Here is a 461,373-nt window from a genome sequence, read left to right on the forward strand (position 1 = left end):
TACCTTACCATCAAGCTAATAGAACGCATGGTCATCTCTTACCGATAAATCTTTAATATAAAAACGATGCCGTCTCTACATACTATAAGGTATTAATCCAAATTTCTCTGGGCTATCCCAATGTAAAAGGTAGATTCCATACGCGTTACTCACCCGTGCGCCGGTCGTCAGCAAGTGCAAGCACCTCTGTTACCCCTCGACTTGCATGTGTTAAGCCTGCCGCTAGCGTTCATCCTGAGCCAGGATCAAACTCTTCATCGTTAATTCTTAAATATTATTTAACAACTAATCGAAATAGTTTTAATTAGGTACTCAAAATGGTTTATTCTCTTGTTTAAAAAAGATCGTTTCCAATCTCTTTCTTACGCTGTCAATTCAATATGTTTATGAACTTATTTCTTTAATTTCTCAGGGCGTTTATCTCCTAAGCGGGTGCAAATATAAAACCCTTTTTTTATTCCCACAATGTTTTTTTGAAAAAAAATTAAAAGTTTTTTTAACTCCTAAATCTCAATAAAAAAACACCATTTAAATGAACTTATTTTCTTCCCTATAAACGTTCCCGTTTTTAGCGGCTGCAAATATAAAACCTTTTTTGTTAATACAAAACTTTTTTGAAAATATTTTTAACGGCCTTTTAAATCCATTCTATTCCCAAAATTATATGAACAACGCCATTAACCATATCCCGTTTTTAGCGAGTGCAAATATACAACCCATTTTTTACCATTAACAAACTTTTTTGAAAGTATTTTTAGAAATAATTAAATAAAAAACTTAGACAACTAAGCACTAGTAGATAACGTGAGTGTTATTAGTAACAAAAAATACAGAAAACCAACTTTATAAGATATCTAAACCTATATATATGATTTTATAAATGGAATTATTCGAAATTATATAGTATCAACTATTAACAGTCTGGATGGACTTCCAGAAAGAGACATTTGTATCAATACTACAAGAAGAAGTTCCAAACAATACCAAAACGGATTGTGAAATCTCTATAAGGATGATTAGGAGCTGAATAATAATCGTAGCCAGTCCATGCCGAATTGAAATGCTCCGCTTTAATATAAATCCTTGCTTGTTGAATTTTAGCATTAACAAAAAAATCGAATCTAGGAAAACCTCCGTATTCACGATCTGTTTGAACATAGAACTCTGCCAGTAAAGGATCGTAACCATTCATATAATACTTAGAGAAATAATTAAAAGTAACTCCTGTTTGTAGGAATAATGCTTTTTTGAAAAAGTAATTAGAATAATAGAGCGTGTTTCTTGTTACGATTTCTGGAACATTAAACACATTATTATCATCTTTTACGGTTTGATATACTATAGAGTTATCTAAAGCAAATTTCTTGTATTTTATCTCCTTCTCCAGTTTAACCGTTAAGTAACTAATACTTTTATCGCTTTGAAAAGGTTTTATTGAACCAGTATCAGTGACTTTTTTAAAATAAGTATAATCGTTTATTGAAGTAATATCCACAGATACGTTTGCTATTTTATTGGAGTTTAAAGCAAACTCAACATTCTGAGTTTTTACATTATTAAAGTTAGTTTGCCAATTGTAACTTTGATAGACACTTTGATATAATAAGTAGTTATAGTTTGGAGCTTTTGAATTATGATTAATTTTAGCGCTAAACTCTATATCATCAGTAAATTGGTATGCTGCTTTTCCCGTTATATAGTTTCCTTCAAAATCACCAGATATATTTAAACCAAAATTCCCTTCTAAGCTAAACTTCTTTATTTTTTTGGAATATGTACCTCCAACTGAATAGACATCACCCAATAACCTATTTGTTATTAACGTATTATCTATAAAAGTTACTTTATCATAACCATAGTTAAAGTTGTTATAGGCTATTTGAAATTTAATTTTCCCAAGAATACTATTACTATACTCTGCATATAGTTGTGTGTAAAAGTCTTCTAGAGTTACTCTATCTCTTAAATCTTCTTGCTGAAAAGCTTCTCCAAAATAATCATTTTGATCCTCTTGATTATATTCGTAATACTTATCTTCAAATGAAATAATATTTCCAATACTCAATTTGTTTTTGGCTAATGAATCTTTTTCTTGAAGGAGTTTGTATCGATGATCTAGAAAAAATCGTTTTCCTTTTAATATATTTTCTGCATCATTAAAATTTACCGCTAAAACAGATCTATCCTTAAATTCGGGGTTTCCAGATTCAAAATATGGCACATTACTATCTTGAATCCCTCCATTTTCCTCATTCATCAAGTCCTGCATAACTATGTGTCCATTAGCGATGTATCTATTGTTTTTGGTTTTATAGCTTGATGTAAACCTAAAATTTCCAGTACTTGTAAGTGCATGCTGATATTTGCCTAGAGAGCGCATACCTTTATATGCAATTGAAAAATTAAACTGTTTAGATGTATTAACCGTAAAAAAAGCATCTATTTGCTGTCCTTGACTAAATGCTGTTTTATAATAAAGTTCGGTAAATGGTGTTGGCACATGGTAATAGTTAATATCTTCTATTTCCATATAATTAAAATGCCTAGCCCTAGCTCCAAAAGATGGCATTAGGTTGCTATCTTCAAGATTATATATTAAGGTATTATAAGATTGTCCAACATTTGAAAAAGATATCAGGTTAAAATTATCCTTTCTTAAGTAATTAAACTTATAGTCTCTTTTTACTCTAAGTGTCGTATCTACGTAGGTTGTATCTCTTTCCTGCGATATTATTAAATACTGTTCAATTTTGGCATCTTTGTTTTTTAGATTCTTATTACTGGTGCTTTTTGTTGAACCTTGATAGGAATCTTCCTGATAGTTATCGTTTTGTATTAGTCCGTCCTGACTTTGAGACTTGCTTTTATCGCGAGTTGGCGTAATTTGAGAAAAACCTAAATTAACAATACCTATTAAAAAAAATGCTAAAAATATTTTCTTCATAATTATTTTTTAGACCTTGCAGATGTCTATGGCTTATTTTTAATTTGTATTGTTTTGTTTACGAATTTAAATAATTAGAAAACTAATTTTCGTCAAAAATAGAAAATATCTTTTTGGATTTTATTTATTATAGACAATATTACAATTAATAATTACGTCTTATTCTTAAGATTTATATAAATGCTGAAATTTAAATTTTCCAACTTCACTCTTGAATGTGGTACTGACGAAGCTGGCAGAGGTTGTCTTTCCGGCCCTGTAACTGCTGCTGCAGTAATACTTCCAAAAGGATTTAAGAATCAACTTTTAAATGATTCCAAGCAAGTTTCAGAAAAAAAAAGAGAATTACTTAGACCATATATTGAAGAACATGCTTTAGCTTTTAGTATTGCACATGTATTTCCAGAAGAAATTGACGACATAAATATCTTAAACGCATCCATCCTGGCCATGCATAAAGCTATTGAAGCTTTAAAAACACAACCAGAGTTTATTATTGTTGATGGTAATAAATTTAAATCTTATAAAAATATACCAAGCGAAACCATAATTAAAGGCGACAGCAAATACCTTTCTATTGCAGCAGCTTCAATACTTGCTAAAACTTATAGAGATGATTATATGAAAGGACTTCATGAAGAGTTTCCTATGTACAACTGGGCTCAAAACAAAGGATATCCAACCAAAGAGCACAGACTAGCCATTAAAAAACATGGTATTACAGATTATCATAGAAAATCTTTTAGACTCATGCCAGAACAATTAAAATTAGAACTATAACTTATTATATTTGCACAAAACCCTCAAAATAAATGAAAGGCATTTTTTATTTCATCTTAATCACTCTATTCATTACAAGTTGTAGTAAAGACAGGAAGTTTAGCAACCCTTCAGATTATATTCCAGAAAATGCATCTATTGTTTTACAAGCTTCAGACCTTGAAAGTTTAAAAAACAATATTAATAACAATAATTTTCTTGAAGTACTTACAAAATCTGGAACATTTTCGACTGTTTCAAAAAAAATTAAAGCTTTAAATTACTTTAAAACATCTAACAACTTGTTTCTTTGTTTTACTACAGACAAAGACAATAGCTTACAATATTCAATTATTACTACTTACAATAAGGACTTGTTTGATGTGGACTCCTTACCCAATCATAAAATTGAAACTATTTCAACAAAAAAACATACAATAACAAAAACTACTATTGATAATAATGTTCTGTTTAGTGTTTTAAAGGATAGTATATTTATTGGTTCTTCTAATTTAGATTTACTTACAAAATCCCTGGACAAGAAAAACAATCCATTAGAATTGGTTGCACTTTTAAATACTTCAGATAAAGACAGTCAGTTATCTGTTTTAATTAATGAAAACAACAATTATTTCAATTCGTTTTTTCTGAATGATTCTATAAGCAAACAGAAACTAGCCAATTATATCATGGTTGATATTGATTTAAAACAAGACGAAATTCTTCTAAACGGAATTGCAAAAGCAACAGATTCTACTAAAAGTTTAATCAATGTTTTTAAGAATACCATTCCACAAGAAAACCAGTTAGCTAAAATAACGCCTTCTAATAGTGATGGGTTTTTAAGCTTTACTTTTAATAATTATAGTAATTTTAAAAACAACCTAAGACCTTATCAAACTACCGATTCAATACCTGTAGAAACCACATTATTTGACAATATTGTTGAAGTAGGTGTTATTTTTGAAGGCAACCAAGAAGCAATAGTCTTAAATTCTTTAGACGATTTGTCTACAAACGATGCGCTTTTAAACGAACAAAACTTATTAGAAACCTACAGAGATATTGATATTTACAGTTTCTCGACCCCTAATTTATTCAAAGAAACATTTTCACCATTCATCCACTATAGTAATGCAAGCTTATATTGTGTAATAGATAATTTCTTTGTTTTTGGTCATTCTATAGACATGCTTCAAAACATTATTGCTAATTATCAAAACAACACCACGTTACAAGAGAGACCTTATTTTGAGGCGATAAAAGAAAATTTAAGCGATGAAGCATCACTTATGTTGGTTCTTAATCCTTCAAAGTTAAATAATAAACTAGAGCAATTTCTTAATGAAGATCTATCTTTAAATCTGGATAATTACAAAACTTCAGCCATTCAGTTTATTTACGACACAAATTTTGCTCATATAAATGCCGTTATAAAAAAGAACAAAATAAAAGCCATAGAAAACTCGGTAACCGAAGAATTCAACATAAAGATTACCGAAAACATTTTAAACACCCAACAATTTGTAATAAATCATGAATCCAATCAGAAAGAAATTGTATTACAAGATGTAAAAAACAATTTGTACTTAATTTCTAATACAGGAAAACTCCTTTGGAAAAAACAACTTGATGGTGCAGTCTTAGGAAAAGTAGAACAAATAGACATGTACAAAAATGGCCGACTTCAATTGGCTTTTGCAACCCAAAATCGTGTGTACGTATTAGACAGAAATGGTAAAGAAGTAGCTCCTTTCCCATTAAAATTTAATGATAAAATCACCCAACCACTTTCCGTATTTGATTATGACAATAACAGAAATTACAGACTTTTGATAACACAGGGCAAAAACATTATTATGCTAGACCAGTTAGGAAAAACTGTTAAAGGGTTTACTTTTAAAAGTGCAGATAACAATCTAATTCATCAACCTCAACATATTCGCATTGGTAAAAGCGACTATCTCCTATTTAAAACATCTGAAAAATTATATATTTTAGACCGAGTAGGTAAAACTCGTGTATCTCCTAAAAAATCATATAATTACTCCAATCAGGCTGTTTACTTATATAATAACAAGTTTACAACCACAACCAAAGACGGGAAATTGGTAACAATAGATGTTAAAGGAAATACTTCTGAGCAGAACCTGCAATTAACAGATAGACATCATATTGAAACTACTTCCAAAACACTTGTAGCACAATCTGAAAACAAGTTGATTATAAAAAATAAGACTCTGGAAATGGATTATGGAAATTATACAAAACCTGATATCTTTTATTTATACGACAAAATTTATATCTCTGTAACCGATTTGCAAGCCAAGAAAATCTACTTATTTGACAGTCAAGGGAAATCTATTTCAAACTTTCCTGTTTATGGGAATTCCAGAATAACTTTAGATAATATAGATAAAGACAGAAATTTGGAGCTTGTAACAAAAGGAGATGATAATTCAATTTTAATTTATCAAATTAACTAACTAATAATGACAATGTTAAAGTAATAAATTTCTATTTTTACAGATAATTTTTATAAAAAATGTTAACTTTATAATAGCCCAACTATTAAATAGCATAGTTTAACCTTAAAATTATTTATTATGAAAAACCACCCATTTGCACTTATTGTCTTATCCATGCTGCTGCTTACAAACTTGAGTTGCGATGAAGATGACAACAACAACAATAACAATCCAGATGAAATAAAATTAACCGTAGAAAATAATTTTTATGAGGGTGATTTATACAGATTGTATTTAGATAATCAAATACTATTTACAACGGCTGAAATAGATATTGCAAATGAAATATTAGAAAACGATCCTGACAATGTAGAGTGGCTTGCAGAATTAGAGGCCCTTCAAAATGCTTTAGGAATATTAGAAAACAAGGTTGAAGAACAGAATCAATATGCAGCAGTAATTATAAACGTACCAAGAGTTCCTCGTGTGCCTCCTATTCCACCTCAACCATGTCTTTCTGGAGCTTGTATGCCAAATATTTTAAAATACATAACAATCTCTGAAGACATACTAAGTGTTAATGTAGTTGTTAGAAACTCGCAAACCGAAGAAATAATTACCTCAGCAACTATTGATCAATTTACACCACTACCAGAATACAACAATTTAGTCTCTGCAACTTCTTTAGACTTCAAGGAGTTTACTGGTTCAATTTATATTAGCGTACAACGTACTAATAAGAACAATGAAACCATTAATTACAATATTAACGGGAACGTTTTTTAATAAACCGATTTTCTAAATATAAAAAGCTTTTAGTAACTTTACTGAAAGCTTTTTTTATGCGCAACATTCTAATAATTATTTTAGTATTTATATCTACTCCTATAATTTTTGCTCAAGAAAACAATCATATAAAAGAATTAGATTATAATTTTGATAAAGCTTACGAACATTATTACACCAACAAAGACTCAGCATTATATTATATCAATAAGGTAAAAGAACAAGCTATTAAACATCATGAAATTGAATATGCAATTGAAGCCTTAATTACTGAAAATTGGGCAGCAAATTCAAATTATAATTTACTCTTAATTAAAAAAAACCTACAACAATTAGATTCTGTTTTAACCAACAACTCAAGTTATATAGAAACACTTGATTTATACAACTACTATAAAACCGCCAACAGTTATTCCAAATCTTTATATGAATATGAGCTTAAGGACTACAAAAAGGCTCTAATTAGTTTTAAAACTTTGGTTAATGACACTGAGAAGATTCCTGATTTTAAAAAATATCCCAACATTTTTAGCCTATACTTAACAGCCAATAATTTTATTGCTAAAATTTATAGCGACGAAGGGCAATACAAAGTTGCTAGGCAGTATTATGAACAAAATTTAAGAACTATTGAATCTCATCCTGAAGCAAATTTAGAATTAGCAAATAACATTGAAATTCTTATTTCAGAACTGTATCAAAAAGAAGGTCGTTTTGAGCAAGCGAATGCTACCATCTTAAAAAACTTATCCTATCATACATCTGTTTCAAAAAACAGCAACCGTATTATTTCATCCTATCAAAGTGTTGTTAATAATTGCATTCATCTTAAACAAATGGATAGCGCCACGTTTTATCTAAAAAAAATGAAAGAAAATTTACCAAAAGATCATCCCTTTTGGTATCGATATCATGAAGTTAAAGCAAAAGTCTATGAAGTAAATAATGAATATAATCTAGCAGAAAAAGAACTTCTAACCGCTTTAGAACTTATAAAACAAAAATGGCAGAACCAACCACATAATGAAGTAGCAGAAATTTACAATTCTTTAGGAAATCTAAATGCCAAGTTTAAGCAACCTAAAAAAGCTTTAGAATATTATAATTTGGCTATCTATCAGTTTTCTGTAGACAAAACAAACTCTACTATTAATCAAACCTCACTCTTAAAGATTCTTAAAAACAAAGCTGAAGTATTAAATAACCAAGAGTTATTCTCTGAAAGCATGTCAACTGTCAACCTTGCATTACAAACCTTAGATCAATTAAAACCTAGCTTTAAAAGCAATGCAGACAAATTGTTTTTAATGGCCGAAGCATTTCCTGTTTTTGAATCTGGTTTAGAGGCTACCTATAATTTGTATCAACAAAGCAAACAAGACTCACTTATAGACAAGGCATTTTATTATTCTGAAAAAAGTAAAAGTGTATTGCTCTTAGAAGCCATTTTAGGTACCAAAGCAAATAAGTTTGCAAACATTCCAAAGCAGATAATTGAAAAAGAGCAACTTTTAAAATCTCAAATCAATCATATAGAAAAACAATTAAATAAAACAAAAAATAAGGTTCTAGAAGATCAATTATTTGAAGTAAAACATACATACAGAGAACTTATAACGACTATTGAAACTGAATATAAAACCTATTACGATTTAAAGTATAATACCGAAGTTATCTCTTTAAGCAAGCTCCAAAACCTATTAAAACCTAATGATGCTTTAGTATCTTATTTTTATGGAAATCAAGCCATATACATCATAACCATTACAAAAAGCTCAAAATCTATTGAACAATACAAAATCGACAACCTTTTAGAAGACGATATTGTTTCTATATATGAAATGTTAAACAACCCAAAGTCTAACCTTGAGAAATTAACTAACAAGTCCTTTAACTTATATAAAAATCTACTTGCTCCAAGTATAGAAAATCTATCTCAGCAAGACCTTATAATTGTAGCAGATGGATTATTAAATTACATTCCGTTTTCTAGTATATCCACAAATGGAACATCTAATTATTTAATTGAAAGCCATACAATTAGTTATGTCAATTCGGCAACCTTATTAAACCAACTTTTAGAAAAGGAAGGCATTAATAATAAGGTGTTGGCTTTTGCTCCTAGTTTTGAAACATCATCATATAATAGCTTACTATCGTTACCAAACAACCAAACCGAAGCTGAAGCTGTTTTAAATTATTTCAAAGGAAAAACCTTGACTAATAATCAAGCAACACTTAATAATTTTAATTTAGATGGTGAAAATTATGGCTTACTTCACTTTGCTACTCATGCTATTTTAAATGATGAAACCCCAGAATATTCATATTTAGCATTTCAACCAAACCAAACAAAAAACAACTTGCTATATGTAAGCGATTTATACAACCTAAACCTCAACACCAATTTAGTTACTTTAAGTGCTTGCGAAAGTGGTATTGGTGATTTAAAGCGTGGAGAAGGTTTTATAAGTTTAGCAAGAGGGTTCTATTTTAGTGGAGCTTCCAGTATATCCAGTACCTTGTGGAAAATTAACGATGCCTCTGCATTAAACATTATGGATGCCTTTTATAGGAACCTATCTAAAGGAAAAAATAAAAGCTTGTCTTTACAACAAGCCCAAAAATCTTTTATAAAAGCAAATAACCAGAATGCTTTAGCACATCCTTATTATTGGTCTGGATTTGTTATTTCAGGGAACACAACCGCTATTACCAGTGGTTATAACTGGATATGGTATTTATTAATTGTAGCTGGTATTATAATTATTGGAGTGGTTTTGAAAAAAAAGAAGAACATCTAATTAAGCTTGGTTAAAAGTTCTTGAGCTTTATCTTTATTATAGGTGTAATTATTCACTAAATCTTCCAAATAAATTTTAGCTTGATCTTTATCTTTTTCCTTGATTGCAATTAAAGCTAGATACCAAGTAGATTCTGCAACAAAACTCTCATTTTCAGTTACTACTTGTGTTAATAAAGCTTTAGCTTTTTCTGTGTTTTCTAAACCTAAATAGGCTTGAGCTTTATAAAAACCCACATAATTTTTTTTTGTTTCAATAGAGAAAGCATCAAGCTTCTCAATGGCTATTTGATAGTTTTTAGTTTCATAAGCTACAAAAGCTTCACGCTCTAAAGAGTTTTCATTGTCACCTCTTGTAATGGTATAAACTGTATTTGGATATTCGCTAAAGTTATTATCGTACAAACTGTTATAATTGGTATTAAAAAAAGTGTTATATCCAAACCAACCCATTAGCAGTATAACAGACGCTGCTATGGCTAAATTTCTATAATTAAAGATGGAATTTTCTTGCTTGTTTAGGTTACTCTCAACATCTTGAAGCTGGGCTTTTAGTCTATCCGTTTCGTGGCTTTTAACAGCTTGTTTCAAATGACTTTCAAATTCAAATTGTTTTTTAAATTCGGCATCTGTTTCCAGTAATTTTTCAAATAAGATTTCCTGTTCGGCAGTTAAGCTTTTAGAGAAATAATGATATAATAATTCTTGGTTATTCATTGCTATTATTGATTGCTATTAATTCGTTCCTTTAAGGTTTTCATACATCTTGACTTGGCACTTTTTACTACATTTTCACTTGTGTATTCGCTAGTTTCAATAATGTCCTTTATTGTATATCCTCTATAATAGAATAAGGTTAACAATTCTTGACATTTTTTCCCTAAGGTTGCAAAGTGTTTTTTTAATAAAACCTGCTCTGTGGTTAGCTCTTCTTGATTTAAATCTAAATTTGCATCAACAAGCTCTTCCTTTTCCCTAATAAGCGATAAATCGAAATCTGGATTTATGGTCTTATTATTTTTTTTCATTTTATCAAAAATTAAATATTTCCCTATACTAAATAAGTAAGTAGATATTGAGCTGGTAAACTCTTCAATTTTGCCTTGCATGACATTGTTGTAGAAAATAATATAGGCATCTTGATAGATATCTATAGTATCTTCAGTAGGCAAGTTATACTTTCTAGCAAAATTTATAAACTTATCTCTGTTCTCTTCATATATTTTATTAAAGAACAAATCGGAGCCTTGTTTTAAATCTTCAATGGTTATGTTCTCTTGAACGCTTTGCATTTAATATCCTAAATTATAAAAGGTTAACATGTTCCTGCTAAATTAACTTTTTTTAAGTAGAAGCCATTCATTTTTCTTACAGATATAAGTATTTCATTAAAATTTATATACACCCTGATATTCTAATATCAAAACAAGACCTAGATGATATAAGTTGAAAAATTTATACCCAAGATGTTTACCATCTATTAAAAACCACACTAATAAGTGTAAGACAAAAGTAATATCTAGTCTATTTACTAACTAGAATACTAGATTCAAACCTGAAAACAATAGTGATATTTTACAATTTGAAACTCTTACAGATTAACATGAGTTATAACATTATAAACTATTTAAAAGCCTTATATATGAGAACTTTATTGAAACAATCCTTTTTAATACTTATTATTTTACTTTCTCTTTTTAATTGCAGCTCAGACGATGATGGAGAAGATATAATAACACCACCTGAAAACACTAGGCTAAAAACGTATAGTTTTAATTCTAATGAATATTTAGTATCCTATAATACTGATGGTTATGTTTCTGATTACCGTAATTCACCAGATACTCCTGGAAACATAGTTTATAATTCGGACAATAAAATAATTCAATTAGGAGTCCAGAGTTTTCTCTATAATTCTCAAGGACGAATTTCTGAAATTACAATGCCAGATACTGCATCTTACAGTAATCAAAAAACAAATTTAATTTATAATAATGATGGATTAATTGCCCGTCAAACCCTGAGCTATGTTAATAGCAGTGGAGAAACTAAAAATATGCAGAGATTATTTGAATATAACACGAATAAAGAGTTAATATCTATTACCGAAAAGTATATATCTGACTCCGTATATTCGCGTAATCTTATAAGCTATGACTCCAATGGGAATGTTTCTCAGGTTATTAATTATTACAGTCATGATGACGTTTTATATTCATATCTCCAAGACTATACTTTTGTGTATGACACTAAAAAAAACCCATCAAAACTATTACTTAGCGATTGTGGTGTTACATCTAATTTCTCGTTGTATAATATGATTTCTCTTTCTACAACGAATTTTTTTGGTAATTATACACTTTTTAGATTAAGTTATTTTAGCAATAATAACGTTATCTCTAGCGAATACTCCAGCGATTTTGGGTCTTCAAATAATAGCGTCTATACCTATGTTTATAACGACAAGGACTATCCAACATCTGTTGAAATTTACGCTACTTATTCAGATGGCTCTAATTCTACCCATTATAGAACCTGGACCTACGAAACCTATTAACAATTAAACATCTGCTTTAAACCGAAGATTATGTCTTCACTTGTATATTTATGCAAGTTAACCTCTTAAAATGGTTAGTATTAAAAGTGTAAAACCTTAAAAAACTAATAACAAAATTTCAAAAAAATGCAAAAACACTATTTCATCAATAAAACTAGTATGATTAACATTTTTAAAGTAAATAAAATGATTCTTGTGCTATTATTAACTCTAACCATGTCTTGTAGTAATGACGACGATTCGCCAGAAGCAACCTCTCCTTCTGTTAGTTACAACACGGCTACAATAAACGCAACATTTTTCCAAGATGGGAACACGAATGCTCCTACTGTAAATTGGAATGGAAATCAAGGCACGTTTTCATTAGTTAACAGCATGGACGGATTAAGTATAAACACAACTACTGGTGTAATAAGCTGGACAAAAACTTTAGCTGCTGGAGAACACGAAATTCAAGTAGTTGCCAACAATAGCGCAGGTCAAACCACCAGCTACTTCACCCTTAAAAACCTACTTCAAGGGGAGTTTATTGGGGTCATTGATCAGTCGGCTTATTTTGCTATTGAATTTTTTACAGATGGTACAATTGAAATAAAAGCAAGTAACCCACCGGAACCTGCTTATTATGGAACATGGGTATTAACAGATGATGAGATTTTAGCAAACTTAACTTTAGTTGAAGTTCCAACAGAACAATATTCTCTTAGAGGCAATCTTTTGCAAACTAATACATCTGCCACATATTCTGGATCAATATTTTGGGAGCACAATGCACACCCAGACAACGAACAGTTTCCTTTTGTTGTCGTTCTGGAATAGAAAAAATTATAAATATAATTTAAACCGAAATAATTATTTCGGTTTTTCTTTACCCAACTGTTAACCTTTTGTTTAATACATCATTAATTAGAAACCATAAACATTCTAATATAATCAAAACATGAAAAAACTAAACATTCAACCGTTTAAAAGCAACAAATTATTTTTAATATTTGCCGCATTATTCTTTATTGGCACTCAAATTCAAGCTCAAATAGCCCTTGGTGGTGGTTTGGCTTACAACGAAAAAGTCTCTGGTCCTGGAATAACGCTTAAAGCAGAATTTAATATCACGGAAAATATAGCCATTGCTCCTGGAGGCACTTACTTTTTTGGAAATAGTTTATATGGCTATAACCAAAATATTATTGCAGTAGATGTGAACGCACATTACTTTTTTAATATTATTGAAGAAAAGCTTAAAATCTACCCTTTACTTGGTATCAATTATTCCAACTATAAAACTGGATCCACTTATTATGGCTACTATTACAACACTTATGAAGTTAAAGACAGTGCTTTTGGCGCAAACATTGGAGCTGGTGGCAGATGGGCTTTTTCTGAAAAATTAAGCGTCTATCTAGAACCAAAATATATCATAAGCGATTACGAACAAATAGTAATCAATGCTGGAATTTTATTCCAAATATAACATCGAACATCTATTATTTTATTTGAATTAGTCTTCAAGAGGAAAAGCCAAAAAATTAAAATTTTTGGCTTTTTTTTATTTCAAACGTTAACCTTCAGTATATCATGCCATTAACTGTAAATATTAATCTTTAAATCATAGAAATTATGGCAACGAAACAATTTACAGTTAATTATTACAGAACCTGCTTAGGTTACAAAAACTCTGCAACATGGAATGGATCCAACATCCAAATTCAAGGGTACATTACATGTTATGGAAGCGATCATCGATTCATTATCTATTTTTTACATGAAGATAGCCCAGTACCTCAACCAACTTACATTCCAGCAAACAAGGTTGGAGCTATATTTTTACCCTTTAAAGATATGGCTATGTATATGGATATGGTACGAAATGAAAAACCAATTTATGCGTATTTAAATTCTTCTAAACCACAGTGGAATAGTATAAAAACTTCAAATGAACCTGTTGGAGAAGAAGAAAGTTAAAATGGAGTAAAAAATCGAAGTTTAAACTTCGATTTTTTACTAAATACAAGTTAACCTTTTGTAAAACAGATTATTAAATATTAAACAATAAAAACATAATATTATGAACTATTTAAAAAACAACAAACAGAGTTTGAATTTAAAATTCCTGTTAAGAACATTAAGCATTGTGCTTTTAGGAATAATTATTTTTTCGTGTGATACAGATGATGATATTCCTGTTGAAGAGAACAATCCGCCACAAACAACTACTGGTTATTCAAAAATTAAAAATAATGAATGGAGAGACCATATTGGAGAAGAATTTGAAGTGGAAGGTATTCTAATAGAAGAAAATGGCATTGCAAAATTATTAATTGATAAAAACGATTATTATATAGATGGAATTATTAAAGAAACCAACTACATCTATATTGATAAAATTTCAGATTTAGATAATTCTATTAACTTCTCAGAATATTTTGGAAAAAAAGTAAAAATTAAAGGTACATGTGAAGAAAATGAAAATAATTCCATTCAAATATCATCCGAGTTATTAGGAGACATTTCTTTGGCAACCATTGTTATTAATAACTTAATTAATATACAAATTCTCAATCCAAATATCATTATTCAAAGACCTCCAATTATTTCAATTTGTCAAGTTTATCCTGCAATATGCGAATTTCCAATATTCGAAAACAACAAGACTGCCTTGCTTTATAGCGGAGGTATTAACGCCAGTTATGCCTACAAAAGGTATTGGAACGACTTAAAATTAATGTATGCTATTTTGCGGGATAAAGGGTATCCAGAAAATAAGATACGAGTAGTTTATAAAAATGGTATTGGAGAGGACAATGAAATCCCTGTACATTATGCAGCAAACCAAACAGGTCTAAATGAAGCATTTAATTACTTGGACGAGTACACAAATAGTGCTACAAAATTCTTTCTAATGATGAATAATCATGGAGGAGGTAAAGATAACTTTGGACGTTCAAGCACTGGAGTATTTGATACTGATGGTGATGACAATAGAGGCAGTATTTCAGACAATACAGATGAACAATATTTTTATTATAATTCCTCTACAGCATTAACCGATGATTATTTGGCTACAAAAATTAACGAACTACAATTCGGATCAATGATTGCTGTTATAAAACCGTGTTATAGCGGTGGTGTTATTTGGGACTTTAAAGGTCCAAACCGAGTTATCATGACTTCAGGAACTGAATTCCAAGTAACTTACTCTCATACTTCAGGACAATATGGCGAATTTACCTATCATTTCTTTGCTGCTGTTACAGGAAAAGATCCTATTACTGGAGCAACTGTCAATGCCGATTTAAATAGCGATGGACAAGTATCCATGTACGAAGCTCAAAAATACATTCTTGCAAACGATGTTAGACCTGAACAACCTCAATACGAAGACGACAACGATGGAGTTGGCACCTCGTCACCAAGTTCTACAGGTTTTGGATCGATAACATATCTATAATGTTATGACACTTAAAAAGTCCGGAAATCACAAGTTTTCGGACTTTTTTTCATTTTATGTTAACCTTTTATAAAAAAACACATGAAATATAGAAATCAATAAAACTTAAAATCATGAAAACAATTTCTAATTTAATTTCAAAATCTAAATATGTATTATTAGCATTTTTAGTCATCTTTAGTTTCTCTTGTTCACCTGAAGATGGAGATACAGGTCCACAAGGCCCAGCTGGAATGGATGGAACGGATGGAACGGATGGAACGGATGGTAATGCAAACGTAATTTACTCAAGTTGGTTTGGTCCAGATGGTCAAACATTTATTTCTAATGGATACACCTCTTATGCTGAGTTTGAGGTTAGTGCTCCAGAACTAACAAACGATATCATTAACAATGGTGTTGTTTTAGTCTATGCCAAATTTAACAATTATGTTCCTGAAGTTTGGCCTGCTGGACATGTTGCTCAATTACCCCTTACAATAAGCGGTGGTACCACAGACCATATTTACACCTATTATGTTGAGGATTCTAATATGAAAATTCGTTATCGCCAAGAAGGCCCTGCTTCTACTTGGTCATTTGTTGGAGTACAGATGTTTAGGTATGTATTAATTCCTGGTAATATTGATGCAAGAGCACAACAAATAGACTACTCAAAAATGACTTATGAAGAAGTTATAAATCATTTTAATTTAGAGTTATAAAACAACTTTTTTTAAAGTCTGAAATTAACTCTTCAGACTTTTTTCTACTTTTTGTTAACCTTTTAAATAAACTAACATTAAACCTATAAATCATTAAATCATTAAATCATTAAAAAAATTATGAAAACAATCCAAACAACAATGTCAAAAACCAAGTATGTATTATTGGCACTTTTAGTCGCTTTTAGTTTCTCTTGCTCTCCAGAAGATGGCAACGATGGTGCACAAGGTCCAGCTGGAATGGATGGAACTGACGGGGCAGATGGTAATGCGAATGTGCAAACTTTTATTTTTAATTCACCCTCCTGGAGAGCGAGTAGCTCTGGAATGAAACTAAACTTGACAGATGTACTGACAGACTATGTAATAGAAAACGATGTGATACTTACTTATGTAAAATTTCCAGATTCTGAAGAACCTAGTATTGTTCCTGGGAAAGTATTTATAGGAGGGAGCTTTAAGGACATATTTGTGTCTTATGGTACTTCTACTAACACAGGATTTCCAACTCCTCAACATATAGGTCTCGTTTGTTTTGAGGAAAACGGGAACCACACTCCAAATGCTAATTTGCCTGCTGTTGAATGGGTTAAAGTTATTATTATAGAGTCTACTAATACCACTACCACAGAGGGCAATGGTCGCGTTATGAGTGGTAAAGAAGCCGTAATGCATGAATTACAAAGTGCTGGTATTGATTTAAATAATTACGACGCTGTTTGTAGCTATTACGGCATTGCAAATTAAAAATCCTTTTTGCCTCATTAAATCCGAAGTTAAACGCTTCGGATTTTTTTTATAAACAACATTCAACTTTTTCTCTTGAAATGATTAGTATTGCATACTCAATTATCAGACCATGATTTCTAGAAAAAATGCTTCCATATCAAAATGTATCATCCATAAAGTGGGTAACAAACACAACAATACCAAAAATGCTTTTTCTGAAAAAGAAGTCCATTTTGACGAAGCCAGTTACGAACTGATGCTACCGTTTTTATTAAGACCTTTTGGTTCTGTGGTGCAATCTTACAGATTTAATCATCATGCTGATATCTCTTTAAATGAAATTAACACCTACAGCGCTCAAATGTTTAATGAAGATGACACCTTTATTGAAACCTCAAAACACATTGTCAAACACTTGTTCGAACAATCTAATTCGGCACAAATAAAAACTGGCGATGTTTTGGTAGTAATGTTTGAAGGCATTGAGTTCAATGAAATAACCACCAATGCCTTAGGAATTTTTAAAATTGAAAGCAAAGTCAATTTCTTTCAAACTTATTTAGAGAACAATAGTTATGACGTCTTGGTTCAAAAAGGAATCAGTTCTAAAAAAGTAGATAAGGGTTGCTTAATATTAAACCAAACTGATACAGAAGGTCCCATAATCTTAAGTGCTGACAACAATAATTACGATGCACAATATTGGACCAACCACTTCTTAAATATTAAATATGCTGATGATGCCAATAGCCATACCCAACAGTATATTGAGTTATGTAAAGATTTTTCTGAAGATATTTTAAAGATATCTTACGGCAACCAAGAACAGAATACTTTTTTAGCTAAAACCATCGATTTTTTTAAAGAAAACGAAACCGTAAATGTGGAGCGCTTTAAAGATGAGATTTTTGAAGAAGATAAACACAAAACTTTATTCGAGGATTATAAAAAAACCTTCGAAGGAGAACAAGACCTCGTTATAAGGAATCAATTTGATGTAGCTGAAGCAGTTGTTAAAAAAGAAAAGAAAAAGATTAAAACCGACATAAAACTAGACACCAATATTCAAATCAAATTAGATATTGATGCTCCGGAAGCTTCGAGCGAATATTTAGAACGTGGTTACGACGATGAGAAAAAAATGCACTATTATAAAGTGTTTTTTAATACTGAAGGTTAATAATGAAAATAAAGGTCGATAAGTTTGTTATTGCTATTGCCCTTACTGTTTTTATAGCTTATATTTTTCCAGGCTTTGGCAGTAAACAAAGTGCTATTCCTTTCGATTTAATTGGTACTATTGGGATTTCGCTAATTTTTTTCTTTTACGGTTTAAAATTAAGCCCTAATAAAATTAAAAGTGGTTTAAGGAATTGGAAATTACATTTGCTAGTCCAATTAACTACCTTTTTAATATTTCCTCTTATTATAATTCTTTGTAAACCTCTAATATATAACGAAGAAACAGAACTACTATGGCTTTCGTTTTTATTTTTGGCAGCTTTACCTTCCACAGTATCTTCTTCGGTTGTTATGGTCTCTATAGCAAAAGGTAATATTCCTGCCGCTATATTTAACGCTAGTATTTCAGGTCTTATAGGGATTGTAGTTACACCTCTTTGGATGGGTTTATTTTTAGATCAAACTACAGCAAATTATAATATAACATCCATCTATTCATCACTCATCATCCAAATTTTAATTCCAGTAATTTTAGGAATACTCTTGCAGAAATATTGGAGTGAATTTGCCATTAAATACAGAACACAATTAACACTATTCGACAAGTCGATTATTTTACTTATTGTTTATAAAAGTTTTGCCGAAGCTTTTTACAAAGATATTTTTAGCTCGATACGTATTCGCGATTTACTCTTGCTTTTTACATTAGTAATTATACTATTTTATGTGGTGTACTTTATCACTGGTTTTATCTCTAAAAAACTCCACTTTTCTACTGAAGACCACATTACAGCCCAATTTTGTGGAACAAAAAAATCGCTTGTACACGGTACTGTGTTTGCCGAAATTCTTTTTCCAAGTACCATGTCAGTTGGTTTTATGTTGCTTCCCTTAATGATTTTTCATGCCGCACAAATATTTATAGTTAGCGTGATTGCAACAGGTTTGGCTAAGAGAGACAATTAGATTACAAAATCTATGTGACTTAATAAATTTTAATTTAGAAATCTAAATTGTAATTTAGACTTCGTATTAAAAGTTTTGTATGAAAAAAGCACTTCAAGTTAGTAATATCATTGCCTTAGTTTTAACTATTATTCTCAATTATTTATCTAATACAGGAAAAATAAACAACACTACTATTGGTGAAGTTTCAAAGCAGTTAAACTCTTTATTCACCCCTGCAGGTTACACGTTTTCAATTTGGGGATTTATCTATTTATTACTTATTGGTTTTGTCATATATCAAAGTAGAAGCCTATTTATTAAGATAAAGTCTAATAATGATTTTATTCTAAAAACAGGATGGTGGTTTGTTATTTCATGTATAGCAAATAGTGCATGGATTGTTAGCTGGTTGTATGGATATACAGGTCTTTCTTGCCTATTTATATTCTTACTGCTTTTTTCATTGCTTAAAATAGTCATTAATAATTCCATGGAACTTTGGGATGCTCCAATAACAGTTATTGTTTTTGTCTGGTGGCCTTTTACCATTTATAGTGGATGGGTAACGGTTGCGAGTATAGCAAATGTTTCATCTTACTTAGTTAAAATAAATTGGGATGGTTTTGGAATTTCAGAAACCCACTGGACTATTATAATGATTCTAATTGCCGCCGCAATTAACCTTGTTGTCACATGGAAACGAAACATGCGAGAATTTGCTCTGGTGGGAGCTTGGGCCTTAATTGGTATAGCTATGGCTAATAAAACCGACTACAATCTGGTTTATTATACAGCTATAATTGCAGCTTTTATTTTATTAACAAGTAGTTCTGTACACGGTTTTAAGAATAGAGCGACTAATCCGTTTATTAAATTCAAGCAATATAGAGAAGGTAGGATTTAATGAAAATTTTGAATGTTTTTTTATAGTAATTGTCGCTAAACTTTAATCATAAAAAGAATAAAGACATCGGACTTAAATACCAAAACTTTATTTTTTTTAGAGAACAGGACTCTCAGAATAAGCAAATTCGGCGTCAAACAAAATAGTGAAATGCTTCAAAAGCTTTTCCTTAACTTCAGCTTCATTCACTTCTTTTTTACCAAGCTCCACATTTAAAGAGGTCACTGCTTTTCCACGAATTCCACAAGGAATCATATTATCAAAATAACCCAGATTGGCATTTACATTTAAAGCAAAACCGTGCATGGTTACCCAGCGTGAAGCACGAACACCCATAGCACAAATTTTTCTAGCAAAAGGCGTATCTACATCTAGCCACACTCCTGTTTCTCCTTTGCTGCGTTCGGCTTTTAAACCGTATTCTGCTAAAGTAAGAATAATCATTTCTTCCAATAAGCGAAGGTATTTATGGATGTCTGTAAAAAAATTTTCTAAATCTAATATCGGGTAGCCTACAATTTGTCCGGGACCATGATACGTAATATCTCCTCCTCTATTTACTTTATAAAAACTAGCGCCTTTAGCCTTAAGTTGTTCCTCATTAATAAGCAGATTACTCATATCGCCACTCTTCCCTAAAGTGTAAACATGTGGGTGTTCTACAAAAAGAAAATAATTAGAAGTTTCTATACACGTATTCTCACGTCTATTGCTAAACTTGATGTCTATAATACTTTTAAACAAAGATTCTTGGTAATCCCAGGTATCTTTATAGTCGCTACTTCCTAAATCCTGTAGTTCAATTTGCTTATTCATCGACGGCAAAATTACACTTTTTTGAAGACAAAAATCAGGATTTAAAAATCAAAATTCGTCATCAATAACATATTTTTCAACTTTGGTCTTAAGATGACAACTCTTTACTGTGGCTGAAACAAAAAACTAATTTTTCGGATTATTCAAAATCACCAAAGCTGCTATTACTCCGGGAACCCAGCCACAAAGCCATAATAAGAAAACAATAAGAATTGATCCACATCCTTTACCTATAACGGCTAAAGGAGGACAAATAATAGCAAGAATAACGCGCCAAAAACTCATTTAATTTAATTTATACTCTTCTAAGGTTTTTAATTTTTAAGAAGAATTGATTGATGATTTATACCTATTAGTACATAAATCTTCCAATTTGTTACAAGAATATTTTCCAATATAATAAATTGATATCCTAACTAATAGTAATTATCTTTGTTGCTTCAAAAATATTACAATTTCAATATATATGTCGCAATTATCAGAACAAGAGTTAGTACGTAGAGAGAAGCTCTCAAAATTACGCGAATTAGGCATCAATCCTTATCCTGCAGATTTATTTCCTTATAACCACACTTCCAAACAGGTGAAACAGGATTTTTCTGAAGGTAAAAAGGTAATTATTGCCGGTCGTTTAATGTCTCGTAGAATTCAAGGAAATGCTAGTTTTGCTGAACTTCAAGATAGCGAAGGTAGAATACAGGTTTACTTTAACAGAGATGAGATTTGTTCTGGAGACGACAAGACAAAATACAATACCGTTTATAAAAAGTTATTAGATATAGGCGATTTTGTAGGTGTAGAAGGAGAATTGTTTACTACCAAAGTAGGAGAAAAAACAGTAAAGGTAAAAGATTTTACTATTTTAAGTAAGGCTCTTAGACCATTGCCGCTTCCAAGGACTGATGCAGACGGAAAAGTGCATGATGCTTTTACAGATCCTGAGTTACGTTACAGACAACGTTATGCTGATTTAGTGGTGAACTCGCATGTAAAAGAGGTGTTTATTAAAAGAACAAAGCTTTTCAATGCCATGCGTGATTTCTTTAATGACGCAGGTTATTTTGAAGTAGAAACCCCTATTTTACAGCCAATTCCTGGAGGTGCAGCCGCAAGACCATTTGTAACGCACCACAATAGTTTGGACATTCCTTTATACATGAGAATTGCCAACGAGTTATATTTAAAGCGTCTTATTGTTGGTGGTTTTGAAGGTGTTTATGAGTTTTCTAAAAACTTCAGAAATGAAGGTATGGACAAAACCCATAATCCAGAATTCACGGCTATGGAAATTTATGTGGCTTATAAAGATTATAACTGGATGATGGATTTCTGTGAACAATTATTGGAACATTGTGCTACAGCCGTAAACGGAACAACCAAAGCCATTTTCGGCGAGCACGAAATAGACTTTAAAGCACCTTATGCCAGAGTAACTATGGCAGATTCTATCAAGCATTTTACAGGGTTTGATATTACTGGTAAAACCGAGGATGACATTAGACAAGCTGCGAAAGACTTAGGTGTTGAAGTTGACAATACCATGGGAAAAGGCAAGCTGATTGATGAAATTTTTGGAGAAAAATGTGAAGGTAATTACATCCAACCAACTTTTATAACAGATTATCCAAAAGAGATGAGTCCGTTATGTAAAGAACATAGAGACAATCCAGAATTAACCGAGCGTTTTGAGCTTATGGTTTGTGGGAAAGAAATAGCCAATGCGTATTCAGAGCTTAACGATCCTATTGATCAACGGGAGCGTTTTGAGCATCAATTAAAATTGGCAGCAAAAGGAGACGATGAAGCAACCGAGTTTATTGATCACGATTTTCTTCGTGCCTTAGAGTACGGGATGCCTCCAACATCTGGAATGGGAATTGGAATGGACAGATTAATTATGTTTTTAACTAATAATCAATCTATTCAAGAGGTGCTGTTTTTCCCTCAAATGAGACCAGAGAAAAAGCCCTTAGCAATTAGTGAAGATGCCAAAGCTGTTTTAGAAATATTAAATAAAGTTGAAAAAATAGATTTAAACAACTTGAAAGGACAATCTGGTTTATCTAACAAAAAATGGGATAAGGCTATTAAAGACTTAACCAAAAACAAAGTTGCCAAAGTTGAAAAAACGGATGATGGTTTGTTTGTGGAACTAATCTAAGAATATCATTTAATTATATATTTAAGGAACTGCAGAGATGTAGTTCCTTTTTTTTTAATGTATTTTATGGAGTTGCTTTTTCTAAAAATTTTACTAGCTAGCCAAAAATATGTACTTTAGAGACAACTAAGTCTCGGTGCATTTTATTAATTTACCGATAAATAATTACTAGAATCATATCGTTACTTTTTTATAATATTAACTGTTTGAAAAACTTAATCTTTATATTTCTAATCATACTTTGGGCTTGTAATAAAGAAAACGAACCCAATAACGACGTAGAAACTTCTCATATTAGTTATTTTGGTTTTACTTTAATAGTTACTTATTGGGATGATCCAACAGACTCGAACACAAAAACAAACTACTTAAATGAGGTTTCTGATTTCTCAAATATAGCCGATATACTTATTCTTGGTCCTTCAGATAATATTATTGAAAGTCTAAATCAAATGAATGCTGTAGATGTTAAAAGTATTTTACATCTGTCCGATCTGTTTTTTGAAGTCACCGGTACCAATAGTCCTTCTGGCTTGAAGCACAGTTTGCGTTTGGACTTTGAGTCCAGATGGAACAAATTTGTACAAACTAATAATCTTCAAGACAACAAAAATTTAGTCCAGGCTTTTTATATTGGTGAAGAACCTACATGGAATGGCATAAGTTTTAACGAGTTACAAATGGCTTCAAGCCTTATAAAGTCGAGTATTCCTGATATTCCTATTCTTATAATTGAAGCCTACCCAGTTATTGACCAATTAGAAGTTCCTGGTTCTATAGATTGGGTTGGGTTTGATCATTATGCTGTAAAAGACCCAGAAAACAATCCGCAGTTTTTAAATGAATTCCATCTTTTAAAATCTAAACTTTCCAACGAGCAACAAAAAATTGTGCTTGTAATGGATACACATTATATACCTTCTTTGCACGGAACTTATGGACATATAGCTCTGGAAGACATGGCGGATGTGGCAAACAGTTATTATAATTTAGCTAAGAAAGAGCCCAAAGTTATAGCTATTTTAGGGTATTTTTGGCCTAGTGGATTTGATAATCTTGAGGCTATTGGCGCAAGAAATATGCCTTTGTTTATAAAAGAAAACTACATACGGATTGGCAAAGAAATTACTCTAAAAAAATGAGATACAAGCTAAACATATTTATAAAAGTAGCTCAGCATTTAAGCTTTACTTTGGCCTCTAAAGATTTAAACTTATCTCAACCAGCAGTCTCTAAAACCATTGCTAAATTAGAGGAAGATTATAATACCACTTTTTTTAACAGATCTAGAAATTCTATTTCTTTAACAAACGATGGGAAGATTTTTCTTGATTATGCCTATAAAATCACCAAGTTATTTGAAGAACTTGAACACAGTTTTTTGTTTCATGAAGATCATGAAAATTTAGAATTTCATTTAGGTTTAAGCACTACTATTGCCACTTATGTTATGCCAAGGGTTTTAGCTAAAATTCAACAAAACGCACCTAATATCACATTTCATATAACTAGCAGCAATACGAAAGAAATTGAACAAAAAATTCTTGATCAGAAATTAGAATACGGTATTGTTGAAGGAAAATCTTCCAATCAGCTTTTAAAATATACTAAGTTTATAAATGATGAAGTTGTTCTAGTTACAAGCGCACATAACCCGAATAGTAAAAATTCTGTAACTAAAAAAGAATTATCCCAACTTCCATTTGTAAGTCGGGAATTAGGATCTGGAACCCGGGATATTATAGAGGATATCCTAAAGACCCATCAGGTTCAAAAATTAAATCATGTTATTACCCTAAATAGTACAGAAGCTATTGAACAATATTTAGAACACTCTAATACTTATGCCCTACTTTCCGTACATGCTATTACTGAAAAACTGATTCAAAATAAACTAAAAATTGTTGATATTAAAAACATCAGTTTTGAACGCGATTTCTATTTTGTTTGTAGAACTGGTTATCAATCGCAAAAAATGGATTTACTCAACAAACTGATTAAAACCAATTATAACTTTTAGTTATACCACATCACTATAAATATTGCTTTAGAGTTATAACTTATTCCTAATTTTACACCGAAATAAAGTCAATAATTATGAAGCGTAATATTCAAATAGCTGTATTTTCTCTAATTATAGTTTTAGCAGCCTTAAATATTATAAATAGTCCTGTTGCTCTAATATCAGGATTTCTTTTCACCTTAACATTAGGACATCCGTTTCCTATTAAATCTAAAAAAGCCATTAGTTTTCTATTAAAAGCTTCGGTAATTGGACTTGGTTTTGGGATGTCTCTAACCGAAACTATAAAAACCAGTAAGGAAGGTTTCGTTATTACAGCGCTATCTATTTTTTTAACTGTAAGTATTGGATTATTGCTTATTAAAGTTTTAAAAGTAGACAAAAAACTAGGCTTTTTAATGACTTCAGGAACGGCCATTTGTGGAGGAAGTGCTATCGCAGCAATTTCTCCAGTTATTAAAGCGGACAGCAAAACTATAAGTGTAGCTATAGGAGTTGTCTTTTTATTGAACTCTATTGCCTTATTAATATTCCCTTCTCTCGGGCATGTTTTTAATCTGTCTCAAACACAGTTTGGAACCTGGTGTGCTATTGCTATTCACGATACAAGCTCTGTAGTTGGCGCAGCTTTAGAATTTGGAGATAAAGCATTACAAATTGCTACCACAGTAAAATTAGCAAGAACCTTATGGATTATTCCTTTATCCTTTTTTGCTATGGCCTTGTTTAAAAGTAAAGACCAAAATATTAAGATTCCGTATTTTATTTTAGGGTTTATAGCTGCTATGTTAATTAATAGCTATGGATTAATACCTGAGATAGTTTCTGTAAATATTGTTGACATATCAAAAAGACTTTTAGTTATTACTTTATTCTTGGTGGGTGCTAGTTTAACATTTAAAGATATAAAAGAAACAGGCTTTAAACCTGTGTTATTCTCCACCATACTTTGGGTATTTATCAGTATTTTTTCTTTAGTTTTTATAATCAATTTCTAATAAAAAATCACGTTTTAGAGTACCATTCAGATTTAAAAATTTAACGAAAGTATAAGAAAGGAATTATAGATATGTAGTTCCTTTTTTTTAAATTTATAGAAACTAGATTTTCTAATTAAAAACCTCATTATGAAAACGATATATAGTATTATCTTATTTATAGCCACTTTAGGATTTACTTTCTTTCAAAGCCAAACCATAGACAATAACGCATCTGAAGTTAGCTTTAAAATTAGTAATCTTGGTTTAAATACCGTGAAAGGCACTTTTAAAAATATGAGTGGAACTTTTAATTTTAATTCAGCAGATTTAGAAAATTCCAATTTCGATATTTGTATAGATGCTGGAACTATTGACACAGGAAATAAAAAACGTGACACACATTTACGTTCTGAAGATTTCTTTGAAGTTGAGACATATCCAACTATTTGTTTTGAATCTACATCTATTATTAAACAAGAAGGAAAATATCTTACTAAAGGAAACCTTACTATTCATGGTGTGACTAAAATAGTAGAGATTCCTTTTGAATTTACCAACAACACTTTTTCTGGTGATTTTGAATTAGAGCGTTTAGATTATAATATTGGAGAAGACACTGGAACGTTTATGGTTGGAAGTACAGCAAAAATTACTATTACTTGTGTGGTAAAATCCTAATGTTTTATTTAAAATTTTTTATACTACTTTTGTAGTCCCATAAAGTTTATAAAATGAAACAAACTTACTTGATTACAAAATTATTTACAATTCTTTTAGTCTCTAGTTTTAACACCTATTCGCAGACCTATAATCCTTATTTTGGGAATATAGTAAACAATACTTCTGCTACAAATATTTTAACAGACTTAACTACTTTCGAAAATTTTGGAGTAAAAGAAGTTGGTACCACAGCATTAGCAAATGCTGAAAACTGGATTACTTCCAGATATACCGACTTAGGCTATTCAGACATAGAATTACAACCTTTTACATATTCATCTGGCACTAGTAACAATATTGTTATTACTAAAACAGGAACTACTTATCCAAATACCTTTCTTATAATTGATGGCCACTACGATACAAAAAATGGTCCAGGCACCAATGACAATGGTTCCGGAACAGTTTTAATTATGGAGTTGGCACGATTACTTTTGGATATACCAACAGAGTATTCTATCAAGTTTATTCACTTTAGTGGCGAAGAAGATGGTTTAATTGGCAGTAATTATTATGTAAACAACACCGTTATTCCTGAAAATTTAGACATTAAATTGGTTCTAAATATAGATGAAGTAGGAGGTGTTAACGGGATGACAAACAATACCATTGTTTGCGAAAGAGATCAAAGTAATTCTCCTTCTACCAATAATGCAGCATCTAATATAGCAACTAATGAGCTAGCTAACTGCATTGAATTATATTCTAATCTAAGTACTGAAATTTCTTATGCCTATGCATCAGACTATATGCCTTTTGAAGATAATGGAGAAATAATTACTGGTTTGTACGAATCTAACGAAACACCATATGCACATGGTCCTAATGATATTTTAGCAAATATGGATCCAACCTATTTATTTGAAGTCACTAAAGGAACACTTGGAGCTGCCTTGTTTTTTGCACAAGTAGATTTTAATGCGCTCCAAACAGAGTCTTATAATATTGATGTAACTTTCAGTATGTATCCAAATCCTGTTCAAGAAAATCTTAATATTTATATGGATTTGAAAGATCAGGAATATGCTACTTTTAAATTGATAGATATTTTAGGAAAACAAATACTTCATAAGACCTTTAAAACTTCAAGCAACAAACTTGATGTAAGCAACTTAAACAAAGGGATTTATTTAGCTGTTTTTGAAGTTGGTAACAGTAAGGTCACAAAAAAATTAGTTATAAACTAAGATAACTTTCTTGCTACTTAACAAAACAGAAAAAGGTCTTCATATGAAGACCTTTTTCTGTTTTTCAACTCAGTGCTTTTATTAATCTCTAATTAAAGGTAAAGTAGAACAGCGTAACAATCCTTCTTGTTTAGCAATTTCCGCATAGGGAACTTCTTCAACCGTTATCCCATTTTCTCTTAGCCATGTATTCAATCTAGTAAAGTTTTTTTCAGAAATAACCACATCTTCTGCAATTGAAAACACATTACTATTCATGTTATACATTTCATCTCGAGTAATATGAAATAAGTTTTCTTTGCCAAATAAATTCACTAAATACATATAATCGTTTTCTTCCCTAAAACCACTCTTATAGATAATGCCTTTATTTTTACCAACAGGCTGAAAACAACAATCCAAATGCAAAGCATTATCTCTTGGCTCTATTTTAGATTTTACCAAATCGAATTCTTTAACAATCTTATTTGGAAATAAGTCTTTAATATATTGCACCCCTTCCATATTGGTTCTGGCAGTAATATAATTTTTGTAATCGCTGCCTTTATAAGTTCCAATAAAAATATGATCATTCCAAAGCATCACGTCTCCACCTTCAATATGAACTTCTTCTGGAGGTCTAACCACTTTTTCAGGATTGATTTGGTCTATAACAAATTGAATAGCATCTAACTCCTCTTCACGGTTTGGAAGAATGTTGGCTTTAACAAATACATTATCTATTACAAAAGCAATATCTCGAGTAAAGATTTGATTACAATCCTTAATTATTTCCGGTCTATAAACTTTCACGTTATATTTTTCGAAAACTTTGGCCACAGCTTCCATTTCTTTAACCATATCTGCTTCTACAGGATAAGTTCCTGCTTTAATATGTTCTAAAGATTTTGGGTCGTAAGCTTGGTCTTCCGTTGGTGTTGGACCGCTACTTATGGCTGTTCCCAATACAACCGCTCTTAATCTTGATGTTTCGTTTTTTACGTTTAACTTTATCATAGTATTACAAACCTAAAATAATTATTTGGTTATCAAAAATTCTAGTCTTTTTTAATAGACATAAAAAAAAGCTTCATTAATAAAAATGAAGCTTTTATGTATTTTAAAAATATAATTATCGTTTTTCAATAGCTTTAAAAGACCTTAAAGTTTCTCCAACATATATTTGTCGAGGACGGCCAATAGGCTCATTGTTTAAACGCATTTCTCTCCATTGTGCAATCCAGCCTGGCATACGACCTAAAGCAAACATAACTGTAAACATGTCTGTTGGAATCCCCATAGCTCTATATATTATACCTGAATAGAAATCGACATTAGGATATAATTTTCTATCTACAAAATAAGGATCTTTTAGAGCTTCTTGTTCTAATGCTTTTGCAATATTTAAAATAGGATCTTCAACACCTAAATCGTTTAAAATTTCGTCTGCAGCCTTTTTAATAATTTTTGCTCTTGGATCGAAATTTTTATAAACTCTATGACCAAAGCCCATTAATCTAAACGGATCTTCCTTATCTTTAGCCTTAGACATATACTTAGCAGTGTCTCCACCATCTTCCTTAATTGCTTCAAGCATTTCTAAAACAGCTTGGTTTGCACCACCATGAAGTGGTCCCCAAAGTGCAGAAATACCTGTAGAAAGAGATGCAAATAAGCCAACATGAGACGAACCAGCAATTCTTACAGTAGATGTTGAACAGTTTTGTTCATGGTCTGCATGCAGAATTAATAATTTATCTAAAGCGTTTATTACAATTGGATTAAACTTATATTCTTCGTTTGGTTGTTTAAACATCATTTTTAAGATGTTTTCTACATAACCAAGGTTCTTATCTCCGTAATCTAATGGCAAGCCATTTTTCTTTCTTAAGGTCCAAGCTACTAATACAGGGAATTTCCCTAATATTTTCACAATGGCTTTGTACATATCCTCTTCAGAATTTACATTAACCGAAGAAGGGTTAAAAGCAGTTAATGCACTTGTTAGAGATGCAATAACTCCCATTGGATGTGCCGATTTTGGAAAGGCATCAACAATTTTACGAATATCTTCATCTACAACAGACTGTGCTTTAATGTCTGTATGAAATTTATCTAATTGCTCTTTAGTTGGCAATTCACCAAAAATTAATAGAAAAGCAACTTCTAGGAAATCAGCCTTCTCAGCAAGTTCTTCAATAGAATATCCTCTGTATCTTAAAATCCCCTTTTCTCCATCTAAAAACGTAATAGCACTCTCGCAAGACCCGGTATTCTTATATCCTGGATCTATGGTTATTACACCATCTGTGGTACTTCTTAGGCTTTTAATATCTATGGCAACCTCATTTTCAGTCCCAACTACTACTGGGAATTCGTATGTTTTACCTTTAATTTCTATTGTTGCTTTTTCTGACATATATTGTAAAAATGTTATTATAATTTTGTGTGCTTTTTAACTTCACAAATTTACAAAATATCTAACGATTAATAAAGCACTTAACAAAGGTTTTGCTAATAAAAATATTGATAAAATTGATAGTAAAAAAGAAAGCGATTATCCTTTATTGGATAATCGCTTTTAAATACGTATGTTTTAAGGTAGTTACTTTACCTTAAAAGCTCTTTCTCCAGGAAAATAGGCTACTTCGTCTAACTCTTCTTCAATACGTAATAACTGATTGTATTTAGACATTCTATCACTACGTGATGCTGAACCTGTTTTTATTTGTCCGCAATTTAAAGCTACGGCCAAATCTGCAATGGTATAATCTTCGGTTTCCCCAGAACGATGTGACATCACAGAGGTGTAACCTGCATTATGAGCCATATTTACAGCTGCAATGGTTTCTGTTAATGTACCTATTTGATTGACTTTAATTAAAATAGAATTTGCAATTCCATTATCAATTCCTTTAGATAATCTTTCCACATTGGTTACAAACAAATCGTCTCCAACTAATTGTACTTTATCTCCCACTTTTTCGGTTAGGTACTTCCATCCATCCCAATCATTTTCATCCATACCATCTTCTATAGAAATAATTGGATACTTTGAAGCTAGTTCAGCCAGATAATCAGCTTGTTCCTTACTTGTTCTTATTTGACCTTTACTTCCTTCAAATTTGGTGTAATCGTATTTTCCATCGACATAAAATTCAGCTGCAGCGCAATCCAAGGCAATCACAATATCATCGCCTAATTTATAACCAGCATTTTCTACAGCCATTTTTATAGTGTCTAGAGCATCTTCTGTGCCTCCAGCTAGATTTGGTGCAAAACCACCTTCGTCTCCTACTGCAGTGCTCAATCCTCTATCATGTAACACATTTTTTAAATGATGAAAAATTTCAGTCCCCATTTGCATGGCTTGAGTAAAATTCTTAGCCTTTACAGGCATAATCATAAACTCCTGAAAAGCAATTGGGGCATCGCTGTGCGAACCTCCGTTAATAATATTCATCATTGGTACTGGAAGCGTGTTAGCACTAACTCCACCAACATATCTGTATAAAGGCATTCCTAATTCGTTAGCAGCAGCTTTTGCTGTAGCTAGAGAAACCCCCAAAATGGCATTAGCTCCTAATTTTGATTTGTTTGGAGTACCATCTAAATCGATCATGATTTTATCGATTAAATTTTGTTCAAAAACAGACATTCCTAGTAATTCCTGAGCAATTATTGTATTGACATTTTTAACCGCTTTTAAAACACCTTTTCCCATAAAAGCTTTTCCACCATCACGTAACTCTACTGCTTCATGTTCTCCAGTTGATGCTCCAGATGGCACTGCTGCACGTCCCATAACTCCATTCTCGGTAACCACATCTACTTCTATAGTTGGATTTCCTCTTGAATCTAAAATTTGTCTTGCATGAATGTTAATAATAATGCTCATACTAAATGTTTTAAAATTGATTAATTATTAATTACATAAAAACCTCAAAAAATCAAATGACTTGAGGTTTTTAATTATTTGTTTTTTATGTTTTCTATAAACTGATCGAAGAGATAGGAAGAGTCGTGTGGTCCAGGACTTGCTTCTGGGTGATATTGAACCGAAAAGCAATTCTTGTTCTTCATACGTATTCCTGCAACTGTATGATCATTTAAATGCACATGGGTTATTTCTATATTTGAATTCTTTTCTGCTTCTTCTCTATTGATAGCAAAACCATGATTTTGAGATGTAATTTCCCCTTTACCTGTTAAAAGATTTTTAACCGGGTGATTAATCCCTCTATGTCCATGATGCATTTTATAAGTAGAAATTCCATTTGCTAATGCAATTACTTGGTGTCCTAAACAAATACCAAATAAAGGAAGGTCTCTTTCTAAAATCTCTTTTGTTAGAGTTCGTGCTGCTTCCAAAGGTTCTGGGTCTCCGGGTCCGTTAGATAAAAAATAACCGTCTGGATTAAAAGCATTCATTTCTGCAAAAGTTGCATTATAAGGAAACACTTTAATATAGGCATCTCTTTTAGCAAGGTTTCTAAGGATATTAGTTTTAATACCAATATCTAAAGCTGCTATTTTATAAGTGGCATTCTCTTCCCCATAATAATAAGGTTCTTTGGTAGAAACTTGAGACGCTAACTCCAAACCATTCATATCTGGAATGTCTGATAGCTGTTTTTTTAATCCTTCAATATTGTCAATATCTGTAGAAATCACGGCATTCATTGCACCATGTTCTCTTATATAAGTAACCAAAGCTCTGGTATCTACATCTGAAATGGCAAACAATTCGTTTTTATTCATGAATTCTTCTAAGGAAGCATCTGCTGCATCTCGAGAATACTCGAAACTAAAATTTTTACATATTAACCCAGATATTTTAATAGAATCTGACTCTACTTCATCTTTTTGGGTTCCATAATTACCAATATGTGCATTAGTAGCAACCATTAATTGTCCAAAATAGGATGGATCTGTAAAAATTTCCTGGTAGCCTGTCATACCCGTGTTAAAACAGACTTCGCCAAAAGCTGTACCAGACTTCCCTATGGCTTTACCATGAAAAATGGTTCCGTCTGCTAATAAAACTATGGCTTTCTCTCGTTTGTTGTATTTCATGATTAAAAAAGTTTCGCAAAATTGCATAAAAAAAAGGATAAACTAAAATGTTTATCCTTATTTATGATTTCTTTATTAAAGAGAATTATAATACGAGAGAATTTTAACAACATCTCTCTTTGTTAGATAGTCAAAATTATTTTCTTTAACAAAATTACTAATATCCACTTTCTTATCCAGAAACGCTTTTTTAAAGGCATTACAAGGAATAATTTCTGATGCAGAAACAGGTCTAAACATCGATGCTCTACCCGTGCCATACATGGATGACTTCATTGATTGAGAAAAAATAGTATTCAAAGCTCAAACACTAAATAATAGAAATGCAAAAAGCTTCATAATTAATTTTTTAAGTGAAATTAAATATAAAGCTTTTTGATGAAATTTTTAAATCTTATAACGTATTGTAATATTGTAAGATTGTTTTAAGATCCACAACATTTTTGAAACTTAAGTTGTTATCTTTCGCATATTGCTTGATAGCATCTTTTTTGTCTGAATCTAATGTCTTTAAAATATGAGATTTTTTAAGCTTAATTTCTTTAAGAGTTTCATCATCTATAGAATAGTAATACTTTTCTTTTTTAACCATTTGATCGTCTGAAACTTTTTGTTGAGTCATTGGATTAAAGTTTGCTTCTATAATCTCTATTTCATATTTTCTTAAAATAGTAATAGATTTAGTAGTTACAAGATTTTCGAAATATGAATTTCTTTGAAATTCCGGATCTAAATAACGCTTAAACGTTCTGTTATCTATAACTATTTTGTCAATGTTTCTTGGGTTTAATGCAAGAACAGAATCTTCAGAAAACTTAGCTTCAAAACGTTCTAATTGAACATTATAATTTAAAGATTTTAATCTATACGCCTTATTATCATTCATATAAATTACACCATCTTCAGAATTCCATGAATCAAATAAATAAGGTGACCCTTTTATGTTTGAATCTGCAGAACTACCAGACACCCATAATCCATTATTATGAATCATTTTACTTGCGTTTGAAAAATTATCTACTGAACCAGCTGAAGAAGCTTGGGAGAATGAAAAGTTCGCTGTTAAAGCAAAAAGGAATACTAAATATTTAGTCATTTTTTAAAATTTTAAGTCGCAAATATAAAAAAAGGATAGACTAAACAAGTCTATCCTTTAATAATTAACATTTATTTACAGAAAATTTAACTATTCTTCTTCGTTAGTAGCCTTAGTTTCTGTAGCAGGAGCAGCAGTTTCAGCTGATTTAGAACCACTTCTTCTACTTCTTCTAGTTGTTTTCTTAGTAGCCTTACCTGCATTGTAAATTTCGTTGTAATCTACAAGTTCGATCATTGCCATATCAGCATTATCACCCAAACGGTTACCTAGTTTAATAATTCTAGTATATCCACCTGGTCTGTCTCCAACTTTAGGAGCTACATCTCTAAACAATTCTGCAACCGCTTCTTTTTGTCTTAAACGAGACATAACAATACGTCTGTTATGAGTTGTGTCTTCTTTAGACTTAGTTATCATTGGCTCAACAAATTGTTTTAAAGCCTTTGCTTTAGCTACAGTTGTGTTAATACGTTTGTGCTCTATTAAAGAACAAGCCATATTAGCTAACATAGATTTTCTATGAGCTGTTTTTCTACCTAAGTGATTTATTTTTTTTCCGTGTCTCATGACATTTGTTTTATCATCTTGCTACCAAACTCGACATCGAGGAGCAAAATATGATTAATTAATCTTTATCTAATTTATATTTAGAAAGGTCCATTCCAAAGTTTAAGCCTTTAACATTTACAAGCTCTTCAAGCTCGGTTAAAGATTTCTTACCAAAGTTACGGAACTTCATTAAGTCATTCTTATTAAAAGACACTAGGTCTCCAAGAGTATCTACTTCTGCAGCTTTTAAACAGTTAAGAGCACGTACAGAAAGATCCATATCAACTAATTTAGTTTTCAATAGTTGTCTCATATGAAGAGATTCTTCATCATAAGTTTCTGTTTGAGCAATTTCATCCGCTTCAAGAGTAATTCTCTCATCTGAGAATAACATGAAGTGGTGAATTAATGTTTTAGCAGCTTCAGTTAAAGCATCTTGAGGTGTAATTGAACCATCAGTTATGATTTCGAAAACTAGTTTTTCGTAATCTGTTTTTTGTTCTACACGATAGTTTTCAACACTATACTTAACATTTTTTATAGGTGTGTAAATTGAATCTGTAAAGATTGTTCCTATTGGAGCTGAAGCTTTTTTATTTTCTTCTGCAGGCACATATCCTCTACCTTTTTCAATTGTAATTTCCATATTAATATTAACCTTAGGATCTAAATTACAAAGTACTAATTCTGAATTTAATACTTGGAATCCTGAGATAAATTTTTGGAAATCACCAGCTGTTATTTGATTTTGTCCTGAAATAGATATTGAAACAGACTCGCTGTCCACATCCTCTATTTGTCTTTTAAAACGAACTTGTTTTAAGTTTAAAATAATTTCAGTTACATCTTCAACTACACCTGCAATAGTAGAAAATTCATGATCTACACCTTCCATTCTAACTGAAGTTACTGCAAATCCTTCTAAAGAAGAAAGTAAAACTCTTCTTAAAGCATTTCCAACTGTTAATCCGTAACCAGGTTCTAAAGGACGAAATTCGAATTTGCCTTCAAAATCTGTTGAATCAATCATGATTACTTTGTCGGGCTTTTGAAAATTAAATACTGCCATATTTGCGATTTGTATCAGTTATTATTTAGAGTATAATTCGACGATGAATTGTTCGTTGATATTTTCTGGAATTTGAATTCTAGCTGGTACAGAAACATAAGTTCCTTGCTTTAATTCGTTATTCCATGTAATCCATTCGTAAACTTGACTTGAATTTGATAAAGATTTATCAATAGCTTCAAGTGATTTAGATTTTTCTCTTACAGCAACAACATCTCCAGCTCTTAACTGGTAAGAAGGGATATTCACTATTTCTCCGTTTACTGTAATATGTCTGTGAGAAACTAATTGTCTTGAACCGTTTCTAGACGGAGAGATTCCCATTCTATAAACTACGTTGTCTAATCTAGACTCACAAAGTTGTAACAACACCTCACCTGTAATTCCAGGAGCAGCTGTTGCTTTTTTAAACATGTTTCTGAATTGCTTTTCTAATACACCATAAGTATATTTTGCTTTTTGCTTCTCCATTAATTGGATTGCATATTCAGATTTTTTTCCACGACGCTTGTTTGCACCATGTTGACCTGGAGGATAGTTTCTTTTTTCAAAAGATTTATCTTCTCCATATATAGCTTCGCCAAATTTACGAGCTATTTTAGTTTTAGGACCAGTATATCTTGCCATTTTTAAAATTTGTTTAGAGAGTGATTATGAATTAAGGTCTTAGTCTTATCCTTCGATAACCGTTAATCTCTCGTTGATACTTGTTAATAATATATTTTTTTCAGTTTGCAAATTTACATATAAATATTGACATCAACTATTAAAAAATAGTTGATGTCAATATTACGCTATATATAATTTATACACGTCTTCTTTTTGGAGGACGACAACCATTATGTGGTAATGGAGTAACATCAATAATTTCTGTTACTTCAATTCCTGCATTATGGATAGAACGGATAGCAGATTCTCTACCATTTCCTGGACCTTTTACATACACTTTTACTTTTTTCAATCCAGCTTCTTGTGCTACGCCTGCAGCATCTTCAGCGGCTAATTGAGCTGCGTAAGGTGTGTTCTTTTTAGATCCACGGAATCCCATTTTACCAGCAGAAGACCATGAAATAACGTCTCCTTTTTTGTTTGTAAGCGAAATAATAATGTTGTTAAAAGATGCTGTTATGTGAGCTTCACCAACTGCATCAATAATTACTTTACGCTTTTTAGTACTTGCCTTTGCCATATTAAAGTTTAGTTTTTAGTAATAGTTTATAGTCGCTAGAATCCTAAACCGTTAAATTTCAAACAGATTCTTTCCAACGTCTAAAGACTAAAGACTAATTGTTATTTAGTTGCCATTTTTTTGTTAGCAACAGTTTTTCTTCTACCTTTTCTAGTTCTAGAGTTGTTTTTTGTACGTTGTCCTCTTAATGGAAGACCAGCTCTATGACGGATACCTCTGTAACAACCAATATCCATTAATCGCTTAATGTTTAATTGTGTTTCAGAACGTAACTCTCCTTCAATAGTGAAAGAACCAACAGCTTCACGAATATTACTAATTTCGTCGTCTGTCCAATCTTGAACTTTTGTACTTTCTTCAACTTTAGCTAAAGCTAAAATTTCTTTTGATCTACTTCTACCTATTCCATAGATATAAGTTAAGGAGATAACTCCTCTCTTGTTTTTTGGTATGTCTACACCTGCAATTCTTGCCATAACTATCCTTGTCTTTGTTTGAATCTAGGATTCTTTTTGTTAATTACGTAAAGTCTACCTTTTCTACGCACGATTTTACAATCTGCACTTCTTTTTTTAACTGATGCTCTTACTTTCATCGTATTAGTATCTATAAGTTATTCTAGCCTTAGTTAAATCGTAAGGACTCATTTCTAATTTTACTTTATCTCCTGGTAATAATTTTATATAATGCATACGCATTTTACCAGATATATGCGCTGTCACAATGTGACCATTTTCTAGTTCAACACGGAACATAGCATTAGATAATGCTTCTATAATTGTTCCATCTTGTTCTATTGCTGCTTGTTTTGCCATAGTATGATATATTAAGCTACTGCTTTTCTATTTTTACCTGTTTTCATCAAGCCATCGTAATGTCTATTTAACAAGTACGAATTTACTTGTTGCATAGTATCTATTGCAACTCCAACCATAATTAATAGTGAGGTTCCACCGAAAAATAAGGCCCAACCTGATTGCACACTCATTAGCTTTACTATAATGGCTGGGAACACAGCTATTAATGCTAAAAAGATAGATCCAGGTAATGTTATTTGAGACATTATTTTATCTAGATATTCTGAAGTTTCACCTCCTGGACGAATTCCAGGAATAAAACCTCCACTACGTTTTAAATCGTCTGCCATTTTGTTTGTTGGTACCGTAATTGCTGTATAAAAATATGTAAATACAATTATTAATAAAGCAAATACTAAGTTATACCAGAAACCAAATATATCGGCAAAGTTTGTTTGCATCCATTGACCTGCATTGGTATCTTTTAAGAACGAGGTTCCACCTATTAAGCTTGGTACAAACATAATTGCTTGTGCAAAGATGATTGGCATTACACCAGATGCATTTAGTTTTAATGGTAAAAACTGTCTAGATCCCATAACATTCTTTTCGTACCCTCCAGAAGCCGTTCTTCTAGCATATTGTACGGCTATTTTTCTAACTGCCATCACTAACATAATAGAAGCTAAAATAATAACTAACCAGATTACCAATTCAAAAAGAATTAACATCACGTTATTCCCTTCTAATCTAGATGAAGCGTTTTGTAAAAATGCTTTTGGCAAGGTGGCAATAATACCAACCATAATTAATAAAGAGATTCCGTTACCAATACCTTTATCGGTAATTTTTTCTCCTAACCACATAGCAAAGATACAACCTGTTACTAAAATTACTATTGAAGAAAAATAGAATACACCACCTGTACCTAATAAAAAGGCACTTTGTGGAATACCAAATGCAGAAGGTAAACTAGCTAAATATCCTGGTGCTTGCACTAAACAGATAGCAATAGTTAACCAACGTGTAATTTGTGTTATTTTCTTTTGACCACTAGCTCCTTCTTTTTGTAATTTCTGTAAATAAGGAATTGCAATTCCCATTAATTGAACTACAATGGAAGCAGAGATATAAGGCATAATTCCTAATGCAAAAACAGAAGCGTTAGCAAATGCTCCTCCTGTAAATGCATTTAATAAACCTAATAAACCAGATTCTGTGTTGCTCTGTAAATTTTCCAATTGAGAAGCATCAATACCTGGTAATACCACTTGTGCGCCAAAACGATAAACTAATAACAAACCAAGAGTTAAAATGATTCTGTTTCTTAATTCCTCTATTTTCCAAACATTCTTAAGTGTCTCTATAAATTTCATGCGCTTGTTTGTGATTATAAAGTTACAGTTTCTCCTCCTGCAGCTTCAATCGCAGCTTTTGCTGAAGCGGTAAACTTATGAGCAGATACTTTTAATTTAGCTTTTAATTCGCCTCTTCCTAAAATTTTAACTAGTTCGTTCTTTCTAGCTAATCTTAAAGCAACAAGTGTTTCAAAATCTAAAGTATCTTTTATTTTCTTTTCGTCTACTAATTGTTGTAACGTATCAAGATTAATTCCTTGATGTTCTATTCTATTAATATTAGTAAAGCCAAATTTAGGCACACGTCTTTGAAGAGGCATTTGCCCTCCTTCAAATCCAATTTTCTTAGAATATCCAGAACGAGATTTCGCTCCTTTGTGACCACGAGTTGCAGTACCACCTTTTCCAGAACCTTGTCCACGTCCTATACGTTTTCCTTGACTTTTAACTGAACCTTCTGCAGGTTTTAAATTACTTAAATCCATTTTCAGTGTTATATTTTAAGCTTCTTCAACAGAAACTAAATGTGAAACTTTAGAAACCATACCAAGGATGTTTGGTGTGGCATCGTGCTCTACGACTTGTCCAATCTTTTTAAGACCAAGAGCTTCAAGAGTTCTTTTTTGTCTTAAGGTACGATTGATCGCGCTCTTTACTTTTTTTACTTTTATTTTTGCCATCGTTATCCTGTATTATCCTTTAAAAACTTTTTCTATCGATATACCTCTATCACGTGCAATAGTATTTACGTCTCTTAGTTGCAATAAAGCATCAAAAGTAGCTTTTACTACGTTATGAGGATTTGATGAACCTTGTGATTTTGACAAAACATCGTGAATACCTACTGCCTCTAATACTGTTCTTACAGCACCACCAGCAATAACACCAGTACCTGGAGCTGCAGGAATAATATTTACTCTTGCTCCTCCGTATTTACCTTTTTGTTCGTGTGGTAATGTTCTTTTTACTAAAGGAATTCGCACTAAATTTTTCTTAGCGTCTTCAATAGCTTTTGCAATTGCACTAGCAACGTCTTTAGATTTACCTAAACCGTGACCTACTACACCTGCTTCATCTCCAACAACAACAATTGCTGAAAAACCGAATGCTCTACCACCTTTAGTTACTTTTGTAACTCTCTGTACTCCAACTAAACGATCTTTAAGATCTAATCCACTTGGCTTTACTAACTCTGCGCTTTTGTATTTCTGATACATAATTTCTTAGAATTTAAGTCCTGCTTCTCTAGCTCCTTCGGCTAATGATTTTACTCTACCATGATATAAATATCCACCTCTATCAAAAGAGATCGTGTCTACACCTGCCTTAAGGGCTTTTTCAGCTACTGCTTTACCTACTAATCCAGCTATTTCTGTTTTAGTACCTTTAGCAGAACTAATGTCTTTATCTCTTGAAGATGCTGCACTGATTGTTTTACCAGATACGTCATCTACAACTTGAGCATATATTTCTTTATTACTTCTAAAAACAGATAATCTTGGTCTAGCTTCAGTTCCTGAAACTATTTTACGAACTCTGCTTTTAATTCTTAATCGTCTTTCGTTCTTTGTTAATGCCATAACTTAATTATTAAGCTGATTTACCTGCTTTTCTTCTTAATACTTCTCCTACAAATTTAACTCCTTTACCTTTATAAGGCTCTGGTGGTCTAAATCCACGTATTTTAGCTGCTACTTGTCCAACTAATTGTTTGTCTGTTGAAGTTAATTTTATAATTGGATTTTTTCCTTTTTCAGAAATTGTTTCAAGTTGTACTTCAGAAGCAATATCTAATATTATATTATGAGAAAATCCTAACGCTAAGTCTAACTTTTGTCCCTGATTAGATGCTCTATAACCAACACCTACCAATTCTAATTGTTTTGTCCATCCTGTAGATACACCTGTAATCATATTATTGATTAAAGATCTATAAAGTCCGTGTTTTGCTTTATGTGCTTTAGCATCTGTAGGACGTTCTACTAATACATTTCCGTCTTCAACTTTTATGGTTACATCAGAAAATTCTTGAGTTAATTCTCCTAACTTCCCCTTTACTGTAACAATATTGTCGTTTATATCAACTGTAATTCCTGCTGGAATTTCTACTGGGTTATTACCTATTCTTGACATGTCTTATTCGTTTTTAATTAGTAAACGTAACAAAGTACTTCGCCACCTATATTTGCTCTTTGAGCTTGTTTGCCTGTCATTACTCCATGAGAAGTAGAAACAATAGCAATACCAAGACCATTTAGAATTCTAGGTAGTTCTTTTGAACTTGCATACTTACGTAAACCTGGTTTACTTATTCTTTGAATCTTTTTAATTACAGGTTCTTTAGTTTCTTTGTTGTATTTAAGAGCAATTTTAATTGTTCCCTGTACAGCATTGTCTTCGAACTTGTAACTTAAAATATATCCTTGTTCGAATAATATTTTAGTAATTTCCTTTTTTAAATTAGATGCTGGAATCTCTACCACTCTGTGGTTAGCTCGGACAGCATTTCTAACTCTAGTTAGATAATCCGCAATTGGATCTGTATTCATAGTTATTAAATTTCGGAATTGGTTTTTAACATTATTGTTAAACCTTAATCCAGTTTATAATTAATTTTTATATTACCAGCTAGCTTTCTTAACACCAGGTATTAAACCTTGGTTAGCCATTTCTCTGAACATAACACGAGAAAGTCCAAAAGTTCTCATATACCCTTTTGGTCTACCTGTTAGCTTACAACGGTTGTGCATGCGTACAGGAGAAGCATTTTTTGGTAACTTTTGTAATGCTTCGTAATCTCCAGCTTCTTTTAAAGCTTTACGTTTCTCAGCATATTTTGCTACTGTTTTTGCTCTTTTTACCTCACGGGCTTTCATTGATTCTTTAGCCATATCTTAATTCTTTTGAAAAGGTAATCCTAATTCTGTTAATAATGATTTTGCTTCCTTATCTGTCTCTGCAGAGGTTACAAATGTAATATCCATTCCCGAAATTTTATTTACCTTATCGATATCGATTTCTGGAAAGATAATTTGTTCAGTAATTCCTAAATTGTAATTACCTCTACCATCGAATCCTGTTGCTTTAATACCATTAAAGTCTCTAACTCGTGGTAATGCTGAAGTAATTAAACGGTCTAAAAATTCATACATTCTTTCTCCACGTAAAGTAACTTTCGCGCCAATTGGCATTCCTTTACGTAATTTGAATGATGCAACATCTTTTTTAGAGATGGTTGCAATTGTCTTTTGTCCTGTTATAGTTGTTAATTCTTCCACTGCGTGGTCGATTAACTTTTTATCAGCTACTGCCGCTCCTACTCCTTTAGATAATACTATCTTTTGAAGTTTAGGCACCATCATGATGTTCTTATAACCAAATTCGTCTGTAAGAGCTGCAGTTACTCTGCTTTTGTACTCTTCCTTAAGTCTAGGTGTATATGCCATAACTATATTACTTCATTAGATTTTTTTGAAAATCTTACTTTTTTATCGCCTTCCATTCTATATCCAACTCTTGTTGTTTCTCCTTTTGAAGTTAACAATGATAAGTTAGAAATTTGAATAGCTGCTTCTTTTTCTACGATTCCACCTTGAGGATTTTGTGCACTTGGTTTAGTGTGTTTCTTAACCATGTTAATACCCTCAACGATCGCTTTGTTCTTATCTATTAATACTTTAAGTACTTTTCCTTCTGATCCTTTATGATCTCCAGCTATTACTTTTACAGTATCTCCTGATTTTATTTTAAGCTTTGTCATTTTTTTTTGTATTAAAGCACTTCTGGTGCTAGTGATACAATTTTCATGAATTGTTTATCACGAAGTTCTCTTGCAACAGGACCAAATACACGTGTTCCTCTCATTTCACCCGTTGGGTTTAACAAAACACATGCGTTATCGTCGAATCTAATATAAGATCCGTCTGGTCTTCTTACTTCTTTTCTTGTACGTACAACAACTGCAGTTGAAACAGCACCTTTTTTAATGTTTCCATTAGGTGTTGCATCTTTAACTGTAACAACAATTTTATCACCTACAGATGCGTATCTTCTTTTGGTACCACCTAAAACACGTATGGTTAATACTTCTTTTGCTCCAGTGTTATCAGCTACTTTTAATCTTGATTCTGTTTGTATCATAATTATTTAGCTCTTTCGATTATTTCAACTAGTCTCCAACATTTAGATTTACTCATAGGTCTTGTTTCCATGATCTTTACAGTATCTCCAATATTGCAATCGTTCGTTTCGTCGTGTGCAACGTATTTTTTCGTTTTTAACACGAACTTTCCATACATAGGATGTTTTACTTTTTTAACTTCTGCAACTACTATTGATTTTTGCATTTTGTTACTAGTAACTACCCCTATACGTTCTTTTCTTAAATTTCTTGTTTCCATCATTTCGGCAGAATTATTGTAAATCTCTTTTAGTTAATTCAGTCGCAATTCTTGCTACGTCTCTTCTTACAGAACGTAATTGAATTGGGTTCTCTAAAGGAGAAATTGTATGAGTCATTTTTAAATCTAAATAACTCTTTTTAGTTTCACTAAGTTTCTCTTGTAACTCAGCTACAGATAATTCTTTAATTTCTGATTGTTTCATAATATCAAATAAATTATGCTTCGTAATCTCGAGCAATTATAAACTTAGTTTTAACTGGTAGTTTTTGTGCTGCTAGACGCAATGCTTCTTTAGCTACTTCTAGTGGCACGCCACCTACTTCAAATAATATTCTACCTGGTAGCACAGATGCTACCCAGTATTCTACGGCACCTTTACCTTTACCCATACGTACTTCAAGAGGTTTCTTTGTAATTGGCTTATCTGGAAATATTTTAATCCAGATAGATCCTTCTCTTTTCATGAAACGTGTAGCGGCAATACGTGCTGCTTCTATTTGACGAGCTGTAACAAAGCTCGTGTCTAACGATTTTATACCAAAAGTTCCACTTGATAAACGATGACCCCTTCCGGCGTTACCTTTCATACGTCCCTTTTGTTGCTTACGAAATTTTGTTTTTTTAGGCTGTAACATTTTTCTTGTTCTTTAAAAAATTACTTTCTACGACGAGGTTTGTTAGTATTACTTCCAGCTCCTCGTCCACCTTTTCCTTGCTTCTTAGATAACCCAACAAGAGGAGAAAGTTCTCTTTTACCATATACTTCACCTTTCATGATCCATACTTTAATCCCTAATCTACCATAAGTAGTGTGGGCCTCAACTAAAGCATAATCAATATCGGCTCTGAATGTTGATAATGGAATACGTCCTTCTTTATAATGTTCGCTACGCGCCATTTCAGCACCATTTAAACGACCACTAATTTGAATTTTTATTCCTTCTGCATTCATTCGCATAGTTGCAGCGATAGCCATTTTGATTGCACGTCTGTAAGAAATTCTATTCTCAATTTGACGAGCAACACTTGCTGCTACTAAATGCGCATCAAGTTCCGGTCTTTTAATTTCAAATATATTTATTTGAACTTCTTTACCAGTAATTTTCTTAAGTTCTTCCTTTAACTTGTCTACCTCTTGACCACCTTTTCCGATAATAATACCAGGTCTAGCAGTTGTGATAGTAACGGTTACAAGTTTAAGAGTTCTCTCGATTATTACTCTTGAAACACTAGCTTTAGATAGACGAGCATGGATATACTTTCTGATCTTATCGTCTTCGGCAAGTTTGTCGCCATAATCGTTTCCTCCGTACCAGTTAGATTCCCATCCTCTGATAATTCCTAAGCGATTTCCGATTGGATTTGTTTTTTGTCCCATATCTCTATCTTAACTTTGTGTGTTATTGTTAGCTCCTACCACAATTGTTACGTGGTTTGAACGTTTTCTAATTCTGTGCGCGCGACCTTGAGGTGCTGGACGTAATCTTTTTAACATAGATCCTCCATCAACTCGTATCTCTTTTACAAATAATTCAGCTTCTTCAATACTTGCATCTTCGTTTTTAGCTTGCCAGTTTGCAATTGCAGACAACAACAATGTTTCTAAACGATTTGAAGCTTCTTTTTGACTGAATTTCAATATATTAAGCGCTTTTTCTACTTTTTCACCTCTTACTAAATCGGCTACTAAACGCATTTTTCTTGGTGATGTAGGACAGTTATTAAGTTTAGCGAAAGCAATATGCTTTTTCTCTTCCTTAATCGCGTCTGCCATTTGTTTTTTACGACTTCCCATAGCTTACTACTTTTTACCTTTGTTTTTAGCACCTGCATGACCTCTAAAAGATCTTGTTGGTGAAAATTCTCCTAATTTATGTCCTACCATATTCTCAGTTACATATACCGGTACAAATTGACGACCGTTATGCACTGCAATAGTTTGTCCAACAAAATCTGGTGTAATCATAGAGGCTCTTGACCAAGTTTTGATTACTGTTTTCTTGTTAGTCTCTACATTTGTAGCAACTTTCTTCTCTAATTTATAATGAACGTAAGGTCCTTTTTTTAATGATCTTGACATGGCTTATTTCTTTCTACGTTCTACAATATATTTATTACTCGCTTTTGTCTTAGAACGCGTTCTGTAACCTTTAGCAGGCACACCGTTTCTATTTCTTGGGTGTCCACCAGCAGACTTACCTTCACCACCACCCATTGGATGATCGACAGGGTTCATTACTACTGGTCTTGTACGAGGTCTTCTTCCTAACCATCTTGTTCTACCTGCTTTACCAGATACTAACAATTGATGATCCGAGTTTGAAACAACGCCTATAGTAGCCATACAAGTTACTAACACTAAACGAGTTTCTCCAGAAGGCAACTTAATAGATGCAAACTTACCATCTCTCGCCATTAATTGAGCAAAAGTTCCAGCACTTCTAGCCATAACAGCTCCTTGTCCTGGACGTAATTCTACACCTGAAATAATAGTTCCTAAAGGAATTTTAGATAATGGCATTGCATTACCTATTTCAGTTGGAACATCATCTCCAGACACTACTGTTTGACCAACCTGCAATCCGTTTGGTGCAATAATGTATGATTTTACGCCATCTTGATAATTCAATAAAGCAATAAAAGCTGTTCTGTTTGGATCGTACTCGATAGACTTAACTTCTGCTGGAATTCCAGTTTTGTTACGTTTAAAATCGATAATACGATACTTTCTTTTATGACCTCCACCTATATAGCGCATGGTCATTTTTCCTTGACTGTTTCTACCACCAGACCTTTTGTTCGGAACGAGTAAACTCTTTTCCGGCTTATCAGTAGTTATGGCGTCATACCCATTTACTACTCTAAATCGCTGTCCTGGTGTGATTGGTTTTAATTTTCTTACTGACATTTGTCTTTAATTACATGTTACTGTATAAATCAATCATTTCACCTTCCGCCAGTTGTACAATTGCCTTTTTAACAGCATTTGTTTTACCATGTTGAATACCAGTTTTTGTAAACTTAGTTTTTCTATCTGGACGGACATTTATAGTACGAACTTTTTCAACAGAAACGCCATAAGCAGCTTCAACCGCTTTTTTAATTTCTACCTTGTTCGCCTTGGTATTCACTGCGAAAGTATAGCAGTTTCTTAACTCGCTATCTGCAGTCGCTTTTTCTGTGATTATAGGTTTAATTAAGATATTCATTTGTTTCTTATTTACTTAAATTCAATTCAATTCCTTCTAAAGAGCTCTCTAAAAGCACAATCTGATTTGCATTTAAAATCTTATAAGTGCTTAATTCTGAGCTATTTATAACTTCAGAACCTTTCAAATTGCGTGAGGACAAATATACATTATTATTTGAAGCACCCAACACAAAGAGAGATTTTTTATTATCTAGGTTTAAAGCATTTAAAACAGCAGTGAAGTTTTTAGTCTTTGGAGTTTCAAAATTAAAGTCTTCTAAAACTACAATTGACTTCTCACTTGCTTTAATACTTAAGGCCGATTTTCTAGCTAAACGCTTTAAATTTTTATTTAATTTAAAGCTATAGTTTCTTGGTCTAGGACCAAAAATACGTCCACCACCTTTAAAAACTCCAGACTTGATAGATCCAGCTCTTGCTGTACCCGTTCCCTTTTGTTTTTTAATTTTACGTGTACTTCCGGAAATCTCAGCTCTCTCTTTAGATTTGTGAGTTCCTTGTCTTTGGTTTGCTAAATATTGTTTAACATCCAAATATACAGCGTGGTTATTAGGCTCAATAGCAAAAACAGCATCCGAAAGGTCTGCCTTTCTTCCTGTTTCTTTTCCGTTTATATCTAAAACTGCTACTTTCATTATTTCTGAATAATTACATAAGAGTTTTTATGGCCAGGCACACAACCTTTAACCACAAGTAGATTCTTTTCTGGCACTACTTTTAAAACTTTTAAATTTTCAACATTCACTCTTTCTCCACCCATTCTTCCGGCCATCTTCATTCCTTTAAAAACTCTTGCAGGATAAGAAGCAGCTCCAATAGAACCTGGTGCTCTTAAACGGTTATGTTGTCCGTGAGTAGCTTGACCTACACCAGCAAAACCGTGACGTTTTACAACACCTTGGAATCCTTTTCCTTTTGATGTTCCTGCAATATCAACAAACTCACCTTCTATAAAGTGCTCTACTGTTATTGCATCTCCTAATTTGTACTCCTTATCAAAACCTTTGAATTCAACGATTTTGCGTTTAACAGAAGTTCCTGCTTTTTTGGCATGACCTAAGTCAGCTTTAGTAGCACTTTTTTCTGTCGCGTCATCGAAACCAAGTTGGATAGCTTTATAACCATCAACTTCTTCAGTTCTGACTTGGGTAACGATACATGGTCCAGCTTCGATTACTGTACATGGAATGTTCTTTCCATTTTCATCGAAAATGCTGGTCATACCGATCTTTTTTCCTATTAACCCAGACATATTTATTAATTATTAATTATTACTATTCTATTTATTAAAAATTCAAGGCTGAAAATACGTTTCAGCCTTGAATTGTATTTTTACCGTTTTTCCAAAACCATCGTTAAGGACATGTTTGTATTTTACTTACACTTTAATCTCTACTTCAACACCACTTGGTAATTCAAGTTTCATCAAAGCATCAATTGTTTTTGAAGATGATGAGTAAATATCAAGTAAACGCTTATAAGAGCTTAATTGAAATTGTTCTCTAGACTTCTTATTAACGTGTGGTGAACGTAATACAGTGAAAATTTTCTTGTGTGTTGGTAACGGAATTGGTCCTGTTACAACTGCACCTGTACTTTTTACTGTTTTTACAATCTTCTCAGCAGACTTGTCTACTAAATTGTGATCGTAAGACTTTAATTTTATTCTAATTTTTTGACTCATTTTCTTAAGATTTACGATTCGATACCTTTAGCAGCTTTTATAACTTCTTCTGAAATATTAGAAGGCGTTTCAGCATAGTGTGAAAATTCCATTGTTGATGTTGCACGTCCTGAAGACAACGTTCTTAATGTAGTTACATAACCGAACATTTCTGATAAAGGAACAGTAGCTTTTACAGTTTTTGCACCTGCTCTATCTCCCATATCACTCATTTGTCCACGACGACGGTTTAAATCTCCTACAATGTCACCCATGTTTTCTTCAGGAGTAATTACCTCAAGTTTCATGATTGGCTCCATAATTACTGCTTTAGCAGCTTTTGCTGCAGCTTTAAATCCTAATTTTGCAGCTAATTCGAATGATAATTGATCCGAATCCACATCGTGATAAGATCCATCAGTTAATGTTACTTTCATCGCATCAACTTCGTATCCTGCAAGCGGTCCATTAACCATAGCCATTTTGAATCCTTTTTCAATTGAAGGGATAAATTCTTTAGGAACGTTACCACCTTTAATTACTGATTCAAACTGTAATCCAACAACACCTTCATCTGCAGGCTCTAATGTAAATACTATATCAGCAAATTTACCACGTCCACCAGATTGCTTCTTATAAACCTCTCTGTGTTCAGCACGTTGTGTAATAGCCTCTTTATATTCAACCTGTGGTTGTCCTTGATTTACTTCTACTTTAAACTCACGACGTAAACGATCGACAATAATATCTAAGTGAAGCTCACCCATTCCTGATATAATTGTTTGACCTGAATTCTCGTCAGTTCTAGCTGTAAACGTTGGATCTTCTTCAGCTAATTTAGATAAAGCCATACCTAACTTATCAACATCTGCTTTAGTTTTTGGCTCTACCGCGATACCAATTACTGGATCTGGGAAGTCCATAGATTCTAAAACAATAGGATGCTTTTCATCAGACATCGTATCTCCTGTTTTAATATCTTTAAATCCTACTGCAGCACCAATATCTCCTGCTTCGATAAAATCGATAGCAATTTGTTTATTAGAGTGCATTTGGTAGATACGTGAAATACGTTCCTTTTTACCTGAACGATTGTTCAAGATATACGATCCAGCATCTAAACGACCTGAATACGCACGGAAGAATGCTAAACGTCCTACAAAAGGATCGGTAGCAATTTTAAATGCTAGAGCAGAAAAAGGCTCTTTAACATCTGGTTTACGTCTTTCTTCTTTATCAGTATCTGGATTTGTTCCTATTACACTTTCTCTATCCATTGGAGAAGGTAAATAACGACAAACAGCATCTAATAAGAACTGTACCCCTTTATTTTTAAATGAAGAACCGCAAACCATAGGAATAATTGCCATATCCATTACAGCAGCCCTAAGTGCAGCGTGCACTTCGTCTTCTGTAATAGAATCTTCATCTTCCATGAATTTTTCTAATAAATCTTCATCATAACCAGCAACTTCCTCGATTAATAAAGCACGATATTTTCGTACTTCATCTTTCATATCTTCAGGAATATCTACAACATCAAAAGTCGAACCGTAGTTCTCATCGTGCCATACAATTGCTCTGTTTTTTACTAAATCTACTATCCCTTTAAAATTCTCTTCATCACCAATATTTAAAACAATTGGCACGGCATTAGACCCTAACATTTCCTTAACTTGGTTACAAACCATCATAAAATCAGATCCTTGACGGTCCATTTTATTAACGAAACCAATTCTTGGAACTTTATAATTATCTGCAAGTCTCCAGTTAGTTTCAGATTGTGGCTCAACACCATCTACTGCACTAAATAAGAATACTAAACCATCTAATACACGTAATGAACGGTTTACCTCTACGGTAAAATCTACGTGACCAGGAGTGTCAATAATATTAAAGTGATAACTTTGCGCATCTTCAGTTGGCTTCGCGTTTTCCATTGGAAAAACCCAGTCGCAAGTAGTTGCAGCCGAAGTAATTGTAATACCTCTCTCTGCTTCTTGCTCCATCCAGTCCATTGTTGATGAACCTTGGTGAGTTTCACCCATTTTATGGTTTACACCAGTGTAGAACAAGATACGTTCTGTTGTTGTTGTTTTACCAGCATCAATGTGAGCTGCAATACCTATATTTCTTGTTAATCTTAAATCTCTTGCCATTTATTAAAATCTAAAGTGTGAGAATGCTTTATTTGCTTCTGCCATCTTATGAGTATCCACTCTTTTCTTAACAGCTGCTCCTTCTTCTTTAGCTGCTGCCAAAATTTCTGAAGCTAAACGTTGTGCCATAGATTTTTCGTTTCTTTTACGAGAATAGCTAATTAGCCATTTCATTGCAGTTGAAACTTTTCTATCTGGACGAATTTGCATTGGAATTTGAAATGTCGCTCCACCTACTCTACGACTACGTACTTCTACGTGAGGCATAACGTTAGACAAGGCATCTTTCCATAATTCTAAAGCCGTTTTTTCTTCGTCTGTTTTCTTTTCTTCTACGATATCAATTGCATCGTAAAACACTTTAAAAGCTACTGACTTTTTACCGTCCCACATCATCATATTAACGAATCTAGTTACTAACTGATCGTTAAAACGTGGATCTGGCAAAAGTGGTCTCTTTTTTGCTGCTCTTTTTCTCATGTCTTCTTCTTAAGTTTTCTTTAATTAACTCTTAGGGCGTTTTGCACCATATTTAGATCTACGTTGTGTTCTACCTGCAACACCTGCTGTGTCTAAGGCACCACGAACAATGTGATATCTAACTCCTGGCAAATCTTTTACCCTTCCACCTCTAACCAATACTATCGAGTGCTCTTGTAAATTGTGTCCTTCTCCTGGAATGTAAGCGTTTACTTCTTTACCATTAGTTAACCTTACTCTCGCTACTTTACGCATTGCAGAGTTAGGTTTCTTAGGTGTAGTAGTGTAAACACGAGTACAAACTCCACGTCTTTGTGGACACGAATCTAAAGCAACCGATTTACTCTTCTTGGTCAATTTGGTTCTTCCTTTTCGTACTAATTGTGAAATTGTTGGCATATATTTTATATAATAATTTACTAATACCTCTTATTAGAGGGGTGCAAATGTAGAAATTTATTTTAATTTTTCAAACGTTAATTAATTAATTTTCACAACTTAGCCTATATTTTTTTTTATCCCTTTCTTTAATTGTCGGAAAACAAAAGTGTAAATGGCTATTTAAAGGCTGTTTTTATTTGTATTTATCTTATTGTTTAAAGAACGAATTCTAATGGCATGTCTATTTTAGATATTCGTTAAAAGAGTCACAATACTATTAGAACCTAAAAATTACACCTATAGATATATAATAACTCTTCTTTTTACGTTAGTTTTACAATTCAAATAGTTGTTTCATAAAGTGATTAAATTACCCTACCATATACTTGTTATTTTTTTTATTTTTTCTTCACAAGTTTACTGTCAAGATTTACAGCTAAAAATAATTAGTAAAGATTCTATGGAAACCAAAACCATAGACTCTATTAGATATACTAAATTTCACAAAGATTTTGAATCTGTTTCAAACGAAATAAAAAAATTCCAAAAAAAACTTAACACCATTGGCTATTTAGAGAATAGTTTGTTATCTACCATAAGAGAAGATTCTTTACTGACTGCTACTTTCAAGCTAAATAAAAAATACCATCTGTTACACATTTACTTTAACGATAGTATCATCCCTAGAAAGTACATTGAATTAGTATCTAAAAATGTTTTTGAAGATTATTTTACAATTCAAATTCAAGATACCGAAAAAGCACTTTCAACCATAAACTTAAAATTATCTGAGACGGGAGACCCATTTAGCACATTAAAACTTTCTGATATTATTATAAAGGAGAATTCTGAAATAGACGCTACGTTAATTCGTTCAGAAAAAATTACAACTAGACAAATTGATAAAATTATTATTAAAGGATATGAAAAATTTCCAAAGTCCTTTTTAAAATATTATTTAAAAATTAAGAAAAATGATGTTTTTAATTTAACACAGATTAAAAAACAGGTCGAAGCATTTAACGAACTCCCCTTTGCAAGCCAACTTAAGGATCCTGAAATATTATTCACAAAAGATTCCACAACCCTTTACTTATTTATTGATAAAGTTAAAAGCAATAATTTTGATGGGTTTATTGGTTTTGGCACAAATGAAGAAACTAACAATATTGAATTTAGTGGTTATCTCAATTTAGAATTAACTAATAATTTAAATTATGGAGAATCTTTTAGGCTTGTTTACAAAAGTGATGAGAACGAACAAAAAACATTTCAAGTTAACTTAAACTTACCTTACTTATTTAGCACACCAATTGGAACAGAATTAGAGTTGGGATTACTTAAAAAAGATTCGTCATATTCTACCTCTAACCAAAATGCTAAAATATTCTATCAATTAAATCCAAAAAACAAGTTATTTGTAGGAGTTAGATCCATACAATCTAACAACTTATTAGATTCATTATATACAAATCCAACCATAAAGGATTATTCAACTTTGTTTTACAATGTAAGGTATCAATATAAAAGCAGGCAAAAAGAGAATATTTTATTTAACACAAATGCTTTATTAGATATTCAACTTGAAACTGGAAATCGTAAATACGAAAACAATTCAACAAAACAGTATCAATTATTATTGGATGCCTTCAATATATTTAATTTAAACGTCAAAAACAGCATCTTTATAAGAGTCAATGGATACGGATTGTTTTCAGATAATTATTTTGAAAACGAATTAGCTAGGTTTGGTGGAATCAATTCTATTAGAGGGTTCGAAGAAAACAGCCTTTCTGCAACCTTATTTGGAGTTTTAAACACAGAATATAGATATGTATTTAATAATAGTATATATATCCACTCTATAATTGATGCTGCATATCTAGAAAATAAGCTCTTAGAGCAGAAGGAAAAGCTGTATAGTTTTGGGTTTGGCTTTGGGTTAATTACAAAAGCGGGACTATTAAAATTTAATTTCGCAAATGGTAAAAGTGAGAACCAAACCTTTAAATTCTCGAATTCTCAAGTCCACTTAAGTTTGACAGCGTTTTTTTAAGGGTATTTTAACTGAATTTCACGCTATTTTTAAAATAAATTGAAATTTTAACCCTTAAATATTGTTTAATTAACTTTTTATTATGATTTTTGGCATAGACTAATTCAAATAAAATATAAAATGAAAACAAAGTTTAGTGGAATTTTAACGCTATTCCTAGCGTTTGTTGTGCAATTTACGTTTGCACAGGAAAAAACAATTTCAGGAACTGTGTCCGATGAAAACGGGTTACCCCTTCCTGGAGTTAATATTATTGTAAAAGGTACAACAAATGGTACACAAACAGATTTTGATGGAAATTATTCCATTTCTGCTAGTACTGGAGATGTTTTATCTTACTCTTTTGTTGGTTATACCAAAAAAGACATGACTGTTGGAGCTTCTAACACGATGTCCTTTAGTATGACACCTGATGTACAAGCTATCGACGAGGTAGTTATTACTGCATTAGGAATTAAGAAAGAGGAAAAATCAATTGGTTACGCTGTACAAACAGTTAAGGGTGACGACATTGCTGAGTCTAATGAGACGAACGTAGTAAACTCTCTTTCTGGTAAAGTTGCAGGTGTACAAGTTACTAACAGTTCTGGTGCAACAGGTTCTTCTTCAAGAATCGTTTTAAGAGGTGCATCCAGTATTACTGGTAACAACCAACCTTTATTCGTAATTGACGGGATTCCTGTTAACAACTCGAATACAGGTACTGCTGGCGACGGTGGTGGTTTTGATTTACCAAACGGAGCTGCAGACATCAATCCTGATGACATTGAATCTGTTACTGTACTTAAAGGACCTAACGCAGCTGCGTTATATGGTTTACGTGCTGCTAATGGAGTAATTGTTATTACTACTAAAAAAGGATCTTCGTCTAAAGATAAGTTAGGAATTACTTTTAGTTCTTCTGCTTCTTTTGAGAATCCTTTATTATTACCAGATTTCCAAAACTCTTACGGACAAGGTGGAAACCCATTCTTTTTCGAATATGTTGATGGTCAGAATGGTGATGGTGGAATTGATGAAAGTTGGGGTCCTGCTCTAGATGTTGGTTACGAATTCGTACAATGGAATTCTTATACAGTTGATGGTGCACCACTTCCATGGGTATCTCAACCAGATAACATTAAAGATTTCTACGAAACTGGTCTTACTTTAAATAACAATATCTCTTTTTCTGGAGGTGGCGAAAAAGCTAATTTCAGATTATCTTTAGGTCTTTTAGATCAAGAAGGTATGGTTCCAAATACAGACTTTAGAAGATATAACATCTCTGGTGTAACATCTTTACAAGTTAGCGAAAAGATCAATGTGTCTTTAAATGCTAAATATATTAAATCTGAAGCTGACAACTTAGTAACTGTAGGTTACAGTAATGCGAATCCTGTACAATCAATGATGTGGGGTGGACGTAACGTAGATTGGAATGCTTTAAAAGATTATGAGAATTTACCGTTAGCTCCAGTAGGAACTGCCAACGAAGGAACTCCTTTAAACTGGAACAACGTTTTCCAAAATAACCCATATTGGGCATTAAACACAAACTTAAATGGTTATAATAAAGACCGTTTAATTGGTGGTGTGAATGTTTCTTTTGATGTGACTAATTGGTTAACTATCTCTGGTAAAACAGGTTTAGATTACTCTAAATCTCAAACAACAGAAAGAAAAGCTAAAGGAACTAACGATGCTCCTGAAGGATACTACAGAGTAATTGATAGAACTTTTAGTGAAAACAACAGTGAGATTCTTTTATCTTCTGCTGGAAACATTACAGACGATTTTACTTACTCTTTAAATGCAGGTGGAAACACAATGTATAGAAAAACTGAATTAATCTATGCAACTGCTCCTCAATTAGAGTTGCCAGGTTTATATAACGTAAGTAACGTTAAAACTGGAGTAGATCCAATTCAAGGTGCTTCTTATACAGAACAAAAAATTAACAGTTTATATGGTTTTGGTCAAATTGGATTCAAAAACATGTTATTTGTTGATGTAACTGCAAGAAACGACTGGTCTAGTTTATTACCTGTTGATAATAACTCATTCTTCTATCCTTCTGTTACATTAAGTGCTGTATTAAGTGATATCTTCAATATGGACAAATCTACTGTATCTCTTTTAAAAATTAGAGGAGGTTGGTCTAAAGTAGGTTCTACTGGTGCATTAGGTGCTTATAGATTACAAGATGTTTATCAGTTTGCAACAGATGGTTGGGATGGTACCAACTTTGTGTTCTTACCTTCTGCTATCAATAACCCAGAAATTGGACCTGAAACTACTTCAGGTTACGAGTTTGGTTTAGATGCAAGATTATTTGAAAACAGATTGCGTTTCGATGCAACTTACTACGATCAAACGTCTGAAGACTTAATTGTTGATGTACAATTATCTTCTGCTACAGGTAGTGGTTCTTCGCTACAAAATGTTGGAGAAATGAGAAATAAAGGTATTGAAATTCAATTAGGTGGTACGTTAGTTAAGACTGACGACTGGCAAGTTGACTTAGAATTAAACTATGGTCAAAACGACAACAAAGTTGTTTCTTTAGGAGACTTAGAAACTTTAGTTCTTGGTGGACAATGGAGTACAACAGTTGAAGCTAGAGTTGGTGAATCTTATGGAACTATTGTAGGTCCTGCTTTTGAAAGAGCTCCAAATGGAGAAATTCTTTACGAAAATGGTTTACCTGTAATTGGTGGAAGTGAAGTATTAGGTAATGTAACTCCAGATTGGACTGGTGGTGCTAACTTAATAGTATCTTACAAAAACTTTAGATTTGATGCTTTAGTTGACGGAAAAATGGGTGGAGACATTTACACGATGACTTCAACTTGGGGTAGATATGCTGGTGTTCTTGAAGAAACAATTCAAGGTCGTGAAACTGGTGTAGTTGGTCAAGGTACTATGAATATTGGTACTGATGCTAATCCTGAATATGTTGCTAACAACGTAATTGTATCTGCAGAAAACTATAACAAAAGAGCATACTCTAACAGTGTTGCTGAAAGTTCTGTGTATGATGCATCTTACATCAAATTAAGACAATTAGGTTTAACGTATACGTTCCCTAAAAAATGGTTATCTAATATTGCTTTAGATGATGTTAACTTCTCTGTAGTAGGTAGAAACTTAGCTTTCCTTTATAAGAAAGTTCCACATATCGATCCAGAAAGTGCTTTTAGTAACGATAATTCAAACTTAGGTCAGGAATTTGGTCAACTTCCTTCTGCAAGAAGTATTTCTTTCAACGTTAACCTTAAATTCTAATTATAAAAAAATAGATTATGAAAAAAATAAATTTTATTGTCTTTTTATTCATGGGCTTGGTATTTGTGAGCTGTGATAAAGACTTTGATGAATTAAATAAAAACCCTAACGATCCTACAGCGGTTCCTTCAGAATTACTTTTAGGAAGTATGATAAGAACTACTGGGAATGTAATGTACAGCACCTTTAATGGTGGTGATATGGGATCGTGTTGGGCTCAACACTTTGCTAAAGTTCAGTATAACGACGAGGAAAGATATCTTCCAAGAGAAAGTGCTATTGGAAATGTATGGGCTACTTTATATGAGAGCACAGCAGCAGATGCTAATGCCATGTATAACCTAGCAGTTGAAGAAGAAAATTTAGTATCTCAAGGAGCTGCTTTAACAATGAAAGCTTATGCATTCTTATTGTTAACTGATCTTTATGGTGATGTACCATTTTCTGAAGCTTTACAAGGAGCGACAAATATTTCACCTGTATACGATTCTCAACAAGCTGTTTATAATGGGTCTATAGCTCTTTTAGACGAAGCTATCTCTAAATTAAATCCTGCAAACGGATCTTTAGATTCTAGCCAAGATATTATGTATGGTGGTGATGTTTCTAAATGGAGAAAATTTGCTGCATCTTTAAAGTTTAGAGCTTTAATGAGAATATCTGGAAAAGATTTAAGAGCTAGCGAAATGCAAGCTTTAGTAAACAGTGGTTTATTATTCTCTTCTAGTGATGATGATGCTAACTTAGTATATTTATCTGATGCTCCTAATGCAAACCCAATTTACGAATCGGTTGTATTTGGAACTAGAAACGAATGGAAAGTGAATTCTGCGATTGTAGATAGAATGGATGGTACAGTAGGTGGTTTACCTAATGATGCTAGATTACCTGTTATAGCTCAACCAAATGGTGATGGAGATTATAGAGGAAAACCTTCTGGATATAATGATGTTCCTAGTAATGATTATAACTATGCAAACGTTTCACCTTTAGGAGAGTTTTACTTACGTCCTGAATTACCAGCTGTATTTTTAAGCTATACTGAATTACAATTCTTATTAGCTGAAGCTGCTTTTGAAGGGTATATCTCTGGTGGTAATGGTGCAGCCGCTGCATATTACCAATCAGGAATTGAAGCTAGTTTTGCTGAAAACGATGGTGCTGATGTTACTGGTTATTACACTGGAAGTGTTATTTTCACTCCTGGATTTGCTAGAGAACAAATTGCTACTCAAAAATGGTTAGCTTTATACAGTCAAGGTTTTGAAGCTTGGACTGAATGGAGAAGAACTGGTTACCCAGTTTTAACTCCAGCTATCGATGGAGCTATTAGCCAAATTCCTTCTAGATATACTTACCCTGTAATTGAGGCATCTTTAAATGCTGCCAACTATAATGCAGCTGTAGGTAACTTATCAGGAGGAGATAAATTAACTTCGCCAGTATGGTGGATGAACTAAAAAAAAAAAGAAAATGAAAAAATTAAATTATTTATTGACGTTATTTTTCGCACTAACATTATTTGTTGGTTGTGATACTGATCCTGATAATAGTATGCCAGTAGCCGATGAAGGTGGATTGGTTGTTGATGTAAGCGATTCTAGTGGTAAAGTTTTAGGAACACCACTTGATGCTACAGATATATCAAATTCTGCAATAGCATTCGATAATGCAGATGTTGAATTAGATTTTAACTCATTATTATCTTTAGGTAACTATTCTAATGTTTCTAGATTAGAAATTGTTAAAACTTTAAACGATGGCCCAGAAGCTATTGTTGGAGATGTTTCAACACTACCTTTTAACTTAACATACGATTCTATTGAAGAGTATGTATCAGGTTTGGGAATCGATGCTTCAGACTTAAGAATTGGTGATGTTTTTACTTTTAAAGTAAAGTTATACCAAACTGATGGAGATTCATATTACTTCTCTCCTAGTATGGGTGCATTTTCAGTTGTAGTTAATTGTGCTTCTAACTTAGCTGGTAATTACGATGTAACTGCAACTAGAGACGACGGTGCTGCTGTAAACCATGGTATTGAACCAGTTATCGAGGTTTCTCCTGGTTATTACAAAGCTAAGACTACTGGATTATGGGGGTTTGGTGATATTGCTCCAGATCAAGGTTATAATTTTAATGATACGTGTAGTACATTAACAGTTCCACCTCAAAATCTTGCACAAGGATATTATTCTAATGGAGTAAATCCAACAGATGATGGTTCTGTATTAGCTAACGGGAATTTAGTAATCAATTATGAAATTGAATTCGGATCAGGTAATAGAACATATCAAAATGTTTATGTTAAACAATAATAATCGACTAAAATTTTAAAGATGAAAAATAAATTAAAATCTATATTCTTACTTGCACTATCTGCTGGTGTATTAGCTACTTCTTGTAGTGAAGACGACCATACAGGCGCGAGTATGATTAATTATTCAAGTCCAACGGTTACTCTATCTACAGCTAGCACAAGTGTTGTTGTTGATGAGAGTATGATCGATCCAGATGATGAAGGCTTAGGATATGAAATTGAAGTAACTGCTTCTATTCCAGAACCAGTATTTGCAGACATTCATATTCCTTTAGTACAAGTTGGTGGAACTGCAGGTTCAAGTGATTTCTCAGGAGGAACGATTGTTATCACTTCTGGACATACTTCAGCCACTGCAAATGTGACTATTTGGAGAGAATGTGAAAGTGGTGTTGAAGGAGAAGAAACTTTAACTATTAGTTATGGAGATAATATTGCAAATGCTAAAATGGCACCATTTTCTATGGACATTACTATAATTGATTGGGTAAATGATGCTCTTGAAATATCTGTTGGTTGGGAAGGTACTTATACTTTCACAGATCAAGCAGGAACTGAAGTTGAAATTGATTTCTGTGGTTTAGATATTGATACTGTATTATTTGATGATATGGGTAATGCTTTAGGATATATATCTGGAACTTCAGATTGTACTGAAGTAGATGTAATTTCTGGTTTGGCTGATGGTACTTATTATATCGTAGCTGATGTATTTGAAAACCCATTTGAAGATTATTATGTGAATGATGATGATGATATAGTTGATGTTCCAATTGTACTTACTACTTCTTATAGTCAGTGTGGATTCCCTGATACTACTGGTAGTTTTGTTACTGAAGGACTAACTTCTAATATTAGTAACCCTGTTTCAGATCCTCATCTAGTTGGTGAAGTTGCAATAGCTATAGCTACAGTAGAAGTAACTGGTGGATACAACTATGTGGTTACTCCATTATAAAAATTATGTATTTTTATTATAATAAAAAAAACCATCTCTTTCGAGATGGTTTTTTTTATACCTTTGTTTTATGGAAAACAGCACACAAATATTTGGTTTAAGAGCTATCATCGAAGCCATTAATTCTGGTAAAACTCTTGAAAAGGTGTTTCTTCAAAAAGGTCTTAAAGGCGACTTATTTAACGAGTTAGAAACTCTAATTCGTAAAGAAAATATAAACAGCTCTTATGTTCCTGTTGAAAAATTAAATAGGTTAACTAATAAGAATCATCAAGGTGCCGTGGCCCAAATTTCACCTATTGCATTTCATGACATAGAAGACCTTGTTATGAATGTTATAGAATCTGGTAAAACACCTTTATTTATACTATTAGATCAAATAAGCGATGTAAGAAATTTTGGAGCTATTATCAGAACTGCAGAATGTACTGGCGTTGATGGCATTATTATACAGAAAAAAGGTGGTGCTCCTGTTAATGGAGACACCATCAAAACAAGTGCTGGTGCTGTATTTAAAGTTCCTATTTCTAAAGTAGACCATATTAAAGATGCTATGTTTTATCTTCAAGCTTCAGGCATTAAGGTAATAGCTGCAACAGAAAAAACAGAGAATACTATTTACGATATTTCTTTTAAAGAACCCTGTGCCATTATTATGGGTTCGGAAGGGAGAGGAATCAATCCTTCTGTATTAAAATTAGTAGATGATAAAGCTAAGTTACCTTTATTGGGTGAGATAGAGTCTTTAAACGTATCTGTTGCTTGTGGCGTGTTTTTATATGAAGTCGTGAGACAACGACGGTTGATTGTTGATTGTTGATTGTTGATTGTTGATTGTTGATTGTTGAATCAAATATATCCAACTTAAATAACAAAGAATGCATACTTGATTCTAATTCAATACATCGAATTATTAGCTAAAGGTTGCTAATTTACTCCTTTACTAAAAAAACAAGAAATTTCGAATTTGGAATTTTATAAACTTACTCTTTATTCGGTTTAAAAGTATAGTTTACTATAGGATCTTGGTTCTTTTTTATTTCAACCTTTTCCTCTACTCTATCATCAACTTCATTTTCTACTTCAATTTCAGGCAGCTCAATAAAGTTTCCATTTTCATCAAAATGTTTTAGAAACGGGTCTTCATCTTCATTATAAGTTTCTTCTTCCCATGCATATTTTTTGGGTTTAGCTATTTCTTTCCTAAAGATTAGAGCAAATATAAAGCCTGTAATTAATCCTGCTGTATGTCCTTCCCAAGAAACACCATCTACAATTGGAAACACATACCATATCATGCTTCCATATAAAAACACGATCAATAAAGACAAGGCGATTAAGCGATAATATCTAGCAAATATCCCTTTAAAAAAAGTAAAACTTACCAAAACATAAATTAATCCACTTGCTCCAATATGATAGGATGGTCTTCCAATACCCCAAGTAATTAATCCAGACACTAAAATCCCGTATAGAACCACTTTCCATGCTATTGGTTTGTAAAAATAAAACAATGCAGCTGTTAAAACAAAAAGAGGAATGGTGTTATGATATAAGTGAGAAATTCCAGAATGAATAAATGGGCTAAATAATACGCCACGTAAACCTTTTATGGTTTGGGGGTAAATACCATACTTATTAAAATCTAAACCAAAACGTATTTCTACCCAAAATACCAACCATATTAGTAGAACAAAAAAAATGGGATATAAAATAACGCCATTTGAAAACTGAAAATGCTCTTTTGATTGCATGTTTAAATTTAAAGGTTTTATTACAAATACATGACCAAAATTATAATTTATGTAAAATTGTCAGATGTCCTTTAAAAGACTTACATTTCTTTTATTGAAAATTCTGACTAAGCAGGAATTTATATTATTTTTACCATATGAATGAGCCATTAGCCGAAAGATTGCGTCCAAAAACTTTAGATGATTATATTAGTCAAACACATCTTATTGGAGACCATGGAGCGTTAACCAAACAAATAAAACAAGGATTAATTCCTTCTATGATATTTTGGGGGCCTCCAGGAATTGGCAAAACAACTTTGGCAAATATTATTGCCACAGAATCTGGCAGACCATTTTATACATTAAGTGCTATAAGTTCTGGTGTGAAAGATGTTCGTGAAATTATTGAAAAAGCTAAAACAAGTGGAGGTTTATTTACAACTAAAAATCCCATTCTATTTATTGATGAAATTCATAGGTTTAGTAAATCGCAACAAGATTCTTTATTACAAGCAGTAGAAAAAGGTTGGGTAACCTTAATTGGAGCTACCACCGAAAATCCCAGTTTTGAAGTTATTCCGGCATTATTATCGCGTTGTCAGGTTTATATTTTAAATTCTTTTAGTAAAAATGATTTAGAAGCCCTTTTAAAGCGTGCTATTGAAAAAGATGAACACATCTCCAAAAAAGATGTTGAACTAAAAGAAACTGAAGCTTTATTGCGCCTTTCTGGAGGTGATGCTAGAAAGCTATTGAATATTTTTGAATTGATAGTAAATTCTGAAACGTCAGATAAAATTGTTATTACAAACGAGTCTGTTTTACAAAAGGTTCAAAACAACACGGTTCGCTATGATAAAACGGGCGAACAACATTACGACATTATTTCTGCTTTTATAAAATCTATACGTGGAAGCGATCCAAATGCAGCTGTGTATTGGTTAGCAAGAATGATTGAAGGTGGAGAGGATGTGAAATTTATTGCTAGAAGATTACTCATACTTGCTAGTGAAGATATTGGCAATGCAAATCCTACAGCTTTAATAATGGCGACCAATACCTTTCAAGCAGTTTCTACTATTGGACATCCAGAATCGCGAATTATTTTAAGTCAGTGTGCCACGTATCTTGCGTGTTCACCAAAAAGTAATGCGGCTTATGAAGCCATTAATAAAGCCCAACAATTGGTTAAACAAACTGGAGATCTTTCCGTACCACTTTCTATCCGGAATGCACCAACTAAACTAATGAAAGAAATAGGTTATGGCGAAGATTATAAATATGCTCATAACTACGACAATAATTTTGCTGAACAAGAATTTTTACCAGAGGAGATAAAAAACTCCATCCTCTATAGTCCGGGAAATAATTCTAGAGAAAATGTGCAAAGGGAGTTTTTAAAAATACGTTGGAAAGATAAATACAAGTATTAAAGCTTGATATTAAGTTTGGAACTTGTTACCTCAGTACCATTATTTTCAGAAAGAAACCATGAACCATCTTCTTTAAATACCATGGCATTTTTACCTTGAACCATAAAAACTTCTGGATTTCTGGTGTTTAATAATACCATAACCACTTTAGACGATTTATCTACTAATTGATAACCCCCTTCTGTTTTCTGAGCAAATAAAAGTGTTTCTTTAGTTTCTGTAATTGTATCTGTAACTTCAACAACGGTTTCTGCTATAGCAACATCGGTAATGACCTCAGTACTCTTTGCTTCTTTTAATGCCGCAAGCTCTTCTTTAAGCTGTTCTATTTCTTGTTTTGAAGTGTCATTTTTAGCAGTTCCCATGGCCAAAATGGTTTCGTTAGGAACGTATGTATAGTTTAAAGCTTTTACATATAAAAAAGCATCTCTTAAGGCTTTATTGTATGCTATCGCGTATTTTTTTTCAAAACTCTCACCGTCTTCAGATAGATATACAATATCACCTTTACAATTTTTTAATTGCACTTTTAATTTGGTTTTAAAAGCTCCAGAATCGTCAATCATATCAGATTTTAAAGCCAAACAAGGATTAAACATTAAATCTTCTGGAAAAATGTCGTCTTCTTTCAGAGCTGTAAATCCGTATTTATTAAATAAGAAATGTGAAATTGAATTAAGTTGAAATTGATCATCTTCATCTAAAAAATCGTAAGAATTTGGAACAATAACATATTTATAATCATTGACACTGTGTTGCGAAAATGATGACATAGTTGATGTGAAAACAATAGCTATAATCAGAAATTTCTTTAACATTTTTAGTAATTTTTTAATTCGTGTAAAGATAGCCAAGTTTTATAAAAACAATTTTAATTCTTCTAAATTATTTATCTGCCTGATTTTACTTTCTGCAAATGTTTTTAGATAATTAAAGTAAATAGCTTCCATACCAATATTTAAGGCGCCTAAAATATCTGCTTCCATATTATCTCCAATCATGATACTTGTTTTTGGATTAGCATCTACCTTATTCAATGCATGATTAAAAATTATTGGGTTGGGTTTTTTAACTCCAGCTTGTTCAGAATCTGTAACCGATTTAAAGAAATGATGGATGTTAGAATTCCTTAATTTACTTTCTTGTGCTTCTTTAAATCCATTAGTTATTATATGTAAATGATACTTAGGCTTGAGGTAGTTTAAAATATCTAAGGTATAATCAAACAGATGATTAAATGATGACAAATAGGTAATATAATCAATAGATAATCTATTAATTAAAGTCCTATCTGCCTGAAACGATATTTTATTAAAAGTATCGTTTAAACGGTTGTATCTTAAAGATTCTTTGTCAATTTTTTCTTCTCTATAAAGTTTCCAATAATCTAAATTTATGCGTTCGTAGTGGCTTAAAAACTCATCTATGTCTATGGCCACATCATGCATTTTAAAAATTTTATTAAATGTTAAAGCCGAGTTTTTATCAAAATCCCAAAGGGTATGATCTAAGTCGAAAAAAACATCTTTGATGCCCTTAATCTTCATGTGCTGATTCTAATATCATGTTAAACAATTCTTTAAATCCTTTCCATCTGTCCACATCGCTAAAGGTATAATTATGAAATACGGGAACAAATTCGCCATTAACCTGCTTTACTTGAGAGATAATTTCGTTGAGAGCTTTTTTCTTATCCAATAGGGAATGTATTTTCAATAAGGAATAATCCAATAAATGATAAGAGGTTATTTTTAAAGGTGTTTGTATTTCGTAATCTAAATCGTAAAACAAAAAAGGTGTGCAAGTTCCTGCTCTAAACCCTGGATGATTGATATACCCCATAGTATAATCCTCTAAAATCTCCAATTCTACCAAATTTCTGTAAGATTCAGGCAAGTTTAATTTTGAAAACGACTGTCTAGAAGCTATTAAAGATGAATTTAAAATGGATTCCATTCGCGATTTTTCCTTCTTTAAAATGTCTATGTCTTCTAGGGCAAAATAAGATGCTTTCAAACCTACTTGACAATAATCTGCAACCTGCTTGATGAGCGTAACAAATTTTCGTTTTTGAGCATCAACACCTTTATCGTAGGTAGAATAATCGCCAATAAGAAAGAAAAACAAGAATTTAGATGAGCTGTGCTTTTGTTTGTTTATAATGTATTTAAAAGTGTCGTAAGTATCACGTTTAAACCCAAAAAGCACCATGTATCTATAGTAGAGTTTTTTGAAATTAAAACTAAGAATATCTTTAGCCGTTCCTCCAAGAGTTCTCATTATTCCTTTTAATTTGAAATTATAAGCTGAAGGCACATCTATAATAGGTTTTATGGAATATTTTCTTTCTGGAAACTGAAAATCTGGATAATTGTGTTCAAAGATTTTTCTGAATTTATAAGCCCAAATATCTACTACTGGCTGATGTAAAAATCCATGGTTAAACGCAATGCTTTCCTGTGGAGTAAATCTGCCATAATCATCTTTTACATGGGGTAAATATTCTTCATACCTACTTAATAAATAAAATGAAGCAGAAAATATATCGAAAGGGATTGCACTTTTTTCACCATTAATAAAAAAGCATTTGGTTTCTTCCCAATCATGCACGTTTATCTCAACATCTGAAATCCCTTGTTCGAATAAAATATCATGGCTTCTTACAAAGATCTCATTACTCAAGGGCTGTTTTGCATAAGACATTTTAAGACTATCGTGTGCGATAAAGTCTTCTATAGTAGTTGTGAAATTTACAGGAACCCCTAAGATTCTTGTAAAAATATGTTTAAAGGCATATTTTAATCGAGGTGATATTTTATGTGTATAAACTAAGAGCATGAATGCGTTTAAATATCAGGTTTTAAATTCTAATTCCAAAATTACTGAATTCTAATGGCTTAACATCTGTGTTTTTCATGGTATTTGGCACTTTCACATGAGGGATTCGTCTGCAAAGCTAAAGTAGGCTTTTTCTGTAATGATTACGTGGTCTAGAATCTTTATATCCAAACTTTCTCCAGCTAGTTTTAACTTTCTAGTAATTTGTTTATCAGCTTCACTAGGTTTTAAAGTTCCTGACGGATGATTATGCACCAAAATAAGTCCTGTGGCTCCAACTTCTAGAGCATTTTTAAGTACCAAACGCACATCGACTAAAGTTCCAGTAATCCCTCCTTTGCTCAATTGGTTTTTTTGAATAATTTTATTCGAATTATTTAAATACAAAATCCAGAATTCTTCGTGGGGCAACTCTCCCAGAATGGGTTGCATGATTTGAAAAACCGATAGACTAGAGGTTATCTTCTTTTTTTGGATGAGCTCCTCTCCTCCTCTTCTTCTTCCTAATTCTAGAGCAGCAGCAATGGTAATGGCTTTGGCTTCACCAATGCCTTTAAAAGTCATCAATTGTTTTAAAGATAGTTTACCAAGTGCATTGAGGTTATTATCAACGCTTGCCAGGATACGCTTGCTTAAATCGACCGCACTTTCATTTCTACTACCAGAACCAATAAGTATGGCCACCAATTCGGCATCGCTTAAAGTGGCTTTGCCTTTATCGCGAAGTTTTTCTCGTGGCTGGTCTGTTTCGTTCCAGTTTTTGATTGAAAATGATGTCGGTTTTTTCTCCATATGCTAAACATAAATATAGTAAATATATCATTGAAAAGTAAGGCCCTTAAATGCTCTTGAACTTTCTTCTTAGAAACACCCTAAATACGGAAAGTAAATGATTTTATTTTAGCGATTACATCCCAGGTGAGACAATAATTATTTTGGTGAATAATAAAAAAATACTTCTCTAGACCATCTTTTTTTCATGTGAAAAAGCAAGAAAATTGACACGAACTACATACGGACTACATACGGACCATGTACGGACTATCCACGAACCATCTAAACACAGAAAACCAAACCATATTTAGTTAGATAGAAGTGAATTATTAAAAGGAATAAAAAATATTCAATTTTTAAATTAAGCTTTTAGAGAAGTATATTTAATAATTTATATGAAAAAGTACTTACTTTTGGCACAGCTATTGAATCACTTTAGTTTTTAAAATATAATCCTTATGAAAAATTTTACACTATTAATATTATGTTTCGTTAGTCTATTTGCTCATGCTCAAGAATCCAGATTAACTATTTTCTCTGAAGATGGAAATCCATTTTATGTTGTCCTAAACGGCATTAGACAAAATGAAGAGCCTCAGGTAAATATTGCGATAGATTATTTAGTGAATGATTATTACGACACTAAAATTATTTTTGCTGATACATCCATTCCTGTTCTTGAAAAAAAGCATCTTATGGTAGTGGATGCTGATAGCAGAAGAGGCGAAGTTGTTTATAAAATTAAGACCACTAGCCGAGGAAAAAAATTACGTTATTATTCGTTTACACCTTTTCAGCAAATTTTACCAGCACCAAGCAATGTATCTGTCATTCATTACAATGCCAATCCGCTACCTCCAATTCAAACCATAACTCAAACAACTACAACCACTACCTCTGGTAATGGCGACCATATTAACATTGGGGTTGATGTAAATGGAGATGGCAATAATGTAGGTGTTGGTGTTCATGTAAATTCTGGAGTTTCAACCACTACTACACAAACTACAACAACTACTATTGGAGTTCCCACTGATGTTGTTTTAGTAGAAGAAGCAGATTGTTATGCTATGTATGAATCAGATTTTAATCAGGCCTTAGAGTCCATTAATAAAAAAACGTTTTCAGATTCTAAATTAACTCTTGCCAAACAGGTTACCAGAGGTAACTGTTTAACTTCAGCACAAATTGCACAAATTACAAGTTTATTCGATTTTGAAGATACTAAGTTAGAGTATGCCAAGTTTGCCTATTCATTTTGTTATAATCCAGAAAATTATTGGAAAGTAAATAACGCTTTCGAGTTTGAATCTACCATAGAAGAACTCCATGAATATATTGAGTCTCTTGGTTATTAGTACCAGAAGATTATAACAAATTCAAATAAATTATATCAATGAAAAAATTGTTACTTATTGGGTTCATAACATGTTTGTCTTATTCTTTACAATCTCAAAATAAAATAGGTGTGTTTGCTGGAGCTACCACTTCTACACTCACAGACGGTTTTTTTAATTCCTTTTATCTTGGGAGTAATTCTTATACCTTTCATGTTGGTGGTGTTTATGAATTACCACTTCAAGATAATATTTCTTTTAGACCAAAAGTTATTTATAACAAACAAGGGAATAATGAAAGTTTAACGGATAACATTCAATATGTAACAAGCTATATTAATTTACCTCTAAATTTTAAATTTTTCAAGCAACCCTATTTACTTGCTGGTCCACAAATAGGATTTTTATTAAACACCAAAAAAAATGAATTTGATGTAGGTGACATGAAAACCTTTGACTATGGAGTTAATTTAGGAATTGGATGGAACATTAAGGACTTCTTTATTGACTTTTCAATATATAAAGGATTCAATGAGTTAATAGAGGTTAATTATGTAAATAACAATCCATATAGAGATGTTGATATGGAAGCAACAAATTTTACAGCACTCTTAAGTTTTGGTTATCATTTCCTTTAAAACTAGTCATAAAAGTTATTGAATCATTCCTTTCACAGCATCAAAATCCAAACCACCATAATTTCCAGAACTCATAAGCAACAAAGCTTTGTTATTAAAATCTTGTGAGAACAGAAAATTTTTAAAATCGTCTGGATTGGTATAAATAATTAAATCGTCTCTTTGAAAAGCATTTGCTATTTGTTCTTGTGTAACTTCGTCTAACTTTTTAATTTCTACAGCATGTGGTGAATAGAATACCACAGCCACATCTGCTGCATCTAATGCGCCTTTATATTCTTTTAGAAATTCAGCATTCAAACTGCTATAAGTATGTAATTCTAAACAAGCAACCAAAGTTCTGTCTTGGTATTGCTCTTTTACAGCATTGGTTGTTGCTTCAACTTTAGAAGGTGAATGCGCAAAATCTTTATAAGCGACACTGTTATTGCTATCGGCTATTTTCTCTAAACGTTTGCTGGCTCCTTTAAAGGTGGCAATGGCTTCGTAGAAATCGTCTTCATCAATTCCCATGTGTTGGCAAATCCACTTGGCTCCTGCCAGATTGTTTAAGTTATGCTTTCCAAAAACTTCTATTGGCAAAGGTCCTTCGGGTGTTTCTAAAAGCGTTTGTCCGTTTTCAACCGTGTATTCTGGTGTTTGGTAAGGCAATTTTCTAATGGTATTTTCACTAGCTTCCACCACTTTTACTACTTCTAAATCCTCTTCGTTGTAGGTGATGCTACCACCTTTGACAATACTATCTACAAAGATGCTGAATTGCTCCAAGTAATTTTCATAAGTTGGAAACACATTGATATGATCCCAAGCAATACCACTTAATAAAGCAATATTTGGTTTGTAGAGATGAAATTTTGGGCGTCTGTCAATTGGTGAACTTAAATACTCGTCGCCTTCCAGCACCATAAAATCGTTGTCATCTGTTAGTTTTACCATAACATCAAAGCCTTCCAGTTGTGCACCAACCATATAATCGACATCGCGATTGTGGTAATGCATCACGTGAAGAATCATGGACGTTATGGTCGTTTTTCCATGAGATCCACCAATAACCACACGGGTTTTATTTTTTGATTGTTCGTACAAAAACTCTGGATAACTATAAATTTTCAGACCTAATTCCTGAGCTTTTAAAAGTTCTGGATTGTCTGCCTTGGCGTGCATGCCTAAAACAATAGCATCCAAATTAGTTGTAATTTTTTCAGGAAACCAACCGTAGGCTTTTGGTAACAATCCTTTAGCTTCCAATCTGGATTTTGAAGGTTCAAAAATGGTATCGTCGCTTCCTGTTACTTGGTATCCTTTGTTGTGTAAGGCTAAAGCCAAATTGTGCATGGCAGAACCACCAATAGCTATAAAATGTACGTTCATGGTTGTGTTTTGTAGTGATTTCAAAGATACTTTTTTTGAATTAAATTGCGAATGTTTTTTGTTCTGAAACTTTAAAGGTTTTTACACAGAGATTCGCAGAGAAAACACAGAATTAAACAAGGAGATTAGAAACTCAATTGTGTCTTCGTGGCGAAAGAAATCAAAGCTTCAAGATAGCACTTCGCTCTTCTTGAAACACTTTTATTTCTGGAAGCTCCTTAACTGCAAGGTTTATATACTTTAGAGCTTCTGTTTTATTGTTTTTTTGTCTGTAAATTTGAGCCAACCTATAATTTGCCCAAGCAATGGGAACACCATCTTCTGGCGAATAATTTTTGATGTAGTTTTTTAAACAGGCTTCCCCTTTTTCCAACTGCATATTGTATTCGGCAGAGACTTTACCAAGCTGATAATGCAACCCATTGCGTTGCAATTTTTCCTGAGCCTCTTCAATATTAGAAATAGCTTTTTCTGGTTGTTTTTGGTTCTCGTAGAATTCACTAAGTTTGTTATAACAAGTAATAGAACCACCTATTTCTATGGCTTTTTTATAATATCTTTCGGCTAATATAGCCTCGTCGTCATATTCATAAATATAGCCTTTAGCCAGATAGCCATCGACTTTGGAAAGCTGCTCTAATTCTTCAGCATATTTTAAAGAAGTATCTTTACTTCCTCCTACTATAGCTGGCAATTGCATGTACAGTTCCACCAATGCCCAACGGGTTTCAATATGGTTTTTATCTAGTTTTGCTGCTGTTAAAAATGCTTCTTTTAAATCGCTTAAATAAACTAAGGCCGAAAGTTTATTTACAGAAAGGGCTTTCATGCCTAAGGCGCCTCCATATTTATAATGATAATTGGCTACTTTGGGTTTTAAGCTAGTTAATTTTTTATACTGCTCCATAGCTTCATCCCATTTTTCTTGATAGGCATAGGTATCTCCTAAGAGTTCAATCGCTTTTACATCGGTTGGATTACTTGTAACAATTGGTGTCACTAAAGCTTCGGCTTTTGTATAGTTTTTTTGCTCCAATAACAACTGCAAGTCTTGATAGGATGTTTGCGAAAAACACCAGAGAGGACACAAGAAAAATAAAACCAGTTTTTTCATATATAAATCGTCGGAATAACAAAAGTAACCTTTCTTATTCACTTAAAAAATGCTTATTTTCACAGAAGCAAGCTCAAGTTTTTTTTTCAATATTTTTTTTGGAACGTATTTTGATTTGCTTCTGATACAAAAATCTTACAAATGAAATACTACGTCACGATATTAATGGTTTTATTATTCTCGAATTTTTCTGAAGCTCAAAATAATGATTACAGCAAACTATGGAAACAGGTGGAAGCTTATGAAAGCGAGGACTTGCCAAAGTCTGCTTTAAAGATTGTTGAACAAATTTCTGTTCAAGCCATCAAAGACAACAACAAACCTCAGCAAATAAAGACTTTACTCTTTAAAAGCAAGTTTGCCTTAATTCTTGAAGAGGATGCGCAACTAAAAATTATAAACGATTTTAAATCGGCCATACAAAAGAATGAAGCTCCAGTAAAAAATGTCTTAGAGAATATGTTGGCAACCATTTACTGGCAATATTTTCAGCAGAACAGATATCAATTTTACAATAGATCCAAAATAGCCGATAAAAATGTAGCAACAGATTTTAGAACATGGGATTTACAAACGCTTTTTAGTGAAATTCAGCTACATTATACCAATTCTCTAAAAAATATTTCAATTCTTCAGCAAGAAGATTTAACTGCTTATTCAAGCATACTTCATGAACAAAAAGAATCTAAAACATATAGACCTAGCTTGTATGATTTGTTAGCTCATAATGCTTTAGAGTTTTATCAAACATCTGAAAATAGCATTACAAAACCAGCCTACAAGTTTGAAATAGATGACGTAGCTTATTTAAGCAACTCCAAAAGTTTTTCTAGTTTACATATTGAATCTAAAGATTCTACTTCTTTAGAATTACAGGCTTTAAAGGTGTATCAAGATTTAATTCAGTTTCATTTAAAAGATAACAATGTTGACGCCTTGGCCGATATAAATATACTGCGTTACAACTTTGTAAAAGATCATGCAACGTTTCAAAATAAAGACAGCTTATTAATTCAAGCCTATAAAATTGAAACTGAACAAATAAAAAATCATCAAGCTTCTGGATTGTACAGTTTTGAAATTGCGGCTATTTATTTTGAGCAAGGGCAGGATTATCAACCAGAAACAAATGAAACTGATAGATGGAAAATAAAGGATGCTGCCCAGCTTTGTGATGCGATAATTAAACAATTTCCTGATAGTCATGCAGCAGAAAAATGCCAGATTCTATTAAGACAAATAAACCAAGAATCTTTAAGTATTTTGGCTGAAGATTATATTCCTATTCAGCAAGATGCTAAAGTATTAGTGACTTATAAAAATTTGGAAACACTAGATTTTAGCGTTTATAAATTATCTAAAAAGCAGTATAAAGATTTTAATGAAACCTACAAAAATGAAGAAAGGCTTGAGTTTATCGATAAACTAAAAGCAGAATCCAAATGGAAGAGTGAACTGAAAAACGAATCGGATTTTCAACAACACAGTACCGAACTCTTAGTGCCAAAACTAGATAATGGTCGTTATCTTATTGTTGCCAAAACCTATAATAAGGAAAATACGTTTGCTTATAAAATTGTACAAGTTACCAATATAGCTGTGGTTGAAAAAACAGAACAGGACAAACAAGTGTATCAGTTTATTGATAGGAATAATGGAAAATCGTTAAACAACCTTCAAGTTGAAGTAACCTATTTTAAAAATTATAACGACAAACGAAATAGCAAGACATATACAACCAATGATTCAGGTGAAATAGAATTCATTAAAAGTTCTAACACTTGGTCCAAAGTAAATATTGAAGCAACTTGTTCTAACGAAAAGGCCTTTTTTGGAGATTATTATTTAAATAGAAAATATACTCCCAATGATTATCGGGAAGATTATAGAGGTTTTGTGTTTACTGACAGAAGTATTTATAGACCTGGACAAACAGTGTATTTCAAAGGGATTGCTATGTTGTCTAAAAATAATAAAACAGAGGTTCTAACGAATCAGCAAGTTTCAGTAACCTTATACAATGTAAACCATGAGGAAATTAAAAAATTAGAATTAGTTACTAATGAATTTGGCTCTGTTTCAGGGGAATTTATCTTGTCAAGCACAGGTTTAAATGGTCTATATTCTATAGTACTTAATGATAAAGATGGTGTCGCTAATTTAAATACTTCAAAATCCATTTCTGTTGAAGAATATAAACGTCCTAAGTTTGAAACCAAATTCAATCCTGTTACTGAAAGCTACAAAGTGAACGATTCTGTTACTGTAAAAGGGAATGCTTTAGCATATGCAGGAAGTAATATTACCCATGCTAAAGTGGTTTATAGAGTACATAGAAAAGTACAATATCCACGTTGGTATTACTGGCACAGGCCTTCGTATTCTAGCGAGTCGCAAGAAATAACTCATGGTGAAGCCACCACTAACGAGAAAGGCGAGTTTGAAATCACGTTTAAAGCCCTTCCTGATACAAGTGTAAATAAAGATAATCTTCCTATTTTTAATTATGAAGTGACTGCAGATGTAACCGATTTAAATGGCGAAACACGTTCGGCAACAACTATTATAAATGTTGGATATCATGCTCTACTTGCAACCATTTCTGTGGATGCTTCTCTAGATAAATTAAAAAAAGATAATAAACTTGCCATAGATACAAAAAATTTAAATGGCGAGTTTGTTCCTGCTCAAGGAACTATAAAAATCTATAAGCTTCAATCGCCAGACTATGTGTTGCGACCAAGACCTTGGAAAGCTCCAGATTATCAAGCAATCCCTGAAACTGAATTTAAAACCAAGTTTCCTTATGAAGCTTACAGCAATGAAGACAACCCTAATAACTGGAAAAAAGGTGCTCTTGTTTTTGAAACTTCTTTCAATACAGAAAAGTCTAAAGAACTGGAATTAGGAAATATGAAGAAATGGGAATCTGGACAATATATTATTGAATTGGAAAGCAAGGATAAATTTGGGCAGGAAGTGAAAGACGAAGCAAGAACAATCTTTCTTGGCGACACAGATAAAACGCTTGCAGATAACCAACTTTTTAAAATCTCAACTAATAAAGAAACCTATCACATTAATGAGACTGTTGAACTTACATTAGGTTCAGCAGAAGAAAATATAACGGTTACTGTTGAAATTGAAAAAAATAGACAAATTGTAAACACACATTTAATTCAATTAAACAACAATAAGAAAACCCTAAGCATTCCTGTAACTAAAGCAGATTTAGGAGGTTTTGCAGTCCATTATAGTTTTGCTTACCAAAATAGTTTTGAGTCTGGAACAAAGCTTATATCTGTTCCATATCCTAAAACCGATTTAGAGATTGAAACCACCACGTTTAGAGATAAATTACAACCAGGACAAGACGAGACCTGGAGCTTTAAAATTAAAGGGCCAAAAGGAGAGCAAGTGTCTGCCGAGTTATTGGCAAGTATGTACGACATGTCTTTAGACCAATTTAAATATCACGATTGGTCTTTTAATCCAGTTTATATTTCCACATATCGTTCCTTCAACCGTAGAAATGCTAGAAGTAGTTTTTCTACTGATGGTTTTAGGGTTAGAAATTCTCCAGGTAGATACAATGCTTATTATCCACAAAATTATTATGATAAATTAAATTGGTTTGGGTTTTATATTCACATAGATCATTATCTTAAAGATATACGTTATGTGAGAAAAGCTAATCAAGAACTAAACGAAAATAGTGGAGCTAAAGGCTCATCCTCAAGGATTGTACTAAGAGGTGCTTCAAGCATTTCAGGAAACCCCGAAATGGATGTCATGTATAATGGAGAGGAACTTAAAGAAGAGGCTTCAGAAGCAATCTCGACTAATACTAAAAAAGAAGACTTCACTCAAGTCAAAATCCGTAAAAACCTTCAGGAAACAGCATTTTTCTTTCCACAGTTACAAACAGACAAAAAAGGCAATGTGAGTTTTAGTTTTACCACACCTGAAGCTTTAACCAAATGGAAATTGCAGTTATTGGCTCATACCAAAACCTTAGAGTCTGCAACAACCACTTTAGAAACCGTGACTCAAAAAGAACTGATGGTGATTCCAAATGTACCCCGTTTTTTACGTCACGGAGATCAAATAACCATTAGTTCTAAGATTGTAAACATGACTAAGAAGGACTTATCAGGACAAGCCGTTTTACAACTTTTTGATGCGACAACGGGAAATCCTGTTGACTCAAAATTAAACAATACTTTAAACACAAAGACATTTACTGTTGACCTAAAAGGAAATACCGAAGTCTCATGGAGCTTATCCATTCCAGATAATGTGGATGCCATTCAATATAAGATAATTGCAAAAGCTGGGAATTATAGCGATGGAGAGCAAAATGCACTTCCGGTACTTTCTAACAGGATGCTGGTTACTGAAACTATGCCTATGTGGATACGTTCTAACGAAACCAGAACCTTTACGCTAGACAAACTAAAAACGACTACCTCAACGACGTTAAAGAACCATAAATTAACTTTGGAAATGACTTCCAATCCTGCATGGTATGCTGTTCAAGCTTTACCCTATTTAATGGAATATCCTTACGATTGCAATGAGCAGATATTTAGTCGTTTTTATGCCAATTCTCTGGCGAGCCATATTGCTAATTCGAATCCTAGAATTCAGGAGGTTTTTAATCAGTGGCGGAGTTCAGATGCGCTTCTATCCAATTTAGAAAAGAATCAAGAATTAAAATCTATTCTTATTGAAGAAACGCCTTGGTTGCGAGATGCTCAAAACGAAACCGAACAAAAGAAACGTATTGCTTTATTATTCGATCTCAACAAGATGACTAGTGAATTACAGGAAAATATTAAAAAATTAGAACAAAACCAGATGGGTAATGGGGCTTGGGCTTGGTTTCAAGGAGGAAAACCAAACCGCTTTATTACACAACATATTATTACTGGTTTTGGCCATTTGAATAAGCTAGGTGTTATTCAGAGCCCTTCGACTGAGCTCAGGACAGGCTCTAACGAAGCATCTATGATTAAAAGTGCTATTTCTTATTTAGATAAGGAGTTTGTAGATACATATAAAGACATTACTAAATACAACGAAAAAGTAGATTTAAACTCAGATCATTTAAGCTATACACAATTGCATTATTTATATATGCGAAGCTTTTTTCCTGAGATTAAAAAGTCGAAGGAGATTGACCGTATTATAACTTATTACCAAACACAAATTCAAACATACTGGAAAACTCGCAGCTTGTATTCCAAAGGATTGATGACCTTGATATCTTATAGACAGCAAGATGAAATTACAGCTGCAAAAATCTTAAAATCCTTAAAAGAAAACAGCATCACCAATGATGAATTAGGGATGTATTGGAAAGCAAACTCGTCTTCATGGTATTGGTATCAAGCACCCATTGAAACTCAAGCATTAATGATTGAAACTTTTGCTGAAGTTGGTTCTGTCATTCAGAACGAAACGAAGAACCTTAATGATATAGATAACCTAAAAATCTGGCTTCTAAAGAACAAGCAAACCAACAGTTGGAAAACAACTAAAGCTACAACCGAAGCTGTTTATGCCTTGTTACTTCAAGGTAGCGACTGGCTATCTGTAACAGATATGGTTGACGTAGTTATTGGAGGAAACAAAATAGAACCTTCAAAACTGGACGATGTAAAAGTAGAAGCTGGAACAGGTTATTATAAAACGTCTTGGACTGGAAGAGATATCAAATCAGAGATGGCAGAAGTCACTTTAACAAAAAAAGGTGAAGGTATTGCTTGGGGAAGTTTATACTGGCAATATTTTGAAGATTTAGATAAGATTACTTCAGCTGAAACTCCTTTAACTCTAAAGAAAAAACTCTTCTTAAAAACCAACACAGATTTAGGTGAAGAAATTTCAGAAATAACAGAAAACACAGAATTAGAAATCGGTGATTTAGTACGAGTTAGAATTGAACTAAGTAGCGATAGGGCTATGGAATTCCTTCATATGAAAGACATGAGAGCCAGTGGTCTAGAACCCGTAAACGTATTGTCTCAATACAAATGGCAAGATGGTTTGGGTTATTATGAAAGCACCAAAGATGCTGCAACCAACTTCTTTTTCGATTATTTACCAAAAGGCGTTTATGTGTTTGAATACGATTTACGTGTTACGAATTCTGGTAATATGAGCAATGGTATTACAACCATTCAAAGTATGTATGCTCCAGAATTTAGTAGTCATAGTGAAGGTGTTAGAATATCAGTTGGCAATTAATATAATCTTAATTAAAAAAGGAGGCTTTTGAAGCCTCCTTTTAACGTCTAATATCTTTATAATTATTTTATTTACTTGAAGGCATGCTTGGTCTTACTTCAATTTTACTAGGTAAGGTTCTTGGATTCATTTTTAGTAAATCGACTACCAGTTCTCCAATATCTTCAATTTGAATTTTCCAAGCATCACTCTCATTAGGTTCATTCCCATTAAAATGTGTAGAAACCGAACCAGGCATAATGGTACTTACTTTAACGCCATACTGTCTTAAGTCTAACATCACAGCTTGAGTAAAGCCTGTAACACCAAATTTACTGGCATTATATGCCGAACCTCCAGCGAAAAAATTGGTTCCAGCCAAACTTGAAATGGTAATGTAATAGCCTTTTGTTTCTTTTAGTGCGTCAATACTAGCTTTAATTGAATTAAAAACACCTGTTAAATTAGTATCGATAGTTTCATCCCATTGCTCTTTTGTTAAATCTTCTATACTACCAAAATGACCTAAGCCAGCATTAGCTAATACAATATCCAATTTCCCAAATTCCTTCTTTACTTGTTTTACAGCAGCTTCTTGGCTTTCTAGATTACGTACATCGGCTTCCAAACCTATGGCTTTTGCTGATGTTTTAGATTCTTCATTCAATATCTCTGCTGCATTTTGAGCAGCAGATAAACTTCTACTAGTAACAGCTACATTGATGCCTTGATTGATAAGCGACTGGGCAATTCCATAACCAATTCCCTTGGTGCCTCCGGTAATGAGAGCCACTTTATTTTGTAATGTGTCCATGATATAAATTTTTATATGAACTCAAAGTTACAAAATGAAACAGCGTTTACAGATTTTGAAGTGTTATGAAAATGATAAAATTGTTCTTACTTCTTTGGAGGGAATCCGTCTAAAGCTTTAGTAACTATTTGCTGAAATTTTTCTTCTCGCTCTTCTGGATAATCTCTTGAAACATCTGTCTCGCTGGTAATTGCCTGCCAAAATAATTGATTGGTTTTAGCATCGACAAAGTCGAATTTAATTTGTCTGGACATATTGGCTTGACCTAGAGGAATTCCTACGGAAATACCTCCACCAACATTACCTCCTCCACCACCAACGCCAACGCCAACAGAAGAGTTGCTACGGTTTTCCTGATAGGTAGAACTTTCAATATTGATAATAAAATCTGAATCTTCTGAAAGTGTAAATCCTTTTAAAGACATGGTGTTATCCAAAATCTTGAATAAGCGTTTGGCATCTAACTCGCTCAAACCTGTATCCATATTTGAAAAATAACTGTAAGATTTATATTTAGTGAAATCGGTGTTTTTTTCGTAATCATAATTCACAGTAACACCACAGGATAGACAAAGAAATAGAAAAAATATTGAGGCTAACTTTTTCATTTTTATTTTAAAGATATGAAATCCTCTTTAACTAGTAAAGAATTATTTCTCAGTTTCACTATGATCTACAGATTTTGTAAGCGCTGAAGATATAATTCCTGTTGGAATTGCTACAATTCCTAAACCTATTAATAAAATAAAGAATGTAAATATTTTTCCTCCAGCAGTAATAGGATACACATCTCCATAACCTACGGTTGTTAGTGTAACAATGGACCACCATAAACTATCTAAAATAGAAGAAAAATGCTCGGGTTGTGCTTCATTTTCAAAGTAATAAATACCAACTGCTGCAAAATAAATTAAGATAAGCGTAATGAAAAGAAATAATAATATTTCTTCTTTTGCTGATGTAATGGCTTTAGTAAAATGATTCAAGGCACGATTATAGCGCACTAATTTAAAAACTCTAAAAAGTCTTAAAAAACGCAAGGCTCTTAACGAACGTAAATCGACACCAAAGCTTAAGTAAAACGGAAGAATGGCCAATAGATCTATAATGCCATAAAAACTAAAAATAAACCTTAGTTTTTTATTTGTTACGTAGATTCGTAAGAGATATTCTACAGTAAAAACTACCACACAAAAAATTTCAATAACAGATAAAATAAAGCGTGTATTTGGCTCTAAATCAGGAGTGGTTTCTATTGTAAAGGTTACAATAGATATTAAAATAAGTACTTGAATAAAAATAGCAAAGAACTTACTTGCTTTGTTATCGTTTATTTCAACAATGTTTTTTATGCGTTGTTTCATAGAAAATTACTCATTCAGCATCTTCCAAAGCTTATCTTTTAACTCGGTAAGCCCTTGTTGTGCCACTGAGGAGATAAACATATATTCTACAGGTAGAGTTTTATCTAATTCTGCTCTTAACTCTGCTTTTAGTTCACTATCTAGCATATCGCTTTTGGAAATAACAACAAAGCGTTCTTTATCAAGAATCTCAGGATTGTAACGCTTTAATTCATCTAAAAGAATATCGTATTGCTTTCTAATATCAGGAGCATCTGCAGGAATTAAAAATAGTAACACTGAATTTCTTTCAATATGCCGTAAAAAGTAATGTCCAAGCCCTTTTCCTTCGGCAGCACCCTCAATAATTCCAGGAATATCTGCCATGACAAAAGTTTTAAAATCGCGATATTCCACAATGCCTAAATTAGGCTTTAGGGTTGTAAATTCGTAATCGGCAATTTTAGGTTTTGCAGCGCTAACTACAGAAAGTAAAGTTGATTTTCCGGCATTTGGAAAGCCTACCAAACCAACGTCTGCTAATATTTTAAGCTCTAAAATAATATCTAATTCTTGACCTGGAATTCCAGGTTGCGCATACCTTGGGGTTTGATTGGTAGATGTCTTAAAGTGCCAGTTTCCTCGGCCACCCATACCACCTTTAGCTATTATTCTCTCTTCTCTGTCTTCGGTAATTTCAAAAATAATATCGTTAGTTTCTCTGTCTCTAATTAGAGTTCCAAGAGGCACATCCATATACACATCTTCCCCATCTGCTCCAGTACTTCTACTTTTACCACCATGATCTCCATGACCTGCTTTAAAATGTCTTTTAAACTTATAGGTGTAAAGTGTCCAAAGATTAGAGTTCCCTCGAATAATAACATGACCTCCACGCCCTCCATCTCCTCCATCTGGACCACCTTTTTCTACAAATTTCTCTCTGTGCAAGTGCATAGAACCCTTACCTCCTTTTCCTGAAGATACATGCAATTTTACGTAGTCAACGAAATTTCCTTCTGTCATATTATTTTTCTAAACCTGTTTGTTTGTATACAAGCAAGTACGATTTGTTTTTAATGAAACTTATTATATTGAATTCCCGTTTTTTAAGGAATGATATTTATAACTTATCAATTACTAGGCTTAGACGCTTGGTAATTTCTTCGATGTTTCCAACACCATCGACACCAAAATATTTATTTTGAGCCGAGTAGAAATCTTTTAATATAGCTGTTTTACTATAGTATTCTTTAATTCTATTTCTAATAATGCTTTCGTCTGCATCATCTGGGCGCCCACTTGTTTTACCTCTTTCTAATAGACGTTCTACTAAAATCTCATCATCAACTTCCAAAGCAACCATGGCATCAATTTGAGAATCCTTACTATCCATAAGTATATCTAAAGCTTCAGCTTGAGCATTTGTACGAGGAAAACCATCAAAAATAAAACCTTTAGCATCAGCATTCTTCTCAACTTCAGCATTTAACATGTCTATGGTTACTTGGTCCGGAACTAATTGGCCTTTATCCATATAAGATTTGGCTATCATTCCTAATGCTGTTTCATTTTTTATATTAAAACGAAACACATCGCCAGTTGAAATATGGATGAGATTATATTTTTCCTTTAAAAAATTAGCTTGTGTTCCTTTGCCTGCTCCTGGAGGGCCAAATAGCACGATATTAGTCATATGTTGTGTTGTTTTTAATTGATATATTTCAGGTAAATCTCTACCTAAACCGTTATAGTCTAAACCATAGCCTACAATAAATTTGTTAGGTATTTCAATTCCTATATAATGTAGTTTAAAATCTTTTTTATATGCTGTAGGCTTGTAAAACAACGTAGCAATTATAAGCTGTTTTACCTTCTCACTTTTAAATATTCTGTGAACTTCCTCAAGCGTGTTGCCTGAATCGATAATATCTTCTAAAATAACTACAGTTCTTCCGCTTAAATCTTGGGTTAATCCAATTAAACGTTGAATATCTTCAGTCGATTTTACGCCTTCATATGAAGCCAATTTAATAAAGGTGACCTCGCAAGGTTTCGGATATTTTTTAACAAAATCGCTAACAAACATAAACGAACCGTTCAAAATACCAATAAATACTGGAACTTCGTCCTTAAGGTCTTCTGCTATTTCCATAGCCATACGTTGAACCGTTTTCTGTATCTCCTCTTCAGAAATAAATGGCTTAAATTGTAAATCGTTGAGTTTAACCACTAGTTATATTTTTTTAGAAATGCAAAGATAATCATTTGATTAAGGTTTTACGAATTCTAATTTAGATTGTTTTAGATTTAGTTTTTTGAAAGGGTTTTGATTCGTACTTTTGTGGAAAATCGAATCAATGAATTTTTTCTCTTCAACTTTTAAACTTGGGATTTTAGGTGGTGGCCAATTGGGTAAAATGTTACTTTACGACACCAGAAAATTTGACATCTATACATCGGTTTTAGACGCTAGCAATGAAGCGCCTTGTAAAACTGCTTGTAACGAGTTTCATTTAGGTGATTTGATGAATTATGATGCTGTTTACAACTTTGGAAAAGAAGTTGATGTGCTAACCTTCGAAATTGAAAACGTAAATACTCAAGCTCTTGAGGCCTTAGAAAAGGAAGGTGTAAAAGTTTTTCCTTCGTCTAGGACCTTACGTACCATTCAAAATAAGGCAACTCAAAAATTATTTTATAGAGATCATGGTATTCCGACAGCCGATTTTTCAAGATTTGCTTACGCTTCTGAAATTATAGATGCTGTGCATAATGGGGGTTTAAAATATCCATTTGTTTGGAAAAGTGCTCAATTTGGCTACGATGGCAATGGTGTTAAAATAGTTAGAACAGAAGCCGATTTAAAAGATTTACCAAATGTGGAATGCATTACAGAAGATATGATTCCTTTTAAAAATGAATTGGCGGTTATTGTTGCTAGAAATGCTAAAGGAGACCTTGCTACGTATCCTGTTGTGGAAATGGAATTCCATCCAGAAGCCAATCAGGTGGAATATGTAATTTGTCCCGCTAGAATAGATGAAAAAGTGGCTAAAAAAGCAATTGAAATAGCTTTAAAAGTATCTCAAGCATTTAATCATGTTGGTTTATTGGCTGTGGAAATGTTTCAAACACAAGACGATAAAATCATTGTTAACGAAGTGGCACCAAGACCTCATAATTCTGGGCACCATACCATAGAATCTAGTTACACTTCACAATTTGAACAACATTTAAGAGCTATTTTAAATTTACCTTTGGGTAAAACAGATAGTCAAGTTGGAGGGATTATGGTCAATTTAGTTGGCGCAGAAGGTCATACTGGAAATGTGGTATATCAAAATATTGAAGACATTATGAACATGCCTGGAGTAACACCACATATATATGGTAAAAAGCAAACGCGACCTTTCCGAAAAATGGGACATGTTACGATAGTAAACAAAGATTTAAACGAAGCAAGAAAAATTGCAGAAAAAGTTAAAAATACGATTAAAGTTATAAGCGAAGAATTATGAGCAAAGTAGGAATCATCATGGGAAGCAAAAGTGACTTACCAGTCATGCAAGAAGCCATAGATATTTTAAAAGATTTTAAAATAAACGTGGAAGTGGATATTGTTTCAGCGCATAGAACTCCAGAAAAACTTTTCGATTATGGCAAGCATGCTCATACCCGTGGGTTTTCGGTAATAATAGCAGGAGCCGGAGGTGCTGCACATTTACCCGGAATGATAGCCTCCTTATCGCCTCTTCCTATTATTGGAGTTCCTGTAAAAAGCAGTAATTCTATAGATGGATGGGATTCTGTTTTATCGATTCTACAAATGCCTGGAGGCGTTCCTGTAGCAACAGTTGCTTTAAATGGCGCAAAAAATGCTGGAATTCTAGCTGCACAGATTATTGGAAGTACAGACTCGGCTGTTTTAGATAAAATAATAGCTTACAAAGAGGAACTTAAAACCAAAGTAATAGCATCTGCTAAAGATATAAAATAAAAAAACCTCGACTTTTGGTCGAGGTTTTAATCGCTATTAATCAATTATTTTTAAGAGTCACTTAAAACTCTCATGAAAAATCTAATGCAAAAGTAGTACTTATATTCAATTCTGTTAACACTAAAATCATAAAATAAAGTTAATAATTTCAATTTATATCGCTTTGTAAGAAAAGCAATACACTGAATATCAATTAGAAGCATTCATAAAAATGAACATCCTTAATAAAGTTTTCGACACACCATTTCAAACAGCACCATTTTCTAAAATTAAAAATGAGTTTTTTTTACCTGCTTTTATAAAAGCCATAGAAAAAGCAAAACAAGAGATTGATGCTATTACAAATAATTCTGAAACTCCTACTTTTAAAAATACCATTGAGGCTTTAGATTTTTCCGGTGAAGAACTAGATAGGATTTCAAGTATCTTTTTTAATTTAAATTCTGCCGAAACCAGCGAAGAAATTCAGAAAATCGCCCAGGAAGTATCTCCTCTTTTATCCGAATTTAGTAACGATATTACTTTAAATGAAGCACTTTTTAAACGTGTAAAGACTGTTTATAATGTAAAAGACAGCTTAAATCTAAACACGGAACAACAAACACTTCTGGACAAAAAATATAAAGGTTTTTCTAGAAATGGTGCTAATTTATCTGAGGATAAAAAACTACAACTAAGAGATATTGATAAAAAATTAAGTCAGCTAAAATTAAAGTTTGGCGAAAATGTTCTGGCTGAAACCAATAAGTTTGAAATGCTGATTACCAATGAAGAAGACTTAGCTGGCTTACCTGAAGGCGCTAAAGAAGCTGCTCAGCAATTAGCAGAAGCTAAAAACCAAGAAGGCTGGTTGATTACTTTAGATTACCCAAGTTATATTCCTTTTATGACTTATGCTGACAACAGAGACTTACGTAAAAAACTAGCCATTGCCTCTGGAGCAAAAGCCTTTAAGAACGATGCTTTAGACAATCAGGAAAACGTTTTGCAAATTGTTAAACTCCGTCATCAAAGAGCTAATTTATTAGGTTATAAAACACATGCGCATTTTGTTCTTGAAGAGCGTATGGCTAAAACTCCAGAGAAAGTAGAAACTTTTTTAAACGAACTTCTGGAAAAAGCAAAACCTGCAGCCTTGAATGAATTTAAAGAATTGGAAGATTTTGCTAAAGAATTAGATGGCATTGACCAATTACAAAAATGGGACGGTAGCTATTACTCCGAAAAATTAAAACAGAAGCGTTTCGATTTAGACGACGAAAAACTAAAACCTTATTTTAAACTTGAAAACGTGATACAAGGTGTTTTTACTATTTCGGAAAAATTATATGGTTTGCATTTTGAAGAAATTTCGACCATCGATACCTACCATGACGATGTTTTAACCTATAAAGTTACAAACGACAAAGGCGAATTGGTTTCTATTTTTTATGCCGATTTCTTTCCAAGACCTGGAAAAAGAAATGGGGCCTGGATGACTTCTTATAAACCTCAATATGTAAAAGATGGTGAAAATTCTCGTCCGCATATTTCTATAGTTTGCAATTTTACAAAACCAACAAAAAGCAAACCTTCACTTTTAACTTTTAACGAAGTAACTACTTTATTTCACGAGTTTGGTCATGCTTTACATGGCATGTTAGCCAATACCACCTATCCGAGTATTTCTGGAACCAGTGTGTTCTGGGATTTTGTAGAATTACCAAGTCAGGTTTTAGAGAACTGGTGTTATGAAAAAGAAGCTTTGGAGTTATTTGCTACTCATTATCAAACTGGAGACCTGATTCCTATGGCTTTAATTGAGAAAATAAAAGCATCTTCTACTTTTCATGAAGGCATGCAAACGTTACGTCAATTAAGTTTTGGTTTATTGGACATGAGTTGGCACGCCAGTGAGACTCCAGAGAATATAAAAAATGTCAAAGCACATGAACTAGAAGCTTTTGAAAATACCAAACTATATCCAGATGTAGCAGAAAACTGCATGAGCACCTCATTTTCACATATTTTTCAGGGAGGCTACAGCTCTGGATACTACAGTTATAAATGGGCAGAGGTTCTGGATGCAGATGCTTTTGAATTCTTTAAAGAAAAAGGCATTTTCAATAAGGAGGTTGCCACGAAATTTAAAGAATTTGTTTTATCTCAGGGAGGCACAGAAGATCCAATGATTCTATATAAGCGTTTTAGAGGGCATGAACCTCAACCAGACGCTTTATTAAAACGTGCTGGATTGATAAAAAAGTAGAATTTTTAGTCTATTTTTGAATTAAACTGTTCAAAAGAACTATGCCAAAACACCTTATAAATCCGAATACATGGATTGACAAGTATTCCGATTATCTTTTCAATTTCACTATTTCTCGTGTAAACGATAGAGAGAAAGCCAAAGATTTGGTTCAGGACACTTTTTTTGCTGGTTTAAAATCTATGAAGAATTTTAAAGGTGAAGCTAGCGAACGTACCTGGCTGATTTCAATTTTAAAACGAAAGATTATTGATCATTATAGGAAAATTAATTCCATTAAAGGCAAAGCTGAAATTAGAGTGGAATTTAATTCTGAAGACGACGAAGGAAGTTGGTTAGAAAAAAGAGTAGCAGATACAGATTATAAAACAGCCGAAGACACCATGGTTAACATTGAACTTGGTGATGCTATTTATGATTGTTTAAGTAAACTACCTAAAAAACAAGCAACCGTTTTTAGATTGAAAACCATAGAAGGACTAGAAACAGAAACAATTTGTAATGATTTGAATATCACAGCGTCTAACCTATGGGTAATTGTACATAGAGCAAGAATAGCCATGGCAGAGTGTATGGAAAAAAACTGGTTTAAATAACAATGAAAGAGCTAAAGAAAAAATCATATTTGTTTATATCCTGTGACGAAGCACAACATATTTGCGACAAAGCACAGTATAATGAAGCTTCTTCTTGGGAGAAGGTCAAATTAAAACTTCGTTACATCTGGTGTCGCATAACTCGAGCTTATGTAACTAGAAATATTAAATTAACTGAAGCCATTAAAGCATCTAAAGCAACTTGTTTAAACGCTTCCGAAAAAGAGTTTCTGCAACAAAATCTTCAGCAAGAATTAAAAAAACAAGAGCAGTCCTAACAACCAATATATCGGGATTGCTTCCACCCAAAACGAACTGTAATAAGGTCTTTGCTTTCTACTTGCAAATATTAAAAACAATAAAGTTATAAGCGTTATTATTAGTAAGACTAACGCGCCATAATTATTTAATTCATTTTTAAAGAATTCTAAAAAGAAAAATACCATTAACAAAAGTACGCCAGTTATTTTGGTTTTCTTAACTCCTATTTGTTGAGGAATGGTTGCTAATTTTAAGCTATCATAATTTAAGTCTCTAATTTCAAACGGAAACATTAAAACAGTCACAAATACAAATCGTTGAATGGCGGTAATTATTACATCTGCATTTATATGAATATTATTATTAAGCAATGGTAAAACTACGGTTACACCAGCCCAAACCAAAGCAATTATATACACTTTTAAACCGCTAATATTCCGCAGGTTTTTATGTTTGTCATAAATTACTTTTTTTGGTAAGAATGGAATAGCATATAAAAAAGTAATCACTCCAAATATTAAAATAATTATTAGTGTTTTAAACTCTAACTGCAATGCATAATAGCACATAAGTATAAAACATAGAAATGAAAACAATTGAATCAATTTTAGCCAGCTTGTTAAACTTCTATGATGAAAACGTGCCAAGCCAAAATACTTCACAAAATTGTAACCAGAAATGGAGGCGAAAAAGATAAAATAAAGTACGGTTCCGTCATATGGAATCTGAAATTCCAAGAGCGTAATCCAAGATAAAGCAAAAACAGATAAAGCCACGTGAATGCTGCTATCTAAATAAAAAATGAATATTTGCTTCAACAAACTCATAAAACAAAAGTACGCAAAGTGTTAATAATCTTTCTAATTGGTTGAAAACTTTAGTTTTCATTAACAAAAAAACGTGATTTATTGCGTAATTTTGCGCTTTAAAAAACAGACTATCAAACTTAATTAAATTGATAGCCCATTAAAACGGAATATTCGAGAAATCGGACACTTAACACAACTAAATTTTAATGAACACAACTAATTTCGCACTTCGCCATATTGGTCCTAGAGAAGAAGACCAAAACCAAATGTTAAAAACAATTGGTGTAGATTCTTTAGATCAGCTTATTTTTGAAACACTTCCTGATGGAATTAAATTAAAAAAACCATTGGATTTAGACGAGCCAATGAGTGAATATGAATATCTAACTCATATTCATGAGCTTTCTAAATTAAATAAAACATATAAAACATATATAGGACTTGGGTATCACCCAACTATTTTACCTCCAGTTATTCAACGTAACATCCTTGAAAATCCGGGATGGTATACAGCCTACACACCATATCAGGCAGAAATTGCTCAGGGACGATTGGAAGCTTTATTAAATTTCCAAACCATGGTTGCGGATCTTACAGGAATGGAACTTGCAAATGCTTCTCTTTTAGATGAAAGTACAGCTGCAGCAGAAGCCATGAGCTTATTGTTTGCTGTTAGAGAGAGAGACCAAAAGAAAGCTGGTGTCAATAAGTTCTTTGTTTCTGAAAATATTTTACCTCAAACACTTTCTTTACTTCAAACTAGATCAACTCCAATTGGTATAGAATTAGTAGTTGGAAATGAAGATACTTTCGATTTTTCAACTGAATTTTTTGGAGCTATTCTTCAATACCCTGGAAAAAATGGGCAGGTTACAGACATTAAGTCTTTTATTGAAAAAGCCAATAATGCTCAAATTAAAGTTGCCGTTGCAGCAGATATTTTAAGTCTTGTGATGCTTGAAGCTCCTGGTAAATTTGGGGCAGATGTTGTAGTTGGAACAACGCAACGCTTTGGAATCCCTATGGGTTACGGTGGACCTCATGCTGCTTATTTTGCAACTAAAGACGCATATAAAAGAGATCTTCCAGGACGAATTATTGGTGTTACCAAAGACATGAATGGTAACCGTGCTTTACGAATGGCTTTGCAAACACGTGAGCAACATATTAAACGTGACAGAGCTACGTCAAACATTTGTACTGCACAAGTATTATTAGCAGTAATGGCTGGAATGTACGCTGTTTATCACGGACCAAAAGGTTTGGAGTTTATTGCTAAAAGGGTTCATTCTACAGCTACTACGGTTTCTAATGCCATAGAGAAGTTAGGTTTTAAACAAACAAACACATCATATTTTGATACCATAAGCATTCAAGCCGATGCATCTAAAATAAAAGCCCTTTCAGAAAAAAATCAGGTTAACTTCTTTTATCCAGATGCCAATACAGTTACTATTTCAATTAATGAAACGACTAACTTAAAAGATACCAACCAGATTGTTGCCATTTTTGCTGAAGCCGCTGGAAAGGAAACTATAAAAATAACATCTCTTTCGCAAGACAACTATATTTCAGAAAACCTTCAGAGAAGATCAGAATTTTTAAACTTAGATGTTTTTAATTCTCATCATTCTGAAACGGAATTGATGCGTTATATCAAGAAGTTAGAGCGTAAAGATTTGTCTCTTAATCACTCGATGATTTCCTTAGGATCTTGTACCATGAAATTAAATGCAGCGGCTGAAATGTTGCCTATTAGTTCACCTAACTGGGGAAGCATCCATCCTTTTGTTCCTATAGAGCAAGCACAAGGATATCATACCATTTTGAAAGAATTGGAAGACCAATTAACAGAAATTACAGGCTTTGCTGCTACCTCACTACAACCTAACTCTGGAGCACAAGGCGAGTATGCTGGATTGATGGTTATTAAAGCTTATCATGAATCTCGTGGAGACCATCATAGAAATATTTGTTTAATTCCTTCTTCTGCACACGGAACTAATCCGGCAAGTGCAGTTATGGCTGGAATGAAAGTAGTAGTTACAAAATCTACAGACAAAGGAAATATTGATGTTGACGATTTACGTCAGAAAGCAGAGTTGCATAAAGATAATTTATCATGTATTATGGTAACGTATCCATCAACACATGGCGTTTACGAATCTGCCATCATGGAAATTACGCAAATAATTCATGATAATGGCGGGCAAGTTTATATGGATGGAGCTAACATGAATGCCCAAGTAGGATTAACAAATCCTGGAAATATTGGTGCAGATGTTTGTCACTTAAACCTACATAAAACCTTTGCAATTCCTCATGGAGGTGGGGGTCCTGGAGTTGGTCCAATTTGTGTTGCCAAACAATTAGCACCATTTCTACCAGGAAATCCAATTATTAAAACTGGAGGAGATCAAGCTATTACAGCTATTTCTAGTGCACCTTTTGGTTCCGCTTTAGTATGTTTAATTTCTTATGCTTACATTAAAATGTTAGGTGCAGAAGGTTTAACACAATCCACTAAAATTGCTATTTTAAATGCCAATTACATCAAACAACGTTTGCAAGGCCAGTTTGACACCTTGTATTCTGGAGAACGTGGTCGTGCAGCACACGAAATGATTGTAGATTGTAGGCCTTTTAAAGCTAATGGTATTGAAGTATCTGATATAGCTAAGCGTTTAATGGATTACGGCTTTCACGCGCCAACAGTATCTTTTCCAGTTGCTGGCACTTTAATGATAGAACCTACAGAGAGTGAGAGTAAAGCAGAAATGGATCGTTTTTGTGATGCCATGATATCCATTAAAAAAGAAATTGATTTAGCAACTAAAGACGATGAGAACAACGTATTGAAAAATGCGCCTCATACCTTAGAGATGTTAACAGCTTCCGAATGGCTCATGCCATACTCAAGAGAAACAGCAGCTTTTCCGTTAGAATATATTAGAGACAATAAATTCTGGCCAACTGTAAGACGTGTTGACGATGCTTATGGAGACAGAAATTTATTTTGTACTTGTGCTCCAATAGAAGAGTATATAGATGCATAATTTTTAAAAGTTTATAAATTAAAAACCCTCTAATTGAGGGTTTTTTTATTGCTAAAAAAACAATAAAACCATCTTTTATTGAAAATTTGATAAATTATTATGAATTATTTAAAAATGAATACGCAAACAATTTATTTATGTTTAATTTAGCATTAGCCCAATATATAATAGCAAACGAATGGCAGTAAAAATAACAGGAACTGGCAGTTACATTCCTAAAAACATAGAAAGAAATGAGGATTTTATTCAGCATAAATTTCTAAATGAAGATGGTTCTACCATAAACCATCAAAACGATGTTATTATAGAAAAATTCAAAGCCATTACCGGAATTGGTGAACGTCGATATGCCGAAAATCATCTTACAACTTCAGATCTTGCATTTTTTGCAGCTCAAAAAGCTATTGAAGATGCTAAAATAAATCAAGAAGAGCTCGATTATATTATTGTGGGTCATAATTATGGTGATGTTAAGCACAATGCAGAACAAAGTGATACAGTTCCAAGTATTGCTTCTAGGGTGAAGCATCTTCTTGGAATTAAAAATCCAAAATGTGTGGGTTACGATATTCTTTTTGGATGCCCTGGTTGGAACGAAGGTGTTATACAAGCCAATGCTTTTATAAAATCTGGAATTGCAAAAAAATGTTTAGTCATAGGTGCTGAAACCTTATCTCGTGTAGTCGACAAACACGATAGGGATTCCATGATTTATAGTGATGGCGCAGGAGCTGTTATTGTTGAAGAAACCGACAAAGAAGGAGGAATAATAGCGCACGAAACTGCTACCTACGCTTTAGATGAAGCACATTTTATTTATTTTGGAGAAACCAACCATCCAGAGATAACAGATAAGCGCAGATATATAAAAATGTATGGTAGAAAGATTTATGAATTCGCATTAAATCATGTGCCTGCCGCTATGAAATCTTGTTTGGATAAGAGTGGTTATGGTATTCATGATTTAAAGAAAATTCTAATTCATCAAGCCAATGAAAAAATGGACGAAGCCATTGTACAACGTTTCTATAAACTTTATAAAACGAACATGCCAGAAGGTATTATGCCAATGACCATAAATAAACTTGGAAACTCTAGTGTGGCAACTATTCCAACTTTATTCGATTTAATTTTGAAAGGCAAACTTGAAGGTCATTCAATTAATAAAGGTGATGTGATTATGTTTGCAAGTGTTGGAGCCGGAATGAATATTAATGCTATTGTTTATAAATATTAACCCTAAAAAGATTTTTTTTCACGGAAACTAAAATGAGGTTAAAGCTTCCCAAGACATGTTATGTACGAAAACTCCTTTCCAAATAAACGTTTTAAACACACATCTCAATTTCTTCAAAAACACATTTCTACCAATTCTGAAATATTAGATTTGGGGATTGAAAATCCGTTTACAAAAATCATGAAACAACATGGTTTTAAAGTGACAAATACCCGAGGGGAAGATTTAGACATAAACACTACAGGCATTGAAAACTCGGATGCAAATGTGGTAACCGCTTTTGAAATATTTGAACACCTACTCTCCCCTTTTACCGTTTTAAAAGCTATAAAAGCTGACAAACTTGTTGCCAGTGTGCCTTTAAAATTATGGTTTGCTTCTGCCTATAGAAGTAAAACAGATATGAGAGACAGACATTATCACGAGTTTGAAGATTGGCAATTTGATTGGCTTTTAGAAAAAGCTGGCTGGAAAATAATAGACAGAGAAAAATGGACTAATCCTACTAAAAAAATTGGAATCCGACCAATTTTACGTTGGTTCACACCTAGATATTATATTGTTTATGCGGAAAGAATTGCACAAATCCCAAAAAGCTAAAAACCAAATTCCAAAAAGACACAAATTAAGTTTAACTTTGAATCTTAAACTTTAAACCTTGAATTTCTACATTGTCATTCCAGCCCATAATGAAGAAACTTGTATCAAGCAAACTCTTGATTCTTTGGTATCCCAAACCTTATTACCAAAACAAGTGGTGGTTGTTAATGACAATTCTACAGATAATACAAAGCAAATTGCTGAAGAGTTTACTTCAAATCACAACTGGATCTCTTTAATAAACACGACTTCTTCAGACAAACACTTACCAGGCTCTAAAATTATCAATGCCTTTTATAAAGGTTATGAAACATTAGATCAAGACTACGATGTGATTTGTAAGTTTGATGCCGATTTAATTTTTCCAACTAATTACTTAGAACAATTAGCTCTTCATTTTAAAGAAAATCACAAACTTGGAATGGCTTCTGGGTTTTGTTATATTGAAAAAGACAAGCAATGGGTATTAGAAAACCTAACGAGAACAGATCATATTCGTGGCGCTTTAAAAGCTTATAGAAAAGCTTGTTTTGAACAGATTGGCAAACTAAAACCATCTATGGGATGGGACACGGTTGATGAGTTACTTGCAAGATATCACGGCTGGGAACTACTTACAGACAAAACGCTTCATGTAAAACATTTAAAACCTACTGGAATTAGTTACAACAAAGCTTCTAAACACTTACAAGGAGAAGCCATGTATAAAATGCGTTATGGTTTTATCATTACACTAATTTCAGCTTTAAAATTGGCTTATAAAAAAGGCAACCTCAGTTTGTTTAATGATTATATGGCTGGTTTTTTTAAAGCAAAGAAAGAAAAGCTTCCGTTTTTAGTTTCAAAAAAACAAGGAGACTTTATCAGGAAAGTTCGCTGGAAAGGCATTATTAGAAAGCAAATTTCAAAAAAATAAAAAAGTTGAACATAATCAAGACCTTTCAAGTTTAAAAAACCTGAAAGTCTTGATTTTTTTTTTAAAAGCTCCTATTTCAATAATTAGCTGAAACTTTATAAAACTTCAATATTTCTATGCCTAAACTAGTAGGCTCTGAAATTATATACCCCAAATTTAATACTTCAAAAATTTGATGTTTTTAGCTGCACCAGAAGTCATTTCAAGTTTTAAAACATAAACCCCATCACTTAAATAGGGCAGGTTAAATAATTTTGAGTCTAAACTTTTAAAATTATTAACTTGTTTCCCATCAATAGAATAAATATAAGCTGCTTTAATATCGTTTAAATTATCTACTCCTATTAATTGCAGGGTATTAGTATTTTTATCAAATTTCACATATACAGATTGGCTCTCTTCTATGCTTGATACACTCAACGTTTCATTTTGATAAACTATGGAAAATCTGTCATTAAAAGTTCCGGCATCAAAAACAAATGACACATCTTCTGATGTTAAATTATAATAGTTGTTTTCCAAGTCATCTTTTAAATAGATATCTGTATTTTCAGGAAAATTTAGAGTTCTATTCAATCCAATAGTATAGGTCCCTGGAGTTGTAACTTTTACAGACAATGGTATGTTATCTTCAAAACTAAAACGATTTAAACCCTGTATAACTAATAAATTATCTGTTGTGTACCATAACATCTTGTCTGGGTAATTACTATAGTCAATAGCATCGTAGCCCTTATCAAAATTTTCCGTAGCCCTATCGTCATATCCCAGAGCTATCTCTCTAGATCTGCCCAATGGATCTGTAAAATCTAACCAAAGTTTGGTTCTTGTATCCGTTGCAATATTAGTAGTCTCTTCTCTATAAAAAACAGATCCATTATTAGATTCTTTAGCAAAAGCACGTTGTGTATTTTTAAACTTTAAATTACCATTATTAACAATACTTACAAAAAAACCTTGCCCTACGGCAATATCTTCCTTTGGAGCTCCTTTAGAAGTTAAGCCACCATTATCTAATTGAGAAACTGCTGCAACTCCTGCCAATATATTACGAACAGCATAACCTCCTTGATAATCTCTAGTTATATGGGTATTGTTTGATTCGAATTGTTCATAAAAATACAAGGTACCATTTGTAACATCTAAATTATCCTCAATAAACCTCTTTACATTTAAAGCAGATGGATAAGGGTTTCCTACAAGAAAATCGTATCCTGCAGTAACTGGATACGTGTAATTTCCATTGTTAGCTTCACCTGAAAACACATATTCTTCTTCTGAATTGGTAGAACCAGACCCTTTCATGGTATAACCAATTCCAGGTAAAACAGGTGTGGTATTACCTAAGGAAAGCCAACCATAATATCCAATAGCTGAAGAAGCGTTATAACTATATAACCATCTACTACTTAAAGTGATTGGAGTTGTATTTGGATTTGCATTATGTGCTGAATGAAAAGAAACTGGTAGATTATTTTGCTCTAAAAAACCAATTTGCCAAGAGCCATTTCTATTGACTGGTGAACTCCAGTAATTATAATTATATAAGTTTGTTGTTCCTTGTTGTCTAATTTTAATTTTTCCTGTTCCAGAATTATTGTTATCTCCTGCATGATTTTGAATAATTTGTGCTTCTCCCAATAAGTCTATGGTACCATTATTAACTATAGTGTTTTCAACTGAAAGTTCTACGCCATCAGCAACTTCTAAAATAGCTCCAGCCTCTACCTCTATTTCTCTAACGTAGGCATTTTGGTTTAAAACAGCTTTATTTCCAGCTTTTATCAATAATTTTAAACATTTATCAGAATCGTTGTTAGGAGCATAATTTACTCGTGAGCCATTATAATACTGACTACCATTCCAAACTATTTGATCTACATAACGCAAAGTAAAATAATCGCAATCGTCAAAACCTAAACCATCCGTATCATATACATATTCTGTGTCAGTTTCTGTTAAATAGTATACATTTACAGAAGACCCAGTAAAACTAGGATTATTAGCAACAACTAACTCTAATTTAATACAACCTGAAGTTGAGTTTAAATTAAGGTCACTTTTCTTTATATTAACTCTAAATTTACTATTAATACCAATAGGCTCACTAACTCTCCACATGGTATCGATATATTCTTTGTAATCTCCCGAGCCGTTTAACGAAAAACTATAAGTTGCATTTTTATTGTTTTCTCCCCAAAACAGAAATCTATTATCTGCTAATCCAGATTTACTAATTCTAATGATTCCAGTTCCCTGAGAATCTAAATGCGCATTAGCATTATCAATTTTCCCAATACCAGCTACGTGATGATCAAAATTACCGTTATCAACATTGTCCTGTTTATAATAATCGTCAGCAATACTTAAATTATATTTTGCAGCCAAATAGTTGTTTACAATAATGCGTTGTGCTTCATTTATAACACTATTATACATAATAATCTCACCCATTTCTCCTTTAAAAAAGTAGTCAGGAGTACTCTCATTCCTTCCAGCGCCCACTCTAAATGGCTTATTCCCATTTGGCTGCATTCCCTGATTGGAATTTGTGTTCAAGTTATTATTTATAAATAATTGCTTCCCATTAGATCCATTTTTATAATTTAAGCTCTGAATAGACCAAGATTCTGCAGTTGATTGAGAGTCTCCTGCTGTTCTCCAATCATTATCCTCTCCTGTCCAAAACGACCAGTTATTAGAATTAGGAACAGCATAAAGCATAAATCCATATTTTTTATCAGCCCACCACCAATGAGTATATTCATCACGACTAGACAAAACTGTTTTATAATTAGAAGACTGCAATACCTTTGTTGCTGAAAAAACACTAAATTCATTCGGGTTTAAATTATTCTCGAAAGATTTTTGAAAATAATTACTTGTACCGTTAAATGTATAAGCATTATACCCGTTTACGGTATTTGAGTTTAATACAGCTCCGGCCCCATCTGTAAAATCATATCCTTTTCCAGATTGATCGGCCCATTTATTATTAGTATTACCGTCAATATCAGGATTTAACCATAAGACTAGATTTGAAGTTCCATCGGTAGAACCAACACCTCCAGGGCCAGTTTGTGAGAATATCGTATTTGAAGAGAAACAGATTGCAATAAGCAACACGTATTGTAGATATTTTATCATGCTAAATTTGGGTTAATTTTCAGCGTGCAAAAATACTTTGAAACAGTCGTATTAGAATGGTTTTTCTTGGGTTTTAGTTGAAAAGCAGATATTAACGTTATCGGAAATTTAAACCTAAAAATATTGTTAAAAATCCCTTCATAAAGGACCTTTTCAGACTTTAAAAACCAAAAGGTCTGATTAGAGAATGTCAGATAAAGTAATTTAAAATGATGAGATTTTCTTTTTCTTATCTATGAGCAAACAAAAAATGGCTAAGTTAATTAAAACTCCATTTTTTAAAATCTGCTGAAGCTTCCAGTTTATTTTCTATAACATCTTCTAATTCTGGAAAGAAATCTATTCCTGTAAGTTTTTCGATAGAATCTACAGGAACTACAAATTTGTACAAAGGACGTTTAGAATTCTCGTGAGGCACTAAAAAAGCAATCATTTTTATTTTTCCTGAGTTGGTATCTATTAAAATTTTATAAAACTGATTTGGAACTGAAACCTCTTCCTCTCCAATGGTTTTTAAGTTTTCTTCTAGAATGCCTCCAGTAATAACATACACCCCATTGTATTTACTTGCCCAATATCTTACTTTCTGTTCTAGGGTGTTCCAAATTCCAGAATTAAATGCGTGATTTTGAGGACTTATATTACTGGTTAAAAACGTTTCATTAAAAGCTTCTTGACTGTATGTTCTATCTCCTGCCGGACATAAATGGCCTCTATCGTAACCAGACTTTTTATAATTACGCCAATGTGCTGCTCCTGTTTTTACGGCTGGGTCAATTTCAAAATAAGGACGTTTGTAATTAATATTAGAGAGATGTTCTTTTTTAAGTTCATAAGCAACCCATTCAGCTTGTTCATGAGGTTCGCTATAAGATAAAGAATATCCTTCATGATGCACTATTTGTCCCGTAGTACTTGTTGGTAAGAAGAACTCATTGGTATCCGTTTTAACCGTTTTACCAGCTACTACTATATCTTGTTGTTCTTTTTCTTCTACGTAATGTTCATAGAAAAGAACTCCTAAAAAAATAATAGCAGCTATTAGAGAATAAATGGTGCGTTTGTTCATTTAAAAAACAGCAAAAGCAAATACTTTGGGTTTATATTGAGGTTGCATTTATTTCAAACTAGCCAAACTAGCCTTCAAGGTTTCTATTTTAGCCAAGGCATCAGTTTCTTTGTTTCGCTCGTTCTTAATAACTTGCTCTGGGGCTCCTGAAACAAAACGTTCGTTTGATAATTTCTTCTGAACGGACTTTAAGAAGCCTTCTGTATATTTAAGTTCTTGGTTTAGTTTCTCAATTTCAGCATCCACATCAATTGCTCCAGCCATTGGAATAAAATATTCGTTAGATTTTACTCTAAAGGTTAAAGCGCCTTCTACAGCATTTGAAGTATAATCTATACTTTCTAAATGACCTAGTTTTACAATAACCTCATCGAAAGTAGTTGCCGATTTTTCATTATTTATCACTGAAAAACCAATAGCATCTTTAAAAGCAATATTTTTTTCTTTTCTAATGGTTCTAATTCCTGAAACCACCTCTTGAGCAAATTCAAATTCTGAAATAAGGTTTTCATCAATTGGTTTGGTTTCTGGCCATCTTGCAATAATCAGAGCTTCTTCTGTTGTTCTTTCAGAAATATACTGCCAGATTTCTTCAGTAAGAAACGGCATAAATGGATGTAATACTTTTAAAATATCTTCAAAAATTACAACAACACTCTTTAAGGTTTTAGCATCAATAGGTTGCTGATAGGCAGGTTTTACAATCTCCAATAACCAAGAAGCAAAATCGTCCCAAATTAATTTATAGGTCGACATTAAAGCATCGGACAATCTGTATTTGCTATAATGATCTTCAAGGTCGATGAGTGTTTTTTGAAACTTCGCTTCAAACCATTCAATAGCAATCTCGCTCGATTTTGGTTGTGGAATAGAATTATCAACTTCCCATCCATCTACCAATCTAAAAGCATTCCAAATTTTATTAGCAAAGCCTTTTCCTTGGTTACATAAAGCTTCATCGAACATTAAATCGTTTCCAGCAGCCGAGCTTAATAGTAAACCAACCCGAACCCCATCTGCGCCATAATCGTCAATAAGTTTTAAAGCATCAGGAGAATTCCCAAGAGATTTGCTCATTTTTCGTCGTTGCTTATCTCTTACCAATCCAGTTAAATACACATTATTAAATGGTTTTTCATCTTTATATTCGTATCCGGCAATAATCATTCTTGCTACCCAAAAGAATAAAATGTCTGGACCAGTTACTAAATCGTTGGTTGGATAATAATAGTTTATATCTTCGTTTTCTGGATGTCTTATTCCATCGAACACACTTATTGGCCATAACCAGGAAGAGAACCAGGTATCTAAAGCATCTGTGTCTTGACTTAAGTCTTTAGCTGTTATCTCTTGGTTGTTGGTTTTCGTTTTTGCTAATTCAACAGCCTTTTCGATAGTTTCTGCTACCACAAAATCATCTTTTCCGTCGCCATAGAAGTAGGCTGGAATTTGTTGTCCCCATAGTAATTGTCTAGAAATATTCCAATCGCGAATATTCTCCATCCAATGTCTGTAGGTGTTCTCAAATTTCTTAGGAAACAACTTGATTTCAGCATTTTCTCCTAAAACGGCATCGATAGCAGGTTTTACCAGATCTTCCATTTTTAAGAACCATTGGTCGCTTAATCTTGGTTCGATTACAGCTTTGGTACGTTCGGAGGTTCCTACTTTATTTATATGTGTTTCGGTTTTAACTAAAAAGCCTTTTTCTTCTAATTCTTTTGAAATTTCTTTTCTAACAACAAAACGATCTTTTCCTTCGTAATGCATTCCGAAGCTATTTAAAGTGGCATCGTCGTTAAAAATATCAATAACTTCTAATTTGTGTTTATCGCCAAGATTCTTATCATTTTCATCGTGAGCAGGCGTTACTTTTAAACATCCTGTTCCAAATTCCACATCCACATATTCGTCTTCAATAATTGGAATGACGCGATTACATAATGGCACAATGGCTTTTTTCCCTTTTAAATGAGAAAAACGCTCGTCGGTAGGATTAATACAAATAGCGGTATCTCCCAAAATAGTTTCGGGACGTGTAGTTGCAATAGTCACTTTTTCGTCGCTTCCTTCAATAGCATATTCCAGATAGTATAAGAGTCCTTGACGTTCTTCATGAATTACCTCTTCGTCTGAAAGTGTGGTTTTTGCTTCTGGATCCCAGTTGACCATTCTGTAGCCTCGATAAATTAGACCTTTGTTGTGCAAATCGACAAAGACTTTAATTACAGCTTCAGACATATCGTCATCCATTGTAAATTTAGTTCTGTCCCAGTCACAAGAGCAACCTAATTTTTTAAGTTGTTCTAGGATTACGCCACCATATTCGTGCGTCCAATCCCAGGCATGGGCCAAAAACTCTTCGCGTGTTAAACTATTTTTGTCTATTCCTTGTTCTTTTAGTTTGGCAACCACCTTTGCTTCTGTTGCTATAGACGCATGATCTGTTCCTGGAACCCAACACGCATTTTTACCTAACAAACGTGCGCGACGTATTAAAACATCCTGAATGGTATTATTTAACATGTGCCCCATATGCAAGACTCCTGTTACATTTGGTGGAGGTATTACAATGGTATATGGCTCTCTTTCGTCTGGTGTAGAATGAAAATAATTATGTTTCATCCAGTAGTTGTACCATTTACTTTCTACTTGACTGGCATCATATTTTGATGGAATTTGCATACTTTGGAATAGTTTTTGAAATATAACATGCAAAAGTACTTATATTTATTTTTTTATAAAATTATCTGGATGTATAATGTCCCTTTATATAAGTTTAACATTATTATAACTGTGTCATACGTCTAAAAATTTTGTAAAATACTTAAAAAGTAAGTAAGTTTACCAACTTATAAATAATAAAATTATGAAACATTTATTTACAGTATTGTTCATCAGTTTGTTGAGTTTCTCTGTTTCTGCTCAAGAAAAAGCAGCAAAAATTGAGTTTAAAACAGATGTTATTGACTACGGAACAATAGACAAAGGAGCTGATGGTGTTCGTGTATTTGAGTTTACAAATACCGGAAATGCCCCTTTAATTATTTCTAAAGTTAATTCCAGTTGTGGATGTACGGTTCCAAAAAAACCGGAAGGACCAATTTTACCTGGTGAAACTGGTGAAATTCAAGTAAAATACGACACAAACCGTGTTATGCCAATTAGAAAGACTATAACTGTAATTTCTAATGCAGATACACCAACTGTAGCTTTAAAAATTAAAGGAGAAGTTATTGATCCAAGCAAAACAAGTGTTCTTGAAAAAAAGAGTGAAAGTGTTATGCAACAATAATTGCTAATTAAAATTTACAAAAAAGCCATGATTTTTAAAAATCATGGCTTTTTTTATGGCTTAAAAACATCTTTTAAATAAAATACAAAGACCAACACCACACCTTCTCTTTCTATTTCAAGTTTAATGCGTTGACCATCTTTATCGTAAAACATGTGCATAACCTCTTGAAGGGTATATCTATCTGTAGATTTATTATTTATAGACAACAGCACATCCCCAATCATTAATCCGGCTTGATGTGCTGGAGAATCTTTACGAAGTTCCACAATAGAATATGCAGGTTTTAAAGTAAGTTTATACTTGGTACTTAAAACAACAGATGTTTTAGAAGCATTGTTTTCACTTCCCAGAAAACTACCTTCAGATAAATAATTATAATCTTTTTGTCTAATTAGCCTTACAGCATTTTGTTCTAATTCTATCCCACTTTTATTATAACTAAAGGGATCTTGAAAGTGCCTATTCTTATCAAATGTCATAGTTTTATTTGGGTAATCTACAATCAGGTTAAAACGCTTTAAGACATTTCCAGCAATACTCCCATTTCTATCTTTATGTTGTTTTACATAAACTAAAGATTCAGGATCTGGAAAAGACACATTCACATGGTTTAGGTTGAAATGATTAATTGAAAACCCATCTATCTTAGACCGTTTTCCATAAACACTTCCTGTTAATCCATGCCCTAAAAAATCATCAAAAAACACCTTTCCTGCCTCAATCCCTAAACTATCATCTTCAAAAAGCCATAACGCATCGCTTCCTCCAGAATCTATCAATAGCTTAACAGGAATCTGTTTTTCTTTTATCTTAACTTTTGCATAAACGTAAGGCTTGTTTTTATAAAACTCCATATTCAATGTTTCACAGGAACGACAGGCTTTGTAGTTATAAACATCGGGATTTGTTAGTCTAATATATTTAGAGGTATAATTTATTTCAACTACAAAATCTTTAAATAAATCATAACCAATTATTCCGTGTAATGGAATACCTAATCTTGGTGCAAAATTGAGATTGGGATTATACACTGCAAATAACTCTTGATTGATATTAATGGCGTCGCCTACTTTTAAAATATTACCTTTAGATTTTAAAGCTTTAATGGCTTCCCCTTCACCTAAACCTCTTAAAAAAAAAGTTTCGGTATTCTTAATTTGAAGAGTATCTGTAATGTTTAAGAAGTTAAAAATAATAGATTTATTAACCCCTGTATCTAACAAAAAAGACAATTCAATGCCATTAATTTCAACTGGAATGATAATAAGATTATTAATAAGCTTAAAGCGAATCTTATCAGATTCCTTTTTATTTTGAATAACAAACTTGCCTTGAGAAAAACCTAGATTAATAAAAGAAATAGCTAATAAGATAATCCAGATATTTTTTTTCATAAGCTACAGAAAAGTGTTTAAACTTAAATTTACGAAACTTTTGACATGAATTTTCATTTAGTACGTTAATTTAAAAAAACTTTAAGATAAATTTCGGAACTTTGTTTTCTTAATTTAACTGTATCATGCCAAGTATATCAAAAAAAGGGCAGCACATGCCACAATCGCCTATTAGAAAGCTAGTTCCTTATGCTGAAATGGCATATAAACAAGGAAAAACGGTCTATCATTTAAATATTGGACAACCAGACATTAAAACTCCTGAAATAGCTTTAGATGCTGTTAAGGTACATTCATTGGAAATTTTAGCATACACAAGATCTGAAGGCTCTGACGAATACAGAACTAAAATTGCTAATTATTATAGCAAACATGATATCCACCTGACTAAAAGTGATATTATTGTAACTACTGGTGGAAGCGAAGCCTTAATGTTTGCTTTTGGAAGTGTTATGGATACTGACGATGAGGTAATAATTCCAGAACCATTCTACGCCAATTACAATGGATTTTCCACAGCTTCTGGTGTAAATATTGTGCCTGTAATCTCTAAAATTGAAGATAATTTTGCTTTACCTCCAATTGAAGAATTTGAAAAATTAATTACTCCGAAAACTAAGGCTATTTTAATTTGTAATCCTGGAAACCCTACGGGTTACTTATATTCCAAAGAAGAGATTAAGAAATTAGCTCATATTGTTAAAAAACATAATCTCTTTTTAATTTCAGATGAAGTTTATAGAGAATTTGCTTACGATGGCGTACAACACTATTCCATCATGCAAGAAGAAGATATTGCAGAACATGCTATTATGATTGATTCTGTATCTAAACGCTATAGTATGTGTGGTGCTAGAATTGGTTGTATTGTTTCTAAAAACAAAGACGTTATTTCTACAGCTTTAAAATTTGCTCAAGCAAGATTAAGCCCTCCAACATTGGCACAAATTGCAAGTGAAGCTGCTTTACAAACACCTCAAAGTTATTTTGATGATGTTATTGAAGAATATGTTGCACGTAGAAACACTTTAATTTCTGAATTAGAGAAAATTGAAGGTGTAAAAGTAGCAAAACCAAAAGGAGCTTTTTATTGTATTGTCGAACTTCCTGTTAAAAACTCTGATGCTTTTGCTCAATGGCTTTTAGAAAGTTTCGACGTAGATGGAGAAACAATTATGGTTGCTCCTGCAGCTGGTTTTTATTCTACTCCTGGAGTTGGATTAAACCAAATTAGAATTGCTTATGTTTTAAACCAAGGGAGTCTTATTAAAGCTGTTAGCATTTTAAAAGAAGCCCTGAAAGTATATAAAGATTAGTGCAAATTAAACACAACATATCTTTAAAACCATACAACACCTTTGGCATAGATGCTTTAGCTAGACATTTTGTAACCATTCAAAGTGTTGAAGAACTGAAACAAGCTCTTACTTTAAAGAACCATCCTGAAATTTTTATTTTAGGTGGTGGCAGTAATATGCTACTAACAAAAAATATTGATGCCCTTGTATTACATTTAAACATCAAGGGCATTTCTATTATTTCTGAAGATGACCAATTTGTAATTGTTCAAGCTCATGCTGGTGAAAACTGGCATGAATTTGTACTTTGGTGTTTGGAGAATGATTTTGGAGGGTTAGAAAATTTATCATTAATCCCAGGGAATGTGGGTTCTGCTCCCATACAAAATATTGGAGCTTACGGGATTGAATTAAAAGATGCTTTTGTGTCTTGCGAAGTGCTAGATATTAAAACAAAAACCTTAAAAACTTACACCAAAGAGGACTGTAAGTTCGATTATAGAAACTCCATTTTTAAGCAAGAAGAAAAAGGAAAAAGCATTATTTGTAACGTAACTTTTAAACTTTCTAAAAAAAATCATAAGCTTCATACTTCTTATGGTTCTATTTCCAATCAACTAGCTGAAATGAAGATTGTTCATCCCACCATTCAGGACGTATCGAAAGCTGTTATAAAAATTAGACAAAGTAAACTTCCAGATCCAAAAAAAATTGGTAATAGCGGTAGTTTTTTTAAAAACCCCGTTATTTCAACAAACGCGTATTCAAAATTAAAAGAAAACTTTCCAGACATTCCAGGATATACAGTATCAGACACCGAAATAAAAGTTCCAGCTGGTTGGTTAATTGAAAAAACAGGCTTTAAGGGAAAACAATTTGGGGATTATGGCGTTCATAAAGAACAAGCTTTGGTTTTGGTTAACTATGGAACCGCTAATGGCAATGATATTTTAGAGTTGGCTAGACTAATTCAAAAAACAGTCAATCAACTTTTTAACATAGCCATCCAAGCAGAGGTAAATATTATCTAAATAAGCATATAAGTATCACTTTCAAACAGATGTCAATTCAATTTCAATTAAAACAAAAAGCTAAGTTAAGTTCAAATTAAAAAGAAATCTCTAACTTTGAACTTATTTACATCATTATAACCCATAATTAACTAAGCTTGAGCACACCCATTGAGACGGAAATTGTTAGCTTACTCCAAAAAGGAGATAAAAAAGCCATTACCCTGTTATACGAAAATTATGCAGACGCTCTGTATGGTGTCATTTTAAAAGTATTGAACGACGAGGACTTAGCCCAAGATGCGCTTCAAGAAACCTTTATTAAGATTTGGAAAAATGCCAAATCTTATAATGTAAAAAAAGCTAAACTTTTTACCTGGTTATATAGAATTGCTTATAATACTGCCATTGATAAAGTTCGATCTCAAACAAATAAAACTAATAAGGAAGTCCAAATTGAAGCTTCAAACGTATATAAGTTAACATCGGAGAGTTTAAATCAAGATGTTATGGATATTAAAACCCATCTTAAATCTATAGATGAAAAATATCAAATTGTTATTAATGCACTCTTTTTTGAGGGTATGACACAACAAGAAGCAAGTGACGAATTAGATATTCCACTTGGAACCATTAAATCGAGATTAAAAATTGGATTACGTGAATTGAAAAAAATTTACAATCCGGAATAAAACGAGTCATGAATGATAAAATAATTACATTTTTAAATTCTGACCTATTAGAAAAATATCTTTTAGGTGAAACTACTTCTGCTGAAACAGAAAAAGTTGAAATATACCTTTCACAATACCCAGAAGTTCAGAATGCATACAACACATTACAAACTAATTTAGAAATAGCTTCTAAAAGTCATGCTGTTGAAGCTCCAAAACACATTTTAAATACTATTTTAAATGAGTTAGATAGTGCTCCTGTTATAAATATAAAGTCAACAAAAAAATATAAAAAGTGGTACCATTTAAGTATTGCTGCTAGTTTTGCCGCTTTAATTTTTGCAGGAAGTTCGTTTGTGTTTTTTACACAAAACCAAAATTTAAAAACTGAAAATCAGAAAATTGTTGATGAAATCTACGATTTAAGAAATGATATTAGCCTAAACAACAATAGACTGAATGATATCATGCAACAATTTAAACAACTTAATAATCCAGAAACTGAAAAGTACATTATTAAGGGCAACAATAGAGCTAAGAACCTTAAAACTGTTGCATACATAAACCCTAAAGATAAAACTTCCATGATAGATGTGGTTTCTTTACCACAACTACCAGAAGAACAATGTTATCAAATTTGGGCAGAAATGCAGGACAAAATGGTTAGTCTAGGAATTTTAAGCGAAACAGATAGAGAGCTTAAGCAAATTCCTTACACAGAAAACGCTCTAGGCTTAAGTATTACTATAGAGAATAAAGGTGGTAACCAAACTGGTTCTAAAGAAAACTCTGTAGCAGAAATAGCCCTTCAAAAACACAATTAAAAAGTTCACTCAACTTTTTAACCTAAAGCCTCACTTTAAAATAATAAAGTGAGGCTTTATTATTAACTATTGTCATTAAAAATCTGTAAATTTGCAGAGAATTTAAAGGCACCAAAAAAGGTTCCTTCTTACTTAAAAAATAAGAGAACTCATGAAATTATTATTTATTACTTTAATCTTATTGGGAATTTCCATTGCAGGAATAGCTATAAAACTTTGGGCAAAAAAAGACGGGAAATTTGCTGGCACATGTGCTAGTCAGAATCCTGCTCTTAATAAAGAAGGTGAATCTTGTGGTTTTTGTGGAAAAACACCAGAACAATATGCCGATTGTAACGAACCTTCACATTCTTAAAATTACATGATGCTACTTGATGTTTTACTCTACTTATTTGTAGCTGTAGTTAGTATTCAAGTTTTTTTCTATATTTTTTTCTTCGGAAAATTTGCTTTCTTAAAAGCAAAAAAAGAAACCCCTAAAAACATTCCCGTTTCTATTATTATTTGCGCTAAAAATGAAGCAGCAAATTTAAAAAAGTTTCTACCATCCATCATTAATCAAGACTATCCAAATTTTCAAATTGTTTTAATAAATGATGCTTCTTATGATGACACTTTTGAGGTTATGGAAAGTTTTGCCAATCTTCACAACAATATAAAACTTGTTAATGTAGTAAATAACGAAGCTTTTTGGGCAAATAAAAAATACGCGTTAACTCTTGGTATTAAAGCAGCCAAACACAACCACTTACTGTTTACAGATGCAGACTGCAAACCTGTTTCAAAACATTGGATTACAGAAATGAGCTCTTGTTTTTTAGATGAAAAATCTATTGTTCTTGGATATGGAGGCTATTCTAAAATTAAAAAATCATTTCTTAATAAATTAATTCGTTTTGAAACACTTTTAACAGCTATTCAATACTTTTCTTTTGCAAAAATTGGTTTGCCATATATGGGAGTTGGACGAAACTTAGCCTATAAAAAGGAAGAGTTTTTTAATGCAAACGGTTTTATGAATCACATGTATATTCGTTCTGGAGACGACGATTTATTTATCAACCAAATTGCAACAAAACAAAATACAGAAATCTGTTTTTCAGAAGAAAGCTTTACAGAATCAACTCCTAAAACCACATACAAAGACTGGAAAACACAAAAAAGAAGACATATAACAACGGCTACTCATTACAAAGCAAAACACAAATATTTACTGGCTTTGTTTTATATCTCTCATATATTGTTTTGGAATCTGGCAATTGCTTTATTTATACCTTTATTTAAATGGGAATTTGTGCTTGCTCTTTTTCTAATAAGACAGGTTGCCCAGTTTATTGTTTATAATAAAGCTTCGGAAAAACTAAAGGAAAAAGATTTATTAATTTACATCCCCGTTTTAGAACTTTTTTTAATAGCTTTCCAGTTAAGTATCTTTATAAACAATCTGATCTCTAAACCTAAACATTGGAAATAAAAGAAGCTATACAAAAAGCCAAACAAAACGACCAAAAAGCATTTAACTTCTTATTGGACACTTATTGGGATTATGTATATGGATTTCAACTTAAACGGATTGAAAATGAAAATGACGCTGAAGACATTACCATTCAAACATTTTCTAAAGCATTCGATAAAATAGAATCATTCGACGAAAAATACGCCTTTAATACTTGGCTAGTTGCTATTTCAAAAAACATTCATATAGATTTAGTTCGAAAAGAAAAGAGACAACCTTCAAATACAATATCTAATGACAATGAAGATTCTTTTTATGACATTCTAGACGAATCACCTTCAGCTGAAGACAAATTAATCACAGAACAAAATTTAGCCAAATTATTACGTGATATTAAAAAACTGAAACCTCATTATCAGGAAATAATAAATTTAAGATTCTTTCAAGAACTAAGCTATAAAGATATTTCTAAAGAATTAAACGAACCTATAAATAACATCAAGGTTAAGCTGTTACGAGCAAAAAAACTACTTGCTGAAATTATTAAAAACAAATAGGTCTAAATTTTCAAATTAATCCACCATTTACTTCTTCCATTTTTAACATCCTTAATAATTAGTTACACCTTACTTTTGTATATTTGTGCTACAAAACAAATTGTAAATGAACAACGAAACAGCTTCTAATATATTACCTGCAAGGGAAGCCAAACCAAAATGGTTACGTGTAAAACTACCTACTGGAAAAAAATATACTGAACTAAGAAGTCTTGTAGACAAGTATAAACTAAATACAATTTGTACTTCTGGAAGTTGCCCAAATATGGGAGAATGTTGGGGAGAAGGAACGGCAACCTTTATGATTCTGGGAAATATCTGCACACGTTCATGTGGATTTTGTGGGGTACAAACCGGAAGACCAGAAACCCTTGATTGGGATGAACCTGAAAAGGTGGCACGTTCTATCAAACTCATGAAAATTACACATGCAGTATTAACTAGTGTTGATAGAGACGATTTAAAAGATATGGGAAGTATTATGTGGGCAGAAACTGTAAAAGCAGTTCGCAGAATGAATCCTGAAACAACCTTAGAAACGTTAATTCCAGATTTTCAAGGTATCGAACAACATATAGATAGAATTATTGACGTAGCCCCTGAAGTTGTATCACATAACATAGAAACTGTACGAAGACTAACCCGTGAAGTTAGAATTCAAGCCAAATACGACCGAAGTCTAGGAGTTCTAAAATACTTAAAAGATCAAGGGCAACGAAGAACAAAATCTGGTATTATGCTTGGTCTTGGAGAAACTCGCGAAGAAGTAATCGCTACACTTCATGATCTTAGAGAAAATGATGTTGATGTGGTTACCATTGGACAATATCTACAACCAAGTAAAAAGCATCTACCTGTAAAACAGTTTATTTTACCTGACCAATTTGATGAATACAAACATATTGGATTAGATTTAGGCTTCAGACATGTTGAAAGTAGTGCTTTAGTCCGTTCTTCCTATAAAGCACAAAAACACATTAATTAATGATACATGTTGCAATAAACGGTTTTGGACGCATTGGCAGACGCGTATTTAGATTATTACAAGGCAACAAAAACATTCAAGTTGTTGCTGTAAACGATTTAGCAGATACCAGAACACTTAGTCATTTATTAAAATACGACAGTATTCATGGCATATTTAATGAAACTATTTCTTTTGATGATGAACATGTAATAGTAAATGATATAAAAATACCTTTTTCTAAAGCAAATCATCCAAAAGATATTGATTGGAAACCTTTTAAAGTAGACTTTGTAATAGAAGCTACTGGAAAATTTAAAACTAAGGAAGCTCTAGAAAATCACATTATAAATGGCGCAAAAAAAGTTATTTTAAGTGTTCCACCACTAGAAGACGATATTAAAACTCTAGTTTTAGGAGTAAACGATAACATATTAACTGGAGATGAAACTATAGTGTCTAATGCCTCGTGCACAACAAATAATGCTGCGCCAATGATTGACATCATTAACAAACTCTGTGGGGTAAAACAGGCTTATATAACTACGGTTCACTCTTACACCTCCGATCAAAGCTTACACGACCAACCTCATAAAGATTTACGCCGTGCCAGAGCTGCAGGACAGTCTATAATACCAACAACCACAGGAGCTGCAAAAGCTCTAACAAAAATATTTCCAGAATTATCAGACGTTATTGGCGGCTGTGGTATTAGAGTTCCTGTAGCAAACGGTTCTCTAACAGATATTACTTTTAATGTGGAAAAAACGGTTAGTAGTGAAGACATTAATAACGCTTTTAAATTTGCATCTAAAAATGATTATAAAGGTATTTTAGAATATACCGAAGACCCTATTGTTTCTATTGATATTGTTGGCAATACACACTCTTGTGTTTTCGATTCTCAAATGACTTCAGTTATAGGAAATATGGTAAAAATTATTGGTTGGTATGATAATGAAACAGGTTATTCTAGCAGAATCATTGAATTAATTTGCAATTTGTCGATAAAAAAGCAACTTTAATCGAATAAATATTTATATTTGTTTTTACTAGTTAACTAAAAAATGTCCCGATTCAGCAATTACATATGTGCTATTATACTGTTGTTGAGCTTTAGTGTTTCATCTCAAACATCTATAGATGAAGACCCTGAAACTATACAAAACACCATTGATTTCCGTATTAATCAAGCACAAAAAGATATTGAAAAAAACTCCTATTTCGAAGCTAAAGAAAAATATGAAGAGGCTTTAGAGTTGGCTATTAAAATAGACAACCAAAAAAGTATAGGAATTATCTACTCAAAAATTGGAAAGCTTCAATATATTATTGAAGAACAAGATGAAGCTATTAAATTTCTTATAAAAGCAAACGAAGTTCAGCGTTTTGCAAAAGACGATATAAATCTAGCTGAAACCTATAAAACTCTTGGAAATGTTTATACCAGCAAGAAACAATACCAACAAGCTTTAGATTATTATAAATCTGCAAAAACACTTTTTGAACAAGAAGATTTAGATAATTTTGTTGCAGAAGTTCTACTAAATGAAGGTGTTACATACATTAGACTAAAAGACTATAAAAATGCTAAAACTCATTTACTTAAGTCTATTTCGGTAGCAAAAAGATACAATTTAGAAAAAATACTAAGCAGTGCTAAAATGAATTTAGGAACTGCACTATTTAATTTAGGCGAAACAGAAGATGCTATTGACCAAGCAAATGAAGGACTTAAAATTGCAAAAACATATAGTTTCAATAACATTTTAAACGACGGCTATTTAATACTAAGCAATCTTTATCAAGACACAGGAAATTACAAATTAGCCAACGAGTATTTAAAGAATCATATTAAATTAAATGACTCTTTATTGTCGATTAAAAGAAGTAGTCTTTCTCAAGAGAAGAGAATGCAATTACTAATAGAAACCCAAACTGAATATCAGAAAAAGCAATTGGCCGACTTAGAAGAACAAAAAGCAGCTAATAATTTAAACAAGCTAACAACTATTTTAAGTATTGCGTTAATTACCATTCTTTCTTTATTAACCTTATCACTTTACAAAAACAACAACATTCGTTTAAAGACGAATAACATGCTGCACAAAAAAAATGCTGAGTTAATTGTTGCTAAAGAAAAAGCTGAGCTTGCATCTAAAACCAAAGCAAATTTCTTATCAACCGTAACTCATGAGTTAAGAACACCCCTTTATGCTGTTACTGGTTTAACAAACATGCTTTTAGAAGAAGATCCAAAGCCAAACCAAATTCAGCATCTTCAATCTCTTAAATTTTCTGGAGATTACCTATTAACCTTTATTAACGATATCCTTCAAATTAATAAAATTGAAGCTAATAAAGCAGATATCGAACCAGAAGCATTCAACTTAAAAAAGAAAATGACCAATATTATTGCAGCTTTAAACAACTCTGCTTCAGACAATAATATTCAAATTCATTTAGAGTATGACCCTAACCTTCCAGAGAATTACGTAGCAGATCAAATTAAAATTTCTCAAATCTTAATTAATCTAATTGGAAATGCCATTAAATTTACAAAAGATGGAGACATTTGGGTTAGAGCATTTAAAGAACGTGTGACAGACGACTTATACAGTGTGAGATTTGAAATTGAAGACAACGGTATTGGAATTAGCGAAGAAAAACAAAACCAACTTTTTGAAAGCTTCTCTCAAGGATCTATTCAAATTAACAGAATATATGGCGGAACAGGGTTAGGACTTTCTATTGTAAAAGGATTAATTCAAATTTTAAAAGGAACTATTTCTCTAAAAAGTGAACTTGGAAAAGGCTCTAAATTCACCTTTGAAATCCCTTTAAAATATGCTGAAAAAGTTGAAACTCGCGAAGAAGTCCACTACTTTAAAGATATCAACGAAATAGACTTAAAAGACATTAGTATTTTAGTTGTTGAGGATAATAAAATTAATCAGATGATTACAAAGAAAATCCTTAACAAAATGAAACTAAGCTGTGATGTTATTGATAATGGGGAAGATGCCGTAAACATGGTAAGAGACAAAAAATACCATGTTATTTTAATGGATATCCACATGCCAGGAATTAGTGGTCTAGAAGCAACAAGGCTTATTAGAACCTTTAATAAAGACATCACTATTTTTGCACTTACAGCAGTAACACTTGAAGATAAAATGCATGAGTTTGATGAAGCAGGATTTAACGATATTATCTCTAAACCATTCAAACAAGAAGATTTCGAAAAGAAACTTTACGAAGCGTTAATCCAACAAGATTCCGGAACAGTTTAAGAACTAACAAAATTTAAGATTTCCTTATTAAATACGCCTGGATTATCTACAGAAATCTCTATAGGCAGATAAAATAATTTACCTTGTAATTTGGGTTCATCCTTTAATCTCATAAAGTCTTTTTCGGTTGTAAGTATATTATCCAATTGGGATAAATCTGAAATTTCCTTAGCAGAAAAATTATGATGATCTTTAAAGTTTAAATGATTAAATTCTAAATTATTCGACTTTAAATATTGAAGCAATGGATCTGGATTCGCAATTCCAGTAACCAATGTAAAGCCTTTTAATTGAGTAAAATCTAAACGTTTTGTTTGGGAGAGAATATTTTTAGAATAAGAAATTGAACTAAAAAAAACCGACTGACCAACTTCAGAATTTAACTTAACTCTAATCTCTTTTTTTTCTTTATCAGATATATTAATTGGGCACTTGGTTACCACAATTATATGAGCTCGCTTAGCACCTTTCTTAGGCTCTCTAAGGTTGCCAGTTGGCAAAACAATATCGTTACAATACAGATCCCCGTATGCCGTCAACAGGATATTAAACCCAGCATGTACTTTTCTATGCTGGAAAGCATCATCCAACAATATAACATCTGGCTTATTATTCAAGGCACGCAAGTTTTCAATCCCATTTTGTCTATTTGCGTCTACAGCAACGAGAATCTCATCCCCGAATTTATTATAAAATTGAAAAGGTTCGTCTCCTAGGGTTTTTGCTGAATCTGCAGTACTCGCCAATTTAAAACCTTCACTTTCACGTTTATATCCTCTACTCAAAGTGGCCAGTTTATAATCAGATTTTAATAAGCGAACCAAATATTCAATCATTGGTGTTTTTCCAGTACCACCAACACTTAAATTACCAACACAAATAACCGGAAATGCATAAAATTTGCTTTTCTTCCAACCTAGGTCGTATAATTTATTTCTGGTCCAAGTCACTAAATAATAGATTGGAACAATAGGAAATAAGATGTAGCGTAAGAATTTCATTAAAGCGAAATTAAAAATTTTATCTTTGTTTGAAACTTAATAACATAAAATTATGATAGTTCAAGATGTCATAAATCATATTGAAGCTCTTTCACCTTTAGCTTATGCTGAAGACTTTGACAATGTTGGTCTGCTTGTTGGCAATAAAAATAGCAAATTAACTGGTGTTTTGGTAACCCTAGACACATTGGAAACTGTGGTTGATGAGGCCATTGATACAAACTGTAACCTAATTGTTAGTTTTCATCCCATTATTTTTAAAGGCCTGAAAAAATTAAATGGAAAAAACTATGTGGAACGCGTAGTAATGAAAGCCATAAAAAATGACATTGCTATTTATGCCATGCATACAGCCTTAGACAATTCCATTTTAGGTGTAAATAATATGATTTGTGAAAAATTAGGTCTAATAAATCGAAACATATTAATACCACAAGCTCAAACCATAAAAAAACTCATCACATTTGTTCCAAAGAATGAAGCAGAAACTCTTAGGAATGCCTTATTTAATGCTGGAGCTGGAAGTATAGGGAATTACAACCATTGTAGTTTTAATACAGAAGGAATTGGTACATACAGAGGAAACGAAAACTCCAATCCAACTATAGGTATAAAGGGGGAAACACATCAGGAAGCTGAAACCCAAATTTCTGTAACCTTCCAAAGACATTTAGAATCTAAAATTTTAAAAGCACTTTTTAAAACCCATTCTTATGAAGAAGTAGCTTATGAGATAATAACGCTTGAAAATAAAAATCAAGATATTGGTATGGGAATGATTGGAGAGCTAGAAAACGCTATGTCTGAAACAGATTTCTTAAAACTTCTAAAAAGCACTATGAAAACTGGACAAATCAGACATTCTAAATTACTTCAAAAAAACATAAAAAAGGTAGCTGTATTAGGAGGCTCAGGAAGTTTTGCAATTGGAGCAGCAAAAGCAGCTCAAGCAGACATTTTTGTGACAGCAGATTTAAAGTATCACGACTTTTTTTCAGCTGAAAATCAGCTTATTTTGGCAGATATTGGTCATTTTGAAAGTGAACAATTCACAAAAAACCTTTTAGTTGCATATCTTACAGAAAAAATTACTAATTTTGCAATCGTTTTATCAAAGACAAACACTAATCCTGTTAAGTATTTTTAAACTATGGCAAAAAAGAAAGAAGCAACTGTAGAAGAGCGTTTAAGAGATTTATACGACTTACAACTTATCGATTCTCGTATCGATGAAATTAGAAATGTTCGTGGAGAACTTCCTTTAGAAGTTCGTGATTTAGAAGATGAAGTTGCTGGACTAAACACCAGATTAGAAAAACTTGAATCTAGTTTAGAGTCTATAAACAATCAAATTAGCGATAAAAAGAATCTAATTGAAGAATCTAAATCGTTAATTAAAAAATACAGCGAGCAACAAAAAAATGTTAGAAATAACAGAGAATACAACTCTATTACTAAAGAGATTGAATTCCAAGATTTAGAAATTCAACTTGCTGATAAGCACATTAAAGAATTTAAAGTTCAAATCGAGCAGAAAAAAGTAGTTATAGCTGAAACTAAAGACCGTTTAAAAGGTCGTCAATCGCACTTAAAGCACAAAAAAAGTGAGTTGGATGCTATTTTAGCTGAAACTGAAAAAGAAGAAGCTGCTTTAATTAAAAAATCTGACGAATATAAAACAACTATTGAAGAGCGTTTAGTAAAAGCTTACACTAGAATTAGAACTAATGTAAAAAACGGACTTGCTGTTGTTCCCATTGAAAGAGGTGCATCTGGTGGTTCTTTCTTTACTATCCCACCACAAGTGCAAATGGAAATTGCTTCTCGTAAAAAAATTATTACTGATGAGCATAGTGGACGTATTCTTGTAGATGCAGCTTTAGCTGAAGAAGAAAAAGAAAAAATGGAAAAAATGTTTTCTAAACTATAATCCATTTAAATATTATATTTAAAGCCTTCATAAACATGAAGGCTTTTTTTTTATTTAAAAATTATTAATAATTTCTCTTAAGGTTTTCAGGTTTTTTACGACCAACTTGAAAAAAGAAATATGCCAAACCTAAAAAATTTATTATCTACTTGTATTATCGTGTTGTTTTTTAGCTGTAATAATATGGCACAAGAAAACCAAGAGCAACAGGCTGTTATTAACGCAAAACCTATTGAAGTTCCAATACAAAACGGACTAGCTAAAGCTTACTTTGCCAGTGGTTGCTTTTGGTGTGTGGAAGCTATTTACGAAAGTGTAAATGGTGTTGAAGAAGTGATTTCTGGTTATGCTGGAGGACATACAAAAAACCCAACATACGCATCAAGCAATACGGGACGTACAGGACATGCCGAAGCTGTTGAAGTGATTTACAATCCCGAAAAAGTGAGTTTTTCTACTTTGGTGGATGTATATTTTGGGTCTCAAAATCCAACCCAGGTAAATGGTCAAGGCCCAGATAAAGGGTCTCAATATCGTTCTATTATCTTTTATCAAAACAAGGAGCAACAAAAAATTATAAATACTAAAAAAGAAGCTTTATCTAAAAAATTAGATGCCACAATAGCTGCTGAAGTATATCCTTTTACGAAATTTTGGATGGCAGAAGATTATCATCAAAACTATGAGAAACTGAACCCAGGAAACTCATATGTTCAGAATGTGTCCATTCCAAGATTAAACAAGTTTAAAGCTAAGTTTCCTGAATTATTAAAAGAAAATAAATAAGGTTTCAAAACCTAAAAGGTTTATTTTTTAGTCGCTTTAATCTCAAAAATCAAAGGATAGAGTTTATCTTTTGTTACAAACATTCCTGATTCATTTTCAATTAAATTTGGCAAGACGTTATATGGACTTTCATCATATTCATTTAGGTAGTCAATATGCAAACCGGCTTCTGTTAAGGCATTAATAACCTCGCTCAAGCCATGATTCCATCCATATTCTTTGCTAATCATTTTAGATTCTGTATTGGCGTAAGTCCCTTCGTATTCTTCATAAATTACCTCATCCTGCATATAACCATATTTCATAGTAGGTTTTTCCTCTAAATAATCGAACATCCACACAATTGGATGAAATTCAACCATATAAAATGCACCACCTTTTTTCAATCTTTCAGCAATCATTTTTCCCCAAGGTTTTAAATCTGGCAACCATCCAATCACACCATAGCTGGTAAAGACGATATCGAATGTCTCTTTAATATGCTTAGAGGTATCTAATACATTACAGCACACAAATTGCGCATCAAGTTTGAGTTCTTCATTTAATTGTTTTGCGAGAGCAATACCTTCATCGCTTAAATCAACTCCAACACAAGTAGCTCCTAACCTACTCCAACTTAACGTATCTTGCCCAAAGTGGCATTGTAAATGCAAAAGCGATTTCCCAGAAATATCTCCCAAAGCTTTTAATTCATAAGGCATTAATGATGTTTTTCCTTCCTTAAAAGCTTCGAGTTGATACATATCGCTTTTAGAGTGAATCTTCACTTTTTCATTCCAAGTAGTTTTGTTGGTATTAAAATAAGGTTCGTATTTACTCATTATTGGGAATTTTAAAAAACGAAGGTATTATATATTTATTAATATATTAGTGCCTTATCTATATCAATCCAAAAAACTTAAATACATGAAAAAACTACTGCTCCTGGTTAATCTACTATTTATTGTTACTATTTCATTTTCACAAAGTTTTTATAAAGTTGGTGATAAACTTATGACTAAAGAAAAATTTTATTCAGATTTAGAAATTATAAAGCAAGAAAACGCTCCTAAATACACGAATTTTGTAATTATAGAAGAAATTACAAGAAACGATTCCATTATAAAGAATATTCAAATTGGCATTTATAAAAATGAAACAAGAGCTTCAAAAGATTATTTTTTATTATTAAACAAACCTTTTCCTGATTTTAAATTTCAAGACTTGAATAACAACTGGTATGCTAAATCTCGGTTTTTAGGGAAGCAAACAGTTGTCTTCTTTATTCATCCAAAATTTCTTCCAACTAATAAAACAATAAAACTACTTAATGCTTTAAATAAAAACGACAAGTATCATGTGGTTGCTTTTCTAACTGATGATTCTGTCAAAAAATCAAGTTACAATAAAATAGAATTTCCAATTTTAAAAGACAGTCATATTTGGTTGAAACTAAATTTCTTTGGTCACCAAACACCTCAATATATGCTTTTGGATGAAAATGGTAATTTGTCTTATTTTTTTCCTAAATTCCCAAATACTAAAGACACAACTACACCTATTAAAGAAGAAACAAGAGAGATTTTCAACTTATTAGCTCATTAAGATTATGAAAAACCTAAACTTAATTATTATCATCTTTTTACTTTTTTCAGCTTGTAAATCCGATAAAAAAGAAACTATTTCAAAAAAAGAAATAACGCTTTCACCTGTCGAGAAAATAGCTCATGCTTATGGCATAGACCATTGGAATAAAGTAAAAGAGATTGCTTTTACCTTTAATGTAGATAGAGACAGCACACATTTTGAACGCTCTTGGATTTGGAATCCAAAGGCAAACCTAGTTACATTAATTTCGAATAACGACACTATACAATACAACAGGATTCAATTAGATAGTACCAATATAAATTCAGACAAAGCTTTTATAAATGACAAATATTGGCTGCTAGCTCCATTTAATTTGCTTTGGGACGAAGGAACAACCATTTCTAACCCAACGGAAGAAATGAGTCCAATAAGCAAGAAAATTCTCAACAAAATAACACTTACATATTCTAATGAAGGTGGATACACACCTGGAGACGCTTACGATTTTTATTACAACACCGATTATATCATTGAAGAATGGGTTTATAGAAAAGAAAATGCCAAAGTTCCAACCATGATAACGACATGGGAAAACAATAAAAATTTCAACGATATAACAATTTCTCTAAACCATAAAAAAGCAGACGATTACTGGGAGTTGTATTTTACAAATATTTCAATAAAATTAGAATAGAAACATCTAAAACTATCCATTATAACGTATATATAGTGTAAATATCCCGCTATAGGCGTCTATATATATTCAAAGCGCTTCATCTATAAAAGTTGAAGCGCTTTTTTTTGTTGCTTTTTAGCTCTAAAAACAATCAATTTCTTGGATATATTTAATTTAACTGTCATTATCTAATCCTTCATTTCTAAAATTATAATTCTTATTTTTGTTGGAAACCGAAAAACCACACACCTTGTCCAACTACAAATTAGGTCTTGAATATGCAAAAGAACAAGATCAAAACGACGAATTATCTCATTATAGAGAGCAATTTCATATTCCAAAAGATAAAGCCGGAAACAATTGGCTATACTTTACAGGAAATTCTTTAGGGTTACAACCAAAAAGCACTCAAAAATACATTCAACAAGAATTAAATGATTGGGCAAATTTTGGTGTAGAAGGACATTTTGAGGCTAAAAATCCTTGGATGCCATACCACGAATTCTTAACTGAATCTATGGCAAAAATTGTTGGTGCAAAACCCATAGAAGTGGTTACTATGAATACCCTAACAACCAATTTACATTTGTTAATGGTATCCTTTTATCAACCAACAAAAACAAAATACAAAATTGTTATTGAAAGTGATGCCTTCCCGTCAGACAGATATGCTGTACAAACACAATTGGACTTTCATGGTTTTGATACTAAAGAAGGATTGATAGAATGGAAACCCAGAAAAGGGGAAGAACTTCTAAACATGGAAGATTTAGAAACCATTCTAGAAGAACAAGGAGATGAAATTGCATTATTACTTATTGGAGGAGTTAATTATTACACGGGACAATATTTAGACATTAAGAAAATTGCCAAACTAGGCCATGCCAAAAATTGTATGGTTGGAATAGATTTAGCTCATGGAGCAGGTAATATCAACCCAGAACTTCATGCTTCAGGAGTGGATTTTGCAGCTTGGTGTACATACAAATATTTAAATTCCGGACCTGGAAGTCTAGGAGGTTTATTTGTGCACGAAAAACATGCGCATAATAAAAAACTAAAACGTTTTGCTGGGTGGTGGAGCCATAATAAATCTACTCGTTTTAATATGCGTCAACCTCTAGATGTTATTCCTGGAGCAGAAGGCTGGCAGCTTAGTAATCCTCCTATCTTATCCATGGCAGCTATTAAAGCGTCTTTAGATATGTTTAATGAAGTTGGAATGGATGCTCTTCGTAAAAAATCTGAAAAACTAACTGGGTATTTCGAGTTTCTATTAAACGAAATGAATAATGACAAGATAAAAATCATTACACCTTCTAATCCAAAAGAAAGAGGTTGTCAGCTTTCCATTCAAGTAAAAGATGCCGATAAAAACTTACATAAAAAACTAACAGATGCTCATATTATTACAGATTGGAGAGAGCCAGATGTGATACGTTGCGCACCTGTTCCTTTATACAACAGCTTTGAAGATGTGTTTAGAATGACAGAAACTCTTAAAACATTATTGTAAATTTTAAGCTTAAAATAAAAACAATGATTAAAAAAATCATCTTGATTCTAGTATCGCTTTTTTTATTTTGGCAGTCATTTAAATTATTATCTCTTATAAATCAAATAGAATTAAATACCTGGTGGTTTATTGGACTTATAGCTTTTTTAATTAATTTATTTATAACAGGTGTTTTTGCTTTTTTAGGCTTTGCCTTACCAACACAAAAATTAATCACACCCTCTTACTATAAAGTTACTAATTCCAAAAAATTAAAGAGAGTATATACTTTTTTGAAAGTAGATTATTTTAGAAATTTTTTATTAGCAACTTTTTGGCGTAACAAAAATCAGAGAAAAAAATATTTTGATGGAACCTTGGAAGGCATTTCTACATTAGATATTCAATCCAGAAAATCTGAGTTTGGACATTTAATTCCCTTTATAATTATAATAGTCGTCTGTATTTATTTTGTTATTTTAGGCTTAATTAAATTAGCTATTATCACGTTATTAATAAACATCTTAGGGAATTTATATCCAATTATTTTGCAAAGACACCACAGAATAAGAATACAAATATTAAGAAAAAGAATACATGCATAAACAACAGAACATACTAATTATAGGAGCCGGACTTTGCGGAAGTCTACTAGCTTTACGTTTAGGCCAAAGAGGGTACAACGTAACCCTAATGGAGATGCGTCCAGATTTACGTAAAGTAGATATTAGTGTTGGTCGCTCTATTAATCTAGCACTTTCAGATCGAGGTATAAAAGCTATGGAGTTAGTTGGGATTAAAGAGAAGGTAAAACCCTTATGCATTCCTATGAATGGACGAATGCTACACGATTTAGAAGGTAATACTACTTTAGCGCCTTATAGTGGTCGAGAACACGAATATATCAATTCAATTTCTCGTGGTTTATTAAATGGGTTGCTTTTAGATGAAGCTGAAAAACATGATAATGTGGTCATTCATTTTAATAGAAAGTGCGAATCGGTCGATTTCGAAAACACCACAGCTTTATTTATGGACACTGAAACAAGCAAGCAATTTGTAGAGGATGCCGATATTATTATCGCTACAGATGGTGCTGGTTCTGCTATGAGACAAAGTTATTATTTAGGAAAGAAATTCTTATTTAGCTTTTCGCAAGACTGGTTATCTCATGGCTACAAAGAACTCTGTTTTCTTCCTGCTGAAAATGATGGCTTTAAAACTTATAAAAATGCCCTGCATATATGGGGTCGAGAAGCCTTTATGCTAATTGCTTTACCTAATTTAGACGGTAGTTTTACAGTTACTTTATTTTTAAGTTTTGATGAAGGCGAATACAATTTCAATAACCTTACAACTAAAGAACGTGTTTTAGAATTTTTCAATAAATACTTTAAAGACGCTTTAGACTTGATGCCTAATCTGGTTGACGATTTTTTCGAAAACCCGACTTCCCCTCTCGGAACTGTAAAATGTTCTCCTTGGCATTATAAAGGAAATACACTTTTAATGGGAGATGCTGCCCATGCCATTGTACCTTTCTACGGACAAGGAATGAATGCTTCCTTTGAAGATGTTGTGGAATTTGATAAAGTTCTAGATGAAAATCACGAAGATTGGGAAACCATTTTCAAAGTTTATGAAAATTCTCGTAAAAAAGATACAGATGCTATTGCCGATCTAGCAATTGATAACTTTTACGAAATGAAAGGACATGTCAATCATGCTAATTTTAGAGAAAAACGCACTTTAGAAATGGCTTTTGAAAAGCAATTTCCAAACGAATACTCGTCAAAATATTCTTTAGTAACTTTTAATGAAAACATAAGCTATAGAGATGCTATGTTAATAGGTCGTGCACAAGACAAAGCCATTTTAAACATGTTAGCAGATGGACACATACCGACTGTTCACAATCTTACACAGGAAGAATTAAAAATGACATTAGAAAAAGTAAAAACAGCAACAAAAGACGTTTTAGAAGACGATAAAATTGCAGGATTAAAACAATAATTATGAGTGAGAAAATTGTAACCCCAAGAGGAGCCTACCCACATATAAAACAAGTAGGTGAATTTATCTTTGTTTCTGGAACTAGTTCTAGAAGAGCAGACAATACCATAGCTGGAGTTGATATAATTGACGACATGGGAACCAAGCGTCTTAATGCGGAAGTGCAAACTCGAGAGGTTTTAAAAAACATTGATTCCAATCTCAGAAAAGTTGGAGCAAGCTTAAAGGACGTTGTAGACGTTACCTCATTTTTAGTAAACATGAATGACTTTGCGGGTTACAATAAAGCTTATGCCGAGTTTTTTGATAAAGAATCAGGACCAACCAGAACAACAGTTGCAGTTCATCAATTACCACATCCAGATTTGGTGGTGGAAATTAAGGTCATGGCCTATAAGAAGCAGCAATAAAGTATAAAAACTAAAAGAATTCAATACGTTAATATTCTTTTATCTTATATCGGTTAATAACATGAACATACAAAACTACATAAACGGAAATTTCCATAATCCAATTCTTAACAATTGGATAGACAACTACAACCCGTCCAATGGTGAAGTTTATGGACAAATTCCAAATTCTTCAAAAGAAGATGTAGAAAACGCCTATATCGCTGCAAAATCAGCTTTTCCCGGTTGGTCTCAAACTACTTTAGAAGAACGAAGTAGAATTCTAATTAAAATTTCAGAATTATTAGAAACAAATCTGAAACGTTTTGCTGAAGCTGAAAGTAAAGACAATGGCAAACCGGTTAGTCTAGCAAAAGCAGTCGATATTCCACGAGCAGCAAGTAATTTTCGTTTTTTTGGAAATGCTATTACCCAATTCTCTAGCGAAAGTCACGAAAGTGTTGGACAAGATGCCATAAATTATACCTTACGCCAACCTATTGGAGTTGTTGGATGTATTTCACCATGGAATCTACCACTCTATCTTTTTACCTGGAAAATAGCACCAGCCATTGTAGCTGGAAATTGTGTCGTTGCCAAACCTAGTGAAGTAACACCAATGACAGCCTACTTATTAGGTGAAATTTGTAACGAAGCTGGTTTACCAAAAGGAGTTTTAAATATTGTTCATGGTCTTGGTGGCTCAACTGGTCAGGCCATTATTGAACATGAAGATATTAAAGCCATTTCCTTTACCGGAGGAACGACAACTGGAGCACATATTGCCAAAATAGCTGCTCCCATGTTTAAAAAACTATCGTTGGAATTAGGTGGTAAAAACCCAAATATCATTTTTGCAGATTGCGATTACGACGAGATGTTAGAAACAACGGTGCGTTCTTCATTTGCCAATCAAGGTCAGATTTGTTTATGTGGAAGTCGCATTTATGTAGAGGCATCTATCTATGAGACATTCAAAGCAGATTTTGTAAAAAGAATAAAAGCGCTCAAAGTAGGTCATCCATCGGAGGCATCATCAAATATTGGTGCATTGGTATCAAAACCTCATCTTGAAAAAGTGATGGAATATATTAAAATTGCAAAACAAGAAAACGGAAACATTCTTTGTGGCGGCAATACAGTAACTATAGAAGGATTTGAAAACGGGTACTATTTAGAACCAACAATAATAGAAGTTCCAAATGATGAATGCCGAGTAAACCAAGAAGAAATTTTTGGACCGGTAGTTACAATTATGTCCTTTACTCGCGAAGATGAAGTCCTTCAAATGGCTAACAAAGTAAAATACGGTTTATCGGCCACTTTATGGACCAACAATTTAAAACGCACTATGCGCATGAGCAACCAGTTACAAGCAGGAATTGTTTGGGTAAATACTTGGATGATGCGCGATTTACGAACCCCTTTTGGAGGCGTAAAAGCATCAGGTGTTGGTCGTGAAGGTGGTTTTGAAGCTCTGCGCTTTTTTACAGAAGCAAAAAATGTATGTATAAAATATTAAACTCCTGCTTTCGCAGGAAATACAAGATTCAGCTTAGCTAATCTTATAAATTGAAACGAAATATTAATCCTAGGTCATTTTGAACTAGTTTCAAAACCTCATAAAACAGACTCCTGCTTTTGCAGGAAATATTATGAATTTAAATTTAAATAACAAATACGCATTAGTCTGTGGTAGCACAGCAGGAATAGGAAAAGCAACAGCTATATCTTTAGCTTCTGAAGGAGTAAAAGTTACTTTAATAGCTAGAAACGAAGAAAAGTTAAAAGCGGTTTTAGCTGGTTTACCTCATCCTGAAAATCACGATTATATAGTAGCAGATTTTTCTAATCCCGTACAATTAAAAACAAAAGTAACTGAATATATTGCTAAAAATCACGGCTTCCATATTTTGGTAAACAATACGGGAGGCCCAAAAGGAGGACCCGTATTTTCTGCCGACTTAAGCGAGTTTGAAAATGCCTTTACACAGCATTTAAAATGCAATCATGTATTGGCTCAAGCCGTTGTTCCTTTTATGAAAGAAGCTGAATATGGTCGGATTATTAGTATTATTTCAACATCTGTAAAACAACCTCTAGATGGATTAGGAGTAAGTAATACCATTCGTGGTGCGGTTGCCAATTGGAGTAAAACCCTGGCCAACGAGCTTGGTTCTTTCGGGATTACGGTAAATAACGTCCTTCCGGGTGCAACTGGTACAGAGCGTTTATCAGAAATTATTAAGAATAAATCGGCTAAAGCAGGCAATTCGGAAGAAGAAGCTGCCAATGCCATGAAACAAGCCGTGCCAGCAAAACGATTCGCCAAACCAGAAGAATTAGCATATGCCGTTACCTTTTTAGCTAGCGAATGTGCGAGCTATATTAACGGAATTAACCTGCCTGTTGATGGTGGAAGAACAAAATCTTTGTAACTTTATATAATTATTAAATTAACAATATAAAATCATGAGCAAACTCGTATCTCCTTTAAATTTCAAAGCTTGGATTGAAGAAAACAGACATCTTTTAAAACCACCTGTTGGTAATAAAGTTGTTTGGAAAGATGGCGATTTTATAGTCATGGTTGTTGGAGGCCCAAATAGCAGAAAAGATTATCACTATAACGAAACCCCTGAATTCTTCTATCAAATAGAAGGAGATATGGTGTTAAAAGTCATAGACGAAGGCCAACCAAAAGACATTCATATTAAAGAGGGAGACATTTTTTTGTTACCACCTAAAGTGCCACATTCTCCACAAAGAGGCGCTAACACTGTTGGGTTGGTTATAGAGTACCCTAGAGAAAAAGGCGTTCAAGATGCATTGCTTTGGTTCTGTGAAAATTGCACAACCAAACTGTATGAAGAAGATTTTACGGTTGAAAACATTGAAACAGACATGCCGAAGATTTTCGATAAATATTATGGAGATAAAGACAAACGCAGTTGTCCAAATTGTGGCGAAGTAATGCAACCTCCTAAGAAAGTTCAATTAGAAGATTAGATTGTTATTCAAAACATTCCGACTAATGTTGGAGTTAAAGAATCTAAAAAGACAATTCGACTAGTAATACATGACAAAAAAACAAATTAAAAATGAGATGCTTCGACAGGCTCAGCATGACATATGAAAGAAAATCGTAAATTAAGAATAAACGGACATTCTCACCTCCTTCCTTATCCTGAGGAAATTCCTCAGTTTATGAAAGACAAAGGCATTTTTTGGGTTGATAAAGATAGAAAATTCATGCTTCAAAAGGATTGGAGCCGCCCTGTAACGGACTCTAGTTTCTTTTTAGATGATAAGCTTGCTTGGATGGAACGCTTTAAAATTGATCATGCTGTTGTTTTAAACTTATCTCAATTATATGGAAATGGCTTGCGTGTGGAAGAAATGAAACAGGCCTTACGATTTCAAAACGATTTTAATGCGAAAGTGCAACGTGAAAACCCTAGTAAATTTACTTGTGGTTTTGTAGTTCATCCTGGTTTTGTTCGTGGTGCTTGTTGGGAAATTGAACGTTGTGTTGAAGAGTTAGGCATGCAACTTCTTTGTTTACCTACGCACTATATGGATACTATTGGAACGTGGCGTTGCATTTTTGATGAAGAAAATGAGCCTATTTTTGAAATGGCAAACAAATACAACCTAGCAGTTGAAATCCATCCTTACGATGGAGAGAAATTCATCAAATTAGAAAATATCTCTTGGCGTTTTCACTTGATATGGATGTTGGCACAATGTGCAGATGCCTATCACTTTTTAACACTAAACGGTTATCAAGATAAATATCCTAATATGCGAACTTGTTTTGCTCATGGTGGACAATTAGCGCAAATTAACTTAGGAAGGCGTATTCAAGGTTTTGATGGGAGGCCCGATTTATTTGAAGGTAAAAGTCATCCAAGAAAAGCAGTAGGACATAAAAATATCTTTTTTGATACTTTGGTTCACGACACAGGTGGTTTAGAGTTATTAATTAGAAATCAAGGTTCAAAACAAGTATTAATGGGATTAGACGACCCGTATCCTTTAGGAGAAATGGAAAGCTCAAAACAATCTTCTTATCCTGGGAAAATTTTAGATTTAGCTGTAGAGCGGAAAATCATCAAAGAGGTTGAACGGGATGCTATTTGGCAAGACAACGTCATACAATGGTTATGTGGAGATGATCAAGCCGCTAAAGATAAATTAGTAAATAGAATTTTAGGATAAACGAATGTCATTGTGAACATAGTGAAGAATCTATAAAAAAAGGTGCTTCGACAAGCTCAATATAACATTCAATTAAATTAGCACATGCACTTCCTACCAGAGAAAATAGACGAATATGTAGTTGCTCATTCTGAAACAGAACCAGAATTATTACAGCAACTGACCCGTGAAACCTATCAAAAAATATTACAACCTATTATGCTTAGTGGCCCTTATCAAGGCCGTGTTTTAAGTATGATTTCAAAATTAATTAGACCAAAAACTATTCTAGAGTTAGGCACTTTTACTGGTTATGCCACTTTATGTTTAGCTGAAGGCTTACAAGCTTCAGGAGAAATTCACACCATAGATATAAATGAAGAATTAGTAGATTTTCAACGTAAATATTTTGACAAATCTAACTTTGGAAAACAAATTCATCAACATTTAGGAAATGCTTTAGATGTTATTCCAACCTTAAACAAAACCTTCGATTTGGTTTTTATTGATGCTGATAAACCTAACTACTCCAATTATTTTCACGCCATTATAGACAAGTTAAATCCTGGCGGCATCATGATATCAGATAATGTGCTTTGGCACGGGAAAGTGATTGAAAAACTAGATCCCAAAGATATTTCAACCCAAGCTGTTCTAGAATATAATGACTTATTAAAAAATGATGAAAGAATAGAAAGTCTGATGCTTCCTATTAGAGATGGTTTGACTATTAGCAGAAAGAAGTAATAAATTCAATAAGGGAGAAATTTTACATTTTACGCCTTACAGAACCCGTAAAATCCTCTAGCTCGTCTTTTACTTTGTTGAGTTCCTCTTGGACATCTTTGGTGATGCTGGTATCAATACCATTTTTTTCGGCACTCTTGGTGATTTCAGTTTTTATATCGCTAGAAGCGTCTTTAAGCATACGCATACCTTTTCCTAATCCTCTAGCGATTTCAGGAATTTTATCGGCACCAAAAACCATGACTACTATAAATAGTATGAACATGATTTCGGTTGTTCCTATAAATAAAAAAATGCTTGCTTGTATCACAATGCAAATATAGTAAGTTGATACATACGAATAAAAAAAGCCGACTCATTTTTATGGTCGGCTTTTAAATATTTAACTTTTTATGCTATTTAATCTTTCGCATTCTCTTTAAACTTATCGAAATCGCTTTGCGAAACTTCTTTTGGCCATGAGTTATTAGACGTATCTACATCTGCAGTTTCAAGATTAGGATCGACAGTAATTTTTACAATCTCCTTGTCTGAAGCAACGGATTTGCTAACTTCTTTATCATTTAATCTCCAAATTTGAGCTGGGTAGTGTTCTGTTTTAGAAGTACCATCAGCATAGGTGTATTCCACAATAATTGGCATAACCAAACCTCCCGGCTTATCAAATGTTACGCTATAAAAATATTTAGGCGCTTTTATATTTTCACGTTCAGCTTCTGTAAAGTTGTCCATAACATATTCTTTTAAAGGAGTAGAATTATCTAATAAGGTACCATTTTTCAATTCCTCGTTAAACTCTTCGCTTCCTTCTTCTACCATAAATACCAATGGTGGTAAATCTGATAACTCCATACCATATCGTTTTGCCATATTCTTGGCATATTCATTAGGCTCTGAAGACACAAAGTATTTTTTGACATCTTTTACTCCTATATCCACATAATCCGTAGTGTAAAACCATCCTCTCCAATACCAATCTAAATCGAAGGCAGAAGCGTCTTCCATGGTTCTAAAGAAATCCTCAGGAGTTGGGTGTTTAAACATCCAACGATGCGAATACTCTCTAAATGCATAATCAAATAACTCACGCCCCATAACGCTTTCACGTAAAATATTTAAAGCTGTTGCGGGTTTTCCGTAAGCATTATTTCCAAATTGATAGGTATTTAAACCTTTGGTCATAATAGGTGCAATAAAATCTTGATCACCTCCCATATAAGGCACAATATTAGCTGCTGGTCCACGACTTGAAGGATATTTATCATGTCCAGGAGATAGTGCTGTTGGATGCCATTCTCCAAAATCTTGTTCAGCTACATATTGCAAAAAGGTGTTTAAACCTTCGTCCATCCATGTCCATTGGCGCTCATCACTATTTACAATCATAGGAAAATAATTATGTCCAACTTCATGAATAATTACACTAATCATTCCGTATTTTGTTCTGTCGCTATATTTTCCATTTTCATCTGGACGTCCATAATTCCAGCAAATCATTGGGTACTCCATCCCTTGTTGCTTAGCATGAACAGAAATAGCTTTATGATATGGGTAATCGAATGTCATTCTTGAATAGGTTTTTAAAGTAGCAGCAACGGCATAGGTTGACCATTCTTCCCAAAGCGGGTTTCCTTCTTTGGGATACATAGAAACCGCCATCACATCTTTGTCGCCAATTTTAACGGCCATCATATCCCAAATATATTTTCTTGATGTTGCGAAACCAAAATCACGAACATTCTCAGCATATAATTTCCAAGTCTTTGTTTTTTCTGAAAAACCTTTTTCTGCAGCTTCAGCTTCTTCTTGAGTTACAATTAAAACTGGTTTATCGTAAGATTTTTGAGCTTGTTCATAACGTTTCATCATGTCTTTAGTAAAGACTTCTTTTCTATTGGTAAGTTTTCCTGTAGCATCTAGAATATGATCTGCAGGAACCGTAATATTTACTTCAAAGTTTCCAAAAGGAAGTGCAAATTCATCACGTCCCCAAAACTGTGAGTTTTGCCATCCTTCCACATCGTTATATACTGCCATTCTAGGATAGAATTGTGCAATAACATAAGCTCTGTTTCCATCTTCTGGGAAAAATTCGTATCCAGAACGTCCACGATCTTTTTGGTGATTGTTAATATTATACCACCATTTAATTGAGAATGAGAATTTTTCACCTGGATTTAAAGTTTCAGGTAATTCTACACGCATCATGGTTTGGTTAATCATATATGGTAAGTCTTTTCCATTGGTTTCTTTAACTTCCTGAATTTTAAAGCCTCCATCAAAACCTTCCGTCATATAAGTTGAAGCAAATGTTGACGCTTGTTGTGCTGGAGCAAAGCCACTACCCTCTATTAAAGGTGTAAGAGAATTTTGTGCTCTCATATTTTGATCTAATTGTACCCAAAGGTATTTTAATTGATCTGGAGAGTTGTTAGAATAAGTAATGGTTTCGAACCCTGAAATTTTAGCATTTTTATCGTCTAAAACAATATCCATTTTATAATCTGCCTGCTGCTGATAATAAGAAGGACCTGGAGCTCCAGAAGCTGTACGAAACATGTTTGGAGTTGAAAACTCGTCGTATAATTGCTTGAATTTATTGTTGTTTGTGTGTCCTGGTTTACGGTCTGGCTTCTCTTGCTCTTGCGAAAATGCGCTAACAGATACAAATAAAACCGAAAGAATAAGATACTTTAGTGTTTTCATTGGAATAAATTAGTTAGAAAAATAGATGTGGAAATTAACGAATTTTTAAGATTTTAATTCACTTTATTTAAAGTTTAACATAGCTTTATCATTTTCTTTTATCAAGATAAAGCTCTTATTTTTAGAATGTATTTTAGTTCTAATAATATTTTGTTGTTCTGCATACAAATCAAAAAGAACTGAGTTTTCAATTTCAAAGGTATTAATGTCTTTAATTCCTTCTATCTCCAGATAACATATTACAATATCCTTATCGTACTCTTTTCCTATATAATTAAGCGTCTTTTTTTCATCATTAATAAGAATAATCATTTTTCCTTTTAAATATCTTTCAATGTAGAAATTAGCATCATCTGTTTCGGATTGCGGTCCTAAAAGCACATTTTCATCGTAACGTTTTCTTAGCACGGCTTCAAAATCGTCTATAAATATCCTAGTAATTATTTGAACTGATTGTTTGTCTTTTACATACTCAATTTGTGTCACACTAACATAGTATTTATGAATAGCTGTAAATGCTAACAAAGGCAATAAAATCAGAAGTAAGGGTTTTTTAATAAAAAACATAAAGTTGAATTGATTAAGCAAATTTAATACTTTGAAAATTCAAAAATCATTCCTAAATCTATTAATTGGTTTCTATTTTTAAATTGGATTTATACTGAATAAGTTTTTCTTTTAAATATTCTAATATTTCAAGATCACTCTTTCCTTTACAACGCTTTACAAAATTGTCATCTTCCGAACAGAAATAAAAAAAATCTGCTCTTGATGTTTCTGGAAGAGTTTCAGTAGAAAACAAAAGCGCTTCTGTACTTTTTCTAATGTCATCTAGTAAATCATCTTTTCGCTCTAATTGTATATGTTCTTTTAGTTTTTTTGTTCTTCCCGAAATGGTATTTATCAGTTGATACAGAGGTCCTCCAGAGGTCGCTTCGTTTAACTTTCTTTCACTCAGCGTTTTTAAGGGGCCTTGATAACTTGGAATACCAAGACTTAATGCAGTAACAGGACTTCCCTGAACATTGCCAACATCCTTGAATAGATCTCCAGTTAATATACGGCCAACTACTACTTCGTCTAGTGCATAAGTAAGCTCTTCTAAGTAAACGTCTAATTGTTTTGTGATAAGAATATTTGCATCTACCACAACTTCTTTTAGTTTATATTGTATGGATGAAAATTGTAAGGTATCATTAAGTTTTACTGAAATCTTAAAACTTCCAAACACATTTGTAGTTGTAAAAACTTGAGCTGTTTTATTGATTACGTGAATATTTTCGACATCTGAAGTTGTGCTTACTTTTCCAGTAATTTCAATTGTTTGAGAACATATGGTTTGATAACAAATTATCAAAAACAAAAACAGAAATAGCTTATTTTTTTTCATGCTCTTGTGTTAAAAACTTTAAACTCTGTTTCTGAATAAATTCTAATAGTATAAGCTCTTTATCTTCTTGTAAAAGATTATTTGTTAATCCGTTAGAGACAAGAAAACGCAGGAAAATTTCAACTTGATGAACAGGAATTTTATAATTGATTTGATAAAATGTTGATGGATATTTTGTTGCCAAAACCTCTTCGAGTTTAACTTCTTCTTCAGGTATGGTGTGTTTTTTTATGGGTCTATTTATTAATTTATTGAGTCCTAGCACGGAAGCGATATTTAAACCATTTTTAAGTTGATTTTGCTTGAGTATTTTATTATCAACTTTTGTAAATTCATCTTCTGGAAATTCTATTTGACTTAAATCTCCAAAATTAATATCCATTTGTCTTTCAACCTTGGCATTTACGATATCTACCAATAAATTTCCAGAAAGCTTGGAAGGTAACAGAACAACTTCATTTAAAGTATTGACTTTGTCCACTAAAAAAAGGCGCATTTGCTTGGAAGATAAAACGTCTTGATTAACAATAACTGTTTTAGCTTCATATTGTAATGCTGAAATTTCAAGTACATCATTAAGAGCTACTTTAATCGTGAATTCACCTTGAGAATCTGTAACTGTTCCTTTATTGGAAGAAGTGTTAAAAACGGTTACACCTTCCATATCATTGCTTACAGAAAGTTTTCCGAAAACTTCAATTCTTTCAACAATCTGTGCGTTTAAGGTTGTAGTTATAAGAAATAAAGAAATAGAAAAAACGGGATACTTCAAATTGGTTAGTTTAGTTTGATAAAGAAACCATTTCAAATCTTAAAATTAATACAACATCAAACTAAACTTATGTTAAAACCTAAAAACCAATTACTAACCTAAATCTAATATGGTTTTAAGAATTAATTTTTTGCCGCTTCCAATTCTAGATACAACTTACTTTGATCAACTAAATACTGTATTAACTCAATGTCTTTTCCGTTTTCATAAAGTGATGGATCAGTATTATTAACCTCAGCAAAAGCAATAAATTCTGTTACCTTGTCTTCAGGAATATTAAAACTTGAGCTTATAAAATCTTTGGTGTATGTATCTCTCAAGGCATCATAATTAGACTCTTCATTTTCTTTTGTTTTTTTAGTTACAAATAATGGTTTTACTAACCAATTGGTGATTTTTACAAAATCCACTCCATTGTAAAATTTGTCTTGATTTAATATGGTATTTTCAACTTTCTGATAATAAATATCTGCCATTGGATTTTTTTCAAAATCAATATCTCCAAAATAAATAGATTCAAACTTTGGATTATGCTTTCTTACTTTACTTAAATCGGATGCTAAATCGCCTGTTAAATTAAAAGGTAGAATAACAACCTCATCTAAAGGGGTTAAATGTTCTTCTAGAAAAACTGTCAACTCTTTAGAGTCAAGAATGTCTTGGGTAATAATAACAAGTACGGTATTAAGTTGCAAGGCAGAAATATTAATTCTATCGTTTAATTTAACACGGATATTAAATTTCCCATCTAGATCTGTAACTGCAATCATATTTGATGTCAGATTATTAACGGTAAGACCTTCCACATCGTTGGAGTCCACAATCACTTTTCCGGAGATTTCTATCCTATTATTGTTTTGAGCTACTCCAAAGGAAAGGCTCATAAAGAAGACGATTAAAGGCAAAATATTTTTCATAGTTTCATTTTTTGAAGGTTAGTGAATAAAAATACAAACTCAAATAACTTTTGTTACATGTTGTATTTACTTAAATTTACGACAAATTAATGTAAATGAAAAACTTAATTATAGCAAGTACTTCAACCCTTCATGCAAGTGGTTATTTGGACTATTTATTAGATGATTTAGCTGTATTTTTTAAGGATGTAAAAACCATTGTTTTTATTCCTTATGCACGCCCGGGAGGCATATCGCACAAAGATTACACAGAAAAAGCACAAGAAGCATTTAAAAAAATAAATAAAAAAGTAAAAGGAATTCATGAATTTGAAGACCCAATGGAGGCCATCCATCAAGCTGAAGCTATTTTTACAGGTGGCGGAAATACGTTTGTCTTATTAAACCAATTATATAAAAACCAATTGATAAAGCCGCTACAAAAGGTTATACAAAAAGGCACTCCCTATTTAGGTACAAGTGCTGGCAGTAATATTTGTGGTTTAACTATAAACACGACCAACGATATGCCTATAATTTATCCTTCAAGTTTTAAAGCCTTAGGATTAGTACCTTTTAATATCAATCCTCATTATTTAGATCCCATTCCAAACAACAAACACATGGGAGAAACTAGAGAAACACGAATTAAAGAGTTCCACAAATTTAATACACAACCGGTTGTAGGACTTAGAGAAGGCAGTTGGTTAAGAGTTAAAGGAAATTCTATTGTCCTGAAGGGCACCCTAACTGCTAGGATTTTTGAATATAATAAAAATCCTTTTGAGGCTGAAACTGAAACAGAACTGAATACTTTAAAATAAAAAAAGCCTCATCGATTTTTGATGAAGCTTTAGAGCGAGAGACCGGGTTTACTTCGACTAAGCTCTGTATAAACTTCTCACCCTAAATTACACAATCAAAAAAATAAAGCCATAAAAAAAAGCTCCATCGATTTGATAAAGCTTTTAGAGCGAGAGACCGGGTTCGAACCGGCGACATTCAGCTTGGAAGGCTGACGCTCTACCAACTGAGCTACTCTCGCATTTCTGATGCAAATATAAATAAGAATTTCATCTAATAAAAGAAAAAAATTATAAGTTTACTTAAACAAGAGTATATTTAAACTAACAGTCTCAAATTGAGCAAATTTCCTTTTATAAAAGCTGTGTCTTTTTATTATATTAAACCCACTTAAGTATCCATGTACCAAATAAAACAAATTTCAGCCAAAGAAACTTATTCTGTAAGACAGCCCATTTTGCGTGTAGGCAAACCTTTTGAAGCTTGTGTTTTTGAAGGAGACACTCACAAAAGCACCTTCCACATAGGTGTTTTTTCTAAATCGGAACTTATTGGAGTGGCTAGTTTTATGAAAAACAAATCTGAGCTGTTTTCTGAAACAAATCAATACCAACTTCGTGGCATGGCCATTTTAAAAGAATTTCAACAAAAAGGTTTGGGAAAACGTCTCATGGATGAAGGTGAAAATATACTCTCTCAAAATAAAGTAGATTTATTATGGTTTAATGCACGTGATGTGGCTGTTCCCTTTTATATCAATAGAGGCTTCCAAACACTTGGAGCACCATTTAATATTCCAAACATTGGAAAACACTATGTTATGTTCAAAAAGCTAATTTATTAGACTCCTAAATCTCTTTAAAGCTATCTTCACTTTTTTTGTTCATTTGGAACATAAAGCATTTTAAACTTTTATCTTTGACTTATAAAGTCATTTACCATGAATAAAAAAGTTATTTTAATGATTCTTGATGGTTGGGGGAAATCTCCCGATCCAAAAGTTTCAGCTATAGACCATGCCAATACACCTTATATAGATGCGCTTTACACCAAGTATCCAAATGCTAACTTAAGGACCGATGGATTACATGTTGGACTTCCAGAAGGACAAATGGGTAACAGTGAAGTTGGCCACATGAATTTAGGTGCTGGACGCATAGTATATCAAGATTTGGTTAAAATAAATTTAGCAGTAAAAAATAATACTTTGGCTCTAGAGCCAGAGTTAGTTGCTGCATTTAATTATGCCAAAACTCATAAAAAACCCATTCATTTTTTAGGTTTGGTGAGTGATGGTGGTGTGCATTCTCATATCAATCATTTAAAAGGGTTAATATCTGCTGCAGAAACTTCAGGAGTTTCAGAATCTTACATTCATGCCTTTACTGATGGTCGTGATGTAGATCCTAAATCGGGTTATGGTTTTATTACAGATTTAGAAGATTTTATAGTAAACTCTAAAACCAAACTAGCTACAATTACTGGTCGTTATTTCGCTATGGACAGAGATAAACGTTGGGAACGTGTAAAATTAGCTTACAATGCTTTAGTAAATGGAGTTGGAGAAACTTCTAAAAATGCTTTAAAGTCTATTCTTAAAAGCTACGATAATGAAGTTACAGATGAATTTATCAAACCTATTATTATGGTTGACGAAAACAATCAACCAGTAGCAAAAATAAAGGATGGCGATGTAGTGATATTTTTCAATTTTAGAACAGATCGGGGCAGGCAACTTACAGAAGCGTTAACTCAAACAGATTTCCATGAGCAAAACATGCACAAATTAGATTTGTATTATGTTACCATGACTAATTACGATGAAACTTATAAAAACATTCACGTTGTTTATAACAAAGATAATTTAACGGATACCTTAGGTGAGGTTTTAGAAAAACACCATAAAACACAAATCAGGATTGCTGAAACAGAAAAATATCCACATGTTACTTTTTTCTTTTCAGGAGGAAGAGAAGCTGTTTTTAATGGAGAGACGAGAATTTTACGTCACTCTCCAAAAGTAGCAACCTACGATTTAAAGCCAGAAATGAGCGCTTTTGAATTAACAGATGCTTTAATTCCAGAACTTAAAAAAGGTGAGGTAGACTTTGTGTGTTTAAACTTTGCAAATGGCGATATGGTTGGACACACAGGTGTTATGGAAGCTGCTATAAAAGCATGTGAAGTTGTTGATACTTGTGTGGAAAATATTATTACAACTGCTTTAGATACCAATTACACGACTATTTTAATTGCAGATCATGGAAATTGTGAAACCATGTTAAACCCCGATGGCACACCAAATACAGCGCATACTACAAATCCGGTTCCTATTATATTAATTGACAATGATATAAAAGCCATTCAAGATGGCGTATTAGGAGATATTGCTCCAACTATATTAAAATTGATGGGAATTACACAACCTGAAAAAATGACGCAACATTCATTAATCTAAAATTATAAATTATGTATTTTTGCGTTCAACTTTAAGGTATGAATTTTAACGACAAACTTATTCTAGCAATCGATTTCGATGGAACCATCGTGGATGATGCTTATCCTAAAATAGGGAAACCAAAACTTTTTGCTTTTGAAACTTTAAAGCGCTTACAAAAAGATGGACACCGACTTATTTTATGGACTTATAGAAGTGATGTTAGACTTCAGGAAGCTGTTGCTTTTTGCAAAGAAAATGGAGTGACCTTCTACGCCGTAAACAAAAGTTTTCCTGAAGAACAATTTGACTATACTAAAAGTCGAAAAATTCATGCAGATTTATTTATTGACGATAGAAATATTGGTGGTTTCTTAGGCTGGGGTGAGGTGTATCAAAAGTTATCTAATCCTAATTACAATCCACTTAAAATTGAGAAAAAGAAAGGTTTCTTTTCATTTTTTAGAAAATAATTAAAAACCCACGAATTTCAATTAATGATTTCGTGGGTTTTTTTTATAAATAAGTTCTTTCCTTACTTAATAACCTATCATTTCATAATATTGTTTATCTAGAGTTTCCCTATGATCTGGATGTGCTATATCCACTAAAGCTTTAACGCGTTGTTTAATAGTTTTCCCATATAGATTAGCTATACCATATTCAGTAACTACATAATGCACATGTGCACGGGTTGTAACAACTCCAGCTCCTGGTTTTAAAGTAGGTACAATTCTACTAATTCCAGATTTTGTAACAGAAGGCAAAGCAATAATAGCTTTTCCTCCTTCGCTTAAGGAAGCTCCTCTAATAAAGTCCATTTGTCCTCCAACTCCGGAGTACATATTAGAACCAATAGAATCTGCACAAACTTGTCCTGTTACATCCACTTCAATAGCAGAGTTTATGGCAACCATTTTTGGATTTAATTTAATTATGGACACATCGTTCGTATAGTTTGAAGCTCTCATTTCTATAAACGGGTTATCATCTACATAATCGTACAACCGTTTGGAACCCATTAAAAATGTTGCTAAAGCACGTCCTCTATTGATACCTTTAAAATTCCCATTAATCACATCGTTTAATATCAAATCGATAACACCATCTGAAAACATTTCGGTATGCAGACCTAAATCTTTATGGTTTGTAAGTCGGGATAATACAGCATTTGGAATGCTTCCAATTCCCATTTGCAAGGTGCTTCGGTCTTCAATTAAACCAGCTACGTGATTGCCAATTTTGCTTTCAATAGCTGTTGGCTCCGGGTTTAAATGAACAGGTAAGGGCACATCGCATTCCACAAAAGCATTTATTTCTGAAATATGGATAATACCTGCTCCATGAGTTCTAGGCATTTGTTTATTTACCTGAGCAATTACATAATCTGCATTGTCAATAGCTGCTAAAGTGGCTTCAACCGAAACGCCTAAAGAACAATATCCATGTCTATCTGGAACAGAAACATGAATCAATGCTGTTTGAACGTCTACAATGTTTCTTTTAAACAGCAAAGGCACTTCACTTAAAAAAACAGGAGTATAAGACCCATTTCCAGCTTTAAGAGTGTGTCTCACATTTTTCCCGATAAAAAAGGAGTTTACATGAAAACTATCTTTTAATTCTGGATTAGCATAAGGCGCGTCTCCTTCGGTGTGTAATTGACAAATTTCTACATTTCGTAATTCTTCATGTCTAGCAGTCATGGCATTTATAAGCACTTGTGGTGCTGCAGCTGCTGCTTGAATATAGACTTTACTATTAGACTTAATAAGTTTTACGGCATCTTCTGCACTAATTGGTTTGTACATAGTGTTTTAATTTAATCACAAAAATATCCAATATTTATCATCTAAATGCTGTCAAAAGTCATGTTTCTAAAAAAAGAATTCCATTTAATTTTAAGTATCTTTGTCCATATTTTTTTCAAGATGATTATAGTTAAAACAAAAGAAGAAATAGAATTAATGCGCGAAAGTGCCTTAGTTGTTTCTAAGACTTTAGGCATGCTTGCCAAAGAGGTAAAGCCCGGAGTTACCACCTTACAATTAGATAAATTAGCCGAGGAATATATTCGAGAACAAGGAGCTATCCCTGGTTTTTTAGGGTTATACGATTTCCCAAACACACTTTGTATGAGTCCGAACTCTCAAGTAGTTCACGGATTTCCAACAAACGAACCCTTACAAGAAGGAGATATTATTTCTATTGATTGTGGCGCTATTAAAAACGACTTTTATGGAGATCATGCCTACACCTTTTCTGTAGGTGAAATTGCCCCCGAAACTCAAAAACTTTTAGACGTAACAAAAGAATCCTTATACGTAGGAATTCGCGAATTTAAAGTTGGTAATCGTGTGGGAGATGTTGGATATGCCATTCAGAAATACTGTGAAGATCATGGATATGGCGTAGTGAGAGAACTGGTTGGACATGGTTTAGGAAGAAAAATGCATGAAGATCCAGAAATGCCAAACTATGGAAAACGTGGCCGTGGTAAAAAATTTATTGAAGGCATGGTTGTGGCTATCGAACCTATGATTAATATGGGAACACATAGAATTAAACAACATAGAGATGGTTGGACTATTACTACCTTAGACAATAAACCAAGTGCTCATTTTGAACATGATGTGGCTATTGTAAATGGCAAGCCAGAATTGCTTTCAACTTTTGCCTATATCTATGAAGCTTTAGGGATTACTTCTAACGAAGAGGATGAGTTTAGACGTGAGTCACTAGTTCTTTAGTTATATTATAACACAGAGATTCACAGAGAAATCTCAGAGATACGAAGAGAAATATGAATAATAGGTTGACTGAAAAAATTATTGGTGCGGCGATTAACGTACATCGTGTTTTGGGTCCTGGTTTATTAGAGTCTGCTTATCAAGAGTGTTTATTTTATGAATTAGAAATAATGGGATTATCTGTTTCAAGAGAAGTAGCTATGCCCATAGTATATAAAGATATCAAACTAGATCACGGTTATAGAATAGATTTACTTGTTGAAAACAAAGTTGTTATTGAATTAAAAACAGTTGAATGTTTTACAGATGTTCATACTGCTCAAATCTTGACTTATATGAAGTTAGGGAATTATCCCTTAGGCTTACTAATAAATTTTCACACCAAATTATTGAAAAACGGCATTAAACGTTTTATAAACACAGCTTAGTAAAATAAAAACTAATATTTAATTTTTCTCTGTGCTGCTCTGCGCATCTCTGTGTAATTGCTTATGAAAAAAACATTCAAAATAATACTAAACACCATCCCAAGACCCATTCTTATTAGATTAAGTTATGTGGCTCGACCTGTTCTAGCTTTACTTTTAAAAGGAAACACATTTACAGATCCTATTGATGGAAAAAGCTTTAAAAGCTTTTTACCTTATGGTTATGGCAAGCAGCGAAATAATGTATTATCTCCATCAACCTTAAGCTTGGAAAGACATCGCTTGTTATGGTTGTATTTACAAAATGACACAAATTTCTTTTCTAAAAAATTAAAAGTTTTGCATTTTGCACCTGAACAATGTTTTTTAAAGCGTTTCCGAAAACTTAAAAACTTAAATTATACAACTACAGATTTACTTTCACCTATTGCAGATGTAAAAGCAGATATTTGCAATTTACCTTTTGAAGATAATAGTTATGATATGATTCTCTGCAATCATGTATTAGAACATATTCCTGACGACACGAAAGCCATGCAAGAATTGTTTAGAGTTCTGAAACCAGGAGGTTATGGCGTGTTTCAAATACCTCAAGATTTATCCAGAGAAAAAACTTTTGAAGATAATAGCATTACCGACAGAAAAGAACGCGCAAGAATTTTTGGACAATACGATCATGTACGGATTTATGGACGAGATTATTTTGACAAACTAAGACGTATTGGTTTTAAAGTAGATGAAGTAGATTATACGACACAACTTTCAGAAGAAGATATTACAAAATACTGTTTAGCAAAAGGAGAGATTATTCCTGTAGTTTACAAATAATAAATCTGTGCAAGCTATTTTTATTTATTAGAATATTTTGTCAAATAATCATTTAACATAGGTAATTGCTGATCTCCATAAACTAAAACTTTTTTTCCATCAACTTCCTGTAGAATTTTATATTTTCCGTTACTATCTTTTACAAAATTTGTGTTTCCTGTATAGCTCCCACTTTCATTTGAGTTTTCTTCAAATTTCAAACCATCTACGTCCATCCAAAGGTGATTTTCATTTTCAATAATTTGAAATTTTCCACTACAAAAAGCTCCAAAATGGCTGTAGTAATCAGATGTGTAAATATTTCCATTGAAAGTATTCAAAAAGCCATATATTTTATTATGATGAAATAATGGATGAATTCCACCTCCAAGAGCATCGCCTAATTCGTACCAGTTTTTATCTATTTTAATTTGAAGATCGCTATTGTATTTTTCAATAATATCGTTTTTTTTCAGAGTTTTTAAGTATTCTTTTTTATCAAAACCTTCTTGAAATTTCTGTGTATTTAAGTCGAAAACAAGCACGTTTGAAACATTATTAGGATATGCTACCAACAAACCATTAGTTCTAGGAAGCATCACTTTTCCATAGTGGTAAGCTTGGGGGTTAAATTGTGTAACACTAGGTAGCTGATACCCTTCTTTAGTTGTCGCATTATAACAATACAATCTGGTTGGTTTTTCTTTATTATCCATCAGCAAGACATAGCCATCATAATCCATAGCACTTTTATAGGTATTAGCTTCTATAATTACATTCCCAAAATGATCCATAAGTCCAAGATTATCATTCACTTTATAAACTGCTAGATTATATTTATTAAAAGTTCCAATACTGTCTATCTCTATAAAAAAAGCTTCAGATTTCTGCGTCCATAAATCTGTTATTGAATCTATTCGTCTTTTTTCATTTTCAACTCGAAGTAATTCTTCCTGCGCTTCAACATAAGCTATTTTTTTGGCTTCTAAGGCTTCCTCTATACTTACATATAATTCTAGCATTTCAAGATATTCATCACTTGACTTATCAGGTTCTAAATCGAAATACCTTTTTGTAAGTATTTGAGCTTTTTGATAGTCGCCTATATTATCACTTAAAAGCGCGCCTATTCTGGCAACTTTGCTATCGTCTATTTCTTTAATATATAATCTTGCCTTTCTAAAATAGTCTCTTGCAGCATCCATATTGTCTTCTTTAAAGCTTTCTTCAGCTTTATTAATATAGATTGAACCAATTTCTTGATCGGTTTGTGCATGAAGCGAGAAAACACCAAGAAGCAGAGTAAAAGTGAGTATGAGGGATTTCATTTTTATAAATTTAGTTTAGAAAAGAAATTGACATGTGCTTAACAACAACATATCAACCAGTTAATAACTAAAATATAAAAGTTCTGTAGGAAAAAATAATAATTAATAACTTTTCGCTGAAATGTTAAATTATTTCTTTTAAATACCGATTTCACAAAGCCTTCTTGCTTTTTTTTAAAGATAAACACTTAAAAATTAATGATGAAAGTATTACAACTTAAAGAACAAGAGCTAAGCAGCACACATTAAAGCTACACATCAATAATTTAGAAATACAAATTAGTTCTCAGGGAAGTTGTTTAAAGACAGCGTTTCAAATTCGTTATTATTCTCGAAAATTAAGAAAACTATAGATACACATACTGACTCATAAAATAGTATTAGAAAAAGTTCTTATTTATTCCGTTTTAAATACTTCATAATATTAAAAAAAGTTGGACTACATATGTAGCCCAACTTTAAAAAAGAATGATTAATAGCACTTTTAATTTTTTATAAATCGTTTTGTTTGACTCTTTCCATTAGTATCTTCAATTTGTATTAAATACATTCCTGAAGATAGGTTTGAAACATTTACCCTTTTACTGCTGCTCTCTAACACTTTTTGTCCTTGTATGTTATAAATTTCTGCTTTTACTAAATCTTGTGTCATTTTAATATTTAACACATTTGAAGTTGGGTTTGGATAGATTGTAAAATCGTTTTTAGTTTCAAAATCTTGTATATCTAAAGTAGCGCCATATTCATAAGCTCCCATATCTACTGTTGTATTATGAATTCTATAATTACCTAGCAAGTCGGTAGTAATTCCTGCTGGCACTTTAGAATTATCTCCAGCATCTATAGCCGGGGAAACAGTTTGTAAGGTAAAATCTTCGTTAGCTGCATCGGTAAACATTGGATTAGCATTACTCGTATTGTTTAAATAAGTATGATTAGAAAAACCATTTTCATCTATACTGTAGTGAATTGCTGTAGTACTAGGATGACTATCGGTTGCCCTACCAATTGCATAGGATGTTGTAGAAGCATAATTAGTATTACCCCAAAATATATTGTTTGAAATAGAAAGTCCGAATGTGCCATCCACCTTACTGATTCCTAGCACAGGAAAATCCGAAGCGGGATGCGAACCTAAACTTTCGTTATTCACAAAAGTATTATTAACCACTTTTGCATGAATGGTTGAGCTAGGATAATAGGCTCTAATCCATCCTGCGGCAGTTCCATGTCCTAATCTTGAAGAATTATTGTCTTGGGTTTTATTATTCTTAATTAAGGTATTTGTTAAATTGAAATACATGGTTCTATTGGTTCTTGGCAAAGCATAAAATGTAGTAGAGTGACTACTCAAATTGTTTTCAAAAATACAAGCATCTATCGTCATCGTTGCTGAAGACATGTTAGATGCTAGCATTAAGCCAGCGGCCCACCATGCCACATTATTTTTTATAACGGAATTTTTAATAGTAAAGTTTGTCACGCTATCATCTGTGTCTAATCCTGCTCCAAAACGGCCCTCTCCACTAGAAGCATCTGCATAACCATTAGCAATGGTAACACCATCTAAAACAATATTATTTGCATTAATTTGTACCACTCTTAAACTGTTATCATCTCTGGTAGCATTGTTATAACTAATATTAACATCATCATCGTTTAATAAATCGCCACTTAAAATGGTTTCATTTGTAGTATGTATTAATGACAAATCCCTATCTGACAATGTTGTTTCTGTTCCATCAAAACCACCATAAAGTTGCAGGTCATTTTGATTAAAAGTAAAAGATTCTCCTCTACTTGTAGCATGTGGTGTATAAGTCCCTTTTGCAATCCAAATTTCTGTTGTACTTGCTCCTAAATTATCTAATGCACTTGACAAATTAGTATAAGCATCTGCCCATGAGGAACCATCTGAAACTCCTGTTGCATTTTCATCTACAAACATTTTGGTTTGATTTAATGCAGGTGGTACGGTATAAGTTTTCACAGAAGCTTTAGCTCCATCTAAATACAATACATATATGTTTCCATTTATAGGATTCATTTCCATTTGCACAAAAAAGTTAGCAATACCACTATTTAATCCAACAGCAGGTAAAGTAGACCAAACACTTGTGTTTTTATTAAAATTTTCAAAAATCAAATCCTCCGTAGTATCGTCTGCATACATTAAATATAATTTATCATCTGTACTACTCTTTCTAAATTTCACAATATCATGAGCTGCAGGAACATTTTTAATATGCGCTGCACTAGTGCCTTGATACACCCTAACATAGTCTACAGAACTATTGTATACATCATTAAAAACTGCAAGATAATTTTCATCAGCAATTCCTGAAATATTTTTAAGCGTTGCTCCGCTAACATAAACAGAGTAATCCCATACGTTATATGCAGCGCCAACATCTCGTAATCCGACTCTACTACTATTTAAATTATCTTCCCAACTGGTGTAATATTGATCAAAGGAATTAAAATCATAGCGATGATCACCATTATATTGGTTATCTGTATGAATTAAATTCTCTGTAAATACCGTTTGCACACCGCCATAAGTTTCTTCCACAATGGTTAACTTTTGATCTGTTCTTCTACCTGCAACTCTAATGTCACCAGCAGCATTTGTCTGGATTTGCAATTTATTATCTGATAAATCCTCATCAAATGTTACATTATTTATAACTGGGGTCCAATATGTACCGTTACGTCTAAAAGCATGCATGGCATTATTAGAAGTACCTCGAAAAGCAATTATTGGCTGGTTGTCTAAAGGTCTAATAGCAATTGCAACATTGGCCGCTTGGGTAGTAGATACCGCTGCGGTTCCTCCAACGTTCGTCCAGCTTGTACCATTAAACTTCATCACATGTACATTGTTTGTTATAGGATTAACATATGCTATGTAAGCTGCGCCAGTATTATCAAAAGCCATAGCGCCATCACTAGCAAAATCTGTAAATTGTGTTGCACCAACTTGATTCCATGTTTGCGCAAAGGTGGCACTTCCAATTAAAAGTAGGATTAAAAGTATTCTTGATTTCATAATAAAAATTGATTAATAGTTATGAAACAAAGATGTTAAAGATGTAAGATGTTTTTTGTAGTCAATTTCTGAAACTAGCGTTTCAACTTCTAAACCAATTAAATGCTTTGTACTATGGTTAAAAACTCTTCTTTTTTATCGTTTGAAATAGATACTGTTTTATCATTTTCCATTATAATATAACCACCATCTTTTTTAATGTATTCTTTTATATAGGAAAGATTTATTAAGTGAGAACGATGTGGACGATAGAAGGTTTTAATTTTCTGGAGAATCTCTACAAAGAATTTTAATGGTTTACTAACCAAGATAGTATCATCATTAATTGTTGAAACATTGGTATACATTCCATCTGCTTCTAGCATAATTATATCGTTAAAATTTACAAACTTAATGCCATCTGCATTTGGTAAGCCAATTTTTTTAAAGTTAGAATCTTGTAAGCTTGTTTTAAGTTCTGTAAGTCGTTGATTGATTTCAGAATTCCCTAAAAAAGCAACAGCTTTTTCAACAGCTTCTTTTACTTGACTAGGCCTTACTGGTTTTAACAAATAATCTATTGCAGATAATTGAAAAGCTTGTATTGCATATTCACTATATGCTGTGGTAAATATAATTTCGAAATTATGTACTTCTTTTTCAATAAAATTTAAGATTTCTAAACCAGAATGTTCTGGCATTTCAATATCTAAAAAAACAATACTTGGCTGTTCTTTTTTTATAAGCTCTACACCAGAAAGCAAATCTTCGGCTTCTAAAATTTGAGTGATTTTAGGACAATTCTCTTCTACTAAAATTTGAAGAACTTGTCTTGCTTTTTTTTCGTCATCAATTATGAGTGCTTTCATATTAATTTTTTAAAATTGGAATTTTTAAAACCACTTTAGTTCCAGTTGCTTGATCGTTTTCTTTTAAATCTATTATTTCTACACCAATTTTCTTTTCGCTACCATAGTTTAATAAATCTAATCTTTCTGTAGTTGCTTTTAAGGCGAATGATTTATGCTGCGCTTGTCTTTTCTTATTTATTTCTTTTGATTTTTCTCTTCCAATTCCATTATCTTCAATAATACATTCTATAATTTTATCCGAAACTTTATTTATAGAAATTTTTAATTTTCTATTATCTTTTTTATGTAACAAACCATGTTTTAATGCATTTTCTACATAAGGCTGAATTAGCATAGTTGGTATATTTATAGTGTCAGAATTTACAGTATCATCTACCTGAAAAGTATACTCTAATTTATCTTCAAAACGAAGCTTCTCTAGTTCTAGATAGAGATTTAAATTATGCACCTCATCTGGAACAGAAATAAATCCTGTATCACTAAAATGAAGATAATTACGAATTAAATCGGCAAACTTTCCTAAATAATCACTAGCTAAATTTTTCTGATTTAATACTATATAATCTTGAATAGAGTTTAGTGCATTAAAAATAAAATGCGGATTCATTTGTGCTTTTAATGCTTTTAATTCTGAATCTTTGAATTGTTTTTCTATCGCCAAACGTTTTTGGGTTTCATGCAGTTCTAAAGTAATTATTTCGGCTTTCTTTTTAGCTTTTATTCTACTAAAATAAAATAACAAAGTGGTTATTAAGAGACTTGTAATTGCTAGTAAACCTAAAAATAAGTTTCTGTTTTTTTGGCTTTCTAATTTTATAATAGCCACTTCTTGTTCTGCAAGTTCTTTTTCTTTTTTTGTTTTTTCGGTTTCGTATTTAGTTTGCATCTCTTCCATTACAGAAACTTTTTCTTTTGAAAAAATGCTGTCTTTTATTTTATAATGTTCTTCTAGAAATTTACTAGAATTTAAGTAATCATTTTTTTGTTTGTAATAATGGCTTTGTTCTAAATATGCTCTACTTAAGTTTTTAATATTATTTTGCTCTTTGTAGATTTTAATAGCCTCGTCATTTACTAAAATAGCTTCATTAACCCTACTAGTATTGGCATATGCAACTGCTAGTTCAAGATTAGAGTGTGCAATATTTGCTTGCTGATTATTTTTTTTAAAAAAAATTAAAGATTGATTTAAATAGTTTATTGCAGATTTATAATTTTTTCTTTTATTTTCTATAACACCTAATGAAGAATTAGCAATTGCTATTCCCGTTTCAAAATTTACAGATTCTGCTATTTGTTTGGCTGCTAAATAATGAACCTCTGCTTCATTATATTTTTCTATTTCTTCATATGCTGTTCCCAAATAAAAATGAACTTGAGCTTCTATGTTTCTATTAGGATATTTTTTTAATATTTCTAAATTTTCTAATTGTATATCTATTGCCTTATTAGATTCATCTAAATGATTATATATTCTTGCTATACTACTATTTGTATAAATCAATCCAGAAATATCGTTTATGCTATCTTGTAAGTTTTTTGCTTTTAAAGCCAACTCTAATGCTTTATCATATTTACCAGATTGCACATGAAAAGAAGTAAAGTTTGTATAAGAGTCTGCCAGGCCTTGTGTAAAGTTAATTTCTTTACTAATTCCAATTGCTTCATTTAATACGGTTTCACTTTTTGAAATATCTTGAGTTGTATAAAACTTCGTTACCTGATTTAAAAGGTTTACTCGAGTTGTATCTCTTTTTTTATGAATTGCAATTAGTTTTTCAATACTATCCAATTCGTGCACTTGCGAAAAACCTAAGAAGTTAATAATTAAAAATAAAAAAAAGGTAATTTTAAATTTCATAAGCTCTGGAATGGTTCTAGCAAATTTGGGATTATTAGTTAAATAAAAATGGGAGTAACTTCTAAAAAATGCTTTTCAGCTTCTAAAATAGAAAATTCTTACTATTCTGGGAAGTTGTTTAAAGACAGAGTTTCAAATTCTTGTTTATCATTCTCATAAATTAGGAAGACTTTAAGTTCTTGATGATATTTTAAAAACTCTTTCACGGCATTGACTCCCATAGCTTTAAAAGCCGTTGCATAAGCATCTGCAGTCATGCAATCTTTAGCTATAACCGAAATGCTCAACAAGTTGGTTTTACTAGGATATCCGGTTTTTGTATCTATAATATGTGAGTACTTATTTCCGTCTTTATCTATTCTAAATTTTCTATAGGTTCCTGATGTTGCCATAGCTTCATCCTGGATAGATATGGCTTTTAAAATAGATTGTGTGCCATCAAAATGTGGCTCTTCGACGCCTACTTTCCATGCAGCTTGTTTTTCAATATTTGTCCCTCTAGCTCTAATTTCTCCACCAATTTCAACCAAGTAATTTTGGATATTTTTGCTCTCTAGAAACCTGCCAATAACATCCACACCATATCCTTTGGCAATGGCATTAAAATCTATAAATGTATTAGGATTTTGTTTTTCGATAGTAAAATTAGTTCTAATAACTTTATCAAGACCAACGCCAAGCATTAAGCTGTCTATTTTTGTACTATCTAAGCTTTCTAATTTACCCTCTGGCCCAAAATCCCAAGCATTTACAACAGCTCCAATGGTTGGGTCGAAAACACCATTAGTTTGTTTGTAAATTTCTTTTGAGGTATCGAAAACATGTGCAAAATGTTCATCAATTATAAAAGCTTCATTTTTATTGATTTTTGAAATATCAGAATTTGTCTGATAGGTCGACATGGATTTATTGACGACATAAAACAGACTATCAAATTGTTTTTGATAGTTTATATCTGAATCGTAAATAACAGAAAAACCCGTTCCAAAAACTTCGCCAGATAGTTTTGTGTTTTTAGGTTCTTGCTTACAGGATAGAAATAGACCTATTAATGATAATAGAATGACAGATTTTTTCATATTCTAATTCAAATTTGTTTCGATAACTTGAATCCCGTTGTATTCAATTAGGTATTCTTCATTTAAGTAAACTGGTAAATCTTCACTGTCTGGATTTCCTAAACCCACTCCTGCGTACAACACTTTAGCATCTTTATCTAAGGCATGTTTTTTAAAGGATTCCATCCAAACAATATCGTAATTATTTGGATTTTCTGGAAGAATTACTGCACGTACAATCACAAAAAAATATTGCTTATTCTGATCCATACATACAAACTGAGGATGTTTCTTCAATTTGCTATTAATGGCTATAAATTCAAACCCGCGTTCTTCTAATTCTTTTCCAACATGGTTCATGGCCAAATAATGTAATTCCTGTTCTGAAAGTGCTTTTTTCATACTGCAAAATTACTATTATTTATTTTGTCTCAAACAGATTTAAATATAGTTTAACTCTTAAATATAATTTTGTGAATCGTGGAAGATATTTATAATCCGATAATGTTAAAATCAAAACACATCCTTCATAAAACCATCAAAATTAGTATCTTATAGTTTTAAAATTAAATACTAAACCTATGGGAACGACTAAAAGATTAGAGTTAGCCATACAAAAACTATACACTGCTTTTCAAAATGATGGTTTGCATCCAGAATGCTGCAAGCAATGTGCTGTTGGAAATATTTTAGATACTACCGATTCTTGGAAACATTTTTCTGATCAACATGGTTCTTTAAATTTAAATTATGTGGGCTTGGTCAATCAAAATTTCGGAAAGACCTTTAATGGGTATTCACCTTTAGAATTACTACAAATTGAAGCCGAATTTCTAAAAGCTTGTGGCTATCAATTGCCTCTTAACCATAATAACAAAAGACCTAAAAATCCAACAGATAAAGATGTCTTGTTTTTGGGTCTTTCGGCTGTGGTTGCGTATTTATGTCAATTGGATGAAATTCCCGATGTCATGGATTGCTCGGAATTGTTTCAATATGAAATTAAAAACAATCCAAACAGACCCCTAGTTTCTGCTTAAACTCTTCATTTAAATAATTAGAAGAAATTAATTGATGACATTTTTAAGTTGTTTCGATATGCTTGTATAACACAAATATTATGAAACGCTCAACTTACTTCTACTCTATTTTGGCTCTACTTTTAATTTTCTCTTGTGGAGAAAACAAAGAAAATACCGAATTTACTGAATACAGTTTCGATACTGAAAACACTTTTGAAAATCAAGAAGCCAAACCCATTCAACAAAAGCGTAAAAAACATGCCATAAAACCTTATTACGTTATGAACAAGCAGTTTGGCATGCCCATTGGAGCCATGCCTATTCCTAATAATTGGACAAAAAAAGAACAGAATTCTGAAAATATATATTTTGAAGGACCTGATGGTATTCAAGTTTTTGGCGAAGTTTCAAATTCATTTTTTTATTCAAATAGTCCAGAAAGAAATCAATATACTTTGCAAACAGGAAGTCAAGTAAAACCTGTAAAAAACATTCAGCGTTTAATAGAAGAGGAATTAAAACCTTTGGTAGAAGCTGAAGGATTTCGATTTAAAAACCAGTTTCCTTTACCACAATTAGCGCAGTTTGACAATAGGTTTAATAGTTACCTCTTTAAATCTACTCCAGAACAAAGACAAAATGATTGTATAGTAACCGAATGGGAAAGTACAGACGGCAAATTAATGATGGTTATTGTAAGATATTATATTGCACAATATACAAGCATTGGTGGTTTGGATTGGGGTTACACTTTAAACAGTTTATTGGCTCCAAAATCTGAATATGATTATGCTAAAAATGCTTATATAAACTCGTTGGTTAACTTTGAAATAAACCCTAAATGGATACAGGTGCATAATCAGTATTATGCACAAACGGCACTACAAAATAATGCTGCACATCAACAACGCATGGCAAATATACAAGCGCATGGAGAACAAATTCGTGCGGCAGGAAGAGCTAGTAGTCAGGCTTTAGACAACCAGTATAATAACTGGAGAAGTGGACAAACAGCTTCAGATGCTAGTCATTCAAAATATATTGATGGAATTTATGAAAGAAGAAATATGACAGATCCTTCAGGAAACATCTATAAAGTTGATGGTTACCAAAACAATGTTTGGATGAATAATAACAATGAATATATTGCAACAGACAACTCTTTATATAACCCAAATACGGACAATACAACCAACGATTATAATTGGCAACAGTTAGAAGAAACAAACAATGGCTACTAAAATTTTCAGTTCATCTTAATAAAATACACTTCGTCAAATATGATGCGAATTATTCCGACTTTCTATTATCTTTAAATTAAGATACAGAAAATTGATATCCAATTGAATACAAAGACAGATAGCACTCAAATTATTGAGCTCATTAAAATAAATGATGAAGGTGTTTTAAAAACCTTATACCAATCCAATTTTTATAAAATTGAAGCTTTTGTTTTAAAAAATAGTGGCACTACGGAACATGCAAAAGACATTTTCCAAGAAGCTTTTATTGCCGTTTGGAAAAATGTAAAAACAAATAAATTTCAACCCCAAAACAATCATTCTTTAAACGGTTATTTATATACCATTTCAAAAAATAAATGGATGGATTATTTACGGTCAAAACATCATAAAAAAACAGTGGTTACTTCCAAATTAAATCACTTTCAAATATCTAATACAGATTCTCTAGATAAACATGATGACATTTTAAAAGAAAACCGATTACAAGATATCATGGAAGCTTTTAAAAACTTGGGCTTACCATGTAAAAATTTATTGACCAAGTTTTATTTTGAAAAAAAATCTATGAATACCATTGCAGAAGAACTGCAATTAGACGCTGCATCTACAAGAAACAAAAAATATAGATGCATGCAAAAATTAAGAGAATTAGCCCTGAAAGATAATTAATAGCATGAACCCAGATTACAACATAACACAAGAAGAGTTGGAATATATAGAGCGTTATATTACAAAAAACATGACGTTCGAAGAATTAGCGGCTTTTGAAGAAAAGCTTAGGAGCAATCCCGATTTTAAAAATCAAGTGGACGATATTAAAACCATGCTTTTAGGCATTGAAACACAAGCCTTAAAAGAAAAACTGGATGAATTCCATAAAGAACTTCCTGAAACAAACACTCCAATAGAAGAGCCTTCAAAGATTAGATACTTGAACATTAAAAAACTGATTGCAATTGCAGCTGTATTTGTAATCTCCTTAGGCAGTTACTGGTTTTTCAACAAAGAATCTCACACAAACTTATACAGCAAGTATTATTCGCCAGATCCTGGATTACCAACGACCATGAGTTCAAGCGATAACTTTATCTTCTACGATGCTATGGTAAATTATAAACGAAAAGATTATAATTTGGCTATTTCTAAATGGGAACCACTACTTATAAAAAAACCAGAAAACGACACATTAAATTATTTTATAGGTTCGGCTTATTTAGCTAATGACAAGGAAGAGTTAGCCATGACATATTTACAGAAAGTGACTCAACTTAAAGAAAATACGTTTAAAAACGAAGCCTATTATTATTTGGGATTAGCTTATTTAAAAGCAAAGAATATAGAACTAGCTAAAAAATACTTAAACTTAAGCACATTCGATAATAGCAAAGAGATTCTTAGTAAATTAAAAGAATAAATTAATTTTCAACTCTATGAATAGAGATTTTTGTTATTTCAGTATTTTTTTATTGCTTTCACTGTTTCTTATTCAAAATAGTCAAGGACAAACTCAGGATTATTTAAATTTAAAAACCATTGATTCCTTTTTATTAAAAGGTTCTACAAAAAAAGCTGATTCTACTGTAAATGCACAATTAGCTTATATTAAGACACATAATCTTACAGACTCACTATACAATTACCCTTATTATATTGGCAAAATAGAGTTGCTAAATTCTAACGCAAAAAATGCATCTATAAAAGCTGAAGCTTTTCTAAAAAGCTTAAACAACCAAACTAAAAACAAGCATACTTATTATAAAGCTTTATTAGATCTAGCTAATTTTTATGATGAAATAGGAAATAACACCAAATCTTTAGAGCATACAAAATTGGCATTAGAGATTGTAAATCAAACTACAGATGCTACTTTAGAAGAAATAGGAAAAGTAGAATACAATGTTGGAGCAACTTATTTATCCTTAGGCAATGTAGGCGAATCTAAAATCTATTTTAAAAAAGCACTAACACATTATGAAGCCTATCCTTCAACTTCTAAAGAACAATTATCAGACGGTTACAATGCTGTTGGTGCAACTATGTGGATGTCCTCAAAACTAGATAGTGCAAAATATTTTTATTCAAAAGCGATAAAAGCGATAAACTCATCCAAAGGAAATCCTCTTAAAAACTTATATCTGGTTACCGTTATAGAATCCAACCTATCGCTTTTAGAGTATACTCAAGGCAACTTATCTGAAGCCATAGACATTCAAAATCAGGTTATTTTAAACTATGAAACTGTTATAAATAATTATCAAGATGATAATATTGTTTCTAAAGCTAAACGATTTCAAGCACGAGCTATTTCAAATTTAGCTGTTTTTTATAACGAACAAGGGAATTTAAAAAAAGCCTATGAACTTATTGTCTATGCCTACGAAAAAAAGAAAACTTTAGTTGAAGCAACTGATGCTAGTTTGCCTACAAACCTCATTCAAATAGGACAATCGCAACTATCTCTTAAAGAGTTTGATGATGCACTTGTTAATCTTCATAAAGGACTGGAGCAATTAAACAACATTCACGATGACAACCCCTATTGGAAAGCTGCAGCCAATCATGCCTTAGCCGAAGCTTATGCTGCTAAAGACAACATTCCATTGGCCATGAAATATTACAATGATAGTGAGCTATTATTTAAAATAGCATTAGACAACACATACGACAAAGAGTTTCTATCCTTCCTAAGGAATAAGGCACTTTTTTTAGCCGAAAACAACCAACCAGAAGAGGCTTTAGCTATTACCACAAATGCATATAATTACATTATAGAAAATGGTGGAGAGAACAATTTCGACGTTTTAAAACAATTCCTAAACTTGGTTAAAGTAAATTATACAATCAAAGATTACAGCAATACTTTAAGATGGGTTGATGAGGCTAAGAATTATTTAAATAAGGTGAGTCCTAAAGCAGATTCTATTCAAATAGAGTTTAACAAACCAGAACTTATTTTATTAGAAACTTCGGCTAAATATTTCTTAAATTCAGAAAAAGACAGCGTATTTCTGCAAGGTTTAGTAAAAGATTTAAATAAAGCGACAAGCATTTTAGAAAAACGAAAAACCACTATCTATAAGCACGAAGACATCAACATTTTATTGTCAGATTATCAAGCCATAAGTTCTTTCGAAAAAAAAATAATTTTAGAATTATACACAAAAACTCAAAATTCAAAATATCTTAATAAATTAATTAGTTTACATGAATCGAGTATATATAACCGAATACGTTCTAGACTAAACTTAAAAAACAACCTATCTTTCTCTCATATTCCTAAACAAATTACCGATCGAGAAAATAATATTAAAAACAAATTAACTGCTTCTTTAGAAGGTACAGGAAATATGAATGATTTTATTCATGCTAACAAAGAATGGGATTCTTATTTGGATTCTTTAAAACAGATGTATCCAAGATATTACAAAATGCGTTATGGCACCATTGAAGAATCTTTAACAGATATAAAAAAACATGTACCAGAAAATACGACAGTTATTAGGTATTTGTTTATAGATACACAATTATACGCATTTGTTATAGACAATTCTCAAACTAATTTATTTAAATTACAGTTTACCAAACAGCAAAACACCATTCAAAAATTACTTAATAATATTTTAAGCTTTCAAGATTCAAACACGCTCATCAACACTTTATACAAACAGCTTTGGGAACCAATGGAAGCCAATATTACTACTAAAAACGTTGTTATAATTCCAGACGAAGAGTTATTTAATTTAAGTTTTGAAATACTAACTGATAAACAAATAACATCTTATTCTGAACTAGCTACCCATAGTCTACTTTCTAAATATATTATCTCTTACAATTACAGTTTATTTTTAATTGATAACAAAAGTAAACCCATGGATTATAAAGATAATTTCATTGCTTTTGTACCGGAATTTAACGATAAGATGAAAGAGAACTATCATATAAAAATTGAAGATTCTTTAGATATTGACAAAACCTACCTAACACTTTTACCACAACCGTTTACAAAAGATTTAGCAAAAAAATCTTCACAACTTTTTAAAGGAGAATCTTTTTTAAATGAAAAATCTACCGAACACATCTTTAAAAATAGCGCCAAAGAGCATAAAATCATTCATATTGGCACACATGCAGAATCTAATAATTTATCACCCGAACTTTCTAGATTGGTATTTGCAAAATCTACAGACACAACAGGAATAGACGATGGTTATTTATTTACCTATGAAATTTACAATACTAATTTATCCTCTAATTTAGCCATACTTACAGCTTGCGAAACAGGTAAACCTACCTATCAAGCAGGAGAAGGTATGATCTCTTTAGCGCATGCTTTTAATTATGCTGGAAGTGAAAGTATTGTAACCAGTCTTTGGAAAGTTGACGAACAATCTAGTACAGAAATTATTGCACTTTTTTATAATAATATTAAAAAAGGTATGGCTAAAGACAGCGCCTTGCAACAAGCAAAATTAGAATATCTTAAAAATGCTAAAGGCCGAACTATAAATCCGCAATATTGGGCTGGCTTAGTTTTAATTGGAGACACTACTCCTATTGATATTTCTACATCTTCTAATGGCATTTTTTGGATTACTGGTATTATAATACTCTTCATATTATTATTTATTATTATAAGAAAGCAGCGTAATAAATAACAAAAAGCTATCAGTATGTACTGATAGCTTTTTTAAAAACTAAAAATAATTAAGAAATCCCTCTTTAATAATTAATAGCTATTTATATATCGGAAACCTTAAAAAATGTGAGCATTAAAAAACCATCACTTAAAAATGATGGTTTTTAGTTTTCTGTTTTTAATTTGCAATCACTATTTTTCTTACGATACTTTTATTGGTTGTTTTTTCCTTAATATTTAAGAAATATACACCATTGGTTAACCTATTTATAGGAATCATGGTTTCTGTAGAAGTAACCTCTCCGCTCATTACAACTTGTCCTAATTGATTAACTAAATGCCACTCACCTTCAAGTAACTTTTCCATTTTAATATTTATGACATCTTTTGCAGGATTTGGATACACACTTAAGGTTTCCGAAGCCATAAGGTTATCGACACTTAAAGTTGCTCCAGGACCTACTAAGTAAATGGAGTTGTTTACAGCTTCAACATTGAAAATAACAAAATTCCCTCCATAATCTGCTTCTATTGTTTCTGGTAAATTATTAGAATTAAGCGAAGCAGCAGAAATAATTTCAAAAATAGCATCGCTTGGTGGTAAATAGCTTAAGATAATGTTAAGAGTTCCACTAATGTCAGCATTATTTTGAATCACTAATTTATCATATTCTAGATCAACGGTTGGACCATCAATTTCTATATTAAATACGGTATCAGCTCCTGCAATTAAATCTCCTGCAATGGTTAAGATACCCGGAGAACTCCCTGGAGATATATCAGAATTTACTTCAAAATTCGTTGGAAATTGTATCAATCCACTTCCTCCAAAATTTGAGTTTGCACCTTGAATTATATCCTCTGTAAAGGCCAAAGTTCCCATCTCACTAATAATATTTGCATTACTATATAAATTAGTTAAGTTGATAGTTGAAGTCCCAGAACCTGTTGTTTTTGTGATGCCATAAGCACCTCTAATATCAAAAGAATGATTAGTTCCACTGGTATAACCTATAGTAATATTATCTGCATTTATGTTATAGTTTACATAATTAAATATCATAATTTTACCATTGTTAATATTCAAATCACCTTGATTATGGTCAATATCAGATTCAAAAGCCCAAATTTCAAAACCATCTTCTAAGGCTTTTAAACCTGAAGTATCTAGAGTTAAACTTCCGTAATTAATTAATAAGCATTGTCTATTAATATCTTCTTTCGATATTTCTCCAGCATTCCATAGTATTGCACCTCCCATATTGTTGTTTATGCCGCTATACACCGATAAATCACCATTAATACCAAGCGTATTATTACGTCCTACTATAATTTCTTTTACATGCGTTACACCTGCGCCGTTAGTATAAGCAGCCCCACCAGCTCCTGGAACGTTAATATAAACGATGTCATCTGCCATAGGAACTCCGTTTGGAGCCCAATTAGCAGCTGTATTCCATTGACCATCTCCTCCTTCTCCATCCCAAGCTTTAGCAGTTGAATAATTAACACCAGTTACTGTGTAATAAATTCCATCATACTCACATTCAACACCAAAAGTAACTTCAATACCAGAAGTTTGGTTTTCTGGTACAAAAAGAGTTGTTGCTGTTCCACAAGACCCTTGATCTCCTTCAATAATATTGAATGTATCCCCTATTTGAGGAGCAAATCCAGGCATATTTATAACCATGTTACCATTGAAAAAATAGTAATTGCAATATATTTTGGTGTATATATCAATTTCATAAATGTATAATTCTACAGTACTAGACGCATCTACGATAAGATCGCCCATTAAATAAATATCACCTTGTACAAAAAGATTAGCAGAGTTTGTAAGTTCCAATGACTCATATTGATAAAACGAAAAACCTCCGTAATAAACAAAATACCCATCAATCAAAATATCATCGCCATCTTGAGGCACATCCAAATAAGACCAATTATAAGGGTCTTCCCAACTATAACCATCACCATCTCCTGTAAATTCGTTCTGAGCAAGAGCACTCAATGAGACACAAAATAGTGTCATAAAAAATAAAATTCGTTTCATAATTAATAGCTTTATATGTTTATATAAACTAACATCGAAAACATTAAAAAATGTGAGCACGAATAAAATTACATTTTAACGAATTGAAATATCTAAGTCTAAAAAATTTATAAGCAATTAACTATTCAGTCAATATATATTATGAATTGGTATAAAAGTCTATGGATATAAAAATGCTAAACAAAAGAGGAAGAGGTTTAATTTTTTTAAAAAATATAAAAGCCCAACATTACTGTTGGGCTTTTATTATTCCTAAACATATAGGAATCAATTTTATATTTGATATTCTCTAAACGAGATTTCTACTTTAGCAGAAATATTATCCTCCAAAGTCATCAAATCTAATATGCTCATCTGGGATTCCAAAATCCTCTCCCATTTTCTGAACAGCTTTGTTCATTAATGGTGGTCCACAGAAGTATAACTCGATATCTTCTGGAGTTTCATGATGATTTAAATAATTATCGATCACACAATTGTGAATGAATCCTACAAACCCATCTCCTGGTGCATCTATATTTTCTTTTACTTTCCAGTTATCTTCTGGAGCTGGCTCAGATAAAGCTAAGTAAAATTTAAAGTTAGGGAAATCTCTTTCTAATTCACGGAAATGCTCTAAGTAGAACAACTCACGTTTAGAACGTCCACCATACCAATAAGTAACTTTTCGACCTGTTTTTAAGGTTTTGAATAAGTGGTATAAGTGAGAACGCATTGGCGCCATTCCAGCTCCTCCACCAACATAAAGCATTTCTGCTTCAGACTCGTTAATAAAGAACTCTCCGTAAGGTCCTGAAATAATTACTTTATCACCTTGTTTTTGATTGAAAATATAAGAGGAAGCAATTCCTGGATTTACATCCATCCAGCCATTCTTAGCTCTATCGAAAGGAGGTGTAGCTATACGCACGTTAAGCATGATTTCTCTTCCTTCTGCAGGGTAAGAGGCCATTGAATAAGCTCTTTCCACTGTTTCTGTATTTTTCATTACTAATGGCCAAAGCTTAAACTTATCCCATTCCGCCTGAAACTTATCTGGAGTTTCGTGTTCTTCCGGATGTGCTGTAATATCCATATCCTTAAAGTTGATGGTACAAGGAGGAATTTCAATTTGAATATATCCACCAGCTTTGTACCCCATATCTTCCGGGATTTCAACTACGAATTCTTTAATAAAAGAAGCTACATTATAATTACGTACAACGGTTGCTTCCCATTTTTTTATTCCAAATACTTCTTCTGGAATAGTAATTTCCATGTCTTGTTTTACTTTTACCTGACAAGATAAACGCGCTCCATGTTGTAATTCTTTACGAGTAAAGTGAGGTGTTTCTGTAGGTAGAGCTTCACCTCCACCAGATAACACATGACATTCGCATTGAATACATGTTCCTCCACCACCACAAGCCGATGGTAAAAATATTTTTTGTGCACTTAAAGTAGATAATAAAGTATCACCTGATCCTACTTCAATAGTTCTTTCTCCATTAATTGTAATCTTTACCGGTCCAGATGGCGATAATTTTTGTTTTACAACTAATAACAACGTAACTAATAACAATGTAATTATTAAGAAAGCGACTACTGTTATTATAACTGTCCCTAAGGTACCTGCTGCTAATATTATCATCTTACTATTTTATTGTGTTGTTAGCTAAAGTTTTGTCTTCTACTTTAGACGTCTCATTTATAGTTTCGTAATTATCTGATTCTTCAAGTGTATTTAAAGACACCTTTGTTTCGGGTACTTCTTTTACTTGAACGGTTTCGGTTTCAGTTTTAGTTGCAGTTTCTTCATCTCCTCCTGTTAACATACCTCCAAAACTCATAAAACCAATAGCCATTAAACCTGTAATAATAAATGTTATACCTAAACCTCTTAAAGGTGCTGGAACATTTGAATATCTAATTTTCTCACGAATGGCTGCAATAGCTAAAATAGCTAAAAACCATCCAATTCCTGAACCAATGCCATACGTTGTAGCCAGCCCTAAAGTTGCTATTTCTCTAGATTGCATGAATAAAGAACCTCCTAAAATAGCACAGTTTACAGCAATAAGTGGTAAGAAAATACCAAGTGAGTTATATAATGATGGTGAAAATTTCTCTACAATTATTTCTACCAATTGTACCATGGTTGCAATGGTAGCAATAAACATAATAAAAGATAAGAAACTTAAGTCGTAATCCGCATATTCAGCACCCAACCAAGCCAAGGCTCCTGGTTGAAGAAGATATTGATCCAGCAACCAGTTTAAAGGTACTGTTATAGCTAATACGAAAATAACTGCAGCACCAAGACCAACAGCTGTTTTTACTTTTTTAGATACAGCAAGGTAAGAACACATTCCCAGGAATACTGAAAATACCATGTTATCTATAAATATCGATTTAAAAAATAATTCTATATGTTCCATATTCTTTTAGTTTTCAGTCGCAGTCCTAACAAACAGTATTTACTGTAATCTACGACTGTACACTGTTTACTGATTAGTCTTCTATTAATGCTTTATTTCTACTACGTTGAACCCAAATAATAATACCTACAACTATTAATGCCATTGGAGGCATAATCATAAATCCATTATTTTCATAGCCAGTTGCATACAATCCTGTCTTTGCAATTGGGTCTCCTAAAACTGGAATTCCAAATAAAGTTCCAGACCCTAATAATTCTCTAAAGAATCCAACAATAATTAAAATTACACCGTATCCTAAAGCGTTTCCAATACCGTCTAAAAAAGAACGCCAAGTACCATTTGCTAATGCAAAAGCTTCAAAACGTCCCATAATAATACAGTTTGTAATAATTAATCCAACAAAAACCGAGAGTGTTTTACTTAGCTCATAAGCAAAGGCTTTTAAAACCAAATCCACAATAATAACTAAAGTAGCTACTACGATTAGTTGCACAATAATTCTAATTTTTGACGGAATGATATTTCTCATTAAAGAAATAACCACATTTCCAACTCCCATTACGAATATTACTGAAATGGCCATTACTAAAGACGCTTTTAATTCGGCTGTAATTGCTAAAGCAGAACAAATACCAAGTACTTGAATAGTAATTGGGTTGTTATCTGCTAAAGGATCTAATATTAGATTGGCATCTTTTTTTGATAAAAGTCCCATAAATTAATTGTTTTTTAAGGTTTTAAAATAAGGCACATATAGTCTCAATTCGCTTTTTAGCATAGCTGAAACACCATCTCCAGTAATTGTTGATCCTGCAATAGCATCTACCTCATTATCTGTTTTATCTATATTTAATGGATCTGCATTTCCTTTGGCTACAGTAACTCCAACAAATTCCCCATCATTCATTAAGTCTTCACCAATAAAATCGTCCATAAAAAATCGTTTATTAATGTTTGCTCCAAGACCGGCTGTTTCACCTTTATGGTCAAAAAATGCGCCTTGAATAACCATATCCTCATCCATTGCTATATAAGCCCAAATAGCATCCCAAAGACCTTTTCCTCTAATAGGAGCTATGTAAAAAGTTTGACCTTCCTTTTCACCAACAAACAAAGGTAATCTTCTCTCTTTACCAGCTTTTGCATTTGTTTGTTCTTTTTTTACATCAATTAAATAGGCTTTATCATCTTCAGTAACTTCATCACCTTGAATTACTAATTGTTTTGTAATATATTCTGAAAATAATTTTGGAGCTTCTTCAGTTGAAACAAAGATAGCATTGCTATCATCGTTTTCATTGATGCCCATAGCATACAAAATATTCTGTTGTTTCTCTAACTCCCTATTAGTAGTAATCTTATCTTTTAAAGATGATGATGCATAGGCTAATAAAGAGCCTACTACTAATACCATTCCTATGGCAAAAATGATGGTGTATGAATTTTTATCTGTTCTCTTTTCCATTATTATGCGTTTTTAACTTTAAGACGTTTCATTCTTTGTTTCACATTCCCTTGAACCACATAATGATCGATTGTTGGAGCAAATACGTTCATTAACAGAATAGCTAACATAACACCTTCTGGGTAGGCTGGATTAAATACACGAATTAAAATAGAAATAAATCCTATTAAAAATCCGTAAATCCATTTACCTTTATTAGTTTGAGAAGCTGTTACAGGATCTGTTGCCATAAACACGGTTCCAAAAGCAAAACCACCAATAATAAGGTGTTGCCAAAAAGGTGTACTCATTAATCCGTAGAATTTACTTCCTTGTGAAATAACCTCGGCATTAACAAGACCATTAAATATTAGTCCCATCACTATAGCTCCTAATACTGATGATAACATAATTCTCCAGCTACCTATTTTTGTGAAGATTAAGAATAAACCTCCTAATATAATTAAGAGTGTCGATGTTTCTCCTATAGAGCCAGGAATATTTCCTATAAACATATCCATAATTTCATGGCCTACTTCTTTTCCTTGAGCTATTGCTCCCAAGATGGTTTCACCTGATATAGCGTCTAAATTTTCTCCTGCTGCAATAGCTTTATCTCTAGCAACTGCTCCATGAACCCATACTTTATCTCCAGACATCCAAGTAGGATATGCAAAGAATAAAAAGGCACGGATGGTTAATGCAGGGTTTAGAATATTCATTCCCGTTCCACCAAATACTTCTTTTCCAATTACTACTCCAAAAGCTACAGCTACAGCAAGCATCCAAAGTGGCGTGTCTATTGGAACAATAAGTGGCACTAACATACCAGTTACTAAGTATCCTTCTTCCACCTCATGTTTCTTTATAACTGCAAATAAAAACTCAATGGCTAGACCTACTCCATAAGAAACAATTACTAGAGGTAATACCTTAATTAATCCTATATAGAATGTATCCAAAGATAAAAACTTAACTGGAACATCTATAGCGTCGTAATGTTGATAACCAGCATTAAAAATACCGAATATCAAACATGGTACCATAGCCATAATAACTATGTTCATGGTACGCTTTAAATCGTCTGCTACTTTAATATGAGTCCCGTTATGAGTGGTCTCATTTGGCAAGTATAAAAAAGTATGTAGCGCATTAAACGCTGGAGCCATTTTGGTTCCTTTATACTTTTCTTTTAAATTATGTAATGTGCTTTTTAAACCCATGGTTCTTTTTTTAAAATTTTTCAGTTTGCTAACAAAATAAATAACGTATTATTTTCATTTTGCCTCACAAAAGGAATCATTATCCAATTTCTTTTATCATTACGTCTAAACCTTTTCTAATAATATCTTGATGCGGCTGTTTAGATACACAAATAAATTCTGTTAAAGCAAAATCTTCAGGGGCCACTTCGTACATTCCTAATGCTTCCATTTCATCTAAATCTGTATACAAACAAGCTTTCAATATTTGTAACGGATAAATATCTAAAGGAAAAACCTCTTCGTAATTACCTGTTAAAACAAAATTTCTGTGTTCTCCATTTGTATTGGTGTCCAATTCAAATTTCTTATTTGGTGTTAACCAAGAAAAAGTAAGCGCTCTAGATGTTGATATTTTATTAAACACCGGCTTATTCCATCCAAACAACTCATAATCGTCTCCTTCTGGAATTACAGTAATTATATTGCTGTAATAATCTAAACTTCCATCTGGTTTTACTTGTTTTCCAGACAATACGTTTCCTGAGATAATACGATCGTTACTATCTTTATCTATACCATTATCGTAAACCATAGTTGCAATTTCGCTTCCAATTATGGTTTTAAAATATCTTGGCTTTTTTATTGAAGAACCAACTAAAGCAACAATGCGTTCTGCATTAAATTTTCCAGTTAATAGCAATTCTCCTATAATTACTAGGTCTTGCGCATTAACGGTCCATACAGTTTCTCCTTTATTTACTGGATCTATTTTATTAATTTGAGTCCCAACATTCCCAGAAGGATGTGGCCCTGAAACTTTATGTAAAGTAATCCCAGACAAACCAGCTAAGGGTGACGATGCATTTTTTCCAACAGACACATGTACTTTACCTTCGGTAAGTTTACATAAAGCTGTAATAGCTGCTTGAAGTTCTGCCTCTTTCCCTTTTAAGGTGTAATCTAAATCTGCTGCTAAAGGTGCAGATGCATAAGCCGAAATAAAAATAGCTTTTGGTGCATTGTTTGGTTTCGCAATAACATCGTAAGGACGTTGCTTTACAAATGGCCAACAACCAGAAGCTAATAAATGAGCTTTTACAGCTTCACCATTTGCCGTCTCAACATCAAATTTTCCAAAATCTTGAAAAACCTGCTCTTTATCTGCTTGAATTTTTACAGCTAATATTTTTCTTTTCTCTCCACGTAAAATCTCTAAAACTTCACCAGAAACAGGCGATGAAAATTTTATTGCTTCGTTGGATTTATCATAAAAAACAGTTTCTCCTGCTTTTAATTTAGCCCCAACTTTTACAACCAATTTAGGAATGACTCCATGGAAATCTTCTGGTCTTAAGGTGTAGTAGTTGCTAATAATAGCATTTTCAGTTGCCTTCTCAGCTTCACCTTTAAGTTTTATATCCAGTCCTTTTTTAATCTTAATGTCGTTTGACATATTTATAAATCTATTTGTTAATAGTAAATGTGATTAAGACTCTTAATTCTCTTAAAAATCGGTGCAAATTTACTAAATTCTATATGAATAAGCACTAGACTTTCCAGAAGAACGTTATTTATTTTCATTCTAAATAAGTTAAAATGGAACGGTATAAAATTTGCTTATATTTACACTCAACTATATTTAAAAAAAATGACAGCTAAGCTTCACATTTACATATACTTCCTATTTATACCTTATTTCTTTTTTGGTCAAACCCAAGAAGTTGTTCCACCAGACTATATTAAAACTATTATTTTTTCTGGAGAAACTCCAGAGAGCCAACTCCCTATTATTAAATTAGGAGACAGAATTGCGTTAACATTTGATGCCCTAAATGGAAATGAAGAGGATTTTTATTATAAAATTGAACACTACAACTACGATTGGACTCCATCTAACCTAACTAAAGCCGAATATATGAACGGCTACGACAACCAACGTATTAGAAATTACGACAACTCCTTTAACACTTACCAAATATACTCTCATTACAATTTAATTATTCCAAACGATAGAACTCGTGGTCTAAAAAAGTCTGGAAATTATATGATTCATATATATAATGATTATGATGAAATTGTGTTTTCAAGAAAGTTTATGCTTTATGAAAACAGCGCCAATGTTGGTGTATTTATTACTAAATCTAGAGACGTAAAATATTTGGAAGAAAAACAATCGGTTGATATAAAAATTAACTCTTCCAGTATTTTATTTAACAACCCTTCTGAAACAGTGAAAACTTTAATTATTCAAAACAATAATTTAAATACAGCTATTTCTAATGTTAAACCACAATATACTTTAGGAAACGAACTTATATATAAGTACACTACAGAAACTAGTTTTTGGGGAGGAAACGAATATTTCTCTTTCGAGAACAAAGATGTTAAAGGCGCTAATGTAGCTATTGAATATATTTCTTTAGAAGATTTATACAATAATTTTCTCTTTACCAATATTGTAAGGCAAGGAAGACCCTACACCTATAATCCAGATATCAACGGAAATTTTGTAATTACAGCATTATATGTTGAAAAACCTTGGATTGAAGCCGACTATGTTTGGGTTCACTTCTCATTATTACCAAGTGATGACATTTTAAACAAATCGATTTATGTTTATGGAAACTACAACAATTACGAATTGACAGAAGCCAACAAAATGCAATTTAACGATGCACGTGGTGTTTACGAAGCTCAACTACTTTTAAAACAAGGTTTTTATAGCTACAAATATGTTTTGGTTGATGATAATAACCAATTGCAAGAAGGAGCCATAAGTGGTAATCATGATGAAACCGAAAACAATTATAAAGTATTAGTTTATTACAGAGATTTAGGAGCTAGATACGATAGATTGATTGGTGTTGGGGAATCAAATTCAATTGATATTACCGATTAAACCATAATAAAGATGCAACTCATCTAATATTTTGTTATATTAATTTTATAATTACTTATTTTAGCATATCCTAAATTAATAGACATCCTAATGAAAATGGTTCAACAAATAACAAAAGGGATTAAAATTTCGGTAGAAACAACTTTCGAAGGCACATTTTATAAAGACTATAGAATACAATTTGCTTTTGGATATAAAGTAACTATCGAGAACCAAAGTAAAGATCAAGTACAATTGTACGCAAGACACTGGAATATTCTTGATGCTCTAAATAATATCGAAACCGTTACAGGAGAAGGTGTTATAGGTAAAAAGCCAGTTTTAAAACCTGGAGAATCTTACACTTATACATCTGGCTGTTTATTATCCTCTCCCTTTGGTGCTATGTATGGTAATTATAGTATGATTAATATTGCTACTTCTAAAAAGTTTAAAGTTGCTATTCCTACGTTTAAATTAAGTGCACCATATGCACTAAACTAATTATTAGCTTTATAAATTAAATGTAGAGGTGTTTTCTGTAAAATCTTGAAGATTAATAAAAGTCATTTCAATCTTTTGATTACACTTTTCAACCTGAGTGATACTTGTTGTTTTCACAAAACCTCTGTCCATAATAATTCCAAAATCCAGGTTTTCTTTTCCTGCCGAGTTATGGAATTCTAAAATGTTTTTAGACGTTAGTTTCTTATCATTTTTAAAACCTTCAAACCAATCTATTCTAGCTCGCTTCATTTGCTTTGTATACAAAGATGATGAAGACCATATTCTAGGTTCTAAAGGAAGCTTAGCAATATGCTTAACAATCCCATCCCAAACAAACTCAAAAACATTCAAGCCTTCCTGCCAATCTACCAAAACAATAGTAAAAGGTTCAACATCTAGAAGATTATATGCTTCGATAGTTTTTAATACATGGTTAGAAGTTAAGAGATCTTTTACCACAACCCCACGACTCAACCTATATTTATCTTGTCTTTCATGCATAGTAAAACCCCCATTAAGCAAACAAATAAGACGTTGTTTGTCACTAACACCTATCCAAGTCCCACCAGCCATCTTGTCTTTTGGATACAATAAATTAACACCATCTTCAAGATAAAAGTCTGGATCTAATGTTTTTCTTTGAAGCGCTTCGTCTCTATTAGAAGTCAACACAAAATTGGAGTTCTCCAATGGAATGAAAGTTACGGTACACATAAAATTACTAGTCTAAATACTATGAAGCAACTTACAAAGAACTTATAATTTAACTTGTCTTTAGGAAAACAAAGAAATATAAATCGGTAAAAATATTGTAACTTTGTGGCTGAAATTTTTACAAATTAGAAAACAAAAACAATCATGGGAAAAGGATTTTTTAATGTACCAATCGCTGTTAACGAACCAGTTAAAAGTTATGCTCCAGGAACTCCAGAAAGAGAAGCTGTTTTAAAAGCTTATAAAGAAATGTATAACAGTCAGGTTGATGTACCAATGTATATTAACGGAAAAGACGTTACTACTGGGAACACCAGAACCATGTCTCCTCCTCACGATCATAAACATGTAGTTGGAACTTACCATTTAGCTGAAAAATCTCACGTAGAGGATGCTATTGCAACAGCACTAGAGGCTAGAAAATCTTGGTCTCAAATGCCTTGGGAACAACGTGCTGGTATCTTTTTAAAAGCTGCCGAATTAATTGCAGGCCCTTACAGAGCTAAAATTAATGCAGCAACTATGATTGCGCAATCAAAAAATATATACCAAGCAGAAATTGATGCTGCTTGCGAATTGATAGATTTCCTACGTTTTAATGTCCAGTTTATGACAGACATTTATATGGAACAACCAGAAAGCACAAGCGATGCTTGGAACAGAATAGAATACAGACCTCTTGAAGGGTTTACCTATGCAGTAACTCCTTTTAACTTTACAGCTATTGCCGGAAATTTACCTTCTTGTATGGCATTAATGGGGAACGTTGTTGTTTGGAAACCAAGTAACAACCAGATTTTTTCTGCTAAAGTTATCATGGACGTGTTTAAAGAAGCAGGTGTTCCAGATGGTGTCATTAATGTTGTTTTTGGAAACCCAGGAATGATTACAGATACTGTTATGGCTAATCCACATTTCTCTGGATTACATTACACAGGATCTACTCCAGTATTCCAAAACTTATGGAAGCAAATTGGAAACAATATTGAAAACTACAAAACCTACCCAAGAATTGTAGGTGAAACTGGTGGAAAAGACTTTATTGTAGCTCATAAATCTGCTAATGCAAAACAAGTTGCAACAGCTATTTCTAGAGGTGCTTTCGAATTCCAAGGTCAAAAATGTTCTGCAGCATCTAGAGTTTATATTCCTGGTAATATTTGGGAGGATGTGAAAAAATATGTCATTGAAGATGTTAAGTCATTTAAAATGGGTTCTCCAGAAGACATGAGCAACTTTATTACTGCAGTTATTAATGAAGGTTCTTTCGATAAATTAGCTTCTTATATAGATCAAGCTAAAGCTGCTTCTGATGCAGAAATTATTGTAGGTGGTGGTTACGACAAATCGAAAGGTTACTTTATAGAGCCTACAGTAATTGTGACTAATAATCCTAAATACGACACCATGTGTACTGAGCTATTTGGCCCTATTGTAACTATATATGTGTACGATGAAGACAAATATACTGAAACATTAAAACTAGTTGACGAAACAAGTGAATACGCGTTAACCGGTGCTATTATCTCTACATGTCGTTATGCTATTATTGAAGCAACCAATGCCTTACAAAACAGTGCTGGAAACTTCTATATTAACGACAAGCCAACAGGTGCCGTTGTAGGACAGCAACCTTTTGGAGGAGCAAGAGCTTCTGGAACTAACGATAAAGCAGGAAGTGCACAAAACTTAATGCGTTGGGTTTCTCCAAGAATGATAAAAGAAACTTTTGTAACTCCTGTGGATTACAGATACCCTTTCTTAGGATAAGTTTAAAGTATATGCAAAAAACCCTTAAGAAATACATCTTAAGGGTTTTTTTATGCTTTTAATCTTACAAGTATATCAATAATAATAGAACTTCATATATTTAATTATTAAACTAATAATTAATTAAAATGAAAAAAAATTACCTTCAAATTTTACTTCTTTTATCAGTAAGCATCATATTCGCCCAAGACACAAAAAATGCCTTTCAGAAATTAGACATCTCAGATATGGAAACTTCGGTTTTAGTTGCTAATTCCCCAATTGTGGATGTTGTTTCCTATAACACCAAACCTATAAATAATTACAACTTTTACCAAGCATACAAAGCTATCGTACAAGGCGATTTAGAAAAAAGATATGCCCCTCTTGAAAACCTAAAAGAACAAAGCAAGAAAAGTCATTTTACCAATGTTATTCCACTAGCTATAATCCATAGTGACTTCGAGTCCTTTGAAGAGCAAGCACTTCAAAATAACTCTGTTACAAAAGATGCTGAAGGCTATTTATTAAGAACTAGTAGCGCATCTATCTTCGAAAAAAGACACCTAACCTTAATGGCACCGCTACGCAGTAGCAACAAAGGTTTACAAACAACATTTAATTTATCTGCTTCAAATATTTTTAACACAACAAGTCAACATATTGAAAGTATTGAAATAGATTTTAATGACGGGTTGGACTTTAGACAAATTGCATTAAGCCAAAACATAAGAGTAACCTATACTGAAGAAGGAAGAAAAACAATCACCTTTAAATTACATCTTGACAATAATGAAATAGTTACACGTCAAGCCACTATAGACATTAAATTTTCCAATGAAGATTTATACACGAACAACAATCGTATTATAACAACATTTAACTCTAGCATCACACCTAATCTTTTGCCTTATGGCGAAACTGTTTCATACCCTGGAACAGGAGAATATGAAGTTTTTTTAAGCGCCGACAACATTCTTGACAAACCTATTTTTTTAGTAGATGGATTTGATCCTGGAGATGGAAGAGATATTACAGGTTTGTATGAATTATTAAATTTTGATGATGGTGGAACCACATCAAATCTAGGAGATTTAGTAAGAGATGAAGGATTTGATATTGTTATTTTAAACTTCCCTATTTACACAAGAGCTGCAGATGCTGTTGTTGTTGATGGAGGAGTGGATTTTATTGAGCGAAATGCCATGTTATTGGTAGAGTTAATTAATAATATTAATGCTCAAAAAGAAGGTACAGCTGAAAATGTGATTATTGGCCCAAGTATGGGAGGACTTATTTCCAGATATGCCTTAAATTACATGGAAAACCAAAATATAAACCACGAAACAAGGCTTTGGATTTCATTCGATGCTCCACATCATGGAGCTAATGTGCCAATAGGATTTCAACATCAATTTAATTTTCTTGCATTTGGTCTAGATGATTTTTGGGTTCTTGGAGACCAGAATGTGGAAGAGTTACAACCTATTATTGACGGTATGCTAAAATCTTCTGCTGCTAGACAAATGCTAACAGACCAATTTGAACCGCATATTACAAATAGCGATGGTGTAACCTTTAATAGTTCTCTTTCTTTACCAAGATCACATCCATTTAAAGCTATTTTCGATGGAAGAATGAATAACCTAACAAGTACTGGTTTTCCAGAGCTATCGCGAAACGTAACTATTATAAATGGGAGTGGAAACAACAACAGGTATCCAGATAACACAGCTGGAGCTAACGATTTAAATCCAGGAAGTAGAATATTAAATGCTAATATTGACATCATGACTGGAGCCGAAATGAAAATTGAAACCTTTTTTACTCCAAATGCAGGTACACAAATTCAAACGAGTAAAGTTCATTTAGATTTTGCCTGGTGGTTTCCTTTAGCTAATGATAGGGTTAACAATGCAAGCTCTACTGCCTTTACTTATACAAATGGTGTAGACGCTGCTTCAGGAGGTTTATTCGATATTTTGAAACTTACAGAGGACCTAGCAACAGATGGTCTAGTAGGTGAGTTTTTAGGGGCTTTAAGTACAAATTATTTTAATTTTATACCAAGCATTAGTTCAATGGCCTTTGAACTAACTGATGGAGAAATTGATTGGTTCCATACACCAACTGGTATCAATACCGCCAGAGCCACAACCAACATCACTCCTTTTGATGCTTGGTATATGCCAATAGACAACGAACCACACGTGACCTTAACCGAAGGAAATGTAGCTTTTGCACTATTTGAAATCTTGCAACAAACATTATCTACAGATTCTAATTCGGTAAATAGCATCAAACTTAAACAAAACCCTATCTCTAATAGTTTAACACTAATTAGTACAGATAAATACCAAGGTGCGACCATTTCTATAATAGATATTACTGGAAAACAGGTTTACTTCCAGAAAACAAACATAGAAAGCAGAACAACACTTCCATTAAACTTAGCTTCTGGCATGTACATTTTAAATGTAGACACTAAAACCAATTTGGTTTTAAGAACGAAGCTTATGGTAAAATAATTTTTTTGTAGTGTCTTAAAAAACAAAAAGCCTTTCAGTATTTGAAAGGCTTTTTTTATTATTTAAATAATCCAACAATAAGATTATCCTTTATACTTCAATGGCAGATACACCACCTTTTTTGTTTCAAAAAAGTCTTCTTCAAAGAAATCAGGAATTTCATATATAGTTGCATTTTTATAATCTTGAAGTTCTTCGCTTAAATCTCCACCTTTTAAATACATAATTCCATTTTTTAATTCATGATTTTGCTTTTTAGCAATTTTTCCTTTTATCCAATGAACAAAAGTTGGCATTGCTGCCACTGCTCTACTTACAATAAAATCGTAAGAGCCTTTCGTTTCTTCAACACGTTTATTGGTGGTTTTTACATTCTCAAGACCTAAGCCTTCAACAACCTCATCCACCACTTTTAACTTTTTTGCAATACTGTCCACCAAATGGAAAGAGCATTCGGGATATAAAATTGCCAAAGGTATTCCTGGAAACCCTCCACCTGTTCCTACATCCAAAATTTTAGTTCCAGGTTTAAATTCTATCACCTTTGCAATAGCTAAAGAATGTAATACATGTCTTAAGTATAACTCGTCTATATCCTTACGTGACACAACATTAATCTTCAAATTCCAATCTTGATACAAGCCCTCAAGTTTAGAGAATTTATCAATTTGATTTTCAGTAAGATTAGGAAAATACTTAAGAATTAGCTCCATGGATTTTTTATTTTGCACAAAAATAGATAAATTATTGTGCATTTTTATGAAAACTTTATTAAGATGCACGTCATTATTATTTATCTTTGACGTCATATTTGATACTTATATCTATAAGATTATTAGTTAGTAAAACACAACAGCATGACAAAACAAACCTTATCATTCTCGAGAACAGACTCTGCTAAGTTTTTTAGAACACTTAACAAACGTGTTAACGATTACTTTAAAGAGAATAACATAAAAAAAACAGGAAACTGGAAATTATATATTAAAGCCATAATAATGTTCACCTTATTACTTGGCCCTTTAGTGCTTTTATTAACCGTGGATCTTCCTACTTGGTTACAGATTATTTCTATGATGGTTATTGGCATTGGAATGGCTGGAGTTGGTATGAACGTAATGCACGATGCCAACCATGGTTCTTTTTCAAGTAAAAAATGGGTAAACAAATTAATGGGAAGCAGCATCCATATTTTAGCTGGTAACGATTATAACTGGAAAGTACAACACAACGTATTACACCACACCTACACAAATATTCAAGGACATGACGAAGACATTGATGCCGGAAGAATTATTCGTTTTTCGAAACATTCTAAATGGTTGAAAATTCATCAATACCAAAAATATTATGCCTTTTTATTATATGGTTTATTAACGGTTAATTGGGCTATTACAACCGATTTTAAACAAACCTACGTGTATTTAAAAAGAAAATTATCTTATGGCGATTTCCCTAAACCTGCAACACAATGGACCAAGTTAATTATTGGTAAAATTGTATATTATTCTATTTGGGTAGTTTTACCTTTAGCTCTAGGTTACGCTTGGTGGCAAGTTTTAATAGGCTTTTTAATCATGCATTATACAGCTGGAATTATCTTAAGCGTTATTTTCCAATTAGCGCACGTAATGCCTAATACCGATATGCCAATGCCAGATGAAGACGGGAACATGAAAAACACTTGGGCCATCCACCAGTTATTTACTACGTCCAATTTTTCACCTAAAAGTTGGTTGGTAGAATTTTACACAGGAGGTTTAAACAGACAAGTAGAGCATCATTTATTTGCTCATATTAGTCATGTTCACTATAAAAACATAGCAAATATTGTTAGAGAGACTGCTCAGGAATTTAGCTTACCATACAACGAATACAATTCTATTTGGACTGCGATTTCAGAACATTATCAGCAATTAAAAGTTTTAGGTCAGAAGCCTAGTATGGCTTAATTTCATTTATCATTTTAAAAATAGCTTACCACAATGAACCTACTTTCGGAAAGAGTTCTAAACATGTCCACGTCTGCTACTTTAGCAATGGCTGCAAAGACTAGAGAACTTAAAGCACAAGGAAAAGATATTATTGGTTTAAGTCTTGGCGAACCAGATTTCAATACGCCAGATTATATTAAAGATGCTGCCATCCAAGCCATCAACGAGAACTATAATTCGTATTCTCCTGTAGATGGTTATGTAGAACTTAAAGAAGCCATCATAAACAAGTTTAAACGAGATAATAATTTAACATATACCTTACCTCAAATAGTTGTTTCTACTGGAGCCAAACAAGCTTTAGCTAATGTAGCTTCTGTACTTATTAACAAAGGTGACGAGGTTATTTTGCCTTGTCCGTATTGGGTAAGTTATGCAGATATCGTTGAATTATTTGAAGGCGTTCCTGTAGAAGTAAAAACGTCTATCGACAACGACTTTAAAATGACACCGGAACAATTGGAAGCTGCTATTACACCAAAAACTAAAATGATTTGGTACAGTTCTCCTTGTAATCCAAGTGGATCTTTATATAGTACTGAAGAATTACGTGCCTTGGCAGATGTGCTTCAAAAGCACCCAAATATTTACGTGGTTTCGGATGAAATTTACGAACACATAAACTTTACAGAAAATGGTCATGCAAGTATGGCTCAGTTTGAAGATATGTTCGATAGAACAGTTACCGTAAATGGGGTATCAAAAGCTTTTGCTATGACAGGTTGGAGAATTGGTTATATTGGAGCTCCTGAAGCTATTGCTCGTGCTTGCAACAAAATGCAAGGTCAAATTACAAGTGGTGCCAATTGTATTGCTCAACGTGCAACTATTACAGCTTTAAACGAGTCTCCTACACGTGTAAAATTCATGATAGATGAATTTAAAATCCGAAGAGATTTGGTCTTGAATTTACTATCTGACATTGATGGCTTTCAAACCAACACCCCAGAAGGTGCTTTTTATGTATTCCCTAATGTTTCTTATTACTTTGGGAAAACCTTAAATGGAAAAAAGATCAATAACGCGACAGATTTTTCATTATATCTTTTAGAAAAAGCGCTTGTAGCCACAGTTACAGGTGAAGCTTTTGGAAATCCAGATTGCATTCGTATTAGTTATGCAGCAAGTCAAGAGCAGATTATTGAAGCAATAAAACGTATTAAAGAAGCTGTTAGTTAAAAAATTTCAGCTTTAAAGATTATAATTTATTAAACCCTTGAGATGTAAAAAATCTCAAGGGCTTTTTATTAAAAAGAAATAAGCAATAACATTATCAAGCTTCATTGTATTCCTTAAACCAAATATGTTCGTTGTAAAAAACCAATTAACCAGACTTAAAACTAGCTGTTATTTTTATATGGAGCCATTGGTAAATCTTTAATCTATGATAAATAATATATTATCTCATAACTCATCACAAAATCATCACGTATCTTATGAAGTTAATTCTATAAAAGGTAATACCGCAATGGAGTTTGGTAAAGTTTTTTTTGAGGTGGAATTGTTTATTTGTATATATTCAAAAATCCAAACAATTGCTAATTATAGAGTATAAATGGGTGATTTAATGAAGAAATAGTTTGCTGTATTTTTTTTTGAGAATATGATTTCTTGACACATCTATATTGCCAGTTTTGGTTTTATATTCAACAAGCGAAATACCATAATATTTACTGAATGTTTTTATTAAAACAGGAAGGACTACTAAAACCTAATTGATAGGGGATTTCTAAAATGACATGGTATCATCGGTTTTCTTAATGAGTTTGTTTACTTTATATAAACGTAGTTCATAAATAATTTTATAGTAAAACTACTAAAGTAGCACTCGCAAATATTGAGATTTTTAAAACCATAGTTGCAGCATGACTTAACTTACAAAGCTTTGGAGATGTATAGCTTAATCTTGCACCAAACACTGATTTTTTACAAGCTTTCTGAAAGCTATGATTTACAACACGTTTATAATTAGAATTCAATAAGCCCTGAGATGTCAAATATTTCTTTTTTGTTTGCTTAATTTCAGATTCTAAATCTTGGTTAAGTTTAGTTTTCATAATAAATAATTCGTTTTAAAGATTAAGATTTTTTTTAAAATACAAAAATATCAGACAAATCCTAAATTAACCTCCAAAATATTGTAAATTTTAACAAAAAAACAGCTAATAATTGAAAAAAATTAGAAATGAAGTGATTAAAAGGCAAATCAAGTAATATTTAAAACTCACCTATTTCGCCAAAAGAAAGGCGTTAATAAAATAAGAACTGTAAATAATTCTAAACGTCCAATTAGCATTAAAAACGAAGCCCACCACTTTCCAAAAGCAGGTAGAGCTGCATAGTTATTTACTGGACCAAAATTACCAAGTGCTGGACCAACGTTCCCCAAGCTAGAAGCCGATAACCCGATAGCAGACATGAAATCTATATCCATCATAGAAAACACTAATGCTCCTACTATAAAAGACAACATATAAAGAATAAAAAAGGCAAGAATATTAAAAACGATAACCCCTGTAACTGCTTTTCCATTGTATCGAACAGGTAAAATAGCATTTGGATGTAAGGCTCTTTTAAACTCTAAGAACCCATTTTTAATAAGTATTAAATGCCTCACTACTTTAACACCCCCTGAGGTACTTCCAGCCGAACCCCCAAGAAACATCAATCCAAAAAAGAAAACCATTAAAAATGATGTCCATAAAGTATAATCTGCCGTTATAAAACCTGTGGTTGTAATCACGGAAATCACCTGAAATAAGGCATGTCTAAATGAACTTTCTGCTTTTCCCCAAACCATGGGATGGTCTATTGTGGAGACTGCAAAATCTGCTTTAAAATAAATAATTAAAGCTGCTATTACAGTAAAAATAACAATAAATTTAAAGTAGAGTTTTAGCTCTTCGTCTTTAATAATTTTTTGAACTTTACCCTTAAAAGCAAAATAGCTCAATACGAAATTTGTACCTGCAAAGAACATAAAAATAATAATAATATATTGGATTATGGGCTGGCCATTCCAATATGCTACACTAGCGTTTTTAGTTGAAAACCCACCAGTGGACAAGGTACACATGGAATGATTTATAGCATCGAAAAAAGACATGCCAGCCACTTTTAATAAAATGGTTTCTGCAACAGTATACCCAAAATAGATTAACCATAAGCGTTTTGCTGTATCTGTAATTCGTGGATGGAGTTTATCTCCACTTGGACCAGGAGCTTCGGCAGCAAACAATTGCATCCCTCCAATTCCTAATAAAGGTAAAATAGCAACGGCTAATACAATAATTCCCATTCCACCAATCCAATGGGTTAAGCTACGCCAAAATAAAACTCCTTTTGGGATAATTTCAATATCGTTTAAAATTGTGGCGCCTGTAGTCGTATAACCAGACATGGTTTCAAAAAAAGCACTAGTAAAACTTGTAATACTTCCAGTAAGCACATAAGGGATTGTTCCAGAAAGAGCCATAACAAGCCAACCAAAAGCCACAACAATATATCCTTCGCGTTTATTCATTTCTTTAGTGTGATTCTTGGTTAAAAACATCAACAAAAGTCCTATTAGAATGGTTAATCCACCAGATAATAACAAACTTGGTGTTACACCATCCTTATAAATAAAACTTACTAAAGCAGATAGCAACATAAAACCTCCATTAAATAATAAAAGAAGCCCTAAAAAATGAAAAATTATTTTATAGTTAAGTTTCACAGATAGTTAGTTACAAGAATAATTTTTCTACTTGTTTAATAGATCTTGGCAAACAACAAACTACAACTTTATCGTTTACTCCAATTCTGAAATCGCCTAAGGCCGTATATCCTCGACCATTTCTAATAACTCCGCCAATAATAGCCGCTCTAGGAAAATCGACATCTTTAATTAAACGGTTGCAAATTTTAGAGGTTGGTTTCACATTAAACTCCAACAATTCAGCATTCATATTATTAAGCTTGGTCATTGCAATTACTTCTCCTTTTCTAATATATCTAAAAATGGTATTGGCTGCCAAGAGTTTTTTATTGATTAAGGTATCAATACCTATGGAATGTGAAAGCTCAAAATAATCCATATTTTCTACCAAAGCTATCGTTTTTTTAACACCTTTGGATTTTGCCACTAAACATGACATGATATTCGTTTCAGAATTTCCAGTAACTGCAATAAAAGCATCCATGGACATTAAGCCTTCTTCTTCTAAAAGATCCACATTTCTACCATCTCCATTAATAACAAGAACATCTGCTAGTTCATCAGCTAAATCGAAAGCATGATCTCTATCTTTTTCTACAAGTTTAATATTTGGATATTGTTTACACAAGTCTCTGGCTGTTTTATATCCAATTTTACTTCCACCAAGAATCATAATATTCCTGATTTCAGTGTTGATTTTTCCGGTAAGTTCACAAAGCTCTTGCGCTCCTCCTTCCGAAGTTATAAAAACCACATTATCCCCTTCTTTAAATTGCGTGTCTCCCCTAGGAATAATAGTGTATTGCGTTCCGAAACGCTGAATTGCTATTGGAACAAAACGAATTTTAGAATATATTTCTGCTGCTTCTTTAACTGTTTTTCCAATAAAAACTGCTGTTCTCGATAAGCTTAAAGCTACCATAGTTAAAGCACCTTCATCAAATTCATAACTATCGTTAAAAGCAGATTGGCTAAGTAATAAATCTATTTCGGAAGCTGCTAAAGATTCTGGAGAAATAAGTTCATCTATGCCTAAATTTTTAAAACCAATTTCATCTTTATGAACAATAAACTCAGTATTAGAAATCCTAGCAATGGTTCTATTGGCTCCAAGTTGCTTAGCTAAAACACAAACTGTAATATTTGTTGTTTCAGATGAAGTGACTGCAATTAGCAAATCGCTTTCTGCAATTCTAGCTTCTTTTAAGATTGCTATAGAAGTTGAATCTCCTTTAATAACTTTAATATCCAAATGATTATCTGCATAAGACAGACTTTCTTTATTGGTATCTATTAGGGTGATTTCTTGGGATTCGTAAGACAATAATTTTGCTAAATGAAATCCAACTTCACCAGCTCCAGCAATAATTATTTTCATGTGTTAATTTGTAATAAAGTAGGACAAATATACTGCAAATTAGATTTACTAAAAGACAATTACACATTTAATTATTTGATTTGAAGCTGCTAAAAGCGTAAAAAAAAGTTTCTATTTCAGTTGACTTACCATATTTTAGAAAATATAACAGACATAAGCTTCTAATATGTATTTTGAGTTTAATTGAACAATTCTAATTGAAAATAAATATGTAGGTTTGTGGAAAAATTTCACATTGACAAAAGTTAAGCCATATAAAGATAGTGATTTAGGCAAAAAAGAGCAAGTAACTAAAATGTTTGATGCTATTTCAAATGAATATGACGGATTAAATCGTGTAATATCCTTTGGAATAGATATTAAATGGCGAAAAAAAGTCGTGAGTCTAGTTGCTGAAACCAATCCAAACATCGTATTAGACATTGCTACCGGCACAGGAGATTTAGCCATAAATTTAGCCGAAACAAAAGCAGAAAAAATTATTGGCCTGGACATTAGTCAAGGCATGTTAAATGTTGGGAAAGAAAAAATTCTTAAAAAACATTTGCAAGATAGAATTGAAATGGTTGTTGGCGATTCGGAAAATTTACCTTTTGAAGAAAACACCTTTGATGCCATTACAGTAGGTTTTGGGATTAGAAATTTTGAAACTTTAGAAAAAGGACTTACAGAAATATTACGTGTTTTAAAACCTGGTGGGATTTTTGTAATTTTAGAAACTTCAGTTCCTACCAAACCACCTTTTAAACAAGGCTACAACCTATACACTAATAACATTATGCCAATTATTGGCAAGCTTTTTTCTAAAGACCAAAGTGCATACAGATATTTAAGCGATTCTGCATCAGTTTTTCCTTTTGGAGAAGCTTTAAACAATATTTTAAGCGAAATTGGGTTTATAAATGTTGTAAACAAGCCACAAACTTTTGGAGTGGCAACCATTTATACATCATCAAAAAAATAATATGAAAAACATCCTTTTTCTATTCACTTTTTTATTCGTATTCCAGTCGGCTTCTGCACAACTGTTTACTAGAGAAAAAGTATTAAACGATGAAAATGTTGATAAGAACTTTTTAAGTTACGGTTATTTCATTGGATTCAATAGCTACGATTTTAATTTCGACTATATTCAAAACAAACCAGATATTCAAGTTGCAAAAACGACAGGTTTTAATGTGGGATTGATTGGTAATATGCGTATTAACAACTATTTGGATTTAAGATTAGAACCAGGTTTGTCCATTACAACCCGAAACTTAGAATATCCAGAAAGTTATTTTAACGGTATAGAACATACGCCTTCAGATTTAGAAAGAGAAGTGAAATCTACATATATACATGTGCCATTACTATTGAAGGTTTCTACCAAACGCATAAACAACTTTAAACCTTTTATAGTTGGAGGTGTTTCTACTGCATTAAACCTTTCTAGTAATGAAGATAACCCAGACGATAATAGTGCTGGAAAATTTAGGACAAAAAAGAATATGTATTTCTACGAAGTTGGTTTTGGAATCGATTTTTATCTATTTTACTTTAAATTTACACCTTCTATTCGTGGCGTATTTGCCATTAACGACGAGCTAGTAAGAGATGTAGATCCAAATTCTCCTTGGACTGGAAATATAGATAGCATGAAAACACGTGGAGTGTTTATTAACTTCACATTTCAATAGAAAATTTTGTTGTTGAGATGTTTGTTTAGAGACTTGTTTAATTTATATTATATACAACCAAACGCCTTTATGACTAAACGTCATATTATCCTCTTCGGAATTCACTCAATAAAATAGCTGTTGCTGTAGCCACATTTAAACTTTCTGTAGCTTGCAAATTGCCAAACCTAGGAATAGTAATTTTTGTGGCAATAAGATTTTCAATGTCTTTAGAAACGCCATTGGCTTCGTTACCAAGAACTAAAACACCCTTATTAGGTAATTCTTTTTTATAAATATTCTCACCATCCATAAATGCGCCAAAGGTTTCCATATTTATGTCTTTTAAAAACTTGGGTAAATCTAAATACGAAATGTTTACTCTAGTTATGGAGCCCATTGTAGCTTGAATTACCTTTGGATTAAAACAATCTACTGTTTCTAAATTACAGACCAATTCTGTAATTCCAAACCAATCGCAAAGTCTAATAATGGTCCCTAAATTCCCTGGATCTCGAACATTATCTAAAGCCACAATTAATTGATTGATTTTTATTGGTTCTGTTTTCGGTATTTTAAAAACGGCTAAAGCTGTATTGGGAGTCGTTAAAAAACTAATTTTTTTAAGTTCGGCTTCAGTAATTAGAATTTCAAGATTGGCATTAATTTTGAAAGACTCTGTAGTATATAACTGTTGTAATTTAAAATGAGATGCTATTAGTTCGTTAATGGTTTTAACACCTTCAGCAACAAATAAACCGTGTTGAAGTCGGTATTTTTTTTGTTTTAAACTCGTTATTAATTTTATTTGGTTTTTAGATAACATTCAAACTTATTTAAATATATTTTTCGATTGAAATAATGTATTTTTGAGTTTAATTGAAGTAATTTTTATTACTCTTAAAAACAGCAACTCTTTTATTACTCGTTAATTTTATTTGTATTTGAAACTGCAATTCTCAAAAATAGTATTATTTATTGTAATTACAGGTTTTTTGTATTCTTGTAATTCCGTTAAAAGAGTTCCTGAAAACGAGCACTTACTTGTTGAGAATAACATTTATGTAAATGATAAAAAAAATAATACAGAGCGCGTTAACAATTTATTGTTTCAACAACGTAATAAAAAAATCGTTAATATTCCTTTAAGGTTACATATTTACAATACTGCAAGACCTAACATAGATTCAATTATTAATGCCAATATAGACTCGAAACCTAAAAAAAGAAAAAGGCTAGAGCGTTTCCTTTCAAAAAAACAATTAGATAAATATATTGAAACAAGAGTAGGTATTAATAATTGGTTAAAAAACACAGGAGAAACTCCAGTTATTGTTAACAAAGAAAAAACAGAAAGATCTGAAAAACAATTAGAAGCCTATTATTTTAATAATGGTTGGTTTAATGTAGATGCTACTTCAAAAACAGATACCCTAGAAAACAAAAAAGCTACAATAAATTATTATGTAAAAACTGGTGATCCTTATATTGTAGATTCCCTTTCTACAAAAATAGCATCTCCTATAGTTGATTCTCTTTATAATGTTACAAAAAAAGAATCCTTCATAAAAAAGAATCAACAATATAGAACAGCCACCTTTGCTAATGAGAAGGAAAGAATTATTAGAGAAATGAGGAACTCTGGAGTGTACCATTTTAATCAGGATTATGTGTATTTTGATATGGACACCATAAACACCAACAAAAAAGTACATGTAGAATTACAAATTCTAAACAGATCTATTAGATCTCAAGATTCTACCTTTAAAAAGCCTTTCAGTATCTATAAAATTAAAGAAGTAAATGTTTTTACAGATTTTTCTTATGAAAAGAAAGATCTAGAATTATCAGATTCCACCAAATTTAAAAACTTCAACTTATATAGTTTTGGTAAAATGCGCTTTAAGCCAAAAGCTATAACTGATGCTATTTTTATAACTCCGGGAGACGTTTTTAGAGACAAAGATAGGACAAACACCTACAGACACATAAACAACTTACAAACTTTTAAACACCCAAGCATCGATTATATTGAAAACCCAGACTCCACTTTAACAGCCAATATTTTATTGACACCTTATAAAAAGTTTGGTTTAAATTTTAGTGCTGAAGTCTCGCAAAGTAACATTCAATCTATAGGTTTAGCTTTCAACCCAAGTTTATTAATGCGTAATGTTTTTAGAGGTTCAGAAACATTGGAGCTCTCGGCTTTTGGTTCTATTGGGGCATCGAAGGATGGAGGTGATGAAAGCGATCCATTTTTCGATATTAATGAAATAGGGGTCGATTTAAGGTTAACTATTCCAAGGTTGTTCTTTCCGTTTAATACTGAAAAAATTATACCTAAAACCATGTTTCCCAGCACACGAATCTCCATTTCCAGTTCTAGTCAAACAAATGTTGGTCTAGATAAACAAACAGTTTCTAGTATTTTTAATTATAAATGGTTTGCTTCAAATCTAGTAACTAACAGATTGGATTTGTTTAATATTCAATACGTTAGAAACTTAAACACAGACAACTATTTTGGCATTTATGGAAACTCCTACAATGAATTAAACAATATATCTCAAGACATAGATTATAATAATGGGAACGATTTAAATTTTCCAAGTCAAACGGACGCGTTTATTAACGATGTATTATCTGGTAATACATCATTACAACCAGGAGATCCAGATTATGACGATGTTTATGCCATAAACGAAAGAAAAATAAGACTTACTGAAAACAACCTAATTTTTGCCACCAATTTTAACTACACAAGAGATAATAGAGAAAACCTTTATGACGAGACCTTTTCTATTTTTAGGTTTAAAGTAGAATTGGCTGGGAATTTATTTTCTGCCATCTCTAAGATTGCCAGTTTAGATAAAAATAATACTAATCAATACGAAATTTTTAATGTAGCATACTCACAATATGTAAAAACAGAATTCGATTATATTAAGCATTGGGATTTAGGTAAGAAAAATGTATTGGCTATAAGAACGTTTGCAGGTATTGCCATACCATATGGAAACTCTACAAACATCCCATTTTCTAAAAGTTTCTTTGCAGGTGGAACAAACGACAATCGTGCTTGGACAGCATACAGCCTTGGGCCTGGAAGCTTAGATAGTAATGACGAGTTTAACGAAGCCAATCTAAAATTAGCTTTCAACATTGAACATAGATTTAATATTTTCGAAAGTTTTAATGGTGCACTTTTTATTGATACTGGAAATATTTGGAACGTATTTGATGATGTGACAGATCCAAAAGCCACTTTTACTAATTTTGCATCTTTAAAAGATATAGCTGTAGGCTCTGGCTTTGGTTTAAGATACGATTTTGGCTTTGCTGTTTTTCGTTTTGATATCGGCTTTAAAACCTATGATCCTTCACGTCAAGAAAACAATAGATGGTTTAAAGATTACAATTTTTCAAATGCTGTTTATAACATAGGCATCAATTACCCTTTCTAAGCTGTTTTATTTTCTTATTTTTGTACTTTCAACCTTTATAATTATACAATTATGGCTCATAATATTAAACCTGGAGTTGCAACAGGACAAGAAGTTCAAAATATTTTTAAACTAGCTAAAGAAAAAGGATTTGCTTTACCGGCTGTAAACGTGGTAGGTTCAAACAGTATCAATGGTGTTTTAGAAACTGCCAGAGATTTAAATGCACCGGTTATTATTCAGTTTTCTAATGGAGGTGGTGTTTTTAATGCAGGAAAAGGTCTAAGTAACGACAACCAGAAAGCTGCCATTGCAGGTTGTATTGCAGGTGCTAAACACGTGCATTTAATGGCAGAAGCTTATGGTGTTCCTGTAATTTTACACACAGACCATTGTGCTAAAAAACTATTGCCTTGGATTGATGGTTTATTAGATGCAAGCGAGCAACACTATAAAGACACTGGAAAACCGTTATACAGTTCTCACATGATTGATTTAAGTGAAGAACCAATTGAAGAAAACATAGAGATTTGTAAAGAATACCTAAGTAGAATGAGCAAAATGGGGATGACTTTAGAAATTGAACTTGGCATTACTGGAGGTGAAGAAGATGGTGTAGACAATACAGATGTAGACGATTCTAAACTTTATACACAACCAGAAGAAGTGGCATATGCATTTGAAGAATTAAGCAAAATAAGCAACCAATTCACTATTGCTGCAGCCTTTGGAAATGTGCATGGCGTTTACAAACCAGGAAATGTTAAGCTTACTCCAAAAATCCTTAAGAATTCCCAAGAATATGTGTCAAAGAAATTTGGTGTAGAACATAATCATATCGATTTTGTGTTTCATGGAGGCTCTGGTTCTACTGTTGAAGAAATTAGAGAAGCCATTGGTTATGGAGTAATAAAAATGAATATCGATACAGATATGCAATATGCATTTACTTCTGGTGTGCGTGATTATATGAAAGAAAAAGAAGCTTTCTTACAATCGCAAATTGGAAATCCAGATGGAGACGATGTTCCAAATAAAAAATATTACGACCCAAGAGTTTGGTTACGTGAAGGAGAAAACACCTTTGTGGAGCGTTTAAAAAAGGCTTTCGAAGACTTAAATAATGTAAATACTTTATAAAATAATGTTAGTGTTTCCACTTAATTAAAAACAATACTATAATTTTGTGGTCTGGCTAAACAGGAATCGATTGTAGAAGAAATTCTAAAATCAGTAATCATAAACTTGTCCTTAGCAGAGTCGAAGGATCTAAAACCGTATATCGATATGTCTTGGTTTAAAAGAAAAGAAAAAGGAATTCAAACCACAACCGAACAAAAAAAGGATACTCCTAAAGGTTTGTGGTATAAATCTCCTACTGGTAAAATAGTAGATACCAAAGAACTTGAACAAAATTTTTATGTAAGTCCCGAAGACGGTTACCATGTAAGAATTGGAAGTAAAGAATATTTCGAAATCTTATTCGACGATAATAAGTTTAAAGAATTAGATGTGAAACTAGAATCTAAGGATCCTTTAAAGTTCGAAGACACAAAAAAATACCCTGACCGTTTAAAAGCGGCTCAAGAAAAAACCAAATTAAAAGACGCAGTACGTACTGCTGTTGGAAAATCTAAAGGTAAAGATTTAGTAGTTGCATGTATGGACTTTTCATTTATTGGTGGTTCTATGGGCTCTGTTGTAGGCGAAAAAATTGCACGTGCTGCAGATTACTCATTAAAAAAGAAAGTTCCTTTCATGATTATTTCTAAATCTGGTGGAGCAAGAATGATGGAAGCTGCATTATCTTTAATGCAGTTAGCTAAAACCTCGGTTAAACTAGCACAACTGGCAGATGCTGGAATTCCATATATTTCTTTATGTACTGATCCAACAACTGGTGGAACCACAGCCTCATTTGCCATGTTAGGAGATATAAATATTAGCGAACCTGGAGCCTTAATTGGCTTTGCTGGACCAAGAGTTGTAAAAGATACCACAGGTCAAGAATTACCAGAAGGTTTCCAAACGTCTGAATTTTTATTAGAACATGGTTTTCTAGATTTTATTACTCATAGAAAAAATCTAAAAAACAAAGTTAATTTATATATCGACTTGATTTCTAATCAGCCTTTAAGAGAGTAATCCTTAATTTATAAAATTAAATATTTGCAAAAGATTGCTATTAATGAAAAAGTAGTATATTTGCAGCTTGAAAGAAAATCTTTCATATACATAAAAATCATTTACAATAATATTAGAATGTATTTAACTAAAGAAGAAAAACAAGAGCTTTTCGCAAAACACGGTAAAGGAAAAAACGATACTGGAAGTGCAGAAGGACAAATTGCAATATTTACGCAACGTATTGAGCATTTAAGTCAACACTTAAAAACGAATCGTAAAGATTTCAACACAGAGCGTTCATTAGTAATGCTAGTTGGTAAGCGTCGTGCTTTACTAGACTATTTAATAAAGAAAGATGTCTTAAGATATCGTGCTATTGTTAAAGAATTAGGATTAAGAAAATAATCACAATCTAAGAGGCTTCGCGCCTCTTTTTTTGTTTTATAATACCTCATTCGTAAGAGTTTAAAATTCGTGAATAAGAAGCTATTCATAGTTTTTCATTGGTCACAACTACTACAACAACACAACTACCAATGTTTAATTAGAATTAAAAAATTATGATTCCAAAAGTTTTTAGAGAGGTCATTGACCTTGGTGATGGAAGAGAAATCTCCATCGAAACCGGAAAATTAGCTAAACAAGCTCATGGTTCGGTTGTAGTTCAATCTGGAAAATGTATGTTATTATGTACAGTTGTTTCCAACTACAAACAAAGCGATGTCGACTTTTTACCATTAACGGTAGATTATCGTGAAAAATTTGCTGCAGCTGGACGTTATCCAGGTGGATTCTTTAAAAGAGAAGCAAGACCAAGTGATGGTGAAGTTTTAACTATGCGTTTAGTGGACCGTGTGTTACGTCCATTATTTCCAAAAGACTACCATGCTGAAACTCAAGTTATGATTCAGTTAATGTCTCATGACGATGATGTTATGCCAGACGCTATGGCTGGATTAGCTGCTTCTGCTGCTATTCAATTATCAGATTTTCCATTTGAATGTGCTATTTCCGAAGCTCGTGTAGCTAGGGTAAATGGCGAATTTGTAATCAACCCAACACGTGCACAATTAGCAGAATCTGACATCGATATGATGATTGGAGCTTCTGCCGATTCTGTAATGATGGTTGAAGGTGAAATGGATGAAATTTCTGAAGAAGAAATGGCAGATGCCATTAAATTTGCTCATGAAGCAATTAAAGTACAATGTGCTGCTCAACTTAGATTAGCTGAAGCCTTTGGAAAGAAAGACGTTCGTGAATATGAGCCAGAAAGAGAAGACAAAGATTTAGAGAAGAGAATTCACGATATGGCATACGATAAGGTGTATGCTATTGCTCAAGCTGGATCTTCTAAACATGAAAGAAGTGCTGCTTTTGACGCTATAAAGGAGGAAATTAAAGCAACTTTTTCTGAAGAGGAATTGGAAGATTTTGGTGGTTTAGTTTCTAAATACTATTACCAAGCTGAAAAAGAAGCTATTCGTGATTTAACTTTAAATGAAGGTTTACGTTTAGACGGAAGGAAAACTGATCAAATAAGACCAATTTGGTGTGAAGTAGATTACTTGCCATCAACTCATGGCTCTTCAATATTTACCCGTGGAGAAACTCAAGCTTTAGCAACAGTTACATTAGGAACTTCAAGAGATGCAAACCAGGTAGACATGCCATCTTATGAAGGTGAAGAGCGTTTCTATTTACATTATAACTTTCCTCCATTTTCAACTGGTGAAGCGCGTCCAATTCGTGGCACGTCTCGTCGTGAAGTAGGACATGGAAACTTAGCGCAACGCGCATTGAAAGGAATGATTCCTGATGAATGTCCTTATACTGTTCGTGTAGTTTCAGAAGTTTTAGAATCTAACGGTTCGTCTTCTATGGCAACTGTTTGTGCTGGAACTATGGCGCTTATGGATGCTGGTGTTCAATTAAAGAAACCTGTTTCTGGAATTGCTATGGGATTAATTTCCGATGCTGAATCTGGAAAATACGCTGTTCTTTCTGATATTTTAGGAGACGAAGATCACTTAGGTGATATGGACTTTAAAGTAACAGGTACGGCAGATGGTATTACTGCTTGTCAAATGGATATCAAAGTAAAAGGTCTTTCATACGAAATTCTTGTAAATGCACTTCAACAAGCACGTGAAGGACGTTTACATATTTTAGAAAAACTAACAGACACTATTGCTACTCCAAATGCAGATGTTAAAGAACATGCTCCAACCATGGTAACAAGACGTATTCCTAATGAATTTATTGGTGCTTTAATTGGTCCTGGTGGAAAAGTAATTCAAGAATTACAAAAAGAAACCGATACCACTATTGTTATTAACGAAGATCCAGAAACGGAAGAAGGTATTGTAGAAGTTTTAGGAGTTGGTAGAAAAGGTATCGATGCAGTTTTAGCAAAAATTGACTCCTTATTATTTAAACCCGAAGTTGGAAGTATTTACGAAGTAAAAGTAATAAAAATGTTAGATTTTGGTGCTGTAGTAGAATATACGGAAGCTCCAGGAAACGAAGTTTTATTACATGTAAGTGAACTAGCTTGGGAACGTACAGAAAACGTATCTGACGTAGTTAATATGGGAGATGTTTTTGATGTAAAATACTTTGGAATAGATTCAAGAACTAGAAAAGAAAAAGTTTCTAGAAAAGCTATTTTACCAAAACCAGAAGGTTTTAAAGAAAGACCTCCTAGAGATAATAACAGAAATGGTGGACGTGACAATCGTGGGTCTCGCGACAATAAAGGTCGTGATAATCGTCGTGATGATAGGAAACCAAGAGAAGATAAGAAGGATTAATAAATCTTTTTAAAATCTATAAATAAAAAGCCTATTCATTAATTTGAATAGGCTTTTTTTAGTCTAATGTTTGCCAAAAAGTTTCTGGACAATGCCATAAAAAATTATCTTTATTTGATAATACTAACACAAAACTTAATACATTCAGATTTGTTAATTAGCTAAAACTAATAATATAACAGAATGTATGCACATAACAAAAGTATAATAAGAATTTTGAAGTAAAACCAATGTGGAATTAAACTAGGATTCAGAAGAATATTTTCGGATCATTTTTAAAAGTTTTCGAGTATCAAAGGGTTTTGCTATAATGTCATCTATTCCAGACGCTATTGCCGTATCATAAACTTCTTCTCTTTCAAAAGCTGTTAAAGCAATTACAGGAACTGTAATTCCCTTTTCTCTGATGAGTTTTGTCGTTTCATACCCGTTAATTTTTGGCATATTAATGTCCATTAATATGGCATCATAAGTTGTGTTCTTTAACATTTCCAAAGCCATAAAACCATCATCTGCAATATCACATACATATTTATTATTTTCCAATAGCTTTTTAGTAACCATCTGGTTTATTTTATTATCTTCTACTAATAGTATTTTTAAACCAAAATCTTCAAAGAAGACATCTTCAATATTATTTATTGGTTTTTCTAGGGTGTCATTTTCAAACTCTAATGGAATTGTAAACACAACCGAAGTACCAACGTTTTCCTCACTTTTTAAAGAAATGGTTCCTTTAAATAATGTTACTAAATTCTTAACGATACTTAAGCCAATTCCTGTGCCTTGATAATCATCCTCTTTTCTGTTAATTTGAACAAATTTTTCGAAAATTTTTTCTTGATATTCTAATGGAATTCCAACACCAGTATCTGAAATTGTAAAGGAAATATAAACTAAATTAGATTCTTGGTTTTCCAACTTTGCTGTTATGGAAACCGTTCCATCAGTGGTAAACTTTAAAGAATTACTTACTAAATTGATAATAATTTGAGATAATCGAATAGAATCTCCTAAAACAAATTGTGGTATTTTAGTATCGACGTCTACTACAATTTTATTACGGTGTTTTTTGGCAATCACAGAGAGAGAATCCTTAATTGTATAAAGTTTTTCTTCAATATCAAAACGATTATTTTCTAATACAACGCTATTCTCTTCAAATTTATGAACCTTTAAAACATCATTGACTAATGCTAAAAGGTAATTAGCAGAGAATTTAAGTGCTTTCAGATGCGGACTGTTTTCCAGTTCTTTATGCTCGGTCTCAATAATATCTGTAATTCCAATAACACCATAAAGTGGCGTGCGTAGCTCGTGACTAATTGTAGAAACAAACTGTGTTTTTAAAAGTGTGGCTTCTTCTGCTTTTTCTTTTGCTACTTTTAACGCTTCATTAGTATGTTTTAATTCTTCATTATTAATTTTCCTTATTTTATTTAATTTAAATTGATAATAAAGAAGTAATAATATGCCTAAAAAAATGACAACTACTAAAATTGATAATAATTTTAGATTGGCAAGTTTTTGGTCTTGGATTTCTTTTTCCGCCTCTACTTTAACCAACTTACTTTTAACCTCTTCTTTTTCAATTTTTTGACTTAAAAGTTCAATGTTTTCATTCTGTTCTAAATCGAGTAATATTTTTTGTAAGGAGTCAGTTTTTATAGTAAACTCTTCAAGTTTATCTACAACATTAGTTTTTTTATAAAATTCTTTTAATAATTGGCAAATTTCTAATTCATGAGATTTTGGGAAATATTTTGGTCTTTCTAAACAAATTTGGTAAGCTTTTATATAATTTTCTTCCGCCAAAACATTGAAATTGCGCCAAACATTATAATTACCTGTCAAAAAATAGTAATAAAAGTGTAATTCACGTTCCTTTTCAAATTCATTTAAATGAGGCTCTATTTCATCTAATAGACGTTTTCCTTTTTCAAAATATTCATCATCAATATAAATATTTGCCAAATTTGCGAGATAGTATAAATATCCAACTCTATTAACTTTTTTAGAATGTTCTATGGCTTTTAAATAATATTTTGCCCCAATCTCATTGTCTTTTTTGTTATAGGCATATAAATTTCCAAGGTTGTTATAAACCCAGCTTAAAATAGTATCATTTTTAATTTTAGTAGCATAAACAAGCGACCTATTAAAGTATTTAATAGCATTATCGTCATCTTCATGATGAGAATAATTTAAGCCAATTAAATTATAAACTATCGCTGTTTGTTTACTATCGTTATGTTTAAGTGTTAATGTAAGTGCTTTTTTTGCGTTTTCTAAAGACTTATCATATTCATTAGAATTAAAAAATACTCTTGAAGAATCAATCAATTCACTAATCTCTTTGTCTACAACTAGTTTTTTGGTATTTAATTCTTGGCCATAAGAAAAAAACAAATTAAAAATAACTGAAAGTAATAAGAAAATATTTTTAGTAGTTGGAGTCATCACTAATCACAATTTGGGTTTACAAAATAAAGCCTTTTTTTTAGATAAAACGTCGTTAAAATCCGATAAAAGTAATACTCAATCAATAATTCTTTAAAAAAAGAATATTATATGTTGCTTTCAGTCATAAACTTCCTAAAGCGTAAATTTTTGTTAAATAACTTTTATAAACTCTGGTCGTATATAGCTAAAAGACATAAATTTCAAACAAACCCAAAATACAAGCCTCAAAAAAAAAGTACAATCGCTTCTAGATTACAACAAACCAAAATAGCGAACCTTCTAAAATTAAAAACATTTTTAAGCCAAACATTTATTGGTAGTAATATAATTCAAAACGTTTATAATAAGATTACTTCAGTTAGTAAGTTCGTTTTTATTGTTTTAAGTGAAAATTTATTTACCGTTTTCCATAATGGTTTATAGCAATTTAATGCACATTATGGAGGTTTGGTATTTGGCTTAACTTTTTATATTTACACTCAAAATTCTATTTGTTTCAAAGCCTTTTTATGTCATTTGTATGCTTATATTTTAAGTATCAGACTATTGAATCCGTTTAGGATGAAGCATTAGCAACAGTTACATTAGGAACTTCAAGAAATGCAAACTAGGTAAACATATCCTCTTATGAAGGAGAAGAGCGTTTCTATTAACAGTATAATTTCCCTCCTTGCTCTACCGGAATAGCTAGGCCTATTCGTGGATCTCTTGACAATAAAGGTCGATTAATCGTAGTGATGACAAAAAAAATAAACAAGTGGTAAAAAATAACACGACTTCTTAAATAACCATAGTAAATCCAGATTTTTGCCATTCGTTAAAAGATCCGATTTTCTATTTTTAATATAAACATAAGTTATCAAGTAATTTTGTACTTTTAACAGGAATATTTTTTACTTACATATAACCCCAAATTTATGAAACAACAAAACTCATTAATACGAACCACATTACTACTGCTTATCGCCTCTGTTTTACAGTCTTCAGCATGTACCAGATTTGTTTATTGTGGAGAAGACCACCAAGTCATTACAGCCAGGTCTATGGATTGGTTTGAAGATGTCCATAGTGATATTTGGCTATTTCCAAGAGACATGAAAAAAGACGGCGGTTTAGGAACAGGTTCCATAACCTGGACTTCTAAATATGCTAGTGTAGTACTTTCAGGATATGATATTGCTACAGTTGATGGTATAAACGAAAAAGGATTAGTAGCCAACCTTCTCTATTTAGCCGAAACAAAATTTGGAGCTACAAACGATAAGCCAACCCTTTCTATTGGTGCATGGACCCAGTTTGTATTAGATAATTATGCCAATGTAGACGAAGCAGTAGAGCACTTGCAGAAAGAGCCCTTCCGTATCATTGCTAGCACTTTACCCAATGGTTCTTATCCTGGTTTACACTTGTCTTTATCAGATAATACTGGTAATTCTGCTATATTAGAATACATTGATGGCCAATTGGTAATACATAAAGGAAAAGAACATACCGTTATGACTAACTCCCCTATTTACGAAGAACAAATAGCCTTAAATAAGTATTGGGAAAATATTGGAGGCATGACCATGTTACCTGGAACAAACAGAGCAAGCGACAGATACGTGCGCGCCTCATTTTACACTAAAGCACTTCCAAAATTTAAAGATAACCGTATGGCTGTTTCGGCAGCCTTCAGCGTTATACGTAACGTTTCAGTTCCTTTAGGAATAGCTGATCCAGACGCACCCAACATTGCAACAACAATTTGGAGAACAGTGGCAGATCAAAAAAACTTAGTTTATTATTACGAATCGGCTATATCACCAAACGTCTTTTGGGTGGATTTAAATACTATTGATCTTTCTAATGTAAAAAGCCCTAGAAGAATTGATTTGGAAGGACACCCAATCTTATCTGGAAACGTTGCTAACAAATTTGAAACGGCTCAACCTTTTAAATGGTTAGCGCCGTAAACCAAAATACATTTAAAAAAAGCCCTACATGATGTGTAGGGCTTTTTTTTTATAATATAAACCTAATGGGGCTACAACACAAAAAAACGACATACTGTCACCTTTTTGACGGCTGTGTCAATTCGAAAAATTACATATTTCACAATAAATGTTTGATATTTTTACGAATTATCTAAGCATTATCCTCAAAACACATGTATATAGGATTTCTGAAAATTAATTTATTTTTTCGGGTCTTCCGTATGGTCCTTGTACAATATATAGAAATTAATATTGATAATCAATACATTACAAAAACATGAAAGTATTAGTAATTGGAGCAGGAAATATGGGATTGACGTATTCTGAAGGTATGGCGAATTCGTCCTTATTAGGAAAACAGAATCTAAAGATATATGATACTGATCCAAATAAAATTACAAAATTAAGCAAAGAACCTCATTTTGACGTTTATGATAATTTAGAGGCTTGCTTACCAAAAGCAGACATTGTCTTTCTTGCTGTAAAGCCATATCATATTGAAGACTTATTCAAAACTATGACTTCATTAATAAACCATCAGCAATTATTTGTGTCCTTAATGGCAGGAGTTACAATTGACACAATTAAAGACCTTTTAGGTGCCAAAAAAGTAGTTAGAGCCATGCCAAATTTACCAGCCAAAGTTGGAAAGGGTGTTACCTCTTACACAGAATCTGAAGACGTTTCTAAAGTAGAACTGATTATGGTTCGAAATTTATTAGATACAACAGGAACATCCATTCATGTAGATACTGAGAAATTTATTGATGCATCCACAGGTATTTCTGGAAGTGGACCAGCCTATGTGTTTTACTTTATGCAATCTATGTTGGACGCCGCATTAAAAATGGGCTTTTCAGATTACGACTCCAAAGTGCTGGTTAGCAACACCTTTGAAGGTGCCATTGAATTATTTAACCAGTCAAATATTTCTCCAGAAACTTGGATTAATCGTGTTGCCTCAAAAGGTGGAACCACACAAGCAGCCATAGACTCTATGGACGATAATAATGTTAAACAGCTTATTCAAGATGCAGCATATGCTGCTTTTGATAGAGCAATAGAATTAGGAAAAGAAAAATAATATGAGCGACGACATTAAGCGCGTAGTAGTAAAAGTAGGAACAAACGTTTTAACCAATAAAGATAACCGGATTTTAGGACCCGTTTTAAGAGAACTTGTTCGCCAGATTTCAGTATTATATGAAAACGATGTTATGGTGGTTTTAGTCTCTTCAGGTTCGGCAATTGCAGGAAAAGAAGTTATTGGCGACACCGAAATATCTGATAAATCCATTAGACGTCAGGTATATTCTTCCGTAGGTCAACCTCGTATGATGCGTCATTACTATAGTTTATTTCACGATTATGGCATGCGTTGCGCTCAAGTTTTGGCAACGAAACGAGATTTTGACCCTGGAATGCATCGCGAAAATATGATTAACTGTTACGAAGGGCTTCTATCCGAAGGCATTGTACCAATTGCAAATGAAGATGATGCCGTTTCTATAACCATGTCTATGTTTACAGATAATGATGAGTTAGCAAGTTTAGTAGCCGAGTTAATTGATGCAGATAGGTTAATAATTTTATCAGATACCGATGGACTTTACACAGGACATCCAGATGATGAAGATTCCATAAAGATTAAAGAGGTTTCCTTTAATCAAGATGTGGAACAATACGTAAAAGAATCTGATAAAAAAGAAGGCGAAGGCCGTGGTGGTATGGCTTCAAAATTACGTATTGCAAAAGTCACAGCACAAAAAAACATTCCAACATATATTGCCAATGGAAAACGTGAAAATGTGATTGTTGACATAGTTAATGACAAGGAAGTAGGAACCAAATTTATTCATTAAAAACAAAACAAATGGAATTATTACATACAGATAAGAAAAACGACGTTTTAAATTCAATGATTAAAATTATTGATAGAGAACGCGAAAACATAATAAAAGCAAACAAGCAAGATTTAGAAGCTTTTAAAAAAGACGATCAAGCTTTATACGATCGATTAGTAGTTAATTCTGCTAAAGTGGATGGTATGATTCAAGCCATAAAAGAAGTTCGTGATCAAGTAGATCCAGTGGGTACTACTATTTCTGACATGACCTTAGATAGCGGCTTGCAAATTACCAATAAAACAGCACCTTTTGGAACGATAATGATAATTTACGAATCGCGCCCAGATGTAACCATAGAAGCTGCAGTTGTAGCATTTAAAGCCAATAATAAAATATTATTAAAAGGTGGAAAAGAGGCTGTTAACAGTAATTTAATCCTTGAAAAATGCTGGCATGAAGCTTTAGAAGAAAATAAATTGTCTAAAGATTGGATAAAACTTCTTCATTTAAAACGTGAAGAAACACAAGAGTTTTTAAGAAATCCAACAGAGAAAATCGATTTAATTGTACCTCGTGGTGGCGAACGTCTAATTAAATTTGTAAAAGATCATGCTACTTGTGCTGTCCTAATTTCTGGACGTGGAAACAACTTTTTATATGTTTCAAAACATGCCAATTGGGAGAAAGCTGTAAAAGTAATTGTGAATGCCAAAACAAATAAAATTTCTGGTTGCAATGCTTTAGATAAAGTATTGATTGACAAAAATATTTCTAATTATAAAGAAAAGATTAAGGAACTTCAAGAAACCTTAAATCATGTAGGAGTTTCTTTAGTAGTTGATAAAAAAATTGGTGAGATTTTAACCAGTGAAGATCAAATTCTTAGTGAAGATACTTGGTATGAAGAGTTTTTAGCAATGAAAATTCTATTGGCCGAAGTAGACAGTATGGATCAAGCTATTACCATGATTAACACTTATTCTGGCGGACATTCGACCGCTATTATTACAGAAGACAAAAAGGAAGCAACTACCTTTATGGAGCAAGTAGATAGCGCTGCAGTTTACCACAATGCTTCTACCCGATTTACAGATGGTGGGCAAATGGGTGTTGGTGCCGAATTAGCGATTAGTACAGATAAATTGCACCATCGTGGACCATTAGGTTTAAATCAATTAGTTACCAATAAATATTACGTATTTGGGGATGGACATGTTCGCGTATAGTAAATAACTTAATTAGACATCTCTAATAAAAAAGCCCATCAAATTAATATTTGATGGGCTTATAATTTTTAACCTTTTCCTTATTGAGGAATAAGAACTTTCATCTTTTCCATTTGCTCTTTATCTAGAACAGAACCCATTTCTTTTTGAAAAACTTCATCGCTCAATAAAGCAGATTGAAGATTATCTGTTTGACTAGCACCATCTTTAGAATTCATTAAAGAGTCGGCACCTAATCCACTTATAATTTTTTGAAACTTGTCACTTTTTAATTGGTTTATTACCAAACCAGAAACTTGCTCTTGTTGTTTTTCGTTTAAATTTAACTTTCTTGTTAAACTCTTCACTTGGTCAGAAGCTAAATTCTCAATCATAGAACCGTTTGAGGAAGAAGCACTTTTTGATGTAGACGACAAATTTTGGGCTGAAACTTGTATCATACTAAATGCAAAAAATAAAAATAATAATTTTTTCATGATATGTTTTTATTTATAATCTGGAATTAAGATACTAAATTTCTACATATTTTAGATAAAATCACCTTTAAAAAAATAAATACATCTTTCTGTAACAAAATATACTCTTTCAACGTATAACTATAACATATAGTAACAACTTAACTTATTCAGGCATTTATTAGATGAGACAACTTAAAATTACCAAGCAGGTTACCAATAGAGAAACCGCTTCGTTAGACAAATATCTTCAAGAAATTGGAAAAGTTGACTTAATTACAGCAGACGAGGAAGTAGAATTAGCACAACGTATTAAAGCAGGAGATCAACTTGCTTTAGAGAAATTGACAAAGGCTAATTTACGTTTCGTTGTTTCGGTAGCTAAGCAATATCAAAATCAAGGTTTAACCCTACCAGATTTAATAAATGAAGGGAATTTAGGGCTTATTAAAGCTGCGCAACGTTTCGATGAAACTCGTGGTTTTAAATTTATTTCTTATGCTGTTTGGTGGATTAGACAATCCATTTTACAGGCTTTGGCAGAACAATCGCGTATTGTACGTTTGCCTTTGAATAAAATTGGTTCTATCAATAAAATCAATAAAACATTTGCCTTTTTAGAGCAAGCTCATGAGCGTCCTCCTAGTGCTGAAGAAATTGCTAAAGAATTAGACATGACCATCAACGATGTTAAGGAATCCATGAAAAATTCTGGACGTCATGTAAGTATGGATGCTCCTTTAGTTGAAGGTGAAGATTCTAACTTATATGATGTTTTAAATAGTGGAGAGTCTCCAAATCCTGATAGAGATTTATTACACGAATCTTTACGTACTGAAATTGAAAGAGCTCTTGAAACTTTAACACCACGTGAAGCAGATGTAATCCGTTTATACTTTGGTTTAGCAAACCAGCATCCAATGACTTTGGAAGAAATTGGTGAAACATTCGACCTAACAAGAGAGCGTGTGAGACAGATTAAAGAAAAAGCTATTCGTAGATTAAAACACACGTCTAGAAGCAAAATATTAAAAACTTATTTAGGATAGTAATCTATAATGGTTACAACTAAATTACAATAACAAACAGTTAGGAATTCCGGTTTACACAGGAATTTTACTGTTCGTTTTTTGATTGATGAAAGAAGCCAGAGCTGATTACTCTGGCTTCATTTTTTTGTCTATTTTTGCAAAAACAAAACAACAACTCAACAATGAACTCAAAACTAATAGCACCTTCCATGTTAGCAGCAGATTTTGGCAATATGCAACGCGATGTAGAAATGGTTAATAATAGCGAAGCCGATTGGTTCCACATTGACGTAATGGATGGACATTTTGTTCCAAATATTTCTTATGGCATGCCAGTAATTGCTGCTATTAAAAAGCATGCAACAAAACCATTAGATGTCCATTTAATGATTGAAAAACCTGAACGCTATATTGAAGAATTTGCTAAAGTTGGAGCAAATATCATTACCGTTCATTACGAATCCACAGTACATTTACACAGAACTCTTACACAAATTGAAGATGCTGGCTGTAAAGCTGGAGTGGTTTTAAACTTAACTACACCTGTCTCAGTTTTAGAAGATATTTTACCTAAATGTTATATGGTATTATTGATGTCTATTAATCCCGGATTTGGAGGTCAGAAGTTTGAAGAAATGACCTATAATAGAATCAAAAAACTAAGACGCATGATTGATGAACAAGGTCTAAGCACTAAAATTGAAATAGATGGTGGTGTTACAGACAAAAACATCAAGCAATTGGTAGATGCTGGCGCAGACGCCTTTGTTGCAGGAAGTCATGTATTTAAAAGCGATAATCCCACAGAAACCATCAAGCAATTAAAACACCTTGCTAATTCATAAAAAAAGCTCCAATTGGAGCTTTTTTTGGTTAGAATAGAAATCAATTGGTTAGAATTGTTCAATTAAGTAGTTGATTAAATCTGTAGTAGTAACAATACCTACTAGTTTTTTATTATCTACAACTGGTAAAGCATGAAATTCTTTTTTAGCTAATATTTCTGCCACTTCTTTTATGGTTGTTGTAGACGTTACGCTTGTTAAGTTCTTGGCCATAACTTGCTCTATAGTAAACATATTGTAAACAACAGTATCCACATTTTCTTCATCTTCATCTATGGCATCTGCAAAACTAATTCTTAGCAAATCTGTATAGCTTAACATACCAATAATTTTATCGCCACTAACTACAGGAATATGCCTGATTTTCTTCGTTTTAAAAATGCGCTCTGCAGTCTCTAAATCGTCTGTATGATTTAATGTAATGACCTCTTTAGTCATTATGTCTGAAATTGGTGCTCTTCGTTTCATGTGTTTAGTTTTAAATTCTTTACTAAAGATAACCTTATAAGACATTAAAAAGAATGACAAAAGTCATGTAAACAGACTAATAACCAGAAAAATTAAAATTTAACATTTGCTTGGTTTTAGCATACACATCTGGAAATTGGGATCGGAATTCTGAAGGAGTTTCAATAAAGGTTTCAATAATTACGGCAATAAACTCAAATTGATTGGTAAGTGCATATTCTCTAAAGTAACCAGAAGTCATCATACGTTGCCGTAAATTTTCTTGATTGGCTAACAACTTGTTTAATTCGTAAAAAGTATCAGTAAAAATAGCTGCTCCAATGTGCTTTTCTCTTATACTATTTAAATGAATGGCGTGTGCAAACTCGTGGATTCCTAAATTGAGATTGTCGTTTTTTATATCATAGCCTTTTAAAAAGTGGGTCCAAGACAAAACCAAAGCTTTTAGTTGAAAATTATACTCTCCTTTATGATAGGCATCGTTAGTTTTAGAATAGAATTCGGATGGGTAGATAAAAATCATTTTTACTGAACGGATATAAAAATTTCTAAAACCAAAAGTTAACATAACAGCAGTGGCTGAAATCAAGACTTTCATTTCTTCTGAAACAACAATCCCATTTCTTCCTATAAATTCTTTATGCGAAATAAATCGAACCAATCGATGCTCGAAATATTTTTTTTCTTTAGTCGGGAGTCGTTTATAAAAGATAAACTTTTCTTCTAAAATAGATTTTTGTTGTTTGGGTAATTTTTTAAGCAGTAACGAACTATGCCGATAAAGTGGCTTTTTATAGATCATAACGTAAGCCGCTTCTACCATATTTACCAAGGCATAAATAATTAAACCCAATAATACAAAAAGTAAAAATCCAAATATAAGCAGGTATTCTATTGGAAATTTTGGTAGGTCTATCATAGGTTTGAGATTACTTTGATAAATCTAGTAAATTAAAAACATAATTCGGATTAAAATTCTAAATAGGAAATCTTAAATAAATTATATTTTAATTTTAGAGTTATAAACAAAAAACAAGCTGGATACCAACTTGTTTTTGTTTATTCGTGACCTCGAGAGGGTTCGAACCTCCAACCATCAGAGCCGAAATCTGATATTCTATCCAGTTGAACTACGAGGCCAATTATTCCTACGAAAGCAGGAATCTCTAAATTATAATTATTCTCTTTTTTTAATATTCACTTGGCAAAATAATAATGTCAGCCACAAATTGTTGTTCTTTATCAAAATATTTATAGATCAAAGTGGTATTGTTTTTTCGAAAAAATTCAGCTTCCCTATTTGATTTCAGTTGATTGGTAATTTCAGGTTTAAAAACATCTTTGAAAACATCTATATCTATATCAACAAGATTATCTTTCAATAAAGTATAATTATTTTGTATGATGTTTTTATTTGGTGAAGTTACGCTATCCAATCTCGTGTTATCATCAATCACAAATGGACAATCCTGATTCATAATTAGAGCTCTTTCGCTCAAAGTATTGTTTTCGCTTAATTTAGCTTTTGTGTTAGAATTAAAAAATCTTGATCCTAAATTTGCAAAAATAACAACAACAGCAACTAATATTAAAGTACTGAGTAGATTCTTTTTTTTCTTTTGTTCCATTTTTATTTCTAAAATCTTTATTCAGATTAAGCCAACTTTGCCCTAACAATATTAGAAATAGTCTTTCCATCGGCTTTACCAGCCAACTCCTGGCTTACAATACCCATAACTTTACCCATATCTTTCATACCTTCTGCTCCAACACTTTCAATAGTTATAACTACTACCTTTTCAATTTCTTCATCTGTAAGAGCTTCGGGTAGAAATTGATTAATAACTTCAGCTTCTGCCAATTCTGGATCTGCTAAATCCTGGCGCCCTTGTTCTATATAGATAGAAGCACTATCCTTTCTTTGTTTTACTTGTTTTTGAAGGATCTTAAGCTCTTCTTCTTCGGTTAATTCTTCTTTTGCGCCACTTTCAGTTTGAGCTAATAATATAGCCGATTTAACTGCTCTTAAAGCCGTTAAAGCCGTTTGATCTTTGTTTTTCATGGCTTCTTTTATAGCTGTCATGATATCTTGTTGTAAACTCATTTTTTTTATTTTTAAGAGGTTACGAAGATAATAAAAAGCTGTTAGTTAAGAGCACATCTTATCAATTGCATTTAACATATGCAGGGTTAAATTCTATTATTTAGGTAAATGAAGCTTAAAAAAAAGTAAGAACCCGAAAGACCTATAAAATCATTCGGGTTTTAAAGAAGCTCAAAACACTAAACTTAATCGCTATTAATCTACGTTATCGTGCAAAAACGAATTATTGCTTCTAAATTGTATGTCGTCATTATCGTCTGTACTAATGCTAGTTCCAGACATGTTTGATTCAGATGAATGTTGTGTTTCATCCAAATCTATTCCTCGACGTTTGTATGCTGGTATTTTTTCTATATCATCAATTTTTGAATTGTTGAATTTATAGTTAAAATCTTTCATTTTACGTCTGCGCTCTTCAGCGCGTTCTTTTAATAATTCTGAAATTGGGGTGTTCATTGGATCAATTTCCTCTGAAGTTTCCTGATTTTCTTGTTGCTTGATAATTTTCTTTTCGAAAACTATTTCTTTATCAAATTCTTCAGCAATCTCTACAACCTTTTCTTCCTTTTTGTTTTTATTAATTCCAGATTCTATTTCAACATAATCATCTAATGCGTATCTGGTTTCACCGTGTTCATTGGTCTCTGTTACTGGAATTACTTCTACATAATCGTTAACAGGAATTTTTTTTATATTCTCATCTAAATCATGGACTACAAAATCTTCATCTTTATTTTCAATAGTTGGGCTACTTATTGGCATATCAAAAGTAAGCGTGATTTGTTGTTCTTCTTCTTCAATTTCTTCTTCCTTAATACTGCTTTGAACTTCAGTGATAACAAAATCGTTCTCTTCAATATTTGTTAAAACTTCATCATAAACAACATCTACATTTTTAATAGCTTCAGTGGTTTTAACGAGGTCATTTTCATTTGAAACTTTAGTTGGGTTACTAAAATCTTCAAATTCATTTAAATCCAAAGTATGTTTAACTACTGGTGTTTCCTTTTTCTCTTCTAACTCAATATTAGGCGTAATAATAGCTGGAGCTTGTTCCTTTTTTGTTAAATCTTTTTCAAAAGGTTTGTCTTCTTCTAAAGCATGAATTACTTTTTTTGTTTCGGTATTTGAAATCTCATCTTGTTGATCAATATCAAACCCAGTTGCAATTATAGTTACTGCAATAGATTCTTCTAACGAATCGTCTTCTCCAACTCCCATAATAATGTTGGCTCCATGACCTGCTTCGTTTTGAATATGATCGTTAATTTCACCTATTTCATCAATTGTAATTTCTTGTGCACCAGAAACAATAAGCAGCAATACATTCTTGGCTCCGGTAATTTTATTATCGTTTAATAATGGAGAATCTAGGGCTTTGCTAATAGCATCATGTGCTCTATTTTGTCCAGACGATGTTGCAGAACCCATAATAGCAGTTCCGCTATTACTTAATACGGTTTTAGCATCACGTAAATCGATGTTTTGTGTATAGTGATGGGTTATAACCTCGGCTATACCGCGAGCAGCAGTAGATAATACTTCGTCTGCTTTAGAAAACCCTGCTTTAAAGCCAAGATTCCCATAAACTTCACGTAATTTATTGTTGTTAATAACTACTAAGGAATCCACCACATTACGTAAATTTTCAATCCCTATTTGCGCTTGTTGGTTACGCATTTTACCTTCAAATTGAAAAGGCATCGTTACAATTCCAACGGTTAAAATATCTAAATCCTTAGCCATTTTAGCAATAATTGGAGCCGCTCCTGTTCCAGTTCCCCCACCCATTCCTGCTGTGATAAATATCATTTTGGTATTGGTATCCAACATACGTTGTATGTCTTCAAAACTTTCAATAGCAGATTTCTCCCCAACATCTGGATTTGCTCCAGCTCCTAATCCTTCAGTTAAGTTTAGACCTAATTGAATTTTATTTGGGACACCACTATTTTGAAGTGCTTGTGCATCTGTATTACAAATGACAAAATCAACTCCCTTAATACCTTGTTGGAACATGTGATTGATAGCGTTGCTACCTCCACCTCCAACACCAATAACTTTTATAACATTTGATTGATTTTTAGGTAAATCGAATGAAATGTTACTTTCGAATTCTTTGTTGCTGCTCATGAATTTCGTTTTTTAATGATTCTATTACTTTTTGCGATATTTAAAATATCTATGGATTAATTCTAATATTTTTAACTTTTACTTTTATGCAACTCGTTTTTACTCTGCGTTGTCTAAAAAATCCTTTACACGCTCTGTTAATTTATCTAAAAACGAACGTCTTTCTGGTTTTTGTTTTGGCTGCTCTGGCTCTTCATCTGGTTCTTCTAGAGGTGTAACTTCTGCTTGCTCCTCTTTTATTTCAGCCTTTTTTCTTTCTTGTCTTTTTAAGCCATCCATGACCAAGCCAACTGCTGTGGCATATAAAGGACTGGTTATTTCTTCATCGCTATCTCCTGCTAAATGCTCATTTGGATAACCAATTCTGGTATCCATTCCAGTAATGTATTCTACAAGTTGTTTTAGGTGTTTAAGCTGTGCGCCACCTCCTGTTAGAACAATTCCTGCAATAAGTTTCTTTTTCTGCTCTTCGTGACCGTAATTTTTTATTTCAACATAAACCTGCTCTACAATTTCAACAACTCTAGCATGAATTATTTTCGATAGGTTTTTAAGGGTTATTTCTTTTGGATCTCTTCCTCTTAATCCAGGAATTGATACAATTTCATTCTCTTTATTTTCTCCTGGCCAGGCAGAACCAAACTTAATTTTTAATAATTCGGCTTGTTTTTCAATAATGGAACAACCTTCTTTGATATCTTCAGTTATAACATTTCCTCCAAATGGAATAACAGCTGTATGACGAATAATACCGTCTTTAAAAACTGCTAAGTCTGTAGTCCCTCCACCTATATCGATTAAAGCTACACCAGCTTCTTTTTCTTCTTGACTAAGAACGGCATTTGCCGAAGCTAAAGGTTCAAGAGTAATTCCTTCTAAATTTAAACCTGCACTTTTAATACAACGCCCTACATTTCTTATGGAAGATACTTGACCAACTACTACATGAAAATTTGCTTCTAGTCTGCCTCCATACATTCCAATGGGCGCTTTTATTTCGGCTTGCCCATCTACTTTATATTCTTGTGGCAACACATGAATAATCTCTTCTCCAGGAAGCATAACCAATTTATGAACCTGATTGATTAATCGTTCAATATCATCTTCATCTATAACTAGTTCAGAGTTAGGCCTAGTAATATAATCGCTGTGTTGCAAGCTTCTAATATGTTGTCCTGCGATTCCAACGGTTACATTCTCAATTTTTAATTCTGAAGCTGCTTCTGCTTCTTGAACGGCAGTTTGAATAGATTGAATGGTTTGCGTAATATTATTTACCACACCACGATGAACACCAAGACTCTTAGATCTACCAATACCTAAAATCTCAACTTTACCATACTCGTTTTTACGACCAATCATGGCCACAATTTTTGTGGTACCTATGTCTAATCCTACTGCTATATTGTTTTCCATAGTTTATATTTTAGTACACACAACCTGACTCCCAAACTGTAAATTAACATTCGCATAGTCATCAAGAGACTTCTCTTTTAAAGCTTTGTTATAGAATGCTTTTAAATTCATGATTTTTTTATCTAAATTTTCCAAGGTTCCAAGCTGGATTGTAAAATTGCATTGTCTAAATTTTAAAATAATTGTATTCTTTTCTGTCTGTTGAATTTCTATCACATGTTTTTTCAAAAAAGGATCTTCTTCTATTTTTTGAGCTACTTTAAAAACGTTTAATAGGTTGTTTTTTTCAACAATTCCAGTTACAAGAGGAACTCTAGCAGTATAATTAGATGACAAAGGCATATAACTCCCCTGATCATCTATATAATAAGATGCATTAGTACGTACTCTTGCTATAGGTCTTTTTTGCTCAACATCTACGGTAAGTAACCCATTAACAGACACATACACTTGTGCAGACTTGACCATTTGATTAGAATTCAGGGCAGCTTCTAAATCATTCAAATCTAAAGTTTCTTTAGGCTTATTTTTTACACTTTCGTTATTTTGTATTAACAATTTACTAACATTCTCATGTGTCAAGAAAAGGTTGTTATCTCCTTTAAAATTTATCACAGGATTGGACACTTTTCTAAGGGTGTTTTTTGTTGAAGAAAAGGCATACAAAAACACTACTAATATTAGCAACATAATCATTTTTATATAATTCCAATTAACTCTCAATGCTTAAGGCTTGTTTTATTTGTTTAACTTCTTCTCCTATATCTCCAGCTCCAAGGGTTAAAATAACCTGCGCCTGACTTTCTTTTATTTTTGAAATAATATTAGTTTTACTAATAACTTGTTTATGGTTGTTTTCAATTTTACCTACCAACCATTTAGATGTAATTCCTTTCATTGGCAATTCTCTAGCTGGATAAATATCCAACAACATAACCTCATCGAATTGCGACAAGCTCTTAGCAAAATCATCTGCAAAATCTCTTGTTCTACTAAATAAGTGTGGCTGAAAAATAGCTAATACTTTTTTTCCAGGATACATTTCTCGTACAGCTTGGTATACAGCATTTATTTCTTCTGGATGATGAGCATAATCGTCTATATAAACTAACTCATCAGTTTTTATATGATAAGAAAATCTACGTTTTACCCCTTTGTAGGATGCTAAAGCTTTGGCGAGCTGCTGGTGAGGGCAACCATACTCTACAGCCATCGCCAAGGCTATTAATGCATTCGACAGATTATGTCTACCAGGTAGGTTAAATTGTAAATTTTTAAATGTTGTTTTTGGTGTTTTTACATCAAAAACATAGATTCCATCTTGTATTTTTATATTGTGAATTGAATAATCAGATTGATCTTCAATCCCATATGTAATTCCTTTAATAGGTAAGCCATTTTTAACAAACAACTTGCCATTTTCTTTTACTTTTCTTGAAAAATCCCCAAAGGATTTTATTAATTCTGAAGCATCTCCATAAATGTCCAAATGATCGGCATCCATAGATGTGATGCAAGCAATGTCTGGTGAAAGTGTCAAGAAAGATCTATCAAATTCATCTGCCTCCACTACAGACACTTCTGTTCCGTTTAAAATTAAATTAGAATTATAATTCTCACTTACACCTCCAAGAAAAGCCGTTACAGGAACATCACTTTGGTTTAACAAATGTCCCAAAATACTTGTTGTGGTTGTCTTTCCATGCGTTCCTGCAACTGCTAAGCAGAAAGTGTTTTCAGTAATAAGTCCTAAAATTTGAGAGCGTTTTAAGACTGTAAAACTTGGTTCGTTTTTAAAATAAACCAACACCATATTATTTTTTGGAATGGCTGGCGTGTAAACCACCAATGTGGTATCGTAATTAAAAAATGGGTTAGGAATGTTGGCAACAGAATCCTCATAATGCACCTGAATTCCTAGTGCTTCTAAACCATTTGTAATCTCCGTTTTGGTTTTGTCATATCCAGCAACTCGTTTATTCTTAGCATGGAAATATCTGGCCAGGGCACTCATGCCTATGCCTCCAATTCCAATAAAATAAACATTATGTATGTTGTCTAAATTCATTTAAAACCTATTTTTCTAATAATTTTTCTACTTCGTTTGCTATTTCCTTTGTGGCATTTACCAATGCCAATTTTTTTATATTTTTACTTAGTTCGTTTTGCTTCTCAATAGATAGTAATAATTGTGAAAAGTTGTTTTCAAAATCCACTTCTAAATCGGCTTCCTTAATCAACAATGCTGCTTTTTCATTAACAATTGCCATGGCATTTTTTGTTTGATGGTCTTCAGCCACATTTGGTGAAGGAATAAAAATGACAGGCTTTCCAACAATACATAGCTCTGAAACAGAACTTGCTCCTGCTCTTGAAATAATAACATCTGAAGCTGCATAAGCAAAATCCATATTGTTTATAAACGCATGAACTTGTACATGCTTGGTATTGTTATAAATTTTGTATTTGTCGTAATACAACTTTCCACATTGCCATATAACTTGAATATTAAGACTTAGAATAAAATCTAATTCTTTTTCAATGAGTTGGTTAATTCTTCTAGCACCTAAACTTCCTCCTAAAACAAAAAGTGTTTTTTTTTCTTTTTCAAGTTCGAATACCTTTTGCGCTTCAAGTCTTTTTGAATCAATATCTAATAAACCTTGCCTTACCGGGTTCCCAGTTTTAATAATCTTATTTTCTGGAAAAAATCGCTCTAAACCATCATAAGCCACACAGATTTTGCTAGCTTTTTTAGATAGCAACTTATTAGTAATTCCTGGATAAGAATTCTGTTCTTGTATTAAACTAGGGATACCTTTTGAAGTAGCGACTTGCAACAATGGACCACTAGCAAAACCACCCGTTCCAATAACAACATCAGGTTTAAACGTATTGATAATTTTTCTTGCTTTGTACAAACTACTTATCAATTTAAACGGAAAAATTAAATTCTTTAAGGTCAATTCTCTTTGAATACCAGAAATCCAAAGCCCTTCAATTTTATAACCGGCCTGAGGCACTTTATCCATTTCCATTCTATCTTTGGCTCCAACAAATAAAAATTCGGCATCAGGAAATCGTTGCTTCAATTCGTTAGCAATAGCAATAGCAGGATAGATGTGTCCCCCTGTTCCTCCTCCTGATAATATGATTTTGAATTTACGACTCACGATTTCTCATTGTTTTTTTCCACTTTAAACACCTAAAACTTTAGGTGCTTATATTTTAAATTGCTTCCGATAGAACAGCTAACGGATTATCTTCTTTATCTTCTTGTTCTTTTATTTCTTCCCTTTTTGCACTCACACTAAGTATAATCCCTAGAGCCATACAAGTCATCCAAATTGAGGTACCTCCACTACTAATTAAAGGCAAGGTTTGTCCTGTTACTGGAAACAACTCCACTGCAACGGCCATATTTATTAAGGCTTGAAAAACAATGGGCAAACCAACGCCAAGCACTAATAATTTCCCAAAGATGGTATCTGCTTTTTGTGATACAATAACTATTCTGAATAACAACCACAGATAAAATATCATTAAAGTAAAACCACCAATCAATCCATATTCTTCAACAATAATAGCATATATAAAATCTGAAGAGGATTGAGGTAAAAAATTCTTCTGAACACTTTTCCCAGGACCTACTCCTTGAATTCCGCCTGTAGCTATAGCTATTTTTGCCTTTTCTATTTGATAATCCGATTCTGTGTCTCCTTCATCTGAGAAACTTTCAATTCTACTCATCCAAGTATCAACTCTATTTGGCATGGCATCAGGAAAAGCTTTCGCTATTAAGATAAATAGCGTCAGTGCCAAAATTCCAGTCCCTACTATAATAGCCAAATACTTAATGGGGTAACCTCCTAAAAACACGAGCATTAAAACCATAACAAACATAATGGCTGCAGTTGAAAAATTAGCAGGCAGAATAAGTACTAAGACCAAGAATACTGGAATCCAAAGCGGTAAAATAGTTTCTTTAAAGGTAATCTCCTGATCCTTAATTTTAGACATATATCGAGCTACAAAAACCATTAATACAACAAATGCAAACGTAGATGTTTGAAAAGACATATTAACCAATGGAATTTGGATCCACCTACTTGCATATGCACCTTCTATGGTTGTTCCTTGCAAGATGGTTATTATCAACAGGACAATTACGATAGGAATAAGCACAATAGACAAGCCTCTGAAATAACGATATGGAATTTTATGAACGCCAAACATGATGATAAAACCTAAAAACAAGTGAAACAAGTGCTTTAAAAAGTCTGAAAAGGTGCTTCCTCCATCTCCAACATAAGCCAAGTTACTAGCTGCACTATACACAGGAAGGAAAGAGAAAATTGCTAATAATGCAGCAATTGCCCAAATTAATCGATCTCCTTTTATGTTTTTAAATATGTTTTTCATCCTTGTAGGATATTGACTCAATAATTTTAATTATTATAAATTTCTAACTGCATCTTTAAACTGTCTTCCTCTATCTTCATAGTTTTCGAATAAATCGAAACTTGCACATGCCGGAGACAACAACACATTATCGCCAGCTTCAGCTAGTTTGTATGCTATTTTAACCGCTTCACTCATATACTGAGTTTCAACAATAACATCTACCATAGAACTAAAGTTTTCCAATAACTTTTCGTTATCTACTCCAAGACAAATAATGGCTTTGACCTTTTCGTTTACAAATGGAAATAATTCTTGATAGCTATTTCCTTTATCCTGACCTCCAACAATCCAAACTGTCGGCGCATCCATACTCTCTAATGCATAATAGGTTGCATTTACGTTTGTAGCTTTAGAATCGTTTATATATTGAACTTTATTAATCTTTAACACACTTTCTAATCTGTGTTCTACGCCATGAAAATTTTCCAAACTCTCTCTAATCGTTTGCTTTCTTATTCTCAATAATTGCGCTACTGCAGAAGCAGCCATGGCATTTTTAGTATTGTGTTTTCCTTCTAATGCTAAGTCTTTTGTTGACATTTCTATTTGGTTATTATCTATTGTTATTTTTATCTTTTCATTTTCTAAATACGCACCATTTTCTATCTTTTTCACTAATGAAAATGGTAATAATGTGGATTGAACTGGGTGTTTTTCTAACCAGTCTAAAATTACTTGGTCATCTGCATCATAAATCAAATAATCGTCTTTGGTTTGGTTTTTTGCTATTCTAAATTTTGAAGCGATATAGTTTTCAAATTCATAATTATATCTATCCAAATGATCTGGTGTGATATTAGTAATTACAGCTATATGTGGTTTAAAATCGACAATATCATCTAACTGAAAACTGCTAATTTCCAACACATAGTTTGGGTAATTATTTTCTAAAACCTGCTTTGCAAAACTATCTCCAATGTTACCAGCTAACCCAACTTCCAATTCTTGTTTTAGAATATGATGCGTCATTGAAGCTGTTGTTGTTTTACCATTACTTCCTGTAATCCCAACAATAGTTGCATTGGTATATTTTGATGCAAATTCAATTTCTGAAACCACAAGAATTCCCTTATCTCGAATTTGTTTTACCAAAGGCGCCTTATCTGGAATCCCTGGACTTTTCATAACGATATCAGCATTTAGAATTTTTGATTCTGTATGAGCTTCATCTTCCCATTTAATCTCATTATGTATAAGAACTTCTTTGTACTTTTCTTTTATTTTTCCTTTATCTGATACAAAAACTTCAAACCCTTCTGCTTTTCCTAAAAGCGCTGCTCCAACACCACTTTCTCCTCCTCCTAGAATTACTAATCGTTTCATTCTATCTAATCTTCAAGGTGACAATTGAAATAATAGCTAACAAAATTCCAACAATCCAAAATCTAGTTACAATTTTACTTTCATGGTACCCAGACTTCTGATAGTGATGATGCAATGGAGACATCTTAAAAATGCGCCTGCCTTCACCATATTTTTTTTTGGTGTATTTAAACCAACTCACTTGCATGACTACTGATAGATTCTCTGCTAAGAAAATACCACACAACACAGGAATAAGCCATTCTTTTCTTACTGCTACAGCAATAACAGCTATAATACCACCTATGGTTAAACTTCCTGTATCTCCCATAAACACTTGAGCGGGATAGGTGTTATACCATAAAAACCCAATAAGTGCTCCAACAAATGCTGCTATATAAATGGTGATTTCCTCCACTCTTGGGATGTACATAATATTAAGATAATCTGAAAAAATAATATTACTAGATACCCAAGCAAAGATGCCAAGTGTTAGTACAATAATGGCCGAAGTTCCTGCTGCTAAACCATCTATTCCATCGGTTAAATTAGCTCCGTTTGATACGGCTGTAATAATAAAAATAACTATTGGAATAAAAATAATCCAAGCGTATTTTGCCCAGTCTGGATTTACCCAAGCAATAATATCTGCATAATCAAATTCATTAGACTTTACAAAAGGAATGGTTGTTTTAGTAGACCGTTCTTCATCTTGAAACAACTTAGCCGACTCCACTTTTGGATTTTCAGCTAAAATTTCTTGCTGTTGTGCTACAGGTAATTTTTCTCTTAAAGTAACATCTGGATGGAAATACAAAGTTGCTCCAACAATAATTCCAAGCCCTACTTGTCCCAAAACTTTAAACCTCCCTTTTAATCCTTCCTTGTCTTTTTTAAACTTTTTTATATAATCGTCTATAAAACCAATGGTTCCCATCCATAAAGTGGTAACGATTAATAAAATAATATAGATGTTGTCAAGCTTGGCTAATAATAAAACCGGGATAAGTGTTGCCAGAATAATGATAATTCCCCCCATGGTTGGAGTACCTGCTTTTTCTACCTGACCTTCCAGACCTAAATCTCTAATAGTTTCTCCAACTTGTTGTTTTTGCAAATATTTTATAATACGTTTTCCGAATATGGTAGATATTAACAACGACAAAATAATAGCCACAGCAGCTCTAAAGGTTATATAACCCATAAGTCTTGCTCCAGGAATTTGAAAATTCGTATCTAAATATTCGAACAGGTAATACAGCATATTATTTTTGTAATTGTTTTAAAAATTCTTGTACTATTTTAAAATCATCGAAATCAAAGCGTTCTCCTTTAATTTCCTGATAGGTTTCATGACCTTTACCAGCTATTAAAATAATATCATTAGGACCTGCCATCTGACATGCCGTTTTAATAGCTTGTTTTCTATCTGTTATAGAAATTACTTTCTTGAAATTTTGAGGCTCTATACCATTCTCAATGTCTTCAATAATAGTTTCTGGAACTTCGTTTCTTGGGTTGTCGCTTGTTATGATAACTTTTGTACTTAAAGCTGAAGCAATGTGTCCCATTTTAGGACGTTTAGTTTTATCCCTATTACCTCCACAACCAAAAACAGTTATGAGGTCTTCATTTTTAGTTCGGATACTATTAATAGTTTCCAAGACATTTTTTAAAGCATCTGGCGTATGCGCATAATCAATAATTGCGGTAATTTTTTCATCAGAAATAAGATATTGAAACCTTCCTGCTACACTTTCTAATTCACTAATTATTCTTAAAGCTTCCACTTTTTCAAGGCCTAACAATTCAGCAGTTGCATAAATAGCCAAGACATTATAGGCGTTGAAATTCCCAATTAACTTGGTCCAAACTTCGCTTTCATTTATTTTAAGCAATAATCCATTTAACTGGTTTTCTAAAATTTGAGCTCTATAATCTGCATAGCCTTTTAAAGCATATGTAAGCTTCTTCGCCCTTGTATTTTGAAGCATGATTAAGCCGTTCTTGTCATCAACATTTACAAGTGCAAATGCAGATGCAGGTAGCTTGTCAAAAAACGATTTTTTAACATCTCTATATTCTGCAAAAGTGTCGTGATAATCTAAATGATCGTGAGACAAGTTTGTAAAAATACCTCCTTCAAAATACAAGCCTTCCGTTCTATTTTGATGAATGCCATGAGAACTTACCTCCATAAAACAGTAGGCTACACCTTCGTCATTCATTTTCTTTAAATACTTATTTATAGTCAAAGAATCTGGAGTTGTATGCTTAGTACTATATTCATTATTATTTACCATAATTTTTACGGTTGATAATAGACCGACTTTAAATCCTGCTTTTTTAAATAACTGAAACAATAAAGAAGCAATAGTAGTCTTACCATTAGTTCCAGTAACTCCAATAAGCTTTAAGTTTTCAGAAGGATTTTGATAATAGTTTGAAGCCATGATAGCCAGGGCTTTCGAGGCACTTTCCACTTGAACATAAGTAACCTCTCCTGTAATATTTTCAGGCATTACTTCGCATACAATAGCAATAGCGCCTTGCTCTATGGCTTTATCAATATATTCATGACCATTTGAAAGCGTTCCTTTTATGGCAATAAAAGCATCTCCTTTTTTAATATTTCTAGAATCGAAATCGATGTTTTTAATAGACACACTCGTGCTCCCTACAACAGCATCGAGGGTTACTTTATATAATATGTCTTTTAAAGTCATCATGAGGCTTGAATAACTACTGTTTGATTTTTCTTAATTTTTAAACCTTTATTTAAAGATTGAGATTTCACTATGCCAACTCCTTGGATTTGCACTTTTAAACCCATATTTTCCAGAAGCGCAAGCGCATCCATTAAAGGTAATCCAACCACGTTTGGCATAATTGTTTTATAGGTTTGAGCTGTTTTATAATAACTATCAAACTCCTTATCTACAGATGCATGTTTTACTTCTAAAGTTTCAACTTCATCTATAATTGGTGTATCTGTAAATATTTTTTGTGCTATACGTTTAAATACTGGTCCAGATACATCTGCTCCATAGTAGCCTTTTTTTGTACTAGGTTTGTGTATTATAACTATGCAAGAATATTTTGGTTTTTCGGCTGGAAAGTATCCTGCAAAAGTAGATACGTATCTTGGGTTGTCATCCCAGTCGTCCATCCAATATTCTGTTTTTGCTGTTCCTGTTTTCCCTGCCATAGAGAAATAAGGAGAATACAAAGATCTTCCTGTTCCTCGAACCACAACATTTTTAAGTATTTCCTGTACTTCTTGTATAGTTTTATCTGAACATATTTTATTATTAATAATAGTTTTATCAAAGGTTTCTATTGACTTGTTTAAATCACGTACTTCTTTAATAAAGGTTGGCTTTACCATAACACCATTATTTGCAACAGCATTATAAAAAGTCAAGGTCTGCAGTGGCGTTAATCTTAAGTTATAACCATAGGCCATAGATGGCAAAGCATTCTTACTCCATATCTCATGACCAGGCCCAGGAATAACCGGTATTCCTTCCCCTAAAATTGACAATCCTAAAGGCTTATCTAAAGACCAACTTTTTAATCTGTTTACAAATTTTTCAGGCTTAGCAGAATAGTTATCATCTATAAAACTTGCAAAGGCAATATTGGAGGAAACTTCCATGGATCTAGCTACCGAAATCTCTCCATAACCTCCGTGCTTAGAATCGTTAATAGGACGTCCATAAAACATTTTTCGTCCATTTTTTGTATCTATTACCGTAGACGTATCCACCACTTTATCTTCTAAAGCTGCCATTAAAGCCATAAGCTTAAAGGTAGATCCAGGTTCGTGAGACTCGCCAACTGCGTAATTTAATTTTTCGTAATAAGATCCATTTTTAGTTCTACCTAAATTAGAAATAGCTCTAATTTCTCCTGTAGCTACTTCCATAACCACAACACAACCGTGTTCAGCTTCGTAATATTCTAATTGCTGCAATAAAGCATGATGTGCTATATCCTGAATATTAACACTTATGGTAGTATATAAATCATAACCATCTTTAGGTTCAACCTGATTATAATCTGCAATAGGCTTCCACTGTCCTTTTCCTATTTTTTGTTTTAGCCTTAAACCATTTGTTCCACGCAGGTATTTAATACTATAAGCTCCGTCTAACCCAGGTCTAGTAATATTCCCATTTTCATCAAAGCGTTCGTATCCTATAGTTCTTTCAGCAACTCCTCCCATCGGATGCTCTCTTTTGGTTGTTTGCTCAACGATAAGTCCCCCTTTAAAAGCTCCCAAATTCAATAGAGGGAAATTTCTAATTCTTAAATAGTCTGAATATCCAATATCCCTAGCTAGCAAATAATATCTATTTTTATTTGCTCGAGCTTTTCTAATTTCTTTCTGATAATATGAAGAAGGCTTTCCTGAAAATTTCGACAAAGAATCTGCCAGACTTTTTAATTCTTTTTCAAACACTTTAGCTTTTGGAGTAATAGCATCTATTCTAATATCGTATTTAGGAACAGATGTAGCTAATAAGTTTCCATTTACAGAATACACATTTCCTCTGTTTGCTGGAATAACTACATTTTTTATGGTTCGCTCTTCGGCTAATTCTCTGTATTTATCTCCTTGAATAAATTGAATACTCAAAAGTTTAAACACAACTGCTAAAGCGAAGATGAACATACATCCTGCTATAAAATACAATCGATTTAATATGTTCTTCTCTTTTACTGCCAAGTTGAACTATTTTTGAGATTTAACTTTAATTTTTGTTGGTGGTATTTCTGAAATTGATAAGCCTTTTTCTTTCATTTTCAACTCTACTACCGACTCTTTTTTCAGCTCCATGAGCTTTTTTCTGCCGTCCACAAATTCTGATCGCAATTCTTTTGCTTCGTTATTTAGTCTGGCCATTTTATGTACTTTTTTATCTGCACTATGAGAGCTTGCTATCATTACAAATGCTAATGAGGAAACAAATAGAATCATCCTCCAGTTTTTAAAAGCATCGTCGTTAACTAGGAATGTTCCTTTTAAAATATGTGATACACCTTTTCTCACTTATAGTTTTTTTGCTATTCTTAGCTTTGCACTTCTGGCTCTATTATTTATTTTAATTTCTTCCTTACTAGGAACTATTAATCCTCCTACTTTTTTTAAAGGCACTTCAAAATTCCCAAAAACATCTCTTTCTGGCTCACCTTCAAACATGCCGTTTCTTATAAACCGCTTCACCAACCTATCTTCTAAAGAGTGGTAAGAAATAGCACTTAATCGCCCTCCTTTTTTTAACAAATCTGGTGTTTGCAACAAAAGCTCTTTTAAAACTTCAATTTCTTGATTCACTTCAATTCTGATAGCCTGATATATTTGTGCCAACACTTTATTCTCATGTTTTGGTGGCAAAAATTTCTTTAACACATTTTTTAATTGCTCACTAGATTTAATTAGCTCAACAGTTCTACTCGACACAATTAGACTTGCCATTGCTGGAGCAGATCTTAATTCACCATATTGCAGCAATACATTCTTAAGCTGTTCTTCATCGTATTCGTTTACCACATGATAAGCCGAAAGTTTGCTTTGCTGATTCATTCGCATATCTAAATCGGCTTCAAATCTGGTTGAAAAACCTCTTTCTGCAACATCAAATTGATGTGATGACACACCAAAATCAGCTAGAATACCATCCACTTCTTTTACTCCGTAGAATCTTAAAAACCTTTTGGCAAATCTGAAATTCTCATGAATAAGGGTAAAGCGTTCATCATCTATGGTGTTTTTTAAAGCATCAGCGTCTTGATCGAAAGCATACAATTTTCCTTTACTTCCAAGTCTTTTCAAGATTTCCTTGCTATGGCCTCCTCCACCAAAAGTGACATCGACATAAACACCATCTTCTACGATGTTTAAACCATCAACGCTTTCCTTTAATAATACTGGATTATGATACTCCATGCTCATCATCATCTTGTCCCATAACTTCTTCAGCTAAATCTGCAAAATTCACAGCTGCATCATCTATGGTTTGTTCGTACTTATCTTTATCCCAAATTTCTACTATATTCACCGCAGCCGAAAGCACAATTTCTTTCGAGATATCTGCAAAAACAACCAAATCCTTCGGGATTAATAAACGTCCCGTGGCATCAATTTCAACAACTTTAACACCAGCTGTAAAACGTCTAATAAAATCGTTATTCTTCTTTTTGAATCGATTAAGCTTATTAATTTTCTGCATAAGCGCTTCCCATTCTGACATAGGATACAATTCTAAACATGACTGAAAAACAGCTCTTTTTAAAACAAACCCATTTTGTAAGGCAGGAGACAACTGCTTTTTAAGCGCAGCAGGAAGCATTAGCCTTCCTTTTGCATCTACTTTACATTCGTATGTTCCTATTAATGAGTTCAAAGGGGTTCGTTGTCGATTTTGTGTTTAAGTTCCAAATATATTGAAAAATATACCACATTTTACCACATTCTACCACTTTGTTGATAAATTTTCGATTAACAGCATGTTTAATAGGATATTTTATTTTTGGCATATTTCTTAAAAGCTCAATGTCAGAAGGTTACATAATGACAAGATTTTTAAGCTTGTTCTTGTTAACATCTCTCAAACAATGCGAGTTAAGGAGTTGTAATTATTATTAAAATAATATGAATGATTTAACTATATTTGTTTTCAATGAAAAGACTAACAAATTAATGGTGCATCGACTAAAAAAAGAAAAAGATTACAGATACATTGAAGTTGGAGAAGGAACACCAATTATTGTTCTTCATGGATTAATGGGCGGATTGAGTAATTTTGAGTCGGTAACAGAATATTTTAGTGCTATTGGCTACAAAGTTATTATTCCGGAATTGCCTATTTATTCTATGTCTTTATTAAAAACCAACGTCAAGAGTTTTGCAAAATACTTGCATGATTTTATTGAATTTAAAGGATTAGACGAAGTCATCCTTTTAGGAAACTCTTTAGGCGGACATATTGGACTATATCACACTAAATTATATCCTAAAAAAGTTAAGGCCTTAGTAATTACAGGTAGTTCTGGCTTATATGAAAGTGCTATGGGAGGTGGCTATACCAAGCGTAGTGATTACGAAGTGATTAAAAAGAAAGCACAGGATGTTTTTTACGACCCCAAAATTGCTACTAAAGAAATAGTAGATGAGGTCTATGAAACTGTAAACGACAGAAATAAACTAATAAAAACGCTTGCAATTGCAAAAAGTGCTATTAGACATAATATGGCCAAAGATTTGCCTAAAATGAAAACTCAAACCTGTATTATTTGGGGAAAAAACGACAACGTAACTCCTCCAGAAGTTGCAGAAGAATTTAACGAGCTTTTACCGAATTCCGAATTGTTTTGGATAGATAAATGTGGGCATGCAGCTATGATGGAGCATCCAAATGAGTTCAATGAGATTTTAAACAATTGGCTAACAAAAAAAGGATTTTAATCGTATAAAAATATATACCCTCTTTCTAAGGGAATACATATGGAAATAAAATCGGCAGAATTTATAATGAGTAATTCTGACGTTGCAAAATGTCCAAAAAACTCCATTCCAGAATATGCGTTTATTGGCAGAAGTAATGTTGGAAAGTCGTCACTTATAAACATGTTAACAAGCAGAAAAAGTCTTGCAAAAACCTCTGGGAGACCTGGGAAAACTCAGCTAATTAATCACTTTATCATTAATAAAACTTGGTATCTAGTGGATTTACCAGGTTATGGGTATGCTAGAGTTTCTAAAAGTGCAAAAAAAACATTTCAGAAATTTATTACACAATATTTTAGTTTACGCGAACAATTGGTTTCTGCTTTTGTATTAGTAGATATAAGACATAAACCTCAGCCAATCGACTTAGAATTTATGCAATGGTTAGGCGAAAACGGCATTCCTTTTTCTGTTATTTTCACTAAAGCGGATAAATTAAAACCCAAAGCGGTTGAAAATCATGTTGCCGCTTATAAAGCAGTGATGTTAGAAACCTGGGAAGAGATGCCCAATTATTTTGTAACATCTTCCTCTAAAGATATTGGGAAAGAAGATGTTCTAGAATACATCCATTCTCTAAATGAGAATATGATATTAGATTAATTGCTCAGTCTGTTGTCGCGTTGTATTAATAATTATAAATTCGTCTTTTAGATTTTTAAACTTAACTCTTTACATCCAAAGCATCTCGAAGCGCATTTCCTATAAGCATAAAAGCCATTACCAAACTCATAATACAAAAGCCAGGTATTAAAGCTAAATAAGGTTTTCCTAAGATAATATAATTGTAATGATCTTTAATCATAGCACCCCAACTTGCCATTGGAGGCTGTGCGCCAATTCCAAGAAAACTTAAGCCGCTTTCTATTAATATAGCTGCAGCAAAATTAGCTGCTGAAATAACAATTACTGGAGCCATAATATTTGGTAATATATGCTTAGTAATAATTCTAAAATCGTTAAACCCTAAGGCTCTTGCTGCTGTTACATATTGCATTTCTTTAACGCTTATAATCTGTCCTCGAACCACTCTAGCCACCTCAACCCACATAGTTAAACCTACGGCTATGAAGACTTGCCAAAAACCTTTCCCTAATGCTAAAGTAATAGCAATAACTAATAATAAAGTTGGGATTGACCAAGTAACATTAATAATCCACATAATAAAAACATCTACCTTGCCTCCAAAATAACCGGCAACACTTCCCATAAAAACACCTATAATTAGAGAAATAAACACTGCTACAAAACCAATAAAAAAGGATATTCTTGCACCAACTAGAACCCTGCTTAACAAATCCCGACCATATTTATCTGTTCCAAATAAGAAGGTTGTTTTTTTAATTAAAGAAGTTTTATTAGCTATTGGAATCGTTTTTAAATCGAGCGTTTTATCGGCTCCTACAAGTCCATCAGAAGCATATTCTGTGTAAAAGAGAATATCTTTTTCAATAGTATAACTTGAAATAGGGATTTCTGTTTCTGTATTTATTTTACCAAAAAAAAGCTTATTAATAAAAGATTGATTGTTTTCTATAGAACTTGGCAACGTTAGCATTTTCACTTTAAAACCTGGCCTTTTTGAGTGAATTGATAAATGCATTTGGTTGGCATGTTGGGAATTATCTGGAGCAAAAGCATATGCAAAAACAGAAATAATCCCAACTAAAACAATAAACCAAAAGCTAAAAACGCCCCAAAAATTTTGCTTAAATTTTTGGAGCGCTAACTTGCTTAATGAGCCTGTATTATTACTCATTTACAACTATTCTTTAACTGTAGCCACTTTTTTTATAGCATAAGTCATTTTTAAATCTTCAAGCACATTAATAGCTTCTTCAATATAAACATCCTGACTTAAACTTTTATGCCAACGATTTCTTTTTTCTTTTAAAATAGTATCTGTTTTAAACAACTCTTCCTCGTATGGCAAAGACTCGAAAGTTAGATTTGTTTGATATTCAGAAATTTTATCAAAACGTTTCGCCTCAGTTTCATTTATCTCCAATTGTGCTTTGTACTTACTATAATTTAAAGAATGAATATTTTCGTCCATTCTAGTTTTTATCCATTTAGCATTTTCACCAATTAATTTTAACTGTTGGTTATTACCCATTCTTTTTGTACTATTTTCAATGGTTTCATTATAATCGAAATAACCATCCCAAAAAGTGTAATCTACAGATTCAATTTTATCCCAAGGCAATGGATTTTTCTGATCTTTTTCACCTACATCAATAAAACTGTATCTATCTAAAACAACCACATCACTTTTTACGCCTTCAAGTTGGGTTGAACCACCATTAATTCTATAGAATTTTTGTGTGGTTAATTTTAAAGCTCCTAAATCGCCATTCTTATTATTACGAACCATGTTGTTTAAATCTAAAAAATTCTGAACAGTTCCTTTTCCGTATGTTTGTTTACTACCAATAACAATGGCACGTTTATAATCTTGCATGGCAGCAGCTAAAATCTCTGAAGCTGAAGCCGATAATTCGTTTACCATAATCACTAAAGGCCCATCCCAAACAATGGACTTATCCTTGTCTTTTAAAATTTCTTTAGGCTCTCCAGTAGCTCTAACTTGAACTATTGGCCCTTCTTTAATAAACATTCCTGCAATATCTACAACTACCGGAAGCGACCCTCCTCCATTATTTCGAAGGTCTAAAACTAAGCCTTCCATGCCTTCTGCTTTTAAGCGCTCAATTTCCTGTTTGATATCTGAAGCTGCATTTCTACTTTTATAATCTTCAAAATCTACATAGAATTTTGGTAAGTTAATAACCCCAAAGCGTCTATCGTCTTTAACAACCATAGAAGATTTTGCATAGGTTTCTTCTATCTCTACAACATCTCTAGTAATACTAATATCTTTAATGGATCCATCTACCTTCTTAATAGTTAAAATAACTGTTGTGCCTTTTGGCCCTTTAATTAATTTAATAGCATCGTCCAAACGCATCCCAACAATATTAACTGGTTCATCCTCGTTTTCTTGACGTACTTTTACAATAATATCTCCTACTTCTAGTTCGTTTCCTCTCCAAGCTGGACCACCTGATATAAGTTCTACAATTTTAGTATTATCCATACGTTTAGACAAACGCGCTCCAATACCTTCTAATTTCCCAGACATTTGCTGATTAAAATTAGCTTTATCTTCTGGTGCAAAATAATTAGTATGTGGATCGAATACTTCAACAATAGCATTTATATACATAGAAAACCAATCTTTTCTTACTAGGTCGTCTATATAATCATTATAGTATAAATCGATAGATTTTAAAGTTTCTGTACGAGCTTCTTCTTCGATTTGAGTTAGTGTTTTCTTTACAACCTTAGCCGCCTTTTTATCTCCTTCTTCAGTTTCTGTTTCACCTTCTAAGTCATCTTGCGCTGAAGCTTCAATTAAAGTATTATTCGCCTTTGCTTTTTCTTGAGCAGTCATTAAATCGTCATAATTAACTAAGTTTGAAAACTTTAGCTGCTGCCTCCAACGATCTTTCATTTGCTTTTTATTCTTAACGTAATCAATACTTTTGTAATCGGAATTAAAGTCTTCATCAACAGAATAATCAAATGGTTTTTCTAATACTTCCTTATAAATAACTTTAGACTCTTCAATACGTTGAACCAATCTATCGTGTGTTAAGTTGAAAAACGCGATATCGTATGCTTTTAATTGATCGTCAATTTGAAATTTAAATTTCTCAAATTCTTCAATATCCGATTTATAGAAATATCTTTTTAAAGGATCTAATTGATCTAAATAATCAGCATAAACTTCAGCTGAAAAATCATCATTTATTTCCTTTGGATCAAAATGACCTCTCTGCAAAACATAAGTTATTACCTGTATTAGTAATTTATCTTTATCTGGATCTTCAAACTTTTCACTTGTAAAGCTACAAGATGCAAATGCTAATAATAGCACTAAAGCCAAAACCTTATAATTCCTTTTCATAAATCTTATCATATTAATTTAATAACCGCTTTTAGAAGTTAAATTTGTGGGCAATATAAAAATGTAAAACGCTTAAACTTTTCTAAAAGTACCTTTTTATTTGACTAATTTAAAGAAAAAACTATGCCAATTTAGACAATTGCTACTAATTTTTTGTTAAACCATAAAAATTCATGCCTTACGTAGGATTTTATGTATTTTAGCAATGTTAAATTGAAATTAGAATGGTAAAAAAACCTCTTATTTTAGTCACCAACGACGATGGCATTACTGCTCCAGGAATTAGAGCATTAATTGAAGTTATGAAAGAACTTGGAGATGTTGTAGTAGTTGCTCCAGATAGTCCACAAAGTGGTATGGGACATGCTATTACCATTAACTCGATGTTACATCTAGAACGTGTATATATTGATAATGGAGAGCAAAAAGAGTTCAGTTGCTCTGGGACTCCTGCCGATTGTGTAAAACTTGCAGTAAAAGAAATTTTAGACAGACGGCCAGATTTATGCGTTTCTGGAATTAATCATGGTTCTAATTCTTCTATTAATGTTATTTACTCTGGTACCATGAGTGCTGCTTTGGAAGCCGGAATTGAAGGCATTCCTGCTATTGGTTTTTCGTTGTTGGATTATAACTACAATGCTAATTTTGAAGCTACAAAAAAGTATGTAAAAAATATCGCTAGAAATGCATTAGAAAATGGTATTCCCGAGCAAGTAGTTTTAAATGTTAATTTCCCCAATTTACCAGAAAAAGATATTAAAGGTGTTAAAGTTTGCAGACAAGCTAGAGCTAATTGGGAAGAGGAATTTGATAAGAGACAATCGCCACAAGGAAAAGATTATTATTGGCTTACAGGAAAGTTTGTTAATTTAGATAATGGCGAAGATACAGATGAATGGGCCTTGGAAAACGGTTATATTTCTGTAGTTCCAGTACAATTTGATTTAACTGCATATCGTGCCATAACAGATTTAAACACATGGAAATTCAATGATTAAAAAAGAACTTTTAATTGGTGCAATTATTGGCTTAATAGCAAATGCTGTTGGACTGTATTTTGCTACTCTTATTTTTGGAAACAATGCCGATTTTTTTAACGTTTTAAAATCGGCTTCTTCCGAAGGGATTTTAGGCAAACTTATTAGTTTAGGTGCTGTCTTAAATTTAATAGCCTTCTTTGTTTTTATAAAAAGGAAACAGGATTATAGAGCAAGAGGCGTTCTATTAATCACAATTATTATTGCTGTTTCAACTTTTGTGTTTAAATTTATATAGAAAAAACAGTATGAAATACTATATTATAGCTGGAGAGGCCTCTGGAGATCTACATGGCTCAAATTTAATGAAGGAATTGCTCAAAAAAGATGTCAATGCTGAATTTAGATTTTGGGGAGGTGATTTAATGAGTGCAACCAGTGATAGTTTAGTAAAACATTATCGTGATTTAGCTTTTATGGGGTTTGCTGAAGTCATCATGAATCTAAGAACCATTTTTAGAAATCTATCCTTTTGCAAAAAAGACATCGAAACCTTTAACCCTGATGTCTTGATTTTTATTGATTATCCTGGATTTAATTTACGAATTGCCAAATGGGCTAAACAAAAAGGCTTTAAAACACACTATTATATATCTCCACAAATTTGGGCTTGGAAAGAAAATCGTATTAAAGCTATCAAGCATGATGTAGATGAAATGTATGTAATTTTACCCTTTGAAAAAGATTTTTACGAAAAGAAACATAATTTTCCAGTTCATTTTGTTGGACATCCAACAATTGATGCCATTGCCAATAGAAAACAAGTTAACGAATATACTTTTAGAGCTGATTACGAACTTAACGAAAAACCCATCATTGCTATTTTACCAGGCAGCAGAAAGCAAGAGATAAAAAAAATGCTTTCGGTGATGCTGTCTATCATCAAGGATTATCCAAATTATCAATTTGTAATAGCAGGAGCTCCTAGTCAGGAATATAGTTTTTATAAACCGTTTATAAAAAATTCAAATGTGGGCTTTATCTCAAATAAAACCTATGATTTATTATCGGTTTCCACTGCCGCGTTAGTAACTTCTGGAACAGCTACCTTAGAAACAGCCTTATTTAAAATACCTCAAGTTGTCTGTTATAAAGGGAATTGGATTTCTTACCAAATTGGAAAACGTGTCATCAACTTAAAATATATTTCCTTAGTAAATTTAATCATGGATAAAAAAGTGGTTACGGAATTAATCCAAGACGATTTCAACACAAAAACGCTTAAAAAAGAACTTGATTTAATTTTAGACCCTTATGTTAGAGCTAAATTATTTTTAGATTACTACGAACTTGAAAAAAAATTAGGTGGTAAAGGTGCGAGCGAAAAAACAGCGAATCTAATCTTTCAGGCAATAAAAAAATAACATGCGTAAATTAATTATTTTATTATCTCTTCTTATGAGCATTTCTGCTTGTAAATCGACAAAAAACACTAAAAGTAGCAATAGAAAAACTACTAAAACGACAACTGTAGTAAAAAAGTCAAATAGTACCCGAAAAGCTACAAATAATTCTACTATAGAAAACATTATTAAAACAGCCGAAAAATATGATGGTGTTCGATACAAATATGGAGGAACTACCAAAAAAGGAATGGATTGTTCGGGACTTATTACAACAGCCTATAAAAGTGAAAACATTACTTTACCTAGAACTACTGGAGGTCTAGCAACCACTGGAGATTGGGTAGATGTCAAACAAGTACAGAAAGGCGATTTATTGTTTTTCGCTACCAAAAAAAACAGTAGGCACATTAATCATGTTGGCATGGTTACAGAGTCCAGACCTGGTTATGTTGAGTTTATACATGCTTCTACAAGCAAAGGGGTTATGACTTCCGAATTATCTGAAAAGTACTGGTATTTTGCCTTTGTACAAGCACGTAGAATATTGTAAGATTTTCACTATCTTACTTACGTGAAACTACTTGATTTTGTTATAGTTAAGCTAACCATTTACCTGGTTACAGGCATTCTGTTATCTCGTTTTATTGATATTTCCCTACTCATTTCGACTGAAATTTTTGGAGTACTACTTATTTTATTAACTCTTATATATTTTATTTCAAAACCGCAATTAAAGAAGACTATTTGGTTTGGACTCATTTCTTATATTACGATGATTTCTTTAGGCATCTTGCTAGTGACCCTTCACAATCAAAAAAATCATAAAGGCCATTATTCTTACAGTTCTGTTTTTATACAAGACAGCATTTTGTCAGTAACACTTAAGGTTTCAAACAGGTTAAAACCAAACAATTTTAACGATAGGTATGTAGTTAGTATTTTAAAAATCAATGAGGTTTCTGTTAAAGGTTTATCCTTATTAAACATTAGAAAGGATAGTTTGACTCGTGCATTTGATGTGGATGATATTCTTATTATAAAAACACAAATTCATGCAGTAAAAGCCCCTTTAAATCCAGATCAATTTAACTTTAAAAAATTTCTAGAAAATAAGTACATCTATTCGCAGATATATTCAAAATATGAAGATGTTTTTATAGCAGAAACAAAGACATCCTCAATTTATGGCTATGCCGATGCTATTAGAAAACACATAAACAGCAAGCTCCAAAATCATAATTTTAAACCTGATGAGCTCGCTATAATAAATGCATTGCTTTTAGGACAGAGACAAGGGTTAAGCGAGAACATTTATAACGATTATAAAAATGCTGGATCCATACATATTCTTGCTGTTTCGGGTTTACATGTCGGTATTATCCTCTTGTTTTTAAACTTCATTTTTAAACCTATAGAATTTATAAAGTATGGGCATGTTTATAAAATTATTGCAATTATTATATGTTTATGGGGCTTTGCCATTATTGCTGGATTATCTGCATCAGTTTTAAGGGCTGCACTCATGTTTAGCTTTGTGGCTGTAGCTATGAATATAAACCGACCAAGAAATACTTTAAACATATTAGCTGGTTCTGCCTTTGTATTATTGTTATTTAACCCCAACCTCCTATTTGATGTGGGCTTTCAACTAAGTTACTTGGCCGTAATTGCCATTGTTACAATTTATCCATTATTATATAGTATTTGGCGCCCAAAATACCCAGTAGCAGATAAATTTTGGCAAGCGTTTATTGTATCTATTGCAGCTCAGTTTGGGGTATTACCTATAAGTATTTATTACTTTCATCAAATTCCAGGCTTGTTTTTATTATCTAATGTAATCGCAATTCCTTTTCTAGGATTTATATTAGGATTCGGGATTATTATAATCATTTTATCTACCATAAATTTTCTTCCAAGTTTTCTCTCTACTTCTTACGGAAAAATAATAGAGAGTATGAATCTTTTTTTTAAATGGATTGCAAAACAGGAAGCTTTTTTAATTCAAGATATTTCTTTTAACATCTTTCAGGTAATAGCTAGTTATATCCTAATTATTACCCTTTATCATCTTTATACAAAGAAAAGTTACAAACAAGTATTATACGTTTTAGTAGCCATTTTAATAGGTCAGAGTGTTCTTATTACAACAAAGTATTTCACAGAAACTAAAGAGCAGTTTGTGGTTTTCCATAAAGGAACTTCTTCTATTATAGGGTTTCATAAAGGGAGAGCTTTACAATTGCATCATAGTTTAATTGATTCTGTCGAAGCAAAAAATACTATGATTACTAATTATACTACTAAAAATCATATTACAGAGATTCAAGAAGAAAGCTTACAGACTATGTATAAAATAAATAACAAATGGCTGCTGGTAGTGGATAGTTTGGGAATTTATAATATTAAATCCTTTAAACCCGAGTATGTATGGCTGAGGAATTCTCCTAAACTAAATTTAAACAGATTGATAGATTCCATCCAGCCTCAAGTAATTATTGCAGATGGGAGTAATTACAAATCTTATATAACACGTTGGGAAGAAACTTGTAAAGCACAAAAAATCCCTTTTCATCATACATATAAAAAGGGAGCATTTGTTATCAAACTTAAATAGCAGCTTCTAATTTGAAAACTCAGGTTTAAAAGCACTATAATAAGCTGAAAAATCTTCTTGTGTTTTCATACTAGTATGAGCATTTTCCTTAAACAATTTTAAGTAAACTTCTAATTGCTGAGGCGTTTTATAACCAATTACCGGACTTAAAAATTCTCCTTTTTCATCTAGGAATAATATAGTTGGATACGATCTCACACTAAAATATGCCGATAATTCATGTTGTGAATTGCGTCTATTTGCATTTGCTGGATTATAGCCAGGATTTGAAAACGTATTTCCTTTAAAATTAATGGTTTCATTCCCTTCAGCATTAAATTTTACCGCATAATAATACTTGTTTACATAATCTGCAACATCCTTTTTCTGAAAGGTATTTTTATCTAACATTTTACATGGGCCACACCAATTGGTATAGGCATCTATCATGATTTTTTTAGGATTTTTCTTTTGAAGTTCCACGGCTTCTTCTAAACTTACCCAATTAATTTCTTGGGCAGTTATACTTGTAACAACAAGCATTAAGGCGATTAGGGATACTACTTTTTTCATTTATTATTTATTTTATTGTTATCTTAAGTTGAAGATATTCACTTAATCTTCTAGGTATTTTGTTAAACTTAGTCGAAATATTCTGAAATGCTTACTTATATATGACAGTTTTTTTAGATGTCTATTGAAAATAAAATTGATTTTCAAACATATTGATTTTAAGTCTATTTCTTTCAAAAATTATTCCTAAAATATAAAAAACACTTCAAAATTGAAGTGTTTTTTATAAATTTTAACGTTTAATTCGATTAACGAACACCATGCATTAAGCGTTTAAGAACAGGGTTTAGAGCCATTGATACTAATCCTACAACTACAGGAATTATAGCAAAAATTAAGAAGAATGTTCCTAAAGAATATTGTTCCGAGATTTTATCAATCATTCCACCCATAGTATTTGCTGCTTTTTGTCCAACGGCTATAGCCAGATACCAAACTCCAAACATAAAACCAATCATTCTAGCTGGTACTAATTTACTCAGGTATGAAAGTCCTAATGGAGATAAGCATAATTCGCCCATTGTATGGAACAAGTACGCTAGAATCAAGAATATCATACTTACAGAAGCTGTTCGAGCTCCGGGAGGAATATCAGATGCTCCATAAGATAAAATAGCAAAACCAAATCCTAATAACACCAATCCAATACCATATTTCATAGCAGCACTTGGATTATATTTACTTTCCCACCACTTAGAGAATATAGGTGCAAGTGTAATGATAAAGAATGAATTAAGAATTCCAAACCATGTAGCATCAACGGTCATTTCTGTTTGACTAAATTTGTCATATAAACGGAAAATAACTAACCCCCATACTAAAGCAAATGCAATAGCAAGCACAATGTTGGAAGCTCCAATTTTAGTAAATGTTTTCTTGAATATAAGAGTAATAACATAGGTTATTATTATCAATGGAATGGTCGTTAATAAAGCATCAATTATTTTAAAAATACTTGCTGCATTTCCAGTCAGACTTCTATCTGTATAGTCGTTCGCAAACAAAGTCATTGAACCTAAAGATTGTTCAAAAAACGCAAAGAAAAATACAGTAAAAAGAGCGAATATAGTTACAGCAATAAGTCTATCTCTAACTATTGGTAAATAGCGAGCAATTCGTGTTACCAATAACACTAGAAACAATGCCAATGCAGCAAGAACCACAATGTTTGTTCCACTCATACCACCAATCTCAAAAGGCACCAAAGATTTAGAATAAATCGTTTCCAATGGATCATTAAAGAGATAGAGCAAGCCACCTAGAGACGATAGGATAATTAACAGATAATCAAAATTTGTAAATGGATTAAGCTTTATTTCAGCTTTCAATTCCTCTTCCACTTCTTCTGTATCTGTTGAATCTACATTATGCGACAACACAACTTCTTCCTTTCTAGCCGGTTTATCACCTACTTGTCCAAAAATTTTATGAGCCAATATAAATTGAAGCATTCCCAATAGCATAAAAATTCCTGCTAAACCAAAGCCCCAATGCCATCCATAATTTTCAGCGAGATATCCACAAAGCATCATTCCGAAGAAAGCACCTGCATTTACACCCATATAAAAAATAGTGTAAGCACCATCTTTTTTAGATTCTCTAGTTTTATACATTTCAGATATAATAGAGGTAATATTAGGTTTAAAGAAACCCGTTCCAATAACTAATAAGGCAAGACCTATATAAAAAGTAAGCGTAGTATCAAAGGCCATTGCAGCGTGACCTAGTGTCATCACCAAACATCCTATAATTACAGCAATACGATATCCAGTATATTTATCGGCAATCCAACCACCAACAATTGGAGTTAAATACAGTAAAGATGCATAAGTTCCAATTAATGCTAAAGCATGTTCACGTGGCCAATCCCATCCAGGATTATCACTCATCATGGGTGCTGTTAAAAATAAAATAAGAAGGATTCGCATTCCATAGAAGGAAAAACGCTCCCACATCTCTGTGAAAAACAGGATAAATAATCCTACCGGATGCCCAAGTACGGTGTCTTTAAAAAGATTTTCAATATCTGTATTCATTGCAATAAGTATTTAGTTTAGTTAATTACTAACATGAATTAATTAATTCCGTGCATCATTTTCTTTAGTTTCGGATTTAAAATCAATAAGATTACAGCAGCGAAAATAGGGATGGCTGCAATAATTAAGAAAAAGGTAGACATAGAGTATGTTTGTGAGATTTGATCAATATAAGACCCTGTCATTCCTGCAATAAAGTTGGCAATAGCCGAAGCTGTAAACCAAAGTCCAAACAACAATCCAGCTAATCGTTTAGGCGACAATTTAGACACATAAGAAAGCCCTACTGGAGACAAGCATAACTCTCCCGTTGTATGAAAAAAGTACGCCATTATTAACCAAATCATGCTTACAGATGCACTAGTTGCACCTTGAGGGATACTATTAGAACCTACAGATAAAACTACAAACCCTATTCCTACTAAAGCTAAGCCCATTGCAAATTTAACAGGCCCAGAAGGATTCCAAACTTTTTCCCACATTTTACTAAATGAGGATGCTAAAGTGATGATAAAAAAGGAGTTTAGAATTTGAAACCAAGAAACTGTTACTTCTGTTTGCTCAAGACTAAATTCTCTATAAACTTTCCAACCTCCTAAAATCCATATAATTACAAAAGAAATTGCTGTAAAAATTATTGTTAAAGGATAAGTCTTATATATTTTCTTACCTAAACCATAAAGTACCCAAGAAACAATTAGAATTGGAAAAATGGTTAAAATAGCATCTATCCATTTAAAAATAACACCTGTGTTACCTTCTAAAACTCTTTGTGTGTAATCTTTGGCAAAAACCGTCATAGATCCACCAGCTTGCTCAAAGGCAAAGAAGAAGAATATACTGGCAACCATTAAGATCCCTACAACTACTAATCTATCTCTAACAATATGCGATGGAGTTTCAATTTCATCTTCATCGTCTGCAATTTTTTCTAAATCTGCTTCAAATTGTTTTTTAGGTTTCTCTCCAACTATTCCAAAGATATTTTGTCCAAAATAGAATTGTAACATTCCAAATAACATAAAAACACCAGCCAACCCGAAGCCATAGTGCCATCCAATTTTCTCACCTATATAACCACAAAGTAACATCCCTAAGAAAGCACCTGCATTAATACCCATATAAAAAATGGTGTAACCAGCATCCTTCTTGGAGCTTGTATCTGGATATAAATTTCCTACCATTGATGAAATATTTGGCTTAAATAAGCCGTTTCCTAAAATCATCATTACAAGTCCTGCATAAAAGAAATTAGGACTAACCATTTCGAAAGCCATAGAAGCATGTCCTAAAGTCATTATTAGAGCTCCTAATAAGATAGCTTTTCTAAATCCAGTAAATTTATCTGCAATCAGCCCTCCCAAAAGTGGCGTTAAATAAACTAATCCGGTATACCAAGCATAAAGTTGCATAGCATCTGCATTAGTCCATTCCCAGCCTCCTTTACCTATTTCGGTTATTAAGAATACCGTTAATAGAGCTCGCATTCCATAATAACTGAAACGCTCCCACATTTCTGTAAAAAACAACACGAACAATCCTGCTGGATGCCCCATTACCATACTATCATCAATTCTCTGTTTAGAAAGATGCTTGATTAACGCTGAATCTTTTTCTTGGCTCATAAGTTTATTTAGTTAATTAGTGTTTTATTCTTTAATTTTTGCTTTTTATTTAATCTATTCTATTGTTTAATCTCTTTTATCTCCTAAAGTTCTATCTATAAAATCAGTCATTTTAGTAAATAAATGTAGACGGGTGTTTCCTCCATAAATTCCATGGTTTTTGTCTGGATAAATCATCCATTCAAATTGTTTATTAGCTTGAACTAAAGCTTCCACCATACGCATGGTGTTTTGTACATGTACATTATCGTCTGCTGTTCCATGAATTAGTAAAAAGTCACCTTTTAACTTATCTACATGGTTTATTGGCGAATTATCATCGTAACCACTAGGGTTCTCCTGAGGTGTTGTCATATAGCGTTCTGTATAAACTGAATCGTAAAAACGCCAACTAGTAACCGGAGCCACTGCAATAGCCATTTTAAAAACATCGTTTCCTTTAAAAAGTGCATTACTACTCATAAAACCTCCATAGCTCCAGCCCCAAATTCCTATTCGTGAGGCATCAATATATGATAATTCTCCAAGTTGTTTGGCAGCTTCAATTTGATCTTCAACTTCAAATTTTCCTAATTCTTTTTGAGTTACTTTTTTAAAATCAGCTCCTTTTAATCCTGTTCCTCTTCCATCCACACAAGCTACAATATATCCTTTTTGAGCTAGATACTGATACCAGTAATCGTTAGAATTATTCCAACTGTTAGAAACACTTTGAGATCCTGGACCTGAGTATTGATACATAAAAAGTGGATATTCTTTAGAGTCATCAAAATTAGCTGGCTTTATTAACCACATGTTTAAGTCGTTTCCATTAACATAGATGGTGCTAAATTCTTTTGGCGAGATACTATATGCAGCTAACTTTTGTAAAAGCTTTTCGTTGTCTTTAATTTTTTTAATTAAATCTCCAGATTTTGCATCGTTCAAAGTATATTCAGGAGGCGTAGTTGCATTTGAAAACGAATTGATGAAATATGAGAAATCCGCACTAAAAGAGGCTCTATTAGTGCCTTCATTTTTAGTTAATCGCTCTTTACTTCTTCCATTAAGCTTTATAGAATAGGCATCTCTATTAATAGATCCATTTTCAGTAGATTGATAAAATATCTTATCCTGCTTTTGGTCGAAACCATAATAACTAGTTACTTCCCAATTTCCTTTGGTTACTTGGTTAAGTAGTTCGCCATCTTTAGAATAATGATAGATATGATTGTTTCCATCTTTTTCGCTTGTCCAGATAAAACTATTATCCTTTAAAAAAGTAAGATCGTCAGTAATATCCACATAAGCCTTATCTCTTTCTTCAAGGATTAATTTATTTGAATTATTTTCAGCATCAATCAACCATAAATCCAATTCATTTTGATGTCTGTTTAAAAAATGAGCACTTAACACATCGGGATTATTCGTCCATTTAATTCTAGGAATATAAAAATCGCTATACTCCTTATTTACTTCTATTTCTGAAGCTTTATCTGTAGTTAAATTATACAAATAAAGTGAAACAGTCGCATTAGTTTCACCAGCTTTTGGGTATTTAAAAACGTCCTGAGTAGGATATAATTCTGAACCATATACATCCATGGAGAATTCTGGCACATTTGTTTCATCAAAACGAATAAATGCTATTTTGTTACTAGCTGCATTCCATTCAAAGGCTCTTACAAAACCAAATTCTTCTTCGTAAACCCAATCTGTAATACCGTTGATGATTTTATTTTTTTCACCATCAAAAGTTATTTGAGTTGTTTTGCCAGACTTTAAATCTTTAATAAAAAGATTGTTTTTATAACCATATCCTAATTTGGTACCATCTGGAGAAAAGGTTGGTTCTTGTATTTTTTCTTCAGCAACTAGAGTTACCTGCTTTGTTTTTGTATCAAAAATGTAATATTTTCCTAAAGACGAACGTCTAAAAATAGACTCAACATCCGTAGCTAAAAGAATTTGACTCTCGTCGTCGCTAAATGTATAATTCGTAAAATAAGGGATACTTTCAATATCGGTTGAATTAACCAATGTTTTTACTTTTTTTAAAGTCTTATAATCGTAAACTTCAATAGAAGTCGTTCCAGAAGCTCTATCAAAATTAAGAACAGAGTATTGCTGACCGTTTTTCATGGAATGTAAAGCATCCATACTTTCTGTTCTGAAGGCTCCAGACCAGATTTCCTCAAGAGTTATTTCTTTATTTTGTGCTGATGTTAAGAAAGTTGCAAAAATGCAAAATAGGAGAAGGTGTTTTATGAATTTCATTAAAATGTTTCTTTTGAATAAAATAATGTCAAGTTTACTAAAAATTAAGCAAAAAACAGTAAATATTAACAGTTAAATAGCCTTTTAAAACACAACTAATCTAAAAATAGTAACAAGAAGAGTATCTTTGTATTTTAATTTAAATTCATGAGCAAATCTATTTCTGGCTTTTCTAAACTTTCTAAATCACATAAAATCGATTGGATAGTCGCTACTTATTTCAATAAAAATGAAAATGCTAAAAACATTATCAAACAATATTGGAATTCTAATATCAAGCTACAACAGTTACACGACGAGTTTATAGAAAACACCATTACCAATTATTACTTGCCATTTGGCGTGGCACCAAATTTTTTGATTAATGGTAAAATGCACGCCATTCCAATGGCTATTGAAGAAAGTTCTGTTGTTGCAGCTGCTAGTAAAGCAGCAAAATTCTGGTTAGAAAGAGGTGGTTTTAAAGCTGAAGTATTATCGACAACAAAAATAGGACAAGTACACTTTATGTTTCATGGGGATTTTGAGGTTTTAAATACATTTTTTAAAACCATAAAACCCAAACTAATTGAAGCTGCAAAACCCATTACCAAAAATATGGAAAAGCGAGGTGGAGGCATTATTGACATTGAGCTACGTGATAAAACTAAGAGTATTGAAGGCTATTTTCAGCTGCATGCAACCTTTGAAACCCTAGATGCCATGGGAGCCAATTTCATCAATTCATGCCTAGAACAGTTCGCCAAAACCTTTAGGGAAGAGGCACTTGATTATGATGGTTTTTCTCAAGATGAGCAGTCCATCGATATTATTATGAGCATTCTTTCTAATTATGTTCCTAATTGCCTGGTAAGAGCTGAAGTGAGCTGCCCGGTTAAAGATTTAACAGAAGACCCATCAATAGACGCAAAAGAATTTGCTAAGAAGTTTATTCAGGCTGTTAAGATTGCTGAAATAGAACCTTTTCGAGCAGTGACTCATAACAAAGGTATTATGAATGGCATTGACGCAGTTGTTCTTGCAACTGGAAATGATTTTAGAGCCGTAGAAGCTGGGGTTCACGCCTTTGCCTCTAGAAATGGCAGCTATAGCAGTTTGACACATGCAAAAATTGAAAACGATACCTTTTATTTTTGGATTGAGATCCCTTTAGCTTTAGGAACTGTTGGTGGCTTAACTAGCTTGCATCCTTTAGTGAAATTAGCCTTGGAATTATTACACAATCCAACTGCCAAAGAGCTTATGCAAATTGTAGCTGTTGCTGGATTGGCACAAAATTTTGCTGCCTTACGCTCATTAACAACTACTGGAATCCAAGAAGGCCATATGAAAATGCACCTGATGAATATCTTAAATCAGTTTGAAGCAACCGAAAAAGAAAAAGCCACATTAATAGACCATTTTAAAACACATACTGCAACACACAGTGCGGTTGTGGAAGCTATAAAGAGTTTAAGAAAACCATAAATAACAAAAAACTATTTTCAAATTAATGACATCTGAAAGCCATTATAGTAACGGAAAATTATTACTAACAGGAGAATATGTGGTTCTTGATGGAGCATTATCTTTGGCTGTTCCAACTACATTTGGACAGTATTTAAAAATCACAGCTATAGATGGACCAAAAGTGATATGGAAGAGTTTAAATTATGAAAATAATGTATGGTTTGAAGATTCATTCTCTTTACAGGAAATTACTATAGGTTTTCAGAAACTACGTAATGACAAAGCAAATAGGCTTTTAGAAATATTACAAGCTGCAAAACAACTCAATCCAGCGTTTTTAAATTCTGGTTATCAAGTTGAAACCAAGCTAACTTTCCCTCAAGATTGGGGCTTAGGCACTTCCTCTACCTTAATAAATAATATAGCTAATTGGGCTCAGGTAGACGCTTACAAACTGTTAGGATTAACTTTTGGTGGTTCAGGCTACGATATTGCATGTGCTCAAAATGATTCAGCTATTACTTACCAGTTAAAAAACTCTTTTGACTGTACCTTAAGTGAGAATAGAACTGTAAAGCAAACACCTTTTAACCCTTCTTTTAAAGAAGCTCTTTATTTTGTATATCTAAACAAAAAGCAAAACAGTCGAGATGGTATTGCGCAATACAGAGCCTATACAACTAATAAAACGCAGGTTGTTAAAGAGATTAGCAATATCACGACACAATTAATTGATTGTTCTAATATAAGCGATTTTAATCTACTCTTAAATAAACACGAACAGCTTATATCAAGCATTATCCATCAAGTTCCAGTAAAAGAAAAACTGTTCTCAGATTTTAATGGTGCCATAAAAAGTCTTGGTGCTTGGGGAGGAGATTTTGTCATGGTGACTTCTGAAGAAAATCCGTCAAAATATTTTAAGAACAAAGGTTTTGAAACGATGATTCCTTATTCTGAAATAATAAAATAACTTCTTTAATTTACTAAATAAAAAAAGCTTCACATACCTGTGAAGCTTTTTTTAATATTTTTAATAAGTAAAACTTATTGGACTGTATTTGCTCTATTATCTTCAATTTCAGAAGCATCTTTTAAAGCATTATAAAGTTTTGTGTTTACATTACTTACTTTAGCATTTCCAACTTGATTAGCAAAACCTTGATAGTTGTCTAATTCTGGAGCTGGAGTTCTTTTAGTAACTTGAATCATATACACGCCTTTATCACCTTCAATTAGTTTAGAAGTTTCTCCTTCTTTTAATCCAAAAGCAGTTCCAACAACAATGCCTTCTTTTCCAGCACCTGAAATAGTTGGGTTTTTCATGTTGATAGCTAAGGCAGTTTTAACCGTTTGGCTTTCAGCAGAAGCTACATCTTCAATAGTTGTTGCAGAGATTCTATCTTTAATTAGTTTGGCTTTTTTCTCTTTTCTAATAGCTGGTAAAGCCGTTACAGAGGCTTGTTCTGTATTCATTAAACCTTCAGCATTAACAGCAGTTACTTGAACAATAGCATATCCTCCATTTAAGTTGAAACGCTTATAATCTCCTACTTCTGTTCCATCTTCAAAAGCCCAACGAACTAACGCTCTTTGATTTCCTAATCCTGGAATATTTTCATCTAACATTTTAACGCCATTTACAGGACGTACTGCTAAATCTTTTTCTTTAGCTAACACATCAAAATCACCTTTTTCCAAACCAATTTCGAAGTTAGAAGCATTTCTAAACACCTGATTGATGGATGCTTCTGATGGCTCGATTTCTCTAGCTATAGTTGCTACTTTTATAGCACGTTGTTTGTTTTTCTGACCTTCAACTTCTATAATATGAAAACCATAAACTGTTTTAACCACGTCTATATCTCCAACATTATTTTGGAATACATAATCTCTAAATTCTGCTACCATGGTGTTGTAAGTAAAGTAATCGTAACTTCCACCATTAGCAACACTTCCTTGATCTGAAGAATATGTGGTTACAAATTCGCCAAATTTAGAATTGTTGTTTTTTAAGATTGTTGCCAAACTATCAGCTGTCTTTTTTGCTTCAATTTCTGTTTGAGTTACATCTGGTTGAGCACTTGCAGCACCAACATAAGGAATTAAAATATGTCTTGCTTTAACTGAATCTGGCATTTGGACTACAGCAACCACTTTAGTTAATTTAAAAAAGTTTTCGTCTTTATAAGGTCCGTAAACACCACCGACATTTGTGTTAAAAATAGTATCAGCAACAGCTGTAGGTAAATCTGATTTAAACACAAAACGATCTTCAAATTTAATATCTGAATTTGAGTTTACAAAAGCTTTATTATTAGTTACTCTAGCAAAACCTTTTACAGTATCGTTGTTTTTACTTACTTCATTATAAACTACTTTATCATTTAAAAGATTATTTAAGTCTTCTTTAATGTTGTTCTCATCTTCAACAGTAGCAACTTCTCTAAACTCCACATAACGTAGATCTCTAGTAGCGTCTACTTCGTATTGTTTTTTGTGCTTTTTAATATATGAAGAAATTTCAGATTTTGATACTGAAACAGTACTATCAGAAATAGAAGTGTAAGGAATTTGAACATATTTAATGTCTACTGTTTCACTTTCTAATGAGTGTTCTAATTTTCCTTCAGCCAAAGTTCCAGTCATCCCAGCTTTAACCATGTTAAAGTAGTCTTGCTGAATGGCATTTACTCCAATGCTATTTTCATAATCAATCCATTGCTTATAAGCAACTACAGAGGTTTCTTTTAGATTAGCAATATATTCGTTTAGTTTGTTTTCGTCGAAAAGACCTGCTTCATTTTGAAACTCCGGGCTAGTAGCTAGGTTTGTTCTTAACAAATCTCTCATTTGGTCTTTTTCAACACTCATCCCCAATTCTTCGAACTGAGTTTCTAAAACAGCCTGCCTTACTTCCTGTTCCCAAACTCTATTCATAGCTTGTGTATTGGTACCGCTAGGTCCAAGTTGTCTTTGTGCAACCTCTACTTTTTGCATAAAGTCTTCACGAGAAATATCCTTTCCGTTAATAGTTGCAACAACGTTTTGAGATTTTCCAGTTAATGCTTCTGGATTTCTAAACAAATCGCCAATTACAAAAGAGAATAACGCTAATGCAATGATTATTATTAAGAAAAGTCCACGTTGTCTAATTTTATTTAAAATTGCCATTTTATATTTCTATATTGATTATGAATTATCGTGCGCGAAAATACCATTTTCTATTTAATAATAAAATAGAATGTTATATTAATTCTTTTAAGGTTAGTATTTTAGTCAGCTTCTAAGATTTTAAGCTCTACCAAATCTATTTTTGTGTTGGAAACTTCAAGGATAGTAAATTGAAACCTATCTATTTTTACCACCTCATTTTGCTGAGGAATTTCTTCTGTATAATCTACTATAAACCCTCCTAATGTTTCGTAATTTTCGCTATCTGGAAGATTTATTTTAAAATGTTCATTAATGTAATCTACTTCTAATCTTGCAGAGAACTTATACAAATCATCGTCTAGTTTCTCTTCAATTAAAACAATGGTATCGTGTTCGTCTTCAATTTCACCAAAAAGCTCTTCAACAATATCTTCAACCGTTATAATACCTGAAGTCCCTCCATATTCGTCTAATACTACGGCAATACTTTTACGCTTTTTAATTAAAATGCTTAAAATATCTTTAATTAGCATGGTTTCTGGAACAAATTCTACTGGCACCAAAATAGATTTAAGCGCTTTTGGTTTTTTAAAAAGTTCGAAAGAATGTACGTAACCTAGAATATCGTCTATGGTATCTTTATAGATTAATATTTTTGAATAACCTGTTTCAGTAAAAAGGGCATTTAGAGTTTTTGAGGATTCGTTAACATCTACAGCAGTAATTTCTGTTCTAGGAATCATCACTTCTCTAGCTTTTACTTCTGAAAATTCTAAAGCATTCTGAAAAATTTGTATTTCGGTATCTATATCGTCGCTTTCTTCAACAGACTCCATTTGCTCACTAATATAATTCCCTAATTCAACTTTGCTGAAGGCTAGTTGTACTTGATCTCCTTCAGTTTTAAAGAATTTTTTAAGTACCACATCCGAAATCCAGATAACAAAATTTGAAATGTAACTAAAAAGCACGTAAAAAATATATGCAGGAATTGCTAGTAGTTTAAGTAAAGAATTGGCATAAATTTGAAAGAATACTTTTGGTAAAAACTCAGCAGTTATCAGGATAACTATAGTAGAAATTATGGTTTGCGTTAATAAACTAAAGTCTACCAATAGGAAATTTATAAGGCTTGAAGTTGATGGTAAAAAAGACTGAAACCATTCTACTAGCAAGTCTCCCATAAAAAACCCATAAATTACCAGCGCAATATTGTTACCAATAAGCATGGTTGCAATAAATTTAGAAGGTCTAGCTGTAAGTTTTGTTAAAACTTTTGCTAAAATGCCTTGTTGCTTTTTTTCAATTTCTATGTGTATTTTATTAGAAGACACATAAGCAATTTCCATTCCTGAGAAAAAAGCAGAAAGAATTAATGAGGTAATAATAATTATAACATCTGGACCCATGTATTAATTATCGTCCTTATTTTCAATTTTTTTATTGAATCGTTTTCTGAAGAAAAACATAAAAAGAGCTGCTGCAGCTAATAATAACGATGCTATATCAAGAGTTCCTTCCTTCATGTACACAGATACAACGTTGTAGAAAAAGACAATTGAGAAAACCAAATAGGCATATTGAAAAAACTTAAATAATTTCATTTTGTTATATTAAAATTGGTGTGTAAAGATACAGAATTATTCGTCAAGTGTGATGATACCATCAATTTCTAAAACTTGTGCTTGATTAAATTCAACATCGGAATCGAATCCCTTTCCGTTTATAACATCTCTTCCTGTTCTAAAGGTTACAGGTTTGTTTGTAAAAAGCCATTCTCTTTTTTGATCGTAATATAATTGTTCTGCAAATAAAGTGTCGTTACTGGCTGAAGAAAGCACCACATTTCCTTGTAAATCTATAATCCCAGTTTTGTCGTAAACAATGGCATAATCAGAAATAACGTTGCTTTTTTGATTCTGTTCATCAAATAAATCTAAATCGATACCATCTGGGAATTCATTAAAAGCAAATTCCCTATTTGTAAAATCGAGCATTTTCGGACTCTTTAAATTGGCCGTTACTCGACCAGAATCTGTGCGTTTTAAATTTATATGTTCTGCAACCCCCATAGGAGCATGTTCTGAAATACCTATTTTTTTAACCTCATCGAAGTTGCTTTCACATGAAAAAAACATAGTCACAGCAAAAGCTGTGACTATGACATTTATTTTATGTGATATTATTTTAATCATTATAAACTTGGTACTGTAACACTAGCTCCAATCCAACATCCAATATTGATTTTTTGACCAGCATTACCTTCGCTAAAAATCTCGGCTTTTTGAGGTGCTCTTGCTCTATAACTTGCAGCTGATTGAGCTGCCGCACTTTTTAAAGTTGGATCTACACGTCCGGCTTTTTCAGCTTCGATAGCAGCTAACCAAAAAACGGCACGTTTATTAAAGTTTGTATCTCCACAGTTATTTGCACTTTTATTATACATATCTGCAATCTTTAAATGCGGTCTTCCGTTAGAAGGGTTAAATTTTAAAGCATTTCTAAAATATCCTCTTGCAGAGGCATAACTTCCTCTAGTTTTTAATTTATCACCTATTTTTTCATAAAGCTTTGCTTTCTTAAAGCTATCAGATTCTAAACTAATAGCTTGCTCATAGAACTGAATAGCCTCAGTAGTTTTTCCTTCCTTATCTTTTAAGATTCCTAAGTAGTAAGCTGAATTAGCCGAAGGGCTTAAATCGTGATATGCATTTACTAGTTTAAAGAATAATGGGTCGTCTGTACATTCTTTAGCAGACATATTTCCAGCGGCTCTTTGTAACCAAACAGCATTGTCTTTATTTGCTTCAAAATCTTTAGTATAAAGAGGCACTAAGTTTTCACAATTTGCTCTAGAACCTAATTTACTGTTAATACTACTAGAAATTTGATCGTAAGCATTTAAATAACTCTCATAAGAATTTTTATATCTCTCTTCTTTACTAGTTAAAGCTGTTCCTGCATCTTGTTTTTCGATAAGAACATTTAAGTTTTCAGAATAATTCCCAACTTCGCTTTCTACCTTTTCTACAACCTCATCATATTTAGTAAATAATTCACCTGCAGATTTTTTTCCAGCATCAAATAAATCTACCATTAAAGAGAAATAAGTATATAGAGATTTAGGGTTAGTAAACGTGTCTGGATCTGCTTTATATGCAGCATCAAAACAAGCGTATAACTCTTCATCTGTTTTCTTTAAAACCTCTTTATTATCATACATTAACTGACAGGCTTTTGCACCAAATTCTCCTTTAGGAGTTTTGCTAGCATAATGCTCTTCTCTTTCTTGCCACATTTTTACCAGATCATTTATGTAAGCTGCTTGTTCAGCTCCAGAAGATTTTTCAATTTTATCGTCTAGAATTTTTTCACCATACACATAAATTGCTCTGCTATAATTTGGGTTCCTTTCTCTTAATTCCATAAAAGGCTTATATGCAGCATCGTAATTTTTTGCTTTAGCATACTCAGACATAATAGATAATGTACTTGAATCTTCGTCTTGAGCAGATACATAATTTAATCCTATAAATAAGATTGATAGCAATAATGTAATTTTGGTTTTCATAATGTTTATTTTATACTTAATTAAATCTTTGTCTTTCGAACCATCTAGCGTTAAAAGAAAAGCTTAGCTGAAAGTTAATAAAATTCTCTTGAATTAAATTATTACTTGTGGTTCCTCTTTTTCCAAACTCCACACCTATGTTGGTATTAGAGAATGTGCTTCCCATTGGTAATCCTACTCCAAAAGATATGCCAAACTCGTTTATTGCTTGGTTATTGATATTTAAACCAGTTCCTTCAAACCTGACTCCTGCTCTATAAACCACTCTTTCTAAGTAACTTGAAAAAGAATTATAATCTGGAATAAAAAACCCACCTACCGAAACAGTCGAAGCATTTGAATAGGTAACATTTCCAGCAGAATCACTCTTGTCATATAATTCGTTTTTAAATTTCTTAGTATTTAAATACGAGTATTCAGCTCCTACAAACCAAATTCTTGGTTGTCCAATTCCTGCTCCAAAAGATAACTTAGCTGGTAACACCAAATCTGTTTCTTTTAATCCTTGAGATTCTAAATCTGCTTCAATAGAATTAACAACATACTCTTGTTGATTAAAAGCATTAATGGTTATGGTGTTAAAAGTACGAGAATTCCTTGAAGTTAAATTAGTTTTTGGTCTATAAGTTAAACTTGTAGATAATTCAAACTCATCTTTAATCATTCTGGTATAGATTAATCCAAAGTTAGCACTTAATCCTCCAATATCAGACCTATTATCTTCTCTTGTTTGATATTGTGCTAAATCATCTTCATTGGTATAAACATACTCAATTGTGTTATTTCTAATGTTTCCAAAATTATAACCTAAATCAACACCAATACTTAAACCGTCTTTTATTAAATACCCTAAAGACGTGTAGACCTTGTTAATACCTCCTTCTCCTCTAAATTTACTTGAAAGCTCGTTATTTTCATTTAAGGTTTCTAGTTTATAACCAACAGATGTGTAAGGTATTAATCCTAAACCTAAACCAAACTTCCCAATAGGGAAAGACATGGCTAAATAATCTAAGGTTGAAGAATTCACTTCGTCTGTAGCAGAATCACTTTTTAATTTTGCATTGGTATGATTTCCTCCAATAGCAAATTTTACAGGTCTGCTTTCATTCTTATAAATTTCCAAGTTTTTAGATGCATACGAAGCTGGGTTTCTAAGATTTATATGAATACTATCTGAATACACACTCAATCCCCCCATGCTTCTATTTTCGGCAGTTCCTTTAAACTTCAAGCTACCCATTCCATAAAAGGAATATGGTGACGCTGTGCCTTCTTGAGCGTAACTTTGAATTGCAAATAATGCAATAAAAACTAATACAAGTTTTTTTATCATTCGGTTGAATTAAATTGTAAAATATGGTTCAATCCTTTTAAAAGGAAATTTGAGTTGGCAAATATGCTATTTTTTAATTGTTTTGACAAGAAATTAGCATCACCTCCTGTTAAAATAACTGTTAAATCTGAATATTTTTGTCTATAAGTGTCTATTACACCATCAATTTCGTTTAAAATCCCATAAATAACTCCTGAATGAATGGCATTACCTGTCGAATTTCCAATGATGTTTTCTGGCTGTTCTGTTTCTAATAACGGTAAATTGGCAGTTAAATTATTTAAGGATGTATAACGCATTCTTATTCCTGGAGAAATAGCTCCTCCTAAATAGCTGTTGTTAGTTGAAATAAAATCGTAGGTAACACAGGTCCCTGCATCTATAACCAAGACATTTTTAGCTGGATATAGTTTTGAAGCAGCACTAATCAATGCTAATCTATCTACTCCTAAAGTTTTAGGCGTGGTATAATTATTAACAAAAGGAAGTTTAATTTCTGAACTTAAAACAACTACTTCTAAATTGTGTTTTATTAATTTTAATGCTGTTTCATTTAAATTACCTACCGATGAAATGATACATTTATCAATTTCTGGATGCTTTTGTAAAATATTTTCAAACTCGTAATTAAAATCTTGTTCTTTAATTACGCTTTGAAAAACAACATCATCTAGCTGAAAAACAGCTAATTTTGTAAAAGTATTACCTACATCTATAATTAAATTCATATCTTAAATCCAGGTTGCAAATTTACAAAACCATTTTTTATTTACTTTCTTTTGGCGAATAATAAAATTGAATATATATTTGCACCTGCCTAACCGAAAAATTAGGTTTGCAATTTTGCAACTGGTGCCTTAGCTCAGTTGGTAGAGCAAAGGACTGAAAATCCTTGTGTCCCTGGTTCGATTCCTGGAGGCACCACCAGAAAAGCCCTGTAAACTCAATGTTTACGGGGTTTTTTGTTTTTAGGGTGCAAAATAGGGTGCAAATAAAAACCGTTACAAATTAATGTAACGGTCTCATCGCTATTAATTTAGGATCACTTCTATGATGCCGTACCACTACCTAAATAAACGCTATTTGATACTCTTGAACCATCAGCTTCAATGAACGCCATAAACAACTCTACAGTGTCGCCAGCATAAGTTGAAGGTATAATTAAGGTTTCCGTTCCAACTGTTCTATCAGCACCTTCTAATTGCGAAATAGATTCTTTCTTTGTTGGATTATAAACTAACAACATCGCTTTATCAGTTGTATTGGCATTTCCTTCAGCAGAATTATCATCCCAACTGAATGTTACTTGCCCTGCTGTAGACAAATCAGTACCAGGATTTAATACTCCAGATAAATTACCTCTACTCAAAAAAGCAAGCGTATAATCAACATTAAAGTTTGGTTCTATACCAGTAATGGCATTATTCAACACATAAGACATTGCAGCATTGAACTGTGTCATTTTCACCGCATAATTCTTATACCCTTTCTGCACGAATGCAAGATTTGGCTGTAAGAACTCTAACGTTACAGTAAATTTATTTCTTTGATTTACTTGTCCTTCTGTTCTTGGGTTAGCAACACTGGAAGGCTTAATTCTTAAATAATCAATTCCTTTCCAATTACCTCCAATAACATTTCCTACCTTTCCAGATAGTCCTCCTAAAATTCCTTGGGCTATTTTTCCCATAACATATAACAATTTTTAATTAATACTCATTCGGACTTGGTACGGACTTGACAGGGGTTCATCCCCTACTTATTTATATAATAAATTACGGTAATAATTCAGGGTTTAGTCGTTCAAATTCATTGAATACCTTCCTTTACCTTGTAATTGCCTATTATTCTTCAGATGGATAAAGAATTAATCAAAAGCATAAACCCTTTCTATAATTTTTTTTGACAAAGAAAAAAGAAAGCCTATTACTTGTAGACGTGGCTATACTGTCAAGTTTTTTGGAAAAAATATTGCGTAGGGAAAGGTTTTTAAAATAAGCACCTAAACATAGGTGCAATATTATTTTCAAAACCCGGAGGGCTTGAACTTTATAGTATAATAGCACTGGCTGAAGGAAGGCTACTAAATTTGCAAACTTTTTTATTTATAAAAATAAACTATTAAAATTAATACACATTCCAATTTACTAACTCATCTGGATTGTTCCTAAACAGACCATAAAATTCTTTTCTAAAAATGTGTGTTAACGGTTCATCGTTATTAATATTATTTTGTGCTTCTAACCAATTAATATAAATAGGATTATTACCTAAAGTTATATTTGCACTTGCGGAAGGACTAGGACCTGTTATAACAGTATACTCTTTACTGAAATTTTCAAATTGTTCATTTTCAAATTCAATTAAATGCTCTGTAAAAACTCTTAACTTGGTTAACGTTTTATATTTATAATTATTTGAAAAATAATCAGAGTTACCAATATTAAGGAGCACCCAATCATCATTAGGATTTAATTTAAGTTCTAATTTAAAGCCCAAAGACACAAGTGTCTTAAGAAATAACTCATAAGATTTTACTTTATATTGTAAATCACCTATATTGTTTACACCATGATTATTCATATAAAAACCAAAATCATTACCACCATTAAATAGTGTAGAACTGTTAAAATTCAAATATTTGGATTTATGGTTTTTTAATATTTGGCATATTAAGGTAAGGTTTGGAACAATATTTTTAAGAGAATCATCATTAGCATCATATGATCTGCGTTTGGCACTATATATTATATCTGAATAATTTACATCTGATGCCGTTAGTATTGCATTAATATTATCCCTTTGCTGGATTCTAGTAATATTTTCATTATTTGGATTGAATACCCCTAAATTTTCTAGCTCTTGTTCGTTTAAAAAAAATTGCCATTGATCACATTTTTGGCCATGGAAAAATGGAATTTTTGGACGCGAATTTATATTACCAACACCATTTGGTATGTTTAAACTATCACGTAAATATTGAATTGGTGGAAATGTACCAATTATATATTTTACTAAAGGTTGTAATGCGAAAATAGTTAGGTATGGATGAATTTCAACAGGAGTTTCATTAGGTAAAACGTAATTATTTAATTCTAATAAGTTTAAAAAATCTGTATTAGCATCTACAATATTTGCTTCGTACTCATTCTCATTTAAAACATTTATATTTTTTTTTAAAATCATAATTATTATTTAATTAGTTTAGTAATCTCTTCTTTGTTATCTAGTATCAAATTGAAACTGAAAGTTTCATTCCTTCCATCAGTATTATTAATTTCATTATATAAAAGTAATTTACCTGAAATCATAAATAAGTCTCTATTCGTAAACGATTCATACTCCATTAAACAAGACCATTCATCATTATCATAATTATTTTCTTTATTATTTAATTTATAGACAGACATATCATCAAAGCTTATAATGTAATTTGAAGCAAATGCGTCCATTTTAAAACACTTTTTTATTAGCCCTCCTTTATTATTGGTTAAATAATCAAAGAGATTTACATTTTTAAAAAACTTACTTTTATTAGAGTTTAATAGGACTACATTATTACCTGTGTATTCAATATAAATATGGCCAAAAAAAGCCTTTGGTGGATTATTAATTTTCATAAATAACAAATTGATTTAAAGTGGTTTATTTTAAATATATAACAAACTTTTTTAGAAAAAAAACGGTTTTTATTTTTTCGTTTTTTTTAAATAATGTTTTTTTTATTCGTGAAATTTTATGTATGACTACGGGTTTTAGCAGGTAATCAAAAAGGCGCGAGCCGACTGCGAGATTAGCAAGGGTGGTGTGGTAATAGCACGTTGCCTTTTCGGCAAAAGTGCGTACCACAGCTACGGTTTACCGCAAGGGTGGCGGATTTTTTGATTTTTTATGTAGTCAGATGATACTTTATGGATATTACTAAATATTCAAATTTAGGCAAGTGCAGGGATTGAAAGAGGCAATGGAAGGTTTTGAGAATAGTTTTCATTTAAGGTTTGGCGTTTACGTTATTAAAAGAGTTTTGAGGATTTTAAGGGTTTGAGGGTTTTTGTGGATTTATCCAATAGTCAAACCGTAATGTAAAAACTATTTAGCCTGGATGGAATTGCCGACTGAATGAGTTGCTCTTGCATTTTTAGTAAATGGGATAATCCGCAATGTAAATGGTAGTTCAGATTGTTATCAATGGCAAGTATTATAAATGCAGTAAAAAAATATCCTTTATCTAATTGCGGTTATCTTATTTGCATCTGGAGTGGTTCAAAAAATGTGACACCTGTAAACCCACATCTTTTATTAATCGGATTATCTGGAAATAGAGCACATCATTTTTATAGCCTAAATATTCTATTGGAGTAAGTATTTATGTGGGTTTTGCCCGAAGCGACCCGCAGGCTCGCATCATATTAAGTAGCGGTTGTACCCAATAAAAAACTCGCGCAGCGAAACCTTATTGGGTTTGGGTACAAAAGTAGCTACGGGTGAGGAAGGAGAGAATGTGTGTAACAAAACAAATAAATAGCACCAACGAGGACGTGTCGCCGCAGTGGTGCTATTTATGGTATATGCAAGCCTTTCAAATGTGAAATTATTATTGATTGTGAGATTGCTTCACTGCGTTCGCAATGACATTGGAATTATAAATTGGCTTGCAGATATGTTTTGTGGAACAAAATGGAACGACTGACGAACACCTTATTACCTGCCACTAAACATTCTAACGAAAATCAAAACTTTAGTTATAAAAAGTGGCTTATAAAATACTTACGAAAAAACTTTGTTTGTAAAATGAAATTAAATACTTTATTTAAAGTAAAATTACTATATATTGGGGTTAGATTTATTAAGTTTACACCTTAAAAATTAAAAATGAAGTTGTTTTTTAAATATATTGGAGAAAATTTAAGATTATATCCGCAGATTAAGTTCACAAAGAATGATGAGATACTAATAAGAAATTCAGCGATGACTCATTTAGGTCTGACTAATTTAAACCAATTAAGAGATAGATATGAAGGTCAAGCTTTTTTTGAAAAAACCATGAAAAACATTGGCGGGTTAATGGCGCTTCAAAAACATCTAAATATTGACATTATCGATTTAAACAAAGCTGATTTAACTGATTTTCAACCATACATTAAGCTTAATGGAAAGAAAATTAATATTAATGTTTTTAATTTTGGAACTTTGCCAATGATTAAAATAAAAGAAATTGAAAACCCAATGTTTTTTATAATACAGAAGGATAGTTTAACCTTTATGCTTTGTGGATTAGCCTCAAAAGATGTGATAGAAAAAAACTTAATTGAATCAAATACAGTAAAATCGAGTACTGATAAATTTATGGATTTTACAGGGTTTAAATTTTTAGAATCAATAAAGCAATAAGTTATAAAGATTAAAATTTAAGTAAAATAACTAGGATATTTTTATGAGTGAAAAATTAAAAGTAGGAAGCTTATACGCTGGCGTTGGTGGTATTTGTCTAGGATTTATTAAAGCAGGTTTTAAAATAGATTGGGCTAATGAATATGACAAAAACGCTTGTATTACTTATAGAGAGAATTTTAATCACAAATTAGTTGAAGGAGATATAATGGATATTGACATTAAGTCTCTTAATAAAGTTGATATACTTGCAGGAGGATTCCCTTGTCAACCATTTTCAGTAGCTGGCTACAGAAAAGGGTTTGATGATAATAGAGGTAATCATTTTTTCAGAATGCTAGATTTTGTAGATGAAATGCGCCCAAAAGTATTGTTTTTCGAAAATGTAAAAAATCTAGTTGGACACGATAAAGGAAATACTTTTAAAGTTATTAGAAACGAGATAGAAAAACGCAATTACTCATTTAGTGCAAAAGTTTTAAACACTAAAGATTATGGTAATATTCCCCATAATAGAGAAAGAATTTTTATAATAGCATTTGATAAAAATATTTATACAGAAAATTATAAATACTTTGAATTTCCAAAAAAACAAGAATTAACAAATACAATTAAACATATTATCTCAAAAGAAAAAGTAGATGAAAAATTCTATTATAGAGAAGACAAATATATGTATGAAATGTTAAAAGATACAATGAAGAGTGATTCAACTGTTTATCAATTTAGAAGACAATATGTTCGTGAAAACAAATCTAATGTTTGCCCTACACTTACAGCTAATATGGGTACTGGAGGACATAATGTACCGTTAATAAAAACTGATTTTGGATTTAGAAAATTAACACCTAAAGAGTGTTTTAATTTTCAAGGTTTTCCTGACGATTTTAAGCTTCCTAGTATTGCTAATTCACATCTATATAAACAAGCTGGTAATTCTGTAAGTGTCCCTGTTATATATAATATTGCTGGTAATATTTTAAAAGTTATGCAAGGAAAAGATGTTAGAAAGCAAAAAGAGTTAGAGCTTTTTTAAAATACTTGTAAAAAAATTAAAGTCACGTAAATCACCACATTGAATATAAAAATTATCAGCGTCCATTTTAATTTTCCCGTTCAACATTGAGTTTTGAGGCAAAAAATAATTTTTATTAATTATATGTTTGATTGTAGCTAAACTGCAAACACCTCCAAAATCATAAAACCAACTTTCGTTAAATATGATTTTCTTTAATATGTTTTTATCAATTTCATTAGAATAAAAAAGCTTTTCTTTTTGTAGTACATTTTTAATATCTGGCTTTATTCTAACCATTAAAAAATAATCATATTGTTCACTTGACGAATTATGTATATTAGGTATATATTCACCTTTAGTATTCCAATCTTTTTTTTCAAGCAATAAAAGGTTGGAGAAAAAAGCTGCAGATTTAATATTTATTTTTTTTTGTTTATATACTAAATCTGTATCATCCCAAACACCTTTACCATATACCCCTGTATCTGGCGATTCTAATTCTGTAAAGCCAAGATTAATTAATTCATTATAAGTAACAAATTCAGCAATCTTCCCTTGAAAAGTATTCGCAAACAACTCTCCCTTTTTCCTTGAATATTGCCCGCCAGAACGATGATCTCTATGATGCCCATCACCAAAAACCATATTATAAGCAAATTCAAAACAAACCTCAATGATACTGCCATTTATGTTATTTTGAATAAAAGGCCGTTTATTATTTATATAGTACTCATTAGAATTTTTAATATCTAATTTCATCAGCAAGTTGTTTAAGCTTTAAAGAGATTATTAATGACATAATTCTCGGATATGTTAATTAAATATTTTTTTGCTTTTTCTTCATCATCTACTAATTCTCTTAAATTTATATTTTCAAGTGAATCTAGATGCATAACTTCCAATAGCATATTGTTTTTCAATAATGCATCTGGTCTTAATCTCAATTCAAGTCTCTTTTTTGATTTATAGAGTTTCACATTACCTATTGTAGAATCGATATAATTTTTGGTATAAATACTAGTGCCACTAATTCTTTGTTCGTCAATTATTACATTTTTTAATTCTTCGGGGTTTACTTTTAAACCTGCTAAATAAAAGGTCATTCCAGCTCTTAAGAAGAAGAAATAGTATATATCATTTATGGGGTAATCTTTTTCAACGGATTTTAATTTTACTTCAACAATTTCTAACCATTTTTTTACAGCTTCTAAATATTTTTTTTCTTTAAATTGCTGGTCTAAATTGTTACCTGAACCTTTAAAGTTTTGCGCAAGAGATGTCTCTCCAGAATCTGCAGACAATAATGCGCCATTATAATCTATTTTACAGGAAAGCATTTTAACATCAGCTCCCCATTTTTCTTCTTTATTATATATATCAATTGGGTAGGAACCACTTCCAACTGATTCAACACCGAGAGCTTGAACCATCCATTGTTCTATATGTTCTTTAGCAATTTGATATGGTAATGCTTGTTGTCCTAAAATTGGTTCTGGTTGACCCAACATTGATTTTGCTAATGAAAATCTCATTACTTTCATTGCTTTTTCATCAAATATTTCTTTTAGTTCTTCGGTATTTAGAGCTGTTAAAACCATTGTTATTTTAAAAATTATATTGTGTGAGGTTTGTAATTATTTTAATTGTTCATAATGTTTTGTTTATTAGAATCTATTTATAATTCTTTTCCAATCACTATTTTTATTTTTCATTTCATTTACACTTGCTACATACCGATAGCCATCAAAATTTAGTCCTGGAATACTTTCTACTTTTTTTAAATCCTTATGATAACTATAGCCACATATCCATATAGGTATATTATCTAATTCATTTATTTTTCTAAATCCTTTTTCTTCATTTTTAATTAAGTATTTACTAACCCTCTTAAAAAATGAATGATTTCTTAAAATTCTAAATAAGTGATCAGAAGGTAAGCCCACTCTAACAAAGATGTATATATCAGATTTTCTATCCCTATTCTCATACTCTATCGGTGGTATTACGTTCCAACAAGATTTCCATTTACTAGATTTAACAGCAACATCGATTTTAATGTCTCTTTTCCCATCTTCTTCAATTATTCCTGTAAAATCTTGTGCAGTTATGCTATCTGGATGAGCTTCCATATCTAAATCTATTTCTATATTAAATTGATCTTTTAAAAATTTCTGCACCCCAAACTCTGCTAATATTCCAAGTATAAAATCATCAGCTGTTTGCATTTCACTTCTAACACCCCTAATACCCGTACCGTGACTACTTTTAACCGAGTATGCCATTTTGATAGCAAATTCAAAACACTTTGTATATTCACCAATGGTTAGATAAACCACTCTCTGATTTTTTTCTTTCTGCCATTTTTTAAGTTGCTTCTTATCAAAACACCATCTTCCCTTAATTTTTTCTCCATTAATTTCGCCACTTGACTTATGGTAATTGTCAAAATGTTTTTCTTCTATTTCGAGAAAAGCGATTGCTTCTTTTCTAGTAAGCTTATTTTTTGTCTTCATTATAGAACTTGAATAAATCGTTTAAATCGACTTCTAAAGCATTAGCTATTTTCTCAATATTTAAAAGTGTTATGTTTTTTTCTGCACGTTCAATCATACCTATATAGGTTCTATGCAAATCAGCTTTATGAGCCAATTCTTCTTGTGAGATTCCTTTTATCTTTCTAATTCCACGTACTTTCGCACCAAATTTTAATAGGATTTTTTGTTTTGTTTTCATGGTAAATAATATTGAATAAAGCTAACTTTAGTATTCAGTTACTACAACATACTATAATTAGCATTCTATGTGTTTCGAATGGTTTTTAATTATGTTAAACAAATACTTTTACACCCTAATTTGCATATATTTGAATAAATAATTTTAAAAATGGATATGTATTTAGAAGAACTAAAGTCAAGTGATAAAGTTATGAGGGAATTAATTGAAAGGCTTCCAAAATTTAACCTAGATATGAGTTGCAATCCATTTTATGATTTAGTTCGCTCAATTATTTCTCAACAACTTTCAGTTAAAGCTGCTAGTACTATTTACAGTAGATTTATTAATTTAATTGGTGAAAATTATAGTGCTTTAGAATTAAATATGATAAATATTGATGAGCTAAAGTCAGTTGGTATTTCTACTTCAAAATGTAATTATATAAAAAATGTTGCCAGCAAATTATTAGATGAGCCAGGATTCTTTAATAGATTAAAAAAATCCCCTAATGAAGAAGTAATAAAAGATATTACTACGATAAAAGGTGTCGGAATTTGGACGGCTCAAATGTTTTTAATGTTCTCATTAGGAAGAATCGATGTCTTACCAACTGCCGATATAGGTATTCAAAATGCCGTTCAAAAATTTTACCAACTTGATGCTAAACCGAGTATTCATTTATTAGAAAAAATTGCTTTAAAATGGAAACCATATCGTACAATTGCTTGTTGGTATTTATGGCAGGGTTTAGATGCTAAAATTGTATTGAAAAAGAATCTTATTTAACATCAAATAGAATAAGAATTTAATGTTTATCAAATAATTAAAACAAACTTATTCAATTATACTTTAGAGATTATTAATTAAGTAAAAAATTATTTCCCCTCATTTTCCTTAATTCCCTCATTGCCTTGAAACGTGTTGTTTAAGTAATTACCATGAGAGATTCTTTCTATAAGATTCACTTTTACAAAGTCTGTAATATAGCCTTCTGCTGTTTTAGGGTTAATATTTAGTTTTATTGCCAAGTCATTGTACTCTTTTGTTGTAAACTTAAAAGGTAGTTTATTTAAAAATTGTTCTTTACGGTTGTTATTTTTAATTGGATTATCATCAATAGGTAAACTTGAAAACACTTTGCTACTGTGCTTTATTAATACTTTTACCATTGCCATAGCATTTTTAAAGTCTTCATCTAAACATAATCTTGGGTTTGAAATATCACCATCTTCTGTAATTCGTAGCGCTGTAAAAATCATCATAAATCGAAATGCTATTAAACCCATACGTCTTACTGTTGCTACATATTCTTCGGATTGAACACTTAAATATAAGTTTTGGATGTTTGAAAAATATTCATTGAACTCTTGCTGTTGATCTGGTGTAAGCTCAATTTTTATTTCACTATCAGCTTTTAATGTTTCATAAATATCAAAAAACTGCTCTCCTAATTGCTTATAGTATTCTCCTACGCCATTGTCGGTTTTATCTTCAAATACATTTTTCCATTTTGGAGATATATCAAGATAATAGAATATAAATCTGCTAAACAATCCATTTTCAGCATTAGGCATTAATGATAAAACTTGTTTTGGTGTGCCTGATAATACAGTAGATAAACAAGGGGTTTCCATATCTACATATTCTCTATCTGTTCTTCTATAATAGCTTATTGTTTCGTGATGAAAGGCTTTGCGAAACCCATCGCTGTAATTCCCGTAATCTGTTTTAAAAGCTTGTGACAAGGTATCTCCCTCTGTTTCAAAAATAATCCCTCTTGCTTTACTATCTGCTAATAATTGAAATACGCCTGTTGTACTATTATTTGCAGGAATAAACAGCATTTTTTCTGGTGGCTTTTGAGGTTTTTCTAAATTCTCGTCTTTGTTTTTATTCTTATTGTAATCTGCTAAATCACTTTCGTAATTACTTTTTAAAACTTTAGCTTCTTCACGCAATGATAAATGTACCGGATAAATAATGCTTTTGCACCATTTTAATTTTCCTTTACCTGCAGATGCAGGTGCTGTTACGAATAAGAACAAATTAGAATACACTTTTTCTTTATCATATATTCCATAAACCTTATGTAAACAGACACTCATACAAGTTAATGTCCCTAATAACAACATATCTTTCTCCTGATTTGTAGAACCAAAATGAGTAGCATTTTTAAGTATTTCGGGTAAGGTTTTATAAATGGATTCTGGAAAAGTTGGAAGTTTTTCTGTTTCGTTTTTATTAATTTCCACTACCGTATTATTAGGTGTAATTCTTTCCTTCTTTAAACTAACTCCAGCTTGGTTGGCATGATAATAAAACGTAGCAATATTTACACCTGAACCATTAGCATTTAAACAGCTTGTGTATTGATTATCGCATTCTTTAGTATCATATTTTGAGTGCTGTTTGCTTATTCTATGAAAATAATCTCTACCCGATTCACCATATTCATCGGATATAGCAAAACCTATATTTCTCCAATTTTCGTAACTTGAAGTTATATCAATCCCATTTACTTCAATTTCTGATATGTAATTTTCGAATTCATTATTAATTGGTGTTAAAGGGGATTTAGGATTTGAGGGTATTTTTTTAGAAGGTTCTTCTGTTTTTCTTACAATATAAGTTTCTGCATCTTTATTAAAATAACAGTCGGGATCATAGGACATAAAACACAATCTTGAAATATCACTTCCGGACGTATCAATATCTATATTTAGGGCTTGTTCGTAATAATCTACAACTTGCTTGTAGGCCTCTTTATGCTCTTCTTTTGTGGAGTTTACAGGAACTATAATTTTTATTCCATTACCACTTGGACTTATAAACGCTGCATAGGTATAAACTGCTAAATGTATAATTGGTATTATTCTGCTTAATTCGGATTCAGAAAGTTTATCAATGTCCAGGATAACAAAACCACTATATTCTGAAATAGTGTCAGCTTTTCTTGTTGTATTAAATACACCCGAAGCTGTAAAACCTAAAAGGTGTTTTTTTAATTCGTTGGCTTCATTAGTATTGCCATTCTTATTTAGGTTACGAATAGATTCTATTTGGTTTTTATATTTACCTTCTTTTATGTCATTTATAATTTGCTGTAATGGAATATCTTCCACCTTATTCGCAAAGTTTTTGAAAATTGAAATATTTGGCATCTTGTTGTGTTTTAAAAGTGAATGAATTATTTAGTGCTAGTGGGCTTATAATTATCGTCTAATAGTTTGTTAATATCACTTAAACGGTAATACAATTTATTGCCTATTTGTGAAAATGCTATGACGTTATTGTCTCTCCAATTTTGTGCTGTTTTATGGCTTATTTTGAATAGCTGTAATAAATCGGCATTGTCGAGTAAAATAAGTTCTGGGTCTTGTGTTATGTTGTTTTCAAGCTTGTTTACAAGCGACTGAAAACGTTCGAATAACTTATTCCATTCTTGAATAGATATATCTTGAAATGGTTCCATTATTGCTTATTTTTTACATTGTTAATAGCAATTAATGCTTGGTCTATTTCATCGGTTTTATACCTAATAAGATTTCCTAATCGGTAAGGTTTGAGAATGCCTTTTTTATTCCAATCGGTAAGGGTTACTAATGATACTTTTAGGATTTTGGCTACTTCCTGACGGGTGAGATATTCAGGAGGTTTAATGGGTTGGAAATTTTGAGCTATGATTTTTAATTCGGCTCTTACGTCATTGATAATGTCTTCTTTTAATTCGGCAGGAGTTATACCGAATACTTGGGTGATTTTACTTTGTTCCATCGTTTTACAATTATATTTTGTTTTACGATGCTAAATAAGTACAAAGCTTATTCGGTAAAAATTCGGATTTATTCGGGTTTGTTCGCTAGAAGTTCGTTTTGATAAATATTGATTAAATCTGAAACATCAATACTGTAGATTTGAGGGTTAGACAAATTACTCTTGGACTTAATACCTGCCTTGTATTCATCATTTAAAAATGTAATGTAATTTTTTAATAGTAGCCTATTTTTAAAAATAATGGATTTACATTTTTCATCTCTAAAAATAGCATTACATATAGCTTGAAAACTTCTTTCGGGTTTATTATTCACATTTATTGCAGACAACTCCTGAAGCGTGTTATTAAACCATTCTTGAGCCTCTTGGTTTAAAAAAATACTACTTTTATATTGAATAGTCTTTTTATCGGTTACTAAATCATTGTTTTCCGACTCATTGCTTTCAGATTTTTCATTCTCTGGTTTTTCTTTAATAAAAAATTGATGTGTTTCTAATAGCTTATTCTTTGCTAAAATCTTCTCATAAACTTTTTCATTTGAAATTTTATTAACCTCTTTTTCAAGGATGTCATATAAGTAAGTGTGTTCAAAATTCCGTTTATTAATTGATTGGATAGTATTAGATATAAACTCGACTGCTTGATGTTCTAAATAAGGTGTATGATTAAGACTGATAAATTTAATTAAGTTATGGTATGCCTTAAAATTATTCTCAATTTCACCTTTAACTATATTTAGTTTATTGTCATTTAATCCTAATATTTGGTCGGCTGTTAAATCATCAAAATAAATAGTTGCCGTGTTCAATAATCTTTCAATTGAATTTATTAGAATATAGGCATAACTACCTGCATTATTTTTTAGATTATCATCATAAGAAAAGAAGTCTGAAAACTTCTGTTTATATACAGCTCTTAAATCATATGTATGTTTTATTTCATCTCTTAAGGTTTGTTTATTATAAATCCTTGATAAGTCAACTTTCCTCTTTTTAAGCTCTTCTAAATAAGGCATTTTCTGTGAAGCAGGGTTTATAACAACACTAGAAGCTTTAGAAAACTTCATAAAGAAAAGAGTATATCCAGTTAAGATGTATAAATTTATTTTTTTGTCAAATATCATGTAGGTTGATTTTATTGGCCGGTTATCATCCTTAATGAATTCAAAAAGTTCTTTTAAAAAATCTGGATTTTTATTTGAATATTGTTGGAAATATTTATTGTTAACATGTAAATTTTGAAACTCTTCAGGGGTGGAATTTTTATCAAATTTGAATGAGACACTTGAAATTGAATCTTGTTTCTCTTGAGGTATATTGGTTAAATTTTCATCCTTAACAAGATCTATAAGCGTACCAACTATTGAGTCTCCTAAATATGGATCTTCAAGAAACTCATCTTCTTTACTTATGATTTTAAAAGAATACTTATTTAATTTAGGCTCAAGGAATTCTATTTTTCTACGAAGTGTAACTTTATATTTTTCTGTATTACCAATAAACTCACTGTAATTATAATTTCTTTTTAAAACTCTATTCTTTTTAGGGTCTGAAAAATATTTAATTTCTGATTTTAAAAAATCTAACTCATTTGCTTCGGGAATCTCTTTAAAATAATTTGACATTCTAATTGAGAAATGAGCTATGTAAACATCACTTGGACAATCAAAATAATAAATATTATCTTCTTTAGATTGTGAATACAAATCATCGATAATTTTTAATATTTGACTTTTAATTATATCTATATTATCTTCATATTTCAATTCAATTTCGTGATATGCTTCTGCACTACCACAGTTTCGTGCTTCTCGAAAGATATCCACTTTTATCTTTTCCAGCTCTTTGAATAGATATAATAATTTGGAATATACATCTAGGTTTTCAAAATCAGCAGGCTCTTTTACATCATCACCCTTTTTGATAAATGTTGTTTTTTTAGATTCTAAAAAAGAGATTAATTCGTTGGCATGATAATTTATAAAGAAATATAAAAAATTCTTTTGGGCATTTTTCTTTTTTAAAATATCCACACTATCACCCATAAAAGGGTCATGTGGTAAAATGACATCTAAATATTGAAAATACTCGGATGAATTAACTTTACTTTCTAATACATCCTTAATATTAATATTGAAGAGATCTAGCCATTCTTGAATATTATCAACTCCAAAATTTGGGATAAAATCAAGCCTATTTATTTCATGTACTAAATATTCTAAATAGTTGTCGTCAGAACCACCAGATTTACTTAATTTTAATAAAACATCTGATTTAATTTGAATTATACATTCTTGCAAATGCCCTCGAACTGAAAGAGGCGAACGGGTTTTAAGTATGTTATCATCAGACAGCAACTCACAAAACTTCTCAAAACCAATATAATTTTCACTCATAGGATTAGAATATAAAACTTAAATTTATTAAACCTTATCCTACTTTTCTACTTTCATATTCATTTTTTCCAAATTATCTTCTTCGTTCTGCTTTAACCAATTAAACATTAAAGAAACCTCCCTTTATAATATGCGCTGCTCTTTCCTGGTTTTTAATACGGATATATTTATAAAACTCTTTTTCTGTAGTATGACCACTAAACAGCATGATATCAAAGACACTCATACCTGCCTTATACTTATTAGTACAAAAACTACGTCTTGCCGTGTGTGATTTAATGAGGTCATATTTAGAAATCATTTCGGTTTTATATTCACCTCCTTTTGTGTATTCGCATTTTACAAGCTCATCCCATTCCAACATTTGCCCAACCTGCTTGATATTTTCATTTAAGTCTTGTTCTTGAATTTTTTTAGGTGGATGGCCATTGTATCTACTATCCATTATATCCTGCATTTCCTTGGTTATAGGGCAATGTACTATTCTACTATATTTACGATTTTTCTTTTGGCGTATTTTAAAACACTTGAAGCCATCAATATCAACAATATCTTCATTCTTCAGTCCATTGTAATCGCTTATGCGTTGCCCTGTATAACACCCAAACAAAAAGACATCCCTGGCATGTTCAAGCTCTGGATATTTTGATAAATCGTGTTCATACATTTTTTTGATTTCATCATCAGTTAAATAAATCTCCGTGGTTGTTTCTTTCTTTACCTTGAAATCATCACTTTTAAATCGTTGGTTACTTGTGTAACCTTCAATAAGTGCATAGTTTAAGAATGTCTTTATAGTTTTAAGATGTTTGCCAATGGTGTTAAGCGAATAGTCATTAGCTTCCATAAACCTATTAAACTTATTGTAAAAGGACATATCTATAAACTCAAACATTAAGGTTTGATTATAGTGCTTTTGATATTCCTCTAAACGCTTTTTAGTTTGCTTGTAGGACCTAATTGTTATAATAGATATTTCTCCTTCTTTTATTTCAATAAACTCGTCTATGACATCAAAAAAGGTCATGCCTTTTTTATTTTTAACCTTATGAGGAGTAATCTTCTTTGTTTTGATATCTAATGCGTATTTTAAAAGGTGTTTAGGGACGATATCATGCTCTTTGGATAACTCATTATACTTTTTATTTATGAACTTCTCTAAATCGCTTAAATGACCGTTAACCTCATCTTTATTAGAAATGCCAGCTTTGTTTTTTATGCGTTGTTTATTGAAATCCCAATCATCAAAACAGCTCTTATAACCGCTTGAATACTTGAATTTATTACTTCCGTAAGTAAAGTGCAGATAAATTATACTTTGTTTCTTCTTGTTTTTCAGTAAGTTTGCATTCGAGTCTTTAAATGCAAATCTCACAGTCCCTTTAGACCTCTCTATTATAGTACTCATACGGCTTTGTTTACAATAAAGATAAGCAAAAGGGTGCAAAATAGGGTGCAATTGCGCCCTTATTTATTAACAATTCACTTTACTAAAACAACATCACAAAACACGATAAACCCTTATGATTAGTGACGTCAACCATGTATTGAGTAAAAATAGAAAGAAACGACAAAGTATAATATAGTACTGGAGGCACCACCACTAAAAACCCGAACAAATGTTCGGGTTTTTTGGTTTTATACATTTTACTTAATACCATACCTCTTCTGTATTAATATAAATGAAGCACAAGTACTTAATTAGTTTTCTTAACCTTCTTCATTTTTCCATTTTTATTAAATCATATCTCACAATTGACATAAATCATTATTTTTTATAAAAATTACATGTAATTTTATAGCTAAAACCCTTAGCTGTAAAACACATTTATGGAGATAACAGTTAGGGGCTTGAAAACTTCTATTTATGTCTATATTTAAAAAGGTAATGATAATTATCTTACTTGGTCTACTAGGTCTTGTTCTATATATTTTACTGTTTTACAATCCGTGTAACTACAGTCATTTTAAATTTAAAAGTCCCGACAACTATAACCTTTTAATTGCAAACGAAGGAAGCCATTTTAAAGATTCTGTGGTCCGTGTACTTATACAGCATTACCACTCAAAACCTGTAAGCATTAAAACAATCCCCTTGAGCTTCTTACCTGAAACAGACGTTAAAGATCAGGATGCCATACTAATTATTCATTCCTGGTACACTTGGAAACCCCCTCTAGAAGTAGAAAAATTCATTCACAAGCATCGTGATTGCTTAAACAACATCGTGATGTTAGGCACCTCACACCAAGGAAACCTCAAAATGGAAGAGCTAGACGCCATTACCGGTCCATCAAAAATGACTGATGTAAAAAGCTACACATCAAAAATCATTGATAAACTCACCCCATTACTTAATAATTGACATCAATTGAAGCATGTAAATTTTTCATATATAATGATTCTCAAAACTAATCTTCATTTACTATTGAAAGTTAATAATAACGTTGATATCATCTCACCTATTAATGTCTAAATAATATGGCTAAATGCAGTTGCTAAACACATTTGATTATAAATACGTTAAATAAGGCTCTATTTAACCTGTTATCATTTTCTTAAACTTTGACCTGTAAATATGACAATGTTAATCATTGTGTATAATCTATCGTAAATTCGATACTAAATATTTTTCGCCAAAAACTGCTATTATTTTTTTAACACTATTTAACCCAAATTAAAAAGCAACTCTTATAAGAGTTGCTTTTAATCCGGCCTACTTTTACATAAACCTTCTCGCTATTAATCAATCACTACTAATTATTTATGTTAATATTTAATGCAACTACAATATTACGGTAGCATCTAACTTTATTAACCTTTGTCTTTTATTTTTTATTTTATTATTAATAAACCATACCACATAAATTTGAAAAGTTCTTATTATTTTGGTTTATACAGAATTCTTTTGCCGACTCCATATCACTAAAAACACCAAAGGGTGTAATTGGATCGTATATTCTTTTATATGAGCCTATTAGTATTCTTATTCCTATGGAGTTTTGTATATAGGCTTCAGAAATTCTTAACGCGACTAATGATGGTGTTTTAGCAAATAAATTAGCTGCTGCTGAAGAAAAAGTACCTCGAGAACCTCTTACATCAATTATAAACGACCTAGCTTTACCGTTACATAATTTAGTAATGGCTTTTATATAAAGTTTAACCCTTTCTGAACTCAATTTAAAGTTAGCACTATCATTGGAAAGTTGACAATAAAGAATATCATTATCATCTATCCAAAATTTTGCGTGTTCAATCTCAATGACATTTTCCAAATTAATTATCATTTCTTACAGCATTAAAAAACATGTTGTTTCTATTACAAAATTCTATAGCCATTTTTTTACCATTAAATATAGTAATTGGCAAAATAGAGTTACCAAACAGAGTATATGATGAAAGTAAAAATTTTAAGTAACAGTTACCTACTAAATATGCTTCTGACAATACATTGTTTTTAATTTCAGAACTATTATTTATAAGTTTAAACAACTTTATCGTAGGCGAACTCCTCAATTCTTCAAAATTGAATAAGATTGGTTTATAACTACCATCAGACAAAACAGAGATAGCTTCAATAAAAGTTTTTTCTAAATCTACTTTAGAATAATTTTCATCGAAATCTCTATATATTTTACAATAAATTATATTTTGGTCTACCCAAAATTTAATATTGTCCGTCAGCATTTCGTTTTTCATTCGTATAACTTTAAAGAACTAAAGTCAAATGGAGTGCCAAAAATTATTTATGACTGAATTTAAAACATAAAACACTAATAATTAATGATTTATTTGTTTTGAATAATTTTTAATGAAATTTCAGACTAACGGTATACCGTGTATTTCTATGCGTAAAAATGATAATCACGGATTACCGTTACTTATTTAGGTTTAGAAATACCGAGTTTTGTCATTTTATCACGTAAGGTACTTGGCTTTAAATCTAGTAAAATAGATGCGCCATGAGGCCCACTTATTTTCCAATTACACTGCTCTAATACTTGAAGAATATGATTACGCTGTGCCTTATCTAACGATAAATCTCTATTATTAATTGGTTTTGTATTTTGTGTTGAAGATTCAAAACCTGGAATTAATAGCGTATTATTGGTTGACAATATAGAAGCTCTTTCTATTAAATTTTCGAGTTCTCTAATATTTCCAGGCCACTTGTACGCTTTAAGTTTACTCATAGATTCGTCTGTTATAAACTTAATACTTTTTCCATAGGCTTTATTAAACTTATCTACAAAATGCTCTACTAGTAAAGGTATATCGTCTATTCGTTTTCTTAATGGCGGCACCTCTATTGGAAACACATTCAATCGGAAATATAAGTCTTCTCTAAATCGCTTATTATCAACCTCTTCTTTTAGGTTTCGGTTAGTTGCGGCAATAACTCTAACATCCAATTTTTTTAATCCAGATGTACCACCAACAACCTCAATTTCTCCCTCTTGTAAAAATCTTAATATTTTGGGTTGCATATCTAGTGGCAACTCTCCAATTTCATCTAAAAATAAGGTACCTCCATCTGCAAGTTCAAATTTTCCAATTTTATCAGTAATGGCTCCTGTAAAAGACCCTTTTTTATGTCCAAACAATTCACTCTCTATAAGTTCTCTAGGAATAGCAGAACAATTAACTTTAATTAATGGTTTATTGTTTCGTAAACTCGTATTATGAATAGCTCTTGCTAATAATTCTTTACCAGTACCAGATTCTCCTAATAATAGTACAGTAGCTGTTGTTGGTGCCACTTTTTCTACCTCACTTAGTAAATTACTAAATTCGGCACTTCCATACACCATTTCTTCGTAGTTAAACACTAAGTCTAACTCATTTCTAAGGTAAACGTTTTCTTGCTCCAATTGATTTCGCAATACATTCAGCTCCTTATTAACTTGTTTAAGTTGTTCGTTTGCTTTCGCTATTTTATTTTCGGCTATTTTACGGTCAGTTATATCTTGAATAGTACCAATCATTTTTACAGGATTACCTTCACTATCCAATATTAATTTACCTAATCCATGCACCCATTTTTCTTTATCATCAACATGATTTACAATTCGGTATTCCCTATTAAACTTTTCATGCTTTATTAATATATTATTTTCGAAATAATTAAGCATTTGTTCTCTTTCATCAGGATGAATGATACTAACCCAGCCATTAAGATCCCTTATATAGGACTTATTTATATCCATTATTTTATCCAAAATATCAGAACTTTCCCACATCATGGTCTGAATGTCTAGAGAATATGATCCAATATTCCCAACTATTTGAGATTGTTTTAAATTATACTCACTATCAATAAGCTTCATTTCAACTACCTTACGCTCAGTAATATCTTGAATGGTACCGAAAAAATTAGCAACTTGCCCGTTAACATAAGTTACTTCACCTAAACCATGAATCCATTTTAATTCCTTATTATTTTTGGTTAGTATTCTGTATTCTAAATCAAATTTCTCTCCTGTTTTTATACTTCTTTCTAGCATCTCTTGATTGATAGCAGAGTCGTCTGGATGTCTAATTTCTCTCCAAATTTCAGGGGATAGCTCACTATCTAAATCAACTCCTACAATGTCTTTAAAAGCAGATGAGGCTTCAAGTATTTGAGTATTTATATCAAAATTATAACTGCCTATTTTTGCTAATTTTTGTGCCACTAAAAGTGATTTTTCACTTTCTTTTAATTTTATTTCTGCATTCCTACGTTGTGTAATGTCTTGTACTATGGAAAAATTTGCAATTTTCTCACCTTCTTCATTAAAAATACTTGAAATTGAAATACGTACAGGAAAATATTTTCCATTTTTATGCATATAAACAATTTCATAGTCTCTTTCATTTTTGTCTTGAATTAAGAGTTCATAACGCTCATCATTTTCTTTTTTTAATTCAGGTGACCAAAATGGATATGGCCGCTTAACACCAAGTAATTCTTTTTCAGTAAAACCTGTCATTTCACAAAAGGAAGGGTTTACTCTAATTATTTCTGAGTTCAAATTTATTACAAGTAAACCTTCTCCCATTGATTTTAAAAGACCTGCAGAAAATTCTTTTTCCTTTTTTACTTCTCTAATATTTTTTTTAGTTTCAGTGACATCTCTACAAATAGCAAGTATTCTTCCATCTTTTTGCATTTTTGCTGATATTTCTGCTACCAATATCGATTTGTCTTTTCGAATGATCTCTCTATCAAAAATTAATGGTTTCTCCTTAAGCAGTTCTTTATATCTTTCTGAATTTATAACAAAATCGCCTACAACTAAATCTTTTATATTCAATTTTTGAAATTCTTTTTTAGTATATCCTAAATTTATATATGAAGATTTATTAAAGCTATGTATTGTTCCGTCTAATGAATAAGACATTATCGCATCACTAGCTTGATTTATTAAGGCTTTATAAGATTCATCTTTCTTTTTAATTTCTGCAACAGTTCTAGATTTTTCTATGGCTATACGCACTAAGTTAACGGCAAAATTAAGCTCATTAATTTCATCCAATGAGGGTGTAGATATGGACTTACTATAAATTGCAAAAGTCCCTAAAACAATCTTGTTTTTTGAAAAAATGGGCAAAGACCAACAGGATTTTAAACCGTATTCTAATGCAATGTCTTTATAGTCTTTCCATAATTTATCTTTACTAATATCTGAAACAATAACAGGTTTTTTAATAAATGCGGCAGTACCACAGGATCCAGTATTTTTACCAATGGGAACTCGTTTTATAGCTAAATTATATGATTTAGGCATAGATGGCGCAGACTCTAGATTTAGATGTATTCCATCTTCATCAAGCAAACTAATAGAACCAAAATAATTTGGATGAACAGATTCGTAATTTAAAAGCAAGCGATCAAAAATATTACCTAAAGATGTGTTAACAGCTAATAAATCTAAGATTTCGTTTTTATGAATTAATAATTGTTCGGCTTTTTTACGTTCTGAAATTTCATTTTCAAGATCTAAATTTTTTTGCTCTAACTTACTAATAAGACGCTTGCTATAAAGCTTTAAAACTTCTTGTTCTGTAAATTCTGATTTTTTTATAGGTTTTGTCTTAGATACTTCATTTTTAAAAATATCTTGAATCACCTGTAGGATTTTATCTTGATCTGTAGGCTTTCTTAAAAAATGAACTGCACCAAGTTTTATAGCAAAATCTTCATCCAGTTTTTCAGTATAAGTAGAGGTGTAAAAAACGAAAGGGATCTCTTTAAATAATTTTTCATTTTTACAAGCTTGGCAAAACATATAGCCATCCATTACTGGCATTAAAATATCTGAAATAATAAGATCTACTTGTTTGTTTTCCTGAAGTTTTTCAAGCCCTTCGCTCCCATTATTAGCTTCAATAACCAAATAACCTGCTTCTTCAAGAATTACTCGAAGCAAGTATAAGTTTTCAAACGTATCATCTACAATTAAAATAGTCTTATTATTCATTTCTTATTTTGAATTGACAATATGCTTCATTTGGTTTACAAAAGTTTCTGGATTAATTGGTTTCTCCAAATAACCATCTGCACCTGCATCAAGTGCTTTTTCTTTATCTCCTCCCATAGCATACGAAGTTACCGCTATAATAGTTGTGTTTTTAGGCAGACCATTATGTCTTAATTTATTACATATTTCGTAACCATCCATATCTGGAAGTTGTATGTCTATTAAAATAATTTCAGGGTTGTTTTCATGAGCAAGCCTTAATCCATCTACCCCATTAAACGCTTCAATTACAGTGTAATTACTTTGTGTTAGCAAGTAAGACAACATATACATGTTTTGCTCATTATCCTCTATAATTAAAATAGTTGATTTCATAATCTAATAAATATTTTATGACCTGATGTTTAAATATACTACAATTCTTTTAACAATTTAAAATTTAGTTTTTTATTGAACTATGTATTTTTAGAAGCCTTAATAGGAATTTTAAAAGTAAAGTTACTTCCTTCTCCTTTTTTACTTTTTACATGGATAGATCCCCCTAATTTTTCAATTATGTTTTTACAAATTGCCAATCCAAGACCTGTACCTTCATGATTTCTACTTAACCCGGCATCTATTTGAATAAAAGGCATAAATAATTTATTAAGATCCTTTTTACTAATCCCAATGCCTTGATCTATTACTTGTGTTATTAACAAACTATCCAAAACATCTACTTTTACAGTAATGCCTCCTTTATTAGAGAATTTAATAGCATTGGATAGTAAATTAAGTAACACCTGCTCAACTCTACGCTCATCACTATTTAAAATAATTTCCATCTCAGATATTTCTGAGTTTATGACTAACCCTTTTTTAAGGGCTTGTGGTTTTAAAAAGTCAATAGTCTTTTCTAATGTGGATAAATAATTAAACGGATAGAATGACACTTTTAATTTTCCTGCCTCAATTTTAGAAATATCCAAAACATCGTTAATTAAGCCTAATAAGTGCTGACTGCTATTTTTAACCATAGACAGCTGCTTTTTCTGCTCCTCATTTAACGGGCCTGCATATTCTTTTAATAGAATTCCAGTAAAACCAATAATAGAGTTCATTGGTGTTCTTAATTCATGAGACATAGTTGCTAAAAATGCGGACTTCATTAAATCTGCAGATTGTGCTTTTATTTTTTCTTTTTCTAATTCAGACGTTCTAAACTCTACTAACTCTTCGAGATTATTTCTATATTTTTCTAATTCTGCTTCGGCATGTTTCTTTTCTGTTATATCTATAACAGTAATCATAATATGTTCTTCATTATTTAAATCAAGTGCTTGTAATGAGATTAATATAAAAAGTTCTTTTTCATCTGGCATTTTGTAATTTAATTCAACATTTGATACATATCCTTTTTCACTAAACTCGCTCCATAATAAGGTTTCATTATCGAGATTTTTTTGATCATCAAGAGTGAATAAACCCATTTCTTCAGCAGTTTTCTCTAACATGTTTTCTCTTTTAATTCCAACAATGTTTGCCAATGCTTCGTTTACTTCAATAATCTTTTTTTCTTTATTAAGTATCGCTTTTCCAATAACATTAGATTTAAATGCTTTAGAAAATTTTTCTTCACTTTCTTTTATTGTTATTTCTGCTTTTTTACGTGCTGTAATATCTCTTACAACTCCAATTAGAAATTTATTTCCACTATCGTCTATAAATCGTGTTTTTTTGGTAGAAACAATTCGAGTTTCCATTCCTTCTAAAGTTATAGATTCTTCATTAATGTTTTCTACACCAGTTAACAACACCTGCTTATCAATACTAAAAAACATTTCCCGTTCATCAAAAGACACGTTTTCAGCTAGTGTTTTTCCAATTATTTCTGATCTTGAAAGGTTAAAAAAGTTGCAAAAAGAATCATTTACTAGTAAAATACGGCTTTGTTCATCTTTTACAAATACTAGATCACCTATATTATTTAAAATATTATCAAGATATTTTTTACTTTTAATGATTTGCTCTTCGGCATTTTTTGATTCAGTGATATCTCTTATAGTTCCAATTAAAAAATTTTTACCGCTTTCATCTATGTACCTGTTTTTTTTGATTGAAATGATTCTTGTTTCTCCTCCTTTACCAATAAAACTAACTTCACTAACATTTTCAATCCCTTTTGAGATTACTTGACTATCAATTTTTAAATATCTTTCTCTTTCCTCAACCGGAGTATCTTCAGCGAAGGTTTTACCTAAGATCTCTTCTTTTGTACGATTAAATAATTTATAGAATGCGTCATTTGCAATAAGAAAATGGCTTTTATCATCTTTTACAAATACTGGGTCCCCTATATTATTTATAATGTTTTCGAGATAGCTTTTATTTTTTATTAATTGATCTTCAGCCTTTTTGCGCTCTGTAATGTCTGTAAAAAATATTGTCAGTCCTTCTTTTGAAGGATATACTCTATTTTCAAACCATCTATCAATGGGTTCATAGTAAGTTTCAAAATATTGTTTTTCTTGAGTTTCTACTGCTTTATAATATGCTTTATAAAAAGGAAGACCTATACCTTCAGGAAATTCGGTCCAAACATGTTTACCTATTAAACTTTCTGGAGATTTTCCTAAAAATTCAGCTGCTTTAATATTTATATAAGTATAATGCCAATTGGTATCTAGCGCCACAAATCCATCTGAAATAAGATTTAAAGTAGTTTCAATTTGAGAAGTTAATTTTTTCTCTACCTGATTTTTCTCAGCTTTAAGATTAATATATTTTGTTCGATAATTAATAATAGAAAAAACATCTCGATTTTGGTTTGCAATAAATGTGGCATTCGTTTCATTATTATCTAAATACTTTAAATAAACATATAGAATAATTGAAAATATAAGTGCTGAAAAAGACTTACCTATAATATGCCCAACCAAGGAAGAATTAAAATCGGGTGCACCAAATTTTAAAATAACATTAAAAGCAAAAGCATCAATAATTAAAACTGAAAGCAGAGAAATAAAAAGAATATAAAAGAACGGCAGTTTGCTATTTCTTGAAATCAAATATTGATATATAATAGCAAGTAAAATAAAATCAAAAAACAAGATAATGGTACCTGTTATAAAGTACTTATAATCTAAAATGAATATAGATTTTGCTTGATTATTTTCAATTAATCCAATAACACTTTCTTGCAAATAGGTAATACCAAATAAAGCAGATATCAAGAAGTTTGAAATTACAATCCCAATTATAAGAGCTCTTGCACTAGTAACTCCTTCTTTTATATAAATTAGTAAAACAGCAAATAAAACAGCTGAAAAAATAATTATAGATCCTGGGTAAATGGTATACTTATCTAAAATTTCAAGGCTTATATAAGCATCAGAAAACACTAGAAGGTATTGTAAAGTTCCAAGTAGTATATATAAAGGTGCCAAACCTAATTTAGATCTAAGCTTAAATAATAAGAGTATAGTTGAAGAAAAAAATAAAAACTCTGCAAATATGGTCGTATAGATATTCATATCGTATTTTAGGTTAAGCTTTATAGAGTTTTAGTTTAGATTAAAACTCAAATTTAGATTGGCATTTAAATTACACTTAAATATTTAACTCCTTATTTAAATAGGATTAAGAAAGCAATTACAATTAAAACATTAACATCAACAAGCCGTAAAATATACTGAGCATTAAGCTTTTACCCTAAATATAATATTTTAATTTATGAATAAAAATAATAAGAATAAAATCTATTTTAAGACAAGTAACTTTTTTTCCGTTAATCACTTTTTAACTTACTAAGTCAATATGGAATCTTTTAAAAACTTCAAATTAATATAACTGAAAAGAAGGAAATTGCTCAAACCCTAGTCTGGAATAAATATAATTACAAACAGCTCTCAAGGTATTTTTACAATTTTATGTAAACTTTAATAAACAACCACGACTTAAATCGTTACATTCATCTTCCAAAAGTAAAAACTATGCAAAAGACATATTACGATCCAGCTGATCTTAGAAAATTCGGTAAAATCTCAGAATGGAACGAAGAGCTTGGCTCAAAATTTTTCGAATATTATAATTCTGTTTTTAAAGAAGGAAAACTTTCAGAAAGAGAAAAATCGTTAATCGCCTTAGCTGTAGCCCATACCATTCAATGTCCTTATTGTATTGACGCCTATACTGGAGATGGTTTACAAAGAGGCATTACCAAAGAAGAAATGATGGAATCTCTACACGTAGCTTCGGCTATTCGTGGTGGCGCTTCTTTAGTTCATGGCGTCCAAATGATGAATAAAGTGAATAAATTAGACGGTTAAAGTGGGCATCGCCCTCTCTTTTATTCCTCAAGAATTACAAATAAGATATCTCTATTAATGGCAACAAAATCCTTACATAAACTAGGAAGTGATTTAGCACAAAGTAATAAGCAATTAAAAATACTCTCTAACGGTATCTTTAAAAATGGCGAATTACCGACGTTTAAAGATAAAATATCTGAGTCGGGTCAATTCCCTCTTAAAGCAAAAAAATTAGAGATTTTACAAATTAATGTTGGCTATATGTGTAATCAAGTTTGCGATCATTGCCATGTAGATGCCGGACCAGACAGAAAAGAAATCATGACAAGAGACACCATGAAACAGTGTCTTGAGCTTATAGAAAAATCTGAAGCTCATACCTTAGATTTAACTGGTGGCGCGCCAGAAATGAATCCAGATTTTAGATGGTTTGTAGAGGAGGCAGCAAAAGTTGGAATTAAAGATTTTATTGTACGCTCCAATCTAACCATTATTAGAGCCAACAAAAAATATTACGATTTACCAGACTTTTTTAAAAAACATAATATTCACGTAGTCTCCTCAATGCCACATTGGACTAAAGGAAAAACAGACAAGCAAAGAGGTTCTGGCGTTTTTGATAAATCGATTAAAGCTTTACAGGATTTAAATGCCGTTGGCTACGGAATGCCAGGAAGCCATTTAAAATTAGATTTAGTTTACAATCCTTCAGGTGCATTTTTACCAGGAAATCAGTCAGCTATGGAAAAAGACTTCAAAAAAACTTTACTTGAAGATTTTAATATTCAATTCCACAATCTGTTTGCTATTACAAATTTACCAATTGCACGTTTTCTGGATTATCTAATTGCTAGTGATAATTACGAAGATTATATGTATTCCTTAGTGGAAGCCTATAATCCTGCAGCTGTTTCAAACCTTATGTGTAAAAACACATTATCTATTAGTTGGGATGGTTATTTATTTGATTGCGATTTCAATCAAATGCTGGAACTACCTGTAAACAGTAAATCGAAACATGTTTCAGAGTTTAATCAAGAGCTATTGGAAGGACGAAACATTGTTATTTCCCAACACTGTTACGGCTGTACGGCTGGTGCTGGAAGCAGTTGCCAAGGTAATATTATTCCTGAAAACGCATAGAATTCATAAGTATGAAACCACAAATCGTCTTTATATTAACACTCTTTTCAGTTATCCAGATAGGCTTTACTCAGGAATCCCTGTCTGAATTATTAAAAAAGCACAATACACATCAAATCCCTTATATGTCTGTTGAAGAATTAGCCATGCCTAAAACAAAGGCCATTATTTTAGATGCCCGCGAGTATGAAGAATACCAAGTAAGTCATCTAAAAAATGCTGTTTTTGTTGGCTTTAATGATTTTAATTTAGAAAACACCAGCAAACAAATTGAAAACAAACAACAGAATATAGTGGTTTATTGTTCGCTAGGAATTCGCTCCGAAAATATTGCTGAAAAACTTTCAAAAGCAGGCTATACCAACATCTACAATCTATACGGAGGTATTTTTGAATGGAAAAACAAAGGCTTTGATGTCTATGATACTAATGAAACCAAAACTGAAAAGGTTCATGCTTTTTCTCCCGAATGGAGTAAATGGCTAACTTCAGGAAAAAAAGTTTTTAAATAATTTAATCCATGAGAATATTAAGTACAAAAGACACAAATAGTGCTAATGATATGAATTTCGATTTTCATTTTCCAACCTCTAAAAAAGCCATCATCATTTTTGCTAGAAATCCTGAACTAGGAAAATGTAAAACCCGTTTAGCAGAAACTATTGGAGACCATGCTGCTTTAAACGTATATAAATATTTATTACAACATACGGCTAATATCACCGAAAAAGTAACAGCAGATAAATTTGTATTTTACTCCGAACATATTCATAAAAACGATATTTGGGATGAAGATATCTTTATAAAAAAACTCCAACAAGGCTCAGATTTAGGTGTAAGAATGAAAAATGCTTTTTTGGAGCTATTTAATTCCGGATATGAGAAAATAGTTATTCTGGGAAGTGATATTTTAGATTTAAAATCAGAACATATCTCCAAAGCATTTCATACATTAGACACACAGGATGTTGTTATTGGTCCAGCTTTTGACGGAGGGTATTATTTACTGGGAATGAAACAACTTCATCCTCATATTTTTGAAAATAAACGCTGGGGAACCCATACAGTTTTAAAAGATACTTTAGAGGATTTAAAACAGTTAAACACCTACCAATTAGAAACATTAAATGATATTGACACTTTTGAAGACCTCAATAAAAATAACATACTTAAAGAATTAATTACCAATGATTAAATTTATTACAGAAACAGCAGAATACCTTGAAGAAAAAGGTTTTAAAAATCCCGAAATAGGCATCATTCTTGGCACTGGCTTAGGCAAATTAATTAACGATATAGACATTATTGCCGAAGTTAGTTATAACCACATTCCAAACTTTCCAACGGCAACCGTAGAGTTCCATAAAGGAAAACTAATTTACGGAAACTTAGAAGGTAAAAAAGTGATTGTTATGCAAGGCCGTTTTCATATTTATGAAGGCTACACCCTGCAGGACGTGACCTATCCCGTTCGGGTTATGGAAAAATTAGGAATAAAAACCTTGCTGGTTTCCAATGCTTCGGGCGCTATAAACAATAGCTTTAAAAAAGGAGAATTAATGCTAATTGAAGATCATATTAATCTTCAAGGCAGCTCTCCTCTGGCATTTAGAGGTGTAGAACTTTTAGGAGAACGTTTTACAGACATGAGCGAGCCCTATAATAAAAAATTAAATACAACATTTAAAGATATTGCCAAGACTAATAATATTGCCTTGCACCAAGGTGTTTATGCTAGTGTGGTTGGACCTCAACTAGAAACCAGAGCAGAATATAGAATGTTAAAAATTATCGGGGCAGATGCAGTAGGCATGAGTACGGTTCCGGAAATTATTGTTGCCAATCATTTAAAACTAAAAGCTGCTGCTGTCTCAGTTTTAACAGATGAATGTGACCCAGACAATTTAAAACCAGTAAATATTGACGAGATTATTGAAATGGCAGGTAAAGCCGAGCCGCAAATGATTGTTTTATTTAAAGAATTAATCAAAACACTTTAGTTCTAAACAAGACATGGAAAAGTATTTAGACATAATAGCTAACTCTTACTCGGGTTATTGGAATTATCTTAAATCTGAGATTCTTTCCTATGGCTATTGGGATAATTACTTCTATGGATTAATAATTATTTCCTTAGCTGTTTGGATGCTTGAGATAGCCTTTCCATGGCGCGAAAATCAGGGTATTTTTAGAAAGGATTTTTGGTTAGATACTTTTTATATGTTTTTCAACTTCTTTTTGTTGAATTTGATTGTTTTTATAGCCTTATCCAATACCGTAGCGGAAATTTTTGACGATCTTCTTGGACTTGTTGGAATATCGCTTGATAATTTTAAATTAATAGAAGTCAATGCGCTTCCAAAACCCTTGGGATTATTTGTCTTTTTTATTGTGGCAGATTTTGTCCAATGGAATACCCACAGACTATTACATCGGGTGCCATGGTTATGGAATTTTCATAAAGTACATCACTCCGTTAAAGAAATGGGCTTTGCAGCGCACTTGCGCTATCACTGGATGGAACCTGTAGTTTATAAATCTATTTTATACATTCCTCTAGCTATAATCGGAGGCTTTGAAGCTCAAGATGTCGCTTTTGTTCATTTTTTTAATATCACGATTGGACATTTAAATCATGCAAATTTAGGTTGGGATTATGGCAAACTAAAATACATATTCAACAATCCTAAAATGCATATTTGGCATCATGCCAAAGAACTACCAAAACATGCACGATATGGCGTAAATTACGGCTTAACCCTAAGTATCTGGGATTATATTTTTAAAACCAATTACATTCCAGAGAATGGTCGCGACATAGAACTAGGCTTTTATGGAGACGAAACCTTTCCTAAAGACTTTGTTAGTCAAGAAATATACCCGATTAAATTCAAAGAAAAAGATGAAAACTAAACAAATCCTGTCAATGTTGCTCTTTATGGTTTTTGTCTTTTTTCAGAAAGTCGAGGCTCAAATAATTAATTACAACACCTGGAGTACATTTCTTGAAAAACACGTAAATAGTTTTGGGGAAGTCAACTATCAAGCCATTCAGATAGATCAAGATTTATTAGAAGCTAGCTTAAAATCGTTTTCTAAAACGAAACCAGAAAGCTCCTGGTCTAAAGACGAAACCTTGGCTTATTGGATTAATGCCTATAATGCTTTTACCATAAAACTGATTATAGATAATTACCCGATTAAAAGCATCAAAGACTTAAAAAATCCGTGGGATCAAAAATTCATTCCTATTGGAAAACAATCTATGTCTTTAAATGAAATTGAACACGAAATTCTTAGAAAAATGAATGAACCCAGAATTCATTTTGCCATCGTTTGTGCTTCAAAATCTTGTCCTAAATTATTAAATAAAGCCTACCTCCCATCCAAATTAGATTTGCAATTAACAGTTGCTACAGAAGATTTTCTTTCAGACGAAAGCAAAAACAATATTTCTAAAGACCAAATAACTATTTCGAAGATTTTTAAATGGTTTTCTGAAGATTTCACGCAAAACGGAAGTCTCATAGAATTTTTAAACAAGTATACTAGCGTTCAAATTTCGAAAAAAGCTAAAAAGAAATTCATGAATTACAATTGGGAATTGAATGAGTAAACATCAAATTTCAATAATAATTCCCATGTTAAACGAAGCAGAAAACATCAAAAACCTGCTTCGGCATCTTACTCAGAATTCCCATCTAGAAAACATTTCAGAAATTATTGTGGTAGATGGAGGAAGCACAGATAGCTCTCAAAACATTGTGGAGACCATTATTTCTTCAAAAGCAACTAAACACAATTTACAACTTTTAAATTCTCAAAAAGGCAGAGCCAGACAAATGAATTTAGGGGCTAAAAATGCATCTGGAGACATCTTATATTTTCTTCATGCCGATTCTTTTCCTCCTAAAAACTTCGACAAACTAATTATTCAACAAGTTCAGGAATCTCATTTAGCGGGTTGTTTTAAAATGACTTTTAACAGCAATCATTGGTGGTTAAAATTAGCCAGTTGGCTCACCCAATTTTCATGGCGCGCATGTAGAGGTGGCGATCAAAGTCAGTTTATAACAAAAAGGCTTTTCAATGAAATTGGTGGTTTTAATGAAGAATTTATCATTTACGAAGACAACGATCTCATTAATAAATTATATGCTAAAAAACAATTTGTTGTAATTCAAGAATGGCTAACAACTTCCGATAGACGCTATAAAACTCACGGAATCTGGAAGTTACAATATCACTTCTGGGCTATTTATATAAAAAAATGGTTTGGAGCTTCAGCTCAAGAACTTCACAGCTATTATAAAAAACACATTGCTTAAAACTTGTTGATAAGCTCTAATATTCTCACTTAAAATCAATTGATTTATTAATTTGGTTTCTTACTTTTGAAGGATTCAGACACAAACGGATTTCCAAAACACACAACCAAAAATGAAAATAAAAAAAGTATTAGTTGCAAACAGAGGAGAAATTGCTATCAGGATTTTTAGAGCCTGTACAGAAATTAATGTCAAAACCGTTGGTGTTTACACCTATGAAGACAGATACTCATTACATAGATATAAAGCAGACGAATCTTACCAGATAGGAGAAGACAACGATCCATTAAAACCTTATTTAAACATTAATGAAATTGTAAAAGTGGCTCTGGAATGTGGAGCAGACGCCATCCATCCTGGATATGGTTTTCTATCAGAAAATGCAAATTTTGCAAAAACCTGTGAAGAAAATGGAATTGTTTTTATTGGTCCAAAAGTCTCGGTTTTAAAAGCCTTAGGAGATAAAATAACAGCTAAAGAAGTGGCTGTAGCTAATAATATTCCCATTATTAGAAGTAACGACAAACCTTTAAAAGATGTTGAAACGGCTTTAAGTGAGGCCGAAATAATTGGCTACCCAATCATGCTAAAAGCCGCTTCGGGTGGTGGAGGTCGTGGGATGCGAGTTATAAGAGAAGCCGAAGAGTTAAAAAGTGCTTTCAACTCCAGTAAGAGAGAAGCTTTAAACGCCTTTGGAGATGATACTGTTTTTTTAGAAAAATTTGTTGAAAATCCAAAACATATAGAAATTCAAATTGTAGCAGATAACTTTGGAAATACCGTCCATTTATTTGAACGAGACTGCTCGGTGCAACGTCGCTATCAAAAAGTGATTGAATTTGCACCGTCATACGATTTAAAGCAACAAACCAAAGATGCTTTATACAAATATGCCATTGATATTTGTAAAGCAGTAGATTATAACAATATTGGTACCGTTGAGTTTCTAGTAGACGACGATGATTCTATTTATTTTATTGAAGTTAATCCAAGAATTCAAGTGGAACATACCGTCACTGAAGTAGTCACTAATATAGACTTGGTTAAAACACAATTATTTATTGCCGGAGGCTATAAATTAGCCGATCAGCAAATAAAAATTCCAAATCAGGAGGCTGTAAAAGTTACCGGATATGCGTTACAATGTAGAATTACTACCGAAGATCCACAAAACGATTTTAAACCAGATTATGGTAAAATAACAACCTATAGAAGTGCGGCTGGTTTTGGAATTCGTCTAGATGCAGGATCTCTTTATCAAGGTGCTGTAGTATCTCCTTTCTTCGATTCTATGTTAGTAAAAATCACTGCAAATAGTAGAACTTTAGATGGAGCTTGTAGAAAAATGCGTCGTGCCTTAACAGAGTTTAGAATTAGAGGCGTAAAAACAAATATGCCTTTCTTGGACAACATTTTAAAACATGAAACATTTAGAAAAGGAGACGTTACCGTTAATTTTATAAAACAAAACCCCGATTTATTTACATTCAAGGCTCCTAGGAATAGAGCGACAAAACTAGTTACTTATTTAGGTGATGTTATTGTAAACGGGAATCAGGATGTTAAAAAACCAGACCCTACCAAAACCTTCGTAAAACCAATAGTTCCTAAGTTTGAAGCTAATGGTGGTTACCCACAAGGAACAAAAGACTTTCTTACTAAATTGGGACCTGATAAATTTTCCGAATGGTTAAAAGCCGAAAAGAAAATTCACTTTACAGATACTACCATGCGAGATGCGCATCAGAGCTTATTAGCGACTAGAATGCGAACTTTCGATATGCTAAAAGTAGCTGAAGGTTATGCCAAAAACAATCCAGACGTTTTTAGTATGGAAGTTTGGGGAGGTGCTACTTTTGATGTTTGCCTACGTTTTTTACAAGAAAACCCGTGGGAACGCTTACAACTATTGCGTAAAGCTATGCCAAACCTACTGCTTCAAATGTTACTTAGAGGTTCTAATGGGGTTGGATATACAGCTTATCCAGATAATTTAATTGAAAAATTTGTCGAGCAGTCTTGGGAAAATGGTGTCGATCTTTTTAGAATTTTTGACTCTCTAAACTGGATGAAATCTATTGCTCCTTGCATCGAATATGTTAGAACTAAAACTGAAGGTTTAGCCGAAGGTTCTATTTGTTATACGGGAGATATCTTAAATCCAGAAAACAAAAAATACAATCTAAAATACTATACCAATTTAGCCAAAGACATAGAAAATGCTGGCGCACATATTCTGGCTATTAAAGATATGGCAGGCTTATTAAAACCATATGCGGCATACGAATTAATTTCAGCTTTAAAACAAGAAGTTAATATTCCAATCCATTTACACACACACGATACCTCTTCGATACAATCTGCTACATATTTAAAAGCTATAGAAGCTGGAGTAGATGTTGTAGATGTTGCTCTTGGTGGCTTGTCTGGTTTAACTTCTCAACCTAATTTTAATTCAATTGTGGAAATGATGAAATTCCACGAACGTGAAAATCCTTTAAATATCGATTCTTTAAATGATTATTCAAATTACTGGGAAACCGTAAGAGACCATTATTACCCGTTTGAATCCGGACTTAAAGCAGGTTCTGGGGAAGTCTTTAAGCATGAAATTCCAGGAGGTCAGTATTCAAATTTAAAACCTCAAGCTCAAGCTCTGGGATTAGAAGACAGATTCCATGAAATTACGGCTATGTACGCCGATGTAAATATGCTTTTTGGCGACATTATAAAAGTAACACCAAGCTCCAAAGTAGTTGGAGATATGGCGCAATATTTAGTCAGCAACAATTTAACAGTTCAAGACGTATTAGAGCGTGGAGACTCGATTTCCTTTCCACAATCTGTTGTAAGTTTCTTTAAAGGCGATTTGGGCCAACCTGTAGGAGGTTTCCCTAAAGATCTTCAGAAATTAATTTTAAGAGATGAAAAGCCTTATACCGAAAGACCAAATGCTCATATGGAGCCTTTAAATATTGAAACAGAATACAAAGAATTTAGATCTAAATTTGAACAGGATTTAAGCAGACCTATCAATATAACCGATTTCCTATCCTATAAATTATATCCAAAGGTATTTACAGATTCTTACAATAAGCATCTTAAATATGATAATTTGATGAATTTACCTACCAAAAATTTCTTTTATGGTATGGAAGTAGGCGAAGAGATTATTGTAGAGCTCGACAAAGGTAAAACGCTTCTTATTAATTTAGAATCCGTTGGAGAATCTAATGAAGACGGCTTGGTTACTGTTTATTTTAAAGTAAATGGCCAAGGTAGAGCTGTTCAAATAAAAGACGAATCCATTAAGGTTGATAAAGTAGAACATGTAAAAGCAGATAAATCAAATTCAAAAGAAATTGGAGCTCCTTTACAAGGAATGCTTTCAAATATTCTAGTAAAAGAAGGGGAAAAAGTTGCTAAAAATCAACCATTATTTATCATAGAAGCCATGAAAATGGAAACCACCATTACGGCTAACGAGGCTGCTATAATAGGAAGCCTTGTTCTTAAACCAGGCGTTATGGTAAATTCGGAAGATTTGGTGATTACTCTAAGCTAACTTAAAAAGTAGAAACTAATAAAATATCTATTATTGAAACCTTATTTGTGTTTCAATAATAGATTTTTCTATTTTAAATACATCTCTTTAGACTTAAAAAACAAAACTTCAAAATATAGCGCATAAGTGTTAATTTATCTCTAAATTTAAACAAATTGAGATGTTTTTATTAAGGTTTTATAGAACTTTCGACTAAGCATTCAACTAAAGCACAAACATGGAGCATATTGTTATTATTGGCAACGGAATATCCGGAGTTACTGCTGCAAGACATATTAGGAAGCTATCCGATAAAAAAATTACTATAATTTCTTCAGAAACGGAACACTTTTTTTCTCGTACGGCTTTAATGTATGTGTATATGGGACATATGAAATTTGAACATCTTAAACCCTACGAATACTGGTTCTGGAAAAAAAATAGAATAGAACTTCAACAAGGATTTGTTAAAACTATTGATGTGAAGTCTAAAACGCTCCATTTTACAGAAGGATTCACCATGACTTACGATAAACTTGTAATTGCTACCGGTAGTAAACCTAATAAATTTGGATGGAAAGGTGAAGACTTGAATGGAGTTCAAGGTTTATATAGCAAGCAAGACTTAGAGAATTTAGAAATCTACGCACCCAATAACAAAACTTGCAGGCATGCCGTAATTGTTGGTGGCGGTCTTATTGGAATTGAATTAGCAGAAATGCTAAATTCCAGAAATATTCCTGTAACTTTTTTAGTTCGAGAATCTAGTTTTTGGAATGGTGTTTTACCCCAAGGCGAAAGTGAAATGCTTAATAAACATATTAAAAATCATCATATAGACTTAAGATTATCTTCAAACCTAAAAGAAATAATTTCAGACCAAAACGGAAAAGTTAAATCTATTATCATTCAAGAAACCGGTGAAGAAATTTCATGCGATTTTGTAGGCTTAACAACTGGTGTTTCACCTAATATTGATTTTATTAAAGAGTCGGAAATAGAAACTAAGAAAGGAGTTTTAGTGAATCGATTTTTGGAAACAAGCATTCCAGACATTTATGCAATTGGAGATTGTGCGGAGCAACGTGAAGCTATTGGCAATCGTCCGGTAATTGAAGCCGTTTGGTATACAGGACGAATGATGGGAGAAACTTTAGCACAAACCCTTTGTGGAAACAAATTAGAATACAAGCCTGGACATTGGTTTAATTCTGCCAAGTTTTTTGATATAGAATACCAAACATACGGTTGGGTGTTTCCGGAACCAAAAGAAAACCATGCACATTTTCATTGGATACATCAAGACGATTCAAAATGCATTACCATGGAATATAATACCATTACTAATGAGTTTTTAGGAATTAACACTTTTGGTATTAGAATGCGTCATGAGGTTTTTGATACCTGGTTATCCGAAAAACAAACTATAGATTATGTCATTTCTCATTTAGAAGCAGCTAATTTTGATCCGGAATTTTATAAGCATTTTGAAAAAGACATTCAGGCTTCATTTAAAAACACACTACAAACCATCTAAGCATGAACACTAAATTAAATTCTAGCTTATCCTTGGCAAAACCAGACCAAGACCTTTCAACCAAACAAAAAATTGCTGTTGGATTAGGAGCTATTGGGCTTTTTATTTTGTTTTTAGCATTTTTAAATATAGACTTCCCAAACAGAGTTCTATTTCTTAGCGCAGCCCTAGGCCTTATTACCATTGGAACCATTGTATTTGCAAATAGTGCATATCTTAAAAAAACTGAAGGGATAAAAAACGATGGGGTTTGGTTTAAATCTATTTCGTCACGTGGAATTTTAGGTTGGATTACCGGAATTATTTTAACTGCATTTTATATTGTTTTATATTTTTACCCACAATATCTTGGACTGGGAATGGATGGTGCTGCAAACACGGGTTTAATCTCCTTATTCGATCCATTAAGCCAATTATTAAGCGGCAGACCTGCCAGTCAGTGGTTTGTTTACGGAACCTTTTACACCTTAGCAATTTTAATTTTTGGCTATAAGTTTCTATTAAAATACAGACATAATCGATACGAGCAAATTAGAACAGGATCCGTCATGTTTTTTCAATTAGCATTTGCTTTTTTAATTCCTGAATTCATGTATCGTTTAAATTCAGGTTTACCATATTACGACTTGAAAAATATCTGGCCATTGAATTACTATCTTTTTGACGAGTGGTCTGTAAAAAGTTTCCTTTCTAATGGAAATATTGGCTTGGCATTATTACTCTTTGGAATTGCATCTATCTTTATAATTACACCCATCTTAACCTATAAATATGGTAAACGCTGGTATTGTTCTTGGGTTTGTGGTTGTGGTGGCTTAGCTGAAACAGCAGGAGATTCATTTAGACAATTAAGCGACAAAAGCTTAAAAGCATGGCGACTTGAGCGCTGGTTAGTTCACACCGTTTTAGTATTTTCAGTGGTAATGACTATTGCCACAGTTTACACATATCTAGGTTATGATAGTAATAATTTCTGGTTAACCAGAGGTGTTTTTATTAGTTTAGCTATTGCTTTTTTAAGTCTGGTGTTTTTATTAACAATGATTTTTAAAAGAGACGCTTTGGGTAAAGATGCTAAATACGGAGCTATAGGTTATTTTATAACCATAGCTTTATTGTTAATCTTATATTTTACAGGAACAACGCATGAAGTCTTTTTTATAAATAGTGGCAACTTAAGATCGGCTTATGGATTTTATATTGGCTCCATCTTTTCCGGAGTTGTGGGAACTGGCTTCTACCCTATTTTTGGAAACAGAGTTTGGTGTAGATTTGGTTGTCCAATGGCGGCTATTTTAGGGTTTCAACAACGTTTATTGTCTAAATTTAGAATTACAACCAATGGCGGACAGTGCATTTCTTGCGGCAATTGTTCTACGTATTGCGAAATGGGAATTGATGTAAGAGCTTATGCTCAAAAAGGAGAAAACATTGTTCGATCAAGTTGTGTTGGTTGTGGAATTTGCTCTGCAGTTTGTCCTCGTGGTGTTCTTAAATTAGAGAATGACTCCATGAAAGGACGCATTAATCCAACCGAAATTTTATTAGGAAATGATGTAGATTTAATGGACCTAATTAACCAAAAATAAAGCAAAACTATACTTATTTTTGCACAGTCTTTTAAAACATTCCATGAACCAAATAAAAGTTATTATCCCTGCTTTTAATGAAGCCGAATCTATTGCTAAGGTCATTAACGATATTCCTAAAATTGTTGATGAAGTAATTGTGGTCAGTAATAATTCTACAGATCAAACTGAAACTAATGCACAACAAGCTGGAGCTACTGTTTTATCTGAAAACAGAAAAGGATATGGCTATGCCTGTTTAAAGGGAATGGATTATATTTCTAAATTAGAGAACAAACCGAATATCATTGTGTTTCTAGATGGCGATTATAGCGATTATCCTGAAGAACTGACAAAAATTGTTCAGCCCATTCTAGAAGATAATGCCGATTTTGTAATTGGAGCACGTGTTAAGCGACTTAGAGAAAATGGATCTATGACCAACCCTCAAATTTTTGGGAATTGGTTGGCCACAACTTTAATGAAATTCATGTTTCAGTCAACTTTTACAGATTTAGGCCCTTTTAGAGCCATTAAATACGATAAATTATTGGCGCTTAATATGGAAGACAAGACCTATGGCTGGACCGTGGAAATGCAATTGAAAGTATTGAAACAAAAAATGACTTATATTGAAATTCCTGTAAATTACCGAAATAGAATTGGTGTTTCTAAAGTATCAGGAACCCTAAAAGGAGCGGTTATGGCAGGTGTTAAAATATTAGGATGGATTTTTAAATACAGTTTTAAATGATGTTTTTAATAGGGCTTATTATTGTTATTTACACCATCTCCTTAGTGCTTATATTTCTATATGCTTTGGCACAACTTAATTTATTATCAAATTATTTATCCGCCAGAAAAACAAAAACCAACGAAGCTAAATTCGACTTTTCAAAACCAAATGAAATTCCTTTAGTTACTATCCAACTTCCTGTATATAACGAAATATACGTGATGGAACGTTTGCTGGAAAATATCTCTAAAATAGAGTATCCAAAAGACAAATTAGAAATCCAGGTGTTGGACGATTCAACAGATGAAAGCTTAGAGTCCACAAGATTACTTATTAAAAACTTAAAGAAAACAGGTATAGATATCGTTCATATTTGTAGAACCAATAGAACAGGTTTTAAAGCTGGTGCCCTTAAAGAAGGTTTAAAAGTTGCTAAGGGAGAGTTTATAGCCATTTTTGATGCCGATTTTCTTCCAAAATCTAACTGGTTACAACAAACTGTCCTGTATTTTAAAGATAAAAAACTTGGTGTGGTTCAAACCCGATGGGGACATTTAAACAGAGATTATTCCGTGTTAACAAGAATACAAGCTTTTGCTTTAGATGCGCATTTTACCTTAGAACAAGTTGGCCGAAATAGCAAAGGGCATTTTATTAATTTTAATGGAACTGCTGGAGTTTGGCGAAAAACCTGTATTCTAGATGCCGGAAACTGGGAAGGAGATACACTAACAGAAGATTTAGATTTAAGTTATAGAGCACAATTAAAAGACTGGAAATTCAAATATTTGGAAGACATTGAAACTCCAGCAGAACTTCCAATAGTTATTAGCGCTGCACGTTCTCAACAATTTAGATGGAACAAAGGTGGCGCCGAGAATTTTAAGAAAATGGCTGGAAAAGTGATTTCAAATAAACATATTTCCACTAAAACAAAAGTACATGGCTTGTTACATTTATTAAACTCCACCATGTTCTTAAACGTGCTAATTGTAGCTATTTTAAGTATTCCAATGTTATATATTAAAAACGAATATATGCAGCTTAAGCCATACTTTTATGTCATGAGTTTTTTTGTATTAAGTTCTTTAATTTTCTTTATATGTTATTGGTTTATGTACAAGAAAATTTATGGAAGTGGTTTTAAAAATTTCATGAAGTACATGTTCATGTTTTTTACCTTTTTCTCAGTAGCCATGGGGTTTTCATTGCATAATTCTATAGCAGTAATTGAAGGTCATTTAGGAAAACGAAGTGACTTTATACGAACCCCAAAATTCAATATTAATTCGGTTTCAGATTCTTGGAAAAACAATAAATACCTCAACAAAAACATTTCTATTTATGTGGTTTTTGAAGGTCTGCTAACTCTCTATTTTGCGTTTGGCATGTACTTAGCTTTTGTTGTTGGAGATCATGGAGGAGACTTTGGATTATTCCCTTTTCACCTCATGTTGTTTCTTGGTTTTGGATTTGTATTTTTTAAATCTATAACTTCTCGAGTTTAAAGTTTTGTAACATCAATCTTAAAAAGCTCGGCTGCATTTTTCCAACGTATTAATTCTTTCTTATCGTCTGCAAGTTCTAATTGATCCATGAATTTTAAATAAGATTTCATATTAGAAATTGGCCAATCTGTTCCATATAACAAGTAATTTGGATCTCCTGCATAAGTAATCATTTCTTCAATTTCCTTCTTCATAAAACGCTCAAACTTATCGGAAAAATCTCCAAGTACTAAACCTGAAATGTCAGCGTAGACATTTTTGTTTTTATAAACTACTTCCATACAATCTCTAATCCAAGGATTTCCAACATGACAGATAACAATCTTTAAATCTGGAAAATCTACAGCTAAATCGTCTATATGCAATGGATGCGAATATTTCACTTTACCAGTTGGCGCATAAGTATCTCCTGAATGAAACATTACTGGAACATCATATTCTATAGCCATTTCGTACCATACCTTCAATCTGCTATCGTTGGGATAAAATGGCTCATAACCTGGATAAAATTTTAATGCTTTTATCAGTCCTTTTTCAAGATATTCGCCTATTCCTCTAATATCTCTATGATTATAATTAAGATAACTTATTCCAGAAACAACACCTAAATTATTTCGCCCCTTAATGGCCTCAACGACTTGTTTGGTACTAGGTCTATGCTCATTGACTTTATAAGAGGTTAAAACCAAAGAGTAATCGACCTTGTTTTTAATCATTGTTTCAGTAAGAAGATTTAAACAATCCTCAAGAGAAACAACTCTATCTTCATGGTAATTGTTTATGTGGGTATGTACATCTATAATCATATTCTGAATTCATTTCTTACTATTCCGTTATACTAACTAATTCTTGATCAGCTTCATCTTTTTTAAACGACGAAGCAATAGCTCTAAACATTTCTATATGTGATGTATCGTTACTTGGAATATAAGAATCATCGTTATATTTTGGGTTGGCAGATAATTTTACAATTACTGTTTTGGTAGTTGGGTTAATATAGATATACTGTCCGTAAACTCCCATTGCCATATATTCCCCTTGCTCACTTGAAGGAATCCACCATTGATAGCCATAACCAAAACCTTCTCCCGGTTGTACATGCGGTGCATCTGGAGTTGTGGAAGCTTCTACCCAGCTTTTTGGTACTATTTGCTGGCCATTAAAAACCCCTTCATTTATAAATAAAGAACCCACTTTGGCATAATCTCTTAAAGTTAAATTTAAACCACCAAGAACCATTTCCATATTCTCGCCGTCTAACAACCAATAGCCATTATATTCCATGCCTAAGGGATTATATAATTTTTCTTGCATGTATTCTGTAATAGTTTTTCCGGTAGCTCTTTTAAGAACCATTCCTAGTACATGTGTATTTATACTTACATAATGATTAACTGTACCTGGCTCTAGTTCGCGCTCTAAAGTAGTTGCAAACTCGTCTTGAGAATCTCCCAAAGCAAAACCTCTTCCCCAACGATTAATATCGCTATTAAAATCGCCATAATCCTCGTTAAATTTAACACCAGTAGACATTTGCAAAACATCCTTAATCCTTACACCTTCATAGGCAGAACCTTTTAATTCTGGAGCATAATTATCTACTGGCTCTTCAATACTTTTGATATCTCCTTCTTCAACGGCTATTCCCATTAAAGCTGAAATCACAGATTTTGCCATAGACCAAGAAATATTTCTAGTAGCTTCTGTATTGCCTAAATAGTAATTTTCATAAACAAGACTGTCGTTTTGAATTACCAAGAAACCTGTTGTCCAAGAATCTTCTAGAAACTTATTAGTATTGTATGTCTCTCCATCAAACTGAAAGCTTTTGGGCAGGTCTAAAGCAGTTCCTTTTGCATAGGGGTGTTTAGTTGATGGTGCTTCTAATTCTGAAACTGGCCAAACAGCATCAAAAGACCTAAAATTATGTACAATTTGATCTTCCTCAAAAAGATGCATACTTAGGTTTAGCATTTTGAATTTCGGGTAAAACCAAACAGCAAAAACAATAAGTACAAAGAGTAGTCCTAGAGCAATTTTTTTCCAAGTTTTCATGATTCATTTTTATTAAAAAACAGTTGGTAAGATAACATCTAAAAACTATTTTATTAAACGAATTGTCTATTTTATTTATCTTTGAATAATGCTGATAAACCCTACTTATTTAAAACTAAATAAGATACCTATAATCTTTGGACTTATAAGCATGCTTTTCTATGGTAGTTTTGCTTATAATTTGCAAAGAACAGACTCCATCAAGCTAATTACTTTGTACCTGGCTTTGTTTTTTTTATTCTACAAACTAGTTCAAATTAATAAAAGCAATTTGAAGTTTTTAACGCTACTGGCTTTTGCTTTTCGAGCTGTTTTTATTTTAGCTATCCCGAATCTTTCACAGGATTTTTATCGGTTTATTTGGGATGGACGTCTAATTTTAGAAGGTATAAACCCTTATCTTTTTACACCGGATTCATATTTTTTAAAAGGAGAGTTTCCATTTTCTCAAGCCAAGGAACTACATGATGGGATGGGAAGTTTAAGCGCCAGTCACTTCTCAAACTACCCTCCTTTAAATCAGCTGTGCTTTGCATTGGCTAATCTAATTCCTGGTCAGAGTATTTTAAGTACTGTTATTGGACTTAGAATACTGATTATTGCAGCCGATTTTGGCACACTTTACTTCGGAAAAAAACTACTTAAGAAATTAAAACTCCCAACTTATAGCATCTTTTGGTATCTGTTAAATCCGTTTATTATTATCGAACTTACTGGGAATCTTCATTTTGAAGGTGTTATGATTTTCTTCCTGGTTTTGAGTTTATATTTACTACAAACACATAAATGGAAACTAGCAGCAGTAATTTTTGCATGTTCCGTCTCTATAAAACTTATTCCACTTATATTCCTCCCACTAGTATGGCAATGGTTTATAAAGCCACAGGATGATAATATTTCAAATCGTTTAAAAATCGCAAAACTTATTGGTTTTTATTCTATTGTTGGCATCGTTACCTTAGTATTATTTTTACCCTTTTACTCTTCAGAATTTATAGATAACTATGCGCAAACCGTTGGTTTATGGTTTCAGAATTTTGAGTTTAATGGGAGTTTATATTATATAGCCAGAGAGCTTGGTTATATTATAACGGGTTATAATCAGATAGCTATTATTGGGACAGCTTCGGCCATATTGGTGTTTGTATTTGTAATTGGACTTAGTTTATTTAGAAAAAATGCTTCTATGCAGCAGCTTATTACAGCCATGCTTTTCGTCTTATCTTTCTATTATTTTACAGCTACTACCGTTCATCCATGGTATTTAGCAACATTATTATTTTTAAGTGTTTTTACAAAATATAAGTTCCCTCTGGTTTGGAGTCTAATCATTATTTTAAGCTATTTAGCCTATGCTAATCCAAACAATTTAGAAAACTTATGGCTTATTGCATTGGAATATATTATAGTTTATAGTGTATTTTTATACGAAATTTTTAAAACGAAATCTGTTGAAAATAAATTTTCCTAAAATACTTAGACGAGTAGCTCGCGTTATTGCTGCACTCTTTATTTTATATACGCTCTCCTTGGTTTTTGTTTATTTTAAACAAGAGCGCTTCTTTTTCAATCCGAAATTACTAGCTAAAAATTATAAATTTGAATTTAAGGAAACCTTTGAAGAACTGAATATTCCAGTAGCAAGAAACATAAGTTTAAATGCGGTTTTGTTTAAAGCTGAAAACCCGAAAGGCGTTATTTTATATTTACATGGAAACGCTGGAGCTATTCACGATTGGGGAAAACGCGCTGATTTATATTTGGAAAACAACTACGATATTTTATTTGTAGATTATAGAGGTTATGGAAAAAGCGACGGAAGTTATAGCTGTTCTGAAGAGCTATTTAATGATATGCAAAAGGTTTACGATTTCACAAAAACACGCTACAATGAAAATGAGATTGTTGTTTTAGGCTTTTCTTTGGGCTCTGGATTGGCTAGCTACTTAGCGGCCAACAACAATCCGAAAATGCTTATTTTAAATGCCCCTTACTACTCATGGAAAACCTTAATTTCTGAAGAAATTGCGCCTCCTATCCCAGAATTTATTATAAAATATAATATTCCAACATATCAATTTGTGAAACAAGTAACTTGTCCGATCAAGATTTTTTACGGGACTAGAGATTTTTTAATTCACCCAGAAACAAATGCTAAAAAACTTCAAGTATTACAGCCAGAAAATATTAAATTATTTGCCATTGTAGATGCAGGACATAATGGCCTGCATATTACAAGGCAATACTATCAATATTTAAAAACAATACTGTAGCTAAATACTAAAGATTTTGTTTTAGAGACACATTCTATGTGAATTAACTGCAAAAACAAATCCCGTTTAAAACTAAAGCGGCTTTAAGCTTTCTACTCTATAAATTATAGAATCATCGTGGCTGCCATTAACCTCAATAAATCTGATTTTAAAAGACTTATTAATATAGCTTTCGTCATTTTTCAAATCGAACTGACTTAGAACTCTTGGATGTATCTCGTCGAATACGAGTTCTTCTCCATTTTCAAACAAAAAAGTATAAAAGCCATCTTTATATTCTAAAAACTCAGCTTCTCTCATGGTACTATTTTTTTTTAATCTTCATCGTCATCTTCGTCCACTTCGTCAATAACGTCGTCATCATCGGCTTCGTCATCGTCAAAGTCTAGATCTTTTACAGCTTCATCGTCTTCTATTACCTCCTCTTCTTCAGCTTCCTCTTCAGAATAGTCTTCCATAGCCTGAACCAATCTAACTCCTACTTTTACTAGGTAAATAGTGTCTTCGGTTTTAACCTCAACAGCTTCAACCATTTCATTTTTGATGTTTCTGAAGGAAATAATATCCTCATCATCATAACCATCAGGAAATTTTTCAACTAAAAGATCTAAGATATCTTCGTTTAATTTTTGATAATCTACAATTACTCGTTTCATTTTAAATAGGTTACATGTCTAATAAATACGCAAATATTAATGGTGCAACAATGGTTGCATCGCTTTCAATTATAAATTTTGGAGTGTCAATATTTAGTTTTCCCCAAGTAATTTTTTCATTTGGAACCGCTCCAGAATAAGATCCATAACTTGTTGTAGAATCACTAATCTGGCAGAAATAACTCCAGAAAGGAGTTTCAGGCTGTTCCATATCTTGATATAACATGGGAACTACACAGATTGGAAAATCTCCAGAAATACCTCCTCCTATTTGGAAGAAGCCAATTCCTTTGTCAGAGTTTTTTGGATACCAATCTGCAAGGAAAGTCATATATTCAATTCCCGATTTCATGGTACTTGCTTTTAATTCTCCTTTAATAACGTAGCTTGCAAAAATATTCCCCATAGTACTATCTTCCCATCCCGGGCAAATAATTGGTAAATTTTTCTCTGCAGCAGCGTACATCCAAGAATCTTTTAAATCTATTTCATAATACTCTTCTAAAACACCAGAAAGCAGCATTTTGTACATATACTCATGTGGTAAATATCTCTCTCCTTTAGCTTCGGCATCTTTCCAGATTTTTACAATATGTTTTTGTAAACGTCTAAAAGCTTCTTCTTCTGGAATACAAGTATCTGTAACTCTGTTAAGACCTTTTTCCATTAAGTCCCATTCTTCTTGAGGTGTTAAATCTCTATAGTTTGGCACACGTTTATAATGAGAATGCGCTACCAAATTCATAATATCTTCTTCTAAATTAGCTCCAGTACATGAAATAATATGCACTTTATCTTGACGAATCATTTCGGCAAAAATCTTTCCTATCTCAGCCGTACTCATTGCTCCTGCAAGAGACACTAACATTTTAGCTCCAGAGTTCAATTGGTCTTCGTACCCTTTTGCTGCATCCACCAAGGCTGCTGCATTAAAGTGTAAGTAATATTTTTCTATAAAATTTGAAATTGCTCCTTTAGTACTCATCTTCTTCGTTGAATTTAGAATTAGTATTTTTATTTAGGTTTGAATTATCGAAGGAATTATCAAATTCATCCTCCACACCTTCATTTTGAAATTTATAACTTAACATTTTATAATACAATTTTGCAGCTAAGAAATCTGAAGATTTTTCAGTATCATTAGGACATAACTCAACAATATCGAAACCTACTACATTTTTATCGGCAAAAATTTGTTTTAAAAAATCTAGTGTTTCATACCATAAAAGTCCTCCTGGCTCTGGAGTTCCGGTGCTTGGCATAATCGACGGATCGAAAGCATCTAAGTCTATAGTTATAAACACATTCTCTGTCATTTGATCGATAGCAGAGTCCATCCAGGTATCATCTATTGCCATTTCGTGTGCAAAATAAGTTTTCTCTTTATCCATAACGGTTGTTTCTACAACATCCATAGATCGAATTCCTACCTGAATTAAGTTTGTATTTTGGCTAGCTTCATACACAGCGCAAGCATGGTTGCATTTTGAACCATGATATTCTTTGCGTAAATCTGCATGAGCATCAATTTGTAAAACGGTTAGATTATCAAAACACTCGTTAAATGCTCTAATAGTTCCTATTGAAATAGAGTGTTCTCCTCCAAAAGCAGTAACAAACTTATTTCTTTTAATATACTTTTTTGTTGCCTGATGAACGGCGTCTACCATAGCTTCTGGCGATGAGTTTTCTGTAACGGCATCTGCCAAATAAACTCCTTGCTGATACACTTCAGTTTCAGTTTCAATGTCGTAAAGCTCCATGTTTTCTGAAGCGTTTAAAAAAGCTTCCGGACCTTTATCGGCTCCTTTTTGCCAAGTACTTGTACCATCGTAAGGCACAGGAATCAAAACTATTTTAGCACTATCTAATTTTGAATATTCTTCTGGAATCCCAGCGTAAGTTTTCTTACTCATTTTTAAATTTTATTTTTTTGGTGTAACATGCCAATCGCGATGTCTTAATTATTAATTTTTATGCTTTGGTTATTTCTCGCTCTTGTCTTGATAACCTAAAATTTTAAGTAAATCTTCACTTTTTTGTTGTTCGCTAAATAATTCGGTCGAGATGTTTCCATCTGCATCCTTATTAATTAAAATATGTTTTGGTGAAGGTATTAAACAGTGTTGCAATCCTCCAAATCCTCCAATAGTTTCTTGGTAAGCTCCAGTATTAAAGAAGCCAAGATATAAAGGTTTTTCTTTATTGTATTTTGGTAAATAGATAGCGTTCATATGCTGTTCGCTGTTGTAATAATCGTCGCTATCACAAGTTAAACCACCCAACAACACACGCTCGTAACTTTCATGCCATCTATTAATTGGTAACATTATAAACCGCTTATTAATAGCCCAAGTATCTGGTAGGGTTGTAATAAAAGACGAATTAATCATGTTCCACTTCTCACGATCGTTTTGTTGCTTTTGGTAAAGTACTTCATAAATAGCACCACCACTTTCACCTACGGTAAAACTACCAAATTCGGTAAAAATATTTGGAACAGGAACTTCTTCTTGCTCACAAAATGATTTGATTTGATTGATAATTTCATCAACCATATACTCATAATCAAAATCGAATGCCAAAGAGTTTTTAATAGGAAATCCTCCGCCAATATTTAAACTATCTAAAGACGGGCAAATTTGTTTTAAACTGGTATAAACTTTTAAACATTTAGAAAGCTCATTCCAATAGTATGCATTATCTCTAATCCCTGTATTGATAAAAAAGTGAAGCATCTTAAGTTTCACTTTCTTATTATCTTTAATCTGTCTGTTGTAAAAGGGTACTATGTTTTTGTAGCCAATTCCAAGACGTGAAGTATAAAATTCAAATTTTGGTTCTTCTTCAGAAGCTATTCGAATTCCAATATTGTATTTGCCTTTAATTTCTTCGGAAAGCAACTCTATTTCTTCGTAATTATCAATAATTGGAATACAATTTTTATGTCCATTATTTATTAGTCTAGCAATATTTGTAACATATTGTGCACGTTTAAAACCATTACTAATTACATATGTTTTGTCTGTGATTTTCCCTTCGGCTTTTAAGTTTTCAACAATATCAATATCGAAAGCAGAAGAGGTTTCAATATGAATATCGTTACTTAAAGCTTCGTTTAAAACATGCTTAAAATGCGAGCTTTTTGTACAATAACAATAATGGTATTTGCCTTTATATTTATGATTTTTTATAGCCTTTGCAAACCATTCTTTTGCTCGACCAATATTATTAGAAATCTGTGGTAAATAAGTGAATTTTAACGGTGTTCCGTATTCTTCTACTAAACCCATTAAATCTATATCATGAAATTGAAGATGTTTATCTTCTAACTTAAATTCTTCCTGAGGGAAATAAAAAGTTTGATTGATTAAATCAATATATTTTGTATTCATTTTGTGTTTTTAAAATTGTAATTATTCAAATTAATGGAAACTAAACCCTTAAAGGTAAACAATAATGAATACAAATCAAACTTGAATTTGGCTTTGAGTTGTAGGCATAAAGCCATAGATATGCTGACTAGCACATATGGATAAGATGGAAGATAGCTTTAAAATTCGGTTGCTTAATCTGTAAGCTGCTTTTGAGGATGACTTCCTAATTCTCAAAAGCCCGAACATAGAAACACAGTTCAATTTGTTCAGCTAAATATGCTGCAAAAGAAATACTTTTTTTTATAAAATTATTCTTTTTTCAAAAAATTTTTGGGTTTTTATTTTTTGTAAAAAACCTTTAAAAATCGGACGCTAAACAACTGGTTGAAACATAATTACAACATCAATATAAAAATTCGTAATTTAGAGCTTTAGCAAAAGAGTTTGTTTGCTTTCAAAAGTTTAAATAGTTGAAAACAAACATGAATTTATAATTTTAAAACATTAAAAATGTCAGAACAAGTTCAATTAGTACCAAACAATTCCCTTATTACAAAAACACCTGAAGAAGGCAGACAATTAGCTGTAAAAATGGCAAGACTTATTATTAAAGTAACTCAGCCAGATGCTAAAGTAAGAGAGAGATTACGTCCTGTTTATGCCGAAGACGCTGCTATGTTGCTAGCTGTAGGCCAAACCGTAGCAACCGAATTTGCTACTATTGCAGCCGCCAATAATTATTGGAAATAATTTAAAAAATGCATAAAAAAAATCAACTAATTAGAATTCAATAACTTCTAATTAGTTGATTTTTATAATTAAGAGGGAAAAGGAACTACAACATTTTCAGAGTGTTTAATTCTTGCTCTGTGAGGTGTTTCCAATGTCCTCTAGGAATATCTTTTTTGGTGAGATGCCCAATAGCTACGCAGTCTACACTAATAATATCGTACTTTAACTCGTCGAAAATAGTTCTTAGAATGGTGTTTCCTGTATTTTTAATTTTTAGACCTATCTCTTTTTTAGATGCTCCTTCAATGTAACTAATCTCTTCAACAGCAATTAATTTTCCATCTACTTTAAAACCTTCTCTAATTTTTTTAAGATCGTCAATCTTCAAATTTTTATCTAATTCAATATGAAATAAACGCGGTACGCCATGTTTAGAATTAGTAAATTTTGCTGCCACATTGTCGTCGTTAGTAAACAATAGAAGTCCTTTAGAATTTCTACCTAAACGGCCTATTGGTTTTATTCTTGAATCTGTTGCATTGGCAACTAAATCCATAACCGTTCTTCCCTTACCTTCTGCCGTAGTTGTTGCAAAACCTTTAGGTTTATTAAGTAATACGTATGCTTTCTTTTCCGGGGTTATTCTTCTACCGTCGTAACGAACGTCGTCTTCCAACTTCACTTTATAACCCATTTCGGTTACAATCTTCCCGTTAACAGATACTAAACCAATAGCAATATGCTCATCTGCTTCTCTACGAGAACAAATACCAGAATTAGCGATATATTTATTTAAACGAATTTCGTTTGAATTGGATTTCTTTGGCGCTGACTTTTTATTCTCCTGAGCTTTTGAAGAAGAAAACGCTTGTTTTTTTAAAGGCGAATTTCCTCTGGCATAACTTTTCTGTTTATCCGAACCGGCTCCACGACTTGATTGGCTAGCTCCTCCTTTTTCCTGTCCTCTTCCAGAAGACTTTCTCTTACTACTGCTACCTTGATGTCTACTCATATTCTTTTCCCATAAAAACGGGAATATTTTTTTAATTAAAACTTTCTAAATGTTGGCACAAAGATACAGAAAGACCTTTTGCTTTCAAGCATCTAAGCCATAAATATTAAATTCTATTAAGTACTAAGTCTATATTTATTAGCATGATACTGAAAACACCAGCTACAATAATAAACTTTAAAATGTTGTGTAATAATAAATAGTGAGTCTTAGTTTTCGATGCCCAAAGCAGAATAATAAACAGAAGTAATAAGAAAGCACTCAAATAAAAGAAATATACCATTTGTCCCACATGAAAGTGAAACAATAAATAATAAGTTGGAATAGTAGTTAATAAAGCTAGGATAGTTAGCATGACTTTTGAAACATTTTCGCCATAAACAATAGGAATGGTTTGATAATTTAAAACCAAATCTCCTTTTATATTTTCTAAATCTTTGGTCAATTCTCGCATAGAAATAATTAGAAACAGAAAGGCTGCATGGACAAAAATTACATGTTCAAAGTTTTTATAATATATAAAAATGGCAAAAAATGGTGTAATGGTTAAGATTGCCGAAGTTAAATTTCCAATAAATGGTAGTTTTTTTAATTTATGCGAATAAAACCAAATAGCGAAAATATATAACGAAAAGAAGACAACAGCTCGAAACGAAACATAACTAGCCATAATTACAGCCATAAAGTTAAGCACAAAATACAGAGACAATTTGGTATTCTGACTAACCAATCTATCTAATTGAGACTTTTGTGGCCGATTGATTAAGTCCTTTTCCGAATCGTAGAAATTATTAATAATATAACCACCTGCAATAGTAGCAGCAGATGCCAGCACCAACATTAAAAGGTTTACATCTAAAACAACTTCCCGTAAGGATAAATCGTGAGCAAGAATATAAATAGCTGTTAAATACTGAGCAAAAACAACAATAAGAATATTATATCCTCTAACTACAGAAAACATGCTGAAAAACTTAAGTAGAATGTGTTTCTGTCTTCTGGTAAACATTTGTCTAAAGTAAAATAAGATTCTCTGACATTGGTAAGAATAGTATTGGTTACCTAAAAATTATAAACCACTTCTAAGTTATAATCTTTAAGAGATTGTTTTGCTTTGTCAATATCCTCCGTAAAACCAAGAATATATCCGCCACCTCCAGAACCGCAAAGTTTTAGGTAGTATTCATTTGTTTCGATACCTTTTTTCCATAGTTCATGAAACTGCTGAGGAATCATAGGCTTAAAGTGACTTAACACCACTTTTGACAATTTTTTAGTATTCCCAAATAAGGATTTAATATCGCCTTTAAGAAAATCGTCTACACAAGCATCTGTATGTTTAATAAACTGATTTTTAAGCATGTTTCTAAAGCCTTCTTGCTTCATGTTTTCCATAAAAATACTCACCATTGGAGCGGTTTCTCCTGTAATACCACTATCAATTAAAAAAACCGCATTTTTACCTTCGGTATTTTGAGAAGGAATTCCTGTAGCTTCAATATTATCTTTAGAATTAATAAGAATTGGAATACTTAAATAACTATTTAAAGGATCTAATCCTGAAGATTTTCCATGGAAAAAAGACTCCATAGCAGAGAAAATTGCTTTTAATTTTAATAGTTTTTCTCTAGTTAAATTCTCTAGAACTGTTATTTTATCGAAGGCATATTGATCGTAAATAGCAGCTACTAATGCGCCACTACTTCCAACTCCGTATCCTTGAGGTATTGAAGAATCAAAATACATTCCAGCATCGACATCTTGCTGAAGTTTTTCAAAGTCGAAGCTAACTAAAGAGGCATCCACATTTTTAAGAAAAGCCACGAAACGACGCAAACCTTCGTTAGATTTTATAGCGACTTCAGAAGTGCCATCTCCCATTTTTAATGCACCATTATAAAAATTATAAGGTATTGATAAACCTTTGGAATCTTTGATGATTCCATATTCTCCGAAGAGTAATATTTTTGAGTAAAAAAGGGGTCCTTTCATAAAATAGTATTCAGTCTCAGCGTACAATAATTAACAACTGTTATTCAAATATACGTAATAAAATTATAATTGGTTTGCACCAAATCCAATTTGATCGCAAATATATTGTTCGTTTTGACAATATGCAACTAATTCATTCTTAATGAAGTCTAAGATAACATTAGCTTCTTTTTTAGGATAAAGCACATGCACATTTGCGCCAGCATCCAAGGTAAATCCAATATGCAAACCTGTTCTTTCTCTAAAACTCCAGATTTTATTGATAATTTCAAGTGTATTAGGTTTCATTAAAATAAAATACGGCATACTTGTCATCATCATGGCATGCAAGGTCAGAGCTTCACTTTCCATCAAAGCTATAAACTTGTTTAAATCTCCAGATTCAAGAATGGGTTTTAGTTTTTCAAGATTTTCATGCGCTTGCTTAAAACGGTTTTCTGCATAGGGATGCGCATGCATTAAATTATGCCCAACGGTACTGCTAACTTGTTTTTCGCCTTTATCAACTAGTAGAATAGTATCTTGATAGTCTTTAAAATTCTCATGAACCTGATATGGATATTTTGTTCCATATAAATCGCTACTTCCCGATATAGCATCCGTTTGCCCCCAAACTATTATATCGCCTTCAAGACTTCTACAAGCAGAACCAGAACCTAAACGTGCTAAAAAAGATGCTTTTTGATTAAAATAATTGGTTGTCATTTTTGGTTTTAATTGCTTTTCCATGCTCATGAAGCATAAAGCCAAAGCACTCATTCCCGAAGCAGAAGATGCAATTCCAGAACTATGAGGAAAGGTGTTTGAGGTTTCAATTTTAAAGTGATAATTCTTCAGAAAAGGTAAATAAACATGGATTCGTTTTAAAAAGGTTTCGATTTTTGGTTTAAAATCGTCTTTCTTTTCACCATCTAGATATACTTCAAATGAAAAATCAGTATCTGACTCTTTTGTTCTATATGATAATTCGGTAATGGTTTTACAGTTATTCAAAGTAAAACTAATAGATGGGTTTGCCGGAATTTGGTTTTCCTTTTTTCCCCAGTATTTTACTAAAGCAATATTACTTGGCGATTCCCAAGTAACTTTTCCAGTTTCAAGTGTTTTTGAATATGCGCTAGGTATAAAATCTGTCTCTGTCATTTACTGTTTTTATTCTAAAAAAAAAGACTGTCTGAGGACAGGTTTTTTATTTGTTTACTTATGAGATGCAAAAATAAGGAATATCTAAGGTTCTTTTTCACTTTTCAAAGACATTGCTATTAACTTTAGCATCGTATTATAATTTCTAGCGGTTGCAAATGTATTGAGTTTACCTTCAAAATAATTTACATTGAATTTAGCCTTTCCATAACCTTTCCCACTAAAAAAATAAATACAATTCTTTATGATTTTATATTCTTCGTCCTCATAAACTTTCTTAGAAGCAACTTTAATTAAGTCTGGACTTGGTGTGTTGTGCAGCATGACAAAATAACTTGACTTCTTTTTTTCTTCCGAAAATGGACAGGTATCAAAAATACATTCCAAATCCTGTCTTGTTTTTGCTAAAACAGATACTTCATATCCAAATTTTTTAAAAATGGTAGTCTTGACAATTTCTTCTATATCTAATAGACTCTTTTCTGAAGACTGTAAAACAATATTTCCACTTTGTATATACGTTTCTACATTTTTAAAACCTGTATTAGATAGTAATTCACGCAAATCTGCCATGAGGATTTTTTTATGTCCCCCAACGTTAATTCCTTTTAGAAAAATGATGTAATTATTCAATTAAAAGTCTTGATTTTGGTTTAGGATTCTATAAACTATAATGTTATTGTTTTCCTTAACTCTATAGTGGATCGTATAATTAAAATGTTCAAATTTGATAAACCTTACAGCCTTGTATCGCTCTTGAAAAGCTCTGGGCATAGAAATTATTAACCTTAATTGATTAACCAGATCATCTAAAAACTCCTCTTCTCTGTTAATTAATTTAAAATAACATTGAGCACGATACAACTCTAGTTTCGCCTCTTCCGAAAATTCATAATTTTCTTCCATACTCTTTAAGAACTTGATCGAATGAATATGTTTTCAACAATCCTTTTTCATCTCGCTCAATCATATCATCAATCATTGCTTTATACGCTTCAGACGGTTCACTATAGCGCATAGCAGTGTTTTCCAAAGTATATTCTAGATAGTTTTTTAACGAACGCTTTTGAAGTTTTGCTTGCTTTTCGAGGATTTCGATGGCTTTATTATCTAATTCGATTAACTTTTTTGTCTTTCCCATAATACATAAATCATATATAGTAAATATATATAAAATATATTAATTACATATAGACTTAGCCACAATAAAAGCACCTGTCCAGGCGTTCTGAAAATTAAAACCTCCAGTAACAGCGTCTATATTGAGGACTTCTCCTGCTAAATAAAGATTTTTATGACGTTTACTTTCAAAGGTTTTAAAATTGATTTCTTTTAAATCGACACCTCCAGCTGTAACAAATTCTTCTTTAAAAGTACTTTTTCCATCTACCTGAAAAACAGCTTGTGTTAATTGTGACGCTAAGTTTTCTAATTGCTGTTTGTTTAAATCGGCCCAACGTGTGTTCTTATCCATTTTAGAAGCTAAAACTAACTTATGCCATAAGCGCTTGGGCAGTTCAAACTGAGTGGATTTAAAAACAGTTTTCTTAGCTAGATCCTGTTTTAATTCTTTTAACCTTTCCATACAATCTTCTAAAGATTGCCTGATAAAATTAATTTCAATTTCAAATTTATATTGCTGTTTTGCCAATTCAATGGCTCCAAAAGCTGATAGTTTTAAAATAGCTGGAGCGCTCATTCCTACGTGGGTAATAAGCAAAGGACCTTCACTCCATAAATCTGTTCCTAACACTTTAACCTCAACATTTAAAGCTACCACTCCGGGAATATCTTTAATCCGTTCGTCTTTTATATCGAAAGTAAAAAGTGAAGGAACCGGTTGAATGATGCTGTGTCCCAAATTTTCAAGTAGTTTCCATATTTTTGGATTGCTTCCGGTAGCTATAACCAGTTTTTCAGCAGAAAAAGTCCCTTGTGATGTTTCTAAATTCCAAAGTGAGTCTTTTTTGCTTACGGTTTTTAAAGCATGATTATACAAAACCTCAACTTTGAATTTCTCTGCTTCAGTTAAAAAACAATCTATAATTGTTTGAGACGAATTAGACTCTGGAAACATTCTACCATCTTCTTCAATTTTTAAAAGAACACCTCGTTTTTCAAACCATTCAATGGTATCTCCTGTCATAAATTGATGAAAAGGACCTAACAATTCCTTGTCACCTCGTGGGTAATTTAAAACTAACTCTTGTGGAATAAATTCGGCGTGTGTTACATTGCAGCGTCCGCCTCCAGAAATCTTCACCTTTTGTAAACCTTCTTTTCCACGTTCTAGAATGGCAACACTTAACTTCGGGTTTTGTTCAGCAATATTAATTGCTGCAAAAAATCCAGCTGCACCTCCTCCAATTATAATGACATCTTTTTTAATCATAATCTATCTGGAACATCCGATATTATACCATCTACTCCATAACTCTTCATACGTTTTATAGTTTTTTCGTCGTTAACAGTCCAGGTAAACACTTTAAAACCTTCGGTTTGTGCACGATGGACATTTTCTTTTGTAAGTAAAGCAAAATTAGGGTGAATAGCTACGGCCCTGATGGTTTCTGCAAACTCTAAAGCTTCAGTAACACTGGCTTTAGTTAATACCCCTAAAGGAATATTCTTGTCTATTTTATAAATTTCTTCAAGCTCTAAATGCTGAAAACTAGACACAAGAAAATCGCTGTATTTCCAGTCTTTTTCTTTAATATATTCATGAATGACTTCCGAAGTTTTTAACGCCGTATATCTTCCTTTTAATTCAATATTTAAAAAGCATTTTTTATCAATTAAATCGAGTACTTCTTCTAAAGTTGGAATTGAAAATTGGTTATTTATTTTTAAAAGTTTTAATTCTGAAAGCGATTGTTTCCCAACTTCACCTGCTCCATTAGTCATTCTATCTAAAGTGAAATCATGAAAAACAACTAACTCGCCCGATGCACATATATGCACGTCTATTTCAATACCATCCACCTCAAAATCCAAAGCTTTTTGAATGGCTTCCAGCGTGTTTTCTGCTATATATCCTTTAGCACCACGATGACCTATTTTTAAACAAGAATCTGCCATTTTACTTGATTATTGGACGCATTAAACCTTCTTGCGTAACAGAAGCTACGAGCTTTCCATCTCTTGTGAAAATGTTTCCTCTGGCAAATCCTCTAGCATTACTTGTACTTGGAGATTCTAAAGAAAATAGCATCCAATCGTCTAAATCGAAATCGCGAAAATACCACATGGAATGATCTAAACTGGCCGTTTGTAAATTCCCCCAATGCGCTTTGCTAGCGTGAGGTTGTATGGCAACAGACAAAATATTATAATCTGAAATATAGGTTAAAAGTTTTTGTTTAGTAGGCAAATCTAATTGAGATGTATCTCCTTTCAACTTAAACCAGATATCTGTATATGGAGGTAAATCTTTTTTATCGAATGGATTTGGTATTGCAGTTGGCTTAAATTCTACCGGTCTCGGAATTTCTAAAAAAGTCTTGGTTTTTTGTGGCAACATGCTTCCATATTGTTCAAGTATATCACTCCAGCTAGCTAAATTTTCAGGTTGAATAATATCTGGGTTCATCTTAATTTGATGTTCGTATCCTTTCTCATCTTTATGAAATGAAGCCGACAAAATAAAAATAACTGTATCTTTCTGGCTAGCCGTAACTCGTCTTACAGAAAAACTACCGCCATCTCTCATGGTGCTGACTTGATAATTTATTGGCAATTCCAAATTCCCAGCTTCTAAAAAATACGCATGCATGGAATTCAAAATTCTATTGTTAGTTATCGTTCTATAGGCTGCATTTATTGCTTGAGCCAATACTTGTCCTCCAAAAACATTGGGACTCCCAACCGTTTCACTACTGCCTTGAAATTGATTTTCAGAACGTTGTTCTAAAATTAAAATATCTAATAGATCGTTTACAGATGTCATAAAAATAGATTTGTATGCTTTATTTTATCAAAACTATTAAATTCATTTTTGGGTTGGTCTCATTTTTATAATTAGTTTTGAATATTATCTCATTTTTTTTTAGTTTCATGATTCGTAAAACGATTTTCATTTTGTTTTCTATCCTTCTCCTATCTTCCTGCAATAAAGGTCGTTTGAATAGAATAGGAAGCTTTCCTTTATCTTTAAAAGAATCATCGGCTGCTGAAAAAGTAGTAGGATCTCCACTAATTTGGACCCTTGAAGATTCTAGAAACCCAACCGTTCTTTATGGTGTAAATGAAAATGGGAATATTATTAGAGAAATTAAAGTTATTAATGCCACTAATAATGATTGGGAAGACTTAACGAGCGACACCTCTGGCAATATTTATATTGGGGATTTTGGAAATAACAGAAAAGATAGAGATTCTTTTATTATTTATAAAATATCAAATCTTAAAAATATAAAACAACATGCTATTGCGGAGTTGATATCATTTAAACTTCCGCCAGAAACAAAAACTCTGAATTTTGAAGCTTTTTTTATTTACAAAAAGCACTTCTATCTTATAAATAAGAAAAACAAAAAAACCATGCTTTTTAAGGTTCCAAATCGTATTGGAAACCATACTGCTGAATATGTTTGCAGTTTTGATCTTGACAGTGAAAAACAAAAAATCACATCGGCAGATATTAGTAATGACGGCAAAACTATTGTTTTACTAAACAGTAATATGCTTTGGAAAATAACCGATTTTAATACAGATGATTTTTGTAACGCTACTATAGAAAACATCGCATTTAATCATTTTTCACAAAAAGAAGGGGTTTGTTTTAAAGACAACAATACGATATATATTACTGACGAGCGCGTTTCGTTTATTGGAGGCAATATTTACACTTTAAAAATTGGTGATTAATTTAACAACTCAGTTTCAATAATAATTTCACCTTGAAGTGATTTATGCACAGGACATTTAGATGCTATTTCTTTAAGTCTTTGTTTTTGAGTCTCATCTAAATTTCCAATAAATTTCAATCTCTTTTGAAGATGGTCTATTCGCATTGGTTTTTCAACATCAAGCATTAAATCATCACTATGCTTTTTTGAATAGGTTATATATGCAAAAACCTCCTGTAAATCCCATTTCTTGCGTTCTGCATAAAGTTTTAAAGTCATTACTGTGCAAGCAGCAAGTCCTGCACTTAAAAAATCATAAGGCGATGGTCCAAAATCATCCCCGCCAACACTTTCAGGTTCATCTGCAAGAAAATGATGTTTTTTGGTTTGAATTGAGGTAGTAAAGTTATCTTCTTTCAAATTTAAATGTGCTACTAACTGTTCTCCTTCGGTAGACAACATATCATTATCTTTGGCATTAAAATAGCGATCTCCCCAAGAACCAACCATATGCCCCACATACATACTATCCTGTTTATTTGAAAGCAGATGATCTGCCTGATCAAGACTTATAAAGCTTTTTGGATGGTGTGCATCGAGATACAGTTTCTGTGCATTTTCAATACCAACAATATTATCAAAAGGTGCGTGCATAATCAATAGTGGCTTGCGTAAATTTTTGGTAATTTCTGGTAAATTTGTTTTACTAAAATCTTCAACAAACTCTTGATTGATTTTAAACGGTCTTCCCCCAATATTAATTTCTACTTCTCCTTTTTCTCTAACCTCATCGATACCATGGGAAAACAAATGTGTGACATGATCTATTGTAGCTGGTGCTCCAACAGTTGCAACTGCTTTCACATTATCGAGTTTCGAGGCAGCAACAATAACAGCTGCGCCACCTAAAGAATGTCCAACTAGTAAACCTGGTGCTTCGTAATTTTCTTTAAGAAAATCGCTTACTGCTAACAAATCACCAACATTTGCAGAAAAGTGGCTTTCAGAAAATTTACCTTCACTCTTTCCTAATCCTGTAAAATCAAAACGTACAACACCAAATCCATGATTAGTAAGAGATCTACTAATGTTTTTTACAGCATTAAAATTACTGTTACAAGTAAAACAATGTGCGAAAATGGCATAATTATTGGGTTTTTGATTAGCAGGCAATTCCAAATATGCTTGCAATTGATGACCTTTTTTGTTCTGAATATTGAGTTTTATTGTATGCATCTTTTCTGTGATATATTATTGTATTATACAGCTTTCAACTTGTCTGCATGTAATTTACGAAGTTTTGCCAATTTTGGGGTAATTACAAAAGTACAATAGCCTTGTTCTTTATTATTTCTGTAGTAGTCTTGATGTTCATTTTCAGCTTCATAAAAAATGTTTAGCTTACTTAATTCAGTTACTATTTCATTTTCAAAATACGGAGCTAATTCCTTAAAAACAGTTTCAGCTACTTCTTTTTGGTCTTGATTATGATAGTAAATTACAGATCTATATTGAGTTCCTCTATCTTCTCCTTGACGATTTAAAGTTGTGGGATCGTGGGTTGTCATAAAAATGATTAAAATATCTTTATATGAAATAACTCCAGCATCAAAAGTTACTTGAATAACTTCGGCATGACCTGTTAAACCAGAACAAACCTCTCTATATGTTGGTTTTCCGGGAGCATTTCCACCGGAATATCCAGAAACTACTTTTTCAACTCCTTTCACTTCTTGGAATACGGCTTCTGTACACCAAAAGCAACCTCCACCAAACGTGGCAATGTCAATATTTTTATTAGTCATTTATCTTCCTTTCTAATAGTATAGACTCAGAATTTACACAATATCTCAGTCCACTTGGTTCCGGACCATCTGGAAAAACATGTCCTAAATGCGCATCGCAGGTGTTACACATAATCTCTACGCGAACCATACCAAATGTAGAGTCTTTTTCATATTTAATGGCATTTGGTTTAATTGGTTGTGTAAAACTTGGCCATCCAGAACTCGATTCAAATTTTATAGTAGAATCAAATAAAGGTGTATGACAACAGAGACAGTTATACTTTCCAGCTTCATGTGCTGAACAAAGGGCTCCACTATGTGGTGCCTCGGTTCCTTTTTGTCTTGTAATTCTATACTGCTCTGGACTTAGCTGAGCTTGCCATTCGGCATCAGATTTCTCCACACGTTTGTCTGGTGTTGGATTTCCTTTTACCGAAAAATTAATAATATCTTTCCAAGTTAACATAATAGCTTTCCTTTTGTTTTTAATTCGTAGTAAAATACTTTTCATTTTTTTTAGTCGGCAAATTTGCTTTCTTCTTACAATATAATAGTATTGAAAACAAAAAAAGCTTCAACATGAATGTTGAAGCTTTTACTTATTTCGTGCGGGCGGGGAGACTCGAACTCCCACACCTCGCGGCACCAGATCCTAAGTCTGGCGTGTCTACCAATTCCACCACGCCCGCGATAAGGAGTGCAAATATAAAAATTAGTTTTAATATACAAACGTATCTAACCATAAAAGTTCTACTTGTTTTTGTATTTTTGATGAAATTCAAAAAAAATTTAAAATGAATAACATATCCACCTACATTGGCGAGCATAAAGAGCGTTTTTTAAACGAGCTTCTAGATTTGCTTAAAATCCCATCTATTAGCGCAGACTCTGCATACAAAAAAGATGTTTTACATACAGCCGACGTTGTAAAAACTAGATTAGAAGAAGCTGGCTGTGACCATGTTGAAATCTGTGAAACAGCTGGTTATCCAATTGTTTATGGCGAAAAAATAATAGACAAAAATTTACCAACCGTTTTAGTTTATGGCCATTATGATGTACAACCACCAGATCCATTAAACTTGTGGAACTCTCCTCCTTTTGAACCAGTGATTAAAAAAACAGAGCTGCATCCTGAAGGTGCTATTTTTGCTCGTGGTGCCTGCGATGATAAAGGACAGATGTACATGCATGTAAAGGCCATGGAGTTTATGACCAAAACAAACCAATTGCCATGTAATGTGAAATTTATGATTGAAGGTGAAGAGGAAGTAGGAAGTTCTAACTTGGCCATTTTTGTTAAAAACAATCAAGAGAAATTAAAAAACGACGTGATTTTAATTTCAGATACTGGTATGATTGCTAAAGATGTACCTTCTATTACTACAGGTCTTAGAGGTTTGAGCTATGTAGAGGTTGAGGTTACTGGTCCAAATAGAGATTTACACTCTGGTTTATATGGAGGAGCTGTTGCTAATCCAATAAATGTTTTAACAAAAATGATTGCTTCCCTGCATGATGAAAACAATCATATTACGATTCCTGGTTTTTATGATAAAGTAGAAGAACTTTCAAAAGAAGAGCGCGCTGAAATGGCTAAAGCACCATTTTCCTTAGAAGCTTATAAAAAATCTTTAGATATAGATGCTGTTTATGGCGAGGCAGGATATACAACCAACGAAAGAAATTCCATTCGTCCAACTTTAGATGTTAATGGAATTTGGGGTGGTTATACTGGTGAAGGTGCAAAAACAGTAATTGCTAGTCAAGCTTTTGCAAAAATATCGATGCGATTAGTACCACATCAAGACTGGGAAGAAATTACTCAATTGTTCAAAAAGCATTTTGAAAGTATAGCTCCAGAAGGTGTTAAAGTTGAAGTAAAACCTCATCATGGAGGTCAAGGTTACGTGACTCCAATTGATAGTATTGGCTATCAAGCAGCAAGTAAAGCCTATTTTGATACTTTTGGCAAAACACCAATTCCACAACGTAGTGGAGGAAGTATTCCAATTGTTTCGTTATTTGAACAGGAATTAAAAAGTAAAACCATTCTTATGGGGTTCGGTTTAGATAGCGATGCCATTCACTCACCTAATGAGCATTTTGGATTGTTCAACTATTATAGAGGCATCGAAACTATTCCTTTATTTTATAAATATTTTACTGAGTTAAGTAAGTAATATTTCTTTCGAAGTAAAAAAATAAAACCCATTCATTTTTATAAAACGAATGGGTTTTTTAATTATTTAAAAACACACTTTTTAACTTCCCAAAATATCCTTAATACACTTATTCTTTTACAACTTTAAACTTAGTAGTTTTTTCTTTCCCTTTAAGCTTTAAATAATAAATACCTGAAGCATAAGAAGACATGTCTATTCTCGATCTCTTTTTATTTGAAGTTGTTTCCAATATTAATTGTCCCGAAATATTGTATAACTGAATAGAAATAGTTGTTTTTAAAGTAGAGTTTATGGTTAAAATAGATGTAACTGGATTAGGTGTTATGGTAAAATAATCGGAAACAACATCTTCAATTGCCAGTGTAGTAAACAAAATACAATCGCTCATCTCAGTACAAGAACCTAAAGTTGTTTCAACAGCATAATTACCAGTAACAATTGGATTAAACGTTTGATTTGTTTCTCCAGATATTAGTGTATTTGTATCACAATTGTACCATTGATAGCTAGCCGAATCTTGGTTTGAAGTTAAAGCCACAGAAGAACTTGTTATGGTGTTATCTACTGAAAGTAAGTTTCCTTTAGTAACCATGTAAGCCATAACTAATTTTGTTAATTCATGGAAGTACGGTAAATCTAAAGTACTTAACCTATCTGCCGATGAATGATAATAAGGTGATTGATCGTTAGTTTCCCAGGATTCACCAACCAACACTGCTGGATATCCATTGTTCCAAAAAGACGCGTGATCACTGGCTGAAGTTCCAGGGTTTACAACTATAGGATTCAAATTGAAAGTGTAGGTGTTTAAAAGACTTAACAAATCGTCTTTAATAGTTAATGAGCCATGTAAATCTCTTACATCAATATCAAAATCGTTATCGCCTGTTTCACCTGGATTATCACCATCGTAACCTATCATATCCATATTAATCACTCCAAGAATATTTAGATTATTGTTATTAGCCTGGTTGGCATAAAACCTAGACCCTCTTAATCCTATTTCTTCTTCATCCCAAAAAGCATAAACAATGGTATTCTCTATGCATTGTGTTGAAAGAATTCTAGCTACTTCCAAAACGGCAGCTGTTCCTGTTGCATTGTCGTCTGCACAATAATCTGCAATAGCATCATAATGTGCTGTAACTAGGTAGATATTGTCTGGATTTGTTTTCCCTAATTGCGTAGCAATAATGTTTTTACCAGTTGTATTAAAATCTTGTTCCTCAACAATTAAATTATCAAATTGCAGTAGTCTTTCTTTAATATATTCTGCAGCTAAATCGTTATTTGAATGCTGCCTATTTATTATAGTCACTTCTGTTCCATCGACAAGAGTAGATTGTTCTCCAGAAAATTCACTAACGGTTAATTCCAGTCTATTTATCTCTACTTTATCTATTAGGTTTTGAACTGTTTGCCCAAAAGAGCTTACAGAAATTAATACCAACACAATAATAACAAGTCTTTTCATCTAATTTTTTGGGCCTTTAATTTGGGTGTAAAGATAGTTTTTTTAAAAATAAACAATAAAAACATTTGGATTATTTAAATTTTACTCTACATTTGTAGAAGAACCTCTAAACTTGTAGAACAATGCAAAGCTTATCTAAAACCGAAGAAGATTTAATGAACCACCTATGGAAACTGGAAAAAGCATTTATGAAAGATTTGTTAGATATCTATCCAGAACCAAAGCCTGCAACTACTACTGTTGCGACTCTATTAAAACGGATGACAGAGAAAGGTTTTATCGATTATAAATTATACGGTAAGTCTAGGGAATACTTTCCATTAGTAAAAAAGAAAGACTATTTCTCCAAGCATGTTAACGGTTTGATAAAAAACTTTTTTAATGATAGTGCATCTCAATTTGCTTCATTTTTCACTAAAGAAACCAACTTAACAAAGGAAGAACTTGAAGATTTAAAAAAATTAATTGATTCCGAAATTAAAAACAAATAGCCATGGTAGAATACATCATAAAATCCAGCGCTTGTCTTGCAATTTTCTTACTCTTTTACAAATTGGTTTTAGAGAAAGAAAACATGCATGTTTTTAAAAGGGTTTACTTATTAGCATCTCTAATAATTTCTATAGGGATTCCTTTTATAAGTTTTACGCAGTTTATTGAAGTTCCCATGACTATTAATGAAACTGCAGTTAGCGATTCTACTTCAATGTCTTTAATGAACATTGATGAGTCAATAATCTATTTACCATATGTTTTATGGTCTGGGTATTTGCTAGGTGTTCTGTTTTTTGGATTAAAATTCAGTTACAACTTATGTAGCATCTTGCTTAAAATAAGTAGAAATCCGAAGTTAAAAAATCAAAAATCTATAAACGTTTTATTAGAAGAATTAATAGTTCCACACACTTTTTTAAAATATATTTTTCTAAATAAAACACTTTTTGAAACTCAAAAAATCCCTAAAGAAGTATTGATTCATGAAGAAGCTCACGTTTGTCAGAAGCATTCATTAGACATCTTATTTATTGAAATTTTTCAAATTGTATTATGGTTTAATCCGCTTATTTATATCCTAAAAAAGAACATAAAATTAAATCATGAATTTTTAGCAGATAGGGAAGTCATTAAAAAAGGAGTCAGTTTATCAACCTATCAACAAATTTTATTGGCATTCTCATCAAATGCTTTAGAACCACAATTGGCAACAGCCATTAATTATTCATCCATCAAAAAACGATTTACAGTTATGAAAACAACATCATCTAGAACAGCAATTTGGTTAAGAAGTTTATTCCTTCTCCCTTTGTTAGCACTATTAATTTTTAGCTTTAGCACTAAAAAAATAGTTGCAAAAGAAACGAAACTCATTAATAAAATAACGAAAGAAACACAACATAAAGCTAGTGAAGCAGAGTTTGCTGAATACAATAAGCTAGCAAAACACTACAACATGCAACCTTTAAATGAGCGAGTTGTTAAATTACAAGATGTTGAGCGTATGGAGTACATTTATAAAAAAATGAGTCAAGAGCAAAAAGCTTTAGCCGAACCATTTCCTAATTGTCCTCCACCTCCTCCACCTCCTCCAGCTCCACCTAAAGCTCCTGAAATGAGAATGGCTCACGATTTGCCACCTCCACCTCCAATTCCAGCTAATGCGACAGCTGAGGAAAGAATAAAATACCAGAAAACCATAGACGCTTATAATAACGGAAGTCCTGGTTATACATATAAAAATAAAAAGGGAGAAGATGTAACAGTTATACCAGATGAAGATAAAATGATTCCTCCACCTCCTCCTCCAAAATCGCCTTTAGATTTTGTAATTGAAATGGCAAAGAAGAATACTACATTTTATTTTGAGAAAGAAAAAATCTCGTCTGATGAGGCTATTAAGCTTCTAAAAGAAAATCAGTCTATTAATATTTCATCTAAAAATTCATCCTCTATAAACCCTAAAGTATATTTAAGCAAAGAGCCAATTACAATAGACAATTAACATAATTAAACAGATACCAACTATTTGAGCCTCGACATTTCGAGGCTTTTTTTGTAACAAACATGGCATAATTGCGTTCTAATAGTCTATCAATCAAAATCAAACAAATCATGTTAAAGAAATTCTTCATTCTTTGTTCTGGATCAGATTCAGACATCTTAGACACTTGTTCTAATGGCGAACAAAATAAATACGCTGGAATTGGAGCCACTGTATTTTTCACAGCAGTTATGGCATTTATTGCATCTAGTTATGCTCTTTATACAGTTTTCGACAATCCTTATATTGCTATAAGTTTCGGGCTTATCTGGGGCTTGCTTATTTTTAATCTAGATCGTTTTATTGTTTCAACCATCAAAAAACGTGATCGCTTTTTAGACGAATTCATCCAAGCTATACCTCGAATTATTTTAGCTGTTATTATAGCCATTGTTATTTCAAAACCTCTAGAACTAAAAATTTTCGAAAAGGAAATTAATCAGGTTTTATTGGATCAAAAAAATGAGTTAACCCTTGCTAACAAAAATCAAATCGCACAACAATTCACTCCAAAGATATCCGATTTAAAAAATCAAATTTCCGGTTTAGAACATCAGGTTTCAATAAAAAATGATGAAGTTAATCAGCTTTACAGTACTTACATTTCTGAAGCTGAAGGCACTGCTGGAACAAAGTTATTAGGTAAAGGCCCTGTTTACAAAGAAAAAAGAGACAAACACGATGCATCTTTAGCCGATTTATCAGAACTTAAAACAGAAAATAAAGCTAAAATCTCACTACTTGAAAGACAAATTTCAGATTTAGAAAAAAGCTACAATCTTCAAGTTGAAAACACTCAGCCAATAATTAACAGTTTTGATGGTCTAATGGCAAGAATTAATGCCTTGAATACATTGCCTTGGCTACCATCTTTTTTTATATTTTTATTGTTTTTGGCTATTGAAACCTCTCCAATAATCACAAAATTATTATCTCCAAAAGGTAGCTACGATTTTAAGCTAGAAGATTCAGAAAACATAATCAGTACATGGGCCAAACGAAATGTAAAAGAAAGGCAGGTATTATTGGAAACAGACATGGAATTGAATAATAAGATTTACAGTGATATAGCAGAGGAAGAGGAACTCTATAATTACAAACGTAAAAAAGCAAAACAACTTATGCAGTTACAAGCAGATGCCTTTTTTGAAAAACAGCAAAAACACTTAAATAAATTATAATCATTAGGTTGAATATTTACATATTGTAAACTTTATGTTTATTTTTACAGAAGCCAAAACGTATTTCTCTTATATATTTATGAGTAGTAATCCCTTTCATAAAATTGCTATCCTGCCTAATTTAATAATTCAAGGCAAGTCTAAATATGTTTGGAATGTATTTTTAAACAGGCTATACTCCAAAGAAATAGCTTTTGGTTTTAAACGGGATTTAAGCGTTACTATAAAAAAGCCTAGAACACTTAAACCCACTACTATTCGCAAGTATATTAAAGAAGACGAGAGTTATTTTACTGACAATCCTAATAATGGATTAATCCATAAGTTTAAAAACTGTTATGTTGGGATTACCAAAGAAGAGGTTCCTTGCGCTAGAGTTTGGCTTATTGATGCTTCTGAAAACAAAAAATTAAAATCTATTTGGGGAAAGAGGTTTCCTCAACTTAATCCTGATGAGGTATTATTAGAAAACGTGTTTACAGTCCCAAAATTTCGAGGCATGGGAATAATCCCTGCTTTTCTATATGATGTTGCGGAAAGAAGCAAAGATTTAGGTGCAAAATACGCCATTACTTTTGGGGAAGTAAAAAATGCTAACACCTCAAGATCTTATAACTATGCTGGCTTTACTCCTTATATAGTGAGAAATGTATCTTATTTTTTATTTATAAAGACAATTAAATTTCAAGAGATTTCAAGTAAACATTTAGATTCTTATAATAAATCAATTCAAAGAAAAACCACTTCAAAATAATCTATTTTACTTTTTTACCGGAAGCACTCATTTTCATTGCCTTTTCAAAACTTATTTTTTGAGGAATTTTATAAATTGCCAGTTTCTTTGAACATGTTTTTAGTATTTTTTCTTTTAATTGTGCTTCATTAAAAGATCCATTTGCTACTATAGTTGCTTGAATGGCTTCTCCAAACAAATCATCGTCGTAGCCAGATATTGTACAATCCATAACCTCTTCAACAGAAAGGATGACTTCTTCAATTTCTTTAGGACTCACTCTTTTACCTGCTACTTTTAAGATTTCTTTTTTTCTGGCCTTTAAATAATAATAGCCGTCTTCGTCAATTACTGCAACATCGCCAGTGTGAAGCCAACCCTTTTTAAGAGTCTTTCTCGTGTCTTCTTTTTCTTTAAAGTAACCTAACATGATATTTTTGCCTTTAGCTATTAGTTCACCTTCTTCATGAGCTCCTAAAGTTTCACCTTTTTCGTTCACGATTTTAAACTTTACGTTTGGTATTGGCTTACCTATTGAACTTATTTTTTCTTTAATCATTTTAGGTTCTAAATAAGACAATCTAGCTGTTGCTTCAGTTTGTCCATACATAACATAAAAATCAATGTCTGGAAAAGCTTGAGTAAATTCATCTATAAAAACACTATGTAATTTTCCACCTGCTTGTGTAACATATCTTAAATCTGGAAAAGACGTTGTTTTAAAGGTTTTAGATTTCTTTAATAGAATTTGAAAATGACTAGGAACACCAGCAAACCCGGTACATTTATAATTCTTAATATCGCTTATTACAGTACCCAGAAACATAAAACTATTGTTTAAAACAATAGAACCTCCAACTCTTAAATGTGTATGCAACAAGGATAACCCATAGCAGTAAAAGAATGGTAAAACCACACACATAATATCTTTTGAAGTGAGGTTTAAATATGAAATGATCGAGTCTGTATTAGCTATAATATTTTCATGACTAATCATAACTCCTTTTGGAGCTCCAGTAGAACCAGAAGTGAAAATTATTTCAGCCAGTTGATTTTTCTCAACCTCAACCCCATAATCATCTATGATTTGTGTTGCTAATATTTGTTGCAGATCTAATTCTTCTATAACATGTATTTTAGAAGGAATTTCATATTTAGAGTGCGCACTTTTAGCCATAAAAACCGTATCGCATTCCGTTGTATTTAATATAAAATCGAGATTGTCTTGTTCTATTGCAAAATTTAAAGGCACACAGACATTTCCAGATTTTAAAATTCCCAAATACGCTGTGATAAAAAATTCTGAATTAGGACTAATTAAAACAATATTCTTGTTTGCACCAACATATTTATTTAAAAACGTGGCTATTTTTAGACTATTTTTATAAAGGTTATTAAAAGAAATAGTTTCTTTTGAACCCAACAAAAAGTCCTTCTTGAGGTTTTGTGTAGATTCAAAAAAGTAATCAAAAACATTCATATTTTAGGGTTTAGAATATTGGTTTCATTCTTAAATATTCGGTTGTTTTTCTCTTTCTTTCAAAGCTCTTATAGATGTTCTCAATCTCTTTTGTTGTTTTGCCCATTACTTTCCCAACTTCTTCTGCTGGATAATTATTTTCCCAACCATACCAGATTAAATCCATAGATTCAAAAGGCATTTGATAAAAGAAATCTTCTTGAGATTGTTCTGCTGTGTAGGTATCTGTAGTTGGCGTTCTGTCTATAATTTCTTGAGGCACTCCTAAATGTTTTGCTAGTTGATAGACTTGAGTTTTATAAAAATGTCCAATTGGCATGACATCTGCTCCTCCATCACCATATTTTACAAAAAAACCTTGTTCTACTTCGTGCTTGTTAGGTGTTCCTATTACAGCATAGTGCATGCGTTCTGCATGATAGTACAACATAGACATTCTACTACGTTGTTTAAAATTAGTTGAAGCTACTATTTGTAAATATTCTCTAGCAGGCAAGAGCTTGCTTACCACATCTCCATTTGGTTTGATAACTGTTATTGAAAAAATAGCTGGAATATTTTCAGCAATATTTTGTTTGATTTCAATTTTAGCTTTATCTACTTTTTTATCAAAATCTGGAATTACTCTTAAAATAGCTTCATCTCTTCTTTCGTAACATCCAAAACCATCTAAGGCTTTTGTAATATCTTCAATTAAGGTACTAACACCATAAGTAGCTGCTAATTTTTCGGCTAAATGTCTGCTATCATCACTAGAATCTTGTTCCGGAAGCATGATACCTAATACATTTTTAGAACCAAAAGCTTTTGCAGACAAAGCCAAGCAAACAGAGGAATCAATGCCTCCACTTATACCAACAATAGCTCCACGACGTTGTAAATTTTTAGTCACATCCATTTTAAGTTTGGCTATAATATCATTACAAACTTGATCTATGTTTTCAATATGAATGATGTCTTTTGAGAATGGCTTACGTGCTTCTGATTTCATGATGTTTTGTTTTTATTCAATAATTATTTTATCTAGTGCTATTAATTGGTCAGGATTTAGTTTTGGAATGGACTTATTTATAAATAAATCGTATAAAATTTGGATGGACAAAATAGCTGTCATAGCCATATTATCTATCTCAGAAACCCCTTTATTTGATGTTATCTTAGCCTGTAAATTCTTTACATGTTCTGGGTTAAAAACACCAAATTCTTTGATGTAATCTTCTGAGAGCATGGTTTTTAAATATTCTGGCAAGTCATTAGAAACAAAAAGGCTTCGAATGGGAGCTCGATAGGCTTGCTTGGATCTGTTTAAAATTTCTTCCGGCAATCTGCCTACCATCATTTTTTTAAGAAGATATTTTTCATTTAATCCTTTAAGTTTTAAATCGGGGTGTAATTTCATACAGAACTCAATAACTCTATGATCTAAAAAAGGATAACGTCCTTCAATGGAATTAGCCATCCCCATTCTATCGCCTTGACTAGACAACAAGTAACCTGACATAAACAAATGAATCTCCAACCATTGTGCTTTTGTAAGATAATCGAAGTCTTTTAATCTAGATTCTAACTGATTTTCTAAATTCTCGATTGGCGAATAATCTTTAATATTTTCTTTAATGGTGTTAGAAAAATAATTCTTAATTCTGCTGGTATTATGCCATCTCAACAAATGGGAATAAATTGGAGATTGTGTTTCGTTAAGCTTATAACCAAAAAACATTTTTAGCATGTTACTGCTTGATTTGCTAATTTGTGGCAAGTATGGATACAACCTTTTTAATAATAAAGGTCTGTATTTAGAATTTGGATCTTTTGCCCAAAAGTGTTTAATTTTTGTTTCTTTAAATATATTATAACCTCCTAAAAGTTCATCTGCGCCTTCTCCAGTAATAACCACTTTAATGTTTTGGTCTTTAACGCTTTTAGAAAGTAAACTCATAGGTGTTGGAGCAGTTCTTAAAAGTGGTGCTTCAGCAAACCAAACAACGTCTTTAAAGTGATTTGAAATGTCTTTTTCACTACAAGTAACACTAGAATGCTCTGTATTAAAATAAGAAGCAGCTATGTTTTGATAAGAAGATTCGTCGAAATCTTTTTCTGTAAAACCAATTGAAAAAGTTCTAAGTTTTTTTGGAGACACCTGTTTTATGAAAGAAGTTGTTATACTTGAATCAATCCCTCCACTTAAGTAAGCTGCTACTGGCACATCTGCTCGAAGTCGTAATTTAATAGAATCTAAAAAGATATCTTCAAAAGCTTTAGTAGCGTCTTCAAGATTTGTAAACTCGTAATCAGCTGGTTTTACTATTGGCAATTCCCAATAAATCACACTTTTAACTTCTTCAGAATTAATAAGCATATAAGTTCCTGGAGGCACTTCAAAAACATCTTCAAAAACAGTATTTGGAGATAAAGCGGTCCAAAAGGTCACATATTCTGAAAGGGCTTTGTTAGAAAATTTTAAATTGATTTCAGGATATTCTAAAAAGGATTTAATTTCGGAAGCAAAAAGAAAAACGTTATCATTTTGCGAATAAAATAGTGGTCTAATACCCACACGGTCTCTTGCTAAAAACAACTCTTCTTTATGTTTATCCCAAATAGCGATGGCAAATTGTCCGTTTAATTTATTGAGACATTCTGGTCCATATTCTGCATATAGATGAAGGATTACTTCAGTATCACTTTGGGTTTTAAAGCTGTATTTTTTTTGAAGCAAATCTTCCCTTAATTCGACATAATTATATATTTCCCCATTAAACACAATCCATAAAGAATCATCCTGGTTAGAAATAGGCATAACCCCAGAACTTAGATCAATAATGCTTAACCTTACACTACCTAAGCCTACTTTATTAGAGACATAAACACCACTTTGGTCTGGACCACGATGTTTAATTCTAGTAAGCATGTGTTGTAATGTAGAAACAGATTGTTCTTTCTTTAAGTCTCCATAAAAGCCAGCTATGCCACACATATCAAGTTAGTTGTTGGTTGCTGAAGGAATTAAACCTTTACTGAAAGTTTATTATTTACAAAGGAAACTATATTGTTGATGGATTCGAAATTTTTTGGATTCAATTCATCATCATTAACTTCTACTTCAAAGGTTTCTCCTAAAAATTCGATAAGAAATAATAATCCCATAGAATCTAGCAAGCCGTTTTCAAAGATTAAAGCATCGTCTTCAACATCTTTAACATCAGATAATGAAGCTTCTAAAATATATTTTTTAATTTCTGTTTTAACGTCGTTTTTACTTTTCATTTTTAATATATAACAATTAATAACACAGACATTCTAATATAGAATTGGAACGTCAATCTATTTCACTATTAATATGCTTAGGGAAAATAAAATAGTTTAAGATAATAGCTTATTTAATAATCTAATATAATTCTATTTAGTAAACTATATAACAGCATTTTAAACTATTCGTTAAAGTTGACAAAACATTAGACAAGTTACAAACAAAACAAGTTTAGAACTTTCATTTAAGACTTTGATTTCTTAAAAATGAATCTCTACATATCGTTTTAATTATTATTATCTTTATAAAAAGTTATATAAAACATGAAAAATATTGCCTTAATCGATGACGATTTTATTGAAAAAAATACAGATTTTCCTACTCTTATTTCCAAACTAAAAGAGGGTTTTTCTTCTACATCTATTGAAGTTCCCATGCGACATCATCATGATTTTCCAAACCCTAAAGAACAAATGGATTCCACCCTGTTATTGATGCCTGCGTGGAACCCTAGTAAAGAAGCTGGAGTAAAAATAGTAACCGTAAGCCCTAATAATGGCGTTTATAATTTACCTTCTATACAAGGGACATATCTTTATTTAGACGCACATAAAGGAACAATAAAAGCTATCTTATCAGCAAAATCTTTAACAGCAAAACGTACTGCAGCAGCATCTGCTCTAGCTTCAAGTTATTTATCAAGAAAGAATTCATCATCACTTTTAATGATTGGAACCGGAGCGCTATCTGTAAACTTAATATTAGCACATGCAAGTGTTAGACCTATAAAAAAAGTATATGTTTGGGGAAGAAGCCTCGAAAAAGCGAAAGACATTTGCGAACAATTATCTAATGAAGAATTTAGCATAAGTCCTATTGAAAACATTGCTGATGTTATTTCGGAAGTAGATATTATATCTTCAGCCACTTTATCTAAAACTCCTCTGGTTTTGGGCAGCTTTTTAAAGACTGGGCAACATGTAGATTTGGTAGGAGCATATAAAAAAGACATGCGTGAAGCAGATGATGAAGTTCTAAAAAAGTCAAGTGTATTTATAGATACTTATCAAGGTGGTCTAAAAGAAAGTGGAGATATTGTTATTCCTCTTAAAAATGGTGTCATTAATGAAAATGACATCAAAGCCGATTTATTTGAATTATGCACCAACAAAAAACAAGGCAGACTAAACAATCAAGAAATTACATATTTTAAATCTGTTGGTCATGCTTTAGAAGATTTAGCAGCTGCATCTTATTATTATAAAATATTTAAAAATGACTAATACATATAGAAACATATTATCAAAAACAGAATTCAAACCAAATACAGATTGGCTGCAAATAAAAACCATAGACATGCACACTGGAGGAGAACCCTTACGTGTTATAATTAGTGGTTTTCCAGAACTAAAAGGAAATTCAGTTTTAGAATATCGTAGATATTGCAAAGACAATTACGATTATTTACGCACATCTCTAATGTTTGAGCCTCGTGGTCATGCAGATATGTACGGCTGTATTTTATTGCCACCAAATGATGCTGATGGCGATTTTGGAGTAATCTTTTTACATAACGAAGGCTATTCTACCATGTGTGGACATGCTATTATTGCCATTTCCACTTTAGCAATAAAAATGAATTGGATTGAAGCAAAAGAAGGTGAAAACATTTTGAAAATAGATGCACCTTGTGGGAGAATTACCTCTTTTGCACTAGTTGTAAATGGTGAGGTTGCAGGAGTTCGTTTTCATTGTGTTCCAAGTTTTGTAGTAGGATTAGATAGAACCGTAGAAGTTGCAGGTTTAGGAAAAGTAACATACGACTTAGCCTATGGAGGTGCTTTTTATGCATATGTTGATATGAATAAAAATAATTTTGATTTTGATTTGACATCTAATTCTTATCGAACATTAATAACTCAGGGAATGGCCATAAAACATGCTGTTATGAAACAGGATAAAGAAATTTTACATCCTTTTGAAAACGACTTAAGCTTTTTATATGGAACCATTTTTATTGGTGATGCTTTAGATAAAATTAATGACAATAGAAATGTCTGTATTTTTGCTGAAGGGGAAGTCGATAGAAGTCCAACGGGCTCTGGAGTTTCTGGACGAATGGCAATCCATAAAGCACGAAAAGAACTGGGTTTTAATGAAAAAATGAAGATTGAAAGTATTACAGATTCTGTCTTTGTAGGCTCCATTGTTTCCGAAGCAGATTACGGACCTTTTACTGCCATAATTCCTCAAGTTGAAGGCACAGCCTATATTACTGGAATGCACACCTTTGTTATAGACCCTAAAGACCCAATGAAAAATGGATTTATATTAAGATAACAAAAACTGTAAACTTTACTAAACACAAAATCATGAAAAAAACACTCTTATTATGTGGCTTACTTTTTACTTTGGTTTGTTCAGCCCAAACTAATTACAACAAAGATAAAGAAGCTATTTTAGCTGTTTTGTCTTTACAAGAAACTGCATGGAACAAGCATGATCTTGAAGGCTATATGGAAGGCTATTGGAGAAATGATTCACTTAAATTTTATGACAAAAATGGATTAACCTTTGGTTGGAACAAAACCCTGGCTAACTATAAAAAAGGCTATCCAACACAAGCTGAAAGTGGAGTCTTAAAATTTGTAATTAACGACCTTTCCAAAATTGAGGACAATTCCTATTGGGTAATGGGAGAATACCATTTAACTAGAGAAATTGGTAACGCCAATGGTGTCTTTATAATAATCTTTAAGAAAATAAATAATGAATGGAAAATAATTGCAGATATGACTGCTAATTAGGCTGCATCATTTGTTTTAAAATGATCGTATAAATCCTTACATCCAAAGCCAATAATAGATAATTGTTTCTTTAAAACAATAGACTCATTATGAAGCTGTGCTAAGGCTTTAACACCTTCTTTATCGATACTTTGAAGTCCTTCGATACTAATGGTTACAGACTGAAGTCTTTCAAAAACATCTTGAAATTCTTGTTGAAATATTCCAACAGATTGCCTGTTTAAAACACCTGTTACTTTAAAAAAATTGTTGTAGTGAGTAATAGAAAGGTTCATAATAACATAAATTAAGTTTATCAATCTGTTTATGCTATTAATCAGTTTTGATGTTGTAAATATATATTTATTAGATACTTACAAATAAAAAATTCGACAAAAGCCCTAAGAATTAGACAAAAGAAAAAACCGTGTTTATTTACTCGACAAACTACCTGAATTTCAACAAATATTTCTTAATTATTTACAAATAAGACTATTACAACTTTAGGTTTTCTTTACGTACTTAGTAATTATAACTATATTCTGTCCATCTACCTTACCTTCTATATATTCAGCATTTTCATGATCCAAACGAATATTTCTAACAGCAGTCCCTTGTTTGGCAACCATGCTAGAACCTTTTACTTTTAGGTCTTTTATTAAAACAACCGAATCGCCATTATCTAAAATAACGCCATTAGAATCTCTATGAATTATTTTATTTGCCTCATCTTCATGTTCACCAGTAGCTCTTGCTAATGCTAAAGCTTCATCATCCAGATACATCATGTCCAACAAGTCTTTTGGCCAACCTTCGTTACGCAATCTTTGCAGCATTCTCCAAGACAGAATTTGCACAGCAACATGCTCGTTCCACATACAGTCGTTTAAACACCTCCAATGGTTGGGGTCCATGTCTGTATTTCCTTCAATCTGATCTAAACAGGTTTTACATACCAATACACTATTATCTACACTTTCGTTTAAAGATGGTGGTAAAGTATATTGTGTTAAGCCTTCTTTAGAAGTGCATAATTCGCAAGTGTTATTGCTTCTTTCTTGAAGTGTTTGTAATACGCTCATGGGATATTCGATTTTTGATTTTAGAAGTCAGATTTCTGAATTGCAAAAATAGTGTTTTTATTGAAGAGAATCACGCATTTTTTTTGTCATTCCTTTTACAACCATGTCGTAAGAATGATCGATAAGTTCGCAGATAAATTTTGGAGATAATTTGCCTTCATGAATATAAAGTGTGTTCCAATGTTTTTTACTCATGTGATAACCAGCTCGAATACTGCTGTACTCTTCACGTAGTTCTATTGCGTACTCTGGGTTGCATTTTAAATTAATGGCTTTTTCTCCTGCTTCCCATTTTTTTAGTGAAATTAAAGCAAACATTTTACCTAAAACCTTAAATACCAATGTGTCTTCATCGAAAGGAAAATCTTCTGTAGTTCCTTTCTTGCTTAAGCAGTAGTCACAAAGTTGTTCAATGTTTATCATAAAGGCTAATACATTATTTCATACAAAACAGGCTTACTTGGAGATGCATCATTTTCAAAAGGTGCAATTTGTAGATTTAAAAAATAAGTACCATCCATCACGGAATTAGGAACAAAAATAAATTCTGTTATGGTTGCATCCATTCTTGCTCTTCCAGCTGTATTCCAAAACGCATGGTGAGCTAGCAGTTCACCATCGTCTTTCTCCTTATCCACACTTGGCAAATCTATTAGCAAATGCTTCACACCTTTTTCACGTAAATAAATAGCAGCTTCCGACAATAGATATGGGGGGTTGGTATGTGAATATTGATGGGATAATTTCTCGTTAGTATTAGGAATGGTTCTAATAACAACTGCATCCCGTTTTTTATTTCCTAAGGCAAATTGAAGTTGCTTTTTAGAGATAACAAAGTCTTTCCCTTTTTTTTCTGGAGCAACTGTAATCACTTCTGCTAAAAAGAAAAACTGCTTTAAACTATCATTAATGGAATGAACTTTTTCAGTAATATGTCCTACACACTCGGTATGTGTGCCATGAGCATGAGGATTAAACCAAATATTATTAAAATTAATATCTGCACCTTCTGCTACACTTGCAACCCATTCATCTTCTTTTACAGGCTCTATTTTTGGTTCTTCTAAATACCAAGCATTCACATTATTTTTTGATGCTTTTAAAGGAATAGAAATATCCAAAGGTTTCGACAAGTCTATTTGACGTTTTTTTGAATTGTATTGTATGGTTGCTAGCATAAATTCTGAAATAATAGTTTACTAAATAATTCCAAACAAAGATACTAAATCATAAATAGCTCGGCAGCAATTCCATCGACTAAAAACCATCCTTTTTCGGTTGTTTTTAACTTCTGAATCGAATTTTGCTTAGCATCCAAATCTTCGGTAATAACCAATAAGTCCTTTTCAATAAATTTCTCTGAAGTTTTTAATAGATATGATTTGTAGTCTTCTCCAAAATCTTTTGCTACTTTTTCTAAGGAAACTCCCCAAATAGTTCTCAATCCCGTCATTACATATTCGTTGTATTGCTCTTGAATTGTTAGGATTTCCTTGGTACTTGGTAAGCTGTTTTCTTCAATACTTTTTATATATCTGGTATTATTAGAAACATTCCAGCTTCTTGTATGTTCGTTAAATGAATGTGCCGAAGGACCAATCCCCAAATAAGGTTTACCTTGCCAATAACTGGTATTGTGTTTTGAGAAATAGTTAGGCTTTCCAAAATTTGAAACTTCATAATGAACAAAACCTTGTGCTTTGGTTTTTGTTATTAAATGATTAAAATGAAGCTGCGCCAACTCATCGTCCATGGGTGGATACTCCCCTTTTTTTATAAAGGAAGCCAAAGCTGTTTTAGGCTCTACAGTTAAGGCATAACTAGAAATATGATTTACACCAAAATCGAACGTCATTTGAAGATTTTTATTCCATTTTTCCAGACTCATGTTTGGAATTCCATAAATTAAATCGATGGTAATATTATCGAAATATTGCGTGGCCAAAGACAAACAATTTTTTGCTTCTTCTGAAGAATGAGCCCGATTCATACTTTTTAAATCGTCTTCAAAAAAGGATTGAATTCCTATACTTAATCTGTTAACCGGACTTTTAGAAAGTTCAATTATCTGCTTCTTATTTAAATCGTCCGGATTCGCTTCTAAAGTAATTTCTGGGTCTTCAGTGACTTTATAATTTTTATAAACTTCTGCAATTAAAAATTGTAATTCATCAAGCGACAACAAGCTTGGTGTTCCTCCACCAAAATAAATAGTTTCAATTATTTGATTATTAAATTCATCTTTACGAAGAAACAATTCTTTAGCTAAAGCCTGAACCAACTCTTCTTTCTTTTTATGTGACGTAGAAAAATGAAAGTCGCAATAAAAACAGGCTTGTTTGCAAAAAGGGATGTGAATATAGACACCAGCCCCTTCTATCTTTCTCGAAAGGGAAGAGTTTTTACTCAGACGGATATAACTCGTATTATTTTCCATGATTTTCTATTTTTGGCAGACTATAACTGAGACTGAATAGTGTTTACTTCTTGACCCTATCTTGATTTTGCTTCACAAAACTATCCCACCCAGAATAGCTTTTCCCTATTTCAATTTTTCCTGCGTTATAAAAATGACAAACAGCAGCAGCCAAGCCATCCATAGAATCTAAATTCTTTGGAAGTGTTTTTATTCCCAACAAACTTTGAAGCATTTTAGCCACTTGCTCTTTACTGGCATTTCCACTTCCCGTAATGGCCATTTTAATTTTTTTTGGGGAATACTCGGTAATTGGGACTTCTCGACTCAAGCCAGCTGCCATAGCTACTCCTTGAGCTCTGCCTAACTTTAGCATACTCTGCACATTTTTTCCAAAGAAAGGTGCCTCAATGGCTATTTCATCTGGATGATGCGTTTCAATAAGCTCTAAGGTGCGTTCAAAAATAAGTTTTAACTTTAAATAATGATCGTCGTACTTTTTTAAATCCAGTTCATTTAATTGAAGGAAGATCATTTTTTTTTCAACCACTTTTATTAAACCAAACCCCATAATAGTAGTTCCTGGATCAATCCCTAATATAATTTTTTCTTTACTCATTAATCGCAATAATAACAACCACTTAAAGAGTAAGACACTCCAATAGTTGCAGTTAATAAATTTCCACTAAACGATCCAAATCCATCTGAAACAGGATCGAAATCACTACCAAACCCGTAAATATACGAGGTGTCTAAATAAACAGTTAGGACATCTGTAATGCTATAATGAAATTCAATTCCAGCCATAACATTCAAAAATGAGGTTTTGTTTCCCCCATATTCTCCTAAAGGTTTTATCATGCTAAAACCAGGTCCTGCATGTGCAACAACACCCATACCAATTGGCAGAAAAGTAAAAACTGGTGTAGGGTCGTAAATAAACTGAGCATTTATTCTAGAGTAATTAACTTTAAAATATGGCGAACTTCCATCATGAGCAATCCTATTGTAACCAAAATCCAATTTAGCTCCAAACTGTCTTTTAAACATGTGTTGCAACCCCAAATTGATGGTTGGAAAGTTAATGGACTTAGCTTCAAAGCCAGAAACAAAGCCACTAGAATTTGGACTATTAACACCTAGAGCAATTTGTGCTTTCCATTTACTGGTTTCAGCTTGACTAAAACCTAAAACAGAGATAAATAGAAAAATAACAGAAACTGAAGCCTGTTTGAAGTTTATAAAAAAAGTGTTCATATAAAGGATATTGTTTAATTTGCGGCAAATAAATATACCAATCTATAAATGCTTAGAGCCTTACCATACAAAACTAAACAATTCTTATTTGTGCTTCTAAAAATAAGCTTGGTAGTTGGTGCTTTTTATTTTATTTATCATAAACTCACTACAAACAATCAATTAGATTTTGATGTATTTAGCGATTTTTTGATCGAAAACAAAGTGTTTTCGTATAAAAACATCACTTTTCTAATCATTTTAAGCTGTTTTAATTGGTTTTTCGAAATAATAAAATGGCGTAATTTAGTCTCTATTTTTAAAAAAATCGGCTTTAAAGATGCTCTTCAACAAAGTTTAGGGTCTTTAACAGCTTCCTTATTAACTCCAAATAGAATTGGAGAGTATGGAGCAAAAGCTATTTTTTACACCTCATCTCTTAGAAGAAAAATAGTTCTACTAAATTTTCTTGGAAACAGTATACAAATGCTGGTAACTAGTATCTTTGGATGTATTGGTTTATACTTCTTTTTGACCAAATACCCTATAGAAATTGACTACCATAAAACAGCCCGATTTGCAGTCATTTTAATTATAATCTCAGGCATGGCATTTTTAGGATGGAAGAAAAAGGGAGTTACTATCAAAGGGGTTTCCATTGAAAAAGTACTGCAATTTTTTAGAAATATTTCTTTTAAACATTATGTCTTGTGTTTAACTTTTTCTGTTTTAAGATATTTTATCTTTTCGTTTCAGTTTTATTTTTTACTTCAGTTATTTGGTGTAGAAGTAGCCTATAAAAATGCCATGATTGTTGTTACTACCATGTATTTATTAGCCTCGATAATTCCTTCAATTTTTATTTTCGATGTTGTAATTAAAGGTAGTGTGGCTGTTTATTTATTTTCTTTGGTTGGCGTTAACGAACTCACTATTTTAAGTGTTGTTACTTGTATGTGGCTACTTAATTTTGTGCTTCCAAGTATTATAGGAAGCGTATTTGTTCTAAAATTTAAATTCTCTAAAAACGTGACATCATGATAATTTTAATTTTTGTCATCACATTTTTATATCTACTTTTAATTGGAATTTTTATTTATGGGTTTGATAAAGTTGAAGATTTTAAATATGAAGAAACTATTATAAAAACCAAGTTTTCCATTATTATTCCTTTTAGAAACGAAGCTGAAAATTTACCTGATTTATTAAACTCTGTTTCAGAATTAAAATATCCTTTCTCAAGCTTTGAAATTATTTTTGTTAATGATGATTCAGAAGATGCTTCTATAAAAATTATTAAAAATCATTTGGAGAAAACTGACATCGATTTTAAAATTATTGAGAATAACAGAATGTCAAAATCGCCAAAAAAAGACGCCCTTTCTGTAGCTATCGAGCAAGCAAAAAACCCTTGGATTCTAACCACAGATGCCGATTGCTTACTATCAAAACTATGGCTAGAATGTGTTAATAGCTTTATCCATAAAAATCAAGTAAGCATGATTTCTGGTCCAGTTGCTTATGATAAAATTAAAACATTTTTAGACAGATTTCAAGCCTTCGATTTTTTAAGTTTGATAGGTGTAACTATTGGGGGTTTTGGACTTAATACGCCTTTTTTAAGCAATGGAGCAAATTTAGCTTACAAAAAAGATTTTTTTAAAACTTTAAATGGATTTGAAGGTAATACAGATATTGCTAGCGGAGATGATGTGTTTTTATTACAAAAAGCTATAGAAAAGCATAAAGATTTTGTGTGTTTTTTAAAAGCTAAAGAAGCTATTATTATTACCAAACCTCAACCGGATTTTGCGAGTTTAAAATCGCAACGGGTTCGTTGGGCATCAAAAACAACACATTACAAAAATAGTTTTGGAAAATTATCTGGTCTTATAGTTTTTTTAATGAATGCATGCTTAATAGTATCGTTGCTGTTTGCTTTTATGGACATTTTAGATGTCATGTTTGTATTCATTATTTTTATTTTAAAAATAATTATTGATTTTATCTTACTATACAAAACAGCTTCCTTTTTTAATCAAGAAAAATTATTTAGCAGCTATCTTTTTAGCGCTTTTATCTATCCCTTCTTTTCTGTATATATTGCTATAATCTCTATGTTTTCAAATTATAAATGGAAGGATAGAGGGTATAGAAAATAGTGTATGAATCATTTATTTTTGTTAGATTTACAAGAACTGAAAATCCTAAATCTAATGAAAAAGCTCCTCTTTATTTTATGTTTATCGTTATCCTTTTCACCTCTTAAAGCTCAGGAATCTTATACTGTTAATGGTGAAACACTTCAGTTACAAACCGAAATTGAAGGCAATTTAGATTTACTTTGGAATACTTTTGATGGACAATACAGGTATTTTATTAGAACTAAAGATGGCTCCATCCAAGAATTGGTGAACACTAAAAATCCTAACACTAAAAAATATCAAGAAGAATATAAAACCACTTTAAATGAGTTAACTCAGGATTTCGGGCTTTCGGCAGATAAGGTCAACCTAACGCTTACAAGTTTAAGAGATTATATAAATATGTATGATTCTACAAGCGATTTAAGTTTTAATTATGAACCAAAATCGAAACTACAATCGCGTTTAGGTGTTTTTGGAGGTCTTACCAATCAGCCGTTTATAAATAATCCAGAAAATGTAACTGTACCATTTTTTGGAGCAGAATTTGAAGTTTATAGCAACACACGTTTGGAACGTCATTCTGGATATTTTAATCTAAGAACAGCTTTAGAGGCAGACGATTTTAAATATTCATCCACGCAATTAGGACTGGGTTATAGATATCGTTTTATTAATAAAAATAATTTCAGCATTTATGGAAATATAACATTTGTTACCTACACCTTTTACTATGAAACTGTAAGTTATGATGACCCTTTAAATCCAGGCAACAATATCACTGAAAAGCAATCTGGTTCAGATCTGGATGTGCCTTTTATATTTGGTTTAGGAAGTGATATTAAAGTAACGAATAATGGCTATATCACACTTGCTTATGACAATCTATTTGCCATATTTACCGAAAATCAAGGAAATTTTCCAATAGATTTTGCTGTTGGATTTAAATTTAACTTGTAATTCATGCGTTTAGACAAAACTTCCAATCCTGCATTTAACGATTATTTCTGGGAGAAAGACAAAAGTTCTTCTGAAAAAATGAGTGTTCGTGGCATCATCTTAAAATCTCTTTTTTTCATATTAATAATTGCTGGCATAGCTTTATATGTTTGGAATTTATACGTTTCTGGAACAGATATTAAATGGTTTGTTACAGGTGGTATGATTGCTGCCATTGCCATTAGTATTGTAATATCCGTAAGAAGTCAATGGGCAAAATTTTTAGTACCACTTTACGCTATTGCAAAAGGTTTTTTTCTTGGAGGTATCAGCAGTTATGCACATGCAAAGTTTCCCAATATGCCTTTTCAAGCTATTGGCGTTACTATTGTGACTTTCTTTGTGATGCTTGTACTCTACCAAACTAGAATAATTGTAGTAACAAAAAAACTGAGAAGTGTTATTATTACTGCTTGTGCCAGTATTTTTGTGATTTACATGGTCTCCTGGATTCTAAGCTTCTTCGGAATTAAATCTTTTTTATGGGGAACGTCTTGGCTTGCCATAATTTTTAATGTATTAGCTGCTATTTTTGCCTCTTTAGCTTTGCTTTTAGATTTCGACTATATTGAAAGACATAAAAACAAAGCTCCTAAAGACAAAGAATGGCTAGCTACTTGGGGACTTTTAGTAACCCTTGTTTGGCTATATGTTGAAATTTTAAGGTTGATGAAGAAAATGGCTATCCGATTTTAGTACGTCGATTAACTCAGTGTGACTGTTCTAATTCGAATAATAATGTAGGCTTCATAAAACTTGACAGTTTTAATTCACCTGAATAATAACAGGCAAAGTAAACGCTGTTTTTACCTGCTGTCCGCGCTTGATAGCTGGATAAATTTCAGGTAAAGAATCTAGGCTATTTCTTAGAAGTTCATCAATATTTGGAATTTCATGCCTTGTTACAGAATCCACTCTGGCTTCTAAGAAGGATAAAACTCCTTTTTCTGAGATTTGGAATTTTATATAAATGGTATCATCAATGTTCTGAGTAACTACAATAGTGTCTCTCTGAATCCTATTGGTAATAATGGCTGTTAAGGTATTTTGAAAACAGCGTTGCTTTTCCACTTTAGAAACATCATCGCTACAAGATGCAAAAGATGGATATTCATCCACATCGCTCCAATTAAACGTTTTTAATTCTTCATTTAAAATAGCGTCGGATGTTGTTTTCTTGACATCAAAATTATTGCAAGAAACAAGCAATAAAAAACCAAATAAAAGGTACAAATGTTTCATACACAGATTTGAACCCGAAAAGTACAATATTTTTAATTATTCTGCATAAATGCAACTATTTAAACATAAAAAAACCGAAGACAAAGCTTCGGTTTTTATTTAAAATTTATAATTACTCTTTTATTTTAAACTTTATAGGCAAATAATAAGGTACGTTTACAGCCTTCCCTTCGTGCATTCCAGGCATCATTTTTGGCAACATATTCACTACACGAAGTGCTTCATCTGCTAATTCTTGATGTGGCGCTCTGGCTTTGGCATCAGTAATATTTCCTTGTTTGTCTATTTTAAAGTAAACAGCAATTGTTACCACACCTGTTAAGTTTAAGGTATTTCCCAAATCTGTATTAAAGTTTTCGGCAACAAGATTATTAATTTGTTTACTCATGCATTGTTTCTTTTCTTCATTAGAACTTCCACTTTCACAACCTGGAAACACAGGAACTTGATCTATGACAGAAAATGGTACATCTTCTTTACCATCATAATCTGAAGTGTCAATCTCTTCAGGACTTTGCTCACCGATATTTCCAAAGACTACGGTTCTTTTCACTCCTTCTTTTGATTCAACTTCATTGGACTTATAACCTTCTGGCAGTTTCTCGCTTTTTGGGTGTATGGAAAACTTCATAAATACGGGATCCTTAGAAAAGTCCATTTCTATCCATTGACTATATTCTATATTATTATCTATGAATTCCGTCTGAGTGGCCATTTTTTCTTTCACTTCTTTAGGATCATCTACTCCTACTGTTGAAGTAAATGTATATTTACTCAAATCCAAACCACCTTGTTGTTCAATATTCGCATTATTTTCATCAGAGCAAGATGAATAAATTAACATCCCAAATACCATTGGAATTAATAGTGCATACCTAACTAATTGAATTTGTTTTGATTTTGATTTTTGTAACATAACGATTCGTTTTTTGATTAATGATTCTTTAAAAAATGGATTGATGAATGATACCTGCTTGGCATGAAATACTTGCGATAACAGGTTTTGATAATATTGTGTTTTATTGTACTTAACAGCTTCGGCATCTGCACTAAATTCATGCACAACCGAAATTCTATTTTGATACATATAAATAAGCGGATTAAACCAAAATAGAACACGAAGGATTTCAAAAAACAACATATCAAAGCTGTGTTTTTGTTTTACGTGAACCAGTTCGTGCTTAAATATGGTTTCTCGTTCTTCATTTTCTAATTGTTTTCCAATAAAAATATAATTGAAAAATGAAAAGGCATCCCGACTGTTTTCTAAATTCACAATTTGTAAATTAGATTCTTGATGTTTTTGATTGTTTTTAATTAATTGGCCTATTTTAATAATTTTGAAGGCAAAAATCATTAACGCAAAAGCAGAGCCCATAAAGAAAAGATATATCCAAGACCACGAAAAACTTGACATTTGATTGGCGCCTTCAATTAAAACTTCATCTAAAACAACTGGATTTTGTTTTCCTATAACAACTTCTGGAAGCGTGATAATATATTGCTGTGGTACAATATTTTTAAACATCTCAATTTTTATGATTGGCAGAATAAAAGATAAAGCTGCTGTAATTAAAAGATAGGCTCTATTCCAATTAAAAAACGTTTGTTTTTTTAAGAAAACATCATAAACTATTAAAAAGAATAGTTGACATGCGATTGTTTGAATGATATAATGTGCCATAATTAGTCTTTTTTGTTCATGTCTTTTAAAACCGATTCTAACTCTTGTAAACTAATATCGTTTTTCTTAACGAAAAAAGACACCATACTTTTAAAAGACCCTTGAAAATAGTTGTCTACTAAAGTGTTTAAACTTTGATTGCTATAATCTTGTTTTTTAATCAACGGATAATAAATATGTCCTTTTCCTTGTTTTTCGTAATCCACAAAACCTTTAGTCTCTAATATTCTAACTATAGTAGATACGGTGTTATAAGCTGGTTTAGGTTCTGGTAAAACATCTATTATTTGTTTAACATTGGCTTTTTCAAGCTGCCATAACACCTGCATAATTTCTTCTTCGGCTTTGGTGAGTTGTTTGGTATGCTGCATAATAATCAAGAATTATTTAAAAACTAAAAACTTAGTTGAATACAAATATAACTAAATATTTAGTTTGAACTAATTTTTTAGTTAATATTTTTGTAACAATCTTTTAATATCTTCGTCTGATAAAGAAAAATATATGGATATTGTATTATTCCTTTTTGGTTTTATGTTTATGCTATTTGGTATTTTGGGGAGTTTTCTACCTGTTCTTCCTGGACCTCCTTTAAGTTGGATTGGCTTATTACTACTGTATTTAACTCAAGCTGTACCAACTAACTGGATGTTTTTAGGTATTACATTAACCATTGCGCTTATAGTTTTTGCATTAGATTATATTATTCCTGCTCTTGGGACTAAAAAATTTGGAGGTAGTAAATATGGCATGGTTGGTACCACCCTTGGTTTGCTTGTATCTATTATTTTTCCTGTTCTAGGCGTGTTTGGTATTATTATCTGGCCCTTTGTTGGCGCTTTTATTGGTGAGCTTTTAAACAGAACTGATTCTAAAACAGCTGCAAAAGCAGCTTTTGGTTCTTTCTTAGGTTTTTTAACAGGGACTTTTATAAAGTTTATTGTTTCTATTATCTACTTTGGATTTTTTATTATAAAAGCTTGGGAGTACAAAAGCAGCATCTTTAGTTTTTAAAAAGAAGAAACCTCATGACTCATATAAATATATATAAAGTCATGAGGTTAGTGTAAATGCTATTATCAACTATTAATACTTTTGAGGGATTAATTAATATGTTGTTGATGAATCAAATATAAGATGAACATTTAAAAAACAGTTACGGAAAAACCACAATATAATTACGGAAAAACCGTAATTATCAATAATAGCAAGGACTTTGAAAGGTTTTCTATTAACTTGAATTTAAAACTTTAACAGTTTTGGATTATAATACTTATACAAAACCCTTTTTTCTGGCTTCTTCCAACAAGGTCTCATCACTACCATCTGTAATTATAAACAATTCTTTTAAGTATTTTTTTCGTTTTTCAATGGCACTCATGGACAAACTTATATGGTCTGTTAAACTTTTTGTTTTAATGCCTTGAGATAATAAATAAAGTATTTTCCTATTTATTTCATCTACAACAATATCATTAGAAATAGATTTTCTAATGATGCTGTTAACCGTTCCACTATAAAATGGTGGATTACTAATAACTGCTTGAAAAGCGCTTGCCAACTCTCTCGAAGTTAAGTCACTTTTAATTAGAAATCCTTCCGGGTCTATTGTTTTTACAATATTATGAACCCTGTAAGCTTCATTAAACATGGTTAGGATAACTATTTTTGCCTTAGGCATAATACTTCTAGCATATTTAGCTAAATCTTCTCCAGACGTATATTTACCATCGCTTGAAGGAGGCAAACTAATATCCATAAATAAAATATCGTAAGGATTTCCTAAAGCTAAGGCTTGGTTCATGAACCTTATGGACTCGTCGCAACTATTAGCTATATCAATTTTTAAATCTTGAGTCTCTTTTTTTGTAGCTAGCAATGTATTCTGATATCCTTCAATAATCATAGGATGATCGTCTGTCATTAATATGCGAATGGTTTCTTGCATGAGGTTCTTTAGGTTTTAGATTGGGGCTTTTATTATAAGTTCTGTTCCAGAATCGTGGGTTGATTTTATGTCTAATTCACCATTAATTTCTTTTACTCTAGAGTAAATATTTTTTAAACCAATACCTTTTCTGGCTTTATGTACATCGAATCCTGTTCCATTGTCTGAAATCGATAAGCAAATTACATTTTTTTTCTGGTTAAAGCTAATCTGAACTTCAGCTGCATGGGCATGCTTATATATATTTTGAAGGGATTCTTGAATAATTCTATAATAGTGGATTTTTGTTTTGTTTGAAATGTCATCCCAATCAATATTATCGTCGTTTTTTAAATCGTATTTAAGCTTGTATGCTTTTGTTTGTTTTTCTACAAGAGCTTTAATAATACTTATATAATTTGAACCAGACACAAAATCTGTGTTCAGTTCATGAGACACTTTTCGTATATCTTCTTCAATTTCTTTTAAGTCGTTTAAGTACTTTTCTCGAGTTTCTATAGCTTCTGGTTTTGAGCTCATGTTTAAGCTATCTAAACTTAATCTTATACCAAAAAGTCGTCCTAAAATACCATCGTGCATTTCTTGAGAAATCCGCTTCTTTTCAGCCACTCTAGCTTCATCAATTTTGTCTTGTTGAGATAACATTAAATTATATATCTCTTCGTTGGTTTCTTGTTGTTGTTGATTAAATTTCAACTCCTTATTTTTTGTTCTTTGATTAACAATAATATAAAGTAATAATAAAGTAAAAATTAAACCGATAGATAAAATTAACAACCAAAGCCTTTCTTTTGCTATTTGTTTACTTCGTTCTACTATTTGATCTGTTTCAAACTCTATTCTAGCAAATTTATTTCTAATAGCTCGCTCCTTATTTTGAAGGCTATCACTTAAATTTACATATTCTGTTAAGTAAGTTTTAGCATTTGCTGCGTCTTCAATGTTCGATTTTAACATGAGCGATTGCAAAATAACATCGTTTGTATTAGTTTCTTTGGAGAGGTTATAAGCTCTATTCGCATAAAAAAGTGCAGAATCTTTTTTTTCCAAGTCTTTATAAAATCTGGAAGCATTTAAACTCACAGACATAATACTATATGGATCATTAATACTATCACTTATTCTATAGGCTTCAGCAAACATTTTTGCAATCTCATCTTTTTTGTAGTGTTTAGATACATGTTTTATAAAAGCATAATCCCCTAAAATGAGCGAATAATTCTTTGGCTCTTCAAGTAAAATCTCTGAATTTTTAAATAAGTGTTTATAAATATCCAAAGCTTTATCATATTGCTTTAACTCTTTGTAAATTAAGGCAATATTACTATTTGAATATAAAGTATATATAAAATTATCTTTTATTTGATCGCTATAAGTAAGTGCAGTATAGTGGTATTCAATGGCTTTATCATATAATCCTAATTCATCTGAAGCAATCCCAATTAAATTATATAATGCCCATAAATAATCTAAAGTTCTTTCTGTTTTTGGTAGGTTTTGATATAATTTAATAGATGCTATGGCATTTTCTTCACACCCAATATAATCTCTTTGATTAAACTGAATATTAGCCATACTATACAATGATTCTGCCTCTCTTTCTTCTTCATTTAGTGCTTTAAATACTTTATAAGACGAATAATAATAGTAATAGGAACTATCTACTTGCAACTTTTCCTCATGATACCATCCTAAAACATTAGAAATTTTACCAATAGCAAGAGAGTCTTTTAACTTCTTTGCAAGCTTTAAATTTTCATGATTTATCTGAAATGTAGAACTAAAATCTCTTTCTCTTATATAAAGTGTAGCAAGGAGCCTTTTACTTTTTAAAATGGTGGTATCTTGTTGGGTAGCCTCAGATAGTTCTATGGCGTATTTGGCAAAATGAATTCTCTCACCTGCTTCCAATGCTTTTTTAGCTAAATCTCGATAATAGTATATACTGTCTAATTGCCTATTAAAAGCCTCATTTTGTGCATTTAATGGTAGATATAGAAATAATAAAACTATGAAGCTTATTTTTTGATACAATACAAGTTGATTTCAAAGTCTTTCAAATTTATACTTTTTTATGACATGAAAGTAATGTATTGCAGATATTGACGAAATAATTGTCAATATTAAAAATAAGAATACACACCTCTTAGGGCTAAAAGGTGTATATTCTTATGCTTTGTAGGATATTTTATCCTTGAGTAGGAACTACTTTTCCTTTTCTAACGTGTCTATTAACTTCAAAATTGTATTCAAAGTTATCACTACTTGAAATAGTTTTTTCTTTAGTTGTTTTAGTTATTGCTGTATCTTTAAGGTTAACTCCAGATACTGTTACACAAAATAATGCTACTAATAATGTGATAATTAGGGATTTCATAAATTCTCAATTTTAAGTTAAAAAAATAATTAAATGTTTAACAAGCCTTGTTCTTTACAAAACTTTAATTGAGGGAATAAATGGATAATTAATTTTTTTTTAAAACATGTATATAAACATATTTTAAAAACATGAGGGAGTCAGACAAAAACTTGTCTTAAATGGAATAATTAACCTTTTTAAGTTGAATAAATCGATTTAGGGACTTAAGAAGGGCTTCAAATATACTCTAAGATACTAAAAAACAACCATAAACACGATAAAGTGTTAGTTTTTATCGATCAAAAGGCTTATTTGAAGTATTATCTTACAAAATAAATTAACATTTTTAATTTTACAGAAAAACAATGCTTGATAAAAAAAACATAAAAGTGTTGAAATCAGATGGTTTAAAAATCAAAAATTGTTGGTAACTTGTAAATTCAATTCTCTTTATGATATCGGTTTACAATAAATTTATAAGCTTTATAAATACCATTCAAGGAAAAATAGCCTTTTATCCAACTCTTTTTAGTATTACAGGGTTTAGTTTTGCTTTGCTCATGCTTTATCTTGAAAAAGAAGGCATTTCTGCCTTTGTTTTAGAGCATATTCCACAACTAGTTATAAATAATGCTGATACAGCAAAAACACTTTTGAGTTTTCTAACTGGTGGTATTATATCCATTATGGTATTTAGTTTTTCAATGGTGATGGTGTTATTAAATCAGGCTTCCAGCAATTTTTCTCCACGGGTTTTACCTGGTTTAATTTCCAATAGAAATCACCAATATATCTTAGGTGTTTATTTAGCGACCATTTTATATAATATTTTTACCCTTGTAGGAATAAATCCGCAAGAAAACGATAAATACCAATTACCAGGTTTTTCGGTGCTTATTGGTATTGTTTTTACAGTTATTTGTTTGGGTGCTTTTCTATATTTTATCCATTCTATTTCCCAAGCCATACAAGTAAACAATATTTTAGATCATATTTATAAAAAAGCAAAAAACCGTTTGGAGTCATTATTAGAGCACGAAACTGAAAAAGATCCTTGTTTCCCAGACACATCTAGCTGGAAAACGTATTACAGTTCAAAAACAGGATATTTTCAAAATATTGCTATTAATAATCTAAAGACTATATGTACAGAACATGATATTCAATTAAAAATACTTCCTTTCCAAGGGATGTTTATTTTAAAAAACGTCCCAATTATTCAAATAAATAGAGAAGTAGAAGACGATTTAATTAAAAATATATTTTCTAATTTCAATTTTGCAAAAGGGGAATTTGTTGAAGATAATTATGTCCTTGCTTTTAAACAAATTGCTGAAATAGGAATGAAAGCTATGTCCCCAGGAATTAACGATCCTGGAACAGCTATTAGTACTATTGATTATTTAACAGAGTTATTTGCTATTAGACTTAGAAAAAGTGATAAAACCATCTTTAACTCCAAAGAAAACAACGCGCTTATTGAAATAACAACCATTAATTTTAAAGAATTACTTTACCAAGTTATGGTGTCTTACAGAACATACTGTAAACACGATTTAAGTTGTATTCAAAAATTATTTATCATGTTCAAATATTTACTCCTACAAGAAGCACTATTACCAGAATATCATGATGCTCTTTTAGCAGAAGCGAAATTACTATACTAAGACACGCTATTAACCATTAAAAATACGACTGATTTAAACCGAATTGAAAAACTATATCGATCACTACCAAAACAAAATTAAAATCTCATTTTTCTTTTAGGTACTGTATTAGTTTAAGACAGCTAATCCACGATTATAATAGACTAAACGTTCCTTCTCTGGAACCAAATCGCCACCAGTTGCCCAAACAATATGTGTCGCATTTTTCATATTTAAATTATTTCTAACAGCATAATTAGTTTCTAAAACTCTCTGAGGTCCAATAAGTCCAGCTGTTGCAGATGGTTCCAAGAATATCTGTTCGGTGTCCATTAGTTGTGACAGCATTTGAAATAGCTTCGAGTCTTCAATGGTATATAGTCCGCTAATAAGATGGGAACTCATAGAAGTAGCAAAGCTTGAAGGGCGACCAACAGCTAATCCGTCGGCTTCTGTTTTGTTATCTATTCCAATATCCTGAACACTAATACGGCTTTTCTTACCAGTAAGAAGTCCTGTTAACACAGCTGGTGAATGAGTCGGTTCAACAAAAAAGCAATGAACATGATTTCCATATATTTGTTTTAAGCCGAAAGCAACACCTCCAGGAGAACCCCCAACACCACAAGGAGAATAGACAAACAAAGGATGTTGTGCATCTACTTGAATATTTTCTAATTCTAATTGCTTTGCTAGCCGGAGAGCTCCAACAGAATAACCTAGAAAAAGCTCTTTTGAATTTTCGTCATCCACAAAATAAGCCATAGCATCTGCCTTGGTTTGTTTTCTTCCAGCCAAAATGGCTTCGCTAAAATCGCCCGAAAACTCTATAACCTTTACTCCTTTTTTTCTGAGTAAATCTTTTTTCCAAGGTTTTGCATCGGCAGACATATAGACGGTTACCTGAAACCCTAAAGCAGCACTGATAATACCTATACTTAACCCTAAATTTCCAGTTGAACCTACACCTATTTTATAGTTGTTAAAAAACTTTTTAAACTCAGGAGAAGCAAAAGCTCGATAATCAGAATCCTTTAAAATTCCAGCTTTTAATGCTAGCTTTTCTGCATAATGTAGCACTTCATAAAATCCACCTCGAGCTTTTATAGAGCCTGCTATGGGAAGTTTATTATCGCATTTTAAAAAAAATCTTCCATCTATTTTTGAGTTATTCTCATTTAAAAGACGTTTCATGTTTGGAAGTTCCTTTAAAGGAGATTCTAGGATTCCGTCAGATTTTTGAGTTTCAGGAAAGGCTTCATAAAAAAAAGGTGCAAAACGATTCCATAAGGCTTCGGCTGCTAACATGTCTTCTTTTGTAATAGAAAAATCTAACGTCTCTAATTTGGTTTTCCTATTGGGATTAATCCAAACCACGGATTTTAAAGCTATTACATCTTGTAAAAGCGGTTCCTTATCTATAAAATCTGCTATTTCTTTTGCTGAATACATCTTTTAAAATTTTAAAAACTACGCATGCCTTAAACTTCAATATATAATAACTTTCTTAGGATTTATTTATAACACCTTCCACACGTTTGGCAGAATCTAACTTATTAAGACTTAAACGCACTGTACTTGTTTTAATGGCCGTCAAATCATGTGGCACGCCACCTTCTAACGCAATTAGGTCTCCTTTCTTTAATTGGTGAACTTTACCATTTACGCCAAAATCTATAGCACCTTCAAAAACCTCAACAACTATAGGGAAAGGCGTTTTGTGCTCTTTCATAACATGCCCTTCTTTAAAGGCAATTCTAATCTCTTTACCAGTTTCGGTTTCCATTAACACTTGAATGGTTGGTTTAGATTCATGATACTCCAAATTATTTACTAATGATGCTACTTTCATAATACATATTTCAAATTAACGAATTCTTATTTAGAATCATTCAAAATTAATGATTTTTTATGCAATATCCATGCTTATTAAAAGCTATTTTAAAGTATTTTACCATTTATTCACATTTGCGATGAAGGAGAAAAATACTAGAATTATATAATGAAAAAAAGCTCCAATTTCTTGGAGCTTTTTTTTCAAATTAATATTTTCAATAAAATTATTTAATACTTAGGTTTAAAGAAAACACTGAAATACTGTCAGTTCCAGAACTAGTTAATCTTTGTCCCCAAATTTCAATATAATCACCTGGAGCTAACTCAACAGTTCCAGAAATTGAGTTACTTGAAACATCCGAAGTATTATTGACTCTCATTAATGTATTGGTTTCTACTAAGGTTGTGTTTCCATTTTTTCGGATGAAAAATGCATAGTAAGTTCCCACTCCAGAATTCCCTCTAATAGATAAAGCGGCATTAACTTGAAACGTTCTTGTTTTTTTACCTTCATACGTAATCCGATTGTCTTGTGGAGAAGACGTTCTTAATAAATTTACAGCCGTTGTAGTATTTGAATTAGAGTTTCCAGATAAATTAAAGGCACTATTATTATTAACTGTTTGACCAAACCCTGTAGTCAAAGTTCCATCAAAATAAATATTTGCAGCAGCCACATTATCCGATTCCAATTTTATTCCAGGACAATTAACGGTCCAAGAATTATTAAATTTAAAACCTGGATAAGAACCAGTAGCATAACCTTTAACATACCCTGAAGGCGCACTGGTTGTGCCTGTAAATACGGTTGACTGTAAAACACCTGTTCCAACTGTAAGCCCTGAAGTACTAACATCTATAGCTACTGCTGAGCCACTTACAGTACTAAAACCACTAACTTTTTCTATTAATCCAAATGTACCGGTGAATGTTTCAAAAGTTCCTGAATTATTTCCAAACCAACCTTGATTGTTTAGCAATAAATTACCAATATTAGAATATGTAATCCCATTTGCATTATTTAAAAATTGAACAATATTACCAAAAAACATTCCTAAACCATCAACACTTCCAACATTTGTCATGCCATCAATAATCGTGTTTTGAACCAAAAGTGATGCAGTTGTTGCAATTCCAGGCCCTGTAATTTCAAAAGCTTTAGAACCTTTCAGGGTAAGATTTCTAATACTACCCCCTGTACTCCCCTTAAAAACAGTCCCTCCAGTATATGACAGGACATCTTCATTAGCATCTATACCTGCAATATAGGCGTTGTTTAAATCTATAGAAGCAGCCAATGTTATCGTTCCATTAATTTCATAAAAGGTATCACTTGTTAATTGGTAAGTAGAACCACCTCCTGCGACAAGTTCATCACTTAAATCTGCCACCGATTTAATTAACTTGTAATTATCTCGATTTACGGAAGCATCATTGGCCAGTTTTACCCAAGAAGTAGTAGCTGTATTATAGAAATGAAAGGCTTTTTCGTCTGTGTCAAACACCAACAAGCTATTAGCCGGTGTTACAATTGCGTTGCGCTCTAAAGTTGTCATGCGTGGCGCCAATAGCCCTTTAGAAGTAGATTGAACATCCAACATAGCAGTAGAATCTGGCTCTAAAGTTCCTATTCCTACTTGAGCATTAACTGTCATGCTTAATAAGCAAAGTGCTAGCGTTCCACACGCATTTAAAAGTATTTTTTTAGTTTTCATAATTAGTATTTTAAGATTTTAGTAGATTTTTTTGAGGTATTTGTATTTAAAACAACCAGATAGACACCATTGCTCTCTGTAAATGGAATTTTAATTTTATTCTGGTTTTTAAGATTTTCTGTTACGGATATAATATGTTGTCCTAGAATATTATAGACATCTATGCTATTAATTTCTAGATTGGTAATATTTGCAACTACAATATTATTTTGACCATTGTAAAATACAGTTGCACGATCTAGAGGCGAGGTTTCAACGTTTAAAGTTTCAGCTGGCTGAAAAACAATAGAAAATCTATCTAGATACTCTCCAGAAGGTAAATTAATTTCATGCTCAGCATCGCTTAGATTGTATGTAATATTTAAAAGATTGTCTTTTAAGTAAACAGTTTCATTAAAATTCTCAACAGAATCAAGCATGATTCTATGTGTTCCCTGTTCAGTAATTAATAAACCTATTGGAAACTCCATGGCATCATAAAAGTCATTAACACCTTGAATTACATAGCGTTTATCGACATTATTTTCAATTATAAAAAAAACATCGTCTTCTCTCGAGGACATTTGCAAAGCATCATATCCTGGGTTATAACTTAAATCTGCAGGCGAATCTGGAAGAAAACCTAAAAGCATTTGTGTGTGAAACCCTTCTGGATCTTCGTATCCAATTCGCACATATTTATTAGCGTCTTCTGACGAGTATCTTGCAGATTCTGCTTTAAAAATACGTTGTGAGTTTTTAAAAATAATATTACCAGAGCCTATGGCTTCAACAAAGAACCCTTTACCAATTGGCAAATATTGCGAAGGTTCAGTCACTGATCCAGAAGTACCAATTCCTGAAATAAGCGAAGACGCTATAGACGGAGTAATTCCTCCTGTCATATTTCTAGCAGCATAACCTCCTAAATAATCAGATAAAACGTGGGATGTTGAACCTCCATCTACCCAAAAATAGAGTGTTTCTAAAATAGAACTGTTATCGGTTATAAATTCCTTTATATCTATTGCAGATGGATAAGGATTACCCAATAAAATCATTTCAGCTGTAGAAATTGGAAACTGATAATCGCCATTATTTGGCGCGCCATAAAACACATAGTTTTGATTAATTAAAGATGAGTTTGGGCCTTTCATAGTATAACCTTCTCCTGGATTTATAGCACTAGAACTATTTAAAGCGATCCATTGAGAATAAGAGCCTGAACCACGAGAATACTTATAAAGCCATCTAGTGTTTGTAGTTAATGCAGTAGTAACATTCCCTCCCCCATCTAAAACTGAAGGTAAGCCATTATACGGGGAGCCTGAATTAAATAATATTTGTGTAGGATTAAAGGGATTTAAAGAAGAATCTGTTCCATCAAATTTTCCTCCCATAAAAGAAAAAGTCCCTCCGTTATTTACAGGAGACGACCAATAATCATATTGATAAGGAGAAATCGTCCCTTGTTGGTCTATAATAAGTTTTCCAGAAACAATGGTGTTATTATTTACTCCTGAATGTTCTTGAACAAGTTGCGCGTTGGCAATTAATCTTAAATCGCCACTTTTAAAGTTTAGTGCGTTTGCTACTTGTAATGAAAAATTATTCACAACTGAAACACCTTTCTTATCGATAGCTGTTACGTCTATTTCTAGATTATAAAAATTGGCGTTTTCACTGTCTCCAGATAAGGTTAACAAATTATTAGTAGCACTTTTAAAGTAAGTAGTACCTTCACTTGCGCTTGTTATACCATGATTTATAAAATTATTATTTAGGTAAAATTCTCCATCACTTACATGGTTTCCTGTGGAGGCATTTGTGTATTCATCTTGAAAAGAAACGTTCGTGCTGGACGCAATTTTAAGCACACCGTTATTTATTATTTGTGCCTTTGCAATAAAGCAAGCACTCAAGATAAAAAACAATAGAATTGTAGTTTTTAAATTCATTTTTTAAAGATTTGGTTCATAATAGGTTTGGGGGTGTTAAATTATTTTTCTGAATTGTTGGTTTTCTTTCATACCTTCACGTTTTAATAAGTTTTTAATTTTTTCAACTGTTAGCGGTTTTGTAATATATCCCGAGCAAAAGGTTTCTTCTTTGGCTTTCTGAATATCTTTTGGACATATAGACGAGGATAACATATAGATATCTATGCTACCCTTATTAGGTATATTTAAGAATCTATATTCTTCAAAAAAATTAAAACCATTCATTTCTGGCATATTGACATCTAAAAAAACCACTTCAGGTAGTACTAAAGACTTAATACTAACATTTAGTTCTAAGAGTTTAAAAAAACTAATAGCCGACATGCCATTGTTAAAAGTTCTTATATTTACTTCAGGATTATATATTTCTATTATTCTTTGGTTAACAAATAGATCTATTTTATTATCATCAATCAACATTACATTTTTAATCATTTCTTCTATTTCCTTCTATTAAATTTGGTAAAATCACTTCAAATGAAGTGCCTTTGTTAATTTCACTTGTTACATTTATTTCGCCGTTAAAATCGTCGATAATTCGTTTTACTATATAAAGCCCAAGGCCAGTACCCTGAGACACTTCACTATTTCCTTTAAAATAGAGGTTATAAACTTTATCCAAATGGTTTTTATTAATACCTAGACCATTATCAGCTACCGTTAAATGAGCACCTTGTTTTGTAACCTGAATATGTATTCTAATAGTTGGTATGTGGGTTTCTGTTTTAGGTTTTACAAAACATATGGCATTGTGTATTAGGTTTTGTAAAATAGAATCTATAAGCTCTCTATTGAAATAGAAATCGTTTTCTTGCTCAATGGCAATATGAAATGCCACAGACTGATAGTTATTAATACCCTTTAGAGCAATCATGATGCTGCCTAATATTTTCTGAAAATCAACAACTGTAATAGCGCGTCTCTTTTCTGAAATAATAGATGCAAACGCTAAATTATCTAACAAAAGACGCCCTTTTTCTAAAGTTTCATCTAACATAGTAACCAAGAATGACCCTCTTTTGTCTAGCTTTTCCTCTTTTAATAGATTCAATAAACCTTCTGCAGAGGTTAAAGGCGCTTTTAAGTCATGAGCCGAACGGTATAAAAACAACTCTAAATCCTTGGTTGTTTTCTTTAATTTTTCTTCTAATTTTTTGCGATTAGAAATATCAAGCATAAAGGCACAATAGAATTTTTCTTCCCCACTTTGCCAATTACTCATGGAGAATTCTACAGGAAATTCTTCACCATTTTTTCGTAAGCCAAGTAGTTCAATATTATCTCCATAAGTATCGTTATCAAGTTTATCCTTTACTTTTAAAATTTCCTTTACACCTTTATCGACTTGTTTTTTAGAGATTAAAACCGTTAAGGGTTCATCTATTATTTCGGAGCTGGAATAGCCAAATGCCAACTCGGCTCCTTTATTCCATTCGATAATGTTTCCTTTGCTATTAGCTACAACTATAATCCCAACATTTATTGACTGAAATATTTTACTGTATTTTGTTTCAATAGCTTTAAGCTCGCTATTAACCTTAATATTTCTTTTATGCGTTTTATCGCAATAATGATTGGAGATGTCTCTACTTACAATTAAGTACTTAATTACATTTCCATATTCATCTTTTAAGGGTGTTATAGTAGTTTCTAACCAAAAAGATGTATTGTTTTGAGATTCATAAAATAAGACTCCATTCCATTTTTGGCCAGTGGTAAGCGTTTTCCTAATTTCCCAATAAATGGCTTTAGAGGTTGCTAAACACTTTAGCAGTTGGTTTGCTTGACCATGAACTTCTTTTAAAGTAGCTCCTAAAACTTTTGAAAAATTGTCGTTAAAATAAATGATACATCCACTAATATCTGAAATAGATATTATAAGATGGTCGTTTAAAGAAACCAACAACTCCTTTTCATTTATACTTAAAGTATCTGTTCTAGTTATTGTTTGCATAAAATTTATTTTTAGATTCTATGCAATATGCAAAAGCTGTTTCTATGTTTTCAAAAACCTGAATAGGTGTTTCCTGTCCATAAATTCGTTTGAAAGCGTTTATAAGAAGCTTTCCATTTAATGTATCTACAACAAAAACTTGATTAATTAAAATTCTTTTTAGAACGGGACTATTAGCAAAAATTTTTGCTGCAGAAGGTGAAAAATTACCAACAAATTTACGAACATCTATAAGAAAAGGCATGGGTTTACCTTCTGTAAGTTCTTCAACTTTACGAATACAAGCAAAAGCATTGTCATCATTAAAAAAATAATCATCCTGAATTAATTCGCTGAACAGTATGCCATTCTCAATCCGAATATGGAAAAATTGATCTATAAGTAGGTTATTCATTTTTTAGCATTATTTGGGGATTCATGCTAAACTCTATTGCCAACATGTATGCCAAACAAAGAAAATCTTATTTAAATTTACGTATACAACTGATTAACAGCAAATAAACAAAGTAATGGATTAAAACGAAAAATCTATGCGCCACGGAATACCACGGAAAAAATTCGACAAAAGGAAAAGTCACGGAATACCGTTTATTTTTAGGATTTATATATCCCTAATTTTTTCATCCTATCTCTTAATGTACTAGGCTTAATCTGAAGTTGTTCAGCAGCTCCTTCCGGTCCTTCGATAACCCAATTACAAGATTTAAGAACTTTCTTTATATGAATTCGCTGTACGTCATCAAGAGATAAAACGGTTGAAGATATTAAGGACTCTGAAGAAGAGGTTTTAAAATTTGGGATAATTAGTTTTTCATTGTTTGATAAAATAACCGACCTCTCGATGAGATTTTCTAGCTCTCTAATATTACCAGGCCAAGAATAAGATTGAAGATCTCTCTTAGTTTCTTCAGATGTATATTTAATATTTTTATTATATAGTTTGCTATACTTATCTACAAAATGCTCAATTAATATAGGAATATCTTCAACACGTTCCCTTAAAGGCGGAATAGTAATAGGAAATACATTAATTCTAAAATAAAGATCTTCTCGAAAGTTTTTTTCCTTAACTTCTTTTTCAAGATCTCTATTTGTAGCTGTAATTATCCTTATATCTACCTTTTGGGTTTTAGTTCCTCCTACTTGTTCTATTTCAGATTCTTGAATAGCCCTTAGTAACTTTGGTTGCATTTCTATAGGCAACTCTCCTATTTCGTCTAAAAACAAGGTACCTCCATCAGCCAATTGAAACTTACCTAACTTATCAGCTGCAGCACCTGTAAAAGAGCCTTTTTTATGCCCAAACAATTCACTTTCAATTAGCTCTCTTGGAATAGCAGCGCAATTAACTTTAATTAATGGCTTATTTCTTCTGTCGCTAATATTGTGTATGGCTCTTGCCAACAATTCCTTTCCAGTTCCAGATTCTCCTAAAAGTAAAACTGTTGCATTGGTAACGGCAACACGCTCTACATCTGTAAGGACATCGCTAAATGATTTGCTGCCATAAACCATTTCTTCATAATTAAATACGAGATCTATTTCTTCACGCAAATAAATATTTTCTTGTTCGAGTTTCTTTTTAAGCTTATTCAGCTCAGAATTCAAATTTACAAGTTCTTGGTTGGTTTTTATAAGTTTTGTTTCAGCCACAATACGCTCATTACTTTCTACTGCCAAGGATATAAAATTAGAAATTGAAGAAGCAAATTCCTCCTCTTCAATTGTCCATTCTTTTGGAGGTCCCGTATGCTCAATGCAAAGCACACCATAATGCCCGCTATGTCCGGGTATTAAAACGTCTAGAGTTGAAGTAATACCCAAAGAATTAAGGTATGTTTGTAAAAAGTTTTTGGTTCTTTTATCTTTTAAAACATTGTTTACTTTAATGGTCTTGTTTTTAAAAAGGGAATTATAATAATCCGTATAATCATTTGCATTAAGTTCTATCCCTTCACTATGTTTACTATTACTTAAACTATATGCTTTTATGCATTTGAGATTTTTATATTTATCGTGAAATTTCCAAATACTAATTCTTTCTACTTGCATTGTTTTTGCTGCAGTTTTAGTAATTTCTTCAAAAATATAATCTAAATCATCTCCTATCAATCCAGCTAATCTTAGAATAGCATCTTTTTTTTGAACAGACTTTTTATAAATATATTTCAACTCCTTTAAATACTTTATCCTTTCTGTAATATCAGTGATAATTTCAAGTAGGAATGGTTCATCATGGATATAAACTTTTTCGTAGGTAAGAATGGCTCGCTTTTTTTCTTTGGAATTAAGCAAAAGAACTGCTTTATCTATTTGAAATGATGTTTGACTTGATGTTTTAATGTTAGTGAGAAAATCCAAATTCACTAAGCTATGAAACTTTAATTCTTTAGGGGTTCGTTCTAAAATAAGTTCTTTTTTATAACCTGTATATGTTTCCCATGATCTATTAACATCAACATACTGAAGCGTTTTAAGACTGATTAGGGATTTTGGAATTGGGCTTTTTTTAAATAGCCAATTATAACTTGAATCGTTTTCAATATAATCCTGAAAATCTAAAGTTGGTAGCTGAAGATTGAATTTACCCAAATAATAGGGTTGATTATTTATGGGGTCTTCTACATAGACTATATCGCAAGTTAGACTACGTTTATCACCATCTCGTTCACATAAACTAATTTGTCCTTCCCAATATTTCTGTTGCTTTAACTTCTGCCACCAAGCTTCATCTATGCTTTGTTTTTGTATAAATGGCTGAAGTAAGATAATGTTTTTAAATAATAAATCTTGCTCTTCGTAACCTAATAAGGAACATAAAGGCTCACTAATATAAGTAAACTCGCCATTCATGTTAATGAGGCACAACAACGTGTTTTTATGAAGTATTTTAGCAAATTTAACAGGATCTATACCATTAAGAATATGTTTTAAAGAAGGATTCATATTATTTGTATTTAAAGCTAGGTAGTTTGGGAGAATATTACTTATTAGAAAAATAATACCTTTAAATATACAAAAGTTTCTATACGGTTAAAAATATAATTATATAATCTTTTGAATCCTTTTCTTGAAGTAGTGAAAAAAATTAGTCACCTAATTATAGCCCTAATTGATGATATTTATAGTCTTAAAACAAAAAAGCATCCCAATTTTCTATAAAGAAAAAAGGAACCCTTATCCATTGGTTAACTACTTAACATATTAATAGACTACTACATCTATCAAAACAACAGAATTTTGCTTTTAAATATATTCTTATTGAATTATCAGTTTTTTCAAATTCAAGATAGGAGACTTTTACAATCTATTTATTGAGATTCTAATTTTGTTGATTGTTTTTTACTAAATTCCATTTGTAAAACTTTACTTTTCAGAATATTAATTTCTCTTTCTTGTCTTTCTATTTTTTCATTAAGGGCTTTAATCGCTTCAATAATTACTGGATCGTAATCTCCGTAGGCAGTTTGTAGATATCCTAAATGATCTTCTGAAACTTTCTCAGGCCAGATTTTTTGGAGATCTTGTGCAATGAAACCAATTTGTTTCCCTTCCGGTCTTTCGTAATATGTAACGTTATCATTCCATTCATATGAAACACCTTTCATTTTTATAATCTTTTCTAACATGTCTTCTTTGTCTAATGGAACAATGTTTTTTTTCAATCTTTTGTCAGAATTTGCAATCCAAGAACCAGCTACTGGCTTTGATGCCGTATTATATAAAACTCTAAAATCACCATAGGTATTAATAATATCCACATCATTAGAAGTGCCGTTAAACTCAATCCAAGCTCTGGAAATACCATTTATTGCAAATCCGTAAAAAGGACGCGAAGTTTCACTTCCATTTGTTTCAACAAACATTCCTCCGAAATCAGAACCCGCAACAGTACGTGAAATTCCAAATACTTCTTGGTTTGAAATTTGAGAAGTACGATTTACGAAAAGCCTGTTATTTAAAAAGTCTCCATAGACTAGAGGGGTGGTAGTTCCACTATTATCAATTAACAATTTATTAGAATAGTTCTGCGAATTCCCTGCAGACGAGCCAATGATTACATTTCCGCTTCCACTAGTAACCAAAGCACCAGCATTCGCCCCAATGATTACATTTTCACTTGCATTAGTCAATGCAGCTCCAGAATGAGCGCCCACTGAAACATTACTCATTCCAGTACCTACATTTGAGGATGAACCACTCTCTGTTCCTATATAGGTGTTACTGTTACCAGAGGTATTAGTTTTACCAGCATTTACACCTATAAATGTATTTTCAGTTCCTGAAGCATTTGAATTGTTAAGACCTGCATCTGTACCTAAGGCAATGGTAGTCGTGTTAGCTTTTCCATCTTTAAGATCGTTAATTGCTACACTTTTAGAGGGTACACTCAATGCATAAGGCACGGCTTTAAAAGCTATGGTTCCCATATCTATTAAACCACCACCGGTATTTATCTTTACGTTTAAATAGTGTTCGTCAATGCCCCAATCTATTGTTGTGTAAACACCACTTATTGGAGTGCCTTCTCCTATATTTACTATTATAAATCCATTACCATCTGTGGTAGGAGTATGGATTTCTGTATAGATGTTGGTTTGAACTGCACTTTGTAAAATACTAAATTGTACTACTACAAGAGTGTTGGTTACTACATTACCACTTCCGTCTTTAATAATTGCTTTGTAGTTGATGCCTTGTTGGGCATTACTTATCAATGTCATGCAAAATGTTAATAAGAATAATAGTTTTTTCATGAGTATATTTTTATTAGTTAAAGCCTATTAGTCAACAAGATACATAAAAAACAAATAAATAGTTATACACAATGTATGGTTGGAGCAAAATAGTACATAGATGGTTATAAATTATTAGAAATTAGGTATGAGGGTACATCTTTGAAAAGGTAAAAGCACACCTTATAGCCCCCCTTTTCATGTGCAAAAACTTAACAAGTTGACAGAACAGAACTTACCTAAAACAAAAAAGCATCCCAATTTTCTATAAAGAAAAAAGGAAAGCTTTCCATTGGATAAAGTTGAAAGATTCAACTCTACTACCATTGACAGACTACTACATCTGTCAAACAACACAACTAATTCTTATTGCTAAAAAAAGCTTCAATTTCTTGAAGCTTTTGCAATATTTGCGGTCTGGACGGGACTCGAACCCGCGACCTTCGCCGTGACAGGGCGACATTCTAACCAACTGAACTACCAGACCGTTGCATTATTGCTACTTTTCAAACTAATAACTTTCGTTATAGCCCTTCAAGCGGGTGCAAATATAAGCGCCTTTTTTCATTTGTCAAACATTTTTTCAAAAATTTTTATTTTTTTTATTCTAAATAAATTTTTGTCTCTCTATCATATAGGTTGTCAGGATATTATTGAATTTTTTATTAATGTCTGCTTCTACATATTTTATGCGGTATTGGCCACATTTTAGTTTTATGTTTTCAAAATAATCCCCTACAGCTTTTTTATAGCTATCCTTTATATTTTCAGCATATAAATTTATGTGCTCACCTGTTTCAACATCAATATATTGTTTTGGTGCATTATCAAAATCAAATAACATTTCTTTTTCTTTATCGAACACATGAAATAAAACCACCTCATGTTTATTGTATTTTAAATGACGAAGCGCTTCAAACAATTTATCTTCTTCGACTTTTGTTTGCAACATATCTGTAAAAAAGAAAATCAAAGAACGCCTTTTAATGTTTTCAGCTATTTGATGTAGATAAGTAAAGGTATCCGTTTGTCTATGCTTTGGTTTAGAAATTACTAGTTCGCTTAATTGATTCAACAACATGTGGTGGTGTCTTTCGCTCCCTTTCTCAGGTGTATAAAAATCGTAGGAATCACTATAAACACTTAATCCAACAGCATCTCTCTGCTTTTTTAAAATATGCATTAAAGAAGCTGATGCCAGAGCGGTAAAAGCAATCTTATTTAAGCTATCAACGGAAAACGATTTCAGTTCTGGATAATGCATGGAACTACTATTGTCAATAATTAAATGACAACGTAAATTAGTTTCTTCGTCGTATCGTTTTGTATAAAGCTTATCCGTTTTTGCATACAGTTTCCAATCTATATGCTTGGTACTTTCTCCTTGATTGTAAATTTTATGTTCGGCAAATTCTGCCGAAAATCCATGAAATGGACTTTTATGCATTCCTGCTATAAACCCTTCTACCACTTGTTTGGCAAGTAAATCTAGGTTTTTAAAACCACTTGTTTTATTGAGTTCTTGTTGTAAATCCATGAAGTCTCTAAACTAAAAAAGGTTTGCCGTTAAAGCAAACCTTTTTTCTTTTCTTTTAGAATGTATTTTATAAAAGTGAGTCGATAGCTTCTGTATAAGCACTTTTTTGTGCCACACCAACTTGTCTTCCAACTACTTCTCCATTTTGAAACACCAATACAGTTGGGATGTTACGAACACCGTATTTTGCTGCAAATTCTTGATTTGCATCTACGTCTACTTTTCCAACAACTGCTTTTCCTTCGTATTCTTTGCTAATTTCTTCAATGATTGGTCCAACCATTCTACATGGTCCACACCAAGCAGCCCAAAAGTCTACCATTACTGGTATTTTGCTATTTAATACTGTTTCTTCAAACGTTGCATCTGTTATATCTAATGCCATAATTTATAATTTAATATGTTCTACTTCTTATTACTATGCAATATTAGTCAAAAATTTTGCCAAAGCTTACAACCTGACAATTTGTTTTATTTATCATGGAATTAATTGCACTTATACTGCCAATTTTGGCTTATACCATTTCTGCAACTACTCTAAAAATTAGGCTTTTTTACGTTTAAATAACTCTTAGTATAATAACGTTAATTCAACTTATAAAAAACACCATTTTGTTCCAATTCTTCCAACAACTCTTGTGAAATTTTTATTTTTTGTTTTCTACTTGGCATGGTTAATTTAATCTGCTCTTCGGTATCATAGATTATAAAATTTAACAAATTATCTCCTTTATGCATGGTAAACAACTCTTTTAACTTAGAGATTCGATTATCTTCTAAATCGGAAATTTGCAATTGAATAGATAATTTTCTTGCATATGTATCCATAACATCATGCAATAATTGGAAACTATTAAATTGAATTCTAGGATCACTTTTACTACCAGTCTCTCTATTTATCCACCCTTCGCGAACAAACATCTTAACGTAAACAAAGGAATTCTTTAAAAGAAAGTGTCTGAATTTTAAATATTCTTCCCCAAAAATTCGGAATTCAAAACTATCCGTATAATCTTCTACAATAAAAGTAGCCCAACCTTTCCCTTGTTTACTCACTCTATGTTGCACATCACTGACAACACCTCCAAATGTAAGTTCTCTATTTACAAAGGGTTCTAGGTCTCTTAATAAAGCTAAATTAGCATTACAAAAAGTTTTCATTTCTACTTTGAAATCATCCAAAGGATGTCCAGAGATGTAAATTCCAACCACTTCTTTTTCTCTTGCTAACTTTTCCATGGTTCCCCATTCTTCACAAGGTGGCACTAAAGGCTCTTCAATTTGAACATCGCTAGCTTCACCAAATAAGCTTACTTGCGCCGAATTTTCATTGTCTTGATGTTTCGCACCGTACTTAATAGCTTTTTCAAGGAATGTTATACCGTCGCCTTCATCTTGAAAATACTGAGCTCTATGTGTGTTATTAAAACAATCAAACCCGCCTGCAAGTGCTAAATTTTCAAAAGCTTTTTTATTTGCTGCTCTTAAATCAATACGTTTAGCAAAATCGAAAATAGATTTATAATGACCATCGTCTTTTCTGTTTTCTACTATTGTTTTTACAGCACCATGACCCACTCCTTTTATGGCGCCCATTCCAAAACGAACAGCATAATCTTGGTTAACCGAAAACTTATAATAACTTTCGTTAATATCTGGACCAAGCACATTTAATTTCATACGCTTACATTCTTCCATAAAGAAAGTTACTTGCTTAATGTCGTTCATGTTATTAGAAAGCACGGCTGCCATATATTCGGCAGGATAATGCGCTTTTAAATAGGCTGTCTGATAGGCTATCCATGCGTAACAAGTAGAATGCGATTTATTAAAGGCATAACTTGCAAAGGCTTCCCAGTCTTTCCAGATTTTTTCTAATTTTTTGGCATCGTGTCCCTTTGCTTCTGCTTGAGCAATAAATTTTGGCTTCATTTTATCCAAAACGGCTATTTGCTTTTTACCCATAGCCTTTCTTAAAACATCTGCTTCACCTTTAGTAAAATCTGCTAATTTCTGAGAAAGTAACATCACCTGCTCTTGATAAACCGTAATTCCATAGGTTTCTTTAAGGTATTCTTCCATGGCTGGTAAATCGTAATCAATCTCCTCTAAACCGTGCTTACGTTTGGTAAAACTTGGAATATACTCCATAGGTCCTGGACGATACAAGGCATTCATTGCAATTAAATCTTCAAATACCGATGGTTTTAGTTCTTTAAGGTGTTTTTGCATTCCAGGAGACTCATATTGAAATACACCAACAGTTTCTCCTTTTTGGAAAAGCTCGTATGTTTTTTCATCATCTAACGGAAAACTATCTGGATCTAGATCTATATTATGCTTAGCTTTTACAATTTTTACGGTATCTTTTATTAAAGTCAGCGTTTTTAAACCCAAGAAATCCATCTTTAGAAGTCCGGCATCTTCCACCACCGAGTTGTCGAATTGGGTTACATATAAATCGGAGTCTTTAGCCGTAGAAACAGGAACGAATTTTGTTATATCGTCTGGCGTAATAATAACTCCACAGGCGTGGATTCCGGTATTTCTAACAGACCCTTCCAGCATTCTTGCTAAGTTAACTGTTTCTGCTTCCAGATCGTCTCCATCTGAAATATTTAAAAGTTGATTAACCTTTTCCAAATCTTCCGATCTGAACATGTTTTTTAACCCTTTTTCATCTGCACCAAAAATTTTACGCAACTTAGACATGGTCGGGATTAACTTTGCAATCCTATCAGCATCAAAAAGGGGTAAATCCAAAACTCTGGCCGTATCCCTAATGGAAGATTTAGCAGCCATGGTTCCATAAGTAATAATTTGGGCCACTTGATTACTTCCGTATTTTTCGATAACGTAATCCATAACACGACTTCTACCTTCATCATCAAAATCAATATCAATATCGGGCATGCTCACACGATCCGGGTTTAAAAAACGCTCAAAAAGTAAATCGTATTTAAGAGGATCAATATTGGTAATCCATAGACAATAAGCTACAACAGAACCGGCTGCCGATCCACGTCCAGGTCCAACAGACACATCCATTTTTCTAGCTTCCCGAATAAAATCTTCTACAATTAAGAAGTACCCTGGATATCCCGTATTTTCAATAACGCTTAACTCGAAATCTAAACGCTCGATAACTTCTTCTGTAAGTTCTTCTCCATAGCGTTTTTTTGCGCCTTCGTAAGTTAAATGTCGTAAAAATGCGTTTTCGCCTCGTTTACCATTATCCTCTAAATCGGCTGTATCTTTAAACTTTTCTGGAATATCAAAAGCAGGTAATAAGACATCACGTGCCAACTCATAAGACTCCACTTTATCAACCACTTCTTGAATGTTGCTTATGGCTTCCGGAATATCTTTAAAGAGTTCCTTCATTTCTTCAGAAGATTTAAAGTAATACTCCTCGTTTGGCAAACCATATCGGTATCCACGTCCACGTCCAATTGGAGTCGCTTGTTTTTCCCCATCTTTTACACAGAGTAATATATCGTGTGCATTGGCATCATCTTGTTTGGCATAATAGGTATTATTAGACGCTACTAATTTGATGTTATGCTTTTTTGAAAATGAAATTAATACAGGATTTACTCGATTTTCATCTTCCTGATTGTGACGCATTATCTCGATGTATAAATCGTCTCCAAACTCTTCTTTCCACCAAAGCAGGGCCTCTTCTGCTTGATTTTCGCCAATATTTAAAACTTTACTTGGCACTTCTCCATAAAGGTTTCCTGTTAAAACAATCAGGTCTTGTTTGTATTGTTGAATGAGTTTTTTATCAATTCTAGGAACATAATAAAATCCATCTGTAAATGCATGAGAAGATAGTTTAGCTAAATTATGATACCCTTTTTTAGTTTTAGCAAGAAGTATAATTTGGTAGCCATTGTCTTTTCTAGATTTATCTAAATGATCTTCACAAACAAAAAACTCACAACCTAGAATAGGTTTTACCTCTTTTAAAGTTGGGGATTCGCCTCTTTCAACAGCCTCCTTGTTTTTGGTTTGAACCATTTTATTATGATTACTTGCAGCTTTCACAAAATGAAAAGCTCCCATCATATTTGCGTGATCCGTTAAAGCAACTGCTGGCATATTTTGTTCTGCTGCAGCAGCTACCAAAGCAGGAACACTAATAGTAGATTGTAAAACTGAAAACTGAGAATGATTATGAAGGTGAACAAATTCAACTTCTTCTAATTCTGAAATATTTTCTTTTATTTCAGCATCTGAAAGATCAACGGACTGTTGTTCTTGTATACGTTTATTGATTTTAGCACTTTCCTGTTTTAGGTTGATATGCTTTAAACCAATGAGCTTAATTTCTTGTGGATTGGCTTCAGAGAAATTCTTGAAGTAATCAGGCTGAACATCTAATTCTTCTTTTGTATATTCTTGTCTTCGGATTAATTCTAAAAAACAACGCGTGGTTGCCTCTACATCGGCAGTTGCATTATGTGCCTCAGCAAAAGGTTGATTAAATAAATATTGATGTAACTCTGTTAAGGTTGGTAGTTTAAACTTTCCATAACGCCCACCTGGAAGCTGGCAAAGTGCGGCTGTATGTTCTGTACACGTATCTAAAACCGGTAGTTCCTGTAAAGGGTTTTCTATGTTTTCCCTAACAAACTCGGCTCCCATTATATTCAGGTCGAATTTAACATTTTGTCCAACAACAAATTTTGCTTTAGACAGAGCTTCGTTAAATTTCTCTAACATAACTACTAAAGGCACACCTTGCTCCTGGGCTAATTCTGTAGAAATACCATGAATTTTCTCGGCATCGTAAGGGATATTAAAACCTTCAGGTTGGATTAAATAATCTTGATGCTCTATACAGTTTCCCATGTCGTCATGCAACTGCCATGCAATTTGAATACATCTTGGCCAGTTATCTGTATCTGTAATTGGTGCATCCCAACGTTTTGGTAATCCTGTGGTTTCGGTATCGAAAATTAAATACATATGGTGTTTTCTTGAGAATAAATAAGAATGATAAAAATATGAAAAATTGCTCTTTAAGAATGTTAAAATCACAAACAGTTGTAAACAAAAAAACCAGAGAAGTTAGCTTCTCTGGTTTTCTGTAATTTCATTTAAATTTATTTCTAAGCACTTTAATTTAACACATAACTAGAAAGTGTATTAGCACCTTCATCTGTGATATATTCAATTAAACCTACATCTTTAGCATAATAATACTGAGTTGTAACTTCAACGCCTGCACCTGTTGTTATTAATTCAATATGAATAACATTATTATAGTTTACACCTTCAACAGTTCTTGATAAGTCACGTCCTATCATTTCAAACGCATAGACAGCATCCACAAGTGTATCTGGAATATTTGGCTGACCTGGTTCTGGAGTATAAGAAATAGTATAAGACACATTAGACTCCCATGTTTCTCCAACAATTGCATCATCTTTTATCATGTTAACAGTGTATGGTGTTGCAGAAAATTGATATCCAGGAACGGAACCCGACATTTCAGCTCTTACATAATAATTTGGACCACTTTTTCTTAACCAAGATGGCGCTCCATATAAATCATCAAAAGCATAATATTCTAAACTATCAAATATTTCAGTTCCAGTAATTGTATATGTTTGCTCACCACTAGCCATAGTATTATAAGTCCATGAATTATTAATAGCTCTTGGCCAATAGTCTGATTCTGTAGCATCGCAGTTTAAAACATCTATTATACCTTGTAAAACCCCAGAATCATCTCCACAAGCAATTTGCTGATCTATCAAAGCTGTTTTGTATGCGTTACAAGCTGTTGAATAATTAGCATCTCCAGGATTTGTAGTATTATATAATTGAGCGGCTACTGCAGTTGCAGCTACTGCCTCATCACAAGACATTAATCCAGGTCCTGAAGAAAATGGAATTGGAATATTGTAAAAAATTCCTTGACTAAAGTTAACCGTTTTAGTTCCAGAAACAGAATAAGCATTAAACCAAAATTTTCCTGAAATAGAATTATTGATTTGATTGAATTCTGTAATTTCTATAATTCCATCTGGCGGATACAACTCAATATCCTGATCAGGCAAATTATTTGTTGAATATTCTTCAAGAGTAGAACTTATTAAAACAGCTTCATTTGTATCATTTTCACCTAAAAGATAAGTTCCTACAGAAAAAGAAGACACTTGTAAGTTAATTGTTTCGTAATTATTATTTCCAGTGATTATCGATTTACCATTTTCATTAATGTATGCTCTATAAGACACTGCTTTCCATGTTGAACCGTCTTTTTTACCCTGCATTGCTGGAGAATTAAACTCAATTTCATCTCCGCAACTCACCAAAGTAAAGATGGCTAATGCAAATACAAATAACTTTTTCATATGTAATTTTAATATTTATTAAGAACTCAAAAATAAGATAAAAAAAAACAACCAATTACTTTTTATATAAAAAGTTGAAATTTAAAAATTTATAGTATCTTTGCACCCTTATTAATAATCGAGGTCGCGAACCTCACTAATTAATTTATATGTCAGTTAAAATAAGATTACAAAGACACGGGAAAAAAGGGAAACCTTACTATTGGATTGTTGCAGCAGATGCTAGATCTAAAAGAGATGGTAAATACTTAGAAAAAATAGGTGCTTACAATCCAAACACAAATCCAGCAACTATTGAATTAGATGTTGATGGAGCTGTTAAGTGGTTACAGAATGGTGCACAACCAACTGATACTGCTAAAGCAATTTTATCTTACAAAGGCGCAATGCTTAAAAATCACCTTGCAGGTGGTGTAAGAAAAGGAGCTTTAACTGAAGAACAAGCTGAAGCAAAATTTACTGCTTGGTTAGATGAAAAAGCTAGTAAAGTTGGTGCAAAAACTGATGGTTTAGCAAAAGCTGAAGCTGAAGCAAAAGCAAAAGCTTTTGAAGCTGAAAAAGCAGCTAATGAAGCTCGTATTGCAGCTAATACACCTGTAGAGGAAGTTGTTGAAGAGGTAGCTGAAGATGCTCCAGCAGCAGAAGCAGACGCTTCAAACGAAGAAGAATAAAAATAATTATTTTTTTATACTTTTGAACCCAGACTTATTAGGTCTGGGTTTTTTATATCTACAAATGTTACATCGAGCGCAGTCGAGATACAATTAACCTGACATTTTAAAGTTCTAGACTGCGTTTGAACAGACAGAAACATCATGCAAAAAGAAGATTGTTTTTATTTAGGTAAAATAGTATCAAAGTATAGTTTTAAAGGCGAACTTTTGATAAAACTAGACACAGATGAACCAGATTTATACGAAAACCTAGACGCCATGTTTATCGATTTACGTAATAACTTGGTACCATTTTTTATTGAATCTTCTCAGTTGCATAAATCCGATTTATTGCGTGTCCGATTTGAAGACGTAGATACAGAAGCCGACGCAGATGCATTAATAAAGTGTGATGTTTATTTACCCTTAGAATTTTTACCAAAACTTGAAGGCGATAAGTTTTACTTTCATGAAGTTATTGGTTTTAAGGTACAAGACATCAACTATGGTGAAGTTGGGGTTATAAAGTCTATTGACGATTCTACGGCTCAAGCACTTTTTGAAATAGATAGAGATGGTATTGAAATTTTAATTCCATTGAACGATGCCTTTATCAACAAAATAGACAGAGACAATAAAACGGTTTTTGTAGAAACACCTGAAGGGCTTATAGATTTATATTTAGAAGAATAGCTGTGTCTAGAAAACCATTTCAATTCAAACAATTCTCTATAAACCAAGATCGTTGTGCTATGAAAATTGGTACTGACGCTGTATTACTTGGCGCTTGGGCTTCTTTAGAGAAACAACCATTTTCTGTTTTAGATATTGGCGCAGGTACTGGCGTCTTGGCATTAATGTTAGCGCAAAGAAGCTGTGCAGTCCCGATAGATATAGAGATTATGGATGCTATTGAAATTGATGATGATGCTTACGAACAGTGCGTAGATAATTTTGAACAATCTGATTGGGCTGACAGATTGTTTTGTTATCATGCGTCCCTGGAAGAATTTGCTGAGGAAATAGAAGACAAATACGATCTCATTATTTCTAACCCTCCTTTTTATTCAGAAGATTATAAAACTGAAAACAACCAACGTGATTTAGCTCGTTTTGCAGATGCCATGCCTTTCGAACACCTTCTTGAAGGGGTCTCAAAGTTATTATCGGAGAACGGTTTATTTTCAGTTATTATTCCTTTTAAAGAGGAAGAACAATTTATAGGATTAGCTTTAAGGGTTCAATTATTTCCTAATAGAATTTTACACATCAAAGGAACTCCAGCTTCAGAAATAAAGCGAAGTCTTATAGAGTTTTCATTCCATAAAACCAAACTAGACACAAAGGAACTTATTATAGAAACTTCAAGACATCAATATACTCTAGACTATATAAATTTGACAAAAGATTTTTATCTTAAGATGTAACAAATTGTTACATTTGCTATTCTAACATAAAGATTTAAAAATGAAGCCTGATTTATTTGAAGCTCCTGATTACTATAATCTAGACGAATTATTAACCGACGAACATAAATTAGTACGTGATGCTGCCAGAGAATGGGTAAAACGCGACGTATCTCCTATTATAGAAGAATATGCCCAAAAGGCAGAGTTTCCGAAACAAATTATTAATGGTTTAGCTGAAATAGGTGCTTTTGGCCCATATATTCCACACGAATATGGTGGCGCTGGATTGGACCAAATTTCTTATGGCTTAATCATGCAAGAAATTGAACGTGGAGACTCTGGAGTTCGTAGTACGGCATCTGTACAATCCTCTTTAGTGATGTATCCTATTTGGAAATACGGAAACGAAGCTCAACGTAATAAGTATTTACCAAAATTAGCATCTGGAGAATGGATAGGTTCTTTTGGATTAACAGAACCAGATCATGGGTCTAATCCTGGGGGAATGACTACAAATTTCAAAGATATGGGTGACCATTATCTTTTAAATGGGGCTAAAATGTGGATTTCTAACGCGCCATTTTGTCAAATAGCAGTGGTTTGGGCTAAAAATGAAGAAGGCCGAATTCACGGTTTAATTGTGGAACGTGGTATGGAAGGGTTTTCAACCCCAGAAACACATAATAAATGGTCGCTACGTGCATCTGCCACCGGCGAACTTATTTTTGATAACGTAAAAATCCCTAAAGAAAACTTATTACCAAACAAATCTGGATTAGGTGCACCACTTGGTTGTTTAGATTCGGCTCGTTTCGGAATTGCTTGGGGAGCCATTGGTGCCGCTATGGATTGTTACGATACGGCTCTACGCTACAGTAAAGAACGTTTGCAATTTGGAAAACCAATTGGTCAGTTTCAATTGCAACAAAAGAAATTAGCTGAAATGATTACAGAAATCACAAAAGCTCAATTATTAGCCTGGAGACTTGGTGTGATGCGTGAAAACGGCACAGCAACCTCGGCACAAATATCTATGGCAAAACGTAACAATGTGGATATGGCTATCAACATTGCTCGAGAAGCTAGACAAATGCTAGGTGGAATGGGAATTACTGGAGAATACTCTATTATGCGTCATTCAATGAACTTAGAGAGTGTTATTACTTACGAAGGAACTCACGATATCCACTTACTTATTACAGGTTTGGATGTGACTGGTTTAAACGCTTTCAAATAGAACCTAAAACACATTTAATTATCTCACTCGGGTAACATCTGACTGAAATAATTTTAAAAAACTGAAAAATTACAAGAATGCTTCTCTTTTTGGGAAGCATTTTTTTATACTTTTTTGTTTACATTTACTTTATGCTTTCAAGTAAAAAACGATTAGATAGAGCTTTCAAAAATGCTAAGATTATCAACTTTGATGATTCTAGCAAGTTTATCTTATTTAGCGATTGCCATCGGGGAGATAATAGTTTTGCAGACGATTTTGCTAACAACAGAAACATTTATTTCCATGCTCTAAAACATTATTATTCTGAAGGATTTCAGTATTGTGAAATTGGAGATGGTGATGAACTTTGGGAAAACACATCCTTTAAGCCTATTTTTGAAGCTCATAAGAATGTTTATTTACTCATGAAACTGTTTCATGAGCAAGAAAGACTTCATTTAATCTGGGGAAATCATGATATGGTTTACCAAAATCCTGACTATGTGGAAAAAAACCTATCCACTTATTTCGAACCAAAACTAGGAGAAGATGTCGAATTGTTTTGTAATGCAAAATATCATGAAGGCATTATCTTAAAGCACAAAGAAAGTCAGCAAGAAGTGTTTTTAACCCACGGACATCAAGCAGATTGGTGGAATTATACGTTTTGGAAATTTAGCCGTTTTATGGTTCGAGTGTTATGGAAACCCTTAAATGTGATGGGAATTGCAGATCCAACAAGTCCTGCTAAAAACTACAAAGAACTGATTAAAGTTGAACGCCGAACAAAAAAATGGATTATAGATAATAATAATTTACTAACTATTACCGGCCATACCCATAGACCTCGTTTTCCAAATCCTGGAGAGATTGCCTATTTTAACGATGGTAGCTGCGTACATCCAAGAAGCATTACTGGAATAGAAATAGAAAATGGCGAAATTTCTTTAATCAAATGGTATATAGATACGACTGAAACTGGCACGCTTCAAATTGTAAGAGTTTTATTGGAAGGACCTAGAAAATTGATGGATTATAAAACGGTATAACTAAAAAAACCTTTTCTAATCGAACATGAAATTACTGCCTTCGTAGGAATTTAATTAACTTTCTGGAGCCAATTCCACTTCTAAACCTTCCATTTCTGGGGTAATTTGAATTTGACAACCTAATCGGGAATTATCTTTAACGTAAAAAGCTTCGCTTAACATGGCTTCTTCATCGTCTTGTTTTTCTGGTAATACTGTATCACTTAATACATAGCATTGACAAGATGCACACATAGCCATTCCACCACAAATACCGATGGTTCCTTCTGGAGCTAATTCATAACTTCTTACCACTTCCATTAAATTCATTGCCATATCTGTTGGAGCTAATATTTCGTGGGCAACTCCTTCTCTATCAATAATTTTTATGTTTACATCTTGTTCCATATAAATAACTAGCTAATGATTAATTGATAGCTTTTACAACAGCTTTAGGAGCTTCTTTTCTTGACCCATCAAAACCATCTATACCACTTACTGTTGTATATTTTAAAACATACTTTTTACCAGGGTTTAATATTTGATAAGCAGCTTGACACATTAATGTAGCTTCATGGAAACCACATAAAATCAACTTTAATTTTCCAGGATAGGTATTAACATCTCCAATGGCAAAAATCCCTGGGATATTAGTTTGATAGTCTAACGCATTATTTACTTTAATTGCATTTTTCTCTATCTCTAACCCCCAATTTGCTATTGGACCTAATTTTGGAGACAATCCGAATAAAGGAATAAAATAATCGCATTCTATTTCAAATTCTTTTTCGATATGCTCAGCCTGACTTACAACAACCGCCTTAACATGATGATCTCCAACAATACCAGTCACCTCGGCTGGAGTAATTAAATTTATTTTTCCTAAATTTTTTAATTCTTGTACTTTTTCAACAGAATCTAAGGCTCCTCTAAACTCATTTCTTCTATGAATTAAAGTCACTTCGGAAGCCACATTTGATAAAAAAATACTCCAATCTAATGCTGAATCTCCCCCACCTGAAATAACAACACGTTTGTTGCGAAATTTTTCTGGATCTTTTATAAAATACTCAACACCCTTGTCTTCAAAATGAGCAATGTTATGAATTAAAGGCTTACGTGGCTCAAAACTACCTAATCCACCAGCAATTGCCACAATAGGCGCATGATGTTTGGTCCCTTTATTAGTTGTTACAATAAAACTACCATCTTCTTGTTTATCAATCGTTTCAGCACGTTCACCTAATGTAAATCCAGGTTCAAACTGCTTACATTGCTCTAAAAGATTTTGAGTAAGGTCGTCTGCTAGTATTTCTGGAAATCCTGGAATATCATAAATAGGTTTTTTAGGATATATTTCTGAACATTGTCCTCCGGGTTGTGGTAAAGCGTCTATTAAGTGACATTTTAATTTTAAAAGTCCAGCTTCAAAAACGGCAAATAAGCCAGTTGGACCTGCTCCAATAATAAGAATATCTGTTTTAATCATGAATTGTTAATTTCAGAAGACAAAGTTATTAGTTACTTTCTTAAATAAATGTGACAAAAGTCACATTTAGATTTTTTAATTAAGCCTCTACATTAATAACTTGCTCAATTTGGGGTGCATATTTTTTAATAGTCATTTCTACACCGGATTTTAAGGTCATTTGATTTACACTACAACCTACACAAGCACCTTCTAACTGTACTTTTACAAGCTTACCATCTTCAATTGATAATAATGAAATATCACCTCCATCACTTTGTAAAAATGGACGAATTTCGTCTAAGGCTTTTTCAATATTAATTCTTAATTCTTCACCTGTCATATTATTATTTTTTAAATGAATTCGTAAAACTTGAACTCTCCAATAGTCTTAATCTATTTTTTAACTGCTGAACACCCAGCCATGGTTGTAATTTTTATTGCTTCAGTAGGTGGTAAATTGGTATTTCGGTTTACGACTTCTTGAACAACGTTTTGTGTTAGTTTTTCGAAAGCTGCTTCTAAAGGAGTCGCACTTTGCATAGCTGCTGGGCGACCAAGATCTCCTGCTTCACGAATACTTTGCACTAAAGGAATTCCACCTAAAAAAGGAACGTTTAAATCTTCAGATAAATGTTTTGCTCCTTCTTTACCAAAAATATAATATTTATTTTCTGGTAATTCGTCTGGTGTAAAATATGCCATATTTTCTATAATTCCTAAAACTGGTACATTAATACTTTCCTGCTGAAACATAGCCACTCCTTTTTTAGCATCTGCCAAGGCCACATTTTGTGGTGTACTTACCACAACTGCTCCTGTTAATGGTAAAGCTTGCATAATACTTAAATGAATGTCTCCTGTTCCTGGAGGTAAATCGATTAACATAAAATCTAATTCTCCCCAATGAGCATCGAAAATCATTTGATTTAATGCTTTTGAAGCCATAGGACCTCTCCACACTACAGCTTGACCCGGTTGGGTAAAGAACCCTATGGACAATATCTTAACGCCATAATTTTCTACGGGTTTCATTTTAGATTTTCCTTCAATGTTTACAGCTAAAGGTTTTTCATTTTCCACCTGAAACATGATTGGAATTGAAGGTCCATAAATATCGGCATCTAAAATCCCCACTTTAAATCCCATTTTTGCTAAAGTAACAGCTAAATTAGAGGTAACTGTAGATTTTCCTACACCACCTTTTCCAGATGCCACTGCAATAATATTTTGAATTCCAGGAATCTGCTTTCCTTTAATTTCATTTTTGGGCTGAGCAGGTGCTTCAACTTTAACATTGACAGTTACTTTAGCTTTTTCGTACACCAAATCATGAATGGTTTTCATGATTTCTACCTCAGTTTTCTTTTTGGCCTGTAAAGTAGGATTGTTTATTACTATATCTACAATTACCTCATCTGCAAAAGTCACTATGTTTTTTACGGCACCACTTTCAATCATATTTTTTCCTTCTCCAGGAGCTGAAATACGTTCTAGCGCTTTATATATGTCTTGTTTATTTAACTTCATATTGTTTAATATTTATGAAAAGAAAATAGTAAATAAAACAGATATTTTTATCCCATTTAAATTTACATATTTTTTTGATTATTAAGAATCATTCTAAAATGCAAATATACAGCGAATTGTTTAGAATTTGAAATAGATTAATTGAAATGATTTATGTGAATATTTCGTTTTATTATAGACTAACGGATTTAAATTATTTCCTAATTTTTGAAAAATTTATAATCGATTATAATTCCTTAAAAGGATCCCAAAACAATATATCAAAATTTTGAATTTGGTTGTCTACTACCTCAATTCCTTCACTTTCTAGAAGCTGTTGCATCAAATTTGTACCATCAAAATGATGTTTTCCAGTTAGCAAGCCTTTTCTATTTACCACCCGATGTGCCGGGACATCTTTGGTATGAGAACCATTCATAGCATAACCAACCATTCTAGCGCTTCTTGCTGCTCCTAGATATTTGGCTATAGCTCCATAGCTAGTAACTCGGCCATAGGGAATTAACTTGGCTACTTGATAAACTTTTTCAAAAAAATTATCTGTTTCTGGTTGCATGGCAAGACATTAATAATACTTTCTAAGAATACTAATTAAGGTGATGATAGAAATAACTCCAGTAATTATCCCTATTATATAATTCATCTTCTTTTGAGATGTTTCTTTTGTCTTTTTTATTTTATCAAAAAAGAATATGTATACATATAAATTCGCAAAAGAACCCATAGCTGCACCAGCTACATATGTTGAAATTCCTATTTTGTCGAAAGTTAACCAACCAAACGATGCAAAAGTAATAGTTATATATGCTTGAAATGGAATTGGAAACATATTAATGCTAGATAAAAATATGCCTTGAAAAAAGCGACTTCTTTTACTTTTAGTCTCTAATTCAGTATCTGGCTTGTTTTGCTTTTTGGCTATAAGCAAAAAATAAATAGTTATTAAAACAAATATAACAAAGGCTACCTGTTGTAAAACATCAATTACATCTGGGTGTTTGGTTAAATATCTCGCAAACACAGTAGCAATTAACGTTTGGAACATAAAGATTAGTGAAGCCCCAATAGAAAACATAATGCCTCTAGTATAGCCTTCTTTAATGCTGATTTTTGCTGCAGTCATATTCAACAGTCCTGGTGGAACTGCAGCTAGAAAAGCAACAAGCATGGCAATAAAAAAGATCGCTGTTAAACTCAAAATTTATTTAATTTTAAACCGAATATACGTAATTGGTTTGTTTTGTTCTAAATACTGACTTTCATAATAGGTCTGAATACTGGTTACTTCTTCCGGACTTCCTTCTTGTTTATAAACATTATGGTTTGCATAAAGCACTTCGTGCCCTGCTCCATGAAGCAAACCAAGCGTGTAACCATGCATAAATTCGCTATCGGTTTTTAAATTCATAACACCATCTGGTTTTAAAATGGTTTTGTAACGTTTTAAAAAATCTGAATTTGTCATTCTATGTTTGGTACGCTTATATTTTATTTGAGGATCTGGAAAAGTAATCCAGATTTCATCAACTTCGCCTTCTGCAAAAGCATGGTCGATTAATTCAATTTGGGTACGCAAAAAAGCGACATTGGATAAGTTTTCTTCGATAGCGGTTTTTGCCCCTCTCCAAAATCTAGCTCCTTTGATATCAATTCCTATAAAATTCTTGTTTGGATACTTTTTAGCTAATGCTACAGAGTATTCACCTTTTCCACAACCTAGTTCTAAAACCAAAGGATTGCTATTTTTAAAAAAAGTTTTATTCCAATTCCCTTTTAAACTATATTGATTATTTACTAACTCGTCTCTTGATGGTTGAAACACATTTGCAAAAGTTTCATTTTCTTTAAAACGCTTTAATTTATTTTTACTTCCCACAGAATTATTTTTACTATTAAAATATAATTTGGTAAAATTAAGGAAATATATGCAAGTGGTAATATCCTTATCTTTGTTTTTATTATAATAAGCGTGACCGATTGCTGCCATATCCTTTTTGTTTTTATAATGAAATAATTTAGCATAAAGCCTGACTTTTGTTTTCAAAAGACACGTGATAAAATATCAAATGAACAAACGAATTTTAATTACGCCTTTAAATTGGGGATTGGGTCATGCTACAAGGTGCATTCCAATTATTAATGCTTTAATTGAAAACAAATTCACTCCAGTAATTGCAAGTGATGGGATGGCTCTGGAAATATTAAAAAAAGAATTTCCCAATTTGGAACATTTTGAACTTCCTTCCTACCATATAATTTATCCAAAAAACAAACATTTATTTAAACTGAAGTTATTACAACATGCACCAAAATTATTGAAAGCCATTAAGGCAGAAAAAAAAGTTATAGCTAATCTTATAAAAACAAAACATATTCATGGAATTATATCTGATAATAGATTAGGTGCTTTTAACAAACAAATACCAAGTGTATTTATAACGCATCAGTTGCAAGTTTTAAGCGGTAATACCACTTGGTTTAGCAGTAAATTACATGAAACATATATTAGAAGGTTTGATGAATGTTGGGTTCCAGACTCTAAAACAGCTCCTAATTTAGGTGGAAAACTTAGTCATGGAGATATCAAAAATTTATTAGTAAAATATATTGGACCTTTAAGCCGATTTTCAAAAAAAGAGAAAGTGATTGAGTATGATATTATGGTATTGCTTTCTGGCCCTGAACCTCAACGCAGTTTATTTGAAAAAAAATTACTAGAAGAGTTAGAACATTATTCTGGAAAGGTATTATTTGTAAGAGGTGTTGTTGAAGCGCATCAAACAATTGAAAAAACAGGCAATCTGACTCTTTATAATTTTATGACCAGTAATACATTAGAAAATTCTTTAAACGCAAGTAAGCTGATTCTTTCTAGGTCTGGATACACCACTATTATGGATTTAGCAAAATTAGGAAAACAAGCTTTTTTTATTCCAACTCCAGGACAATTTGAACAAGAATATTTAGCTAAAAGATTGGACCGTTTACAATTAGTTCCAAGTTGCAAACAAGACGATTTTAAATTATCTAAACTCGAAAAAACATCTGAATATAAAGGATTAAGCCATTTTGAAAAACCTATCGATTATCAAAGTTTATTCAGCCTTTTCCAAACTAAATGAAAACTCACTTCCTACTCCAAGCTCGCTTTCAATATAGATTTTTTCGTCATGGGCTTCAATAATATGTTTCACTATGGATAAGCCTAAGCCGGAACCACCTTCTTTTCTGGAACCACTTTTATCTATTCTGTAAAAACGTTCAAAAACTCTAGATAAATTTCCTTCTGCAATACCTTCTCCATTGTCTGTAACTCTAACTATGACTTTGTTTTTAATCAGGTTTTCAATACTGATTTCTGTAGTTCCTTTTTCTCTACCATACTTTATTGAATTTACAACCAGGTTTGTCAAAACTTGCTGAATTCGCTCTATATCTGCATTTACTAGAATTGGTTTTGTGTAATCAACATCGAAGGTTAGGGTTATTTTTTTCTTTGCAGCTTTCATTTCAAGCAGATCAAACACATTTTTTATAACCTCTACAATATCAAATGTGGTGATGTTAAGTCTTAAATCTCCAGCTTCAAATTTGGTAATCATATCTAAATCTTTCACAATATAAATTAGCCTTTCCACTCCTTTATTTGCTCTGCCTAAATATTTTTCTCTAATATTACTATCGTTTATAGCACCATCAATAAGCGTTAATAAATAACCTTGAACTGTAAACAAAGGGGTTTTTAACTCGTGAGAGACATTGCCAATAAATTCTTTTCTGTATTCTTCTCTAATTTTTAGCGATTCAATTTCTAACTTTTTATCTCTAGCATACTTATCAATTTCTTTAGTAAGTGTTGCCATATCTGTAGTTATAGGTTTTTTAGTTATAGAGGTTGACTCCAACAAAGTAAGATCGTCGTAGATTTTTTTTACACGTCTGTAAATAAAACGTTCGGATCTATATTGAATAATAAAAAAGCAAACAATAAAACTAATTACAGCATAAAGTAAAATATAATAAGATAAATTACCACCAAAAAACAAAAAAACACTCAAAAGGAGTGTTGACAAAATGGTAATATAGAGCGCTGTTTTAATAGCGAATTTATATGTTTTTTTAATATTTTGCATTAATCTATAAACTTGTATCCAACGCCTTTAACTGTTTTAAAAGAATCGTCTCCAATCTTTTCTCTGAGTTTTCTAATGTGAACATCTATGGTTCTTCCTCCTACAACGACTTCATTTCCCCAAACTTTATCTAAAATTTCATCACGCTTAAATACTTTTCCTGGTTTAGACGTTAATAATGATAATAATTCAAATTCTTTTCTTGGCAGAACAATATCCTTGTTTTGGTAGGTTACCTTATATTCTTCTCTATTAATAATTAATGAACCAATTTTAATAATTGGTTCTCCTGAATCGTCCTCCTTTAATCGTCTCAACAAAGCTTTCACTTTACTAATTAACAACTTAGGCTTGATTGGCTTTGTTATATAATCGTCGGCTCCAGCATCGAATCCAGCAACCTGGGAATAATCTTCTCCTCTAGCAGTTAAAAACGTTATGAGAGTATTATTTAGTTCTGGATTTTTTCTAATGTTTTCGCAAGCTTCAATACCATCCATTTCTGGCATCATAACATCAAGAATAATTAATTGGGGTTTTTCTTTTTTAGCTTTTTTTATAGCTTTTATACCATTTTCAGCGGTTATGATTTGGTAGCCTTCTTTGGATAAATTATATCCAATTATTTCTAAAATATCTGGCTCATCATCAACTAAAAGAATTTTAATATCCTTTTCATTCATATAGTTCGGGTTTCCTTGATTATAATGGTAAAGATACTATTATTAACAATTACCCAAAACCTAAACAATAACAAATAACAATTAGGTAACACGAATCTTACATTCTTTTAACACGAACAACTATTTAGCATGTTTAACACTTTTTTGGTACACTTTTTGTCAATATTTAGTAACTTTATATAAATCCTGTTTTTTATGAAAAAGCAATACTTACTTATTTTAACAATGGCATTGATGCTATTTAGCTTAAACGGATTTAGCCAAACCAACGATTTGGTTATAAACGAAACTTCACAAATTGAAGATTTATCCATTTATCCAAATCCTGTTAGTCAAGGAATAGTTTATATTACTTCAAAAAACAACGATCCCAAACAAATTGAAATTTACAATGTTTTAGGAAAAACCATTCTAACGGTTACTCTATTACAAAAAGAACTTAATGTATCTAAGCTAAAAGCAGGAGTTTATATTATAAAGATAACCGAAAACAACATTTCTACAACAAGAAAGCTAGTTATTAGGTAATTAACAATTTCATGTTATATAATTGTAAAATAGCTAACTAATTGCTGTTTCTGATTTTTTTTAGTCAATAAATTCTTATATTTGCTAACCTAATTATTTTATATAAACAATCAATTATGAAAAAAATTTACTTATTATTATTTAGTTTATTAACAGTTTCTTTCTCATTTGGACAAGAATTATTAGTTAATGGAACCTTAGAGGGTTGGGACGATCCAAACACTCCAACAGGTTGGACTAAAGTGGAAATGGTAGATCAAGAATCTACTGAAGTGCATTCTGGTACTTTTTCGGCAAAACATACCGGTGGAACTAGCGATTTAGGACAGACTGTTTCAGGTATTATCCCTGGAACCTCTTACACTGTTTCTTTATGGTATAAAGTTGATGCTGCATTTGGTGACGGTACAGACGCAAGAATTTGGAGTTATTGGAAAAATGGCTCAAGTAACCTCTCTGACAATGCGGATGAGTTAAGAGGTCCTTTAAACGCATATTTTGACAACAATGGTAATGTTTGGACACAATACACTACAACAATAACAGCTCCAGCTACTGCAGATAATTTTTATTTTGAATTAAGAACTTATGGCTCTGCTGTTGTTTATTGGGACGATCTTTCTTTTTTTCAAGAAGCTACGGCAGTACCTACGTTAGGTGTTGTTTCTCCTACTAATGGTTCTAATGTTCCTGGTCCAGATGTATCAGTTGAACTTAGTGTACAAAACTTTAATGTTGGACCCACAAGTGGTGGTTTTGATGGACACATACATTATAATGTTGATGGTGGGGCTAATATTATGAAATATGATACAGACCCAATAAACTTAATTGGTTTATCAGCAGGATCACATACAATAGATTTAGAATTGGTTGACAATTCGCATAACCCCTTAACACCTCCCGTAACTGCAAATGTAACTTTTACTGTTTATGAAGTTCAAGCTTTACCTTTATCCGAACATTTTGATTACACTGTCGGAGAAAATTTAGCTGATCAATCTGCTTGGACTAATTACTTTTCTGGAGACGATGTTGTGATTTCTGCAGGGAATTTATCTTACTCCACTTTAAACGGTTCTGGTAACTCAATTTCTTTTGATGGTTCTGGCGCAGATCCAGTTGTTGATTACACACCTACATCTAATGGAAAAATTTACTCTTCATTTATGTTACAAGTAGACGCTCTTGATACTTCTGCAATCGATGGATATTTTGCTGTTTTAAGAACAGATGGTGGAGATTATGCAGGTAGATTATGGATTTCTCCTACAAGTGCAACAACTTTCAGAATTGGAGTGAGCAGTGGAGCGGCTTTAACTGCCATAAATACTACTGACCATAATGTTGGCGACGTTGTTTTTGTTGTATTTAATTATGATATAGACAATAATGAAGTAAACGCATGGGTTAATCCTACTTTAGGTGGAGCTGAACCTGCTGCTGATTTAAATGATACTTCTTCTTCGTCTGGAAATACATTTACTCAGTTTTTGATTAGACAAGATAATAATACAAAAACGCCATTTATGATTATGGACGAATTAAGAATAGGAACATCTTGGACTGATGTTACTCCTTCAACTTTATCCATTTCTCAAGTAGAAGCAACGGCTTTCAACGTATATCCTAACCCAACTTCAACTGGATATGTAAACATTACTAGCAAGACTAATGATGTTATAAATGTAACTGTTTTTGATATTTTAGGAAAACAAGTTTTAAAAAATACTGTAAACAATAACAGACTTAATGTGTCTACATTAACTACTGGTGTTTACATCATGAAAATTTCTCAAAACGGACAAATTATCACTAAAAAATTAGTGGTGAAGTAGTTAGAAATTTTCTTACAATTTAAAAAGACTAGCATGAATGCTAGTCTTTTTTTTGTGATATCTTTGCCACTTATTTTTAAAATTTAACCCTAAAACTATTTCTTATGAAACACATTTACTTTTTATTATTTACTCTTTTTTCTTTAACAATAAATGCTCAATTAGCAACTGGTGATATAGCTTTTACTGGATATCAATCTGATACCCCAGATAGTTTTTCATTTGTAGTCTTAGTTGATATTCCAGCAAGTACATCTATAGAGTTTACAGACAATGGCTGGCTAGCTACTGGTGGATTTAGAGCTAATGAAGGGGTTGCAACTTGGACTTCTCCTGCCACTATTACTAATGCTGGAACTGAAATTATTGTGTCTGATGCAAATGGAACAGTTAATATTGGAACTATTACTAGCTCTATGGCTCTATCTGGTTCTGGTGATCAGTTATTTGCTTACGACCCTAATAATGTTCCTTCTGTAGGAAACGAATCTGGTTTTTACGCTGGCATTCAAATGAATGGAGATTGGGATCTTGATGCTACTTCTTCTAACACATCAGCTCAACCAACAGCATTAATTGGTTATTCATTAGCAATTGATCCTGAAGTTGATAATGCTTATTACAATTGTACTACAACAACAGGTACTGTAGCTGAAATTAGAACAGCTTTAATAGACCCATCAAATTGGATTGGAGACAACAACCCTATTACATTACCTAGTTGCGGTTTTAATCCAACACTTTCTATTAAAAACGATACTTTACATACATTTTCTATTTACCCAAACCCAACTTCAACTGGATTTGTAAATATTACTAGCAAAACTAATGACACTATTCAAGTTGCTGTTTTTGATATTTTAGGAAAACAAGTTTTAAACAATACTGTAAACAATAACAGACTTGATGTATCTACATTAACTACTGGTGTTTACATCATGAACATATCTCAAAATGGACAAACAATCACTAAAAAATTAGTGGTTAGATAGGTATTTGTTATAATACATTTTAAAAGCGTTATCAAAATTGGTAACGCTTTTTTATTTTATCTACATTTGTCTAGACTAGACTTTATGATGAACGCAGCAGAAATATTTAATATAGATAGCGATAAAGAATTTGAAACACTTGCGCTAAGAGTTTTCAAATTTCAATTTGAGAACAATGCTGTGTATCGTTCTTTTTGCGATTTACTATATAAAAACCCTAGTGATATTACTTCTATAAAAGACATTCCTTTTCTCCCTATTCAGTTTTTTAAAACTCATGACATCCTAAGTTCAACTGAAGATGTTCAAAAAATATTTTCTAGTTCTGGAACTACAGGAAGTATAACAAGCAAACACCTTGTAACCAATTTAGATATTTATGAAACCAGTTTTAACGAAGGTTTTAAACAGTTTTATGGCAATATAGAAGAGTATACCATATTAGCTTTATTACCAAGCTATTTAGAACGAGATGGCTCTTCTTTAATTTATATGGTCGACTCCTTAATACAGCAATCTAATAAACCTAAAAGTGGCTTCTATTTAGATAATCTCTCAGAATTAAAAGATACGTTAATAGCATTGGAAGCTCAGGGCGAAAAAATTCTTTTAATTGGTGTTAGTTTTGCGCTTTTAGATTTGGTAGAAACCCATCAATTTCAATTAAAGAATACGATAGTCATGGAAACTGGAGGCATGAAAGGTAGACGTAAAGAATTGGTGAGAGAGGAACTCCATTCTATTTTAAAAGAAGGATTTGGAGTAACACAAATCCATAGTGAATATGGTATGACCGAATTATTAAGTCAGGCTTATTCAAAAGGCAATGGCATTTTTGAATGTTCTAAAACTATGAAAGTATTTGCTAGAGATACAGAAGATGCCTTAACTATTTTAGAAAATAATAGAACTGGAGGTATTAACATTATAGATCTAGCAAATGTAAATTCCTGCTCGTTTATTGCCACACAAGACTTAGGTCGTGTTTGTAATAATGGTACTTTTGAGATTATTGGAAGATTCGACAACTCGGATATTAGAGGATGTAACCTAATGGCCTTGTAAGGCAATTGAGTTTTCAGGACTAATCAAAACCCAAAGAAAGTGACACTTGATTAAGTTATTTTTTAGCAGAAATCGTCCCGATTTTATCGGGACGATTTTCATTTTAAACCACTTTAATAATATACGTGTTTTTCTTCCCTTTATTAAGAATGATGTATTTATTATTTATTAAGTCTTCTGAAGTTAGCAGATAATTTTCATCCACTTTTTCTTTATTTACAGAAACGGCATTTTCTTTTAAGGCTCTTCTAGCTTCGCTATTAGATGCTAAAAAGTTAGTTTTAGCAGATAGTGCGGCAATCATGTCTAAACCTGGGTTTAAATCTGCTTGAGACACTTCAGACTGTGGTACACCTTCAAAAACATCTAAAAAAGTTCCTTCATCCAAGGTTTTTATATCTTCTTTAAAGCTTTTACTAAAAAGAATATTCGAAGCTTTTTCAGCATTCTCAAAATCTTCTTTAGAATGTACAAAGGTTGTTACCTCTTCGGCCAAACGCTTTTGTAACAAACGCAAGTGTGGTGTTTGTTTATGTGCTTCCACTAAATTAACAATATTGTCCTTATCTAAAAAAGTAAATATTTTAATATATTTTTCAGCATCATCATCGCTTGTATTCAACCAAAACTGGTAGAATTTATAAACAGATGTTTTGTCTGCATCCAACCAGATATTTCCACCTTCACTTTTCCCAAACTTGGAACCATCGGCTTTGGTAATTAATGGACAAGTCATAGCAAAGGCTTTGGCTTGTTCGTTCACATTCATTCGCCTTACCAATTCGGTTCCTGTTGTAATATTTCCCCATTGATCGCTTCCTCCCATTTGCAACAAGCAATTGTAGTTTTTGTGTAAATGGTAAAAATCGTAACCTTGTATTAATTGGTATGTAAATTCTGTAAAAGACATGCCAACACTTCCTTCTTCACCAGAAAAGCGCTTTTTAACCGAGTCTTTAGACATCATGTAGTTTACCGTTATTCGTTTTCCTACATCTCTGGCAAAATCGATAAATGAAAAGGTTTTCATCCAATCGTAATTATTAACTAAAATAGGTGCATTTTCTGCTTGGGAATCAAAATCTAAAAACCGAGATAAAACGCGTTTAATGCCTTCTACATTTTTGTTTAAAGCCTCTTCGTTTAATAGATTACGTTCATCACTTTTCCCAGAAGGATCTCCAATCATTCCTGTAGCTCCACCAACTAAGGCAATAGGTTTATGACCAGCTTTTTCAAGGTGTACCAATAGAATTATAGGAACCAAACTTCCAATATGCAAAGAATCTGACGTTGGATCAAAACCAATATAAGCAGTCGTACTTTCTTTACTTAATTGTTCTTCAGTTCCAGGCATGATATCGTGTACCATTCCTCTCCAGCGTAGATCTTCAACAAATTTATTAGCCATTATTTCAGTTTTAATCATTTAATTTGGACAAAGATAAAAATCAATGAATAATTACTATCTCTTTATTAATAATTCTTTACTTTAGTTTTATGATATTAGTAACTGGAGGTACTGGATTAGTTGGATCGCATCTATTGTTTCAACTTATACAAGAAAATAAAGCTGTAAGAGCTATTTATAGAAATGAAAAAAAACTATCCATAGTTAAAAAAGTGTTTTCTTATTATTGTGAAAATCCAGACGAACTTTTCAATAAAATTGAATGGATTCAAGCAGATCTTACAGATATTCCTTTGCTAAGTGGAGCTTTTAAAGACGTCACACATGTTTACCATAGTGCTGCATTTGTTTCTTTTGAACCTAATAAATACCATGTATTAAGAAAAACCAATATTGAAGGCACAGCAAATATTGTTAACCTTTGTATTGCAAATAATGTTGAAAAATTATGTTATGTAAGCACTATTGCAACCATTGGAAAAACAATAAATACCAAAGAAGCAAACGAAAGAACACCATGGAATTCTGAAGCTGACAATAGTGTTTATGGGATTACAAAATATGGTGCAGAAATGGAGGTTTGGCGTGGTACTCAGGAAGGTTTAAATGCCGTAATAGTAAATCCTGGTGTTATTATAGGTCCTGGTATTTGGAAATATGGTAGTGGAAATATTTTTAAAAAAGTTTATAACGGCTTAACGCATTACACAGAAGGTGCGGTAGGTTATATAGCTGTATTTGATGTAGTAAATTGCATGATAAAACTCATGGAAAGTCATGTAAAAAATGACAATTTTATTCTAGTGGCAGAAAACTGGTCTTATAAGCAATTTATTGAACAGATTGCTACGTCATTAAATGTAAAAGCACCAACCAAAAAAGCTGGCCCATTTTTATTAAATATAGCTTGGAGATTAGATTGGGCAAACCACTTATTAACTGGAAAACGCAGAACTATCAGCAAACAACTAGCGAAAACCTTGGTGTCTAAATCTGTTTTTGATAACACAAAAATTAAAACACAGTTACAGTATCAATTTAAGCCAATAGATAAGAGTATTGAAGAAGTTTCATCTATTTTTCTAAAAGAACATTAATTATTTTTTAAGGGTTTTGTTTTAATTATATCCTCTTTTAGAAACCCTTTATTTTTCCGTTTAGATCTTTTTATGGAATCGTTTTTTCTTGTTTCGTTTTGTTCTTTTTCCACTAAAGTATTATACGTATCCCTTAAGGTTTTTAGACTATCGTTTACTTTATTAATAATTTGCTCATAGTCCTTTAAATTGAATGTATAATACTCGTTACTAAGAACAAACTGAGTACTATCTATTTGATGTTTGGAATAAATAAATGCATCAGGAACAATGTCATTGTTTTCAATAATAGATTTATTAATCCCTTTTGCTGAATTTATTAAAGATACATCCATTAAGATATCCACCATCTTTTCCTTAGAAATTAAATTTTTAGGCTTTTTTGGTTTTTCAGAATTATAACAAGACGTTATAAAAACAAACAGCGTTAAAGCGATTATTATTTTTTTCATCAATGAGACTTTTATCTATTAAAAGTTAATCGTTTAGCATTTTTAACTTTGCTAAATTTAGAATTTTCAAACACTAATTGTCCATTTAATATGGTATGTGTAACTCTAGATTTAAAAGTAGTTCCTTCAAAAGGAGACCACCCACATTTGTACAAAATATTTTGGTTGTTAACGGTCCAGGGTTTGTTAAGATTTACAATCACCAAATCGGCAAAATAACCTTCTTTAATAAAACCACGTTTTTCAATTTGGAATAATATGGCTGGATTATGACACATTTTTTCTACAACTTGTTCCAAGGAAATTTTTTCTTTATGATGTGCTTCTAACATAGCAACTAGAGCATGCTGCACCAATGGGCCACCAGATGGGGCTTTTGTATAAACTTGCTTTTTTTCTTCTATGGTATGTGGAGCATGATCTGTTGCAAGCACATCTATCCTTCCATCCAAGAGAGCCTTCCAAAGCGCATCTCTATCTTTGGCTGTTTTTACTGCCGGATTCCACTTAATCAAAGTACCTTTGGTGTCGTAATCTTCTTCGCTAAACCAGAGATGATGCACACAAACTTCAGCTGTAATTTTTTTATCTTTTAAAGGAATTTTATTTGAAAACAACTTAGTTTCTATTCCTGTTGAAAGATGAAACACATGTAATCTAGCTCCCGTTTTTTTTGCCAACTCGATAGCTTTTGATGAGGAAATATAACAGGCCTTATCGCTTCTAATATGTGGATGAAGTTTAACAGGAATGTCGTCTCCATATTCTTTTTTATACACTTCAAAATTGGCCTTAATTGTGGCTTCGTCTTCACAGTGTACAGAAATAATCATATCTGTACTTGAAAATATCTTTTCTAAAACCTCAGGATTATCCACCAACATATTTCCTGTTGATGAACCTAAAAACAATTTTAAACCAGCAACTTCTTTCGGATTTACTTTTAATATCTCTTCCAGATTATCGTTTGTGCCACCAAACATAAACGAATAGTTAGCATAGGATGTCTCTGAAGCAATTTTAAATTTATCATTTAAAGCTTCTATGGTGGTTGTTTGCGGATTGGTATTTGGCATTTCAATATAAGACGTAATCCCACCTGCTAAAGCTGCTTTAGATTCTGTCTCAATAGTTGCTTTATGTGTTAATCCTGGTTCTCTAAAATGCACCTGATCATCAATAACTCCTGGAATAACATAATTCCCTTCTGCATCTATAATATGTACATTAGAAGATTTAGCACTAATAGAACTTGAAATCTCCTTAATTATATCGTTTTCCACAAGAATATCTCCTTCAAAAACCTCTCCTTCGTTAACTATCCTTGCATTTTTAATTAGTATGGTATTCATATTATTTCTTATTGAAAATACTCTTTAATTTCATTTTTATAACGCCAAAAATAGCTTCGGAAATAATTCCTCCACTCATTTTAGACTTCCCTTTTTTTCTATCTGTAAAAATTACAGGAACCTCAACTATTTGAAACTTTTTTAAATAAGCCTTGAATTTCATTTCTATTTGAAAGGCGTAACCAACAAATTCAATTTTATCTAAGTTAATGGTTTCTAAAACAACTCTTTTATAACAAACAAAACCAGCTGTTGTGTCTTCTATTTTCATTCGGGTAATTAACCTGACATATTTTGAAGCAAAATAAGATAGTAAAATTCGGCTCATTGGCCAATTAACAACATTCACTCCATTAATATACCTGGATCCTATTGCAACATCCGCTTTGTCTAAATGACAGGTATTATAAAGTTTGATTAAGTCGTTAGGATTATGCGAAAAATCGGCATCCATCTCAAAAATATACTGATAATCTTTATTTAAACACCATTTAAATCCGGCAATATATGCTGTGCCTAAGCCTGTTTTATTCTCCCTATTTAATAAGAATAATTTGTTCTTAAATTCGTGCTGTAATTCACGTACCTTTGTGGCTGTTAAATCTGGCGAATTATCGTCTACCACTAGAATATGAAATGCCTTATTTTGAGAAAATACAGCTTTGATAATAGCTTCTATATTCTCAATTTCATTATAGGTTGGGATAATGACAATAGCGTCGTTCATTAAAAAAGTGTATAATTTCAACAAATGTAAACTATTTAAAAGAGATAGTTTTTTAAATATTCCTTAAAAAATATGAAATAAGTATTATTTTTTATAATAATTTTACAAGATGCTACGTCCCGTATTTTCGAACGATTTTTTCATTATATTAATAGTCATTAGCCTTGTTTTTGTGGCTATTACTAAATTATTATTTGAAAAAAGATTTAATCATTTTGCTTCAATTTTAATTAATTCAAGCTATTTAAAAGTCTATTCTAAAGATCAAAAATTTATAGACTTATTTGATGGTCTTTTGTTTTTAAATCTACTTTTTTCTGTTTCCATTTTTAGCTATATTAGTTATAACACCTTATTTGAAAACCTTGAAATATCTATTGCTTTTATTTTAAAATTAATGCTAAGTATTGGTATTTTTATTTTAATTAAAGTTCTACTTGAAAGACTTATTGGAAGTCTTTTTAGCATAGATAACTTAATAGACAAGTACTTGTTTCAAAAAATTAGCTATAAAAATTTCTTAGGTTTGGTGTTAATTCCCATTAACATTATTTTACTTTTTAGCATTGTACCAAATAAGGCCATAGTTTTAAGTGTCATTATCTTTTTAGGTATTATAAACACAATAGGTTTGCTTACTTCCTATAAATCAAATCTTAATTTAATTAAAAGAGATTTTTTCTATTTTATTTTATATCTTTGCGCACTCGAAATTGGACCTTATTTTATATTATACAAGGTTCTTATAGAAAACAAAGTTTAATACATACTAGCCTATGAAAGTGAAAACAATTTTAGTGTCTCAACCCGAACCTAAAATCGAAAATTCGCCTTACTTTGATCTTCAGGAAAAGCAAAAAGTTAAAATAGACTTTAGACCTTTTATTCATGTCGAAGGAGTTGATGCAAAAGAAATAAGATTACAAAAAGTTGATTTAAAAAACTATACAGCAATCATATTGACAAGTAGAAATGCCGTAGATCATTTCTTTAGAGTTGCAGACGAAATGCGCTTTAAAGTTCCAGATAGCATGAAGTATTTTTGTCAATCGGAAGCTGTTGCTTATTATCTTCAGAAATATGTAGTTTATAGAAAACGTAAAATTTATGTTGGAAAACGAAATTTTGCTGAGTTATCTCCTTTAATTAAAAAGTATAAGGACGAAACATTTTTATTGCCGACTACAGATAAATTAAAAACAGAGGTTCCAAAAATCTTAAACGAATTAGGTGTTAATTGGAAAGAAGCTGTTTTTTATAGAACTGTTATTAGCGACCTATCTGATTTAGCCAATGTTTTATATGACATCCTAGTGTTTTTTAGTCCTTCTGGAATTGATTCTTTATTTCATAATTTCCCAGATTTTAAACAAAACGATACACGTATAGCTGTTTTTGGAAATACAACTATTAAAGCTGCTGAAGACAAAGGTTTACGTGTAGATATTTCTGCACCATCGCCAGAAACACCTTCTATGACAATGGCCTTGGAGAAATATATTAATGACACCAATAAAAAGAAATAATTTCTTATTAAATATATAAAGTAAAAGAGCCACCAAATGGTTGCTCTTTTTTTATTCCATAATTATGTTATCACACATTCTTTATTTAATCATTAACTTCTTTGTAGCAATTTGATTATCTGACACAAATTTGGCTAAATACAATCCAGAAGCGAAATTAGAAACATCTATTAAGTTATCTCCTTGATTTAGAGTTTTTGTCAAAATAGTTTTTCCTGTAATATGATATATACTAAATATCGTATTATCTGATTTAGTGGCTATATGCACTAAATTATCTGAAGGATTTGGATACATATTATATGTTACTTCTACAGTATCGTTAACGGATAAGGTGCTCATACATGAAGCACATTCTACTTCATTATCTACTAAACAGAAAGAAGCATCATCAATAAACCATACAATATGCCTGTCTCTATCAATAAGAGAAGCATCATCGAAAAAAATACAGGTTAAATCTGAGTTACCGTCTGAATCGAAATGCAGCATGTTTTCTTGATTTCCATTCCTCAAATCCAAATAGGTTAATCCATTTAGTTTAAGATCAACATAATCTATGACCGAATTCTGGCTTAAATCTAAGCTAGATATACTATTTTTTCTAAGATTTAAATTTTTTAATGCTGAATTAGTAGTTACATCTAAAGCAAATAAATCCGCATTTTTCAGATTTAAGGTAGTTAAGTTTGCAAGTCCTGTAATATTAATAGATGTTAAGCCTGAGCATCCTATGCCACTAATAGACAATAATGAGGTGCAACTTGATAAATCTACATTAGTTATTCCTGGATTATAATTAAAAACAATTTCTAACATATTAATAAAAGCTTCAACTCCTGTTAAATCGGAAATTCCTAAGTTAGTCATGCTTAAGCTTCCATTAAAAGCATGTGCTTCAGAAGTTAAAATTTGATTATCTAGTATTGGGTTAGAATCAATTCCAGCATCTATCAAGGCTTGTTCAAAATTATCATCAGGAACTAGCGTATATTGTGCATAGGTGTATGATTGGGATACAACAAAGGCAATAAGAAAATAAATATATTTTTTCATGATTTTAGGTTTGTAGTTTGCAGTTATAAATCTAAGACTTCATTACAATAGAATCAAAAAATACAACTGTTTTACACCCTAATTATTAACACTTTAAGCTAAAAAATGTTGAAAAAACCGATAAAACAATATTACACTCTTCTTCTAAGCATAAAAAAAGAGAGCAACTTTATAAGTTGCTCTCTTTAAACATGATTTAAAAATTGAATTTACTTTATTATTAATTTCTTTGTGTCTACTTTACTATCTGAAACAAATCTTGCTAAATAAATACCAGAAGCCAAGCCAGAAACATTTACAACATTTTCTCCTTTAGACAGTGTTTTGGTTAATATAACTTTACCAGTGATGTTGTAGATAGAAACAACTGCACTATTAGTTTTTGTTGTAATATAAAGAGAGTTAAATGCTGGATTTGGATACATATTGAAAGCTATGTCATTCACTGAATCTATTGAAATTGTATTACATTCGGCAATTGTTTCTACATAGTTGGTATTAGCATCTTTTATCCAAGTCAATAAATTTGGTTCAGCAGAGTCATCTACAAAAAGACATTCTAAATTTGGATTAGAGTCTGCATTAAAAGCTGTCACATTTGCATTATTACCATTTCGCATATCCATAAAAGTCAAGTTATTTGTTTTTGCATCTACAGAAATTAAAGCTGTATTTTGACTTAAATCTAAACTAGAAAGATTACATTTTCTTACGTTCAAATTTTCTAAGGCTATATTCGTGGTTACATCTAAACTAGTTAAGGCTGTACTTCTTAGGTTTAAATCTGTTAGATTTGTAAGTCCAGTAACATTAATAGAAGCTAAACCTCCACAACCTAAAGCACTTACGCTAGTTAAAGATGTACAACTAGATAAATCTACACTTGTTATTCCAGGGTTGTAATTAAAAGTAATTCCTGTCATATTTATAAGCGCTTCTACACCAGTTAAATCAAGAATACCCAAGCCAGTCATACTTATACTTCCTGTAAAGTTATTTGCTTCAATAGTTAATACTTGTCCATCGATTGTAGGGTTGGAATCAATATTAGCATCAATCAATGCTTGCTCAAAAATAGCATCCGGAACAGAGGTATATTGAGCGTAGGTTAAAGAGTAACAAGCAAAAAATAAAGCTATTAAAAAAGTAGTTTTTTTCATAATTATCAATTTTAGTTCTAACCATAAAATTACATTTTTATTGACTGATATCCAAGAAAACCAAGACCTTATGTCGTATGGAGTTTTAATTTTTTATTGAAATTAATTCAAAAAAAAAGCAGCCAAAATTGGCTGCTTTTTAATAATACTCTATATAGTAGACACTATTTAATTATTAATTTTTTTGTATCTATTTTATTGTTTGACACAAATCTTGCCAAGTAAACCCCTGAAGATAGTGCAGACACATTCATGGAATTATTACCAAAACTAAGTTTTCTATTCAAAACTTGCTTTCCTGTCATATCGTAAACTTCTATAGTGGCTTTTTCATAGTTAGAAGAAACAACTACATTGTTAGATGCTGGGTTAGGATACATAGAAAAAGCTGTTACTTTTTGGTCTTTAATTCCTACAGTAGGTGTTGGCTCTCCCAAAAATGCTATTTCTGCAAATCCTGAACCCGAAGGTTCACCATGATTAGTTAATACTTGCATCCTGATGTAAATAGCACTTACAGCTGTAAACGTGAATTGTTCAGGTGCATATACTCCTGGAGCTGATTCTAAAAAAGTAGTTGGAGCTCCAGAAATTGGTAAATATGTAACGCCATCTAGAGAATAGAAAAAGGCAACAGAATTTACCCCAAAATTAGTTGCCGGACCTCCATCATTTTGATTCCAGAAAGATAATCCTTGAATATCATAAGAAGAACCCAAGTTAAAATCTACTGTACCTGCAACAGTTGTAGAAATAAAACTATTATATTCATCAGTTTGATCATGATTTGACGTTAAACTAGTTGGAGTTTCTAGGCCAACTCCATTAAAAGTGTTTTCAATAATAGTTCCATATGTGCCTGTATATGTTGTAGTTGCAGACACTGGATTAACCATAGATTGTGCATTAATTTGTAAATAAAAAGCAAATAAAATTGCCATTAAATAAGTAGTTTTTTTCATAATTATCAATTTTAAAATTAGGCTATAAAATTACTCTTAAATTAAGCTACTACCAAAAAAAAAGTCAGCTAAATAGCTGACTTTAATGTGTATTAAACAGTTAAATTATTTAATATTCGGGGCTCCTGCAAGAATTTCATCATTAGCAAATTCCTCGAATTTTTTAAAATTATCTCTAAAAGATTCAGATAGTTTATAAGCCGCTTTATAATAACCTTCATCATCATTCCAAGTGGCTCTAGAGCTTAGCACTTCGTCTGGAACTCCTGGGCAGCTTCTTGGTTGTTTTAAGCCAAAAACAGAATGTGTTCTGTAGGTGTCTTCAGTTATTTCATCTAAATCTCCATTAAGCGCAGCAGAAATCATAGCTCTGGTGTACTTTAATTTTATTCTAGATCCAACGCCATAAGGTCCTCCTGTCCAACCTGTATTAATTAGCCAAACCTTAACACCAGCTTCTTTCATTTTCGCACTTAACATCTCAGCATATTTTGTTGGGTGTAAAGGCATAAAAGGCGCTCCAAAACAAGCAGAAAAACTTGGTAATGGCTCATCAATTCCTGCCTCTGTTCCAGCTACCTTTGCAGTGTAACCTGAAATAAAATGATACGCAGCTTGACCAGGACTCAATCTTGATATTGGAGGTAACACTCCAAAAGCATCTGCAGTTAAGAAAAATATATTTTTAGGATTCTCTCCAATAGAAGATTCTTGAATATTATTAATGTGGTAAATTGGATAACTTACACGTGTGTTTTGAGTAATGGATGTATCTTCAAATTGCACTTCACCTTTATCATTCATAATCACATTTTCAAGAATAGCTCCTGGCTTAATGGCATTATAAATATCTGGCTCGTTTTCTTGAGAAAGATTGATAACCTTAGCATAACATCCTCCTTCAAAGTTAAAAACCTTGTTCTCGTTTGTCCAACCGTGCTCATCATCTCCAATTAACCTACGTTCTGGATCTGCAGATAAGGTTGTTTTTCCTGTTCCAGAAAGACCAAAGAAAATAGATGTGTCTCCTTTTTCTCCAACATTAGCACTACAGTGCATTGGTAGAGTGTTTTTAAATACAGGAAGAATAAAGTTTAATGCAGAAAAAATTCCTTTCTTAATTTCTCCTGTGTATCCTGTTCCTCCTATTAATGCAATTTTTCTAGTAAAATCTAAAATGGCAAAATTGTGTTGTCTTGTTCCATCAACTTCTGGATCCGCCATAAATCCTGGCGCATTTACTATTGTCCATTCTGGCAAAAAGTTTTTTAACTCTTCTTCTGTAGGACGTAAAAACATATTGTAAGCAAACATATTGCTCCATGGAGTTTCAGTAATAACCCGAATGTTTAATTTGTATTTTTCGTCTGCACAAGCATAACTATCTCTAACAAAAACTTCTTTTTCTGATAAATAAGCAACTACCTTATCATATAATTTTTGAAACTTATCAGATTCAAATGGAATATTTATATTTCCCCACCATACACGATCTTCTGTAATACTATCTTTTACAATAAAGCGATCCTTTGGCGACCTTCCGGTAAATTCTCCAGTATTAACAGCTAAAGCTCCAGAAGATGCTTCTACACCTTGACCTTTAGCTATGGTAATATCGTGAAGTTGTTGTGGAGTTAATTGATATTGTACTTTGGCATTTTTAATTCCATACTTTTCTAAAGAAATAGTATTGGATGCTTGGGTATGATCTACCATAATTGTTTTGTGTTGTTTAAAGTGCAAAATTATAATTTTATTTTAAAGTAAGCGTCTATTTTACGAATTATCAGTCTTGATTTTTAAAAAGTTTATTAACAATATTATCCATGAAATAATTAATAATAAACCACCTACGGGCGTAATGAATCCAATATTTTTAAAATTAAAGCTTGTAAGTTCATTGGTTGCCAATCCGTAAATGGAACCTGAAAAAAATAATAAACCAACAAGAACTAAATAAAAAACAACTTTTTTAGACCTCATACTTACATAGGCCGAACTCCCAACAAACAACAATAAAATGGCATGATACATTTGATATCTTACACCTGTCTCGAAGGTTTTTTGGGCCGTTTCTGAAATCAATTCTTTTAAACCATGTGCAGCAAAGGCTCCTAAAACAACACTTAAAGCTCCTAAAATTGTTGCTGAAATTAATATTTTTTTGTTCATATAAAATTAGGTATTGAGTTTTTAAAACCCTTAGTATTTATTACATTCGTGGCTGCAAAAATACTCAACAAATCTCATTATGCGAAAGATTTTAATTATTGGTGCTGGAAAATCTGCATCATACCTTATAAAATACCTATTAGACAAGTCCGAACAAGAAGAATTACTCATTATTATTGGCGATGTCAACTTTTCAAATGCCAAAAAACTTATTGGAGACCATGAAAATGCGCAAGCCATTATGCTGGATGTTTTCGATAAAAAATCTAGAGAACAGGCTATTCAGAATGCAGACATTGTTATTTCTATGCTTCCTGCTCGTTTTCATATAGAAGTTGCTAAAGACTGTATTAGCTTCAATAAAAACATGGTTACGGCTTCATATGTAAGTGAAGACATGCAAAAACTGGATAAAGCAGCTACAGAAAAAGGGCTTATTTTTATGAATGAAATTGGCGTGGATCCCGGAGTTGATCATATGAGCGCCATGCAAGTTATTGATAAAATTAGAGCTAAAGGTGGTAATATTATTTTGTTTGAATCCTTTACTGGCGGTTTAGTTGCTCCTGAAAACGACAACAACCTATGGAACTATAAATTTACATGGAATCCAAGAAATGTGGTAGTTGCTGGACAAGGTGGCGCTGCTAAATTTTTACAAGAAGGCACTTATAAATACATTCCTTATAACAGGTTGTTTAGAAGAACCGAATTTTTAGATGTAGAAGGATTTGGCCGTTTTGAAGGCTATGCTAACAGGGATTCTCTAAAGTATCAATCTGCTTATGGATTAGAACATGTAAAAACACTTTACAGGGGAACCATGCGACGTGTAGGCTTTTCAAGAGCTTGGAATATGTTTGTTCAATTAGGAATGACAGACGACAGCTATACTATAGATGATAGTGAAAACATGAGCTATCGCGATTTTGTAAATGCATTCCTTCCTTACAGCCCAACCGATTCTGTGGAACTTAAGTTTAGACATGCTTTAAAAATTGACCAAGATGATATTGTTTGGGACAAACTTTTAGAATTAGACCTTTTCAACAATAAAAAAATGGTTGAATTAAAAAAAGGGACTCCTGCACAAATACTTCAAAAAATATTAGAAGATAGCTGGACTTTAGGAGATCATGAAAAAGATATGATTGTCATGTATCATAAATTTGGATATGAGCTTGATGGTAAAAAACATCAAATAGATTCTACTATGGTTACTTTAGGCGAAGACCAAGTTTACACAGCCATGTCTAAAACAGTTGGTTTACCTGTTGCTATGGCAGCTTTGGCTATTTTAAATGAAAAAATTGTAACTCCTGGTGTGCAAATACCTATTACCAAAGAAGTTTACGAGCCTATTTTAAAAGAATTGGAAGACTATGGCATTACTTTTAAAGAAACTGAAGTGCCATATTTAGGTTATAACCCTTTAAATTTATAGACTAGATATTTGAAAGTTGTCAATAAAAATATTGAAATAGATGGCATTGATAAAGCCATACTTCGTGCTTTAATGAACGATGCCAGAACCCCTATTCTAGAAATTGCCAGACAAGTGGGTATTTCTGGCGCCGCTATTCATCAACGTTTGAGAAAGCTTGAAAAATCAGGAATTATTTCTGGATCTAAGTTTGTTATTAACCCAAAAGTTTTAGGATATACTACCATGGCTTTTATTGGTATTTATTTAGATAAAGCTATGAGCAATCCCGAAGCAGTAAAGCAACTTAAAAAGATTCCTGAGGTTCTAGAATGTCATTATACCACAGGAAATTGGAGTATTTTTATTAAAATACTATGTAAAGACAACGAGCATTTAATGCACTTATTGAATAAGGATATCCAATCTATTGAAGGCGTTTCAAGAACGGAAACTTTTATTTCGTTAAATCAGCAAATAGATAGACAGATTAAGATTTAGATATTTTGATTAAAAGAAAAAAGCTCCTGAAAATTTCAGGAGCTTTTTTCTTTTATTTATTTTGTATTTAGTCTCTAGACATAAAAATACTTAACACATACCAAAACAATAGCATTAATGATGCAAACAAGCCTAAAGCAGCTGGAATATAATCTTCTGTACTGTATTTGTTTACTAGATTTGAGGTTTGATATAATATAGAACCTCCAGCCAATAAACACATGCCTACAGAAAACCACAGACCCAAATTAAACCCAAATAAGGTTCCAGCAATAATTAAACCTATAGCTATAAAAAACCCAATAGTTAACCCTGTTCTTAAAAATGAAAAGTCTTTTTTGGTAACAAAAACCACAGCAGATAAACCTGTAAATAATGCCAAAGTTACTATGGCTGCCTGATTTAAAATTTCAGGACCAGAATCCATATAATAAGCAGCAATATAAATAAGTGGAACAAAAATAAAAGCTTCGGCTAAAATGTATAATCCAAAAGCTAAATATTGTTTGTTTTTATCTTGCGATTTCATAGTCATTTTTTCAGCATAGTTAGTTATAAACATAAAACCTCCTAACATAATTAGCCATCTGTATCCTTCTGTCATAGACAAAGCAAAATTCACAATAGTTTCACTTTGAAGCAATAAGTATTCAAATAAAATAAATACTAAAACGCCTCCTGCCACATGAGCATAGGTGTTTTTATAAAAAGCAACTCTATCTGTTTCAGAAAGCGTGCTTAATAATACTTTTGTTTCTGTAGGTTCAAAAGGATTTTGAGAATGATTTTCCATAAGTAGTCTTTTTAAGTTTGATAAAAGTAATAAAAAAACAAACTGAACACTTTATAAAAAAGTATTCAGTTTAAAAATATATATTTTAATAGTTAGTCTCTACTGCCACCAAAAACTTGTAGTGCCCAATATAATAAAGAAGCTAAAGCACCAATAGCTGCAACTAAGTAGGTTCTGGCTGCCCATTTAAGTGCATCTTCAGAACCTTTGTATTCCTCAGGAGTTACCATGTTTTTAGCTTTCAGCCAAGCTAATGCCCTGTTACTAGCATCGTATTCTACAGGTAGTGTAATAAAACTAAAAACAGTTGCTAATCCCATAAAAAGAACACCCGCTACTGCCACGTACCAACCTAAACCAATACCTGCTGCACCACCTAAAATCAAGCCTCCAATAATTAACCATTGAGACATTCCTGAGGTTATACTAACCATAGGTACTAAAGTGGAACGCATTTGCAACCAACTATAAGCTTGCGCATGTTGTACAGCATGTCCGCACTCATGAGCAGCAACAGCTGCAGAAGCCGCATTTGCCTGATTGTAAACCGACTCACTTAAATTAACCGTTTTGTTTTTTGGATTGTAATGATCCGTAAGTTGTCCGGGAGTTGAAATAACCTCAACATCTCTAATACCATTATCTGATAGCATTTTCTCGGCAATTTCTTTTCCTGTCATCCCATTGCGCAATTGCACTTTAGAATAGAAAGCAAATTTCTTTTTTAATTTATTACTTACCAACCAACTTACAAGTCCAATAGCTCCAATTAATATATAATATCCAATCATTTTTTATTCTGTTTTAAAAAGTAAAGTTATATGAAATATAGCAAATTCTAAGCCAAATATTCGTTAAGAAATTTTGTCAGTTTAATGAGTTCTCGATACATTTATCTTAATCGCTATCGCTACTAAAACAAACACTCGAACTGACACATAATTCAATTATTTCTGTTTGATAAGATGTGCTTTCTGGATTGCAAAAATAGGGTAAGAAACCACCTCTGTAGCATCTACCCCTTCTGTTCCTGTAGTTACTTTGTGTGTTTTATTTGTAACAGTTATTTCAAAATCCATAGCATCTTTATAAAAACGTTCCGTAGTTGTTAAAATGTTGTCTTGCACTTCAAACATGCTATAAATAGTGTTGTCGATAAGTTTAGCATCTAATAAAATGCCATTGTTTTCGTCTACAGTATATTCGCCTTTAGAGGCATCTTTTTCAATAAGATTGTACTTGCGTTCTTGGCGTTCACCTTTCATAATATAAACCAACATATATTGGTACTTCCCAATTGAATCTGTTTTATTTAAATGAAATTCCATTTGAATGGTTTGTTTCCCTTTAGAATTAACAATGTTTAAATCGCCCTTATAAATCCCATAAAAATCTTGTGGAAATTGTAAGGAATCGGTTTGTGCAGAAATAGAAAAACTGGTTACAATTATGACCAATAAAAAAAATTGTTTCATGATGTTTTTATTATGAGATTAGCTTCGCTGAACCTAAAGGTTTCCAGCCTTCACAGAAATTTTATCCAACAATATTTACAATCTTCCCAGGAACAATAATCACTTTTTTAGGTGTTCTGCCTTGTAATTGTTCTTTGGTTTTATCGTGAGCCATAACCGTGGCTTCTATATCTTCTTTACTCATATCTAATGGTAATTCTAAAGTAAAACGCATTTTACCGTTGAATGATATTGGATAATTTTTAGAACTTTCAACTAAATACTTTTCTTCAAATTTTGGGAATTTAGCCGTTGAAATAGATTCCTTATGTCCTAATTTGCTGTATAATTCTTCTGCAATATGTGGCGCGTAAGGCGATAATAAAACCAATAATGGTTCTAAAATATCTCGACTTGTACATTTTTGAGCTGTTAGCTCGTTTACTGCAATCATGAAAGTAGAAACAGAGGTGTTAAAAGAAAAATTCTCAATATCTTCTTCTACTTTTTTAATGGTTTTATGAAGGGTTTTTAGATTGTCTTTTGTTGGTTCTGCATCCGTTACACCAAACCCTCTTTTAACAACTTTACCTCCTGCATAATAACCCTCTGTTTTTGGATCAGAAATATAATAACTCGGATCATTAATATCATCTCCTTGATGGTATAATTTCCATAATTTCTTCAAAAAGCCATGAACCCCTGAAATTCCTGCTGTATTCCATGGTTTATATTGCTCTAAAGGACCTAGAAACATTTCGTAGAGACGTAAACTGTCTGCGCCATAGTCTTGACAAATACTATCTGGGTTCACCACATTGTACTTCGATTTGGACATTTTCTCTACTTCGCGACCTACTTTATAAACATCATTACCACCATTAATAACAGCTCCTTTTTCTCCAATAAAAATAGCGTCTTTGAAATCTTCTCCAAATTCTCCGTCATTTCTTAGACCTTCTATGTCCAATTCATCTGAAGCGTTAACATATTCTACTTTTACATGAATTGGTAAGGGCACAACTATTAAGTTCTCTAATGCTTCTGCATTTTCTAAGCCTGCTACTTCTGCTAGTTTACCCTTCAGTTCAATTAAATATTTTTTATTAGATTCTAAATCCCCTTTACTGATAAATTCAGCATGAGATATATAAATATTATTTAGTTTCTTTAATAATCGACTACCTATTTTTTCTTCTTCTCTAGGATTAGCAAACATATAGCTCAGGCGATAAACAAAAGCACTCGTCCCCAATATCATCCCTTGGTTAATCAGCTTTTTAAATGGCTCTTCTACACTAACAAAACCTCTGTCTTTCATAAACTTTACCCAAAAACGTGAGTATAATAAATGTCCTGTGGCATGTTCGCTTCCTCCAATGTATAAATCGACATTTTCCCAGTATTTAAGCGCTTCTTCACTTGCAAACTCTTGGTCGTTGTTGGCATCCATATATCTAAAGAAGTACCAAGAACTTCCTGCCCATCCAGGCATGGTATTTAGCTCCAAAGGAAACACTGTTTTGTTGTTTATCTTATTATTGTCAACAATTGCATTGGTCTCTGTACACCAAGCCCAAACATCTGCACGACCTAAAGGTGGCTCGCCCGTTTCGGTTGGCAAATATTTTTCTACATCTGGTAAACGAATCGGCAAATGTGCTTTATCTATCATTTGTGGCATACCATTTACATAATATACAGGAAATGGTTCTCCCCAATAACGTTGTCTAGAAAAGACAGCATCACGCAATCTGTAATTGGTTTTACCTTCGCCTTGACCTAATTGTTCTAATTCAAAAATAGCTCGTTTGGTAGCTTTTTTGTAATTCATTCCGTTTAAGAAATCGCTATTTGCAATTACTGTATTTTCTTTATCAGCATAAGCTTCTTCAGAAATATCTACGCCTTCAAAAATATTAGGAATAGGAATATTAAAATGCTTAGCAAAATCGTAATCACGTTGATCACCACAAGGAACCGACATAACTGCTCCTGTTCCATAACCTGCTAAAACGTAATCGCCAATCCAAATTGGAATAGGTTCTTTGCTAAACGGATGTTCAGCATAAGCACCAGTAAACACACCAGAAATGGTTTTTACATCTGCCATTCTATCGCGTTCGCTACGTTTTGCAGTGGCTTGAATATAGGCTTCAACTTCAGATTTTTGTTCTGGGGTTGTTATTACAGATACGAGTTCGTGTTCTGGAGCCAAAGTCATAAAACTAACTCCAAAAATAGTATCAGGCCTAGTAGTGAATACTTCAATCTCCTTATCGTGATTATTCACATTAAAAGATACAGAGGCTCCAACCGATTTTCCAATCCAATTTTTTTGACTTTCTTTTAAGGAATCTGTCCAATCTATAGTATCTAATCCTTGCAATAATCTTTCAGCATAAGCCGAAATTCTCATGGACCATTGGGTCATTTTTTTTCTTAGAACTGGATGTCCACCACGTTCCGAAACGCCGTTTACTATTTCATCATTTGCTAAAACGGTTCCAAGCGCAGGACACCAGTTTACTTCCGTTTCAGCTAAATAAGTTAATCTGTACTGTAATAGTATTTCTTGTTGTTTTATAGAAGAAAAGCTGTTCCATTGTGCTGCCGTAAACACATCTACATTATCATCACAAACAGCTTCCACAGCAGCATTTCCTTCCAATGCAAAAATTTTGACTAACTCAACTATAGGAAAAGCTTTGTTTGTGTGCTTGCAATACCAAGACTCAAATAATTGAATAAAAATCCATTGGGTCCATTTATAATAATTTGGATCTGAGGTTCGAACTTCTCGGCTCCAATCGAAAGAAAACCCAATTTGATCTAATTGGCGTCTGTATGTTTTAATGTTTTCTTCAGTCGTTACGGCTGGATGTTGCCCCGTCTGAATAGCATACTGTTCTGCTGGCAATCCAAAACTATCGTAGCCTTGTGGATGCAATACATTAAATCCTTTATGACGTTTATAACGCGCATAAATATCGGAAGCAATATAACCTAGTGGATGTCCAACATGAAGTCCTGCCCCACTTGGATAAGGAAACATATCTAGTACGTAGTATTTAGGTTTATCGCTACTATTATCGGCTTGAAACGTTTTGTTTTCTGCCCAATATTTTTGCCATTTGGCCTCGATGTCGTTAAAATGGTATTGCATTGTCTTATTTTTCGCTTGTAAAAGCGCAAATTTAAACTTATTATAAGAATATTGAAAGTTTAAACGTTTTAAACCACAAGAGAATAGATTTCTTTTATATTTTTACATCGTTAACAAAACATCTATGAGTTCTTCTTTTGAAAATTATCAAAAACGAAGATTAATTTCTTCCTATTTTTCAGTGGTACTAAGCATTGCTCTGGTCTTATTTTTATTAGGCCTACTTGGTCTATTGATACTAAATGCCAAAAAAGTTTCAGATCACTTTAAAGAACAAGTGGTGGTAACAATCTATTTAAAAGAGGTTGCTAAAGATGTGGAAGTTAAACAGCTTGAAAAAGGCCTAGCGCTTTCGGAATATGTAAAATCGACTGAATTTGTTTCCAAAGAACAAGCTGCAGAATCTATGAAAGCCGAAAATGGCGAAGATTTTATGGAGTTTCTTGGATATAATCCGTTACAGAATTCTATAGATGTGCATTTAAAGGCAGATTTCGTAACCTCTGAACACCTAGAGACTATTAAAGACGAAGCGCTTTCCAAAAACTTTGTAGATGAGGTACGTTATGATAATGACTTAGTGACTTTAATGAACAATAACGTAAAAAAAATAAGTTTTTGGGTTTTGGTATTGAGTGGTGTTTTTACTTTAATTGCCGTTTTATTAATTAATAGTTCTATCAGATTGTCAGTTTATTCCAAACGTTTCACCATTAAAACCATGCAGATGGTTGGTGCCACAAAGCAATTTATTAGAAGACCTTTTGTATGGAAAAGTGTGCGTTTAGGAATTATTGGAGCTATAGTTGCCTTACTAGGTGTCGCTGTTGTTCTTTATTATTTAAATGAAACCTTCCCTGAATTAAACCTATTACAGAACCCTATTCTTATTGGAGCCTTGTTTGCTGGCATCTTTTTATTAGGTATAGTTATTACTTGGATAAGTACGTTTATTGCAACACAACGTTTCTTAAATTTAAAGACAGATCAGCTTTACTATTAATTCAAAAAATATTAAGATTTTAAAACTTAGAAAATAGGTAGCAACCTTTTTTAGAATCTGTTAACGTTATAGTTTAAATAAAACTGTTACTTTGCGCTTTCTAAGTTTTAGTGGATTAAATATAAATATCATGGGAGAACAAAAACCTAAGGAGCAAACAGAAAGCACCTTTATCTTCGGAAAAAAAAACTATAAATTCATGCTAATTGGTTTGGCATGTATTGCTATTGGATTTATCTTAATGTCTGGTGGTGGAAGCGACGATCCTAATGTTTTTAGTCCAGACATCTTTAATTTTAGACGTATTAGATTGGCTCCAACTTTAGTTCTCATTGGCTTTGGAATTCAGGTTTATGCCATTTTATTAAACCCTAATAAAAAGTCAAAATCTGACGAATAAATTCTTTTAAATAAAGCTTACCATTCCCTATTGGTTAGCCAATTTTGATATTTTTACCTCATGGATATTATCGATTCAATTATTTTAGGAGTTATTCAAGGTCTAACTGAATTTCTTCCCGTCTCTTCTAGTGGACATCTAGAACTTGGAAAAGCCATTTTAGGCGACCAATCCATTCCTCAAGAAAGCTTAATGTTTACTGTTGTGCTTCATTTTGCTACAGCATTAAGTACCATGGTTGTTTTTAGAAAAGATATTTTTTCTATTTTAAAAGGAGTATTTTCTTTTCAATGGAATGAAGACACAAAACTTGCGAGTAAAATAATTATCTCCATGATACCTGCTGTGATTGTTGGTTATAATTACGAATCGCAATTAGCCGAGCTTTTTGGTGGTAGCATCCAATTAGTCGGTTTTATGCTTTTAATTACTGCTTTTTTACTTTTCCTGGCAGATAAGGCAAAAGACACTGATAAAAATGTTACTTTTAAAAATGCAGCTATTATAGGAATTGCTCAAGCCATTGCCATGTTACCTGGAATTTCAAGATCTGGAGCTACCATTTCTGCTTCCGTTTTATTAGGAACTGATAAAACAAAAGCGGCTCGGTTTTCCTTTTTAATGGTGGTTCCTTTAATTTTTGGAAAAATCGCCAAAGACCTTATAACAGGTGAGTTAACGTATAATAGTGATAGTTTTGTTTCGCTAAGTGCTGGGTTTATTGCTGCCTTTCTATCAGGATTAATCGCTTGCACATGGATGATTGCATTAGTAAAGAAAAGCAAGCTGACTTATTTTGCGATTTATTGCGTTATTGTTGGTATGATTGCTATTATTTATGCTTCTTTAAACTAATAATATGAAGGGTGAAGACTATCTTTCCGGACAGGTTTTATTAATAGACAAGCCTCTACATTGGACGTCATTCCAGGCTGTCAATAAGCTTCGTTGGGAAATTCGTCAATCCTTTAATATTAAAAAAATAAAAGTAGGACATGCTGGAACTCTTGATCCACTTGCTACCGGTTTATTGATTATTTGTACTGGAAAAATGACCAAGCAAATAGATACGTTTCAAGGACAAATAAAAGAGTACACTGGAACTCTTGTTTTAGGCGGCACCACACCTTCTTTCGATTTAGAAACTGAAGTAAATGAAACTTTTCCTACTGAACACATTACAGAAAAAGCCATCCACGAAGTCACTAAACAATTTATTGGTGAAATTAACCAATTTCCTCCTGTTTTTTCAGCCATTAAAAAAGATGGTAAACGTTTATATGAATTCGCTAGAGCTGGTGAAGATGTTGAAATAAAATCAAGAAAAGTTACGATTTCAGAATTTGAAATCACAGCTATTAATAACAACGATGTTCATTTTAGAGTGGTTTGCAGCAAAGGCACGTATATTCGCTCTTTAGCTAACGATTTTGGAAAAGCTCTAAACTCCGGCTCACATTTATCGGCTTTAAGACGTACAAAAATTGGCAATTTTCATGTTGATAACGCATGCTCTCCAGTAGCCTTTATAGAAAGCTTAACAACCAAATAACCCTATTTTTCGTATATTAGTATGAAGCTAAAAAAGCTTTAACACCCAACAATTAACTTTTTTGAATTTATCAAATAAACATAAAGCACTTTTAATTACCTTCTTGGTTTCTGGAACCATTGTATTGTTGTTATTTAGTTTTCATATTACAAAACAAAACGAATTAATAGCAGAAAGTTACTACTTATTAGAACCCGAAGAGCCAAAAACACCAGAAGAACTTGAAGCCGAAAAACTAGCTAAGGCTAAAGAAAAACAAGTTTCTGAAACCAATAAAGCTTATAACGAAACTCAAGATTATAAAAAGTTTGCTCAAGCTTATCAGCCAATTGCCCCTCCAAAAGATTATGTCCCTAAGCCTTCAGAAAGCATGTCGGAAAGTAAAACTTTTGAACCTAGCTCTACACCTGCAACTTCAGAAATAGATGACGATGTTTTATCTTCTTACAGCAGCGTTAACGATGTCTTAAATAGAAGGAAACCAAGCAATAACAGCCAATCTGTTAACAAAAAAAGTAGCATGCATTATTCCTTGGTTAACAGAACACATGAATATTTACCAACTCCTATCTACCTATGCGAAGAAGGTGGTAAAATAGTTGTCAATATTACGGTAAACGCTTCTGGCTTGGTTACAGATGCCTATGTAAACGCCTCTTCAACCTCTAAAAACAATTGTTTAGAAGAACACGCTATGTCCTATGCTAGAGATGCTAGATTTAATGCAGAAGCTTCAAAACCATCACAAATTGGTACGATTACCTTTTATTTTGAAGGTAAAAACTAAACTGAAACCGTAAGCAGGTTCATTAAATCGCTCATCACACTTTGACCCTTGTCTTTGTTATACCATTGTTGTAATTCTTCTTTTATCTCTGGAGTTATCATCCCATGTTTTGCTTTATAATCTACAACTAATTTTGTTGCTTCGGCAGGTCTTGGTCCAAAAGAATTAATCACTTTTTTAGTGGTATCGTCTATAATAATCAATTTAGGTATAGATTTTCCGCCATTGGTCAAAAACTGATTCATTAAAGCGTCATTATCATCACGAAGCACCACTCTAAAGGTGATATTTTCATTTAATTCGGCCAGTTTATTAAAAACAGGAATCACATGAGCAGCATCACCACACCAACTTTCAGCAAGTACCAACCAAGTTTGTTTGGTATCTATATCCGCTAAATCTTCTTTTGTGCTATCTGAGACTTTTAAAGTTTTATCCCAACGCTTCATACGTTGTTCATTCAACTTGGTGTATTCTACCATGTCTTGGCTTTTATCGTCTCCAGTGGATGATTCGTTTTCCACCATTTTTGCCATTAAATCTCTGTATGCTTGGTAAGACATACTCTTATCCAAACTATCTTTTATTATTTGATTCATCGTTTTTAATTATATTCTTGCAAAAATAAGCTCTTAATCTTATTTGAATTATGATTTATGTCATATCTATGTCTATCTTTAGATTAGAAACTTACAATATTACTTATGAAAAATCATACATGTGGTTGGTGTGTTGGCGATGATTTATATCAAGCTTATCACGATCTAGAATGGGGCGTTCCAGTGAAAGACGATGAGACATTTTTTGAATTTCTAGTTCTTGAAACCTTCCAAGCTGGTTTAAGTTGGATTACCATTTTACGTAAACGTGAAAACTTTAGAAAAGCTTTTGATAATTTCGACTATAAAAAAATAGCGAATTACAAGCAAGATAAAATTGATAGTCTTCTATTGGATGCCGGCATTGTAAGAAACAAATTGAAAGTAAATGGCACCGTTACTAATGCTAAATTATTTATGGACATCCAAAAAGAATTTGGAAGTTTTAACAACTACGTGTGGAAATTTGTTAATAATAGGCCTATAAAAAATAGCCTCCAAAATTATAAAGATGCTCCAGCAACTACAGCCATTTCTGACGCTTTGAGCAAAGATTTAAAAAAACGTGGTTTTAAGTTTGTGGGTTCTACCGTTATGTATGCTTTTATGCAGGCTACAGGTCTAATAAACGACCATGAAGTTGGGTGTTTTAGGTATGAGGAAGTTTAAAATCTAAGAATCCAAAAAAAACCTTACCAGCATAATAAGATTGTGCTTAATCAGGTTTTTGATTTCAGTTTATGATAATTTCATATTAATTATAATAAAAGAAAAAATATTTATCATTTTAAATACTCTAAAAAAGAATCTCTAGAAATCTCTTCTGCTCCTAAACTAGCAAGATGATTGGTGTAAACCTGACAATCGATAAGCTTATAATTCGTGTTTTGAATAAAACTTATAAAGCCTGCTTTACTTGCATTACTTACTTTTGTAAACATACTTTCTCCACAAAACACACTATTATTTAAATCGATACCATAAAAACCTGCGACTAAATTATTGTCTTGCCAAACCTCTACAGATTTAGCCAAACCTTGTTCGTGTAGTTTCACATACCCCTCTATCATGCTATTGGTAATCCAAGTACCACGTTGCCCTTCTCTTTTTGCTTTTGAACATTCGGTAATTACGGTTTTAAAATCCTGATTTACGGTTACCAGAAAATCGCTATTCTTTAAAACCTGTTTCATACTTTTGGACACTTTTAATTTCTCTGGAAAAAGCACAAATCTGGGGTTTGGAGACCACCATAAAATGGGTTGATCTTTCTCAAACCAAGGGAAAATACCATTTTTATATGCAAGCATTAACCGTTCAACAGAAAGATCGCCACCAACAGCCAAAAGACCATCGGGATTTGCTTGATGTACATTGGGAAAATGGATTTCTGAGGTTAAGTAGGTAATCATAGTCTGGCAATATATAAAAAAACCTCAACGTTTACACATTGAGGTTAGCTATATAAGATTTTAGATTGCACTTCGACAAGCTCAGTGTGACAATCTATAGTTTACAATGATTTAAAATGGTAAATCGTCGTGATCGTCTTCATTTAAATCGTTAGCAGGTTCAAAAGCTTCAGCTGGTGGAACTGGAGGCATATTTCCAGAAGCCTCTTGTTGTGCTGCTTCAATTCTCCAACCTTGAATAGAGTTAAAATATTTTACTTCTCCTTGTGGGTTAGTCCACTCTCTTCCACGTAAATTAATACTGATTTTCACCTGTTGACCAACTTGAAAATTATTCAACAAATCACATTTATCCTGAACAAATTCAATCATAATATGTTGCGGATATTGCTCTTCTGTAGTTACAACCACTTCACGTTTTCTAAACCCATTGTTTCCAAAGGTTTGCGTGTCTCCTACTAATTTAATTCTTCCTTGTACTTCCATTACTTAATTTAATTTAACTTTTAATATTCCTCGAAACAGGAATTTGAAATTCTACTTTATGATAATAATATTTTCCAGGCGCTTTGTATATCGCCAAAACTCAAATAATTACGAGCCAATTTATGTTTTTCTCTATGAGAAGCCGATTTAATTTCTGGATAACGCTCACTTACGGTTTCTAAAAACTTACTGACTTCTTCTGAATTTGGTAAAGCATCTACATTTGCTAACATACCTATATCGTTTCCAGTTAAAATCATACTGTTTTTAACTTCTTCAGGAAAGTTATCTACTCCAATTCCTAAACTAGATAGTGGTTTTGGCAATTCGAAAAAACCACTTCTGGAACGACTATAGTAGTTTCCACCAGCTCTAGCAACTAAATCTAGTTTTTCCTGATTAATAATCCCTTCATCGTCTAAAACATCATCTTCTATATGAATTTTAACCACTTCGCAAATTACTAAATTTCCGGCACCTCCTTCAGTTCCTAATGCCACTATTTCTTTTACCTTACACTCAAATTGAACAGGAGATTCGGCCACTCTAAAAGGTTTTACCAAATCCGATTTCAACATGGTTAAACCTGCTTTCTCAAACTCGTTGATACCTTCAGGATATTCTGTACTACTTAAAGATGCCTGATGCACCATATCGTAGTTAACCACATTAATTACTACTTCCTTTGTTGCTAGTACATTTTCTAACGTGTGTTTTGTTGTATTATTTCTTACGCGTCGAGCAGGAGAAAAAATTAAAATTGGTGGATTAGCACTAAACACATTAAAAAAGCTAAAAGGAGATAGGTTTGGGGTTCCATTTTCATCCATAGTACTTGCAAAAGCTATAGGTCTAGGTGCCACAGCACTTAACAGATAACCATGTAACTTTGCTACTGATAAATCTTTTGGTTCGAATGATGTCATTAATCTTTTTTAATTTGCACAAATGTAACTAATCTGGGAATGAACTAAAAATGATTTGTTTGCTAGTAACACAATATTATTAACAGATTTTACATTATATTTCAAAATAAAATATGTTTTATGCTTTTTTCTAAACACAGAAATCTAACTAGATGGATTATTGTTGTGGCTTCTTTTGGTATTATTTCTTTAATTCTATGGAATACCTATGTGTTTTTTCAAAAATTTAAAATAGAAGAACAATCTAAATTAGATATTTGGGCTGCTGCTTATCAAGAAATAAATTCCAATGCGTTAGACGAAAATGTCAATCCATTGGTTGATAAAGTTTTTACATCTGAAATTACAAATCCCATGTTCGTTTATAACAACGGAAGTGTTTTAATTTCAAACAATATAGATGAAAAAAAACTTAAGAAAAAGCCTTCTATTGAAAGATTAATTAGTCAATATTCTCAAGAAAATAAACCCATTATTATTTCGTATGAGGATAATATTACCAAAGAAACTATTATTTATGGTACTTTGTATTATGGCAATTCGGAAGTATTAAACAAGTTAAAATACTATCCTTTAGCTTTATTATTAATTATCTTTTTATTTGGTGCTGTAGTGTATTTCTTTTATCGAAGCTCAAAAATTGCAACTCAAAATAAATTATGGTCTGGTATGGCAAAAGAAACAGCTCATCAGATTGGCACTCCTTTATCTTCTTTAATTGGTTGGACTGAAATATTAAAGTCTGAAAATATCAATCCAGAATACATTGTTGAGATTGAAAAAGACATTAACAGATTGCAAACCATAACAGAACGTTTTAGCAAAATCGGTTCGCTTCCAACACTTGAAAAAGCAGACATTGTAAAAGAAACCATAGAATCTTACGATTATCTAAAAGCCAGAAGTTCTAGGCTTATTGACTTTGAATTAATTGCTCCATCTGAAGAAATTTATGTAAATTTAAACAAACAACTATTTAGTTGGACCATTGAAAATTTGGTTAAAAATGCCATTGATGCCATGAAGGGCAAAGGCAAGTTAATCATAGAAATTACACAACTTGAAAACACCGTAAAAATTAATGTTAGTGATACAGGAAAAGGGCTTTCTAAAAAGCAATTTAATGCTATCTTTGAACCAGGTTTTACAACTAAAAAAAGAGGTTGGGGTTTAGGGCTTTCGCTTGCTAAACGTATTATTGAAGAATTTCATGACGGTAGGATTAAAGTAATACATTCTGAAATTGGCAAAGGAACAACCATGCAGATTTCAATGAAATCGATTTAAATTATGGAAGAGAAGTTTATTACAATAAAAGAAGTTGCATTGATTAACAATTGTCCTGAATGCTACAATACTAACGGATTACAATTAACCTTTCTACAAAAATTTGTAGAAACTAAATTTTATAAATCTATTACAAAAGAAACTTCGCATCAATTAGAATGCAATACTTGCAATACAAGTATATATCCGGTAAGATGGACTGAAGATATTGAGCGCGTTTTTAATTATCATCAAAAAGCTTTTACTCCTAAAAAAGCATCATTCAAATTAAAAAAATCTGCTTGGTTATTAATAATTAGCGTTCTAATTTTTATTGTTGTTTTATTAGGAATCGCTATTCTACCAAACCTATAAATACTTTTTAATTGCTTTTACGGTGTCTTGAAAATCCTCTTGACTTAAAGATGCTTTATTTAGAAATCTAATATCTTCCATAGAATTTAGCGGAATTAAATGTACATGCACATGTGGCACTTCCAAACCTACAACAGTCATCCCTACACGTTTACATGGAATGGCTTCTCCTATGGCTAAGGCTACTTTTCTGGAAAAAGTCATGAGGCCTAGATAAGTTTTCTCATCGAGGTCGAAAATTTTATTTACCTCCTTCTTTGGAATACAAAGCGTATGACCTTTAGCATTTGGGTTAATATCTAAAAAAGCAAGAAACTCATTGGTTTCAGCAATTTTATACGAAGGTATTTCACCGGAAATTATTTTAGAAAAAATTGATGCCATAATTGAATATGTATTTAGGTAAATATAAAAAGATTCCTGTTCTGCAGGAATCTTTTTTATAATATTTTCACGTTGTAAGCCTTAACAGCTCACTTGTTATCTAGAAATTTCTAAAATATCAAATTTCAATACGCCATTTGGCACTTGTATTTCGGCAACATCACCAACAGATTTACCTAACAACCCTTTACCAATTGGAGAGTTTACAGAAATTTTTCCCGAAGCTAAATCGGCTTCTCCATCTGCAACCAAAGTGTAATCCATTTCCATTCCATTGGTTTGATTTTTTATTTTCACTTTAGAAAGCACTAATATTTTTGTGCTATCTAATTGCGATTCGTCAATTAATCGAGCTCCGGATAATATTTCTTCAAGTTTTGAGATTTTCATTTCAAGCATTCCTTGCGCTTCCTTAGCAGCATCGTACTCAGCATTCTCACTTAAATCACCTTTATCTCTAGCTTCTGCAATAGCTTGAGACGCTTTTGGACGCTCAATATCTTTTAACTGTCTTAATTCGTCTCTTAATTTTTTTAAACCTTCTTCTGTATAATAAGATACTTTACTCATAACTTCACCGTTTATATATTATAAATATCCCGAAACACATTCCAACATTCTAGGAGAAATCGTTCGGGAATAACGCAAAAAATCTCGTTCACACGAGATTGATATACAAATATACAAAATATTTATCTGTGTTTACTTTTTGTTGTAAATTGTAGGCGAAAATTTAAATGAAAATGAATCGTATTTTATCCATTATTATTTTAACTCTAATAATTGTTTCTTGTAGCAAAAGTGACGACAATAACAATAACAATCAATACATTCCTAATGTTGCTTTTGATACGGGAAATTTAGTAAATACTAACTTACCTCAATATAGTAGTTTAAAATACGCCAACAACTCTGTTGTTTTAAACAATAATTATGGCATTAATGGGGTTGTTTTATATTTTGCCGGAGGTACAAATTACAGTGCATTTGAAATAAGTGACCCAAATCACCCTTTAAGCGATTGTTCTAAGTTAACTGTTAATGATTTAATTGCTACTTGTGATTGCGATGATGGTAATAGCTACGAAATTTTAAATGGAACTGGACGAACAGGAACTAATGGCCATTACGCCTTAAAACGTTATTATGTTGAAGTTATAGGTGACATTATTCGTGTTTACAATAATTAAAAACATTAAGCTTATCTATACAGTATTAAAAATTTAAATTTAATCCATCTTAAAACGCAATAAACGCAACGCATTTATTACCACCACAATGGTAGAGCCTTCGTGAAAAAGTACCGCCACACCAATATTGGTAAGTCCTAAAATAGTAACAGGAACCAATAAAGCAACGACACCTAAACTAATAATAATGTTTTGTTTGATAATGCGTTTAGACTCTCTGCTTAAACCAATAGCAAAAGGAAGCATTTCAATTTTATCAGACATTAAAGCAACATCGGCAGTTTCTAAAGCCACATCACTTCCAGCTGCTCCCATAGCAACACTTACAGTGCTTAAAGCCATAGCTGGAGCATCATTAACTCCATCTCCAACCATGGCTATTCTTTTATCTTCTTTTAATAGGGTTTTTACAGCTTCCACCTTGTCTTCAGGAAGTAAATTCCCCTTAGCTTCGGTTAAACCTATTTGTTTAGCAATGGTATCTCCAACATTCTGATGATCGCCAGTAAGCATCACCATCCGTTTAATGCCAATTTCTTTTAAACGTTTTAAAGTGCTTACCGCTGTTTTTCTTGGCACGTCCATAACACTTATCAGTCCAACAATTTCCTTTTTATAAGCTACAAGCATCACTGTATGACCTTGTTGTAAAAGAGTTTCCATTTTAGAGTTTACAGAATCTTCCACCAAAATTCCTTCATCTTGCATAAGTCGTGTGTTACCTATAAAAACGGCTTCATTTTTATAGATAGCTTCAATTCCTTTTCCTTGAATGGCATTTATTTCAGAAGCTTCTCCAAGATACTTAATTTGATACTGTTCTTTAATATCTTTTGTGATAGCTTTAGCTAGTGGATGATTGCTTAAGCGTTCAACTTCTAAAACCAGTTGTAAAAAATCGGTTTCACTAAAACCATTAAACGGAATCACATTGGTTAATTTTGGTTTCCCTTCAGTAAGGGTTCCTGTTTTATCGAAAGCAATAGTAGAAATAGCACCTAAATCTTCAAGAGCTTTTCCACCCTTAATCAAAACCCCTTTTTGAGCTGCTCTGGCAATCCCACTCAAGACAGCACTTGGCGTAGATATAGCCAATGCACATGGACTTGCTGCTACTAAAACGGTAATAGCTCGATACAGACTTTCATGAAAGGTCTCGTCTATAATTAAGTATGCAAAACACAAGGTAACAACCAAAATAATGACAACAGGAACGTAAATTTTCTCAAACTTTTTAGTCATCCGTTGAGTTGGCGATTTCTGAGTCTCAACTTCACTTACCATTTTTACCAAACGCGCTACTGTGGAATCTTTGCTAAGTTTTAAGACTTGAACTTCTATATGTCCATCACCATTAATAGTTCCAGTAAATGCAATATGGTTTTTATCTATGTCTTTAAAATCTGGTAAATTATCTAAACTTGGGATGGCTGTTTTATCAACCGGCATACTTTCTCCTGTAATTGGTGCTTGATTAATGCTGCTATGTCCTTTTACAACAACCCCATCTGCTGCAATTTTTGTATGTGGCTTAACAACAATAATATCGTTTATTTGTAATTCTTCAATAGGAGTTTCAACAAGTTTTCCAGCTTTATTTACTAGCGCTGTACTTGGCGATAAATCGTTTAAAGCTTCAATAGATTTGGTGGCTTTATTCATGGCATAACTCTCCAATGCATGACCTAAACTAAACAAAAACAAAAGTAAAGCACCTTCTGCCCAACTGCCAATATAAGCAGCGCCAATAGCAGCAGCAATCATTAGAAAGTCAATATCAAAACCCCCTCTGGAGATTTTTTGTGTAGCCTCAATAGTTATAAAATAGCCCCCGAAAAAATAGGCAATTATATAAATACTTAAGTGTGACCAAGCTGGGGTGGAAGTGGTTTTTTCTAAAATAAATCCGATTAGCAAAAAAACGCCACAAAATATCGAAAAATATAAATCTGTACGCTTTCCAAAAATACCACCATGATCGTGGTGATGTGTGTCTTCTTTATGTTGAGCCATTGAATTCTAAGTGTTGATTTTGGGTTGTTAAAATATACGTTTAAATGAAACTTATTTTTGCTTAATATATAAAATTTAATGACTGTGTCCGCCCTCACTGTCATTAAGTAGCATATAGGCTCCATTTATTAAGATTTTCTTGTCTTTTAATTCGGTTTGGTTTAAAATTTCAACAAAATCTTCGGTTTCAATACCTTTTTTAATTTCCACTTTTTCTAAATGATATTCTGTTTCAGTTTTATCTTTTAAAACCAATACAAAAGAATGATCTTCTACTGCAATTATAGCTTCTTTTGGTACGGCCATTTTTTTTACATAATTGACAATAATATCTGCTTCGGTAAACATACCAACAATAAATTGTGTTTGCCCTTCCTCTATATGACCGTGAACTTTTACGCGTCGGCTTTTTTCGTCGATAGTTGTACCTACCAAATGCACATCGGCTTTATAAATACTATCTGAAGCTTCTGGAATTGTAAATAATATTTCTTGGCCTTTTTTAATCTTCAAAATATCCTTCTCAAAGACTGAAAGTTCCAGATGGATATGGTCTGTATCCACAATTTCCATAATAATGTCTGAAGGCGACACATGAGAGCCATTACTTACATAGACTTTTGTAACATGCCCTTCAATTGGAGCATATAAATTAATAGTAGATGTTATGTTGCCTTGTTCTACAGAACTTGGATTAATATGAATCATTTGAAGTTTTTTACGCAGGCCATTGTATTGTGCCAAATTACTTTTATACGTGCTTTCTGCTTTTAAGAAGTTCTTTTGCGATGTAATATTTTCATCATATAAGGTTTTTTGTCTGGTAAACTCAGATTTTAAATAGCTTAATTGCTCGGCAACTTCTAAATAGTTTTGCTGAATTTCTACAAATTCCGGGTTTTCCAAAGTAACAAGTAATTGTCCTTTTGTTACTTTATCTCCAATTAACAAAGGTGTTTTAGTAACATATCCGCCAATAAAAGAAGTCACACTAGATTTATTATGAGGAGGTACATCTATTATTCCATTTGTTTTTACGCTTTGGCTAAATTCTTCTTCCGAAAGAAAACCAAAAGCCATCTTCTCGCCTTCAAACTGTTGGATTGTAATGTCTATTTCATTAGAACCTGATTGAATTTCTTCAGTAGCTTCTATGTTTTTTTCTGAATTTCCACAGGCTACTAAAACCAATGAAAATATAAGGATATATAGGTTTTTCATTTTTTATAAAATTAAATAATTGATAGCAATTACTGTTTGATTGTATGTGTTTAAATTGTCTAAATAGCTAAGTTCAATCTCTTTTGCAGTCTCTAAACTTTGTATGTACTGAAAGAAATCTATTTCACCTTCTTTAAAAGTGCGTTCGGCTGTTTTTATTATTTCTTCGGAAAGATGTTTCCCTTGAGTTTCATAATAATTAATGGCTTCTTCGTTTTGCTGAAGTTTTGCTAACAAGGATTGATATTCGGCATTTAATTTTACTCTGTAGTCCTCTTGTTGTTCTTCAATAACTTCTTGAGCAATTTTTGAAGCCTTTATTTTAGAGGCATTTCCACTAAAAAACAAAGGAATTTTTAGACCAAAGGTGTAACCAGCAAAATGTCTGTCAATGCCACTATTGCTACCTTGGAAATATTCTACGTTTAAATCTGGTAAAAGACTTTGTTTCTCTTTTTTATTTAAAGCTTGATAGTAGTTTTTAGAAAACTCGAAAGCTGCTAAACCAATATTATCTGTTGTACTAATTTGCTCTAATTCTAATTTTAAAAGAGGCTGACTGGCTATGATTAAACTATCTGTTTGAACCACTTTTTTTAGATGTTCTGTAGCTAAAACAATTTCTTGTAACACTTGTTTATAACGTGTTTCTAATTGTTTTTGTTTGGATTGAGCAGTAATCATTTCTAGATAATTGGTTTCTCCAAGTTCAAAACGTCGTTTGGCAGAAACAGCAAAATTTTCATATAAACTATCTAAAAACTTATAGACATGTGCTTTGTTTTTCACATAACTCAACTGATAATACTTGAAATAAACATCCCGTTTTAATTGTTGCAACTCAATACTGTATTGCGTTTCCTGTAACTGATGTTGCGCTTTATTTACTTTTTTATCAGCAAAATAAACTGTCGGAAATTTAAAATCTTGCGAAATACCAAACACTTTTAAAGGTTCGTTATTTTCTGCAAGATTACTTTCGTCGTAATTATAATAAATAGCTGTTTTATCAAAATTAAAAGCACTTTCAATTAAGGCATCAGCTTCATCCACTTTTAAAGAGGAAGCTTTTAAGCCCGAATTATTCTCGATGGCTAAAGAGACAGTTTCTTCAATTGTCAACGGATTTTGCTGTGCTTTCATTTGAAATGATAAAAACAAAATCATGATAGCTACCACTCCTTTTTTATTCATTTTAAGTTCTTTTTTCTGTTCTACCCATGCGTAAATTATAGGAAGAACTACTAAGGTTAATATAGTTGCGCTAACCAAACCACCAATAACAACGGTTGCTAACGGGCGTTGGACTTCGGCACCTGCATTTGTAGAAATGGCCATTGGTAAAAACCCAAGTGCAGCTGCCGATGCTGTTAACAATACGGGGCGTAAACGCTCGCTTGCACCAAGTTTTATGCGTGCTTCAATATTTGTCATACCACGAGTTTTAAGTTCTTTAAAATGTTCTATTAGTACAATGCCATTTAGAACGGCAATCCCAAAAAGAGCTATAAATCCAACACCTGCCGAAATACTAAATGGCAAGTCTCTTATCCATAATAATAGAATACCACCAACTGCCGAAAGTGGAATAGCAGAATACACCATCAACGCGTCTGTAACTGAATGGAAAGCAAAATAGAGCAGAATAAAAATAAGTACTAAGGCTACTGGCACAGCCACCATTAATCTGGCTTTTGCACTTTGTAGATTTTCAAATTGCCCACCATAAGTCATGGTATAACCTGTTGGAAGGTTTAGGTCTTTGTCGAGGATGGTTTGAATGTCGTCCACAACAGACTGCAAATCTCTATTTCTTACATTAACACCAACTACAATACGTCTTTTGGTATCATCTCTAGAAATTTGCGCCGGACCAGTTGTATAATTAATTTCAGCCAATTCACTTAAAGGAATTTTAGCCCCATTTGGTGTATCTACATATAGGTTTTTTAGGCTTTCCAGATTTTTTCTTTGATTTTCGTCTAAACGAATAACGAGATCGAAACGTTTTTCACCCTCAAAAACAGAACCTACAGTCCCACCGGCAAACCCCATAGAAATAATGTCGTTTAAATCTGAAATATTTAGACCATAACGAGCAATTTTACTTCGGTTAAAGACTACGCTCATTTGTGGTAAGCCCGCAACTTTTTCAACAATAATATCCGAGGCACCATCTACGTTTTCAATAAGGTTTTTAATCTGATTGGCTTTACTGGCTAAGATATTTAAATCTTCACCAAAAACCTTGATAGCAACATCCGCACGAACACCAGTAACCAATTCGTTAAATCTCATTTCAATAGGTTGGGTAAATTCTACCTCCATTTCGGGAATTACAGAAAGTGCTTCTTTAAATTTGTCTGCCAGTTCATTTTTACTAGAAGCAGAAACCCATTGTTTTTTAGGTTTTAACTTTATAATTACATCGCTTTCTTCCATAGACATGGGGTCTGTGGGAACTTCAGCGGCACCAATTCTACTTACTACCTGGTCGACTTCCGGAAAATTATCTAATAAAATCTGTTCGATTCTAGTGGTAATTTCTATGGTTTTAGTAAGTGAAGTTCCTGTTTTTAAAACTGGCTGAATTACAAAATCGCCTTCGTCTAAAGTTGGAACAAATTCGCCTCCCATTTTACTGAAAATCCAGAAACTTGAAGCTAATAGAATAATAGAAAGAGAAATTACCAATTTTTTATGATGTAAAGCCCAATTAATAATAGGCTGGTAGCCTTTATTTAAAGCTTTCATCAGGCGAACAGAAATATTTTTATCGCTTTGAACTGTTGGTTTTAAAAATAAAGAGGAGATAACCGGTACATAGGTTAAGCAGAATATCATAGCTCCAATTAACGCAAAACTGAAGGTCATTGCCATAGGTTTAAACATTTTCCCTTCAATACCACTAAGAGATAGAATAGGAATAAAAACGATTAAAATAATGAGTTGTCCAAAGATGGCCGAATTCATCATTTTTGAAGAGCTCTTTAAAGTAATAGCATCGATATCAGCTTGTTGGTTCTTTTTTGAAAGTGAACTAATCTTGGCACTTTGCGCTGTAATTTGAAAAGCAATAAACTCCACAATAATGACGGCTCCATCAATGATAATTCCAAAATCGATAGCTCCCAAGCTCATTAAATTGGCGTCTACTCCAAAGAGATTCATCATAGAAATAGCAAACAATAAACTCAACGGAATTACGGAGGCCACAACCAAACCAGAGCGCCAGTTTCCTAACAATAAAACCACCACAAAAATGACGATAAGCGATCCTAGGATTAAGTTTTCAGCAACCGTATACGTGGTTTTATTTATAAGTTCTGTTCTTTCTAAAAACCCATTAATATAAACACCTTCTGGCAAAGACCCTTCAATAGAAGCGATGCGCTCTTTTACGGCTTCAATAATTTTGTTGGAGTTCCCATCTTTAAGCATCATAATCTGCCCTAAGACTTTCTCGCCTTCGCCATTTCCGGTAATCGCTCCAAATCGGGTAGCAGATCCAAAGCCAACTTTTGCTACGTCTTTGATATAGATAGGAACGCCATCGTTTTTTACTACAATATTTTTAATGTCTTCCAGAGAAGTAACCAAACCTTCACCTCTAATAAAAAAAGCCTGATTGGTTTTTTCAATATAGCCACCACCGGCTACACTGTTGTTTTTTTCTAGTGCTGTGTAAATTTCAGAAACCGAAATATTCATAGCATGTAACTTTTGCGGATTGACAGCAACTTCATATTGTTTTAAAAATCCGCCCCAGGTATTTACTTCAACAACCCCTGGAATTCCCGACAGTTGTCGTTTTACAACCCAATCTTGAATGGTTCGTAAATCGGTAATAGAATACCTGTCTTTATATTCGGGTTTAACATCTAAAATGTATTGGTAAATTTCTCCCAAACCTGTAGTAATTGGTCCCATTTCGGGAGAACCAAAGCCTTCTGGGATGATTTCGGAAGCCGATTTAATTTTTTCAGCAATAAGTTGTCTTGGTAAAAACGTGCCAAAATCGTCTTCAAAAACAATGGTAACAACCGATAGACCAAATTTAGAAACCGATCGAATTTCTATAACTCCAGGTAAATTAGCCATTTCTAATTCTACGGGATAAGTAATAAATTGTTCCACATCTTGAGTGGATAAATTTCTGGAGGTGGTAATAACTTGTACCTGGTTATTGGTAATATCTGGAACAGCTCCAATAGGAATTTGGGTTAAGGAGAAAACTCCAATACCAACCACAAAAGCCATAAATAGAAGAACAATAAGTTTGTTCTTTAAACTGAATTTAATGATGTTTTCTAACATAATTCGTATGTAAATAGTGGTAAGCCATAAAAAAATAGCTTATAAAAAATAACTTAAATCACGAGTGAATTATGCGAATTTTGGAGGTTGAAAAACAGCAGGTTTTTCAAATGAAGAAGTAGATTCTTTATAAAAGAAATTACAAGGAATTTCAATAAAAGGAGGCTGTTCTAAAGTGAAATTTACATTAGGCAAAGTAAACGAAAGTGTTGTGTGAGCACAACTTTGATGGTGTTTAAAAGGCAAATCTTCATGTCCTCCATGCTCATTTTCATGCTGAAATTTATCATCGCCGTAATGTTCCACTATAAAATCGAAAAACGAATCGCCATAGGTTTCTTGGTGATATTCTGCATGCTCCATTAAAGAGCTAAGCTTTGAAAAGTCTTCAAAACCAAAGTTAAAACTCTGTATAAGAATTAAAACCGAATATGTTATGGCAACAAGTTTATGCATATAAGTTGCTAAGTTACAAAAAATAACCATTTGGTTAGCAACCAATGTTACATTACTAGAAATACGCTTTTAATTGAATACTTCCAGTATGAATAACTTTACTGGTTTCACTTTTTCTTCCTAAATAGTTGAGGTTTAAATCTAAAAATGAGGTAATTTTCTTTTGTGCTAATAAACTCCATGTATAGTTTTTACCTGGTTGCAAGCCTTCCATCATTTGGTAAGCTACCGGGGTGTTTGCACTACCTTCAAAGCTATTTGCGAAATAATTAAACTCCCCAATTATAGACATGCTTTGAAAATTTGAAAAGGAAAAGGAAGCTCCATATCTTTGTTGCTTTAAAGTTTCTAAACTACCCATGGTATTGTGTTTATTAGAATACTGATAAAACACATCAAAACGCACATTATCGTTTAATAAATAAGAGAGTTTAGGGTTGATTTTGCTTTCGTCTATATCGTAATTTTTACTGGTAAAGTTCTCACTAAAACTTTGATTGTTATTAAAACTTGTTTGAAAATTAATTAGCCAATTAGTAGCAAATTTATGATTGAAAAGTAAAATATGACTTACTAAAGCATTTTCAATAAAACCAATAGTTAAGTTGTTTTTAGAATCGTTTTTTAAGAAGGTGTAAGAGGTTGTATAATGTTGTTTTCCTCGATTAAAAAACAAGACATTTCTAAAATTTAATTGCAAGCCTAATTCGTTTTCAGGATCTCGATAAAACGGATTTAAATTAATATTACTGCCTTCCCTAGTGTTTTTGCTATCTACCAAATAAGACGTTTGATTATAGAAATAAGAGAGTGCTTTTTTAAAACCAGTAACTTCGCCAGACCATTGTTGTGGATTAATTGTAAGTGCAAGACTTAACCTATTTTGATGCGTTTTGATAAACACTTGATTTGGTAGCAATACACGAATATATTTCCCTTGATCTTGAAATTGGGCAATTTCAAATTCCTCCAATTCTTGAATACCGTTACCGTTGTAATCTATCCAAGTGTAATTTCCCTGACCCGGTTCAACTTCAACAAAAGTAAATTCTTGTTGTGGTAAGGTTCCTGAATTGGTTTCATAAACTGTATTTAAATGAAATAACTGCTTAAGGAAACGCTGACTATATTGAACTCTTGAATTTAGAGAACGTTCGTCCTCTAAAGTCTCATCTGTATTATTTAAAACCCTATAATTAGCATAAAGTGATAAATTTGTTCGTTCATTTTGAATGATTTTAGAGTCTAAATAATAGGTATTGGAACTATTTACTCTTTGTAATTGGCTATCTCTTAAACTGTCATTGACTCGATATTTATACCCAATTTCAGCAAATACCTTAGTGCTATCTCCTATTCCTGTAAAGACTTCATAGGATTTATATTTCTGACTTAATGCCGTATAAGCATCAGTCTCATTCTCCTTTTGCTGATTATCTTCCATGGCCAATCTGGTTCCAACCCAAGCGCGATTAAAACTATAAGTTAACACATTGTAGGTTCTAAAAAATGCTGAATTATTTGTTATTGATGTGGTGTTTAACATGCTTGAAAGCGACATAATCTGCCAATTATTAAGCAAAAGATTAGCTGAAACAATATGCCTATTCCCATTAAAGTTTTTGGAATAATTTAAATATTCAAACTGATAACTTGCTCGTCCTTTTTTATTATGAAATGCCTGAGCTCCAGTTTTTATAAAAGTTTGTGTTCCAAGATTGGTAGATGTATTGGCTCGAGTGGTAGTTCCTAAATTCCAATCTCTATTAAATTCGGCATTGTAAATACGTTGAATAGATCGGAAATTTTCTTGAATATAATCTACATCAGCAAAAGCTTCTAAGTTCCATAAGCTATCTCTTTTTATTATGGCTTGATTCACTTTTAATTTCCCTGCAAATCCATCGTTATTACCATCGTCTAAAGCAGAAAAGAGGTTTAAATCGTTTTTGCTTCCAGCAGCTTCAAAACTAATGACTGTTTTATCTGAGGGTTTGTAATCTCCATTTACAATAGCCATTTGCAATTTTGTAGGAGCTACTAATTGAATAATAGGTTCGTAATTCCCTTGTGGCACTCCTGCAATAGGTTCTACATATTCATAAATGGTACTTATGGCATCCACACTACTTATTACATAATTTCCAAGATTATCTCCAACCAAAGAAAAGCGAGCACTAAATAGTTCATCGTTTGGATCAATTGAAAAAACCAAAGCCTCAACACCATTAATGATTTCTTTTTTATATAAAATTCTATTTTCATTATAAGCTTCTGGCGTAATAGAAGGTGCAACCATTTTAGTTCTATCGTCTCCTGCTTCGGCTAAAATTTCAACTTGCTCTACAGATAAATTTTGTTGAAGTGGATTATTTTTAGAGTCATTTTCACTATAAACTGAAACACCAAGATTTAAGTTTTCACTTTCATATCTTCCACCTCCAAAGATTACTAAACGCGAATAATTTCGTTCACTAAATTGATAATCTACAGTGACTCGCATTTCGGAAGTTACAGGAAACGTGGAGTTAAAAATAATTTCACCTGCATTATAATCTATAATATAATCGTTGTATTCTCCTCGTTTTAAAGCTATTCCATTTACATAAACCGTTTCACTTCCTGAAACAATTAATACAAATAGTTCGTCGTTTGGCCCTTTTAATTTATATGGACCTTGATTACCTTCTTGAGCTGTAAACTGGCTGGTAGTAAACTGTCCTCGAACCAAAGCTCCAGAAGCAAATACATTGGTTTGAGAGTCCGGATGATGTAACGTAGCAGCAACAGACAACCCTTGAACACGTTTACTAAAATTCGCGAAATATGAATTCGGATTTACAAGATCAATATCTCCAGCACGAATTTTCCAATTCTCACTAAATAACTCAATAAAAACCTGATCAAACTCATCCAGACGCTGTGAATATCCACTTTCTTGTAAAGGCACGTTGGCATCTTGAATGGATGCTCTTAAAGATACTTTTTCGCTTAGTTTTCCAGTAATTTGAAGGTCTAATTCACTATTTAATACAGAGTTTTGATTATTTCCAATTATTACTCCTCGAGAAATACTTCCCGAAGTAGATAAGCCATCAAAAGGAGTGAAATTTTGCTTTTCGCTAGGTTGTGAAAGTTTATAAAGTCTGGCTAAGTTACCTGTGTTTTCAACAATAACACTATCGCTAATTTGCCTATAAGTTCTGGTTAAGTATTCTGGATATTTTAAATAGTTTACTATAATAGAATCTGTATTTATGGGCTTATTAAACCGAATAACAGCTTTTTGGTAATCGACAGTAAAATATGAATCGTCTACAAAAGAACTATCCTTTTTTTTAATGGTTAGGAAATTGGAATTTATACTAACACTATCTATTACAATAGAATCTCTTACAGCAACCGTTTTTGTTCTGTAATTAGACTCCAGATTTTGAGCAAAAGCCGAAAACCCAAAAAGTAAGAATAAAATAGCAAGTATAATCCTCATGAAGTAGTAAACTACATATCAATTAAAATATTTTGTTGATAGCTTTTGTTAAAACGTTTTTAATTTAATAGTGTAAATGTAAAGCATTATTTATTTTAGCTGAAATTAACTAGCTTATTTTAATAAAGCGAGTTATTTATTAGGTTTAATTAAAAGGGATTCTTTTACCAAAAAAGTATATATGAAAATAATTTCTTATAATGTCAATGGCATTCGCGCAGCACTTAAAAAAGGATTCATAGATTGGTTAAAAGCAGCAAATCCAGATGTTATTTGTCTGCAGGAAATTAAGGCTATGAAAGAGCAATTGGACCTTAGTCTTTTTGAAGAGGCTGGATATCCCTATCAATATTGGTTTAGTGCCCAGAAAAAGGGCTATAGCGGTGTGGCTATTTTATCTAAAACAAAACCAGACCATGTAGAATACGGTACAGGAATTGAATCCATGGATTTTGAAGGTAGAAACTTGCGTGTAGATTTTCCAGGCATTTCTATTATGAGTTTATATTTGCCTTCAGGTACAAACGATGCTCGTCTGCAACACAAGTTTGATTATATGGACATGTTTCAAGATTATATAAATAATTTAAAACTAGAAATTCCGAATCTAGTTATTTGTGGCGATTATAATATTTGTCACGAAGAAATAGATATTCACAATCCAAAAATGAAAGGAGTTTCAGGTTTTTTACCTGAAGAACGTGCTTGGATGGGACAATTTATAAACTACGATTTTATTGACGCCTTTAGATACTTACATCCTGAAAAACAAGAGTATAGCTGGTGGAGTTACCGTGCTAATTCTAGAGCAAATAACAAGGGTTGGCGATTAGATTACACCATGGTTTCAAAACCCTTACAAGAAAAGATAAAAAGAGCCGTTATACTTAGTGAAGCTGTACATAGCGACCATTGTCCGGTTTTAGTTGAAATAGAAAATAATTAATAGTTCGATTTATAAAAATGAATCCATAGAAATATAAACCCAAATTTAAAAAATGAAAAACAAATTTATAGTTTTAGCAGTTTCTACCTTGCTGGCAAGCGCTTGCGTGTCTCCAAAAGTGTATAAAGATCTTGAAAGTAAATATAGCACCTTAAAAGATGAAAACAGAGAGTTAAAAAGTGATAACGAAAGTTTGACAACTGCTAAAAATGCAACTCAAAACGAGCTAGACCAATTACAAAATGCATATAATGAAGTAATTGCAGACAGGGATAAGCTGCAAGCAGATTACAATGCTACTAAAGCGAATTTAGAAAATTTAAAAACGTCTTATGATGCTTTAGAAAAGAACAGCTCGTCTGCCATCGCAGATAATGTTCAAAAAAACAGAGAATTATTAGCACGCTTAGAGGCAAAGGAGCAAGCTTTAGAGACTGAAAATGCCCGATTAGAATCGTTAAAAAAAGAACTGGAAGCACGTTCAAATCGTGTGGCAGAATTAGAAAGTATGATTGCTGCTAAAGACGCAGCCATGACCGAGTTGAAAAATGCTATTTCAAGAGCATTAGTAGATTTTGAAGGCAAAGGACTTACAGTAGTGCAACGCGATGGAAAAGTGTATGTGTCTATGGAAAATAAATTATTATTTCAATCTGGAAGTTGGGCAGTAGGTACTGAAGGAAAAAAAGCTGTACAACAGTTAGGATCTGTGCTTGCCGTAAATCCAGATATTAATGTGTTAATTGAAGGTCATACAGATAATGTGCCATATTCTGGAAATAGTATTATGAAAGGAAATTGGGACTTGTCTACCAAACGTGCCACAGCTATTGTTGAGATTTTAAGACAAAATTCAGACATAAAGCCAGAAAACTTAACTGCAGCAGGAAGAGGTGAGTTTGCACCAATTGCAACCAATGATACCTCTGAAGGAAAAGCAAAAAACAGACGTATAGAAGTTATTCTAACTCCTAAGTTGGATGAAATTTCGAAATTACTTAACGATATCTAAATAGTCTAAACGCGATTCGAAAGAATCGCGTTTTTTAAATTTATATTTTTAAATTGCACTTAAATATCGTTAACGCTTTCCTATCTATAATATGAAACAACTTTTTTGGATTGTAATAATCTTAATTTTTATTTCTTGTGAAAACAATTCTAAGAAAGAAAGCTATGTCGATTCCAAAAAAATCATATCAGTTCATAAAGATGGTTATGTAGGCGACGAGCAATGTATGTCGTGTCATAAACAGGCTTTTGATTCTTGGAAAGATTCGGATCATGACTTAGCTATGCAAGTGGCAAATGGAGAAACAATATTAGCCGATTTTAATGATGTTGAAATCACTTTAGATGGCATAACTTATTTTTTCAGCAAAAAAGACTCTGAGTTTTTTGTTCATATTAAAGAAATTGATGGTTCGGAAAATGACTATAAAATTTCTTATGCTTTTGGAATTTATCCTTTACAACAATATCTGGTGGATTTCGAGAATGGAAAAAAGCAAGCGTTGAGAGTAACTTGGGATGTTGATAAAAAACAATGGTATCATCAATATTCAGGAGATGCTATAGATCCACACGACTGGATGCATTGGACAGAAAGTTCGCAAAACTGGAATACCATGTGCGCCGAATGCCATTCTACAAATCTTCAAAAAAATTACATCCCCGACGAAGATAGATTTAATACCACCTGGTCTTCAATAAATGTTAGCTGCGAAAGCTGCCATGGTCCTGCAGAAAAACATGTAAATTGGGCAAATAACTTACAGGACTCACTTCATAATAACAAATACATTTTAGCCGGGAATTCGCAATTTGCACAAATGAATATGTGTGCTACTTGTCACTCTAGACGAGTTAAGCTTACAGAAAACATGGTGCCTGGAACACATTTTGAAGACCAGTATTTACTTCAGAATTTGTCTCAAGAGTTTTATCATGGCGATGGGCAAATAGAAGCAGAAGATTATGTTTATGGTTCTTTCCTGCAAAGTAAAATGTATCATAACGATGTGACTTGTACTGACTGTCATAATCCACATTCTTTAAAATTAAAAGAAGTAGGTAATAAGTTATGTATGCAATGTCATGAGCCAAAATACGACCAACCTACACATCATTTTCATCCACAAAATTCAGAAGGTTCTCAATGTATTAACTGTCACATGACTGGAGTTACCTATATGGGAATAGATTATAGAAGAGATCATAGTTTTAGAGTGCCAAGACCAGACCAAAGTGTAGAATACGGTACGCCAAATGCTTGTAATACATGTCATGCAGATAAAACCAATCAATGGGCAGCCAACAAAGTTGTAGAATGGTATGGAGCAAAAAGAGAAGCTCATTTTTCTGATGCTTTATTATTAAGTAGTAGAGATTATATAAGTAAAAAAGATCGGGATGGTTTAGACCTGTTTATAAACGACTTAAATTATCCTGCTATTGCAAGGGCATCAGTTATAGACAATTTACAAATTACAGAATCCAGTCAATATCAGGCGCTTATTAAAGGTTTGGAAGATCCATCTCCTATGGTAAGATATGCTGCACTTCAAAAATTTAGAGGGTTGAGTTTAGAAGATAGAACCTCCATTGCTTTAAAACATACAAATGACACCACAAAACTGGTGAGGATTGGAGCAGCACAATTGTTGTTGGATTTAGATTTTAATACTTTAACCAATGTTGATGTTAGTAATTTAGAAAAATCGAGAGACGAATTAGAAACTATGTTATATACTAATGCAGATTTTTCCAGTGGAAGAATGCAATTAGGAGACTATTACCTTCAAACAAACGATGTTAAAACCGCAATTAAACACTATCGTGCAGCTATTAAAAAAGACAGTTTGTTTATTCCTGCCTATTCTAATCTTGCAAGTAGTTATAGTATAAACAATCAACCAGACGAAGCTTTAAAAATTTTAAATCTATTGGTCTCTAAAAGTCCGGAAACTGCCAGACCTTATTATTTACGAGCGCTTATTTACTTTGAGTTAAAACAAAATTCTTTGGCATTAGAAGATTTAAACAAAGCTATTAGTTTAGAACCAACAAATCCAAGATATCTTTATAACCTAGCTACCTATTATTATCAGAATAAGAGCTTTAATGAAAGTGAAAAAATAATCAATCAAGCTTTAAAAATAGAGGCTAATAATCCAGATTTTAAGTTTCTGTTGGCTTTAATATATCAGGAACAAGGAAAACTGGGAGCTTCCCGAAAAATAATGCAGGAACTCAATGTTCAGCCTGGAAGGTCCAATTAATTAGACAACGCTCTTTTAATTCACTTTATAAATATTCAAAATGAAATATACCAACTTGCCACATACTAATATTAAAGTGAGCAAACTTTGTTTAGGAACCATGACTTGGGGAAATCAAAATACTCAAGACGAAGGATTTGCTCAAATGGATTTAGCAACAGATAAGGGTATTAACTTTTTTGATTGTGCAGAAATGTACCCAGTTCCGGCAACAAAAGAAACCTATTCTATAACAGAACAGATAATTGGAAATTGGTTTAACAAAACGGGAAAAAGAGATCAGGTAGTTTTAGCAACAAAAATTGTGGGACCTGGAGATTATACAGCCCACATTAGAACCAATGGGTTTAGTCCCGAAGCTTTAAAAGATGCTGTTAACCAAAGCTTAAAAAGACTTCAAACCGATTATATAGATTTATACCAACTTCATTGGCCAGAACGACAAACAAACACGTTTGGAGTTAGGGATTATAAACATAATTCTAAAGATGCTTGGGAAGACAACTTCAAAGAAATTCTTCATACGTTTGATGGTATTATTAAGCAAGGTAAGGTGCGTCATATTGGAATTTCAAATGAAAAAGCTTGGGGAGCCATGCGTTATTTAGAAGAGTCTAAAGTAAATAATTTGCCACGAATGATTACTATTCAAAATGCGTACTCCTTATTAAATAGAACCTTTGAAGGAGATATGGCAGAAATTGCTATCAGAGAAAACATGGGACTTTTAGCCTACTCGCCAATGGCATGTGGTGTTTTGTCTGGTAAATATATAAAAGGTACGGATAGTAAAAATTCAAGACTTAATTTGTTTACTCGGTTTACCCGATATAGTTCGGCAGAAGCTACACAAGCAGCAAAAGCATATTTAAAAGTAGCAGAAGAACATAATATGTCCTTAGCACAAATGTCTTTGGCGTTTGTTACACAGCAACCTTTTGTAACAAGTAATATTATTGGGGCAACAAGCTTAGATCAACTTAAAGAGAATATAGATAGTATTCACATTAAAATAAATCAAGAATTGATTAATTCTATTGAAAAAATACATGCTATTTTTCCAAATCCTTCTCCATAAAGAAATTAATTCTATTAATTTTTTGTGACATCCGAAATCTACTCAATTCAACGAAGAAAAGAGTAGTTCATCTATTAAACAAATGTTAAGTCATTCGTGAAATAGTTTTTTTATAATTTAGGTTTTTAGAATCTGTCAGATTTCGAGCAATCTTATTACAATTCTAAATAAAATATAATCTTAAGCTATTAGTAATTAATGGCTTATATAAAATAACTAACCTATTTTTATAAAATGAAAAAAATTACGCTATCTCTACTGTTTGGGTTTATTTCCTTGATTGGATTTTCTCAAATAGGTTTAGTAGAAAATTTCGACGCTGGATTAACCTTACCTCCAGGATGGACTGGAACTGGTTATTCAGGAACTCCTTTTAACCCATGTAGTGTGGTTTCTCTTAGAGCCAATTTAAGTGCCTCTAACTTAACAGACGATTTAATATCTCCAAACATTGTTGGAGAATCTAATGGTACAGATTTAACAGTTGCCTTCGATTATAAAATTGTCGATTGGTCTGCAGCAGTGGACCCTACACCTCCAGGTTGGGGACAATTTAATGTGCAATACTCTACAAACGACGGAGCAACATGGATTTCTATAGGCACCATAGATGACATCAATCATCAAACTGCAAACACCTGTGCCAACGTTAGTTATGTAATACCAGCAGCTGATGTTCCAATTGGAACCAATGTTAAGTTGAGATTTGAAAACATTTACTTTTCTGGAAACTATTATTTTTATATAGATAATGTAACGGCAACTCAGGTTGTTGTAGACCCTCCTTCTTGTTCACCATTAATCAATCCTACAAATGGAGCTACAGGAGTAGCTATCACGGAAAACCTAAGCTGGCAACCAGCTACAGGAATTCCTTCAGGATACACACTTTCAGTTGGAACATCACCTGGAGGAACAGAATTAGTAGATAATGTAAACACAGGACTTTCTACAACGTATGATCTTCCTGATTTAGAATATTCTACAACATATTATGTAAATATTATACCTTTTAATGATAATGGTCCTGCAGTTAACTGTCCGGAGCAAACTTTTACTACTGGAGCAGATCCTAATGCACCTGTAGACTGTAGCAGTGGTATACCAATAAACACGGTTTTTTGTTACACAAATAACGACACCACAACCTTTAGTTTTCAAAGTTCTGATGGCTCACCTTTAGTGGTTGTATTCAATTCAGGAAGCACTGAAAATAATTATGATGAACTTATTATATTAGATTCTGATGGGACTACCAATTTAAATAATGCAACCCCCTATGGAGCTGCTGGTAACCTAGCTGGTTTAATGTTTATTTCCTCTGGTGATACTATTACAGTGGGAGTCACTTCAGATGGTTCAGGTATTAGCTGTACAAGTAATCCTTGGGATTTTGATGTATATTGTTTAGATACAACTGCTTTACCAAATTGCGATTCTGTATTAACTACGCCTACTAATGGTGCAACAGATGTAGATGTAGCTACACAAATAACTTGGACACAAGCATCTGTTTTTGTAACTGGATATTTTGTTTCTATAGGTACAACTCCTGGAGGAACAGATATTGCTAATAACGTAGATGTTGGAGATGTACTTACATATACACCAGCAACAATTCTACCTTATGAGACTGTAATTTACGTTACTATTACACCTTATAATGACAATGGTTCAGCTGAAAACTGTATAGAAAACTCCTTTGAAACTAAGTTAAATCCTTATCAGTGTCCAGCAGAAGACCAATGTGTATTTACTTTCACACTTGAAGATAGCTGGGGAGACGGCTGGGGTGGTAATACCATGACTGTGTCTCAAGATGGGTTAGAAATTGAAATATTAGAATTAACTGGGGGATCAGGTCCAGTAGAAGTAAACATTCCTCTATGTGATGGCATCCCTTTTGAACTATTTTGGAATAATGGCGGATCTTTTGCAAATGAAGTTATGATATTTGTAACAGACGCCTTTGGTGATGTTATTTACACATTACCAGCAGGAAGTGGTGGATTAAGAGGAACCTTACTGTTTTCAGATATGGTTAACTGTACACCTCCTACATGTCCTAGACCATCAGATGTCACTGTTGGTGAAATAAACATGACAGATGTTGAAATATCTTGGACAGAAACAGGAGCAGCTACTACTTGGGAAGTGATTGTACAACCTCTAGGAACTGGATATCCAGATGGTACTGAACCAGAAATTATTCAAACTACTGATAATCCTTATTTATATGAAGGTTTAGATGCTGCAACACAATACGAAATTTATGTAAGAGCCGTTTGTGCTGCTGATGATTTAAGTGATTGGGAAGGTCCAGTAGCTTTCGATACAACAATTTGTGATGCGGTAGATCAATGTAATTTTACGTTTATTTTAGAAGATAGCTGGGGAGACGGCTGGGGTGGTAATACCATGACTGTGTCTCAAAATGGAATAGATCTACAAACTTTAACCTTATTAACTGGCTCTGGTCCATTAGAAATTCAAGTACCACTTTGTGACGGCGTTCCTTTCGAGTTGTTTTGGAATAATGGTGGCTCTTTTGCTAGCGAAGTGATGATTTCAGTTACTGATGCCTTTGATGATGTAATTTATACAATGCCAGCAGGAAGTGCTAGTTTACAAGGAACACAAATTTTTTCTGGTATTGTAAACTGTACACCGCCAACTTGCCCAAGACCGGACGATATAACAATTGTGGATGTAAATCCAACATCTGTTGAGGTATCTTGGACTCCTGGGGGAGCTGAAACCACATGGGAAGTTATTGTTCAGCCTATAGGTAGCGGGTATCCAGACGGGACTGAACCTGAAATTATTCAAACTACTGACAACCCTTATTTATATGAAGGCTTAACTCCTGGAACAGAATACGAAATCTATGTAAGAGGTATTTGTGCTGCTGATGATTTAAGTGATTGGGAAGGTCCAGTGACCTTTAAAACACAAATCTCTGTAGATTGTGCTGCCGGACAAGTTATTAATACAACCTACTGTTACCCTAATGGAACCAATGGTGTTTATGTTGAAATCTTTAGCTTTCAAGGTTCTGGAGGATTCCCTTTAAATATTTTATTTAATTCTGGAGAAATAGAAAACTGTTGTGATACCATCAGGATTTTAGATGGTGATGGTAATATTATTTACGAAGGAACTAATGGTGGAGATCTTACCGGTTTTGCGCTTACAACTCCTGGAGATTCATTTACAATATTATTAGAATCTGATGGCAGTTTTAGTTGCGAAAGTGGCAGTAGAGACATATGGGATTTTGATGTATGGTGTCAAACATGTATCCCTCAAACAGCAAGTTTTGATGTAATTAATGGAGACTGTATTACGGACCCTGACAATCCTGTTTTTGAAATTCAAGTAGATATTTCAGATATGGGAGATGCGACTACTTTAGATATTACCGACAACCAAGGTAGTGCACCACAAACAGCTACAGAAACTGGAACTCTAGTTTTCGGACCTTATGCTGCAAATACCAATGTTATTATAACAGTAGCTAACGCAGATGATGCAAATTGTATTATTGAAAGTAATCCTTTAGCATTCTTATGTCCACCGCCACCTAACCCGTGCTCTATTGCATATGCTGGTGAGGATACATCTGTAGATTGTAACACTCCTGACGCCCTTTTAAGTGCAAACTTCCATTTGTACGGTCAGGACACTGAAAATTACGATATTAATGCAATTGACACATGTCCTTCTCCTCCTGTAGATGGAGCAACACCTACAAGTATAAACATTGACGACAGATGGTCGGAAGTTTTAGACCTTGGTTTTGATTTTTGCTTTTATGGAGGCGTTTATAATCAGGTGATTATTGGATCTAATGGTGTAGTTAGTTTTGAAACACAACATGCCGGCACATATAATGAGTGGGACTTACAACCATTTGGAGGTGGACCATCAACTTTACCTAACACTACAAACACAACAATTACAGAAGCTAATATATTTGGTGTTGGGCATGATATAGACCCATCTGTGTGTGGTAGTATTGATTATGTTGTACTTGGATCTGCTCCATATAGACAGTTTGTAGTTAACTACAATGCAGTATGTCATTTTGGATCTTCTTGTAATTCAAATACTTCAACATCTCAAATTGTACTTCACGAATCTTCTAATAATATTGATATTCATGTTATTAGTAAGCCAACTTGTACGTCCTGGAACGATGGTCTTGCTGTTATTGGAGTTCAAAGTGTTGATGACTCTCAAGCGACAACACCTCCAGGTAGAAATACTGGGGTTTGGACAGTAACAGAAGAAGAGTCTTGGAGATTCTCACCTTCTGGAACACCAAATTATACTTTACAGTGGCTTGACGAAGAGGGTACAGTTTTAGGAACAGAAGAAACTGTAACAGTTTCTCCAACTCAAACTACCAACTATACTTTTGAAGTAACTTATGAACTATGTACTGGTGGTACAGCAACAGTATCAGATATAGTGGAGGTTGAATATATAAATCTTTCAACTTATGATGGTTCATTTGAAATAACAGCTTCTTGTGATGGTGCAACTTCTGTTATTCTTGGAGATACAGGAGGTACGTTTGCCTTCAGTCCAGAACCTGGAGATGGAGCTGTAATAGATGAAGCAACTGGTGAAATTACTAATGGGGTTCCTGGAACTACTTATACTGTACAATATACAGTGGGAGAAGTTTCTTGCCCAGCTATAGTTACAGAATCTGTTACCATTCCTCTATCCGATGCTTCTTTTACGTTAATTGCTAATTGTGATGGCGCTATTGCTAACATAACCGGAACTACAGGTGGAACATTTAGTTTCAACCCTGAACCAGGAGATGGAGCAAATATCGATCCTGTAACTGGAGAAATAACTAATGGTATTGTAGGAACTACTTATACCGTAGAATACGCTACTCCAGAACCATGTAGTACATCAAGTACTCAAACTGTAACTGTTCTCGGAGTGGATGATGCGTCGTTTACTTTAACCGCAAATTGTACGGGAGCAACAGCAACCATAACTGGAAATACAGGAGGAACATTTACTTTTAACCCTGTACCAACCGATGGCGCAACTATTGATCCTACAACAGGTGAGATTACAAATGGCGTTACTGGAGCTACATATACGGTTGAATATACAACCATAAGCGATTGCCCTTCAACAACTACAGAGACTATAACAATTCCTGATGTTGACGATGCGTCGTTTACTATAACTTCAACATGCGATGGTGGAACTGTTGTTATAACCGGAGACACAGGTGGAACATTTGCTTTCAACCCTGTACCAACAGATGGAGCAACTATCGATCCTGCTACTGGTGACATAATTAATGGAGTTTCTGGAACAACCTATACAGTTGAGTATACTACTTCTGGAACTTGTCCAGCTTCTAGTACTGAAACAGTAACAGTGTTAAATGCAGAAGATGCATCGTTTACTATAACACCTTCTTGTACTGGAGCTACTGTTATTATAACTGGAGATTTAGGTGGAACATTTACGTTCAACCCTGAACCTGGAGATGGTGCAATTATCGATTCTGCTACAGGTGAAATTACTAATGGTATTTCTGGAGCTTCTTATACAGTTGAATATACCACTGGAGGAGATTGTCCTGAAACAAGTTCACAAACGGTAACTCTAATCCCTGGTGGAAATGCAGCATTTACTTTAACAGCTAATTGTTTTGGTGCAACTGCAACGATAACTGGAGATACAGGTGGAACATTTGCATTTGACCCTGTACCTTCAGATGGTGCAACTATAGACCCAACAACGGGAACTATTATAAATGGGGTATCAGGAGCGACTTATACAGTAACATATACTACTGCTGGAACATGTGTAATTACCAGTACAGAAACAGTAACTGTTTTAGATGCAGAAGATGCAACTTTTACAATGACGGCAACTTGTGATGGAGGAACAGCAACTGTTACTGGAGATGCAGGTGGAGTATTTTATTTCAACCCAATACCTTCAGATGGGGCTACTATAGACCCAGCTACAGGGGAAGTTACAAACGGAACAGAAGGTATGACTTATTATATTGAATACGAAACTCCTGGTCCATGTTATGCTATAAGTGTTCAAACAGTAACTGTTTTAAACAATGATACAGAAGTCCTCTTTAACGTAACACCAACTTGTGATGGTGCTACTGTAGAAATTATTAGTGGAGATGTGACAGGTGGTTCTTTTGCTTTAAATCCTGAACCTTTAGGAGGCGCTGTAATTGATCCTCTAACTGGTGAAGTAACTGGTGGAGCATCAAATACTAATTATACCATAGAGTTTACTACTGGAGGTGACTGTCCTGTAATTACATCTGAAACATTTACAACAGATACCTGTGTTATTCCTCAAGTAATTACACCAAATGGAGATGGTTTTAATGACTCTTTCGATTTAAGTGGATTTGATGTAAGTAGCTTAGAAATCTTTAATAGAAATGGGATTAAAGTTTACAGCAGAACAAATGGTTATACAAAAGAGTTTGAAGGAATATCTGATAACGGGAATGAGCTACCAACAGGAACTTATTTCTATGTAATGAGATATAAAGGAAGTGAAGTAAAATCAGCTTGGTTATATATTAATAGAGAAAAGTAAACTAACACAACCAAATTTTAATAATGAAAAAAATATATATCATTCTCGTATTCTTGTTTGCATTACAAATGCAGGCACAACAAGACCCTCAATACACACAGTATATGTATAATATGAACATCGTAAACCCAGCTTACGCTGGGTCGTACGATGGTGTAGCCATTGGACTTTTATACAGAAGTCAATGGGTAGGTTTAGACGGCTCTCCAAATACAGGTACTTTTAATGTAAGTGCTCCTGTAGGTAAAAGAGTTGGGGTTGGACTTTCTTTTATCACGGATGAAATTGGTCCAGTAAAAGAAAATAATGTCTATGCCGATTTCTCTTATACATTACCACTAGGTGGAGAACATAAATTAGCTTTCGGTATTAAAGCCGGAGCCACATTCCATGATATTGGATTGGTTGGAATAGATGCTATTGACAGTAACGATCCATTTTTGCAAAGCGATATTAATGAAGTGACACCAAACATTGGAGCTGGAGTTTACTTATACCAACCTAATAAATACTATGTCTCTGTATCCATGCCAAACATGCTAAACTCTGTGCATTTAGATGCAAATGGTTATAAAATAGGTTCAGAAACACAACATGTATTTGCAGCAGCAGGTTATGTGTTTGATATTTCAGAAAATTTTAAATTGAAACCACATACCATGTTTAAAATGGCTTTCGATGCTCCTGTGAGTTTCGATGTCAATGCCAATGTGTTTATGTACGATTTAGTTGAAGTAGGTGTTGGTTATCGTTTAGAAGATTCTTTCAGTGCAATGGTTAATTTCTTAATCACTCCAAATTTAAGAGTTGGATATGCTTATGATAACGTTGTTTCAGATTTAGATGTTGCAACCTCAGCGTCGCATGAGATATTTATTAATTTCGATATCCCACTGTTAAAGAAAGTCTCACGTTCACCTCGTTATTTCTAATTACTTAAGCTAAACATTATGAAAAAATTAAAAATATTTTTTACACTTATTTTAATGAGTAGTTTAAGTTTAACTGCTCAAAATAAAGATACCCAAAATGCCGATAAGCATTTTAATAAATTTGAATTTGTAGAAGCCATCACAGCTTATAATAAGCTTGTAGAAGATGGTAAAGGAGATGCCTATGTATATGGACAATTAGCAGAAGCAAATTACAACATTTTTAGTACTGCTGAAGCTGAACGTTGGTATGCAAAAGCACTTGAAGCAAATCAAGACAATCCGGAAATGATTTTCAAATACTCTCAGATGCTTAAAGCAAATGGAAAGTATGATGAGTCGAATAAATGGATGAAAAAGTTTGCAGATGTAAAACCTAAAGATGAAAGAGCCATAGCTTTTAAAGCTAATCCAGATTACATTCCTGGAATTTTACAAGGAGAAAAATTATACGATATCAAATCTTTAGAATTCAATTCGGAGTTTACAGATTTTGGTGGAACCGTAAAAGATGGAAACCTTTATTTCTCTTCAGCTAGAAATAAATCTAGAAGAGATTATGGCTGGAACGAAGAACCTTTTTTAGATATTTATCGCGTTGCTGTTGGCGGAGATGCTGCTGGTATTGAAGCCGAAGCAGTAAATGGTGTAAACACCAGGTATCATGAAGGATTAGTTTCTTTTAGCCCAGATGGAAATACCATGTATTTTTCAAGAGAAAGTTTCTTTGAAGGTGACTTTGAAAAAAATAAAGAAGCAAAGACTAAAAAAAGTTTATTGTATTTATTTAAGGCAACTAAAGATGGTGAAAAATGGGTAGATGTTCAACCTCTATCTATAAACAATAAAGAGTACTCAATAAAAAATCCATCAGTTAGTAAAGATGGTAAAACGTTATATTTTGCTTCAGATATGCCAGGAGGTTTTGGTTTATTCGATATTTATAAAGTAGCCATTAACGATAATGGAACGTTTGGTACTGCTGAAAACTTAGGTTCTAAAATAAATACTGAAGCTCAAGAAATGTTCCCTTTTATAAGTGATAAAGACGTGCTTTATTTTTCTTCTAATGGGCATTTAGGTCTAGGAGGTTTAGATGTATTCCACACAACTGAATCTGGGAAAGTAGTAAACGCAGGAGTTCCTGTAAATAGTAATGCAGACGATTTAGCATTTACAATAAACGAAGAAACAGGTGAAGGCTACGTGTCTTCTAATCGTGAAGGTGGTAAAGGTGGCGATGACATTTACGGTCTTAAACGTTTAGAACCATGTAACGTAAATGTGCTTACAACCGTTGTAGATAATAAAACAAATAATCCTTTAGCTGGAGTAGCAGTTACTATTAAGGACGCAAATGGACGTGTTGTTTCCACTCAAACATCTAATAAAGATGGACAAGTAGCATATACCGTGTCTTGCGATAAAACTTTAGAGATTTCAGGAGTATTTAAAGACTATTTAAGCAACTCTGTTACTTACTCTGGTAGTAAGGAGAAAGAAGCTTTAATGCAGCTTAATTTAGATCCTATCGAGGTTATAATTGTTAAAGACAAGGTGGTTTTAAATCCTATCTTGTTTGATTTCGATAAATCTAATATTACAGAACAAGGTGCTTTTGAATTGGATAAGTTAGTGGCAGTTATGACAAAGTATCCTCAAATGGTTATTGTAGCAGAATCTCATACAGATAGTAGAGGTCCAGCAAAGTATAACGAAAAACTTTCAGATAGACGTGCTAAATCTACTGTTCAATACGTTATTTCTAAAGGTATTGATGCTAGTAGAATTTCAGGTATTGGAAAAGGAGAAAATGAACCAAAAATTGATTGTGGTTCTAAATGTACTGAAGAAGAATACCAAACAAACAGACGTTCAGAGTTTATTATAGTTAGTGGAGGTTTATCTCAATAGAATAAACAAACTAATTATCTCGCATAAAAAAAGCCTTGCTAAATGAATAGCAAGGCTTTTTTATTATTTAATTTGATTACCATCTTTATCAAAAAAATGATATTCTAAGTATGTGTAAGCATCTCTTGGTAAAACTTTAACCCATTTCTTATGTTCAAAAAACCATTTTGAACGAATAGATGGAATACCTTTTGTTAAAAAGGCTGCTATAAAAGGATGTGTGTTTATAGTTATCTTTTTATAGTCTTTCTTTAATAATTGCTCTAAATCGTGATTAATCTTTTGAATCAAAACAATTGGTGCTTCAACTTCTTCGCCACTAACACCATTAGGGTTATCCTCTCTGGTTTTAATGTTCATTTCAGGTCGAACACGTTGTCTTGTTATTTGTATTAATCCAAATTTACTTGGAGGCAATATTTTGTGTTTAGCTCTATCGTGTTTCATTTCATCTCTTAGATGATTGAAGAGCTGTTTTCTGTTTTCAGCTTTGTTCATATCAATAAAGTCAACCACAATAATTCCTCCCATATCTCGAAGGCTTAATTGTCTTGCAATTTCGGTTGCCGCAATTAAATTTACTTCTAAGGCAGTATCTTCTTGGTTGTTTTCTTTATTAGATCTATTACCACTATTTACGTCAATAACATGTAAAGCTTCTGTGTGTTCTATTATTAAATAGGCTCCTTTTGCCATTGAAACAGTTTTTCCAAAAGACGTTTTTATTTGTCTTTCTATTCCAAACTTTTCAAAAATGGGTACATTAGATTGATATAACTTAACTATTGATTCTTTTTTTGGTGCAATCTCTTGCACATAATCTTTTATTTGAATGTAAAGCTCTTCATCATCAACATGAATACTTGTAAAGGTGTCATTAAAAATATCGCGCAAAATTGACGATGCTTTATTAAGTTCACCTAATACTTTACTTGGATGATGGGCTTTATGTAGCTTTTTACACATTGCGGTCCAACGACCTAACAAATTTTGTAAATCTTTATCTAGTTCAGCTACTTTTTTGCCTTCAGCTACTGTGCGTACAATAATACCAAACCCTTGTGGAGTTATACTCTTTACAAGGCGCTTTAATCTGTCCTTTTCTGTTTTACTTTCTATTTTTTGTGAAATAGAAATTCTATCAGAAAAAGGTACTAAAACAATATATCTACCAGCAATAGAAAGCTCTGAGCTTATTCTAGGGCCTTTTGTAGAGATAGGTTCTTTAGCAATTTGTACTAAAATAGACTGATTTGATTTTATGACGTCGTTAATTTTGCCGTCTTTATCAATATCTTTTTCAAATGGGAATTTGTTAAGAGTAAAATCTCTTAGTTTACCTGTGCTTACACTTTTTGTGAATTTTAAAAACGAGGGAAGTTTTGGTCCTAAATCATGATAATGTAAGAAGGCATCTTTTTCATAGCCTACATTAACAAAAGCAGCATTTAAACCAGGAACAGCTTTTCTTACCTTGGCAATAAACACATCGCCAACAGAAAAGTTATTACTCCCTTCATCCTTTTGTAATTCAATTAGTTTTCCATCTTTTAATAAGGCAAAATCAACATGTTCTGAACCAGATCGAATAATCAATTCTTTATCCATTTTGTTAATTTTTATCCATACAATTACGTACAGATGGATGATACAATTTTTATATCTAATTGTATAAATACAACTAGATATCATGTTATAAGTTATCCATGGGTCGATCCCATTTTATAGCTTAAAACATGTCACAGGATTTAAAAAATCCGTGGAGTTTATACGCATGCAAGGTTAGGCATAATATTATAAACTCATTTCAATGAACGTGAATACTGTAAAACCAAAAAAGTAGTTATCTAACTACTTTTTCGACTTATTTCTTCTTTTTGTGACGATTAGCGCGTCTTCTTTTTTTACGCTTATGCGTTGCCACCTTGTGTCTTTTTCTTTTTTTACCACTTGGCATAAGTTATGCTTTTTAAAAAATTAATATTATAGGCCTTATTTAACCTCTACGTTTGTTTTTACTCCTTCTACAAATACTTTTGCAGGTTTAAATGCTGGGATGTTGTGTGCAGGAATTTTAATTGTTGTGTTCTTAGAAATGTTTCTTCCAGTTTTTTCTGCTCTAGTTTTCACTATAAAACTACCAAAACCTCTTAAATACACATTATCACCACTCTCTAAAGAAGTCTTTACTTCTTCCATAAATGTTTCAACAGTTGCTTGAACATCGCCTTTTTCAATTCCTAATTTTTCAGAAATTTTTGTTACTAAATCAGCTTTAGTCATTTTTAATCTATTTAAGTTACTATTAATTATTTAAAGGGATGCAAATATAAGAATTTAATATTCAATATTTCAAACCTAATTCATTTAAATTTAAGATTATAAACCTTTATTTTTGCTCTCAATATACATTTTTAATGACTATTACGAAAACTTTAACATCTTGGTATTCAATTAACAAACGCAATTTCCCCTGGAGAAACACTACAAATCCATACTGTATTTGGCTCTCCGAAATTATTTTACAACAAACACAAATCAAGCAAGGACTGCCTTATTACGAAGCTTTTATACATAAATACCCTACAGTTTTCGATCTGGCAAACGCTTCAGAAAGCGACATTTTAAAATTATGGCAAGGTTTGGGTTACTATTCTAGAGCTCGAAATTTACATGCTACAGCAAAACATGTTGTTGAAAATTTAGATGGACAGTTTCCAGACAACTATAAAGATCTTCTAAAATTAAAAGGTATTGGAGATTATACAGCAAGTGCCATTGCCTCTATTTGTTATAACGAAAATACAGCTGTTCTAGACGGTAATGTATTTCGGTTTTTATCCAGGTATTTTGGAATAGACACTCCTATTAATACTACTCTTGGATTTAAAACATTTAAGAACTTAGCTCAAGACATTATAGACCCAACTAATCCAGCCGAACACAATCAAGCCATTATGGATTTTGGCTCTAGACAATGTTCGCCTTCCAGCCCAGATTGTACTATTTGTCCTTTTAACAAAACATGTGTTGCCTATAGAGATGGATTGGTAAATAGGTTACCTGTAAAACTAAAAGCTAAAAAGCCTGTGAAAAAATATTTCAACTTTTTAGTTTTTGTTTCCAATTCGGGCGAAACCATTTTGGAAAAGCGTGAAGAAAATGGCATTTGGAGGAATCTTTACCAATTCCCTTTAATTGAAACTGAAAAAGATATTCATTTAAATAAATTTCATTCTAGGTTAAAAGCTCACAATCTTATAAAACATATAAATTACGAACTCACATTATATAATGATACAGAGATCATTCACAAATTATCTCATCAACACCTTTATACTAAATTCTGGATTATTAGTGTAAACGGATTACCCGTTCCTGGTATTCCTATAAAAAATATCAGAGATTATGCTGTGCCTGTTCTAATTGAAAAATTTATTGACGACTTTAATTTTTAATTCTTTAACAAATTCAATCATTATTTTTTATTAATTTTAAAGAAATGAAAAGCAATTACGTAATTTTGCTAATTATTAATATATAAACAAATTATGTCTGGAACTTTAAATAAAGTCATGCTCATTGGGCATTTAGGTGATGAAGTAAAAATGCACTATTTTGATGGTGGAAATTGTATTGGTCGTTTTCCTTTGGCTACAAACGAAACTTATACAAACAAACAAACCAACGAGCGTATTACTAACACTGAATGGCATAATATAGTTGTGAGGAACAAAGCAGCCGAAATTTGCGAAAAATATTTATCCAAAGGGGATAAAGTATATATTGAAGGTAGAATAAAAACTAGAAAATGGCAGGACGATAGTGGAAACGATAGATACTCTACCGAAATTCACTGTACGGATTTTACATTTTTAAGTACTAAAAATGAAAACGAAAATCAGCAAGCAAGTAATCAAGCTGCTCACAAACCAGTTGATAGCAACAAAAATCAACCTGGTCAACAAATAGAAAAAGAAGACGATCTGCCTTTTTAACCATAATATTGTATAATTAAACCTATAATCATTGGATCCTGAACCCACGAGTTTTTATGCGTTAATATCAACAACCATCCAAAACGACTTAATCGGGATGATTGATTTTTCAATCGTTTTTGGTTTTGGACTGCTTATTCTATTACTTATGTGCTCTGCTCTTATTTCTGGCGCTGAAGTAGCGCTTTTTTCTTTAAACAGAACGGATATAGAAGATGGTTTAGAAGCGAACCCAAATACCTTTAAAATTATTTCTTCACTTTTAGAAAGGCCTAAAAAACTATTAGCAACCATCTTGGTAGCCAATAATTTTATAAACATTGGTATTGTTATTTTGTTTGCCTATTTAGGCAATTTTTTATTTACTGGAATATCACAACCTGTTATTCGATTTATTGTAGAAGTCGTTGTAATTACATTCTTAATTTTACTATTTGGAGAAATTTTGCCTAAAATATATGCTAGCAGAAATAAATTAAAATTCTCTAACTTCATGGCTTATCCTTTAAGAGTTTTAGATGTTCTCTTTTCGCCTATAAGTTTACCCATGCGAAGCATCACATTGGGTATTCATGGGAGGTTAGGGAAACAAAAATCTAATTTAAGTGTAGACCAGCTTTCGCAAGCCTTGGAGTTAACTAGCGAACACGACACCACCAAAGAAGAACAAAAGATTCTTCAAGGGATTGTGTCTTTTGGAAACACAGACACCAAACAAGTTATGCGTCCAAGAATCGATATTTTTGCATTAAATATCACTCAAAAATACTTGGAGATTATCCCTGATATAGTAAACCATGGATATTCCAGAATCCCTGTCTTTGAAGACAACATAGATAAAATTAAAGGAATTTTATATGTTAAAGATTTGCTTCCTTACATAGATAGAAAGCAATTTGATTGGACAACTCTTTTAAGAGAGCCGTTCTTTGTTCCTGAAAATAAAAAACTAGACGATTTAATGGCAGAGTTTCAGGAGAAAAAAGTTCATCTTGCTGTGGTTGTAGATGAATATGGAGGTACTTCTGGGCTTATTTCGTTAGAAGATATTATTGAAGAAATAGTTGGAGATATTAGCGACGAATACGATGATGAAGGGTTGGTATATTCTAAACTAGATGACAAAAATTATGCTTTTGAAGGCAAAACAGCTTTAAAAGATTTTTATAAAATCATCAAACTGGAAGATGATATGCTTTTTGAAGATGAAAAAGGAGAAGCAGAAACCATTGCAGGTTTTGTTTTAGAAATTTCTGGTGGATTTCCAAAAATTGGAAGTAAAATAAAATTCGAAAATTACGTTTTTACTATTGAAGCTTTAGACAACAAACGTATTAAACGAGTAAAAATCACCTTACCATGAATCCAATAAAATATCGTGTTTTAGTTATTAGTACCTTATTTTTGAGTCTGTCTTGCGCCCAAGATCCTGTGCCAAAACCTCAAGCTTATTTAAGATTAGAATTTCCTGAAGCTTCATATCAAAAATTAGAGACTAATTTACCATTCACTATAGAAAGAAACCTGTTAGCAACCAAGATAGAAACCAAAACTATTAAAGGCCCAACAGAAAGTTATGGCATTACAATTCAATACCCAAACTTAAAAGGTTCCATCTACCTTACCTATAAAAGCATTGATAATAAGAAAGAGAATTTAATAGCCTTTTTACGCGATGCTCAAAAATTCACCCAAGAACACACCAAAAAAGCAGATGAAATAGTTGAACAGCCATATGAAAATAATAAAAGAAGAGTATATGGCATGTTATACGAAGTTGGTGGAAACGCAGCTTCTCAATCACAATTTTATGTCACAGATAGCATCAACCACTTTTTAACAGGCTCTTTATATTTTTACGCCAAACCTAATTACGACTCTATTTATCCAGCTGCCAAATATCTTGAAAAAGACATCAAGCATATTATGGAAACTGTTTCCTGGAAATAGAACCCTTTTAAAATATTTTTTATATTTATCCTTTAACTAAATATAATTAGTCTTTAACACATGCCTTTTTCACGTATTACTACACTTGTTTTATTAGTTTTTATAATTATTTTTTCTTGTAATAAAAATGATAATATAGAAATGGATACTGATTTCTATATAGCGTTACCTACTCCACCAGTTAAAGTTATAAATACAAGTGGCTCATGGCTGGTTTACGAGATGCATATTAAAACTTCAGCTATAGAAAAGGTAGATATTTTTTATGATACTATTTTATTATTGTCTTACTCAGATTTTATCACGAAAGATAATTTGCACATTGCAAGTATTTGGCTTGAGTATCCTGAAGAAGGTTGGGAGAAACAGAAAATTGTACATGAATTTGAATATCGAGACTCCAGAAATACGCTACAGTTACACACTTTTAATTTAACAGTTGAAAATCAGTACACAAATCCTAAAACAATTCAATTTCCGGTACCTCAAGGTGTTTGGTTAGCAGAAGGCGCTCCTGGCTGTACCTCTTATCACACAAGAGCAATATTTCCATATCAAAATTTAATCTACGATGAAACACAAAAGGGTTATTTAATAGGAAACAACCCTCAACGTTTCGCCATAGACTATGCCTTATTAAAAAACAATCTCCCATATATAAATAATGGTAAAAATTTAACTGATTGGTACTGCTATAACCTTCCTGTTAAAGCTGTAGAAGGAGGGAAAGTACTTTTTACTGAAAACAGTATTCCAGATAATACTACTCCTGGAGAATTAGATTACGAAACCAATACTTCCAATGCTTCAGGAAATGTCGTGTATATTGGACACCCTGATGGCACCATTAGTGTTTATTGTCATTTAGTGCCAAATTCAATTGTAGTAAATGTGGGAAACATTGTAACAACCGGTCAAATTCTAGGGCGCCTGGGCAACTCAGGGAATTCATTTGCACCGCATTTACATATGCATATACTAACAAACCCAGAAGACAAAGAATTAATAGAGTATGCAGATGGTCTTTTTATGGAAAGTCTTCCATACAAATTTTCTGAATTCAATAAATTAGGAGCCTTGGCTCCAGGCTATCTAGATGAAAGCCCAATAATTCCATTTACTCCAAATATGCATGAGAGTCATTCTGAAATGCTACCATCTGAGAGTGATGTTATAGAGTTTTAAATAAAAAAAGCATCTCTCTGAACATTTCAGAGAGATGCTTTTTTTATAAGTTAAGAAAAATTAAGCTTTCCCTTTATCGGCACAACAAGCCATTTTACAGTCTTCTTTACACGACATTTTCTTGTCCGTTGAAGTTTCAGAAGTTTCTGCTTTGTCTGCGCAACAAGCTTTTTTACAGTCTTTATCGCAAACTTTTTTATCAGCATCTACATCTTCACCAAAAGCATCTACAGTATGCATATCTGTAACAGAATACATATCTCCAGCTTTTTTAACAACTTCTTCTAAAGATGTTGCGTTTACTTTAGCTTCATCATACTCAACCATAGCTAATTTCTTGTCAAAATCTACTGATGCAGATTTTACACCTTCCATTTTTGCCATTTTCTTTTCAATGGTTTTTGCACAACCCATAGCGCATGTCATTCCTTCAATGGTAAACTCTGCTTTTGCATAAGTAGCATTTAGATCTAAAGAAGCTACTTCTTCCGTAGTTGTTTCAACTTCAACTGTTTTTACTTCAGGAGTTGTTTCGTTTTTACAAGCTGTTACAAAAACAGCTAAGAGTAATAACCCGATAATATTTTTTAATGCTTTCATTATTTTTAAAAATTAATTTACATACAAAATTACTAATAATTACTATTTATTGCATCAAAAATAGCAATTTTGTGCTTTGATAAAAATATATGAAGAATATTCAGGTTAAATGGTTGTATTTATTTGTCTTGTCCTTAATTTGGGGAAGCTCTTTTATTTTAATTAAAAAATCCCTTCTCGGTCTAACTCCTTATCAATTGGGCGCCTTAAGAACTATCATTACTGCTGTGTTTCTATTTGTTGTAGGGTTTAAAAGTATCAAGAAAATAGAAAAATCTCAGTGGAAATGGATTGCGCTTTCAGGATTTTTGGGTTCGTTCTTTCCTGCATTTTTATTCGCCGTTGCCGAAACTGAAATTGATAGTGCTGTTGCTTCCATTTTAAATTCCTTAGTACCTCTAAACACCATTTTACTTGGTTTTGCTGTATTTAAAATTACCTCCACAAAAAGACAGGTTTTAGGAGTTGCAATTGGATTTATAGGAACAACCATCCTAATTCTAAAAGGTGCCGAATTAAATCCAGAACAAAATTACTTATTTGCAGGCTATGTTATTCTCTCTACTATTATGTATGCTTTTAATGTAAATATTATTAAAAGTCATTTGCAATTTGTAAAACCCTTAGGAATAGCTACTGGAAACTATGTGATGATAGTAATTCCGGCCATTATAGTATTAGTATTTTCTAATTTTTTTAGTGCTCAAACTTTCGAAAACCCAAACTTTAAAATGTCTTTGGTTTACGTTACCATTCTATCATTTTTTGGTACAGCTTTAGCTAAAGTGTTTTTCAATAAGTTAATTCATATGTCCACTCCAGTATTTGCCTCTTCGGTAACGTATTTAATGCCAATTGTGGCTTTAACTTGGGGATACTTAGATGGAGAAAGTTTTACGTTACTTCAAGGTTTTGCAACTATCATTATATTGTTAGGGGTTTATTTATCTCATAAAAGAAAACAATAATAGAATTCTAATAAGAATTTAAGCTACTTTTTTTAAACTGAAATCGTGAATTTTATAAAAATATTATGCATTCTGTAAAATAATCACGAAATTTAGTAGCATTAATTCCTTAATTATGAACACTTCAGCTAAAATTTCGATTAAATATGGGTTTATAACTGCCATATTATTAATTGCCTATTTTCTAATATTGAAACTTATGGGAATGCATAATAATCCCTGGCTAAGACTGTTTAACGGACTTATCATGGCTTTAGGAATTTACACTGTTATAAAACAATATAAATTAATTTCGGGTAACGAGTTTACTTATATAAACGGATTTAAAACCGGTTTAATTACTGGGTTTTTAGCCACTTTTGTGTTTGCTCTTTTTATGGGTATTTATATGTTTCATCTAGATGTAGAATTTATGAATAACCTGCTAAAAGATTGGTTTCAAAACGATGGTTATGGTGGAGGTATTTTAATTTTCATAATTCTTATTGAGGGCCTGTCTTCAACTACTGTTCTAACACTAACTTTTATGCAAATTTTCAAAAACAGTAAAAATGTTCCTCAAAACGAATAAAACGTTTGTAATTTAATTAATTAGCAGTATATTTGCACCCGCTTTCCTATAGGTTAGCAGATATATTTTAAACAAATTAATAAATAAACGTTACGCTATGTACGCAATTGTAGAGATAGCAGGGCATCAATTCAAAGTTGAAAAAGACCAAAAAGTCTTTGTTAATCGTTTAGCAACAGAAGAAGGTAAACAAGTGTCTTTTGACAATGTACTTCTTTTAGCTGATGGAGACAAAGTTACTGTAGGCGCCCCAGCTATAAACGGAGCTCAAGTAGGAGCCAAAGTTTTAAAGCACCTTAAAGGTGATAAAGTAATCGTTTTCAAAAAGAAAAGACGTAAAGGATACCGTGTAAAAAACGGACACAGACAGTCTTTAACTGAAATCGTAATTGAAAGTATTGTTGCTTCAGGAGCTAAACCAGCTGCTAAAGCCGAAAAGAAAGCCGCTCCTGCTAAAAAAGCTGAGCCTAAAGCTACTGCTCCAAAAGCAGAAGCTAAAAAAGCTGCTCCAAAAAAATCAACTGCTAAAGCAGATGATTTAAAGAAAATTGAAGGTGCTGGACCAAAAGCTGCAGAAGCTTTGGTAAACGCAGGATACGAAACTTTCGCTAAAATAGCTAAAGCTAAACCTGAAGAATTAAGCACTGTTTTAACTGAAGCTAGCTCAAGATTAGCTCACATAGTTACAGACACTTGGCCAAAACAAGCTAAATTAGCTGCTGATGGTAAATGGGATGAACTAAAAGAATTACAAGAAAGATTAGACGGTGGAATTGAAAAGTAATTTTCGTTTCATTTAATATTAATAATATAAAACCTTAAGACAATGGCACATAAAAAAGGAGTCGGAAGTTCGAAAAACGGTAGAGAGTCAGAATCGAAACGTTTAGGTGTTAAGATTTATGGTGGTCAAGCTGCAATAGCTGGTAACATAATCGTTAGACAAAGAGGTACTGCACATAATCCAGGTGAGAATGTGTATGCTGGAAAAGACCATACTTTACACGCTAAAGTAGATGGCTTAGTAAAATTTACAAAGAAAAAAGATAATAAATCTTATGTTTCTATTGAGCCTTTTGAAGCTTAAGAAACTGTTTCTTTAAAATTTACCGGAGCTTTGCTTAGGTAGATTTACCAACTAAAAAAAACCCCATCAGGAGACTGAAAGGGGTTTTTTATTTTGCTTTTGCCGTTATCGCATTTATTATCTTTAAATGATGATTGGTGTGTAACTCCAAAAAACGATGTACTCTTTTTTTATTTATATCACCAAATAAAGGATGTTTAAAAAAAGCATTCTTATCTAGATTAGGTATGATATTAATATGCACTCTTGCTTCCTGGAGCTGATTTAAAAGATCTTCTTTTAAAATAACTTCAGGAGGTTTTACATGTTTTGGAGCCTTAGCTTTTCCTCTTGGAAAAAAGCCAAGTGTAAAAAACAGCTTTCCTAATAGGCTAAAATTATTTTTATATAAAGTAGAATCTGAAGACTGAAGTGCTAGAATAACATTATTAACAACCTTAAAACTATGATCTATATGCCAAGCAATATTAGCTTTAGAAACATTTGGGTTAACAATTTCATGATGTTCTATATGTTTCTCTAAAGAATTAATTAGCTGGTCTAACTTTTTTTGTGAGCTCATCAATATGGTTTTAAGAGGTTGAATATAACCATTCCTAAACAAAAAGCAGCTGTGATATAAAAGCATCTTTAGCTAATTAGTCTGCGTTAGGGATTGAACGGGATGTTTAAACTCCCGACTTTGAAAGAGAGAGTAGTAAAATATTTATATTCACTATTACTTAATTTAAAATAAAAACCAATAAGTAAAGCCAGACCCTTTGGGAAACGCAAAAAAAATCCCAAACAATAATTGTTTAGGATTTTTTCATATTTCTAAAAGCGAAGCTGCCTTTATTCTAAAGACGCTAGCGGTCTTTTTCTAATATCTATAATATTCAGGTTTAAACGGGCCTTCTACTTCTACTCCAATATATTTTGCTTGGTCTTCACGTAGTTCCGTTAATTCAACACCTATTTTAGCTAAGTGTAATTGCGCTACTTTTTCATCTAAATGCTTAGGTAGCATATACACTTCGTTTTGGTAAGCATCTCTGTTTGTCCAAAGTTCTATTTGAGCCAAAGTTTGGTTGGTAAACGAGTTACTCATTACAAAACTAGGATGCCCTGTAGCACAACCTAAATTCACTAAACGACCTTGCGCTAAAAGAATCACATCTTTTCCGTTAATAGTATATTTATCAACTTGTGGTTTAATTGTATTTTTAGTGTTCCCGTGATTTTTGTTTAACCAAGCCATATCAATTTCGTTATCGAAATGTCCAATATTACAAACTATGGTTTTATCTTTCATAGCTTCAAAATGACGGCCTTGAACGATATCTTTATTTCCAGTAGTTGTAATAACAATATCAGCATTGCCAACAACCGTTTCTAGTTTTTTCACTTCAAAACCATCCATAGCAGCTTGTAACGCACAAATTGGATCGATTTCTGTAACTGTAACAATACTACCAGCTCCTTTAAAAGATGCAGCAGTACCTTTTCCTACATCTCCATATCCACAAACAACCACTCGTTTTCCAGCCATCATAATGTCTGTTGCACGACGAATAGCATCTACAGCACTTTCGCGACAACCATATTTGTTGTCGAATTTAGATTTTGTAACACTATCATTTACATTAATTGCAGGCATTGGTAAAGTTCCTGCTTTCATACGTTCGTATAATCTATGAACTCCAGTAGTCGTTTCTTCTGAAAGACCATTAATTCCTGCAGCAAGCTCTGGATATTTATCTAAAACCATGTTGGTTAAATCGCCACCATCATCAAGAATCATGTTTAATGGTTTTCTATCTTCTCCAAAAAACAAGGTTTGCTCTATACACCAATCGAACTCTTCTTCATTCATATCTTTCCATGCATAAACAGCAGTTCCTGTAGCAGCTATAGCAGCAGCAGCTTGATCTTGAGTAGAGAAAATATTACAAGAACTCCAAGTAACTTCAGCTCCTAAAGCTTGTAAAGTTTCAATTAAAACAGCCGTTTGGATTGTCATATGTAAACAACCAGCAATTCTAGCTCCTTTAAGAGGTTGAGAATTTTTGTATTCTTCACGAAGACTCATTAGTCCTGGCATTTCAGCTTCAGCTAATTCAATTTCTTTTCTTCCCCAATCTGCAAGTGAGATATCTTTTACCTTATTTGGTACGTAAGCAACAGTTTTTGTATTCATTATTTCTAAATTTCTTTTGTTTTATTAAAGTCAACATTTTTGGTTTAGCACTTAAATTCGCTAAATTCGCTACGTTAAAAATGAGACATTCGCCTTAGGCGGTGCAAAGATAACCAATAACTTTTAAAAAATTAAATGCCTCTATACAAATCCTTTAGTCCTAATTCCCAAACAATTGTTAAAATCTGGAAGATCACAGAATCTTACGACCATTTATTACAGGCTGTTACTTTAAAACCTGAAAACATGGAACGTGTTTTAAGAATGAAAAGCGAATTACACCAAAGAGGGTTTTTAAGTGTTAGACATTTATTAGCAGAATTTGGTTATACAGATGCCGATTTATATTATGATGAAAATGGCAAGCCTCATTTAAAAGACGGAAAACATATTTCCATTACTCATTCATTTACATTTTCTGGCGTTATTGTGAGCGATTTTAAAGTAGGAATAGACATTGAAAAACAACGAGATAAAATTGGTATAATTGCTCATAAATTCATGGAGTATGAGTTTCAATATTTGAAAAAAGATGAAACAGATTATATTAATAAACTAACCGTTATTTGGTGTATTAAGGAATCTTTATACAAGCTTTTTGCAACGCCTGGATTAAGTTTCCTACAACATACTTTAGTCATTCCGTTTACTATTGAAGAAGCTTCTACTGTTGCTTGGATAGATTATGAAGATAAAAAATATAGATTTAATTCGGCCTTTTTTGAGTTTGAAGGGTTTACTTGTGCTTATGCCCTGCCTTCTTAATTTTAGCAAACAAAATAATGACAATTAATGACTAATAAGAAAGCACTGTATCAAAGCATATTAAAATCCATTTTAGAGGATAAAAAGCTTTTGGCTGTCTTAATAGATCCTGATAAAATGGCCATTGAGTTAACTTCAGGTTTTATTAAGAAAGTGAATGGTTCTTTAGCTACACATATTTTTGTTGGGGGAAGTACTGTGGATGATTTTGCTACAGAAAAATTGATTTCAGAAATTAAGAAACATACTACTTTGCCAATTATTCTTTTCCCTGGAGACGTATCTCAGATTACAGATCAAGCAGATGCCTTGTTGTTTTTATCTTTGATTTCTGGTAGAAATCCGGAGTATTTAATTGGAAAGCAAGTCAAGTCTGTTTCAAAATTACGCCAATTGCAACTTGAGGTGATACCAACAGGATATCTTCTTATTGAAAATGGAAAAGTAACATCTGTTCAAAAAGTAACAGCTACAAAACCTATGTCTAAAATCAATGTTCAGGAAATTGTAGATACTGCGAAAGCTGGAGAATTATTAGGAATGAAATTAATATATCTTGAAGCAGGTAGTGGCGCTATGGACCCAATTCCTTCAGACATAATAACTAAAGTAAAAAAAGAATTATCTATTCCTTTAATTATTGGAGGAGGTATTAGAACAAAAAAACAATTAGAAGAAGCTTACCTTTCTGGAGCAGATTTAGTAGTTATTGGAACTGCTTTTGAGGACGATGAGACTTTCTTTGAAGAACTAAAAATGTAAAGAAACATCCATGAGAATATCAGTAGACTTAACCTTATCACCTTTACAAGACGATTATGAAATTCATGTTATTAACTTTATTAAAAGTCTAAGAGATTCTAAATTTTCGGTTTTGGAGAACCCGTTGAGTACTCAAATTTTTGGTGAATACCATGAGTTGATGCCTTTCTTAACAACTCAAATTTACAAATCGTTTGAAGAACAAAAAATATGTGTTTTAACCATGAAGGTTGTAAAAACAGACAGAAGCGACTATGAACCAAGTTTTTAATTTTTTTTTCGAACAATATGCTGGTTATCAAACCATCGATATCGGTTTAGAAATTATTGCCGTTATTTTTGGGTTTCTCTCTGTATGGTTTTCCAAACAAAACAATATTTGGGTTTTTCCTACAGGAATAATTAGTACCAGTATTTTTGTGTACCTGCTTCTAAAATGGGGATTATTAGGAGATATGATGATAAACGCCTACTATTTTATCATGAGTATTTACGGCTGGTATGTGTGGACTAGAAAAATAGACGCTACGCATGTAACACCCATTTCATCTACAACAAAAAAAGAAAAAAGAACTAGTATTTGGATTTTCTTAATCACTTTATTATTTGTTTTTATTGTCTATAACAGCTTTAATATGTGGACAAGCTGGGTGGCTTATGTAGACACCTTAACTACGGCTATCTTTTTTGTAGGTATGTGGCTCATGGCAAGAAAAAAAGTAGAAAACTGGATTTTTTGGATTTTAGGAGATTTAATTTCAATTCCATTATATTTTTATAAAGGATTCACTTTTACTAGTTTACAATATTTAGGATTTACGGTTATTGCCATATATGGATATCTAGCATGGAAGAAACACTTAAACAATATAAAAGTAGCTGCATAAAAGTAGTTTTATTTGGACCAGAATCAACTGGCAAGACTATTTTAGCAACCCAATTGGCTGCTTATTATAAAACACTTTGGGTTCCAGAATATTCTAGAATTTATGCCGAAGAAAAAGTTAAAAACAATCAGTTTCTAACTAAAGAGGATGTGTTACCCATTGCCATTGGACAAATGGCTTTAGAAAATTCTTTAGCAAAACAAGTCGATAGTTTACTAATTTGTGACACTGATTTGTTAGAAACAAAAGTATATAGCGAAGCATATTTTAATGGTTATTCTCCTCAATTATTGAACAAATATGCCATTGAAAACACCTATAATCTCTATTTTTTAACTAATATTGATATTCCATGGGAATCTGACGGAATTCGTGATAAACCAAACGAAAGAAAAGTCATGTTCGAGGCGTTTCAAACGGCTTTAATTAAAAATAACCTGCCTTATGTGTTATTGAATGGAAGTTTGTCCAACCGAATGGAAACTGCCATAAAACATATAGATAAATTACTAAACAACAACTGAATGTTTTCAGAAAAAGACATCATACAAATTGAAAAAAAAGGGCTAACTATTGAAAAGGTGACTGCTCAAATCGACTTGTTTAAAACGGGCTTACCTTTTGTTAACTTACAATCGGCTGCAACTATTAACAATGGGATTTTAAAACTTTCAGAAAAAGAAAAAAAAGCATCTATCCAATTGTTCGACGATAAAAGAAACAACTATTCTATTATAAAATTTGTTCCAGCTTCTGGAGCAGCAACCAGAATGTTTAAGTCTTTTTTTAGTTTTATAGAGGATTATAACCCAGAACAAGAAACAGTAAATGCTTATATAAATAGAACCAAGGAAGCTTTATTGGCAGTCTTCTTTGTAGGCTTGGAAAAACTGCCTTTTTACAAAATAGTATTAGATAAAATAGTTAATGTATTTCCAGATTATCATTCATCATCAACAGACAAACAGCGTTATATGTTTGTTAAAACTATGTTAGATGAAGACAAGTTAAATTATGGGTTCTATCCAAAAGGCTTGTTGCCATTTCATGAATATAGAGAGCATATTGCAACAGCTTTCGAAGAGCATTTGTTTGAAGCTGCTCTATATGCTTCAACAAATAATAAAGCGAATATACACTATACTATTTCAGAAAAGTATAAAGATATTTTTGATGGTGAATTTAAAAAAATCCAAACCATTGTAGAGCGTAAAACTAATACTAAATTCGAAATTTCTTTTTCATATCAAAAAGAATCTACAGACACCATTGCTGTTACTCTAGAAAACGAACCTTTTAGAATGGACGATAACAGCCTATTGTTTAGACCTTCTGGGCATGGCGCTCTACTCTCAAATTTAAACGATTTAGATGCAGATATTATCTTTATTAAAAATATAGATAACGTTGTAGTTTTTAAATATGAAGATGAAGTAAGCGAATACAAAAAAATGTTGGCTGGTATTCTAATGGAGGTTCAAAATCAAGCTTTTAATTATCTTGAAAAACTAGACAACAATGATCTTTCGAGGAATGAAATATTAGAAATCTCAAAATTTTTATCACTTAAAATGCATGTGGTTATTTCTTCTGAATATGAAAAATATGCCACTGAATATCAATTAGAATATTTAAAGGAAAAGTTAAATAGACCTATTCGTGTTTGTGGTATGGTTAAAAATGAAGGAGAACCAGGAGGAGGTCCTTTTTGGGTAAAAGATGAAAAAGGCCAAGTCTCTTTACAAATTGTAGAATCAGCACAAATAAATAAAAAGGTTAAATCTCAAAAAGATATTTTAACAAATGCCACACATTTTAACCCTGTAGATTTGGTTTGTGGAATTAAAGATTATAAAGGAAACAGGTTTGATTTAGAGCAATTTGTAGACCATAAAACAGCTTTTATAACCATGAAAACCAAAACGGGAAAAGACCTTAAAGCACTTGAATTACCAGGGCTTTGGAACGGAAGCATGTCTAATTGGAATACCATATTCGTAGAAGTTCCTCTAATTACCTTCAACCCAGTTAAAACAGTAACAGATTTATTAAAACCTACACATCAAGTAAAATAACATGTTTGATACAGCTTTGCTTATTACAGAACTAAACTTCAAAGCTATCAGGAGCTCTGGATCTGGAGGACAACACGTTAATAAGGTTTCGTCCAAAGTGGTTTTAAATTTCGATTTAAGTAATTCTCAGGTTTTTTCTGAAGAGCAAAAAGCTTTATTATTCAAAAATCTTGCAAACAGATTAACAACTGAAGGTGTTTTAATTTTACAAAGTGACGAAAGCAGAAGTCAGCATAAAAACAAAGACCTTGTAATAAAACGCTTTTTAGAGTTAATTAAACAGAGTTTAAAAAGACCTAAAAAACGAAAACCTACTAAAGTTCCACGATCTGTTAAATTAAAACGCTTATCTAAAAAGAAGCAACAAGCTGATAAAAAAGCCAATAGAAAACCTCCTGAAATAAACTAAATTATTTTTCATTCTTAGTTGTTAATTCTTAATTGATGGCTATCTTTGCATCGTTCTCAAAAAGGGGTGCCTATTATCGGCTGAGATCATACCCAACGAACCTAGAACAGGTAATGCTGTTTAGGGATATAAAACCAAAATGGTGATATTATTGTTAATAGTTTTACAACGATTAAACAATCTCACTATTTCAAACAAATTAATTAATAACAAAGAATAATAACCTCTTTTTATTCGTATAAATTTATTTTATCGGATGAAACTTTTATTCAACAATCTGTCACATTGTAGTAGGCGGAACTCTCAAATTTTTTTACTTTTTTTACTGTTTAGTTTTTCAGCTTATTCGCAAGAAAAACAGCAAGATTCTACAAAACTGGAAGCTTTAGACGAAGTTTTGGTTAAAGCTGTACGTGTAAACGCCACGTCACCAATTACACATTCTAACCTCACCAAAGAACAATTACAAAAACGGAATCTAGGTCAGGACTTACCCATTCTTTTAAATTATTTACCTTCGGTTGTAACCACTTCAGATGCTGGTGCAGGCTTAGGGTACACAGGAATTCGAGTGCGCGGAATTAATGCGCAGTCTACCAACGTGACCATTAATGGGATTCCTTATAACGATGGAGAATCCTTAGGGACTTTTTGGGTGAATTTAGGCGATTTCGCCTCTTCCGTAGAAAGTCTTCAGTTGCAACGTGGTGTTGGAACATCAACCAATGGTTCTGGAGCTTTTGGAGCTAGTATTAATGTGCTTACAGATGCTGTTTCAGAAAAGCCTTTTGGGGAAATAGCCAATAGCTATGGAAGCTTTAATACATGGAAGCACACCGTAAAATTTAGTACAGGCTTGCTTAACGAACATCTTGAAATTGCTGGACGTTTGTCTCAAATTAAATCTGATGGTTACGTAGATAGAGCCTCTTCAAATTTAAAGTCGTACTTTCTTCAAGCCACATATATAAATGATAATACCATGATAAAAGCGCTTACTTTTAGTGGAAAGGAAAAAACCTATCAGTCATGGAATGGAATTGAAGACCCATATATTTTAGAACATGATAGAACTTTTAATTCTGCTGGAATGTACACAGATGAGAATGGCAGTATTCAGTTTTATGATAATGAAATTGACAATTATCAGCAAGACCATTATCAGTTCCATTGGAACGAACGCATCAATAACAGATGGTCCACCAATTTAGCTCTTAATTATACGCAGGGAAAGGGTTATTTCGAACAATTTAAAGAAGATGCAGAATTTGCAGATTATGGCTTTGACGATGTAGAAATTGGTAGTGAAACTATTACAGAAACAGACCTAATTAGACGTAGATGGTTAGATAACCAGTTTTATGTTTTTAATGCCAATGCTAATTATAAAAATAATACTTTAGATGTTATTTTTGGGACATCTTTAAGTTCGTATTCAGGCGATCATTATGGTGAAATTATCTGGGCTCAATATTCAAGCGATATGATGATAAGAGATAGATATTACGATGGTAACGGAAAGAAATTAGACATGAGTGCGTTTGCTAAAGGACAATATAGATTAAACAATCATGTTAGTTTGTATTTGGATTTGCAATACAGATATGTTAACTATAAAACTACTGGAACCAATTCGGATGTGGCACCATTTATTGTTGATAAACATTTTAATTTCTTTAATCCAAAAGCTGGAATTACCTATACTTTAAACGATAATAATAACTTCTATTTTTCTTATGCCAGAGCTAATAGAGAGCCAAATAGAGACGATTTTGAAATAAATGCCGATGTCAAGCCAGAGCAGTTAAACGATTTCGAATTGGGATGGAGACACCAATCTGAAGCCTTTAGTCTAAATACCAATTTATATTACATGTTATATAATGAACAATTAGTATTAACTGGAGCAATTAATGATGTTGGAAATCCGGTGAGAGACAACTCAGGAAATAGCTACAGATTAGGTTTGGAAATTGATGCTATTTTAAATATTTCGAATAAATTTAGTATTCAACCAAATGTGGCTTTAAGCACAAACAAAAACAAAGAAACAGTGGTTTCTTTAAATGGAGAATTAGTTGATTTAGGGTCGACAAATATTTCATTTTCTCCTAATGTTGTGGCAGGGAATGCTTTAGTTTACAGACCACTTAAAGGTTTGCAAATGTCCTTGTTAAGCAAATTTGTTGGAGAGCAGTATATGGGAAATACAGATACGGAAGCATCCAAATTAGATAGCTATTTTGTAAACGATTTTAATGTGATGTACGAAATTGAAACAAAATCTATCTTTAAAGCCATTGTTTTTTCAGGTTTGGTGAATAATCTTTTTGGAGAAAAATACAGCTCTAATGGTTTTTACTATACGTATGATGACGATTGGTCTAACCCATCCCAAATAACAACTATTGAAGGTAGTGGTTTTTATCCGCAAGCAACCAGAAACTTTTTGTTGGGAGTGACTTTGAAGTTTTAAAATACCTAATATATTTTACTAAAAAAACTCCCAAACTAGATTAGCTTGGGAGTTTTAATTTTTAGAATCCTCCGGTTGCACTTAGACAAGCTTAGTGTGATATTATCAATGATTGTTTTATTGCATTTTTTGAAGCCAATGTTTTACATCCACTTCAGCTTTAATAATATCTTTTAAATCTGCAATCTTAACACGCTTTTGTTCCATCGTGTCTCTATGACGGATGGTAACAGCATTATCTTCCAGAGTATCGTGATCTACTGTAATACAAAATGGTGTTCCATTGGCATCTTGACGTCTATAGCGTCTTCCAACAGCATCCTTTTCATCGTAATCCACGTTGAATTCCCATTTTAAATCATCGAAAATCTGTCTTGCAATTTCTGGTAAACCATCTTTTTTGACCAATGGTAAAATAGCTGCTTTTACAGGGGCTAAAACTGCTGGTAATTTTAACACTGTTCTTGTTGTATTGTTTTCTAATTCTTCTTCAACTAAAGAATTTGAAAATACAGCCAAGAACATTCTATCTAGACCAATAGAAGTTTCAAGTACATAAGGTGTGTAACTTGCATTGTCTTCGTGATCGAAATATTGTAATTTCTTTCCAGAAAAGGCTTCATGTTGTTTTAAATCGAAGTCGGTTCTAGAATGAATTCCTTCCAATTCTTTAAATCCGAATGGAAATTTAAACTCGATATCTGTAGCAGCATCAGCATAATGAGCTAATTTTTCATGGTCGTGGTAACGATAGTTCTCTTCGCCAAGACCAAGGGATTGATGCCATTTCATTCTGTGTTCTTTCCAATATTCAAACCAGTCTTTTTGGGTTCCTGGTTTTATAAAGTATTGCATTTCCATTTGTTCAAACTCACGCATTCTAAAAATAAACTGTCTTGCAACAATTTCGTTTCTAAACGCTTTTCCTGTTTGTGCAATTCCGAAAGGAATTTTCATACGTCCTGTTTTCTGAACGTTTAAGAAATTAACAAAAATTCCTTGAGCTGTTTCTGGCCGTAAATATAAATCCATAGCATGTTCCGCACTTGCTCCAAGCTTGGTTCCAAACATTAAATTAAATTGCTTAACATCTGTCCAGTTTCTGGAACCAGTTAATGGATCTGCAATTTCTAGCTCTTCTATAAGTGCTTTAACATCTGCTAAATCTTCATTTTCTAAAGATTTTCCCATTCTGCTAAGAATCTCAGTTATTTTTTCCTGATATCCAACAACACGAGGATTCGTTGAGACAAATTCCTCTTTATTAAAAGCGTCTCCAAAGCGTTTTTCAGCTTTTTTGACTTCTTTATCTATTTTCCCTTCTATTTTAGCACAATAGTCTTCAATTAAAACATCTGCTCTGTAGCGTTTTTTAGAATCCTTATTATCTATTAAAGGATCGTTAAACGCATCCACGTGACCTGAAGCTTTCCAAATAGTAGGATGCATGAAAATTGAAGAGTCAATACCAACAATATTTTCATTCATCTGCACCATAGATTTCCACCAATAGTCGCGAATGTTTTTCTTTAATTCTACTCCGTTTTGAGCATAATCGTAAACTGCACTAAGTCCATCGTAAATTTCACTACTTTGGAATACGTAACCATACTCTTTTGCATGAGAGATTACTTTTTTAAATTGATCATCGTTTGCCATGTTGCAAAAATAAAAAACCGTTCTCATTAAAGGAACGGTTTTCCAAAAAATATAATTGGTTAGTTAATAAAGTTCTAATTCTGTTTTTCCTATTAGGAAATCGTCATTATAAATAACAACATTATAAGTACCTTCTTTTAAGAGTTTTTTAGATTCTACATTAATTTTGGTACAAACATCTATATTATCGTAGTTATTATTTACTACAGTCATTCCACTGTAATCTAAAGATTCATCTTTAAATCTCACATGACCTCTTTCAACCACTAAGCGATTGTCTGGACCAATAAGCTGAACAAAAATGTTTTTGTTCCCTTTTGGTGTAAACTCATTACTTAAAAGCGTTAGACAAACTTCAATATGATCTAAGTCGTCAATTTTACTTGTTTTCATGTCAGTTTTTGAATTAACTGTATTTAGAGCTACAGCATTCACATTAACAGCAGAAACAGAAACAATTTTTTTAATTGTTTTAGATAAGATAGCATTTTCTTTTTCTAAAGATTGCACATACTTTTGCTGATTAAATAATTGCTGAGACATAGAATAAACTTCTACTTCAAGAAACCGACTCTCCTTTTGAGCCAATTCTGACTTAGCAAATAATCGCGCCTTTTCTTTTTTAAGAATTGCTAATTGATTTTTGTACTTAGATATTACGGATGCATCGGTATTAAAAACTAATAAAGAGTCTAAAACATTTTCAAGCTTTGATTTAGCTTCATTAAATTCTAATTGCATGGTATTGTTGTTTGCTTTAACAGCATCATAGCTCTTAATCATTTCATTTAATTCATTTTGAACAAGTAACGTTTCCTGTTCTATAAATTCTTGATGATTTTTAAGAGTTGTATAATTTGAAAAGCTATAAGACCCTATAACAACAATTGCTATTACCAATGTACCTATAATTAATCTGTAGTTAAATAATTGAGGGTTAACTATCATCTTAATTTATAATTTACCTTACGAAACTATAAATTATCATTGTGTTATTTTATTTTAATCGATAAAGTGATAAAAAAATTGTTAAAGTTCTAAATTGTTTGATTAAAAAGGGTTTAAAGGTTGAAATGTTATTAATATCTTTAAGGTTAATTCCTGCAAAAAATGTTAAAATCGGTAATTGACTTATTTTTTCCTCAAGTATGTTTTGCTTGCATGTTTCAATTAGGTGATAATGAAAAATATGTTTGCACCGATTGTAGACATAATTTACCTGTGACCAATTACCACCTTGAAAATGACGATACCGTTTTAAAAACTTTTTATGGGCGTGCAAAAATAGAACATGCTACAGCTCTATTACGTTTTGAAAAAAAAGGAATTACTCAACAACTTATGCATAACTTAAAATATAAAGGTCACGAAGATGTTGGTGTATTTTTAGGCACATGGCTTGGTGAAGAACTAAAAGAATTAAAAGACTACCAAACAATTGATGCTGTAATTCCAGTGCCTCTTCATAAAAAGAAATTAAGAAAAAGAGGCTACAATCAAGTAGCGAAATTTGGACAAGAAATAGCTAAGCAACTTAACACTGATTATTGCGACGATGTTCTTATAAAAGTCACCAACACTTCTTCTCAAGTAAACAAAAACAGATTTAGTAGATGGTCAAAGAATGATGAGTTATTTGCTATTCAACATAAAGAGAAAATAAACAACAAGCACATTCTTTTGGTGGACGACCTTATTACAACAGGAGCAACTATGGAAGCCTGTATTTCTGTATTAAACAAAGCACAGAATGTTAAAATTAGTATAGCTTCTATGGCAATAGCTTAAGGATAGTTTCGTGAATGAGAATTTAATTGTTTCTTTGTATCAAAATTTAGATTAAAAGATGAATCGCACTTTTTATAAATCTTTACAACTTATTATATGCTGCATATTTTTAGCAAATTGTGCTAATAAAGGTACTCCGGGTGGAGGAGTTAAAGATATTACACCTCCTGTTATTGTAAAATCTGTGCCTGAAAATTTTTCAACTAATTTTAAAGAAACCGAAATAAGAATTACGTTTAACGAATATATTAAAATAAACAACCTACAAAAGCAATTAATTATTTCCCCACCAATGGATCCTGCTCCAGAAATATTACCTCAAGGCACAGCTAGTAAATATATAACTATTAAAATTACAGATACATTAGATGCTAACACCACCTATGCTTTTAATTTTGGAAATAGCATTGTAGATAATAACGAAGGCAATCCGTATCCTTATTATAGATATGTATTTTCTACCGGAGACTATATAGATTCTCTTTCTGTAAAAGGAAATATAATTGATGCTTCATTACAAAAACCAGACAAATTTGTTTCTATTATGCTATACGAAATGGATTCTACCTTTACAGATTCTACTGTGTATAAAAAGAAACCAAAATATATAACCAATACCTTAGATAGTACGACGACTTTTTCTATAGATAATATTAAGGCTGGGAAATACAAGATAATTGCATTAAAGGATGAAAACCAAGATAGCAAATACCAACAACGAAGTGATAAAATTGGATTTTTAGAAGAAACTATCTCTGTTCCAAAAGACACACTTTACACCATAAAATTGTTCAAGGAAGTATCAGATCCAAAAATTATTAATCCACGTTTAATTTCCGGTGAAAAAATTGCATTTGGTTTTGAAGGAGATTTTGAAAAAATGAATATCCTGATTCAATCGAACACACCCGAAGATTTTAGCTACCGTGTAACCAAAGATGCCAAATCAGATTCGCTTAATTACTGGTATAAACCTCGCTTTAAAGATACCGACTCATTACTTTTTAAGGTGACTAATAAAAATTACTCTGAAAACTTTACTGTTAGAATAAGTGAACAAAAAAAAGATACGCTTATTATTAAAGCATCTCCAACTTCGACTATTGGTTTTGAAGAAGATTTTAATATTTCGGGAAACATTCCTTTTGAAAAAATAGCTAGAAAACGTATTTCCATAAAAGACAAAGACTCTGTAGATGTCAGTTTTAAAACAAAATTGGATTCCTTAAAAAATGCTCTTGTTATTAGTTTTGATAAAACCGAAAACAATAGATACAACATTCAGGTATTGCCAAATGCTTTTACTGATTTTTTTGAAAATAAAAACGACACTCTAAACTACACAGTTAGCACGAAAGCTTTCGAAGAATATGGAAATGTTAGAGTGAATTTAAAAAACGCTAGATATCCAGTTATTGTTCAACTAACAGACGAAAAAGGAGAGGTTAAAGTTGAAAAGTACAGTAAAAAATCTGAGCCAATAGATTTTAAATACGTGACTCCAAATGAATATTATTTAAGAGTGATACATGATGCTAATAAAAACAAAAAGTATGACTCTGGAAACTATTTAAAAAAGCAACAACCTGAAAAAATAAGCTATCTCTCAGAAAAACAAGAAGTACGCTCCAATTTCGATTACACAATAGATTTCACCCTACTTTAATGTAAAAGCATCTTTATCGTTTAAAAAATTAAGCTTTTCTCGGTTATGTTTTATATGAGATTTGTTTAGAACAATAATTTCAATGGCTTCTTTATTGTCAGGAATCTGGTCTATTTTTTCACCTAAAACATCAAAAACAGCCGAATGCCCATTGTATTCGTGGTTATTTCCATCTAAACCTACACGATTAACACCAACGCAATAAGCCATATTTTCAATAGCTCTTGCTTTTAACAGCGTATCCCAAGCAGTTATTCTTATTTTTGGCCAATTGGCCACATAAATCAACAGGTCGTAATCTTCCACATTTCTTGCCCAAACTGGAAAGCGTAAATCGTAACAAATTAGTGGACATATTTTCCAACCTTTATAAGTTACAATAAGCTTTGTTTTTCCTGCCGTATAAGCTTTATCCTCTCCTGCAAGTGTAAACGTGTGTTTTTTATCGTAGGTTTCTATAATGCCATTTGGATGCACAAATAACATCCTGTTATAAAAATGCTTATCTTCTTTGATAACCAAACTTCCCACTATAGCCGTTTGTATTTTTAAAGCCAATTCTTGCATCCAAACAACGGTTTCGCCAAACATGGTTTCAGAAACGTTTTGAGGATTCATAGTAAATCCAGATGTAAACATTTCAGGCAACACAATCACATCTACTGGTTCTGAAATACGTTCTATTTTTTTTGTAAAATGGTCTCTGTTCTGTTCTGGATTTTCCCAAAACAATTCGGTTTGAATAAGCACAATTTTTAAGTGTTCTTGCATCATTCTAAAATTATTATATGTTATTCAAAATATCTGCTGCCTGCTTTAATGTCTCGTCTGTTTTGGCGAAGCAAAATCGCAGTACCTTATTATCTAATTTATTCTCATTAAAAACTGAAAGCGGAATAGAAGCTAAACCGTGTTCTATGGTTAAGCGCTTGGCAAAATCCACATCGTATTCTTTAGTGATTTCTGAATAATCTAACACTTGGAAATATGTGCCTTGAGACGGTTTAAATTTAAACTTGGAATCTTTTATCAAACTTAAAAACAAGTCTCTTTTCTCTTGATAAAATCCAGACAGTTCTAAATACGTACTTGAGTCTTGCATATAATCTGCTAAGCCTTTTTGCACAGGGTGATTCACACTAAACACATCGAACTGATGTATTTTTCGAAACTCATTCATTAACTCTTTTGGCGCGCAGCAATAACCTACTTTCCACCCCGTATTATGAAAGGTTTTTCCAAAAGACGCTGTAATAAAACTTCTCGCTTTTAAATCGGGAAACAAACAAGCGCTTTGGTGTTTTTCGCCATCAAAAACCATGTGCTCATAAACCTCATCGCTTAATACCACGATATTGGTGTTTTTGGTAAGTTCCTGAAGCTGTAACATATCATTTTCGTTCAAAACAGTACCACTTGGGTTATGTGGCGTATTGATAATTATCATTTTTGTTCTACTCGAAATTTTCTGTTTCACCTCTTCCCAATTCACTTGATAATATGGTGCTTCTAATTGAATAGACACAGGTTTTCCTCCATTAATTAAAACCGAAGGCTCGTAACAATCGTAAGCTGGTTTTATAATAATCACTTCATCGTTTGCTCTTACAAAAGCTGTAATCACATCAAAAATAGCCTGGGTAGCTCCTGCTGTAATGGTAATTTCGGTTTCTGGATGGTAAGTGCTTTCGTAAAGCAAATCAAATTTTTTAGCAATAGCTTCACGTAATTCCATATTTCCTCCCATTAATGCATACTGATTATAACCGGAGTTCATGGCTTTGGAAACAAAATCAATTAATTTCTGATCGCTTTTAAAATTTGGAAACCCTTGCGATAAATTAATGGCTTCGTGCTTATTTGCCAAACCACTCATTATCGTAAAAATGTTGGTTTCTATATTCGGGAGTTTAGATTGGTGCTTCATAGCTTAAAGATACAAGTTCAATAGATAAATTTAGATCATTTTAACATCTTTTATAGCATGGTTCTTTATCTTTGAAGGATACTAAATTATCTGATTATGAAATTCATTAAAATTCTATTACTTTTTATTACAATTCAAGTGTCAGCGCAACAAGGTGGCATGTGGATTCCTTCACTTTTAGAGGGAATGAACGAGGAAGAAATGGCCAATCTTGGAAGCAAGCTTTCGGCTCAAGACATTTACGATGTTAACAACTCGAGTTTAAAAGATGCCATTGGGCATTTTAATGGCGGTTGTACCAGTGAGGTGATTTCTCCAAAAGGCTTGGTTCTTACCAATCACCATTGTGGATTTAGCCAGATTCAATCTCATTCATCTTTAGAAAACGATTATTTAAAAGATGGGTTCTGGGCTATGAAATTAGACGAAGAATTACCAAACCCAAGCTTATTTATAGAATTTATTGTTAGAATAGAAGATGTAACAGAGCAAGTCTTAAATGGTGTTACAGAATCTATGACGGAAAAAGAAAGACAATCTGCTGTTTCTAAAAACTCTAATAATATTGAAGCTGGAGTTAAAAAAGAAACTTGGCAAGACACTAAAATTAAATCGTTTTATAAAGGAAATCAATACTTCTTATTTGTTACAGAACGTTTTAACGATATCCGTTTAGTTGGTACACCTCCATCAAGTATTGGGAAGTTTGGTTCTGATACAGACAACTGGGTTTTTCCGAGACATACTGGAGATTTTGCTTTATTTAGAATTTATGCAGACAAAAATAACCGCCCAGCAGAATACAGCGAAGACAACGTGCCATATACGCCTAAACACTTTTTACCAATTTCTTTAGATGGTGTTGAAGAAGGCGATTTTACTATGGTTTTTGGCTTCCCTGGAACTACAGATGAATATTTACCAGCAGTAGCTATAGAACAAATAACTCAAGATTATAACCCAAGTAATATTGCTATTCGTAGAGCTGCTTTAGAGGTTATTGACGCTAAAATGATGGAAAGCGACGAGGTTAGAATTAAATACGCTTCGAAGCAAGCTAGAATTGCCAATGCCTACAAAAAATGGCAAGGTGAAAATTTAGGGATTGAAAAAAGTGGCGCAATTGAAAACAGAAAGAAGTTTGAAGCCGATTTTAAAAAGGCTTTAAAAGAAAAGAACCTGGAAGATAAGTACGGAAATATTCTTCCTGAATTTGATGTGCTATATGAAGAATTTGAAGCTATCAACGTGAAACGAAGAAGCTTTATAGAAGTATTTTTAGTAACAAACGAATTGATGGAAATGACTTTTAGAGCCTATCAATTTGAGCAAGCAGTTACAAATAATCCAGCTATTTTTGATAAAGCTAAAGCTGCTACAGAAAGTACTTTAACTAAAATTCATAAAGATTTTGATGTGCATGTAGATAAAGGTGTTTTCGAAAATGTGATGCCTTTTTATACAGAAAATGTAGATGTTTCTATTTATGACAAAACAGCTCTAACAAGTTTAGATTCTGCTTTAAAACTATTTAAAGGTACTCAAGAAGAAATTATAGAAAAATTAAATAATGATCCGGCTTATGCCTATGCTAAACCAATGATTGACGAGTTCTATAATAGCATCAACCCAGAGTTTGAAGCCAAGAACGAGCCAATAACAGCTTTACAAACCGAATATATGACGGCGCTTATGAAGGCACTTCCGGATGCACGATATTTCCCAGATGCCAACGGAACACTTCGTGTAACTTACGGACAGGTAAAAGGATATTCTCCTAGGGATGCTGTTTATTACGAGCCTGTGAGCTATTTGGACGGGGTTATTGAAAAGTATATTCCTGGTGATTACGAATTTGATGTACCAGAGAAACTAATTGAATTATACGAAGCTAAAGATTACGGACCATACGCTGATACTAACGGAAAAGTTCCTGTTTGCTTTTTAGGAACAAACCATACAACGGGTGGAAACTCTGGAAGTCCAGCAATTGATGCGCATGGAAACTTGGTTGGATTAAATTTTGACAGAGTTTGGGAAGGAACTATGAGTGATATGTACTACGATCCAGAAATTTGCAGAAACATTATGGTAGATGTGCGCTATATGTTATTTATTGTAGATAAATACGCTGGAGCTACACATTTAATTGATGAAATGGAATTGGTGCATCCAAAACAAAATTCGAACAAAAAGAAAAGCAAGAAGAAAAGAAAAAAGAAATAATTCTCTTCAAAAACGCTTTTGATTAAACTATATAAACCTTTCAATCTTGAGACATCTGGACTGAAAGGTTTTTTTATTTAAATAATCTCCATCTTCTTTAATAAGAAACTCGCATTCATATTCTGGCAAATGCCATCCTTAAATTTATAATCGAAAAAGAGTTCGTCGTTGACAATTTGAGCATCAAAAAAGTGATTTTTCACGTCTGGTAATTCTTTAGAAATTTCACACAAACTTAAATCGTGGGTAGCAATAATTCCAGTAGCATTACTAGCCACTAATTTCTCTACAAATTTTCTAGAGCCAATAGCTTTATCTGTGGAGTTTGTACCTTTTAAAATCTCGTCCAGAATAATAAAATACGGTTCCTTTGAGATTTCATCTACAATAAATTTAAGTCTCGTTAGTTCTGAAAAGAAATACGAGCTATCATCTGTTAAAGAATCGCTGGTACGCATACTTGTAATCAGTTTTACAGGAGCGTATTTACTGGACTTGGCACAAACAGGCAATCCTGCATTTGCCATTACAATATGTAAAGAAACTGTTCTAAGAAAGGTACTCTTTCCTGCCATATTAGCACCGGTTACAATAAAAAACTCTTGATTATGGATATCTAAATTACTATCTACACGTTTATTTTTATCCAATAAAGGATGGCCTAGATCTACAGCTTCAATTACCGTACTATTCTCAACAATTTCCGGGAATACATAATCCGGATGATTAAAAGCATAATTCCCTAAAGTATTATAGGCATCAAAAAATGAAACGACTTCAAACCAATTAGCCACGGTGGTTTTATATTGAGAGATCCACTGCTCTATTCTGTAGGCATTTTTTAAATCTGACAAGAAAAACCCGTTGCCAAAAATGGCAGAAATAAGGTTATTCCTATTGTCTAAAGCATCCAAATATTTTGAAAACTGAGAGAAAATCTCAGAAGCTTTTTTTTGCTCTTGTTGAATATGGGCTTGCTTGTTTTTTAATAATTCAGACGAAAAACTTTCAGATTCAATCTGATTTAGAAGTAAAGCATATTGTCTAAAGGTATCTCGTACTTTATCGGTATTTGCAGCTAAAACATTGATCTTTTTTAAATATAAACCTGTAATTAGCAAGCCCAGAATTAACCAATATCCAATAAAGCCCAAATCGATAATTTTAAACATACCAAGGGCAATCATTACTAAGGATGCCACGGAAAAAACTTTAGGAAACCAAGACATTATTTTGGGTAAAAATGACTTGTGAGATGTTAACCATTCAATAATTTTTAGAGCTCGAGTTTCTGCTTCAATTAAAGTAGCAACTGCCGAAAACTGTTGGCGCCACTCTGGTTTATCAGCCAACTCTTTGATGGCATTTTGTTTTAAGGGAATGTTTTCAATTTGATTTGAAGTTAAGGTTCCTGCTAATTTTTCAGCACCTTCATTAATACTTGTTCTATTTACAAACTGAAAGAAAGAGCCTCTTCCAAATAAATCGATATCTAAGCTATAATAATGTAAGGGATTTATAAATGTTTCCCCCGATTCTCTATGGTGAAAATCTCCGGCCGCTATTTTAATTTCCTCTTCATTTAAAGCTACCAAAGCCTTACTAACATCTCTTAAGCGTTTGGTATCTGTATATTTTGAAAGCAGAAAAATAAACAATGAAATCCCTATAATTCCAATAGCTACTGCTACCTGCCAAAAATTAAAAGTGACATATATTCCAGCGACAACTCCTAAAAAAACAAGCAATCTTAGGCTGCTCATTCCTAACAGTTTTTTATTGAAAGCCTTTGCCGCAAGTTGGTGTTTTTCTAACTGGTTTTTATAAAATGTATTTGGATGTTCCATGACTAATATTGAACTGTAAAGAAACAAAAAACCCAAGACATAGCTTGGGATTTTAACTTATAAGAGATTCTTCTAAACTACGTTTAAGTATTTTCAATCAAAATATATTTTGATTTCAATAATGCTCTGAATGACATTATCCTTTTAAACTTGCTTTTAAGTATTCTCTATTCATTCTAGCAATACTTTCTAAGGAAATTCCTTTCGGACATTCCACTTCGCATGCTCCGGTATTCGTACAGTTACCAAAACCTTCTTCGTCCATTTGTTTTACCATATTTAAAACACGATCTGTAGCCTCTACTTGTCCTTGTGGCAATAAGGCAAATTGAGATACTTTAGCAGAGACAAATAGCATAGCAGACGAGTTTTTACAACTAGCAACACAAGCTCCACATCCAATACAAGTAGCAGCATCGAAAGCTGTATCTGCATCGTGCTTATTTACTGGAATAGCATTGGCATCTATCGTATTTCCTGAGGTATTTACAGAGATAAATCCTCCAGCATGCTGGATTCTATCGAAAGAAGTTCTATCAACTATTAAATCTTTAATTACCGGAAAAGCTGCTGCTCTAAATGGTTCGATAAAAATAGTATCTCCATCTTTAAACATACGCATATGTAGTTGACAAGTGGTAACACCTCTATCTGGACCGTGAGCTTCTCCATTAATATAAAGCGAACACATTCCACAGATTCCTTCACGACAATCGTGATCGAAAGCAATTGGTTCTTCACCTTTATTTATTAAATCTTCGTTTAATACGTCTAACATTTCAAGGAAAGACATATCTGGAGAAATATCACTGACTGGATAATCAACCAATTTTCCTTTATCGTTAGCGTTTTTCTGACGCCATATTTTCAACGTTAAATTCATAGCTTTCCTATTTGTAACTTCTTTGTTTTAATTCAATATCTTTAAATTCTAAATCTTCTTTATGAAGAACGGCAGCACTTGGGTCTCCTTTATACTCCCAGGCAGCAACGTATGCAAAATTCTCATCGTCACGTTTCGCTTCACCTTTTTGTTCTCCACTTTCTTCAACCGCATCTTCTCTAAAGTGTCCTCCACAAGATTCCTCTCTATGTAAGGCGTCCTTAGCAAATAATTCACCTAATTCTAGGTAATCTGCCACACGACCTGCTTTTGCAAGTTCATCGTTAAACTCGTCGTTAGTTCCAGGAACTCTTACATCTTTCCAAAACTCCTCGCGTAGTTCTTTTATTTCTTGTAGAGCTTCTGTTAGTCCTTGAACATTTCTGGCCATTCCTACTTTATTCCACATAATTTTTCCAAGTTTCTTGTGGAAGTGGTCTACTGTATGTTTCCCGTTATTGTTTATTAAATGGTCTATTCTATCTCTTACATCTTTTTCAACTTGCTCAAATTCTTTAGAATCTGTTGAGATTTCTCCCGTTCTAATATCGTTCGCTAAATAATCACCAATTGTGTAAGGCAATACAAAATAACCATCAGCCAATCCTTGCATTAAAGCCGAAGCTCCTAACCTGTTTGCTCCATGATCAGAGAAGTTAGCTTCACCAATACAGTACAAACCAGGAACGGTTGTCATTAAATTATAATCTACCCAAAGACCACCCATAGTATAATGTACTGCAGGGTAAATCATCATTGGAGTTTCATACGGATTTTGATCTACAATTTTCTCGTACATCTGGAATAGGTTTCCGTATTTATTTTTAACCACTTCTTTTCCTAGTTTAGTTACTAAAGCAGTATCGTTTGCATCTAAATGTCTAACTGTTGCTTGCTCTTTTCCATAACGTTCTATGGCTGAAGCAAAGTCTAAAAATACAGCTTCTCCTGTTGCATTTACACCAAAACCAGCATCGCAACGTTCTTTAGCAGCACGAGACGCCACATCACGAGGCACAAGATTTCCAAACGCCGGATATCTACGTTCTAAGTAATAATCTCTATTTTCAGCAGGAATATCTACAGGTTTTAATTTCCCAGATCTCACTGCTTCTACATCTTCTTTTCTTTTAGGCACCCAAATACGTCCGTCGTTTCTTAAAGACTCAGACATCAAAGTTAATTTTGATTGGTGGTCTCCGGAAACAGGAATACAGGTAGGGTGAATTTGCGTGTAACACGGGTTTGCAAAGTAAGCGCCACGTTTGTGTGCTTTCCAAGCAGCCGTTACATTAGAACCCATAGCGTTGGTAGATAAAAAGAATACGTTTCCATAACCTCCAGTTCCAAGCACAACAGCATGAGCTGAATGTCTATCTATTTCGCCAGTAATTAAGTTACGTGTTATAATCCCTCTTGCTTTTCCATCAATAATTACAACGTCTAGCATTTCATGACGGTTGTACATTTTAATTTTACCACGTCCAATTTGACGGTTCATAGCAGAATAAGCTCCTAAAAGCAATTGTTGTCCGGTTTGTCCAGCCGCATAAAAGGTTCTTGATACAAGTACACCTCCAAACGAGCGGTTGTCTA

The 461,373-nt window shown here is 32.3% G+C and carries 423 protein-coding genes, 5 tRNA genes and 1 rRNA gene (2 of these 429 running past the window's edge); 191 read left to right on the forward strand and 238 right to left on the reverse strand.

Annotated features, from left to right (window positions below):
- Positions 1-261, reverse strand: a 16S ribosomal RNA gene (locus OS191_RS07390) (it extends 1,259 nt beyond the left edge of the window).
- A gap of 697 nt (positions 262-958) precedes the next feature.
- The gene (locus OS191_RS07395) at positions 959-2,944 is read right to left on the reverse strand and encodes a putative porin (RefSeq protein WP_267155070.1); all 1,986 of its coding nucleotides are present in this window, start codon (positions 2,942-2,944) and stop codon (positions 959-961) included.
- Between the two features lie 180 nt (positions 2,945-3,124).
- Here OS191_RS07395 and rnhB point away from each other — a divergent pair, with 180 nt between their 5' ends.
- The 4 genes from rnhB to OS191_RS07415 all read left to right on the forward strand — a co-directional run bounded on the left by rnhB (position 3,125) and on the right by OS191_RS07415 (position 9,761).
- Entirely contained in the window at positions 3,125-3,724 is a 600-nt protein-coding gene (rnhB, locus tag OS191_RS07400) for a ribonuclease HII (protein WP_267155071.1), read from the forward strand.
- A 32-nt stretch (positions 3,725-3,756) separates the two neighbouring features.
- Complete coding sequence (locus OS191_RS07405) at positions 3,757-6,189, forward strand: ribonuclease HII (protein WP_267155072.1); 2,433 nt, start codon at positions 3,757-3,759, stop codon at positions 6,187-6,189.
- A gap of 120 nt (positions 6,190-6,309) precedes the next feature.
- Positions 6,310-6,957, forward strand: a complete 648-nt coding sequence (locus OS191_RS07410) for a hypothetical protein (RefSeq protein WP_267155073.1) — start codon at positions 6,310-6,312, stop codon at positions 6,955-6,957.
- 56 nt (positions 6,958-7,013) lie between these two features.
- On the forward strand, positions 7,014-9,761 hold the full coding sequence (locus OS191_RS07415) for a CHAT domain-containing protein (RefSeq protein WP_267155074.1): 2,748 nt from the start codon (positions 7,014-7,016) through the stop codon (positions 9,759-9,761).
- Here the strand turns inward: OS191_RS07415 and OS191_RS07420 are convergent.
- Positions 9,758-10,477, reverse strand: a complete 720-nt coding sequence (locus OS191_RS07420) for a tetratricopeptide repeat protein (RefSeq protein WP_267155075.1) — start codon at positions 10,475-10,477, stop codon at positions 9,758-9,760. The two genes, OS191_RS07415 and OS191_RS07420, sit on opposite strands and share 4 nt — an antisense overlap.
- A 5-nt stretch (positions 10,478-10,482) precedes the next feature.
- Positions 10,483-11,052 carry an RNA polymerase sigma factor gene (locus OS191_RS07425; protein ID WP_267155076.1) on the reverse strand — a complete coding sequence of 190 codons (570 nt, stop codon included), beginning with the start codon at positions 11,050-11,052 and terminating at the stop codon, positions 10,483-10,485.
- A gap of 311 nt (positions 11,053-11,363) precedes the next feature.
- Here OS191_RS07425 and OS191_RS07430 point away from each other — a divergent pair, with 311 nt between their 5' ends.
- From OS191_RS07430 to OS191_RS07475, 10 genes are all read left to right on the forward strand, one after another.
- Positions 11,364-12,317, forward strand: a complete 954-nt coding sequence (locus OS191_RS07430) for a hypothetical protein (RefSeq protein WP_267155077.1) — start codon at positions 11,364-11,366, stop codon at positions 12,315-12,317.
- 159 nt (positions 12,318-12,476) lie between these two features.
- A complete protein-coding gene (locus tag OS191_RS07435) occupies positions 12,477-13,136 on the forward strand; it encodes an Ig domain-containing protein (RefSeq protein ID WP_267155078.1) in 660 nt (219 codons plus the stop codon).
- A 121-nt stretch (positions 13,137-13,257) separates the two neighbouring features.
- Positions 13,258-13,788 (forward strand): outer membrane beta-barrel protein, encoded by a 531-nt coding sequence (locus OS191_RS07440; protein ID WP_267155079.1) that lies wholly within the window; start codon positions 13,258-13,260, stop codon positions 13,786-13,788.
- A 146-nt stretch (positions 13,789-13,934) separates the two neighbouring features.
- On the forward strand, positions 13,935-14,279 hold the full coding sequence (locus OS191_RS07445) for a hypothetical protein (RefSeq protein ID WP_267155080.1): 345 nt from the start codon (positions 13,935-13,937) through the stop codon (positions 14,277-14,279).
- A 103-nt stretch (positions 14,280-14,382) separates the two neighbouring features.
- Positions 14,383-15,765 (forward strand): C13 family peptidase, encoded by a 1,383-nt coding sequence (locus tag OS191_RS07450; protein ID WP_267155081.1) that lies wholly within the window; start codon positions 14,383-14,385, stop codon positions 15,763-15,765.
- 113 nt (positions 15,766-15,878) lie between these two features.
- Entirely contained in the window at positions 15,879-16,469 is a 591-nt protein-coding gene (locus tag OS191_RS07455; RefSeq protein ID WP_267155082.1) for a hypothetical protein, read from the forward strand.
- A gap of 120 nt (positions 16,470-16,589) precedes the next feature.
- Positions 16,590-17,216: a hypothetical protein gene (locus OS191_RS07460; protein ID WP_267155083.1), complete on the forward strand. Its 627-nt coding sequence runs from the start codon at positions 16,590-16,592 to the stop codon at positions 17,214-17,216.
- Between the two features lie 112 nt (positions 17,217-17,328).
- Entirely contained in the window at positions 17,329-18,378 is a 1,050-nt protein-coding gene (locus OS191_RS07465; RefSeq protein WP_267155084.1) for a nucleoid-associated protein, read from the forward strand.
- Positions 18,379-18,380: 2 nt separating this feature from the next.
- On the forward strand, positions 18,381-19,346 hold the full coding sequence (locus OS191_RS07470) for a bile acid:sodium symporter family protein (RefSeq protein ID WP_267155085.1): 966 nt from the start codon (positions 18,381-18,383) through the stop codon (positions 19,344-19,346).
- Positions 19,347-19,425: 79 nt separating this feature from the next.
- A complete protein-coding gene (locus tag OS191_RS07475) occupies positions 19,426-20,232 on the forward strand; it encodes a TspO-related membrane protein (protein ID WP_267155086.1) in 807 nt (268 codons plus the stop codon).
- A gap of 96 nt (positions 20,233-20,328) precedes the next feature.
- Here OS191_RS07475 and lipB read toward each other — a convergent pair whose 3' ends face one another.
- Both lipB and OS191_RS07485 read right to left on the reverse strand, forming a co-directional pair.
- A complete protein-coding gene (lipB, locus tag OS191_RS07480; protein ID WP_267155087.1) occupies positions 20,329-21,048 on the reverse strand; it encodes a lipoyl(octanoyl) transferase LipB in 720 nt (239 codons plus the stop codon).
- Positions 21,049-21,174: 126 nt separating this feature from the next.
- Positions 21,175-21,333: a YqaE/Pmp3 family membrane protein gene (locus OS191_RS07485; RefSeq protein WP_267148250.1), complete on the reverse strand. Its 159-nt coding sequence runs from the start codon at positions 21,331-21,333 to the stop codon at positions 21,175-21,177.
- A 181-nt stretch (positions 21,334-21,514) separates the two neighbouring features.
- Between OS191_RS07485 and lysS the strand changes: the two genes are divergently transcribed.
- The 6 genes from lysS (at position 21,515) to OS191_RS07515 (ending at position 28,119) form a co-directional block, all read left to right on the forward strand.
- A complete protein-coding gene (lysS, locus tag OS191_RS07490) occupies positions 21,515-23,209 on the forward strand; it encodes a lysine--tRNA ligase (RefSeq protein ID WP_267155088.1) in 1,695 nt (564 codons plus the stop codon).
- 206 nt (positions 23,210-23,415) lie between these two features.
- A complete protein-coding gene (locus OS191_RS07495) occupies positions 23,416-24,351 on the forward strand; it encodes a hypothetical protein (protein ID WP_267155089.1) in 936 nt (311 codons plus the stop codon).
- Positions 24,348-25,229 (forward strand): LysR family transcriptional regulator, encoded by an 882-nt coding sequence (locus OS191_RS07500; RefSeq protein WP_267155090.1) that lies wholly within the window; start codon positions 24,348-24,350, stop codon positions 25,227-25,229. The genes OS191_RS07495 and OS191_RS07500 overlap by 4 nt, the downstream gene beginning before the upstream one ends.
- A gap of 77 nt (positions 25,230-25,306) precedes the next feature.
- Complete coding sequence (locus OS191_RS07505) at positions 25,307-26,230, forward strand: YeiH family protein (RefSeq protein WP_267155091.1); 924 nt, start codon at positions 25,307-25,309, stop codon at positions 26,228-26,230.
- A gap of 129 nt (positions 26,231-26,359) precedes the next feature.
- The gene (locus OS191_RS07510) at positions 26,360-26,890 is read left to right on the forward strand and encodes a YceI family protein (RefSeq protein WP_267155092.1); all 531 of its coding nucleotides are present in this window, start codon (positions 26,360-26,362) and stop codon (positions 26,888-26,890) included.
- Between the two features lie 53 nt (positions 26,891-26,943).
- A complete protein-coding gene (locus OS191_RS07515; RefSeq protein ID WP_267155093.1) occupies positions 26,944-28,119 on the forward strand; it encodes a M28 family peptidase in 1,176 nt (391 codons plus the stop codon).
- 81 nt (positions 28,120-28,200) lie between these two features.
- Here the strand turns inward: OS191_RS07515 and OS191_RS07520 are convergent, their stop codons facing one another.
- The 38 genes from OS191_RS07520 to rpsL form a co-directional block, all read right to left on the reverse strand.
- On the reverse strand, positions 28,201-29,115 hold the full coding sequence (locus OS191_RS07520) for a dimethylarginine dimethylaminohydrolase family protein (protein ID WP_267155094.1): 915 nt from the start codon (positions 29,113-29,115) through the stop codon (positions 28,201-28,203).
- A 115-nt stretch (positions 29,116-29,230) separates the two neighbouring features.
- Positions 29,231-30,517, reverse strand: coding sequence for a citrate synthase (locus OS191_RS07525; RefSeq protein WP_267155095.1), 1,287 nt, complete (start codon positions 30,515-30,517; stop codon positions 29,231-29,233).
- A 186-nt stretch (positions 30,518-30,703) separates the two neighbouring features.
- Positions 30,704-31,996, reverse strand: coding sequence for a phosphopyruvate hydratase (eno, locus tag OS191_RS07530; protein WP_267155096.1), 1,293 nt, complete (start codon positions 31,994-31,996; stop codon positions 30,704-30,706).
- 74 nt (positions 31,997-32,070) lie between these two features.
- The gene (gene carA, locus OS191_RS07535; RefSeq protein ID WP_267155097.1) at positions 32,071-33,174 is read right to left on the reverse strand and encodes a glutamine-hydrolyzing carbamoyl-phosphate synthase small subunit; all 1,104 of its coding nucleotides are present in this window, start codon (positions 33,172-33,174) and stop codon (positions 32,071-32,073) included.
- Between the two features lie 75 nt (positions 33,175-33,249).
- Positions 33,250-33,450, reverse strand: coding sequence for a hypothetical protein (locus tag OS191_RS07540; RefSeq protein ID WP_267155098.1), 201 nt, complete (start codon positions 33,448-33,450; stop codon positions 33,250-33,252).
- A 118-nt stretch (positions 33,451-33,568) separates the two neighbouring features.
- A complete protein-coding gene (locus OS191_RS07545; RefSeq protein ID WP_267155099.1) occupies positions 33,569-34,270 on the reverse strand; it encodes a hypothetical protein in 702 nt (233 codons plus the stop codon).
- Between the two features lie 90 nt (positions 34,271-34,360).
- Positions 34,361-34,840 carry a 50S ribosomal protein L17 gene (gene rplQ / locus OS191_RS07550; RefSeq protein ID WP_267155100.1) on the reverse strand — a complete coding sequence of 160 codons (480 nt, stop codon included), beginning with the start codon at positions 34,838-34,840 and terminating at the stop codon, positions 34,361-34,363.
- Between the two features lie 58 nt (positions 34,841-34,898).
- Positions 34,899-35,891: a DNA-directed RNA polymerase subunit alpha gene (locus tag OS191_RS07555; protein WP_267155101.1), complete on the reverse strand. Its 993-nt coding sequence runs from the start codon at positions 35,889-35,891 to the stop codon at positions 34,899-34,901.
- A gap of 21 nt (positions 35,892-35,912) precedes the next feature.
- Complete coding sequence (gene rpsD, locus OS191_RS07560) at positions 35,913-36,518, reverse strand: 30S ribosomal protein S4 (RefSeq protein WP_267155102.1); 606 nt, start codon at positions 36,516-36,518, stop codon at positions 35,913-35,915.
- Positions 36,519-36,696: 178 nt separating this feature from the next.
- Positions 36,697-37,080: a 30S ribosomal protein S11 gene (rpsK, locus tag OS191_RS07565; protein ID WP_267155103.1), complete on the reverse strand. Its 384-nt coding sequence runs from the start codon at positions 37,078-37,080 to the stop codon at positions 36,697-36,699.
- Between the two features lie 101 nt (positions 37,081-37,181).
- The gene (rpsM, locus tag OS191_RS07570; protein ID WP_267155104.1) at positions 37,182-37,556 is read right to left on the reverse strand and encodes a 30S ribosomal protein S13; all 375 of its coding nucleotides are present in this window, start codon (positions 37,554-37,556) and stop codon (positions 37,182-37,184) included.
- Positions 37,557-37,558: 2 nt separating this feature from the next.
- Positions 37,559-37,675 (reverse strand): type B 50S ribosomal protein L36, encoded by a 117-nt coding sequence (gene ykgO, locus OS191_RS07575; protein WP_013305171.1) that lies wholly within the window; start codon positions 37,673-37,675, stop codon positions 37,559-37,561.
- Between the two features lie 4 nt (positions 37,676-37,679).
- Positions 37,680-37,895: a translation initiation factor IF-1 gene (gene infA / locus OS191_RS07580; RefSeq protein ID WP_007094967.1), complete on the reverse strand. Its 216-nt coding sequence runs from the start codon at positions 37,893-37,895 to the stop codon at positions 37,680-37,682.
- A gap of 11 nt (positions 37,896-37,906) precedes the next feature.
- On the reverse strand, positions 37,907-39,253 hold the full coding sequence (secY, locus tag OS191_RS07585; RefSeq protein ID WP_267155105.1) for a preprotein translocase subunit SecY: 1,347 nt from the start codon (positions 39,251-39,253) through the stop codon (positions 37,907-37,909).
- A gap of 14 nt (positions 39,254-39,267) precedes the next feature.
- Positions 39,268-39,720: a 50S ribosomal protein L15 gene (gene rplO, locus OS191_RS07590; RefSeq protein ID WP_109308680.1), complete on the reverse strand. Its 453-nt coding sequence runs from the start codon at positions 39,718-39,720 to the stop codon at positions 39,268-39,270.
- Positions 39,721-39,735: 15 nt separating this feature from the next.
- A complete protein-coding gene (rpmD, locus tag OS191_RS07595; RefSeq protein WP_267155106.1) occupies positions 39,736-39,915 on the reverse strand; it encodes a 50S ribosomal protein L30 in 180 nt (59 codons plus the stop codon).
- A 12-nt stretch (positions 39,916-39,927) separates the two neighbouring features.
- On the reverse strand, positions 39,928-40,452 hold the full coding sequence (gene rpsE / locus OS191_RS07600) for a 30S ribosomal protein S5 (protein WP_267155107.1): 525 nt from the start codon (positions 40,450-40,452) through the stop codon (positions 39,928-39,930).
- Between the two features lie 6 nt (positions 40,453-40,458).
- The gene (gene rplR, locus OS191_RS07605; RefSeq protein ID WP_267155108.1) at positions 40,459-40,815 is read right to left on the reverse strand and encodes a 50S ribosomal protein L18; all 357 of its coding nucleotides are present in this window, start codon (positions 40,813-40,815) and stop codon (positions 40,459-40,461) included.
- 10 nt (positions 40,816-40,825) lie between these two features.
- Positions 40,826-41,368, reverse strand: a complete 543-nt coding sequence (rplF, locus tag OS191_RS07610) for a 50S ribosomal protein L6 (protein ID WP_267155109.1) — start codon at positions 41,366-41,368, stop codon at positions 40,826-40,828.
- Positions 41,369-41,385: 17 nt separating this feature from the next.
- Positions 41,386-41,784 carry a 30S ribosomal protein S8 gene (rpsH, locus tag OS191_RS07615; protein WP_267155110.1) on the reverse strand — a complete coding sequence of 133 codons (399 nt, stop codon included), beginning with the start codon at positions 41,782-41,784 and terminating at the stop codon, positions 41,386-41,388.
- A gap of 72 nt (positions 41,785-41,856) precedes the next feature.
- The gene (gene rpsN / locus OS191_RS07620) at positions 41,857-42,126 is read right to left on the reverse strand and encodes a 30S ribosomal protein S14 (RefSeq protein ID WP_267155111.1); all 270 of its coding nucleotides are present in this window, start codon (positions 42,124-42,126) and stop codon (positions 41,857-41,859) included.
- Between the two features lie 3 nt (positions 42,127-42,129).
- A complete protein-coding gene (gene rplE / locus OS191_RS07625) occupies positions 42,130-42,681 on the reverse strand; it encodes a 50S ribosomal protein L5 (RefSeq protein WP_267155112.1) in 552 nt (183 codons plus the stop codon).
- Between the two features lie 2 nt (positions 42,682-42,683).
- Positions 42,684-42,995, reverse strand: coding sequence for a 50S ribosomal protein L24 (gene rplX, locus OS191_RS07630; protein ID WP_267155113.1), 312 nt, complete (start codon positions 42,993-42,995; stop codon positions 42,684-42,686).
- Positions 42,996-43,006: 11 nt separating this feature from the next.
- On the reverse strand, positions 43,007-43,375 hold the full coding sequence (rplN, locus tag OS191_RS07635) for a 50S ribosomal protein L14 (RefSeq protein WP_007650464.1): 369 nt from the start codon (positions 43,373-43,375) through the stop codon (positions 43,007-43,009).
- Positions 43,376-43,377: 2 nt separating this feature from the next.
- On the reverse strand, positions 43,378-43,635 hold the full coding sequence (gene rpsQ, locus OS191_RS07640) for a 30S ribosomal protein S17 (RefSeq protein ID WP_267155771.1): 258 nt from the start codon (positions 43,633-43,635) through the stop codon (positions 43,378-43,380).
- Positions 43,636-43,648: 13 nt separating this feature from the next.
- On the reverse strand, positions 43,649-43,840 hold the full coding sequence (gene rpmC, locus OS191_RS07645; RefSeq protein WP_267155114.1) for a 50S ribosomal protein L29: 192 nt from the start codon (positions 43,838-43,840) through the stop codon (positions 43,649-43,651).
- A 13-nt stretch (positions 43,841-43,853) separates the two neighbouring features.
- Complete coding sequence (gene rplP, locus OS191_RS07650) at positions 43,854-44,273, reverse strand: 50S ribosomal protein L16 (RefSeq protein ID WP_267155115.1); 420 nt, start codon at positions 44,271-44,273, stop codon at positions 43,854-43,856.
- Between the two features lie 20 nt (positions 44,274-44,293).
- Positions 44,294-45,016 (reverse strand): 30S ribosomal protein S3, encoded by a 723-nt coding sequence (rpsC, locus tag OS191_RS07655; protein ID WP_267155116.1) that lies wholly within the window; start codon positions 45,014-45,016, stop codon positions 44,294-44,296.
- A 9-nt stretch (positions 45,017-45,025) separates the two neighbouring features.
- Positions 45,026-45,433, reverse strand: a complete 408-nt coding sequence (gene rplV / locus OS191_RS07660) for a 50S ribosomal protein L22 (protein WP_267148280.1) — start codon at positions 45,431-45,433, stop codon at positions 45,026-45,028.
- A 6-nt stretch (positions 45,434-45,439) separates the two neighbouring features.
- Entirely contained in the window at positions 45,440-45,718 is a 279-nt protein-coding gene (gene rpsS / locus OS191_RS07665; protein ID WP_109308668.1) for a 30S ribosomal protein S19, read from the reverse strand.
- Positions 45,719-45,721: 3 nt separating this feature from the next.
- Positions 45,722-46,546: a 50S ribosomal protein L2 gene (gene rplB / locus OS191_RS07670; protein WP_267155117.1), complete on the reverse strand. Its 825-nt coding sequence runs from the start codon at positions 46,544-46,546 to the stop codon at positions 45,722-45,724.
- A 10-nt stretch (positions 46,547-46,556) separates the two neighbouring features.
- The gene (gene rplW / locus OS191_RS07675) at positions 46,557-46,847 is read right to left on the reverse strand and encodes a 50S ribosomal protein L23 (protein WP_040492195.1); all 291 of its coding nucleotides are present in this window, start codon (positions 46,845-46,847) and stop codon (positions 46,557-46,559) included.
- A gap of 7 nt (positions 46,848-46,854) precedes the next feature.
- Positions 46,855-47,484, reverse strand: coding sequence for a 50S ribosomal protein L4 (rplD, locus tag OS191_RS07680; RefSeq protein ID WP_267155118.1), 630 nt, complete (start codon positions 47,482-47,484; stop codon positions 46,855-46,857).
- The gene (gene rplC, locus OS191_RS07685; RefSeq protein ID WP_267155119.1) at positions 47,484-48,101 is read right to left on the reverse strand and encodes a 50S ribosomal protein L3; all 618 of its coding nucleotides are present in this window, start codon (positions 48,099-48,101) and stop codon (positions 47,484-47,486) included. The genes rplD and rplC overlap by 1 nt, the downstream gene beginning before the upstream one ends.
- A gap of 126 nt (positions 48,102-48,227) precedes the next feature.
- Positions 48,228-48,533, reverse strand: a complete 306-nt coding sequence (gene rpsJ, locus OS191_RS07690; protein ID WP_010181931.1) for a 30S ribosomal protein S10 — start codon at positions 48,531-48,533, stop codon at positions 48,228-48,230.
- Between the two features lie 11 nt (positions 48,534-48,544).
- Entirely contained in the window at positions 48,545-50,671 is a 2,127-nt protein-coding gene (gene fusA, locus OS191_RS07695) for an elongation factor G (protein ID WP_267155120.1), read from the reverse strand.
- A gap of 3 nt (positions 50,672-50,674) precedes the next feature.
- Entirely contained in the window at positions 50,675-51,151 is a 477-nt protein-coding gene (rpsG, locus tag OS191_RS07700; RefSeq protein WP_267155121.1) for a 30S ribosomal protein S7, read from the reverse strand.
- Between the two features lie 24 nt (positions 51,152-51,175).
- Complete coding sequence (gene rpsL, locus OS191_RS07705; protein ID WP_267155122.1) at positions 51,176-51,550, reverse strand: 30S ribosomal protein S12; 375 nt, start codon at positions 51,548-51,550, stop codon at positions 51,176-51,178.
- Between the two features lie 442 nt (positions 51,551-51,992).
- Here rpsL and OS191_RS07710 point away from each other — a divergent pair, with 442 nt between their 5' ends.
- The 6 genes from OS191_RS07710 (at position 51,993) to rlmB (ending at position 60,954) form a co-directional block, all read left to right on the forward strand.
- Positions 51,993-53,588: a POTRA domain-containing protein gene (locus OS191_RS07710; RefSeq protein WP_267155123.1), complete on the forward strand. Its 1,596-nt coding sequence runs from the start codon at positions 51,993-51,995 to the stop codon at positions 53,586-53,588.
- Between the two features lie 120 nt (positions 53,589-53,708).
- The gene (locus OS191_RS07715) at positions 53,709-56,855 is read left to right on the forward strand and encodes a SusC/RagA family TonB-linked outer membrane protein (protein WP_267155124.1); all 3,147 of its coding nucleotides are present in this window, start codon (positions 53,709-53,711) and stop codon (positions 56,853-56,855) included.
- Positions 56,856-56,872: 17 nt separating this feature from the next.
- Positions 56,873-58,315 (forward strand): SusD/RagB family nutrient-binding outer membrane lipoprotein, encoded by a 1,443-nt coding sequence (locus OS191_RS07720; RefSeq protein ID WP_267155125.1) that lies wholly within the window; start codon positions 56,873-56,875, stop codon positions 58,313-58,315.
- A 13-nt stretch (positions 58,316-58,328) separates the two neighbouring features.
- On the forward strand, positions 58,329-59,174 hold the full coding sequence (locus OS191_RS07725) for a hypothetical protein (protein WP_267155126.1): 846 nt from the start codon (positions 58,329-58,331) through the stop codon (positions 59,172-59,174).
- Positions 59,175-59,195: 21 nt separating this feature from the next.
- Positions 59,196-60,134, forward strand: coding sequence for a hypothetical protein (locus OS191_RS07730; RefSeq protein ID WP_267155127.1), 939 nt, complete (start codon positions 59,196-59,198; stop codon positions 60,132-60,134).
- Between the two features lie 70 nt (positions 60,135-60,204).
- Positions 60,205-60,954, forward strand: a complete 750-nt coding sequence (rlmB, locus tag OS191_RS07735; protein ID WP_267155128.1) for a 23S rRNA (guanosine(2251)-2'-O)-methyltransferase RlmB — start codon at positions 60,205-60,207, stop codon at positions 60,952-60,954.
- Positions 60,955-61,117: 163 nt separating this feature from the next.
- Here rlmB and OS191_RS07740 read toward each other — a convergent pair whose 3' ends face one another.
- A complete protein-coding gene (locus OS191_RS07740) occupies positions 61,118-61,888 on the reverse strand; it encodes a rhomboid family intramembrane serine protease (RefSeq protein WP_267155129.1) in 771 nt (256 codons plus the stop codon).
- A gap of 137 nt (positions 61,889-62,025) precedes the next feature.
- Here OS191_RS07740 and OS191_RS07745 point away from each other — a divergent pair, with 137 nt between their 5' ends.
- Positions 62,026-63,303 (forward strand): replication-associated recombination protein A, encoded by a 1,278-nt coding sequence (locus tag OS191_RS07745; RefSeq protein ID WP_267155130.1) that lies wholly within the window; start codon positions 62,026-62,028, stop codon positions 63,301-63,303.
- Here the strand turns inward: OS191_RS07745 and OS191_RS07750 are convergent.
- From OS191_RS07750 to radC, 4 genes are all read right to left on the reverse strand, one after another.
- Positions 63,300-64,121 carry a hypothetical protein gene (locus tag OS191_RS07750; protein WP_267155131.1) on the reverse strand — a complete coding sequence of 274 codons (822 nt, stop codon included), beginning with the start codon at positions 64,119-64,121 and terminating at the stop codon, positions 63,300-63,302. The two genes, OS191_RS07745 and OS191_RS07750, sit on opposite strands and share 4 nt — an antisense overlap.
- 39 nt (positions 64,122-64,160) lie before the next feature.
- Positions 64,161-64,850: a YjjG family noncanonical pyrimidine nucleotidase gene (locus OS191_RS07755; RefSeq protein WP_267155132.1), complete on the reverse strand. Its 690-nt coding sequence runs from the start codon at positions 64,848-64,850 to the stop codon at positions 64,161-64,163.
- Complete coding sequence (locus OS191_RS07760; protein ID WP_267155133.1) at positions 64,840-66,141, reverse strand: polysaccharide deacetylase family protein; 1,302 nt, start codon at positions 66,139-66,141, stop codon at positions 64,840-64,842. Before OS191_RS07760 ends, OS191_RS07755 begins: the two co-directional genes overlap by 11 nt.
- A 93-nt stretch (positions 66,142-66,234) precedes the next feature.
- Entirely contained in the window at positions 66,235-66,933 is a 699-nt protein-coding gene (gene radC / locus OS191_RS07765) for a RadC family protein (RefSeq protein WP_267155134.1), read from the reverse strand.
- A gap of 440 nt (positions 66,934-67,373) precedes the next feature.
- On the opposite strand from radC, the gene OS191_RS07770 reads away from it, so the two are divergent.
- Positions 67,374-68,273, forward strand: a complete 900-nt coding sequence (locus OS191_RS07770) for a proline and serine-rich protein 1 family protein (RefSeq protein ID WP_267155135.1) — start codon at positions 67,374-67,376, stop codon at positions 68,271-68,273.
- A 38-nt stretch (positions 68,274-68,311) separates the two neighbouring features.
- Positions 68,312-68,890, forward strand: a complete 579-nt coding sequence (locus OS191_RS07775) for a porin family protein (protein WP_267155136.1) — start codon at positions 68,312-68,314, stop codon at positions 68,888-68,890.
- A 15-nt stretch (positions 68,891-68,905) separates the two neighbouring features.
- On the opposite strand, the gene OS191_RS07780 is transcribed toward OS191_RS07775, so the two are convergent.
- Positions 68,906-70,261 (reverse strand): UDP-N-acetylmuramate--L-alanine ligase, encoded by a 1,356-nt coding sequence (locus tag OS191_RS07780; RefSeq protein ID WP_267155772.1) that lies wholly within the window; start codon positions 70,259-70,261, stop codon positions 68,906-68,908.
- Positions 70,262-70,421: 160 nt separating this feature from the next.
- Positions 70,422-71,375, reverse strand: coding sequence for a tetratricopeptide repeat protein (locus OS191_RS07785; RefSeq protein ID WP_267155137.1), 954 nt, complete (start codon positions 71,373-71,375; stop codon positions 70,422-70,424).
- A 141-nt stretch (positions 71,376-71,516) separates the two neighbouring features.
- On the opposite strand from OS191_RS07785, the gene OS191_RS07790 reads away from it, so the two are divergent.
- Positions 71,517-77,627 carry an alpha-2-macroglobulin family protein gene (locus OS191_RS07790; RefSeq protein ID WP_267155138.1) on the forward strand — a complete coding sequence of 2,037 codons (6,111 nt, stop codon included), beginning with the start codon at positions 71,517-71,519 and terminating at the stop codon, positions 77,625-77,627.
- Positions 77,628-77,694: 67 nt separating this feature from the next.
- Here OS191_RS07790 and OS191_RS07795 read toward each other — a convergent pair whose 3' ends face one another.
- From OS191_RS07795 to OS191_RS07815, 5 genes are all read right to left on the reverse strand, one after another.
- On the reverse strand, positions 77,695-78,420 hold the full coding sequence (locus tag OS191_RS07795; RefSeq protein ID WP_267155139.1) for an SDR family oxidoreductase: 726 nt from the start codon (positions 78,418-78,420) through the stop codon (positions 77,695-77,697).
- Positions 78,421-78,506: 86 nt separating this feature from the next.
- Positions 78,507-79,028: a DUF4136 domain-containing protein gene (locus tag OS191_RS07800; RefSeq protein ID WP_267155140.1), complete on the reverse strand. Its 522-nt coding sequence runs from the start codon at positions 79,026-79,028 to the stop codon at positions 78,507-78,509.
- A 42-nt stretch (positions 79,029-79,070) separates the two neighbouring features.
- Positions 79,071-79,784 carry an ion transporter gene (locus OS191_RS07805; RefSeq protein ID WP_267155141.1) on the reverse strand — a complete coding sequence of 238 codons (714 nt, stop codon included), beginning with the start codon at positions 79,782-79,784 and terminating at the stop codon, positions 79,071-79,073.
- Between the two features lie 6 nt (positions 79,785-79,790).
- The gene (gene obgE, locus OS191_RS07810; RefSeq protein WP_267155142.1) at positions 79,791-80,789 is read right to left on the reverse strand and encodes a GTPase ObgE; all 999 of its coding nucleotides are present in this window, start codon (positions 80,787-80,789) and stop codon (positions 79,791-79,793) included.
- Positions 80,790-80,886: 97 nt separating this feature from the next.
- Positions 80,887-81,996, reverse strand: coding sequence for an adenylate kinase (locus tag OS191_RS07815; protein ID WP_267155143.1), 1,110 nt, complete (start codon positions 81,994-81,996; stop codon positions 80,887-80,889).
- A gap of 127 nt (positions 81,997-82,123) precedes the next feature.
- Between OS191_RS07815 and OS191_RS07820 the strand changes: the two genes are divergently transcribed.
- The 5 genes from OS191_RS07820 to OS191_RS07840 all read left to right on the forward strand — a co-directional run bounded on the left by OS191_RS07820 (position 82,124) and on the right by OS191_RS07840 (position 86,885).
- Complete coding sequence (locus OS191_RS07820) at positions 82,124-83,284, forward strand: 5-(carboxyamino)imidazole ribonucleotide synthase (RefSeq protein ID WP_267155144.1); 1,161 nt, start codon at positions 82,124-82,126, stop codon at positions 83,282-83,284.
- The gene (gene purE, locus OS191_RS07825; RefSeq protein ID WP_267155145.1) at positions 83,281-83,763 is read left to right on the forward strand and encodes a 5-(carboxyamino)imidazole ribonucleotide mutase; all 483 of its coding nucleotides are present in this window, start codon (positions 83,281-83,283) and stop codon (positions 83,761-83,763) included. Before OS191_RS07820 ends, purE begins: the two co-directional genes overlap by 4 nt.
- Before the next feature lie 211 nt (positions 83,764-83,974).
- Entirely contained in the window at positions 83,975-86,011 is a 2,037-nt protein-coding gene (locus tag OS191_RS07830; protein WP_267155146.1) for a M3 family metallopeptidase, read from the forward strand.
- A gap of 41 nt (positions 86,012-86,052) precedes the next feature.
- Positions 86,053-86,607: a sigma-70 family RNA polymerase sigma factor gene (locus OS191_RS07835; RefSeq protein ID WP_267155147.1), complete on the forward strand. Its 555-nt coding sequence runs from the start codon at positions 86,053-86,055 to the stop codon at positions 86,605-86,607.
- 2 nt (positions 86,608-86,609) lie between these two features.
- Positions 86,610-86,885, forward strand: coding sequence for a hypothetical protein (locus OS191_RS07840; RefSeq protein ID WP_267155148.1), 276 nt, complete (start codon positions 86,610-86,612; stop codon positions 86,883-86,885).
- Here OS191_RS07840 and OS191_RS07845 read toward each other — a convergent pair.
- Positions 86,862-87,695, reverse strand: a complete 834-nt coding sequence (locus OS191_RS07845; protein ID WP_267155149.1) for a UbiA prenyltransferase family protein — start codon at positions 87,693-87,695, stop codon at positions 86,862-86,864. The genes OS191_RS07840 and OS191_RS07845 overlap by 24 nt on opposite strands.
- Before the next feature lie 188 nt (positions 87,696-87,883).
- On the opposite strand from OS191_RS07845, the gene gcvP reads away from it, so the two are divergent.
- From gcvP to OS191_RS07865, 4 genes are all read left to right on the forward strand, one after another.
- The gene (gene gcvP / locus OS191_RS07850) at positions 87,884-90,733 is read left to right on the forward strand and encodes an aminomethyl-transferring glycine dehydrogenase (protein WP_267155150.1); all 2,850 of its coding nucleotides are present in this window, start codon (positions 87,884-87,886) and stop codon (positions 90,731-90,733) included.
- 178 nt (positions 90,734-90,911) lie between these two features.
- Positions 90,912-91,970, forward strand: coding sequence for a 3-oxoacyl-ACP synthase III family protein (locus tag OS191_RS07855; protein ID WP_267155151.1), 1,059 nt, complete (start codon positions 90,912-90,914; stop codon positions 91,968-91,970).
- A 60-nt stretch (positions 91,971-92,030) separates the two neighbouring features.
- Entirely contained in the window at positions 92,031-92,570 is a 540-nt protein-coding gene (locus tag OS191_RS07860; RefSeq protein ID WP_267155152.1) for a methyltransferase, read from the forward strand.
- Positions 92,571-92,628: 58 nt separating this feature from the next.
- Positions 92,629-93,486, forward strand: coding sequence for a glycosyltransferase family 2 protein (locus OS191_RS07865; protein WP_267155153.1), 858 nt, complete (start codon positions 92,629-92,631; stop codon positions 93,484-93,486).
- Positions 93,487-93,642: 156 nt separating this feature from the next.
- On the opposite strand, the gene OS191_RS07870 is transcribed toward OS191_RS07865, so the two are convergent.
- The 3 genes from OS191_RS07870 to OS191_RS07880 form a co-directional block, all read right to left on the reverse strand.
- Entirely contained in the window at positions 93,643-96,633 is a 2,991-nt protein-coding gene (locus OS191_RS07870) for a T9SS type A sorting domain-containing protein (RefSeq protein WP_267155154.1), read from the reverse strand.
- 259 nt (positions 96,634-96,892) lie between these two features.
- Positions 96,893-97,702 (reverse strand): DNA/RNA non-specific endonuclease, encoded by an 810-nt coding sequence (locus OS191_RS07875; protein ID WP_267155155.1) that lies wholly within the window; start codon positions 97,700-97,702, stop codon positions 96,893-96,895.
- A gap of 48 nt (positions 97,703-97,750) precedes the next feature.
- A complete protein-coding gene (locus OS191_RS07880) occupies positions 97,751-100,387 on the reverse strand; it encodes a valine--tRNA ligase (protein WP_267155156.1) in 2,637 nt (878 codons plus the stop codon).
- A gap of 184 nt (positions 100,388-100,571) precedes the next feature.
- Between OS191_RS07880 and OS191_RS07885 the strand changes: the two genes are divergently transcribed.
- On the forward strand, positions 100,572-100,997 hold the full coding sequence (locus tag OS191_RS07885) for a DUF1573 domain-containing protein (RefSeq protein ID WP_267155157.1): 426 nt from the start codon (positions 100,572-100,574) through the stop codon (positions 100,995-100,997).
- Between the two features lie 53 nt (positions 100,998-101,050).
- Here OS191_RS07885 and OS191_RS07890 read toward each other — a convergent pair whose 3' ends face one another.
- Complete coding sequence (locus tag OS191_RS07890) at positions 101,051-102,394, reverse strand: aspartyl protease family protein (RefSeq protein ID WP_267155158.1); 1,344 nt, start codon at positions 102,392-102,394, stop codon at positions 101,051-101,053.
- Between the two features lie 125 nt (positions 102,395-102,519).
- Here OS191_RS07890 and OS191_RS07895 point away from each other — a divergent pair, with 125 nt between their 5' ends.
- The 10 genes from OS191_RS07895 to OS191_RS07940 all read left to right on the forward strand — a co-directional run bounded on the left by OS191_RS07895 (position 102,520) and on the right by OS191_RS07940 (position 112,470).
- A complete protein-coding gene (locus tag OS191_RS07895) occupies positions 102,520-103,710 on the forward strand; it encodes a pyridoxal phosphate-dependent aminotransferase (RefSeq protein WP_267155159.1) in 1,191 nt (396 codons plus the stop codon).
- Positions 103,710-104,723 carry a UDP-N-acetylmuramate dehydrogenase gene (murB, locus tag OS191_RS07900; protein WP_267155160.1) on the forward strand — a complete coding sequence of 338 codons (1,014 nt, stop codon included), beginning with the start codon at positions 103,710-103,712 and terminating at the stop codon, positions 104,721-104,723. Before OS191_RS07895 ends, murB begins: the two co-directional genes overlap by 1 nt.
- 137 nt (positions 104,724-104,860) lie before the next feature.
- Positions 104,861-105,394, forward strand: a complete 534-nt coding sequence (locus OS191_RS07905; protein ID WP_267155161.1) for an RNA polymerase sigma factor — start codon at positions 104,861-104,863, stop codon at positions 105,392-105,394.
- An 8-nt stretch (positions 105,395-105,402) separates the two neighbouring features.
- A complete protein-coding gene (locus tag OS191_RS07910) occupies positions 105,403-106,200 on the forward strand; it encodes an anti-sigma factor (protein ID WP_267155162.1) in 798 nt (265 codons plus the stop codon).
- Between the two features lie 151 nt (positions 106,201-106,351).
- The gene (locus OS191_RS07915; protein WP_267155163.1) at positions 106,352-106,555 is read left to right on the forward strand and encodes a membrane or secreted protein; all 204 of its coding nucleotides are present in this window, start codon (positions 106,352-106,354) and stop codon (positions 106,553-106,555) included.
- Between the two features lie 6 nt (positions 106,556-106,561).
- Positions 106,562-107,674, forward strand: a complete 1,113-nt coding sequence (locus OS191_RS07920; RefSeq protein WP_267155164.1) for a glycosyltransferase — start codon at positions 106,562-106,564, stop codon at positions 107,672-107,674.
- The gene (locus OS191_RS07925; protein WP_267155165.1) at positions 107,665-108,213 is read left to right on the forward strand and encodes an RNA polymerase sigma factor; all 549 of its coding nucleotides are present in this window, start codon (positions 107,665-107,667) and stop codon (positions 108,211-108,213) included. Before OS191_RS07920 ends, OS191_RS07925 begins: the two co-directional genes overlap by 10 nt.
- Before the next feature lie 106 nt (positions 108,214-108,319).
- Positions 108,320-109,198, forward strand: coding sequence for a lipoyl synthase (gene lipA, locus OS191_RS07930; RefSeq protein ID WP_267155166.1), 879 nt, complete (start codon positions 108,320-108,322; stop codon positions 109,196-109,198).
- On the forward strand, positions 109,198-110,202 hold the full coding sequence (gene gap / locus OS191_RS07935) for a type I glyceraldehyde-3-phosphate dehydrogenase (protein WP_267155167.1): 1,005 nt from the start codon (positions 109,198-109,200) through the stop codon (positions 110,200-110,202). The genes lipA and gap overlap by 1 nt, the downstream gene beginning before the upstream one ends.
- A gap of 42 nt (positions 110,203-110,244) precedes the next feature.
- Positions 110,245-112,470 (forward strand): ATP-binding protein, encoded by a 2,226-nt coding sequence (locus OS191_RS07940; protein WP_267155168.1) that lies wholly within the window; start codon positions 110,245-110,247, stop codon positions 112,468-112,470.
- Here OS191_RS07940 and lpxK read toward each other — a convergent pair.
- Complete coding sequence (lpxK, locus tag OS191_RS07945; RefSeq protein ID WP_267155169.1) at positions 112,467-113,471, reverse strand: tetraacyldisaccharide 4'-kinase; 1,005 nt, start codon at positions 113,469-113,471, stop codon at positions 112,467-112,469. The genes OS191_RS07940 and lpxK overlap by 4 nt on opposite strands.
- 52 nt (positions 113,472-113,523) lie before the next feature.
- Between lpxK and OS191_RS07950 the strand changes: the two genes are divergently transcribed.
- From OS191_RS07950 to msrA (OS191_RS07960), 3 genes are all read left to right on the forward strand, one after another.
- Entirely contained in the window at positions 113,524-114,618 is a 1,095-nt protein-coding gene (locus OS191_RS07950) for a Nif3-like dinuclear metal center hexameric protein (RefSeq protein WP_267155170.1), read from the forward strand.
- A gap of 3 nt (positions 114,619-114,621) precedes the next feature.
- A complete protein-coding gene (locus tag OS191_RS07955; protein WP_267155171.1) occupies positions 114,622-115,401 on the forward strand; it encodes a zinc ribbon domain-containing protein in 780 nt (259 codons plus the stop codon).
- 120 nt (positions 115,402-115,521) lie between these two features.
- Entirely contained in the window at positions 115,522-116,187 is a 666-nt protein-coding gene (msrA, locus tag OS191_RS07960) for a peptide-methionine (S)-S-oxide reductase MsrA (RefSeq protein WP_267155172.1), read from the forward strand.
- Positions 116,188-116,207: 20 nt separating this feature from the next.
- Here msrA (OS191_RS07960) and OS191_RS07965 read toward each other — a convergent pair whose 3' ends face one another.
- Positions 116,208-117,008, reverse strand: a complete 801-nt coding sequence (locus tag OS191_RS07965; RefSeq protein WP_267155173.1) for a class I SAM-dependent methyltransferase — start codon at positions 117,006-117,008, stop codon at positions 116,208-116,210.
- 85 nt (positions 117,009-117,093) lie between these two features.
- Here OS191_RS07965 and OS191_RS07970 point away from each other — a divergent pair, with 85 nt between their 5' ends.
- The 11 genes from OS191_RS07970 (at position 117,094) to OS191_RS08020 (ending at position 127,276) form a co-directional block, all read left to right on the forward strand.
- Positions 117,094-117,771, forward strand: a complete 678-nt coding sequence (locus OS191_RS07970; RefSeq protein WP_267155174.1) for a TlpA family protein disulfide reductase — start codon at positions 117,094-117,096, stop codon at positions 117,769-117,771.
- A 4-nt stretch (positions 117,772-117,775) separates the two neighbouring features.
- Positions 117,776-118,450, forward strand: a complete 675-nt coding sequence (locus OS191_RS07975) for a hypothetical protein (RefSeq protein ID WP_267155175.1) — start codon at positions 117,776-117,778, stop codon at positions 118,448-118,450.
- Positions 118,451-118,682: 232 nt separating this feature from the next.
- The gene (gene kynU / locus OS191_RS07980; RefSeq protein ID WP_267155176.1) at positions 118,683-119,948 is read left to right on the forward strand and encodes a kynureninase; all 1,266 of its coding nucleotides are present in this window, start codon (positions 118,683-118,685) and stop codon (positions 119,946-119,948) included.
- Between the two features lie 23 nt (positions 119,949-119,971).
- Positions 119,972-120,532 (forward strand): glycosyl-4,4'-diaponeurosporenoate acyltransferase CrtO family protein, encoded by a 561-nt coding sequence (locus tag OS191_RS07985; protein ID WP_267155177.1) that lies wholly within the window; start codon positions 119,972-119,974, stop codon positions 120,530-120,532.
- On the forward strand, positions 120,525-121,940 hold the full coding sequence (locus OS191_RS07990; RefSeq protein WP_267155178.1) for an FAD-dependent oxidoreductase: 1,416 nt from the start codon (positions 120,525-120,527) through the stop codon (positions 121,938-121,940). The genes OS191_RS07985 and OS191_RS07990 overlap by 8 nt, the downstream gene beginning before the upstream one ends.
- A 2-nt stretch (positions 121,941-121,942) precedes the next feature.
- The gene (locus OS191_RS07995) at positions 121,943-122,350 is read left to right on the forward strand and encodes a RidA family protein (protein ID WP_267155179.1); all 408 of its coding nucleotides are present in this window, start codon (positions 121,943-121,945) and stop codon (positions 122,348-122,350) included.
- Positions 122,351-122,411: 61 nt separating this feature from the next.
- Positions 122,412-123,851, forward strand: a complete 1,440-nt coding sequence (locus tag OS191_RS08000; protein ID WP_267155180.1) for an aldehyde dehydrogenase — start codon at positions 122,412-122,414, stop codon at positions 123,849-123,851.
- A gap of 133 nt (positions 123,852-123,984) precedes the next feature.
- Entirely contained in the window at positions 123,985-124,767 is a 783-nt protein-coding gene (locus tag OS191_RS08005) for an SDR family oxidoreductase (RefSeq protein ID WP_267148348.1), read from the forward strand.
- A 34-nt stretch (positions 124,768-124,801) separates the two neighbouring features.
- Positions 124,802-125,338 (forward strand): 3-hydroxyanthranilate 3,4-dioxygenase, encoded by a 537-nt coding sequence (locus OS191_RS08010; RefSeq protein WP_267155181.1) that lies wholly within the window; start codon positions 124,802-124,804, stop codon positions 125,336-125,338.
- Between the two features lie 123 nt (positions 125,339-125,461).
- Positions 125,462-126,550, forward strand: coding sequence for an amidohydrolase family protein (locus OS191_RS08015; protein WP_267155182.1), 1,089 nt, complete (start codon positions 125,462-125,464; stop codon positions 126,548-126,550).
- Between the two features lie 84 nt (positions 126,551-126,634).
- Positions 126,635-127,276, forward strand: a complete 642-nt coding sequence (locus OS191_RS08020; protein ID WP_267155183.1) for an O-methyltransferase — start codon at positions 126,635-126,637, stop codon at positions 127,274-127,276.
- A gap of 22 nt (positions 127,277-127,298) precedes the next feature.
- Here OS191_RS08020 and OS191_RS08025 read toward each other — a convergent pair whose 3' ends face one another.
- The 6 genes from OS191_RS08025 to OS191_RS08050 all read right to left on the reverse strand — a co-directional run bounded on the left by OS191_RS08025 (position 127,299) and on the right by OS191_RS08050 (position 133,061).
- Complete coding sequence (locus OS191_RS08025) at positions 127,299-127,583, reverse strand: Sec-independent protein translocase subunit TatA/TatB (protein WP_416236423.1); 285 nt, start codon at positions 127,581-127,583, stop codon at positions 127,299-127,301.
- 92 nt (positions 127,584-127,675) lie between these two features.
- Positions 127,676-129,982 (reverse strand): M1 family metallopeptidase, encoded by a 2,307-nt coding sequence (locus tag OS191_RS08030; protein ID WP_267155185.1) that lies wholly within the window; start codon positions 129,980-129,982, stop codon positions 127,676-127,678.
- A gap of 63 nt (positions 129,983-130,045) precedes the next feature.
- The gene (locus OS191_RS08035) at positions 130,046-130,549 is read right to left on the reverse strand and encodes a DUF6702 family protein (protein ID WP_267155186.1); all 504 of its coding nucleotides are present in this window, start codon (positions 130,547-130,549) and stop codon (positions 130,046-130,048) included.
- A 61-nt stretch (positions 130,550-130,610) separates the two neighbouring features.
- Positions 130,611-131,372 carry a hypothetical protein gene (locus OS191_RS08040; RefSeq protein ID WP_267155187.1) on the reverse strand — a complete coding sequence of 254 codons (762 nt, stop codon included), beginning with the start codon at positions 131,370-131,372 and terminating at the stop codon, positions 130,611-130,613.
- On the reverse strand, positions 131,359-132,144 hold the full coding sequence (locus OS191_RS08045) for a carboxypeptidase-like regulatory domain-containing protein (protein ID WP_267155188.1): 786 nt from the start codon (positions 132,142-132,144) through the stop codon (positions 131,359-131,361). Before OS191_RS08045 ends, OS191_RS08040 begins: the two co-directional genes overlap by 14 nt.
- A 122-nt stretch (positions 132,145-132,266) precedes the next feature.
- Positions 132,267-133,061 carry a BamP family beta-assembly machine protein gene (locus OS191_RS08050; protein WP_267155189.1) on the reverse strand — a complete coding sequence of 265 codons (795 nt, stop codon included), beginning with the start codon at positions 133,059-133,061 and terminating at the stop codon, positions 132,267-132,269.
- A gap of 95 nt (positions 133,062-133,156) precedes the next feature.
- Between OS191_RS08050 and pepE the strand changes: the two genes are divergently transcribed.
- Entirely contained in the window at positions 133,157-133,864 is a 708-nt protein-coding gene (gene pepE / locus OS191_RS08055; protein ID WP_267155190.1) for a dipeptidase PepE, read from the forward strand.
- Between the two features lie 148 nt (positions 133,865-134,012).
- Here the strand turns inward: pepE and OS191_RS08060 are convergent.
- Positions 134,013-134,085, reverse strand: a tRNA-Gly gene (locus OS191_RS08060).
- A 159-nt stretch (positions 134,086-134,244) separates the two neighbouring features.
- Between OS191_RS08060 and OS191_RS08065 the strand changes: the two genes are divergently transcribed.
- The 3 genes from OS191_RS08065 to OS191_RS08075 all read left to right on the forward strand — a co-directional run bounded on the left by OS191_RS08065 (position 134,245) and on the right by OS191_RS08075 (position 136,754).
- On the forward strand, positions 134,245-134,688 hold the full coding sequence (locus tag OS191_RS08065; protein WP_267155191.1) for a GNAT family N-acetyltransferase: 444 nt from the start codon (positions 134,245-134,247) through the stop codon (positions 134,686-134,688).
- Between the two features lie 96 nt (positions 134,689-134,784).
- A complete protein-coding gene (gpmI, locus tag OS191_RS08070; protein WP_267155192.1) occupies positions 134,785-136,302 on the forward strand; it encodes a 2,3-bisphosphoglycerate-independent phosphoglycerate mutase in 1,518 nt (505 codons plus the stop codon).
- A 38-nt stretch (positions 136,303-136,340) separates the two neighbouring features.
- Positions 136,341-136,754: a BT0820 family HAD-type phosphatase gene (locus tag OS191_RS08075; RefSeq protein ID WP_267155193.1), complete on the forward strand. Its 414-nt coding sequence runs from the start codon at positions 136,341-136,343 to the stop codon at positions 136,752-136,754.
- A gap of 66 nt (positions 136,755-136,820) precedes the next feature.
- On the opposite strand, the gene OS191_RS08080 is transcribed toward OS191_RS08075, so the two are convergent.
- Entirely contained in the window at positions 136,821-138,092 is a 1,272-nt protein-coding gene (locus OS191_RS08080; protein WP_267155194.1) for an acetyl-CoA hydrolase/transferase family protein, read from the reverse strand.
- Positions 138,093-138,212: 120 nt separating this feature from the next.
- Between OS191_RS08080 and map the strand changes: the two genes are divergently transcribed.
- The 3 genes from map (at position 138,213) to OS191_RS08095 (ending at position 140,287) form a co-directional block, all read left to right on the forward strand.
- A complete protein-coding gene (map, locus tag OS191_RS08085) occupies positions 138,213-139,031 on the forward strand; it encodes a type I methionyl aminopeptidase (protein ID WP_267155195.1) in 819 nt (272 codons plus the stop codon).
- Between the two features lie 53 nt (positions 139,032-139,084).
- A complete protein-coding gene (locus OS191_RS08090; protein ID WP_267155196.1) occupies positions 139,085-139,459 on the forward strand; it encodes a GxxExxY protein in 375 nt (124 codons plus the stop codon).
- A gap of 63 nt (positions 139,460-139,522) precedes the next feature.
- Positions 139,523-140,287: a class I SAM-dependent methyltransferase gene (locus OS191_RS08095; protein ID WP_267155197.1), complete on the forward strand. Its 765-nt coding sequence runs from the start codon at positions 139,523-139,525 to the stop codon at positions 140,285-140,287.
- A 20-nt stretch (positions 140,288-140,307) separates the two neighbouring features.
- On the opposite strand, the gene OS191_RS08100 is transcribed toward OS191_RS08095, so the two are convergent.
- From OS191_RS08100 to OS191_RS08125, 6 genes are all read right to left on the reverse strand, one after another.
- Positions 140,308-141,594 (reverse strand): hypothetical protein, encoded by a 1,287-nt coding sequence (locus tag OS191_RS08100; RefSeq protein WP_267155198.1) that lies wholly within the window; start codon positions 141,592-141,594, stop codon positions 140,308-140,310.
- A 484-nt stretch (positions 141,595-142,078) separates the two neighbouring features.
- The gene (locus tag OS191_RS08105) at positions 142,079-144,643 is read right to left on the reverse strand and encodes a T9SS type A sorting domain-containing protein (RefSeq protein ID WP_267155199.1); all 2,565 of its coding nucleotides are present in this window, start codon (positions 144,641-144,643) and stop codon (positions 142,079-142,081) included.
- A gap of 98 nt (positions 144,644-144,741) precedes the next feature.
- Positions 144,742-145,491 carry a LytR/AlgR family response regulator transcription factor gene (locus OS191_RS08110; protein ID WP_267155200.1) on the reverse strand — a complete coding sequence of 250 codons (750 nt, stop codon included), beginning with the start codon at positions 145,489-145,491 and terminating at the stop codon, positions 144,742-144,744.
- A 1-nt stretch (position 145,492) separates the two neighbouring features.
- On the reverse strand, positions 145,493-147,355 hold the full coding sequence (locus OS191_RS08115; protein WP_267155201.1) for a tetratricopeptide repeat-containing sensor histidine kinase: 1,863 nt from the start codon (positions 147,353-147,355) through the stop codon (positions 145,493-145,495).
- 101 nt (positions 147,356-147,456) lie between these two features.
- A complete protein-coding gene (locus tag OS191_RS08120) occupies positions 147,457-148,434 on the reverse strand; it encodes an FAD:protein FMN transferase (RefSeq protein ID WP_267155202.1) in 978 nt (325 codons plus the stop codon).
- A gap of 3 nt (positions 148,435-148,437) precedes the next feature.
- Positions 148,438-148,815 (reverse strand): DUF8840 domain-containing protein, encoded by a 378-nt coding sequence (locus OS191_RS08125; protein WP_267155203.1) that lies wholly within the window; start codon positions 148,813-148,815, stop codon positions 148,438-148,440.
- Between the two features lie 179 nt (positions 148,816-148,994).
- Between OS191_RS08125 and OS191_RS08130 the strand changes: the two genes are divergently transcribed.
- From OS191_RS08130 to OS191_RS08150, 5 genes are all read left to right on the forward strand, one after another.
- Positions 148,995-149,453, forward strand: coding sequence for a VHS/ENTH/ANTH domain-containing protein (locus tag OS191_RS08130; RefSeq protein WP_267155204.1), 459 nt, complete (start codon positions 148,995-148,997; stop codon positions 149,451-149,453).
- Between the two features lie 80 nt (positions 149,454-149,533).
- Positions 149,534-150,676, forward strand: a complete 1,143-nt coding sequence (locus OS191_RS08135) for a hypothetical protein (protein WP_267155205.1) — start codon at positions 149,534-149,536, stop codon at positions 150,674-150,676.
- Between the two features lie 102 nt (positions 150,677-150,778).
- Positions 150,779-151,348, forward strand: a complete 570-nt coding sequence (locus tag OS191_RS08140) for an RNA polymerase sigma factor (RefSeq protein ID WP_267155206.1) — start codon at positions 150,779-150,781, stop codon at positions 151,346-151,348.
- A gap of 4 nt (positions 151,349-151,352) precedes the next feature.
- Positions 151,353-152,093 carry a tetratricopeptide repeat protein gene (locus OS191_RS08145; protein ID WP_267155207.1) on the forward strand — a complete coding sequence of 247 codons (741 nt, stop codon included), beginning with the start codon at positions 151,353-151,355 and terminating at the stop codon, positions 152,091-152,093.
- Between the two features lie 16 nt (positions 152,094-152,109).
- Positions 152,110-155,334 (forward strand): CHAT domain-containing protein, encoded by a 3,225-nt coding sequence (locus OS191_RS08150; RefSeq protein ID WP_267155208.1) that lies wholly within the window; start codon positions 152,110-152,112, stop codon positions 155,332-155,334.
- Between the two features lie 159 nt (positions 155,335-155,493).
- Here the strand turns inward: OS191_RS08150 and OS191_RS08155 are convergent, their stop codons facing one another.
- The 7 genes from OS191_RS08155 to OS191_RS08185 form a co-directional block, all read right to left on the reverse strand.
- Entirely contained in the window at positions 155,494-157,371 is a 1,878-nt protein-coding gene (locus tag OS191_RS08155; protein WP_267155209.1) for a T9SS type A sorting domain-containing protein, read from the reverse strand.
- 319 nt (positions 157,372-157,690) lie between these two features.
- Complete coding sequence (gene nqrF, locus OS191_RS08160) at positions 157,691-158,998, reverse strand: NADH:ubiquinone reductase (Na(+)-transporting) subunit F (RefSeq protein ID WP_267155773.1); 1,308 nt, start codon at positions 158,996-158,998, stop codon at positions 157,691-157,693.
- Positions 158,999-159,005: 7 nt separating this feature from the next.
- The gene (gene nqrE / locus OS191_RS08165; RefSeq protein ID WP_267155210.1) at positions 159,006-159,788 is read right to left on the reverse strand and encodes an NADH:ubiquinone reductase (Na(+)-transporting) subunit E; all 783 of its coding nucleotides are present in this window, start codon (positions 159,786-159,788) and stop codon (positions 159,006-159,008) included.
- A gap of 73 nt (positions 159,789-159,861) precedes the next feature.
- On the reverse strand, positions 159,862-160,506 hold the full coding sequence (locus OS191_RS08170) for an NADH:ubiquinone reductase (Na(+)-transporting) subunit D (RefSeq protein WP_109682163.1): 645 nt from the start codon (positions 160,504-160,506) through the stop codon (positions 159,862-159,864).
- A 3-nt stretch (positions 160,507-160,509) separates the two neighbouring features.
- Positions 160,510-161,256 (reverse strand): Na(+)-translocating NADH-quinone reductase subunit C, encoded by a 747-nt coding sequence (locus OS191_RS08175; RefSeq protein WP_267155211.1) that lies wholly within the window; start codon positions 161,254-161,256, stop codon positions 160,510-160,512.
- 2 nt (positions 161,257-161,258) lie between these two features.
- Positions 161,259-162,458 (reverse strand): NADH:ubiquinone reductase (Na(+)-transporting) subunit B, encoded by a 1,200-nt coding sequence (locus OS191_RS08180; protein ID WP_267155212.1) that lies wholly within the window; start codon positions 162,456-162,458, stop codon positions 161,259-161,261.
- Between the two features lie 79 nt (positions 162,459-162,537).
- On the reverse strand, positions 162,538-163,893 hold the full coding sequence (locus tag OS191_RS08185; protein ID WP_267155213.1) for a Na(+)-translocating NADH-quinone reductase subunit A: 1,356 nt from the start codon (positions 163,891-163,893) through the stop codon (positions 162,538-162,540).
- A gap of 195 nt (positions 163,894-164,088) precedes the next feature.
- On the opposite strand from OS191_RS08185, the gene OS191_RS08190 reads away from it, so the two are divergent.
- Together OS191_RS08190 and apaG are read left to right on the forward strand one after the other, a co-directional pair.
- Positions 164,089-165,339: a type IX secretion system plug protein gene (locus tag OS191_RS08190; protein WP_267155214.1), complete on the forward strand. Its 1,251-nt coding sequence runs from the start codon at positions 164,089-164,091 to the stop codon at positions 165,337-165,339.
- Positions 165,340-165,435: 96 nt separating this feature from the next.
- A complete protein-coding gene (gene apaG, locus OS191_RS08195) occupies positions 165,436-165,822 on the forward strand; it encodes a Co2+/Mg2+ efflux facilitator ApaG/CorD (RefSeq protein WP_267155774.1) in 387 nt (128 codons plus the stop codon).
- Between the two features lie 9 nt (positions 165,823-165,831).
- Here apaG and OS191_RS08200 read toward each other — a convergent pair whose 3' ends face one another.
- Complete coding sequence (locus OS191_RS08200) at positions 165,832-166,539, reverse strand: NRDE family protein (protein ID WP_267155215.1); 708 nt, start codon at positions 166,537-166,539, stop codon at positions 165,832-165,834.
- A gap of 144 nt (positions 166,540-166,683) precedes the next feature.
- Here OS191_RS08200 and pruA point away from each other — a divergent pair, with 144 nt between their 5' ends.
- Together pruA and OS191_RS08210 are read left to right on the forward strand one after the other, a co-directional pair.
- Positions 166,684-168,309 (forward strand): L-glutamate gamma-semialdehyde dehydrogenase, encoded by a 1,626-nt coding sequence (pruA, locus tag OS191_RS08205; protein ID WP_267155216.1) that lies wholly within the window; start codon positions 166,684-166,686, stop codon positions 168,307-168,309.
- Between the two features lie 128 nt (positions 168,310-168,437).
- Positions 168,438-170,816, forward strand: a complete 2,379-nt coding sequence (locus OS191_RS08210) for a T9SS type A sorting domain-containing protein (protein WP_267155217.1) — start codon at positions 168,438-168,440, stop codon at positions 170,814-170,816.
- An 83-nt stretch (positions 170,817-170,899) separates the two neighbouring features.
- On the opposite strand, the gene rsmG is transcribed toward OS191_RS08210, so the two are convergent.
- Positions 170,900-171,529 (reverse strand): 16S rRNA (guanine(527)-N(7))-methyltransferase RsmG, encoded by a 630-nt coding sequence (gene rsmG, locus OS191_RS08215; RefSeq protein ID WP_267155218.1) that lies wholly within the window; start codon positions 171,527-171,529, stop codon positions 170,900-170,902.
- Between the two features lie 144 nt (positions 171,530-171,673).
- On the opposite strand from rsmG, the gene OS191_RS08220 reads away from it, so the two are divergent.
- Positions 171,674-172,768: a fatty acid desaturase family protein gene (locus OS191_RS08220; RefSeq protein WP_267155219.1), complete on the forward strand. Its 1,095-nt coding sequence runs from the start codon at positions 171,674-171,676 to the stop codon at positions 172,766-172,768.
- A 33-nt stretch (positions 172,769-172,801) separates the two neighbouring features.
- A complete protein-coding gene (locus tag OS191_RS08225) occupies positions 172,802-173,989 on the forward strand; it encodes a pyridoxal phosphate-dependent aminotransferase (protein WP_267155220.1) in 1,188 nt (395 codons plus the stop codon).
- A 623-nt stretch (positions 173,990-174,612) separates the two neighbouring features.
- Here OS191_RS08225 and OS191_RS08230 read toward each other — a convergent pair.
- The 3 genes from OS191_RS08230 to trkA form a co-directional block, all read right to left on the reverse strand.
- Positions 174,613-174,867, reverse strand: a complete 255-nt coding sequence (locus OS191_RS08230) for a hypothetical protein (RefSeq protein ID WP_267155221.1) — start codon at positions 174,865-174,867, stop codon at positions 174,613-174,615.
- Between the two features lie 167 nt (positions 174,868-175,034).
- Positions 175,035-176,528: a TrkH family potassium uptake protein gene (locus OS191_RS08235; protein ID WP_267155222.1), complete on the reverse strand. Its 1,494-nt coding sequence runs from the start codon at positions 176,526-176,528 to the stop codon at positions 175,035-175,037.
- 10 nt (positions 176,529-176,538) lie between these two features.
- Positions 176,539-177,888 carry a Trk system potassium transporter TrkA gene (trkA, locus tag OS191_RS08240; RefSeq protein ID WP_267155223.1) on the reverse strand — a complete coding sequence of 450 codons (1,350 nt, stop codon included), beginning with the start codon at positions 177,886-177,888 and terminating at the stop codon, positions 176,539-176,541.
- A gap of 235 nt (positions 177,889-178,123) precedes the next feature.
- Here trkA and ubiE point away from each other — a divergent pair, with 235 nt between their 5' ends.
- A complete protein-coding gene (gene ubiE, locus OS191_RS08245; RefSeq protein WP_267155224.1) occupies positions 178,124-178,852 on the forward strand; it encodes a bifunctional demethylmenaquinone methyltransferase/2-methoxy-6-polyprenyl-1,4-benzoquinol methylase UbiE in 729 nt (242 codons plus the stop codon).
- A 1-nt stretch (position 178,853) separates the two neighbouring features.
- Positions 178,854-179,567 carry a type IX secretion/gliding motility protein PorT/SprT gene (gene porT / locus OS191_RS08250; protein WP_267155225.1) on the forward strand — a complete coding sequence of 238 codons (714 nt, stop codon included), beginning with the start codon at positions 178,854-178,856 and terminating at the stop codon, positions 179,565-179,567.
- A gap of 85 nt (positions 179,568-179,652) precedes the next feature.
- Here porT and OS191_RS08255 read toward each other — a convergent pair whose 3' ends face one another.
- A complete protein-coding gene (locus OS191_RS08255) occupies positions 179,653-180,372 on the reverse strand; it encodes a TrmH family RNA methyltransferase (RefSeq protein ID WP_267155226.1) in 720 nt (239 codons plus the stop codon).
- Between the two features lie 118 nt (positions 180,373-180,490).
- Between OS191_RS08255 and tamL the strand changes: the two genes are divergently transcribed.
- The 5 genes from tamL to OS191_RS08280 all read left to right on the forward strand — a co-directional run bounded on the left by tamL (position 180,491) and on the right by OS191_RS08280 (position 187,932).
- A complete protein-coding gene (tamL, locus tag OS191_RS08260) occupies positions 180,491-183,013 on the forward strand; it encodes a translocation and assembly module lipoprotein TamL (RefSeq protein WP_267155227.1) in 2,523 nt (840 codons plus the stop codon).
- 51 nt (positions 183,014-183,064) lie between these two features.
- Complete coding sequence (gene fbaA, locus OS191_RS08265) at positions 183,065-184,132, forward strand: class II fructose-bisphosphate aldolase (protein ID WP_267155228.1); 1,068 nt, start codon at positions 183,065-183,067, stop codon at positions 184,130-184,132.
- A 147-nt stretch (positions 184,133-184,279) separates the two neighbouring features.
- Positions 184,280-185,137, forward strand: a complete 858-nt coding sequence (gene accD, locus OS191_RS08270) for an acetyl-CoA carboxylase, carboxyltransferase subunit beta (protein ID WP_267155229.1) — start codon at positions 184,280-184,282, stop codon at positions 185,135-185,137.
- Between the two features lie 117 nt (positions 185,138-185,254).
- Entirely contained in the window at positions 185,255-185,524 is a 270-nt protein-coding gene (gene rpsO, locus OS191_RS08275) for a 30S ribosomal protein S15 (RefSeq protein ID WP_267155775.1), read from the forward strand.
- Between the two features lie 155 nt (positions 185,525-185,679).
- Complete coding sequence (locus OS191_RS08280) at positions 185,680-187,932, forward strand: polyribonucleotide nucleotidyltransferase (protein WP_267155230.1); 2,253 nt, start codon at positions 185,680-185,682, stop codon at positions 187,930-187,932.
- Between the two features lie 243 nt (positions 187,933-188,175).
- Here the strand turns inward: OS191_RS08280 and OS191_RS08285 are convergent, their stop codons facing one another.
- Positions 188,176-190,392 (reverse strand): tetratricopeptide repeat-containing hybrid sensor histidine kinase/response regulator, encoded by a 2,217-nt coding sequence (locus OS191_RS08285; RefSeq protein WP_267155231.1) that lies wholly within the window; start codon positions 190,390-190,392, stop codon positions 188,176-188,178.
- Positions 190,393-191,312: 920 nt separating this feature from the next.
- On the opposite strand from OS191_RS08285, the gene bsh reads away from it, so the two are divergent.
- The 4 genes from bsh to OS191_RS08305 all read left to right on the forward strand — a co-directional run bounded on the left by bsh (position 191,313) and on the right by OS191_RS08305 (position 195,444).
- Positions 191,313-192,350 carry a bile salt hydrolase gene (gene bsh / locus OS191_RS08290; RefSeq protein ID WP_267155232.1) on the forward strand — a complete coding sequence of 346 codons (1,038 nt, stop codon included), beginning with the start codon at positions 191,313-191,315 and terminating at the stop codon, positions 192,348-192,350.
- Between the two features lie 298 nt (positions 192,351-192,648).
- The gene (gene proC, locus OS191_RS08295) at positions 192,649-193,455 is read left to right on the forward strand and encodes a pyrroline-5-carboxylate reductase (RefSeq protein WP_267155233.1); all 807 of its coding nucleotides are present in this window, start codon (positions 192,649-192,651) and stop codon (positions 193,453-193,455) included.
- Between the two features lies 1 nt (position 193,456).
- Positions 193,457-194,233 carry a glutamate 5-kinase gene (gene proB, locus OS191_RS08300; RefSeq protein ID WP_267155234.1) on the forward strand — a complete coding sequence of 259 codons (777 nt, stop codon included), beginning with the start codon at positions 193,457-193,459 and terminating at the stop codon, positions 194,231-194,233.
- An 11-nt stretch (positions 194,234-194,244) separates the two neighbouring features.
- Positions 194,245-195,444, forward strand: coding sequence for a glutamate-5-semialdehyde dehydrogenase (locus tag OS191_RS08305; protein ID WP_267155235.1), 1,200 nt, complete (start codon positions 194,245-194,247; stop codon positions 195,442-195,444).
- Between the two features lie 80 nt (positions 195,445-195,524).
- Here the strand turns inward: OS191_RS08305 and OS191_RS08310 are convergent, their stop codons facing one another.
- Entirely contained in the window at positions 195,525-195,920 is a 396-nt protein-coding gene (locus OS191_RS08310; RefSeq protein ID WP_267155236.1) for a hypothetical protein, read from the reverse strand.
- A gap of 164 nt (positions 195,921-196,084) precedes the next feature.
- Between OS191_RS08310 and OS191_RS08315 the strand changes: the two genes are divergently transcribed.
- Together OS191_RS08315 and rpe are read left to right on the forward strand one after the other, a co-directional pair.
- Complete coding sequence (locus tag OS191_RS08315; RefSeq protein ID WP_267155237.1) at positions 196,085-196,948, forward strand: sigma-70 family RNA polymerase sigma factor; 864 nt, start codon at positions 196,085-196,087, stop codon at positions 196,946-196,948.
- Between the two features lie 164 nt (positions 196,949-197,112).
- The gene (gene rpe, locus OS191_RS08320; RefSeq protein WP_267155238.1) at positions 197,113-197,775 is read left to right on the forward strand and encodes a ribulose-phosphate 3-epimerase; all 663 of its coding nucleotides are present in this window, start codon (positions 197,113-197,115) and stop codon (positions 197,773-197,775) included.
- Between the two features lie 48 nt (positions 197,776-197,823).
- On the opposite strand, the gene OS191_RS08325 is transcribed toward rpe, so the two are convergent.
- The 18 genes from OS191_RS08325 to mraZ form a co-directional block, all read right to left on the reverse strand.
- A complete protein-coding gene (locus OS191_RS08325) occupies positions 197,824-198,243 on the reverse strand; it encodes a CBS domain-containing protein (protein WP_267155239.1) in 420 nt (139 codons plus the stop codon).
- A gap of 76 nt (positions 198,244-198,319) precedes the next feature.
- Positions 198,320-199,162: a zinc-dependent peptidase gene (locus OS191_RS08330; RefSeq protein ID WP_267155240.1), complete on the reverse strand. Its 843-nt coding sequence runs from the start codon at positions 199,160-199,162 to the stop codon at positions 198,320-198,322.
- A gap of 147 nt (positions 199,163-199,309) precedes the next feature.
- Positions 199,310-199,383, reverse strand: a tRNA-Arg gene (locus OS191_RS08335).
- A 50-nt stretch (positions 199,384-199,433) separates the two neighbouring features.
- Complete coding sequence (locus tag OS191_RS08340; RefSeq protein WP_267155241.1) at positions 199,434-199,871, reverse strand: DUF8479 domain-containing protein; 438 nt, start codon at positions 199,869-199,871, stop codon at positions 199,434-199,436.
- 26 nt (positions 199,872-199,897) lie between these two features.
- Positions 199,898-200,347, reverse strand: coding sequence for a GatB/YqeY domain-containing protein (locus OS191_RS08345; protein WP_267155242.1), 450 nt, complete (start codon positions 200,345-200,347; stop codon positions 199,898-199,900).
- Positions 200,348-200,542: 195 nt separating this feature from the next.
- Entirely contained in the window at positions 200,543-202,480 is a 1,938-nt protein-coding gene (ftsZ, locus tag OS191_RS08350) for a cell division protein FtsZ (RefSeq protein ID WP_267155243.1), read from the reverse strand.
- A 99-nt stretch (positions 202,481-202,579) separates the two neighbouring features.
- Positions 202,580-203,896, reverse strand: a complete 1,317-nt coding sequence (gene ftsA, locus OS191_RS08355) for a cell division protein FtsA (RefSeq protein WP_267155244.1) — start codon at positions 203,894-203,896, stop codon at positions 202,580-202,582.
- 3 nt (positions 203,897-203,899) lie between these two features.
- Positions 203,900-204,586, reverse strand: a complete 687-nt coding sequence (locus tag OS191_RS08360; protein ID WP_323370092.1) for a cell division protein FtsQ/DivIB — start codon at positions 204,584-204,586, stop codon at positions 203,900-203,902.
- Positions 204,587-204,608: 22 nt separating this feature from the next.
- Positions 204,609-205,964, reverse strand: a complete 1,356-nt coding sequence (gene murC, locus OS191_RS08365) for a UDP-N-acetylmuramate--L-alanine ligase (RefSeq protein ID WP_267155246.1) — start codon at positions 205,962-205,964, stop codon at positions 204,609-204,611.
- A gap of 7 nt (positions 205,965-205,971) precedes the next feature.
- Positions 205,972-207,072, reverse strand: coding sequence for an undecaprenyldiphospho-muramoylpentapeptide beta-N-acetylglucosaminyltransferase (gene murG / locus OS191_RS08370; protein WP_267155776.1), 1,101 nt, complete (start codon positions 207,070-207,072; stop codon positions 205,972-205,974).
- 52 nt (positions 207,073-207,124) lie between these two features.
- Positions 207,125-208,318 carry an FtsW/RodA/SpoVE family cell cycle protein gene (locus tag OS191_RS08375; RefSeq protein WP_267155247.1) on the reverse strand — a complete coding sequence of 398 codons (1,194 nt, stop codon included), beginning with the start codon at positions 208,316-208,318 and terminating at the stop codon, positions 207,125-207,127.
- A gap of 33 nt (positions 208,319-208,351) precedes the next feature.
- Positions 208,352-209,683, reverse strand: coding sequence for a UDP-N-acetylmuramoyl-L-alanine--D-glutamate ligase (murD, locus tag OS191_RS08380; protein WP_267155248.1), 1,332 nt, complete (start codon positions 209,681-209,683; stop codon positions 208,352-208,354).
- A 1-nt stretch (position 209,684) separates the two neighbouring features.
- Entirely contained in the window at positions 209,685-210,926 is a 1,242-nt protein-coding gene (gene mraY, locus OS191_RS08385; RefSeq protein WP_267155249.1) for a phospho-N-acetylmuramoyl-pentapeptide-transferase, read from the reverse strand.
- 1 nt (position 210,927) lies between these two features.
- The gene (locus tag OS191_RS08390; protein ID WP_267155250.1) at positions 210,928-212,391 is read right to left on the reverse strand and encodes a UDP-N-acetylmuramoyl-L-alanyl-D-glutamate--2,6-diaminopimelate ligase; all 1,464 of its coding nucleotides are present in this window, start codon (positions 212,389-212,391) and stop codon (positions 210,928-210,930) included.
- On the reverse strand, positions 212,388-214,340 hold the full coding sequence (locus tag OS191_RS08395; protein ID WP_267155777.1) for a PASTA domain-containing penicillin-binding protein: 1,953 nt from the start codon (positions 214,338-214,340) through the stop codon (positions 212,388-212,390). The genes OS191_RS08390 and OS191_RS08395 overlap by 4 nt, the downstream gene beginning before the upstream one ends.
- A gap of 60 nt (positions 214,341-214,400) precedes the next feature.
- Positions 214,401-214,718, reverse strand: coding sequence for an FtsL-like putative cell division protein (locus OS191_RS08400; protein ID WP_267155251.1), 318 nt, complete (start codon positions 214,716-214,718; stop codon positions 214,401-214,403).
- Complete coding sequence (gene rsmH / locus OS191_RS08405) at positions 214,719-215,615, reverse strand: 16S rRNA (cytosine(1402)-N(4))-methyltransferase RsmH (RefSeq protein WP_267155252.1); 897 nt, start codon at positions 215,613-215,615, stop codon at positions 214,719-214,721.
- On the reverse strand, positions 215,602-216,072 hold the full coding sequence (gene mraZ, locus OS191_RS08410; protein WP_267155253.1) for a division/cell wall cluster transcriptional repressor MraZ: 471 nt from the start codon (positions 216,070-216,072) through the stop codon (positions 215,602-215,604). Before mraZ ends, rsmH begins: the two co-directional genes overlap by 14 nt.
- Before the next feature lie 296 nt (positions 216,073-216,368).
- Here mraZ and OS191_RS08415 point away from each other — a divergent pair, with 296 nt between their 5' ends.
- Both OS191_RS08415 and yihA read left to right on the forward strand, forming a co-directional pair.
- Positions 216,369-217,133, forward strand: a complete 765-nt coding sequence (locus tag OS191_RS08415; RefSeq protein ID WP_267155778.1) for an alpha/beta fold hydrolase — start codon at positions 216,369-216,371, stop codon at positions 217,131-217,133.
- A 39-nt stretch (positions 217,134-217,172) separates the two neighbouring features.
- Positions 217,173-217,778: a ribosome biogenesis GTP-binding protein YihA/YsxC gene (yihA, locus tag OS191_RS08420; RefSeq protein WP_267155254.1), complete on the forward strand. Its 606-nt coding sequence runs from the start codon at positions 217,173-217,175 to the stop codon at positions 217,776-217,778.
- Between the two features lie 61 nt (positions 217,779-217,839).
- Here yihA and OS191_RS08425 read toward each other — a convergent pair whose 3' ends face one another.
- Positions 217,840-218,934, reverse strand: a complete 1,095-nt coding sequence (locus OS191_RS08425; protein WP_267155255.1) for an ABC transporter permease — start codon at positions 218,932-218,934, stop codon at positions 217,840-217,842.
- A 6-nt stretch (positions 218,935-218,940) separates the two neighbouring features.
- On the reverse strand, positions 218,941-221,145 hold the full coding sequence (locus OS191_RS08430) for a carboxy terminal-processing peptidase (protein WP_267155779.1): 2,205 nt from the start codon (positions 221,143-221,145) through the stop codon (positions 218,941-218,943).
- Between the two features lie 224 nt (positions 221,146-221,369).
- Between OS191_RS08430 and surE the strand changes: the two genes are divergently transcribed.
- Genes surE through OS191_RS08455 form a run of 5 tightly spaced genes read left to right on the forward strand, consistent with a single transcriptional unit; the run spans position 221,370 to position 226,148 of the window.
- Complete coding sequence (surE, locus tag OS191_RS08435) at positions 221,370-222,146, forward strand: 5'/3'-nucleotidase SurE (protein WP_267155256.1); 777 nt, start codon at positions 221,370-221,372, stop codon at positions 222,144-222,146.
- On the forward strand, positions 222,139-222,423 hold the full coding sequence (locus OS191_RS08440; RefSeq protein ID WP_267155257.1) for a hypothetical protein: 285 nt from the start codon (positions 222,139-222,141) through the stop codon (positions 222,421-222,423). The genes surE and OS191_RS08440 overlap by 8 nt, the downstream gene beginning before the upstream one ends.
- Positions 222,424-222,433: 10 nt before the next feature.
- Entirely contained in the window at positions 222,434-223,549 is a 1,116-nt protein-coding gene (gene lpxB / locus OS191_RS08445; RefSeq protein ID WP_267155258.1) for a lipid-A-disaccharide synthase, read from the forward strand.
- A 1-nt stretch (position 223,550) separates the two neighbouring features.
- A complete protein-coding gene (locus OS191_RS08450; protein WP_267155259.1) occupies positions 223,551-224,081 on the forward strand; it encodes a C40 family peptidase in 531 nt (176 codons plus the stop codon).
- A 21-nt stretch (positions 224,082-224,102) separates the two neighbouring features.
- On the forward strand, positions 224,103-226,148 hold the full coding sequence (locus tag OS191_RS08455) for a ComEC/Rec2 family competence protein (RefSeq protein ID WP_267155260.1): 2,046 nt from the start codon (positions 224,103-224,105) through the stop codon (positions 226,146-226,148).
- A gap of 6 nt (positions 226,149-226,154) precedes the next feature.
- On the opposite strand, the gene OS191_RS08460 is transcribed toward OS191_RS08455, so the two are convergent.
- The 4 genes from OS191_RS08460 to OS191_RS08475 form a co-directional block, all read right to left on the reverse strand.
- A complete protein-coding gene (locus OS191_RS08460) occupies positions 226,155-226,700 on the reverse strand; it encodes a thioredoxin family protein (RefSeq protein WP_267155261.1) in 546 nt (181 codons plus the stop codon).
- Positions 226,701-226,948: 248 nt separating this feature from the next.
- Positions 226,949-228,736 carry a peptide MFS transporter gene (locus tag OS191_RS08465; RefSeq protein WP_267155262.1) on the reverse strand — a complete coding sequence of 596 codons (1,788 nt, stop codon included), beginning with the start codon at positions 228,734-228,736 and terminating at the stop codon, positions 226,949-226,951.
- Positions 228,737-228,774: 38 nt separating this feature from the next.
- A complete protein-coding gene (locus OS191_RS08470) occupies positions 228,775-230,298 on the reverse strand; it encodes a peptide MFS transporter (RefSeq protein WP_267155780.1) in 1,524 nt (507 codons plus the stop codon).
- A 129-nt stretch (positions 230,299-230,427) separates the two neighbouring features.
- Positions 230,428-232,617: a S9 family peptidase gene (locus OS191_RS08475; RefSeq protein ID WP_267155263.1), complete on the reverse strand. Its 2,190-nt coding sequence runs from the start codon at positions 232,615-232,617 to the stop codon at positions 230,428-230,430.
- A gap of 147 nt (positions 232,618-232,764) precedes the next feature.
- Between OS191_RS08475 and OS191_RS08480 the strand changes: the two genes are divergently transcribed.
- Both OS191_RS08480 and OS191_RS08485 read left to right on the forward strand, forming a co-directional pair.
- On the forward strand, positions 232,765-234,084 hold the full coding sequence (locus OS191_RS08480) for a hydroxymethylglutaryl-CoA reductase, degradative (protein WP_267155264.1): 1,320 nt from the start codon (positions 232,765-232,767) through the stop codon (positions 234,082-234,084).
- Positions 234,085-234,109: 25 nt separating this feature from the next.
- Positions 234,110-235,039, forward strand: coding sequence for a GYDIA family GHMP kinase (locus OS191_RS08485; RefSeq protein WP_267155265.1), 930 nt, complete (start codon positions 234,110-234,112; stop codon positions 235,037-235,039).
- Positions 235,040-235,113: 74 nt separating this feature from the next.
- On the opposite strand, the gene OS191_RS08490 is transcribed toward OS191_RS08485, so the two are convergent.
- The 7 genes from OS191_RS08490 to OS191_RS08520 all read right to left on the reverse strand — a co-directional run bounded on the left by OS191_RS08490 (position 235,114) and on the right by OS191_RS08520 (position 242,857).
- Positions 235,114-237,240, reverse strand: coding sequence for a peptidylprolyl isomerase (locus tag OS191_RS08490; protein WP_267155266.1), 2,127 nt, complete (start codon positions 237,238-237,240; stop codon positions 235,114-235,116).
- A 101-nt stretch (positions 237,241-237,341) separates the two neighbouring features.
- Positions 237,342-238,631 (reverse strand): hemolysin family protein, encoded by a 1,290-nt coding sequence (locus tag OS191_RS08495; protein WP_267155267.1) that lies wholly within the window; start codon positions 238,629-238,631, stop codon positions 237,342-237,344.
- Between the two features lie 3 nt (positions 238,632-238,634).
- The gene (locus OS191_RS08500) at positions 238,635-238,826 is read right to left on the reverse strand and encodes a hypothetical protein (protein ID WP_267155268.1); all 192 of its coding nucleotides are present in this window, start codon (positions 238,824-238,826) and stop codon (positions 238,635-238,637) included.
- A gap of 36 nt (positions 238,827-238,862) precedes the next feature.
- Entirely contained in the window at positions 238,863-239,417 is a 555-nt protein-coding gene (gene lptC / locus OS191_RS08505) for an LPS export ABC transporter periplasmic protein LptC (RefSeq protein WP_267155269.1), read from the reverse strand.
- The gene (locus OS191_RS08510; RefSeq protein ID WP_267155270.1) at positions 239,417-240,793 is read right to left on the reverse strand and encodes a tetratricopeptide repeat protein; all 1,377 of its coding nucleotides are present in this window, start codon (positions 240,791-240,793) and stop codon (positions 239,417-239,419) included. Before OS191_RS08510 ends, lptC begins: the two co-directional genes overlap by 1 nt.
- A gap of 16 nt (positions 240,794-240,809) precedes the next feature.
- Positions 240,810-242,129: a beta-barrel assembly machine protein BamG gene (bamG, locus tag OS191_RS08515; RefSeq protein WP_267155271.1), complete on the reverse strand. Its 1,320-nt coding sequence runs from the start codon at positions 242,127-242,129 to the stop codon at positions 240,810-240,812.
- Entirely contained in the window at positions 242,126-242,857 is a 732-nt protein-coding gene (locus tag OS191_RS08520; RefSeq protein WP_267155272.1) for a type III pantothenate kinase, read from the reverse strand. Before OS191_RS08520 ends, bamG begins: the two co-directional genes overlap by 4 nt.
- A 123-nt stretch (positions 242,858-242,980) precedes the next feature.
- Between OS191_RS08520 and OS191_RS08525 the strand changes: the two genes are divergently transcribed.
- Positions 242,981-243,056, forward strand: a tRNA-Phe gene (locus OS191_RS08525).
- Positions 243,057-243,177: 121 nt separating this feature from the next.
- On the opposite strand, the gene OS191_RS08530 is transcribed toward OS191_RS08525, so the two are convergent.
- The 3 genes from OS191_RS08530 to OS191_RS08540 form a co-directional block, all read right to left on the reverse strand.
- A complete protein-coding gene (locus OS191_RS08530) occupies positions 243,178-243,819 on the reverse strand; it encodes a DUF6266 family protein (RefSeq protein ID WP_267155273.1) in 642 nt (213 codons plus the stop codon).
- 437 nt (positions 243,820-244,256) lie between these two features.
- A complete protein-coding gene (locus OS191_RS08535) occupies positions 244,257-245,315 on the reverse strand; it encodes a hypothetical protein (protein WP_267155274.1) in 1,059 nt (352 codons plus the stop codon).
- Between the two features lie 5 nt (positions 245,316-245,320).
- Positions 245,321-245,749: a hypothetical protein gene (locus OS191_RS08540; protein WP_267155275.1), complete on the reverse strand. Its 429-nt coding sequence runs from the start codon at positions 245,747-245,749 to the stop codon at positions 245,321-245,323.
- Positions 245,750-247,097: 1,348 nt separating this feature from the next.
- On the opposite strand from OS191_RS08540, the gene OS191_RS08545 reads away from it, so the two are divergent.
- The gene (locus tag OS191_RS08545; RefSeq protein ID WP_267155276.1) at positions 247,098-247,520 is read left to right on the forward strand and encodes a hypothetical protein; all 423 of its coding nucleotides are present in this window, start codon (positions 247,098-247,100) and stop codon (positions 247,518-247,520) included.
- Between the two features lie 43 nt (positions 247,521-247,563).
- Entirely contained in the window at positions 247,564-248,556 is a 993-nt protein-coding gene (gene dcm / locus OS191_RS08550) for a DNA (cytosine-5-)-methyltransferase (RefSeq protein WP_267155277.1), read from the forward strand.
- Here dcm and OS191_RS08555 read toward each other — a convergent pair.
- The 4 genes from OS191_RS08555 to OS191_RS08570 form a co-directional block, all read right to left on the reverse strand.
- Positions 248,542-249,297 carry a hypothetical protein gene (locus OS191_RS08555; RefSeq protein WP_267155278.1) on the reverse strand — a complete coding sequence of 252 codons (756 nt, stop codon included), beginning with the start codon at positions 249,295-249,297 and terminating at the stop codon, positions 248,542-248,544. The genes dcm and OS191_RS08555 overlap by 15 nt on opposite strands.
- Before the next feature lie 11 nt (positions 249,298-249,308).
- On the reverse strand, positions 249,309-250,136 hold the full coding sequence (locus OS191_RS08560) for a hypothetical protein (protein ID WP_267155279.1): 828 nt from the start codon (positions 250,134-250,136) through the stop codon (positions 249,309-249,311).
- 66 nt (positions 250,137-250,202) lie between these two features.
- Positions 250,203-251,051 carry a hypothetical protein gene (locus OS191_RS08565; protein WP_267155280.1) on the reverse strand — a complete coding sequence of 283 codons (849 nt, stop codon included), beginning with the start codon at positions 251,049-251,051 and terminating at the stop codon, positions 250,203-250,205.
- On the reverse strand, positions 251,035-251,271 hold the full coding sequence (locus tag OS191_RS08570) for a helix-turn-helix domain-containing protein (protein WP_267155281.1): 237 nt from the start codon (positions 251,269-251,271) through the stop codon (positions 251,035-251,037). The genes OS191_RS08565 and OS191_RS08570 overlap by 17 nt, the downstream gene beginning before the upstream one ends.
- A 156-nt stretch (positions 251,272-251,427) precedes the next feature.
- On the opposite strand from OS191_RS08570, the gene OS191_RS08575 reads away from it, so the two are divergent.
- The gene (locus OS191_RS08575; protein WP_267155282.1) at positions 251,428-252,039 is read left to right on the forward strand and encodes a DNA-3-methyladenine glycosylase family protein; all 612 of its coding nucleotides are present in this window, start codon (positions 251,428-251,430) and stop codon (positions 252,037-252,039) included.
- An 89-nt stretch (positions 252,040-252,128) separates the two neighbouring features.
- On the opposite strand, the gene OS191_RS08580 is transcribed toward OS191_RS08575, so the two are convergent.
- From OS191_RS08580 to OS191_RS08600, 5 genes are all read right to left on the reverse strand, one after another.
- Positions 252,129-254,414: a DUF3987 domain-containing protein gene (locus OS191_RS08580; protein WP_267155283.1), complete on the reverse strand. Its 2,286-nt coding sequence runs from the start codon at positions 254,412-254,414 to the stop codon at positions 252,129-252,131.
- Positions 254,415-254,440: 26 nt separating this feature from the next.
- On the reverse strand, positions 254,441-254,725 hold the full coding sequence (locus OS191_RS08585) for a helix-turn-helix domain-containing protein (protein WP_267155284.1): 285 nt from the start codon (positions 254,723-254,725) through the stop codon (positions 254,441-254,443).
- Positions 254,725-255,027, reverse strand: coding sequence for a helix-turn-helix domain-containing protein (locus tag OS191_RS08590; protein WP_267155285.1), 303 nt, complete (start codon positions 255,025-255,027; stop codon positions 254,725-254,727). Before OS191_RS08590 ends, OS191_RS08585 begins: the two co-directional genes overlap by 1 nt.
- 68 nt (positions 255,028-255,095) lie before the next feature.
- Entirely contained in the window at positions 255,096-257,423 is a 2,328-nt protein-coding gene (locus tag OS191_RS08595) for an ARID/BRIGHT DNA-binding domain-containing protein (RefSeq protein ID WP_267155286.1), read from the reverse strand.
- Between the two features lie 100 nt (positions 257,424-257,523).
- Positions 257,524-258,831, reverse strand: coding sequence for a tyrosine-type recombinase/integrase (locus OS191_RS08600; protein ID WP_267155287.1), 1,308 nt, complete (start codon positions 258,829-258,831; stop codon positions 257,524-257,526).
- 459 nt (positions 258,832-259,290) lie between these two features.
- Between OS191_RS08600 and OS191_RS08605 the strand changes: the two genes are divergently transcribed.
- Positions 259,291-259,788, forward strand: coding sequence for a hypothetical protein (locus OS191_RS08605; RefSeq protein ID WP_267155288.1), 498 nt, complete (start codon positions 259,291-259,293; stop codon positions 259,786-259,788).
- Positions 259,789-260,269: 481 nt separating this feature from the next.
- On the opposite strand, the gene OS191_RS08610 is transcribed toward OS191_RS08605, so the two are convergent.
- The 5 genes from OS191_RS08610 to OS191_RS08630 all read right to left on the reverse strand — a co-directional run bounded on the left by OS191_RS08610 (position 260,270) and on the right by OS191_RS08630 (position 268,401).
- Complete coding sequence (locus OS191_RS08610; protein WP_524534357.1) at positions 260,270-260,713, reverse strand: DUF7793 family protein; 444 nt, start codon at positions 260,711-260,713, stop codon at positions 260,270-260,272.
- Positions 260,703-261,125, reverse strand: coding sequence for a hypothetical protein (locus OS191_RS08615; protein ID WP_267155290.1), 423 nt, complete (start codon positions 261,123-261,125; stop codon positions 260,703-260,705). The genes OS191_RS08610 and OS191_RS08615 overlap by 11 nt, the downstream gene beginning before the upstream one ends.
- A 182-nt stretch (positions 261,126-261,307) precedes the next feature.
- A complete protein-coding gene (locus OS191_RS08620; protein WP_267155291.1) occupies positions 261,308-264,889 on the reverse strand; it encodes a sigma 54-interacting transcriptional regulator in 3,582 nt (1,193 codons plus the stop codon).
- Positions 264,890-264,892: 3 nt separating this feature from the next.
- Positions 264,893-265,264 (reverse strand): response regulator, encoded by a 372-nt coding sequence (locus OS191_RS08625; protein ID WP_267155292.1) that lies wholly within the window; start codon positions 265,262-265,264, stop codon positions 264,893-264,895.
- Between the two features lie 80 nt (positions 265,265-265,344).
- Positions 265,345-268,401, reverse strand: coding sequence for a PAS domain-containing protein (locus OS191_RS08630; protein WP_267155293.1), 3,057 nt, complete (start codon positions 268,399-268,401; stop codon positions 265,345-265,347).
- A 459-nt stretch (positions 268,402-268,860) separates the two neighbouring features.
- Between OS191_RS08630 and OS191_RS08635 the strand changes: the two genes are divergently transcribed.
- From OS191_RS08635 to OS191_RS08695, 13 genes are all read left to right on the forward strand, one after another.
- Positions 268,861-269,196 carry an arsenosugar biosynthesis-associated peroxidase-like protein gene (locus OS191_RS08635; RefSeq protein ID WP_267147319.1) on the forward strand — a complete coding sequence of 112 codons (336 nt, stop codon included), beginning with the start codon at positions 268,861-268,863 and terminating at the stop codon, positions 269,194-269,196.
- Positions 269,197-269,253: 57 nt separating this feature from the next.
- Positions 269,254-270,321: an arsenosugar biosynthesis radical SAM (seleno)protein ArsS gene (gene arsS, locus OS191_RS08640; RefSeq protein WP_267155294.1), complete on the forward strand. Its 1,068-nt coding sequence runs from the start codon at positions 269,254-269,256 to the stop codon at positions 270,319-270,321.
- Positions 270,322-270,332: 11 nt separating this feature from the next.
- Positions 270,333-270,833, forward strand: a complete 501-nt coding sequence (locus tag OS191_RS08645) for a rhodanese-like domain-containing protein (RefSeq protein WP_267155295.1) — start codon at positions 270,333-270,335, stop codon at positions 270,831-270,833.
- 8 nt (positions 270,834-270,841) lie between these two features.
- On the forward strand, positions 270,842-271,516 hold the full coding sequence (locus OS191_RS08650; RefSeq protein WP_267155296.1) for a TIGR04282 family arsenosugar biosynthesis glycosyltransferase: 675 nt from the start codon (positions 270,842-270,844) through the stop codon (positions 271,514-271,516).
- Positions 271,509-272,321: a purine-nucleoside phosphorylase gene (locus tag OS191_RS08655; protein WP_267155297.1), complete on the forward strand. Its 813-nt coding sequence runs from the start codon at positions 271,509-271,511 to the stop codon at positions 272,319-272,321. Before OS191_RS08650 ends, OS191_RS08655 begins: the two co-directional genes overlap by 8 nt.
- A 13-nt stretch (positions 272,322-272,334) precedes the next feature.
- Positions 272,335-273,234, forward strand: coding sequence for a sterol desaturase family protein (locus OS191_RS08660; protein WP_267155298.1), 900 nt, complete (start codon positions 272,335-272,337; stop codon positions 273,232-273,234).
- Positions 273,224-273,937, forward strand: coding sequence for a DUF547 domain-containing protein (locus OS191_RS08665; RefSeq protein WP_267155299.1), 714 nt, complete (start codon positions 273,224-273,226; stop codon positions 273,935-273,937). Before OS191_RS08660 ends, OS191_RS08665 begins: the two co-directional genes overlap by 11 nt.
- Complete coding sequence (locus OS191_RS08670) at positions 273,930-274,649, forward strand: TIGR04283 family arsenosugar biosynthesis glycosyltransferase (RefSeq protein ID WP_267155300.1); 720 nt, start codon at positions 273,930-273,932, stop codon at positions 274,647-274,649. The genes OS191_RS08665 and OS191_RS08670 overlap by 8 nt, the downstream gene beginning before the upstream one ends.
- Positions 274,650-274,761: 112 nt before the next feature.
- A complete protein-coding gene (locus OS191_RS08675; protein WP_267155301.1) occupies positions 274,762-278,214 on the forward strand; it encodes a pyruvate carboxylase in 3,453 nt (1,150 codons plus the stop codon).
- 217 nt (positions 278,215-278,431) lie between these two features.
- Complete coding sequence (locus OS191_RS08680) at positions 278,432-279,730, forward strand: NAD(P)/FAD-dependent oxidoreductase (RefSeq protein WP_267155302.1); 1,299 nt, start codon at positions 278,432-278,434, stop codon at positions 279,728-279,730.
- Between the two features lie 2 nt (positions 279,731-279,732).
- A complete protein-coding gene (locus OS191_RS08685; RefSeq protein WP_267155303.1) occupies positions 279,733-281,319 on the forward strand; it encodes a 4Fe-4S binding protein in 1,587 nt (528 codons plus the stop codon).
- Positions 281,320-281,362: 43 nt separating this feature from the next.
- Positions 281,363-282,052, forward strand: a complete 690-nt coding sequence (locus OS191_RS08690) for a glycosyltransferase family 2 protein (protein ID WP_267155304.1) — start codon at positions 281,363-281,365, stop codon at positions 282,050-282,052.
- Positions 282,052-283,542 (forward strand): cellulose synthase family protein, encoded by a 1,491-nt coding sequence (locus tag OS191_RS08695; RefSeq protein WP_267155781.1) that lies wholly within the window; start codon positions 282,052-282,054, stop codon positions 283,540-283,542. The genes OS191_RS08690 and OS191_RS08695 overlap by 1 nt, the downstream gene beginning before the upstream one ends.
- Here the strand turns inward: OS191_RS08695 and OS191_RS08700 are convergent.
- Both OS191_RS08700 and OS191_RS08705 read right to left on the reverse strand, forming a co-directional pair.
- Positions 283,539-284,348, reverse strand: coding sequence for an amidohydrolase family protein (locus tag OS191_RS08700; RefSeq protein WP_267155305.1), 810 nt, complete (start codon positions 284,346-284,348; stop codon positions 283,539-283,541). The genes OS191_RS08695 and OS191_RS08700 overlap by 4 nt on opposite strands.
- Positions 284,349-284,367: 19 nt before the next feature.
- Entirely contained in the window at positions 284,368-285,597 is a 1,230-nt protein-coding gene (locus OS191_RS08705; protein ID WP_267155306.1) for a serine hydrolase domain-containing protein, read from the reverse strand.
- 88 nt (positions 285,598-285,685) lie between these two features.
- On the opposite strand from OS191_RS08705, the gene OS191_RS08710 reads away from it, so the two are divergent.
- Both OS191_RS08710 and OS191_RS08715 read left to right on the forward strand, forming a co-directional pair.
- Positions 285,686-287,068 (forward strand): MptA/MptB family glycosyltransferase, encoded by a 1,383-nt coding sequence (locus tag OS191_RS08710; RefSeq protein WP_267155307.1) that lies wholly within the window; start codon positions 285,686-285,688, stop codon positions 287,066-287,068.
- Entirely contained in the window at positions 287,049-287,870 is an 822-nt protein-coding gene (locus OS191_RS08715) for an alpha/beta hydrolase (protein ID WP_267155308.1), read from the forward strand. The genes OS191_RS08710 and OS191_RS08715 overlap by 20 nt, the downstream gene beginning before the upstream one ends.
- 72 nt (positions 287,871-287,942) lie before the next feature.
- Here the strand turns inward: OS191_RS08715 and OS191_RS08720 are convergent, their stop codons facing one another.
- The 5 genes from OS191_RS08720 to OS191_RS08740 all read right to left on the reverse strand — a co-directional run bounded on the left by OS191_RS08720 (position 287,943) and on the right by OS191_RS08740 (position 291,921).
- Entirely contained in the window at positions 287,943-288,170 is a 228-nt protein-coding gene (locus OS191_RS08720) for a hypothetical protein (RefSeq protein ID WP_267155309.1), read from the reverse strand.
- A 14-nt stretch (positions 288,171-288,184) separates the two neighbouring features.
- Positions 288,185-288,526, reverse strand: coding sequence for a hypothetical protein (locus tag OS191_RS08725; protein WP_267155310.1), 342 nt, complete (start codon positions 288,524-288,526; stop codon positions 288,185-288,187).
- Positions 288,527-288,536: 10 nt separating this feature from the next.
- Positions 288,537-289,511 carry a deoxyhypusine synthase family protein gene (locus OS191_RS08730; protein WP_267155311.1) on the reverse strand — a complete coding sequence of 325 codons (975 nt, stop codon included), beginning with the start codon at positions 289,509-289,511 and terminating at the stop codon, positions 288,537-288,539.
- Complete coding sequence (gene speB, locus OS191_RS08735) at positions 289,501-290,442, reverse strand: agmatinase (RefSeq protein WP_267155312.1); 942 nt, start codon at positions 290,440-290,442, stop codon at positions 289,501-289,503. The genes OS191_RS08730 and speB overlap by 11 nt, the downstream gene beginning before the upstream one ends.
- A 69-nt stretch (positions 290,443-290,511) precedes the next feature.
- A complete protein-coding gene (locus tag OS191_RS08740) occupies positions 290,512-291,921 on the reverse strand; it encodes a type III PLP-dependent enzyme domain-containing protein (RefSeq protein WP_267155313.1) in 1,410 nt (469 codons plus the stop codon).
- Positions 291,922-292,413: 492 nt separating this feature from the next.
- Here OS191_RS08740 and OS191_RS08745 point away from each other — a divergent pair, with 492 nt between their 5' ends.
- Positions 292,414-292,653: a hexameric tyrosine-coordinated heme protein gene (locus OS191_RS08745; RefSeq protein ID WP_267147340.1), complete on the forward strand. Its 240-nt coding sequence runs from the start codon at positions 292,414-292,416 to the stop codon at positions 292,651-292,653.
- 85 nt (positions 292,654-292,738) lie between these two features.
- On the opposite strand, the gene OS191_RS08750 is transcribed toward OS191_RS08745, so the two are convergent.
- The 10 genes from OS191_RS08750 to OS191_RS08790 form a co-directional block, all read right to left on the reverse strand.
- Positions 292,739-293,647 (reverse strand): pseudouridine synthase, encoded by a 909-nt coding sequence (locus tag OS191_RS08750; protein WP_267155314.1) that lies wholly within the window; start codon positions 293,645-293,647, stop codon positions 292,739-292,741.
- Between the two features lie 106 nt (positions 293,648-293,753).
- A complete protein-coding gene (locus OS191_RS08755) occupies positions 293,754-294,656 on the reverse strand; it encodes a geranylgeranylglycerol-phosphate geranylgeranyltransferase (RefSeq protein WP_267155315.1) in 903 nt (300 codons plus the stop codon).
- A 53-nt stretch (positions 294,657-294,709) separates the two neighbouring features.
- Positions 294,710-295,639, reverse strand: coding sequence for a mevalonate kinase family protein (locus OS191_RS08760; protein WP_267147343.1), 930 nt, complete (start codon positions 295,637-295,639; stop codon positions 294,710-294,712).
- A gap of 63 nt (positions 295,640-295,702) precedes the next feature.
- Complete coding sequence (locus OS191_RS08765; protein ID WP_267155316.1) at positions 295,703-296,782, reverse strand: diphosphomevalonate decarboxylase; 1,080 nt, start codon at positions 296,780-296,782, stop codon at positions 295,703-295,705.
- Between the two features lie 84 nt (positions 296,783-296,866).
- Positions 296,867-297,415, reverse strand: coding sequence for a DUF1697 domain-containing protein (locus tag OS191_RS08770; RefSeq protein ID WP_267155317.1), 549 nt, complete (start codon positions 297,413-297,415; stop codon positions 296,867-296,869).
- Complete coding sequence (locus OS191_RS15575; protein WP_416236419.1) at positions 297,416-297,688, reverse strand: type II toxin-antitoxin system RelE/ParE family toxin; 273 nt, start codon at positions 297,686-297,688, stop codon at positions 297,416-297,418.
- A complete protein-coding gene (locus tag OS191_RS08775) occupies positions 297,672-297,923 on the reverse strand; it encodes a hypothetical protein (protein ID WP_267147346.1) in 252 nt (83 codons plus the stop codon). The genes OS191_RS15575 and OS191_RS08775 overlap by 17 nt, the downstream gene beginning before the upstream one ends.
- A gap of 39 nt (positions 297,924-297,962) precedes the next feature.
- Positions 297,963-299,174, reverse strand: coding sequence for a BaiN/RdsA family NAD(P)/FAD-dependent oxidoreductase (locus OS191_RS08780; protein ID WP_267155318.1), 1,212 nt, complete (start codon positions 299,172-299,174; stop codon positions 297,963-297,965).
- A complete protein-coding gene (locus tag OS191_RS08785) occupies positions 299,171-299,860 on the reverse strand; it encodes a glycerophosphodiester phosphodiesterase (protein ID WP_267155319.1) in 690 nt (229 codons plus the stop codon). The genes OS191_RS08780 and OS191_RS08785 overlap by 4 nt, the downstream gene beginning before the upstream one ends.
- 1 nt (position 299,861) lies before the next feature.
- Positions 299,862-300,728: an acyl-CoA thioesterase gene (locus OS191_RS08790; protein WP_267155320.1), complete on the reverse strand. Its 867-nt coding sequence runs from the start codon at positions 300,726-300,728 to the stop codon at positions 299,862-299,864.
- Between the two features lie 173 nt (positions 300,729-300,901).
- Between OS191_RS08790 and OS191_RS08795 the strand changes: the two genes are divergently transcribed.
- The gene (locus OS191_RS08795) at positions 300,902-301,648 is read left to right on the forward strand and encodes an SdiA-regulated domain-containing protein (RefSeq protein WP_267155321.1); all 747 of its coding nucleotides are present in this window, start codon (positions 300,902-300,904) and stop codon (positions 301,646-301,648) included.
- Here OS191_RS08795 and OS191_RS08800 read toward each other — a convergent pair.
- The 4 genes from OS191_RS08800 to OS191_RS08815 form a co-directional block, all read right to left on the reverse strand.
- Positions 301,645-302,865, reverse strand: a complete 1,221-nt coding sequence (locus OS191_RS08800; protein WP_267155322.1) for a bifunctional alpha/beta hydrolase/OsmC family protein — start codon at positions 302,863-302,865, stop codon at positions 301,645-301,647. The genes OS191_RS08795 and OS191_RS08800 overlap by 4 nt on opposite strands.
- A gap of 23 nt (positions 302,866-302,888) precedes the next feature.
- Positions 302,889-303,434 (reverse strand): peptide-methionine (S)-S-oxide reductase MsrA, encoded by a 546-nt coding sequence (gene msrA / locus OS191_RS08805; RefSeq protein ID WP_267155323.1) that lies wholly within the window; start codon positions 303,432-303,434, stop codon positions 302,889-302,891.
- Positions 303,427-303,882: a peptide-methionine (R)-S-oxide reductase MsrB gene (gene msrB, locus OS191_RS08810; RefSeq protein ID WP_267155782.1), complete on the reverse strand. Its 456-nt coding sequence runs from the start codon at positions 303,880-303,882 to the stop codon at positions 303,427-303,429. The genes msrA (OS191_RS08805) and msrB overlap by 8 nt, the downstream gene beginning before the upstream one ends.
- Positions 303,883-304,023: 141 nt before the next feature.
- A tRNA-Leu gene (locus OS191_RS08815) sits at positions 304,024-304,105 on the reverse strand.
- A 105-nt stretch (positions 304,106-304,210) separates the two neighbouring features.
- On the opposite strand from OS191_RS08815, the gene OS191_RS08820 reads away from it, so the two are divergent.
- Positions 304,211-305,599 (forward strand): dipeptidase, encoded by a 1,389-nt coding sequence (locus OS191_RS08820; protein WP_267155324.1) that lies wholly within the window; start codon positions 304,211-304,213, stop codon positions 305,597-305,599.
- Between the two features lie 109 nt (positions 305,600-305,708).
- On the opposite strand, the gene OS191_RS08825 is transcribed toward OS191_RS08820, so the two are convergent.
- A complete protein-coding gene (locus tag OS191_RS08825) occupies positions 305,709-307,076 on the reverse strand; it encodes a M28 family peptidase (protein WP_267155325.1) in 1,368 nt (455 codons plus the stop codon).
- Between the two features lie 122 nt (positions 307,077-307,198).
- On the opposite strand from OS191_RS08825, the gene OS191_RS08830 reads away from it, so the two are divergent.
- The 4 genes from OS191_RS08830 (at position 307,199) to OS191_RS08845 (ending at position 311,049) form a co-directional block, all read left to right on the forward strand.
- On the forward strand, positions 307,199-307,567 hold the full coding sequence (locus OS191_RS08830; RefSeq protein WP_267155326.1) for a BlaI/MecI/CopY family transcriptional regulator: 369 nt from the start codon (positions 307,199-307,201) through the stop codon (positions 307,565-307,567).
- Between the two features lie 2 nt (positions 307,568-307,569).
- Positions 307,570-309,075, forward strand: coding sequence for a M56 family metallopeptidase (locus OS191_RS08835; RefSeq protein WP_267155327.1), 1,506 nt, complete (start codon positions 307,570-307,572; stop codon positions 309,073-309,075).
- Positions 309,076-309,185: 110 nt separating this feature from the next.
- Positions 309,186-310,295 carry a DUF4407 domain-containing protein gene (locus OS191_RS08840; protein ID WP_267155328.1) on the forward strand — a complete coding sequence of 370 codons (1,110 nt, stop codon included), beginning with the start codon at positions 309,186-309,188 and terminating at the stop codon, positions 310,293-310,295.
- A gap of 34 nt (positions 310,296-310,329) precedes the next feature.
- Positions 310,330-311,049 carry a hypothetical protein gene (locus tag OS191_RS08845; RefSeq protein ID WP_267155329.1) on the forward strand — a complete coding sequence of 240 codons (720 nt, stop codon included), beginning with the start codon at positions 310,330-310,332 and terminating at the stop codon, positions 311,047-311,049.
- Position 311,050: 1 nt separating this feature from the next.
- On the opposite strand, the gene OS191_RS08850 is transcribed toward OS191_RS08845, so the two are convergent.
- Genes OS191_RS08850 through OS191_RS08865 form a run of 4 tightly spaced genes read right to left on the reverse strand, consistent with a single transcriptional unit; the run spans position 311,051 to position 315,775 of the window.
- Positions 311,051-312,508, reverse strand: coding sequence for an AMP-binding protein (locus tag OS191_RS08850; protein ID WP_267155330.1), 1,458 nt, complete (start codon positions 312,506-312,508; stop codon positions 311,051-311,053).
- Between the two features lie 10 nt (positions 312,509-312,518).
- A complete protein-coding gene (gene nadE / locus OS191_RS08855) occupies positions 312,519-313,499 on the reverse strand; it encodes an NAD(+) synthase (RefSeq protein ID WP_267155331.1) in 981 nt (326 codons plus the stop codon).
- A gap of 12 nt (positions 313,500-313,511) precedes the next feature.
- Positions 313,512-315,485, reverse strand: coding sequence for an asparagine synthase (glutamine-hydrolyzing) (gene asnB, locus OS191_RS08860; protein WP_267155332.1), 1,974 nt, complete (start codon positions 315,483-315,485; stop codon positions 313,512-313,514).
- A gap of 29 nt (positions 315,486-315,514) precedes the next feature.
- Entirely contained in the window at positions 315,515-315,775 is a 261-nt protein-coding gene (locus OS191_RS08865; protein WP_267155333.1) for an acyl carrier protein, read from the reverse strand.
- Between the two features lie 306 nt (positions 315,776-316,081).
- Here OS191_RS08865 and lhpI point away from each other — a divergent pair, with 306 nt between their 5' ends.
- The 3 genes from lhpI to OS191_RS08880 are packed head-to-tail and all read left to right on the forward strand — an operon-like array spanning position 316,082 to position 318,565.
- Entirely contained in the window at positions 316,082-317,041 is a 960-nt protein-coding gene (lhpI, locus tag OS191_RS08870; RefSeq protein WP_267155334.1) for a bifunctional Delta(1)-pyrroline-2-carboxylate/Delta(1)-piperideine-2-carboxylate reductase, read from the forward strand.
- Positions 317,034-318,098 carry a proline racemase family protein gene (locus tag OS191_RS08875; protein WP_267155335.1) on the forward strand — a complete coding sequence of 355 codons (1,065 nt, stop codon included), beginning with the start codon at positions 317,034-317,036 and terminating at the stop codon, positions 318,096-318,098. The genes lhpI and OS191_RS08875 overlap by 8 nt, the downstream gene beginning before the upstream one ends.
- A gap of 32 nt (positions 318,099-318,130) precedes the next feature.
- On the forward strand, positions 318,131-318,565 hold the full coding sequence (locus tag OS191_RS08880) for a YybH family protein (protein ID WP_267155336.1): 435 nt from the start codon (positions 318,131-318,133) through the stop codon (positions 318,563-318,565).
- Here OS191_RS08880 and OS191_RS08885 read toward each other — a convergent pair.
- The 7 genes from OS191_RS08885 to OS191_RS08915 form a co-directional block, all read right to left on the reverse strand.
- Positions 318,562-318,840, reverse strand: a complete 279-nt coding sequence (locus OS191_RS08885; protein ID WP_267155337.1) for a hypothetical protein — start codon at positions 318,838-318,840, stop codon at positions 318,562-318,564. The two genes, OS191_RS08880 and OS191_RS08885, sit on opposite strands and share 4 nt — an antisense overlap.
- Positions 318,841-319,047: 207 nt before the next feature.
- Complete coding sequence (locus OS191_RS08890; RefSeq protein ID WP_267155338.1) at positions 319,048-319,626, reverse strand: PhnA domain-containing protein; 579 nt, start codon at positions 319,624-319,626, stop codon at positions 319,048-319,050.
- 57 nt (positions 319,627-319,683) lie between these two features.
- Entirely contained in the window at positions 319,684-320,046 is a 363-nt protein-coding gene (locus OS191_RS08895; RefSeq protein WP_267155783.1) for an MmcQ/YjbR family DNA-binding protein, read from the reverse strand.
- Positions 320,047-320,054: 8 nt separating this feature from the next.
- A complete protein-coding gene (locus OS191_RS08900) occupies positions 320,055-320,804 on the reverse strand; it encodes a cyclase family protein (protein ID WP_267155339.1) in 750 nt (249 codons plus the stop codon).
- Between the two features lie 44 nt (positions 320,805-320,848).
- Positions 320,849-322,063, reverse strand: a complete 1,215-nt coding sequence (hemW, locus tag OS191_RS08905) for a radical SAM family heme chaperone HemW (RefSeq protein WP_267155340.1) — start codon at positions 322,061-322,063, stop codon at positions 320,849-320,851.
- A 43-nt stretch (positions 322,064-322,106) separates the two neighbouring features.
- Positions 322,107-322,661, reverse strand: coding sequence for a crossover junction endodeoxyribonuclease RuvC (ruvC, locus tag OS191_RS08910; protein ID WP_267155341.1), 555 nt, complete (start codon positions 322,659-322,661; stop codon positions 322,107-322,109).
- On the reverse strand, positions 322,661-323,299 hold the full coding sequence (locus OS191_RS08915) for a cell envelope biogenesis protein OmpA (protein WP_267155342.1): 639 nt from the start codon (positions 323,297-323,299) through the stop codon (positions 322,661-322,663). The genes ruvC and OS191_RS08915 overlap by 1 nt, the downstream gene beginning before the upstream one ends.
- 48 nt (positions 323,300-323,347) lie before the next feature.
- On the opposite strand from OS191_RS08915, the gene OS191_RS08920 reads away from it, so the two are divergent.
- Genes OS191_RS08920 through OS191_RS08935 form a run of 4 tightly spaced genes read left to right on the forward strand, consistent with a single transcriptional unit; the run spans position 323,348 to position 327,117 of the window.
- Positions 323,348-324,319, forward strand: coding sequence for a lysylphosphatidylglycerol synthase domain-containing protein (locus tag OS191_RS08920; RefSeq protein WP_267155343.1), 972 nt, complete (start codon positions 323,348-323,350; stop codon positions 324,317-324,319).
- Entirely contained in the window at positions 324,316-325,440 is a 1,125-nt protein-coding gene (locus tag OS191_RS08925) for a glycosyltransferase (protein ID WP_267155344.1), read from the forward strand. The genes OS191_RS08920 and OS191_RS08925 overlap by 4 nt, the downstream gene beginning before the upstream one ends.
- Positions 325,441-325,494: 54 nt before the next feature.
- A complete protein-coding gene (locus tag OS191_RS08930; RefSeq protein WP_267155345.1) occupies positions 325,495-326,382 on the forward strand; it encodes a hypothetical protein in 888 nt (295 codons plus the stop codon).
- A gap of 3 nt (positions 326,383-326,385) precedes the next feature.
- Positions 326,386-327,117, forward strand: a complete 732-nt coding sequence (locus OS191_RS08935) for a Bax inhibitor-1/YccA family protein (protein WP_267155346.1) — start codon at positions 326,386-326,388, stop codon at positions 327,115-327,117.
- A 69-nt stretch (positions 327,118-327,186) separates the two neighbouring features.
- On the opposite strand, the gene OS191_RS08940 is transcribed toward OS191_RS08935, so the two are convergent.
- The 3 genes from OS191_RS08940 to OS191_RS08950 all read right to left on the reverse strand — a co-directional run bounded on the left by OS191_RS08940 (position 327,187) and on the right by OS191_RS08950 (position 329,718).
- Positions 327,187-327,663, reverse strand: coding sequence for a hypothetical protein (locus OS191_RS08940; protein WP_267155347.1), 477 nt, complete (start codon positions 327,661-327,663; stop codon positions 327,187-327,189).
- Positions 327,664-327,775: 112 nt separating this feature from the next.
- Complete coding sequence (locus OS191_RS08945; protein ID WP_267155348.1) at positions 327,776-329,347, reverse strand: M56 family metallopeptidase; 1,572 nt, start codon at positions 329,345-329,347, stop codon at positions 327,776-327,778.
- Positions 329,348-329,349: 2 nt separating this feature from the next.
- Positions 329,350-329,718, reverse strand: a complete 369-nt coding sequence (locus OS191_RS08950) for a BlaI/MecI/CopY family transcriptional regulator (protein ID WP_267155349.1) — start codon at positions 329,716-329,718, stop codon at positions 329,350-329,352.
- Between the two features lie 133 nt (positions 329,719-329,851).
- On the opposite strand from OS191_RS08950, the gene OS191_RS08955 reads away from it, so the two are divergent.
- Positions 329,852-330,361: a DUF456 domain-containing protein gene (locus OS191_RS08955; RefSeq protein WP_267155350.1), complete on the forward strand. Its 510-nt coding sequence runs from the start codon at positions 329,852-329,854 to the stop codon at positions 330,359-330,361.
- A gap of 259 nt (positions 330,362-330,620) precedes the next feature.
- On the opposite strand, the gene OS191_RS08960 is transcribed toward OS191_RS08955, so the two are convergent.
- The 3 genes from OS191_RS08960 to OS191_RS08970 form a co-directional block, all read right to left on the reverse strand.
- The gene (locus tag OS191_RS08960) at positions 330,621-331,295 is read right to left on the reverse strand and encodes a response regulator (RefSeq protein ID WP_267155351.1); all 675 of its coding nucleotides are present in this window, start codon (positions 331,293-331,295) and stop codon (positions 330,621-330,623) included.
- 15 nt (positions 331,296-331,310) lie between these two features.
- Positions 331,311-333,329 (reverse strand): ATP-binding protein, encoded by a 2,019-nt coding sequence (locus OS191_RS08965; protein ID WP_267155352.1) that lies wholly within the window; start codon positions 333,327-333,329, stop codon positions 331,311-331,313.
- Positions 333,330-333,483: 154 nt separating this feature from the next.
- Positions 333,484-333,672: a hypothetical protein gene (locus OS191_RS08970; RefSeq protein ID WP_267155353.1), complete on the reverse strand. Its 189-nt coding sequence runs from the start codon at positions 333,670-333,672 to the stop codon at positions 333,484-333,486.
- Positions 333,673-334,106: 434 nt separating this feature from the next.
- Between OS191_RS08970 and OS191_RS08975 the strand changes: the two genes are divergently transcribed.
- Positions 334,107-335,321: a DUF2254 domain-containing protein gene (locus tag OS191_RS08975; RefSeq protein ID WP_267155354.1), complete on the forward strand. Its 1,215-nt coding sequence runs from the start codon at positions 334,107-334,109 to the stop codon at positions 335,319-335,321.
- Between the two features lie 108 nt (positions 335,322-335,429).
- Here OS191_RS08975 and dsdA read toward each other — a convergent pair whose 3' ends face one another.
- The 14 genes from dsdA to OS191_RS09045 form a co-directional block, all read right to left on the reverse strand.
- Entirely contained in the window at positions 335,430-336,752 is a 1,323-nt protein-coding gene (gene dsdA / locus OS191_RS08980) for a D-serine ammonia-lyase (RefSeq protein WP_267155355.1), read from the reverse strand.
- A 55-nt stretch (positions 336,753-336,807) separates the two neighbouring features.
- Positions 336,808-337,152 (reverse strand): cupin domain-containing protein, encoded by a 345-nt coding sequence (locus OS191_RS08985; protein WP_267155356.1) that lies wholly within the window; start codon positions 337,150-337,152, stop codon positions 336,808-336,810.
- Between the two features lie 208 nt (positions 337,153-337,360).
- Positions 337,361-338,851, reverse strand: coding sequence for a phage tail-like protein (locus OS191_RS08990; RefSeq protein ID WP_267155357.1), 1,491 nt, complete (start codon positions 338,849-338,851; stop codon positions 337,361-337,363).
- A gap of 2 nt (positions 338,852-338,853) precedes the next feature.
- The gene (locus OS191_RS08995) at positions 338,854-340,788 is read right to left on the reverse strand and encodes a DUF8693 domain-containing protein (RefSeq protein ID WP_267155358.1); all 1,935 of its coding nucleotides are present in this window, start codon (positions 340,786-340,788) and stop codon (positions 338,854-338,856) included.
- A gap of 36 nt (positions 340,789-340,824) precedes the next feature.
- Positions 340,825-341,265, reverse strand: a complete 441-nt coding sequence (locus OS191_RS09000) for a response regulator (RefSeq protein ID WP_267155359.1) — start codon at positions 341,263-341,265, stop codon at positions 340,825-340,827.
- Entirely contained in the window at positions 341,258-342,784 is a 1,527-nt protein-coding gene (locus OS191_RS09005; protein WP_267155360.1) for a PAS domain S-box protein, read from the reverse strand. The genes OS191_RS09000 and OS191_RS09005 overlap by 8 nt, the downstream gene beginning before the upstream one ends.
- Complete coding sequence (locus OS191_RS09010; protein WP_267155361.1) at positions 342,768-343,178, reverse strand: DUF7793 family protein; 411 nt, start codon at positions 343,176-343,178, stop codon at positions 342,768-342,770. Before OS191_RS09010 ends, OS191_RS09005 begins: the two co-directional genes overlap by 17 nt.
- Before the next feature lie 200 nt (positions 343,179-343,378).
- Complete coding sequence (locus OS191_RS09015; protein WP_267155362.1) at positions 343,379-345,730, reverse strand: sigma 54-interacting transcriptional regulator; 2,352 nt, start codon at positions 345,728-345,730, stop codon at positions 343,379-343,381.
- A gap of 365 nt (positions 345,731-346,095) precedes the next feature.
- Entirely contained in the window at positions 346,096-347,541 is a 1,446-nt protein-coding gene (locus OS191_RS09020) for a tail fiber domain-containing protein (protein WP_267155363.1), read from the reverse strand.
- Positions 347,542-347,933: 392 nt separating this feature from the next.
- Positions 347,934-348,007 (reverse strand) — tRNA-Asp (locus tag OS191_RS09025).
- Between the two features lie 120 nt (positions 348,008-348,127).
- On the reverse strand, positions 348,128-349,057 hold the full coding sequence (locus OS191_RS09030) for a DUF58 domain-containing protein (RefSeq protein WP_267155364.1): 930 nt from the start codon (positions 349,055-349,057) through the stop codon (positions 348,128-348,130).
- Positions 349,058-349,124: 67 nt separating this feature from the next.
- Positions 349,125-349,442: a thioredoxin gene (trxA, locus tag OS191_RS09035; protein WP_267155365.1), complete on the reverse strand. Its 318-nt coding sequence runs from the start codon at positions 349,440-349,442 to the stop codon at positions 349,125-349,127.
- Positions 349,443-349,642: 200 nt separating this feature from the next.
- Positions 349,643-354,031 carry a DNA polymerase III subunit alpha gene (gene dnaE / locus OS191_RS09040; RefSeq protein ID WP_267155366.1) on the reverse strand — a complete coding sequence of 1,463 codons (4,389 nt, stop codon included), beginning with the start codon at positions 354,029-354,031 and terminating at the stop codon, positions 349,643-349,645.
- Positions 354,032-354,183: 152 nt separating this feature from the next.
- A complete protein-coding gene (locus OS191_RS09045) occupies positions 354,184-355,425 on the reverse strand; it encodes a DUF6252 domain-containing protein (RefSeq protein WP_267155367.1) in 1,242 nt (413 codons plus the stop codon).
- A 149-nt stretch (positions 355,426-355,574) separates the two neighbouring features.
- On the opposite strand from OS191_RS09045, the gene OS191_RS09050 reads away from it, so the two are divergent.
- The 5 genes from OS191_RS09050 (at position 355,575) to OS191_RS09070 (ending at position 359,755) form a co-directional block, all read left to right on the forward strand.
- Positions 355,575-356,096: a 30S ribosomal protein S16 gene (locus OS191_RS09050; protein WP_267155368.1), complete on the forward strand. Its 522-nt coding sequence runs from the start codon at positions 355,575-355,577 to the stop codon at positions 356,094-356,096.
- A 144-nt stretch (positions 356,097-356,240) separates the two neighbouring features.
- On the forward strand, positions 356,241-356,771 hold the full coding sequence (gene rimM / locus OS191_RS09055; protein ID WP_267155369.1) for a ribosome maturation factor RimM: 531 nt from the start codon (positions 356,241-356,243) through the stop codon (positions 356,769-356,771).
- A gap of 59 nt (positions 356,772-356,830) precedes the next feature.
- A complete protein-coding gene (locus OS191_RS09060) occupies positions 356,831-357,505 on the forward strand; it encodes a tRNA1(Val) (adenine(37)-N6)-methyltransferase (RefSeq protein ID WP_267155370.1) in 675 nt (224 codons plus the stop codon).
- 40 nt (positions 357,506-357,545) lie between these two features.
- Entirely contained in the window at positions 357,546-358,724 is a 1,179-nt protein-coding gene (locus OS191_RS09065; RefSeq protein WP_267155371.1) for an acyl-CoA dehydrogenase family protein, read from the forward strand.
- Positions 358,725-358,855: 131 nt separating this feature from the next.
- Positions 358,856-359,755 carry a metallophosphoesterase family protein gene (locus tag OS191_RS09070; RefSeq protein WP_267155372.1) on the forward strand — a complete coding sequence of 300 codons (900 nt, stop codon included), beginning with the start codon at positions 358,856-358,858 and terminating at the stop codon, positions 359,753-359,755.
- A 54-nt stretch (positions 359,756-359,809) separates the two neighbouring features.
- Here the strand turns inward: OS191_RS09070 and OS191_RS09075 are convergent, their stop codons facing one another.
- From OS191_RS09075 to trmB, 7 genes are all read right to left on the reverse strand, one after another.
- Positions 359,810-360,142, reverse strand: a complete 333-nt coding sequence (locus OS191_RS09075) for a 2Fe-2S iron-sulfur cluster-binding protein (RefSeq protein ID WP_267155373.1) — start codon at positions 360,140-360,142, stop codon at positions 359,810-359,812.
- 19 nt (positions 360,143-360,161) lie between these two features.
- Entirely contained in the window at positions 360,162-361,223 is a 1,062-nt protein-coding gene (locus OS191_RS09080) for an NAD(P)/FAD-dependent oxidoreductase (protein ID WP_267155374.1), read from the reverse strand.
- 79 nt (positions 361,224-361,302) lie between these two features.
- Positions 361,303-361,545 (reverse strand): NifU family protein, encoded by a 243-nt coding sequence (locus tag OS191_RS09085; RefSeq protein WP_267155375.1) that lies wholly within the window; start codon positions 361,543-361,545, stop codon positions 361,303-361,305.
- Between the two features lie 53 nt (positions 361,546-361,598).
- Positions 361,599-362,732, reverse strand: a complete 1,134-nt coding sequence (locus OS191_RS09090) for an Mrp/NBP35 family ATP-binding protein (protein WP_267155376.1) — start codon at positions 362,730-362,732, stop codon at positions 361,599-361,601.
- Between the two features lie 226 nt (positions 362,733-362,958).
- Positions 362,959-363,288: an MGMT family protein gene (locus tag OS191_RS09095; RefSeq protein WP_267155377.1), complete on the reverse strand. Its 330-nt coding sequence runs from the start codon at positions 363,286-363,288 to the stop codon at positions 362,959-362,961.
- A 9-nt stretch (positions 363,289-363,297) separates the two neighbouring features.
- Complete coding sequence (locus OS191_RS09100; RefSeq protein WP_267155378.1) at positions 363,298-363,930, reverse strand: LysE family transporter; 633 nt, start codon at positions 363,928-363,930, stop codon at positions 363,298-363,300.
- A gap of 3 nt (positions 363,931-363,933) precedes the next feature.
- Positions 363,934-364,608 (reverse strand): tRNA (guanosine(46)-N7)-methyltransferase TrmB, encoded by a 675-nt coding sequence (gene trmB, locus OS191_RS09105; RefSeq protein ID WP_267155784.1) that lies wholly within the window; start codon positions 364,606-364,608, stop codon positions 363,934-363,936.
- Positions 364,609-364,798: 190 nt separating this feature from the next.
- Here trmB and OS191_RS09110 point away from each other — a divergent pair, with 190 nt between their 5' ends.
- Positions 364,799-365,854, forward strand: coding sequence for a glycosyltransferase (locus tag OS191_RS09110; RefSeq protein WP_267155379.1), 1,056 nt, complete (start codon positions 364,799-364,801; stop codon positions 365,852-365,854).
- Here OS191_RS09110 and OS191_RS09115 read toward each other — a convergent pair.
- Positions 365,828-366,865 (reverse strand): sensor histidine kinase, encoded by a 1,038-nt coding sequence (locus tag OS191_RS09115; protein WP_267155380.1) that lies wholly within the window; start codon positions 366,863-366,865, stop codon positions 365,828-365,830. The two genes, OS191_RS09110 and OS191_RS09115, sit on opposite strands and share 27 nt — an antisense overlap.
- Positions 366,865-367,548, reverse strand: a complete 684-nt coding sequence (locus tag OS191_RS09120) for a response regulator (RefSeq protein ID WP_267155381.1) — start codon at positions 367,546-367,548, stop codon at positions 366,865-366,867. The genes OS191_RS09115 and OS191_RS09120 overlap by 1 nt, the downstream gene beginning before the upstream one ends.
- A 195-nt stretch (positions 367,549-367,743) precedes the next feature.
- Here OS191_RS09120 and OS191_RS09125 point away from each other — a divergent pair, with 195 nt between their 5' ends.
- From OS191_RS09125 to OS191_RS09140, 4 genes are all read left to right on the forward strand, one after another.
- A complete protein-coding gene (locus OS191_RS09125; RefSeq protein ID WP_267155382.1) occupies positions 367,744-368,076 on the forward strand; it encodes a T9SS type A sorting domain-containing protein in 333 nt (110 codons plus the stop codon).
- Between the two features lie 116 nt (positions 368,077-368,192).
- Positions 368,193-369,914, forward strand: a complete 1,722-nt coding sequence (locus tag OS191_RS09130) for a DUF6130 family protein (RefSeq protein ID WP_267155383.1) — start codon at positions 368,193-368,195, stop codon at positions 369,912-369,914.
- Between the two features lie 104 nt (positions 369,915-370,018).
- Entirely contained in the window at positions 370,019-370,906 is an 888-nt protein-coding gene (locus tag OS191_RS09135) for a T9SS type A sorting domain-containing protein (protein WP_267155384.1), read from the forward strand.
- 84 nt (positions 370,907-370,990) lie between these two features.
- Positions 370,991-371,971, forward strand: coding sequence for a LuxE/PaaK family acyltransferase (locus OS191_RS09140; protein WP_267155385.1), 981 nt, complete (start codon positions 370,991-370,993; stop codon positions 371,969-371,971).
- A 103-nt stretch (positions 371,972-372,074) separates the two neighbouring features.
- Here OS191_RS09140 and tyrS read toward each other — a convergent pair whose 3' ends face one another.
- Positions 372,075-373,382 carry a tyrosine--tRNA ligase gene (gene tyrS / locus OS191_RS09145; protein WP_267155386.1) on the reverse strand — a complete coding sequence of 436 codons (1,308 nt, stop codon included), beginning with the start codon at positions 373,380-373,382 and terminating at the stop codon, positions 372,075-372,077.
- Positions 373,383-373,471: 89 nt separating this feature from the next.
- Here tyrS and OS191_RS09150 point away from each other — a divergent pair, with 89 nt between their 5' ends.
- Entirely contained in the window at positions 373,472-374,479 is a 1,008-nt protein-coding gene (locus OS191_RS09150) for an NAD-dependent epimerase/dehydratase family protein (protein WP_267155387.1), read from the forward strand.
- Here the strand turns inward: OS191_RS09150 and OS191_RS09155 are convergent.
- From OS191_RS09155 to OS191_RS09165, 3 genes are read right to left on the reverse strand one after another with little or no spacing between them, the layout of a single operon-like run.
- Entirely contained in the window at positions 374,476-374,931 is a 456-nt protein-coding gene (locus tag OS191_RS09155; protein WP_267155388.1) for a DUF4296 domain-containing protein, read from the reverse strand. The two genes, OS191_RS09150 and OS191_RS09155, sit on opposite strands and share 4 nt — an antisense overlap.
- Positions 374,932-374,942: 11 nt before the next feature.
- Complete coding sequence (locus tag OS191_RS09160; protein ID WP_267155389.1) at positions 374,943-376,283, reverse strand: dihydroorotase; 1,341 nt, start codon at positions 376,281-376,283, stop codon at positions 374,943-374,945.
- A gap of 1 nt (position 376,284) precedes the next feature.
- A complete protein-coding gene (locus OS191_RS09165) occupies positions 376,285-377,010 on the reverse strand; it encodes a polyprenol monophosphomannose synthase (RefSeq protein ID WP_267155390.1) in 726 nt (241 codons plus the stop codon).
- Between the two features lie 109 nt (positions 377,011-377,119).
- On the opposite strand from OS191_RS09165, the gene OS191_RS09170 reads away from it, so the two are divergent.
- Together OS191_RS09170 and OS191_RS09175 are read left to right on the forward strand one after the other, a co-directional pair.
- The gene (locus tag OS191_RS09170; protein ID WP_267155391.1) at positions 377,120-377,773 is read left to right on the forward strand and encodes a DUF4271 domain-containing protein; all 654 of its coding nucleotides are present in this window, start codon (positions 377,120-377,122) and stop codon (positions 377,771-377,773) included.
- Positions 377,774-377,786: 13 nt separating this feature from the next.
- The gene (locus OS191_RS09175) at positions 377,787-378,536 is read left to right on the forward strand and encodes a uroporphyrinogen-III synthase (RefSeq protein WP_267155392.1); all 750 of its coding nucleotides are present in this window, start codon (positions 377,787-377,789) and stop codon (positions 378,534-378,536) included.
- An 81-nt stretch (positions 378,537-378,617) separates the two neighbouring features.
- On the opposite strand, the gene OS191_RS09180 is transcribed toward OS191_RS09175, so the two are convergent.
- The 5 genes from OS191_RS09180 to OS191_RS09200 all read right to left on the reverse strand — a co-directional run bounded on the left by OS191_RS09180 (position 378,618) and on the right by OS191_RS09200 (position 383,886).
- Entirely contained in the window at positions 378,618-379,592 is a 975-nt protein-coding gene (locus OS191_RS09180) for a T9SS type A sorting domain-containing protein (RefSeq protein ID WP_267155393.1), read from the reverse strand.
- Between the two features lie 209 nt (positions 379,593-379,801).
- Entirely contained in the window at positions 379,802-380,752 is a 951-nt protein-coding gene (locus OS191_RS09185) for a T9SS type A sorting domain-containing protein (RefSeq protein WP_267155394.1), read from the reverse strand.
- 164 nt (positions 380,753-380,916) lie between these two features.
- Positions 380,917-381,714: a T9SS type A sorting domain-containing protein gene (locus OS191_RS09190; protein ID WP_267155395.1), complete on the reverse strand. Its 798-nt coding sequence runs from the start codon at positions 381,712-381,714 to the stop codon at positions 380,917-380,919.
- A gap of 105 nt (positions 381,715-381,819) precedes the next feature.
- Positions 381,820-383,430, reverse strand: a complete 1,611-nt coding sequence (pckA, locus tag OS191_RS09195; protein WP_267155396.1) for a phosphoenolpyruvate carboxykinase (ATP) — start codon at positions 383,428-383,430, stop codon at positions 381,820-381,822.
- A 60-nt stretch (positions 383,431-383,490) separates the two neighbouring features.
- Positions 383,491-383,886, reverse strand: a complete 396-nt coding sequence (locus tag OS191_RS09200; RefSeq protein ID WP_267155397.1) for a DUF423 domain-containing protein — start codon at positions 383,884-383,886, stop codon at positions 383,491-383,493.
- A gap of 79 nt (positions 383,887-383,965) precedes the next feature.
- On the opposite strand from OS191_RS09200, the gene OS191_RS09205 reads away from it, so the two are divergent.
- Positions 383,966-385,330 (forward strand): saccharopine dehydrogenase family protein, encoded by a 1,365-nt coding sequence (locus OS191_RS09205; RefSeq protein ID WP_267155398.1) that lies wholly within the window; start codon positions 383,966-383,968, stop codon positions 385,328-385,330.
- A gap of 9 nt (positions 385,331-385,339) precedes the next feature.
- Entirely contained in the window at positions 385,340-385,810 is a 471-nt protein-coding gene (locus tag OS191_RS09210; RefSeq protein ID WP_267155399.1) for an Lrp/AsnC ligand binding domain-containing protein, read from the forward strand.
- 67 nt (positions 385,811-385,877) lie between these two features.
- Here OS191_RS09210 and OS191_RS09215 read toward each other — a convergent pair whose 3' ends face one another.
- The 4 genes from OS191_RS09215 to OS191_RS09230 all read right to left on the reverse strand — a co-directional run bounded on the left by OS191_RS09215 (position 385,878) and on the right by OS191_RS09230 (position 391,223).
- Complete coding sequence (locus OS191_RS09215) at positions 385,878-386,603, reverse strand: Bax inhibitor-1/YccA family protein (RefSeq protein WP_267155400.1); 726 nt, start codon at positions 386,601-386,603, stop codon at positions 385,878-385,880.
- 92 nt (positions 386,604-386,695) lie between these two features.
- Entirely contained in the window at positions 386,696-387,394 is a 699-nt protein-coding gene (locus tag OS191_RS09220; RefSeq protein ID WP_267155401.1) for a zinc metallopeptidase, read from the reverse strand.
- A gap of 156 nt (positions 387,395-387,550) precedes the next feature.
- Positions 387,551-388,078, reverse strand: a complete 528-nt coding sequence (locus tag OS191_RS09225; protein ID WP_267155402.1) for a hypothetical protein — start codon at positions 388,076-388,078, stop codon at positions 387,551-387,553.
- A gap of 61 nt (positions 388,079-388,139) precedes the next feature.
- Positions 388,140-391,223 (reverse strand): leucine--tRNA ligase, encoded by a 3,084-nt coding sequence (locus tag OS191_RS09230; protein WP_267155403.1) that lies wholly within the window; start codon positions 391,221-391,223, stop codon positions 388,140-388,142.
- Positions 391,224-391,347: 124 nt separating this feature from the next.
- Here OS191_RS09230 and OS191_RS09235 point away from each other — a divergent pair, with 124 nt between their 5' ends.
- The 5 genes from OS191_RS09235 to OS191_RS09255 all read left to right on the forward strand — a co-directional run bounded on the left by OS191_RS09235 (position 391,348) and on the right by OS191_RS09255 (position 394,965).
- Positions 391,348-392,226, forward strand: a complete 879-nt coding sequence (locus OS191_RS09235; RefSeq protein WP_267155404.1) for a cell division protein FtsX — start codon at positions 391,348-391,350, stop codon at positions 392,224-392,226.
- Positions 392,227-392,356: 130 nt separating this feature from the next.
- On the forward strand, positions 392,357-392,626 hold the full coding sequence (locus OS191_RS09240) for a DUF3098 domain-containing protein (protein ID WP_267155405.1): 270 nt from the start codon (positions 392,357-392,359) through the stop codon (positions 392,624-392,626).
- Between the two features lie 60 nt (positions 392,627-392,686).
- Positions 392,687-393,481, forward strand: coding sequence for an undecaprenyl-diphosphate phosphatase (locus tag OS191_RS09245; protein WP_267155406.1), 795 nt, complete (start codon positions 392,687-392,689; stop codon positions 393,479-393,481).
- Between the two features lie 4 nt (positions 393,482-393,485).
- Positions 393,486-394,178, forward strand: coding sequence for a tRNA pseudouridine(55) synthase TruB (gene truB / locus OS191_RS09250; protein WP_267155407.1), 693 nt, complete (start codon positions 393,486-393,488; stop codon positions 394,176-394,178).
- Between the two features lie 61 nt (positions 394,179-394,239).
- Complete coding sequence (locus OS191_RS09255) at positions 394,240-394,965, forward strand: energy transducer TonB family protein (RefSeq protein ID WP_267155408.1); 726 nt, start codon at positions 394,240-394,242, stop codon at positions 394,963-394,965.
- On the opposite strand, the gene OS191_RS09260 is transcribed toward OS191_RS09255, so the two are convergent.
- Positions 394,962-395,564: a thioredoxin family protein gene (locus OS191_RS09260; protein ID WP_267155409.1), complete on the reverse strand. Its 603-nt coding sequence runs from the start codon at positions 395,562-395,564 to the stop codon at positions 394,962-394,964. The two genes, OS191_RS09255 and OS191_RS09260, sit on opposite strands and share 4 nt — an antisense overlap.
- Before the next feature lie 105 nt (positions 395,565-395,669).
- Between OS191_RS09260 and OS191_RS09265 the strand changes: the two genes are divergently transcribed.
- The gene (locus tag OS191_RS09265) at positions 395,670-396,233 is read left to right on the forward strand and encodes a DNA-3-methyladenine glycosylase I (protein ID WP_267155410.1); all 564 of its coding nucleotides are present in this window, start codon (positions 395,670-395,672) and stop codon (positions 396,231-396,233) included.
- A 113-nt stretch (positions 396,234-396,346) separates the two neighbouring features.
- Here OS191_RS09265 and aat read toward each other — a convergent pair whose 3' ends face one another.
- The 3 genes from aat to OS191_RS09280 form a co-directional block, all read right to left on the reverse strand.
- Positions 396,347-396,973 carry a leucyl/phenylalanyl-tRNA--protein transferase gene (gene aat / locus OS191_RS09270; protein WP_267155785.1) on the reverse strand — a complete coding sequence of 209 codons (627 nt, stop codon included), beginning with the start codon at positions 396,971-396,973 and terminating at the stop codon, positions 396,347-396,349.
- A gap of 114 nt (positions 396,974-397,087) precedes the next feature.
- Complete coding sequence (locus OS191_RS09275) at positions 397,088-397,462, reverse strand: DUF3127 domain-containing protein (RefSeq protein WP_267155411.1); 375 nt, start codon at positions 397,460-397,462, stop codon at positions 397,088-397,090.
- 56 nt (positions 397,463-397,518) lie between these two features.
- Positions 397,519-398,388 carry a flavin reductase family protein gene (locus OS191_RS09280; protein ID WP_267155412.1) on the reverse strand — a complete coding sequence of 290 codons (870 nt, stop codon included), beginning with the start codon at positions 398,386-398,388 and terminating at the stop codon, positions 397,519-397,521.
- 120 nt (positions 398,389-398,508) lie between these two features.
- Here OS191_RS09280 and OS191_RS09285 point away from each other — a divergent pair, with 120 nt between their 5' ends.
- Together OS191_RS09285 and OS191_RS09290 are read left to right on the forward strand one after the other, a co-directional pair.
- Positions 398,509-399,675, forward strand: coding sequence for a sensor histidine kinase (locus OS191_RS09285; RefSeq protein ID WP_267155413.1), 1,167 nt, complete (start codon positions 398,509-398,511; stop codon positions 399,673-399,675).
- A 3-nt stretch (positions 399,676-399,678) separates the two neighbouring features.
- Entirely contained in the window at positions 399,679-400,029 is a 351-nt protein-coding gene (locus tag OS191_RS09290) for a hypothetical protein (RefSeq protein ID WP_267155414.1), read from the forward strand.
- Here OS191_RS09290 and OS191_RS09295 read toward each other — a convergent pair.
- Together OS191_RS09295 and greA are read right to left on the reverse strand one after the other, a co-directional pair.
- Positions 400,024-400,413 carry an HIT family protein gene (locus OS191_RS09295; protein ID WP_267155415.1) on the reverse strand — a complete coding sequence of 130 codons (390 nt, stop codon included), beginning with the start codon at positions 400,411-400,413 and terminating at the stop codon, positions 400,024-400,026. The genes OS191_RS09290 and OS191_RS09295 overlap by 6 nt on opposite strands.
- Before the next feature lie 96 nt (positions 400,414-400,509).
- Positions 400,510-400,983: a transcription elongation factor GreA gene (greA, locus tag OS191_RS09300; protein ID WP_267155416.1), complete on the reverse strand. Its 474-nt coding sequence runs from the start codon at positions 400,981-400,983 to the stop codon at positions 400,510-400,512.
- A gap of 173 nt (positions 400,984-401,156) precedes the next feature.
- Between greA and OS191_RS09305 the strand changes: the two genes are divergently transcribed.
- Complete coding sequence (locus tag OS191_RS09305) at positions 401,157-401,603, forward strand: hypothetical protein (RefSeq protein ID WP_267155417.1); 447 nt, start codon at positions 401,157-401,159, stop codon at positions 401,601-401,603.
- Between the two features lie 39 nt (positions 401,604-401,642).
- Here the strand turns inward: OS191_RS09305 and OS191_RS09310 are convergent, their stop codons facing one another.
- The 5 genes from OS191_RS09310 to OS191_RS09330 form a co-directional block, all read right to left on the reverse strand.
- Positions 401,643-403,616: a heavy metal translocating P-type ATPase gene (locus OS191_RS09310; protein WP_267155418.1), complete on the reverse strand. Its 1,974-nt coding sequence runs from the start codon at positions 403,614-403,616 to the stop codon at positions 401,643-401,645.
- 75 nt (positions 403,617-403,691) lie between these two features.
- A complete protein-coding gene (locus OS191_RS09315) occupies positions 403,692-404,837 on the reverse strand; it encodes an efflux RND transporter periplasmic adaptor subunit (protein WP_267155419.1) in 1,146 nt (381 codons plus the stop codon).
- Positions 404,838-404,840: 3 nt separating this feature from the next.
- Complete coding sequence (locus OS191_RS09320) at positions 404,841-409,154, reverse strand: CusA/CzcA family heavy metal efflux RND transporter (protein WP_267155420.1); 4,314 nt, start codon at positions 409,152-409,154, stop codon at positions 404,841-404,843.
- Between the two features lie 69 nt (positions 409,155-409,223).
- Entirely contained in the window at positions 409,224-409,610 is a 387-nt protein-coding gene (locus OS191_RS09325) for a hypothetical protein (protein WP_267155421.1), read from the reverse strand.
- 55 nt (positions 409,611-409,665) lie between these two features.
- Positions 409,666-413,100, reverse strand: a complete 3,435-nt coding sequence (locus tag OS191_RS09330) for a DUF8818 domain-containing protein (protein WP_267155422.1) — start codon at positions 413,098-413,100, stop codon at positions 409,666-409,668.
- Between the two features lie 181 nt (positions 413,101-413,281).
- Here OS191_RS09330 and OS191_RS09335 point away from each other — a divergent pair, with 181 nt between their 5' ends.
- The 7 genes from OS191_RS09335 to OS191_RS09365 all read left to right on the forward strand — a co-directional run bounded on the left by OS191_RS09335 (position 413,282) and on the right by OS191_RS09365 (position 427,869).
- The gene (locus OS191_RS09335; RefSeq protein ID WP_267155423.1) at positions 413,282-414,046 is read left to right on the forward strand and encodes an exodeoxyribonuclease III; all 765 of its coding nucleotides are present in this window, start codon (positions 413,282-413,284) and stop codon (positions 414,044-414,046) included.
- Between the two features lie 52 nt (positions 414,047-414,098).
- Positions 414,099-415,058, forward strand: a complete 960-nt coding sequence (locus tag OS191_RS09340) for an OmpA/MotB family protein (RefSeq protein WP_267155424.1) — start codon at positions 414,099-414,101, stop codon at positions 415,056-415,058.
- A gap of 91 nt (positions 415,059-415,149) precedes the next feature.
- Positions 415,150-417,327, forward strand: coding sequence for a tetratricopeptide repeat protein (locus OS191_RS09345; protein ID WP_267155425.1), 2,178 nt, complete (start codon positions 415,150-415,152; stop codon positions 417,325-417,327).
- Positions 417,328-417,367: 40 nt separating this feature from the next.
- Complete coding sequence (locus OS191_RS09350; RefSeq protein ID WP_267155426.1) at positions 417,368-418,405, forward strand: aldo/keto reductase; 1,038 nt, start codon at positions 417,368-417,370, stop codon at positions 418,403-418,405.
- A gap of 234 nt (positions 418,406-418,639) precedes the next feature.
- Positions 418,640-425,023 carry an NIDO-like domain-containing protein gene (locus OS191_RS09355; protein WP_267155427.1) on the forward strand — a complete coding sequence of 2,128 codons (6,384 nt, stop codon included), beginning with the start codon at positions 418,640-418,642 and terminating at the stop codon, positions 425,021-425,023.
- 23 nt (positions 425,024-425,046) lie between these two features.
- Positions 425,047-425,955, forward strand: a complete 909-nt coding sequence (locus OS191_RS09360) for a PorP/SprF family type IX secretion system membrane protein (protein ID WP_267155428.1) — start codon at positions 425,047-425,049, stop codon at positions 425,953-425,955.
- 18 nt (positions 425,956-425,973) lie between these two features.
- Positions 425,974-427,869 carry an OmpA family protein gene (locus OS191_RS09365; RefSeq protein ID WP_267155429.1) on the forward strand — a complete coding sequence of 632 codons (1,896 nt, stop codon included), beginning with the start codon at positions 425,974-425,976 and terminating at the stop codon, positions 427,867-427,869.
- 63 nt (positions 427,870-427,932) lie between these two features.
- Here OS191_RS09365 and OS191_RS09370 read toward each other — a convergent pair whose 3' ends face one another.
- Together OS191_RS09370 and OS191_RS09375 are read right to left on the reverse strand one after the other, a co-directional pair.
- Complete coding sequence (locus OS191_RS09370; protein ID WP_267155430.1) at positions 427,933-429,477, reverse strand: Rne/Rng family ribonuclease; 1,545 nt, start codon at positions 429,475-429,477, stop codon at positions 427,933-427,935.
- Between the two features lie 384 nt (positions 429,478-429,861).
- Positions 429,862-430,152, reverse strand: a complete 291-nt coding sequence (locus tag OS191_RS09375) for an HU family DNA-binding protein (RefSeq protein ID WP_007646769.1) — start codon at positions 430,150-430,152, stop codon at positions 429,862-429,864.
- A gap of 134 nt (positions 430,153-430,286) precedes the next feature.
- On the opposite strand from OS191_RS09375, the gene mutY reads away from it, so the two are divergent.
- From mutY to OS191_RS09400, 5 genes are all read left to right on the forward strand, one after another.
- On the forward strand, positions 430,287-431,327 hold the full coding sequence (gene mutY / locus OS191_RS09380) for an A/G-specific adenine glycosylase (RefSeq protein ID WP_267155431.1): 1,041 nt from the start codon (positions 430,287-430,289) through the stop codon (positions 431,325-431,327).
- A gap of 93 nt (positions 431,328-431,420) precedes the next feature.
- On the forward strand, positions 431,421-431,867 hold the full coding sequence (locus OS191_RS09385) for a single-stranded DNA-binding protein (protein ID WP_267155432.1): 447 nt from the start codon (positions 431,421-431,423) through the stop codon (positions 431,865-431,867).
- Positions 431,868-431,898: 31 nt separating this feature from the next.
- Positions 431,899-433,230 (forward strand): gliding motility-associated protein GldE, encoded by a 1,332-nt coding sequence (locus OS191_RS09390; protein WP_416236420.1) that lies wholly within the window; start codon positions 431,899-431,901, stop codon positions 433,228-433,230.
- Positions 433,227-433,817: a gliding motility lipoprotein GldD gene (gldD, locus tag OS191_RS09395; RefSeq protein WP_267155433.1), complete on the forward strand. Its 591-nt coding sequence runs from the start codon at positions 433,227-433,229 to the stop codon at positions 433,815-433,817. Before OS191_RS09390 ends, gldD begins: the two co-directional genes overlap by 4 nt.
- A gap of 60 nt (positions 433,818-433,877) precedes the next feature.
- Positions 433,878-435,002, forward strand: a complete 1,125-nt coding sequence (locus tag OS191_RS09400) for a M23 family metallopeptidase (protein WP_267155434.1) — start codon at positions 433,878-433,880, stop codon at positions 435,000-435,002.
- A gap of 60 nt (positions 435,003-435,062) precedes the next feature.
- On the opposite strand, the gene OS191_RS09405 is transcribed toward OS191_RS09400, so the two are convergent.
- Positions 435,063-435,602, reverse strand: a complete 540-nt coding sequence (locus tag OS191_RS09405; RefSeq protein ID WP_267155435.1) for a heavy-metal-associated domain-containing protein — start codon at positions 435,600-435,602, stop codon at positions 435,063-435,065.
- A gap of 89 nt (positions 435,603-435,691) precedes the next feature.
- On the opposite strand from OS191_RS09405, the gene OS191_RS09410 reads away from it, so the two are divergent.
- The 4 genes from OS191_RS09410 to rpmA all read left to right on the forward strand — a co-directional run bounded on the left by OS191_RS09410 (position 435,692) and on the right by rpmA (position 438,228).
- Positions 435,692-436,570 (forward strand): DMT family transporter, encoded by an 879-nt coding sequence (locus tag OS191_RS09410; protein ID WP_267155436.1) that lies wholly within the window; start codon positions 435,692-435,694, stop codon positions 436,568-436,570.
- A gap of 115 nt (positions 436,571-436,685) precedes the next feature.
- Positions 436,686-437,141 carry a DUF4199 domain-containing protein gene (locus tag OS191_RS09415; RefSeq protein WP_267155437.1) on the forward strand — a complete coding sequence of 152 codons (456 nt, stop codon included), beginning with the start codon at positions 436,686-436,688 and terminating at the stop codon, positions 437,139-437,141.
- A gap of 97 nt (positions 437,142-437,238) precedes the next feature.
- Positions 437,239-437,925 (forward strand): 50S ribosomal protein L21, encoded by a 687-nt coding sequence (gene rplU, locus OS191_RS09420; RefSeq protein WP_267155438.1) that lies wholly within the window; start codon positions 437,239-437,241, stop codon positions 437,923-437,925.
- A 42-nt stretch (positions 437,926-437,967) separates the two neighbouring features.
- The gene (gene rpmA / locus OS191_RS09425) at positions 437,968-438,228 is read left to right on the forward strand and encodes a 50S ribosomal protein L27 (RefSeq protein WP_267155439.1); all 261 of its coding nucleotides are present in this window, start codon (positions 437,968-437,970) and stop codon (positions 438,226-438,228) included.
- Positions 438,229-438,316: 88 nt separating this feature from the next.
- Here rpmA and OS191_RS09430 read toward each other — a convergent pair whose 3' ends face one another.
- Together OS191_RS09430 and ahcY are read right to left on the reverse strand one after the other, a co-directional pair.
- Positions 438,317-438,790, reverse strand: coding sequence for a DUF1569 domain-containing protein (locus tag OS191_RS09430; protein WP_267155440.1), 474 nt, complete (start codon positions 438,788-438,790; stop codon positions 438,317-438,319).
- Between the two features lie 300 nt (positions 438,791-439,090).
- On the reverse strand, positions 439,091-440,407 hold the full coding sequence (gene ahcY / locus OS191_RS09435; protein ID WP_267155441.1) for an adenosylhomocysteinase: 1,317 nt from the start codon (positions 440,405-440,407) through the stop codon (positions 439,091-439,093).
- A 135-nt stretch (positions 440,408-440,542) separates the two neighbouring features.
- Between ahcY and OS191_RS09440 the strand changes: the two genes are divergently transcribed.
- The 8 genes from OS191_RS09440 (at position 440,543) to OS191_RS09475 (ending at position 447,781) form a co-directional block, all read left to right on the forward strand.
- On the forward strand, positions 440,543-441,172 hold the full coding sequence (locus tag OS191_RS09440; protein ID WP_267155442.1) for a 4'-phosphopantetheinyl transferase family protein: 630 nt from the start codon (positions 440,543-440,545) through the stop codon (positions 441,170-441,172).
- A 27-nt stretch (positions 441,173-441,199) separates the two neighbouring features.
- The gene (locus tag OS191_RS09445; protein ID WP_267155443.1) at positions 441,200-441,934 is read left to right on the forward strand and encodes a phosphoglycerol geranylgeranyltransferase; all 735 of its coding nucleotides are present in this window, start codon (positions 441,200-441,202) and stop codon (positions 441,932-441,934) included.
- Between the two features lie 10 nt (positions 441,935-441,944).
- On the forward strand, positions 441,945-442,205 hold the full coding sequence (locus OS191_RS09450; protein ID WP_267155444.1) for a hypothetical protein: 261 nt from the start codon (positions 441,945-441,947) through the stop codon (positions 442,203-442,205).
- Positions 442,189-442,821 (forward strand): nicotinamide riboside transporter PnuC, encoded by a 633-nt coding sequence (gene pnuC / locus OS191_RS09455; RefSeq protein WP_267155445.1) that lies wholly within the window; start codon positions 442,189-442,191, stop codon positions 442,819-442,821. The genes OS191_RS09450 and pnuC overlap by 17 nt, the downstream gene beginning before the upstream one ends.
- Entirely contained in the window at positions 442,782-443,345 is a 564-nt protein-coding gene (locus OS191_RS09460) for an ATP/GTP-binding protein (protein WP_267155446.1), read from the forward strand. The genes pnuC and OS191_RS09460 overlap by 40 nt, the downstream gene beginning before the upstream one ends.
- Positions 443,346-444,896 carry a DUF4301 family protein gene (locus OS191_RS09465; RefSeq protein ID WP_267155447.1) on the forward strand — a complete coding sequence of 517 codons (1,551 nt, stop codon included), beginning with the start codon at positions 443,346-443,348 and terminating at the stop codon, positions 444,894-444,896.
- 1 nt (position 444,897) lies between these two features.
- The gene (gene arfB, locus OS191_RS09470; protein WP_267155448.1) at positions 444,898-445,305 is read left to right on the forward strand and encodes an alternative ribosome rescue aminoacyl-tRNA hydrolase ArfB; all 408 of its coding nucleotides are present in this window, start codon (positions 444,898-444,900) and stop codon (positions 445,303-445,305) included.
- A 256-nt stretch (positions 445,306-445,561) separates the two neighbouring features.
- A complete protein-coding gene (locus OS191_RS09475) occupies positions 445,562-447,781 on the forward strand; it encodes a TonB-dependent receptor (RefSeq protein WP_267155449.1) in 2,220 nt (739 codons plus the stop codon).
- 117 nt (positions 447,782-447,898) lie between these two features.
- On the opposite strand, the gene OS191_RS09480 is transcribed toward OS191_RS09475, so the two are convergent.
- Together OS191_RS09480 and OS191_RS09485 are read right to left on the reverse strand one after the other, a co-directional pair.
- Positions 447,899-449,440 (reverse strand): glycine--tRNA ligase, encoded by a 1,542-nt coding sequence (locus OS191_RS09480; protein ID WP_267155450.1) that lies wholly within the window; start codon positions 449,438-449,440, stop codon positions 447,899-447,901.
- A gap of 63 nt (positions 449,441-449,503) precedes the next feature.
- Positions 449,504-450,388, reverse strand: coding sequence for a DUF8428 domain-containing protein (locus OS191_RS09485; RefSeq protein WP_267155451.1), 885 nt, complete (start codon positions 450,386-450,388; stop codon positions 449,504-449,506).
- A 162-nt stretch (positions 450,389-450,550) separates the two neighbouring features.
- Between OS191_RS09485 and OS191_RS09490 the strand changes: the two genes are divergently transcribed.
- Positions 450,551-451,228, forward strand: coding sequence for a ComF family protein (locus OS191_RS09490; RefSeq protein ID WP_267155452.1), 678 nt, complete (start codon positions 450,551-450,553; stop codon positions 451,226-451,228).
- Between the two features lie 58 nt (positions 451,229-451,286).
- Entirely contained in the window at positions 451,287-452,894 is a 1,608-nt protein-coding gene (locus OS191_RS09495) for an Ig-like domain-containing domain (RefSeq protein ID WP_267155453.1), read from the forward strand.
- Here OS191_RS09495 and OS191_RS09500 read toward each other — a convergent pair.
- Positions 452,886-453,665 (reverse strand): amidohydrolase, encoded by a 780-nt coding sequence (locus OS191_RS09500; protein ID WP_267155787.1) that lies wholly within the window; start codon positions 453,663-453,665, stop codon positions 452,886-452,888. The two genes, OS191_RS09495 and OS191_RS09500, sit on opposite strands and share 9 nt — an antisense overlap.
- Positions 453,666-453,678: 13 nt before the next feature.
- Entirely contained in the window at positions 453,679-454,821 is a 1,143-nt protein-coding gene (locus tag OS191_RS09505; RefSeq protein WP_267155454.1) for a methionine aminotransferase, read from the reverse strand.
- A 96-nt stretch (positions 454,822-454,917) separates the two neighbouring features.
- Between OS191_RS09505 and OS191_RS09510 the strand changes: the two genes are divergently transcribed.
- A complete protein-coding gene (locus OS191_RS09510; RefSeq protein ID WP_267155455.1) occupies positions 454,918-457,047 on the forward strand; it encodes a S46 family peptidase in 2,130 nt (709 codons plus the stop codon).
- Between the two features lie 77 nt (positions 457,048-457,124).
- On the opposite strand, the gene OS191_RS09515 is transcribed toward OS191_RS09510, so the two are convergent.
- From OS191_RS09515 to OS191_RS09525, 3 genes are all read right to left on the reverse strand, one after another.
- On the reverse strand, positions 457,125-458,894 hold the full coding sequence (locus OS191_RS09515) for a MutS-related protein (RefSeq protein ID WP_267155456.1): 1,770 nt from the start codon (positions 458,892-458,894) through the stop codon (positions 457,125-457,127).
- Positions 458,895-459,030: 136 nt separating this feature from the next.
- Positions 459,031-459,777: a succinate dehydrogenase/fumarate reductase iron-sulfur subunit gene (locus OS191_RS09520; protein WP_267155457.1), complete on the reverse strand. Its 747-nt coding sequence runs from the start codon at positions 459,775-459,777 to the stop codon at positions 459,031-459,033.
- A gap of 7 nt (positions 459,778-459,784) precedes the next feature.
- On the reverse strand, positions 459,785-461,373 hold the 3' portion of the coding sequence (locus OS191_RS09525; protein ID WP_267155458.1) for a fumarate reductase/succinate dehydrogenase flavoprotein subunit. 424 nt of this gene lie beyond the right edge of the window; only the last 1,589 of its 2,013 coding nucleotides appear in the window; its start codon lies beyond the right edge, outside the window; the stop codon is at positions 459,785-459,787.

Source organism: Xanthomarina sp. F2636L, assembly GCF_026410195.1.
Classification (GTDB): Bacteria; Bacteroidota; Bacteroidia; order Flavobacteriales; family Flavobacteriaceae; genus Xanthomarina.

Coding starts and splice junctions, on each gene's coding strand:
- pruA (WP_267155216.1), top strand. CDS start 166,684: ATGGGAAAAGGATTTTTTAATGTACCAATCGCTGTTAACGAACCAGTT.
- apaG (WP_267155774.1), top strand. CDS start 165,436: ATGGTTCAACAAATAACAAAAGGGATTAAAATTTCGGTAGAAACAACT.
- pnuC (WP_267155445.1), top strand. CDS start 442,189: ATGAACCAAGTTTTTAATTTTTTTTTCGAACAATATGCTGGTTATCAA.
- OS191_RS08600 (WP_267155287.1), bottom strand. CDS start 258,831: ATGAGTACTATAATAGAGAGGTCTAAAGGGACTGTGAGATTTGCATTT.
- infA (WP_007094967.1), bottom strand. CDS start 37,895: ATGGCAAAACAAGCAGCAATAGAACAAGATGGAACAATTATAGAAGCA.
- OS191_RS09080 (WP_267155374.1), bottom strand. CDS start 361,223: ATGATTAAAACAGATATTCTTATTATTGGAGCAGGTCCAACTGGCTTA.
- ykgO (WP_013305171.1), bottom strand. CDS start 37,675: ATGAAAGTAAGAGCATCAGTTAAAAAAAGAAGTGCAGATTGTAAAATC.
- OS191_RS07940 (WP_267155168.1), top strand. CDS start 110,245: ATGTCCCGATTCAGCAATTACATATGTGCTATTATACTGTTGTTGAGC.
- fusA (WP_267155120.1), bottom strand. CDS start 50,671: ATGGCAAGAGATTTAAGATTAACAAGAAATATAGGTATTGCAGCTCAC.
- OS191_RS09355 (WP_267155427.1), top strand. CDS start 418,640: ATGAAAAAAATTACGCTATCTCTACTGTTTGGGTTTATTTCCTTGATT.
- OS191_RS07505 (WP_267155091.1), top strand. CDS start 25,307: ATGAAGCGTAATATTCAAATAGCTGTATTTTCTCTAATTATAGTTTTA.
- rplF (WP_267155109.1), bottom strand. CDS start 41,368: ATGTCAAGAATAGGTAATAACCCAGTAGAAATTCCAGCAGGAATTACA.
- OS191_RS07745 (WP_267155130.1), top strand. CDS start 62,026: ATGAATGAGCCATTAGCCGAAAGATTGCGTCCAAAAACTTTAGATGAT.
- OS191_RS08930 (WP_267155345.1), top strand. CDS start 325,495: ATGAAAAAGCTCCTCTTTATTTTATGTTTATCGTTATCCTTTTCACCT.
- OS191_RS07730 (WP_267155127.1), top strand. CDS start 59,196: ATGAAAAATAAATTAAAATCTATATTCTTACTTGCACTATCTGCTGGT.
- OS191_RS08885 (WP_267155337.1), bottom strand. CDS start 318,840: ATGAACCTTTCTATTACTCACTACAACAATTTTTTTAAAGTAACAGGT.
- OS191_RS07425 (WP_267155076.1), bottom strand. CDS start 11,052: ATGCAAAGCGTTCAAGAGAACATAACCATTGAAGATTTAAAACAAGGC.
- OS191_RS08955 (WP_267155350.1), top strand. CDS start 329,852: ATGGATATTGTATTATTCCTTTTTGGTTTTATGTTTATGCTATTTGGT.
- OS191_RS07420 (WP_267155075.1), bottom strand. CDS start 10,477: ATGAATAACCAAGAATTATTATATCATTATTTCTCTAAAAGCTTAACT.
- arfB (WP_267155448.1), top strand. CDS start 444,898: ATGTTTGATACAGCTTTGCTTATTACAGAACTAAACTTCAAAGCTATC.
- OS191_RS08820 (WP_267155324.1), top strand. CDS start 304,211: ATGAATAACATATCCACCTACATTGGCGAGCATAAAGAGCGTTTTTTA.
- OS191_RS07515 (WP_267155093.1), top strand. CDS start 26,944: ATGAAACAAACTTACTTGATTACAAAATTATTTACAATTCTTTTAGTC.
- OS191_RS09070 (WP_267155372.1), top strand. CDS start 358,856: ATGCTTTCAAGTAAAAAACGATTAGATAGAGCTTTCAAAAATGCTAAG.
- greA (WP_267155416.1), bottom strand. CDS start 400,983: ATGAGTAAAGTATCTTATTATACAGAAGAAGGTTTAAAAAAATTAAGA.
- OS191_RS08865 (WP_267155333.1), bottom strand. CDS start 315,775: ATGAAAAGTAAAAACGACGTTAAAACAGAAATTAAAAAATATATTTTA.
- OS191_RS09475 (WP_267155449.1), top strand. CDS start 445,562: ATGAAACTTTTATTCAACAATCTGTCACATTGTAGTAGGCGGAACTCT.
- OS191_RS09450 (WP_267155444.1), top strand. CDS start 441,945: ATGAGAATATCAGTAGACTTAACCTTATCACCTTTACAAGACGATTAT.
- OS191_RS08170 (WP_109682163.1), bottom strand. CDS start 160,506: ATGGGACTTTTATCAAAAAAAGATGCCAATCTAATATTAGATCCTTTA.
- OS191_RS08845 (WP_267155329.1), top strand. CDS start 310,330: ATGTTTATTTTTACAGAAGCCAAAACGTATTTCTCTTATATATTTATG.
- rpmC (WP_267155114.1), bottom strand. CDS start 43,840: ATGAAACAATCAGAAATTAAAGAATTATCTGTAGCTGAGTTACAAGAG.
- OS191_RS08115 (WP_267155201.1), bottom strand. CDS start 147,355: ATGAAATTTAAAATTACCTTTTTTTTATTTTTAATTATTAACTTCTTA.
- OS191_RS07720 (WP_267155125.1), top strand. CDS start 56,873: ATGAAAAAAATAAATTTTATTGTCTTTTTATTCATGGGCTTGGTATTT.
- tyrS (WP_267155386.1), bottom strand. CDS start 373,382: ATGGCTAATAAATTTGTTGAAGATCTACGCTGGAGAGGAATGGTACAC.
- OS191_RS09190 (WP_267155395.1), bottom strand. CDS start 381,714: ATGAAAAAAACTACTTATTTAATGGCAATTTTATTTGCTTTTTATTTA.
- arsS (WP_267155294.1), top strand. CDS start 269,254: ATGGCAACAAAATCCTTACATAAACTAGGAAGTGATTTAGCACAAAGT.
- OS191_RS09515 (WP_267155456.1), bottom strand. CDS start 458,894: ATGGAACATCCAAATACATTTTATAAAAACCAGTTAGAAAAACACCAA.
- OS191_RS07775 (WP_267155136.1), top strand. CDS start 68,312: ATGAAAAAATTGTTACTTATTGGGTTCATAACATGTTTGTCTTATTCT.
- OS191_RS07800 (WP_267155140.1), bottom strand. CDS start 79,028: ATGAAAAAGTTAGCCTCAATATTTTTTCTATTTCTTTGTCTATCCTGT.
- OS191_RS09325 (WP_267155421.1), bottom strand. CDS start 409,610: ATGCATAAACTTGTTGCCATAACATATTCGGTTTTAATTCTTATACAG.
- rpsH (WP_267155110.1), bottom strand. CDS start 41,784: ATGAATACAGATCCAATTGCGGATTATCTAACTAGAGTTAGAAATGCT.
- OS191_RS09150 (WP_267155387.1), top strand. CDS start 373,472: ATGATATTAGTAACTGGAGGTACTGGATTAGTTGGATCGCATCTATTG.
- OS191_RS09340 (WP_267155424.1), top strand. CDS start 414,099: ATGAAAAACAAATTTATAGTTTTAGCAGTTTCTACCTTGCTGGCAAGC.
- rimM (WP_267155369.1), top strand. CDS start 356,241: ATGCAAAAAGAAGATTGTTTTTATTTAGGTAAAATAGTATCAAAGTAT.
- lptC (WP_267155269.1), bottom strand. CDS start 239,417: ATGATTAAAATAATATCACATAAAATAAATGTCATAGTCACAGCTTTT.
- OS191_RS07545 (WP_267155099.1), bottom strand. CDS start 34,270: ATGACTAAATATTTAGTATTCCTTTTTGCTTTAACAGCGAACTTTTCA.
- OS191_RS08430 (WP_267155779.1), bottom strand. CDS start 221,145: ATGAAAAGGAATTATAAGGTTTTGGCTTTAGTGCTATTATTAGCATTT.
- rplB (WP_267155117.1), bottom strand. CDS start 46,546: ATGTCAGTAAGAAAATTAAAACCAATCACACCAGGACAGCGATTTAGA.
- OS191_RS08105 (WP_267155199.1), bottom strand. CDS start 144,643: ATGAAATCAAGAATACTTTTAATCCTACTTTTAATTGGAAGTGCCACC.
- OS191_RS07410 (WP_267155073.1), top strand. CDS start 6,310: ATGAAAAACCACCCATTTGCACTTATTGTCTTATCCATGCTGCTGCTT.
- OS191_RS09010 (WP_267155361.1), bottom strand. CDS start 343,178: ATGAATAACCTACTTATAGATCAATTTTTCCATATTCGGATTGAGAAT.
- OS191_RS08665 (WP_267155299.1), top strand. CDS start 273,224: ATGAAAACTAAACAAATCCTGTCAATGTTGCTCTTTATGGTTTTTGTC.
- OS191_RS08090 (WP_267155196.1), top strand. CDS start 139,085: ATGAATAATAGGTTGACTGAAAAAATTATTGGTGCGGCGATTAACGTA.
- OS191_RS09175 (WP_267155392.1), top strand. CDS start 377,787: ATGAAAGTGAAAACAATTTTAGTGTCTCAACCCGAACCTAAAATCGAA.
- OS191_RS07995 (WP_267155179.1), top strand. CDS start 121,943: ATGAGTGAGAAAATTGTAACCCCAAGAGGAGCCTACCCACATATAAAA.
- rpsM (WP_267155104.1), bottom strand. CDS start 37,556: ATGGCAAGAATTGCAGGTGTAGACATACCAAAAAACAAGAGAGGAGTT.
- ftsZ (WP_267155243.1), bottom strand. CDS start 202,480: ATGAGCAGCAACAAAGAATTCGAAAGTAACATTTCATTCGATTTACCT.
- OS191_RS08310 (WP_267155236.1), bottom strand. CDS start 195,920: ATGAAAAAATTATTATTTTTATTTTTTGCATTTAGTATGATACAAGTT.
- OS191_RS09045 (WP_267155367.1), bottom strand. CDS start 355,425: ATGAAAAAGTTATTTGTATTTGCATTAGCCATCTTTACTTTGGTGAGT.
- OS191_RS08485 (WP_267155265.1), top strand. CDS start 234,110: ATGACATCTGAAAGCCATTATAGTAACGGAAAATTATTACTAACAGGA.
- OS191_RS08975 (WP_267155354.1), top strand. CDS start 334,107: ATGATATCGGTTTACAATAAATTTATAAGCTTTATAAATACCATTCAA.
- hemW (WP_267155340.1), bottom strand. CDS start 322,063: ATGGAAAATAATACGAGTTATATCCGTCTGAGTAAAAACTCTTCCCTT.
- OS191_RS08705 (WP_267155306.1), bottom strand. CDS start 285,597: ATGAAAACTTGGAAAAAAATTGCTCTAGGACTACTCTTTGTACTTATT.
- OS191_RS09415 (WP_267155437.1), top strand. CDS start 436,686: ATGAACACTTCAGCTAAAATTTCGATTAAATATGGGTTTATAACTGCC.
- OS191_RS08220 (WP_267155219.1), top strand. CDS start 171,674: ATGACAAAACAAACCTTATCATTCTCGAGAACAGACTCTGCTAAGTTT.
- trkA (WP_267155223.1), bottom strand. CDS start 177,888: ATGAAAATAATTATTGCTGGAGCTGGTGAAGTTGGATTTCATTTAGCA.
- rpsO (WP_267155775.1), top strand. CDS start 185,255: ATGTATTTAACTAAAGAAGAAAAACAAGAGCTTTTCGCAAAACACGGT.
- OS191_RS08395 (WP_267155777.1), bottom strand. CDS start 214,340: ATGTTCATCTTCGCTTTAGCAGTTGTGTTTAAACTTTTGAGTATTCAA.
- rpsN (WP_267155111.1), bottom strand. CDS start 42,126: ATGGCTAAAGAATCAATGAAAGCCCGTGAGGTAAAAAGAGCAAAAACA.
- OS191_RS09405 (WP_267155435.1), bottom strand. CDS start 435,602: ATGAAAGCATTAAAAAATATTATCGGGTTATTACTCTTAGCTGTTTTT.
- OS191_RS07820 (WP_267155144.1), top strand. CDS start 82,124: ATGAATTTTTTCTCTTCAACTTTTAAACTTGGGATTTTAGGTGGTGGC.
- ftsA (WP_267155244.1), bottom strand. CDS start 203,896: ATGGAAAACAATATAGCAGTAGGATTAGACATAGGTACCACAAAAATT.
- OS191_RS07840 (WP_267155148.1), top strand. CDS start 86,610: ATGAAAGAGCTAAAGAAAAAATCATATTTGTTTATATCCTGTGACGAA.
- OS191_RS09240 (WP_267155405.1), top strand. CDS start 392,357: ATGGGAGAACAAAAACCTAAGGAGCAAACAGAAAGCACCTTTATCTTC.
- OS191_RS09370 (WP_267155430.1), bottom strand. CDS start 429,477: ATGGATAAAGAATTGATTATTCGATCTGGTTCAGAACATGTTGATTTT.
- secY (WP_267155105.1), bottom strand. CDS start 39,253: ATGAAATTTATAGAGACACTTAAGAATGTTTGGAAAATAGAGGAATTA.
- OS191_RS07540 (WP_267155098.1), bottom strand. CDS start 33,450: ATGAAGTCATCCATGTATGGCACGGGTAGAGCATCGATGTTTAGACCT.
- OS191_RS08925 (WP_267155344.1), top strand. CDS start 324,316: ATGATAATTTTAATTTTTGTCATCACATTTTTATATCTACTTTTAATT.
- OS191_RS07990 (WP_267155178.1), top strand. CDS start 120,525: ATGCATAAACAACAGAACATACTAATTATAGGAGCCGGACTTTGCGGA.
- rpsC (WP_267155116.1), bottom strand. CDS start 45,016: ATGGGACAAAAAACAAATCCAATCGGAAATCGCTTAGGAATTATCAGA.
- OS191_RS07405 (WP_267155072.1), top strand. CDS start 3,757: ATGAAAGGCATTTTTTATTTCATCTTAATCACTCTATTCATTACAAGT.
- OS191_RS08175 (WP_267155211.1), bottom strand. CDS start 161,256: ATGGAAAAGAGAACAGATAAAAATTCATACACCATCATTTTTGCCATA.
- ahcY (WP_267155441.1), bottom strand. CDS start 440,407: ATGAATACAAAAACTGTTGCTTACGTACCAAATAAGGTAAAAGATATC.
- rplV (WP_267148280.1), bottom strand. CDS start 45,433: ATGGGAAGTCGTAAAAAACAAATGGCAGACGCGATTAAGGAAGAGAAA.
- OS191_RS09110 (WP_267155379.1), top strand. CDS start 364,799: ATGAACAAACGAATTTTAATTACGCCTTTAAATTGGGGATTGGGTCAT.
- rpmD (WP_267155106.1), bottom strand. CDS start 39,915: ATGGCAAAAATAAAAGTAAAAAAAGTAAAGAGCGCGATCAATCGTACC.
- OS191_RS08495 (WP_267155267.1), bottom strand. CDS start 238,631: ATGGGTCCAGATGTTATAATTATTATTACCTCATTAATTCTTTCTGCT.
- OS191_RS09345 (WP_267155425.1), top strand. CDS start 415,150: ATGAAACAACTTTTTTGGATTGTAATAATCTTAATTTTTATTTCTTGT.
- OS191_RS08005 (WP_267148348.1), top strand. CDS start 123,985: ATGAATTTAAATTTAAATAACAAATACGCATTAGTCTGTGGTAGCACA.
- OS191_RS07525 (WP_267155095.1), bottom strand. CDS start 30,517: ATGTCAGAAAAAGCAACAATAGAAATTAAAGGTAAAACATACGAATTC.
- dsdA (WP_267155355.1), bottom strand. CDS start 336,752: ATGTATTCAGCAAAAGAAATAGCAGATTTTATAGATAAGGAACCGCTT.
- OS191_RS09505 (WP_267155454.1), bottom strand. CDS start 454,821: ATGAAGCACCAATCTAAACTCCCGAATATAGAAACCAACATTTTTACG.
- OS191_RS08880 (WP_267155336.1), top strand. CDS start 318,131: ATGAAAAAAACACTCTTATTATGTGGCTTACTTTTTACTTTGGTTTGT.
- OS191_RS07760 (WP_267155133.1), bottom strand. CDS start 66,141: ATGCTCTTAGTTTATACACATAAAATATCACCTCGATTAAAATATGCC.
- OS191_RS07740 (WP_267155129.1), bottom strand. CDS start 61,888: ATGCAATCAAAAGAGCATTTTCAGTTTTCAAATGGCGTTATTTTATAT.
- OS191_RS08155 (WP_267155209.1), bottom strand. CDS start 157,371: ATGAAACGAATTTTATTTTTTATGACACTATTTTGTGTCTCATTGAGT.
- OS191_RS08700 (WP_267155305.1), bottom strand. CDS start 284,348: ATGATTATAGATGTACATACCCACATAAACAATTACCATGAAGATAGA.
- OS191_RS07750 (WP_267155131.1), bottom strand. CDS start 64,121: ATGTTAAAGAAATTTCTGATTATAGCTATTGTTTTCACATCAACTATG.
- OS191_RS08225 (WP_267155220.1), top strand. CDS start 172,802: ATGAACCTACTTTCGGAAAGAGTTCTAAACATGTCCACGTCTGCTACT.
- rsmG (WP_267155218.1), bottom strand. CDS start 171,529: ATGGAGCTAATTCTTAAGTATTTTCCTAATCTTACTGAAAATCAAATT.
- OS191_RS09490 (WP_267155452.1), top strand. CDS start 450,551: ATGTTAAAATCGGTAATTGACTTATTTTTTCCTCAAGTATGTTTTGCT.
- rpsQ (WP_267155771.1), bottom strand. CDS start 43,635: ATGGAAACAAGAAATTTAAGAAAAGAACGTATAGGGGTAGTTACTAGT.
- OS191_RS08935 (WP_267155346.1), top strand. CDS start 326,386: ATGCGTTTAGACAAAACTTCCAATCCTGCATTTAACGATTATTTCTGG.
- rpsE (WP_267155107.1), bottom strand. CDS start 40,452: ATGTATCAGAAATACAAAAGCGCAGAGTTAGTAAAGCCAAGTGGATTA.
- OS191_RS08680 (WP_267155302.1), top strand. CDS start 278,432: ATGGAGCATATTGTTATTATTGGCAACGGAATATCCGGAGTTACTGCT.
- OS191_RS07485 (WP_267148250.1), bottom strand. CDS start 21,333: ATGAGTTTTTGGCGCGTTATTCTTGCTATTATTTGTCCTCCTTTAGCC.
- OS191_RS09085 (WP_267155375.1), bottom strand. CDS start 361,545: ATGACAGGTGAAGAATTAAGAATTAATATTGAAAAAGCCTTAGACGAA.
- OS191_RS08460 (WP_267155261.1), bottom strand. CDS start 226,700: ATGAAAAAAGTAGTATCCCTAATCGCCTTAATGCTTGTTGTTACAAGT.
- OS191_RS08560 (WP_267155279.1), bottom strand. CDS start 250,136: ATGGTTTTAACAGCTCTAAATACCGAAGAACTAAAAGAAATATTTGAT.
- mraY (WP_267155249.1), bottom strand. CDS start 210,926: ATGCTGTATTACCTGTTCGAATATTTAGATACGAATTTTCAAATTCCT.
- OS191_RS09305 (WP_267155417.1), top strand. CDS start 401,157: ATGAATCGTATTTTATCCATTATTATTTTAACTCTAATAATTGTTTCT.
- OS191_RS07715 (WP_267155124.1), top strand. CDS start 53,709: ATGAAAACAAAGTTTAGTGGAATTTTAACGCTATTCCTAGCGTTTGTT.
- OS191_RS09090 (WP_267155376.1), bottom strand. CDS start 362,732: ATGAAGTTAAATAAACAAGACATATATAAAGCGCTAGAACGTATTTCA.
- OS191_RS08530 (WP_267155273.1), bottom strand. CDS start 243,819: ATGGGAAAAATAGCCCAAGGAATTTTAGGAGGACTATCTGGAAAGGTA.
- msrA (WP_267155172.1), top strand. CDS start 115,522: ATGCCAAACCTAAAAAATTTATTATCTACTTGTATTATCGTGTTGTTT.
- OS191_RS08950 (WP_267155349.1), bottom strand. CDS start 329,718: ATGCAGCATACCAAACAACTCACCAAAGCCGAAGAAGAAATTATGCAG.
- OS191_RS09520 (WP_267155457.1), bottom strand. CDS start 459,777: ATGAATTTAACGTTGAAAATATGGCGTCAGAAAAACGCTAACGATAAA.
- OS191_RS08645 (WP_267155295.1), top strand. CDS start 270,333: ATGAAACCACAAATCGTCTTTATATTAACACTCTTTTCAGTTATCCAG.
- rpsJ (WP_010181931.1), bottom strand. CDS start 48,533: ATGAGTCAAAAAATTAGAATAAAATTAAAGTCTTACGATCACAATTTA.
- rnhB (WP_267155071.1), top strand. CDS start 3,125: ATGCTGAAATTTAAATTTTCCAACTTCACTCTTGAATGTGGTACTGAC.
- OS191_RS08655 (WP_267155297.1), top strand. CDS start 271,509: ATGATTAAATTTATTACAGAAACAGCAGAATACCTTGAAGAAAAAGGT.
- OS191_RS08760 (WP_267147343.1), bottom strand. CDS start 295,639: ATGAAAGGACCCCTTTTTTACTCAAAAATATTACTCTTCGGAGAATAT.
- pckA (WP_267155396.1), bottom strand. CDS start 383,430: ATGGTAGATCATACCCAAGCATCCAATACTATTTCTTTAGAAAAGTAT.
- OS191_RS09410 (WP_267155436.1), top strand. CDS start 435,692: ATGAAGAATATTCAGGTTAAATGGTTGTATTTATTTGTCTTGTCCTTA.
- OS191_RS09095 (WP_267155377.1), bottom strand. CDS start 363,288: ATGCAACCAGAAACAGATAATTTTTTTGAAAAAGTTTATCAAGTAGCC.
- OS191_RS08555 (WP_267155278.1), bottom strand. CDS start 249,297: ATGAAATTAGATATTAAAAATTCTAATGAGTACTATATAAATAATAAA.
- OS191_RS07965 (WP_267155173.1), bottom strand. CDS start 117,008: ATGAGTAAATACGAACCTTATTTTAATACCAACAAAACTACTTGGAAT.
- OS191_RS08210 (WP_267155217.1), top strand. CDS start 168,438: ATGAAAAAAAATTACCTTCAAATTTTACTTCTTTTATCAGTAAGCATC.
- OS191_RS08730 (WP_267155311.1), bottom strand. CDS start 289,511: ATGAGTACTAAAGGAGCAATTTCAAATTTTATAGAAAAATATTACTTA.
- OS191_RS07450 (WP_267155081.1), top strand. CDS start 14,383: ATGAACTATTTAAAAAACAACAAACAGAGTTTGAATTTAAAATTCCTG.
- mutY (WP_267155431.1), top strand. CDS start 430,287: ATGACTATTACGAAAACTTTAACATCTTGGTATTCAATTAACAAACGC.
- OS191_RS15575 (WP_416236419.1), bottom strand. CDS start 297,688: ATGGAAGAAAATTATGAATTTTCGGAAGAGGCGAAACTAGAGTTGTAT.
- OS191_RS07875 (WP_267155155.1), bottom strand. CDS start 97,702: ATGAACAAACGCACCATTTATTCTCTAATAGCTGCTATTATTTTTTTA.
- OS191_RS08095 (WP_267155197.1), top strand. CDS start 139,523: ATGAAAAAAACATTCAAAATAATACTAAACACCATCCCAAGACCCATT.
- yihA (WP_267155254.1), top strand. CDS start 217,173: ATGGAAATAAAATCGGCAGAATTTATAATGAGTAATTCTGACGTTGCA.
- OS191_RS08605 (WP_267155288.1), top strand. CDS start 259,291: ATGTCTATATTTAAAAAGGTAATGATAATTATCTTACTTGGTCTACTA.
- OS191_RS07460 (WP_267155083.1), top strand. CDS start 16,590: ATGAAAACAATCCAAACAACAATGTCAAAAACCAAGTATGTATTATTG.
- OS191_RS08580 (WP_267155283.1), bottom strand. CDS start 254,414: ATGCCAAATATTTCAATTTTCAAAAACTTTGCGAATAAGGTGGAAGAT.
- OS191_RS09465 (WP_267155447.1), top strand. CDS start 443,346: ATGTTTTCAGAAAAAGACATCATACAAATTGAAAAAAAAGGGCTAACT.
- OS191_RS07795 (WP_267155139.1), bottom strand. CDS start 78,420: ATGGACACATTACAAAATAAAGTGGCTCTCATTACCGGAGGCACCAAG.
- OS191_RS08330 (WP_267155240.1), bottom strand. CDS start 199,162: ATGATAGACCTACCAAAATTTCCAATAGAATACCTGCTTATATTTGGA.
- gpmI (WP_267155192.1), top strand. CDS start 134,785: ATGAATAAAAAAGTTATTTTAATGATTCTTGATGGTTGGGGGAAATCT.
- OS191_RS07985 (WP_267155177.1), top strand. CDS start 119,972: ATGATTAAAAAAATCATCTTGATTCTAGTATCGCTTTTTTTATTTTGG.
- OS191_RS08190 (WP_267155214.1), top strand. CDS start 164,089: ATGACAGCTAAGCTTCACATTTACATATACTTCCTATTTATACCTTAT.
- OS191_RS09375 (WP_007646769.1), bottom strand. CDS start 430,152: ATGACTAAAGCTGATTTAGTAACAAAAATTTCTGAAAAATTAGGAATT.
- OS191_RS08565 (WP_267155280.1), bottom strand. CDS start 251,051: ATGAAGACAAAAAATAAGCTTACTAGAAAAGAAGCAATCGCTTTTCTC.
- OS191_RS09120 (WP_267155381.1), bottom strand. CDS start 367,548: ATGAATGAAAAGGATATTAAAATTCTTTTAGTTGATGATGAGCCAGAT.
- OS191_RS09260 (WP_267155409.1), bottom strand. CDS start 395,564: ATGAATCAAATAATAAAAGATAGTTTGGATAAGAGTATGTCTTACCAA.
- msrA (WP_267155323.1), bottom strand. CDS start 303,434: ATGACTAATAAAAATATTGACATTGCCACGTTTGGTGGAGGTTGCTTT.
- OS191_RS07785 (WP_267155137.1), bottom strand. CDS start 71,375: ATGAAAAAACTGGTTTTATTTTTCTTGTGTCCTCTCTGGTGTTTTTCG.
- rplN (WP_007650464.1), bottom strand. CDS start 43,375: ATGATACAAACAGAATCAAGATTAAAAGTAGCTGATAACACTGGAGCA.
- OS191_RS08610 (WP_524534357.1), bottom strand. CDS start 260,713: ATGATAATTAATTTGGAAAATGTCATTGAGATTGAACACGCAAAATTT.
- OS191_RS09125 (WP_267155382.1), top strand. CDS start 367,744: ATGAAAAAGCAATACTTACTTATTTTAACAATGGCATTGATGCTATTT.
- OS191_RS09335 (WP_267155423.1), top strand. CDS start 413,282: ATGAAAATAATTTCTTATAATGTCAATGGCATTCGCGCAGCACTTAAA.
- OS191_RS08520 (WP_267155272.1), bottom strand. CDS start 242,857: ATGAATTTAATTATAGATGTAGGTAATACTTTTACAAAATTAGCTGTT.
- lpxB (WP_267155258.1), top strand. CDS start 222,434: ATGAAATACTATATTATAGCTGGAGAGGCCTCTGGAGATCTACATGGC.
- OS191_RS09290 (WP_267155414.1), top strand. CDS start 399,679: ATGGAAGAGAAGTTTATTACAATAAAAGAAGTTGCATTGATTAACAAT.
- OS191_RS08475 (WP_267155263.1), bottom strand. CDS start 232,617: ATGAAATTCATAAAACACCTTCTCCTATTTTGCATTTTTGCAACTTTC.
- OS191_RS07860 (WP_267155152.1), top strand. CDS start 92,031: ATGTACGAAAACTCCTTTCCAAATAAACGTTTTAAACACACATCTCAA.
- OS191_RS07500 (WP_267155090.1), top strand. CDS start 24,348: ATGAGATACAAGCTAAACATATTTATAAAAGTAGCTCAGCATTTAAGC.
- OS191_RS09315 (WP_267155419.1), bottom strand. CDS start 404,837: ATGAAAAACCTATATATCCTTATATTTTCATTGGTTTTAGTAGCCTGT.
- OS191_RS09480 (WP_267155450.1), bottom strand. CDS start 449,440: ATGGCAAACGATGATCAATTTAAAAAAGTAATCTCTCATGCAAAAGAG.
- OS191_RS08690 (WP_267155304.1), top strand. CDS start 281,363: ATGAACCAAATAAAAGTTATTATCCCTGCTTTTAATGAAGCCGAATCT.
- OS191_RS07755 (WP_267155132.1), bottom strand. CDS start 64,850: ATGAAGATTAAGGGCATCAAAGATGTTTTTTTCGACTTAGATCATACC.
- OS191_RS09165 (WP_267155390.1), bottom strand. CDS start 377,010: ATGAACGACGCTATTGTCATTATCCCAACCTATAATGAAATTGAGAAT.
- OS191_RS09440 (WP_267155442.1), top strand. CDS start 440,543: ATGCCTCTATACAAATCCTTTAGTCCTAATTCCCAAACAATTGTTAAA.
- OS191_RS09115 (WP_267155380.1), bottom strand. CDS start 366,865: ATGCAAAATATTAAAAAAACATATAAATTCGCTATTAAAACAGCGCTC.
- OS191_RS07870 (WP_267155154.1), bottom strand. CDS start 96,633: ATGATAAAATATCTACAATACGTGTTGCTTATTGCAATCTGTTTCTCT.
- OS191_RS08830 (WP_267155326.1), top strand. CDS start 307,199: ATGCAAAGCTTATCTAAAACCGAAGAAGATTTAATGAACCACCTATGG.
- OS191_RS08535 (WP_267155274.1), bottom strand. CDS start 245,315: ATGATTTTAAAAAAAAATATAAATGTTTTAAATGAGAATGAGTACGAA.
- bamG (WP_267155271.1), bottom strand. CDS start 242,129: ATGATAAAAAAACTTGTATTAGTTTTTATTGCATTATTTGCAATTCAA.
- OS191_RS08100 (WP_267155198.1), bottom strand. CDS start 141,594: ATGAAATCCCTCATACTCACTTTTACTCTGCTTCTTGGTGTTTTCTCG.
- speB (WP_267155312.1), bottom strand. CDS start 290,442: ATGAGTAAGAAAACTTACGCTGGGATTCCAGAAGAATATTCAAAATTA.
- OS191_RS08575 (WP_267155282.1), top strand. CDS start 251,428: ATGTATTTAGAAGAACTAAAGTCAAGTGATAAAGTTATGAGGGAATTA.
- rpsG (WP_267155121.1), bottom strand. CDS start 51,151: ATGAGAAAAAGAGCAGCAAAAAAGAGACCACTTTTGCCAGATCCACGT.
- rpsK (WP_267155103.1), bottom strand. CDS start 37,080: ATGGCAAAGGCAAGTACTAAAAAGCGTAAAGTAATTATTGATGCAGTT.
- OS191_RS07475 (WP_267155086.1), top strand. CDS start 19,426: ATGAAAAAAGCACTTCAAGTTAGTAATATCATTGCCTTAGTTTTAACT.
- OS191_RS07415 (WP_267155074.1), top strand. CDS start 7,014: ATGCGCAACATTCTAATAATTATTTTAGTATTTATATCTACTCCTATA.
- OS191_RS08785 (WP_267155319.1), bottom strand. CDS start 299,860: ATGGCAGATTCTTGTTTAAAAATAGGTCATCGTGGTGCTAAAGGATAT.
- OS191_RS08340 (WP_267155241.1), bottom strand. CDS start 199,871: ATGGAACAAAAGAAAAAAAAGAATCTACTCAGTACTTTAATATTAGTT.
- OS191_RS07455 (WP_267155082.1), top strand. CDS start 15,879: ATGAAAACAATTTCTAATTTAATTTCAAAATCTAAATATGTATTATTA.
- OS191_RS08615 (WP_267155290.1), bottom strand. CDS start 261,125: ATGAAAAACGAAATGCTGACGGACAATATTAAATTTTGGGTAGACCAA.
- OS191_RS07555 (WP_267155101.1), bottom strand. CDS start 35,891: ATGGCAGTATTTAATTTTCAAAAGCCCGACAAAGTAATCATGATTGAT.
- radC (WP_267155134.1), bottom strand. CDS start 66,933: ATGGAGAAAAAACCGACATCATTTTCAATCAAAAACTGGAACGAAACA.
- OS191_RS09020 (WP_267155363.1), bottom strand. CDS start 347,541: ATGAAAAAACTATTATTCTTATTAACATTTTGCATGACATTGATAAGT.
- OS191_RS08305 (WP_267155235.1), top strand. CDS start 194,245: ATGGAATTATTACATACAGATAAGAAAAACGACGTTTTAAATTCAATG.
- surE (WP_267155256.1), top strand. CDS start 221,370: ATGGTAAAAAAACCTCTTATTTTAGTCACCAACGACGATGGCATTACT.
- OS191_RS08465 (WP_267155262.1), bottom strand. CDS start 228,736: ATGAATACAGATATTGAAAATCTTTTTAAAGACACCGTACTTGGGCAT.
- murD (WP_267155248.1), bottom strand. CDS start 209,683: ATGAAACGATTAGTAATTCTAGGAGGAGGAGAAAGTGGTGTTGGAGCA.
- OS191_RS08490 (WP_267155266.1), bottom strand. CDS start 237,240: ATGGCAATTTTAAATAAAATTAGACAACGTGGACTTTTCTTAATAATA.
- OS191_RS09430 (WP_267155440.1), bottom strand. CDS start 438,790: ATGAGCTCACAAAAAAAGTTAGACCAGCTAATTAATTCTTTAGAGAAA.
- OS191_RS09180 (WP_267155393.1), bottom strand. CDS start 379,592: ATGAAAAAATATATTTATTTTCTTATTGCCTTTGTTGTATCCCAATCA.
- OS191_RS08800 (WP_267155322.1), bottom strand. CDS start 302,865: ATGCATACAATAAAACTCAATATTCAGAACAAAAAAGGTCATCAATTG.
- OS191_RS08080 (WP_267155194.1), bottom strand. CDS start 138,092: ATGTACAAACCAATTAGTGCAGAAGATGCCGTAAAACTTATTAAGTCT.
- OS191_RS08650 (WP_267155296.1), top strand. CDS start 270,842: ATGAGAATATTAAGTACAAAAGACACAAATAGTGCTAATGATATGAAT.
- OS191_RS09135 (WP_267155384.1), top strand. CDS start 370,019: ATGAAACACATTTACTTTTTATTATTTACTCTTTTTTCTTTAACAATA.
- OS191_RS07920 (WP_267155164.1), top strand. CDS start 106,562: ATGATGCTACTTGATGTTTTACTCTACTTATTTGTAGCTGTAGTTAGT.
- OS191_RS07445 (WP_267155080.1), top strand. CDS start 13,935: ATGGCAACGAAACAATTTACAGTTAATTATTACAGAACCTGCTTAGGT.
- rplU (WP_267155438.1), top strand. CDS start 437,239: ATGTACGCAATTGTAGAGATAGCAGGGCATCAATTCAAAGTTGAAAAA.
- OS191_RS08745 (WP_267147340.1), top strand. CDS start 292,414: ATGTCAGAACAAGTTCAATTAGTACCAAACAATTCCCTTATTACAAAA.
- OS191_RS08780 (WP_267155318.1), bottom strand. CDS start 299,174: ATGATTAAAAAAGATGTCATTATAATTGGAGGAGGTGCAGCTGGATTT.
- OS191_RS07470 (WP_267155085.1), top strand. CDS start 18,381: ATGAAAATAAAGGTCGATAAGTTTGTTATTGCTATTGCCCTTACTGTT.
- OS191_RS08130 (WP_267155204.1), top strand. CDS start 148,995: ATGGGAACGACTAAAAGATTAGAGTTAGCCATACAAAAACTATACACT.
- OS191_RS08630 (WP_267155293.1), bottom strand. CDS start 268,401: ATGAATATCTATACGACCATATTTGCAGAGTTTTTATTTTTTTCTTCA.
- OS191_RS08890 (WP_267155338.1), bottom strand. CDS start 319,626: ATGAGCGTATTACAAACACTTCAAGAAAGAAGCAATAACACTTGCGAA.
- OS191_RS09445 (WP_267155443.1), top strand. CDS start 441,200: ATGACTAATAAGAAAGCACTGTATCAAAGCATATTAAAATCCATTTTA.
- OS191_RS09220 (WP_267155401.1), bottom strand. CDS start 387,394: ATGATTGGATATTATATATTAATTGGAGCTATTGGACTTGTAAGTTGG.
- OS191_RS09280 (WP_267155412.1), bottom strand. CDS start 398,388: ATGACATCATTCGAACCAAAAGATTTATCAGTAGCAAAGTTACATGGT.
- OS191_RS09185 (WP_267155394.1), bottom strand. CDS start 380,752: ATGAAAAAAACTACTTTTTTAATAGCTTTATTTTTTGCTTGTTACTCT.
- obgE (WP_267155142.1), bottom strand. CDS start 80,789: ATGACAGAAGGAAATTTCGTTGACTACGTAAAATTGCATGTATCTTCA.
- OS191_RS09330 (WP_267155422.1), bottom strand. CDS start 413,100: ATGAGGATTATACTTGCTATTTTATTCTTACTTTTTGGGTTTTCGGCT.
- OS191_RS08585 (WP_267155284.1), bottom strand. CDS start 254,725: ATGGAACCATTTCAAGATATATCTATTCAAGAATGGAATAAGTTATTC.
- OS191_RS07805 (WP_267155141.1), bottom strand. CDS start 79,784: ATGAAACAACGCATAAAAAACATTGTTGAAATAAACGATAACAAAGCA.
- OS191_RS09050 (WP_267155368.1), top strand. CDS start 355,575: ATGTCAGTTAAAATAAGATTACAAAGACACGGGAAAAAAGGGAAACCT.
- OS191_RS08065 (WP_267155191.1), top strand. CDS start 134,245: ATGTACCAAATAAAACAAATTTCAGCCAAAGAAACTTATTCTGTAAGA.
- OS191_RS08185 (WP_267155213.1), bottom strand. CDS start 163,893: ATGTCAAACGACATTAAGATTAAAAAAGGACTGGATATAAAACTTAAA.
- OS191_RS09170 (WP_267155391.1), top strand. CDS start 377,120: ATGCTACGTCCCGTATTTTCGAACGATTTTTTCATTATATTAATAGTC.
- OS191_RS08620 (WP_267155291.1), bottom strand. CDS start 264,889: ATGAATAATAAGACTATTTTAATTGTAGATGATACGTTTGAAAACTTA.
- OS191_RS08510 (WP_267155270.1), bottom strand. CDS start 240,793: ATGAAAACCAAAATTACATTATTGCTATCAATCTTATTTATAGGATTA.
- lysS (WP_267155088.1), top strand. CDS start 21,515: ATGTCGCAATTATCAGAACAAGAGTTAGTACGTAGAGAGAAGCTCTCA.
- OS191_RS08145 (WP_267155207.1), top strand. CDS start 151,353: ATGAACCCAGATTACAACATAACACAAGAAGAGTTGGAATATATAGAG.
- OS191_RS09015 (WP_267155362.1), bottom strand. CDS start 345,730: ATGAATCCTTCTTTAAAACATATTCTTAATGGTATAGATCCTGTTAAA.
- msrB (WP_267155782.1), bottom strand. CDS start 303,882: ATGTTAACTTGGAAAGATATTATTAATTTTTCGGTAAAAGGAAATCCA.
- OS191_RS09000 (WP_267155359.1), bottom strand. CDS start 341,265: ATGATTAAAAATGTAATGTTGATTGATGATAATAAAATAGATCTATTT.
- OS191_RS09245 (WP_267155406.1), top strand. CDS start 392,687: ATGGATATTATCGATTCAATTATTTTAGGAGTTATTCAAGGTCTAACT.
- rlmB (WP_267155128.1), top strand. CDS start 60,205: ATGGAAAACAGCACACAAATATTTGGTTTAAGAGCTATCATCGAAGCC.
- rplW (WP_040492195.1), bottom strand. CDS start 46,847: ATGAATATCTTAATTAAACCTATAATCACAGAAAAAGCGACTGCAGAT.
- rpsD (WP_267155102.1), bottom strand. CDS start 36,518: ATGGCAAGATATACTGGTCCTAAAACTAAAATAGCTCGTAAATTTGGC.
- OS191_RS08945 (WP_267155348.1), bottom strand. CDS start 329,347: ATGGCACATTATATCATTCAAACAATCGCATGTCAACTATTCTTTTTA.
- fbaA (WP_267155228.1), top strand. CDS start 183,065: ATGGCTCATAATATTAAACCTGGAGTTGCAACAGGACAAGAAGTTCAA.
- OS191_RS08725 (WP_267155310.1), bottom strand. CDS start 288,526: ATGAAACGAGTAATTGTAGATTATCAAAAATTAAACGAAGATATCTTA.
- truB (WP_267155407.1), top strand. CDS start 393,486: ATGAAGGGTGAAGACTATCTTTCCGGACAGGTTTTATTAATAGACAAG.
- dnaE (WP_267155366.1), bottom strand. CDS start 354,031: ATGTATTTAATTTTCGATACCGAAACCACAGGATTACCAAAACGTTGG.
- gcvP (WP_267155150.1), top strand. CDS start 87,884: ATGAACACAACTAATTTCGCACTTCGCCATATTGGTCCTAGAGAAGAA.
- OS191_RS08150 (WP_267155208.1), top strand. CDS start 152,110: ATGAATAGAGATTTTTGTTATTTCAGTATTTTTTTATTGCTTTCACTG.
- OS191_RS08035 (WP_267155186.1), bottom strand. CDS start 130,549: ATGTTTTTTATTAAAAAACCCTTACTTCTGATTTTATTGCCTTTGTTA.
- rpsS (WP_109308668.1), bottom strand. CDS start 45,718: ATGTCAAGATCATTAAAAAAAGGACCTTACGTTCATTATAAATTAGAG.
- asnB (WP_267155332.1), bottom strand. CDS start 315,485: ATGTGTGGCATAGCTGGCTTTTATGGAGACTTAAAGAAAGAACAATCT.
- OS191_RS08375 (WP_267155247.1), bottom strand. CDS start 208,318: ATGAAAAACATATTTAAAAACATAAAAGGAGATCGATTAATTTGGGCA.
- OS191_RS07950 (WP_267155170.1), top strand. CDS start 113,524: ATGATAGTTCAAGATGTCATAAATCATATTGAAGCTCTTTCACCTTTA.
- rplD (WP_267155118.1), bottom strand. CDS start 47,484: ATGAAAGTAGCAGTTTTAGATATAAACGGAAAAGAAACAGGAAGAAAG.
- rplC (WP_267155119.1), bottom strand. CDS start 48,101: ATGTCTGGGTTAATAGGAAAAAAGATCGGTATGACCAGCATTTTCGAT.
- purE (WP_267155145.1), top strand. CDS start 83,281: ATGAGCAAAGTAGGAATCATCATGGGAAGCAAAAGTGACTTACCAGTC.
- OS191_RS09310 (WP_267155418.1), bottom strand. CDS start 403,616: ATGGCTCAACATAAAGAAGACACACATCACCACGATCATGGTGGTATT.
- OS191_RS07885 (WP_267155157.1), top strand. CDS start 100,572: ATGAAACATTTATTTACAGTATTGTTCATCAGTTTGTTGAGTTTCTCT.
- OS191_RS09230 (WP_267155403.1), bottom strand. CDS start 391,223: ATGCAATACCATTTTAACGACATCGAGGCCAAATGGCAAAAATATTGG.
- rpsL (WP_267155122.1), bottom strand. CDS start 51,550: ATGCCAACAATTTCACAATTAGTACGAAAAGGAAGAACCAAATTGACC.
- porT (WP_267155225.1), top strand. CDS start 178,854: ATGAAAAACATCCTTTTTCTATTCACTTTTTTATTCGTATTCCAGTCG.
- OS191_RS08315 (WP_267155237.1), top strand. CDS start 196,085: ATGAGACAACTTAAAATTACCAAGCAGGTTACCAATAGAGAAACCGCT.
- OS191_RS08985 (WP_267155356.1), bottom strand. CDS start 337,152: ATGAAAGTAGCATCATTAGTAAATAATTTGGAGTATCATGAATCTAAA.
- OS191_RS09400 (WP_267155434.1), top strand. CDS start 433,878: ATGCCTTTTTCACGTATTACTACACTTGTTTTATTAGTTTTTATAATT.
- map (WP_267155195.1), top strand. CDS start 138,213: ATGATTATAGTTAAAACAAAAGAAGAAATAGAATTAATGCGCGAAAGT.
- OS191_RS08280 (WP_267155230.1), top strand. CDS start 185,680: ATGATTCCAAAAGTTTTTAGAGAGGTCATTGACCTTGGTGATGGAAGA.
- rpe (WP_267155238.1), top strand. CDS start 197,113: ATGAACTCAAAACTAATAGCACCTTCCATGTTAGCAGCAGATTTTGGC.
- OS191_RS08180 (WP_267155212.1), bottom strand. CDS start 162,458: ATGGGTTTAAAAAGCACATTACATAATTTAAAAGAAAAGTATAAAGGA.
- OS191_RS08450 (WP_267155259.1), top strand. CDS start 223,551: ATGCGTAAATTAATTATTTTATTATCTCTTCTTATGAGCATTTCTGCT.
- OS191_RS07975 (WP_267155175.1), top strand. CDS start 117,776: ATGAAAAACCTAAACTTAATTATTATCATCTTTTTACTTTTTTCAGCT.
- trxA (WP_267155365.1), bottom strand. CDS start 349,442: ATGGCATTAGATATAACAGATGCAACGTTTGAAGAAACAGTATTAAAT.
- OS191_RS07955 (WP_267155171.1), top strand. CDS start 114,622: ATGGCAAAAAAGAAAGAAGCAACTGTAGAAGAGCGTTTAAGAGATTTA.
- lpxK (WP_267155169.1), bottom strand. CDS start 113,471: ATGAAATTCTTACGCTACATCTTATTTCCTATTGTTCCAATCTATTAT.
- OS191_RS08875 (WP_267155335.1), top strand. CDS start 317,034: ATGACTAATACATATAGAAACATATTATCAAAAACAGAATTCAAACCA.
- OS191_RS08900 (WP_267155339.1), bottom strand. CDS start 320,804: ATGCTAGCAACCATACAATACAATTCAAAAAAACGTCAAATAGACTTG.
- OS191_RS08570 (WP_267155281.1), bottom strand. CDS start 251,271: ATGAAAACAAAACAAAAAATCCTATTAAAATTTGGTGCGAAAGTACGT.
- OS191_RS09215 (WP_267155400.1), bottom strand. CDS start 386,603: ATGGAAAATCATTCTCAAAATCCTTTTGAACCTACAGAAACAAAAGTA.
- OS191_RS08835 (WP_267155327.1), top strand. CDS start 307,570: ATGGTAGAATACATCATAAAATCCAGCGCTTGTCTTGCAATTTTCTTA.
- OS191_RS08345 (WP_267155242.1), bottom strand. CDS start 200,347: ATGAGTTTACAACAAGATATCATGACAGCTATAAAAGAAGCCATGAAA.
- OS191_RS08110 (WP_267155200.1), bottom strand. CDS start 145,491: ATGAAAGCACTCATAATTGATGACGAAAAAAAAGCAAGACAAGTTCTT.
- OS191_RS08710 (WP_267155307.1), top strand. CDS start 285,686: ATGCTGATAAACCCTACTTATTTAAAACTAAATAAGATACCTATAATC.
- carA (WP_267155097.1), bottom strand. CDS start 33,174: ATGAAATACAACAAACGAGAGAAAGCCATAGTTTTATTAGCAGACGGA.
- OS191_RS09275 (WP_267155411.1), bottom strand. CDS start 397,462: ATGGAAGTACAAGGAAGAATTAAATTAGTAGGAGACACGCAAACCTTT.
- OS191_RS09130 (WP_267155383.1), top strand. CDS start 368,193: ATGAAAAAAATTTACTTATTATTATTTAGTTTATTAACAGTTTCTTTC.
- OS191_RS09350 (WP_267155426.1), top strand. CDS start 417,368: ATGAAATATACCAACTTGCCACATACTAATATTAAAGTGAGCAAACTT.
- rsmH (WP_267155252.1), bottom strand. CDS start 215,615: ATGGAGTATCATAATCCAGTATTATTAAAGGAAAGCGTTGATGGTTTA.
- OS191_RS07915 (WP_267155163.1), top strand. CDS start 106,352: ATGAAATTATTATTTATTACTTTAATCTTATTGGGAATTTCCATTGCA.
- OS191_RS08750 (WP_267155314.1), bottom strand. CDS start 293,647: ATGAGTAGACATCAAGGTAGCAGTAGTAAGAGAAAGTCTTCTGGAAGA.
- nqrE (WP_267155210.1), bottom strand. CDS start 159,788: ATGGAACATATAGAATTATTTTTTAAATCGATATTTATAGATAACATG.
- OS191_RS08285 (WP_267155231.1), bottom strand. CDS start 190,392: ATGACTCCAACTACTAAAAATATTTTCTTATTACTTTCAGTTATTTTT.
- gldD (WP_267155433.1), top strand. CDS start 433,227: ATGAATCCAATAAAATATCGTGTTTTAGTTATTAGTACCTTATTTTTG.
- lhpI (WP_267155334.1), top strand. CDS start 316,082: ATGAAAAATATTGCCTTAATCGATGACGATTTTATTGAAAAAAATACA.
- OS191_RS09140 (WP_267155385.1), top strand. CDS start 370,991: ATGATGAACGCAGCAGAAATATTTAATATAGATAGCGATAAAGAATTT.
- lipB (WP_267155087.1), bottom strand. CDS start 21,048: ATGAATAAGCAAATTGAACTACAGGATTTAGGAAGTAGCGACTATAAA.
- rplO (WP_109308680.1), bottom strand. CDS start 39,720: ATGGATTTAAGTAATTTAAAACCTGCAGAAGGTTCAGTTAAAAGTCAA.
- OS191_RS09030 (WP_267155364.1), bottom strand. CDS start 349,057: ATGGATTTACAACAAGAACTCAATAAAACAAGTGGTTTTAAAAACCTA.
- OS191_RS09160 (WP_267155389.1), bottom strand. CDS start 376,283: ATGAATACCATACTAATTAAAAATGCAAGGATAGTTAACGAAGGAGAG.
- rplQ (WP_267155100.1), bottom strand. CDS start 34,840: ATGAGACACGGAAAAAAAATAAATCACTTAGGTAGAAAAACAGCTCAT.
- OS191_RS08915 (WP_267155342.1), bottom strand. CDS start 323,299: ATGAACACTTTTTTTATAAACTTCAAACAGGCTTCAGTTTCTGTTATT.
- OS191_RS08135 (WP_267155205.1), top strand. CDS start 149,534: ATGAAACGCTCAACTTACTTCTACTCTATTTTGGCTCTACTTTTAATT.
- OS191_RS09460 (WP_267155446.1), top strand. CDS start 442,782: ATGGAAGAAACACTTAAACAATATAAAAGTAGCTGCATAAAAGTAGTT.
- pepE (WP_267155190.1), top strand. CDS start 133,157: ATGAAAAACTTAATTATAGCAAGTACTTCAACCCTTCATGCAAGTGGT.
- OS191_RS08970 (WP_267155353.1), bottom strand. CDS start 333,672: ATGAAATCCCTAATTATCACATTATTAGTAGCATTATTTTGTGTAACA.
- rpmA (WP_267155439.1), top strand. CDS start 437,968: ATGGCACATAAAAAAGGAGTCGGAAGTTCGAAAAACGGTAGAGAGTCA.
- OS191_RS07895 (WP_267155159.1), top strand. CDS start 102,520: ATGCCAAGTATATCAAAAAAAGGGCAGCACATGCCACAATCGCCTATT.
- OS191_RS08990 (WP_267155357.1), bottom strand. CDS start 338,851: ATGAAAACTAAAAAAATACTTTTAAATGCGTGTGGAACGCTAGCACTT.
- bsh (WP_267155232.1), top strand. CDS start 191,313: ATGAAACAACAAAACTCATTAATACGAACCACATTACTACTGCTTATC.
- OS191_RS08720 (WP_267155309.1), bottom strand. CDS start 288,170: ATGAGAGAAGCTGAGTTTTTAGAATATAAAGATGGCTTTTATACTTTT.
- OS191_RS07430 (WP_267155077.1), top strand. CDS start 11,364: ATGAGTTATAACATTATAAACTATTTAAAAGCCTTATATATGAGAACT.
- OS191_RS07890 (WP_267155158.1), bottom strand. CDS start 102,394: ATGAAAAAAAATATCTGGATTATCTTATTAGCTATTTCTTTTATTAAT.
- OS191_RS07780 (WP_267155772.1), bottom strand. CDS start 70,261: ATGAACGTACATTTTATAGCTATTGGTGGTTCTGCCATGCACAATTTG.
- OS191_RS07510 (WP_267155092.1), top strand. CDS start 26,360: ATGAAAACGATATATAGTATTATCTTATTTATAGCCACTTTAGGATTT.
- OS191_RS09235 (WP_267155404.1), top strand. CDS start 391,348: ATGAGTTCTTCTTTTGAAAATTATCAAAAACGAAGATTAATTTCTTCC.
- OS191_RS08540 (WP_267155275.1), bottom strand. CDS start 245,749: ATGAAAATTAATAATCCACCAAAGGCTTTTTTTGGCCATATTTATATT.
- OS191_RS08740 (WP_267155313.1), bottom strand. CDS start 291,921: ATGAATACAAAATATATTGATTTAATCAATCAAACTTTTTATTTCCCT.
- OS191_RS08075 (WP_267155193.1), top strand. CDS start 136,341: ATGAATTTTAACGACAAACTTATTCTAGCAATCGATTTCGATGGAACC.
- rplE (WP_267155112.1), bottom strand. CDS start 42,681: ATGGCATATACACCTAGACTTAAGGAAGAGTACAAAAGCAGAGTAACT.
- OS191_RS08040 (WP_267155187.1), bottom strand. CDS start 131,372: ATGAAAAAAAATAAGCTATTTCTGTTTTTGTTTTTGATAATTTGTTAT.
- OS191_RS09485 (WP_267155451.1), bottom strand. CDS start 450,388: ATGATAGTTAACCCTCAATTATTTAACTACAGATTAATTATAGGTACA.
- OS191_RS08675 (WP_267155301.1), top strand. CDS start 274,762: ATGAAAATAAAAAAAGTATTAGTTGCAAACAGAGGAGAAATTGCTATC.
- OS191_RS09225 (WP_267155402.1), bottom strand. CDS start 388,078: ATGAAACAATTTTTTTTATTGGTCATAATTGTAACCAGTTTTTCTATT.
- OS191_RS08755 (WP_267155315.1), bottom strand. CDS start 294,656: ATGTTTACCAGAAGACAGAAACACATTCTACTTAAGTTTTTCAGCATG.
- OS191_RS09265 (WP_267155410.1), top strand. CDS start 395,670: ATGAAAAATCATACATGTGGTTGGTGTGTTGGCGATGATTTATATCAA.
- OS191_RS08325 (WP_267155239.1), bottom strand. CDS start 198,243: ATGAAACGAAGAGCACCAATTTCAGACATAATGACTAAAGAGGTCATT.
- OS191_RS08415 (WP_267155778.1), top strand. CDS start 216,369: ATGGTGCATCGACTAAAAAAAGAAAAAGATTACAGATACATTGAAGTT.
- OS191_RS08590 (WP_267155285.1), bottom strand. CDS start 255,027: ATGGAACAAAGTAAAATCACCCAAGTATTCGGTATAACTCCTGCCGAA.
- OS191_RS09320 (WP_267155420.1), bottom strand. CDS start 409,154: ATGTTAGAAAACATCATTAAATTCAGTTTAAAGAACAAACTTATTGTT.
- OS191_RS08595 (WP_267155286.1), bottom strand. CDS start 257,423: ATGAGTGAAAATTATATTGGTTTTGAGAAGTTTTGTGAGTTGCTGTCT.
- ruvC (WP_267155341.1), bottom strand. CDS start 322,661: ATGAGTAAAGAAAAAATTATATTAGGGATTGATCCAGGAACTACTATT.
- OS191_RS09365 (WP_267155429.1), top strand. CDS start 425,974: ATGAAAAAATTAAAAATATTTTTTACACTTATTTTAATGAGTAGTTTA.
- rplX (WP_267155113.1), bottom strand. CDS start 42,995: ATGACAAAGCTTAAAATAAAATCAGGAGATACTGTAAAAGTAATAGCT.
- nadE (WP_267155331.1), bottom strand. CDS start 313,499: ATGAAATCAGAAGCACGTAAGCCATTCTCAAAAGACATCATTCATATT.
- OS191_RS08000 (WP_267155180.1), top strand. CDS start 122,412: ATGAACATACAAAACTACATAAACGGAAATTTCCATAATCCAATTCTT.
- dcm (WP_267155277.1), top strand. CDS start 247,564: ATGAGTGAAAAATTAAAAGTAGGAAGCTTATACGCTGGCGTTGGTGGT.
- OS191_RS08500 (WP_267155268.1), bottom strand. CDS start 238,826: ATGAAATTATTTAAGTTTTTTCAATATGCCTATTTGGTTTTCTCAATT.
- OS191_RS07465 (WP_267155084.1), top strand. CDS start 17,329: ATGATTTCTAGAAAAAATGCTTCCATATCAAAATGTATCATCCATAAA.
- OS191_RS08960 (WP_267155351.1), bottom strand. CDS start 331,295: ATGCAAGAAACCATTCGCATATTAATGACAGACGATCATCCTATGATT.
- OS191_RS07790 (WP_267155138.1), top strand. CDS start 71,517: ATGAAATACTACGTCACGATATTAATGGTTTTATTATTCTCGAATTTT.
- OS191_RS07440 (WP_267155079.1), top strand. CDS start 13,258: ATGAAAAAACTAAACATTCAACCGTTTAAAAGCAACAAATTATTTTTA.
- OS191_RS09385 (WP_267155432.1), top strand. CDS start 431,421: ATGTCTGGAACTTTAAATAAAGTCATGCTCATTGGGCATTTAGGTGAT.
- OS191_RS08695 (WP_267155781.1), top strand. CDS start 282,052: ATGTTTTTAATAGGGCTTATTATTGTTATTTACACCATCTCCTTAGTG.
- lipA (WP_267155166.1), top strand. CDS start 108,320: ATGAACAACGAAACAGCTTCTAATATATTACCTGCAAGGGAAGCCAAA.
- OS191_RS08010 (WP_267155181.1), top strand. CDS start 124,802: ATGAGCAAACTCGTATCTCCTTTAAATTTCAAAGCTTGGATTGAAGAA.
- OS191_RS07835 (WP_267155147.1), top strand. CDS start 86,053: ATGCCAAAACACCTTATAAATCCGAATACATGGATTGACAAGTATTCC.
- OS191_RS07830 (WP_267155146.1), top strand. CDS start 83,975: ATGAACATCCTTAATAAAGTTTTCGACACACCATTTCAAACAGCACCA.
- OS191_RS08920 (WP_267155343.1), top strand. CDS start 323,348: ATGCTTAGAGCCTTACCATACAAAACTAAACAATTCTTATTTGTGCTT.
- OS191_RS08425 (WP_267155255.1), bottom strand. CDS start 218,934: ATGAGTAATAATACAGGCTCATTAAGCAAGTTAGCGCTCCAAAAATTT.
- OS191_RS08995 (WP_267155358.1), bottom strand. CDS start 340,788: ATGAATTTAAAAACTACAATTCTATTGTTTTTTATCTTGAGTGCTTGC.
- OS191_RS07845 (WP_267155149.1), bottom strand. CDS start 87,695: ATGAGTTTGTTGAAGCAAATATTCATTTTTTATTTAGATAGCAGCATT.
- OS191_RS07725 (WP_267155126.1), top strand. CDS start 58,329: ATGAAAAAATTAAATTATTTATTGACGTTATTTTTCGCACTAACATTA.
- OS191_RS09060 (WP_267155370.1), top strand. CDS start 356,831: ATGAAAATTGGTACTGACGCTGTATTACTTGGCGCTTGGGCTTCTTTA.
- OS191_RS09295 (WP_267155415.1), bottom strand. CDS start 400,413: ATGGCATCAATTTTTTCTAAAATAATTTCCGGTGAAATACCTTCGTAT.
- OS191_RS09495 (WP_267155453.1), top strand. CDS start 451,287: ATGAATCGCACTTTTTATAAATCTTTACAACTTATTATATGCTGCATA.
- OS191_RS09200 (WP_267155397.1), bottom strand. CDS start 383,886: ATGAACAAAAAAATATTAATTTCAGCAACAATTTTAGGAGCTTTAAGT.
- OS191_RS08120 (WP_267155202.1), bottom strand. CDS start 148,434: ATGAAAAAATCTGTCATTCTATTATCATTAATAGGTCTATTTCTATCC.
- OS191_RS07435 (WP_267155078.1), top strand. CDS start 12,477: ATGATTAACATTTTTAAAGTAAATAAAATGATTCTTGTGCTATTATTA.
- OS191_RS09005 (WP_267155360.1), bottom strand. CDS start 342,784: ATGCAAACAATAACTAGAACAGATACTTTAAGTATAAATGAAAAGGAG.
- OS191_RS08255 (WP_267155226.1), bottom strand. CDS start 180,372: ATGTTATCTAAAAACCAAATAAAATTAATAACGAGTTTAAAACAAAAA.
- OS191_RS08125 (WP_267155203.1), bottom strand. CDS start 148,815: ATGAAAAAAGCACTTTCAGAACAGGAATTACATTATTTGGCCATGAAC.
- OS191_RS08230 (WP_267155221.1), bottom strand. CDS start 174,867: ATGAAAACTAAACTTAACCAAGATTTAGAATCTGAAATTAAGCAAACA.
- eno (WP_267155096.1), bottom strand. CDS start 31,996: ATGAGCATTATTATTAACATTCATGCAAGACAAATTTTAGATTCAAGA.
- OS191_RS09500 (WP_267155787.1), bottom strand. CDS start 453,665: ATGCAAGAACACTTAAAAATTGTGCTTATTCAAACCGAATTGTTTTGG.
- OS191_RS08050 (WP_267155189.1), bottom strand. CDS start 133,061: ATGAAAAATATTTTGCCTTTAATCGTCTTCTTTATGAGCCTTTCCTTT.
- OS191_RS08545 (WP_267155276.1), top strand. CDS start 247,098: ATGACTCATTTAGGTCTGACTAATTTAAACCAATTAAGAGATAGATAT.
- accD (WP_267155229.1), top strand. CDS start 184,280: ATGTCTTGGTTTAAAAGAAAAGAAAAAGGAATTCAAACCACAACCGAA.
- OS191_RS08940 (WP_267155347.1), bottom strand. CDS start 327,663: ATGAAACATTTGTACCTTTTATTTGGTTTTTTATTGCTTGTTTCTTGC.
- OS191_RS08015 (WP_267155182.1), top strand. CDS start 125,462: ATGAAAGAAAATCGTAAATTAAGAATAAACGGACATTCTCACCTCCTT.
- proB (WP_267155234.1), top strand. CDS start 193,457: ATGAGCGACGACATTAAGCGCGTAGTAGTAAAAGTAGGAACAAACGTT.
- OS191_RS09360 (WP_267155428.1), top strand. CDS start 425,047: ATGAAAAAAATATATATCATTCTCGTATTCTTGTTTGCATTACAAATG.
- OS191_RS07880 (WP_267155156.1), bottom strand. CDS start 100,387: ATGCAAATTCCATCAAAATATGATGCCAGTCAAGTAGAAAGTAAATGG.
- OS191_RS07970 (WP_267155174.1), top strand. CDS start 117,094: ATGAAAAAACTACTGCTCCTGGTTAATCTACTATTTATTGTTACTATT.
- OS191_RS09510 (WP_267155455.1), top strand. CDS start 454,918: ATGAAATTCATTAAAATTCTATTACTTTTTATTACAATTCAAGTGTCA.
- OS191_RS07710 (WP_267155123.1), top strand. CDS start 51,993: ATGGAAACCAAAACCATAGACTCTATTAGATATACTAAATTTCACAAA.
- OS191_RS08625 (WP_267155292.1), bottom strand. CDS start 265,264: ATGAAATCAACTATTTTAATTATAGAGGATAATGAGCAAAACATGTAT.
- OS191_RS09205 (WP_267155398.1), top strand. CDS start 383,966: ATGCGAAAGATTTTAATTATTGGTGCTGGAAAATCTGCATCATACCTT.
- rplR (WP_267155108.1), bottom strand. CDS start 40,815: ATGGCATTAACAAAGAACGAAAGACGATTAAGAATTAAAAGCAGAGTT.
- OS191_RS08360 (WP_323370092.1), bottom strand. CDS start 204,586: ATGTTGCTAATATTAGTAGTGTTTTTGTATGCCTTTTCTTCAACAAAA.
- OS191_RS08020 (WP_267155183.1), top strand. CDS start 126,635: ATGCACTTCCTACCAGAGAAAATAGACGAATATGTAGTTGCTCATTCT.
- OS191_RS08685 (WP_267155303.1), top strand. CDS start 279,733: ATGAACACTAAATTAAATTCTAGCTTATCCTTGGCAAAACCAGACCAA.
- OS191_RS08840 (WP_267155328.1), top strand. CDS start 309,186: ATGTTAAAGAAATTCTTCATTCTTTGTTCTGGATCAGATTCAGACATC.
- OS191_RS08765 (WP_267155316.1), bottom strand. CDS start 296,782: ATGACAGAGACAGATTTTATACCTAGCGCATATTCAAAAACACTTGAA.
- OS191_RS09155 (WP_267155388.1), bottom strand. CDS start 374,931: ATGAAAAAAATAATAATCGCTTTAACGCTGTTTGTTTTTATAACGTCT.
- OS191_RS08670 (WP_267155300.1), top strand. CDS start 273,930: ATGAGTAAACATCAAATTTCAATAATAATTCCCATGTTAAACGAAGCA.
- OS191_RS09065 (WP_267155371.1), top strand. CDS start 357,546: ATGAAGCCTGATTTATTTGAAGCTCCTGATTACTATAATCTAGACGAA.
- OS191_RS08635 (WP_267147319.1), top strand. CDS start 268,861: ATGCAAAAGACATATTACGATCCAGCTGATCTTAGAAAATTCGGTAAA.
- rplP (WP_267155115.1), bottom strand. CDS start 44,273: ATGTTACAGCCTAAAAAAACAAAATTTCGTAAGCAACAAAAGGGACGT.
- OS191_RS09285 (WP_267155413.1), top strand. CDS start 398,509: ATGCTTTTTTCTAAACACAGAAATCTAACTAGATGGATTATTGTTGTG.
- OS191_RS08825 (WP_267155325.1), bottom strand. CDS start 307,076: ATGAAAAGACTTGTTATTATTGTGTTGGTATTAATTTCTGTAAGCTCT.
- OS191_RS07395 (WP_267155070.1), bottom strand. CDS start 2,944: ATGAAGAAAATATTTTTAGCATTTTTTTTAATAGGTATTGTTAATTTA.
- OS191_RS07910 (WP_267155162.1), top strand. CDS start 105,403: ATGAATGATAAAATAATTACATTTTTAAATTCTGACCTATTAGAAAAA.
- OS191_RS08470 (WP_267155780.1), bottom strand. CDS start 230,298: ATGGTAATGGGGCATCCAGCAGGATTGTTCGTGTTGTTTTTTACAGAA.
- OS191_RS09075 (WP_267155373.1), bottom strand. CDS start 360,142: ATGGAACAAGATGTAAACATAAAAATTATTGATAGAGAAGGAGTTGCC.
- OS191_RS08440 (WP_267155257.1), top strand. CDS start 222,139: ATGATTAAAAAAGAACTTTTAATTGGTGCAATTATTGGCTTAATAGCA.
- OS191_RS08775 (WP_267147346.1), bottom strand. CDS start 297,923: ATGGGAAAGACAAAAAAGTTAATCGAATTAGATAATAAAGCCATCGAA.
- OS191_RS07520 (WP_267155094.1), bottom strand. CDS start 29,115: ATGATAAAGTTAAACGTAAAAAACGAAACATCAAGATTAAGAGCGGTT.
- OS191_RS08200 (WP_267155215.1), bottom strand. CDS start 166,539: ATGTGTACCGTAACTTTCATTCCATTGGAGAACTCCAATTTTGTGTTG.
- proC (WP_267155233.1), top strand. CDS start 192,649: ATGAAAGTATTAGTAATTGGAGCAGGAAATATGGGATTGACGTATTCT.
- murC (WP_267155246.1), bottom strand. CDS start 205,964: ATGAATTTAGACAACATACATAATGTTTATTTTATTGGAATTGGAGGC.
- OS191_RS08660 (WP_267155298.1), top strand. CDS start 272,335: ATGGAAAAGTATTTAGACATAATAGCTAACTCTTACTCGGGTTATTGG.
- OS191_RS08390 (WP_267155250.1), bottom strand. CDS start 212,391: ATGATGACTTTAAAAGACATATTATATAAAGTAACCCTCGATGCTGTT.
- OS191_RS08790 (WP_267155320.1), bottom strand. CDS start 300,728: ATGACATCTGTAAACGATCTATTAGATATTTTAATTTTAGAACAACGT.
- OS191_RS08030 (WP_267155185.1), bottom strand. CDS start 129,982: ATGAAAACACTAAAGTATCTTATTCTTTCGGTTTTATTTGTATCTGTT.
- OS191_RS07770 (WP_267155135.1), top strand. CDS start 67,374: ATGAAAAATTTTACACTATTAATATTATGTTTCGTTAGTCTATTTGCT.
- OS191_RS08480 (WP_267155264.1), top strand. CDS start 232,765: ATGAGCAAATCTATTTCTGGCTTTTCTAAACTTTCTAAATCACATAAA.
- OS191_RS07855 (WP_267155151.1), top strand. CDS start 90,912: ATGGCAGTAAAAATAACAGGAACTGGCAGTTACATTCCTAAAAACATA.
- gap (WP_267155167.1), top strand. CDS start 109,198: ATGATACATGTTGCAATAAACGGTTTTGGACGCATTGGCAGACGCGTA.
- OS191_RS08850 (WP_267155330.1), bottom strand. CDS start 312,508: ATGAATGTTTTTGATTACTTTTTTGAATCTACACAAAACCTCAAGAAG.